The following is a 461373-nucleotide window of genomic DNA, read 5'->3' as shown; positions in this document are numbered from 1 at the left end:
CCGTCTTCTCCAAGGGTGCCGACGACGCCGCCTATTCGGGCTTCGAAGGAACCGACGACGAGGGCACGACGTTGGCGTCGTGGCTGCGCGACCGCGGCGTGACGGACGTCGACATCGTCGGGATCGCCACCGACCACTGCGTGCGGGCCACCGCGCTCGACGCGATCGAGGAGGGTTTCGGCGCCCGGGTGCTGCTGCCCTACACCGCAGGGGTGTCGGAGGCGACGATCCGCCCCGCCCTCGAGCGGATGCGCGAGGCCGGTGTCGAGCTGGTCACCGACCTTCCCGGCGTCACCGATATCACCGATCACAGGTAGCGGGGCCGCAGGCCGAAGGTGACGGTGGGGACCGATACCCTGTGCCGGTGCCGGATCTCCCCGAAGTCCCAGAATTGCTGCGAACCGCGGTGCACGCGCTGGGCGGTAAGGAGCGGCGCAACCAGCTGACGATGGCCTCGGCCGTCGCGCACAGCATCGACACCGGCGAACACCTCGCCGTGCAGGCCGGCACGGGTACCGGTAAGTCGCTGGCCTATCTCGTGCCGAGCATCCGGTACGCGGTGAAGACGGGCCGCACCGTGGTGGTCTCCACCGCGACCATCGCCTTGCAGCGGCAGCTCGTCGAACGCGACCTGCCACGACTCGCCGACGCCCTCGCCGGTTCGCTCGGCCGGCGCCCGCGTTTCGCGATCCTCAAGGGTCGCGGAAACTACCTGTGCCTGAACAAGATCCATACCGGTCTCGCCGAGGAGACGCCCGACGCCGAGTTGTTCGACGCGTTCGCCCTCTCGCGCATCGGCCGCGAGGTGCGGCGGGTGACGGAGTGGTCGTCCACCACCGAGACCGGCGACCGCGACGACCTGTCCCCCGGCGTCTCCGATCAGGCCTGGCGTCAGCTGTCCGTCACCGCGCGCGAATGCCTCGGCAAGTCGCGGTGCCCGGTGGGAGAAGACTGCTTCGCCGAGATCGCGCGCGCCGAGGCCGCGCAGGTCGACGTGGTCGTCACCAACCACGCGCTGCTCGCCATCGATGCGATCACCGGCATCTCGATCCTGCCCGAGCACGATGTCGTGGTCGTCGACGAGGCCCACGAACTCGTCGATCGGATCACGAACGTCGCCACCGCCGAGTTGTCGCCGGGCACGGTGTCGGCGGCCGCGCGGCGCTGCGTCAAGCTCGTCGAGGACGAGGAGATCGACCGGCTCGACGGTGCCGCCGAGAACTGGGAGTCGTTCCTCGAAGAACTACCGGCGGGTCGCTGGGACGAGCTGCCCGAGGGCGCCGCGGCCGCGCTGGCCTCGATCCGCGATGCCGCCTGGGCCGTGCACACGGCGATCGGACCGGCCAAGCCCGGCACCGATCCCGAGGTCGCCGCGGCCCGCAGTCAGGCGCTCGCGGAGATCGACGAGGTGCACGACTGCGCGGTCCGGGTGCTGACGACCTTCGAGCAGCGAGACCCTTCGCAGCGACCCGACGTCGTGTGGCTCGCCGCCGACGAGTTCCGCGGCAACGTGCGCCGCACCGTGCGGGTCGCGCCGCTGTCGGTCGGTGGGTTGTTGCGCAGCCGGTTGTTCGGTGAGTCCACCGTCATCCTCACCTCCGCGACCCTCACGGTCGGCGGGTCGTTCGACGGACTCGCGGTCAACTGGGGTCTGCCGCCGCAGTCGCCGGCCCGCAGCGACACCACCTCCGCCTCCGGTGCCGAACCTCCGTCCGACAAGGGCGATCTCGCGTGGAACGGGATCGACGTGGGGTCGCCCTTCGATCACGCGAAGGCGGGCATCCTCTACATCGCGAAGCATCTGACGCCACCCGGCCGCGACGGTCTGCCGCCCTCGCATCTCGACGAGATCGCCGAACTCGTCACCGCCGCCGAAGGGCGCACCCTCGGGTTGTTCTCCTCGATGCGCGCCGCGAAGGCCGCCACCGAGGCACTGCGCGAGCGTCTCGACACACCGATCCTGTGCCAGGGCGACGACGCGACCGGCGCGCTGGTCGAGAAGTTCGCAGCCGACGAGGCGACGAGCCTGTTCGGCACCCTGTCGCTGTGGCAGGGTGTCGACGTTCCGGGCCCGTCGCTGTCGCTGGTGATCATCGACCGCATTCCGTTCCCCCGACCCGACGATCCGCTGCTGGTCGCCCGGCAACGCGCCGTGGAGGCTCGCGGCGGCAACGGGTTCATGGCGGTCGCCGCCAACCACGCCGCGCTGCTGCTGGCGCAGGGTGTCGGGCGTCTGCTGCGCAGCACCGAGGATCGGGGCGTGGTGGCGGTGCTCGACTCGCGTCTGGCGACCGCGCGGTACGGCGGTTATCTGCGTGCGTCGCTGCCGCCGTTCTGGGAGACGGCCGATCCGGCGGTGGTCCGCCGGGCACTCACGCGTCTGCGCGGCTGAGCACCCGGCGGGTCCTGATCTTCTACGGGAGCGCGACCATGCCGAGTTCGGCGGGCGAGGCGAGCAGCCCGTGCCTGGGCAGCACCCGCACCGTGTAGCCGACGGCGCCGGCGAGCGGCAGCGGCACCGTCGCGGTGAACTCCTCCCCCAGGGGGTCGGTACCGATGTGCTCCATCGCCACGGTGACGGGGTCGCCGATCGTGTCGTCGGAGCCCACGCGCCCGACCACGGCCTGCACCTCGACATCCTCCGGGGTCAGGTCGCCGAGCTGGACGTGCGCGGTCAGCCCCAGCGGCAGGCCGATCTGCGGCACGTCCGGGATCGGCGTCGAATCGACCTGCGCGACACGCACTCCCGGCCACGACGCCTCGATGCGGTGCCGGTAGTCGGCCAGCGCCCGCGCGCCCGCGTAGTCGTCGGCGGTCACCTTCGCGGCCGCCGCGGCCGCGGGGATGTAGTAGTCGACGGCGTAGTCGCGCACCATGCGCGAGGCGAGCACCTTCGGGCCGAGATTCTCGAGCGTGTGGCGCACCATCTCGATCCAGCGGGCCGGCACCCCGTCGGAGTCACGGTCGTAGAAGCGCGGCAGCACCGAACGTTCGAGCAACTCGTACAACGCGGCGGCCTCGAGATCGTCGCGACGGGTGTCGTCGACACCGTCGGCGGTGGGGATGGCCCAGCCGTTCTCGCCGTCGAACATCTCGTCCCACCATCCGTCGCGGATGGACAGGTTGAGACCGCCGTTGAGAGCCGACTTCATGCCCGACGTGCCGCACGCCTCGAGCGGGCGCAGCGGGTTGTTCAGCCACACATCGCTACCCCAGTACAGATAGCGGGCCATCGACATGTCGTAGTTGGGCAGGAAGACGATGCGGTGCCGCACGTCGTACTCGTCGGCGAACCGCACGACCTGCTGGATGAGCGCCTTGCCGCCGTCGTCGGCGGGGTGGCTCTTGCCGGCGACGACGAGCTGCACGGGCCGTTCGTCGTCGAGCAGCAGCGCGCGCAGCCGTTCGGGGTCGCGCAGCATCAGGGTGAGGCGCTTGTAGGTGGGCACGCGCCGCGCGAACCCGACGGTGAGCACGTTCGGATCGAAGACCGACTCGATCCAGCCGAGTTCGGCTTCGGTGGCGCCGCGTTCGAGCCACGACTCGCGCAGCCGGCGACGCACCTCGGCGACGAGCTGCGCGCGCAACGTGTTGCGGGTCGACCACAGTTCCTTGCGGTCGATGGTCTGGAGCAGTTCCCAGCCGCGGGCCTCCTCGACCCGGTCGGGTCCGGCGAGGCGGTTGGCGAGCGCGATCCATTCGCGCGCGGCCCAGGTGGGGGCGTGGACACCGTTGGTGACCGAGCCGATGGGCACCTCGGCGGCGTCGAATCCGGGCCACAGTCCTTCGAACATGCCGCGGCTGACCTCGCCGTGCAGCTTCGACACGCCGTTGCAGCGCTGGCCGAGGCGCAGACCGAGATGGGCCATGTTGAACACGTTCGGGTTGCTCTCGCGTCCGAGCGCGAGGATGCGGTCGACGGTGAGGCCGGGCAGCAGTGCCGACTCGTTCTCGCCGTTGGTGCCCGAGAAGTAGTGGCGCACGAGATCGATCGGGAAGCGGTCGATACCCGCGGGCACGGGGGTGTGGGTGGTGAAGACCGTGCCGGCCCGCACGGCGGCGAGCGCTTCGTCGAAGTCGAGTCCGGCGCCGGTGACGAGTTCGCGGATGCGTTCGGCGCCGAGGAAACCCGCGTGTCCCTCGTTCATGTGGAAGACGTCGGGGTCGGGCAGACCGTGGATGCGCGTGTAGGCGCGCACCGCGCGGACACCGCCGACGCCGGCGAGGATCTCCTGCTTGATGCGGTGGTCCTGGTCGCCGCCGTAGAGGCGGTCGGTGACCCCGCACAGCTCCTCGTCGTTGGAGGGGATGTCGGAGTCGAGCAGCAGCAGCGGGACGCGCCCGACCTGGGCGATCCAGATCCGCGCGTCGAGTGTGCGTCCGCCCGGCACGGCGACCTGCACGAGCGCGGCGGTGCCGTCGGCCTCGGTGAGCAGTCGCAGCGGCAGGCCCTGCGGGTCGTAGGAGGGGTAGTGCTCCATCTGCCAGCCGTCGGCGCTGAGCGACTGCCGGAAGTAGCCGGACCGGTAGAGCAGGCCGACGCCGATGAGCGGCAGGCCGAGATCGGAGGCGGCCTTGAGGTGGTCGCCGGCGAGGATGCCGAGGCCGCCGGAGTAGTTCGGCAGCACCTCGGTGACACCGAACTCCATGGAGAAATAGGCGATGCCGGCGGGCAGTGTCGTGCCGCGCTCCTGCTGTTCCTGGAACCAGCGGGGGCGGGTGAGGTAGTGCTCGAGGTCGGCGGCGGCGGCGTCGAGGCGGGCGAGGAAGTCGCCGTCCTCGGCGAGCGCGTCGAGGCGGGCCGGCGGCACCTCGCCGAGCAGCCGGACGGGGTCGTTGCTGCACCGGCGCCACAGGTCCGGGTCGACCGATTCGAACAGGTCCTGGGTCTGCGGGTGCCAGGACCATCGGAGGTTGGCCGTCAGAGCTCCCAGCGCAGCCAGCCGCTCGGGAAGATGGGCTCGTACGGTGAACCGGCGCAGTGCTTTCACGGGGAGCACACTACCGACCGACCGCGCTTCGTGACGGCCGGGCGGCGGATCTCACGTGCCCGGATCCACGCCGGTCGCGGACGGGATCGCCCGGCACACGGAGAGGCCCCGCGGCGTGCACACCGCGGGGCCTTCTCTCCTGTGGCCGACCCCCCGTCGGCCGGTGGACTCAGAGTCCGCCGAGGAGCAGGTGCAGCAGGTCTCCGACGACTCCGATCAGACCGGCAACCAGACCCATGTGTTCTTCCCTTCGTCGTGCCCCCGAGGAGGCTGTTGTTGTCTTGCAGAACAAACAGTAGGGAGCGGGGTGTTGCCGTCCGGTCAATTGAAGTGAACGGTGAGTTACAGATAATTTCGGTGCTGCAGAGGGGATTCTTCGCGGGTCCCGCTGCATGCACAGCCGCGCGGCGCGACCTCCATTACGGTGGTTCGAGACACGGTCGTTGCCCCCATCGGCCCTGCTCGTCCACCCGGACCCGCACGGAACGGAGCTAGCGTGACAGGTCGGCTCGCCATCGACGACGTACAACCCTCCATCGACGGAGGGCGTTATCCGACGAAGGCGGTCGTCGGGGAGGTGGTGCCGGTCTCCGCTGTCGTGTGGCGTGAGGGCCACGACGCGATCGCCGCGACACTCGCCGTCCGAGGACCGGCCGACGATCCCGAATCCGCGGGCAGGCTGGTGCGGATCCCGATGGTCCCGGGCACCGAACCCGACACCTTCCACGCCACCTTCTCCCCCACGAGCGTCGGCGCGTGGACCTACCGGGTCGAGGCGTGGAGCGACCCGGTCGCGACCTGGCGCCACGCGGTCACCGCGAAGACCGACGCCGGGCAGGACGCCACCGAACTCGCGAACGATCTCGAGGTCGGCGCACGGATCTTCGAGAAGGCCGCGAAGGGCGCACCGCGCGGCAACCGTCCCGCTCTGCTCGCGGTCGCTGCGTCCCTGCGGTCCGACCGTCCGCTGGCCGAGCGCGTCGCTCCGGCCTTCTCCCCCGACGTCACCGAGATCCTCCGCGCCCATCCCCTCCGCGAGCTGGTCACCCGCGGAAAGGCGTTCACGGCGTTCGCCGATCGCCGCCGCGCGCTGTTCGGTTCCTGGTACGAGTTCTTCCCCCGGTCCACCGGCGGCTGGCACGAGGACGGAACCCCGCGGCACGGCACCTTCGCCACGGCCGCCGCCGATCTGCCGCGCATCGCGGCGATGGGATTCGACGTCGTCTACCTCCCCCCGATCCACCCGATCGGCAAGGTCAACCGCAAGGGACCGAACAACACCCTCGTCGCCGGCCCGGACGACGTCGGGTCGCCCTGGGCGATCGGTTCCGACGAGGGCGGTCACGACGCCATCCATCCCGAACTCGGCACCGAGCAGGACTTCCGCGATTTCGTCGCCCGAGCGAAGGAACTCGAGCTCGAGGTCGCCCTCGATCTCGCCCTGCAGTGCGCCCCCGACCACCCGTGGGCCCGGGAGCATCCGGAATGGTTCACCGTGCTGCCCGACGGCACGATCGCGTACGCGGAGAACCCGCCCAAGAAGTACCAGGACATCTATCCGATCAACTTCGACGACGACCCCGAGGGCATCTACGCCGAGGTCCTGCGCGTGGTCCGGCACTGGATCCGGTTGGGCGTCGACATCTTCCGCGTCGACAATCCGCACACCAAGCCCCCGAACTTCTGGGAGCAGCTCATCGCCGAGATCAAGCGCACCGATCCCGACGTGCTGTTCCTGTCGGAGGCCTTCACCCGGCCCGCCCGCATGTACGGGCTCGCGCGACGCGGATTCACGCAGTCCTACACGTATTTCACGTGGCGGGTCGCGAAATGGGAGCTCACCGAGTTCGGTACCGAGCTCGCCGCGAAGGCCGACGAGGCCAGGCCGAACCTGTTCGTCAACACCCCCGACATCCTGCACGAGACGCTGCAGCACGGCGGGCCCGGCATGTTCGCGCTGCGTGCGGCGCTCGCCGCCACCCTGGCTCCCTCGTGGGGCGTGTACTCGGGATACGAACTGTTCGAGCACCTCGCGGTGCGGCCGGGCAGCGAGGAGTACCTCGACTCGGAGAAGTACCAGTTGCGGCCGCGCCGATACGACGAGGCCCGCCGGCGCGGCGAGTCGCTCGAACCGTGGCTGACCACCCTCAACCGCATCCGGCGCGCGCATCCGGCCTTGCAGCAGCTGCGCAACATCACCTTCCACCACGTCGACAACGACGCGCTGATCGCCTATTCGAAGTTCGATCCGTCCACCGGAGACTGCGTGCTCACGGTGATCAACCTCAACCCCTACGGGGCCGAACAGGGCACGGTCTGGCTCGACATGCCGGCGATCGGACACGACTGGCACGACCACTTCCCCGTTTACGACGAGGTGAGTGGGGAACAGTACTCGTGGGGACAGGCCAACTACGTGCGCCTCGAGCCGTGGCGGGCGGTGGCACACATCCTGGTCCTGCCCCCGATCGGCATCCCCACCCGCACAACGCTCGCCTACAGGAGGCAGTCGTGACCGTGCCGCCCCAGACGCCGGGCGCCGATGTTCCGCGCCGGCGCCACAGCCCGCGACCGGAGGACCTCGACCTGCTCGCCGCCGGCGAGCACCACGATCCGCACGCGGTGCTCGGGGCCCATCCGCATCCGGAGGGGACGGTCATCCGGGCACTGCGCCCCGGGGCCGAGAAGGTCGCCGCCCGCATCGGGCGTCGCGACCATCCGCTCGAACCCGTGGGCGAGGACGTCTTCAGCGCCCTGATCCCGGTCTTCGATCTCGCCGACTACCGGCTCGTGGTGACCTATCCGTTCGATCACGTCGAGGTCGTCGCGGACGGCTACCGCTTCATGCCGACGCTGGGCGAACTCGACCGTCACCTGCTGAGCGAAGGCCGGCACGAACGGCTGTGGGAGGTGCTCGGCGCCCATCCGCGGACCTACGAGACCCCGGACGGCCCGGTGACGGGCACGTCCTTCGCCGTGTGGGCGCCGGGCGCACGCGGGGTCACCGTCACCGGCGACTTCGACGGCTGGGGCGGACGCACCGCCCCGATGCGGGTGCTCGGCTCGAGCGGCGTCTGGGAGGTCTTCGTTCCCGGCATCGAACCGGGCGCGCTGTACAAGTACCGGGTGCACGGCCGCGACGGATCCGTCCGCGACAAGGCCGATCCGATGGCGTTCGCCACCGAGGTGCCGCCCGCAACCGCGTCGAAGGTCACCGAGAGCCGCTACACCTGGAACGACGACGACTGGGTCGCGACCCGCGAGAAGGCGCAGCCCTGGCAGGAACCGATGGCGGTCTACGAGGTGCACCTCGGTTCGTGGCGCCCGGGCCTGAACTACGTCGAACTCGCCGATCAGCTGGCCGAGTACATCCTCGAGACCGGATTCACGCACGTCGAGCTGCTGCCGGTCGCCGAGCATCCCTTCGGCGGGTCGTGGGGCTACCAGGTCACCTCCTACTACGCCCCCACCTCCCGGTTCGGCACACCCGACGAGTTCCGCGCGTTCGTCGACCGTCTCCACGCCGCCGGGATCGGCGTGATCATGGACTGGGTGCCCGCCCACTTCCCCAAGGACGAGTGGGCGCTCGCGCGCTTCGATGGCAGCCCCCAGTACGAACATCCCGATCCGCGCCGCGGTGAACAGCTGGACTGGGGCACCTACGTCTTCGACTACGGCCGCCCCGAGGTGCGGAACTTCCTCGTCGCCAACGCCCTGTACTGGATCGAGGAGTTCCACATCGACGGTCTGCGCGTCGACGCCGTGGCCTCGATGTTGTATCTCGACTACTCGCGCCCCGAGGGCGGCTGGACGCCGAACATCTACGGCGGGCGTGAGAACCTCGAGGCCGTCGCGTTCCTGCAGGAACTCAACGCCACCGTCCACAAGCACTATCCGGGGATCGTGACGGTCGCGGAGGAATCGACCTCCTGGCCGGGCGTGACCCGCTCGACGAACGTCGGCGGGCTCGGGTTCAGCATGAAGTGGAACATGGGCTGGATGCACGACACCCTCGGCTATCTCGGCCGCGATCCCGTGCACCGCACCTATCACCACCACGAGATCACGTTCTCGCTCGTGTACGCGTGGAGCGAGAACTTCGTGCTCCCCATCAGCCACGACGAGGTCGTCCACGGCAAGGGCACGCTGTGGACGCGACTGCCGGGCGACGACGCCACACGCGCCGCCGGCCTGCGCTCGATGCTCGCCTACATGTGGGCCCATCCCGGCAAGCAGTTGCTGTTCATGGGCCAGGAGTTCGGGCAGGTCGCCGAGTGGTCCGAAGAACGCGGCCTCGACTGGTGGCAGCTCGACGAACCGCTCCACGCCGGTATCCACCGGCTGGTGTGCGATCTCAACGGCATCTACCGCTCGCACCCGGCGCTCTACACGCTCGACACCACGCCCGGCGGATACTCGTGGATCGACGCCAACGATGCGCACAACAACGTCCTGTCGTTCCTGCGCTACGGCAGCGACGGCTCGGTGGTCGCGTGCCTGCACAACTTTTCGGGCACCACCTACGCCGACTATCGTGTCGGATTGCCCGAACCGGGCACGTGGGAGGAAGTCCTCAACACGGACGCGACCGCCTACCAGGGCAACGGAGCGGGCAACTTCGGCGCCGTGGAGGCGGACGAAGATTCGTGGCACGGGCGTCCCGCCTCGGCTCGGGTGACCTTGCCTGCGCACGGCGCCATCTGGTTGTCGTTGCGGAGGTGACGCTGCCCGACGACAGGAGCACAACGACATGCGACGGACGCACCGGTTCGCGCGACTGGTGGTGCCCGCACTGACCGTCGTCCTGCTGGCGGGATGCGCCCAGCGGATCGAAGGAACGGCGGTGTCGATCTACGACAACCCCTTCACCGTGGCGGGGCTGCCCGTCACCTCCGGGGCGTCGGGTCCACGCAGCGGGGTGCCCGATGCGGACATCGAGATCGAGAACACCGACGGCGGTCCCGTCGACGTCCTGGCCGGCAACGCGATCGCCGACATCGAGGAGTATTGGCGTCAGGAGTTCGCGTCGGTCGCCCGGGGCACCTTCCGCCCGGTCGAGACGATCGTGTCGTGGGATCCGTCCGAGCGCCGGGGTCCGCGTTTCTGCGGCAAACCCACCTACGACTTCATCAACGCGGCCTACTGCAGCGGGGGTGACGAGATCGGATGGGACCGCACCTACCTCATGCCGCAGCTCATCGACAGCTTCGGGCCGATGGCCGCGGTGACGGTCCTCGCCCACGAGTACGGGCACGCCGTCCAGCACACGGCGGGGCTGGTCGCCGAGGACGATCCCGGCATCGTGTTCGAGCAGCAGGCCGACTGTTTCGCCGGTGCCTTCATGCGGCACGTCGCGGAGGGCCGCTCGACGCACTTCCAGCTCGACACCTCCGACGGGCTGAACAACGTGCTCGCGTCGATGGTGCTCTTCCGCGACGCCGATCCGAACGATCCCGACTCGATCCACGGTTCGGCCTTCGAACGCGTGACGGCCGTGCAGATCGGGTTCACCGACGGGGCCGGCTCGTGTGCGCGCATCGATTCCGCCGAGATCGAGTCGCGCCGCGCCGACCTGCCGCAGTACTACGACTCCGCCGACGACGGCGAGCTACCGGTCACCGGCGAGTCGGTCGAGGCGATCTTCGAGTCGTTCCACCAGGTCTTCGACCTCGACGCCCTGCCGCAACTCGATCTGTCGGGCGCCGACCTCGGGTGCTCGGACGCCCGGGCCACCTCACCGGTGTCGTACTGCCCCGCGACGAACACCGTGGGCGTCGACATAAAGGCACTGAGTGAGCGCGGTACGGCCGCCCCGCCGGGAAGCGGATTCGATCCCGGTGTCCGCGGCGACTACAACGCCTACGTGCTCGTCGCCTCCCGCTACGCCCTCGCGGTGCAGAAGGAAGCCGGCCAGTCGCTCACCGAGCCGCGCACGGCCCTGCGGGCGGCCTGTCTGTCCGGGGTGATCAGTGCCGCGCTGAGCCCCGACAGCACCCTCGCCTCGAACGTCGACCCGAGCCAGGTGCTCGTGTGGCTGTCCCCCGGCGACCTCGACGAAGCGGTCTCGGGTCTGCTCACCGACGGACTGGCGGCGAGCGACGTCAACGGCAACACGGTGCCGAGCGGATTCGCCCGGGTGGATGCCTTCCGCACCGGCGTCCTCGGCGGCGAGGCCGCCTGCACCGGCCGTTACCGCTGAGACGACACCGGCCGCCCACCACGAGTGGTGAGCGGCCGGGCCGACGGATGCGTAGGGATCAGTAGAGGGCCATCGCGAGCTTGCGACGCGACGACACCACGACCGGATCCGCGGCGTCGAACAGTTCGAACAGTTCGAGGAGCCGGGTGCGTGCCGCGGTGCGTTCGTCCCCGGCGCTGCGGCGCACGAACTCGATGAGACGACCGAAGGCCGCCTCCGGCTGCTGCGCGAACAGTTCGGCGTCGGCCGCCGTGAACTGGGCTTCGAGGTCGTTCGGAGCGGCATCGGCGCGCTCGATCGCATCCTCGGGGACCGTGCTCGCGCGGGCCAGGAAACGCACCTGACGCAGCGCGGCCTGCGCCTCGGTGTTGTTCGGCTCGGAGTTCAGGACGAGCTGGTAGGCCGCCTCGGCGCCCTCGAAGTCGCCGTTCTCGAGCGCCTGCTCGGCGGCCTCGAAACGCGGGTCGGCAGGCTGTTCCTCCGGTTCGGCGCCGGGAGGGCCGGACAGCTTGCCTGCGACGGCGTTCCGGATGGCGTCGAGCCACTGACGCAACGCGGGCTCGGGCTGCACGCCCTGGAAGTCGGCGAGCGGCTGGCCGGCCGCGATCGCGACGACCGTGGGCACCGACTGGACGCCGAAGGCCTGCGCGATCCGCGGGTTGGCGTCGACGTCGACCTTCGCGAGGACCCACGCGCCGTTCGCTTCGTTCGCGAGCTTCTCGAGAACGGGCGAGAGCTGCTTGCACGGCTCGCACCAGGTCGCCCACAGGTCGACGATCACGGGCACCTGCGTCGACCGCTGCAGCACCTCGGTTTCGAATGTCGCTTCGGTGACGTCCACGATCGGGGCGATGGCAGCGGGTGCGGCGCCGTCGCCCCCGGACGGAGGCGGAGGCGGCGGCGCGGAGGCCCTCTCCTTGAGCGGTGAGAGATCCACCGCGCCGGACATCGCCGCGGCGACGGCGGCAGAACGTGCTGGACGGGAACCGGGTCGAGTCACGTCCACCAGTTTGTCACGAGTGGTCCGAATCGTGCTGCGCGGACCGGGGACGCAGCCGTGAGATCAGACGGTCGCGGTGACGTCCTCGCGGGTCGCCGGAGCGGACAGCTCTCCGAGGCGACCGGTACGCACGGCCCAGCGCTCGAAGACGATCGTGCCGAACGGGGGCACGCTCGACACGAGGGCGAGGAAGGTCGTCTTGAGATCCCACTTCAGCGACCACGCCGTGAGGAGCGCGATGAGCACGAACGGGATGAAACCGGCCACGCCGTGCACCATGCCCGGGATCGCGATGGCCTCTTCGTAGCCGAGCACCCACTTGAAGAACATGGCGATCAGGAGGGCGAGCCAGGTCACCGCCTCCCAGATCGCGATCAGCCGGAATCGTTTCGCGGGCGTGGACACGTCGAGGATGTTGGTCATGCGGCCATTGTGCCGAAAGGCCTACGACAAGCCGTAGTTCAGTGAGAGACATCACGGCCCCGGCATGCTTGCGCCGGGGCCGTGATCATGCTCTCGGGAAGAGGGTCAGTTCTTGGGCACCCGCACGATGAGCGCGTCGCCCTGGCCGCCACCACCGCACAGGGCGGCAGCGCCGACGCCACCGCCGCGGCGCTTCAGCTCGAGCGCCAGGTGCAGCACGATGCGCGCACCCGACATGCCGAGCGGGTGGCCGAGCGCGATCGCACCGCCGTTGACGTTCACCTTCGCCGGATCGATGCCCAGCTCACGGGCCGAGACGATGCCGACGGCGGCGAACGCCTCGTTGATCTCGACGAGGTCGAGGTCCTTCGGGTCGACGCCCTCGCGCTCGCAGGCCTTGGCGATCGCCCGGGCCGGCTGCGACTGCAGGGTCGAGTCCGGTCCGGCGACGACGCCGTGACGGCCGATCTCGGCGATCCAGCTCAGCCCGAGCTCGGTGGCCTTGGCCTTGCTCATCACGACGACCGCGGCGGCACCGTCGGAGATCTGCGAGGCCGACCCGGCGGTGACGGTGCCGTCCTTCGAGAAGGCCGGACGCAGCGAGCCGAGCGACTCGGCGGTGGTCTCCGGGCGGATGCCCTCGTCGGCGGCGAAGACGATCGGGTCGCCCTTGCGCTGCTTGATCGACACCGGCACGACCTCGTCCTCGAACAGGCCGTCCTTCCAGGCACGGGCAGCGTTCTGGTGCGAGGCGGCGGCGAAGGCGTCCTGCTCCTCGCGGGAGACGAAGCGGTCGCCGGAGTTGGCCGACTCGGTGAGGTTGCCCATCGCCTGGTCGGTGAAGATGTCGTGCAGGCCGTCGTAGGCCATGTGGTCGCGCAGGGTCACGTCGCCGTACTTGAAGCCGGCGCGGGACTTCTCGAGCATGTGCGGGGCCTGGCTCATCGACTCCTGGCCGCCGGCGACGACGACGTCGAACTCGCCCGCGCGGATCAGCTGGTCGGCCATCGCGATCGCGTTGATGCCCGACAGACACACCTTGTTGATCGTCAGCGCCGGCACATCCATCGGGATGCCGGCGGCGACGGCCGCCTGACGGGCCGGGATCTGGCCGGCGCCGGCGGTGAGCACCTGGCCCATGATGACGTATTCGACCTGTTCAGGAGCCACGCCGGCGCGCTCGAGTGCGCCCTTGATCGCCACGCCACCGAGATCCGATCCGGAGAAATCCTTGAGCGAACCCTGCAGGCGCCCCATGGGCGTCCGGGCTCCGGCGACGATGACAGAACTGCTCACGGGACATTCCTCCGAAAGATCGGCATGTGATCGGAAAACTCCACTCGGATATTCACCTGAATCCCGATAGGAGTGCACTCAACGGTACCGCTACCGTCTAGAGCATGACCGAGACCTCTCCCACATCCACTCCGGCGGCGTCCGTTCTCGCTTCCGGACTCGTCACCGCCATCGATCACGTCGGCATCGCGGTACCCGACCTCGATGCCGCTCTCACCTGGTACGCCGAGAACCTCGGCCTCGTGTCCACCCACGAGGAAGTCAACGAGGAGCAGGGCGTGCGCGAGGCGATGCTGGCCGTTCCGGGGACCCCCGAAGGGTCCACCATGATCCAGCTGCTCGCCCCGCTGAACGAGAACTCCACGATCGCGAAGTTCATCGACCGCAACGGACCGGGCCTGCAGCAGCTCGCCTACCGCGTCTCCGACATCGACGCCGTCTCCACGGCGCTGCGCGAGCGCGGCGTCCGGTTGCTGTACGACGCTCCCCGTCGCGGTACCGCCGATTCGCGCATCAACTTCCTGCATCCGAAGGACGCGGGCGGCGTCCTCGTCGAGCTCGTCGAGCCGGCGGCACATCCCGCTCACTGACGGCCGTTCCGGTGCGCTCCCGAAGACGGATGGGGCGGGAGCGCACCCGGGTCGTACCCGCAGGGACCGGGTAGATTGTCTCCATGGTCTTCGATCGTGATCGCGCACCCAGCCACCTGCCGTTCTCCATCGTGCGGAAGGGCTTCGACCGCGACGAGGTGACCAACTACTTCGCACGGTTCGAGGCCGAGCTGCGCGTGACCGCCACCGACCGCGACGCTGCTGCCGCGCAGGCCCGCGATCTGGCCCGTCAGCTCGAGAACGCCCGCAACGAGATCGACGAACTGCGCAAGGACGTCGACCGTCTGTCGGTGCCTCCCACCACCGCCGAGGGTATGAGCGACCGCATCTCGCGGATGCTGCGTCTCGCCTCCGACGAGGCCTCCGAGCTGCGTGCCCGCGCCGAGGCCGACGCCGCCGAGATGATCTCGCTGGCGGAGCAGGAGGGCATCCGCCTCCGGGGCGATTACGAGAAGAAGCTCGCCGAACTCGAGGACACCCGCATCGCCTTCGCGGCCGAGCACGAGCGGACGATGACCGCGGCCCGCGCCGAGGCCGAGCGGATCGTGGCCGCTGCCCGCGCCGAGGCCGAGCGACTCGACGCCGAGGCAGAGGCCAAGCGCGAGCAGGTGCAGCAGGACTTCGAGATCACGATGTCCGAGCGCCGCACGAAGTTGCTCGGCGCCCTCGACGAACTCGAACGGACGAGCAAGGCCGAGGCCGAACGTCGTGTCGAGGAGGCCACGCAGGAAGCCGAACGGCGGCTCACCCGCGCTACCGAACAGTCCGAGCGGAAGGTCGCCAACGCGCGCGACCTCACGGAGGAACTCCGCGTGCTGCGGGGACGCATCCTCGGCCAGCTCGACGCCGTTCGCGAGCAGCTCGACGACGTCCCCACGCTGCTCGCGGCGATCAACCGCGAAGGCGAACTGCTCGATCGGGAGATCTCCCTCGACGAGCCCCGCACGACCGTCCTCGGCACGGCGCGCGACAAGCAAGGCAGCGACAAGCAGGGCGGCGACAAGCAGGGTTCGGACGACGAGAGCCCGGAGGAGCCGGCATCCGTCAAGGCCGACGCGAAGGCGGACAAGACCGCGCCGCTGCCGCAGACCGACAAGACCACGCCCCTGCCGCAGGCCGACCGGACGGTGCGTATCCCGAAGAGCGATGCCCCCGGCTCGGCCTCCGGCCCGAACTCGGCCGGGCAGCCGAACACCGGCGGGCAGGGATCGCAGTCCACTCCGCGTACGCCGAACGCCTCGGCACCGCATCGCTCCCCCTCCGTCGGTGCCGGTGCGCAGGGTCGCTCCCCCGCCGTGGCCAGCAAGGTCCGCAACTGACGATCGGTAGCCGTCGGCTTGACCTTCGAGTCGGTCGAAGCTTCATGATGGGCCGGTGACCGACCCGGAGATGATGTCGATCGGCGTGTTCGCCGAACTCGTCGGACTGACCGCGAGCGCATTGCGGTTCTACGACGACGCCGACCTGTTGCGCCCCGCGCACGTCGATCCCTCGACGGGATACCGGTTCTACTGCCGGTCCCAGGTCCCGCGCGCCTGCCGGCTGCGGCAGTTGCGGGAGATCGGAATGCCGCTGCCCGCCATCGGCGAGTTCTTCGCCGCCGACGCGGACGAGGCAGTGCGACTGCTCGACGACCACGTTGCGGGGATGACCTCGGAGGCCGACAGGCTCCGACGGGCCGCCGAGACCCTCGGCGCGTCCCTACGTGCCGAATCACGCCGCGTGGTCTGCACGGTGCCGGGACCCGTCCTCGCCGGGGCCGTCGATCAGGTCTCCGCCTCCACCGGTCACGACCCCGACATCCCGGTGCTGAACGGCGTGCACATGGAAACCGGATCCGGCTGCGTGAGGTTGACCGCCACCGACCGGTACCGGCTCGCCACCCGGACGCTCGTGCCCACCGATCCGATCTGCCCGTCCTGGGCCGGCACACTCGCCGGCGACGATCTGCGGGTCGCGACCTCCCGGCTCCGGTGCAGCCCGTCGGTGATCGTCGAAGCGGATGAGCGGGCGGTCACCTTCCGCACCTCCGCCGGTGACGTCCTCCACTGCCGTCTGCTTCCCGAGCCGTTCCCCGACCACCGACTCCTCCTGGACTCGCTCCCCGCGGTGACGCAGCGGGTCACCCTCGGCAAACGCCGCGTGGTGACAGTGCTCGAGCAGCGAGCACCGGAGACCGTCGGCCTACGGACCTCCCCCGACCGGCCGGTCCTGGTGTTCCCCGACGGGGACGAGGTGCCGCTCGACGGTACGGCCACCGGACCGGAGCTGACGATCTGGTTCGACCTGGTCACCGTGTATCCGGCATGGAGTCACGCGCTCGGCGACGACCTGATGCTCGACGTGCGCGGTCCCGATCTGCCGGTCACCGTCCGATCGGCCGACGACGGGGATCTCACCACGCTCGTCATGCCGCGCAGTGCCCCCTGACACAGCGCCCCCTGACACAGCGTTCTCCGATACAGCGCCCCCGCATTCGCCGAACACCTCGACAGGAGTCTCATGTCCACCTCCCCCTCGACACCCGATCCCACGATGGACGCGATCGGCGCAGCGGTCCTCCGCGGCCGCGACGGCGACACCGAGTCGGCCCGGCGTGACCTGCTGTCCCTGTGGGAGCGGATCGGTGCGGCGGGCGACGCGTTCCATCGCTGCACGCTCGCGCACTATCTCGCCGACCTGTACGACGATCCCGCCGAGTCCCTGGTCTGGGATGTCCGCGCCCTCGACGCTGCCGATGCCCTCACCGACGAGCGTGCCCGGGAACACCACGACGCCCTCCGGGTCGCGGGCTTCTATCCGAGCCTGCACCTGAACCTGGCCGACGACTTCCGACGCCTCGGATCGTTCCGAGTGGCCGCGGAACATCTCGACCGCGCGCAGGACCACCTGTCCGCGCTCCCCGACGATCCCTACGGCGACACCATCCGCACGGCCGTGCACGAGGTGCGACAGGCGATCGCCGACCGCGACACCACACCACGAGCGTCCGCACCGGGCACCGCCCGCTGAGGCGCGGAACGGACGCGCCGGTTCGACCGGCAGCGGCCGTCTATGCCCGGTTCCCGTAGGCGGCCATGAACATGTCGATCAGGCCGTCGATCGCGTGTTCGTCGACAGGCCGGGGTGTCAACAACCAGCGGTAGTAGAGGGTTCCGCACAGCACTTCCGCGGGATACTCCAGATCCGCGCCGGGGACGAGTTCACCGTTGCGCTGGGCTCGCAGGATCCGATCGTAGGTGCGCTGTTCGACCGTGGACAGGAACCGTTCGTACAACGTGGCCCGGAGTTGTGGGTCCGCTTGGGCCTCGGCGATGACGGCTCGGTAGACGGGTCCGATCGGCGGCGTGGACAGGGCGTGGCACGAGCGCACGAACTGCTCGTGCAGGTCCGATCTGATGTCCCCGTCCGTGCGGTAATCCAGATCGCTGACCCACACGAGGCCGAGCGCGTCGAGCAGGAGCGCTGCGATGGACGGCCAGCGCCGGTAGATCGTGTGCTTCCCGACTCCGGCCCGTCGTGCGACCGCTTCGATGCTCAGCCCCGCGTAACCGACCTCGGCCGCGAGTTCGAGCGCCGCGTGCAGCAGCTCTCGGGTGCGCGCAGCGCCGCGGCGCCGCGGGCCGGCGGGCGAATCGGTCATACGCGCAATTCTATCGACACGCTCCGTGCCGTTGACGGTCGCCGCAATCGGGAGCATGATTCTCGCTATCGGCACACACCGTGCCGATAGTTCGACGCAGTATCTCGGGTGCAACCGACCCTCACCGACAGAGGAGACGCCGTGAAGACCATGACCTGCCGACAGCTGGGTGGCCCCTGCGACCTGGAGTTCAGCGGAGAGACCGCCGACGAGATCATCAAGGCACAGGATCGTCATCTGCGCGATGCCGCTCGAGGTGGCGACGCGACCCATCAGCCGGCACACGAACAGATGAAAGGACGCTGGCGGCACCCGATCAAAGCGATGGGGTGGTACCGCGACGTCAAGAAGGCGTTCGCCGACCTTCCCCGAGGCGACGGCCGAACGGCGACCGAACGCTAGGACCAGCGTCGCGTGGGGCGGCGGGTCCCGCGTCCCGCCCAGCATCCGCTGTGCCAGTGCCGCCGGTCCTCCGCACCGCCGAGCGCATCGGTCGGCCAGGCGACGACATGGGGTGTTCCCGGCGCGATCTCGTGATCGCATCCCGGGCACCGGTACGGCTTGGTGGCACGCGAACCCGGCACGGTGCGCACAGTGAAGCGTTCCCATTCGGCCCCCGCGGGACCGTTCTCGGTGCGCACCGTCGCCCCGAAATAGGTCGGGGATTCGTCGGCCGCCCCGCCGCGCTTGCGACCGGTGCGGGATCTGTTGCGGCGCGGCACGATCAGAACAATCTGAACTCGGTGCTCTCGGTGCCCCGCAGCGCCTCGTAGTCGAGCACGAGGCAGCGGATGCCGCGGTCCGTGGCCAGCGTCCGTGCCTGCGGCTTGATCTGCTGAGCCGCGAACACGCCGCTGACGGGAGCGAGCAACGGATCCCGGTTGAGCAGTTCGAGATAACGGGTGAGCTGCTCCACGCCGTCGATCTCGCCGCGACGCTTCACCTCCACGGCGACGGTCGCTCCGTCGGCATCGCGGCACAACAGGTCCACAGGGCCGATCGCCGTGGGGTATTCGCGCCGGATGAGGGTGAAGCCCGTCCCGAGGGTCTCGACGTGCTCGGCGAGAAGTTCCTGCAGGTGCGCCTCGACACCGTCCTTGATCAGACCGGGGTCGACACCGAGTTCGTGGCTCGAATCGTGGTCGATCTCTTCGAGAGTGATGCGCAGCTGCTCGCCCGCCTTGTTGGTGACCACCCACAGGGCCTCGGCGTCCTCGACGGACTCCTCCTCGAGCCAGCAGGGTGGGCTCATCCAGTTCAGGGGCTTGTAGGCACGGTCGTCGGCGTGGACGCTCACCGAACCGTCGGATTTGACGAGGAGGAGACGTCGGGCCGTCGGCAGATGAGCCGTCAGGCGTCCGATGTAGTCCACACGGCAACGGGCAATCACAAGACGCACACAGCCACCCTAGAGGATCGACTCGACTAGTCTCGAACGACCATGCCCGCACGCAGTCACCGCACGGCCCCGCTCGGATCGGCGATCCTGGGAGAGCCTGCCGAACCGATCCGACGGCAACGCATCAGGATCCAGACCCTGTTGACGTTCTCGCTGATCGGTACGCATCTCGTCGGTGCCCTGATCGTGGCCGCTCTCATCAACGTCGTGATCCCGGGCCCGTCGGTACTGACCTCCGATTTCCTCATCGTGACCGCGATCCTCGCTCCGGTCTACGTGGTCTCGGCCGTCGTGGTCGGTTCGGTGCTCGGCACCCGGGCGACGCTCCGCAGGCTGCGGTGGGCGCTGGAGAACCGCCCGCCCACCCCGCAGGAACAGCGGATCGCGTTGCGGATGCCCTGGCGTACCACCCTCCAGCAGGGAGCGCTGTGGTTCATCGGGTTGATCCTGTTCACCGTCGGGTTCGGGGTCATCGACCCGCAGACGATCCCGAAGGTCGCGCTGACCATCACTCTGGCCGGCGTCACGGTATGCGGATTCGCGTACATGTTCACCGATTTCGCGCTGCGCCCCATCGCGGCGCGTGCGCTCGAGGTCGGGACGCCTCGTCGCCCGCGACTGGCCGGCACCACCGGACGGGTGATGCTCGCATGGGCCCTGGGCAGCGCCGTGCCCGTCGTCGGTCTGCTGTTCATCGCGGTGTTCAGCTTCATCCGTCCCGTCACGCCCACGCGACTGGCGATCACCATCCTCGCCATCGGCGGACTCGGTCTGCTCACCGGCTCGCTGCTGATGTTCCTCACCATCCGGTCGACGATCGCGCCGATCGAATCGGTGCGCGCCGGGATGCAACGCATCGCGTCGGGCGACTTCGACACCGCGGTCGTCGTCTACGACGGAACCGAATTGGGACAGTTGCAGACGGGATTCAACCGGATGGCCGAAGGCCTGCGCGAACGGGAGAAGCTGCGCGACGTATTCGGCCGCCATGTCGGACGGGAGGTCGCGGCCGCGGCGCTGGCCAATCCCGGTGTCCTCGGCGGTGAGGAACGGGACGTCGCAGTGTTGTTCGTCGACATCGTCGGGTCCACCGCGTTGGCCGCGAGTCGCCCGCCGACCGAGGTGGTGGCGCTGCTCAACCGTTTCTTCGCGGTCGTCGTCGAAGAGGTGCACGCGGCCGAAGGATTCGTCAACAAGTTCGAGGGCGATGCAGCGCTCGCGATCTTCGGGGCGCCGGTCGCCCTCGACAACGCCGCCGGCTCCGCGCTCGGCGCCGCGAGAAGGATGGCGCGACGCCTCGCCGACGAAGTGCCGGAGTGTCGCGCGGGTATCGGGGTCACGGCAGGTCGCGCGGTCGCCGGGAACATCGGCGCGCAGGAACGCTTCGAGTACACCGTGATCGGCGATCCGGTCAACGAAGCGGCGAGACTGTCCGATCTCGCGAAGACCGTTCCGGGTTACGTCGCGGCGTCGGCCCGCACCGTGCAGCTCGCTCCCGAGGACGAACGCGCACGGTGGGAGCTGGGTGAGGAAATCACCCTGCGCGGCCGCTCCGAGCCGACGCGCCTGGCGATTCCGCGCGCGGACTGACGGCCGGCCTCACTCCCCCGCCAGTACCGCGTCGAGGAACTTGCGAGTGCGTTCCTCACGGGGACTGGTGAAGATGCGCTCGGGCGGCCCCTCCTCCACGATGCGTCCCTGATCGAACATCAGCACTCGATCGGAGACGTCGCGGGCGAAGTGCATCTCGTGCGTCACGATGAGCATCGTGATGTCGGTCGTCTCGGCGATCGTCCGCAGCACGTCCAGCACGTCGGCGACGAGTTCGGGGTCGAGGGCCGAGGTGACCTCGTCGAGCAGCAGGATCTCCGGATCCATCGCGAGGGCACGGGCGATCGCGACCCGCTGCTGCTGACCACCCGACAGCTGCGTGGGATGGGCGGTCTCCTTGTCGGACAGACCGACCATCGCGAGCAACTCCCGCGCACGGTCGCGTGCCTCGGCCTTGCTGCGACCGAGGACGTGGACCGGAGCCTCGGTGAGGTTCTCCATCACGTTCATGTTGGGGAACAGGTTGAACTGCTGGAAGACCATCCCGATGCTGCGACGCATCGTCCTCAGGTAGCGCTCGGAGGCCGGGACGAGACGCGTCCCCTTGCGTTCGTGGCTCAGTGGTTCGCCCTTGACCCACACCACGCCGTCGTCGATCTTCTCGAGGGTCATGAGCAGGCGCAGGATGGTCGTCTTGCCCGAACCGCTCGGTCCGATCAACGTGACCCGTTCCCCCGGGGCGACGGTGAAGTCCAAGTGGTCGAGGACCACGTGATTACCGAATTGCTTGACCACGGAGTCGAAACGGATCATGGATCCGTCGGAGGTGGCGGCGGGCAGCGAGTCGCCGTCGGCACCGGCTTCCTTGTGCATCTCAATAGGCAAGGCGACGCTCCAATCGGCGGACGAGCAACGACGTCGGGTAGCTGGCGATGAGGAAGATCAGGCCGGCCAGTGTGAGCGGCTCGAGGTACTGGAAGTTGCGCGCACCGAACTGCTGGGCCGCGGTCACCATCTCCACGACGGAGATCGTGAAGAGGAACGGGGTGTCCTTGAACAGCGACACCGCGTAGTTGCCCAGCGCAGGCACGACACGGCGCACGGCCTGCGGCAGGATCACCGCACGCCACGTGCGCATGGGCGACAACGACAGGGCGCGGCACGCCTCCCATTGTCCCTTCGGCACCGCGTCGATGCCCGCCCGGTACACCTCGGCCATGTAGGTCGAGTAATGGATCCCCAGTACGGCGATGCCGATCTGCAGCGCACTGAACTGCGGGAGGAGGTAGTAGACGAAGAGCAGCTGCACCACGAGCGGGGTGAGCCGGATGAACTGGACGACGGCGGACAGCGCCGTCGCGAGCACCTTCGGCAACGAGCGACGGGCGACGGCCACGACCAGCCCGAGCACCGCAGCGACCACGAATCCGAGGACCGTGGCCAGCAGGGTGATCCGGAATCCTTCGAGCAGTACCGGAAGGGCCTCGGCCGCGCGTTCCCAACTCCAGTCGACGGTCATGAGCGTGCCCCCAACGGCTGATCGAAGACCGGGGCGAGCCCGAAGATCTCACGCAGAGTGGGACCGGTCCCGAGTCGGCTCTTCGCCCGCACCTCGAGCGCATTCATCAGCAGCGTCAGCAGATAGCCGAGCACGAAGTACAGCACCAACCCCACGCCGAACGCGAAGATGGTGTCGCCGCTTCCTCTACGGAGCTGCTCGATCTGGAACGTGAGGTCCTGCAGGAGGATATAGCTCGCCAGTGCCGTTCCCTTGAGCAACTGGATGAGCAGATTCGTCAGCGGCGGGATCATCTCGGCCCAGGCCTGCGGGAAGATCACTCGTCGCATGCGCTGCCAGTAACCGAAATTCAGCGCCGTCGCCGCCTCCAGTTGCGGCTTGGGCACCGACGCGATCGCACCGCGCACCACCTCCGCTCCGTAGGCGCCGTAGTTGAGCGACAGGGCGAGGATCCCGCACACGATCGATTCGAGCCGGAACCCGAACAACGGAAGGACATAGAAGAACCAGAACAGCTGGACGAGAAGCGAAGTGCCGCGGAAGAACTCGATGAACACCCGCGCACTGCCGCGCAGGGCGAGGTTCTTCGCGCCTGCCGCCAGTCCGAGGGCCACGGCGAGCAGGAACGCGAAGACCGCACTCCCCACGGTCAGTTCGACGGTGACGAGCAGACCGTCGAACAGTTGCGGGAAGGAGTTCCACAGCAGTTCGATCTTGGAACCGAAATCCATTACGACGCAGCCGAGATCAGGAAACGCCCTCGCAGAGCATCTCGGTCGTCAGCCCCGGATCGGGCATCTCCGCCTCCGTGAACCCGAACTCGCCGACGATCGACAGGTACTTCTGCGGGTCGGACGTGATCTTCGCGAGTTCCTCGTTGTAGGCGTCGCGCAGTTCGGTGTCCTCCTTGCGGAAGACCGTTCCGCCGGCGCCCACCTGAGGCACCCCGTCGATCTCCGCGACGAACGACTCGGTGACGTCGACGGGTGCACCCTCGTTGTTCTGTTTCATCCAGTTCAGGGAGATACCCGTCAGCGCGAAGACGTCGGCGCGTCCGTTGACGACGGCATCCATCCCGTCCTGGGGAGACGCCACCTGCATCGCGTCGATGCCGAGCGCAGAGGCGTAGTCGGCTTCGATCGCGCCGGTCATGACCGCCATCCGGACGCCGCTCTCGGCGATCGACTGCATGTCGGCGAGCTGTTCCGGATTGCCCTGCGGGACCATGAGCGCAGTGGTGTAGTTGAACTCCGGCTCGCTGAACAGTGCCTGTTCGCAACGCTGCGGCAGGATCGACATGCCGGCACTGACGACATCGAACCGTCCGGCCTGCAGGCCGGGAATGAGCGCACCGAAGTCGGTGGCCACACCTTCGACGTTGTCGATGCCGAGGTTCTTGAAGATCTCGCGGTGCAGAGCGACGGTGGCGCCGGTGAGTTCGCCGTCCTGCATGAAGCTGTAGGGCGCCTCGCCGGCGAAACCGACGGTGACGGTCCCTTCCTGCTGGAGTCGTTCGAGGGTCGAACCCTCGCTGTCGGTGTCGACGCTCGTACATCCTGTGACGGCCGCGCCGATGAGTCCCAGTCCCGCGATCACCGCCGTGAACTTGCCGGCGGTACCCGTAGTCGATCGATTCGTCATCGTCTCGCCCCTCCTCGTCGTCGACGAGAACGCCCCCGACAGGCGCTCACACGCCGAACCCACACGAACCGTGCGATCGTGCATGAGCGGACGTTACCGACATAAGTAGGCATAGCCTGGAACAGAGCGTGTTTGTTACGAGGTCGTGATCCGCTGGGCGCCGGCGATCGGAGCGGGCGTACCGTACCCGAAAAGCGTTCGGAGCGTAAGGACTTTCCCGTGAGGTGGGATCCCCCGACAGGTCCGGGGAGAACCCGGAGAACACGAAAGGGGACCCACAGTGTGGGTCCCCTTTCGGAACGGGTGTTCGGCGGTGTCCTACTCTCCCACACCCTGTCGAGTGCAGTACCATCGGCGCAGACAGGCTTAGCTTCCGGGTTCGGAATGGGACCGGGCGTTTCCCTGTCGCTATGGCCGCCGTAACTCTATGAAACTTCACGCATCGGATTCGGTTCTCCCCCAAGGGGATTCCCGATATCTGATGTGTGTGTTGTTTCAGATACCGCACAGTGGACGCGTAACATCTTCGTGGTAAGTCCTCGGCCTATTAGTACCGGTCACCTCCACCCATTGCTGGGCTTCCAGTTCCGGCCTATCAACCCGGTGGTCTGCCGGGGGCCTTACCCCCTCGAGGGGGTGAGAAACCTCATCTTGGAACAGGCTTCCCGCTTAGATGCTTTCAGCGGTTATCCCTTCCGAACGTAGCCAACCAGCCATGCCCCTGGCGGGACAACTGGCACACCAGAGGTTCGTCCGTCCCGGTCCTCTCGTACTAGGGACAGCCTTCCTCAAGTTTCTAACGCGCGCGGCGGATAGAGACCGAACTGTCTCACGACGTTCTAAACCCAGCTCGCGTGCCGCTTTAATGGGCGAACAGCCCAACCCTTGGGACCTACTCCAGCCCCAGGATGCGACGAGCCGACATCGAGGTGCCAAACCATCCCGTCGATATGGACTCTTGGGGAAGATCAGCCTGTTATCCCCGGGGTACCTTTTATCCGTTGAGCGACACCGCTTCCACATGCCGGTGCCGGATCACTAGTCCCGACTTTCGTCCCTGCTCGACCTGTCAGTCTCACAGTCAAGCTCCCTTGTGCACTTGCACTCGACACCTGATTGCCAACCAGGCTGAGGGAACCTTTGGGCGCCTCCGTTACATTTTGGGAGGCAACCGCCCCAGTTAAACTACCCACCAGGCACTGTCCCTGAACCAGATCATGGTCCGAGGTTAGAGGTCCAATACGATCAGAGTGGTATTTCAACAACGACTCCACAACCACTGGCGTGGCCGCTTCACAGTCTCCCACCTATCCTACACAAACCGAACCGAACACCAATACCAAGCTATAGTGAAGGTCCCGGGGTCTTTTCGTCCTGCCGCGCGTAACGAGCATCTTTACTCGTAATGCAATTTCGCCGAGTCTGTGGTCGAGACAGCAGAGAAGTCGTTACGCCATTCGTGCAGGTCGGAACTTACCCGACAAGGAATTTCGCTACCTTAGGATGGTTATAGTTACCACCGCCGTTTACTGGGGCTTAAATTCTCAGCTTCGCCACCGAAATGGCTAACCGGTCCTCTTAACCTTCCAGCACCGGGCAGGCGTCAGTCCGTATACATCGTCTTACGACTTCGCACGGACCTGTGTTTTTAGTAAACAGTCGCTTCTCTCTGGTCTCTGCGACCACCCCCAGCTCGGACCGCAAGGGCCGTCACCGGGCGTGGTCCCCCTTCTCCCGAAGTTACGGGGGCATTTTGCCGAGTTCCTTAACCACAGTTCTCTCGATCGCCTCGGTATTCTCTACCTGACCACCTGTGTCGGTTTGGGGTACGGGCCGTGTACCAACTCACTAGAGGCTTTTCTCGGCAGCATAGGATCACTGAATTCCCCTCAACGGGTACGCATCACCTCTCAGGCTGTATGAATGGCGGATTTGCCTACCATTCGCCCTACCGGCTTACACCAGGTATTCCATCACCTGGCCCAGCTACCTTCCTGCGTCACCCCATCGCTTGACTACTACAATCGGGGTCCCGTGCAGCCATCCCCACAGTTCCCGAAGGAACAGCGGAGACTTTTGGACGGTTAGCACAACTGATTCGCCATTGGGCGCGGATACACGGGTACGGGAATATCAACCCGTTGTCCATCGACTACGCCTGTCGGCCTCGCCTTAGGTCCCGACTCACCCTGGGCGGATTAACCTGGCCCAGGAACCCTTGGTCATCCGGCGGACGAGTTTCTCACTCGTCTTTCGCTACTCATGCCTGCATTCTCACTCGCGCAGCCTCCACACCTGGATCACTCCGGCGCTTCCACGGCTGCACGACGCTCCCCTACCCACCCACACCACTGCCGGAAAAGTCGTAACCCTTCCGGGGTGTTGTGTGAGTGCCGCGGCTTCGGCGGTGTACTTGAGCCCCGCTACATTGTCGGCGCAGAACCACTTGACCAGTGAGCTATTACGCACTCTTTCAAGGGTGGCTGCTTCTAAGCCAACCTCCTGGTTGTCTCAGCGATCCCACATCCTTTTCCACTTAGTACACGCTTAGGGGCCTTAGCCGGCGATCTGGGCTGTTTCCCTCTCGACTACGAAGCTTATCCCCCGCAGTCTCACTGCCGCGCTCTCACTCACCGGCATTCGGAGTTTGGCTGATTTCGGTAAGCTTGTGGGCCCCCTAGACCATCCAGTAGCTCTACCTCCGGTGAGAAACACGCGACGCTGCACCTAAATGCATTTCGGGGAGAACCAGCTATCACGGAGTTTGATTGGCCTTTCACCCCTACCCACAACTCATCCCCTCAGTTTTCAACCTAAGTGGGTTCGGGCCTCCACGACGTCTTACCATCGCTTCACCCTGGCCATGGGTAGATCACTCCGCTTCGGGTCTAGAACATGCCACTAGATGCGCCCTATTCGGACTCGCTTTCGCTACGACTACCCCACACGGGTTAACCTCGCGACATGCCACTAACTCGCAGGCTCATTCTTCAAAAGGCACGCCATCACCCCCAGCAGCAAGCTGCTCGAAGGCTCTGACGGATTGTAAGCGCACGGTTTCAGGTACTATTTCACTCCCCTCCCGGGGTACTTTTCACCTTTCCCTCACGGTACTAGTCCGCTATCGGTCACCAGGGAGTATTCAGGCTTATCGGGTGGTCCCGACAGATTCACACCGGATTTCACGGGCCCGGTGCTACTCGGGTACTTCTCACGAGAGCCGGCAAGTTTTCGTCTACGGGATTCTCACCCTCTACGACAGGCCGTTCCAGACCACTTCGACTAACCAACCGGTTTCTTACTCTCGCCCGTCATGACAGTGACGGGAAGAAAAGCCCCACAACCCCACGGATGCAACGCCTGCCAGCTATCACACACCCATGGTTTAGCCTCATCCGCTTTCGCTCGCCACTACTCACGGAATCACTGTTGTTTTCTCTTCCTGTGGGTACTGAGATGTTTCACTTCCCCACGTTCCCTCCACACACCCTATATATTCAGGTGCGGGTAACACGACATCACTCGTGCTGGGTTTCCCCATTCGGAAATCCTCGGATCACAGCTCGGTTGACAGCTCCCCGAGGCATATCGCAGCCTCCCACGTCCTTCATCGGCTCCTGGTGCCAAGGCATCCACCGTACGCTCATAAACACTTACAACAAAGATGCTCGCGTCCACTGTGCAGTTCTCAAACAACACACAACAACCCCTACCGCAAGAAACCCTGAGGTTCTTGTTTCGCGGATCATCGTCGCTGATCAAACACATTGCGTGTTCTCTCAGGACCCAACAGTGCACCGATATAGCTCCCCGGATTTCTTCAGGTGAAGAAACCTGTTCGAGAAGCGATTGTCAGCGTTCCACCCATGAGCAACCGTGTCCCACGATCGGGGACAATCGGTCTCTGGCCGCACACCACACCCGACAATTCGGGGTGTATGGGCAGATGCTCCTTAGAAAGGAGGTGATCCAGCCGCACCTTCCGGTACGGCTACCTTGTTACGACTTCGTCCCAATCGCCGATCCCACCTTCGACGGCTCCCTCCCACGAGGGGTTAGGCCACCGGCTTCGGGTGTTACCGACTTTCATGACGTGACGGGCGGTGTGTACAAGGCCCGGGAACGTATTCACCGCAGCGTTGCTGATCTGCGATTACTAGCGACTCCGACTTCACGGGGTCGAGTTGCAGACCCCGATCCGAACTGAGACCGGCTTTAAGGGATTCGCTCCACCTCACGGTATCGCAGCCCTCTGTACCGACCATTGTAGCATGTGTGAAGCCCTGGACATAAGGGGCATGATGACTTGACGTCGTCCCCACCTTCCTCCGAGTTGACCCCGGCAGTCTCCTGCGAGTCCCCACCATCACGTGCTGGCAACACAGGACAAGGGTTGCGCTCGTTGCGGGACTTAACCCAACATCTCACGACACGAGCTGACGACAGCCATGCACCACCTGTCTACCGGCCACAAGGGAAACCACATCTCTGCAGTCGTCCGGTACATGTCAAACCCAGGTAAGGTTCTTCGCGTTGCATCGAATTAATCCACATGCTCCGCCGCTTGTGCGGGCCCCCGTCAATTCCTTTGAGTTTTAGCCTTGCGGCCGTACTCCCCAGGCGGGGCGCTTAATGCGTTGGCTACGGCACGGATCCCGTGGAAGGAAACCCACACCTAGCGCCCACCGTTTACGGCGTGGACTACCAGGGTATCTAATCCTGTTCGCTACCCACGCTTTCGCTCCTCAGCGTCAGTTACTGCCCAGAGACCCGCCTTCGCCACCGGTGTTCCTCCTGATATCTGCGCATTTCACCGCTACACCAGGAATTCCAGTCTCCCCTGCAGTACTCGAGTCTGCCCGTATCGCCTGCAAGCCCGCAGTTGAGCTGCGGGATTTCACAGACGACGCGACAAACCGCCTACGAGCTCTTTACGCCCAGTAATTCCGGACAACGCTCGCACCCTACGTATTACCGCGGCTGCTGGCACGTAGTTGGCCGGTGCTTCTTCTGCAGGTACCGTCACTTGCGCTTCGTCCCTGCTGAAAGAGGTTTACAACCCGAAGGCCGTCATCCCTCACGCGGCGTCGCTGCATCAGGCTTGCGCCCATTGTGCAATATTCCCCACTGCTGCCTCCCGTAGGAGTCTGGGCCGTGTCTCAGTCCCAGTGTGGCCGGTCGCCCTCTCAGGCCGGCTACCCGTCGTCGCCTTGGTAGGCCATTACCCCACCAACAAGCTGATAGGCCGCGGGCTCATCCTGCACCGAAAAACTTTCCACCCCAGGACATGCATCCCGAGGTCATATCCGGTATTAGACCCAGTTTCCCAGGCTTATCCCAGAGTGCAGGGCAGATCACCCACGTGTTACTCACCCGTTCGCCACTAATCCACCCAGCAAGCTGGGCTTCATCGTTCGACTTGCATGTGTTAAGCACGCCGCCAGCGTTCGTCCTGAGCCAGGATCAAACTCTCCGTTGAAGACTCACAATCACCCCGAAGGGGTAATCAGTCAAAGACATCGAGTCAAATCACTAGCATAAAAACTCAAACTAGCTCTAACACTGGATCACCGCAGACGGAAGAATGCGATGTCCAGCAACAACCACCCACAAAAAGTGAAGTGGTCGCACCAAATATTATTTGGCACTGACATTCATCGGCACACTGTTGAGTTCTCAAAGAACACGCACACACCATCGATCCCGAACCTTCCGGTTCGTTCACTCCGGGGTGACTGTTCATCAGGAGGTCTCTTCGACCTCCGGGGCCACCGACCTTACCAGAAGAATCGGGGGCTCGTAACCAAGTTCAGGCGCCTTCGTCCAACCTCGTTGTCCCGTTCCTCTCGGCCCGGGTCGGTGTCCGTGTCGCTCTGACCTGGAATAAGTTACGCGAGGATCAACTGCCTGCCAAATCGCCTGGTCAGAGGGGGTAAGCCTCGAGGAAAGCCCAGGTGGATGTCCGTGAAAGGCGCCGACAGGACCGAAATCGCTTCCGGTGACGCCGGACACAGGCCACGATCAAGGGTTTCTCCCTAGTGCGACAGGAGCCGGCCTTCTTCGACACCCACCCGCTCGATGGTTCCGCCGAGCTCCTGGAGGATCTCGACGAACCGCGGATAACCACGATCGATGTGGTAGACGTCGTGCACTTCCGTGACCCCGTCCGCACACAGGCCGGCGAGCACCAGACCTGCGCCCGCACGGATGTCCGATGCCCACACGGGAGCACTCGACAACTGCTCCACTCCCCGCACGACCGCGTGATGACCGTCGGTGCGGGCGTCCGCTCCGAGACGCACCATCTCCTCGACGAACCGGAACCGCGCTTCGAAGACGTTCTCGGTGATCATCGACGTCCCGTCGGCGATCGCCGCGAGACCGATGGCCATGGGCTGCAGGTCGGTCGGGAATCCCGGATACGGCAGCGTCGCGAAGTTGACGGCACGGGGCCGCTCCTTCTGCACGACATGGAATCCGTCGGCCAACGGCGTGACTTCGGCGCCGGCACTTCGCAATTTGTCCAGCACCAACGCGAGGTGCTTCGGATTGACGCCACGGACGGTGAGGTCGCCCCGCGTCATCGCTGCTGCGATCCCCCATGTGGCCGCGACGATCCGGTCGCCGATGCACCGGTGTTCGGTGGGACGGAGGGACGAGACTCCCGAGACCCGCAGCGTCGTACTGCCCGCTCCGGTGATCCGCGCCCCCATGCGGACGAGCATGTTGCACAGGTCGACGATCTCGGGTTCGCGGGCCGCGTTGTCGATGGTCGTGTCCCCCTTGGCGAGGACCGCGGCCATGAGGATGTTCTCCGTCGCTCCCACCGAGGGGAACGCCAGGCGGATGGTCGCGCCGTGCAGGTCGTCCGCTTCCGCCACGACGCACCCGTGCTCGATCGACGAATGGGCGCCGAGCAGGCGCAGACCCGCCTGGTGCATGTCGAGCGGACGGGAGCCGATGGCGTCGCCGCCGGGCAGCGCCACGATCGCCTTGCGGCAGCGTGCGACCAGCGGGCCGAGTACACAGACGGACGCCCGGAACTGCCGGACGGCCGCGAAGTCGGCGCGGTACTCGGGTTCGGCAGGCGTGGTGATGCGCACGGCGTCGCCTTCGAGTACGACCTCACATCCGAGTCCGCGCAGGACATCGGCCATCAGGGGCACGTCGAGGATGTCGGGGCAGTTGGTGATCGTGGTGGTGCCCTCGGCGAGCAGCGCCGCAGCCATCAACTTGAGGACGCTGTTCTTGGCGCCCCCGACGACGACGTCGCCGGAAAGGCGGTTCCCACCTGTGACAAGAAAGCGTTCACTCACAACGACACAGCGTAACGGGCGTGTCCGTGGGGAGAGCAGAGCCGGTACCGTGACGCTCATGGCAGTCCACTTGACACGGATCTATACCCGCACCGGAGACGACGGAACGACGGGGCTCAGCGACTTCTCGCGCGTCTCGAAGAACGACCCTCGTCTGGTCGCCTACGCCGATTGCGACGAGACCAACGCGGCGATCGGTGTGGCGCTCGCACTGGGAGCGCTCCCGGAACGGCTCGTCCCGGTACTCCGGCAGATCCAGAACGATCTCTTCGATGCCGGCGCGGATCTGTCGACGCCCGTGGTCGAGAACCCGAAGTACCCGCCGCTGCGGATCACCCAGCAGTACATCGACCGGCTCGAGGGCTGGTGCGACGAGTTCAACGAGGAGCTGGAACCGCTCAACTCGTTCATTCTTCCGGGCGGCACGCCGGGGGCTGCTCTGTTGCACACCGCCAGGACGGTGGCACGACGTGCGGAAAGGTCGGCGTGGGCGGCGGTGGACGCGGCTCCGGACGACACGAACGTCCTGCCGGCGAAGTACCTGAACCGGCTCTCGGATCTGCTGTTCATCCTGTGCCGGATCGCGAACCCGGACGGCGACGTGCTGTGGAAGCCGGGAGCGGGCGCGTGAGGAAGTCCCTCTAGAGGGGGCGGCGGCGCTGCGACCGGCCGTCGGGCCTGGATTCGACCCAGGACATGAAGGCCATCAAAGCGCCGCTGTCGAGCGCGATCTCGTAGGAGTCGTCGCGGTCGATCACGTCGAGGATCACGATGTCCTCGGTCATGATGTCGAATTCACTGCCTTCCGGCTTGCGTCGCGAACGCACATCGATGCCCTGACGGGTCAGTCGTACGTCGGGTCCGGGCCGAAGGCTCGAAAGCTTGTAGAACGCGAGTGTCTCGTCGCCGTACCGAACGATTCCATGCCTCCAGCCGGAACCCTCGTTCTGAGGCATCACTCGCAGAATGGCGGCGGTACCCCCGCCGCGCAGGGTGAAGAGGCGGTACAACAAAGCCGCGACGGAGACCGCGAGCAGCACCACAAGGATATTGAGAATCAGAAATCCAGGTGACACTGCTCGTCGGCTCCGTCGCGGCTTCTCGTTGTTCGACGATCAGGCTCGTTCGACAGCCCGCAGGCGGCCGCGGGCCGCTGCGATCTCCGACTCGTCACGATCTGCATCGTTCAGAGTCGACTTGGCTGCCTCGACGTCGATGTCCTCCACGCGGTCGGCGGCTTCGGCGAGCACCGTCACCGTCGTCGCGGTCACCGAGAGGAATCCGCCATGGACGGCCATGACGATCCGCTCACCGTCCGCCGTCCTGACGGACACGACGCCACCCTCGACGAGCTGGCCGAGCACGGGCTCGTGACCGGGCATGATGCCGATCTCGCCCTCGGTGGTCTGGGCGGTGACGAGAGTCGCCGATCCGGACCACACACGCTCCTCGACGGCAACGATGTCCACGCTCATCTCAGCCACGGTGGCCTACTTTCCGGCGATCTTCTTGGCTGCAGCCTCGACGTCGTCGAGTCCACCGCAGCTGTTGAACGCCTGCTCGGGCAGGTGGTCGAACTCGCCCTTGCACACGCGGTCGAAGGCCTCGATGGTGTCGGCGAGCGGCACGACCGAACCCGGCTGACCCGTGAACTTCTCGGCGACGATGAAGTTCTGGCCGAGGAACTTCTGGAGACGACGGGCACGGGCGACCGTGACCTTGTCCTCTTCGGAGAGCTCGTCCATACCGAGGATGGCGATGATGTCCTGCAGTTCCTTGTACTTCTGCAGGATGCGCTTGACCTCGTTGGCCACCCGGAAGTGATCGGCACCGACGATGCCCGGCTCGAGGATTCGCGAGGTCGACGTCAGCGGGTCCACAGCGGGGTAGATACCCATCTGCGAGATGGGACGCGAGAGCTCGGTGGTCGCATCGAGGTGAGCGAACGTCGTGGCCGGCGCGGGGTCGGTGTAGTCGTCGGCGGGCACGTAGATCGCCTGCAGCGAGGTGATCGAACGGCCACGCGTCGAGGTGATGCGCTCCTGGAGCTCACCCATCTCGTCCGCGAGCGTGGGCTGGTAACCCACGGCCGACGGCATACGACCGAGGAGGGTCGAAACCTCCGAGCCGGCCTGCGTGAAGCGGAAGATGTTGTCGATGAACAGGAGCACGTCCTGTCCCTGGACGTCGCGGAAGTACTCCGCCATCGTCAGGGCCGACAGGGCGACGCGCATACGCGTTCCCGGCGGCTCGTCCATCTGACCGAAGACAAGGGCGGTGTCCTGGAGGACGCCCATCTCTTCCATCTCGAGGTGGAGGTCGGTGCCCTCACGGGTGCGCTCACCGACGCCGGCGAACACCGACGTACCGGAGAACTCACGCGCGATACGGGTGATCATCTCCTGGATCAGAACGGTCTTGCCGACACCGGCACCACCGAACAGACCGATCTTGCCGCCCTTCACGTACGGGGTCAGCAGGTCGATGACCTTGATGCCGGTCTCGAGGATCTCGGTCTTGCCCTCGAGCTGGTCGAAGGCCGGGGGCTTGCGGTGGATGCCCCACTGCTCGCCGTCGCGGCCGGTGCCCGGCGCGTCGAGGCAGTCGCCCAGCGCGTTGAACACGTGGCCCTTGACGACGTCGCCGACGGGAACCGAGATCGGCTTGCCGGTGTCGCTGACGGGGGCGCCACGCACCAGGCCGTCGGTGGGCTGCATCGAGATCGTGCGGACCAGGTTGTCACCCAGGTGCTGCGCGACCTCGAGGGTCAGGGTCTTCGCCACGGACGGCAGAGTGACCTCTGCGTGCAGGGCGTTGAACAGCTCGGGCACGGCGCCACGCGGGAATTCCACGTCGACGACGGCGCCGATGACGCGGACGACGCGCCCGGCAAGGGCCGACGCCGCACCGGCGTTGTTGTCGGTTACTGCTGCGGTCATTGTGGTTCAGTCACTTCCTGCACTCGAGGCGAGCGCACCGGCACCGCCGACGATCTCGCTGATTTCCTGGGTGATCTGGGCCTGGCGGGCCTGGTTCGCCTGACGGCTGAGGGTGTTCACCAGTTCCGTGGCGTTGTCCGTCGCGGCCTTCATGGCGGTACGACGGGCTGCCGACTCGGAGGCCGCCGCGTCCAGCAGCGACGCGTAGATGCGCGTGCTGATGTACTTCGGCAGGAGAGCCTCGAGCAGAACTCCGGCCTCCGGCTCGAAGTTGTACACGGCCTGCGGTCCCTCGTTGTCCGTGGCGCGGCGTCCGTCGGTGAGCATGTCCTCGCCGAGGTCGATCTCGTCCTCGGTGATGCTCACCTCGAGCGGAGCCATCCTGCGAACCTGGGGGGTCTGGGTCAGCATCGACACGAAGCGGGTGTAGACGATGTGCAGTTCGTCGACGCCCTCGATGGTGCCCTCGCCGTTCGGGGCGGGCACCTCGGTGCCCGAACCCGCCATGAACAGTTCGACCAGGTGACGGCTCGCCTTCGCGGCGTCCGTGTAACGGGGGTCCTGCGAGAAGCCCGTCCAGGCAGCGGCCACTTCACGCTCACGGAACGTGTAGTAGCCGAGGCCCTTGCCGCCCATCACGTACAGCACAGGCTCCTTGCCCTCGCTGAGGAGCAGCTGACGCAGCTCCTCGGCTTCCTTGAGGACGTTGGAGTTGTAACCGCCGGCCATACCGCGGTCGCTGGTCACGACCAGCACTGCGGCACGCTTGGGGTTCTCGCGCTCGTTGAGCAGGGGGTGATCCAACGAGGCCGACGCACTCGCCAGCTCGGAGAGCACCTTGGTGATCTCCTCGGCGTACGGCTTGGACGCTGTCACTCGGGCCTGGGCCTTCGTGATACGCGACGTCGCGATCAGTTCCTGCGCCTTGGTGATCTTCTTGGTCGAGTTGACCGACTTGATCCGCGAGCGCAGTTCGCGCAAGTTCGCCATTCGTCGATCACACTCCCTTCACTGGACGCTGGGTCATGGACTCCCCGCTCACTTGCGAACGGTGGTGCGCTTGACGGAGACCTGCTCCTGCTGGACCTCGTCGGCACCGAGGGCCTCGGCCTCTGCCTCGTTCACGACACGGCTGCCGTCGGAGGCGATGAAGCCCTCCTTGAACTTGGCGGTCGCGGCGGTGAGAGCCTCGATCGACTCGTCGGACAGGGCCTTGCCACCGGCGATCTGCTCGTAGACGCCTGCGGCGTTGCGGTGCAGATCCTCGAGGAGCTCGGTCTCGAAGCGACGCACGTCCTCGACCGGAACCGAGTCGAAGACACCTTCGCCGGCGAGGTAGATCGACACGATCTGGTCCTCGACCGCGATGGGCGCGTACTGGTCCTGCTTGAGGAGCTCGACGAGACGCTGACCGCGCTCGAGCTGAGCCTTCGAAGCGGCGTCGAGGTCGGAGGCGAAGGCGGCGAAGCCTTCGAGCTCACGGAACTGCGCGAGCTCGAGGCGCAGCGAACCGGAGACCTTCTTCATGCCCTTGGTCTGGGCGGCGCCACCGACTCGGGAAACCGAGATACCGACGTTGATGGCGGGGCGGACACCCTTGTTGAACAGGTCGGACTCGAGGAAGACCTGGCCGTCGGTGATGGAGATGACATTGGTCGGGATGTAGGCCGACACGTCGTTCGCCTTGGTCTCGATGATCGGCAGGGCCGTCAGCGAGCCGCCACCGAGCTCGTCGGAGAGCTTGGCGGAGCGCTCCAGCAGACGCGAGTGCAGGTAGAACACGTCGCCGGGGTATGCCTCGCGGCCCGGCGGACGACGCAGCAGCAGCGAGATGGCGCGGTAGGCCTCGGCCTGCTTGGTCAGGTCGTCGAACACGATGAGGACGTGCTTGCCCTGGTACATCCAGTGCTGGCCGAGGGCCGAACCGGTGTAGGGGGCGAGCCACTTGAAGCCGGCGGAGTCGGAGGCCGGAGCCGCGACGATGGTGGTGTACTCCATCGCGCCGTTCTCCTCGAGTGCCTGCTTGACACCCGCGATGGTCGAGCCCTTCTGGCCGATCGCGACGTAGATGCAGCGGACCTGCTGCTTCGGGTCGCCGGTCTCCCAGTTCGCCTTCTGGTTCAGGATCGCGTCGATGCAGACCGCGGTCTTGCCCGTCTTGCGGTCGCCGATCACGAGCTGACGCTGGCCGCGGCCGATCGGGGTCATCGCGTCGATGGCCTTGATGCCGGTCTGCAGCGGTTCCTCGACCGGCTGGCGCTCCAGCACGGTCGCGGCCTGCAGCTCGAGGGCGCGGGTCTCATCGGCTTCGATGTCGCCGAGACCGTCGATCGGCTGACCGAGCGGGTTCACGACGCGACCGAGGAAGTTGTCGCTCACCGGCACCGACAGAACGTCGCCGGTCCGCTTGACTTCCTGGCCTTCTTCGATGGTCTGGAAGTCGCCCAGGATAACGGCACCGATCTCGGTGGCCTCGAGGTTGAGGGCCACGCCGAGGACGCCACCGGGGAACTCCAGCAGCTCGTTCGCCATCGCCGACGGCAGACCGCTGATGTGCGCGATGCCGTCACTGGTGTCGACGACCACGCCGACCTCCTCGCGGGAGGCCTCCGGGGAGTAGCTCGCGGTGTAATTGTCAATCGCGCTACGGATCTCGTCGGAGGAGATCGTCAGCTCCGCCATGTTCTTCCTGCTCTCGGTATCTGGTCTTCGAAAAGATCTATGTGTGTGTTCGGTAGTGGACTACGTGAGGCTCTTGCGCACTGCAGCGAGTCGACCCGCGGCACTACCGTCGATGACCTCGTCGCCCACCCGGACGACCAATCCACTGAGAAGCTCGGGATCGACCTCGACGTGCACCGTCACAGGCTTCCCGTAGATGCGGGTCAGGGTCGCGGTGAGCCGCTCCTCCTGCTTCGCATCGAGCGGTGCCGCACTGCGGACGTGCGCGACGGCACGGTCCCGCTGGGCCGCGGCGAGCGCCGACAACTCGTCGAACGTCTCGGCCGGCGACTTGCTCAGCCGACCGACCGCGTGGACCGCCAGCGCCTCGGTGACCGCGGTCACCTTGCCGTAGAGCAGGCGCGTCAGCAGATCGCGCTTGGCCGAAGCCGGGGTGCTGCGATCCGAGAGCGTCTGCTCGAGCTCGGGGTCGCCGGCCACGATGCGACCGAGGCGGAACAGTTCGTCCTCGACGGTGTCGAGCTGGTCCTGGTCCGCTGCGGCCTTCAGCAGTGCCTCACGGCCGAGCTGGACGAGCGAGCCGGTCAGGTCGGACTGTGCCGACCAGTCCTGCCCCGCTGCGGCCTTGACGGTCGCGAGGGTCTGGGCCGAAACCTTGCCGCCGAAGACCTGCTCGGCCAGCCGCTCGCGAACGGCAGCCGGGGCCGAGGCGTCGGCCAGCGCGGTCCGGAGAGCCCGCTGGCTGTCGAGCGCCTCGACCACCGAGAAGAGTTCGGAACCGGCCTGAGCCGCAGCGGCAGTCGCGGCACCCGAGCCCAGGGCGGACTGCAACGCGGAACGCGTATGAGCGAGTGCCTCACGGCTTGCTGCGTACATGGTGCTCACTTTCCGGATGCAGAGTCAGCGCTGAGGGAGTCGAGTTCGTCGAGGAACCGATCGATCGAGCCGGCACGCTTCACGTCGTCCGCGAGCGCTTCGCCGAGGATCTTCTCGGCGAGATCCACGGAGCTGCGTCCGAGATCGCTACGCAGCTCGGCCACGATCTGCTGGCGCTGGGCCTGCAGCTGGTTGTGACCGGCGGCGACGATACGGTCGCTCTCCTCCTGGGCCTGCGCCTTCATGTCGGCGATGATCTGCTGGCCCTGTGCACGGGCCTCTTCACGGATCTGCGCCGCCTCGGTGCGGGCCTCGGCGAGCTGGCTACGGTACTGCTCGAGCGCGGCCGCAGCCTCCGCCTGAGCTTCCTCTGCCTTCTTGATGCCGCCTTCGATCAGCTCCGAACGCTCGTCGAGCACCTTCTGGAACATCGGAAGCACGAACTTCCAGAAGACGAATCCGACGAGGATCAGGGCGACCAGCGACCAGACGATGTCGTACGTCGCGGGGAGGAGAGGATTCTGGTCCTCCGCCTCTGCCGCGAGGATCAGGATGCTGTCAGCCATTGTGATCGTCGGATCAGAAGATGAAGCCGGCGACGATGCCGATCAGCGCGAGGGCCTCGGTGAATGCGATACCGAGGAACATCGTGGTGCGCAGCTGGCCGGCCATCTCGGGCTGACGAGCCATGCCCTCGATCGCCTTGCCGACGACGATGCCGATGCCGATGCCGGGGCCGATGGCGGCGAGGCCGTAGCCGATGGCGCCTGCACCCGAGATCGTGGTCTCCTGGGCGAGGACGTCTGCTGCCTGAAGCGCAACGCTCATTGGTGTTCCATTCCCTTTCTTGTGGCTCGGCCCCGGGAGTCGGCAACCGAGTCAGTCTGTGTGTAGATGTAGGTCGTGCCGTCCGTCGAGCTAGTGCTCTTCGGCGTGCAGGGCCAGATCGATGTACACCGCGGTGAGCAGCGCGAAGATGTAGGCCTGCAGGACGATCACCAGGAGCTCGAAGAAGGTGAACGCGATTCCGCCGATGAGAGAACCGATACCGAACACCTTCATGAAGCCGTCGGAATCGAAGAAGAAGAACTGGGTGGCGCTGAAGAACAGCACGAGCATGATGTGACCGGCCAGCATGTTGGCCATGAGACGAATGGTCAGCGTGAACGGCCGCAGAATGAAGGTCGAGACGAACTCGATCGGGATCACCAGGACGTGGAGAGCCGGCGGCAGGTTCGGGATGACGATGCTGCTCTTGACGTAACGGAAGAATCCGTACTTCTTGATGCCCACGTAGTTGAAGACGATGTAGGCCAGTGCCGCGAGCACGATCGGCATACCGATTCGTGCGTTGGACGAGATGTTGAGGAACGGGATGACCGAGGTCAGGTTCAGACCGACCACCAGGAAGAAGATGGTGACGATCACCGGGAGGAACCGGCGTCCCTGTTCCTTACCGAGGATGTCCTCGGCGATGTGGATCCGGACGAAGTCGAGCATGATCTCGGCGACGTTCTGCACGCCCCGCGGCACGATCTTCGGACTCCGCAGTGCGAAGAAGAAGAACAGCGCAACGATCAGGGCGACGGCGACGCGGATGAGCATCAGCCGGTCCATCTCGAAGGGGGTGCCTTCGAACAGGACTGCCGGTGGGAAAAAATCAGCTAGTGACGGCGCGTGGAATTCTCCGGCTGCCAAGGTGGTGACGCTCAGCGCTCTCTCCCGTAGTCGGCCGCAGGCATGCCGTCTGCGGTTCGATCGGACATTGACGATCCTGAAGTCGACCAGGTCGGCTCGCGTATTCGCCAGTGGTCCGAACCGAGTGAACGGTCCCGCTTCCTGCCGGTGTCGGCGACTCTCGTCGACTCGGCGGCCATTTGAACACGACCGCCTACGAAGTCACAACTGCGCACCCTCTTCAAACCCGATGCGTGCAGCGTCACTCTCGTAGAACTCACCCTATCAACTGCTCTACGACAGTGCGTAGGTGGGTTCCTACGTGGGGGTTATGGACAAGCGGCACTACTACCGATCGTCGTTGTCGGATCCGGACGACGCCTGGGGATCCACGTACAGCGCGCGCTGCGAGAGCACGCCGTAGGTCTCGGCCCCCAGAACGATGACCAGGGCGAACACGATCGTGAGGACGAGTGCGTTGCGGTTGTAGAAGTCGAGCGAGTCGAGCGAACCCATCACGACGATGGCGAGGATCAGTTTCAGCAGCCACGTGCCGAGAAGTACTGCTCCGGCGGTCATCGCCGGCAACTTCGACGTCAGGAGAACGCCGAGTGCGGTGAAGAGGATGAAACCTCCGCCGACGGCCGCTCCGATGAGCGCACCCCACAGGCCGGGCATCCCGGCGACGAGCACCGAGACCACCGACGCCACGACGGCGAGCGCGAGAAGACCGAGGGCGCCGTACCGCACGGCCGCGCGCATCGGTGCGATCGGGTCGGGCAGCGAGGGCAGACCGTGGTCGGGTTCGGGATGATCCGGGTTCGTCACGATATCCGAGCCTAACCGACCTCTCGGGAGTGCTCCGGTGGCGTCTCCCCCGACTCGTCGTGCCGCCGTAGCGACGGCACGGCGGTCACGACGAGGGCGAACACGAGACCGCCCGCGAGGATCAACACCACCGCCCGCCGATCGAGCAGCGAGGAACCGACGGCTCCGAAGGCCAGGATGCCGACCCACAGGTAGAGCAGCAGCACCACGCGACGGTGCGAGTGCCCGATCTGCAGCAGGCGGTGGTGGAGGTGCATCTTGTCGGGGCTGAACGGGCTGACGCCGGCCCGGGTGCGCCGCACGATCGCGAGGAGCAGGTCGAGGATCGGGATGAACATCACGGCACCGACCAGGATCAGCGGCGAGAGCAGACCGAGCAGGTCGCGCGAACCGTAGGCGCTGAGCGGGATGAGGCCCGAGGCGCTCGTGGAGATCGCGGCGAGCATGAGACCGATGAGCATGGACCCGGAGTCGCCCATGAAGATCCTGGCGGGCTGGAAGTTGTGCGGCAGGAAGCCGAGGCAGGCGCCGGCGAGGGCCGCGGCCATGAGGGCCGGCGGGTAGGCGGAGACGTCGCCGCCCTGATCGAGCAGCAGACCCACGGAGAACGCGCAGATCGCGAGTGCGGCGATGAGACCCAGTCCGGCCGCGAGACCGTCGAGCCCGTCGACGAAGTTCATCGCGTTGATCGTCACCGCGGCGACGGCGACGGTGATGAGACCGCCCTGGAGCTGGTCGAGTACGAGTGTCGAGGCACTGAACGGGTCGTAGATGACGATCCAGCTCACGCCCATGATCACGAGCACGCCGGCCGCGGTGACCTGGCCGACGAACTTGGTGAGTGCGTCGAGTCCCCACCGGTCGTCGACGATGCCGACGACGACGATGATCGAGGCCGCGACGAGCGCCGCCCCCATATCCGGGGTGAATTCGAAACCCCTTGTCAGAGCAGGTAATTGCTGAGCGAACACGATTCCCGCGACGAGGCCGATGTACATGCCGACCCCACCCATCCGCGGAGTCGGGGTCACGTGCACGTCGCGGTCGCGGGGCACGGCGACCGCTCCGAACTTCAGCGCGAGGATCCGCACCACACCGGTCGCGAGGAAGGTCACCACCGCGGCGGTGAGCAGGACGAGGAGAAGCTCCCGGATGGGAACGCCGGCGCCGCGCCCGGCCTGGGCGAGCAGTACGGCGGTGGTGTCGGCTGCAGTCACGTGCTCCGTTCCTCCGCCGCTACTCCCCGCCGGACCGAAGGCGCTCGGGATCGTCGCCGAGCACCTCCGCGAGTGCTTCGGCCGTCACCGCACCTTCGCGCAGGATGCGCGGGCGGTCGCCGGTGAGGTCGACGATCGTCGATGCCACCCCGTGCTCGGCGGGGCCACCGTCGAGATAGACACTCGCCGACGCTCCGAGTTGCTCACGCGCCTCGGTGACGTCGGTGGCAGGAGGCCGGCCGGAGACGTTGGCGCTGGAGACCGCGAGCGGACCGACCTCGCGCAGCAGCTCCAGGATGACGGGGTGCAGCGGCATGCGGAGCATGACAGTGCCGCGGGTGTCGCCGAGATCCCAGGCCAGCGACGGCGCCTGGTGCACCACGAGGCTGAGCCCGCCCGGCCAGAACGCGCGGATCAACTCCCGCGCCTCGGGACGCACCGAGGCGACGAGGCCGTCGATGGTCGTCCAGGAGCCGACGAGGACCGGAACCGGCATGTCGCGGCCGCGTCCCTTCGCGCGTAGCAGCGCGGTCACGGCGTCGGAGTCGAACGCATCGGCCGCGATGCCGTACACCGTGTCGGTGGGTACGACGACGAGTCGTCCGGCTTTGAGTGCGCCGCGCGCCGCGTTGAGTCCGGCGGCGCGCGAAGCTTCGTTGTTGCAGTCGTACACGGTGCTCACGCGCTCATCCTTCCACTTCGGCCGCAATCGGCACCGGACGGGTCCTGCCCGTCAGCCGTCCGCCGCAGACCGTACCGACTTCATGCGGTCGGCCTCCACCGCGGTGGGCACACGATGTGCGGTCACGAATCGGGCCTTCCCGGCGAGGTCGGGGTGCCGTACGACGTCGCCGAACACCCGACGCTGCTCGAACAGTTCGGCGACCAGCAGGCTGTGCGTGTCGTCGTGCTCGACCGCTGCCGCTCCCCCGATCCGCAGCCACCGCGCGATGTTGGAGACCATCGGCCGGATGACGGACAGTCCGTCCGCTCCCCCGAAGAGCGCCGAATGCGGATCGTGTTCGATCACCTCGGGTTCGAGGTCGGCCCCCTCCGGGATGTAGGGCGGGTTGGCGACCACCAGGTCGACACTGCCCTCGAGGTTGGTGAGCAGGGTGCGGTCGGTGACGTCGCCCTGGTACAGCCGGATCGGGGTGTCCCCCTCGTCCGCGCGGGTCTCGGCATTGCGTCGTGCCCACGCAAGGGCCTTCGCCTCGAGCTCGACGGCGTGGACCTCGGCGTCGGGACGCGCATGAGCGATCGCCAGGGCCAGCGCGCCGGATCCGGTGCACAGGTCGAGGACGACCGGGTTGCGGCTGCCGTGGCGTTCGAGGAAGGCCAGCGCCCATCCGAGCAGCAGTTCCGTCTCGGGCCGCGGGACGAACACCCCCGGCCCCACCGCGAGGTCGATCTCCCCCATCGGCGAGGTACCGATGATGTACTGCAGAGGAATCCGCTTCGCCCGCTGTTCGACCATCGACCGGTAGGCGTCGATGGTCGTCGCATCGACGAGCGGGACCAGACCGAGTCGCCCCCGCTCGATGCCGAGCAGGTGGGCTGCGAGAAGTTCGGCGTCGACCCGGGGACTCGGGACTCCTGCTTCCTCGAGGACCGATGCCGCTTCGATGATGGCCAGGCGCAGAGGTTGACGGCTCACGCCTTACAGCGTGCCACGACCTCGGACCTGCACTACGCCGAGGTAGCCCTCGCATTGCACGCAGAAGTCACGGACCGGACATCGGGGGTGTTTCCGGCAACGTGATTGACAGCACGCCGGGAGGGGCACCCGAACGAGGACCGATACCTTCCGGTCGGTTTCATCGACAGAAAGGGATTGCTTCATGAAGACGCGGACTGTGCGTGGAATCACCGTTCTTGCCGCTGCGGGCGCGACCGCCTTCGCGGCCCCTGCTCTCGCGAGTGCCGAGCCCATCGACTTCCAGCCGATCCCCATCGGATGCCCGGCGGGCATCGGCTCGGTCGACACGGAGACCGTTCTCGCCGAGGAGGACGCGGAGCCCGGCCAGATCGAGTACGAGATCGAGCAGGAGGGCAGCGGAGGAGGCCAGATCAACTGGTTGAACCTGCGGACGCTGCAGCTGGGCGGCGGTGTCCTTCCGGAAGCAATCGACGAGGACGAGCCTGCGGTCGCCCTCCAGACCGGGGACGGACTCGTCGTCAGCGCAGTCTGGGGCGCCCATCAGAACGCCGACGGTCAGGGTTGCTTCCTGCTGCCGGGCGTCGATCTCACGAACGTTCCGCCGGCACCGGCGCCCGACGACAACGGGGGCGGCGAGGCCGGTGAGGTCGACGAAGCTCCTGCCTGATCCCTGCCGACGAGCCCGGTTCGCGGTTACTCCGCCGCGAGCCGGGCTTCTCTGTCCGCAGCGCCCAGGGCGTCGAGCAGCGCGTCGAGTTCGCCGTCGAGCACCGCGTCGAGGTTGTGGGACTTGAAGCCGATGCGGTGATCGGTGATCCGGTTCTCCGGGAAGTTGTAGGTGCGGATGCGCTCCGACCGGTCGACGGTCCGGACCTGGCTGGCGCGACCCGCCGATGCCTCGGCCTCGGCCGCCTCTTCCGCCGCCGCCTGCAGGCGCGCCGCGAGGACCTGCATTGCGCGGGCCTTGTTCTGCAGCTGCGAGCGTTCGTTCTGGCAGGTCACCACGATGCCGGTGGGAAGGTGCGTGATGCGCACGGCCGAGTCGGTGGTGTTGACGCCCTGACCGCCCTTGCCGGACGACCGGTAGACGTCGATGCGCAGGTCGCCCTCGTCGATCTGCACCTGCTCGACCTCGTCGGGCTCGGGATAGACGAACACGCCGGCCGCGGAGGTGTGCACGCGTCCCTGCGACTCGGTGACGGGCACACGCTGGACACGGTGCACGCCGCCCTCGAACTTCAGACGGGACCACACGCCGTCGCGCACGTCGGTCCGCGACTTGATCGACAGCGTGACGTCCTTGTAGCCGCCGAGATCGGAGTAGGTGGCACCGAGAACCTCGACGCGCCAACCGGCACGTTCGGCGTAGCGCGTGTACATCCGGGCGAGATCACCGGCGAACAGAGCGGACTCCTCGCCACCCTCACCGGACTTGACCTCGAGGACCACGTCGTCGCTGTCGTGCGGGTCGCGGGGCGCGAGCAGGTCGGTCAGCGAACGGTCGAGCTCGGCGACCTGCGCCTCGAGGTCGTCGACCTCGGACGCGAACGACGAATCGTCGGCGGCGAGTTCGCGCGCCGCCTCGAGATCCTCGCGGGCCTGCTTCAGAGCGTTGTAGGTCGACATCACGGGGGCGAGCTCCGCGAACCGCTTGCCCACCCGACGCGCTGCCGCAGGATCGTCGTGCAGCGACGGGTCGGACAGCTGCTGCTCCAGACCCGCGTGTTCGGCCAGGATGTCGTCGATGGCCGACGGCTTGGTCTGCCCCGCCATGAGTGTGCTCCGCTCTGGTTTCGATCCTTGCAATGAAAAAGCCGACGCCCGGCCTGCACGAGGGCAGTACCGGGCGTCGGCGTGACAGCTAGCTGTCGGAAGCGGCCTTCTTCGGCGCACGCTTGCCGTAGCGAGCCTCGAAGCGCGCGACGCGTCCACCGGTGTCGAGGATCTTCTGCTTGCCGGTATAGAACGGGTGGCAGTTGGAGCAGACTTCGACGTTGATACGTCCCGACTCCTTGGTGCTGCGCGTCTCGAACGTGTTACCGCAACCGCAGACGACGGTCGTCGTCACGTAGTTGGGGTGGATTCCTGCCTTCATGGTGTCCCTTTCGTGGCCGCCGGGTCGCCTTCGCGGGTCGAAGACGTGAACCGGAGCCGGACTGAGCCTGTCGATTATGCCAAACGTAGGGCCCCGGGAAGAAATTCCCCGGGGCGCCGACGTCAGTCGTCGAGTGCCCCCGGTGCGGTCTTCGCCACATTCATGAGGAACTCGATGTTCGTCTTGGACTTCTTGAGCCGATCGATGAGCAGATCGATCGCCTGGTGCGAATCGAGGCCCGAGAGCACGCGGCGCAGCTTGTGCACCACGGCGAACTCGTCGGGGCTCATGAGCAGCTCGTCCTTGCGGGTACCGGACGGGTTGACGTCGACCGCCGGGAACACGCGTCGCTCGGCGATCTTCCGGTCGAGCTTGAGCTCGGCGTTACCCGTGCCCTTGAACTCCTCGAAGATCACGGTGTCGCCGGTGGAACCGGTCTCGACCATCGCGGTGGCGATGATCGTGAGCGATCCGCCGTTCTCGATGTTGCGGGCAGCACCGAGGAAACGCTTCGGCGGATACAGCGCGGTCGAGTCGACACCACCGGAGAGGATGCGTCCGGATGCCGGCGACGAGTTGTTGTACGCGCGGCCGAGACGGGTGATGGAGTCGAGAAGCACCACGACGTCCTGGCCCATCTCCACGAGACGCTTCGCACGCTCGATGGCGAGCTCGGCGACCGAGGTGTGATCCGACGGCGGCCGGTCGAAGGTCGAGGCGATGACCTCGCCCTTCACCGAACGCTGCATGTCGGTGACCTCTTCGGGACGCTCGTCGACGAGCACGACCATCAGGTAGCACTCGGGGTTGTTGACGGCGATCGCGTTCGCGATGTCCTGGAGGACCGTGGTCTTACCGGCCTTCGGCGGCGACACGATCAGTGCGCGCTGACCCTTACCGATCGGCATGACCAGGTCGATCACGCGCGTGGTGAGGATGTTCGGCTGGGTCTCGAGCCGCAGACGCTGGTTGGGGTACAGCGGCGTGAGCTTGTTGAACTCGGGGCGGCGCTTGGCCGAATCCACGTCGCGGCCGTTGACCGTGTCGAGGCGGACCAGCGGGTTGAACTTCTGACGCTGGTTGCTCTGCTCGCCCTCGCGGGGAACACGCACGGCGCCGGTGATGGCGTCGCCGCGACGCAGGCCGTTCTTGCGCACCATGTTCATCGAGACGTACACGTCGTTCGGGCCGGCGAGGTATCCGGACGTGCGGACGAACGCGTAGTTGTCGAGGACGTCGAGGATTCCGGCGACCGGCTGCAGGACGTCGTCCTCGCGGATCTCGGGCTCGCGCGAGTCCGAACCGCTCTCGCCGCGGTCGCGTCCACGACGACGCTCACGGAAGCGACGACCCCGGCGTCCGCGGCCGCCTTCCTCGTCGTCTCCCCCACGGTTGTCCTGGCCCTGGCGCGGACCCTGGTTACCGCCGTCGCGATCGCCACCGTCCTGGTTGCGGTCGCTCTGGTTGCGGTCGCGGCGCGAGGAGCCGTCGCCGGAGTTACGGTCCTGGCCACGCTCGCGCTGCGAGTCGCGATCCTGACCCTTGTCGCGCTGCGAGTCGCGATCCTGACCCTTGTCGCGCTGCGAGTCGCGATCCTGGCGACCGTCCTCGGACGCGTCGGTGCCCTCGGCCTGCTGGTTCTGGTCGGCGTTGTCGCCACCGCGGCGTCCGCGACGGCCACGGCCGCGACGGTTCCCGTCGGATTCGTTGTCGCCGCTGGAGGTCTGGCCGCCCTGCGGCTTCTCCTGCGAGCCCTCGTCGCCGGACTTCACGTCGGCCTTCTGCTCGGCCGGCGCGGCGTCGGCCTTCTGCTCGGGCGCGGCGGTCTCGTCGGCGGCGGCACGGCCACGGCGACCGCGGGTGCCACGCGAGGGCGCTCCCTCGGGCTTGTCGGCCGTCTCGGTCTTCGCTGCTGCTTCGGCCTTCTCGGGGGCAGCAATCTTCTCGGCTGCAGGCTGCTCGGCAGGTGCGGCGCCGCCGCCTCCCTGCTTCTCCTTGATCGCAGCGATGAGATCACCCTTGCGCATCCCGGAGGTGCCCTTGATTCCGAGCTCGGCGGCAAGAGTCCGCAACTCGGCAAGCACCATGCCCGAAAGGCCTGCTCCGCGGCGACCGCGCGTGGTCGTCCGGCTACCGGCCTCGGGAATGTCGAGAGCAGGTGTAGTGATCAGGTCCGTATCTGTCACGGAGATCCTTCCTTCCCTCGCTCGCTCATGCGCAGCAGAGGGTTCGTCCCGCAGATCAGTTCGTCCACTGAGCTGGGATTTGCCGTACGAGTTCAGGGAAAACGAACGGTCGGCACGTCCGCCACCACACCGAAATCCGGTAGGTGCGGTCTGTCCCCCTCCCGGATCCGGGAGCAGGTGAGGATCGATCCAGGCTCGGCGCCCCGATGGAGCTGGAGTGATTGCCCTGGAGAATCCGGCGACTGATACGCACGACGTGCGGACACCCCACAGAATAGCGACGATCTGTACGTAGAGCAAGAATCGCCGTGCCGGATGGGACGTGTGTGTTGCACCACCCGTCGACCCCCCCACCCGGCACCGCGTGTCGGTCTCAGTCGACCTGGACGCCCTCGGCGATCTCGAGGTCGAGCACCGTCAGTTCGTCGGCCTCGGCGGCGGCCCGCAGTTCGTCGGGCAGCGCGGAGGTCGTGAGCGCAAGGACTGTCGGCCCGGCACCCGAGACAATGGCGGGGATGCCCGCCTCGCGCAATGCGGCCACCCATTTGGTGGTGAGCGGCAGTGCGGGTGCCCGCTGGGCCTGGTGGAGCAGATCCTGCGTCGCCGGCATCAGCAGCTCGGGCCGCTCGGTGAGCGCGACGACCGCGAGAGCCGCCCGGCTGACGTTGAACGCCGCGTCCCGGTGCGGAACGAGTTCGGGCAGCAGGCCACGGGTGTGAGCCGTGGACGAACGGACCGACGGGACGAAGGCGTACGCCTTGATGTCCGGGTGCACACGCAGGTTCACCGCGCGGTAGGTCCGTTGCTCGGAGTCGACTTCGGCCTCGGTCCACGACACCACTGCCCCACCGAGGACGCTCGCGGAGGCGTTGTCGGGATGGCCCTCGAACTCGGAGGCGAGCTGCACGAGCTGCTCGTCGTCGAGGACGCGCTCGGGAGCGATCTTGCGGACGAGCCCGTTGGCCGCCGCCAGCCCTCCCACCGCCGCCGAGGCGGAGGATCCCAGGCCACGCGAGTGCGGGATGACGTTGTGGCACACGACGTCCAGTCCGTCCGCCCACACACCGGCGGCCTCGAGCCCGCGCTCGACGGCACGGACCACGAGGTGCGAGGGTCCCCACGGAACCTCCTGGGCGCCTTCCCCCTCCACCTTCACGTCGAGCCCGGAAGCCGTTGTGGTGACGGTGATCTCGTCGTACAGACCGAGGGCGAGACCCAGGCAGTCGAAGCCGGGGCCGAGATTCGCGCTCGAGGCGGGAACCCGTGCCGTCACCGAAAGCCCCACGGGCAACGTCTGCGTCATGTCCTGATTCCCAACGGAGGAAGGCGTGGCGGTCAACTCAGGCCAACTCGAGCGCGGAGGCGACCGCGACCGGGTCGACCGGGATGGGCTCGACCACAGGCACGTCGCGCAGGGCCGTATCGGGGTCCTTGAGACCGTTGCCGGTCACGGTGCACACGACCTTGAGGCCGCGCTCGAGCCAACCTTCCTTGCTCGCGGCGAGCAGACCTGCGATGGACGCGGCCGAGGCCGGCTCGACGAAGATCGACTCGGACTTCGCGAGTAGCCGGTACGCCTCGAGGATCTCCTCGTCGGTCGCCGCGCGGAACGCGCCGTTCGACTCTTCCTTGGCGGCCACCGCGCCGTTCCACGATGCGGGGGCACCGATGCGGATGGCGGTCGCAATGGTCTCGGGATCCTTCACGGGATGGCCGAGGACGAGCGGTGCCGCACCTGCCGCCTGGACGCCGAGCATGCGCGGGCGGCGCGTGCTGAGGCCGTCGGCCGCGTACTCGCTGTAGCCCTTCCAGTAGGCCGTGATGTTGCCGGCGTTGCCGACGGGCAGGATGTGCACGTCGGGAGCGTCGCCGAGCGCGTCGACGATCTCGAAGGCCGCGGTCTTCTGGCCCTCGATGCGCACCGGGTTCACCGAGTTGACCAGACCGATGGTGGAGAACTCCGCGGTGGTCTTGCGGGCGAGCTCGAGGCAGTCGTCGAAGTTGCCCTCGACCTGGACGATCTTCGCGCCGTGCATGACGGCCTGGGCGAGCTTGCCCATCGCGATCTTGCCCTGCGGCACGAGCACCGCGCAGCCGATACCGGCGCGGGCGGCGTAGGCGGCAGCCGACGCGGAGGTGTTGCCGGTGGAGGCGCACAGCACGGCCTGCTTGCCGGTTGCGAGGGCCTCGGTGACCGCCATGGTCATACCGCGGTCCTTGAAGGAGCCGGTGGGGTTGAGCCCCTCGACCTTCACGTGGACCTCGCAGCCGGTGATCTCCGACAGACGCGGAGCCGGGAGCAGCGGCGTGCCACCCTCGCGCAGCGTGACCGTCTTCCAGTCGTCACCGATCGGCAGGCGCGAACGGTACGCCTCGATCAGGCCCGGCCACGGCGTGTGCACGGGGGTGGTGTTCTTCTCGGCCGCGCTCATTCGGCGGATCCCTCCAGTCTCAGGACGCTGGTCACAGCGATCACGGATTCGAGTTTGTCGAGCGCTGCGACGGTATCCGCCAGCGCACGGTCGGTGGCCTGATGGGTGAGTACCACCAGACGGGCAGCGTCGCCGGCGCCTTCCTGGCGGACCGCTGCGATGCTCACGCCCCGCGTGGCGAACTCGGCGGCGACCGCGGAGAGCACGCCGGCGCGGTCGGCGACCTTCAGATTGACGTAGTAGCGGGTGAGGATGTCGCTCATGGGCGCGATCTCCAGCTGCGCGTACTTCGACTCACGCGGACCACGACCACCCTGCACCCGGTTGCGGGCGGCCATCACCAGGTCGCCCATCACGGCGGAGGCGGTCGGGGCGCCACCGGCACCCTGGCCGTAGAACATGAGCCGGCCCGAGGACTCCGCTTCGACGACGACGGCGTTGAACGCGCCGTTGACCGAGGCCAGCGGATGCTCGCGGGGCACGAGCGCCGGGTAGACCCGGGCGGACACGCGGTCCTTGCCGTCGGCGGACGGGACTCGCTCGCACAACGCGAGCAGCTTGATCGTGCAGTTGAGCGCGCGCGCCGAGGTGAGGTCGGCGGCGGTGATCGACGAGATGCCCTCGCGGTAGACGTCGGCTGCCGTCACGCGGGTGTGGAAAGCGATCGACGCGAGGATCGCCGCCTTCGAGGCCGCGTCGAAGCCTTCGACGTCGGCGGTGGGATCGGCCTCGGCGTATCCGAGGCGGCCGGCCTCGGCGAGCGTCTCGCCGTAGTCGGCGCCCGTCTCGTCCATGGCCGAGAGGATGTAGTTCGTGGTGCCGTTGACGATGCCGACGACCCGGTTGACCTTGTCGCCCGCGAGCGACTGGGTCAGCGGACGGATCACCGGGATCGCACCGGCCACGGACGCTTCGAAGTAGAGGTCGACGTTGCGGGCCTCGGCCACCTCGGCCAGTTCGCCGGTGTAGGCGGCGAGCAACGCCTTGTTGGCGGTGACGACGGACTTGCCGGCGTCGAGCGCCGTGCGCACGAGCTTGCGGGGCAGTTCGATGCCGCCGATGAGTTCGACGACGATGTCGACGTCGTCGCGGCGGATCAGCGCGTCGGCGTTCGTCGTGACCAGTTCCGCGGGAAGACCCCGGTCGCGGGCGGCGTCGCGCACGGCGACGCCCCTCAGCTCGAGGGGGGCACCGATGCGCGCCTCGAGATCCGCGGCGTCCTCGCGGATGATCCGCGCGACCTCGGCACCGACGGTGCCGTGCCCGAGAACCGCCACACCCACCGGACGCCGGTCCGAAGCATCGGTCGCCGTTGCACTGGTCACTCCGAAACCTCCAAGTTGAGCAGATCTTCGACGGTCTCGCGGCGCAGCAGAACGCGCGAGACACCGTCCTTGACCGCCACGACGGCGGGGCGAGGCAGCAGGTTGTACCTGCTCGACATCGAGTAGCAGTATGCACCCGTCGCCGCGACCGCCAGTAAATCACCGGCTGCGACGTCCGCGGGCATCCAGGCGTCGCGGATGACGATGTCGCCGCTCTCGCAGTGCTTGCCGACGACGCGCGAGACCACCGGCTCGGCGTCGCTCACTCGGGAGACGAGGCGCGAGTCGTACTCCGCCTGGTACAGCGAGGTGCGGATGTTGTCGCTCATGCCGCCGTCGACGCTGATGTAACGGCGGACGTGCCCGGAACCGACCTCGACGTCCTTGAGGGTTCCCACCTCGTAGAGCGTCACCGTGCCCGGCCCGGCGATGGCGCGGCCCGGTTCGACCGCGAGGGTCGGGGCCGGCAGCCCGGCGAGCGCGGACTCGGTGCGGACGATGTCGTTGAGCTTGGCTGCGAGATCGGCGACCGGTGGCGGGTCGTCGCTCGGCACGTACGAGATGCCGAGGCCACCGCCGAGATCGACGATGTTCATCTGCGAGGTCTTGTCGACACCGAACTCGGCGACGATGTCGCGCAGCAGGCCGATGACGCGGTGGGCGGCCAGTTCGAAGCCGTCGACGTCGAAGATCTGCGAGCCGATGTGGCTGTGCAGACCGACGAGGCGGAGATTGTCGGCCGCGAAGACGCGGCGCACGGCCTGCATGGCGTTGCCGCCGGCGAGCGAGAGCCCGAACTTCTGGTCCTCGTGCGCGGTGGAGATGAACTCGTGGGTGTGGGCCTCGACGCCCACGGTCACGCGGATGAGCACGTCCTGGACGACACCGGCCTCACCGGCGACCGCGTCGAGCCGGTCGATCTCGGCGAGCGAGTCGAGCACGATGTGCCCGACCCCGGCGGTCACGGCGGCCTGCAGTTCGGGGACGGACTTGTTGTTGCCGTGCATCGCGATCTTCCCGGCGGGGAAGCCGGCGTGCAGGGCCACGGCGAGCTCACCACCGGACGAGACGTCGAGCGAGAGCCCTTCCTGATGGACCCACCGCGCGATCTCGCTGCACAGGAACGCCTTCGACGCGTAGTGCACCTTCGCCGACGGACCGAAGGCCTCCGCGATCTCCCGGCAGCGGGAGCGGAAGTCGTCCTCGTCGACGACGAACAGCGGGGTGCCGTACTTCTCGGCGAGCTCGGTCACCGGGATGCCGGCGATGCGCATGACGCCGTCCTCGCCGCGCGACGCGTTGCGCGGCCACACCTGCGGGGCGAGCGCGTTGAGCGCCGCGGCGTCGGTGGGCCGTTCGGGCAGGTTCGGGGCGTGCGGGATCTGGGCGTGGCGCGGTCCCGCCGGATGCGCGTTCACATCCGCTCCGGGGCGGTGACGCCGAGCAGGCCGAGGCCGTTGGCGAGGACCTGACGTGCAGCCGCGCACAACGCGAGTCGCGCGGTGTGCAGCGGGCCGGCCTCCTCGTCGCCCTGCGGAAGGATCCGGCAGGCGTCGTAGAAGCGGTGGTAGGTGCCCGCGAGTTCCTCGAGGTACCGGGCGACGCGGTGCGGTTCGCGCAGTTCGGCCGCCTTCGCGAGCACCCGGGGGTACTCGCCGAGGGTGCGGATCAGGTCGCCCTCGCGCTCGTGGGTGAGCAGTGCGAAGTCGGCGCCCTCGGTGGTCAGGCCGAGATCGGCGGCGTTGCGCGCGATCGACGACAGCCGCGCGTGGGCGTACTGCACGTAGTAGACCGGGTTCTCGTTCGTGGTGCTCGCCCACAGTTCGAGGTCGATGTCGATGCTCTGGTCCACCGACGACCGCACGAGCGAGTAGCGCGCGGCGTCGACGCCGATCGCCTCGACGAGGTCGTCGAGGGTGATGACGGTGCCGGCCCGCTTGCTCATCTTCACGGCCTCGCCACCGCGGACGAGGTTGACCATCTGGCCGATCATCACCTCGACGGTGTCGGGGTCGTCGCCGAAGGCCGCCGCGGCGGCCTTGAGGCGCGCGATGTAGCCGTGGTGGTCGGCCCCGAGCATGTAGATGCACAGGTCGAAGCCGCGCGAGCGCTTGTCCTGGAAGTAGGCGATGTCGCCGGCGATGTAGGCGGCGTTGCCGTCGGACTTGATGACGACGCGGTCCTTGTCGTCGCCGTAGTCGGTGCTCTTGAGCCACCAGGCGCCGTCTTCGAAGTACAGATTGCCCGACGCCTTGAGGGTCTCGACGGCCTTGTCGACCGCTCCGCTCTCGAAGAGGGAGTTCTCGTGGAAGTACACGTCGAAGTCGACACCGAACTCGTGGAGGGTGCGCTTGATGTGCGCGAACATCAGGTCCACGCCGATCGAGCGGAACGTCTCGTGGCGCTCGTCGTCGGGGAGCTCGAGGGCGTCGGGGCGCTGCTCGAGCACGGAGGAGGCGATGTCGACGATGTACGCGCCGGCGTAGCCGTCCTCGGGGGCGGGCTGTCCGAGCGCGGAGGCGATGAGCGACCGGGTGAAGCGGTCGATCTGCGCGCCGTGGTCGTTGAAGTAGTACTCGCGGGTGACCTCGCCGCCCTGGGCGGTGAGGATGCGGCCGAGCGCGTCGCCGACCGCGGCCCAGCGGGTGCCACCGAGGTGGATCGGGCCCGTGGGGTTGGCCGAGACGAACTCGAGGTTGATCCTCGTGTTCGCCAGGTCGCTGCCGTTGCCGTAGGCGGCGCCCTCGGCGAGCACCTTCGCCACGATCGCTCCCTGGGCGTCGGCGGCGAGTCGGATGTTGAGGAAGCCGGGGCCCGCGACCTCGGCGGAATCGATGCCGTCGGCGGCGGTCAGGGCCTCGGCGAGCCAGGCGGCGAGTTCGCGGGGATTGACACCGACCTTCTTCGCGACCTGCATCGCGACGTTGGTCGCGTAGTCGCCGTGCTCCGGATTGCGCGGGCGCTCGACGGTGAGGGTCTCGGGAAGAACGGACGCGTCGAGACCACGGTCGGTGAGGACACCGGCGGCGGTTCCGCGGAGCAGCTGAGCAAGGTCGGAGGGAGTCACAGGTGTCCATCCTATTGGCTGGTCGATCGCGGCGCCGACGCTCCCCCTACCGGCAGCTCCGGGCACCGCGCGGGAGCACGCCCGTAGAGTTGTGGGTGTTTGTGCGCCCGATGGGCGCGCGTCCGCCTGTCCACCCGTCGAAAGAGCACACAGCGATGCCCAGCGGTTCGGTTAGTGGCGGCTCCGGTAACAAGAAGACCGGAGCCAAGTCGTCGAAGGCCATCCAGGCCGCCAAGAAGAAGAGCGGCGGCGCTCGCGGGGTCCCCGCGCAGCGTCAGATCCCGTGGTTGACGATCGGCGGCGTGGCCCTGGTCGTCGTGCTGGTCGGCGTGATCGCTGTGAGCCTGATCCCGAAGTACCAGAACCAGCAGGAGATGTCGGCGTGGACGCCGTCGGAGTCCAATCAGGACCCGTCGGACGACATCGAGGGCGTGCTGAAGATCGAGTATCCGGCCGGTGTGCACGTCGCGCCGGGCCAGCGCGTCGCCTACGACCAGTCGCCGCCCTTCGGTGGCCCCCACGACTCCGTCTGGGCGACCTGCACCGGCACGGTCTACGAGCAGCCGGTCCGGAACGAGAACATGGTGCATTCGCTCGAGCACGGCGCGGTGTGGGTGGCCTACAACCCCGATCTGCTCGACGACGCCGAGGTCGACACGCTCCGCGCGAAGGTCGACGGCCGCACCTACATGGTGATGTCACCCTATCCGGGACTCGAGGCTCCCGTCTCACTGCAGTCGTGGGGTCACCGGCTCGAGGTCGACAGCGTCGACGACGAACGCATCGACCAGTTCATCAGTGCGCTGCGTCTGAACCAGTACACCTATCCCGAGGTGGGTGCGAGCTGCTCGACGATCCCCGGCTCGTTCGATCCGGCGAACCCGCCGCCCTTCGACGCCTCCGAGCCCGGCCCCGACGCGGTGCCGATGAACGGGGAATCCATCGGCGACATGCAGCAGGCACCGGCCGGGAGCTGACGATGAGCGAAACCTCCTCGGACATCTCCACCACCGAGCGCGGTGGGCACAACCGGCTGCTGCTGGTGCTGCTCACCGTCGCCGCGGTCGCCGTCGGCTTCCTCGCGGGGTTCCTGTCCCGGATCCCCTTCGAGGACTCCGCGCAGGCGGCGCCGGAGGCCGGTTCGGTGGACGTCGGATTCGCGCAGGACATGATCGTGCACCACGACCAGGGCGTCGAGATGGCCGCCGTGGTGGTCTCCAATTCGGAGGACGATCGGATCCGCAACATCGCGTACGACATCCTCACCACCCAGCAGAACCAGATCGGTCAGATGCAGGGCTGGTTGTCGCTGTGGGGGCAGCCGGCGCTGCCGACGGGCGAGTACATGGAGTGGATGACCGAGACGGGTCACGGCCACGGCGGTCACGGCGCGACGACCGAGTCCGAGGATTCCGACGGCTCGCACCTGATGCCGGGCATGGCGACCTCCGAGGATCTCGCGAATCTCCGGGCCGCTCGCGGTCCCGAACTGGACGTGCTCTTCCTCCAGCTGATGCTGCGCCACCACGAGGGTGGTCTGCCGATGATGGAGTACGGCGAGCAGTACGCGAGCACCTCGGCGGTGCGCAATCTGGCGGGCACGATGGTCGCCACGCAGCAGGGCGAGTCGGATCTGATGAGGTCGCTGCTCGCCGAGCGCGGCGCCGAACCCCTGCCCCTCAACTGAGCCGCCGATCGGGTGAAACCGCGACTTCGGACCGAAAACCGGCTCTGACCTGGCGATGTGGAGTTGAGCGCTCGATGCGCTAGGCTAACTCCCGCACCTCCGGTCATCCGGTGGTCCGGATGCCCTCGTAGCTCAGGGGATAGAGCGCTTGCCTCCGGAGCAAGAAGTCGCAGGTTCGAATCCTGCCGAGGGCACCACGAAGGCCCCGCTTCTCACGAAGCGGGGCCTTCGGCGTTCCAGGACCAGGTTGCCGGTGCCGGTCAGTTGCCGGCGGTGAAGGGTGTGGGATCGAAGTAGTCGCGGCAGGCCGCGATCTTCCCGTCCACGATCTCGAAGACGCCCGTGACGGGCAGTTCGATCGTCCGGCCGTTCATCGTGAACACATCGGTGCGTTCGTTGAGCACGACCTTGCCGGAGACCGCCTGATGGTGGATGCGGTAGTCGATCGCCCCGAAGGACGTCACGAAGCCCGCGATGTACTCCTCGATGGCCGCGCGGCCGCGGATCGGTTCCATCGGGATGTTGTGGAAGACGGCGTCGTCGGCGAAGAAGGCCGCGAGTTCGGCAGGATCGGGATCGGCCCAGCGCCGGCAGAACTCGACGACCAGCTCCTCGGGGCTCATCGGGTCTGCACGCGCGCGAAGCGGGCGGGTTCCGTACCGGGCACGCGACGGACCCGTCCCCGCTCGATGAGCTGCCGGACGTGCGCCGATCCCTCCGCGAGCGCCATCCGCTTGCCGTGCAGGGGGGTCTCGTCCCACGGCCGGTACCAGCGCATCCGGGCGGTGGCCTCCCACAGCGTGAGCTCCTCGTCGCCGAACGCGTCGTAGAGATCGTCGAGGCGCTGGTCGTGGTGGGCGATCAGTTCGCCGACGCGGTGCGGCAGGTCGTCGATCTGCCGCCGGTGCGCGGGCAGGGCGCGTCGCACGGGCAGGTCGGCGACCGCACGCAGCGAGTCGAGGTACTCCCCCAGCGCGTCGCGTTGCGGCAGAGGGAAATCGAACTCGCCGACGTGCGGAGTCGTGGTCGCGAGGACGTGGTCGCCGCTGAACAGCACACCGTGTTCCTCGAGCAGGAAACACGCGTGGCCGGCCGTGTGACCGGGGGTCAGCACGGTGCGCAGTGACCGCCCCGTCAGCGGGATCGCCTCGTCGGCACCAAGTTTGCGGTCGGGCAGCGCGTCGGGACGGCCGACCGCCGGTACGAGGGTAGCGAGCGATTCCTCGATCGCGTCCTCGGGTGCCCCGGCGCGGCGCAGCAGATCGGCTTCCTGAGGACGGCGGTCGTCGTCGGAGAGCATGACCTCGAGGTGGGCGAAGTCGGCCTCGTTCATCGCGACCCAGCAGCCGGAGGCCTCCCGGATGCGCCCGGTGAGCCCGACGTGGTCGGGGTGGAAATGGGTGACCACCACGCCCTCGACGTCGGTGACCGACAGGCCGGCGGTGGCCAGGCCGTCCTGCAACGCTGCCCACGACCGGTCGTCGTTCCAGCCGACGTCGACGAGGACGACGCCGCGCGGGGATTCCATCACGTAGACCTGGGTGTCGCCGACGGGTAGGTCCGCCACCGGGACGGGAACGACGTGGATGCCGTCCCCGATGTCACGCGCTTCGGCCATGGTGATGCCTCTCGGTCATGGTGACTTTCTTTCGAAAGCTACAACAATGAATTCAACTATTACCCTGCGCGGGCTCGATGATCGCGACGATCGACCTGATCTCCCCCGCCGGGATGTCGAAGTGCTCCGTCACCGCGACCGACATCTCCGCGCTCGGGCCCGCCGCGATGTCCAGGACGAACCGCGCGACGACACTGTGGTGCCATTCGCGGAACTGCAGGTCGCGGACACGGCGGATGGGCCGGTATTCCGGGCCGTTCTCGAGGCGGTCGCGGATCTCGATGCCGCTGTCGCCGGTGCGCTCCCCGTTCTCGACCCGCCAGGCGTCCTCGGCGAGCCGGACGTGGGACGCGTCGTGACTGACCAGGGATCGGATGTAGGCGCGTGCCATCGCGACCCGAGGGCTGTCGGTCGGCCCGGTGGCGTGCACGGCCAGCGCGGACATCACCTCCGGCGCCCAGTCGGCGCGGCAGATCACCAGGTCGGGCAGATACGGATGCGGCCGGTTGTATTCGAGTTCGCTGCCGTCGATGCGGGCGCAGTGCAGACCCGCGGCACGCGCGACCGCGACCGGTGCCGCCGAATCCCACTCCCACTGACCGCCCGCGTGGATGTAGGCGTCGGCCTCCCCGCGCACCACCGCCATCGCCTTGGCACCGGCCGAACCCATCCGGATCAGGTCGGCACCGAGATCGCGGGCCAGATCGAACACGAAGGCAGGCGGCCTGCTCCCGCTGATGACGATGCGGGGGCGACGGCGGGCCGGCCGCGGCGCCGGAACCGGATCTGCGGTGCTGTGGACGACGCCGATCGCCGGTTGCGCGACCGCGGCGGCGGTGAGCCCTCGCCCTGCCTCCCAGAGCGCGATGTGGACCGCCCAGTCGACATGGTCGGGCATCCCGTACTCCTTCGACCCGTCGAGCGGGTCGATGATCCAGACGCGGTCGGCGCCGACCCGCGCCGGATCGTCCGCGGATTCCTCCGAGAGCACCGCGTCGCCGGGGCGCGCGGCCGCCAGCCGTTCGAGGATGTACGTGTTGGCGGCGTGATCGCCGCGCCGGCCCAGCTCGCGCCCGGTGAGGGCATCCGATTCGATGGCGCGGACCGTGAGCAACAGTTCACCTGCGCCGGAAGCCGTCTCGGCTGCGAGTCGGGCGTCGTCGCTCTCGGCCGCGGGTCGAGCGTCGTCGCCCCCGGCCGCAAGGCGGGCATCGTCGCTGTAGTCGTGCGTCATGTCCTCAACAATTCCACGACGAGGCCCGCCTGCACGGCAGGCGTGCCGTCGTGGGGGCGCACGACCAGTTGGGGATCGGACGGTGGTTCGTAGGGATCGTCGACGCCGGTGAATCCGGTGATCTCGCCGGCGCGTGCCCGCGCGTACATGCCTTTCGGATCGCGGGCCTCGCAGTCGGCGAGCGGGGTGTCGACGAAGACCTCGACGAAACGGATCCCCGCCTCCTCGTGCTGGCGGCGGATGCGGTCGCGGTCCTGTCGGTAGGGGCTGATGAGCGCACAGATCGCGACGAGTCCGGCGTCGGCCATCAGTTGTGCGACCGCGCCGACGCGGCGGACGTTCTCCGCGCGGTCCTCGGGGCCGAATCCGAGGTCGGCGTTGAGGCCGTGCCTGAGGTTGTCGCCGTCGAGGCGGTAGGCGGGAATGCCTTCGGCGAGCAGTCGTCGTTCGAGTTCGACGGCGAGCGTGGACTTGCCGGAGGCGGACAGCCCGGTGAGCCACACCGTCGCCCCGGCTCTCCCCCGTTCGGTCCGCGAGACCGCCGCCGAGTGCCAGACCACCCGGCTGTCCGCCAGCGTCGGCCCGGTGATCATCCCGGCCGCGACGGTGTTGCCGGTGCGTTCGTCGACGAGCACGAAGCTTCCGGTGGTGCGGTTGCGCCGGTAGGGGTCGAACAGCAGCGGCTGTTGCGTACGCAGTTGCACGCGGCCGATCTCGTTGAGGCCGAGCGTCGTCGCGGCCTCGTCGCGGTGCAGGCTGTTGACGTCGAGCCGGTAGTCCAGCCGCGCGACCCGCGCGGTGGTCGAGCGGGTGGTGTGCAGCAGGGCGTAGCGGGCGTCCGGGTCGAGTGCGGAGCGTTCGTCGAACCAGCACACCATGGCGTCGATCTCGTGCCCGACGAGTGGACGGTTGTTGGGGCGGCACAGCATGTCACCGCGTCCGACGTCGAGGTCGTCCTCGAGTTCGACGCACACCGCCGCACCGGCGAAGGCGTGCTCGAGTTCCGTTCCGCCCGGCCCCCACAACGTCCGTACCCGTGTTCCGAAACCGGAAGGGAGAACGACCACGTCGTCGCCGGGTGCAAATCCGCCGGCGGCGACCGTTCCGGCGTAGCCGCGGAAGTCGCGGTGCTCGCCCTCGCCCGGGCGGATGACGTACTGCACGGGCAGTCGCGCGTCGATGAGGTTGGTGTCCGACGCGATGTGGACGTGTTCGAGGTGATGCAGCAGCGAAGTCCCCTCATACCACGGCATGTTCGCGGTGCGGGAGACGACGTTGTCGCCGTGCAGCGCGGAGATGGGAACGAACGCGAGGTCGGGCATGTCGAGCTTCGCCGCGAAATTCCGGAAATCGTCGCAGATCTCGTCGAACCGGCTCTGCGACCAGTCCACCAGGTCCATCTTGTTGATACACAGCACCACGTGCCGCACCCCGAGCAGCGACGCGAGGAAGGCGTGCCGGCGGGTCTGCTCGACGATGCCGTTGCGGGCATCGACGAGGACGAGCGCCAGGTCGGCGGTGGACGCCCCGGTGACCATGTTGCGCGTGTACTGCTCGTGACCGGGAGTGTCGGCGATGACGAATGTTCTGTGCGCCGTGGCGAAATAGCGATAGGCGACGTCGATCGTGATGCCCTGTTCGCGTTCGGCGCGCAGGCCGTCGGTGAGCAGCGCGAGATCGGCGCGGTCGGCGCCGCGGTCGAGGCTCGTGCGGGTCACCGCCTCGAGTTGGTCCTCGAAGACGGCCTTCGAGTCGAACAGCAATCGGCCGATCAGCGTGGACTTGCCGTCGTCGACGCTGCCGGCGGTGGCGATGCGCAGCAGGCGGGACATCAGAAATATCCTTCCCTCTTGCGGTCTTCCATCCCGGCGTCGGAGATCCGGTCGTCCGCCCGCGTCGCGCCGCGTTCGGTGACCCGGCTGGCGGAGACCTCGGTGACCACCTCGTCCGCGATGGTGGCGGCGGATTCGACGCAGCCGGTGCACGTCGCGTCCCCGACGGTGCGGAATCGGACGAGGCTCTCGCGCGGGGTCTCCCCGGGGAGGAGGGTGAGAAAGCGGGTGTGTGCGAGCAGCATTCCGTCGCGCTCGATCACCGGGCGCCGGTGGGCGTAGTACAGGGACGGCAGGTCGACACCCTCGTCGCGGATGTACCGCCAGATGTCGAGTTCGGTCCAGTTGGACAGCGGGAAGACCCGCATGTGTTCGCCGCGGCGGTGCCGGCCGTTGTACAGCTGCCACAGTTCGGGTCGCTGCGCCTTCGGGTCCCACTGCCCGAACTCGTCGCGCAGGCTGAAGACGCGTTCCTTCGCGCGGGCCTTCTCCTCGTCGCGACGAGCACCCCCGAAGACGGCGTCGAATCCCCCTTCCTGCAATGCGCGCAGGAGGGTTCCGGTCTGCAGCCGGTTGCGGGTCGCGTGCGGTCCGTCGTCCTCGACGGCACGCCCGGCATCGATGTCGTCCTGCACCGAGGCGACGATCGACCGGAGTCCCAGGCGCTCGACGGTGCGGTCGCGGAAGTCGATCACCTCGTCGAAGTTGTGCCCGGTGTCGATGTGCAGCACGGGGAACGGCAGCGGCGCGGGCCAGAACGCCTTGGCCGCGAGGTGGAGCATGACCGCGGAGTCCTTGCCACCCGAGAACAGCAGGACGGGACGGGAGAAGGTCGCGGCGACCTCGCGGAAGATATGCACGGACTCGGCTTCGAGCGCACCGAGCAGCGAAAGTTCGTAGATCGGTGGTCGTTGCGGTGGCACCGTGGTCACTCGTGCCCCTCTCACCCGGCTCGGTACACATGTGTACCGATGCGGTCGAAGATTACTCCGTAACAGTAGAACGAGTTTCAATTCCAGGTCAACGGGTAGTCTCCGCAGCGCTCCGTCAGCGCGCCGGCCGGCGTCCGCCGAGATCCGCGGTGATCGCATCCGCGACCGCCACGAGCGCCGCACCGCACCGCTCGATCCCGGCCGCGTCCACCTCCCGCTCGAGGTGCAGCGTGAGCACGAGCGACTGGTGGCCGTCGGGATCGTAGGCCGGGGCGGCCATGAGGTTGACCGCCCGCTCTTCCCCCGCGGCGAAGGCGTCGGGCAGCAGCACGCGCTCACCGGGGCTCGCCACGAGTTCCGCCAGCATCTCCCGCATCTCGGGCGCGAGATCGTGCGAGACCACCCCGGCCATGAGCGCGTAGAGGCGGCGGCCGCCGGGCGTGAGGGACTCGGCCAGATAACCCGTCCGGCGACATTCGGTGACGATCCGCCACAGGTCGTCGCGGTCCACGGTGACCGGCAGGGTCGGCTCTCGCCGCAGCCACTGTTCGATGCGCTCGTCGGTGTCCCACAGCACGTACATCAGCCCCACCGGGGGTGCGAAGGGATAGACCTCCCCCACACGCGCCGCCGCGGCCGTGCCGTGGCCACCGACGACGTCGAGCACCGCGATCCGGTCGCCGACGACCGCCGACGCGGAGCACATCACGCCGAACTCCTCGGCGAGTGCGGCGAGATGACGGTGCGCGACCGGCCCGGACGCGAAGCCGCGCTGGGCGGCGCGTCCCGCGACGATCAGCGCCGGACCGAGCCCGTAGGTCTTGTCGACGGGGTCGCGGATCAGATAGCCGGCGTCGGCGAGGACGGTGAGGATGCCCAGACAGGTGGGCTTGCTCAGGTCGAGTTCGCGTGCCAGTTCCGACAGTCCGAACCGGACGCCGGGTCGCGCGACGAGGTGGTCGAGGACCTGCACGACGCGTTCCGTGGGTGGCGACCGGCGGGCTGCTCCCGCCCCGGCGGTGGACTCTCCGAGCGTTCCGGTCTCGCGACGAGCCATTGACCCTCCCTGGAACACGTTCTACTCTCAGCGCAACGGAAGACTACCGCAGCGGTACATATTTGGACCACAGGAGATCGCAGTGCTCACCGATCCGCTCACCGCGGCGATAGCCAAGGCCGAGAAACTCGTCGCCACCGCCCCGCACATCCGCACCGAACAGGACCTCGTCGAGGGATACGGATATCTGGCCGGTGGGATCTCGGCGTGCGTGCACGCCACCTTCGCGTACAGCCGCTCCCATCCGGTCTTCGTCACCGGCACCGGTCCCTACGCGAAGATGGGCCTCGACAATCCCGACACCCTCTACTGGGGCGCGTCGATCCGCGACGACGCCGAGTACGTCGTCACCGGGCGCCGCGGCACGACCTGCGATCTCAGCTTCCAGGTGCTGGCCGGCAACTACACCGACGCCGAGGTGCCCGGCAATGTCACGGCCTTCGACGACCGCGCGTTGGCCATCGCCGATGACGGCACCTTCGAGGTGCGGTTCGGACCCGGCCCAAGAGACCCGGAACGGAACTACTTCCCGCTCGCGCCCGGCTCGTCGCAGCTCGTGGTCCGCGAGGTCTACAGCGACTGGACGCAGCGCCGCGGCATGCTGAGCATCCACCGGCTCGACAGCCTCGGCACCCCGGCCCCCGAGCCCACCCACCAGGACGTGGTCACCCGTTACGAACGTGCCGGTCGCGCGCTGGTCTCACGGGTGAAGACCTGGCTGCAGTTCCCCGAGTGGTTCTACCTGAAGCTGCCGGTGAACACGGTGACGGAACCGCGCCGCACCCCCGGTGGTCTGGACACGCAGTACTCGTCCGTCGGGCACTACGAACTCGGGGACGACGAGGCGATGGTCCTGACCCTCCCGGCGAGCGACGCGCCCTATCTGGGCTTCCAGATCGGCAGTCTCTGGTACATCTCCCTGGACTACATCCATCACCAGACCTCCCTGAACAACAGTCAGGCGCAGGTCGATCCCGACGGAATGGTCCGGATCGTGGTCTCGGCCCGCGATCCGGGGCTGACGAACTGGGTCGAGACCCTCGGGCGCAGCCGCGGGATCCTGCAGTTCCGCTGGCAGCGCCTCGATCGCGAACTGACCGCGGCCGACGGCCCGACCGCCGAGGTGGTGCCGTTCGATCGGCTCCCCGAGGTCCTGCCCTTCCACGACTCGAATCGCATCACACCCGAGGCGTGGGCGCAGCGCATCGCGGAGCGCCAGCGGGGCGTCGCCGATCGGATGCTCGCATGAGCGCGGCAGCGGGACTGCTCCGCGACCGCGTCGTCGTGGTCTCCGGTGTCGGTCCGGGACTGGGGCGCACGCTCGCGCTGCGGTGCGCCGAACACGGCGCCGACGTGGTGCTTGCCGCCCGGACCCGGGAGCGGCTCGAGAAGGTTGCAGCGGAGGTCGAGAGCACGGGCCGCCGGGCACTGGTCGTGCCCACCGACATCACCGACGACGAGTCCGCCGCCGCACTCGTCGAGGCGGCGGTCTCGGAGTTCGGGCGTGTCGACGTGCTCGTCAACAACGCCTTCTCCGTTCCGTCGATGAAGCCGTTGTCGCGCACCGACTTCCAGCAGATTCGCGACAGCGTGGAACTCACCGTCCTCGGCGCGCTGCGGCTCACACAGTTGTTCACCCCCGCCCTCGCCGAGTCGGCCGGCGCGGTGGTCAACATCAATTCGATGGTGCTGCGTCACTCCCAGGAACGTTACGGCAGTTACAAACTCGCGAAGTCGGCGTTGCTGGCGATGTCGCAGTCCCTGGCGACCGAACTCGGACCGCAGGGAGTTCGAGTGAACTCTGTTGCACCGGGGTACATCTGGGGTCCGATTCTGCAGGGGTACTTCGAACACCAGGCGGGAAAGTACGGCACCACCGTCGAACAGATCTACGAGCACACCGCCGCCGCTTCCGATCTGAAGCGTCTCCCGACCACCGAGGAGATCGCGGATGCGGTGATCTTCCTGGCCTCGCCGATGGCGTCGGCGATCACCGGCCAGTGCCTCGACGTCAACTGCGGCGAATACCACCACTGAACGGGACAGCACATGAGCGAACGCACCACCGTCGGCACCGTCGAGGACCTGCACGCCTCCGCGACCCGTTTGACGGGCCTGACCGGTTTCGGCGACGACGACTACCGTGACGGGCTCGGGATCCTGCTCGAATCGTATGCGCGGGACGAGAAGCTCACCCCGCTCGGCAGCAAGATGTCGCGGGTCTTCCTGCGCGGCGCCCTCGTGGCGCGGTTGCTGTCGGAATCGGCCTGGGCCGCCCATCCCGAGCACGCCGACGTCCCGATCACCCGGCCGATCTTCGTCACCGGCCTGCCCCGCACCGGCACGACGGCACTGCACCGTCTGCTCGCCGCGGATCCCGCCCATCAGGGACTCGAGATGTGGCTGACCGAGATGCCGCAGCCCCGGCCGCCCCGCGAGACCTGGGCGGAGAACCCGGTCTTCGCCGGTATCGAGGCCGGGTTCGCGCAGCACCACATCGAGCATCCCGAATTCATGGGTGTGCACTACATGTCCGCCGCCGAGGTCGAGGAATGCTGGCAGCTTCTGCGCCAGTCGTTCCGCTCGATCTCCTACGAGTGCCTGGCCCACCTGCCCACCTACTCGCAGTGGCTCGCGGAGCAGGACTGGACGGCGGCCTACGCCCGGCACCGGAGGAACCTGCAGCTCATCGGGCTGCCGGACGCCGACAAGCGGTGGGTGCTCAAGAATCCCAGCCACCTGTTCGCACTGGACGAACTGCTCGCGGTGTATCCGGACGCGCTCGTCGTCGTCACCCACCGCGATCCGCGCACCGTGATCCCGTCGGTGTGCAGCCTCGCAGCGCAGGCCACGGAAGGATGGTCCGAAGCGTTCGTCGGCGAGACGATCGGGCGCAGCCAGCTCGACCTCTGGGCACGGGGTTTCGATCATTTCACCGAGGTGCGCCGCCGGCACGATCCCGCCCGTTTCGTCGACGTGGACTACCGGGATTTCGTCGCCGATCCGCTCGGCACCGTCGGCGGTCTGTACGACCGGTTCGGTCTGCCGTTCACCGCGGAAGCCGAACGCGCGATGGCCGACCTGCACGAAGAAAGCCGCAGCGGGGCAAGGAAACCCGCGCACCGGTACACACTCGAGGAGTTCGGGCTGAGTGTGGGCGAGGTCGACGAGCGTTTCCGCGACTACGCGTACCGCTGAACCCGGCACGAAAGGCACCGGAAACCGGTGTGCCCTGGCTACCTGCGCGTTCGTCCGTGGGATGATGGAGGCATGCCCGCACCACTCCCCCTCGACCCCATCGCCGAAGCCCACCGCCAGTGGACCGCCCACGGCTGGGGCGAAGTCGCCGACGGCATGGCCGCGGTCACCTCGGTGATGCGGGCGCAGCAGATCATGATGGCGCGGGTCGAGGAGGTGCTCAAGCCCTTCGGCCTGACCTTTGCCCGCTACGAACTCCTCACGCTGCTGCATTTCACCAGGTCGGGGACGTTGCCGATGGCGAAGGCCAGTGCGCGCCTGCAGGTGCACCCCACCAGCGTCACCAACGCCGTCGACCGCCTCGAGAAGGCCGGACTGGTCCGGCGTACCCCGCATCCGAGCGATCGACGGGCCACACTCATCGAACTCACCGACGAGGGACGGGCATTGGCGATCCAGGCAACCGAGAAGCTCAACACGGAGGTCTTCGCCCGGCCGGGTATCCCCGAGGAGCACATCGACACACTGCTGCGCATCATCGCGACGATGCGGCACGACGCCGGCGACTTCGACACCGGCGGTGCGCCTTCCAAGTGGTGAGGCGCAAGAGACGGCCGAGAAACGAGAAGGGCCGCCCCGTTCGGGGCGGCCCTTCGTCGTACAGATGGTGCGGATCAGGCGTGCTTGAACTCCGGCGCGCGCTTCTCGACGAAGGCCGCCATGCCTTCCTTCTGGTCGGCGGTGGCGAACGTCGAATGGAACACGCGGCGCTCGAACTTCACGCCCTCGGCCAGCGTCGTCTCGAAGGAGCGGTTGACGGCCTCCTTCGCCATGATCGCGACGGGCAGCGACATCGACGCGATGGTCGTCGCCGTCTCGAGTGCCACGTCGAACAGTTCGGCGGCAGGAACGATGCGCGAGACGAGTCCGGCGCGCTCGGCCTCCTCGGCGTCCATGTTGCGGCCGGTCAGGCACATGTCCATGGCCTTGGCCTTGCCCACGGCGCGGGTGAGGCGCTGCGATCCGCCGATGCCCGGGATGACGCCGAGCTTGATCTCGGGCTGACCGAACTTGGCGGTGTCGGACGCGATGATGAAGTCGCACAGCATCGCCAGCTCGCAGCCGCCGCCGAGCGCGTAGCCCGACACCGCGGCGACGATCGGCTTGCGGACGGACGAGAGCCGATCCCACTGCGAGAACAGGTCTTCCGCGTAGACCTCGGCGAAGGTCTTCGGAGCCATCTCCTTGATGTCGGCACCGGCGGCGAACGCCTTCTCCGAGCCGGTGAGCAGGATCGCACCGATCTCGTCGTCCGCGTCGAGTTCCTCGACGGCGGCGACGACCTCACGCATCAACTGGCTGTTGAGGGCGTTGAGCGCCTTCGGCCGGTTGAGGGTGACGATGCCGACGCGGCCCTTGCGGTCGAGCAGGATGGTCTCGAAATCGGTCACTGGCTGTCCTTCGCGGTCGAGCGGTCTCGGATGTCGGTGATGATGGCGGAGAAGTCGAGTCCTCCACCACCCTCGGTGTTGAAACGATGGTAGAGCTCGGCTGCACGCAGTCCGAGTTCGGCCTCGACACCGTTGGCCCGCACCGCGTTCGCGGCCAGTCCGAGATCCTTGTCCATGAGCGCGGCCGCGAAGCCCGGCTGGTAGTCGTTGTTCGCGGGGGTGGTCGGGACGGGGCCCGGCACCGGGCAGTTGCTCGTCAGCGCCCAGCACTGACCGGACGCGTTGGACGCGACGTCGAACAGTGCCTGGTTGTCGAGGCCCAGCTTCTCGCCGAGGACGAACGCCTCGCTGATGGCGATCATCGAGATGCCCAGGATCATGTTGTTGCAGATCTTCGCGGCCTGGCCGTTGCCCGACCCGCCGCAGTGGACGATCTTGCGTCCCATGGCCTCGAGCAGCGGCTTCGCGGTGGCGAAGTCGTCCTCGCTGCCGCCGACCATGAACGCGAGGGTGCCTGCGGCGGCACCGGCGACACCGCCGGAGACCGGGGCGTCGACGGCACGGTGACCGGCCTTCTGAGCCTTCTCCGCCGCCGCGCGGGCGTCGGCGACGTCGATCGTCGAGCTGTCGACGAACAGTGTGTTCGCCCCGGCCGCGGGCAGGATCTCGTCGTACAGGTCGAGGACGAGCTTGCCGTTGGGCAGCATGGTGATCACGACCTGGGCACCGCGCACCGCATCGATCGCGGCCTCGGCGACGGTGATGCCGTTCTTCGTGGCCTCTTCCTGCGCAGCGGGAACCGGGTCGTACCCGGTGACGGTGTACCCGGCGCGGACGAGGTTCGCGGCCATCGGCCCGCCCATGTGTCCGAGGCCGAGGAAGGCGACGGTGGGAAGTTCACTCATCGGTCGTTCTCCTTGGGAGCGGCGAGCCCGAGTTCGAGATCGCCGAGCGGCTGGAAGTAGGCGTCGACGTCGGCCTCGGTGACATCGGCGAGGGTCGCCGGCGACCACTGCGGGTTGCGGTCCTTGTCGACGACCTGTGCGCGGATGCCCTCGACGAGGTCGTGCGACTTCAGCGAGGCGGTCGAGACCCGGAACTCCTCGTTCAGCACCTCTTCGAGGCTGCCGAGCTGCCGGGCGTGACGCAGCGACCGCAGGGTCACCTTCAGTGCGACAGGCGATTTCGCGAGCACCTGGTCGGCGGTCTCGCGTGCCTCCGGAACATCGGAGGCCTGGAGGCGTTCGACGATCTCCTCGACGGTGTCGGCGGAGTACGCCGCGTCGATCCACTCGCGCTGTGCGAGCAGCGCCGATTCCGGTGCGGGCTGCGAGTATTCGGCGAGCGCGTCCTCGAGCGAGCCGGATTCGAGTGCGGCGACGAACTTGTCGAGTGACTCGGACGGCAGGTAGTGGTCGGCGAAGCCCAGAGCGATGGCGTCGCCTGCCTTCATCCGTCCGGTGGTCAGCGCGATGTGCGTGCCGATCTCGCCGGGCGTGCGCGAGAGCAGGTAGGTGCCGCCGACGTCGGGAACGAATCCGATTCCGGTCTCGGGCATCGCGATGCTCGAGCGTTCGGTGACGATCCGGACGTTGCCGTGCGCCGAGATCCCGACGCCGCCGCCCATGACGATGCCGTCCATGATCGCGATGTACGGCTTCGGGTAGCGACCGATGGCAGCGTTGAGGATGTACTCGTCGCGCCAGAAGTCCTGCGATCCCGTGCCGCCGTCCTTGGCGTCGTGGTAGATCGAGACGATGTCGCCGCCGGCGCACAGACCGCGCTCACCGGCACCGCGCACCAGCACGGCACGCACCGAATCGTCGTTCTCCCACGCGCTCAGGGCCTTCGACATCTCGAGGACCATGGCGTGGTTGAGGGCGTTGATGGCCTTGGGCCGGTTGAGCGTGATACGGCCGATGCCGTCCTTCACGTCGATGAGGATCTCGGGTTCCTGCCCGGTCATGCCGCTCCGTTCTGCGCTGCGGCCACCACGCTCCGCGCGACGACCACCCGCATGATCTCGTTGGTTCCTTCCAGGATCTGATGCACGCGCAGGTCGCGCACGATCTTCTCGATCCCGTACTCGGCAAGGTAACCGTATCCGCCGTGCAACTGCAGCGCCTCGTTCGCGACCTCGAAACCGGTGTCGGTGGCGAAGCGCTTGGCCATCGCGCACAGCTCCACGACGTCGTCGGCGCCACGGTCGAGCGCGTCGGCGGCACGCCACAGCATCGTGCGTGCGGCCTCGAGTTCGATCCGCATGTCGGCGAGGCGGAACTGCAGCGCCTGCGAGTCGAGCAGCCGCTCGCCGAAGGCCTTGCGCTCGGCGAGGTAGGCGACCGCCCGGTCGAGGGCGGTCTGGCCGCCACCCACCGAGCACGCCGCGATGTTGATGCGGCCGCCGTTGAGACCGTGCATGGCGATCCGGAAGCCGCCGCCCTCGGTGCCGAGGAGGTTCTCGGCGGGCACGCGGGCGCCGTCGAGGATGACCTGGCGGGTGGGCTGCGCGTTCCAGCCCATCTTCTTCTCGTTGGCACCGAAGGACAGCCCGGGGGTGTCCTTCGGGACGATGAACGCCGAGATACCGCGGGCGCCGGTGTCGCCGGTGCGGGCCATGACCACGTAGACGTCGGACGTGCCGGCTCCGGAGATGAACTGCTTGACCCCGGTGAGCACGTACTCGTCGCCGTCACGAACGGCCTTGGTGCTCAGGGCCGCTGCGTCGGATCCGGCGCCCGGCTCGGTGAGGCAGTAGCTCGCGAGATGCTCCATCGTGCACAGCTTCGGGATCCACTGCTTGCGCTGATCGTCGTTGCCGAACTTGTCGATCATCCACGTGACCATGTTGTGGATGGAGATGTACGCGGCGATGGACGGGCAGCCCTTCGCGAGTTCCTCGAAGATGCGGACGGAGTCGAGGCGTCGCAGCCCCGATCCGCCCACGTCCTCGCGGACGTAGATCCCGCCCATGCCCAGTTCGGCAGCCTTGCGCAGCACGTCCACGGGGAAGTGCTTGCTCTGGTCCCACTCGACCGCGTTCGGGGCCAGATATTCGGTGGCGAAGTCGCGGGCGGTGTCGCGGATCGCCCGGTCGTCGTCGGTGAGAACGAACATCGATGGACCGCCTAGTTCATCGTCGGGATGACGAAGTGGTCGGTGTCGGCCACGTGCGCACCCTCGATGTCGCCTTCCTTGACGCCGGACGGCCAGCGCTGCGTGACCGTCTTGGTCTTGGTGTAGAAGCGGAAGGCGTCGGGGCCGTGCTGGTTGAGATCGCCGAAGCCCGACGCCTTCCAGCCGCCGAAGGTGTAGTACGCGATCGGGACGGGGATCGGAACGTTGATGCCGACCATGCCGACCTCGACGCGGGCCGCAAAGTCGCGGGCGGTATCGCCGTCGCGGGTGAAGATCGCGACGCCGTTGCCGTACTCGTGCTCGGTCGGCAGGCGCAGGGCGTCCTCGTAGTCGCGCGCACGCACCACGGTGAGCACGGGGCCGAAGATCTCCTCCTTGTAGATGGACATCTCGGGGGTGACCTTGTCGAACAGGGTGGCGCCGGAGAAGAAGCCGTTCTCGTGTCCTTCGAGGACGAAGTCGCGGCCGTCGACGACCAGTTCCGCGCCTTCCTCGACGCCCTGGGCGATGTAACCGTGCACGCGATCGCGGGCGGCGGCGGTCACGAGCGGACCGAAGTCGGCCTTCTCGTCGAAGCTGGTGCCGATACGCAGTTCGGCGATGCGTTCGGCGAGCTTGGCGACGAGCCGGTCCGCGGTCTCCTCACCGACGGGGACGGCGACGGACAGCGCCATGCAGCGCTCACCGGCCGAGCCGTAGGCGGCGCCGACGAGTGCGTCCGCGACCTGGTCGAGGTCGGCGTCGGGCATGATGATCGCGTGGTTCTTCGCACCACCGAAGCACTGCGCGCGCTTGCCGTTCTTCGCGGCCGTCTCGTAGATGTACTGCGCGATGGGGGTCGAGCCGACGAAGCCGATCGCCTTGATGCGCGGGTCGTTGAGCAGGTAGTCGACGGCGCTCTTGTCGCCGTTGACGACGTTGAACACACCGGCGGGCAGACCGGCCTCGAGGAAGAGCTCGGCCAGGCGGAGCGGCACGGAGGGATCGCGCTCGGAAGGCTTGAGCACGAACGCGTTTCCGGCGGCGAGAGCCGGGCCGGCCTTCCACAGCGGGATCATGGCCGGGAAGTTGAACGGGGTGATGCCGGCGACGACGCCGAGGGGCTGACGCATCGAGTAGACGTCGATTCCGCCGCCCGCGGACTCGGTGTACTCACCCTTGAGCAGGTGCGGGGCTCCGACGGCGACCTCGATCACCTCGAGGCCACGCTGGATGTCGCCCTTCGCGTCGGGGACGGTCTTGCCGTGCTCGCTCGACAGCAGGTGGGCGAGCTCGTCCATGTTCTCCTGCACGAGGTACACGAACTTCATGAGGACGCGCACGCGCTTCTGAGGATTCCAGGACGCCCACACCTTCTGCGCCTCGGCGGCGTTGGCGATGACGGCGTCGACCTCGGAGTCGGCCGCGAGCGGCACGCGCGCCTGGACCTCTCCGGTGTTGGGGGCGAAGACGTCGGCGAAGCGGCCGGAGGTGCCGGCGACGTGCTGTCCGCCGACGAAGTGGGTCAATTCTCGAACGCTCATGTCCGATCCCGTCCTTTACTGGTGTGCGATGACGTGGGATGTACGATTTTCGGCGCGAACGGGCGAAGGCCCGAAGTCTTCGCTCATCCTATAGTTGGAAGTCCACGTATGTCTACCGTCACACCGGACCGGATCGGCCGGCACCCCTCACGAAGGGTCGATATCAGCCCTCGGCGAGCTGCTGCGCCTTCGCGTACGCCAGGTGCAGGAAGTCCGCTCCGGTCAACGCCGCGAACGACCCCGCCACCAGACGCGTGAGATTCGGAGCGTAGACACGGCCGAAGACCAGCGCCGTCACCGTCCACAGGTCGAGGCAGAAGGGGCACGCCAGCAGTTCCCCGACGGCGTGACGGACCCGCGACGACTTGCGGGGCTGCTCCATCACCTCGGCCGGACCACCGGGGCCGTCGAACTTGGTGAACGGTGCCCGGACCGGGCTGGTCACCGCCGCCTTGCTCACGATGCGGGAGATCTTGTGGCTCGCGAGCGCGGTGACGACGAGATCGCCGGCATCGGGCCTCGGCATCGGCCGCCCTCGCTTGGCCGCGACGGCGCCGAGCGTGCCGACGATGGTGGCGTACACGGACATGAGCACCGCATATCCGCCGAGGGGTCGATCCTCTCCGTTCCGATAGGTGTCGACCTCGTCCTGGACCGCATGGACCGCACGTTCTGCGTTCTCTCGCGCTGTCGACGGTGCTTCCGGTGTCCGCATGAATCCTCCACTCGTGGCATGTGCTGTCGGTGGCGCGACCGGAGCCGTCACCTTCATCGGGCGGCATACCCCGGGGGCGGACAGCACAACCACCGGCGCCCGATCGCGGTCAGCGCATGCGGCGGTAGAGATCCTCGAGATCGGTGATGCCGCGGATCACCACGGCTTCGTCGGTTCCACCGGCCCGCAACGCGCGGCGCAGCAGCATCGGGTCGAGGTCCTCGGGTGCGGGGCGGAACCGTTCCGTGGGCAGCTCGGGCAACTCGGTGTCGTCGCCGTAGAAGTCCTGCGCTGCGGCCGGGTCGTCGTCGGCGTCCGCATCGTCGACGCCGCCGATCAGCGTCGCGAGGTCCACCCCGCGCAGGGTCAGGACCGCGAGCGGCTGGTCGTCGACGTGTTCTGCAAGCAGGTAGGCGACGGCCGCGGCGTGCTTGCAGGGCCACCCGTCGTCGGGGCACGTGCAGTCGAAGTCGAGCTCGCCCGCGCGTCGCGGCAGCAGGGAGGATCCCAGCTCGTCGGGAAGGATGCCCGCGGCGAGCCGCGCCAGCATGCCCGGCGACGAGCGGACGAGCGAGACGAGTTCGCCCACCGCCTCCTCGTCGAGCGTGCGCACCCGCACCGCCGAGGTGAACGGGGTGAGCTGACTGCCCTGCACATCTCCCACCGCCACTCCGGGTTCGAGTCGCATGGAGATCACCTGCCCGGCGCGCGCGTAGGCACGGCCCCGCGTCAGTCGCCCCTTCTCGGCGACCTCCTCCATCGTCGAGATCAGTTCCTTCGACCACCAGCTGCGGCCGATCGCGCCCCGCTTGGTGCGCGCCTCGATGCCGCCGTCGATCCGGCGGGCCGTGCCGTAGCGGCGTACGTTGCCCCGTGCCATCTAGTCCCCCACCGCGTCGTCGCCGAGGGTGAGCAGGGAGTGCAGCTGGTCGGTGGACAACTCGGTGATCCAGTTCTCCCCCGCCCCGACCACGATCTCGGCCAGTTCCTGTTTGCCGGTGAGCATCTCGTCGATACGCTCCTCCACCGTCCCCACACAGACGAGCTTGCGGACCTGGACGTCGCGGCGCTGCCCGATCCGGAACGCGCGGTCGGTGGCCTGGTTCTCCACCGCCGGATTCCACCACCGGTCGAGATGCACGACGTGGTTCGCAGCGGTGAGGTTCAGTCCGGTCCCGCCCGCCTTGAGCGAGAGCACCATGATCGGAGGACCGCCCTCTCCCTGGAAGCCGTCGACCATCGCGTCGCGCCGCCCCTTGGACACTCCCCCGTGCAGGAAGGGCACCGTCGTCGCGAACCGCTCCTCGAGATAGGGGACGACGAGCTCACCGAACTCGCGGAACTGCGTGAACAGCAACACCTTCTCGCCGTCGGCCAGCACCGACTCGACGATGTCCTCGACCAGACCGAGCTTGCCCGAGCGGTGCCGTCCGCGACGCAGGACGGGCGAGCCGTCGCCCAGATAGTGCGCCGGATGATTGCACACCTGCTTGAGCCGGGTCAGCGCCGCGAGCACCGCACCCTTGCGGGCCATGCCCTCCTTGTCGCGGATCCGGCGCATCATGTCGTCCACGACGGCCCGGTACAGGGCGGCCTGCTCGGCCGTGAGGTTGGCGCGCACGGTCTGCTCGAACTTCTCGGGCAGATCGGAGATCACGTCGGGATCGGTCTTGACGCGGCGCATCACGAACGGTGCGGACAGCGCCCGCAACCGCGCCGCGGCGACGGCGTCGTGATCGCGCTCGATCGGCACCGCGAACCGGGCACGGAAGGACGCCGCGCTGCCGAGCAGGGACGGATTCGCGAAGTCCAGGATCGCGCGCAGCTCCTCGAGCCGGTTCTCCACCGGGGTGCCGGTGAGTGCGATCCGGTGCGCCGCGGGCACGGCGCGCGTGGCGCGGGACTGCGCCGTCGCGGTGTTCTTCACGTGCTGGGCCTCGTCGAGGACCACGCGTTGCCAGGTCAGCGTCGCGAGCTGCGCGACGTCGCGGGCGGCGATGGCGTAGGTCGTCACCACGAGATCATGGTCGGCGGCAGCGGCGGCGAGTGCCGGTCCGCTCAGCCGCTGGGCGCCGTGGTGGACGTGCACCCGCAGGTCGGGCACGAACCGTTCGGCCTCGCGCTGCCAGTTGCCCACCACCGACATCGGGCAGACGAGCAGTGTCGGTGCCTTCCGCAGGTTCGACTCGCGTTCGTGGGCGAGCAACGCGAGGACCTGGATGGTCTTGCCCAGGCCCATGTCGTCGGCGAGCACGGCACCGAGACCGAGCCGGCTCATGAACGCGAGCCAGTCGAGGCCGCGCTGCTGGTAGGGACGCAGTTCGGCGTTCAGTCCCGCCGGCACGGGGACCGACTCGGGGTGCGCCTGACCGTCGAGCAGCATCTCGACCCAGCCGGAAGCGGAGATCTCGGTGACCTCCGCGGGCGGAGCATCGTCGCCGGTGAACTGGGCGAACAACGACCCGAGGGTCGCATCCTCGGCGGAATGCGCCGTGACGTACCGGGCCGCGCGGGCCAGTGCCTCGGCATCGGCCCGCACCCACTTGCCGCGCAGCTTGACCAGGTCACTGTTGGCCGCGACGAGCTCTTCCATCTCCGAGGGTGTGAGCAGCATGTCGCCGACGGCGAGCTGCCATTCGTACGAGACGATCGCGCTCATCCCGACCACGCTGTCGTCGGCGCTCACAGGGGCGACGGGCGACTCGACCTGCAGACGCAGCGACGGATCGACCCGGGTCCAGGCGCGCGGCAGCAGCACCGCGATGCCCGCGGCGTCGAGCTCCCGGGCGCCGTGTTCGACGAGGTCGACGACGACCGGGGTGGGCAGCAGCAGGTCGAGACTGTCGGGATCGCGGGGCACGTCCTGCAGGCGGGGATAGGCCTGGAGTGCGATCCCGAGCTTGCGCACGCCGATCTGGAGCAGGTGCGGGTCGGTGTCCTCGACGGGCAGCGGCGTCGGGGACTGGCCCTCCGGTCGCAGGCACACCTCGAGCCGCCAGATGGAGTCGGCTCCGACCCCGTCGTCGGCATCGTCCGGCTCGACGAGGCGCAGCACGAGGTCGGGTTCGTATCCGGCGAGGCTGGCACGCCATTCCTCGAGCGCATCGGCCATGCGCTGGGTGCCGCGGGGATGGGGACTCCCCTCGGCCAGTGCGGCGACGAGCGGGTGCAGCGAGGTCGACGAGCCGTGGAGGGTGCGCACGATCGGGTCGGTCAGTTCGCGGCACAGATCGTCGAGGAGATCGACCGGTCGACCGAGCTGTCGCTGCGCCGGAGACATCGCGGCCGCCAGTTCGGCGGACCAGGCCCGCGTCTTCTCGCCACCGAGCAGACGCCACCGCGCCCACCACTGCTTCTCGACACGCACGAGCTCCGGTGCGACGCGGCCGGCCTGCGCCCACCTCTCGATGCCGCGGGCGACGTGCGCGAGATACCGCAGGTCGCCACCGACACCCCCGGGACGGCGCGGCATGTCCAGCAGGAGCTCGGCTGCATCCGACGGCGCGACCGCGACGGCGGGCAGCGTGCTCGGCTCGGTCTCCGTGGGGAGAGTGAGGGTGACGCGATGGCGGAACGGGCGGTCGATCCACCGGCGCAGCGCAGACGGCAGCGCGTCGGGATCGGGCTCTGCGGCGGGGTCCCACCACAGCATCAGGCCGGATCCCGGTGACCACAGCCCGTGCAACATGCCCACTATCGTGCCAGCCGCACCCGACCCCGATGGCAGGCTGGGTCCCATGGCACGCGCATACGGCTTCGCGGAGTACGGCGGTCCGGAGACACAGCAGCTGTTCGACACCCCCGTCCCCTCGCCCGGTCCGGGGCAGCTCCTCGTGTCGGTCCGGGCCGCGGGCGTGAATCCCGCCGACTGGAAGGTGCGGTCCGGACGGCGCACAGGCAGCGTCACGGTGCACTTCCCGGCGGTGCTCGGACGGGAGGTCGCGGGTGTGGTGGAGGCCGCCGGTCCGGACACCGGCTTCCGGCCGGGCGATGCCGTCTTCGGGGCCACCGCGGAGGGCTACGGCGGCTACGCCGAGTACACCCTCGTCGACGCGCGGGCTGCCGCGCTCGTGCCCGAGTCGGTGCCGTTCGAGGTGGCGGCAACCCTCCCGGTCGCGGCCAGAACGGCCTTCGACATCGTCGAGCACCTCGAGATCGTCGATGCGGACACCGTCCTCGTCCTGGGTGCCGGTGGGGGCGTCGGGTCGGCGGTGACGCAGCTCGCGCACAACGCCGGTGCCGCCGTGCTCGGCGTGGCGAGTGCGGGGAAACGGGATCTCGTCGAGTCGTGCGGCGGTCTGTGGATCGAGTCCGGCGACGGGTTCGACGCGCGGGTCGCGGCCACCGCGGAGCGGTGCGGGGCGGTGACCGCGGTCGTCGACCTCGTCGGCGGCGACGTACTCGAGCGGGCGGTCGCGCTGACGCGGGCGCCGGAACGGGTCGTGAGTGTCGCCGATCCGGCCCGCGCGGCGACGCTGGGCGGTTCGGGAATCACGCGGCGACGGACCCGGGAGGTGTTCGAGCGGGTCGCGGCGTTCGTCGAGCGTGGTGCCCTCACGCCGCGCATCGAGCGGACCTTCCCGCTCGCCGAGGCCGGGGCCGCGCTGGAACTCGTCGAGTCCGGGCACGCCGGCGGGAAGATCGTCGTCACCGTGCCCTGAAGATCCTGTCGGCAGGGCATGCCAGGATCGCCGCGTGCGTGGGGGGAACGCGACGTGGTGGGTGGCGGCAGTGGTGATCGCGGTGGCGGTGTCCTGGCTGTGGGACCGCACCGCGCCGGAGTCCGGGACGGTGCCGGGCAGCCCCACCCGAGCCGAGGTGCATGCCCTGCTCGAGCAGGTGACGGTGGTCGAGCAGCGCCGACGGGTGCCCGGCTATCAGCGGGGCTGCGGCCCGGGCGAGCGATGCGTGTTCGGCCCGGCCTGGTCCGACGATCACCCCGGTGCCGGTGGGCACGACGGCTGCGACACCCGCAACAACGTCCTCGCGCGCGACCTCACCTCCCCCACCTTCCGGGCCGGTAGCGACGACTGTGTCGTGACGAGTGGGGTCCTGAACGATCCGTACACCGGGGCGCGCGTGGAGTTCCGGCGTGCCGAGGCGATCGCCGTGCACATCGATCACATCTATCCGCTCGCTGCGGCCTGGGATCTCGGTGCCGCAGCATGGCCCGCCGAACGTCGACTCCGGTTCGCGAACGACATCACCTACAACCTCGTCGCTGTCGACGGGCAGGCCAACCTCGACAAGCGCGACGGCACGCCGGCCCAGTGGCTGCCACCGGCCGCCGGTTACCGCTGCTGGTTCGCCGGCCGGTACCTGACCGTCGCGGTGCGTTACGCGTTGCCGATCACGGTCGACGACCACCGCGCCCTGGTGAGCGCGGCGGAGTCGTGCCCGTGACACCGTCGCGGCGGAGCCGTGCCCGTGCCACCGCTCAGGCGGGAAGGTTGCGCGGGATCCAGTCGGGTTCGCGTTTCTCCATGAACGCCCGCATCCCTTCGCGGGGTTCGGGTGAGGTCTCGAGGGCACCGAACATCGTCTGGTAGTCGAACTGTCCGTAGCGCTCGTTGAGCATGCGCTTGACCTGGGCGCGCGCGATGGGTGCGGTGCGCAGGACCTGCCGCGCGGCCTCGAGTGCGGCCTCGCGCAGTTGCTCGTGCGGGACGACGCGGGAGATGACACCCAGACGCTGCGCCTCGTGGGCGTCGAAGACCCGCGCCGACAACAGCAGGTCGCGGGCGACGGCGAGACCGACGTGCGCGGGCAGCGCGGCGGCGAAGGTCGCGTCGGGGATGCCCCGGAGGAGTTCGGGGACACGGAAGGTCGCGCGCTCGCTGGCGACGGCGATGTCGGACATCATCGCGACCAGCAGTCCCCCCGCCTGGCAGATGCCGTTGACGGCGGAGATGACGGGGGCGCGACTGTCGCGGATGGTCAGGAACGGGACGACGTCCACTCCCGAGAGGCCCTCGGGCAGATCGTCGCCGGGTTCGGCGCGACCGCCGAGGTCACCGCCGGGCGCGAAGACGTCGTCGACACCGGTGATGACGAGGGCGGCGAGGTCGGGATCGGAATTGACCAGTCGCACCGCACGTTTGAGCCCGTAGTACATCGCCGGGGTGAACGCGTTGCGTGCTGCGGGCCGGTCGATGATGCACCAGCCGATCGCGCCTTCCCGTTCGAATCTCAGTCCACCTGCACCCAGATCGTCTCCCATGCATCGGACAGTATATCATTCTTTCCAGTGAGAACAGCATGCTCGTCCGAGAACATCGATGTTTCCGCATGCGTCGGGTCTACGGTGAGGAAATGCTCGAGCGCATCTCCAAGGACACCCGGCTGTGCATCTCGATGTCCGGCCGTCCCAGCAACATCGGCACCCGGTTCCACAACTATCTCTACGAGGAACTCGGCCTCGACTTCGTCTACAAGGCGTTCGCGCCCGCGAACATCGAGGACGCCGTGGCGGGGATACGCGGCCTGGGCATCCGCGGCGCCGGGGTGTCGATGCCGTTCAAGGAAGCCGTACTGCCCCTCGTCGACGTACTGCACGATTCGGCGCGGGCCATCGAGTCCGTGAACACGATCGTCAACGACGACGGCGTCCTGCACGCCTACAACACCGACTACCAGGCGGTGAGCGATCTGCTCGTCGAGCACGGCGTCGACTCCACCCTGCCCGTCACGGTGGTGGGCAGCGGCGGCATGGCGAAGGCAGTGACAGCGGCGCTGCGCCACAACGGATTCACCGACGGAACGATCGTCGCGCGCAACGAGGACACCGGACGGCCGCTCGCGCGCAAGTACGGCTACGAATGGCGCGCCGACACGAGCGACGTCGCGCCCGGGCTGATCGTCAACGCCACTCCGATCGGGATGACGGGCGGCGCCGAATCGGGCGACCTGCCGCTCCCCCACGACTTCGTCGCCGCAGCGTCGACCGTCTTCGACGTCGTGGCCGTCCCGCCGGACACCCCGCTCGTCCGCTTCGCCCGCGAGCACGACATCCCGGTGATCACGGGCGACGAGGTCATCGCGCTGCAGGCGGCCCTGCAGTTCGAGCTCTACACGGGGGTGACCCCGACGCGCGAGCAGGTGCGCCGCGCGTCGGAGTACTCCCGTTCCTGAACGGCAGGAACCGAGGACGACTCCGCCGTCAGACGATTCCGCCCTGCTCGAGACCGTCGAGCACCACGGTGGCGGCGTCGACCGCGACGTTCATCTCGAGGCGGGTGATGTCGTGCGTGGCGGGGTTCTGCAGACCGAAGTTGTTGACCCACGCGGCCGTTCGTGCCGACTGGAACATGAACGTGGTGGTCTCGGTGTCCCCCACCAGGTCGCCGACGAACCAGCCGGTGAAGAACGGTCCGAGGTCGACGCTGTAGACCGCCTCGAACTCCTCGGCGATCACGGGCGCAGCATCGACGAGCGCTTCACCGAAGGTGTAGAAGTCGCGGGTGTGCTCGGGCGTCGATCCGATGGTCACGAGCGCTTCCGGGAAGTCGACCACCAGGTGGGCGACGATCGCGCCGAGCAACACGCGACCGGGGCTGCGGTCGCACTGTTCGGTGAGCGCGAGCGCTTCCGCCCAGTGCGGCGCCGGCGACCCGCCGGCCACGTACTCGTGCAGATTCGCCAGGTAGAGACGCACCACTTCGACGGCGAGCGCGGACGCCCATTCCGGATCGTCATAGATCCCGGAGTCGAGGGTCGGGCCGGTGAGTTCGAGGATCTCGTCGAAGGCGAGGACGAACGTGCCGCGGTAGTCGTCGCTGCGGGTGAGGAGGTCGCGCAGCTCGGCGATCCGGGTGCGGGCGTCGTCGAAGGTGTCGATTCCCGCGGGATCGGTCAGGGCGGCGATCTCGGCCTGGGGAGCGGCGGATACGCAGTGGGACGGTGCCGTATCGGCCGGCACCGGCGCGGCCGAGACGGTCGGTGCGGCGAGCAGCGTCGCCAGGACTGCAGCACCTACCGTGAGCGTCGTACGGCCTCGGGCGAAATGTTTCATTTGCGTTAATTTACCGGGCGTTTCTCCGGGATACTCCGGGGTGTCCCATTCGCGGCCGGCTCCGGCGTGCAGTTCTCGTCGGCGATCTCGCGCATCGTCGACGAGAACTACGCATCGGTCGGCGGCTCGCCGCTCAGCTGCCCGTGGCGACCTCCCGCTTCGGGTCGGCCGACCACTGCGACCACGAACCCGGATACAGGGCGGCGTCGATGCCCGCGATCTCCAGTGCAGCGATCTCGTGTGCGGCATTGATTCCGGATCCGCAGTACACGGCGACGTCGGTGCGCTTCACGCCCAGCTTCGAGAAGCGGTATGCGATCTGATCCGCGGGCAGGAACGACCCGTCCTGACGGAGGTTCTCGGTGGTCGGCGCGCTGACCGCCCCGGGGATGTGGCCCGCCCGGCGGTCCACCGGCTCCTCGTCGCCGCGGTACCGCGCGTGGGCGCGCGCATCGAGCAGAACTCCGTGGGACGCGTAGGTCGCGGCCTCGTCGGGACCGATCGTGGGCATGTGGCCGGGGCTCAACGTCACGTTGCCGGGCTTCTTCTCGCCGCCCGGACCTGCGGCGAGAGGGTGCCCACCGGCGATCCACCCCTGCAGTCCGCCGTCGAGCAGCCGCACCTCGGAGTGACCGGCCCAGCGCAACAGCCACCACGCGCGGGCCGCGGCCAGATCGCCGCTGTCGTCGTATGCGACGACGAGAGCACCGTCGTCGATCCCCCACCGGCGTGCGATGGCCTGGAAACGGTCGATGTCGGGCAGCGGATGACGGCCGAGCTCGGGCGCGGGCGGATCGGCGAGATCCTCGTCCAGGTCGACGTAGACCGCGCCGCTGATGTGTCCTTCGAGGAATCGGTCCCGCCCGCGTCTGTCACCGAGCGCCCAGCGGACGTCGAGTATCACCGGCGACCGGCCCTGCTCGATCATCTCGGCGAGTTCGACGGTGGAGAGGAGAACGGGAGTATCGGACATGATCCGATCCTGACACGAACGGCACACGCCGTTCCGGCTTTGGGGCGACACGCCGTGCGTGCCGGGACGACCCCCGCAAGCGGACACGCCCTGTGCACGTCCGATTCGAGGGTTTTGCGTCTCGGTTCGGGATTGGCGTGGGGGTTGGTCTGATTTGACGTGCGGAGAGCACTATCGTCGAGACGTGAGCAACCGCCAACCGACGAGCCCAGCCGCCCCGCCTGAGCCGGAGCAGTTCCCGGTGTTGTGGCCCATGCAGACGCGTTGGGCCGACAACGACCATTACGGCCACGTCAACAACGTCACGTACTACTCGTACTTCGACTCGGCGGTCAACGGGTGGCTCATCTCCACCACCGGTGTCGACATCCGCGAACTCGACGCGATCGGGGTCGTGGCCGAGACCTCCTGCCGCTATCTCGCCGAATTGTCCTTCCCCGACCGCCTGCAGGTCGGACTGGCGGTCGAACGTCTGGGCACACAGTCGATCACCTATTCGCTCGCAATCTTCCGGGAGGCCGACGACACCCTGATCCCGGCGGCGACCGGCCGGTTCGTCCACGTCTACGTCGATCCGCAGACGCGCCGCCCCGTCCCGATCCCCGATCAGATCCGCAAGGCCGCCGCCCAACTGGCCACGCCGAACGCGGGCCGCTGACGCCCTACGTCGCGTCGTCTCCGCTGCGCCCGGCCGCCCGGGCCAGCAGCGGAGCCGTCCGCTGCGGGACGAGGTCCTGCATGACCAGCGACATGTCCGTGCGCTCGACGCCGCGAATCTTCAGGATCCGGCCCGCGAGCCGATAGAGGTCGTCGGCGTCACGGGCGACCACCTTCACCGACAGGTCGATCTGCCCGGTCAGCCCGTAGACCTCGGTGACCTCGGGGATCTGTGCGAGTTCGTCGACGACCTCGTCGAGACGGTGCTGATCGACCCGGGTGGCCACGTAGGCGGCGAGCGGATAACCCAGGCTGACGGGATCCACCCGCCGGTCGAACGAGGCGAGCACGCCCTCGGCCTCCCATCGGGCGAGACGCGCCTGGACGGTGTTGCGGGACAACCCGAGACGCTGCGCGAGTTCCACTCCCGTGGCCCGTGGTGTGCGCGTGAGTTCGAGCAGCAGACGCGCATCGGTGGCATCCAGACTGGTCATTCTTCGCAGTCTGCCAGCTGAACGCACCCTGAAACCGTGCTTTCTGCACGGTCGGGGGCGGATCGATTGCGCACGCGCGATTTGCCCGGATGATGTGATGTACGGCACACATCATCCGGTCGGGCCTCACGAGGGCACGCCGGATCCGCACCGACGAGGTGATCAGATGGTTGTACCGACCGCCTATCCGGTCCAGTTGATCCAGCCCGACGGGCGACGCGTCCTCGACACCGAGTACGGCCCACTCGTCGCCGACGTCGGCCCCGACGAACTGCGCGGGCTCTACCGCGACATGGTCGTCGCGCGACGCGTCGACGCGGAGGCCACGGCCCTTCAACGGCAGGGCGAGCTCGGCCTCTGGGCGCCGCTCCAGGGCCAGGAGGCCGCGCAGGTCGGCTCCGCCCGGGCACTCGCGCCCGACGACTACGTCTTCACCAGCTACCGCGAGCACGCCGTCGCATTGTGCCGCGGCGTCGACCCCGCCGACATGACCCGCCTGTGGCGTGGGTGCGGCCTGTCCGGATGGGATCCGCAGACGGTCGCCACCACCAACCCGGCGATCGTCGTCGGCGCCCAGGGCCTGCACGCCACCGGTTACGCGATGGGCGCGAAGCTCGACGGTGCCGAGATCGCCACCGTCGTGTACTTCGGCGACGGCGCCACGAGCCAGGGCGACCTCTCGGAGGCCATGGTCTTCTCCGTCAGCTGGGGTGTCGGCGTGGTGTTCATCTGCCAGAACAACCACTGGGCGATCAGCGTGCCCACCCATGTGCAGAGCCCGGTCCCTCTGGCCCGGCGCGCCGCCGGATTCGGGATGCCGGCCGTGCAGGTCGACGGCAACGACGTCCTCGCAGTCCTGGCGGTGACCCGGCGCGCCGTCCGGCATGCCCGCGAGGGTGCCGGACCGTTCTTCATCGAGGCACTCACCTACCGCATGGGCCCGCACACGACCTCCGACGACCCCACCCGCTACCGCACACCCGCCGATATCGAGGAGTGGAAGGCACGCGACCCCATCGATCGGCTGCGACGACTGCTCGAACGCGAGGGGCACGCGGACGAGGACTTCTTCGACGAGGTCCGGTCGGCCGCCGACGATGCCGCGATGCGGCTACGACGCGGCACGCTCGGGATGCCCGACCCCGAACCCGACGCCCTGTTCGACCACGTCTACGCCACCGAGCATCCGCTCGTCGAACAGGAACGTGCTGACTACGCCGAGTATCTGGCGAGTTTCGGACCCACGGAGGAGGCGCGACGATGACCACCACGACGATGACCCTCGGCGGCGCCCTCAACGCCGGACTCCGCCGTGCACTCGAACACGACCCCAAGGTCGTCATCATGGGCGAGGACGTCGGCACCCTCGGTGGTGTCTTCCGCATCACCGACACCTTGCAGAAGGATTTCGGTGAGGGTCGCGTGATCGACACTCCGCTCGCCGAATCCGGGATCGTGGGAACGGCCTTCGGGATGGCGCTGCGCGGCTATCGGCCCGTGTGCGAGATCCAGTTCGACGGTTTCGTCTATCCGGCCTTCGACCAGATCGTCTCGCAGGTCGCGAAGATCCACTACCGCACCGCCGGTGCCGTGGTGGCCCCGTTGACCGTCCGGATCCCCTACGGTGGCGGCATCGGTGCGGTCGAACACCATTCGGAATCACCGGAGGTGTACTTCACCCACACCGCGGGTCTGCGGGTCGTGAGCCCGAGCACTCCATCCGATGCGTACTGGATGATCCAGCAGGCCGTCGCGCTCGACGACCCGGTGATCTTCCTCGAGCCGAAGCACCGCTACTGGGAACGCGGTGAGGTCGACACGGACACCGCACCCGACCTCCCGCTCACGTCCGCGCGGGTCGTCCGCTCCGGTTCCGACGCGACGGTCGTGACCTTCGGTGCGCTGGTCGGCACCGCGCTGCGCGCAGCCGAGATCGCCGAGGCGGAAGGACATTCGCTCGAGGTCGTCGATCTGAGGTCGCTGTCCCCCATCGACTTCGACACGATCGAGGCGTCGGTGCGACGGACCGGCCGGCTCGTCGTCGTGCAGGAGGCGCCGGTCTTCTGCGGCATCGGCGCGGAGATCGCCGCCCGCACGACCGAGCGGTGCTTCTATCAGCTCGAGGCACCGGTCCTGCGGGTCGGCGGATTCGACATCCCCTACCCCCCGGCCAAACTCGAATCCCACCACCGCCCCGACCCGGATCGCATTCTCGACGCGGTCGACCGCGCACTCGCAGCGTGAGGCGCACCGATGACCAATCCCACACGCGCAGTACAGGAATTCCGTCTTCCCGATCTCGGTGAGGGACTCACCGAAGCGGACTGGGTGCACTGGGTCGTCGCGGTCGGCGATCGTGTCGAACTCAACCAGGTCATCGGTGAGGTCGAAACCGCCAAGGCCACGGTGGAACTGCCGTCGCCCTATGCCGGCACGGTCGAGGAACTGCTGGTCGAACCGGGGCAGACGGTGCCGGTCGGGGCACCCCTGCTGCGGATCGCCACCGAGGACGGGCCCGCCGAACCGGCCGGTGACAGCAGCGGCCCGTCCCGACCGTCGGTGCTCGTCGGCTACGGACCCGGCGACGCCCCGCAGAGCAGGCGCGCCACCCGCCGCGCCTCACCGGACGCCGGGCGGGACCGCGACACCCCACCCGCCCGACCCGACGCGAAGCCCGGCGCACGCAAACTCGCGGCCCTCCTCGAGGTCGATCTGGACACGGTGACGGGCACCGGACGCGGCGGTGTGATCACGCGCGACGACGTGCGGCGGACCGCCGGGCACGGCGAAGAACCCACCGCCGGGCACGGCGAAGAACCCACCGCCGGACGACCACACCCGCCCTCCCCTGAGCCGTCCCCCGAGCGGATCACGCGTATACCCGTCGGAGGGGTGCGCAAGCGGACCGCCGAGGCCGTCTCCCACAGCGCCTTCACCGCCCCGCACGCCAGTGTCTTCCTCACGTGCGACGCGACCGCCACCGTCGATCTGGTGTCGACCCTGCGCGCGTCGCCGGCCTTCGAGGGTGTCCGTCCGACGGCGCTGAGCATCGTCTCCCGCGCGCTGGTGCACGCGATCGCCGACGAACCGTCGCTCAACGCGCACTGGGACGACGACACGGGTGAGATCGTGCTCCACCACGACGTGCATCTCGGGATCGCCACCGCGACCTCGGACGGCCTGAAGGTTCCCGTGGTCCGGGAGGCCCAGCGCCTGTCGTTGCCGCACCTGGCCCGGTCGATCGCCGAGGTCGCCGACCGTGCGCGGACGGGCCGCTCCACGCCGTCCGAGCTGACGGGTTCGACGGTCTCGGTGACGAACGTCGGAGTGTTCGGCGTGGACGGGGGAACACCGATCCTCAATCCCGGCGAGTCGGCGATCCTCGCCGTCGGCGCGATCTCCGACCGCCCGTGGGTCGTGGACGGTGCTCTCGCGATCCGGAAGGTGGTCACGCTGTCGCTGTCGTTCGACCATCGGCTCGTCGATGGGGAGCAGGCAGGACGGGCACTCGCGACGATCGGTGCGTTCCTGGGCGATCCCGTGCCCATGCTCCTCGCCGACAAGTAGGTGAGCGCGGCCGCCCCGACGCCGACGGCGCCCACGCGGTGATCCGCGTGGGCGCCGTGACGGAGCAGCGACAGGTCCGGAAGGCCTACAGGGCCTTCAGTTCCTCGGTGACCTCCGAGACCATCTTCTTCGCGTCACCGAACAGCATCGACGTGTTGTCGGCGGTGAACAGCGGGTTGTCGATACCGGCGTAACCGGAGCTCATCGAGCGCTTGAGCACGATGACCGACTTCGACTGGTCGACGTTGAGGATCGGCATGCCGTAGATCGGGCTCGACGAGTCCAGGCGGGCAGCCGGGTTGGTGACGTCGTTCGCGCCGATGACGATGGTGACATCGGTGCGGTTGAACTCGCCGTTGATGTCGTCCATCTCCTTCATCGCGTCGTACTCGACGTCGGCCTCGGCAAGCAGGACGTTCATGTGGCCGGGCATACGACCGGCGACCGGGTGGATCGCGTACTTGACCTCGACACCGCGGTCCTCGAGCAGCGCGGCCATCTCCTTGACGGCGTGCTGCGCCTGGGCGACGGCCAGACCGTAACCGGGGACGACGATGACCTGGTTGGCGTACGCCATCTGGATGGCGGCGTCCGAGGCCGAGGTGGCCTTGACCGTGCCACCCGACGCCGACGCCACACCGCCGGCCGCCTCGCCGCCACCGAAGGCGCCGAAGACGATCGCGGGGATCGACCGGTTCATGGCCTTGGCCATGAGGTTGGTCAGGATGGTGCCCGAAGCACCGACGATCATGCCCGCGACGATCATGGCCTGGTTGTTCAGCGCAAGACCGGCGGCCGCGGCCGACAGACCCGTCAGGGCGTTGAGCAACGAGATGACGACGGGCATGTCGGCGCCACCGATCGGCAGCACGACGAACAGACCCATCAGGCCGGCGGCGACGAGCAGCGCCAGGATCCACCACGAGGCCAGCGGCTCACCGTCGGCGCTGATGCCGATGTAGACGGCGATGGCGATCGACGCGAGGACGAGCACGATGTTGGCCAGCTGGAACAGCTTCGCCGACGCGACGAGCTTCTTCTCGAGGTTCTTGTTCAGCAGTTCCTGCAGCTTCGCGAAGGCGACGAGCGAACCCCAGAACGAGATCGAGCCGATGATCGCGGCGAACAGCGAACCGACGATCATGACCACGGTCGGGTCGTCGTCCAGCGTCGTGAAGCTGATGGACTCGAGATATTCTGCCCACGCGATGAGTGCGACGGTGCCACCACCGACGCCGTTGAACAGTGCGACCAGCTGCGGCATGGCCGTCATCTTGGTCTTCAGTGCCGGCGGGACGCCGAGGATGATGCCGACGGCCAGGCCGCCGATGATCAGACCCCAGTTCTCCGTCTCACGGATGTCGATGAGCACCGCGACGACCGCGATGACCATACCGACGGCGGCGATGTAGTTGCCGCGGACTGCGGTCTTCGGGCCCGTCAGACCCGACAGACCGTAGATGAACATCGCGAACGCGATGATGTACAGGACCGAGACGAGGTAGCCCATCAGGCGTCAGCCCCCTTCTTCTGTGCAGCCGGGGAGTCCTTGCGCTGCTTGAACATCCCGAGCATGCGGTCGGTGACGACGAAGCCACCGACGACGTTCAGGGTGCCGAAGACCAGAGCGACGAACAGGATGATCTTGATGCCCCAGTGGGCATCACCGGGGAGATGACCGAGCACGACGAGAGCGCCGAGCACGACGATGCCGTGGATCGCGTTGGTGCCCGACATCAGCGGCGTGTGCAGCGTGTTCGGCACCTTGGAGATGACGGCGAAACCGACGAATCCGGCCAGGACCAGAATCGCGATGTTCGCGAGTAGTTCGTTGTACATCTAGGAGTTCTCCTTCGAACGCGTCACGCAGGCGGCTTCGAGGATCTCGTCCGAGAAGTCCGGGGCCAGGGCACCGGACTCGTCGAGCAGGAGCTCGATCAGCGCGTACACGTTCTTCGAGTAGAGCTCGGAGGCATGCTCCGGCATCGTCGCGGGCAGGTTGAGCGGCGAGCAGATGGTGACGTCGTGCTTGACGACGGTCTGCCCGGGCTCGGTGAGTTCGCAGTTGCCACCGGTCTCGCCGGCGAGGTCGACGATCACCGAACCCGGCTTCATCCCCTCGACGGCGGCGGCGGTCACCAGGCGCGGCGCCGGGCGGCCCGGCACGAGCGCGGTGGTGATGACGACGTCGAAGCCCTTGATGGCGTCTTCGAGCGCCTGCTGCTGCTGGGCCCGCTCGGCCTCGGTGAGCTCGCGTGCGTAGCCGCCCTCACCCGCGGCGTCGATGCCGAGGTCGAGCCACTGGGCACCGACCGACCGGACCTGGTCGGCGACCTCGGGACGCACGTCGTAACCGGTGGTGCGGCCACCGAGACGCTTCGCCGTGGCCAGCGCCTGCAGACCCGCGACGCCCACACCGAGCACCAGCACGGTCGCCGGCTTCACGGTGCCGGCGGCGGTGGTGAGCATCGGGAAGAAGCGGGTGGATTCGCTCGCCGCGACCAGCACGGCCTTGTATCCGGCGACGTTCGCCTGCGACGACAGGGCATCCATGACCTGCGCGCGGGAGATACGCGGAATGGCCTCGACGGCGTACGCCTCGACTCCGGCCTGCGTCAGGGCACCGATCTGGTTGTCGGCGTTGCGCGGGGCGAGGAAGCCGATCAGTCGCTGGCCGGACTTCAGGTGGGCGATCTCGGCGTCGCTCGGCGGAGCGACCTTGACGACGATGTCGGCGGACCAGGCGTCGCCGACGGTTGCGCCGGCCTCCTTGTAGGCCGCATCCGGAATGAGCGCGCCCTGGCCGGCACCGGACTCGACGACGACGTCGAGCCCCTTGCCGATCAAGGAGGGCACGATCTTCGGTACGAGCGCGACCCGCCGTTCCCCGTCGTTCGTCTCACGAACCACGCCGACGGTCGGACGGCGGTGCGCTCCGCTCCCCGTGTTCGATCCTTCGGTACTCAATTCTTGACTCCTGCGTCGATGAAAGTGCGCGTCGTGCCGCGATCGGCGGCGAAAGATGCGTTATCGAAGGCCATGTGACGGCCTGTCATGCACTGAAAGGCTTAAGCAGACCTACCGTGCCCTCCCGTGACCTCGCAACCTGGTCGGATCATCTGAATCGAGTCCGAACAGCAAGATGGCGCAAGTTTGTGAGGCAGCTCACCTCACAAATGCCATTTTCCTCCGGTGAGCAAGACCGTGTAGGACGATCGGAATCGGTCCCGGAAACGGCCCGGGGAACGGCCTCCGATGCGAAAGAAGGCGGTGTGCAAACGGATTCGTTCCGCGTGTACCGAACGACGGTGTGTACCGATTCAGAACACGTCGGAATCGATTCAGATGACCGGTCGCCGGACCCGACCTTTGCGCTCGTCCGGCAGTCGGCGTAGAGGGGCGTCCGTGACACACGAACCTCGGAAGGACCCCGCGAACGACAGCACCGAGGACCTCGGCGGCGACCCGGTCTGCTGGCTCCATCTCCTCTGCCCCGACTGCGGGGCGATGATCACGTCCGAGGAGGAGCCGTGCCCGCGATGCGGCAGGGAGCACCCGACCCCGGGTCCCTCCTGACCCGAGCACCTAACCTGGCCTCATGAACGTGCCGGAACCCGTCCTCGACCTCGCCCGCTCGGCCCGGCGCGTCGCCGTCCTCACCGGCGCCGGGATGTCCGCCGAGAGCGGTGTCCCCACCTTCCGCGACGCGCAGACCGGACTGTGGGAGAACTTCGACGCCACCGCGCTCGCCACACCGGAGGCGTGGGCGGACGATCCCGCGACGGTCTGGGCCTGGTACCAGTGGCGGGTCGCGCTCGTCCGGCGGGTGCAACCCAATGCCGGACACCGGGCCCTCGCCGACTGGGCACGGGCGGCCCACGTGCAGATCGTGACGCAGAACGTCGACGACCTCCACGAGCGGGCCGGAAGCACCGAGGTCACCCATCTGCACGGGAGTCTGTTCGCCCCGCGGTGCAGCCGGTGCAAGCGTGCCGTCGACCTCCCCGACCCGCCGGAGGATCCCGTCGCCCGTCTCGCTCCGCCGTCGTGCCCCGCATGCGGAGGCGACGGGCGGCCGGGCGTCGTGTGGTTCGGCGAGATGTTGCCGCAGGAACCGTGGGAGACCGCGACCGAATCCCTGCGCGAGGCGGATCTGCTGCTGGTCGTCGGCACCTCGGGTGTCGTCTACCCGGCGGCCGGCCTGCCGTCGCTCGCGCGCAGTCACGGCGTGCCGGTGGTGCAGATCGATCCGCGCGAGACCGATCTGAGCGATCAGGTGGACCACGCCTGGCGCACCACAGCCGCCGTGGGTCTTCCCGCCCTCGTCGACGCGCTGAGGATCGGGACCGACACACCGCGTTAAGGTGACCCGGTGAGTTCCTGTGTGTTCTGCGCCATAGCCGACGGCAGCGGTCCGGCGACACGGGTGTACGAGGACGACGAGGTCGTGGCCTTCCTCGACATCCGGCCGATCGCGCGCGGACACACCCTCGTGATCCCGCGCATGCACGCCGCACGCCTCGAGGACCTCGATCCGGCGTCGGGTGCGGCCGTCTTCCGCGCCGGACAACGGATCGCCCGGGCGATGGCCCGTTCCGAACTCGCCACCGACGGAACCAATCTCGTCCTGAACGACGGACGGGCAGCGTTCCAGACCGTCTTCCACACGCATCTGCACGTCCTTCCCCGCTGGGACGGCGATCGTGTCCGGATGGGTATCGGTCTGGTCCGCCGTCGACCCCACGACCCCGAGACCACTGCGGCACTCATCCGCGCCGGTCTCGAACGTCTCACCGCCGAGGAGCACCAGTGACATCGCAGCCCGACACCACCTCCGACACCTCCGCTGCCGAGTTCCCGATCGACACGATCCGGCCGCTGCTGCTCGAGCAGTTCGCCGTGCTCGACGACCTGCTCTCGGGACTGACCGAGGACGAGTGGACCACCGCCACCTGCCTGCCGGGATGGACCATCAAGGACATCACTGCGCATCTCATCGGCACCGAGTCGATGCTCGCGGGCATCGAGACTCCGCGCGTAGAACGCGACGTGCGCTCGTTCGACCACGTGCGCAACGACATCGCGGCCTTCAACGAGCTGTGGGTGGAGTCGCTGCGTCCCGTCCCCGGCGCGGACGTGCTCGAGCGCTACCGGGAGATCGTCGCCCTGCGCACGGAGCAACTCGGCGCGATGACCCAGGAGGACTTCGGGAAGCAGTCGAACACTCCCGTCGGGCCGGCGCCCTACGGGCGCTTCATGCGGATCCGCGTGTTCGACTGCTGGCTCCACGAACTCGACATCTGCGACGCGCTCGGCAGGACGGGCAGCGAGGGCGGCCCACGTGCCGAACTCGGATCGGCGGAGGTCTTCGGCGCGGTTCCGTTCATCGTGGGCAAGCGCGGCAAGGCCCCCGAGGGAGCACGCATCACGATCGAGCTCTCCGGTCCCCTCGCGCGCACCGTCCACGTCGAGGTGCACGGACGGGCCACCGAGGTCGCGGCCCTGTCCGAACCGGCTACGTCGACGATCGCGATGGACTCCGGATTGTTCGTCCGGCTCGCCGGTGGACGCGTGCGCGCCGAGGACCGGATCGACGAGATCTCCCTCGGCGACGACACCGAGGTCGGACGCCGCATCGTCGACAACCTCGCGTTCACGATCTGACGTCGTGCGGCTGTTCCTGTCCTCCTACCGGTTCGGCACCGACCCGGACGCCTTCGTCCGTCTGGGGGTGCCGGGCCGGATCGCGGTGATCGCGAACGCTGCCGACGCGTGGCCGGCCTCGGCCCGCGCGGCGGCGGTCACGAGCGAGATGGGCCCGCTGCGGTCGCTCGGCTTCGAGCCGGAGGAGGTGGATCTGCGCGATCACCTCGACGATCCCGACTCGCTGCGGCAGCGTCTGTCGGGCTTCACCTCCGTGTGGGTACGCGGCGGCAACACCTTCGTCCTGCGAGCGCAATTGGCGCGCAGCGGAGGCGACGCCGTGCTCACCGAGCTGGTGCACAGCAACCGCCTCGTGTACGGGGGATACAGCGCCGGGGCCTGCGTCGCGACACCGTCGCTGCGCGGCATCGAGTTCTCCGACGACCCCGACGAGGTCGCCGCGACCTGCGGTGTCCCGGTGGTGTGGGACGGACTCGGCTGGGTCGGGCACGCGATCGTGCCGCACGCCGGCGACTCGCTGCTGGGCGACGACGGGATACAGCGGACCCTGCGATATCTGCGCGAACACGGCGTCGAACACGTCGCGTTGACCGACGACGACGCGATCGTCGTCGACACTCCTCCGGGGCACGCTCCGAGTACGGTGAAATCATGACGCAGAACATCGACGGCACCGAACCCCGGATCGAGCACGACGCCGACAAGGCCCGCTTCGCGCTCTATCTCGGCGACGCCCTCGCGGCCTACGCCGACTACACGCAGCACGGCGACCTGCGGGACTTCGACCACACCGTCACCGACCCGCAGTTCCGCGGTAAGGGTCTCGCCGGGATCGTGGTGAAGCACGCCCTCGACGAGACCAAGAAGCAGGGACTGAAGATCGGTACGTCCTGCTCGTACGTCGAGAAGTTCGTCTCCGAACATCCCGAATACCGCAACTGATCCGTCACACCTGCACGTCGCGGCGGTGGAATCCGACGACCGCCGCTGCGACGAGCAGTACCGCTGCGACCGCCTGGACGATCAGCGGCATCGCCGTCACCCCCTCTGCGGGCACCAGCGGGACATGCGAGAACGGCGACAGTGCGACGAGTTCGTCGGGGAGGTCGAGCATCTCGCCGAGCCACGCGACGAACACCGTCCACACCACCAGCACCCACACCAGCCCGGTCGCGCGCGGCACGCAGCCCAGCAGCGCGAACGCCACGGCGACCACGAGGATCGCCGCCGGGACGTAGACCAGGGACGCCGCGATCATCCGCGGCACCCATCCCCAGTCGCCCACCGCGAGTGCGACCCCCAGTCCGGTCGCAGCACCGGAGACGAGCAGCGCCACGACCAGCTGGACGACGATCACGGCGAGCGCCGCGAACAGCCATGCGCTGCGCCCGGTTCCGGTGACGATCACCAGACCGGACCGTCCGCCGTCCTCCTCGCTGCGCATCCGCATCACGGCGGACACACCGAAGGCGGTGGCGCCGAGGGCGAGGAACATCAACATCATCCCGGCGAAGGAGGCGGTGAGGGCGTCGGGGTCCACGCCGACCATGTCCAGCACCTGCGGCATCTCGTCGATGAGGTCCTCGACGGAGCTCGCCAGGGCGCCCATCGCGACACCGAACAGCACCAGTCCCGTCAACCAGCCCACGAACGCTCCGCGCAGCAGGCGACGGATCAGGCCGACCGGACCGAGCAACGCGGAATCCGCTTCGGCGGGTCCGGGTTTCGGTGCCCGTAGACCGGCTCCGAGGTCGCGGCGCCGCGACAGTGCAACGGCGACGGTGAGCAGCACGACCGTCGTGGCGACGGACAACAACAGCGGCCACCACCGCTCGTCGACGTAGAGCCGGGTCTGCTGGGCCCAGGCGATCGGCGAGAGCCACGACAGCCACGACCCGGTGGCCTCGATGATGTCGCCCGCCCCGCGGACGAAGAAGGCCGCGGCGAGCACGGCGAGCGCCGTGCCCGTGGCCGAGCGGGAATGCTCGCCGAACTGGGCGGTCACCGCGGCGATCGCACCGAAGAGCACCCCGGTGACGGCGGAGGCCACACCGAAGGCGACCGAGCCGACGACATCGAGCCCGCCGGCGATGAGCGCGACGGTGATGCCGGTGCCCACGACGAGGTTCGCGACCGAGACCAGCATCAGAGCGGCCGCCGGCGGAGCGTAGGCCCCGACGGGGAGGGCCCGCAGGAGTTCGAGCCGGCCGGATTCCTCCTGCGCCCGGGTGTGCCGCACGACGAGCAGGATGCTCATGATCGCGGTGGCGACGAAGACGGTCAGGCTCAGTTCGTTCGCGGTCATCGCCCCGAGCGTGTAGTTGTCGATCCCGTAGGCCGGTCCCGTCATGAGCACGGCTGCCGGATTCTCCAGCAGGGCCGCGCGGGCCTGCCGGGAGGCCTCGTCGGGATAGACCGCGGCCAGGCTGAGGGCGGTCGACCACACCGTGAAGGCGAGCGCGAGGGTCCAGACAGTGATGCGCACGCGGTCCAACCGCAGGTAGAGCCGCAGCAGGGTGCCGAGCCCGGTGAACGGTGCCGCGGACGTCGCGGAGGTACCGCTGGGGGTCGGTACTGCTGTCGGTGTCGTCGTGGTCATCGTGAGGACACCTCCTCCACGGCACCGGCACCGTTCCCGTCACCGGTGTCGAAGGTGTCGCCGTAGTGCCGCATGAACAACTCTTCGAGCGACGGGGGCGTGATGGTGAGGTTCTCGACGCCGAGTCCGGCGAGTTCCTGCAGGACCGGGGCGAGGGCGGTGTTGTCGACGTCGAACGCGAGCCGGCCGTCGTCGGCGTAGAGGTCGTGGACCCCGGAGAGACCGGCCAGACGCTCGGCAGGGGCGCTCGTGGTGGCCCGCACGGACGAGCGCGTCAGGTGCCGCAGTTGCGCGAGGGTGCCGGTCTCGACATCGCGTCCTGCACGGATGATCGTCACCGTGTCGCAGAGCTTCTCGACCTCGGCGAGGATGTGGCTGGACAGCAGCACGGTCGCGCCGAGGTCACGGAGCCCTCGCACCTCGTCCGTGAACACCGCCTCCATGAGCGGGTCGAGACCCGAGGTGGGTTCGTCGAGCAGGTAGAGCTCGGCGTCCGATGCGAGTGCGGCGACGAGTGCGACCTTCTGCCGGTTGCCCTTCGAATAGGTGCGGGCCTTCTTCGTCGGGTCGAGTTCGAACCGCTCGAGGAGTTCGGCGCGTCGGCGCGTGCGGACCTCTCCCCCGCGGATGCGGGTGAGGACGTCGATGATCTCGCCCCCGGTGAGGGTGGGCCACAGGTTCGTGTCGCCGGGCACGTACGCGAGCCGGCGGTGGATCGCGACGGCGTCGGTCCACGGGTCGAGTCCGAGGACACGGGCGGTGCCGGAATCGGCACGCAGCATTCCGAGCAGCACCCGGATCGCCGTGGATTTGCCGGCGCCGTTCGGTCCGAGGAATCCGGCGACGGTACCGCGTTCGACGGTCATCGAGAACCCGTCGAGGGCTCTCGTGGTTCCGAATGTCTTGACGACGTCGCGGATTTCGATGATCTGGGTGTCCATCTTTCCTCCGTCAGGAGTCGGGGGGTGCCTCGCGCACTGCCAGATAGGCGTCGAGAAGGGTCGAGTCCGTCAGCAACGGCTCGGTGTAGAGCTCGAGCATCGGCAGCATGAGGCGTTCGGTGTAGGAACGCAGCCTGGCAGGAAACGTCTCGAGATCGAGGTACTCGTCGGGACCGGGAAGGTCCATGAGCACGGCGCCGACGCTGAACGAGATGAGGGCGCGTGCTCGTTCGGACGGGAACCGGCTCGGCTGCACGGTTCCGGCGGCCACCGCCTCCTCGAGATAGGCCTCGGTGTCGGCGACGAGTCGGTCGAGGAAGTCGGCGGCGGCGGCACCGCCGGCTCGGAGGGTGCGGAAGAGATATGCGACCGTGGTCGCGTAGGTCTCGATGTGTTCCATCTGATCGTGCAGAGCATCCGACCCGAGCCGGGGGTCGAGGACGGCACTCTTCGCCTGCCGGATCCCGTCGAGCACGTACCGGTCGCAGTGTTCCTTCAATCCGGCGCGGGATCCGAAATGGTGCACGATCAGCGAGGCGCTGACGCCGCACTCGGCGGCGATGGTGCGCAATGGCACGCCGACGCCGTACGCGGCGATGCACCGGATGGCAGCGTCGCGGATCCGGGCACGGGTGGTGAGGTCGTCACCGGCGGCGGTTGAACGCACGTTTCAAGCGTTGCACACGTGTTCAACCCGATCAACGCACTGTTTGTGCCATCCGAACGCGTGTCGTCGGTGCTTGTCGATGTGCCCCAGGTGCTTGCGGGTGCGCTCAGGTGAAGGCCATGACCTGGCTGCCCCAGACCCGGCGCATCTCGCCGTCCGGATCCGACTCGACTCTGTCGGTGGAGTCGATGAGCAGGGTCGAGCGTTCCTCCACCTCGTACTGCAGCCAGTGCTTCGAGCCGTCCAGTGCCGCCGGCACACCGTGGTGCGCGAACGCGAGCCAGCGCCGCTGCACACGCCCGGAGACCTCACCGGCGGCCTTGCGACCACCGAGCCAGAAGGTCGGATCCCGGCCGAGGGTGCCGAAATGACCGAAGACGTACGGCAATTCGGTTGCGTGCCCGGCACCGATCCGCGCGGCCTTGAGCATCGGGGTGGCGTGGTCGAAGCGGTACACCCAGGTCGGCGAATGCGCGCTGTGTGCTTCGGCGACCCACAGCACCGGCATGCGGAAACCGGCATCGCGCGAGAGTGCCATCGCCCCGGCGGCCTTGGGCAGGTCGGGATACGCCGCGACGATCTCGGCGAGACGCTCGGGAGGCAGATCCGTCCGGTCGTCGGCCAGCGCCGCGAACATCGCCTGCACGGCCGTGTCGTTCACGGGCATCAACGGCGACTTCATGAAGCGGAAGATCGACGGCTCGTCCTTGTTCGAGCCGATGATCAGCGGGATCCGGTGCGACAGCCCCTTCTGGAAGGCCGCGACCGGATACTTCGGCACCAGGTCGCGGTCTACGACCGGGGCCATGGCGAGCGTTCCCGGCACCTTCGTCGGGGTCTCGGCGACGAGCACTTCCGACGCCTCGACCAGCCTGTCGGTCGACATCGTGAGCAGTTCGGCGGCCCGGGACGGCGGTAGGTCGAGGATCTCGAGGAAGCGCTGCGCGACCGTCGCGGCACGTTCGCTGCCGTACACCGAGGTGGCGGGCGGCGACTGGGCGATCGCGCGATGGAAGAGACCCTCGGCCTTCGGAACCGTCATGAGCGTGGTGATCGACCCCGCACCCGACGATTCACCGAAGAGCGTCACGCAGTCCGGATCGCCACCGAAGTCGGCGATGCAGTCGCGCACCCATTCGAGGGCGGCGATCTGGTCCCGGAGACCGACATTGGATTCGAAGGTGACCTCGGATGTGGAGAACGACGACAGGTCGAGGAAACCGAGCGCGCCGAGCCGGTAGTTGATCGTGACCACCACGACATCGCCGCTCTCGCACAGGATTCGGCCGTCGTAGATCTTCTGACCGGAGTATCCGAGTATGTAGGCGCCACCGTGGATCCAGACCATGACGGGGCGGCGGCCGTCGGGCGGCGGCGCCCAGATGTTGAGCGAGAGACAGTCCTCGCTCAACGTCATCTCGGGGTCGATCCCGATCGGGCTCTGTCGACTCTGCGGAGCGATCGGCCCGAACCGCGCGCCGTCGAGGACGCCGTCCCACGGTTCCGGCGGTAATGGCGACCGGAACCGCCGAGAACCGGTCGGGGCCGCGTACGGGATGCCCTTCCAGGCGTAGACGTCGCCGTCGCGATATCCGCGGACCTCTCCGTACTTGCAGGCAACGGTGAGCGTGTCGTCCTCCACGTGACCTCCCACCCGAACCGGTACTGCCGTGCGAGCACCGATCACTTCGTTCGTCGACCTACCCATCCGATGATGGTGGATGCCGGGCGGTTCGTCAGCCGGCTGCGGAGAGAGGTTCGGGGGCCACGCAGTCGACGAGGTCGATGACGAGTGCGTCGAGCACGTCACGCAGGTCGTCGCGCGCCGAGTCGGCCAGTGCCGGGAAGACGGTTGCGAGTGCGATGGGCACGAGCGAGGCCTGTCCGAGCAGGATCCCCATGGCCGCATCGAGCTTGACGACCTCGTCGTGCAGGCGGGCGTAGGTGGTGGTGTCCACGCCGTGCGCCACGGCGATCCGGTCGGGCTCGCATGCCGCGGCGTCCGCCACCATCCGGGGCAGGTCCTCCGCGGTGATCTCGTCGGCACTCATGCTTGCAACGTCGAATTTACGCAACATCTCGCCTTCGTTCGTCCCCCAGGAGCGACGCCGGGCCGCGCGCCGCAGTCGAAACATACAGTCAGTGTGGCCCGAAAAGTACGGAATGTGTAGAAGGTCCGGAAAACTTTTTGCACTGCCGGTACCTGACAGAAGGTACATCGCCGAGAACCCGCCTTCACCCGGAATCATCACCCTGAGACCAGGACCACAACGATTGCTCCGCGAACCCTCGCGACCTGGATGAACGGGCGTATCCTCGTAAATCCGAAGTCCGTGCAGCCACCCCGACCGGGTCCGACCACGACTCCGGGCAGACCGAGGAGGTGCCGGTCGTGAGTATCGCTCGCACCGAGTTGCTCCCTCTGCCCGCGCACAGCGCCACGACGCGCGAGTTCGCGGGGGTGAGCACTCAGTCCCGTGCCCTGTCCTTCTCCGTGCGTCGTACCGTGCGGCCGTTCATCGAGGCGTGGTCGTACGCCCCGACCCTCCCCTGGCCGGCGTCGATGATCGATCACCTCGCGTTCCCGCTCGTGCCGGTGCCCGGTACGCACCGCCGGCGGGTCGATCTCCCGACGTGCCCGGCGGAACTGCTGTGGGCGCCGGGTGCCGCACCCCCGGCCCAGGGCTGTACGGACGGCACCGCCGCCCGGGCCGGTATGGACGGCACCGCCGCCCGGGGCGGCATCCGCGGTACCGCCGTCCTGTACCTGCACGGTGGCGCGTTCCTGTGCTGCGGCCTCACCACGCACCGCCATCTGGTCTCCCGCATCTCCGCCGCAACCGGCGCGCCGGTCCTGGCGGTCGGTTACCGCATGCTGCCGCGCCATCCGATCCGGCGCGCGGTCGAGGACGGACTCGACGGATTGCGTTGGCTCGTGGCACACGGCTATCCGGTCGAGCGTGTCGTGATCGCCGGGGACTCCGCGGGCGGCTTCCTCACCTTCGCCGTCGCCCACGAAGCCGTACGACTCGGCATCGGCCGCCCGGCCGGCACCGTCGCGCTGTCACCCCTGACCGATCTCGACCCGCGGGGCAAACTCGACCATCCCAACTCGCACCGGTGTGCAGTCTTCCCGCGACGCGCCGTCGCTGTGCTGTCCACCCTCGTCGAACGCGCCGAACGTCTCGGTGGCGAAGGTGCCGAACCGGTCGCCTCCCCCGTCGATCTCGATCTGTCGGAGATGCCTCCCGCACTCATCCAGACCGGATCCGAGGAGATGACCTACGTCGACGCCGAGCTGATGGCCCGGCGACTGCAACTCGCCGGGGTCTCCGCCGAACTCCAGGTGTGGGAGAGACAGGTGCACGTCTTCCAGGCCGCGGCGGGGGTCGTCCCGGAGAGCGGCCGCGCGATCGCCGAGATCGGCCGCTTCGTGCGTGAACTGCGGTGAACCTGCTCTCCCGACGTCGCCGCCCTCGACCCTGCCCCACCCAGCAGGGTCATATCGACACGCGGATCGCGTAGTCCGCCACGGCATCTACGGTGCATTCGGCCGTCCCGGCCGATACGGCGGCGATCCCCACGAACGGATCCGCCGACCGTACTGCGGGGATGCGGGCCGGCAGCGTCCGGACGAGACGGATGATGGCGTCGATCATGCGTCGATGATCGAACACCTCCGGACGGATCGACACGGTTTCGCTCGCCGGGATCGGAACACTCCGGCGGGCCGTCGGCGGTCGAGAACCGTGCGCTCCGGCGAGCCGTCGCTCGTGCGACCGAGCGGAGGAAGGCCTGTCGGTGCCGGCGACTAGTCTTTCTCTCGGCTCGACCGCACAGAGAAGGGGGTCCGATCATGGCCGACGCGCAGACCCGGTTCGACCAGGACGTCGATGCGGCCTGGCGCGAGTTCCGCACGCGCCTGGCCGACCATGTCGCGGCCATGAGCGACGGCGACGGCCTGGTCCTCGAACCCTTCACCGACGAGGCCGGCGGCCCGGCCGGGCCGTGCGTGCAGTTCTACGCATGGGGAGACCGGCTGGTCCGCTGCGAGGTCCCGTCCAACGCCCACCTCGCCCCCGACCGGCACCTCACCCCGGTCGACGAGCAGATGCTCCTCGATCTCGGGCTGCAGGCTCCCTCCCGCGGACCGGACGATCCGGAGGACGGCGGATCCCCGGCGTTCTGGATCGATCGTCCGGGCAGCTGGGCCGATCAGCTCGCCGTGATCGCCGTGCGCGCCCTGCGCTCGGTGTGGGGCGTTCCCCATCCACTCTTCCTGCGTGCCGAGACGTTCGGAACGGAGCGCTCGGTTGCCGAACTCACCTCGTTCCTCGTGCCCGAGACGCCTCAGGCCGGTCGCACGCAGACCCCGGAGATGCCGCTCGCGGTCGTCCCCACCGGCGACGACCACGTGCGCGAGCTGATCGAATCCACCCTGCACGAGCGGATCGACGATCTGCCCGCCTGGGACGAGGACGGCGATCTCGTCCTGCGGATTGCCGGGGTGCTGGTGTTCGTCGGTGTCGGCCCCGGTGGCGGCACCGTCGACCTGTTCGCGCCGATCGTCCATTCCATCACCGGACGCACGCGGGCCGCCGAGATCTGCGTCGACCTCAACCGCCGGTGGCCGCACCTGAAGTTCGTCCTGGTCGACGACCGTCTCGCGATCGTCGACCACGTTCCGGCCTCACCGTTCGCTCCGGCGCACCTGCTCGGGTCGCTCGAGACCATCACGCAGTTCCTCGACACCGTCGACGGCTCGTTCGCCACCCACATCGGTGGCTCGCTGCTGCGCGATCAGGGATTCGACGGGGCGCCGGGTGGTGCGGCCGATCCGCCCTGGGGCGACATCTCGCAGTTGCCCGACGCCGAGGACGATCTGCCGGTGGCCCTGCTCGCGGTGCGCGACTTCCATCTCGACGGCGCGACCGATGTCGCCGCGAGCACGGTCGCGGCGATCGGCGATCGCAATCCCGAGCAGTTGCGGCGGTTCCTCACCATCAGCACCGAACTGCAGGTGTGGTGGGACGGCGAGTCGCAGACCCGCGAGGCGGCGCTCAACACCGACGGCGCACGCGAGGCACGGGCGCGGGCACTCGAATGGGAGGCGACGAGCCGCTCGCTCGCGGAGGCCCTGCAGTTCCTCGAACAGGGCGAGGGCACCGACTCGGCCGGATCACGCGCGTCGAAGTCGAGCGCCGGCCGCGAGGCGGCGCCCGAGCAGCCCGCCCTGTTCGACAACCCCGACGAACCGACCCTCTTCGACGGTTTCGGCGACTACTCCTGAACCGGTCCCGACCGGGCTGCTCACGTCTGGGAGACGGCGCGACGGAGCGCGTCGACGGCGGCGTCGCCGAAGCCGACGAGCACGACGGTCTCCACGTCCGTCTGTGTCTCCCGGATCGTGGTGACGGCCTGCAGGGCGGCGTCGTCGAGCGGCCAGCCGTAGATACCTGCCGAGACGAGCGGGAACGACACCGTCCGGGCGCCGAGGTCCTGCGCGACGAGCAGACTGTTGCGGTACGCCGAACGCAGGATCCCGGATCGGTCCTCGTGCGCCGATCACACCGGGCCCACGGTATGGATCACCCACCGCGCCGGGAGGCGACCCGCAGGAGTCGCCACCGCACGGCCCGGTTCGAGCCCGTCGGGTAGCGAGGTCGCGCGGAGTTCGCGGCAGGCCGCGAGGATCTCCGGGCCGCCCGCCCGGTGGATCGCACCGTCCACTCCGCCGCCTCCGAGCAGGGAGGAGTTCGCGGCGTTGACGATCGCATCCACCGCGATGGTGGTGATGTCGCCGTGCGCGATGTCGAGAGCGGTCACCCTGTCGACCATATGTTCCGCGCGCTGCCCCCGAGTCGTTTTGCTGGCATGATTCAGGACCGTGACGTCCTCGGCGAAGCTGCGCGAACTGGCCGGAAAGCACGGCATCACCACCACCTACACGGGATGGGGGGGACTCGACCACGATGTCTCCGACGAGACATTGCGGCGCGTACTCGCCGCGCTCGACGTCCCGGCCGGGACGGACGACGAGGTCGTGGCATCGCTCGCCGACTTCGACGACCGCCCGTGGCGCTGCATGCTCCCGCCCGCGCTCGTGGTCGTCGAGGGCGACGACCGGACGTTCCCGGTGCACGTACCGCACGGCGACCCGGTGTCGGTGTGGGTCGTCGCCGAGGACGGGGCGGAGGTCGATGTCGAGCAGCTCGACGTGTGGGTGGACCCGCGTACCGTCGACGGCCGGCTCGTGGGCCGCGCGACCTTCGCCGTTCCGCGGCTGTCCCTCGGCTGGCATGTCGTGCACGCCCGCAGCAACGACATCGAGACCACCGCGGTCCTGGTCGTGACCCCGCGCCGGTTGTCGACCGCCGACCGACTGCTCGAGAAGAAGCGTTGGGGCCTTGCCGCCCAGATCTATTCGGTTCGCAGCCGCCGGTCCTGGGGCATCGGCGATTTCGCCGACCTGGCCGATCTGGCGGCGATCACAGCCGGTTACGGCGGCAACTTCGTCCTGATCAACCCCGTGCACGCGGCCGAGCCGGTGCCCCCGCACGAACCGTCGCCCTATCTGCCGTCGTCGCGGCGTTTCGTCGACCCGCTGTATCTGCGGATCGAGGACATCCCGGAGACCGCCTATCTCCCGGCGAAACACCGCAAGGAACTCGACGAGCTCGCGCAGCGCGCGGCCAAGGCGAACCGGAAGGCGCGGCGTCTCGACCGGGACGCGACTTTCCGCGCGAAACTCGACGTCCTCGAGCGCGTGTACCGGGTGCCGCTCGGCCCGGCCCGCCGCGCACGGTACGAGGCGTTCTGCGCCGAGGGCGGGCAGGCGCTCGACGACTTCGCGCTGTGGTGCGCGCTGTACGAGAAGTTCGGCGACCGCGCCGACCGGTGGGCGTCGCGCGCTCCGAGCCCCGACCACCCGAAGGTCACCCGGTTGCGCGAGCGGCTCGCCTCGCGCATCGACTTCCACCGGTGGCTGCAGTGGTTGTGCGACGAGCAGCTCGCGAACGCCCAAACCGCTTCGCTCGCAGCAGGTTCCGATATCGGTATCGTGCACGACCTCGCGGTGGGTGTCGGTCCGCACGGCGCCGACGCCTGGACGCTGGGCGACGCGCTGGCGTCGGGCGTCACAGTGGGCGCCCCCGCCGACGACTTCAACCGCAACGGCCAGAACTGGAATCAACCGCCGTGGCGACCGGATCGCCTCGCGGAGCTGGGATACATCCCCTTCCGCGATGTGGTGCGCTCGGCATTGCGGCACGCGGGTGGTGTCCGGGCCGATCACATCCTGGGACTGTTCCGCACCTGGTGGGTGCCGGAGGGAATGTCGCCGGCCGACGGCGCGTACGTCCGCAGCGACCACGAGGCACTCGTCGGCATCCTCACGCTCGAGGCGCATCGCGCCGGCGCCGTGGTCGTGGGTGAGGACCTCGGGGTCTTCGAGGAGTGGGTGCAGGAGTATCTTGCCGAGCGCGGCATCGCCGGGACGTCGATCCTGTGGTTCGAACGCGACGAGGACGCTCCGCGTGGGCCGGAGACCTACCGTTCCCTGTGCCTGACCTCGGTGACCACGCACGACCTCGCGCCCACGGCGGGATATCTGGCGGGCGACCACATCCGGCTGCGGTCGGAGCTCGGTCTGCTCGAGGGCGACCTCGACGCCGAACTCGCCGATGCGGCGGCCGAACGCGACTCGGTTCTGGCGCTCGCGGTCGAACGGGGTCTGCTCGACGAGGGCGAGACCGACGTCGATCGCCAGGTCGAGGCGCTGCACCGGCTGATCGCGGCGAGTCCGTCTGCGCTGCTCGGCGTTTCGCTGGCAGATGCGACCGGTGAGCGTCGCAGCCAGAACCAGCCGGGCACCGTCGACGAGTATCCGAACTGGCGGGTTCCGCTCGCCGATGCCCGCGGCAAGGTCGTGCTCGTCGAGGATCTCGTCGACCACGACGGATTCGCGAGACTGGCCCGTGCGGTCTCCGGAGACACCTCACCGGTGGAGTGACACCACACGAACGCTGCGACCGCCGATCCGGATGTCGGATCGGCGGCCGCGGCTCGAGTACGCGCCTCTAGGAGGTTACTTCGCGTACAGGGCGTCGATCTCGTGGGCGAAACGCTCGGTGACGACGTTGCGCTTGATCTTCAGCGTCGGTGTGAGCTCACCGGACTCCTCGGTGAGATCGCGGTCGAGGATGACGAACTTCTTGATCGCCTCGGTGTGCGAGACAAGGGTGTTGGCGTCGTCGACGATGGTCTGCACCGCGTCGCGTAGCGCGGGATCGTGGCGCAGGTCCGCGATCGTCGCGCCGGCGGGCTTTCCGTTCTCGGTCTTCCAGTTCTCGAAGACGTCCGAATCGACGGTCACCAGGGCTGTGACGAAGCTGCGTCCGTCGCCGACGACGACGGCCTGGGAGACGAGGGTGTGCGACCGCATGCGGTCCTCGATCGGCCCGGGCGAGACGTTCTTGCCGCCGGCGGTGATGATGAGGTCCTTCTTGCGCCCGGTGATGGACAGGTAGCCGTCCTCGTCGAGCGAGCCGAGGTCGCCGGTGCGGAACCAGCCGTCGTGGAAGGCTCCCTCGGTGGCCTCGTCGTTGCGCCAGTAGCCGTCGAAGACGACCATGCCGCGCAGCTCGATCTCGCCGTCGTCCGCGATGCGCGCCGAGTTCCCGCCCATGGGACGCCCGACGGTGCCGATCTTCTGCGCGCCGGGCGTGTTCACGCTGTGTGCGGCCGTGGTCTCGGTGAGGCCGTAGCCCTCGTAGATCGGTACGCCGACGCCGCGGAAGAAGTGACCGAGGCGGGGGCTCAGGGCACCGCCGCCGGAGATCGCGTACCAGCACTCGTTGCCCATGGCCTCGCGCAGCTTGGAGTAGACCAGCTTGTCGGCGAGGGCGCGCTTGGCCTTCAACGTGAAGGTGGGGCCGCCGTGGTCGAGCGATTCGCTGTAGGCGATGGCGGTGCGCTCGGCGAAATCGAAGATCGCCGCTTTGACCGGTCCGCCGGCCGCCGCCTTGCCCGCTGCCGCGTCGCGCACCTTCTCGAAGACGCGCGGCACACCGAGGATGATGTTCGGCGAGTACCGGGCAAACTGCGCGGAGACGGTCGAGAAGTCCGCCCAGTGAGCCTGCGCCGTGCCTGCTTCGAAGAGCGCGAGCGACACCGCGCGCGCCAGCACGTGCGCGAGGGGCAGGAAGGTCAGGCCGCGGTTGCCGGGCTTGGCGACGATACCGATGTCCGAGGTGAGGATGGACCGGACCTCGGCGAGGAAGTTGCGGTGGGTGAGCATGCAGCCCTTGGGTCGCCCGGTGGTTCCCGAGGTGTAGACGAGGGAAGCCAGGCCGCCGGAACGGATTCCGGCCAGACGCGTGGTGATCTCGGCGTCGTCGACCTCGGCACCATCGGCCGCAAGCGTGTTCACCGCGCCGTCCTCGATCTGCAGGATGCGACGGAGGGTGTCGGGCATGTCGACGAAGAGCTTCTCGTGCCGCGCGGTTTCGACGACAGCGAGGACGGCCCCGGAGTCCTGGAGGATCCAGCGAATCTGCTCGGTGGACGAGGAGTCGTAGATCGGTACCGACACCGCGCCGGCCGTCCAGATCGCGTAGTCGAACAGCGACCACTCGTAGCGGGTGGCCGAGAGCAGCGCGACACGATCGCCGGGCTGCACACCGTTGGCGATCAGGCCCTTTGCGACGGCCTTCACTTGGTCGGCGAACTGCTGCGCAGTGACCGCGACCCAGTCGTCACCCTGCGGCCGGGAGTACATCACGCGGTGCGGAGTCTTCTCCGCATGGGTGAACACCGTGTGGACGACCGATTCGTCGTCACCAATGGTGAACGGGGCCGGGGTCGAGTACTCACGCACTGCAATCTCCATCGTTCTGGTCGGGAGTCCGGTCGTCGGAATCGATTCCTGCGCGGAAGCGGCGCAGGAGATCCACGAAGCGTTCGAGTTCGTTCTCGTCCCAGCCCACGAGGCCGGCGCGGACGTCGTCGAGACGACGCACGACCGCACCTTCGAGAACTGTCGCTCCGTGGTCGGTGAGCCGGAGCGGATGTCCGGCACGTGCCGGACCCGTCCCCGCCTCGACCCAGCCCGCATCGACGGCGTGACGCAGTTGGCGCGACACGGTCGAGCGGTGGACACCGAAGACCTCGGATATGTCGGTGGCGCGGCAGCCCGGATTTCGGGAGATGAAGCCGAGAAGCGAATGCTGGACCAGTGAGAGTCCGCTGTCCTGCGTTCGTGCTCCGGACGTCAGGAAGCGCACGAGAAGCACGAACTCCTCGTATACGCGGGCAACGCCGTCCGCAGACGGCCGCCGGGCCTGCCGATTGTGTTGCACAGGGCAACTATAAACGCGAGTGAGGCACGGCACGAATCCGCGCGGTGTCCTGCCGATTTCCGGCCTGCCTCTCCACAGCCCGTGCGCGCACCCGGTGAACTCGTCCGCCCCGCTCGGCGTTCACCGGGCTAGCCTGTCTGTCCGTACGGCGTCAGCACTCGGGAGAAGAGGTCGGATGGGCGAACACATCGGTCGCGACCTGTTCCGTCATCTCGTCGCCGACGAAGCGGACGAGTACCTCGCGGTGATGGACTGCTTCACCGACCTCCTGCTCGCCGATCTGTCCGCCGACGATATCGCGGTCTCGTGTGCGCGGCGCGGGGTGGCGCTCGACATCACGGTCGTCGCCGCCCGGTGCCGCAGCCTGGTCCGGTGGGGCAATCTCGCACTCACCAGCGGCGGAACCGACGGTGGCGGCTCCCACCGGCGGAGCGCTCCCGAGACCGCCTCGACCGAGGTCCGTGCCCGATACCGGCCGACACCGGCCGGGCTGCGGGTGCACCGCGAGACCGGCAGGCTTCTCTCCACCTCCGACGACGTGCGCGGCGTGGCACGCGTGTCGCTCCGTTGTGTCGCGGACGGGCTCGCCCGCATCGACGAGCTGCTGGTGGACGACGGGAGGGTGCTCGACCGGGACGAGCTGGCCGCCCACGTCACCGCCCTGTTCGCGCACCACCGGTTGTTCGCCGACAGCGTCGCCGATTTCTACTCGCACCTCGCCGAGATCCTGGGTCGTCTGGAACACTTCCCCGATCGCGAACGCGCGGACGTGGTCGACGACTACGCCGAGACCAAGAACCTGCTCCTCGACTACGTCGATGTCGTCGGTTCGGACGTCGAGCGTCTCGCGCCTCTCGTCGCCGGCAGGCTCGACCGGATGGGGCCGCGTCTGGACCTCCTGCTCGCCGCGTTGCTCGAGTCCGGCCTGCCGAACACCGTCCCGGACCGGTCCCCCGGTCGCCGTCGCACCGACTGGGACGAACTGGCGCAGTGGTACGCCGAGGACGCCGGGCCGCGCCGCATGCGCGAGGCGGCGGCATCGGCGCTGAACCGGCTGCTCGTGCGTACTCGGCGGATCACGACGAGCACGCCGGGCTTCTCGCACCGTGCAGATCTCCTGCGCCTGGCCCGGTGGTTCACCGAATCGTCCGACGATCAGGCCCACCGGTTGTTCGCCGCGACCTTCGGTGCCTTCCCGAGCCGGCACCTGCTGCTCGGCCCCGACGAGACCGACCCGCGAGTGGGTGCGGGCACGTCGTGGTGGCGGGCCGATCCCGTCGTCGTGCCCGTGTCGTTGCGCGAACGCGGCGACCACACGTCCCGCGGGGCTGTCGGCCGACTCCCCGATTCGCTGCCCGGCCGGGTCCGGGCCGACGAACTCGCCCGGCGAGAGTCGCGCCGCCGCTCCGACGCCGTCGCCGAACTGGGTGCGGCGGGCGACCTGCACGGAGCGGACCTGTCGGCGGAGGCACGCGACGTTCTGCTCGACGTCCTCGCCGCTGCGCTCGCGGGTCACCGCACCACCGACGGTCCGGTGCACGTGGACGATCCCGATCTCGGGTTGTCGCTGACGGCGGAGCCGGGCGCCGACACCGTGGTCCACTCCCCCGACGGCGATCTCACCGTGCACGGTTTCCGGCTGCGCACGTCGGCCACGGCACCGCTCGATCACAGTGTGGTAGCCCCGTGAACACCTCGTACGCGCGCGCGGTGTCCGGGGACGTCTCCGGTCGGCGGGACGCCGCGCGGGCGCTGCTGCAACAGCCGATCGTCACCGCGGCGGGCGATCGGGAGACCTTCGACCTCGTTCGGCGCCATGCCCCGGCCCTGAAGTCGATGTTCGCCGACCACCTCGGATACCGGCTCGTCGTCGAACCAACCTTCGCCCGTCTGACCAAGGCACCGCTCGGGCCCACCTCACCGCACCGGGCGCTCCGGCACGCCGACGGCACCGAGTTCGGCGCGATCACCTACGCGTGTCTCGCGCTGGTGTGCGCGGCACTGCTCGAACCCGGGACCGGCGAGAGGGTGTCCGTCGACGACCTGCTCGAGCAGGTACGCGCCGATGCGCGCGAGAACGGGATCGTGTTCGGCGACCCGGTGTCCGAGGAACGGAACTTCGCTGCGGCCCTGCGCGTCCTCGAGGAATGGGGCGTGATCACCGAGTCCGGTCGCGGGGACGAAGCGAGCGGCGACGGGCCGCATCTCGACGTCCACCGCGACCTGCTCCCCCATCTGCTCGACACTCCCCTGCACGGGATGCCCGGTCCCGCAGCGGCATTCGCACGCCACGAGCACGAATCCGCCGCTCGCCGCCTGTACCGCAGACTCGTCGAGGATCCGTTCGTCGCGCGCGACGAACTGGACGACGAGTCGGCGACGATCCTCGCCCGCGACCGGCACGAGCTCGCCCGGATGCTGGAGGACGACTTCGACCTCGTGCTCGAGGTGCGTGCCGAGGGCGCGCTCGCGTACGACCCGGCCGGCGTGCTCACCGACGAGGCGTTCCCGGGGTCGGGCACCCTGAAGCACGCCTGCCTGCTGCTCCTGGCCGAACTCACCGAACGGTTCGGCGACTCGGCGCCGACCACGCTGCACGTCGACGTCCACACCCTCGACTCGGTTCTCGCCGATCTCGCCGCCGCGCGTTCCCGCACCTGGAAGAGCATCTACGTCCGCGATCTCGCACTCCTGCGCCGGGACGTCGTCGCACTGCTCGTCCGGCTCGGGCTGGCGCGCCCGCACGAAGACGAACTCGAACTGGCCGCACCCGCCGCCCGCTACCGCCCCGTCCCCGCCGAAAGCAAGTGTCGATGACCCACTCGTCCGACCCGTCCGCCCTCGACGAGAACCCTCCACCCCGTTTCCCGGATCGCTGGCGTCTCCACCGCGCCGGCATCGTGAACGTGTGGCACTACCTGGACGTCGAGTTCGTCCTGTCCGGTGGGCGGATGATCCTGCGCGGCACCAACGGATCGGGGAAGTCCCGCGCCCTCGAGATGTTGCTGCCCTTCCTGCTCGACGCCGACCGCAGGCGCATGGACGCGACGGGCGCCGCGAAGGTCGATCTGGACGAACTCATGCGCACCGGGACCTCGGACACCACCGACCGTGTCGGATATCTGTGGCTCGAACTGGCGCGTCCCAGCGAGCATCTCACCGTCGGGGCGCAGGTCCGGCACCGCGCCGACGCCCGTCGCAGCGACGTGCACTTCTTCACGACCCCCTTGCGTGTTGGCACCGAATTGCGCCTCGTCGACGACGCCCGCATCCCGCTCTCGCGGGAGCGACTCGCCGACCTCGTCGGTGCCGACAATCTCACCCGCGATCCGGAGCGGCATCGTGAAACCGTGCGGAGGCTGGTGTTCGGCCTGCACGGGGAGACGGGACGCGAACGCTACGACGGCCTGCTGCAACTGCTGCACACCCTGCGCTCACCCGATGTCGGCCACCGCATCGACGAGGGTCGCCTCCCGCAGATCCTGTCGGACGCGCTGCCACCGTTGACGGAGAACATGCTCGCCGAAGCGGGAGGCCGCCTCGACCTGCTCGGCGACACCCGCCAGGAACAGCTCCGTCTCGAATCGGCGCACGCACACGTGCTGCGATTCCACGAGGTGTACCGACAGTACGCAGCGGATCTACTGCGCGCCGACGCCGAGACCGCCCGCGACCTCGCGCAACGGGTCGTCGAGACACGACGGGCACTCACCGCCGCGGAAGCCGAGGCGGCCGACCTCGACACGCAGGCCGCCGCGGCGGACACCCGCCTGAACGAGCGCCGCGACCAGGTCGCCGAACTCGACCGCGCGATACGCGGACTCGAGACCCACGAGATGTTCCGGTCCGCGGACGATCTCGCCCAGCGCCAGCTCGCCGTCGATGCGCTCCGGCTCGCCGCCGGGCACGCGGCCGCCGCCGCCGCTCGCAGCCGCCTCCAGGAACGGCGCGACGCCGACCACGCGGCCCGCCTCCTCGACGACCTGACCTGTTCGGTCACGCATGCCGCGCGACGGCTCGTGACGGCAGGTCGCGCCCTGCTGTCGGTGGGTCTTCCGCACGACACCGTGCCGACCACGCTGCACTTCTCCGTCGACCGTCCACCCGCGGTGCTCGAACCCGTGCGCACCGGCATCGACGACACCACCGAGCAGGTGGTGCGGCCGGTCGTCGCGACGGTCTCCCTCGACGCCGGGCACGTCGACGAGGTCCGGGATGCGGTCCTGCGTGCCGCCGAGGCGACCAGTCGCCGTCGAGATCAGGCGGGCCGGAGACTGCTCGAGGCGCGTCGTCTCGACGCTGCCGCGCACGCTGTCCGGGAAGCCGAGGCGGCGGCCGACCGCGCGGCCCGCGATGCCGAGCAGCGTGCCGTCGATGCCGCCGAGACGGATGCCGGTGTCGGTGCGGCCGCTGCGGGTCTGCAGCACCGGTGGCGCGAGTGGATCACCGCCGACCGCACGACGGCTCTGCTGCCGGAACTCGAGCGGGATCGGGTCGTCCTGATGCGCGGACTGTCCACGCGACTCGACGCACTGATCGACTCCTCCCCCGCCGGCCCCACCGAGACGGACTCCGAGGACGTCGACCTCGATTCGGCACTCGCCGAGTTGGATTCTCTGCCCGCGGCTGCCGCTCGGTCCGCTCTGAGCGACCTCGCCGGCGCCCCGGCCGAACGGGAGCGTCGCGAACGCGAGGCGCGGACCGCGCGCGAGGACCTCGTCCGGGAGCAGGCGGCACTCGAAGCTGTCGGTGAGGGACCGGAACAGGCACCCTGGCACGTGCGCACCGACGGTGTCCCGCTGTGGCGGGCGGTCGAGTTCGTCGACACCCTCGGGGACGACGATCGCGCCGGAATCGAGGCGGCGTTGCTCTCCGCGGGTTTCCTCACCGCCACGGTCGACGGCGAGGGTCGCTTGCGTGCACTGGGCGGTCAGGTCCTCGTCTCGCCTCGCGGCGAACCACCGGCGCAGTCCCTGTCGACGGTCCTGCGCCCGGACCCCGAGGCCGACGTGCCGCGCCCGGCGATCGAGGCGGTCCTCAACACGATCGGATTCGAGGACGCCACCGCGGTGGCCTCGGTCTCGCGGGACGGCCGCTGGCACAACGGTGTTCTGCGCGGACGCCACACGGCCGAGACGCCGCGTTGCATCGGCAGGCCGGCCCGGGAGGCCGTGATCGCGGCCCGTCGTGTGCGTCTCGACGAGATCCGCGCCGAACTCGCCCGGATCGACCTGGCAGTGGAACAACTGCGCGTCGACTATCCGGACGCGGCGTACCGGCGGGCGGAGATCGACGCGCATCTGTCGACCGCGCCGACCTCGCACACCCTGCGCTCCGCGCTCGAACGGCGTCGGCACGCGTACGCGCATGTGCGATCCGCGGCGAACACCGCGGTGGAACTGCGCGAGCGGGCGACGACGCTGCGTGCTCGCTGGACCGCCGAGCTCGACGCACACCGCACGGCGTGTGAGCACTTCGGCGTGCCCGGCGACGTTCCGGAACTCGAGGCGTTGGTCGCCGGATGCGCGTCCGCAGAGACACTGTGCACCGAGCTGGCACGCGATCTCGGTGACGTCCTCGCTGCCCACCTCCGGTTCACGGATGCCACCGAACGGTGCGTGCAGGCCACCGCCGAGCGGATCGACTCGGAGGAGATCGCCGAGTCGTGCCGCTACGAATGGCACGCGAAGGCCGCGGTGGTCGCTGCCCAGACCGCCGCTGTCGACGTCGACGCCGCCGACCTGGCGCGGGAACTGCGCGACTCGGAAGCCGAGCGGGCACGCGCCGACGAACAGTTCCGGCGCACGGTCGCCCACCGCGACCATCTCGGCCGGGCCGTCGCCGAGGTGCTGCAGCGATGTGCTGCCGCACGCGAACGGCTCGACCGCGACCGTCGCGAACTCGCCGCGGCCGCCGAACTGCTCGCCGCGCACCTGCAGCTCCCCGAACTGCGCGCCGCGCTCGAGGAGGATCCGGGAGAGGACTCCACCGCGTCTGCCCGGACGCTTCTACCTCCGGTCCACCTCGAGGATCCGGATCACGTGCTCTCGGTCACCCGCACCCTGCTGGCCGCGTTGCCGCCGCGCACGGGAGTCGACGAGAACGCGATGCTGGTCGCGCTGCAACAGTTCGACCGCGACATCACGACCCGGTTCGACATCGAGCACACGGTGACGCACGGCGCCCATCGCGTCCGGATCGCCGGAGCGGGCGACGACGCCACGCCCGCGGGTGTCTGCGCCGCTCTGACCCGGCAGGTCGAGGACGGCCGGCGCGCACTGTCGCAACGCGAACACGATGTGTTCACGGGATTCGTGCTCGGCGGTGTGGCCGACGAACTGCGCCGCCGGATCGAGCGGGCACGACAGGTGATCGCCGCGATGAACGACAGTCTCGCCGACAGCCGCACGACGCACGGGATCGGCGTGCGGATCGAGTGGCGTCCCGGTGGCGAGGACGCCGACGCGGCGCGGTTGACGCAGCTGCTCACCGCCCCCGAACGGTCACCCGAGGATGCGTCCGACCTGGTCGGGATGCTGCGGCGCCGGGTGGAATCCGCTCACGCCGCCGATCCGTCCGCCGGCTACGCGCAGCACCTGTCGCAGGCACTGGACTACCGGCGCTGGCACGAGGTCGAGGTCACCATCCTCGGCCCCGAACCGGGCCGGGAGAGACGGATCTCCGCGCGCGCCAAGATATCCCAGGGTGAGACCCGGTTCGTGTCGTACGTGACGCTGTTCGCGGCGGCGGACGGTTATCTCTCCGGCCTCCCCGACACCGGCACCGCACTGCGGCTCGTGCTGCTCGACGACGCGTTCGCCAAGATCGACGACCCGACGATCGGTGAACTCATGGGCCTGCTCGTGCGGCAGGACATCGACTTCGTCATGACCGGGCACGCACTGTGGGGCTGTGTGCCCGAGGTGCCCGAGCTCGACGTCTACGAGGTCCGGCGACTCGCCGACGGCGCGGCCGTGACGACCCGCGTGCACTGGGACGGCCGCGTCCGGCAACTCCGCCCGCTCACCGAGCTGCAGACATGACCGAGCTGCAGACATGACAGTGGCGGGAGCGATACGTATCGCTCCCGCCACTGTCAGGCCTTCGAAACCTGCCCGGATCAGGACACGCGGCGCAGCAGCGCGGCGAGTGCCTGTCCGCCACCGATGCACATGGTGACGACGCCGAGTTCGAGATCGCGGCGGATCAGGTCCTTGGCGACGCGCAGCGTCAGGATCGCGCCGGTCGCGCCGACCGGGTGGCCCAGGGCGATCGCACCGCCGTAGGGGTTGGTCTTCTCCGGGTCGAGCTTGGCGTCGCGCGCCACCGCGAGGGCCTGCGAGGCGAAGGCCTCGTTGAGCTCGACGGTGTCGATGTCGGCCGGCGTCAGGCCGTTCTGCTCGAACAGCTTCGCCAGCGCGAGGGTCGGGGCGTAGCCCATCAGCTCGGGCTCCATCGCCGCGGTGACCACCGACTCGAGTACGACGGAGGCACCGAGGCCGCGTTCGCGGGCGACCGACTCGCGGGCCAGGACGAGCGCAGCAGCGCCGTCGTTGATGCCGGAGGCGTTACCGGCGGTGACGGTGCCGTCCTTGATGAACGCCGAACGCAGCTTGCCGAGCACCTCGAGGGTGGTGTCGGGCTTGGGGTGCTCGTCCTCGGTGACGGTGACAGGCTTGCGGCCACCGATCTCGACCGGGGTGATCTCCTCGGCGAAGGCGGCCTTCGCGGCGTCGGTGGCGGCGCGGCGCTGCGATTCGAGGGCGAACTCGTCCTGCTGCTCGCGGCTGACGCCGTACTCGCGGGCGACGTTCTCGGCCGTGACACCCATGTGCTGTCCGCTGAACGGGTCGGTGAGCATGCCGACGGTGCCGTCGACGAGTTCGCGGTTGCCGAGCTTGTAGCCGTTGCGGGCACCGAAGTCGTAGAACGGCATGCGCGACATGCTCTCGTCGCCACCTGCGACGGTGATCTCCGCGGCACCCCACCGGATCTCCTGGGCCGCGGACCACACGGCCTGCAGACCCGAGCCGCACAGGCGGTTGACGGTCAGGGCCGGGGTGGAGACGGGAAGTCCGGCGGCGAGGGTGACACGACGGGCGTTGTAGGCGTCGGCACCGACCTGACCGATGCAGCCCATGACGACCTCGTCGATGTCCTCACCTGCGACACCCGAGCGCTGCAGCGCCTCGCGTACGGCGGTGGCGCCGAGTTCGTGCGCGGGTACGTCCTTGAGTGCGCCGCCGAAGCTGCCGACGGGGGTGCGTGCGCCGTCGACGATGACGATGCGTTCCGGAGCGGTCATTTCTCGTCCAATCTGGTCGAACACCTGGGGTCCACGCGCCGGCACCGCCGAGCGCACGGATCTTCGGGAAGGCGTCCTCCCGAAGCGTCTGACTCGATGCTACGGCACCGAGTGCCGCGATCGCGATGGCCCGAACACACGTTTCAGGAACGGGAACGGAAATGCCATTCTACAATACCGACTACGCCATTTTCACTCGTCGTCGACCGTGAACGGAGGACCCTCCGCGAGACGTTCCGCAGCCGCCGGTGTGCCCAGTTCACGGCGGTGGCGAGGATGCTCCACATAGAACTCGAGGAAGCGGTACAACTGCACGGGATCGACAGCCAGATGCCGTGAGTCCACCTCGATCCGGGGCTCGGGCGGCAGGCGTTCGAAGGGGAACACCCGACTCGTGCGCCGACGCGCCCACGCCGCCGACCCGTGCCCCTCGATCCAGATCTCCGGGAACCCTCGGTCGACCGCACGGAGACCCCGCACCGAGACCCACGGCAGATAGGACTCCACGAACCAGCCACGCAGCCTGATCCCGTCCGGTCCGAGAACGAGCGAACCGGCCCGGATGCGCCCGAGTGCCACCTCCAGGAGGAAGACCAGGCACACCCCGGCGACGAGCGCCAGCAGCAGCGCCACGAGAGGTAGACCCTCGTTCCCGACCACGACCTCCACGGCGGCGCCGAGCGAGAGGAACGTCCCGCACAGCACCATCGCGAGCAGCAGACCGAAGACGGAGCGACGGCCCGCGATCTCGGTACCGCCGCGACCGGCCGTCTCGACGTACCGGACCCGCGGTGTGCGGCTCGGAAGTGACGGCGACCGCCGCCGACCCCCGGATCCGGCAGGCCACCAGAAGGTGGCGCCGAAGGCCGCAGTCAGCAGCATCAGCACCGCCAGGATCGAATAGAAGCGGTCGGCGCCCACCGAATCGGTGCCCCACGCGCCTGCTCCGCGTGCCGCGGCGAAGATCGCCACGAGCACCGCCGCGCCGGCCGCTGCGTACACGTGCAGATTGCGCGTGCCGTGCTGCCATTCGCTCGGCGGTTCGGTGTCGGACGTCGGTTCGGTGTCGGACGTCGCATCGGTGTCGGAAGTCGCAGCCTCCGTGCCGCGCCCACCCCACGGGACAACTGGTCGTCGCATCGGTCTCCCCTCCCGGCGTACCGAGGAGCCCCGACGTCCTCGACCCTGCCGGTCGGCCGGAACGCTACCTCGAGCGGCGGACCCGATGCGGACCCTTCGGGCGCGATGTCACCGACGGGCACACGAGTTGGCACCGGTCGGTGTGACAATTAACATACCCCTCGGTCATCAGAGTGTTGAACCAGGTCACGGCCGTTTCTGAAGGGACAGGACGCGCATGGGAGAGTCTCGCGAGAATTTTTCCCTACGTGTCGGTAACACCTATAGGCGTGAGCACGACACAATCTGTGACGATTCAGACGAGACCGGAGGAGTCTGCATGACTGTCCAGCTTGATTCGCCTGGCATCGCGTCCGTCGGCGAAGCTTCGTCGGCCGAGGCAGAGCTCGGGGAGCTGTTCGAGCAGATCAAGGAGCTCGACGCTCAGCTGCTCGCGGTGATCAAGCGGCGTTCGGAGCTCGTTCAGCGCGCTGGAGCATCCGCGAAGGGCACCGACGCGAGCCGCGAAGCACAGGCCGAGGAAATGGCCGTCCTGGGACGCTTCGCCGAACTCGGCACCGACGGCAGCACGCTCGCGATGACGCTGCTGCGCCTCGGCCGCACCCGCAAGGCCTGAGACCTACAACCGACGGCCCCCGCACCACACGGTGCGGGGGCCGTCGCCGTACCCGGGCCGTCCACCGATTCGCATCACCCCGGTCGCAAACGTGGCCGCCCGCTCCCAAGTCGGCATACCGTCGGGACATCCCCGAAGAACGGACAGGAGCAGCATGGATCTCGGACTCACCGCGAAGAGGGCCATCGTCACCGGCGGTAGCCGCGGCATCGGCTATGCCATCGCGCGGGCACTGGCCACCGAAGGCGCCGACGTGGTGATCGCGGCCCGTACCGCGGCCGATCTCGACATCGCAGCGAAGACCCTCTCGGAGGAGACCGGGCGACGAATCGTTCCCGTGCCCACCGACACCGGCGACCAGGCCTCGGTCGACGCGCTGGTCGCGCGGGCCGTCGCCGAACTCGGCGGGGTCGACATCCTCGTCAACTCCGCCGCCACTCCCTGGAGCGCCAACAAGCCGACGGACTTCGCCGCGACCACCGACGACGTCGTGCGCAACGAGGTCGAGATCAAGGTCCTCGGCTGCCTGCGCACCGCACGGGCCGTCGCCCCCTACCTGATCGAGCAGGGCTGGGGCCGGATCATCAACATCAGCGGTCTCGGCGCACGCAGCGCGAACTCCATCGCCCAGACGGTCCGGAACGTCAGCGTCGCCGCTGTGACGAAGAACCTCGCCGACGAACTCGGCCCGCACGGCATCAACGTCACCGTGGTGCACCCCGGCCGGACCCGCACCGAGCGGCTGGCGGCACGGCTGGCCGAGGAGTCGGCCGAGACCGGCACGCCGGTAGCCGAACTCGAACAGCAGATCGCGAAGAACTCCGTGAACCGCCTCATCGACGCGAGCGAGGTCGCCGACGTCGTCGCGTTCCTCGCGAGCCCGCGCAGCATCGGCATCACCGGCGACGCGATCGCCGTGGGCGGTGGCGTGCCCGGCGCGGTCTACTACTGAGCAAGCTCCCGAAACGCCACCCCCGAAACGATGCGGCACCGGCCGGGAAACCCCGACCGGTGCCGCATACGTCCTCCGTCAGCGCAGTATCGTCTTGATCTCCAGGAACTCCTCGAGCCCGAAGACACCGGCCTCGCGTCCGATACCCGACTGCTTGTAACCACCGAAGGGTGCGTCGGTGTTGAAGGCGCCACCGTTGATGTAGACCTGGCCGGTGCGCATACGGCGGGCCACGGCCTCCGCTCGCGCCGGATCGGCCGACCACACCCCGCCGGACAGGCCGTACTCGCTGTCGTTGGCGATGCGCACCGCGTCGTCCTCGTCCTGGTATCCGATGATCGACAGCACCGGCCCGAAGATCTCCTCGCGGGCGATCGTCATCTCCGGCGCGACGTTCGTGAACACGGTCGGGCCCACGAAGTAACCGGTGGTGAACTCGGTTTCGCGCCCGTCGAGCACCAGTTCGGCACCCTCCTCGACACCCTTGTCGATGTACGCCTTCACACGTTTCTGCTGCGTTCCGCTGACGAGCGGACCGAGCTTCGACGACGGATCGTCGGGCAGCCCGACGGTGTAGGCCCGCGCGACCTGCTCGGCGATGGCGGTGGCCTCCGCCAGACGGTCGGCGGGGACGAGCATGCGGGTCAGCGCGGTGCAGGTCTGGCCGGAGTTGAGGAAGCACTTGCCGACACCCTCGGTGACGGCGGCGGTGAGGTCGGCGTCGTCGAGGATGATGTTGGCCGACTTGCCACCGAGTTCGAGCGCGACCTTCTTCACCGTTTCCGCAGCGACGACCGAGACACGCTTGCCGGCGCGCGTCGAGCCCGTGAACGACACCATGTCGACGTCGGGGTGCGCGGCGATGGCCTCGCCGACGACCGGCCCGTAGCCGCTGACGAGGTTGAACACGCCCGGCGGCAGGCCGGCCTCGTCGACGATGTCGACGAGCGCGTAGGTCACCAGCGGGGCGACCTCGGTGGGCTTGAGCACCACGGTGCACCCGGCGGCGAGCGCGGCGAAGACCTTCAGCACCACCTGGTGCAGCGGGTAGTTCCACGGGGTGATCGCCCCGACGACCCCGATGGGTTCGCGTACGACGAGGGCGTTGCCGATCTCCTGGTCGTCGAAGTCGTACGTCCCGGCCAGCGACGCATAGCTCGCGATGTTCTTCAGCGGCATCCCGACCTGGATGGCACGTGCGAAGTGGGCGGGCATCCCCATGTCCTGCGAGACGACCCGCGTGAGCTCGTCGGCGCGCTCGTTCGCCAGCGAGGAGACCTTCTCCAGGTAGGCGGCGCGCGACGCACCACTGAGCGCGGACCAGGCCGGGAAGGCGGCCTTGGCTGCGGCGACCGCCCGATCGACATCGGAGGCGACACCCTCGGCGACCACGGCGACGACCTCTTCGGTCGTCGGGTTCACGACCTCGATGCGGCCGCTGCCGTCGGAGTCCACCCACTGTCCGTCGATGTAGATCTGCGTACGGTCGAGAATGTCGGTCATATCGCTCTCCCCTGCTCGTAGGCCGGCCTGTCGACGCCGTTGGGCGCGAGCGTAGCGAAGACCCCTCCCGCAATACAGCGTTTACTCCCGGCGGGTTGTGATGTATCCCGCCGTCATCGGAGTTAACACGTGCGCTACACTGGCGATTGCTGCTCGCGCGCTCCACCGTCGCAACGCACGGCGCATTCGGACAAAGACGTCTGCATTCACCTATATCGTCTCCGGCACACGTCTATGCACTTCAGGAGCTGCGCCTTCCCACGCGTTCCCCTTCTTCGCATCGTCACTGCCGGTCGACGCCGAATTCGATGCACCGAGGAGGACGTCCGTGACGCACGCCAGTGACACCGGCCTGTACGACAGCACGCTGGACAAGAGCAGTTGTGGTGTCGGTTTCATCACCCGCAAGGACGGCGTGCAGACCCACGACGTGCTCACCCGCGGCCACGAGGCCCTGTGCGTCGTGCCGCACCGCGGTGGCATGTCCGCCGAGGGTGTCGGCGACGGAGCCGGCATCAACGTGGACCTGTCGGTCGCCTTCTTCTCCGAGATCACCGGAAAGCCCTTGCAGGAAGGGCACTTCGGTGTCGGAAACTTCTTCCTCCCCACCGATCCCGCGGCGCATGCCGATGCCGAGGAACTCGTCTCGTCGGCACTCGCCGGAGCCGGGGTCACCGTGCTCACGGTGCGCGACGTTCCCGTCGACGACAGCGTGTTGCGTCCTGCCGCAACGAAATACCAGCTGCCGATCCGTCAGTGGATCTTCACCCGGCCCGACGCGTGCGAGACCGTCGACGAGTTCGACCGACTGCTGCACGACGTGCTCCTCGAGGTCGAGGCCCGCGCCTACACCGAGCCCGAACTGGGCGGGCTGTACCCCCTCTCGCTCAGTGCACGCACGCAGGTTCTCAAGAACCGCTTGAACTCTCACGAGGTCATCCCGTACTTCCGCGATCTCACCGATCCGCGGCACGCGGTGCACACCCTGTTCTTCCACACCCGGTTCTCGACGAACACCGATCCGCATCCGACGATGGCTCAGCCGTTCCGCCTCATGGCGCACAACGGCGAACTGAACACCGATCGCAAGAACCGGCTGTTCGAGGGCGCCCTCGCCCGCGCGATGGGCCGCGACATCATCCGCCCGCCGGGACAGTCCGACAGCTGCCGCTTCGACCAGACCCTGGCCTCGCGCATCGCCCACAACGACCTCGACCTCGTCACCGCCGTCGTGCAGATGATGCCGCCGGCCTGGGAGAACGACACCGAGCTGTCGCCGCCGGTCCGCGCGATGCTCGAGTTCTTCTCGCTGTACGAGGAGAAGAACGACGGTCCCGCCGCGCTGATCTTCGGCAACGGCACCGTCGTCGGCGCGCGCCTCGACCGCCTCGGCCTGCGCCCGCTGCGCACCGTGGAGACCGAGGAGTACCTCGCCGTCACCTCCGAGGCCGGTCAGTTCGATTTCGCGCCCGAGACCGTGCTGCGTCGCGGCCGCATCGAGGCCGGCGGCATGCTGTACTTCGATCACCGCACGCGCCGCTCCTACGGAACCGTCGAGGCACTCGAACTTCTTGCTGCCCGGCAGGATTACGCGTCGCTCGTCGACGAGGCCCGCCGCGATCTCGATGCCCTGCCCGAGGTTCCCGCCGAGAAGGCCGGTTCCCCGCTGCGCTACAACGGCGATCTCGAGCGTTACCAGCGCTACGTGTCCTACAGCATCAACCAGGAGTCCTTCCGGTTCATGCTCGACCCGATGCTCGCGTCGGGTCAGGAGCGCATCTCCGCGATGGGCTACGGCAACGCCATCAATGCGCTGTCGGATCAGGAAGGCGGTGTGGCCAAGTACTTCTCGCAGCGCTTCGCCCAGGTCACCAACCCGTCGCTGGACTCGATCCGCGAGGCGGACGGCATGACCCTGCGCGTCGCGCTCGGCGCTCGCCCCGGTAGCGGTGCTCCCGCCTCGTCCGCGACCCAGATCGTGGTGCCCACCCCGATCCTCACGCACCTCGACATGCTGCGTATCCGCGAGCAGTCCGACACCCCGGTGCGGCGTTTCGAGATGCTGTACTCCCCCGTCTTCGACGACGCCAAGGCGAACGCGGCCGCACTCGCCGCCGCGATCGACGGTACTGCCGAGGCCATTGCCGATTTCGCCCGCGAATCCGGTGGCATCGCCGTGCTCACCGACCGCCACGTCTCCACCGACCGCGCCGGACTGCCGATGGTACTCACCGTCGCCGCCGTCAACCAGCGCCTGATCGACGAGGGACTGCGTCTGCGCGTGTCCGTCATCGTCGAGTCCGGACAGCTGTTCTCGTCGCACCACATCGCTGCGACCCTCGGTTTCGGTGCCGCTGCGGTGTATCCGCTCACGGTGCAGATGCGCGCCGAGGAGAAGTTCGGCGACGACGCCGACGCGGCCTTCCTGAAGTTCCGCAAGGCCGCCGAGAAGTCGCTCATGAAGACGATGGGACGCGTCGGCCTGTGCACCGTCGAGTCGTACATCGGCGGTGAGTTCTTCGAGCCGAGCTATCTCGACACGAGCGACGAGGTGCTCGCGCGCTGGTTCCCGAACGTCAAGTCCCCGGTCGGCGGTGTCGGTTTCACCACCCTCGCGCAGGCCGTCGCCGACTGGCACCGTCGCGCCCTCACAGTCGAGACCGAGAAGGACGTCCCGCTGCTGGGTCTGTTCAAGGAGCGCGCCGAGGGCGCCGGTCACTCGTTCGGCACGACCGCCGTGCGCGGCTTCGTGGACATGACCGAGGAGCCGTTCACGCTGCCCGTCGAGAAGGAGGCCGAGCCGGATCTGACCGACGCGCTGCGTCTGCTGCCGCTGCACCGCCTCTCCGACGCGCACGGTCTCGACGACGCGTCGTACCGCTACGGCGGCTTCCGCGCCCTGACACCCGCCGAGATCGATGCCTTCGAGATCACGCCGGGTTACCGCGCGTTCGCCCGCACGATGGCCGACGAGCGCGCGCAGCGTCCCGCGGCGCTGCGCGACGTGCTCGCCCTGCCGGCCGACGTCACCTACGCCGTCACCGCCGAGGACTTCACCAAGGAGATGGGCCGCTTCGCGCGGTTCGGCAACAACTCGATGCTCGTGCGCGGGATCTCCGCGGCGCGGGTCGGCGAGAGCGAGTTCGTGCTGCGTCTGACCGGTCCGCTCGCCGACGACCACCGTCGTCCCGATGCGCTCGCGGCCTCGCTCGTCGCCCGCTTCGGGGACGCCATCGTCTCGCACCGCTGCTACGGCGACACCCTGACCGTGCACGCGATCGGTGATGCCGCGCGCTATCTCGAGCAGGTCCGTCAGGCCCCGCTGAGCGTGCGGCTCGACCGGGTGCAGCCGGCCCACGAGATCACCCCGGCGCTCGCGTCGGGTGCGATGAGCCACGGCGCGCTCAACTCCAACGCCCACGAGGCCGTCGCCCACGGCACCAACATGGTGGGCGGCATGTCGAACTGCGGTGAGGGCGGCGAGCACATCTCCCGCTACGGCACCATCCGCGGCTCGCGTATCAAGCAGTTCGCGTCCGGCCGCTTCGGTGTGTGGGCCGGTTACCTCGCCGATCCGATGCTCGAGGAGATCGAGATCAAGATCGCGCAGGGCGCCAAGCCCGGCGAGGGCGGCCAGCTTCCCGCCAAGAAGGTCACCGTGGAGATCGCCGCGGCACGTGGCGCCACGCCGGGCGTCGAGCTGGTCTCGCCGCCGCCGCACCACGACACCTACTCGATCGAGGACCTCGCCCAGCTCATCCACGACGCCAAGGCGGCGCGGGTGCGGGTGATCGTCAAGCTCGTCTCCTCGGAGGGCATCGGCACGATCGCCGTGGGTGTCGCGAAGGCGGGCGCCGACGTCATCAACGTCGCCGGCAACACCGGCGGCACGGGCGCCGCCTCGGTGACCTCGCTGAAGTACGCGGGCCGGTCCGCGGAGATCGGTGTCGCCGAGGTCCACCAGGCCCTCACGGCCAACGGTCTGCGCGACAAGGTCGTGCTGCGCTGCTCGGGTGCGCACCAGACCGCGTCGGACGTCATCGTCTCCGCGCTGCTCGGCGCCGACAGCTTCGAGTTCGGCACCACCGCGCTGATGATGCTCGGCTGCGTCATGGCGAAGAACTGCAATGTCAAGTGCCCGGCAGGTCTGACCACGAATCCCGAAGTGTTCAACGGTGATCCGCGGGCGATGGCCCAGTACCTGCTCAACGTCGCGCACGAGACCCGGGAGCTGCTCGCCCGCCTGGGTCTGCGGTCGCTGCGCGACGCGCGTGGCCGCGCCGACCTGCTGCACCTGCTCGACCACCCGTCGAGCGTGGGCCGGCTGGATCTGCGGGCGATGCTCGCGGTGCTGCCCGAGGTGCACATCGACAACCCGGTCTACATGGAGAAGGACTACTCGCTCGACGACGCGTGGGTGGCCCGGCTGCGCGAGGCCCTCGTCGATGCGAAGGAGCTCACCGTCTCGCTCGGCGACGGCGTGCAGCTGACGAACAACAACAAGAGCGTCGGCGCGCAGCTGGCGATCGACATCGAGCGCATGCTCAACCACGAGGATCTCGGCGCCCTGCCGGCCGTGCTCGACGACGAGCGTGGACGCCGCTGGTTGCGCGACGGCACCGTCACCATCACCACCTCCGGTTCGGCGGGCCTGTCCTTCGGGGCGTTCTGCAACGACGGCATGCACATCGTGCACACCGGTACCGCCAACGACGGCGTCGGCAAGGGCCAGTGCGGTGGGCAGATCGTGCTGCGCTCCCCCGGCGGCGGCAGCGACGATCGCGGTGGCAACGTGCTCATCGGCAACTTCGCACTCTTCGGTGCGACCGGCGGTCGCCTGTTCGTCGAGGGCGAGGCCGGCGACCGCTTCGCGGTGCGCAACTCCGGTGCCACCGCCGTCGTCGAGGGTGTCGGCGAGTTCGCCTGCGAGTACATGACCAACGGTGCGGTGCTCAACATCGGCGAGTTCGGCAAGGGCTTCGGCAACGGCATGTCGGGCGGGTTCGTCTACCAGTACGACCCCGAGGGCCTGCTCCCCCGCAAGGCCAGCGCCGACTCGATCGTCCTCGGGTCGATCACCGGCGACGACCCGCAGGCCGCGATCCACAACGCCGCGGTACTGCAGCTGCTGCACCTGCACGTCGAGGCGACCGGTTCGGTGAAGGCCCGCTTCCTGATCGACAACTGGCAGGTCGAGCAGCACCGCTTCGCGTACGGCATGCCGCGCGCGCTGCTGCAGTACCAGGACCTCGGCGAGATCCTCGCCGCAGCGTCGCGCAAGGACCTCGCCGCCGAGGTCGCCACCGCGCTGGTCGCGCACCAGGTGCGCAAGTTCAAGGAGAACTACCGCTCGGGTGTTCCCGTCGCCGGTGGTGTCACCCCGGACGCGACCGACACCGAGGCCATGTACGCGCTGCTCAACAACTACACGGTGCTCGCCGCCGCGCAGGAGATGGCGCTGCAGAAGGTCCCCGGCGCCACCGACGTGTCGGATCCGGCGGTGCAGAAGGCCGCACGCAATCTGCTGCTCACCGAGGACTTCTTCCTCGTCGCGAAGCTCGAGCGCTACGCCCTCGCGGCGATCGCCGACCACACCGACGAGCAGCTCGCGGCGCTGGTCGCCGACAAGCGCCTCAACGACTACAAGCAGGCCCTGGCCCTGCGCAACGTCCGCTCGGTCGATGCGCCCGGTACCTACGGCTGGATCCTCTTGCAGAGCCGCAAGAATCTCGACGCCGCAGGTCGCCTGCCCGGTTACGAGGAACTGTTCGCACGCAACGCCGTCCCGAACGTCCTCACCTCCACGATGGGAGTCTCCGCGTGACCACCACCGGCCCGTTCATTCCCCTCGACGCTCCGTTCACCGCCGATCAGCGGTCGTGGCTCTCCGGCTTCGTCGCCGGGATGCAGACCCGCCTGTTCTCCGGTGGTCCCGCCGACGATGCCGGGACCGCCGGCTCGGCACCCGCTCTGCACGTGCTCTACGGCTCGCAGACCGGCAATGCCGAAGCCGTCGCCGAGGACGCCGCGGTCGCGGCGCGTGCCCAGGGCTTCGCGCCCGTCGTGTGTGCTCTCGACGACATGGACCTCGACCGGTTCGCCGGTCTGGGTCAGGTCCTGATCGTCACGTCCACCTACGGCGAGGGCGAGATGCCCGACAACGCCGAGCTGTTCTGGGAGGCACTGTCGGCCGAGAGCGCCCCGCGTCTCGACGGCATGAACTTCGCGGTGCTCGCCCTCGGCGACACCGGTTACGACGGGTTCTGCCAGGCGGGCAAGCTCATCGACATGCGGCTCGAGCAGCTCGGTGCGCAGCGCATCGTGCCGCGGGTGGACTGCGACGTCGAGTTCGAGGAGCTCGCCGCGACGTGGATCGCGGAGACGCTGCCGCTCGTCGCGGCCGTCGAGGGCATCGTGGGCGACGGCGCTCCCGCCCCCGCGGCACCGGCGGCACCGGCCCGGGCGAAGTCGCAGTGGACCCGCAAGAATCCCTATCCGGCGGTGTTGACGTCGAACGTGTTGTTGTCCGGGGCGGACTCGGCCAAGGAGATCCGGCACTACGAGTTCGCGCTCGCCGATTCCGGTCTCGAATACGAAGCGGGCGACGCGCTGAACGTGGTGCCCGTCAACGACACCGAACTCGTGCACGCGATCCTCGGTCGGCTCGGTCTCGACGGCGCGACCGTCCCCGAGGGTCACGACGACACGCTCGAGCATCTGCTCACCTACAACTACGAGATCACCGCTCCGTCCGTCGATCTCCTCGAGGAGATCGAGAAGCACACGGGCAACGAGGAACTCACCTACGTGCTGCGGCACGGCGACAAGGCCGCACTCGACGAATGGCTGTGGGGCCGCGACATTCTCGACGTGCTCCTGCTCGATCCCGCGCCCGAGCTGTCGGCCGAGCAGTTCCTGGCGCTGCTGCGCCCGCTGCAGCACCGGGCGTACTCGATCTCGTCGAGCCCGAACGCGTGCGACGGTTCGGTGCACCTGACGGTCGCGGCGGTGCGCTACGGCACCGACGGCCGCGAGCGTCGCGGGGTGTGCTCGACCTTCCTCGCCGATCGTGTCGGTGAGAGCAGGGTCGGCATCTTCGTGTCGAAGAACAAGGCCTTCCGCGTCCCCGCCGACGACACCGCACCGATGATCATGGTCGGTCCGGGCACCGGCATCGCGCCCTTCCGCGGCTTCCTGCAGGAGCGGAAGGCGCGGGGAGCGACGGGGAAGAACTGGCTGTTCTTCGGCGATCAGAAGCGCGGCTGCGACTACATCTACGAGGACGAGCTGACCGAGTTCGCCGACTCGGGTGTGCTCACGCGCCTGGACCTGGCGTTCTCCCGCGATCAGGCCGAGAAGATCTACGTGCAGACCCGCATGAAGGAACACGGCGCGGAGCTGTTCGCGTGGCTCGAGGAGGGCGGACACTTCTACATCTGCGGCGACGCGTCGCGGATGGCGAAGGACGTCGACCGTGCACTGCACGAGATCATCGCCGAGCACGGCGGCATGAGCGACGAGCAGGCCGCCGAGTACGTCACCACCCTCAAGCGCGAGAAGCGGTACGTGCGCGACGTGTACTGAGCAGGCCGGGGTACGCATCATCACGTCGAGGCTCGCAACACCATCGGTCACCGGTGGCGTTGCGAGCCTCGAGCGCGTGTTGCGATCCTCCCCGGAGGCACCATCGGAATGCCTTAGACTGTGCTGCAGGTCACACGAGGGAGTAGCTCGATGCCCGATCGCTCCGCAGCACGCAGCCGGCAGGCACCGACCGCCGACAGTCCCGACCGGATCCGCAACGTTGCCCTGGTGGGGTGCAGCGGCTCCGGGAAAACCACCCTCACCGAATCCCTCGCCGTCGCAGCGGGCGCCGTCGGGCGCGCCGGGCGCGTGGCCGAGGGCACCACGGTGTCCGACTACGAGGAGATCGAGCAGCGCCACCGCCGGTCGGTGCAGCTGTCCGTCGTGCCCCTCGAATGGAACGACATCAAGATCAACCTGATCGACACACCGGGACATCCCGACTTCGACGCCGAGGTCCGCGCGGGTCTGCACGCTGCCGATGCGGCGATCTTCGTCGTCTCCGCCACCGATCCCATCAGCGCCGCGACCCGCGCGCTCTGGCGCGAATGCGACGACGAGGCGATCCCCCGCGCGATCGTGGTGAACAAACTCGACGTCGCCCGGCACAGCTTCGACGACATGCTCACCGACTGCCACGACGCATTCGGATTGGGACCGGACACCCTGCGGGCCATGTTCTATCCCGTCTACGACGGCGACCGCCCGATCGGGTCGATGGGTCTGCTGACGGGCCGCAGCTACGGCGAACCCGGTCCGTGCCCGGTGTCCACCGAAGCGCGCGAGAGCCTCGTGGAGGCCATCTCCGGCCAGGACGACACGCTCATGGAACGGTTCATCGCCGGCGAGCAACTCGACACGGCCTCCCTGCAGGAAGGACTCACCCGCGAGATCCTGGCGTGCACCCTGCACCCGGCCGTCCCCGCCGACGAGACAGGGATCGGCGCCGTCGAACTGCTCGAGTTGATCACCACCGGATTCCCCGCACCGACGCAGCGCGGTCGCGGGGCACCGCCGTGCGATCCGGACGGTCCGCTCGCCGCGCAGGTCGTGCGCGTGGCCGGCGACTCCTATGTCGGGCGGATCAGCCTGGTGCGCGTCTACTCCGGCACGCTGCGACCCGACACGATCGTCGCGCTGGCCGACGGCGACCGCGACAGCCGCGAACGCATTCCTGCCCTGACGAGCCCGTTCGGCAAGCAACAGCGCCCGGTCGGCGAGGCCGTGGCGGGAGACATCGCCTCCGTCGGGAAGCTCGCGACGGCACAACCCGGCGACGCCCTGTACGACCCCGACCATCCGGTCCCACTCGACCGGTGGCCCACCCCGACTCCTCTGCTCCCCGTCGCGATCGAGGCACACACCCGCACCGACGACGACAAGCTGTCCCAGGCCCTGTCGCGCCTCGCCTCCGAGGATCCCGCGCTGCGCGTCGAGCAGAATCCCGAGACCCACCAGCTCGTGCTGTGGTGCACGGGTGAGGCGCACGCCGAACTGGTCCTCGAACGATTGCGCACCCGGCACGGTGTCCAGGTCGACACGGTCGAGCATCGGGTGCCGCTGAAGGAGACCTTCGCCGGCCCCGCGAAAGGCCACGGCAGGCTCGTCAAACAATCCGGCGGGCACGGCCAGTACGCGGTCGTCGACGTCGAGGTCGAACCACTGCCGGTGGGCAGCGGGGTCGTCTTCGCCGAGAAGGTGGTGGGCGGTGCGGTTCCGCGCCAGTTCATCCCGTCCGTGGAGAAGGGCGTGTACGCGCAGGCCGAGAAGGGCGTGACGACGGGATATCCGCTCGTCGACGTGCAGGTCACCCTGGTCGACGGCAAGGCCCACTCGGTGGATTCGTCCGACGCGGCCTTCCAGGCGGCCGCCGGGCTGGCCCTGCGGGATGCGGCCGCGCACAGCACCGTTCGCGTACTCGAACCGGTCGCCGCCGTGCGGGTGATCGTGCCCGAGGAGTATCTCGGTGCGGTCCTCGGCGATCTGTCGGCCCGGCGCGGACGGGTGCTCGGCACCGAATCCCCCGAGCCCGGTGTGGCTCTGCTGCGCGCGGAGGTTCCCGAACTCGAACTCGGCCGCTATCCGGTCGAACTGCGGGCCATCACGCAGGGCACCGCCGATTTCGCCCGCCAGTATCTGCGGCACGAACCGATGCCCGAGAACCTCGCGGCCCGATACGGCGAGTCGGACTGACCACTGCACCGGACGGGCAGCGTGTCAGCATGAACGCCATGAGCGTTCTGCTGTGCTTCCACGCACACCCCGACGACGAGGTGTTCCTCACCGGTGGCGTGATGCGCCGGGCCGCCGACGCCGGGCATCGCGTCGTGCTCGTCGTCGCCACCGACGGTGCCCGCGGCGAATATCCCGATGGGCTGCTCGCGCCCGGCGAATCCCTCGCCGCCCGCCGCACGAAGGAGCTCGAGGAATCGGCCCGGGCGCTGGGTGCGACGCGAGTGGTGCCCTTCGGATACGGCGATTCGGGGATGGCCGGCACGGTCGGCAACCACGATCCGAATGCCTTCGCCAATGCCGATCCGAGCGAGGTGGGGGCCAGGCTGGCCGCCGTGATCGAGCAGGAACGCGCCGATGTCGTCACGATCTACGACGCGCACGGCGGCTACGGCCATCCCGATCACGTCCAGGTCCACCGGGCCGGTGTCCACGCCGAACGGATCACCGGACACGATGCCGTCTACGAGGCGTCGAGCAACCGGGACCACCTGATGCGGCTGCTCTCGGCGCTGCCGGACACCCCCGACGACGTGCGCCCACCGGACCTCGGGACCTTCGGCCTGCCGGAATCGGAACTGACCACCGCCGTGGACGTGTCGACGGCACTGGGCGCCAAACGCGCGGCGATAGTCGGCTACGAGTCGCAGATCGGCGACTTCGGGCCGATGCTGAACATGCCCGAGGAACACCTGCGCGCCGCCTTCGGTGTCGAATGGTTCCGGCGCCGTAGCCTTCCGCCCGGCCTGCAGGAGACCGAACTCCCGCTCTGAACTAGGCGGCGGGCACGGTCTCCTCGAGTTTGCCGGTTGCCACGTCGAAGACGAACCCGCGCAGCGAGCTGGTCTTCGTGACGAACGGGCTCGTCTCGATGCGGCGCAGCGACTGGCGCACGTCCTCGTGCGGGTCGCGGAAGGACTCCGGTGCCCAGGCCGGGCGGATACCGATCTCGTCCTGCACCGCGCGCGTGAACTCGTCGTCGGTGAAGGTCAGCATGCCGCAGTCGGTGTGGTGGACCAGCACGATCTCGGTGGTGCCGAGCAGTCGCTGACTGATGGTGAGCGAACGGATCACGTCGTCGGTCACGGCTCCGCCGGCGTTGCGGATCACGTGGGCCTGGCCCTCCTCGATGCCGAGCGCCCGGTACACGTCGAGCCGGGCGTCCATGCACGCCACGATCGCGATGTGTTTGCTGGGCGGAAGCGGCAGCGGGCCGGAGAAGCCGGCCGCGTAGGTCTCGTTGTTCTTCAGGAATTCCTCGGTGACGGTCATCCTCGTCCCCCTTCGTCGTCGGACAGGCCGCCCCGATGATGGCCCGGTTCGGCGTGCCCGTACAGGGTGGTGATCGGCGTGAGCAGAACCGTTTGCCCGTTTGACCGTTCCGGCGCTCGGGTACCGCTCCCCTGCACCCTACGAACGAAGGACGGACGTCGATGGACAACGCCCCCAAGCACGGCTCGGGCCGCCCCGAGGACAACGACGACCTCACCGGCCAGAAGATCAAGCATCTCGTCGACAAGCTCGAACAGAAGGTCGAGAAGGAACGCGAGGAGGAGGGTGCGCCCGGCAATGTCGCGGACCGGGTGAAGACGGAGAAGGTAGAACCCGACGATCAGGCCCCCGAATGAGCCGTCCTCACGCGTAGATCCGCCCGTAGAGTTCGCGGATCTCGTCGGCCGTCGGGATCCTCGGGTTGTTGTTCGGGGATCCCGACGCCAGCGCCTGCTCGGCCATGACCGGAACCCTCTCGTCCCAGGTCTGCCTGTCGATGCCGTACGACTTCGGAGTCGGCACCTCCACGTCGCGGCACAGTTCCTTCAGCGCGACGACCAGGTCGGCGGCGGCGGTCGCATCCGAGGCGTCCGCCGAAGCCGCGCCGAGGGCGCGGGCACAGTCGGCATAGCGGGACTCGGCCGCGTCCACCGAGAACTCGGTGACCGCGGGGAACAGCATCGCGTTCGACAGTCCGTGCGCGACGTGGAAGTGCGCGCCGATCGGCCGGCTCATGCCGTGCACCAACGCGACGCTGGAGTTGGAGAACGCGATCCCCGCCTGCGTGGCGGCCAGCATCATCCGCTCCCGCGCCTCGGCATCCTGCCCGTCCGCGTAGACGCGTCGCAGCACCTGTCCGATGGTGCCGATCGCGACCAGCGCGAGGCTGTCGGAGAACGGGTTCGCCTTCCTGCTGACATAGGCCTCGATGGCGTGGGTGAGTGCATCCACGCCGGTGTCCGCGGTCAGGCGCGGGGGCATCGTCAGGGTGAGCCGGTAGTCGACGATCGCGGCGACCGGCAGGAAGGCCAGACCCGGGCACAGCATCTTCTCGTCGGTCTCACTGTCGCTGATGACCGTGAACTGGGTTGCCTCCGAGCCGCTTCCCGCCGTGGTGGGCACAGCGATCACCGGTAGCGCCGGGCCGATGTTGTCGCGCGGCGCCTTGTAGTCGCGCATGTGGCCGCCCTGCCGGGCGAGCAGCCCGAGCGCCTTGGCCGTGTCCATCGGGCTTCCCCCACCGAACCCGATCACGCAGTCGGCGTCGTGCTCGGCGACCGCCGCGACACCCGCTTCGAGCGAGGCTGTGGTGGGGTCGGGCACGGTCTCGGCGAAGACCGCGGGGTGCAGTCCGGCGGCCTCGAGCTGCGCGACCATCCGGTCCACCGCACCCGTGCCGACCAGGAACTTGTCGGTCACCACCAGGGGCCGGGCGAGTCCGAGTCCGGCGACGACCTCCCCGACCTCGTCGACGGCGCCCCCGCCGACGCGCATGATGCGTGGAAGTGCGATGGAAGCCACGTGCGATCCCTCCTCGAGTATCCGGCCGACGCCTCGTGTCTACCGCATCACAGCCGCGAGCGGAGGCATCCGGCGGATCTCGGGGAGTCTCAACTCTCGACGACCCGCAGTCCCGTCTCGCGCTCGCCGGAGCCCTTCCGCGCGGTGAGCAGTCCGAGGCGCTCGAGGTCGTCCGCGCGGTAGCCCGGCCATCCGTGCAGCATGCGACGCCACCGCTCGGGCACCGCGGAGGCACCCCACCGGGCGCCGAGCAGCCCGCCCGCGATGGCCGCGACCGTGTCGGTGTCGTTGCCGGCGCGCACGGCGAGTTCGAGTGCCTCCGGCAGGTGTCCGGGGCCGTCGGTGCGGGCGTGCGTGATCGCCCACCACGCGGCCTGCAGGGCATGGACGACCCAGCCGTTGTTGTCGAACACGCGCGGACTCGGCGCGGTCTCGGCCTCGTCGAGCAGCGCCGTCCACCGCTGTGCGGCGGGCTGCGACAGGTGGGCCAGGGCGACCCGCACCCCGTCGAAGGTGCCGTGGAGGACTGCGTGACGGATCGCGAACGACCACAGCCGGCACGCTTCGGATGCCTGCTCGTCCGCGTGGGTGAGGCTGCTGATCGCATGTGCCGCGGCCAGACACCGCTCGGCGTCGTCGAGGAAGGCGAGCCCGACGGGTGCGGTGCGCATGAGCGATCCGTTGCCGCCGGTGCGCCCCGGGAGGCTGCGGGCGCGCGCCGTCATGGTGGCGGCGGTGGGGCCCGCCTCGCGCAGGACGGCACGCGTCTGGTTGCCGATGTCCTTGGGGTTCGTGGCGTACCAGCGGAGGAACTGCGCCGCGACCGCGTCGAGTCCGGCGCCCTCACCGATGTCGACGCCGGTCGCCGAGACCTCGGCGATGGCGAGGGCCATGGAGGTGTCGTCGGTCCACTCACCGGGCGCGAACGGCCCGAGACCGCCGCCGATCATGTCGATGGGCGTGGCGTCCGTCGGATAGGTGAATTCGTATCCGGCCCCGAGTGCGTCGCCTGCTGCGGTGGCGAGCAGGACTCCGGCGGCCCGGTCGTTCTGCGCTGCGGTCGTTTCCATGAACCCCTCTATTCGATCAAGTCTGCGCTAAAGTTAGCGCATCAATGATTGAATGTCCACCATGGGCACACCGACCGACTCGACCGGCAGGTCGCTCACCGACTACCCGCGCCCCTCGGTGGCCGTGGACGTCGCGGTCCTCACCGTCGACGAAGTACTGAAAGTTCTGGTCGTCGAACGTCCCGACGGCACCTTCGCCCTCCCGGGCACCTTCCTGCACCCCGGCGAGCGACTCGCCGAGGCCGCCGAACGCGCCCTGCGCGACAAGGCCGGACTCACGGGCGTGGACTTCTACCAGCTGGCCATGCTCGACGATCCCGAGCGCGACGACCGCGGGTGGGTGCTGTCGATGGCCCACGGCGCCGCGGTGCCGGTCGCCGAGATCCCCGCCGAGGCGCATCTCGTGCCGACCACCGAGACCGCCGACCTCGCCTTCGACCATGCCGAGATCGTCGACCTGGCCGTCGCCGACCTGCGACGCCGGTACTCCGCCGAGGTCGACCCCGGCAACTTCCTCGGCGAGCAGTTCACCGTGCTCGACCTGCGGCTGCTGTACGAAACCGTCTATGCCCGCAGCTATCCCAAGGACACCTTCCGCAGACACCTGCTGCACGGCCTCGAACCCACCGGCGAACTGCGCAGGGAGGGCACGGGCCGGCCCGCCGAGATCTACCGCCGGCGCAGCACTCCCCTGCCGTCGTCCACCGCCGCCTTCCTCCTGCAGTGACGCCTCAGGACGCCAGCGCGTGCGCGATCTCCGCGGCGACCGCGACGTTCCCGCGATAGACCGCGACATTCGTCTCGAGCGAGCGCCCCTCGGTGGCCCGGTGCATGTGGTCGAGCAGGAACGGGGTGATCGCCTTCCCGCGCGTCCCGGCCTCGGCGGCTGCGCGTTCGGCCTCGGCGAGCACGCGGTCGTGCAGTTCCGGATCGATCTGCGCCTCGGCCGCCACCGGATTCCCGACGAGCACCGCCGACCGCAGGCCCAGCCCGTCCCGCGCCCGCGCCACCTCCGCGGCCCGTTGCGCCGACTCCACCTCGTCGACATCGCAGCCGCTGTCGCGCACATAGAAGCCGGGAAAGCGGGTGGTCCGGTATCCGACCACGATCACCCCGAGCGTCTCGAGCCGTTCGAGCGTGGCGGGGATGTCGAGGACGGACTTGACGCCGCCGCACACCACCACGATCGGAAGTGTCGCCAGCGCAACGAGATCCGCGCTCTCGTCGAAGGTCGACGCAGCCCCCCGGTGCACGCCGCCGAGCCCGCCCGTGGCGAACACGTCGATCCCGGCACGATGCGCGAGCAGCGCCGTCGCCGACACCGTCGTCCCGCCGTGCAGCTGCTTGGCCGCTGCGACCGGCAGGTCGCGGATACCGAGCTTGACGACCGGGACGCCCTCCGCGCCGAGCATGCGGATCTGCTGTTCCGACAGACCGACCGTGGGTGTCCCGTCGACGACCCCGATGGTCGCGGGCAGCACCCCGGAATCGCGCAGACGTTGCTCGGCGTCGAGCGCGACCTCGACGTTGCGTGGCCGGGTGAGGCCGTGCGTGAAGATCGTCGATTCGAGCGCCACGACCGGCCGCCCGGCCGCGATCGCCTCGCGCACGTAGTCCGCGACGCGGATCGTTTCGCTCATACGACCGACGATAACGCGGCCTAACCGATCGAGGCGGCCGTGCGGCGCCCCATCTTCGCGAGGATCCGGGTCGTGCGGTTCGCGTCCTCGGGAGCCGGCACGGCCGGAGCGCAGACACCGTCCATGTAGAGCGCGTCGCCGAAACTGTCGGCGCCGGCCTCCATCCGGTCGAGTTCGGCGTCCGAGAAGGTTGCATCGATCCCGGCGCTGCGCGCGATGTCCCAGCGGTGCACGAGCATGTCCCAGATGTAGAACTGCTCGAAGGTCGCACCCACCGTGGTCGGTCCGAAGTATCCGTCGTAGGTCGTCGAGACGAGTGCGTCGTCGGCGAGGATCTCGGCGATTCGTGCCGTGTGCGTCCTCCACGCCTCGACAGGACGGTCGGTATCGGGCCGCTCGCCCACCTCGATGCCGCGTCCGGCGAAGAAGTCCCGCTGCGTGTCGATGATGTGGGCCAGGACGTCACGTGCCGTCCACCCCTCACACGGCGACTGCGCGTCCCAGTCGGTGTCGCGAAGCGACGAGATCACGTCGGTGAGCGGCTTGTCGGCCTCTGCGTGTCGCAGTGCTGTTGTATTCATGACTCGATACTGACGACCGGCGAGGACGAGGTATTGATGAAACCCGACGGCGGCGATCCCCTCGGCGGTCCCGATGACACCGACCGCGTCGGCGGTCCCGATGACACCGAACGCGCCCACCTGAAGGATCCGCACGACGCTTCGCACACCATCCACCGCTATCCCGCCGCGCCCGACCTCACGGATCTGATGCAGCGGTACTGGATTCCCGTCTGGTCGGTGCCGGCCGGCCGGGAGGCACCCCAGCGGGTGCTGCGCTATCCCGTCTGTCAACTGGTGGTCGCGCACGACTACGCGCGCTTCTACGGCGTCGAGCACGGACTGTCCACGGTCACCCTCACCGGCGAGGGCTGGGCGGTCGGGTCCATGCTCAGCCCGGCGGCCGGTGCCCTGATCACCGGAACCTCGCTCGCGGCGTTCACCGACCGGGCGGTCGACCTCACGGACGTCCTCGGAGATGCCGGGTCGCGTCTGATCGCGCGGGTGCGCGAGGCGATGGCGCACGACCCGGACTCTCGCGAGTCGCACCGCGCCGCGACGGAGGCGTTCGACGACGTGCTGCGCGCTTATCTGCCGATCGACGAGGAGGGGCGACTCGTCAACCGGGTGGTGGCGTTCGTCGAGGAGAACTCCGACGTCCTGCGGGTCGATCAGGTGCGGGCGGAGTTCGGTCTCGGTGAGCGCGCGCTGCAACGCCTCGTCCAGCGACGGATCGGGCTGACGCCGAAGTGGCTGATCCAGCGACGGCGACTGCAGGAGGCCGCCGGTCGCCTGCGCGAGAAGCCCGGATCGTTGTCGGAGGTCGCCGCGGTCCTCGGTTACGCCGACCAGCCGCATTTCGTCCGGGATTTCGCGAGGGTCGTGGGCATGACGCCGGGCGCGTTCGCGGCCCGTTACGGCGGGGGATGACCGCCCTCCCCGGGCGCGCCCCTCGGATTCGGGCGGATGTACCACATAGTGGAACGTCATAAACCTGCGACGCTTCGCGATCAGGTAAATGTAACGAAGCACACAGTGAAGACGACCTACCTGTCGAAGCACGAGAAAGAACGAAGGGGTTCATCGTGGGACACGACCGCCTACTTTTCATCGGACGTCCGGATGCGGACGAGGTCGCGCACTGGAGCACTCTGCGCGAACTCGCTCCTCAGCGAGGATGGAAGCCCACCCGGACATTCGAGCCCGGCGAAGTCGCCTGGGCCGTCGCCGCCGGTAGCGCCTTCGAGCAGTCCGGACCGACAGCCGAGGTGATCCATTCGCTGCAGGAAGCCCATATTCCCTGCACCAGCGCACTCGATGCGATCCGCCACGCGTACTCGGCCTCGCGCCTGTCGGTCTGACTCGCAGGCAGGTGGCCGCGCCTCAACGTCGCGGTGCGACCACCCGCTGTGCGTTCTACCTTCGGGCTAGCCGAAGGGACTGACGTCGAGCCAGGACGCCAGGAACCCGGAGTCGCCGAAGACCTCCACGTCGGCTGCGTCCACAGCGCGCCGACGATAGAGCACCAACAGCAGTTCCGTCAGCGGTCCGCGTACCGCCACGGCACTCTTCTCGTGGGCATGCCGCCACGTGAAGTCCTCGCCGGACAGGTCCACGACCCACTCCGCCGACGTGTCCGTCGCGTGGAAATGCAGCGTCCGGTCGGGTCCCTGCAACGCGCGGTGCCGTTCGACATCGAGCCGGGGCCAGGTGACCACCGCCAGGTCGAGCCATTCGTCCACGCAGTCCACCGCGAGATCGTGGGCCGGCTCGAAGTCCGCTCCCAGTGCGAGCGCAGCGTCGGCGCGATGCACCACGGTCTCGTGGGCGAAGCGTCGGGCGAAGAACTCCGGGGTCTTCTTGCCACCCGGGATCGGTGTCCACACCCGCAGGTTCGGACCGACCTCCCGCAATGCGGCCCCGAATTCGCGCGCTCCGTCCCGCAACCACGGAATCAGCTCGTCCGGATCCTCGTCGACGTAGTCCGACAACTCCCTCATCGCGCGGTCGGTGCGCGGCATCGCCCCTTCACCGCGGACCGCCTCGCTCGCCCAGCGGTGGCCGTAGCCGACGTGCCGGGCGAGCTGACCGAGGTTCCATCCCGGGCACGACGGCACCGGTGTGGTCATGTCCTGCCCGGCCAGTGAGTCCACCAGCAGTTCCGTCTGTTCGACGATCTCTCCGCAGTAACGCGCGTAGTCCAGCATGCCTGCCCTTCGTGCTCGGCTCCCGTACCCGCCCCGATTCTGCACGGTCGGCCGTAGTCTGGGCGCCATGCCGGCCGACGAGAGTGCACTCGAAGCCCTGTTCCCACCCACCGGAGTCGCCGTGCTCGCGACGATCAAGCGCGACGGACGACCCCAACTGTCGAACATCACCTACCGGTACGAACCCGCGACCCGCACGTTCTCCGTCTCCATCACCGACGATCGGGCGAAGACCCGGAACATGCGCCGCGACCCGCGTGTGAGCCTGTTCGTCGACTCCGACGACAAGTGGTCCTACGCCGTCGCGGAGGGCGAGGCCGAACTATCCCCGGTGGCGGCCGATCCCCACGACGACACCGTCGAACAGCTCGTCGAGTTGTATCGGGCGGTGCAGGGTGAGCATCCGGACTGGGACGTTTTCCAGGCCGCGATGGTCGCCGATCGCAGGTTGCTGCTGCGTGTGCGGGTCTCCCGCTTCTACGGCGCCGCGTGCTGATCCGGGCTTTGTTGTCCTCAAACGATTCTGGTGGTTTCGACGTCGCTGAGCGCGGTCGGGAACACCGAAGTTCGGGATCAGGATTGCTTGCGGAACAGAATCGCGGAAGTCGGACGGCGCGGCGTCGCCGCATCCGGACCCGGTCCCGTGCATACACCGACCCGGATCATCACTTGCGGCACGCCCTCGATGCGGGCCGTTTCCCGCAGGAACGCACGTGAGGATTCGGATTCCGTCAGGTGCGTGACGGAGCAGGTGGCCAGTCCACGGGCGGTGCACGCGAGGAGCACGGCCGATAGGGCTTCACCGCTCCGCAGCCAGTCGAGCCGCGTGTCCGTCGTGGTCGACAGGAGAAGTATCGCGGCTCGGTCCTCCGTCTCTGCCGACTCGCCGGTCGCGTTGCCGGGAGGGAACTCCCGCTCGGTCGCCACCGTGCGCCGTCCCGGTGGGAGTGCGTCCGGAGGTATTCCGTCCGGGTACATCGCATGTCCGGCCCACCAAGAAAGTTCCGTCTGATAGGCAAGGTCGGAGCGGCGTTCGCCGACGATGCGACGGGACAACTCCTCGAGTGCCGGTCGCTCGTGTTCGGCGATGGCACTCAGGCGGACACCCGCGGGTTCGACGAACATCTGCAGAGCGCTCTCGGTCCGAGCCCACTCCTGCGGAGCCCCCATCGGTAACCGCTCGGTACGTCGGCGGCCGATCGCCTCTGCCATCCGGAGGTCGGTGTCGGTCACCGCGTCAACTCGGCGGAAGCGCAGCGTCGCGAGACAACGACGATTCGTCGCGTCCGGCATCCGTTCGACCACGGTCGCCCAGTATCGGGCGATCAACGCCGTCCGGAGATGGTGCAGCACCGCTCCGCAGGACAGCAACATCTGGCGACCGGACGGATCGGTGGCCGGCAGGATGCGATCGTTGTCGCTGAACAACGTGAGTCCGTCCGCGTCCAGGATCCACCGCCACGGCTGACTGTTGTGCAACGACGGCGCGCGACCCGCGAGCGCAACTGCTGACTCGAGAGTCCGACGGTCCGGCATCGTCTCCACTGCTGCCTCCGGGTTTCGAAAGCGTCACCTTCCAGTGTCACGTACAGCCATCGGATTTCGACGAGATTCTCGCGGGACGACCGTAAGCTGAACGGGTGTACTCGTACAAGGTGATCGAGATCCGCGAGGGCATGCTCGGCGGGAAGATGTCCGGCGGCAAGCTCGAGAAGATCCTCAACGATCATGCCCGAGATGGGTGGCGCCTGAAGGCGATCACCTCCGCCGACATCAAGGGACGGATCGGTCCCGGTGGCGTCGAGGGAATGCTCGTGACGTTCGAACGCGAAGAGTAGAAGTCATGTCGCAGCGGATGCCGGTACCCACCGGTAGCGGCAGTAGCTCCTGTCGGCCGTTGCCGGCGACCTGAGCCGAAGGACGGACAGGTGTCGTCGCAGCCGGAGGTCCGCTCGGGTTCGACACTGGTACTCGCAGTGCTGGCGTCGGGCCAGTTCCTGATGACGCTCGACAGCTCGGTGATGAACGTGTCGATGGCGACCGTCGCGCAGGACGTCGGCACCACGATCACCGGCATCCAGACCGCGATCACCCTCTACACCCTGGTGATGGCATCCTTGATGATCACCGGCGGAAAGGTCGGCACGATCCTTGGTCGACGTCGTGCGTTCGGCATCGGACTGGTGATCTACGGCATCGGCTCGTTCGTCACGGGACTCGCCCCCAACCTTGCGGTCCTGCTGCTGGGATGGTCGTTGCTCGAAGGTATCGGCGCAGCCCTGATCATGCCGGCGATCGTCTCGCTCGTCGCGGCCAACTTCCCTCCCGAACGACGTGCCGCAGCGTACGGCCTGGTGGCAGCGGCCGGTGCGTCGGCCGTGGCCGTGGGGCCGTTGCTCGGCGGGGCGGTCACGACATTCGCGTCGTGGCGCTACGTCTTCTTCGGTGAGGTCGTCCTCGTGGCGCTGATCCTGCTGGTGCTGCGTCGCATCGAGGACGTTCCCCCTCACCGCGTCCACCTCGATCTCGTGGGATCTGCTCTGTCCGTCGTCGGTTTGGGATCCGTCGTCTACGGCGTCCTGCGCTCGAGCGAGTGGGGCTGGGTCCGGGCCGCGCCCGGCGGTCCCGCCGTACTCGGCCTGTCCCCGGTCATCTGGCTTCTCGTGGCGGGCTCGCTTGTGCTCTACGCATTCGTGCGGTGGCAGACCGCTCTCATGGACAAGGGACGCGATCCGCTCGTCGATCCGAGGATGTTCGCCAACCGACAACTCGTCGGCGGGCTGACGATGTTCTTCGCGCAGTTCGCGGTGCAGGCCGGAGTCTTCTTCTCCGTCCCTCTCTTCCTATCGGTCGTACTCGAACTCAGCGCGGTCGAGACCGGTGTGCGGATCCTGCCGTTGTCGATCGCGCTGGTGCTGGCCGCAACAGTGATCCCGAAAGTGCGACCCCACGCCGATCCCCGACGCGTCGTGCGCATCGGCCTGGGTTCGATGATCCTGGGAATCCTGATCCTCGTCGCCGGTATGGACCCGGGTGCCGATGCGGCCGTGGTGTCGATCCCCATGTTGTTGATGGGTCTCGGGCTGGGGGCGCTGGCTTCCCAGCTCGGCGCGGTCACGGTCTCGTCGGTACCGGATTCCGAGAGCGCCGAGGTCGGCGGTTTGCAGAACACCGCAACGAATCTCGGGGCGTCGCTGGGCACCGCGCTGATCGGATCGATCCTGATCGCCACCCTCACCACGTCGGTCGTCGCAGGAATCGAGAACAACCCCGACATCCCGTCGTCGGTTCAGCAGCAGGCGACCACCGAGCTGGCCACCGGTGTGCCGTTCCTGTCCACGACGCAGTTGCAGGCCGGGCTCGACGAGGCGGGTGTCGACCCGTCCACCGCGGAAGCACTCGTCGCGGTCAACGCCGACGCGCGACTCGAAGCGCTGCGCGCCGCGTTCGCCGTGACATTGCTCCTCGCGATCGCGGCGCTGTTCGGGACCGGACGGCTGCCGCGACGAGCGGTCGGAACACCCCCGCCCTAGAAAACTTCGGCGGTGCGCGGGTCAGGACGCGAGCAGACGGCGGAACGAGCTGCGGTGGAACACGATGGGTTCGACGTCGGCGTCGGTGAGCAGTTCGTTGATGCGAAGCACGACGATGGCGTGATCGCCCGCCGGGACCTCCTGCTCCACCGTCACGTCCATGCGCACGCTCGTGCCGGACACGAACAGGGCACCGCCCTCGCGGCTCTCGATGTCGATTCCGGCGAAGCGGTCGCCGTTCTTCGCGGCGAGCACCCGCGCGGCACCGTCGTGCTCCTCGCTGAGCACGCTGATGCCCAGGTGCGGGAGCGACGACAGTCGCGGCCACGTGGTCGAGGTGTTCTGCACGCAGAACGAGACGAGCGGCGGGTCGAGCGACACCGGAACGAAGGTGCTCGCCGCCATCCCGATCCGCTCCCCGTCCACCTCCGCGCAGATCGCGACGACGCCCGAGGGAACGTGCGCGAATGCCTGACGCAGAGACGGTCCGTCGAGAGTGGTCATGAGGCGGCCTCGTTTCGGAGTGCGGCGGACAGCACCGGCGACCAGCGTTCGGCGTAGTCCGCAATACGGGTATCAGTTGTGTAGGTCGAATCGTGAAGATACAGGCCGGGCGCCGGGCTCGTGGCGCCCAGTTCCACCAGGACGGGCTTGAGCAGCAGGTCGGGCGCGAGTGCGTGAGCGGGCCCGGCACCGAGCATGAGCGGCACGGCGACGACGTCGCGCAACCCGTCACCGGTGGCGAACTGGTCGAGGAACAACTTGAGGACGCCCGTGTAGGTGGCCTTGAAGGTGGGGCTCGCGAATACCACGAGAACGGCGGCCGCGACGGTCTCGACCGCGGCGGCGACCTTCTCGTCGCCCCAGCCGAGCAGTCCCGCTCCGAGTGTGATCACGTCCACAACGTGATCGGGCTCTCGTCCGGTGAGCGCCGTGGCGAGGCGGGGTCCGGCGTCCAGAGTGCGGGATGCGGGCTTCGGGTTGCCCGCGACGACAACGATCGTCACTGGAGTTCACCTTCCGGATCGGCCCTCCGGAGGAGAGCGAAGTACCCCGCCATCCTTCTCTCCGGTCGAGCGGACCGGAACCGTTTCGATCCGCACGAGCGGAAAGCTCGACGACCCCTCGGTAGGATCGGGTGGATGAGTGTCGCGGAGTCACAGTCAGCCCCCACCGACGGTCTCGCGGGATGGGCGCTCGACCTGATGGACCGCCTCGGCGGTGTCGGTGCCGGCATCGCGATCGCACTCGAGAACTTCTTCCCTCCGCTGCCCAGCGAGGTCATCCTGCCGCTCGCCGGGTTCGCGGCGAGCCTGGGCAGCTTCACCCTGTTCGGTGCGCTGTTCTGGACAACGCTCGGTTCGGTGGTCGGCGCTCTCGGCCTGTATTCGATCGGCCGCTGGGTGGGTGAGGACCGGATCCGCAGGGCGGTGCGGAAGTTGCCGCTCGTCGACGTCGACGACCTCGACCGTTCGACGGCGTGGTTCGAGCGGCACGGACGCAAGGCCGTCTTCTTCGGCCGGATGGTGCCGGTCTTCCGCAGCCTCATCTCCATCCCCGCGGGTGTCACGCAGATGCCGATCTGGCAGTTCCTGGCCTTCACCACCGCGGGCAGTCTGATCTGGAACTCGATCTTCGTGCTGGCCGGCTATCAACTCGGCGAGAACTGGAGCGCGGTGGAACCGTATGCCTCGGTGCTGCAGTACGTCGTGATCGCCGTCGTCGTCGCGGTAATCGCCTACGGGCTCGTCCGTCGCATCCGCTCGCGCGCGAAGAACACCGCTTCGGACAACCGCAACTGACGGTCAGCCCCACACGGTGATCGCAGTGCATGCACCCGCCACGACCAGCACCGTGACGATGTCCCCGAGCCGCAGTCGCAGCGGTGGGCGGGTCGCCGATCGAGGACCCCGCACCGACAGTGCGTCGCCGAGATCGCGGATCTGCCGCATCGACACCGACACCACCGCGCCGACGGCGTCGATCACCTCCTGCCACCATCCCGCCGGATTGCGGAAGCCGGGCCGGCCGCGCACCTTGCGGGCGGCGAACAGCACGCGCATCTCGGCACGCACGGTCGGCAGCATCCGCAACGCCAGCGCGCACACCGTCACCCATTCGTCGACGGGCAGCCGCAACAACCGCAGCGGCGCGAACAGGACCGGCAGGGCGTCGACGAGATCGGACAGCCGCGTCGTCCACCCCACCAGCGACGCGAGGACCAGCAGCCCCACGCCGAGCAGGATCGTCCGGACGTAGGCGGTGAGTCCGCCGCCGGCGGCGTTGAGCACCAGGCCGACGGCGAGGACCGCGAACACCCACCACGGAATCGTCGGGACCACCCCGCGCGGGATCCGCGCGACGAGCACGCCCGCGACCAGCACGGCGAGCAGGATTCCGAGCCCGGTCCAGCTCGGCGCGAAACTCACCGCCACCGACAGCGCCGCTGCCGACAGCACCTTCGTACCCGCCCACACCCGGTGCAGGGGTGTCTCCCGCGGTACCGGCCGCAGCAGGATGACGGGGCGGCGCTGCCGCGTACGTGTGCGACTCATGCGATCACCGCTCCCGTCTGCTCCACGATGCGTCCGTCCGCGAGCACCACGGTGCGCGAACACACCTCCTCCATGCCGTGCAGGTCGTGGGAGATGACGACGACGGTGACGTGCTCGACCGCCCGTAGATGGGCGAGGATCGACACCACTTCGCGGCGGCCCTGCAGGTCCAGCCCGGCCAGCGGTTCGTCGAGCACGAGCACCCGCGGGGTGCGGGCGAGCTGGGCGGCAATCGCGACCCGCCGCATCTCTCCCCCGCTGAGCCGATCGATCGGCCGGTCGATCAGTTCGGGACGCAGACCCACCCGGTGCAGGACGGCGGCGACGTAACCGCGGTCGGTGTGCGGAAGTCCGGCCACCTCGGAGATCTCCTGCGCGACGGTCGGTCGCTGCAACTGGAGCCGGGCCTGCTGGAAGACCATGCCCACTTCCCCGTGCAGGTCGGCGGTCGGGGTGTCGTGCAGGACGGCAGTTCCGTGCGTGGGACGCATCAGTCCGGCGACGATCCACGCGAGCGTCGACTTGCCCGAACCGTTCTCCCCCACGACGAGCACCCCTTCGCCGCGGCAGATCGTCAGCGACACCTCGCGCAGGGCGGTGTGCGCCCAGGGTGTGCCGGCCGCGTAGACGTGCGTGACGTCGCGCAGTTCGAGGACCGGTTGTGGGAAGGACGGGGCGGTCGCAGGGACCGGCGCCGGCAGTGGCGGCGCCGCAACCCCCGGGACGATCCGGCCGTCGGCGATGTGTACGACGCGGTCGGCGGCGCGGGCCTCGTCGTCGAGGTGGGTGACGAGCACGACCGCGGTGCCGTCGTGCGCGACGTCCGCGAGCAGGCGGATCAGGTCCGCGCGACTGTCCGCGTCGACCATCGCGGTGATCTCGTCGGCGATGAGCAGTGCGGGTCGCCGGGCCAGGGCGCCCGCCAGGGCCAGTCGCTGCAGTTGCCCGCCGGACAGATCCTCCGTCGCGCGATCCTCCATCCCGGCGAGGCCGACGCGGGCGAGCAGATCCTCGACGTCGACGTCGTCGATCCCCCACCGCAGGTCCTCGGCGACGGTGCGACCGAGCACCTGGCTCTCGGGGTGCTGCAGGATCATCGCGGTGCCACCGGGGCGTCCCGGTCCGACGGGTCCGGGCCGGTCGACCAGGCCGACGGTCGGCTCGAGTCCCGCGAGCAGCCGCACGAGGGTCGACTTGCCCGAGCCGTTGCCGCCGACGATCGCGACGAACTCCCCCGGTTCGATCGTGAGGTCGATGTCCGACAGGGCGTCACGGTCGGTTCCCGGGTACCGGTAGCCGACGAGGCGCAGTGCGACGGGTAGCGGTGCCGGGTCGGCCGTGGGGTCCTGTTCGGGCCAGTCGACCGACCGGGTCGCCCACGTACTGCGCAGGGCGACCACGCGGAAGATCCCGAAGCACAGCAGTGCGGTGCCCACTGTGCCGATGAGCACTGCGCCACCGATCCACACCCACCACAGCCGCACCATGATCTCGAGGGTCCGGTCCCAGGTGTCGACGAACTGCTGGCCCGCACCCGCTGCCTCGAACGCCCGGATCGTGCCGCGCATGGATGCTTCGAGGGCCTCGAGCAGCAGCACCCGGGTCCGGTCGAACAGCAACAGCAGACCACAGGCGGCGGCCGCGAGCAGCAACCCCGCCGGGACGGATCCGGCCAGCACCGCGAGCACCGCCGCGTGACCCCACCGACGGTGCGCGAACCCGACGAGGGTTCCGATACCGGACAGGACGACGACCGCGGCGACGGCGAACGGCCCACCGGCCACGAGCGCAACGACCCCGGCGGCGACCGTCGCAGCGACGATCGCGCGCAGGCGGCCGGTGGCGGCGAGGAAGGCGACGGGGAGCGCGACGAGCACCTGAGCGACTCCGACGGGTATCAGTCCCGCGACGACCGACAGCACAGCCGTCAACGTCCCGAAGACCGCCGCTGCGGCGGCCTCCGGTGGTCGTAGAGGTCCCCGTGTCCTGGTCACCGATCGCACCGGGCCCAGTCTGCCAGCCGTTAGGGCGACCGCACGTTCTCCGGTGGCGTCATCTCCACCCGCACTCCGACGAGCCGGACCTCCCGCTTGCGATCGAAGCGGTCGAGCAGTCCGACGGCCGCATCCGTGACGGTCGCGAGATCCGTGGTGGGTGACGGAAGAGCGACGCTCGAGGTGTGGGTGACGAAGGGCGCGTAGCGGATCTTCAGCGCGACCCGCACTCCCTCCCGTCCTTCACTGCGGACGTCATCGACGGCCCGCGCCGCGAGGCCGCGTACGCACCCGGCGATCACGTTCCAGTCGCCGACGTTGTGCTGGAAGGTCGTCTCCCGGCTGCGCGACCGTGCGACCCAGGGCTCCGCCGACACCTCCGTCGAGCCCGCACCGGCGCCGAGGCCGACGAGCCACGGCCCGGTCTTGGGTCCGAACCGCGCCGCCATCTCGTCGACCGGGGCACTCGCCAGCTCGCGGACGGTACGGATGCCCATGTCGTCGAGTTCTTCACCGTGCGCGAACCGATGCCCCACGACGAATCGGGTGAGCGCTCCCCCATCACCGCGAACCAGTTGTCGCGCGTCAACCGGAAGATCCCGCGGGGCTTCCCGAATCCCGTCGCGATCTTCGCGCGCAGGACGTTGTCGCCGATCCCGACGGAACAGTGCAGCCCGGTCGCATCGAGCACGGCGGCCTGCACCTCGCGCGCGAACGCCTCCGGATCGTCGGCCTGCACACCCATGAACGCCTCGTCCCAGCCGAGCACGTCGACGACCGTGCCGAAGCCGCGGAGAGTGTCCATCACGACCTGCGACACCTCGTTGTAGGTGTCGGCGTCGACGGATCGGACGTGCCCATCCCTCATAGGTTCGCGCGATCGATCCCCCCGGCCACGACGGCGCATTCGCTACGACTTCTGCTATCCGCTGCAGAAATTTCCGTAGCGGATGGCGATTCTTGTAGCGGATGGACGATCACATGATGTGGTGCCGCCCCACGGGCAGGACGAGCGGCTTGCCGGAGACCGGATCGGAGATCACGCGACTGTCCAGACCGAAGACCGCCTTCACCGTCTCACCGGTGAGCACATCCGAGGGGTCCCCCGAGGCGTAGATGCTGCCGTCGGCCATCGCGACGAGGTGGTCGGCGTACCGCGCGGCGAGGTTGAGGTCGTGCAGCACCATCACGATCGTCGTGCCGCGATCGCGGTTGAGGTCGGTGAGCAGGTCGAGGACCTCCACCTGGTGGCTCACGTCGAGGAAGGTGGTGGGTTCGTCGAGCAACAGAAGGTCGGTCTGTTGCGCCAGCACCATCGCGATCCACACGCGCTGCCGCTGACCGCCCGACAGTTCGTCCACGGAACGCTCGGCGAGTTCGGTGGTGTGGGTGGCGGCGAGTGCATCGGCCACGGCCGCGTCGTCCTCGCGGCTCCAGCGTGAGAGCACCCGTTGATGAGGATGCCGACCGCGGCCCACGAGGTCGGCGACGACGATGCCCTCGGGTGCGATCGGCGACTGCGGCAACAGACCGAGGGTGCGGGCGAGTTTCTTGGCGGGCAAGCGGTGGACGTCCTTGCCGTCGAGCAGGACGTGCCCGCCGCGCGGCGACAACAATCGCGACATCGACCGCAGCAGCGTCGATTTCCCGCACGCGTTGGCGCCGACGATGCACGTGATCCGACCAGGCGGCACCTTCAGATCGAGATTCTCGACGACGGTGCGGTTGCCGTAGCCGAGTTCGAGATTCTCGGCGATCAGGGTGTGCGTTGCGGTCACAGCGAGCCTCCCGCGCGGTTGGAGCGAATGATGAGGTAGACGAGATAGGGCGCGCCGAGCGCACCCGTCACCACCCCCACGGGGTAGCGCGTGCCGAAGGCGTACTGGCCGACGAAATCCGCGACCAGCACGAGCAGCGCCCCGACGAGTGCCGCCGGGACGAACAGCGACGTGCCCCGCCCCACGATCCGCGCGGCGATCGGGCCGGACAGGAAGGCGACGAATGCGATGGGTCCGGCCGCGGCGGTGGCGAACGCGATGAGTCCGACCGCGGAGACGATCGCGAACACGCGTGTGCGTTCGACCCGCACGCCGAGTGCCTGCGCCGCGTCGTCGCCGAGCTGGACCATCGACAGGTTGCGTGTCTGCACGAGCAGCACGGGCCCGAGCACCAGGAGGGCGACGACGACGGGCACCGTCGCACCCCACGTCGCACCGTTGAGGCTGCCGGTGAGCCAGCGCATCGTCTCCTGCAGATCCCACGTCGCCGCGGTGCTCAGGAGGTAGGAGGTGACGCTGTCGAGCATGGCGGCGATACCGATGCCGATGAGGATCAGGCGCGTGCCCGCCACCCCGCCGCGATAGGACAGTCCGTAGATCAGGAGAGCCACGGCGAGACCGGCGACGATCGCGACGACCGACACCCCGGTGCCACCGAGTCCGAGCACGATGATGGCGAAGGCCGCCGCGGCGCTCGCGCCGGAGCTGATGCCGATGATGTCGGGGCTCGCGAGCGGATTGCGCAGCATCGTCTGGAAGGTGATGCCGCCGAGGCCGAAACAGACGCCGGCCACCACCGCGAGGACCGCGCGGGGAAGCCGCAGTCGGCCGACGGTGAAGTTCGCGCCCGCCACGTCCTGTCCGAGCACGACGCGCAACACGTCCGCGGGCGGGTAGAAGGTCCGTCCGAACATCAGGCTCGCTACGAAGGCCACGACCACGAGCGACGCGAGCACGGCGATGACGACACGGCGCCGGCGTCCGCGCCGTATCCGGCTCGCGGCGAGGTCGTCGATGCCGGTGTCGGTGGTCTCGAGTGTGGCGGTCACAGTTCGCGCAGTTTCTGCCGTCGGACGATGTACACGAAGAAGGGTGCTCCGATGAGCGCGGTGATGATGCCGACGTCGATCTCGGCGGGTCGCGCCACGATGCGACCCACGACGTCGGCGGCAGTCAGCAGTCCCGCTCCCACGAGCGCGGAGAAGGGCAGCAGCCACCGGTTGTCGATGCCGATGAGCAACCTGCACAGGTGCGGCACGACGAGGCCGACGAACGCGATGGGACCGGCGATGGCGGTCGCCGCCCCGCACAGCAGCACCGCACCGAGCGACGAGATGCCGCGGGCGAGAGCGACACGCTCGCCGAGACCGGCGGCCATGTCGTCGCCGAGCGCGAGCGAGTTGAGGCTGCGTGCCGACAGCAGACAGATGGCGAAGCCGACGACGAAGAACGGCAGCGCCTGGGAGATGGCGTCGAAGTTCGCTCCACCCACGCCGCCGATCTGCCACGACCGCACGCTGCCGGCGATGTCGCCGCGCGGCAGGATCACGGCGGTGACGAACGATGCGAGCGCCGCCGAGGTGGCGGCACCGGCGAGGGCGAGTTTGAGAGGTGTCGCTCCCCCGCGCCCGAGCGACCCGATCGTGTAGACGAACACCGCAGCAGCGGCGGCACCGACGATCGCGACCCAGATCATCGAGGTCTGCGTCCACAGCCCGAACCACGCCATGCCGATCACGACGGCGAGCGAGGCGCCCATGTTGACGCCGAGAATGCCCGGGTCCGCCAAGGGATTACGGGTGACCCCCTGCATCACGGCACCGGCGAGACCGAGCGCCGCGCCGACCAGCAGCGCGAGCACCGTGCGCGGGATGCGTTTGGCGATCGCGCCCTGACCGATGTTGTCGGTGGCGCCGCCGAGGGCCGCGACGATGTCGGCCGAGTCGACGTTGCGCGAACCGATCGTGATCGATGCGATCACCAGCAGGACGAGCACACCGAGCAGAACGAGGAGCCAGACGGAATTGCCGATGGCCGAGCGCCCCTTCTCGGGGGCGCTCGGCATCGACTCGTCGTGTAGTGCGGTCACTCCGCGTTCGTCTTGGCGGCTGCGTCGGAGAGCAGCTGGACGTAGTCGGAGAGGACCCAGGAGATGGCCAGCGGCGTCGGGTTCGCTGCGGTGCCGAGCGGGCCGGAGCCGTCGAGGAAGACGATCGAGCCGTTGCGGACGGCGGGCATCTGCGACAGCAGCGGGTCGGCCTCGAGCGCGTCGACGAGTTCCTGGTCGCCGTAGGTGACGATGATCTGCACGTCGTCGAAGACGTCGACCTGCTCGGCGCTGACCTTCTTGGAGAAGGCGTCGTCGGTGGAGGCGTCCGCGACGCTCTTCGGGGTGGCCAGTCCGAGGTCCTCGAAGAAGGCGGCGCGGGTGTCGTTGGCGGTGTAGAAGCTGACCTGGCTCAGGTCGGCGGTGTCGACGTGGGTGAGGAACATCGTCGCCTTGCCCTCGAGTTCGGGGTGGGCGGCGGCCGCGTCGGAGATCTCTTGCTCGAGGCTCGCGACGAGCTCCTTGCCCTCCTCGGCCATGCCCAGGCCGGCGCTGTTGAGCTCGATCATGTCGCGCCACGAGGTGGCCCAGGGAGCCTCCGGGTAGGCGACGACGGGAGCGATCTCGCTGAGGGTCTCGTAGTCCTCCTGCGTCAGACCGGAGTAGGCGGCGAGGATGACGTCGGGGTTCGTGTCGGACACGGCCTCGAAGTCGATGCCGTCGGTCTCGTCGAACAGCACGGGGGTCTCGGCGCCGAGTTCCTCGAGACGTTCCTCGACCCACGGCAGCATGCCGTTGCCGTCGTCGTCACCGAAGTTGGCGGCTGCCATTCCCACCGGTACGACGCCGAGCGCGAGCGGCACCTCGTGGTTGGCCCAGTTGACCGTGGCGACGCGTTCGGGTTTCTCGTCGAGGGTGACGGTGCCGAGCGCGTGCTCGATGGTGATCGGGTACTCGCCCGAACCGGCGGAGCCGGAGTCGGCGGTGTCCGAGGAGTCGGAGGATCCACAGGCGGTGAGACCGAGGGCGACCGCGACGGATGCGGCGGCGATCGCCAGAAAGCGCTTCGAACGCATGGAGGCAGAACTCACTCTCGTACGGGGTGGGGGCTCGGCCCTATCTGCCGCGAGCAGTTAGGCGAGGTTTGCCTAAATCTAATGTCGAACCAGATCCGGCGCAATCGCTCGATCGGGACAGCCCCTGTAGCGATCGGGACATCACCCTGCGCGGAACATCCCGGGCGTCGTGCCGGTGACCCTGCGGAAGGCCGCACCGAACGCGCTCGCCGATCGGTACCCCACCTGTTCGGCGACGTCGTCGACGTCGGTGCCGTGACCGAGCAGCATCACCGCGCGCTGGGCACGCACCACCGCGACCCAGCGCCCGAGGCTCAGGCCGGTCTCCGACCGGAAGGTGCGGGTGATGGTGCGGGTGCTCACCCCCAGTTCGGCCGCCCAGTCCGAGAGCGTCCGCGGATCACTGGGGTCCTCGGCGATCGCTTCGACGATCGGCCGCACGACCGGCGACGAGGGCACCTGCACCATCAGTTCGTTCTCGGCCGGTGCCAGCACGTCGATCACCATGCGTTCGGTCAGCGACCGCGAGTCGTCGCCGAGGCGATCGTCCGTCAGCCGGTCGAGCAGCAGTCGCAGCAGGGATGTCATCTCCACCGCGACCGGACCGTCGGACAACGACGGCGCCGAGTCGATCCCGAAATGCGCGGTGCGGTAACAGGTTCCGGCGGGCATGACGCCCCAGTGGAGCATGCCCGCCGGAATCCACAGTCCCATGGTCGAGGTGATCGTCCATGTGCGCGAACCGATGGTCGCGGTGGACGCACCTCGGTCGTTCCACAGCAGTTCGTGCGTCGGATGCGAATGCGCCTCGAAGCGGGTGTCGCGGGAGACGAGCTCGTCCATGCCCGCGATGACGAAGGGCACGTCGATCTCGCCGGCCTCGTAGACCGGCAACGTCCTGCTCTCGACCGCCTCGACGCTCTTCACCCGACGCCCTCCTCCGCTCCGCGACGACGACAATCCTCACATGTCCCGCCGCCGCGGCTCAGGTCAGGATCTCGACGTACCCTTCCGTGCCGTGCACGCGGATGCGCTGTCCGTCGCGGATGATGCGGGTCGCGTCCTCGACACCCACGACGGCCGGCAGCCCGTACTCGCGCGCGATGACCGCGCCGTGGGTCATCACGCCGCCGACCTCCGTCACCAGCGCGCTGACGGTGACGAACGCCGGGGTCCAGCTGGGGTCGGTGAACGCGGTGACCAGGATGTCGCCGGGTTCGAGATCGGCCCGGTCCATGTCGGTGACCACGCGGGCGCGGCCCTCCACGACACCGGTGGACACCGCGATACCGGGCAGGGCACCGTCGGGCAGTCCGTCACGGCTGTACGCACCGGTGAGTGTCTCGCCTGTCGACAGCAATACCCGAGGGGGTGTGAGAGGGGCGAACGAGGCGAACTCCCGCTTCCGCTCGGCGACGAGGTCGCCGACCGGTCGTGGTGCGCGCACCACGTCCTCGAGTTCGTCGAACCCCAGGAAGAAGATGTCCTCCTTCTCGTCGATCACCCCGGCTCGGACGAGACGCTCCGCCTCACGCAGCAGCGCCTGCTTGTAGACGAAGTAGCGGCCGATCATGCCGTATTTCGGATACTCGCGATATCCCGCGAAAGCGCGGACCCGGTCGACGAGCCTCTCTATCTCCCGCGCCTTCTGCTCCCCGTCGGGCAGACCCCGGACGCGTTCGAGGAGTTCGCGCTTCTTCTCCTCCGCTTGCCGGCGGCCCTCGTCGAAACGCTGTGTCGCGGCACCGGGTTCGAAGTTGTCGAGATTGCTCACGATCATCGGCACCAGCATCGTGGGGCGCTCACCCCACCTGGGCCGGGTGATGTCGATTTCCCCGACACACCGTCTGCCGTACTTGCCGAGGAAGTCCTCGAGTGCCGCTCGTACCTGCGGTCCGCCCTCACGCGCGCCGAGTGCGTCGAGGAAGCGTGCGTCGTCGAAGCCCTCCGCGTCGACCTGGCGCAGGAACGCTACGACGTCCGGGTATGGGCGCGCGGCATCGGCGACGTCGAGCAGCGCCAACCCCATCTCCGAGGTGACGTTGTAGGGCACCGAGCGGGAGATGACGTCCGCAACGTTCTTCTCCCCCAGCCATTCCTGCCCCAGCTCGTTGAGCCGCTCGGCGGCCTGCATACCGGCGGCGAGCACCTCTCCGACCTCCTTACCGAACAACGATTCCTGCAGCTCGCGGATGTCGGCGCGGATGAAATCGAGTAGCGCCGAACCGGTTTCGTTCTCGATGAGACGCGCCGATTCGGCGATCGCGGCCTCGTTGCGCGCCACGAGTTCGGGCACGACGGCAGGGTCGATCTCGTCCGGGGCGGGTGGCAGACCGACCCGCGCGGCAGCAGGGTCGTCCGGGCGCGTCGGGACGAATCCTCGATCGAGCACGGTTCGCAGCGCGTCGCCGAAGAGCGGGTCGGAGCTGCCGATCATCCCGACGATGCCCGGTCCCTGGGTGGGTGAGGCCAGCATGGGCGTGACGTCGACGAACAGCCGCCCACCCGCGTGTCGCATGGGCGCACGGCTGGTCAACTGCCACATGGAGATTCCCAGTGGCTTCAGCGGATCGGTCATCATCTGCTGGTGACCGACGGACAGGTAGACGTGGTTGTCGTCGTCGCCGGCCTCCGGGACGGGGAACAGCGTGGTGATCGGGCGGCTCTGCACGATGTGGAAGACGCCGGCGGCCAAGCACCATTCGATGTCCTGGGGACGCCCGAAGTGTGCTTCGATGCGTCTGCCCAGCTTGACGAGTTCGACGAGGTGCGTGTCGCTCAGCACCGGTGCCTCCTGGCGCTGCGTCCGGTCCACGACCTCGCCGGCACGCACCGCGTACGCGTCGGCGTTCACCAGACCCGACACCAGGTCGTCGCCAAGCCCGGCGACCGCATCCACGCAGGACACCGTGCGATCCGAGGTGACGGGATCGGCGGTGAACAGCACACCCGATTCCTGCGGGAACACCATCCGCTGCACGACCACCGCCATGTGTACCTTCCGATGGTCGAAGCCGTTGTTCACCCGGTAGGCGACGGCACGCTCGGTGAACAGCGAGGCCCAGCATCTGCGCACGTGCCGGAGAACCTCTTCGACGCCCCGGACGTCCAGGTAGCTGTCCTGTTGCCCCGCGAACGACGCCGTCGGCAGATCCTCGGCGGTCGCGCTCGAGCGCACCGCGACGGGCACGTCCTCCCCGAGTTCGCGGACCCGCGCGGCGATCTCCTCCGCGATGTCGCCGGGGATCGTGCACTCTTCGATCTCCGTACGGATCTGCGTGCTCAGCGCTGCGATGTCGTCGGGTTCGGCCTTCGCGAGTCGCTCGAGCAGGTCGTCGACACGCGGTAGCTCGGAGAGCACCGTTCGATAGGCGTCCGTCGTCACGCAGAACCCGTCGGGCACGTCGACGTCGTCGATGCGCCACAACTCCCCCAGGCTCGCTCCCTTGCCACCCACGATCGACACCGCCGTGCGGTCGATCTCCCGAAAATTCTGTACGTAGCCCATTCCAGCTCCCCACCTGCGACTTCAATGCTGTGTGGGCGAGTATGAACCCAATTTTCGATCCTCATGAGGGCCGAGGATCCGGTATAACGTGAGAGGGGGAAGACGAATTCCGACGCTACAGCGGCGCGCCGAACTGCGAACCCAGCCGCAAGGCCTGATCCGCCACCCGTTCCGCCAGATCGACCCGCTCCTCGAGACTGCCGGTGAGCAACACCCAGGAGCGCCCCGTGGCAGTGAGCGCGTCGACGAACCACTCCGTCATCTGCGCGCGGAGGTGTTCGCCGTCCCGGATGCCGTCCTGCACGAACGGAACACCGTCATGATCGGTGAGCAGGTACAGCGCTCGCCGGTCGCGGACACCGCGCCACGCCCGCTCACTGCTGCCGAGATAGCGTCGCTCCCACACGGTCGTTGCGAACGCGTCGGTGTCGCAGACGAGCAACGGTGCACCCTCCCTCGCCGCGTACTCCTCGAGTCGCGTCTGTTCGACGGCGATTCTCTCGAAATCGTCTCCGGCCCAGATTATGTCGCTCACCTCTCCGGTGCCGAGCTTGTCGTAGGTGACCTGTCGTCCGTATTCCGGCACCCAGCCGGTTCGTTCCCACACACCACCGCGATTTCGGAATCGACGCACCAGTTCTCGGCTCACGGTGGTGGTGCCCGTGGATTCGGAGCCGAGGACGACGATGCGGGTCGTGAGGCCGGCACGGGCCGGTGCGTCGAGATCGTCCCATCGCCCGGCGAGATCATTACGGCAGGCTGTGCCGGAGGCGGGATGCGCGACACGCAGCGGGTCGACGCACACGTGCGTGGCCGAGAAGCGTCGAGCGAGCTCGTCACCGTACTTCTCGCTGGAGACCACCGCATCGACCGGAACATCGGTGACGGTGCGCACGGCTGCTTTCATACAGGCGACCTGCCCGGCCCATACGGTGTCCGATTCCAGGTCCATCGATGCGTCGCACGGAATTCCCGTCACGGTGACCGGCGTGTCGACGGCGTGTGATTCGCGCATCCACGACACGCGGTCACCCAACGGAATCGTCTCTGCTGCAGAGGACATGACGACGACGGTGACGCGTTCGGCGATTTCCGCAGCGCGCCGGACGAGGTGATGGTGACCGACGTGAGGTGGATAGAACTTCCCGATGACGAGTGCGTGCCGATACATCACTGCACCTCCACCAGTTGCCGCTCGACCGCCATGGAGCGTCGCCAGGCAACCAGGCCCCGAATGCACAGGAGCAGGAAACCTGCGTACAGCAGTGCCGTGAGCGTCAGTCCCTTGTGCAGGTAGAGCGGGATGTAGATCAGGTCGGCGGCGATCCACAGCAGCCACGACTCCCACCGTTTCTTCGCCTGCCCCCACGTCGCGAGCAACGACAGCACGGTGGTGGTCGCGTCCCAGAACGCGACGGTCGAGTTCGTCGCGACCTCCAGCAACGCCGTCAGCCCGATCACCGCAGCGACACCGACGACCGCGAGCACGCTCCACTCGGTCGTGTTCGTGCCCGTCACCGGCAGGGCATCCCCGTCTCTGCCCCGCGCCCAGTTGCTCCACCCCCACACGGCGAGCGCGATGTACACAACCTGCAGTCCGGAATCGGCGTAGAGCCCGGCGGTCGCGAAGAGCAGGATCCACACGAGGTTGTTGGCGATACCGATCGGCCAGTTGAGGATCGACTGCCGCCCCACCAGGTACACGCACCACGCGCCGCTGACGAAGCCGAACACTTCGGCCCAGGTGGTGGGCGTACCGAGTGCAGTGAACGCCGTCGAGTTCAGAAATGCGATCATCATCGCCGCCTTTCGCTTGTGGCAGCGATTAGATCATGTTTGCTCTAAATGATGCAACGGTGAAATCGACTTCGGTGTTCTCGACGGCGCTATACGACGTCGAGAACACCGAAGTTTCGGGAATCAGCGGGGGTCGGGGCCCTCCACGAGCGGCAGGGATTCGTCGGCGGTCCACGCGTTGAGCGAACCGTCGTACACCGCAACGTCCGACCGACCTGCAGCTGCGAGCGCGTGCGCGAGTCCGGAGGCCGCGATGCCGCCGCCGCAGTAGGTCACCGGCTTGACGTCCGGGTTCAGAGCGCCCGCCTTGTCGAAGATCTCGCGCAGTTCCGCCGCCGGCTTCAAGCGTCCGGTCGACGGGTCGACGAGATCACCGAAGGGGATGTTGATGCTGCCCGGGATGTGCCCGCGTCGCGGGTAGGACGGGCTCTCCCCGCGGTAGGTCGCGGGATCCAGGGCGTTGATGATCAGTGTGTTCGGGTCGTCGAGCGACGCCGCGATCTCCTCCGTCGACCGCACGAGCTCGGGCCGGTGCTGCGAAGTGAACGTCGCACCGTGCGGGACCACCTGCTCGTCCGAGACCGGATATCCGGCGGCCTTCCAGGCGGGTAGTCCGCCGTCGAGCACGGCGGCGTCGTCGAAGCCTTCGAGCCGCAGCTGCCACCACAGTCGCGCGGCCCAGATGCCGTTCTTCTGGTCGTACAGCACCACGCGGCGTCCCTCGCCGATGCCGACCGCACCGGCGGCGGTGGCGAACCGTTCCGACGACGCCGCGGTGAACGGTTGCGGTGCTTCGTGATCGGAGAAGTCCGTGAACAGGTCGGCGTAGACCGCGCCGGGAATGTGCTCTTCCAGGTAGGTCGCCAACCCGGGTTCGATGTGCACGGACCCGTCCGGCGGCGTGCTCAGGTGCACGGTGGCGTCGACGACGACGAGGTCCTCGTCCCCCAACTGCTCGTACAGCCACTCCGCGGAGACGGTGTTCGGCTTCGTGTCGCTCATCGAGGTCCTCCTCTGCTCTCGGTGTCTCCTTCCAGTAGAGCAGCCATACGACTTGGGTGGGTTCGTCCCCGCTCAGCGGGGTCGAACCCACCGAAATCGACGTCAGTTGTGTTCGGTCCGGGTCGCGGCGAGGTTCTTGCCCCGGGTCTCCGACGCGATCCACGCGGCGAGGATCGTCACACAGGCGGTACCCACGAGGATGAGGCTCAGCGGCAGACTCGATCCGTCCGACGCGACCAGCAGGCTCGCAGCGATCATCGGTGTGAAGCCCGCGCCGATCAGGCTGGCGAACTGGTAACCGAACGACACCCCGGTGTACCGCACGTCGGTGCCGAACATCTCCGACAGCATCGGTGCGAGCGGCGCGTACATCGCCGACTGCACGACCTGCCCGAACAGCAACGCGACCGTGAGCAGCGCGATCGAACCAGAGTTGATCATCATGTACAGCGGGAAGGCATACAGCACCGCGACCGCCGCCCCCGTCAGACTCACGGCGCGACGTCCTACACGGTCGGACAACGCCGAGAAGCCGGGGATCGCGACGATCGAGACGACCGACATCAGCACCAGAATCCGCATGACGGTCGACGAGCTGTATCCCACCGATGTCGTGTAGGCAATGATGTGCGACGTGATCAGCGCGGTCATCGCGAACGGGCCGATACCCACCGCACACGCGAGAACGAGCGGGCGTGGACGTCGGAGCAGTTGCAGTACCGGCGGTTTCGCCTCGGCGGCGACCTCCGCTTTCGCCGCAGCCTGCTCGAAGACCGGACTCTCGACGACGCTCATGCGCACGTAGAGGCCGATCGCCAGGAGCGCGGCGCTGGCGATGAACGGGAGTCGCCACCCCCATGACTCGAACGAGGCGTCCGGGAGCAGGGTCGCGAGCATCACGGCCGACGTCGACAGCAGGAATCCGATCGGCGAACCGAGCTGCATGAGGCCGGTCCACAGCCCGCGACGACGGTCGTCGGAGTGCTCGGCGACCATCAGTGCCGCGCCACCCCACTCGCCACCGACAGCGACGCCCTGCACGACGCGCAGCGTCACGAGCAGGACGGGCGCCAGCATGCCGATCTGGTCGTAGGTGGGCAAGATGCCGATCGCGAAACTGGCGATACCCATCATCACCATCGTGATGACGAGCATCGACTTGCGCCCGAGGCGGTCGCCGAAGTGCCCGAACACCAGGCCACCGAGTGGTCGTGCGACGTAGCCGGCGGCGAGTGTTCCGAAGGCGGCGATCGTCGAGACCGCCGAGCTCGACGACGGGAAGAACAGGTCGCCGAAGACGAGGGCGGCCATCGTGCTGTAGAGCAGGAAGTCGTAGTACTCGATGGTGGTGCCGAGCAGGCTCGAGAGGGTGACCTTCCGCAGTTGCGCGATGTCACCGGACGGCGGGCTCTGTACGTCGCGTGCTGTGTTCGTTTCCTCGGTGGGGGCCGACGCAGGCTGCTCCATTCAGCACTCCTGGGGATCGCAGGGACGGAATCGATGGGGTCACAGCGGTTGCGTGACGCCCATCACCTCGACTCTGTCGACCCGGGCGAGACGATCCAAGGACGCGCCCGCTCAATGGGACGTTCCCGGAAGGCTCAGGACCGAACGACGATTTCGGTGGATCCGGCCCCGCTGAGCGGGGTCTAACCCACCGAGATCGGGCGAGCGTTCCAGCTGTCCTCGACCACCCGCGGCTTGCAGGCCTGATAGGCGCCGGTCACCAACACGGCGACGGCGACGGTCATGAAGGCGAACGAGGCCGTCCAGCCCGAGGTGAGGTCGTGGAAGACACCGAACAGCAGCGGGCCCAGGCACGCGACGGTGTAGCCGACGCCCTGGGTGAATCCCGAGAGAGCGGCGGATCCGGCATGGCTGCGGGAGCGCAGGTTGATGAGCGTCAGGGCCATCGGGAACGTGCTCGGCCCGAGTCCGAGCAGGACGATCCACAAGATGGGCGCGCTCATCGGCGCGATCCACAGACCGGCGAACGCGATGAGGAAGCACGACGCGCACGCCACGACCACGGGGAACGGATTCTCCATCCGCGCGCACAGCGACGGAGCGCCGAACGCGGAGACCAACCCGAGCAGGGCGAACAGTCCCACCATCGCGCCTCCGAAGGCGGGACTGGCTCCGGCGTCGGCGAGGATGTCCGGGATCCACGTGAACATCGAGTAGGTGACGAGCGAGGTCATGCCGAACATGCCGGCCATCCCCCAGCCCACCGGCGACCGCCACACTCTGCCGTCAGTCTTCGGGTCGACGGGAGCCACCTCCCCGGTATCGGCATTCCGATGACGCAGCAGCACCCACACCCACGGGACGGCCGCGGCGAATCCGACGAGCGCCCACACCCCGAGCGAGACGCGCCAGCCGAAGGCGTCGGCGAGGGGAACCGCGACGAAAGCGGGCACGATGGTGCTCAGCTGCACGCCGACGATGTATACCGAGCTGACGAGTGCCAGCGTGTCGGAGAAGTAGCGCTTGACCAGAGGAGGGATGACGACGTTGCCGATGCCCATCCCACCGAGCGCGAGACCCGACAGGAGCAGCAGCGACCACGTGTCGGTCATGAGCGCGCGGGTCGCCATGCCCACGCCGGCCATGAGCATCGCGATCAGCGCGGTGCGTTCGAGTCCCCATCGTCGGCCGAGCGCCGGGGTGGCGAGTCCGAAGGCCGCGAACATCGCGGTCGGGATCATGCCGAAGACACCGACGACCGTGGACGAGAAGCCGATCTCCTCACTGATCTGCGCGGCGAGCGGGCTGAACGAGGTGACCGCAAGTCTCAGCACGAGGGCCGACATCGCGATCGCACAGAACACCAGCAGCCGGCCACGCAGAAGACTCACACCGGAAATCATAGGATGATGGGATGACTTTGGGAAAACCTGTTCAGCGGACGAACCTGATCGAGCAGGTCACCGAGCAGTTGCGCAGTGAGATCTGCAGCGGTCGCTGGAAGGTGGGCGAGAAGATCCCCACCGAACCGCAGCTGTGCGAGTTCACCGGCACCGGACGCAACACCGTCCGCGAGGCCGTGCAGGCACTCGTCCACACCGGCATGCTCGAACGCCGCCAGGGCTCGGGCACCTATGTCATCGCGACCTCCGACGTCACCGGCACCCTCGGCAAATACTTCGCCACCGCCCACGAACGCGACGTCCTCGAACTGCGGCAGGCACTCGACGTCACCGCCGCCGTCCTGGCCGCGCGACGACGCACCCCCGACGACGTGGCCCGGCTCGAGCAGTTGCTCGCCGAACGCAACCGGCTGTTCGCCGGATCCGACACCGACGCCGCGGTGGCCGCCGACGTCGCCTTGCACCGCGGCATCGTCGAGGCCAGCCACAACGCGGTGTACCTCGAGTTCTACGACTCGCTGCTCCCGTCGATCCGGCGGACCATCGACCGGCACGTCCGCGTCACCGGTCTCGGCTTCGAACCGGAACACACCGCTCTGGTCGCCGCCGTGATCGCCGGCGACGAGAACGCGACCGTGGAGGCGGCGCGGGCCCTGTTCGCGGAACTCACCGACTGAGGCCGCCGCTCATCGGACCCCGGCCGAGCGCAGGGCGTCCGCGAGGGTGTACGCCTCCGGAGAGCTCAGGAGAAGTTCGTCGAACTCGACGCCCGGGCCACCCAGCGCGACACGCAGCACCGGATGACCTCGCTTCATGGCGACCAGGCGCTTGATGCCGCGCGGGTGCCGGAAGGTGCCCACCTTCAAGAAGCCGGAGATCACCATGCCCGATCTGATGCCGAGGATCTCGGACGTCCATCCCGGAAGGACCTCCACGCCGGTGATCGCCGAGATCGGCACCTCCATCGCGGATCGGCGGACCATGAAGGCTTCCCACCGAGAGAAGGACAGGTGGAGGGTTGCGTTGTCGTATGTCGTTTCGGCCATGACGTCGGACCTTCCGTCGACGGTAAACTGACTACAGCACTGAGAACATTATCACGGTGATAACAATGATGGGTAGGTACCGATGGCGAAGACGTCCCCGATCGCGGAAGTGGTGCTGCATCCGGTTCGACTGCGGATCGTGCAGCAACTCGGAGGACGGCAGCTGACCACGAGCGAACTCCGGTCGGCACTACCCGACGTCACCCAGGCCACGCTCTACCGGCACGTCGCAGCATTGATCGACGCCGAGATCGTCACCGTCGTCGACGAACGTCGCGTGCGTGGAACCGTAGAACGCACCCTCGCGCTCGGCGACCGCATGGCACACGTCGGCCACGACGACCTCGCGGCGATGAGCGACGCCGAACTGCGCAATGCCTTCGTCACCTTCCTGGGTGCGCTCGGCGAGAGCTTCGACAAGTTCATCGGGGACGACGATCGGAGCCTGCGGGACTATCTGGGTTTCGGGACCACCCCGCTCTACGTCACGACCGACGATCTCGCGGAGATCCAGAGCAGGCTCGCCGACATCCTCGCCCCGTATCGCACGGATACCGGTGACGACCGAATGCGCATCACCCTGACGACCGCGGTGATACCGGCTCCTCCCAGCACTGCTTCCGAAGAGGGGTAGAGGCCGGCAGAGGAGTAGACCTCAGCGGAACTCGTCGACGTGCGCACCGGCCCACTGCGCGAAGATCGTCGTGGGCCGGCCGAAGTCGAACCGATGTCGGACGGTTACGCCTTCCCGTACCGTGTCTGCGGGAGGTAGACATGACAATTGCCGGTTCACTGTTCCGTCTCGCAGGTCCCTTCAACTCCATGGTCATGGCAGCCGCCGGTCTACCCGTCATCGGTAACCGGATCCGTAACTATGTCGCACCGATCACGTACACGGGTCGAAAATCCGGCAGGAAGATCACGTTGCCGATCAGTTACCGACGTTCGGGCGACTCCGTGACGATCGGCGTCGCGATGCCCGACGAGAAGTCCTGGTGGCGCAACTTTCTCGGCGCCGGTGCTCCCATGAGCATCCAACTCGACGACAAGGGACGCACCGGCCACGCCGTCGCGACACGCGACGAACGCGGTCACGTCGAGGTTGTGCTGCAACTCGATCCCGCCTGATCCGGTCACCCGAGACGAGTGGGGCACTCAGCGGCACAACGCGCCATATCATTCCGGTGAACAACGCGCGTAAGGGAATTCGGCGGCGGTAACCTGAGCGGTACACGACATCATCACGATGCCGCTGGACACCATCCGGAAAATTTCGCTGGGATCCTCTCGGAGGCCGACGTGCGTGGATTCGGTATCGATCTCGGAACAGCCAACACCGTCGTCGGAACGCCCGACGAGGGCATAGTCCTCAACGAACCGTCACTGATGATGGTTCGGACGAAGGAACCGCGCCGCGCGCTCGCGATCGGCAAGGAGGCGAGCGACCTCGTCGACCGCACACCCGGTGGGATCACCCCCGTCCACCCGATACGCGACGGGGTGATCGTCGATCTCGAAACGGCACGGACATTCGTCACGGCCGTGCTCGCCCAGCTCGCCCCACGCCGCCGCTACGGCATCCGGCCCATGGGCGTCATCGCGGCTCCCGCCGGGGCCACGCCGCTCGAGCGTCGTGCGCTGCTCGAGGTGGGGCACGAGGCCGGTCTGCGGAAGGTCGGATTGATTCCCGAGCCGGTCGCCGGTGCCATCGGGTGCGGGATCGACCCGCTCGAGCCCCGGACCCATCTCGTCGTCGACATCGGTGGCGGCACTTCGGAAGTCACCGCTCTCTGCTACGGCGGTGTCCTGTCGCACCGCAGTTGCCGCATCGCCGGGGACGACCTGACGAGCGCGATCCTCCGATACCTGCGCGCTGAACACCAGATCATCGTCGGTGAACTCACTGCCGAGCGCGCCAAGGTGGGTGCGCCCGAGACCGCCGACGAACGGTCGCTCGTGGTGGAAGGTCGCGACGCCGCGACCGGCCGCGCGCGTCTGGTGACGCTCGAGACCGAGGAGATCATGGATGCGGTTCGGCCCACCACGACGAGCATCGTGCAGACGCTGTCGAGCTGCCTGGACGACCTGCCGCCGCGTGCGATCAGCGACGTGATGGCCGAAGGCATTCTGGCGATCGGCGGAGGATCGATGCTGCGCGGTGTGCCGCAACTGCTCGAGGAGGCCTTCGGCCTGCCGGTGAAGACCGCCGAGCGTCCCCTCACCTGCGTCGCCGAAGGGGCGACCTCCTGTATCGAACACGCCGACGTGATCGCCGCCTACGCGGCCTGACCCCTCAGGGATTCGGCGTCCGGATCTGCGCGAGGTAGCGCTCGAGCAGACCCTTGACGACCGGTCCCGAGGTGGCCGATCCGAATCCGCCGCCGCGCACCAGCGCCGTCACCACGACCTCCGGCGACTCGGCGGGCACCACCGCGGAGAACCAGGCGTTGAGTCCCTTGCCCGGTGCCGACGGATCCTCTGCCGTGCCGGTCTTGGCGGCGGCCGTGACCGGCAGGCTCGCGAGCTGACCGGCGGTGCCGGCCGACGCCGATGCCCGCATGCCCGCGCGCACCGGTTCGAGCTTGTCGGCGAACGACAACGGCCGCGGTTGCTCGGTAGGAATCGGAACTGCGTCACCGGGTCCGTAGGCGGCAGCAAGCTTCGGGGTCACCATCTGCCCCGACGCGATACCCGCCGTCCACCGCGCGACCTGGATCGGCGTCGCGGTGACAGTGCCCTGCCCGATTCCCATGAGCAGGGTCGAACCCGGATACCAGGCACCTCCGATGCTCTCGACGTTGTCCGGAGTACCGAGGAAGCCCGCGGACTCGGCCGGCAGATCGATCCCCGAGGGGGCACCCGCGCCGAGCTCGGAAGCGATCTGCGCGATGCGGTAGGGACCGAGAAGGTCGGCCAGTTGGTAGAAGTAGACGTTGTCGGACCACTGGATCGCCCCGAGCAGGTTGTTCGGGCCCATCGGCTGCCAGTTGGCGAAGGTGTGACCGCCGTAGGTGTAGGCCGCACCACCCGCCAGGAAGGCATCCGGGGACAGCACGTCGAACGCGGCGTTCGTCGACGCCGTCACGATCTTGAACGTCGACCCCGGTGGCACTGCCGTCTGCACCGCATGGTTGAGCATGCGGCCCGGACCCGATGCCTCGGTCTGCGCCGCGATCGCGGCCAGGTCGGCCGGGGGTCCGTAGACGTTGTTGTCGTAGCCGGGGACGCTGGCCAGCGCCAACACCGCGCCGGTGCGGGCGTCCATCACGACCGCGGCACCGAGGTCGCCTCCGCTGGTGCGCACCGTCTGCGCGAGCGCGTCGGTCGCGGCCTGCTGCATACCGACATCGAGGTGCAACCGCAGGTCGTGGCCGCGGATCGGATCCACCCGCTCCCCCGTGCCCACCGGGCGCCCGGATGGATCGACGTACACGCATTGACGGCCGTCGACGCCGCGCAGCAACGCGTCGTACTGCCGCTCGAGCCCGGCCTTGCCGACCCGTGATCCGAGCGCGAGGGTCGGCCAGAGTTCCATGTCCTGCTCGTCCGCGATGCCGACGTACCCGAGAAGCGAGGCGAGCACCTCTCCGTGCGGGTACTGCCTGCGCCCCGTCGGGTAGACGAGCACCCAGGGCAGCTGAGCGTCCACGATCGCCCGGGCCTGGTCGGGCCCGACTCTCCCGAGCACGACCTGGATGTCCCCGCCGGTACTGCTCCGCAGTTCCTCGTCGAGCTTCTCCGGGGGCATACCGAGCAGGGCGGCGAGTTCGTAGCGCGCCGACGGGACACCCTCGGCGAACATTCGGGCAACCACCGCGACGGTGTACTCGGCGACATTGGTCGCGACGGGAACGCCGGTCCGGTCGAGGATGTGGCCGCGTTCGGCGGGCAGGCGGATGCAGCGCAGCATCTGCGTGTCGCTCGTCGCGCGGAACTCGGTGCCGTGCTCGGTCTGCATCTGCCACGCGAACACCGACATGGCGGCGAGCGAGGCCGTCAGCGTCAGCGCACCCACCGACACTCCTCGCGGCAGACGCCGCTTCTTGGGGTCGGTCACCCACAGCGGCCGGGTCACCCCGTCGCGGCGCACTGCGAGCACCAACCCGATCGAGACGAACCCGATGATCGAGGCGGTGCCCCCGTAGCTGAAGATCGGGATCGGCATGCCGGTGTGCGGTAGCAGCGACAGGCTCTGGGCCACCGACACCACGGTGTGCAGTCCGAACACACCACCGATGCCCGCTGCGACGAGTGCCGCCTCCCGGGTGCGTGCGACGCGGGCGGCGACCACGGAACGCCACACGATGATCACGACGGCCGCCACCACGGCGATGCCGGCGACCAGACCCCACCCGTACACCAGGCTCGCGAAGGCCAGGTCGTGTTCCGACTCGGGGAGATATTGCGCCCGCAGGTCGTAGTCCGGTTCGCGTCCGAGGCCCCACCACCCCGCACTGCCGATCGCGATGTCCGCCTGCCACGCCGCCCACCCCGATCCCTGCGGGTCGGCGTCGTTCGACAGGAAGACGTGGATCCGCTCGAGCTGATACGGACGCAGGAACAACACGGCCATCGGCAGCGACGCGAGCCCGAGCGCGAACAGCGGGAACAGCGACCGCAGCGGGACTCTCGCCAGGATCAGCATGAGCAGCACGGTCGCCACGAGCACGACGGCGGTCGAGAGGTCGGGCTGCAGTGCCACCAGGGCGATCGGCACCGCCGACACGATCAGGACCCCCACGAACCTGCCGAGCGTGTATCCGCCGGCCAGTATCGCGGCGGGCACCATGACCAACGCCAGCTTGGCGATCTCGGAGGGCTGCAGGGTGAACACACCCAGGTCCAGCCAGCGTTGAGCGCCCTTGGTCGCGATGCCCACCAGCGGCACCGCCGCGAGCAGGACCACCGACGCGGTGAACAGTGCCCACCCGAACCGGCTCAGAGCGGCGATCCGCATGCGCGACGTCACCCACATCGCACCGATCCCCACGGCAGCGAGCAGGGCGTGACGCACTGCGAGCGACGACATGCCCGTCGAGATCATATTGAGCATGCCGAGAGCCACCAGGGCGACGGCCGCCGTGACGAGCCAGGGATCGGACGGGTGCCTATCCGCCGTCACGAGAGCCCCCGGGCACGCAGGCGGCATTCTCGACGGGAACGTACATCGGCTCGGACGCGGCCGCTGCAGGGACGGTGGTGACCGCGGCGACGGCGAGTGCCGACCCGGGTGGCAGGTCGACGCTTCCGATGCCGTAGGCCTCCAGGCCTCCCGGTGGCACCGGCACAGTGACCTCCCCGCCCGGCAGTGTCACGCCCGTACATCGGTCGTAGACGGTCAGATTCCATGTGACCGCACCGATATTCGCCGCGGGGTCGAGCCCGACGTCGACGCGCACGGTGCACGATTCTCCCGGCTCGCACGGACCGTTCGCGAAGCTCGCGGCAACCTGCGTGATCGGTCCGGCGCTTCCGGGAAGGCCGGTGTCGACGGGACCGGGCACGCCCGCCTCCGGTGCCGCTTCGGGCACCGGTGGCGGTGGTGAGACCGGATCGATCCGGTCGTCCATCGACGAGTCCACCGGGTCGAGAAGGGTGTGCCAGCCCCGATTCAGTTCCGACCACGCCGTGGGAGCCACCCACACCAGCCCGACGAGCGCGATGATCGCGAGCAGCGCCATGACGGTCCGGCGTCGCGGCAGCCGTCGCTTCTTGCGATGCCACACCTTTCCCGCCGGCGGGCGACGGCGATTCGGGACGAAGGTCCTCTCTTCCGTCAGGCGCGGCACGTTCGTCCACTCCGCCGTACCGTCCACCGGACGAGCAGTTCCCTTCACCACCGAGACGAGCGCGGCGATCTGCGATCGTTTCCTTTCGACCTCGGTTTCGTCGAATTCGGTTGCGGCAGCATAACGAACGCGTCTCGCCAGACCGACGAGATCCGTCGACTCGGCGATCGCCGCGTCCACTCTCTCCTCGAGCGCTTCGTTGCGGCAGTTCGTCACGATTCGGCGAAGAAGATCGGCTGTCGCGTCGCGTACCTCGTCCCAGGAGCGTGCGTTCTTGACGCAGTCGATCGTGAGCTGACCACCCTCGGACACCATCACAGCGTCGCCGCGAAGGCGGATCGGATGGTGACCCCGGGTGTGCGCGAGTTCGAGTTGATCAACCGCATCGGTGACGAGCAGCGCGGCCTGCGCAGGCGTCAAAGTCGCTACGGCAAGCAGTCTTCCGAGTTCTACGCCGCCGCCCCCTGCGTCGTCGTCCGTCCGAGTGGGCGGTCCGGATCGAACCTCGACGGACTCGTAGTCTCTCGCATGGATTCCCAAGACTGCTTCGATCATCGCGCATCCCGAAAACGCCAGGCCTCCCGCAAGTGTCAGCCAGACCGGAGCGGGCGGGTGAATTGACCTTGAATTGCCTTTCCCACTTGACGACTCGTTACCGAAATCCATTGTGTGTCATTTGCGCAAGAGTTGCCTCGACTTTCGAACGAAACCTTGCGACACTCCCGCCCCGGAGACTGTTACCCCCGGGAACACCCACCGATCACTCGCCGTCCGCATACACCGTGTCGGGACGTGCCGGGAAGTGACGCCGAGCGTCGAACGGTTCGAGCCAGACCTGCACCGTGGCGAACAGTCCGCGCTGCGGGAGCCGGAAGTCACCGAGGCGGTCCTGCTGGGTCAGTGGACCTTCCGGCCCGAGATCCACTCCACCGACGACAGCGCGCTCGGTGTGCGCGGCCCACAGCTGCCGCGGGTTGGCCCGGAACCACTGCCCGTTCGGCAGGTGCCCACCGAGCCGCATCCGGCCGGCGCCGAGCACCGGTCCGGCGACGCGACCCATCGCGGCCAGCACCGCCGGGCTGTGCCAGAGGGCGTCGGGCATCAGACTGCCCGCCGCGTTCATGAGGGTGGTCGCCGGCGAGGTGGTCATCCGGAGATCCCACTCCAGTTCGCCACCGACCGTCACATGCAGGTCGGCCGGTCCGGTCCACTCGGCGCGCACGTCGGTCTGCTCGGTGCGGCTCAGCGCGCGACCGAGATAGCGCGGGCAGCTCAGCTCGGCGGGCACGTCGCTGTAGACAGTCCACGTGCCGGCCGGGTTGCGGTGCCAGACGGACGTGAAGCCGTCGCCGATGCTGTTGATCGGGAATCCGCGCAGCGCGAGATAGTGGCCGCTCGCGAACGGCGCGCCGATCACGGCGTAGCCGGCGAAACGCTCTCCGGAAACCCGGGGCAGTTCGCAGGACTGCTGGGCGGCTGCGTGCGGGGTGATGGTCATCTCGTCCTCCTCGATTGCGGGTACTTCGATCCTGTGCTCGCCGCGTCCGCACGTCATGAGGCCGCTGCCTCATCTTTCGGACCGGGCATCGTGCGAGGACACTGATTCCATGACGTCCACGGGTGACGGTCCGCGACGGGCGGAACTGGTCGCCGCGCTGTCCCTCGCCATCGATCTGGGTCTCGGTCAGCCGATGGAGCACATGCTGCGCTCGGCAGTGATCGCCACGCGCATCGCCGACCGGATGGGGCTGAGCGCCGACCAGCGGGACGTCGTCTTCTACGCCAACCTGGTGGCCTGGATCGGGTGCCACGCGGACTCCCACGAACTGGCACGGATGTTCGGCGACGACATCGCGTTCCGCGCCGACACCTACGCGGTGGACATGACGGGGCTCCCCTTCTTCCGCATGCTGATGGGCCACAGTGGGCGGGGACTGCCGTACGCGGAGCGTTTCCTCCACGCCACGACCTTCCTGTTCACGGCGCGTCGGCAGGTGTCCGAACTCATCCGGTCCCACTGCGGGTCCGCGAGTGTTCTCTCCGACCGCGTCGGGTTGGACCCTCGCGTGAGCGGCATGCTGACCTTCACCTTCGAGCGCTGGGACGGCGCGGGGCTACCCACGGGCGTTCGCGGTGACGAGATTCCCGTCGAGATGCAGATCGTGCAGCTGGCCGATGTCGCGGAGGTGTACGTGCGTCTCGGTGGGCCAGCGCAGGCGGTCACTGTCGCTCGTGCGCGAAGCGGAACCCAGTTCGGTCCTCGTGTGGTGCAGGTGTTCGTCGACGACGTCGACGCCATCACGGCGGGTGTCCTCGAACAGGACGCATGGTCGGCGGCGCTCGCCCAGGCGTCCGATCGTGACTACATCCTGAGCAGACCCGAACTGGACGAGATGCTGCGCGCGATGGCGGATTTCGTCGACCTCAAATGTCCTTACCTATTGGGGCATTCGAGACGCGTGGCGGATCTGGCGGCGGCCGCGGGCCGGCATCGCGGACTTCCGGTCGCGGAGGTCGAACTCCTCTACCGCGCGGGTCTCGTGCACGGACTGGGACGGATGGGTGTGCCCAATCAGATCTGGGAGAAGGTCGGCCCGCTCACCACCGCGGAATGGGAGCGGGTCCGCTTGTATCCGTATCTGACCGGACGGATCCTCAGCCGCGTCGGCGGGCTGGAGCCGGTCGTCGCGGTTGCTGTGACGCACCGCGAGCGACTCGACGGTTCCGGATATCCCGGCGGACTCCGGGCCGCCGATCTGGGCGTGACGGCGCGGATCCTCGCCGCCGCGGAGACCTATCAGCGGCTACGAGAGCCTCGACCGCACCGCAAGGCACTGACGGCCGAGGCCGCGGCGGCCAGGATGTGCCGCGACGCGCAGGCTGGTCGACTCGACACCGAAGCGGTCGAGGCCGTGCTGCTCGCGGTGGGGCATCCGACGAAGCGACGCGCGCCCTGGCCTGCGGGACTGACGGGTCGCGAGGTGGAGATCCTCAGACTCGTCGCTCTGGGGTATTCGAACCGGCAGATCGCCGACGAGCTGGGTATCGCGCACAAGACGACCCGTAATCACGTCGAGCACGTGTACACGAAGCTCGACGTCCACAACCGCACGCAGGCAGGGCTCGCCGCCATCGACCTCGGCCTCAGCTGATTTATGTGGATCCGGCCCCGCTTTCCGGGGTCGAGCCCACACAATCAGGGTCCGCATCAGGCGATGTGCCAGATGTATGCCGACGTACTACAGGACTGGGTACTTCCTCGCCTCCGCACGCGACGACGCGACGAGCCGGAAGATCTGGTGTTCTCGACCGTCATATACGCCGTCGAGAACACCGGATCGGAACGGCGTCCTCGTCCCCTTACCGCGGATCGTCGGAGTGGCTGACGACGTTGACGACCGTGCCGTCCGGTGCGCGCACGAAGAACCGCCGCACTCCCCACGGCTCCGTCGTCAGCGGATACACGATCTCGAACCCCCGACGCTGCGCTTCCTCGTAGGCCGCCTCCACCTCGTCGCCGACGTGGACGGAGATCGCCGAGTCCACAGGAGCACTCTCGTCACCGCTCACCAACTGGACCACAGCACGACCGTCGGGAGTGGTGAACCGCGCAACCCACCCGAGGTTCATCTCTTCGACGCTCAACCCCAGATAGTCCGCGTAAAAGCTCCGCGCCTCCCCGATGTCCGGGACGTTGATATTCGTGGTGATGCCGGTCGGACGCATGCGGTCACTCCTTCGACGATCCTCGGTGGATTCGACCCGCTCAGCGGGGTTCATTCCACACAAATCGGGTGATGGGTCATCTCGAATTGGAGTACACCACTACTCGCGCTTCGGAGTCCCGAGAATGAGTACGCAACCCGGACAGTGGCGGCTGTTGGACGAAGCCGAGGCCGCCGCACTCTCTCTGGCCGACGAATCGCACACCCCGCCCCGAGAGGGATGAACTCACCGTCGCTCTGCGAAAGTTCATCCGCACCAAGGGCGCCGACTACCTCGATGATCCGAACGTCTCGTCTGTCGGCGTCGGATACAAGCATGTGGACGGCAAACCCACCGACGAGCTCGCCGTGCAGTTCACAGTGAATGAGAAGGTATCGGACCCCGAAGCTCTCGAAGCATTGGGCACCTCCCCGCTTCCCGAGAGCATCACCGTGAACGGTGTGAAGGTCCCGACCGATGTGATCGAGCGGTCGTACGAACCCGCATTCCATCGCGCCCCGGAAGCAGCGACGCCGCCCCGGAAGACGCGACGACAACCGGATAGGACGACTCGTGCGGTCGCACCTGGGGCCGGCCGGGGACTGTGCCGTGGCGACGGTCAAGGATCGGCAGTTCGATCCGGAGATCTGCGGGCTCGGCACGAAGTCCATCGGTGGGTTCGAAATCGGACCCGACCCGAAACACCCCGCAGCCGACGGTGAGATCAGCAGCGGCGGCGACTCGGGATCGGCATGGATGTTCCGGTCCGGAACCGGCGCGGCGACCACAGTCTTTGCCGGCCTGCATTTCGCCGGGGAGGCCAACGGCAGCTCCGACGAGCACGCGCTGGCGTGCCTGCCGCAATCCGTCTTCGAGAAGCTGGGGGTGACCTTCACCCCGCCCGCGTCGGAAGAGGTGGTCGCGGCCGTCGGTTACGACCCGAACTTCCTGTCGACGCCCGTCCCGCTTCCCGAAGTGACGGCCGAGGTGAAGCCCGACCTCGCGAAGGCGAACGACGGCTCCGAGGTGCTGCAGTACACGCACTTCTCGCTGACGATGCGGAGGTCGCGCCGGTTCGCGGCCTGGGTGGCGTGGAACATCGACGGCGGATCCATGAAGAAGCTCAACCGGAAGAACATCGACTTCGTCAAGGATCCACGTCTGGCGGCGGACGCCCAGGTCGGCAACGAGCTGTACCGGGCGAACCGACTCGACCGTGGGCACCTTGCACGACGCGCCGACCTGCTGTGGGGCAGCATGAGCGAAGCGAACAAGGCGAACAGAGACTCGTTCTTCTACACCAACATCACCCCGCAGATGGACGACTTCAACCAGAGTGCCCGCGACGGCGTCTGGGGCAAGCTCGAGGACGCGGTCTTCGCAGACGTCGACGTCGACGACCTGAAGGTGTCGGCGTTCGGCGGCCCGGTGTTCGCGGACGATGACCGCGAGTTCAGGAGGGTGAAGATCCCCCGCGAGTTCTGGAAGGTGCTCGTGTTCATGGAGAACGGCGAGCTTGAGGAGCAAGGCTTCCTACTGAGACAGAACCTCGATCAGATCGAGGTGCTCGACCTCGACGAGTTCCGGCTCTTCCAGGTTCCGCTGGCCGAGATCGAACAACGCGCCCGGCTGCGGTTCCCGCAGGCGTTGCGAGATGCGGATCTGCAGGTCGCGACGGAGGCGATCACCGAACCGCTGGATTCGGTGGCAGCCATCCACTGGTGACGTCTCGTATAGGCGTGAGAACGGTTTCGTCCCTATAACTCTCGCGCGCTGAACCGAGGCTCGCCCCGCGTGTAGCGCGAGCGAACCTCGGTTCAGCGCGTCAAGTTGCGCCTGTTACAGTCTCCGCGCTGGTCTCGAGGGGCCGAGATCATGACGGAGGGGGCACGTGAAGTCTTTTCTGCTGCGCAGGGTGCTGCCGATAGTCGGCGGGATAACGGCGCTGCTGCTACTTCCTCGGGTGTCCGCGCTCCTGGGTCCCGAGATTCCATCGGTACCGACCTTGGTACCGACGACATCCGCTCCATCCACACAAACGAGCCCACGAACCCTTCCCCCGCCATTGCCGGAGGGGTTCCCCTCCATGTTGCGTCCACCGCCTCAAATGACCGCCGCGCCGGGCGGTCCGCAACCGATCAGCACCAGATACGGTCTCACATACGATATTCCGGCGGACTGGACCAACGACTACCGCTCTATCGCTGGGTGGTCGAACAAGGACGACCGGGCGAGCTTCGGGGCAATCGGGCATTTCGGCGAAGGGTACTGCTCGGAGAACGACGGCGCTCAACTGGCGATGTCGGGTGCCGCAGGTTCACGGGACCTCGATCTTCTCGCGGTCGCGTCGAAGGAGATTCGAGCTGTCGAGTGGATCTTCGGTGACGACGCGGGCACACTACCGACGGTCGAGTACGCCGAACCTGTGTGGTTCGAAGTGGCCGGCCGTCCGGCCGTCCGACTCTCCGCCCACGTCACGGACATCCCGCAGGTCAGCGAGTGTGACCCCGAAGCCGCCTTATTCGACATTGTTGCGACACCTGGATACGCCAGTGCGGAAACCATGGTGCTGATGGTCGAGATACACGAAGGCATCGACGGCGCATACGATGTCGGTGTCGCAGACGAGATCATTGGGACACTCCGGCCGACGTAAGCAACTTACCAAGGCCAGCACCACCTCGACCGACCTGCGAAATCCACGGGCGGCAACGTGCGGCCACGCACCGCGCTCGACGAGTCCAATGGGCCACCTGTTACAGTCTCCGCGCTGGTCTCGAGGGGGTCGAGATCAAGCCGAAGGGGGGCGCGTGAAGTCGTTTCTGCTGCGTAAGGTACTGCCGATAATCGGCGGGATAACAGCACTGTTGCTACTTCCTCGGGTGTCCTCGTTTCTCGGTCCCGAAGTCCCGTCCGTATCTACCTTGGTGCCGACCACGGTCGCGGCACCGAGCCCTTCTACACCGCAGACCACGCGACCTCCCCTTCCGGAGGGTTTTCCCTCCATGTTGTTTCCCCCACCGAAGATCGACGTCGAGCCAGGGCAAACGCAACCGATCGACACCAGATACGGCCTCACCTATGAGATTCCGGCGGACTGGAAGAACGACCACGGCGCTAGCTCCGGATGGTCCGGTGAGGAAGGTCATGCCGTCTACGGCAGCGTCGGTTCGTTCGGCTACGGGTCCTGTCCCGAAAAGGACGGAGGCTGGCTGGCGATGTCCGGCGTGGCGGGCTCGCGAGGTATCGACCTCGAAACCGTAGCTACCGAGAGGATCCGAGACGTCGAGTGGATCTTCGACGACAACGCCGGCACGCGGCCGACAGTCGAGTACACCGCACCCGTATGGTTCGAGATCGCTGACCGCCCCGCCATTCGAATTTCCGCCCGTATCACTGATATTCCGGAGGTCAGTGGTTGCGAACCCGACGCCGCCCGGTTCGACATCGTTGCCACCCCGGGCTATGCGACGGCGCAGACCATGGTGTTGATGGTGCAGGTCAACGAAGGCGCGTACGACGTCGATGCCGCCGACGACATCATCGCAACGCTCCGACCGTCTTGATCGACTTTTGGACTCATTGACACCGCAGCACTGTGCAGATCCCAGTCGATGGAGCTCTCGTCGAGTGCACTCGACGAGACGAACCGCGGCACCTGTTACAGTCTCCGCGCTGATCTCGAGGGGGTCGAGATCCAGTCGGGAGGGGGCACGTGAAGTCGTTTCTGTTGCGCACCGTACTGCCTATTGCAGGAGGGATGGCAGCAATCCTGCTGCTACCGCGGGTGTCCTCGATTGTCGGCCCTGACGTCCCCTCGGTTCCGACTTTGGTGCCGACTACCTCCGCGCCATCGGCACCGGTGGGTCCACGAACCTCTCCCCCGCCATTGCAGGAGGGGTTCCCCTCGATGCTGCGCCCACCGCCTCAGATGACCGCCGCTCCAGGTGCGCCGCAACCGATCAGCACGAGATACGGTCTTACATACGATATTCCGGCGGACTGGACCAACGACTACCGTTCTATCGCCGGATGGTCCAACGAGAACGACAAGGCCAGTTATGGAGCTGTCGGGTTCTTCGGTTACGGTTATTGCCCGGAGGAAGACGGGGGCTGGCTTGCGATCTCCGGCGCGGCAGGTTCGCGGGACCTGGACCTCGAATCGGTAGCGCAACAAGAGGTCCGCGCCGTCGAGTGGATTTTCGACGACAATGCCGGAACATTGCCGACGGTCGAGTACACCGGCCCCGTATGGTTCGAAGTCGCAGGGCGGCCCGCGGTCCGCGTCTCAGCCCTCGTTACCGATATCCCGCGAATCAGTTCGTGCGAACCAGGCTCGGCCCGCTTCGATGTCGTGGCGACGCCAGGTTACGCCACCGCAGAAACCATGGTGTTGATGGTCGAAGTCCACCAGGATATCGATGGCGCGTACGAGGGCGGGGTTGCAGACGACATCATTTCGACGCTTCGACCCACCAAACGAAGCGCATCAAGAAGACAGAAAGTGTCATGGGCGAAACATTCAAGGCAGCTCCCGAAGAAGTAGCCGGAGCCGCTGTGTTATTCGATGACATTGCCGACGACGCCTCGGCCTCCACCGACTACATACGTGCGGAATGCAGTGTTCAGCAAGGATTGGGCGCAGGTGTACTTGCACTATTGAGCGCCCCTCTGGCAGCGACCGCGGACTTCATGTCTTCCCGGTACGGCGGCTTGGCGGCGGTTACTCGGTCGACCGGTGTGGAGCTCAACCGAGTTGCGTGGATGTACGCAGACCAAGAGGCCCAAACATATGACGCTCTCAACGCGAACATATTGTTCGAAGAGCTGATCGACGCCCACTACGACCCGTACACCCCAGCGCCCGGCCCCGCAGCTCCGTTCCTCGACCCGGTGACTTACCGGAAGGCAGAGGAAGTAGACCTTCCGCTGTCCGAAGTAGGAGCCGAGGATATTCGGCAAGTCATCGCGGACGCAGCAGGTTGGCTCGGAGATGTAGACGACGCGATTCACGCTGCAACGGGATGGAGTCCGCTCCTGCAGTTCGTGGAGCCATTGACGGGAAACTGGAACGAACTGAAGCGTATCGGCGACGCATACCGCATCGCAGCCGAAGGTATGGAAACGTGTGGTTCCAACGTCCGTACCGGCTATGAACAACTCGATCCGCATTGGGACGGTGCGGCCGCTCAGAGCTTCACGGAGCATGCTGAACGCCAAGCAGCAGCTATGGAGTGGGAAGGCCCGGTAGGCCGAGTAGCGAAAGAGATGTGCTTCTTCACCTCCGACAAGGTCAGGCAGGCGGCGATAAGCGGGGTTCAGCGACTCGCCACGATGTTGGAGGAGGAAGTCTCACTCGAGAACACCACCCAGGCATTGAAGTTCGCCGTCAAGAAGATTCCCTGGATCGGCACGTACATCCAGGTGAACGCCATTGTCGAGATCATCAAACAAGCGGCTTCGCAGATCGATGATCTCGTCAATGGCGTGCGGGAGATAGTCGAGGCGCTCGAAGGATTCCTTGCAGCGATGGCATCTCCGTCCGGCTATCTCAACGAGAAGTTCGAAGAGAAGCTTGCACCGATAACCGACGCTTACAACGACACCAAGACCAAGGCCGAACTGGCCATGGACATCACCAGCGTGGCCGATGCAGACGATACATACAATGCCCCCAAGTCCGGCTATGTCGTCGGCGACGATCCCTGGGCGGATGCCGTATGAGAGATGTCCCCTTCCATCTGGAAGCAGCCGTCCGAAGGATCCAGGACGCCGGATACACCATCGACACCCATCGCATCCGTGCCGACCATGTGTCCAACGGTGACTGGGATACGCGGATAGACGTCGACGAAGCACTGATGAGCCGGCTCGCAGGAACCGATACCGCCTCCGACTCGCTTCGAGCCTTCGCGTCCCGCGTCGACGCAGGCACAGCCGAGTGGCACGACATCGAACGGATCCTTCGCACTCTCCCACCGGAGGTGACCGAACTGAAGACATCGAAGCACTACCGCTGGTGTTGGGATTATCAGCCATCTGCTGCAAGGCCGGTCGAGGACGAGCCAGAGCCATACAGAATTCCTTGGCAGCGATGATCGACGATCACGTGCAATCGATGTAGAAATACCCGGCGGACGCGGATTGCGAGGTGGTGCAGCTCCGCCTGATTTGTGGTTCCAGCCCCGGATCGCGGGGCTGGAACCACGCAAGTCGTCGTCGCGTCAGCATCGACGGCCAGGACATCGCGCAGCGTCAGGTGGTGACCGCGAACCCAGCGCGTAGCCGATCGAGCTGCTCCGGTGTCAGGGCCGTCGCGAATCGCTTCTTCTTGCCGCCGCTCGACGGATGGTCGAGATAGACGAACGCTCGGGGACGGCCGTCGTGAACGTGTTCGGCGTATCGGTGCTCTCCGTCGAGACCCAGGTCGAACAATTGTGAGACCTCCCGAGCCGCGTGCACACCGATGACTGCAAAGACCCGGCTTCTGACGCGGCGGACAACACCTGCGGGAGGTATTTCGTCGCACATGTGTGACGCGCCTCGGCAACACCGATCTCATTCCTGCTCTTACCCTGATTCCACCGAAAGACCGACTGCGTAGCAGCGTGTCGAACTGAAGAAAGTGCCCCCTGAACTGGGAAGATTGGAGTTCTCACACAACAAATCCACCAGTTCACGAAAGACACTTCCGGTGAAAGTGCCCCACAAGTTCATCGACGGCTCCGCGATGGTCGACGAGGACAACCTCGTCTCGTGCGCCGGCCTGGTCCCGATCATGACCTTGGCCGAACACACCCACCTGCCGGACCTGCTCTCGGAGAAGGTCTCGATCACCACCACGAAGGTCGCGTCCGGGGCGGCGAGCCCGGCACCGAAACTGCTCACCCTGATCGCCGGGATGTGCGCCGGCGCCGACAACATCGACGATATCGACCTGCTACGCTCCGGCGGCATGACACACCTCTTCGGAGGTGTCTACGCCCCCTCGACCGTGGGAACACCGCTACGCGAGTTCAGCTTCGGTCATGCCCGCCAGCTCGAATCCGTGCTCCGCGAACACCTGATCGCACTCACGGCCCGGGTCGAGATCCTGCCCGGTTTGGCCGAGCAGGCGTTCATCGACATCGACTCGCTGCTGCGCCCGGTCTACGACCGCGCCAAACAAGGCGCGAGCTACGGACACACGAAAATCGCCGGCAAACAGATCCTGCGCAAAGGCCTGTCCCCACTGGCCACCACCATCAGCACAGCCGACTCCACGCCGATCATCACCGGGATGCGACTGCGCGCTGGGAAAGCCGGCTCCGGTAACGGTGCAGGTCGGATGGTCACCCAGGCCATCGTCACCGCCCGGGCAGCGGGCGCGGCCGGTGCCATCACGGTCTGCGGTGATTCCGCCTACGGCACCCGTTCGGTCATCTCGGCGTGCCTGCGCGCGAAAGTGTGCTTCTCGCTCGTCCTGGCCAAGAACACCGCGGTCCAACGCGCGATCGACTCGATCCCCGACGACGCGTGGACCCCGGTGAGATATCCCGGTGCCGTGCGTGACCCGGACACCGGAGCGTGGATCTGAAGATGCCGAGGTCGCCGAAACCGCCTACACCGCTTTTGCTTCCACCACGACTCCGGTTACCGCCCGGTTGATCGTGCGCCGCGTCAAAGACGCCCGCTACCCCGACGCGTTGTTCCCGGTGTGGCGGCATCATCCGTTCTTCACCAACACCACTACCTCGGCCACCGACGCCGATGTCACCCATCGCCGGCACGCGATCATCGAAACCGTCTTCGCCGACCTCATCGACGGACCCCTGGCGCACATGCCGTCGGGGCGCTTCGGGGCGAACTCCGCGTGGGTGCTCTGCGCGGCGATCGCCCACAACCTGCTGCGCGCCGCTGGCCTTCTTGCAGGTGGTGGGCATGTTCGCGCCCGTGGGGCGACGCTACGGCGCAAGATCGTCGATATCCCGGCCCGATTGTGTCGACCGCAACGAAAACCGATCTTGCGGCTACCCACGCACTGGCCCTGGTCGGACGCATGGCTTCGATTGTGGACCAGTACCATCGGCCACAGCCCGCCAGCTATCGCCTGAACACCGACCGACCCGCCGAGACGGCACGACCGGAACCGCACCGTGGAAAAGCTGGGCAAACCAGCGGTCACCGCATGTCCGCAACTGCCCATACATCCACTCGCCCGGCCGGAACGGGCTTCGGCATCACGTCAGTGGATTCAGGCTAAGAATCTCGACGCAGTCATTTGCGGCAACGACGGTCGGGTGTACACGACGTAGTGGAAGGGGTCGTAGCCCAGAAGGCCCGGGATCCTGTCTCCAGGCCGCGTGCGCCCCCACAACTCTCGCGCGCTGACCCGAGGCTTGCCCCGCGTGTAGCGTGAGCAAACCCGGGTTCGGCGCGCGAGGAAGCCCATTGCACTCCCCTATCGTCCACATATCAAATTCGGGTTCGAGTTCGATCATTGCCGGTCGCTCGTCGTCCCTGTCTCCATTCGGATCCGCCCCCATACAGTGGCCAAACGCCACGATGCTGCTCGCCCATGCTTGAGCCGAGCAATAGATCGCTCTCACGTCGCAGGACATCTTCGATGAACGATTCGGATTGACAGAAGAACCGCATCGACCGAGCGCTCTCACCGCACGACCTCCGATTCAGAATTCGTAGCGCGAAAGCCTCACGGCTCGAGCGGCGGATATTGTGCCGGGATGAGCTACGCGGCACTTGATCCTCTCGACGTCGCCGGCCGCGTCGTGCAACTCCTCGAAGCCGGTCGCCGCAATTCCACGTACAAACTCGCGACCGTCATGGCGCTCGTGGATATCTGTGTCGAGAACACCGCTGCTCCCGACGGGAGTCTCACCGTTCCGATCGACGAGATCGCGCACCGGATCATCGGCTATTACTGGAATCAGGTTCGGTCGTTCCACCGCCACGGACGACTCGTTCAGGTCCGGCGCGGACGTTCGATCCCGGATCGCGTCGCAGAGGTCCGAGACATCCTGATATCCGATGGGCTTCGCACCGCGGAGGCAGCTCGGGAGTCCGCCCATCCGGTCTATCGACGACTCGTTCGCTCCGTGCGGCTGACGATCGCGCAACAACCTCTCACGCATCTTCAGACCGTCCCTCACAGCGCTGCCCGCGACGAGTTCTTGTACGACGCGGCGGGCTTTCACAAGAAGATGACCGTGAGTGACGTCGACCGGATCGCCGTCATCGTGCTGCGTCCAGGTGTGCCCGAGGGGTTGCGCCGCACATCCGTGCTGCTCAGGACCTTCGTCCGCTCCGTATGGGCGCACGATGTCATCGACCTCAACCGCGCCGAACTCGATGCCGAGGACATCGACGGTTTTCTCTTCGGCACCGACCGCACCGCGCTGCGCGCTCTCGTCGACCCGCTCCGTGACCTGCAGTCGGGTCGCTGCTTCTACTGCGACGGTCGTCTGCACTCCGAAGTCCACATCGATCACGTGGTGCCGTGGTCGATGATCCCCATCGACGGTGTTGCCAACCTGGTGGCAACCGACGCGCGATGCAACCTCGACAAGTCGGCCAGCATCCCGGTGCAGGACCATGTGACGCGAGCCCTGGAACGACAATTCTTGGCCGACGTTTCCAGCCTCACCCGGATCCCGGTTCTGCACAAGCGGACGGCGTCGGCCGCTCACGGCGTCTATGCGACCTTGCCTGCCGGCTCGTTGCTGTGGAGATCGTCCGGTACGTACCAGCCGCACTCGCCCTGAACGAGTTGCGGCAACCCTCACCGATATAGTTCTGTCTGCGGCCCGACGGACTTCCGCTGCGATGAGCAGCCACGGACATGCCCCCACCCGCACGAGTGGATTCGTGCTGCCTTGGGGACCTGACTGTGACGCTGCTTCGTACTACCGCCCGCCGGATCGTCGACCTCGATCGTCCCGAATCGCTCGCGGAGCAGTTGTTGGAACAGATGCTGTTTCGCACGGGACGACGCGCCGGAGAATCCGAGCAGAAGTCCTGGGCACGGAGCCTGCCCGTTCTCGCTCGCGACCTCGTCGACGCCGGGTTGGACGACGTCGAGATGCTGCTCGAATATCACCTTCCTCTGACGTCCCAGCGTGCCGACGTCGTCCTGGCAGGGACGCATCCGCAGACCGGTGCTGCCTCGTATGTGGTTGTCGAGTTGAAGCAGTGGTCGGCAGCGCGGCGGTACGAGGACAACCCCGAACTTGTCGAGGTAGCCGGGATGCCGGGAGGACCGAAGCTGCACCCGGCCGCGCAGGTGAAGGGGTACTGCGACTATCTCGTGGACTTCGCCCGCACGGTGTCCGATCAACCCGACGCTCTTGCCGGTATCGCCTACCTCCACAACGCCACCGATCAGAGTGCCGTCGCCGATTTGCGTTCCTATCCGATGAGCGTGACGGGGCGGATGTTCACCGCTGCCGAGCGCGGAGACATGATCGCGTTCCTTCGGAGTCGCCTCGCCCCTGCGCCCGGCTATTCCGCCGGCGACGCTCTGATGAAGTCGGCGATCGCCCCCTCCCGGCAACTCCTCGAGGTTGCCGCCGCAGAAGTACGCGACCGCCCCCAGTTCCATTTGCTCGGCAATCAGCAACTCGCCGTCGACCTCGTGCTTCACGAGGTGGAGCAGTCTCGCGCCGCCGATCGAAAGCGCGTCATCATCGTCACCGGTGGTCCCGGTAGCGGCAAGAGCGTCGTGGCGTTGTCGCTACTCGGTGAACTCGCCCGGCGCGGCCGAACCGTGCTGCATGCGACAGGGTCCCGATCGTTCACACAAACCCTGCGGAAGGTTGCGGGGCACCGTGCACCGCGCGTGCAGAAGATGTTCAAGTACTTCAACCAGTTCATGACGGCGGATCGCAACGGTCTGGACGTCCTCATCCTCGACGAGGCGCACCGCATTCGTGAGACTTCCGTCGATCGCTACACACGAGCCGAACTCCGCACAGACCGACCGCAGGTCGACGAACTCATCGCGGCCGCGCGTGTCCCTGTCTTCCTTCTCGACGAGCACCAGGTCGTACGTCCCGGGGAGATGGGGTCCTATGCCCAGATCGAACATTACGCAGCCTCGCTGGGTCTTGAGACACAGCACATCCATCTGGGAGAACAATTCCGCTGCGGAGGCAGCGAAGAGTACTTGCTGTGGGTGAAGCGGCTACTCGACCTCGAAGACGGAGGGCCGTTCGAGTGGAGAGGTGATCCCCAGTTCACCGTTCGCGTTGCCGACAGCCCCGAGGAGATGGAGCACCTGCTCTCCCAGCAGAGGGATCGCGGATATTCGGCGCGCATGACGGCGGGCTACTGCTGGCCGTGGAGCAACGCAGACAAGGACGGGAATCTGGTCCCCGACGTTCGGATCGGCAGCTGGGCACGCCCGTGGAACAGCAAGAGCGACCGCAGAATCGGTGACGCTCCCCCAGCTGCACTCTGGGCCACTGAGGACGGCGGGTTCGGGCAGGTCGGTTGCGTCTACACCGCCCAAGGTTTCGAATACGACTGGAACGGGGTCATCCTCGGACCCGATCTGGTCTGGCGTAACGGACGATTCACGACGATCCGCGAGGCGAACCGCGATCCCGATTTCAAGAACCGCACACGAATTTCCGACGTGCGCTTCGACCGGTTGGTCCGCAACGTCTACAAGGTGCTGCTCACCCGCGGAATGATCGGCACCGTCATCTACTCGACCGATGCCGAAACACGAGATGCGCTCCGTCAACTGATCTCCGACTGACACCCCACGACGACTACCGAACACCGAGCACGGCCCGACGGGCTTCCGCAGCAGGACATGCCCCCACCCGATGCGAACCTGAGAAGGCGCATGGGCAATGACCAGCTGGATCGTAAAGATCAACGAGAAGACACCACAACACTGGGATTACGCACGAGACGACGGCTTCTGGGACGTCCGTAGCCCGTCGTACTTCAGGAAGATTGTGCCTGGTGACGACATCTACTTCTGGATAACGGGCCAGGGCAACGGGTTCGTCGCGTACGCACGAGCAACTTCCGGCCTCTACGAAATCACCCCCAGCGCGCCGACCGCACATTGGAGCGACGTTCGGACCGGCGGCTACACCCACCGATTCGAGTTCGACACAATCAGTGAGGACGTGGTTTCATCTCCCACCTGGGCTCAACTACAGAAGTTGCTCGGGAGGAATCTCGCGGCGCAGGCCGGAGCCAACCAAGTGTCCGACCCGTCTGCCGAAAGTCGCTTGCGCTCTCTGTTCGGCCCGGAAGCCGATCTTGCTTTCGCCCACTTCCCCGTCGTCGATGTAGAGCTACCCAACAGCCTCCCGACGTACGTGAAGGGCGACGACGTCCGTAAGCGCGCACAACGAGCCATAGCGGTGCGATACGGCCAGCCGAAGTTCCGACGCGCGCTACTGTCCGCGTACGAACGTCGTTGTGCGGTCACGGGATGTGACGTCGAGGCGGTCCTGGAAGCAGCTCATATCGACCGCTACTTCGGAGAGCACAGCAATCATGTGACGAATGGCCTGCTTCTTCGCGCCGACCTCCACACCTTGTTCGATCTACAAATGTGGACAGTGCGCAGCGACCTCACCATCGAAGTCGCTCCTCAGCTCGCGGGCAGCGAGTACGCCGCATTGGCCGGCAAGCGGCTTCGCGTACCGAAAAGCTCCGCTTATCGCCCGGACGCTGCGGCGCTCGGCCGGCATCGAGAAGCGTGCAGCTGGATCCGATCGGCTCCATAACTCCGGGAGAAATACTCGATGACGACCGACGCAGAGATGTCGCGGCCCACGTCATCATGTAAACCTTTGCGCTGAAGCGATTTCGAAGATTCTCCTTGCACGCACGACCGAAGGAGTGCCAAGATCTCAAGATCGTCACCGATCCGCGTGGCGTCACAATTGAAGAAGGCCCGCCAGGAGCGGCAACTCCCGACGGGCCGGGTGTCCGACTAGTTAGGAGTCGAACGTGGGCCAGAATACCCTGGCTGGCGGCGTGCGTCGTGGACCGCGCCTTGCCAGTAACTTCACGATCCTCAGTAATGCCGTCATCAACGACGAGCGCCTGTCGTTCCGCGCCCGTGGCGTGCTCATCTGGTTGCTGTCGAAGCCGGACGACTGGCGCACCCGATCCGATGCGATCGCCGGCCAGTCACCGAAAGAAGGCCGAGACGCCATCCGCTCCGCGCTCCGCGAACTGGCAGAGCTCGGCTACTTGATCCGGGAAAAGATTCAAAACGAGCGCGGACAGTGGATCACTATCCAGACGATCTACGACACTCCTATTGACTTGCTGTCAAGCGGCGGTCGTTTGGCGTCGAGGCTGCAGCGTCTGGACGATGAGTGGATAGAGCTGCCGAACGAGATACCGTTTCAGGCAGCGGATGATTTCCATCTTCGTCTTGCCTTCCGCGATCCGTCGTGTCGCGTAGTTACGGGTCTGCTGGTCGTAGCGCAGCCGCACGAGCACGATGTGGTAGAGCGCTGAGTTCGCCTGCCGGTCGCCTGCGCGGTTGAGTCGGTGACGGTTGGTCTTGCCCGACGACGCCGGTATCGGACAGGCTCCGGCCAGTGCCGCGAACGCGGCTTCCGAGCGTAGCCTGTCAGGGTTGTCGCCGGCGGTGATCAGCAGCTGCGCCACGGTGTCTCGGCCGCAGCCGAAGACGCTCATCAGGTCCGGGGCATGGTCTTCGAGTAGCCGTTGCAGGTGCCCGGACAAGTCCTCGATCTGCTCGGTCAGTGCTTGCCAGCGCCGCGCCAGCAGCCGCAGGCTGTAGGCCGTGGCCTCGGCTGCGGTGACCGGCGCAGGTGTCGGTCGTGACGCCGCCAGCGCAGCGATCAACTTGGTGTTCGACAGGCCCCGGTAACGCGAACGCAGCTCCTCTGGCGCCGTGATCAGCATGCCCTTGATCTGGTTGATCGTCGCTGTCCTGGCGGTCAGTGCAGACGACCTCGAGGTGCGCAGCACCCGGAGTGACTCCACCAACCCATCGCCACCCTTGGGTGCAGCGCTGGCTCGACCCGACAGCACCGCCTCAGCGGCCGAATAGGCGTCGAAGGGATCGCTCTTGCCGCGAATCCGGCGATCGAACCGGTTGGGGCGGTTGACCTCACTGACCGTGATGGCGCTCTTTGATCCTGCTCAGACCTGCTCACCGAAAGTGCTCACCCGTGTGGCTCCGCCGATGAGGGCGGGTCTCCTTCGATGCTGGTGGTCTCTGACCACGCACCAGCACCCCGAAGGAGACCGCTTTCTCATGTTGACATGGGAGGAAGACGTGGAGATCCACGCACTGCACAAACGAGGCTGGACGATCTCGGCGATCGCCCGGCACACCGGCCGAAACCGGCGCACGATCCGCAACTATCTGAACGGCACCACCACCCCCGGCATCCGTAAACCCGCTGGTGAGGATCCGTTCGAACCGTTCGTCGACTACGTCACCGCTCGTCTGACCGAGGATCCGCATCTGTGGGCACGGACCTTGTGCGACGAACTCGAAGACCTCGGCTACACCGCCTCGTATCAGACGCTGACCCGCCAGATCCGGCAACGCAAGCTCCGGCCCGTCTGCCAAGCCTGCGCGTGCGCGACCGACCGCCCCAACGCGGTCATCGACCATCCGGCGGGGGCGGAAACCCAGTGGGACTGGGTCGAGCTGCCGAACCCACCCGCCTCGTGGGGCTGGGGCAAGACCGCATATCTGCTGGTCGGATCGCTCGCGCATTCGGGTCGGTGGCGCGGGGTGCTCGCCCCGGCCATGACCCAGCCGCATCTGATCGACGGCCTCGACCGGATCTGCCGAAAACTCGGCGGCCTGACCCACACCTGGCGATTCGATCGAATGTCGACGGTCTGTTACCCCGACAGCGGAAAAGTCACTGCCTCCTTCGCCGGGGTCGCCAAGTATTACGGCGTGTTGGTGGCGATCTGCCCACCGCGGTCCGGCAATCGCAAGGGTGTCGTCGAGAAGTCCAATCACACTGCGGCCCAGCGATGGTGGCGCACCGTGGCGGACGAGCTCACCGTCGAGCAGGCCCAGGCGAGCGTGGACAAATTCTGTAGTCGACGCGCCGATGCCCGGATGCGGGCCACCGCCGACGGCAAGGCCCCGGTGCGCACCGTCGCCGACCGGGAACCGTTGACGTCGATGCCGAGCAGTCCGTATCCGGTGGTGCTCAGCGAACCGCGCACCGTCTCGAGGCAGGCGTTGGTGGCCTACCGCGGCAACCGCTACTCGGTGCCCCCGGAACTGGCCGCAGCGCAGGTCACCGTCACCCGGCAGCTCGGCGACGAGGTGATCGACATCGTCACCGCCTCGCAGATCACCGTCGCCCGCCACCGGTTGGCGCCGGACGGGGCCGGCGCCGTGGTGCGCGATCACGGCCACGTTCACGCCCTTGAACAGGCCGCGATGGCCGGTGCCGCGGCCGGAGGCCGACCGCACCGCCGCAAAGAACGCATCCCACCCGGACCCGAGGCGCTCACTGCGGCAGCAGCATTGCGCACCAACACCACGGACCGCCACCCACCGTCGACGACACCGCGATCGACGGTGGTCGACCTGGCCGCCTACGAGCGCGCAGCCCGCGGAAGGAACACCCTCGTATGACCACCACCCCCGACACCACCGCGACCTCGGCAAGTCTTTATCAGCGTCTGCGAGGACACTTGGCGACGCTCAAGTTGCACGACGCTGCCGAAGCGCTGCCGTCGGTGCTCGACCGAGCCCAGAAGGACGGTCTGTCGATGACCGCAGCGCTCGAACAGCTGCTGTCGATCGAGGTCGACGCCACCGAAGCCCGCCGCCTCGCCGGGCGGTTGCGGTTCGCGTGCCTGCCCACCCCGGCCTGTCTCGAGGACTTCGACTTCGACGCCGCCCCCGGCCTCGATCGGGCATTGATCGCCGAGTTGGGCACCTGCCGGTTCCTCGAAACCGCGACGAACGTCCTGCTCATCGGGCCGCCGGGGGTCGGAAAGACCCACCTGTCGGTGGGCTTGGCGCGGGCGGCCGCGCATGCCGGTTATCGCACCTACTTCACCACCGCCGCCGATCTGGCCGCCCGCTGCCATCGCGCTGCGATCGAAGGCCGGTGGGCGACGACGATGCGGTTCTACGCCGGCCCGACGCTGCTGGTGATCGACGAACTCGGCTACCTACCCCTGCCCGGCGAGGCCGCCTCCGCACTGTTTCAGGTTGTCGCGCAACGCTATCTGAAGACCTCGATCATCATCACCACCAACCGGGGTGTCGGAGAGTGGGGTGAGGTCCTCGGCGATACGACCGTCGCCGCCGCGATGCTCGACCGGCTTCTGCACCGATCGGTGGTACTCAACCTCGACGGGGATTCCTACCGGCTGCGTGATCACCACGCCCGGTCGGAAAAGCTCCGTCAAGCCACCACCGGCACCCGGCAACCGCTACAGTGAACCCGCCCACGAGTGGGCACTTTCGACGAGCACGAGCGAGCACCTTCGCTGAGCCTCATCAACCGCGATGCCCGCGACCTGCATCGCACGACTGACCCCAGCCCCGTACGAGCCGGTGCACTCGATGCCTACCTTCACCAGCCCAGGCCAGGACCGCAGGAACCGCAACGCCGCCTGGTAGCCGGCCGCGGTCGCTGGGACCTGTACATCTGCCAGTCGTCGTCCGGTGGCATCGATCGCTGCGACGTGGTGGGTGTCGGCGTGGGTATCGATTCCGCCGTAGACCTCGAGGTGATCCTGATTCACCATGGGACTGCGCCCTTCCATCTTGTCGGGTGCGCAGTCCGGCCGGGCGTCAGTCAGTTCACTATCGGGGATCTCGCCAGACTCCTATCAGGACATGACGGCCCGCCGGGCTGCACTCAAACGAGTGAGCCGAGCCGGTCGACACGTCGCAGACAGGACAGCCACCAACCTGCAGTGGCGTCAGAAGAGCCGTGAGCCAGACCCGCCCACCAGACCCATCCTGCGTCCACCGAGCCGAGACCGTCACGCCCATCAAGGAGTCAGACCAACCGGTCCACGAGATCCATAGTGAAGAGCCGCGTACCGACCCGGGGCCTGAAAAGCCGACTCGCGGTCGCGCGGACATCGGCAAACCCGGCACTCTTATCAGTACTGATCCACCAAGAACAAAGACCAACCGCACGTCGCCCGCCTCGACGGCACCTCTCAGTCCGGATGTCGCCCGTCTGGCGGCGGCCTGCAGGCAGGCAGGGTTGACAGCAACGTTTGCCTATCTCAATCCGGACGCCGTATCGGCGATAGAAGCGTTGCTGGAAACACACGGCACCACGGCGTTGGTGACCACAGCCAAAGCAATACATCGTCCATTAGATCCCATGCGCTTCGCGCAGGCATGGATACCGATGTGGCAGGCACTTCCCGCGCCGCGAGTTGTCCCGGACAAATGCGACCATTGCGACGAGTACGGGTGGCTTCCGGACGACGAATTCGGGCGGGCAGTCAGATGTAGGTGTCGAGACGCCAGAGTTGCGTAGGAAGAGAACGACCACTTGCGAATTTACGTGCGCTTGCGTTCGGTCGATTTTCCGATTTCGGCCGTCCAGGCGTAACAACCCCGCCAAACTTGCCGATTATGGGTTCATTGATAGAAAGGCGCGTTAGCCTGGAACGATCACGGCATTGCCTGCGACGCTCCGTGGAGGGTTAGTACCGTGACCAATGATCCGCATAGCGCGCCCCCGGGTTGGTATCCGCGGCCCGATCGTGGAATGCAGTATTGGGACGGCCAGAAGTGGCTCAACCTGCCGGATCCCTCTCCGAAGCGCGCTTCCCGCTGGAAGAACCTTATCCGACATCCGATTGGGGTAATGCTGGCAGTCTTGGTGGTAACTGTCGTGGGTGTAGGTCTCGCTGTGAAGGCGTCGCGTGAGGCAGACAAACGCGCCGACATGGCGGCCGCGGAGCTTTCCGCATCAGAAAGTTCCGCCGCTCGCGTCGCCGCCGAAAAGGCAGATCGCGAACGTCGCGAAGACTCGGAAAGAGCGATGCGCAGATTGAGCATCACACAGGTCGAAAACAGCATCAGAGAAATGGCCACCGGCCATGCGAACTCGTCCATCATCGACGGTCCGGTGCTCTCGGTGTCGTGCTCACCGGTCGCGGGTGGATCTGTAGATGACCTCCTCGCGCAGACGACCGTCCTCGAGTGTTTCGCGGCGACCGAAGAGAATCCGGATGGTTCGAAGAGGGGCTACAAGTACCACGCAACAATGAACTGGGAAACCGAAACGTACACCTATGGCTTCGGTGCGCCTTGATCTTGTCGGAGCGGGGTTGGCTCGCCGATTTCGCACCTCCAAGATTGCCGACACGGCGTTGTACAGTCCTCCGGCAGTCCGGCGACGATTCCTTCCTGAGCCACTCCCGCCTACATTGCCTTGTACCTCGCGGATGCGGCGGTGAATGCAGCATCGGCGAGCTGGGGGCAGTGAACCCTGCGCTGCATGCACGGTCCCTTACGCATGATGTGAAGTGCAGTGGTTGCGGCAGCCCGAGTGACGATCACGTCGTCGAGGAGGCGTTCCAGGTCGTCCAGGGTGTCCGCGTGGAGGAAAAGTTGACCGGGTCCTGATTCTTGGTAACCGACCTCGGTCACTCGCACAACCGGATGACGGCGGAGGAACATGAATTCGGACGCATCCGAGGGGAACAACTCCGCTTCGTTTACCTGGATTTTTCCTCCCGGGGGCATACTGAACCGTCTCGGGTTTCTTGCCGCTCCTATATCGGTGACGGCTCCGGTTGTGGAGTCGACAGGTGAGCGTAGTACGCCGCCTCGAATTCATCCGGCGGGACGTATCCGAGACGGCTGTGCAGGCGACTGCGATTGAACCAGTCGACCCACTCCATCGTGGCGTACTCGACGTCCTCGACGGACTTGTAGGGACCCGGATGGAACGGGTTTCCCTTGGCGATCACTTCGGTCTTGAACAACCCGATCGTGCTCTCGGCCAGAGCGTTGTCGTATGCGTCTCCGACGCTGCCGATCGACGCGGCAATACCCTCCAGCACAAGGGTTTCCGCGAAAGCAATGGAAGTGTACTGACTGCCGGCATCGCTATGGTGGATCAACCCCGTGCCGACCGGGTGGCCCGTGTGGTCACGTCGCCACAGTGCCATCTTCAAGGCGGTGGTGACCATCGCGGTGTCCTTGACGGTGGCGGCATGCCAGCCGACGATCGCCCGCGAGAAGCAGTCGATCACGAACGCGACATAGACGAACCCCGCCCAGGTGCGGCAATAGGTGAAGTCGGTGACCCACTTCCGATTCGGGACCTCGGCGGTGAAATCACGATCGACCAGGTCAGGGGCGCGGCGGCTGTCCGAGCCGCCGGGCACGGTGGTGCGGTGCCGACGGCCCCGGACCGCTCCGGACAGCCCTTCGTCGCGCATCAACCGGTCGACGGTGCATGCCGCGACGTCGTGGCCGTGTCTGCGCAGGTGCACGGTCATCTTTCGGCGACCGTAGAGACCTTCGGCGGTGCCGACGGTCTCACGCAGAGCGTTCGTCAGATGTGCATCGGCGACGGTCCGGCGGGATGGAGAAGCAGTTTTCCAGTTCCGATACGTGCGTGGGGCGACCTTGACGCCACGCTCGGTGAGCACGGCGCAGATCGACTCGACCCGGTGTCCTTGTGCACGCATCTGGTCGATGAACTGGCAGATCAGCGGCGGCGAGGGTCGAGCTCCCTCGCGAAGAAAATCGAGGCCGATTTCAAGATCTCGTTGGCCTCACGGAGGTCTCGGACTTCGCGTTCGAGCTCTTTGATTCGTTGCTGTTCAGCGGTGGTCACGCCGGGTGTCTTGTCGGCATCGATCAGAGCCTGGCGGGTCCAGGTGCGCAGCGACTCGACACCGACGCCGAGCTTCGGGGCGATGGCTTTGCACGCCGCGAACGGCGAAGAATATTCGTCGAGGTGGTCGAGGACCATCTTCACCGCTCGTTCACGCTGCTCGGCGGGGTAACGCTTGGACATGATGTGCATCCTCCTCAAGAAAGGAGGCGGCATCAAACCCGAGACGGTTCATACCTCGGTCCTGATAGATCACCAATGCTTCGGTCATCGCAATCGTGAGGCAAGACAAGCGACCGAAGCTCTTACCTGGACTGGTCAGGCAACTGAGCGCCCAGCAGTGATGCTCGGTCCTGACCGGATAGGGAACACAACGGTTCAAGTAGTGTCCGATAATTCGTGTTATCTGATCGCCGTCATCTCGGTGACGAAATTGTTGGTAGTTCACGGCAGTACGGACCATACGTTCGGACGGAAAACTTCGGCGCATAGCCGTATCCGTGGTGTTGACGATATCGGGCGCGTCCAACCAGAGCCGTTGCTCCTCGGCCGAGACCAGTTCATCGAGATACTTGCTGACACCGAGCATGGTGGCCATCTCGTTGATGTTTCGGGCGAGCAGCCCGGCGGCCTGGGCGGAGTGAATCAGAGACTTCTCGTGCAACCGGAGGTGACGCTTACCGAGCAACGACCCCGTTGCCGCAGAGTCCGGGCGGATCCGAACTTGCTGAATGTCTTGATAGCGAGCCCTGTGTTGCCTTAATCGCTCGGGAAGATCGATCGATTCACCGATGTAGCACTGACCGTCGACGAACTCCAGGATGTAGTAGCCGGCGCAACCTGCGCCTGCCTCGTCGAGCTTTCGAGCCACCGTCGTCGGGTTCGGTTCCAGCGGAGCAGAGAACCCGTTCTCGGCAGACCACATCGCAATTCGATGCAACCTGGCAGCGACCACATCCGGACGCGGCGGGGGTTCGAGAGCCAGAGGGACAGCGGGAAGAACGGAGGACGGCGTCGAGGCGCCGGCCGAATGCCATTGCTTCGACGAGTCGGAAGTGGGAAGGGCACCGTTCGAAACCACCCCAACCATCACATCGCAGAGCGTGTCGAGGGTAGCAACAGCAATGGTCTCGTCAGTGCCGACGAAGCCGGTCTGTTCGACGTCCAAGCACCAGCCGTTGTCCCGGAGCCTCCACTGCATCCGCATGTCTCGGATATCCAACTCCAGGGCTTCCCCGATGCGCCACCGGAGGTTCTCATCGAGGTCCGTCGGAATCTGCGTCGACATCAGGATCGTGGCGCCGTCTCCGTACGGCTCGATAGTCATGGTGGCGTCCCATCCTGCAGTAACTGACCGTTTCAGAATGAGTTCGGCGTGGTAGATGGCGTTCCGGGACGGTTTCGGGCACCGTGTCGAGAGTGTCTGTTGATCTTGTTCCTGACGATCTGTGGGAGCGTGTGGCTCCGCTGCTTCCGCCCAGATCTGCCCGCCGGTTCCGGTTTCCGGGGCGCAAGCCGGTCGACGACCGGGTCGCCCTGGCCGGCATCATGTTCGTTCTGCGCACCAACGTGGCCTGGCGTGATGTGCCGGCAGAGACGATCGGGTGCAGCGGAGTGACCTGCTGGCGCAGGTTGCGGGAGTGGACCGAGGCCGGGGTGTGGCCGCGGCTGCACGAGATGCTGCTCGCGGAGCTGCGAGCCGCCGGGTTGCTCGAGATGGACGACGTCGCCGTCGACGGCTCGCACGTGCGGGCCCTCAAAGGGGGGATCACACGGGACCCTCACCGGTCGATCGCGGCCGCACCGGCAGCAAGCACCATGTGATCGTCGACCGGCACGGAACCCCTCTTGCGGTGTCGCTGACCGGCGGAAACCGCCACGACGTCACTCAACTGATGCCGCTCGTCGAGGCGATCCCCCGTATTCGAGGCCGGCGGGGCCCGGCCGCGGAATCGGCCCCGCCGGTTGTTCGCCGACCGAGGCTACGACTACGACAAGTACCGAAACCTGCTTCGCGAAAAGGGGATCACCCCGATGATTGCCCGCCGAGGCGCCGCGCATGGCTCCGGGCTCGGCAAGGTCCGCTGGGTCGTCGAGCGGACCTTCGCTTGGTTGCACCAGTTCAAGCGTCTGCGAACACGTTCCGAGGTACGAGCGGACTTGCATCAGGGGCTGCTCGAACTCGCGTGCAGCATCATCTGTTTGAGGCGACTGCGGAGATCATTCTGAAACCGTCAGTAAGTGCGCAGAACATCGCATTGGCCACGGACTCGAGCCTTCTGGCCAGCGCATCGAGCAGAGGGTCCTTCTCGTCTTGGAGCCCCTCATGCAAATCGACGAACTCCGCGTGAAGGTGTGGGCCGAGCTCCGGAACCAGCCAACCCGGCACATGACGAAAGAGGTGCTCGACCACGGATTCGCTGTCTTGTGCGAACACGACGTTCCCCGGAGATACCAGCCCCGTCGAATCCTCCTGTACTCGCCACATCCCGTCGTAAAGCACGGTCACAAGCGCGTCGTACACGCCATCGATTGGAGAACGCGCACGAATATCGATCGTGGTGCATCCCTTGACCGCCCGCATCCGTGCGTGAATGGGCCAACCTGCGATGAACATCGAATAGACCCTGGGCCCCGATCTCGCCGGGAAGCTCTGCTACGAGGAATCGGGGACCCTCGATGTCGTCCTGCATACCGTCACTCTTTCCGTGTCATCCGGTACGTGATCTTGCGCCATCCACACAATCTGCCGGCAAGCAGGTCTCCTGTAGACGAGCCCTTCACGCACCCGACCTGCCGGCTCCCGCCCCGTCGAGACAATCGGGGCAATTCAGCCTGCCAGGACGCGATGCTCCGCCCGTCGTGTCGGGGTTCCCGATCTGATCACAGACGCCGCGCATCACCGCTTGAAACCACGGCAGGACTGTCCCCGATCAGACCGAGCGGGATGGAGTAACGAAACTGGCCGTTCGGAAGAATAAGTTAGCTAACCAATGGTTCACGGTCCCGATTGCTCGCAAGGCTAGGACGCTGTGATCCGATGGGAGGCACCAAACAATGACCAAGGTTAGGAGAGCAGTGTGTCGGGGGACGTAGTCAACCCAGATGTCGCCACGTGGTTGGACGTCTTCCCCTGGCTCGAGTCCACGGCCGACACAACACACGGCCCCTGGTGGAACCAGCCGGCCTCGGGTCCGACCGTGTCGAAGCGGCATCGGCACCTCGAAGCCGTAGCAGAGATCGCCATGTCCCAGCTCTCACGCTGGACGATCGCCCAGCTGTTTCCTACAGCTGGAACGGGTGTGTCTTTGGAGGCTCTGGGCCTTCCGCCACGAGGGTTGAACATGTTCATCAGGCGGGGGTACCGAACGGTCGAAGACATCGCGGGCCTGTCGGTCGAAGAGATCCTCGATTGGAAGAACTTCGGCGCTGCCACAGTGTCCACTGTGCTACAAATCCTCGCAGATCAGGCCGTGGCGGACGCGGCGGCGGAGAATGACGCCGAGGATAATGTACTTCGCACAGCGCCTGCCCAAAGCGATGTTCAGGAATCCACGGAACTTATCGTCGATGCATCGATCGTCGACGATCTCCGGGTAGTAGCAGAGTGGCTGGCTCTTGTCGGCCTTCCCGACACGCCGCTGTTCACCCAAACGCTCCCGATCGGGACACCTCAGAACGTTGTACGAGCAAGAAAACGGCTGGAAGTAGTAACCAGCACGGGCGTTCTGGGCGCAGATCGGGCTCTGGACGCCGCCGGCATCCTGGATGAATCGATCCGGAAGCTCGACGATCGCGCTGTCGGGATTCTTCGCGATCGGATGTTCGCCGACTCACCACTCACTCTCGATACTATCGGGGCGACGCTGGGAGTGACGCGTGAGAGGGTTCGCCAGATCGAATCCAAGGCACGAAGTGCACTTCTTACCGAACTGAGTCACGCCGGCACGGGACCCTTGGCGTCGTTGGCCGAAGCTGCGCAGCGCACCATTCACGACGTGCTACCCCTGGCAGCGCTTCTCGAAGAGATTCCTTCGTTGAAGAACCTCGTCGATTCTGTCCAGCAACCCGCTTGGCGCGTACTCGACCGTCTCGATGATTCGTACGAGATCGAGGACGAATGGTGTGCCTCCCCCACAGTCGAGGCTGCCAGGACCGCAACCGCGACGCAGATCGAAGAGTTCGTCGACAGCTACGGAGTAGCACCGCTGGCATCGCTCGACTTCATAGACATCGAGCCAGCGGAACGCAAGCGGACGATCACTGCCGAATGGCTCGAGTACTGCGGTTACCTGATCGAGGGTGACCACTTGTTCACGCGGATACAGTCGGTACAGGACTATGCAGCTTCGATCCTCTCAGTGGTGGGCTCGCCGCTCTCCTCCGATGACATCATCGCCAGATTCACCGTGGAACGCAGTGTCCGGTCCTTGCGAAACGCATTGGCAAAGGACGATCGATTCACTCGAGTCGATCGCGACCGATGGGGACTAACCGAATGGGGTCTGGACACGTACTCCGACATTCGCTCTCTGATCAGGGAGGAACTGGCCAAGAACGGTGGACGCGTGGCGCTGGATCCGCTTATCGACAAGATCACGAGCAAGTACTCGGTCTCCCGCGGCAGTGTCGTCACGTACGCCTCTTCCGCCCCGTTCGAAACGAACGACGGGATGGTGCAGTTGGCCACAAGTCCTCGTGAAGTACGAAAAACACCGAACCAAACCCGCCGAATGTTCCGCCGCCCCGAAGGGTGGGCGGTGCGGGTAAAGGTCACCAAGGATCACCTCCGAGGAAGCGGATCGGTGGCACCCACTGCAGTCGCTGCGATCCTCGACTTGCAACCGGGACAAACCCTGCAACTCGAGTCGCCACTCGGGCAACAGATGATCGCCTGGACAGGGGTTCAGCCTAGTTTCGGCACGATCCGCCGCTTCTTGTTGGAACGTGATACCGCTGCCGGCTCCGATGTATTCCTGATCATCAACGATGACAGAACGTTCGCCGTCGAGGAAGTACGCGAACCGGTAGGCGAGCCCCTAGCGGACGCCCTCGCTCTCGTCGGCATCGAGCCGCAGTCGACTCCTTCCGACAATTACAGGAGTCTCTGCGCCGCAATCGGTCTCCCGGAGTCGTCCGGAATCGCCTCACTCATCGGCGCGTATCGCGAGCGTGGTGACACAGATATCGCCGAACTCTTGCTTGCCTCACGTGATTCGCTCGAGACCGTGGAGACCGATCTACCTGACCCCGAAGTCGAATCCACGAACGTCGACGACATTCTGGATCTGCTGTGACGGGCCGGATAACTTCTGGTCTTCGGTCGCTCGACCTCGACGACCGCTATCGCAGCGACCAGGAAGACGTCGTCGCCCGCTTCTACGTTCCGGTCTTCAGTGCGGCCACAACATACAGCCGTGCCGTTGGGTACTTCACCTCGACGAGCCTCGCTCTCTATGCACGCGGTATAGAGCGTTTCGTGGCACGCGGCGGTTCGATGCGGCTCATCGCATCGCCACATCTCGACGAAGGTGATATCGCAGATATCTCACACGGCTACTTAGTCCGAGACGTCATTACCCGCGCAACAATTCGTGAACTCGAAGGCATCGAGAATGATCGCGTTCTGGATGGGCTCGGACAGGTCGGTCGTCTGATAGCTGACGGCCATCTCGACATCAAGCTCGCATTCGTGGTCCGGGACGACAGAATCGGCATTTATCACGAGAAGATCGGTGTGTTCCGTGACGAGTACGGTGACCTCGTCGCATTCACCGGCAGCAGCAATGAGACTCTGGGCGGCCTCGTGGCGAACTTCGAGTCCATCGAGGTGTACCGTGGTTGGACCGAGAGCGACGGTGCACGTGCGCTTCGGCTCGAATCGGATTTCGAAGACCTCTGGGCAGACCGAACATCGATGCTCAGCGTCGAACCGTTTCCCGATGTTGCTCGGGAGCGTCTCATCGAAATCGGACGTGAACGTCCGAATACAACCCTCCCGGATCGGGAGCATGTCCTCGAAGAATGCCATCGAGTGGTGGACGAGCCCAAAAGACTCACTCCCCCGCCCGGGTTGATTCCGCGGGATTATCAGCGTGCCGCTGTCGAGGCATGGTTACGCAACCGGGGTCGCGGTTTCCTGGCCATGGCTACCGGTACGGGAAAGACCAAGACCGCCTTACTTGCTGCGACTGCCGTCGGGAATGTAATGCGCGACCGGGAGGAACCACTGGTCGTGTTGATCCTTGCTCCGCTGCAGCATCTCGTAGATCAGTGGGTTACCGACGTCGAGGCCTTCGGGATTACACCGATCCCTGTTTACGAATCCAGCAGCAAGTGGGTTCCTCGCGTTGAGGACCAGATCGGACAGGCCCGACTCGGACAGCGACCGGTCGTCGTGTTGATTGCGACCAATGCCTCGTTCTCCGGGCCCAAATTTCAGGAAATCCTGGGCCGGCTCACTTTGCAACTGATGGTAATTGCTGATGAAGCGCATAATCTCGGATCCACGCGCTACAACGCCGCGCTACCTGCTCATGCCACCTACCGCCTCGGACTGTCTGCGACGCCCGAGCGGTGGCATGACGAGATCGGCACGAAAGCACTGTTCGACTACTTCGGTCCAATCGTTTTCGAGCTGGGCCTCGGCGAAGCCATCAACATGGGCGCGCTCTGCCGGTACGCCTACCATCCACGCCTGGTTGAGCTCAATGACCAGGAGACCGAGTTGTACACCGAGCTGACAGCGAAGATAGCCCGGTGCATCGCTGCCGGTGACAGTCCGGACGACGCCGATCCGAACTCGCCGCTCGGATTCCTCTTGCGTGAGCGTGCAGGTGTGACTGGTCATGCGGCCGGCAAGCTCGCAGCACTGCGTGTTGACCTGGAAGCTCACCGCCACTCGTGGTTTCAGCTCATCTACTGTGCGGAGGGACGACGCCCGACACCACCAGGTGACGAAAGAGGTCCGAACCAGTTGGTGGAAGTGATGAGGATGGCGGGAAACGATCTCGGAATATCCGCGCATCAATACGTTTCACAAACCTCACGTGCCGATCGCAAGGTGCTGCTCCGTCGTTTCGGCTCCGGCGACGACCTCCAGGCACTCGTTGCGATGCGATGCCTCGACGAGGGGGTCGACATACCCGACTCTCAGGTCGGCTATCTCTTGGCCAGCAGTAGCAACCCCCGACAGTTCGTCCAGCGACGCGGACGCTTGCTTCGCCGTGCCGAAGGCAAAGACCGGGCAGAGATCTACGACTATCTCGCCGTACCTAAGGCAGGGGCGCCAATCAATTTCGAAGTCGAACGAGCGCTACTCATTCGCGAGATCGAACGCGCGAACGAGTTCGGCAAGCTCTCCGAAAACTATGGGGAAACACTCGACTCATTACGTCCACTCCGCGACCACTATCACTTGATGGACCTATAGCAGCCATGTTGGAAGGATCAACGATGACCGAAAACACGCGTACCGAGAAAGACGTGATCGGTGCGCTCTCCGACGACGAGCGGGCGCTGCTCAAGCGGGTTCTGGAGATCGAGCGTGCCAAGTTACACCTGAGCGCGTACGACGCGACCGAGGACATCCTCGCAGCAGTGAAGGGAATCATTCCGTGAAGCTTCAGTCGATCGCACTCGAAAATTTTCGCCAGTTCGCAGGACGCCAAAGCTTCAGCCTCGACTCGGACGGTACTCGTCCGGTAACGCTCATATTCGGCGCAAACGGATCCGGCAAGACCACACTCTTGAATGCGTTCACGTGGGCGCTTTATGGGGGTCTGTCCGACGACGTCGAACAGCAGGAACGCCTCGTCACCGACGCTGTATGGAGGTCGGCCTCGGTCGGAGAGTCCATCGACGTGTCGGTCGAAGTCAAGTTTTCTCATGAGGATCGGAGCTATCGGCTCCTCCGTACTGCCACGCTCCGCAAGGAATCCGACCACCAACAATCGGCGGTCCCCAGCGTGCAGCTCTGGGCGACGACACCTGATGGCGCGTCGGAGGCAATCAGTGCGCCCCAGGAGATGATCAACACGATCCTGCCACGAGGAGTCAGTCGCTTCTTCTTCTTCAACGGTGAGCGAATCGAGAACCTCGTCAAGAAGGAGGCCTACACAGAGGTTCGAAACGACATCAAGGTCCTTCTCGATCTCGAGCAGGTCGAGCGTGCCCTCGCCCACCTACCGAAGGTCGACCGTAAGCTCTCGGCAGACCTTCGCAAGTATGGCGGCGAGAGGGCAGGACGAATCCAAGAAGAGATCGACGAGCTGAACGATCGGCAGGCCGAGGTCTCGGAACGTCGGGTTCTCCTGGAACGCGAGGTCGCGTCGCTGAATGCAGAGCACGAACGTGTACTCGAGCTGCTCAGGGAGAATGCCGATGCCGCTCCAATACAGCAACGACGCGATCAGGTAGAACAAGAGCTCGCTGATGCGCGGCGCGCATACGAAGCCGCGGTGACCGACCGGGCTACCCTCATTGCAACTCGCGGGTTCCTAGCCTTCACAGATGCTCTCGCATGGGATACCAAAGCCATGGCTGAGGACTTGTATCGGCGTGGGGCACTTCCTGCACCACTCAAGCGCGAGTTCGTGGACGATCTCTTGGAAAAGAAGACCTGCATTTGCGGAGCCGAACTCACCGAAGGCTCCGACTCATGGAGACACGTCCAGGATTGGCGGCACCAGGCCGGCCTACAAGCCGTCGAGACTGCGTGGCAAAAACTATCGGGAAATATCGACGAACTGGAGGCAACCCGAGCGGCGCTGCGCAGCGACCTATCCGGCGTCGCGAAGCGTATCGGTGACGAGAACGACCGAGTTGACCGACTGATTGCCGAAAAGTCTGAACTGGACGGCAAGCTACGCGACAGTAGGCACGAGGACATCCAGAATCTTGAGAGCAAGCACCTTGAGCTGCTCGACATGATGCGCGCCAAAGAACAGCAGGTCGGATCCGCCAAGGGCGAGATCGAGCGGCTTGCGAAAGACATCGAAGCCAAGACGCGCGAGCGATCGAAGGCCGAGGTCACGGATGAACTCGCACTAAAGGCACGCACTCGACTCGACCTCGTACAGTCGGTGAAAAAGGCGCTCATCGAGATTCTTGAGATTCGCGCAGCAGATATGCGAAAGCGGCTGGATAAGGAGCTCAAAGAGGTTTTCGGCAGCATCACTCACCAGAGTCACGTACCAACCCTGACCGAGAATTTCGAGTTGACCCTGCACAAGACGGTGAACGGAGTCGAGCTTCCGGTTCCCAAATCCACCGGCGAGAACCAGATCCTTAGTCTCAGCTTTGTTGCTGCTGTCTCGAAGCTAGCTCGTGAGATCCGAACGGAGCGCCGCGCCGAGGAACAAACGAGCGTCGATGCCGGGACATACCCCATCGTCATGGACGCCGCATTCGGCTCGTTGGATGAGGACTATCAGGAAGCCGTTGCGCGCGCTCTCGCCAAGATGGCACCTCAGCTCGTCGTCCTGGTGAGCAAGAGTCAGGGTATGGGCACCGTGATCACCGAACTGATGCCATATGTCAGTAATCTCGGAGTGCTTGAGACTCACACAACGGCCGAGGGCGACGTCGCCGACGACATCGAGATCAACGGGACGTCGTACCCTTACATTCGTTCGTCCGACATCGATCGCACTGAATTGAAGGTGATCCTGTGACCGCCACTCCAGATGTTCGAGCACGCCGTCCACAGCAGCACGAACGTCTCATGCTCGAACTGCAGCAGGAAGCGAAGTTTCCGGCTTTCCGAGACATTCTGCTGTTCGCGGCTGCGGTCGGATTTACTCAGGGTCGACGGGTGCCGTTCACAGCTGTCGCCGGTGATCCGATTCGGTACGACACGCTTGTAGGACCGTCTTTTGCCGACACGCTCGTCAGCATGATTGCCGCCAACGAGGTCGGAAATGACCCCGAGATTATGGACAACTCCCGTTTGCAGGAACGAGTCACAATATTCGAAGAGTATGCAAACGGCGGACTTGAGTACATTCAAGAAATTGTCAACACAAGAAAACAACCACTCGGATTGATCGTTTTCGAGCTTGTGACGTCCGCCCTCACGAATGACAGGCCACCGACCGATATCGACGTGGAGGACCTCCTTAGCGGAGCTACGTGGTAGTCACTTCCAACTGACCACTACGAATGATCTGGGGACAGAAGTCGCCCCGCTCCGCAACGAGAGCAGCTCAATCCTGCCTGCCAGTATTCTATTCCAATAGCCCATCACTGCATGCATGCTGCGATGCTGGATGAAAATTGCTGGCGCGAACCGGGGTCAGCTAGGTCTATAATTTATCGCTCGAACACCTTGCCGAGGACGATCCCACGCGGGCGGACAGCGGAGAGGTTCTGCCAGGCTCGCTCGTCCGTATCGTTCTCAAGGCCACCCATCGACGCACACTCCGCTGGTTTATGGCGCTGGCCTCCATGCAGCCCCATTTGCAGCCGGAACAGTGAGTCGATCAGCGAATGGACGACCGTACGTCCGAATGGCAGGAGCAGCTCGCGCATCATAGGAACACGCGAGCCACTCAGCGAGGTGGGTGCGGCGGGAAGCTACTGCAGCCGCGTCGCTCGATCAATCCGCTACGTAGCGCTTGAGACTCTTATTGGACATGGATAACCCGCGTCAACTGATCTGGCAGGTCCCCGATAGTCGGTCCGGTCGGTTCTAGAGCCGATTCCTACTTGCAGTCGATCAGTCGATCTCACACGCCACCGGCTGGTGCCGGTGAGTGCATCCGGCAGCGTACTCGGCAGGAGTTCGGTACCCCAGCGCCGAATGACGGTGCCGGTGATTGTGGTCGTCCTTGAAGTCCTCGATCACCACCCGGGCCTCGAGCAGAGTGGGCCAGTAGTTTCGGTTGAGACACTCATCGCGCAACCGGTTGTTGAACGACTCGATGAACCCGTTGTTCCACGGCGTGCCCGGCGGAATGTAGGACATCCCCACCGACCCAGCACAGAAGTCCCGCAGCGCTTCCGAGATGAACTCCGGCCCATTGTCCATCCGCAGCACCAGCGGCGGCCCACCCCACATCGCGAACGCCTTCTCCAAGCCCTCAATCAACCGGTCGGCGGTGATCGAGCGGTCCACGATGTTCAACAACGACATCCGGGTATGTTCGTCGACCATCGACGCGATCTTCACCGTCTTGCCGTCGACGGTCGAGTCGAACTGGAAGTCCAATGCCCACACCACATTCGGAGCATCCGCGTCGACGATCGGAACCGAGGACAGGCCGGCACGTTTGCGGCGTGGAGCACGCCGGACCTGCAGCCCTTCTTCCTTCCACAGGCGGTGGATCTTCTTCTTGTTCACCTCGATGCCCTGGTCGTAGCGCAGCCACGCCCATGCTCGCCGGAAGCCGTGCCGCGGATGCTTGCGGGCATATCTGCGCAGCTCTGCGCGCAGATCGGCATCCGGATCGTCCGGTGTCTGCGCCAACGGCAACCGCCGGTAAACCGATCGGGAGAGCCCAACGACCTTGCACGCGAACCGCTCCGACATCTGCATAGTGCCGGTGAGCATGGTGATCGCGGCGCGTTTGGCGGTCGGGCTCAGAATTTTCCCTTGGCGATCTCCCGCAGCGCGTCCTTCTCCAACTCGGCATCGGCGAGCAACCGTTTGACCTGACTTGCACAAGTTGAGGAGGATTCCCGGGTTCTCCGAGCGTTTCCGCTGGTAGCGGGATCGCGGGTTGTCGATTTGGGGCACTAAACGGTCGGTAGGATCTGGCGGGTGGCGGCGTACATTCGCAAGGTTCGGACCGCGTCGGGGGCGACGGCGGTGCAGATCGCGGTCAAGCAGGGCGGTCGCCGGACGATCGTCGAGCATGTCGGTTCGGCCCACACCGACAGCGAGTTGGCCGCGTTGATGCAGCTCGCCCGCGGCAAGCTCCACGCCGGCCAGGAAGAACTCGACCTGGGACTGGATGTGCCCGGCAACTCCGGGAAGGGACCGTCGCTGATCACCGCGAAGCGTTCGCGCTGGCTGGTCGAGGCGGTCGAGACCGCCTGGTACCGGCTCGGGTTCGACGTCATTGACGACGAGGCTTTCTTCCAGTTGGTCCTTGCCCGGATCGTGGAGCCGACCTCGATGAGTGACACGGCCAGGGTGGTCGGCGAGATCGGCCTGACCCCGGTTCACCGCAACACCTACGCGAGTGCATTGAAACGATGTGCCACAAGTGATTACCGGGATCGGGTCGCGACGCGATGTTTCGAGCATGCCGCGGCGACCGGGGGTCTGTCCCTGGTGCTCTACGACGTGACCACCCTGTATTTCGAGGCGGAGAAAGAAGACGATCTCCGCAAGGTCGGGTACTCGAAAGAACGCCGGGTCGACCCGCAGATCGTCGTCGGCCTGCTCGTGGACCGGACCGGTTTCCCACTGGAGATCGGCTGCTTCGAAGGTAACAAGGCCGAAACCCACACAATCGTGCCCATCATCCGCCAGTTCCAGGCCCGACACGACATCGCCGGAGTCGAGATGGTCGTCGCCGCCGACGCCGGCATGCTCTCCGCCGGTAACCTCGCAGATCTCGACGGCGTCGGCCTGAAGTTCATCGTCGGGTCTCGGGTCACCAAGGCCCCGGCGGATCTGGCCAACCATTTTCATTGGAATGGAGACGTTTTCGTCGATGGGCAGATCATCGACACCGTCACGCCCCGCCACGCCCGCAGCGTAGTCAACACGGCGAAAAGACGCGCCGAACCGATCTGGGATCCGGTTCGGCATCCCACCTCGTGGCGGGCGGTCTGGCAGTACTCGAAACGCCGTGCTGTCCGCGACAACCAAACGCTCAACGCTCAGGAAGCCCGCGCACGGGCGGTCGTCGATGGTGGCAAGGCACCGAAATCGACCCGGTTCGTCAAGACCACTACCAGTGGCCGCACCGTCGATGAGGCGAGCATCGAGCGGGCCCGATCACTCATCGGCCTGAAGGGATACGTGACCAACATCCCGGTCACACTCATGGAGCCGGGCGAGGTGATCGGCAAGTACCACGACCTCTGGCATGTCGAGCAGTCGTTTCGCATGTCGAAAACCGACCTGCGGGCACGGCCGATGTTCCACCACACCCGCGACGCGATCGAAGCCCACCTCACGGTCGTCTTCACCGCACTCGCGATCGCCCGCTACCTGCAGGCCGAGACCGGGACTTCGCTTCGTTCCCTGGTCCGGACCCTGCGTCCGCTCCAGGAAATCACCATCACCATCGCCGGCTACCCCCACACCGCTACCGACCCCCTCGACCCGGACGCGGTCCGCATCCTCACCGCGCTGGGTCTACCGACTCGGTGATCGGAGCGGGGCACTAAATCTGTGCAAGTCAGGGCAGCGCGTCCTTCTCCAACTCGGCATCGGCGAGCAACCGTTTGAGCCGGCTGTTCTGCTCCCGCAGTTCCTTGAGTTCCTTCGCTGCATCGGCGTCCATGCCGGAGTACTGACGCCGCCAGTTGTACAGCGTCGCCGCCGACACCTCGAGCGCTGCGGCGATTTCTTCACCGTTCTTGCCTTCCGCGGCCAACTCGTCGGCTCGGCGCAGCTTGCGCACGATGTCCTCCGCCGAGTGACGTTTGCGTCCCGCCATGATCCCTATCGTCCCTTCTTCGCCCTCACCAGGGCAATCAGGACTCTAGAACAACCCGGACCTACTCACAGGGGACATGCCAGATCTTCTGTCCGAGCACCTGGGGAGTCAACAGCATCTTTCCGTCGCCTCGCTTCGCGCTCCGTTCCCGAGTTTCAGACGAAACCCATCAATCACCGTATACCCTGGGCAGCCGCTCGTACGTCCGCCCTACGCATCATGAAACCTTGCGTGATGTGCTGGCCGAAGAGAGTGGGTTCGGCTTAAACACTCATCTCGCGCCCCAATTTAGCTGCGGGTCTTCCACTTTTTCCAAGAAAATGATTTACGCCGGCTACCAAACTAGTTGCACACACTACATGCGTCAAACGTCTAGAGCCTGAAATCTTAGATCCAGATGCCAAATATCGGAAGGCGAGCCGTGATGGGACGAAAGTCAAGCGAGTAGACGATATCTCCCGCGAACTATCGTCAGCCTTCCAACACATCCGAGCTCATCGCGTCTTCGAGGCTTGCGGCTACATCGTTGGACAGGGTCTCCTCATTTTCCTCTTCTACCCCACCTACCGTTTCATCCTGCGCGCGAGCCTTCCAATCGCCATATTCGTCAGGACTAATTTCGAACCATACGTCGAGAGCCTTGCTCAGCGACTCGTCCACCATCTTCTGAGCCTTAGCCTTACGCTTGCTCTCCACCATAGTAGGGTCACTGTTTTTCAGGGCTTTTTCTTGTTGCCTGATCAAGAATCTGCGGTAAAAAGCCCTCGCCGAACTTAAAGTTTCTTGAAACTTATCCCTATCGTTGATCCACTCAGCAACGTGGACCCAGGCCTGCTCCGTAGAGAGTATCTCAAGCCAAAAATAGCGGAAGTACACAGCTTGTGGGGTGTCTAACGATGCAATCCCGTTCAGCGGAGAACGGACGCCGCGCTTTGCCATAACACGCCGGCGATCATGAGCCTTTCCAAACCAGGTTGGCTGCATAAAATAGGCGTTCCAGGCCTTAACTAACGACTTGGCGAATTGCGGAAGTTCATCGAGGGAACGGTTCTCAACGTGGAGCTTCCAGAGGCTCCCCAAAGTAAGCATCATGCCTAGTTGACAGGCATGAGTGTTCATCATCGCGTATATGTGATTGCTACGCGAAATAGAGTCTGGGCTGTCGGATCCGAGTAGTTCCTTAGCGCGTTGTCTCTCGAACGATTCCTGCTTGCCTTGAAGGAAATCCCAAGCCTTAACGATATCCGGCTTCGTCCTGCTCGCGCTGACACCTGGGAGCGTCGACTCTTGCTTAAAATGTTCGCTACTGTCCCGAAGCGTCCAGTACACACCGACACCCCCAAACAATGCATCCTGGGCTAGCCTCGCAAGAACGTCCCCAGGCGCCCACTGTTCCTTAATCTGTACGAGAGCGCTTGCGTGGGCTCGATAGTGGACAACGCCCGACAACAAGGTAAGAATCGACTCGCCCCACGACTGCATAAAACGAGCCGTGATTTCTTCTTTCTTCCCGACAGGAAAGTTGGTGTTGCCAATCTCACCGGGAAGGTAAGTGAAGTCACCGTCCTCAATAGCACCCGGGAATATTTTAGCTAGCTCCAATTGTCCGCGCATAAAGGCATCGCGTTCAGTCTCGCTTTCCCGACCTCCGAAAGCAAGGTTGACTTTGTCCAAGTACTTCGGAGGTCCGAATAGACACCGATCGACCGCCATTTGGAGAAGATGGATGTTTGTAAGGACGGACCATCGGGCAGATTGGGTGGTCTTAGTCTCTGGATTGTCGTACTCAACTGCATAGAGCGGGAGAAATTCATTCGAGGGACCACTCCTGAGCTCATTTAACAGACTTCGCGTAAGGACCTTTAGTAATTCTCCGTCGGAGAGCAAGATCAAACGTGACTCGCTCGGCTGCCGAGCTTCTTTGTTGACGTCAACGAACAACTTCCGGGCCACCCCGTGAGGATCCCCTTCTGGGCCGGTCTGGTCGGGAAACCAGCACACTGCCACAGGGACTTCAACACGTGACAAGTCTAGTTCGCCGTCGTTCTTCTTCTTCCATTGTTCCAATTCGCGGCGTACTGGACCTTCGTAGAAAGACTTAAACCGGTCGCCGCCGCTCTGATCCCAGGTGTTGGTTAATGTACGTTCAATAGCAAGTAGTGCCATCGCCCTGTGCTGACCGTCGATCACCACAAGTCGCGTGTAAGCATCATTCCAGTGCAATTCACCAAGCGGAATCGGATGAAGCTCCCCCTCACGTAAGGCAAGGCGCCGAACCCTCATCGCCTCACCTGCAGTCGACTGGATCCAATTCCCATTAGGGTCCGGAACATATTCTTCCGACCCAAGAGTGGGCAGTTCCGCAGGACGTTTGTTCTTGAAGGGGAGCAACACTGCAACGATGGGCGGGAAGAACGCCGGCCCGGTAGCGCGCGGTCGCAACAGGTATGGGATCAGCTTTGTCGCTACGCGATGATCATCAAGATCTCGTTGGAGGAGCTGGTTGAAGTCGAGCAGGTCTGCATCCATAACCTCACGGACCGGAGCGAGGCTCTTCGTTAGGCGCCGCTCGGGGTCTGTACTTTCCTCCCCAAGGCGAGCTTTTGTCATAATATAATCAACACGCCCAGCCGGGGTGGTGAAGCTCCCCCACGTTCCACGGACGTAGTCAAGGAAACGAGGTCCGCTCCCGGCGCCAAAGATGCTCATACTACCGCCTCCCTAATATTGGCGAATACATTTTGTGCAGGAACCATTCAGCAGAACTGGTAACTTCTCGAATGTCGGCAGGACTCAGGTCCGATTCTCTTAGCTTATCGAGCTCAAGAATCCAGACTTCTAAATCTTCCATTGCCACTTCACGTGCCGCCGCCCTGTGTCCAAACGTTCGGGCGATTTTTATTGCTCGATCCCGCTCCTCCGGCCGCTGACGAAGGTAATCGCTCACACGAGTAAAGTCCTGCTTGTGCCGAATTAGTCGCTTCTTCAGGTCATTCGATATACCGATATAAAGCGGAGTCGAAAATTCTGGTATTATGTGTTGCAATATGCTAGCGAGCAACTTCCGCTTGCTGGCCGAAGCTGCAATAGCGTACAGTGACGGTGCCACCGACGCCTCGTCGTTTGAATTCGGTGCCTCAATTTTCGCACTGCCTTTGTCTCCGAGGGAAATGCCCAACGTAGCCAGGACGTAGTCCGCCTTCAACTCGCCCACCCACCGCGTCCCATAAGATGACGCGCCTTTCAAATCAATTGGGGGCGGTTCATAGAGCAATGCATAGCGATGGAGCGTATCGAGGAAGAGTGCTGCGCTGGCATCATCGTTGGCATCCACATCGAACACGCCGACAGGTGGCTTGACGTACCACGCATACAAGCCCGGGCTGGTGGGCGCCCCATCCACCTCCAGCATGGAGATGCGGCGCAACATCATTAGACCTCCCTCTCGGCAGCCGTGCGACGAGAGTCGGCTGCGGCAAGCCGCAGGCTCTGCGCACCGGCAGACATGTCAGGGTAGCCATGCTACGGCAGAACATCTGCGAAGTGATCAAGACCCGCGCTAGACGTTACGCCCACCGCGTAAAAGAGGTTAAGTCTGAATCATCCCCCACTCGACCTTTTTTGAAGGCGATGGCCTCGAATCACACAATCTCGTTTATTCAGCTCGGCCTGCCAACCTTGGAGGGTCCCGATTCGTTCGGGATGTCTATACAGTCCTGCTTTTACTTCTGCTCGGGTGAGGCTTTGAAATAGCGGACGATGCGGATACGATTGGCCAACGAATTCTTCTTTTCGATGTAAAACAGGGGGGTTGTCTGAATTAGAATAGTCTCGCCAGTCAACGGTAAGCGCCCTCAAACCGACCGTAACCGCTCCTTCAAGAGATGGGTGGGCGTTCTTGTCGAATTCCGGGTAGGACAAGAACGAAACCCGTGGCTCGGCAACGGACAGCTTCACCATGTTTGCAAGCTCAACAGTGCCCGCAAGAACTCGCGCACAACCTTCATAGACCTGCAGGATGGGCGGCAGCTCGCTTAGTGCAGAACGATGGACATACAACGCAGACGGAGTCTGCTTGCCGACCTTGGAACTTCTTGCCGTCATGAGCACCATCATTCGGTTCCCGACCGCCGCGAGAAGTCTGTCCCCCTGATTGGTGAGATCTCTGTAGGTTCCGAAGTGAATCTTGATATCATGCTGCAGAATAGGCCCTAGCTGCGAGAATCTTGGTTTGCGCCCGAAGCGCGACATCGCGGCATACACCAGCAGTTCGGACCGACGTTGGATCCTCACCTGTTCCCAATGGGAGTCGTCCGTAACCTGGTAGATCAGATTCACTGCTCTTCCCAGTGTGCCGCTCGCATCCAAAACGCACGCTTCTGCTTCAGCGCTCAACTCGCCGCGCTTTGGCGGCCTCGCATGCGCAGTCATAAAGTCGAACAACGGGGCGAGGTTCTCGCGGTTGCGCTCGTACTCATCATGAGGATCGATGATTATGCGCGGTCGGTACTGGTAGACCCGATTCGCAAGAAAATCCTGCTGGGCGGCTTCGTCCCGAAAGACGTAGAAAACGCCTGGCGCAGCGGCAAGGGGCTTTGTCTCTAGGACCGACTCTATCCATGTCGCGAGCTCGGATTGGTCGTAGAACTTCTGGAATGTCCCCATGCGGGTAAGGATCCCGTCCCCTACGCGACGACCGACCAGCTCGCGCGCCTCCCAGGTCAAGCGAGCCGAGACCACAAGAATATTTCGTGTGAGGCCCCAAGCTGATTTCAGTACCTGGGCACGCTCGATCGGATCCTCGATCACGTTGACCACGTACCCGAGATTGACCACATTCGACGAGATCATCTCTGCGTTCGGACGGTGGGCGGGGTCCCACCCAGACACTGAAAATCCGAGTCCTTGGAGATGACGGATATCGCCGCCTCGACCGCACCCATAGTCGAACACGGTCGCCTCGCGCTCGATGATGCCATCGGCCAGGGCAAGCCCCATCGGTCGTGACAGCGCCGATCGGACCATCGCTGTCTTATGACGGGCGGTAGGTCCGATCGTTGTCATGCGCTACTCCGCGAGTGCCAGCTCCACGAGCCCTTCGATGTCGGAGGAACGTGTGTCCCCGATCAAGTATCCGATGCCTCGGTGAAGATGGAGGCGGAATTGAGTAGCAAGTGTCTCCTCATCGAGGTCCAGTCCGTCGTTGTGGCATCGGACCCTCAGAGCGGACCACAGAACATCACCGTGCGCGCCGGCAAACACTTTCCATGTCATTTCGACGTTGCTGTCGGTGACGATTCGGGCAGCCGGCGGCACGGAAGGTTCTGCCAGTGAACGACAGAGCGCCCAGCGGCACAGAACATTCCACTGGCCGATTCCCGTGCGTCGCTTCAACGTCACCAATTGATCTCGTGCCGTCTTCGAGAGACGCACATGCTCGACAGTCACTACGTTTACTCCCAGAAGTATCCGGATCGAACCGACGTGGACGCGCTGTCGTGGTCGTAATCAAGGCAGTACGACCGTCCGACGTGCTTCTTGATTCGACGGAACGCTTGCTCGTCGATCTCCGTATCGGTCGACAGCAGGACGACCTGATGGCTCGCGAAAGGAAAGTACCGCTCGATGAGGTGCTCCCGGTGCTCCCCGTCAAGCCGGCCCAAAGGCGTATCGACGACGACCGGCAGTGGCTGTCCTGATGCTCGCGCTAGGCCCCACAGAAGCGATACCGCAAGCAACTGCCGTTCGCCTGCAGATAATTGGTTCGCGGGAAGCGGCTTACCACCCGGACCGGTGAGTTCCACGGTGTACGTGTCGGGATCGATCTGGACTGCGGTCACCAGTTTGTTCTTGCGCAACAATCGATGGAGTGCCTCCAGGACGTATTCGCCGATACGCCCGAGGTAGCGCTTCTTCGCCGCGACCTGCAGCGATTCGAGAGTTGCTCGGACTTTGTCCACATGCTCGACGATCCGTGTGTCGTCCTCGAGCGCAAGGTTCGCCTGTGCGTACTTCTCCAGGATTCGTTCGTAGTCGGCGTCGACCTTCGCCCGTTCCGCCCGTCGTACTGCGAGCTCCTCGTCCAATGTCGTGACCTTGGTTTCAGCACGGACATAACGGTCCGAGGCCTCGTCGAGTGCTCGGCGCACCTCTTCGAGCGACTCGGGGTCGGGCATAGCGACGAGTACCCGGTCGATCTGATCGAGTTCTTCGCGGATACCCCGTCGACGCTCCACCAGTTCACCGATTCGACGGCGACTCGAGGGAAGCGCTGTTTCGCGCAGAACCCGGATCGAGTCCGGTCGTCCGAGACCAGTGATGTCTTCGACATCGACATTCTGGTTACGTTCTGCACGGTCTTGTTGCATGAAGGTGGCGATCGCCGTGAGCACATTGTCGCCAGCGCCGCTATTACGAAGCACAGTGAGCACTGAGTCGTCGCGCTGCGCGAGCACGTCCGCCACGGCCCGCCGATTCGACGAAGTCGACTCGTCTGCTGCACGCGACTCAACCTCGTGAAGGAGATCGGTCACCAGAAGCAGCGGCGCAGCGTCGGACGCCTCAGCACGCAAGTCGTCATCGACCTGCGTGAGCGCTGCACGGAGAGCATCAGCGGCCTTCTCCGTCTCTGCTCGCGTCTCCGCGACCTCACCGCCCCGCGACTGGTAATCCGACCTGGCTTCCGATCGCTCTTTGTCCGCGCGTTCGAGTTCGACACGCGCCCGCGCCAAGGCTTCGACAGTCCCTTCTTCGAGCTGGCGGGCTCGCGTCACGAGTTCACGCTTTGCCTCGACCTCGGACCTCAGAGACTCGGGAATCTGGTTTGTTCGGTGCCGACGACGCAACACCGACAGATCCGTCGCAAGTCTGTCGACAAGATCGAGTCCGAGCAGAGCCGAGAGCGCCGAGGCCAGCACCTCACGTGACTTCTCCAAGTCTGCGAGTGCTTCGATCTGTTCTCCATCGAAGAAGAACAGGCCGGCGATTCCGCGAGGGAGGAACGTCTCGACGTGCTCGCTCCACGTAGAGGTCAAGGCACGGTCGAGCCGACCGTCGACTTCCACATCGAGGCTCTCGCGCCCCGGGGCTTTTGCTCCACCCCATCGACGGCTGATCCGATAGACGTGTTCCTTCCCCTGTTGAAAGGCGCGGAACTCCAACTCCACTGCCGAGATCGACTTCGCAGATGCTCCGCGATGCGTCAATCCGACCAGGTAATTCTCGTATCCGCCCGCGCGACGCCCGTTCGGCTGTGCAAGCGCGCCGTACAGCGCGAGGTGAATCGCCTCCAGCACTGTGGTCTTGCCGGCACCGTTCAAGCCCCCCACGAGAACAACTGGCTTCGTCTTCGATTTCGGCGTCATAGTGATCGTGTGACGACCTGAAAACGTACCGACATTCTGAAGAACCAGTTCGTCCAGGATCATCGCTCGCCACCTGTGCGAGCAGGCTGCACATAGCCATCAGCGATGTCGAGCTCGTCAGGGCCGTCCGCGGCTCGCAACCGGTCTACGGCACTTGCTCGGTCTGTTGCGCGCTGCAATGCATCCCCTTCGTTCTCGTAGAAGCCCTTGCGGAGTGCCTTCGTCAGAGAATCGAACAGTCCTGCACGGCGTGCTTGGGAGCGATGTCGCTGCTCGACGTCGAGCAGCTCGCGGACGAGCTCGAAATGGACACGATCGTCACCTACCACTTCGCGAAGGATTTCGACCGTGTCCGGCCCGAGCGGCAGGTGCTCATCGAGGGGTCGCCCTGGATACTCCGCACCCGTGGTTTCGCGATAGATGGTGGGCAGGCTGTCTTCGAACTCGTGCTTGTCCACCACCCAGATCCGGCGGATCTCTTCCAGTTCGTCCAGGGTGATGAGTTCGAGGTCCTGTACGTAGGACGGTCCGTTCTCCCTGATCCACGTCTGGGCTTCGAGCAGCTTCCGCACCCACCGCTCACGCGACTCTTGTGTGTACGGACCGGGGATGTTGCGGCCGTTGAACAGCTGCACCGATCCGTTCATCCGTCGGAAGTCACGCAGGTGACGGTCGTCCTGGACATCGAGTTCGTCGCGCAATTCGAGGAGTGGCAACATCCACTCCTTCTCCTCGTCGTTCTGGATCATCGCCGACATCGACTTGTCCTTCTCGACGAGCGTGCAGGTCCAGCAGCCGAACCGGCTGTCACCACAGCTGGGCGTGGACGAGTCGACGACAAGAGGACACTCGCCGTCGGACGAAGCTCCCTGGTACATGGTGAGGAGCTCTTTGTTCGAGTAACCCCACGGGTTCTTGGTCTGCATCAGGAAGGTCCAGACGTCGTCGTTGGACCAATCCTCGACCGGTGAGTAGACGAGGCAATTGGGAAGAGAACCGTTCGGGCTCAGCATGTCGCGGGCGCGCTGACTTTCCAGCTCGGTCATCCGGTGGGAGCGTCCCGAGCTCTCCGCCTTTCGCGTACCGAGTACGAGGATCGCCTCCCCGTGGGACTTCACCATATTGATGATGAAGTTGTTGGAGGGCTTGATCTTCAAGCGTTCGGTGCACCACCGGAACTTCGGCCGCGGCGCGGGATAGCCACGACCGGCAAGATTCACCCAGAACGTGTCGGACACCGCCGGCGTGAGCCGATGAGGCTCGATGGGCAGTCCCTGCGCCTGCGCAGCGTCTGCCATCGTGTTCAGTGAATGAGTGACCCATGCAGCAACCACAGGGTTCTCGACAAGAGTGTCCGTGCTGATCACGTGCACAGGCTTGGTGCGCTTCGCCGGCTCCAGTTGTACAAGTGACATCCACACCAACTGCAGGACCGCGGTCGAGTCCTTACCGCCCGAATAACCGACGACCCACGGGATGGAATCCTCCAGGTAGAGCTTCTGGGTCTGCTCGACCAGAGCCTCGATGGTGCCGGACAGTCCGAGCTCATCGAATGCCGATCGTGGACGGATCGGCAGGTTGCGGGTCATCGTGAGTCACCTCGTCGAAAGTTGTTCTCGGCTTTTTGCTCGTCGTCAGGTAGCGGAAGATTCAAGCGTGTTCTCAGCAGTGCGGTAGTCAGCAGAACGTTGCCGGTACTCTTCGAGACACGTCCGCCGGACAAGGCTCGACCTTCCCAGAGCTCTGAATTCGATCGGTGCCAATCGATTTCACGCAGGGGGCGGAGTGCGCGATCCCAGGACCGTTTGTCTCGACTGCGCTCGAGGAGTGCGTTGCCCACCTTACCCAAGGCATGAAGAACGATTCCGTGGCTGTGGATGAAGTCCCGACGAATCTCTCCGGCCGTGACTTCGCGGGCACGAACCTGTGCCCATTCCGGGAACTGTTTTGCCACCACCGACCAGTAGTTCCCGACCAGCTCGGCACGCTTCTCGAGCGAGTCCTCCTCGATACCCTCCAGCAATGCGCGATTCGCGTTGTACATCGCCGATAGCGTGAACAGCTTCCGAGATCGCGCTGCCAAATTGCTCGTCTCGGTCTCAGTGAGGTCTCGATAGAAGTCCGAACTGAACACCGCCATCCGCGTGACCGCCGATAGATCGTCGCGATGGTCGTAGAGCACGCTGATGGACCGAGCCGGACGAATTGCGTACCGGTTGAGGTCGGCGAACATCTGTTGACATCGTTCCAGACCGACGTCGATAAAGAGGACGATCGAGATCGTCTCATCGCCGACATCGGGGTTCATCGTGAGCGCTTCTTCGATCGCCGCACGGCGATGCTGTCCGTCGTTGATGACGAAACGGGCGTCCATCGGTATACGGAGCGTGCCGATGCGGTCGCTCGGCCCGACGCCGTCGGTAATCGGATCGAACTCCACGTCCGCGCTCACGGATGCCGTCAGGGCCGAGAACACGTAGCTGTCCGGATTCTCGACGATGTAACGCGCCATCTCGGGTACGCGCGACCGGTTGAGGGTGCGTTGCGCACGTTGCTCGGGTAGCAGCTCCTCGTCATCGAAGGAGAACAGACGAGGGATCATGCGAAGCGGAAACATGGTCGAGTAGTACTCTCGACCAGCCTGAACCCCCCGTATCGCCGGGAACACGTACTCGAACTCTCCACGCCGTGGAGCACCACTACGTTCGTTCACCGCACACCTGTCCAATCGCCACCAGTTGTACGGAACGGTACCCGTTCTTGTACGGAAATGCACATCCGAACACACCCCCCGAGTCATCCGAACACGACGTTCCTCTACGCGTACAGTGAGGAACGATAGCTGCGCCGTCCGACACGGGAGAATCCAGACGTATGCCCAGTTCAGGACCTGTATACCTCGACTGCAACGCGACCACCCCGGTCGATCCCGCAGTACTGGACGAGGTGATCCACTTCATGCGCGATGAGTACGGTAACGCAGGCAGCCGTACCCATACGTACGGTCAGCGCGCCAAGGAGCGCGTCAATCGCGCACGGGAAGAAGTTGCCGCCGGCGCCGACGCCAAGCCGGAGGAGGTCATCTTCACCAGCGGTGCGACGGAGAGCAACAATCTCGCGATTCTCGGCCTCGAAGAACACGGTCGCAAGACCGGCAAGATGCATATCGTCACGACTGCCATCGAACACAAGGCTGTCCTCGAGCCGATCGAGCGCCTGGTACGACGCGGCTTCGAAGCCACCGTCCTGAAACCCGGACATGACGGCCGGGTCTCGGCAGATTCGATCATCGAAGCGATCCGTCCAGACACCGTCTTGGTCTCGGTAATGGCTGCGAACAACGAGACCGGCGCCGTCCAACCCGTCGACGATGTTGCTCGATCCTTGGCCGACCACGATACGTACTTCCACGTGGATGCAGCGCAAGCGTTCGGCAAGGTGGAAAACGTCGTGTCGAACAAGCGCATCGACATGATCAGTATCTCCGGCCACAAGCTGTACGCGCCCAAAGGAATCGGCGCGCTCATCGTCCGCCGTCGGGGGTACCGGCGCGTCCCGCTCACACCGCTGCTGGTCGGAGGAGGGCAGGAACGGGGACTTCGCCCCGGCACCCTTCCTGTTCCGCTCATCGCCGGACTGGGAACAGCAGTCTCGTCGGCGATGAAGGATCAAGCAGCCAGAGCGGCTCGCGTGGCCGAACTGCGGTCCGGCTTGGTCGAAGCCCTCACGCCCCTCAACGTGCGTATCAACGGATCCCTTGACAACACGCTCGCGAGCACTCTCAACTTTTCCGTGCCAGGGGTGGACGGAGAGGCAGCGATTCTCGCTTTGAAAGACGTAGTGGCAGTGTCCAATGGCTCGGCATGCACGTCGCAGAGCTACGAGCCCAGCCATGTCCTGAAAGCGATGGATCTCGACGACGACACCATCCACGGCGCTATTCGGGTCTCCTGGTCCCATCTTTCAGAGGATCCTCAGTGGGGACTTCTTGCCGAGAGACTCTCCCAGCTTGTGGTCCGCTAGTAGGACTTTGTTAGGTTGGGAAGGTGTGGTGGCAGGTCGGGCAGGTACCGATCCAATAGGCCAGTGCGCGTTGGAGTTCGCGGACGATGCCGTAGAGGGTCAGGCCTGCCCAATCGCTTTTGGGTCGGTCAGCCGCAGGGTGGTGATGAACAGGTGGGCGGCGGTGACGAGGGTGACGTGGTGGTGCCAGCCGAGCCAGGAGCGGCCCTCGAAGTGGTCGAGTCCGAGACCGGTTTTCAGTTCCCGGTAGTCGTGTTCGATGCGCCAGCGGATCTTGGCCAGGCGCACCAACTCCGACAGCGGGGTGTCCTCGGGCAGGGTGGCCAGCCAGAAGTCGGTGGGCTGCGCCGCGCCCGCCGGCCATTCGGCCAGCAGCCACGCCTGGGGCAGGGTTCCGTCCTCGTCGCGGGGAATCGTGCGGTTCGCGGGGCGCACTCCCAGCGCCACGAACCGTGAGCGCATCGCCGCGGTCGGGTTGCCCGGACCGGTCTTGGTTCCGCGGCGCCAGGTGACCTCGGTCAGCGCGCCTACTCCGGCCGCCAGAACGAGATCCCTGCAGGTCACGGCCGGTGGGTAGCGTCGGGTCGGAGGCCGCCCGCGCCCGGAGTACGCGGCGGCGGCCGGGACCGCATCGGCGGGGTGCGCGAGGGTGGCGCCCTTGACCGCCACGACATAGACCAGATCGCGGTCGGTCAGGCCGTGCCGGAAGGTCGCCGAGTCGCCGTAGCCGGCGTCGGCGACGATCACCGGCGGGATCCGGCCCCAGGAGATCAGCTCGTCGAGCATCTCGAGGGCCATCACCGCCTTGGTGCGGTGACGCTCGGCGTCGGGAATCACACTGCGCCGCCGTCGGGCAGTGATCGACGCGGCCGTCTCGGGATCGTCGGTGGCGTCGTCATCCCAGCTCTCGGGCAGGTACAGGCGCCAGTCCAGCGGCGCGGACGCGCGGTCGGTGGCGGCGTGCACGCTGACCGCGACCTGGCAGTTGCCGACCTTGCCGAGGGTGCCCGAATACTGCCGGGCCACGCACGGCGAGCCGTCCCCGTCCTTGGCGAAGCCGGTGTCGTCGATCACCCACGCGTCCGGGTCGATCAGATCGCACGCTTTGCGGGACAGTGTTTTCCGGACCGGTACCACGTCCCACGGGGAGGTGGTGACGAACTGCTGCAACCGTTGGTGATCGACCTCCAGCCGGTCGGCCATCGGCTGCATCGACTTGCGGCGACCGTCGAGCATCAACCCCCGCGCATACACCCCTGCCGTCGCCCGCTGATCCTTGCGTTTGAGCGAGGAGAACACCTCGTCGACGAACGCATCGAGGCGTTCACCGACATCGATCAGGGCTGCGACATCCACCCGGTTATCGTCCCGGACATCCCGCCGAATCTCGAGGCCCCACAACAGGAAGTGGTGAACCTAACAAAGTCCTACTAGAGGTCCGACACGAAATCGCCGACGGCCCGTGAGCTGTTTCAATACAGGTGGGGTTCACCCTCACGGGCCACCGTCTGTCAGCGATCGGCGACGCGTGTTGTGCTTCCACAGATTGCGAATCCGAAGGATCGATGCTCCGTGTCAAACAGATACGAAAATCTTGGTCCGATGCCAACCAAGGTATGTCCTGTCAGGTAGCTGCGCGGTACTCGGGAGAATCAATTTATCTGCCAACGGGGGCTTCCCGAACGCTCTATGTAGCGATTCGTCCTCTGTTAACGCGCGCTCCAGGTCATGCGCATAGGTGATGGAGAGGTCTTCGGCAACTGTGATCAACCCCGTGTCGAAAGCAACATCGTGGGTCGGGCAGGCAGCCAATCCGTTCAGATGGTCGAGTCGCTCCTTGTTCGAGCTGTCTCGCCACGGCTTGATATGACTCGCGGTGAGCATCCTCGGTCGACGTCGGCCGCCGATGACACTGCTCATTCCACAGAAAACGCAACGATTGCCATGATTGGACATCACTGCTCTCGCGAATCGGTGTTGCCCGATTCGTACCGTTGAAGTAAGTACCCGCTGCGTTACTTCGATCGGGACATCCGTGCGGTCGCGTGCCCACTTCTCGACCGCCCCTTCCAACTCGGACTCGATCTCACTCGCAACGAGTTCCTCCTGACCTGCGAGCCAGAGAGTTCCCCCGTTCTCCAGTTCGAGAAAATCCGGCAACGCGGCGCGATCGATACCCTCGGCCCGAGCTGCCCTCAGAATACGAAGATAGACATCTTGCAGGAGTGCGCTATCCGACATCATCCGGGCCGAGACTTCGAGTTCGTGGCGTCCCCCATTGCTGCGTGTTCCGTCCAGGTTCGCCATCTTCGCGAGGATGCTCGTGGGCGGCCGCTTATACAGCTTCGCGAGTTCTTGCACAGGGAACCCCGCACGATGTGCGCTTCCACTACCGAAACGGCTGTGATCGACCAGTAACGATGCGCACAAGCAAAGGACGACTTCGCTCGGCACGAAGTTCACCTGTCTCTGCCCTGGTGTTACCGGTTGTCTGGCCAGAACCGAGCGCCATTCCACGCGGAGCACTTCGTCCGACGGCTCCAGAAAGTCACTGAGGCTGTGCATGCCCCGGCGATTCACCACGCTCCATACCTCCTGATCAAGATGCAATCCGCACCCAAGTCCGCCGGACAACAACTATCAACTTCGAGCTATCTTCGGGGCAAGCGTGTAGATTAGAAGTGTTTTGGCGAAATCCTCCACTCCACAGGCTTTCTCGGCGCCATTTCCTGCACGCCTTCATCGCGATGACGCCGGAGGAGCTTGCCGGTGCTTCGAATCCCTGTCACGCACCTCGCCGCGAGCGAGATCAGAACGGTTGCAGGTCCGGAGTCTCGTGACGAATCTGCTCCAAGGCTGCCACCCACTGCGACATCGGAGGTCTCGTACCTGCCACTCCTATCGCTCGAGACCACAAACCACTCAGCATCGTGGAACCGGTATCGCGTCCCCACTCCGCTGCTCGATCCGGATCGATCTCTGCATCCAAGCTTTTCGCCACCAGCATCCGGTAGGCGAAGAGCGCGAACTTGTAGCGGTCGGAATCCATTCGCACGACGGTTGACCCATGCCACTGAGGATCTTCCCAGTTGGGACTATCGAGAGGGAGACTCCTCGTGAACGGGAGACTGCCCTGGACGCGTGACGAGTCGAAGTCGAGCACGCACAACTCCACGGGGTCGAGCGAGAACGTGAAGTTCATCCACGAGAAGTCTCCGTAGACGAGATCGTTTCTGTGCATTCCGTCGAGAAATACGGCCACCAGATAGACGAGTTCGAGGCGTTGTCGATCGTCGACCTCAAAGGGAAAAGGCACAGCACCCTGTTTGCGCGGGATCGCATGCTGCAGTTCACGCGCATGTTTCTTGGTCACCGAGCCGAACGTCATCTCGAAGTAGAACTGCCCGCCGATCCTCGGCATCGTGTAACCGATCAGTTCTCCGCCTCTCCGGACGGGGCTCTCGGGCCAGCACAGGTGGATGGGATGCCCGGAAACCGCTGCCTCTACGTCCGTTCTTCTGTGGACGAGTTCTTCGAATTCACGGGCTCCTCGGGTCAGTGGCAAATCCCAGTACTTGGCAACTTGACCGGTGTTGTCGACCAGTCCGTACACAGCGCCCTGACCGCCGGCGCCGAGCTGTTGCTCACGCGCCAGACTCGCGTCGTCCTCGTACTGAATACCACCGCGCAGAAGCAGCTTTCGCCGCCGTTCCTCAGCTCGCTGACGACGCTGACGCGCAATCTCCTTCGCAGCGGATTTCGTCAGATCGACGGGCTCCGACCGTTCCGCAGGTATCGCTTCCCAGCTGCGGGCGGGATGCTCAGGAGCCTTCGCAGGCTCCGAGCGGGGCGGTTCGAGGCTCCTGTCGGAGAAGAAGTCACTCTCCCACCAATCGTCGTACGACATCTCCGCATAGCCTGGTTCGGCGTGACTCACAGGAGCGTGGTCACGAGTCTGGAACTCCGGCGCAAGGACCATTCCCTTGTTTCGCCAACGCCTGCGCCGGCGCACCAATGTGCCTACAAGAGCCAGAAGCACAACCACGGCAGCGACGATCGCGACGACGAATACCATCTAGCGCTTACCTCTTCGGAGGAGTCACGGGCCGGAACTTGCGTTCACCGGTGCCCAGTAGTTCGGGTTTCGGTTTCGGGGCTGCGACGGTCCGGCGCGTCGTCGGCTGTACAGGAACGGTGACGCGGTCACTCAACGCCGCTTCCCACACCCTCGCAGACGGTCGTGTCCCCTCGGGACCTGCTGCCTGACGAAGAAGCTCTCGCAATCGGTGGTCCATAGCCGGCTCGACGCCATCGAACGTGACACTGTCGAGTTCTGTCGGCCGGCAGTCGATTTCCCCGCCGAGGACCCTCATCACTGCTAGTGCGAGCTTGTAGCAGTCGCGGTCGAACGTCGGCGCGGTGCGAGGTGTAGCGAAGGGATCGTCCCAGTCCGGCGTTTCGGCTTGGGGAAGAACAGGAGGTAAGCCGTCGGGTCGCATGCCATCGCAATCGATCAGCATCACACGCGGTTCCGGAGACAGCGACCAGAAGATGTTCGCGAAGGACAGGTCGCCGATGACGATCCGGTGCTCGTGCAGCACACCCACCGCCCTCGCCAGGTTGCGAAGGATCGCGATTCGCTCCTCCAGAGTGGGAAGCGTGACGCCTGCGAACAATGGACTGGACTTCTTGGCCAGCAGTACACCGAGCTCGGACAATCGCCGCTTTCCGTGCGCTTGAAAGGTGAACTCGGTCGGCACTCGAGGCATGAGAAACCCGACCACGTTCTGAGCGCCACGTACGACCGAGCTCGGCCACGCAGCCCACTCGTCGACCGGACGCCCGCCATTGGACAGCTTGCCTCGCATGCCGATCAGTGCGTCAAGCGTCGAGGCAGAGAAACCAGGACCCGACGGACTGTGGTACCTCTTGAACACCCGGGTCGGATCGTCTGCCAACTCGTAGACAGCGCCTTGACCACCGTCCCCGAGCTTCGGTCCCAGTTTCAGCGTCGCAAGGTTCGTGGCGTTCATCGCTGCGGTTCGCCGAATCGGAAGCCCACGATCGTTCGGTCGTCGTCGAACGACTTCACAGTCGCATCGAGGACCTTGAGCAGATCGGCCGGTGACGGTGCTGACGAACGCCAGAGCTGTGCCAACGCATCGGCATACTCACCGTTCGACTTGACCGGATCACCCACCCCGTCGGTAGCAAGGACGAGGGTCTCCCCCGGTCGGAAGGTTTCCACCCATACCGAAGCCATGTGGTGGCCCGGGAGCGGATTCACCGAGTTGTCGATGAGGTCACCGGGCCCGGACTGGAGAGCCGGGCATGTCAGTTCGATCCACTCGCCACGCGACAACTTGAATGCCGGCGAATCTCCGATCTGGGCGAGAACCACGGTGGTCTCCCCCACCTGGGACGGATTGTCCAGCACAATTGCTGCTGTCAGAGTTGTGGATACCTCGGCGGCATCCACTTCTGCGTCGGTCGCCACCGAACGCAGCAAAGTGGCGATGTCCCGGAGAGACACTTCGGCAGGCGTGCGCGCGGAAACGATTTCCCCGAGAAGCGTCTCGTTTTCGACGATGGTCCTCGAGGCCAAGGCCGACCCGAGATGCGACGACTTCGCATTGCCCACTCCGTCCGAGACGGCCAGCGCGAGATAGTTGGTGCCCCGCGAGAAGGCGAAATTGTCCTGGCGCACCTCTGCGAGATAGCGGTGGATATGCCCTCGGGCCGAAACTGCGCGCAAGTCACCGAGCTGGTCCTCGAGCCAGTCCATGACGGTATCCCGCACGGTTTCGAAGCTGCGCAAGGGCTGCTCGACAACCTTGCTCGGCATGGGCTTGAGTCGCGCAGGCGCTCCGAACGTGCGGTACGCGTGTTCGACAGTCGGGGTGGCCGCTTGCGGAGGAACGGCAGCATCCGGAGTTACCACGGCACGCGGCGCCTCCGCGGGATGTTCCCACTGTGGTTCGGTGGAAGCAGGCACTCCCTGTGGGTGCGCCGGCTCGGGCGGTGGCGGAGGCTGTGTCGGACGTGGAGGGTACGCGAAAGGCTCGGTACCCACAGGACGCTGCCAGTATTCGGACGCGTAAAAGTCTTCCCGGATGACGGGCTCTCCCTCTTCGAAGGACTCCGGGTTTATCAGGGCGGACTCGGGCGCATCGTTGTTGCTGTGCTCGGGGAAGTTGCTCATCGCGTTACACCGTGTCGACGTCGAGGGCAGTGAAACCGTCCACCTGAGTGGGGGTCTGCAACTGGAGTCCGCCTTCCTTGGTCATGCTGACCCCGGACTTCACGATCGACTTCGTCAATGCGGTAGCAAACTCCTGCAGCGCTACCGCCGGGGACATCGAGGTGTCCTCCTGGATGAACGCACGGAAGTTCGCGATAGCCGAAATGACGTCGCGATCGGCATCGCCGATGCCGAACGAGACGATGTTCGGACGGTACCGGAAGCTCGGCGACGTGAGCTCGTTGTACTCGACCTCCCAATCGGACGTCGGCTGTCCATCGGTAAGGAAGAACACCACCGGGCGGAACACCTTGTGCCCTTGGGACTTGAGGCGATCCAGATCGAGCTCGATCTGGGACTTCAAGCACCGCATCGCCGCCGCGAAGTTCGTTCCGCCCTTTGCCGTCAGTACCGGGAGGCCCGCGATCTGGCTCAGGTCCGACAACTCGAGAAGGACTTCCGCCTCGTTACTGAGGTTTTCTCACCGGGCTGGTGCTTGTAGGTGAAGAAGCACGAGGGCTGCAGCAGCGATCGCACCGATCCTCCACGGACATAGACTGATTCGCTGCAGCGCCTTCCACCGGGTCTTCAGCAGCGCGTTCGCGCGTTCGGCCGGAGCGCGCATCGCAGACAGCAGCGTGTTGCGGCAGCGGGTGCCGGCATCGAGACCATGGCCTTTCGTCGGGACGTGGACGCCGATCCCGGCACCGGTGTACCCCTTGTCGGCGAGGGTGGGCATCCCGCCGGCGGCAGCGTGGTAGAGGGCGCCGAGGATCCCGCCCCGACGAGCAGCGGTGAGGTCGTGCACCGAACCGGGGGCAACCTCGGACACCCAGATCGGGTAGCCGGTCGGATCGGTCAGGACCTGGACGTTGCCGCCATGGCGGCGATGTTTACCCGAGTACCACACGTCGTGCCCGGACTCGGAACGCTCCCGGCAGCGAGTCGAGGCGATGAGGGTGCCGTCGAGACAGACATGCTCCCAGCCGGACTCGATCCCACGTTCGAGCACGTCGTGCAGGTTCGGGGCGTGCGCGGCGATCACGTCGATACCTTCGTGGAGATACCGGTAGGCGGTGGCCTGCGAGATGCGGGCATCGCGCGCCAGGGTGGCGACGTCGGTGCCGTCGCGGAACCACCGCAGCACCATCAGAGCCTGGACGTAGACGGTCGCGGCCCGCTGCCACGGTCGGCGATCGGTCCTGCGGCGGTGGGCAGCGAGGATACGGGTGACGAAGGTCAGGGTGTGCTCGGGCACGTCGAGCGTGGCACGATAGGTGATCACGTGGGGTCCTGCTTCGGGAATGAATTTCTTGGTCGAAACCATTCCCTACCAGTCCGGGCCCCACGTCCTCAGCACCGCCCCGGCCCCCGACTCGACACAGCTCTCATGAGTGCTCTCCTGGTGAGAAAACCTCACTGAATCCGATGATCGCGAACTGCGTCTTGTCGGACACGACCGGGTTCATGCCGATCTCTGCATGCAACTCCGGCAACGCCTTGTTCATGGCGTCGATCGCGTCGCCCGACATGGAAGCGGACTCGTCGCACACCAGATAGAACGGAAGAATGTTCTGGCCCATTTCAGCTCTCTTCGGTCGAATCAATCGGTCGTGAAAAGGAAGACTTCGAGGCGCGCGGTTCCGCGCGGGAGGGAGCCGTCCCAGAAGTCACGGGTGGTCGTCCCATCGAACAAGGTAGGCGCCGCACAGGGCAGCTGTTCGGCAATCCGGACCGCAGATTCGAGCGCGACTCCGATATCTTTGCCACCGCCGAATATCAGAGCAAGTGCGGCTCGTTCGCCCTGCAGCGCACCGGTCACCTCGTTCAGGCGCTCACACACCAACCGCGATTCGTCCTCGGATCCCGCACCGGATCCGATCAGTGCCCCGGCGTCGTAATCGATCGTGAGGATCTCCGGATCCTGGCGCATGCCGACGATCTTCGGCAACGGTTCCTCGACGGCCGCGGGATCGGGTATCTCCGGTGCTGTGGCTGAGCCCAGCCCCACGATGAACAGGACGATCAACAGATCGGCGAAGATCCAACCGGCGAGCGCTTCCGGTCGGAGCAATCCCCGCCCGCGACGCTCAGACCGTCTCGACATGGTCGCCGCTCTGTTCGTGTCCCATGAGCTCGAGTCGACGCAGCATCATCTCGACAGCATCGCGCGCGGACGTGAGATCCGACGCCTGCGCCTGCAACGCACTTTCGTGCCGGAGGAGAGAACGATCGATCCCCTCCACGGCAGATCGGAGTTCGAACACTGCTGCCTGCAGTTCGCGGCCGGTGTCGACGCTGCGCCTGTCCATCGTGTCGACGCTGCCTGCGATGGCACTCTGCGATCTCTCCATCAGTGCGACGCCGGCAACGAGGTCGTCGATCGTCGATCTGATCGCGTCGGAAGACTGTGCGACGACACGGCCGGTCTCCGACTGCGCCTTCGTGAGCTGATCCTGAAGTTGGTCGGTGAAGTGATCGAGGGTCTTCGCCATTCGCCGTTGGCTCTCGTCGGCGGTCGTCTCCAGGACCTTCGCGGCGTACTCGACACCCTGAAGCGAGGATTGCGTGGCATCGGCAGCGGCGGTCATCGTCGCAGCTGTCGTCTCGAGCGAGGCGGACGTCGCGTTGAGGCGATCGATCCCTTCCTTCGTCGCGTCGTGAGCTTCGGAAAGCTTCTTGATCGAGCTTCGCACGATCGCTTCGATGGCGCTCGGGTCGGCCGTATGCTGACCACCGATCTCACGTTGAGCAGCACAAAGGACGCTGATACGGCGCGCTTCGAATGCGACTGCTTCCTCGTCCTCTTTCTTGTCTGCCGCACTACTGACGACCCGCTGCGCGATGACGAGAAGGACCGCCACAACGATGACGAGAATCGAGACCAGCGCGACCCACGAAAGTCGATGCCACCCTGTCAGGTAGCCATCGAAGCCCGAGATCCACAGCCCCAGGAAGGTGTCGTCGGGCCTGATGCCGTCTGCGGTCATGTTCGAGTAGGCCTGCGATGCAGCACGCAGGCTGAACCACGTCCATGCCACCGGCGCGAAGACCGCTATGGCAGCGATGGCACCGAGAAGGCTCTCCACGATTCCGAACTTCCGGACACTCGCCGTGGTGGAGGCGGGAAATGCCGCCAGCAGGTCGATGCCTACCCACTTGTCGGAGTCACCCGACTCGATGTCCTTCGCCAGCAATTCCAGGTCGTCCGCTCGAGGCTTGCAGCGCTCGTCGGCGGCGAGCTCTCGCAGACCCTTTACACAGGACTCAGACGTAGTCATTCTCTACCGGTACCGATCACTTTCCGAACTTGATGAACACCCTGCTTGCCCTGTTGATACCGCGGGCGCGGACCGGCGTTACAAAGTCATCCCGAAGGGTGGGCATTGCATCGGTAAAGGGCGATGACGATCGTCAGACGACCGGTCTCGCTTCGGGAACCTCGGCGAGCGGCCGGCCGGAGTTGTCGTCGATCCGCCACAACTGCCAACCGTCGAACGGTCCTTCGTCTCCCAGTCGAAACGTGGTAGTGACCGCACCGGCGGCTGCATCGGGATCGGCATGCACCGAGCCGAGCAAGGCTCGAACCGGAGCCGAGGTGATCTCCGTTGCTCCTGTTTCCGGATCGAAGATCGCCTTCACGCGGTGCCCGTCGCAATCGAGATGGACGCGAATTCGTCTTCCGCTGAACGCGGTCTTTCGATCCCGGAGTGCCTTGTCTCCTCGGGTTCCACCGCTCCCCTCCGGCGATTTGGCGGCAGCATCGGTCGAATTCGCGGGACGTGCGAGACCTGCGCGTGTTTCTTGATCATGGCTGGTGGCGGAGTCCCATTTCGTCCATACTCTCGTCCGCGGGCGCACCTGCGGCTCCGCCGTCGGACTCCGTCGTGCCTGCACAGGCTTGCCCGGCACCACTTCATCTCCCGCATCCTTCGATGACGTCTCCACGCGCGGGGGCAGCACCTCGGGCAGCACGGACTCCCACAAGGCTCCGATGCGCTGACTGTCCAGGTGGCGCAGTGCAGTCGCTCCCACTGCGGTCTGCAACGTCTTGATTCCCGCGTTCGCGGGCACCCGCCGTGTCAGCTCTCGAAGTGCACGGATCCACTCGAGTCGAGTGTCGGCGGGCACCGTCGACGTGCCTCCCGCTGCCACCCACAATTTTCCGACGGAGTTCCATGTCACGCCGTCCACGACCTGCATGACATCGGGACTCTCGCCCAGGACGCCGGCCAACTCGGCCTGCGTGGCAATGCCGTCGAGTTCGTCCAACGCTGCCCGCAACTGGTCGTCCGGCGCCACTGCTTCCATCGCGTCCGCCGCAGTTGCGGCCAAGAGCAAATGGACCGTGGAGAACCGGTCGTTGCTCGTCAACGAGAACCGGACCGTATCGAACCCCGCAGGATGACGATCACGAGGCGCAGTGCGACCGCTGGAGACCTTGATCCTCAGCGTGCCGAGGCCGTTCGCGGTGGCAGGCCGCAACTCCGTCCCGATCACCGCCCCACGATGCGCCCGTAGGGTCGGCAGCACCGTGCCGTGTGTCAGGTCGGCCGGAATGTCTTCGCGCAGGATCCATACGTAGTCGTCGTCGAGAACGATCTGACCGTCGAACCCCTCGAACCACTGGGCCACTACACGCTCTCCATCCGCGCCATGACGTCCGACAACAGCTGACCGGCCACCGTGTCGCCCAGATGCGCGATCGCGCTCCGCTCGATTCGGCCGACCTGGCTCGACGACAGCCCCAGCCGCGCACCGATCTCTGCTTGTCTCTTGGGTTGCTGCCCACCAAGCCCATAACGCATGACCAGCACCGATACCTGACGGGGTTCGAGTATCGACAGGCACGAAAGTACGGTGTCGAAGTCGTCGACCGAGCCCTTGACTCCCACGTTCAGCAGGATCTCGGAGATCTCCGCGTTCTCGGTACCGGCGACAACCGCTTCCTCAGGGACTTCCTCCTCGATCAGGCGCTGCGCAATCGCAGCGACCTCTTCGACCGAAGTCGAACTCTGGGCAGGTTGTTCGACCACCGGTGCACCGAACGCCGCCGGTTCGACCTTGTCGTCGCTCCGGGCAGAATTCATCCACTCTCGAAGAAGGCCGGGAGCGTCCTCCGCAGAGACCGTCACCACCTGAGAGGCGATGCCGGTGAGCTGCTCGAGGAACGTTCCGTGCGCCCCGTTCGCAGGATCCTCCGAGCTGTTCTCAGCGTACATCACCAGGAACGACGCCGGCCGCCCGTCGGACTTCGGCCTGATGATCCGACCCATCCGCTGAATCATCTGCCGCCTGCTCTTACTGCTGGCCAGGATGATTCCGACATCGGCTTCGGGGACGTCCACGCCCTCGTCCAGCACCTTCGGTGCCACCAGGGCGGTCAGCGTGCCGCTCTTGAACTCGTTCAGCAGTCGCGTTCGGTCCGATCTGCTGAGGTCGCTCGTGAAAGGTGCTGCCAGCACGCCTTCCTCCAGCAGTACCTCCGCAGCAGCTCGCGACGACTCGCGTGTCTCCGAGAACGCGAGAGCCCGACCGGTTTCTTTGAGCACCACGCCAAGGCCGCGCAGCACTTCCCGCTTACCACGACATTCCGCGAGCAAGGATCGACGTTTCGAGAACGCGTGCAGGTACTTTCGTGCCACCCATGTCGATCGATCCGCACCGTCGCCGCCACCGAGCAATTGGACGTCGCGCATGAACTCGCCGAACGGCTCGCCGGCGCATCCGAACTTCTCGATCAGATCGCCCCGGAGCTTGCGGGCCAGCTCGTCGTACTCCTGGTATTCGACAGCCTCGATCGGATCGAACGGGACCGCAACGAGCATGACGTTCACCGGGGCGAGAATGCCGTCGGTGTGCCCGCGTTCGTAACTACAACCCTCTACGACGGTCCGGAAGTACGGCAGGAGGAACCTCTCCACACCGTCATCCGACCGTTCGAAAGTGGCAGTGAGACCGATTCTTTCGGGGAATCGATCCGTCAGCAGCTTCGAGAACGTGACGGCACCGTACCGATGCACCTCATCCGCAACCAGCAGCGCGGGGCCCGACGGTTGCGGCGCGGAGGTGCTGATCGCCGAGTGCACGGTGCTGACCAGAATTCGCTTGCCTTCAAAATTGTCCGAGTGACCGCCGCCCCGCCGACCGACGGGCACATCGGGGAGCGTTCGACGGATCGCGCGATGCCATTGCTCGAGCAGTTCGATCCCGGGCACGACGACCAAGACGTCCATGCCACGAGCGACGCCGTCGGCGACTGCTGCGATTCCGAGCGTCGTTTTCCCTGTTCCGGTGACAGCCTCGACGACGGCACTACGGTCTGCCCTCGTCCAGGCATCGAAAGCTTCACGTTGCCAGGCACGTAAAGGTGGTCCGGCCAAAGTGGGTGCCGTCACCGGTCACCCCGTCCCCACACGGGTCCCGAAGCATCGTCTCGACGCACCAGTTTCCCGTCTGCTTCCAGACTAGAAATGATCTGCATGACACTTTCGTGATCGAGTCTGCTCAGCTTCTTTGCGCGCTCCACCGACAGGTCCGCGATTGCTGCAGCCGTGATGAGTATTTCCGCGACCGAATCGAGACGTGCCGGTGGCAGGTCTGCCACCGAGACAGCGCGGGGTATCGCGGCCGGCTGAGGTGTAGGAGCACTCTCGTCGCCCGCCACTGTCCGATCTGCCGGTGGCGCAAGGGCGTATACGCGCGGGCCGCGTTCCGGCATCCATACCACACGCCCCCGAGCGATCAGCTCGTCCACGACGGCTTCGATGCGGTCCCGCGGCTCGTTCAGCCGGAACTCGAGATCCGCGAGAGACACCGGTCCCGACGAGAGCTGCTCCACGATCCGCGACCCGAGACTCGGTGGGAGCGATTCGATCGCCGACGCCGGCGTGGTCTCCCAGCCGGGAACGACCGGTGTCTGCACAGGCGGTAACACCGAAGCCGGCGAGTCGGCCTGCGAACCCGCGGCGGGCGGGAGCGGCGACTCGCTGCTCTCGGTCCGCGACGCCACGTCCACGAGGTGATATTCGGTCAGTTTCCCGAACGCCGTGACCTCTTCGATTCGCCCCGCGAGAAGGAGCTGGTCCAGTCCAGCGTGAACAGTCCTCCAGTGCTGCCCTACCTGTTCGGCGATCTTTCCGACTGGCAGGGGCCCGGAAGCGAGGACCTCCACTATCGACCTCGCGAGATCTAGCGACTCGTCTGTTGTGATCGTCTGCTCCGCGGCAGGTTCGAGGACCGCAACGTCTGGAGGGCTTTCGTCCAGCGTGGGAGCCGGGGTGTCCTCTCCTTCTCCCGGAGACATATCCAGGAGGTGGTATTGCGTCAGCTTTCCGAAAACTGCGACTTCACCGACCCGACCGGCGGCAATCAGCCTGTCGAGATCGGCAAGGACCACTTTCCAGTCCTCCCCCAACCGAGCCGCGATTTTGCTGACGGGCAAGGGGCCCGAAGCCAGCGCTGACGCAATTGCGGTAGCAAGCGCGATCTGTTCCTGCGGTCCTGTCGGCGGTTCCACTTCCGGCACAACAGGAGCCGGTCCCGCGACGATCTCAGGATCGGCGTGAACGGAAGGTGCAGTCGCAGGTGGGGGCACCTCAACGTGAACCGGTTGCGGCTCCGTTGTCTTCACGACCGGTTCCGGAGGAAGGATCGGCTGATCCAGGACGTCGTCGACCGGCGAGTCGTCCTCAACGAGCTCTACCGGAGTCCAGGTCTCCTGCACAGCCGTGACGACGTCGCTCACTCCGACGACGTGCGGCCTGATACCGCGCCTGTCGAGCTCCTCCCATAGACCTGTCATCGATCCCACGGGATCGAGGTAGTACTCCGATTCGCGGATGCGCCAGAACTGCCATCCACAGCGTTGCAGCTCTCGTTCACGTTCGAGGTCGGCGCGCTGCTGTTCGGGACTCGTATGCCAATGATCGCCGTCGCACTCGACGGCGAGTTTCCCTGCTGCACCGGTGACCACGAGATCGATCCGTCGGCCGTTCGCCTCCACCTGCGGATTCACGTGGTAACCGCGAGCCACGATGTCGAGGAACACGCGCTGCTCGAAGAGGCTGTCGAACGCGTGGTGCCGATCGTCGCGCGTCACGCCCTCGGGCATCGGCTCTGCCGGCGCGGGCGACGTCGACTGCATGTAGGTGAGCAGCGAATGCCGCAGGTCGGTCGAGCGCAGCGATTCGACGGTGCGCGAATGGAACAGCCACATCTGGTCCTGCGCACGGGACGCGGCGACATTGAACCGTCGTTGGTACTCGGTCTTCGTCATCGCCATGATGTTCTGTTCCGGCGCGACGACCATCGAGAGGAAGACTACGTGCCGTTCGTCGCCCTGGAAGTCGGGCGGCGTTCCTACACGCAGTCGTCGCTCTTCCCACTGCTCGGGCGTCAAGCGGTCGAGCAGTTCGTTCGTGATGACGTCGACCTGCGCTTGCCCCTGCAGAACGACGACACCGAAGGTCTTGCCGTCGTACGCCTTGTCCGACAGACATTGTTTGATCGTGTCGGCGATGGCGCGTGCTTCGCCCCTGTTGGAGAGCGTCGCGTTCCGACCGGTGACCACGCCGCCCTCGACATAGGTGGTGCGTAGCGGCGGCAGACGGTCGGCACCGAACTGACGCACCGGCACCAACGGTGCGTCGGCGTAGAACTGTCCACTGGACCAGTTGATGATCTCCGGCATGCATCGGAAGTGCTCGCGCAGCCGGATCACACTGCCGAACCTCGAGCGGAGCAGTGAGAAGACGCTGGATCGAGGGGTAAAGCTGTCGCGCAGGTACTTCGGGATGTCGGGCAGATACGAGTCGAGCCGGGTGAAGACCCCTTCGAGCGCACCCGACGAGACATCACTGGGCGCACACTGCTTGTCGTCGCCCACCACGATCACCCGAGGAGCAAGCCACAGAAGGAACAGGCTGCTGATGTCGGCCTGGCTCGCCTCGTCGACGATGACGACGTCGAACGAATTCTGTTCGGCGGGAATGGATGCCAGTACCTGCTGTAGAGGCATGACCCATGCCGGAACCGCCTGTTGCGCCACCTGCATCGCCTCGCGCGCGCCTGCACGGAACCGTTCCGCATACTTGCCGGTTCCCTTTCCGATGCTGGCCACGTGATCGCGGTAGGTCTGCAATGCCTGGACCTGAGCAGCCGTCGTTCGCTCGAGGCACGCACTCCATGCGCGTTCCGCGGCCAACTGTGCGGTGAGCTGCGCGATGTCCTTCTCGGTGGCGTCGAGCTCGTGCTGGAGGTGCTGATCGTCGAGGGCGTGAGAGTGCTGCTGCACCCAGTCGTATGCCCGACGCCACGCCCATGCCTGCTCGATGTAGTCGAGGCGAACCGACCACTCCGCAGACGAAGGGTTTTCGGCGATGGCGTGCGCCAACGCAGGCGCCGCATCGGTCAGCCGAGTCTGCAGCGATTCGAGGTGACGTTCTTCCTGGTACTCGCGGACCGCAGCGTGCCAGGACTCGATCGCCGTATGGATCCTGCCGAACTCCGCGGATTCGATGGCCCGGACGAGCACGTGCCCTTCCGGCGGCATCCCGTGCGTCATTCCTGCCCGGACATGAGAGGCGATATCCATGAGCCAGGAGCGATTCGCCTCTGCATAGCCTGCTGCAGCAATCGCTTGCGCCGCAGTCGCGACGGACCGGGCCTGATCCAGGCTCGCAATACGCGGCGCCCCTGGACTAGCCTGCTGCAGCACACGCGCCACGTCCTTGGCTCGCGCCGCGAGACCGTCCACCAGATCGCGAGACCGGGCAGCCCTCGCTGCCGCACCGATCATCTGACTGCGAGATCCCGAGATGTCGATCTCGATGCCGAGATCCCGAAGGATGAGAGCGATGGACTGGATGGCATCGAGCGCACGAAGATGCTCGGCTACCGCACGAGCCAGTGGCGCAGTCGTGGCCTCGACTCCGTCGACGGTGGCGACCCTGCCCAGCGCCTCCACCGCAGTCTGCTCGTCGCTCCTGCGGAAACGGGCGAGTCCACTTCGCCACACCTCGCCGCCCTCGAGCGCCCTGGCGAGCGCATCGTAGGCATGCAACGCATTTCGTCCGACCACCGGACTGTCGACAACAGTAGCCGTACCGAGGAAGACGTCGGCGTTGTAGGCGACGGTGACCAGCTCGCGGATGTGCGCAGTCTTGTCCCACAGATAGTCGATCTGTCCGGACAGTACTGCGTCGGCGAGGTTCCGGAATGCAGGCTCCAGACCGTCGACATCGAGCAGCGCACGCTGCAGATGGTCGCACTGCTCACGGATCCGTTCGAGAACGTCGGGAGCAGCACCCTCCAACATCCGAAGCAGTCCCGAAGTGGGGGCGCCACCCGAAGCCGGGCTGTTGCGAACAGCTTCGCAGGCGAGTTCGAGATCGGAGAGGCTCGGCAACTCCAGGTCGGGGAAATACTGCCGTCGACGCTCGGCTCGACCTGGCCGAGACCTTTCGGACAGGGCGAGCAGCGTCTGGAACTCCTCCGGAGTGAGCGGCGGAGTATCTGTGGCGAGGGTGCCACGTAGCCAGTCGTGGTTGGCGCTCTGCGCCGTGACCTTCCGGACGATCTCGGCCGGAGTTCCCGAATAGCCGGGTGCGACATCGGCGTGGGCCAGCGTCTCGGACGCACGAGCTTGACGGATGCGTTCCGTCAGCATCGCACGGCGACTCAGTGCCGTGTCCCGTCGTTGCGCCACCTCGTCGATACACGCCGCTGTTCGGCGTGGGTCGAACTGTGCCTTGCGGGTCGCGATCTCGCTCACGCTGCGGTTCAGCTCGGCCGAACCACCGCGGCCGGCGTCCGTGACCGAAACACAAATTTCCTGCAGTTCCGATGGGAGCTTGTCGCGAAGGACCCGCAGCGCCTGAGCCTTCTCGCTGGTGACCAGGACACGCTGACCACGAGCCAACAACGCCGATACCAGGTTGGCGATCGTGTGAGTCTTCCCGGTTCCGGGCGGGCCCTCCACGACGACACCGCTGTCGCCTGCGAGCCGATCGATGATGTCGCGTTGCTCCTGATTGGCAGGAAGCGGAAACAACGGATCGTCGGCGAGTAGTGAAGACGACGTACCGGCTCTGTCGAGCCAGGCGACCCGATCGGCGGGTTCGATCGCCTCGACGAGTTGTGCCAGACCGAGAGGGACTGCCGTTGCTTCGTCGGCTGCCGCTGCCGTCATGCGGTCGTAGTACTCGATCAGTGCATAAGCACCCCGCTTGCGCAGAACCAGCGAGGGCGACGGTGTGAGCAGGCGGTCCTGCGAGGCAGCTTCGTCGGGTCGGTCGACGACCTCGACACGGGTGGCCAGGGCACGGTCGGACCAATCCTTGAGGAAGATCCGTGCGGCAGGATCCACGGGGGAACTCACTCGCGCAGCCAGCGATTCGTGCAGGCTCCGAGTACCCGACGAATCGAAGACGTCGAGCCCGGTCAACAACTGTGTGTCTTCGAGCGCAGGAACGGATTCGGGATCCAGTCGCACCAGCAGGTCGCCCGATGCCGAGTCGCGTTCCACCAGCGTCGACTGCGTGATCAGGTGCGTTCGCACCTGTTCGCCCGCTACATCTGCCGAGAGCTGGAGCAGCCCCGACGCGATCACGAGTTCCAGGGACTCCGGCTGCGCCTCGAGATCGAGCAGTGCGCGCTGGAGAAAGGCATGGAGATGCCATGCGGGTCGCCGTTCACGATCGACTTCGGCCCAGGCCCGCCACTTCGTCAGCCATGCGTCGAACTCCCTCGTGTCGGGAGCGGCGGGATCGAGCGTGGGTTCGGTGGTCGAGTCCGCGACCGACCCGCGAATCCAGGGAGTGACTGCAGCCGGTGGCCGGGGTGGGTCCTCCAAGTGCACGCGACGTGCCCGGAGCACGACATCGCCCGCGGACGCATCGGTACTGAGAGCTACATCCAGATTGCCTTCGTCGAGCGCGATCACCGCGCGGTGCTTGTCGATGATTCGAACGGGGGCGCTACGCGCCTTGACGAGCTCGGACAAGAAGGCGAGCAAACGTTGGACACGATCCTTCAGTTCAGGATCGCTCTCCCTCGAATCCACAACCACCCCACTGCGCGATGAAGTTACCCCGTACGAGAACGGAAAGAATGCCGACGAACATAGATACGGGCTACGACAACAATCGTCGATGCGCCCTTCCAGCACTTCCGCGCATGTGCCTCCCCCGATCGTTCCGACTTCATCGCCGAGTACATCTGCCTTCGGCACCGAGATTGTTACATCCCCTCAGCGGCCCCACGCACGCCGCACCCGTACCTCCGGTAACAGAAAATCGATCCGTCCGAATCGGGCCGATCGGCACTTCCGGACATTTAGTTGCACCTGCTATGTTGTCGTCCAACAGTCTGTCGGGGGCTGGAGTAGGTGGTGCGCGGCATCGTGCTGCCGTGTACTTCGCAATGCCAGAAGTTGTAGCCGCAGAGGGAGTTCAGCCACCGACGTGGATCCATAGCACTCGCACGAGAACCGAGGATCTCCTCGGTGTGGGCTCGCTCCCAGTTCGGCGACACTCCGCCGGTGATTAGTTCAACTTCCCCGTGGTCGGGCAGCATTCGCACTGCAATCCGCACCCCGGTCGAAATCACGCCTACGAAAAATTCGAAAGGATCCACATGAGCGTCTCTCTTGCCAAGGGCGGCAACGTCTCTCTGTCAAAGGCAACCGACAATCTCACGACCATCACTGTCGGTCTCGGTTGGGACGAGCGCACCACCACCGGTGCGCCCTACGACCTCGATGCGTCGGCGCTGATCACCGGCCCGAACTACAAGGTCCTTAAGTTCGTAGGTGCAGTTACTTCGTGAGAGTTACGTTGAGCTGTAACCCGGGCAGGCCGGGCGAGGCTGCATAAGGTTTGCCCACTCTCGAGTGGGGCTTGAAAGGACTGGCCACCCGACCTGTCTGGACACCTCGGACCGCTGATTGAGATCTGCGCATGATCGCTTGTTTAAGGAAATGCCGGCGGAGGCGTCCATCGGGGCCAGGCCGGAACACAAGCGAAAACGAGGAAATCCGATGACCGGTTCGCAACTGTGGGCAGGAGTCGACGTCGGCAAAGAACACCACTGGATATGCGTACTCGACACCTCCGGGACGGTGGTGCTGTCGCGGCGATGCGACAACGACGAAGCAACGATCCGTGCGGTGATCACCGAGATCGACGCACTCGCCGAGACGGTGTCGTGGACGGTGGATCTGACCACCGCCTACGTCACCTTGTTGCTGACTGTGCTGGCCGACGCCGGGAAACCGGTGCGCTACCTGTCCGGACGTTCGGTGTGGCAGGCATCGTCGGTCTACCGCGGCGGCGAAGCCAAGACCGACGCCCGCGACGCCCGGGTGATCGCCGATCAGTCCCGGATGCGGTCGGACCTGCCCGTTCTGCGTCCCGACGACGAGTTGATCCGTGAGCTGCAGATGCTCACCGGCCACCGCACCGATCTGGTCGCCGACCGTACCCGGACCATCAACCGGCTGCGTCAGCAACTCGTCGCGATCTGCCCCGGACTCGAACGCGTCGCGCAGATCTCCTCGGACCGGGGCTGGGTGGTGCTGCTGGCCCGCTACCAGCGACCGAAAGCGATCCGCCGCGTCGGGGCGGCCCGACTGGCCGCAATGCTCACCGGGGCCGGGGTGCGCCACGCCGAATCGATCGCCCGGGCCGCAGTCACCGCCGCGAAGGCGCAGACCGTGCGGTTGCCGGGGGAAGATGTCGCTGCCGAACTGGTCGCCGAATTGGCGCAGGCGGTGATCGACCTCGACACACGTATCAACGCCGTGGACGCGGAGATCGAGGCCCGATTTCGCCGTCACCCTCTGGCCGAAGTGATCCTGAGCTTGCCGGGTATGGGATTCCGGCTCGGAGCCGAATTCCTTGCCGCAGTAGGTGACCCCGCCCTGATCGGCTCGGCCGACCAACTCGCTGCCTGGACCGGGTTGGCGCCGAGACCCAAGGATTCGGGTAAACGCACCGGGCGTCTGCACACCCCTCAGCGCTACAGCAGGCGCCTGCGCCGGGTGATGTACATGTCGGCGTTGACCGCGGTCCGTTGCGATCCCCGATCCCGCGCCTACTATCAGCGCAAACGTGCCGAAGGTAAGCGACCCGTCCAGGCCACGATCTGCCTGGCTCGGCGGCGCGTGGACGTTCTCTACGCTCTGCTCCGCGACAACCGCACCTGGCAACCGACTGTGCCGGTCACCGCGGTGGCGGCTTGACAGGATCATTGAGAGTCCTTTCGGATAAGCACTTCGTCTTCTACGGCAATCTCTCGTCGCCCGACGGCCTGGTCGAGCACACCGGCGACAACCTGACCGGCGACGGAGACGGCGACGACGAGTCGATCCACGTCGACCTCGCTGCGCTTCCCCCCACGGTCACCAACATCTTCTTCGCCGTGTCGATCTACGACGCGGACGTTCGCGGCCAGTCCTTCGGACACGTACGCAACGCCTATATCCGTATCGTCGACCGCGTCACGGGCGTCGAGCTGGCCCGTTACGACCTGACCGAAGACGCGTCCACCGAGACCGCGATGATCTTCGGCGAGGTCTACCGCCACAACGCGGAGTGGAAGTTCCGCGCCGTCGGCCAGGGTTACGCGTCCGGCCTGCGCGGTATCGCTCTCGACTACGGCGTCAACGTCGCCTGATTTCTTCGCTTCCGTCTGCGGGAACGATCGGGATGCTCGAAACGAGAGCATCCCGACGTCCTCGCACCCATAGAGAAAGGCCACGTTAGTGGTTATGCGCATATTCGGCGCATCTTTCGCCGTTACTGTTGCCGCCCTGGTCGTCGCCTTCCTCTACGGCGGTCCTCAGGCCCTGCTGCTCGCCGCCATCCTCGGTGTCCTCGAGGTCTCCCTCTCCTTCGACAACGCGGTCATCAACGCGACTGTTCTGCAAAGGATGAGCGAGTTCTGGCAGAAGATCTTCCTCACGATCGGCATCCTGATCGCCGTCTTCGGCATGCGCCTCGTGTTCCCGCTCATCATCGTCTGGGCTGCGTCCGGCCTCGGACCCGTGGCGGCATTGGACCTGGCGCTCAACCCGCCGGCCGATGGTGCGGCCTACTTCCCCGACGGCAGCGCAAGCTACGAAACGCTCATCACCGACGCGCACCCGCAGATCGCCTCGTTCGGTGGCATGTTCCTGCTGATGCTCTTCCTGGGCTTCATCTTCGAGGAGAAGGAGATCACCTGGCTGTCCTGGCTCGAGCGTCCGCTGGAGCGGGTCGGCAAGCTCGACCAGCTCTCGGTGGTCGTCGCTTCCGGGCTCCTCGTCCTCACCGCGGTGTTCCTCGCTCCCGAGGGCAAGTCGTCGACGGTGATGATCGCCGGCACGCTCGGCATGATCACCTACATCCTCGTCAATGGACTCGGCGAACTCTTCAATGTCGACGAGGAGGGCGAGGAATCATCCGGTGGTCCCAGCGACCTCGCGAAGGCAACCGGTAAGGCCGGCTTCTTCCTGTTCCTCTACCTCGAGGTGCTGGATGCGTCCTTCTCCTTCGACGGTGTGATCGGCGCATTCGCTGTCACCTCCGACCCGATCATCATCGCTCTCGGCCTCGGCTTCATCGGCGCGATGTTCGTCCGCTCGATCACCGTCTACCTGGTTCGCAAGGGCACGCTCTCCGAATACGTCTTCCTCGAGCACGGGGCACACTGGGCGATCGGTGCGCTGGCGCTCATCCTGCTGTACTCGATCGGCCACCACGTCAGCGAGATCGTCACCGGCCTGACCGGCGTGTTCCTGATCCTCGCAGCTCTGATCACCAGCATCATCCGGAACAAGAACAATCCCGATGACGAGGCGACCACGGACTCGGATGACGATCCGCAGCCCGAGACGGTCACCGTCAACGCCTGATCAGTTCCACGTGTGGGCAGCCGGCATACCCGGCTGCCCACACGCATCTCTGCCGAAAGGAGCCGGCCGTAGGGCCGGACACGCCATGCCTGCACTTCCCCCCGGAGCGAACACAGTCATCCACGACGGCACCGCGACCTTGTCGGTGACCGGCGCACGTCAGGGCACAGTCGACCTGATGGCCTTCCAGCTGACAGTCGACCAGCGTGTCCGGAACGACGACGACTTCATCTTCTTCAACCAGCCCAAGTCCCCCGAAGGCGCGGTTCGGCTGATCGGCGCAGATCGAATCTCGTTGGATCTGTCGCTCATCCCATTGCACATCCACACCCTCTCCATCGCGGTCGCTCTCGACGAGAGCGTGAGCGGAAGCCTGGCAACGGTCCCCGGCCTCGGCGTCACCCTCGAACAACCGTCCGGGCTGGTCGTTCAGGCACCCGCCACCGGATTGCGTACCGAACGTGCGGCCATCCTCATGGAGGTCTATCGTCGCAACGGGACGTGGAAGGTCCGCAACGTCTCGCAGGGATGGAGCACCGGACTAACGGCGCTCGCCACGAACTACGGCGTGGACGTCAGTCAGCCGGCACCGCCGACGCCAACCCCCGCGCCTACTCCTCCCCCCGCGCCTACTCCTCGTCCCATGCCGACACCCGCCCCGACGACAGAGCGTCGCGGGGTTCCGCCGTCCCGGCCACGCGTGCAGACGCCGGCAGCACCGACGGTCACTCTGTCCAAGATCACCCTCGACAAGAACACTCCCTCGGTGAGCCTCGTGAAAGCCGGCGAGGAGCAGGGCCTCATGCGAGTGAACCTGAACTGGACCACCCGGGGCTCCGGCAAAGGGTTCCTGGGTCGCCTTACCGGTGGAAACGGCATCGACCTCGATCTCGGCTGCCTGTACGAAATGGCCGACGGGAGCAAGGGCGTCATCCAGGCGCTTGGTGGCGCGTTCGGCTCGCGATACAGCTACCCCTACATCGAACTCGACGGGGACGACCGGACGGGCACCGTGGCCGGAGGTGAGAACCTCTACATCGACCTGTCCAATCCGCGGGCTTTCAAGCGAATCCTGATCTTCGCGTACATCTACGAGGGCGTACCGAACTGGGCGGCCGCGGACGGTGTGGTCACGCTCTACCGAACCTCAGGATCCGAGATCGAGGTTCGCCTGGACTCCGGCGACAACCGTGCTCCCATGTGCGCGATTGCGTTGCTGGAGAGCAAAAACGGACAGATCGACATCAATCGCGAAGTCCGTTACATCAAGGGCGACCAGTCCCATCTCGACAAGGCGTACAAGTGGGGAATGCGCTGGACGCCGGGGAGCAAGTAATTCCACGTTCAGAGATACCCGCTTCCCCGAGCAGACGACAGCGGCATCTTGACGGTTCGATCATCGACATCTGATTGCGGGCGGATGTCATGAGCAAGAAAGACATGCGTGAAAGACATCTTCCCCAACGGGAAAGCGGCACTCGTCCTGTTCGGCATCGGGGTGGTGGTGGGGCTAGCGATTACCAAGTACTGGTTGGCAATCCTCTTGTTGCTCCTCACGCTGGCCACTCTCGCGACGCTGATCGCAATGTTCTCAGATCTGATCCCCCGAGGGTCCGATAGCCCGCAGCAGGACGACCCGTTCCGTGCGCTCTACCGGTACGTGAGGGCACGTTGGAACGAAGTTCGGCAATTACTAAGATTGTCTGCTCGGGATTCATACGCTCAGCACGGTCCTCACGTGCAGGCCGACTCGACGAGGACACATGGGGATGTCCGCTCTATCGGACTCACTGAGACTCGAGAAAGCACTGCGTCTTCCCAATCGGCTGTGACGATCGCGAACGAGACTGCCCAACCCCGTCCGGTCGCGCGCAGTAAGCCATACCAGTGGCAAACGTCAGCAGGAAGCGGGAGTCCGAGACCGGTTGCCGTAAGACGGCACAACACGTCTCGCTCGACCAGCCTTCGCGCTCTGCCTTCGAGCCCGCACGAGTGGCGTTACCAAATGATGCTCTTCCAGGCGAATCCACCACGCGTGAGTCTCGAGAAGCAGCCGCAGGGCACGGTTGATCAATGGTCGCAATCGAATAGCACGCCTCATGAGGAACCGATACACCTCCGCGCGGTCATTCCCAGACGAAAGCTACCGCCGAGTCCCGAGCAGTGGCGCCGCCGCCGAAGCTGACTCGAAGCTCTCAACACCCATACGGCGGCGGCATCCCCTACCTACCTGTACTCGCCGGGACGACCCGACAATGACTGCACGCCCCTACACGGGCGTAACCTTGCCGAAGTATTCCGAATGTCCGTCAACGCAATTCGATACGTCGTGATCGATGATGTTCGGGTACGACGTACCGAACCCCGCGTATCCCGCGGCAACGCTGCCACCCTGCGCAGCCGCGTACGCGTAACGCAAGACCTTGTCGTTCGATGAGAAGTAGTTGTGGACTTTGTTCGACACTGCGTCGTTCAGCTTCCGCCAATCGCCCTTACGCCCGATCGCCGCGCCTACGACGTGGATCATGTCGATGCGGGGGCCACCCTGTTGCGTAGAAAGCGTTTCCGCAGCTGTGATCATGACCCGAGCACCCAGGCTGTGACCGACCAAGTGGTAGCTGGGTATCTCGGTCCTTGCGAGGATGCCAGCCAACGCAACACCGGTGCGATCTGCGCGCACCCGCGCCGTGTGCCACGGATTCTTGGCCAGGTCGGCAGCCATCATCACAGGCGCGACCGGGTTGAGCCTTCCAGCAGCGGCTTTACCCGCTCTTGCTGCGACCCGCGCCGCGGCTCCCATCGCGTATCTCGCCCCAGCTCCTCGGGCTGCAGGGATTCCCAGAGCTGCCAGTTCCTTGCTACCCCAATGAAGCTTGTAGATCGGCGCGTCGGGGTAACGACGCTCCACGAATGCGATCGCAGCGCGCCAGTCCCCACTCGATTCGTTCAGGAAGCCGCGCGTGACGATGACCGGAATGCCGTCGCCCTCACGGAACTTCTCGATCTCGAACGACTTGTCTTCGTTGACGTATGCGTTGGTGACACTCGCGCCGAGCGCTCCCCCGAGAGCAGCTCCGACCGCCGCCACTACGTAGGTTCCTCCTGCGATTCCGAGACCACCGGCGGCGACCGCACCACCGCCGAGAAACGCCAGGCCCACGTTCGCTGCCACGGCTCCGCTGTAGCCCATCAAGGCGCCGATTGCTCCGCCCACAGCAGGTGCCGCTGCGATACCTCCTGGCACTGCCACGCCGGCGGCAAGTACTCCCGCAGCGGCAAGCTTGGTCGCTCTGTTCAGATTCGGCTTGTCGTACTTGAGAAGCTTCCCGTAGTCTTCCGGGCCCTCGACAGTGTCCGTAGCCCGTTCGAAACTGGGGATATCGTGCCGGTGCTCAGCGCAGTAGCGCGGAATGCGGAACGAACCCAGACCGCGGGTGGCCATGTGGACGCACTGCGGAGCGGCGCATCCCACCGTAGCCACCCCACAGGATGAGCACAGGTGGGCACGGACACCCGAACGCTTACCGTGGACCTTCCGATGTTCGGTACGCATGAAGCAGCCAGAACACCACGCTGTAGTGAAGTCATCGGTCAGATCGTCGATGAGATTCGCAATTCCTTCGGCGACCGCAACATGTTCGTCGGCCTGCTTCCGGTGGCTCTTCCGCTGATCGTCCTCGGTCGCGACCTGATACTCCGTCTCGTGTTTGACATACGCCCAGGCATTGTGGGCGAGAGCCTTGTTGGCGACCATCTGCGCGTCCCCGGATGCCAGGGGTTCAACCGTTGCGAGGTTTCCGGTCAGCCGGAGCACTCGACCACCGAGCGATCGGACCTCGCAGGTCAACGTGCCGTCCTCACCCGACGTGAAATGCACTGCGCCCAAAGTATTCTCTCCGCCCTTACTCGAACACGACGCTGGAACGATAGATCATCGAACCGACAAACCGAGCATTCGGTCTCGCCACTTCACGATTTGCCCGCCCGACAGGTCACTGCCTTCGCCAGTGGGGTACGCCGGCATACGCGGGAACAGTTCACCGAACTCGATCGTGACGGGGAAGCGAGACGGGATACTCGTAGTCACATCCGATCTGCTCGAGTGTGGGTGCTCCTGGCATGTCGCGAAACCACGCTGCACACGCATCGGCTGCCAGTTCGATGTCACGAGTGAAGACGTATCCGTCCGTGCAATCGTCGAAATGATCATCGAAGAACCAGCGGTCCAGTTCCAGCCCCTCGATGGCGTGATCGTCGAGACGAAGACGCTCGAGAACGGTTCGCGAACGCCGAACCATCAACACTCCATCGGAGAGCACATGCACTTGTGCACACACGACCCGCTCGACGTCTTCGTCCTCGAAGTCCTCGTCGTCGACGTAACTGATGTAGTCACTCGGTCCGAGATCGATGATCAGACCCACCGGCTGATCGGTGAACGAGGTAACCAACCATGCGATCATCTCTTCCCAGGTGTCGATCTCTGGGATTTCACTCTCATCGGTCAACGACGGTTCCTTCATCGATGTACGGCTACGTCGAGACCGACGACCTCGTTCGGGCAAGATTCGGTCTGCTCAAGCAGTCATCGACGGTTCCAGGACGTCCGTTACAGTCGCCCCGCTCAGCATGGAGATCGAAGGTCAGAGGATCCGAACTCGCTCACGAAACTCCGCTCTTACCCGGTCGACCTACCGTCTTTCACGCTTGGCCAGTGGGCATTGCCAACCAGTCGTGTGTCCCATGTTGACTCGCGCCCCCGAACAGCGCGAGTCCCCTGACACGTCAGTCGGGGTAGCTACCTGACTCTCCCCGAGTGGAATCCTCCGAAATTACGTGAGGGACGATTCCGGATACTGTCGCATCGTGACCGCTCCTGCCACGCCTCCCGAAACCGATGAGTCGAGTAAGAACACCCGACGCCACCTCTCCGTCTTCGGCCTCGACTTCGTCGGCCTCGTCGTCGCACTGTTCTTCTTCGCGTGGAGTCTGAGCCCCTCCCTCATTCCCCGCGAGTGGTATTTCCAGGGACTCATCAGCGGTGTGACGGGCATCGTCGGCTACGGCATCGGTGTGCTCGTCGCGTTTCCTGCGCGACGATGGATCGCTCCGCGTCTCACATGGTGGCGACGGCGCCATACGGTCCGCCGCATCGCCGAGGTGGTGGTCGCTCTCGTCGCGGTAGGAACACTTCTGGGGAGTCTGCTCGCCGCGGCGGGATGGCAGAACGAGATCCGTGCCCTCATGGGCATCGAGACCACAACGGGCTTCGCGTATCTCCGCACCGGTCTGGTGAGCGTCGCGCTCTTCGCCACCCTCCTCTACATCGCACGCGGATTGCGGTGGGTCGGACGACGCTTCGCGGAGTTCCTCGCGACTCGCCTGCGTGTTCCGGTCGCCGCGGCCGGCGTCCTCGCGCCGGTCATCCTCGTGCTTGGGGTGGTGGTGTTCGTCGACCAGGTTCTGCTCGCGAGCAGCTCTATGGCAGCACGCATCGTGTTCGCCGACGACAACAACAGCACCGACCCCGGCGTGGAGCAGCCTCAGATTCCCGAGCGGTCGGGCAGCCCGGCATCGCCGTCGTCGTGGGAGAGCCTCGGTCGTCAGGGACGCACGTTCGTCGCCGGTGGCATGGATGCCGAGCAGCTGACCGAACTGAACAGCGCTCCCGCGCTCGAACCCATACGGGTGTACGCAGGGCTCGAAGCAGATGGCACCACCGACGAACAGGTGCAATTGATCCTCGACGAACTCGACCGTACGAAGGCGTGGGAACGCGAAATCCTCGTGGTCGCCGGCACCACCGGAACCGGGTGGGTGAATCCGTTCGCCGCCGACTCGATCGAGATGATCTATAACGGCAACTCGGCGATCGCCGCGATCCAGTACTCCTTCCTGCCGAGCTGGATCTCCTTCCTCGTCGACGGCACCGCCGCCAAGGCAGCTGGCAACGCACTGATCAACGGGGTTCACGAACGCTGGTCGCAACTGCCGGAGGAGCTGCGACCGAAGCTCGTGGTCTACGGCGAGAGCCTCGGCTCGCAATCGGCCGAGGCGGCCTTCGCCGACCTCGCCGACATGCGCAGCAAGATCGACGGCGCGCTGTTCGTCGGACCTCCGAACTCGAACCAGCTGTGGCGCAGCATCGTCGACCATCGCGATTCCGGCAGCCCTGAGGTCCTGCCCGTCTACGAGGACGGTGTGGCGGTGCGGTTCGCCTCCGACCTGCAGACGCTCGAGGATCAGCAGGGACCGTGGAACGACCCCCGGGTCCTGTATCTGCAGCATGCGTCCGATCCGGTGGTGTGGTGGGGACCGGGCCTGCTGTTCGAGCGACCCGACTGGCTCGCCGAACCTCCCGGTGCAGATCGCTCACCGTCGATGCGGTGGTACCCGATCGTCACCTTCGCTCAGGTCGCGGCCGACATCATGGTCGGCACGTCGCCACCCGTCGGTCACGGGCACAACTACGAGGACCTCATCCCCTACGGCTGGGCCGCGGTGACGTCACCTGAGGGGTGGACGCTCGCCGACACGCAGCGGATCGCCGAGGCCGTCGAGCAGTTGAACACCGCAGACGAGTAGTCGAACACGGCACGCTGCCCGAGGCTCTGCTAGCTTCTCCCCTACGGCTTCGCATTCCGTCTCTTCGCCATGCCTTCCTGCGCCCTGGTACCGACGAAAGCGACCGCCGATGACCACGACCCTCGATACACAGCCCGCACCTCCTGAGCCATCCCCATCGTTCTCGGTTCGGCTGAAGGACGGGATCCTGCGATGGCTGGGCCGGTTCCATCCGGTCGGCCTGGCCGTTGCGCTGCTGTTCTACTGCTGGTCGCTGTCGCCGTCCCTGCTTCCACGCCCCTGGTACCTGCAGGGTGTCGCGACCGGCATCAGCGTCATCACGGGCTACGGCATCGGCGTGCTCGTCGCGTGGATCGTCCGCAAGTGCGGCTTCGAGACGAACTGGTCGGCGACCGTCAAGAAGGTCGGCTGGTACCTGCTCGCAGCGGTCGCCGTCGTGGTGGTGCCGACCTTCCTCGTCCTCGGTTCGTGGTGGCAGGACATCAGCCGAGAACTCGTCGGGATGGAACCCGGCAGCAGCTGGGACTATCCGGGTGTGCTGCTCGTCGCCGTGGTGGTGACGCTGCTCCTGCTCGTCATCGGCCGCGGTCTGCGGCACGTGGCGCAATGGGTCACCGGACTCGTCGTCCGCGTATTGCCGGCTCCCCTGGCGCGCATCGTGAGTGTCGTGCTGGTCGGGCTGATCGTGTTCTGGGCGGTGGAAGGTCTGCTGTCGATGGAGATCGCGCGGATCGCCAACGGATCGGCGAGGGCCGTCGACGAGGGCACCGCCGACGGGGTCGAGCAGCCACAGGCGCCGGAGCGATCCGGGTCGGACGCATCTCTCGAACCGTGGGATTCGCTGGGACGTGAAGGGCGCACGTTCGTCGCAGGCGGTCCGTCTCCGGAGGAGATCACCGCGGTGACCGGGGAACCCGCGATGATGCCGATCCGCGTCTACGCCGGTTACCGCTCCCTCGACAGTCTCGACGGCTACACGGACTACGACGAGATGGAGGTGCTCGCCTCGCATGTCGTTGCCGAACTCGACCGCACAGGCGCCTTCGAGCGCGAGTACCTCGCCGTGGCTACGACGACAGGTCGTGGCTGGGTGAACCAGGACGTCGCCGCCGCCCTGGAATACCTCTCGGACGGCAACTCGGCCATCGCAGCCATGCAGTATTCGTTTCTCGCCAGTCCCCTGGCGTTCCTCGCCGACCGGGTCTCGCCCCGCAATGCAGGTCGCGCGTTGTTCGAGGCGGTGTACGCGAGATGGAGTGTCCTCGATCCGGAAACCCGGCCGAAGCTGCTCGTCTTCGGCGAATCACTGGGCTCGTACGGAGGTCAATCGGCCTTCGCCGGCGTGCAGGACATGATCACCCGAACCGACGGCGCGCTTTGGGTGGGCACACCGAATTTCACAGAGCAGTGGCGACGTATCACCGATTCGCGCGATCCGGGAAGTCGCGAAATTCTCCCGGTCATCTACGGCGGGCAGAACGTGCGATTCGCTGCGACACCCGACGACCTCACCGAACTCGACGGCCTGCGCGACTGGGAATCTCCCCGCATCGTGTACTGGCAGCATCCCAGCGATCCGATCGTGTGGTGGTCCTCCCAACTGGTCCGGCACCGCCCGGACTGGCTGCGCGAGGAGCGCGGCGCCGACATCGACAAGGGGATGTCGTGGATTCCGTTCGTGACGTTCTGGCAGGTCACGCTTGACATGGTGTTCGCCGCCGAAGTGCCCGGTGGCCACGGCCACGCCTACACGACCGAGGCCGGGTTCTTCTGGGCGGACATTCTCGGCATCGAGGACGAGGTGCGCGTGAAGGCGGTCTTCGACGCACTGTCGTCGGATGAGTGACGAGGAGAATTCACCCTCCCGCTTAGTCCGGCGAATCGAGTTTTCTCCAGGTTTCTCGCACCACCCCGTGATACAACCTCGATATCGCTTGTGAATCGACACAGGAATGCGAACCGGAGTACGTCGATTCACGGGGATCGATAATTGAGGTTTTCTCACCAGGAGAGCACTCATGAGAGCTGTGTCGAGTCGGGGGCCGGGGCGGTGCTGAGGACGTGGGGCCCGGACTGGTAGGGAATGGTTTCGACCAAGAAATTCATTCCCGAAGCAGGACCCCACGTGATCACCTATCGTGCCACGCTCGACGTGCCCGAGCACACCCTGACCTTCGTCACCCGTATCCTCGCTGCCCACCGCCGCAGGACCGATCGCCGACCGTGGCAGCGGGCCGCGACCGTCTACGTCCAGGCTCTGATGGTGCTGCGGTGGTTCCGCGACGGCACCGACGTCGCCACCCTGGCGCGCGATGCCCGCATCTCGCAGGCCACCGCCTACCGGTATCTCCACGAAGGTATCGACGTGATCGCCGCGCACGCCCCGAACCTGCACGACGTGCTCGAACGTGGGATCGAGTCCGGCTGGGAGCATGTCTGTCTCGACGGCACCCTCATCGCCTCGACTCGCTGCCGGGAGCGTTCCGAGTCCGGGCACGACGTGTGGTACTCGGGTAAACATCGCCGCCATGGCGGCAACGTCCAGGTCCTGACCGATCCGACCGGCTACCCGATCTGGGTGTCCGAGGTTGCCCCCGGTTCGGTGCACGACCTCACCGCTGCTCGTCGGGGCGGGATCCTCGGCGCCCTCTACCACGCTGCCGCCGGCGGGATGCCCACCCTCGCCGACAAGGGGTACACCGGTGCCGGGATCGGCGTCCACGTCCCGACGAAAGGCCATGGTCTCGATGCCGGCACCCGCTGCCGCAACACGCTGCTGTCTGCGATGCGCGCTCCGGCCGAACGCGCGAACGCGCTGCTGAAGACCCGGTGGAAGGCGCTGCAGCGAATCAGTCTATGTCCGTGGAGGATCGGTGCGATCGCTGCTGCAGCCCTCGTGCTTCTTCACCTACAAGCACCAGCCCGGTGAGAAAACCTCATTCGTCGACGCGGATCTACCGCGGGAAGGTGTCGCATATGTGCACACGAGTTGTGTGGAACGGCCCGTCCGGTCAAGTGCTCGTGGGACGCAACATGGATTACCACCGCGAAACCGCCACCAATCTGTGGGCGCTCCCCCGGGGTATCACTCGCGACGACGGTGTCGGTGGACAACTCTCGTGGACGTCGAAGTACGGCAGTGTGGTCGCGGGTGCCTACGACATGATGACCGTCGACGGACTCAACGAGGCCGGCCTCGGTGGGCACATCCTGTGGCTCACCGAATCGGACTACGGCACCCACGACAAGAGCCGACCCGCGCTCAGCGTTGCGGTGTGGATGCAGTACTTCCTCGACAACTTCGCGACCGTCGCCGAGGCCGTCGACTGGATCGAGAAGACCGGCGTGCAGGTCGTTCCGCTGGGCGACCCGGCGACCGGTGAGGTACCCGCCGTGCATCTCGCACTCGACGACGCGACCGGCGACTCCGCGATCATCGAATACCTCGACGGCACACCGACGGTCTGGCACAGCCGCGACTACGCCGTCATGACGAACTCCCCCGCCTACGGCGAACAGCTGGAACTGCTGAAGAAGGTGAAGGGATTCGGCGGTGAGGCACCACTCCCCGGCACCGGTAATGCGTCCGACAGGTTCGCTCGCGCAGCGCATTACGTCGGCAGCCTTCCGGAACCGCAGAGCCAAGTGCAGGCGATCGCGGGCGTTCTCAGCGTGATCCGCAATGCCGCGCAGCCGTTCCGCGTACCCGAACCCGGAAAACCGTATGCTTCGCAGACGATCTGGCAGACGGTGGCCGACCTCGCCGAGAAGCGTTACGTGTTCGAATCGACGACGCGCCCCAACATCGTGTGGGTCGACCTGAGCGATCTCGACCTCTCGGAGGGCGTACCGGCGGGCAAGCTCGATCTCCTGGGCGACACGGCACTCGAAGGCGGCCTTGCGGGCAATGTCAGCGGCCGATTCGAGAAGTCGGATCCGCTGACGTTCATCGCCATGCCCGCATAGACCCGCACAGACCCGCAGACGAAAGATCCCCGAAGACAACGTCTTCGGGGATTCTTCGCTGCTCGCGGACTACTAACTGCTGAGGCTGCTGACGCTGCCGATGAGCTCGACGAAGGGGCCGAGCAGCTTCGCGAGCTCGATGAGGGCAAGAATGCCTTCCATGGGGGACTCCTGTCATGGGGGATTTCGACACAACGAGACTCGTTGCGCATCAATAAATATCAGGAACCCACTGACTTCGCTGAAGAAAGAGCGTGACAAGACGCACTGTAACGTCCCTGGTCGAGAAACGATGCGACCGAGTCGATTCAGTAGTCGTCCGTCCCCGCCATCGATCGCGCACCCGGATCGGCGATCCCACCGATATCCGTTGCATCCACCCGGCCCGGCGTGATTCCGCGACGCTCCAGCTCCTCCCAGAGTCTTGCCAGGGCTGCGACCGGGTCGAGGTAGTACTCCGATTCCCGGACCCGCCAGAACTTCCAGCCGCTGCGGTGCAGTTCACGCTCCCGCTCCAGATCGGCGCTCTGCCGGTCGGGGCTGGTGTGCCACTGCTCGTCGTCGCAGGCGACGGCCAGCTTGCCTGCCGCCCCGGTCACGACCAGATCGATGAAGTGTCCGTTCACCTCGACGCGCGGGTTCACGTGATAGCCGCGGGCGGCGATGTCGAGGAAGACGTCCTGCTGGAAGAGGCTGTCGAACGCCTCGTGCCGCTCGTCGCGCGTCACGCCGTCGGGCATCGGTTCGGCCGGCCGCGGGGACGTCGTCCGCATGTGGGTGAGCAGCGAGTACCGCAGGTCGGTGCGGCGCAGCGTGTCGATGGTCCTCGAATGGAACAACCACAGCTGGTCCTGGGCACGCGACGCCGCCACGTTGAACCGTCGCTGGTATTCGGTTCGCGTCAATGCCGCGATGTTCTGTTCGGGCGCGACGACCATCGACAGGAACACCACGTTCCGTTCGTCGCCCTGGAAGTCCGGGGGCGTGCCGACGCGGAGCCTGCGTTCCTCCCACTGCTCCGGGGTGAGCCGCTCGAGCAGTTCGTTCTGGATGATGTCGACCTGCAGCTGCCCCTGCAGCACCACCACACCGAAGGTCTTGCCGTCGTAGGCAGGATCCTCGACGCACTTCACGAGCGTATCGACGAGGGCATGCGCCTCGGCATAGTTCGTCAGCGTCGAGTTCTGGCCGGTGACGGCACCGTCCTCGACAAGGGTGGTGCGCAACGGCTGCAGCCGATCGGAGCCGTACTGCCGCATGGGGACCAGCGGGTCGTCCGCGTAGAACTGGTCGCTCGACCACGCGATGATCTCCGGCATCGACCGGAAGTGCTCCCGCAACCGGACGATGCTGCCGAACCTCGACCGCAGCAACGAGAACAGACTCGATCGCGGAGTGAAGCTGTCGCGCAGATAGTTCGGGATGTCGGGCAGATACGAATCGAGACGGCTGAACACCCCGTCGAGCGCACCCAGCGACACCGCGCTCGGTGCACACTGCTTGTCATCGCCGACGACGATCACGCGCGGCGCCAGCCACAGCAGGAACAGGCTGCTGATGTCGGTCTGGCTCGCTTCGTCGACGATGACGACATCGAACGAATTCTGTTCGGGCGGAATCGAAGCCAGCACCTGCTGCAGCGGCATCACCCAGGCGGGCACTGCCCCCTGTGCGACCTGCATGGCCTCGCGTGCCGCCGCCCGATAACGCTCCGCATAACGGCCGGTGCCCTTACCGATGCTCGCGATGTGATCGCGGTACGAATGGAGCGCCTGGACCTGCTCGGCCGTGGTGCGGTCGAGACATGCGCTCCACGCCTTCTCCTCGACGAGCTCGGTCGTGAGTCGCGCGATGTCCTTCTCGAGTGCGTCGAGGTCGCGTTCGAACTGCCCGTCGTCGGTGCGCTCGTGGAAGCGTCGCACCCATTCGTCCGCGCGTCGCCATGCCCACGCCTCGTCGATGTCGGCGAGGCGAACCGGCCAGGCCAGGCTCAGCGGATTCTCGGCGAGGGTCTGAGCGAGTGCGGGTGCCGCGGAGGTCAGGCGCGCGTGGAGGGAGACCAGTTCCAGCTCCTCACGCTGCTCCCCCGCCGCCCGGTCCCACGCGTCCAGGGCCGCGTTGATGGCGTCGAAGTCGGCGTCGTGGAAGGCACGGGCCAGCGCGCGTCCTTCGGGCGACGCTCCCCCGGAGATCTGGCTCCGCACGTACATGCCGATGGATTCGAGCCAGTTCTTGCTCGCTTCCGCGGTGCCCGCGGCGGCGATGGTCCGTGCCGACTCGGCGGTGGCCCGCGCCTGCTCGATGCTCGTGATCCGCGGCGCCCCCGGATGAACCTCGCGCAATGCAGTTTCGACGTCGTGCACGCGAGCCACGAGATTGTCGACGATGGCACGGTCGCGGTCGAGGAACGCGAGGGTGCCGACCGCGCGGCTGCGCGACTCGTCGAGTTCGATGTCGATACCGAGGTCGCGGAGGACCACCCGCGCGACCCGGATCGCCTCGAGCGCACGAAGGTGTTCGGCGACGATGCGCGCCGTCTGGGCGGTGGTGGCCGCGACGCCCTCGACGGTCGCGATCTCACCGAGCGCCTCGACGGCGGACTGCTCGTCGCTGCGTCGGAACCGGCTGAATCCGCTGCGCCACGTGTCGCCTGCCTCGAGCTTGCGGGCGAGCGCGTCGTACGCCTCGAAGGCCTGTCGTCCCGTGACGGAGATGTCCACGGAGCTGGCGCCGACGATCCGGTCGGCTTCCTGCGCGGCCTGCACGAGCCTGGCGAGCTCGGCGGTCTTCCCCCACAGGTGCTGGGCGCGGCCCGACAGGACGTCGTCGGCGACGCGCCGGATCCGGGCGTCGAGTCGATCCGCGTCCTCGAGGGCACCCTGCAGCTGCTCGCACAGGTCGCGGATACGGCCGAGTGCTTCGAGCGACGCACCCTCGAGGATCCGCAGCAATCCCTGCGTCTCACCGTTGGTCGTGCCGCTCGATGCCTGAGAGACGGCGGCGCACGCGTACTGCAGTTCTCTCTGGGTGGGCAGGGACAGTTCGGGGAAGCGCTGTTGGCGACGGCGCGCCCGCTCGACGCTCGACCGCTGATGCAGCGAGTGGAGGGTGACGAGTTCGTCGACCGTCAGCGGCGAGGTGTCGGTGAGCAGAGGCGCGGGCAACCACGCGTACTTGGCCTCGTTCGCGCGGACCCGCCGGACGATCGACGCGGCCGTTCCCTCGTAGCCGGCGGCGACATCGGCGTGGACCTCGGTCTCCTCTGCGCGCGCCTGCCGGATCTGTTCCATCAGCGTCGCGCGACGGTCGAGGGCGTCGTTGCGGTGCGTGGTGAGCTCGTCGATGCGTTCCTGCGCGCGCCGAACGTTGAATTGTGCCTTGCGGATGGCGATTTCGCTGACACTGCGGGTGAGTTCCACGGTGCCGCCGTGCACCGGGTCGGTGACGGCCACGCACAGTTCCTGCAGCTCGGACGGGAGCTTCTCCCGGAGCACACGCAGCGCCTGCGCCTTCTCACTGGTGACCAGCACACGCTGTCCGCGCGCGAGCAGCGCCGCGACGATGTTGGCGATGGTGTGGGTCTTGCCCGTACCCGGAGGTCCTTCCACCACGACACCGCTGTCGCCGGCGAGCCGGTCGATGATGTCGCGCTGTTCCTCGTTCGCGGGCAGCGGCAGCAACTGCTCGCCGGTGAACTCGGTCGAGGGCGTGCCGATGCGGTCGAGCCATGCGACGCGGTCGGCCGGTTCGATCGCTTCGACGAGCTGCGCCAGCCCGAGCGGCACCGGGTTGGACTCGTCGGCGGCCGCCTCGGTCATGCGGCTGTAGTACTCGATGAGTGCGTGGGCGCCGCGCTTGCGCAGCACGAGCACCGGCGACGGCGTCACGAACGCATCCGACGACGACGCTTCGTCCGCACGATCGACGACATCGACCGGAACAGTGAGAGCACGCTCGGCCCAGCTCTTCAGGAACGCGCGGGCCGCGGGGTCGAGGGGCGACGCGACCTGGGTAACGAGCGCGTCGTGCAGTTCGCGGACACTCGTCGGGTCGAAGACCTCCAGTCCGGTGAGGAGCTGGACGTCCTCGAGCGACGGCCCGGCGCTGGGACTCAACCGCACGACCAGGTCGCCGGAATCGCCCTGCCGCTCGATGAGCGCGGCTTGGGTGATCAGGTGCGTGTGGACCCGCGCGCCCGCCACACCCTCGGAGAGGTGCAGCAGACCCGACGCGACGACGAGCTCCAGCGATTCCGGCTGGTCCTCGAGGTCGAGCATCGTTCGCTGCAGGAAGGAATACAGATGGGAGGCGGCCTGCCGTTCACGGTCGACGACCGCCCACGTCCGCCAGTCCGTCAGCCAGGTGTCGAGACCGTCGATGCCGATGGCCTGGGGGTCGAGTACGGGCTCGACGGCGGAATCCGCGATGTCCCCGTGCACGTGCTTCGCGAGCTCAGCGGGCGGGCGCGGGGGCTCTTCGAGTTGAGCGCGACGCGCGCGCAGGACGATGTCGCCCGACGCGGCGTGGGCACGCAGGCCGGCCCTGATGTTTCCCTCCTCGAGGGACATCACGGCGCGGTGTTTGTCGACGACGCGGACGGGCGCACTGCGGGCCTTGACGAGCTCGGCCAGGAAGGCAAGCAGGCGCTGCACGCGATCCCTCAATTCGGGTTCGCTCTCGCCTGACTCCACTCGCACTCCACTCACCCCTGCGGACGTCCTTCCGCCCGTCGACGGATACGGGCATGTCCACCTTAGAAGTACCGATCGACATGCCCGTTTCCGGTCCCACGTGACGCTCGTGACACTTCGACGCGCCGTCGCCGCCGATGCGCTGAGCTGCATCGACGGCGACGGTGCTGTATGGAGGTGTCAGGGGATGGTGACCGTGCGCGATGTCGTCACGCCGTGATTGGTCGCGCCGAGCTCCCGTGCCGTCTGCCGCGGCGGCACCCGATCGAGCGCCCACCGCTCGACCAACAGCGTGATCTTGGTCAGCATCTCGGTGCGCAAGCGCTGGAACGAATCCTCCGGCTCGGTCCCCACCCACCCGAGGAGCACCCACCACGCCCACGCGACCGCGCCGGCGTTGGCGACGAAATCCGGGATCACCGGGATGCCGCGTCCGGTGAGCACAGCTTCGGCGTCGGGCGTCGTCGCGGAGTTCGCGGCCTCGATGACCACCCGTCCGGCGACCCGGCCGACGTTCTCCGCCGTGATGGCGTAGGAGATGGCGGCGGGGACGAAGATGTCGGCGGGAATGCCGATCACCGCGTCGCGCGGCAGTTGTTCGACATCCGACGGGACGCGGGACCGGTCGATCTCCCCGTACTCGTCGCGAAGGTCGAGCAGCGCCGGGATATCCAGTCCGTCAGCGCAATACAGAGTTCCGGCGGCATCGGCGACGGCGGTCACGCGCATGCCCGCTTCGTGCAGGTACCAGGCGGCACCGCCTCCCATCGTGCCGATTCCCTGGATCGCGACGGTGGTCTCGGCCGGCGCCCGGCGGTATGCGTTCGCGGTGGCGATGCAGGCCTGCGCGACGCCGTAACCACCGATCACGTCGCCCAGCAGGAAACCGCCGTCGACCGGCGCATTCAGGGAGGTGCGCACCCGGTCCAGGGTGATCGCCGGGTCCGCCGCACGGCTGATCGCGGCGTGGAAGGACTGATGCAATCCCAGCCGCTCGAAGACCTCGTCGAGGAGATGCTGGGGAACGCCCAGGTCCTCGGCGGTGACCCAGTGCGCGTTCAACCAGGGACGCATCGCCTGGCAGAAGCGCTGCAGCACGTCGACGGCACGGGGATCCTTCGGGTCGAAGTCGATCCCGCCCTTCGCGCCGCCCACCGGCAGGTCGAACACCGCGGTCTTCGCGGCCATGCCGCGCGCCAGGTCCTCGACCTCCGACATCGTGCACCCGGCCCGCATGCGGGTGCCGCCGGTCGCCAGATCGCCCACCAGGGTGTGGACGACGAGATAACCGTGCGCACCTGTCACCGGATCCGTCCAGGTGAGACGCATGAACGGTTCGTCCCTGCGGGTGTCCACCGCGTCGACGCGTGCTGCCATGGTGGTCATATGCGGTCCCCCGTTCGTCAGAGCCGTCGTTACGTCGATTCGGCCGGTGACGCCAGCGTGCCCGGGGGTAGCGCGGGGCGTCCAGTTACGAAACTCGAAGGTGAGAGTTCACGATTTCTACACAACGCGAGCTCACAGCGGTTGCAGGTCCGCGGACGCGCCCTACGCTGACGGCATGGAGTTGTCCCTGCGCCGGTTACGGATGCTTCGAGAACTGCATCGCCGAGGTACCGTCACGGCCGCCGCGCTCGCCCTGCACTACACCACCTCGGCGGTCTCGCAACAGCTCACCCAGCTCGAACGGGACGTCGGTGCAAAGCTTTTCGAGCGTCGGGGACGTCGGGTCCAGTTGACGGAGGCGGGCGTGCTGCTCGCCGAACATGCCGAGGAGATCCTGCAGTCGGTGGAGCGGGCGACGACCGCGCTCGAACAGTCCCGCGACGGGGTCAGCGCGCGCCTGACCGCCGGTGTGTGGGCCTCCGTGGCATCCACTCTGATCCCCAGCGCGCTGGCGTTGTTGGCTGCCGAGCACCCCGGCATCGAGGTCCGCACGAGAGAGCTTGCCCCCGAGGAGACCGCCGGCGCCGTGCGCGACGGTTCCCTGGACTTCTCGTTCGTCATCGAATATTCCGGTTACCCGATGTTGTGGGATCCGGAGCTGACCAAGGTGGTGATCGCGGTCGAGCGACTGCACGCCGCGGTGCCGCCCGGGACGGTGCCGGCGGGCACCATCGCGCTCGCCGACCTCGCCGAGCATCCGTGGGTGCTGGCGGGCCCAAAGTCGCACTTCGGGCGTGCGGTGAGCCTCGCGTGTCAGCGTGCGGGGTTCGAGCCGAGAATCAACCATGAAGTCGGTGAGCAGGCGACGGCGCTGGCGATGGTCGCCGCGGGGCTGGGCGTCACTCTCGTCTCGGATCTCGGGCTGACGTTGAGCCCGCCCGGAGTCGAGGTGGTGGCGTTGACCGAACCGCTCTTCCGCACGATCTCCATCGCCCATCGGGGGCTCGCGTCGGAACGGCCCCCGTTGCGACTCGTGATCGACGCGGTGCGCACCGCCGCAGCAGAACGGGGGCTCGCGGCGCAGTAGCCACGAGCCCCGCCCTGTCGTTCTCTACTGCGCGAGCTGCTTACGCAGCACGTACTTCAGGATTCCGCCGTGCTGGAAGTACTCGGCTTCGGCCGGGGTGTCGATGCGCACCGTCGCGTCGAACTCCGTGTCCCCCGCCTTCACGTGCACGGTCTCGGGGATCTCATCGCTGTCCGCGAGTCCGGTGATGGTGAATTCCTCCTCCCCCGTCAGGCCGAGGCTCTGCGCCGACTCGCCCTCCGGGAACTGCAGCGGCAGCACGCCCATGCCGATGAGGTTGGAGCGGTGGATGCGCTCGTACGACTGTGCGATCACTGCGCGCACGCCCAGCAGCAGCGTGCCCTTGGCGGCCCAGTCACGCGACGACCCCGAGCCGTACTCCGCGCCCGCGAGCACGACCAGCGGGGTGCGGTCCTCCGCGTACTTCTGCGCGGCGTCGTAGATGCTCATCTGTTCGTCGGTCGGCAGGTAGCGGGTGACGCCGCCTTCGACGTCCGGCACCAGCTGGTTGCGCAGCCGGATGTTGGCGAAGGTGCCGCGGATCATCACCTCATGGTTGCCACGTCGCGACCCGTAGGAGTTGAAGTCGGCCTGCTCGACGCCGTGTTCCTGCAGGTAGTGACCCGCGGGGCTGTCTCGTCGGATCGCACCGGCCGGCGAGATGTGGTCGGTGGTCACGGAGTCGCCGAGCAGCGCGAGTACCCGCGCGCCCTCGATGTCGCGCAGCGGCTCGGGTTCCGACGACATGTCCTCGAAGTAGGGAGGACGTCGCACGTAGGTCGACTCGTCCTTCCATTCGAACACCTCGCTGTCGGGCACGTCGAGGTTCCGCCACGTCTCGTCACCGGTGTAGACGTCCTGGTAACCGGTCTCGAACATCTCCGCGCGCACCGCGTCGTCGATGACCTCCTGGATCTCCTGCGTCGTGGGCCAGATGTCGCGCAGGTAGACGTCGTTACCCTCGGAGTCGGTGCCGAGCGGGTCGTCGAAGAGGTCGACGAGCATCGACCCGGCCAGCGCGTAGGCGATCACCAGCGGCGGCGACGCGAGGAAGTTCATCTTCGTCTGCGGATGGATACGTCCCTCGAAATTGCGGTTGCCGGACAGAACGGCCGAGACGTTGATGTCGTGCTCGTCGATCGCGGCCGCGATCTCGTCGGGAAGCGGACCGGAGTTGCCGATGCAGGTCGTGCAGCCGTAACCGACGAGGTTGAACCCGAGCTTGTCGAGATACGGCGTGAGGCCTGAGCGTTCGTAGTAGTCGGTGACGATCCGCGACCCCGGAGCCAGGGAGGTCTTCACCCACGGCTTGCTCCGCAGCCCCTTCTCGACAGCCTTCTTGGCGAGCAGCGCCGCACCGATCATCACCGACGGGTTCGACGTGTTCGTGCACGACGTGATCGCCGCGATCACCACGTGCCCGTTGTCGAGTTCGAACTCGTCGCCGTCCCCGACGCGCACCGGGACCTTCTTCGACGGCGGTGCCGAGGTGTCGGCTTCGTCGGGCACCGGATCGCGCGGCTCGTCGCGGGAGTCCTCGCTGCGCACCGACACCGGGTCGCTGGCGGGGAACGATTCGAGCACGCCTTCGTCGACACCCGAGTCCTGGACGCGGGAGACGACGTCGGGCACCTCCTCACCGTTGAGCAGCGAGGTCACAGCCTTCGGCGCGAGGGCGACGGGGATGCGGTCCTGCGGTCGCTTCGGGCCGGCGACGGACGGCCGGACCTTCGACAGATCCAGTTCGACGACCTCGCTGTAGTCGGGTTCGCGATCGGGGTCGTGCCACAGGCCCTGTTCCTTCGCATACGCCTCGACGAGGCGGATCTGCTGGTCGTCGCGACCGGTGAGGCGCAGGTAGTCGAGGGTGGCGTCGTCGATCGGGAAGATCGAGATCGTCGAGCCGTATTCGGGGCTCATGTTGCCGATGGTCGCGCGGTTGGCGAGCGGCACATTGGCGACGCCGGGGCCGAAGAACTCGACGAACTTGCCGACCACGCCCGTCTTGCGGAGCATCTCGGCGACGGTGAGCACGAGGTCGGTCGCCGTGGTGCCCTCCTGCAGTTCACCGGTGAGCTTGAAGCCGACGACCTGCGGGATCAGCATCGACGCCGGCTGTCCCAGCATCGCCGCCTCGGCTTCGATGCCGCCGACACCCCAGCCGACGACGCCGAGGCCGTTGATCATGGGGGTGTGCGAGTCGGTACCGACGAGCGAGTCGGGATAGGCGACGAGCCCGCCGTCTTCGTCCTCCTGCGTGAAGACGACGCGGGCCAGGTACTCGAGGTTCACCTGGTGGCAGATGCCGGTGCCGGGCGGGACCACCTTGAAGTCGTCGAAGGCACCCTGCGCCCAGCGCAGCAGCTCGTAGCGCTCGCGGTTGCGCTGGAACTCGAGGTCGGTGTTGATCCGGAAGGCGTCCTCGGTGCCGAAGACGTCGGCGATCACCGAATGGTCGATGACCAGCTCGGTGGGGATCAGGGGGTTGATGCGCTTCGGATCGCCGCCCTGCTGGGTCATGGCGTCGCGCATCGCGACGAGGTCCACGACGCACGGCACGCCGGTGAAGTCCTGCATGAGGACGCGTGCCGGGGAGAACTGGATCTCCGGGTTGTGGGTCGACTTCGGATCCCATCCCGCCACGGCCTCGATCTGCTCCCGGGTGACGAGTCGCCCGTCCTCGGTGCGCAGCAGGTTCTCCAGCAGGACCTTGAGGCTGTAGGGCAGCCGCTCCGAGCCCGGGACCTTGTCGATGCGATAGATCCGATAGTCGGTGTCGTCGACCTTCAGGGTGTCGCGTGTGCCGAAACTGTCGTCGCTCATGAACGTGCCTCCCGACTGCGATGTTTCCGGTGGTTACCCGAGTGGGTAGCCCGTTCCGTCGCGCGGCAATCACCGAGCAGGTTCAGGCGGTCGCGCGGGCGACCTCGTCGGTGATCAGAGCGATGCCGTCGGGCGGTTCCGTGACGCAGACCAGGACGGCTTGTGTGATGCCGTTGCTGAGCGCGACGAGGCGCGTGGCCTCTTTGAGTGCTTTCTCGGGTGGCATGCCCAGTTCTTCGAGGAGTCGTCGGGTTTCCTCTGCTGTGCCTTGTGTCGACTCTTCCAGGAACGCGCGGATCCAGGGGTCGCTCGCGGACTTGGCGAGATAGGCGTACCAGACGGACACGCCGAGACGTCCGGCCTCGTCCGTCGGGACTGGTTGAGCGAGAAGGGCGACGAGTGCTGCACGCGGATCGGATTCTGCTCGTTCGTAGCGTTTTTCGGCTTCGGCGACCATGTATTCGGCACCGGTGCGGATGAGGTGTTCCTTGGAATCGAAGTAGTGCTGGATCCGACCGATCGACACTCCCCCGGCGGCGGCCACCGCCTGGAAGGTCACGCCGTCGATCCCTCGCTCGTGGATGACCGCCCACAGCGCGTACACGATCTCCCGACGGCGTTGGGCATGGTCGACGACTCTCGGCATGATGACACGATACAATATGAACATATTGCAACGTCGACAATCGGGGGTCCGGATGACCCAGCACATTCGATCGAACAGATTCGTTCGACGCGCCGGCACGGCGCTGGTCGCGATATTCGCAGTCGTCGGCCTGGTCGCCGCCTACCAGTTCTTCTTCGGCGCGCCGGGCGTCGGCCACTTCCGCAGCGCCGACGGCCGCGACAGTTACGTCGCCGCCTACGAGCGAGCGATGTCCACGCTGCCGACACCTTCCGAGGTTCACGACGTCCCCACCCGGTTCGGCACGGTCCGCGTCTACGAATGGACGTCGCCTCGGACGGCCGACTCCGTGCCCGTCGTTCTCGTCCCGGGCCGCGCGTCGGGTGTGCCGATGTGGGGTGAGAACCTTCCTGGCTTCCTTCCCGAGCACCGAGTTCTCGCGTTCGATGCCCTCGGCGACGCAGGACTGTCCGTCCAGGCCGCACCGTTGACCTCTACCGACGACCAGGCGCTGTGGATCGACGACGTGCTCTCAGGGCTCGGCCTGGAGACTGCGCATGTCGTCGGACACTCCTTCGGTGGGGCAAGCGCGGCGTCCTACGCGAAGCAGTTCCCCGAGAAGGTCCGGTCGCTGACATTGCTCGAGCCGGTGTTCACCTTCGGTTATCCCCCTGCCCGAATGTTGTTCTGGGCGTCGGTGTCGACACTGCCGGGCCTTCCGACCGATTGGCGGGACACGGCACTCGCGAAGGTCGGGGGTGTCGACGACTACGACTCCGATGACGCCATGGCGACGATGATCTCGGAGGGTTCGGAGCATTTCTCCGCCGCACTACCGACCCCGTCGCCCCTGAGCGACGACGAGCTTGCGGCTTTGGTTATGCCCACCTATGTCGCTATCGCGGAGCGTGATTCACTCGCCGGAGGTGAGAAAGCAGCAGCTCGGGCACGGCAACTCGCTGATGCCGAGGTTCTGGTCTTTCCCGACACGACGCACTCGCTCCCCATGCAGGCAAAAGATCGACTGAACTCGGAACTACCCGAGTTCTGGCGCGGGGTCGAGCAGGACTGACGCGGTAGCGGAGCGCGAAATGGTCATCGGCGCGCGTTGTTGCGCGCACCGATGACCATTTCGCGCTCTCGGGTGGGGGCTTTGTGTAACGCGTGTGGCGGCAGGTGCGACACCCATACGGTCATTCCACACAGAACGGACATTGCATTGAACCTGCCCGCCGGCTCGCGGCCGCCTCATCCCCGGCCTGCCCCGAGTCGACGAGGACGGATCTCAGTGCGCAGTCCCCTGGGTGGGGAAACGCGAACTGGTGGAGGAGTCGACGACCCGCGGCCATAAGCCGCCACGCCAAACACCCTCCCACCCCGTCCGCATACGGACTGCAGCCCACATCCAGGGCGGGGTGCGCTCGACCGACAGCATTCACACAAGGATTGGATTCAATGAAGAAGTTCATCGGAACGCTCGCTGCTGCGGCAACTCTCGCTACGGGCACTGTCGTACTCACTGCACCTGCAGCTCAGGCAGCGACGATTTCCGGCAGCGCGGTCGAGTACGTGTTCTGCAGCGCTAACCAGCACAACAACGAAGTCACCTACTACGACCGATACGGCATGGTCGAGAAGATCGTCAGCTTGCCCGACTTCGACGGGAAGGTCTACTGCGGGGCGATCGAGGTCGGCATCGAGTCCGATTCGTATGTCTGGTCCTCGATTGCCAACGATCACTCGCACTACGTATACGCGGCGATCTACTCGGTGTCCTACCCGCTCTTCTCGGGAAGCACCGGCGCCCCGCCCAACCGGACTCTAATTGCGCGGGAGGAAAGTCGCGATCGCTCTGGCGGCTTCAACTACGCCATCGCATCGTAGCGAACAGACGATTCCATCGAATGCCCTCGGCTCCTTGGAGCTGAGGGCATTCGAGTATGACGATCCGCCCAGTCGCTACAACCCGACAGCGACGCCCTGAGCCGTTGTGTTAACGTCTGCCCGACAATCGATCGGGGGGTCGCATGGGCAGATGGGGTACAGTCGCGCTCGCTGCAGCGGCGGTAGCGGCGACGGCGTGCAGTCCGAGCGTCGCGGACGATACCGCAGGCGACGAGACAACGACATCGACGACCCGAACCCCGCGCATCACCGACGACTCCGGCCGACCGCCCGTCTCCTTCGACCCCTGCTACGACATCCCCGACGAGATCATGAACGCGGCGGGGTATGACGCGGCGAAGAAAGAGCTCGCGGACATGCCGATGGGGACGTACACCTTCCTCGGATGCACCTACCACGACGACAACGAAATTGCTGGCATCAGCCTTGGATACAGCCTCAACATCCTCGCCGGCAACGTGACACTCGACGAAGAACTCGAGAATAGCGCTCACATCGCCACGCCACTTTTCATCAACGGCCGGCGCACCCTTCTCGAAGTCGACCCAGGCCGGCGCAACACCTGTAAGTACGTCGTAGAAACCCGGTTCGGTCTGATCATGCTCACGCGGATCTACCACCCGGATTATCCGGGATCCGCTCCGATCGAGGAGTGGTGCACGGGCTTGGAGGAGCTCACGACGTCGATCGAGCCCTTCATCCCCACATGACCGTCATCTATCCGAAAGCCCTTCGATGAACGACTTCGCTAGGCTCGACCCACACGTCGTCGACGAGATTGTCCGCATCTGCGTGGTGATGCTTCGAGAATTCAAGGATGCCGAGGCAACAGCGGCGAAACTCCTAGATGTCCGTGGATTCGGCGATTTCGTGTCCGCCCAACAACTCGCGGCCGGTTATAGACGTAAAGCCGCCGGCAGCCCTGAATCTGCCGTCGAACGCATTCAGCAGTTCACCGACGCACTCCTGCAACTCCGCGACGCCTTCGCAACCGGCGGAGAAGCCTTCCTCGACACCGAATCCGACTGGGCCCGTCAACTCGCCATCGCCGACCCCGACAGCGGAGCGGGAAACGGTCATCAGAGCGCGCAATAACGCGCGCCTCTGACCACTTCGCGCGCTCGATCGGTTGTGTCGGCGTCCGGCCGGCATTCGATCGGGGTCGAATGGGCAAGGGGAACAACCGATGCGACTTCCATCCACTCGCCCGTTGGCTATTCGGAACGGTGCAGACAGTATCTGCGATTGCGGTCATAATCAATCCGATCCTGTGAATCAGGCCACCCTGCAGATACCTATGGGCGCGCGGAGCGGGAATGGTCATCGGAGCGCGCTACAACGCGCTCTTGTGACTAGTTCGCGCTCCGGAGTGCTGGGCCGAGCCGTTGTGTTAGCGTCTGCCGACAAATCGATCGGGGGGTCGCATGGGTAGGTGGGGAACAGTCGCGCTCGCAGCACTGGCGGTAGTGGCGACGGCGTGCAGTCCGGGTTCGACGGAGCCGGCCACGAGCGACGAGGCTTCCACGTCGGCCACCCGGACCCCGCGCATCACCGACGACTCCGGCAGACCCCCCGTCACCTTCGACCCCTGCTACGACATCCCCGACGACGTCATGCACGCGGCCGGGTACGACGCGGGGAAGAAAGAGCTCGCGGACATGCCGATGGGGACGTACACCTTTCTGGGGTGTCTTTACAAGAAGGACGACTACATCCCTGGTGTCAGGCGTGGATTCGGGCTCAACGTCCTGGCGGGGAATGTCACCCTCGAAGAGGAAGCTAAGAAGAACGGGCACATTTCCGAACCGACATCGATCAATGGCCGGGGTGCACTGCTACGAGTCGACCCGTCGGCGTCACTCGCCTGCACGTATGTCCTGGAAACAAACTTCGGAATCGTCATCTTCGACAGGCTCTACCACTCGGACTCCGTAATTCGTCCGCCCATCGAGGTGTGGTGTGACGGGTTCGAGGAACTCGTCGCGTCGATCGAACCCTTTCTCAACTGATCCACGAGGAGCGCTATGCCATCCGGTTTCACCCGACTCGAGCCGCATGTCGTGAACGAGATCCTCAGGATATGCAAGGTCATGCTTGATGAATTCGACGAGTCACAGGAGACAGCGCGTAGGCTGCTCAACGTCGAGGGCTTCGGGGACTTCGCGTCAGCGCAACAGCTCGCGGCCGGTTACAAGCGCAAAGCCTCAGGCACACCGGAATCCGCAGTCGAACGCATCGAACAGTTCACCCGGGCACTCACCCAACTCCGCGACGCCTTCGCAACCGGCGGAGAAGTATTCCTCGACACCGAATCCGATTGGGCCCGCCAACTCGCCGCCACCGACCCCGACAGCGGAGCGGGAAATGATCATCGGAGCGCGCAATAACACACACCGATGACCATTTCGCGCGTTCGAGCAGTTGCGTTGTTGTCGGCCGACAATCGATCGGGACCGAATAGGCAAGGGGAACAGCTGATTCGACTTCCATCCGCTCGCAGGTTCGTCATTCGCTACAGTTACGACAGGCGCAAATGGCAATTTCGCGAGCGGATGCAGTGAGAAGATGCCCCAGCGCCATCACCGACCCCGGCAGCGAAGCGGGAAATGGTCATCAGAGCGCGCAATAACGCGCACCGATGACCATTTCGCGCGCTCGAGCAGTTGTGTTGGCATCCGGCCGACAACCGATCGGGGTCGAACAGGCAAGGGGAACAACTGATACGACTTCCATCCGCTCGTCGGTTGGCCATTCGCTACGGTTGCGGCGCGTGCAATCGGCAAATCCGCGAGCGGATGCAGTGAGGAAGCACCCCTGCGCCGCCACCGACCCCCAACAGCGAAGCGCGAAATGGTCACCAGCGCGCGCAATAACGAGCACCGATGACCATTCCGCGCTCCTACGACTGCACAGAACCGAGCACTAGCCCTGCGGGCGGCGGTGACCCCAGTAGTGAGCGGAACCGTAGCGGGTGGGGAGCCAGTTCTCGTCGTCGATGAGAATACCGCCGACGCCGCACTCGATGCCGAAACCCGAAGGGCTGCGGACGTAGAACGAGATCATCTTGTCGTTCGTGTGCTTGCCGAGGGTGGAGAGGATCGGGATGTCGCTGTCCTCCACCTTGTCCCACTGGCGGCCCAGCAGATCGAGGTCGTCGATCTCGAACATCAGGTGCCCGATGCCCTTGTTCCGGTGCGGCGCATGGGCATACGCGAACGAATGGTGGCGCGGGTTGCAGTGCAGGAAGGTGCCCACCGAGCCCGGCATGTCGATGTGGTCGCTGAGCCGGAAACCGAGGATGTCCCGGAACAGGCGGTCGTAGACCTTCGCATCGCCGTGCAGCGCCTGGAAGGCGTGCCCGAAACCGATGTCGCTCGCGACGAAGTTCGCGCCCGTGGGCGAGACGAACTTGTCGAGGGCGTTGCGCAGACCCCAGAACAACTCGTGGTCGATGACGTCCTCGGGGTCGCGGAAGCGGACGAGATCCATGACCTGCCGCTCCTCGATCACGGAGGAGTCGACCGACTCGACGTGGTAGCCGGCGTCGACGAGGCGCTTCGACAGTTCCTCGAGAGCTTCCGGTCCGCCGACGTCCCAGCCGAGCGCGGTGACACCCGGGTCGTCGGAACGCCGCACGTCGAGGCGGTAGGCGTACTCGTCCATCCGCATCAGCATCCGGTCGTCGTCGCGGTAGGCGACCTGCAGGCCGAGGAGTTCGGAACCGAAGGAAACCCACTCGTCGAGGTCCTTCGCGCGGACGACCGCGTATCCCAGTGCCCTGACTCGAGCGTTCATCATTTCTCCTTGGTCGATGGGGTGCGCGCGGCGAGAGCCTCGGCGGTGCCGGCGGCGACGGATCGCAGATCGTCGATCCAGCGCAGCACCTGGTCACCGGACGCGGCGCGCGGAAGCCGGGACAGTCGCAGTGCGATGCGGGTGCGTCCCTCAGGGTCGGGGACGGGGACGACGACCGAGTGCAGGTCGTACGTGCCGTCGGGGTCGATGTCGGGTTCGTACAGCGACGCGGTGCCGGAGATCATCTGCTTCATCCGGCGGTCGTGCTCGGGCAGGACGTCGCATCCCGAGTAGTCGTTCATCACGGACACGCGAGCGAGCTCGGTTTCGGGCATGAGCGACATCGAGTAGCCGCGGTCACGGACCTTCTCGAGGTTCGAGACGAAAGCTGCTGTGTCGTCGTTCCTTCCGGCACGGCCGAGCCACTGCTGCACTTCGTCGTCGGAGGCCTGGCTGTGGAAGACGGTGCCGAGCGGCGGGATCAGAGGAATCCGCTGTCCGATCTCGACGGCATCGGGATCACCGGAATGGTTCTCGGTCATCACGAAGACCGCTTCGTCGCCGACGCGTGCGAGCACACCGCAGTCCGCGCCGACGCCCGCGGCGAGCGCTTCGAGTCCGCCGCGGGCCGCCTCGGCCATGCGCACGCCCCGGATGAGTTCCGGGTCGGCGGGTGCGACGGAGGTCGGCAGGGAGAACCTTCCGTATCCGCCCTGGAAGAACAGCAGCGGCAGCGTCGGGCGGGCCACGTCGAGGTCCTGCACACGGCCCATGACGATGAAGTGATCGCCACCTTCGAGTTCGTCGGCGACCTCGCAGTCGATCCAGGTGACGGCTCCGTCGAGGATGGGGGATCCCGACGGCGCCGGCGTCCACTCGACACCCGCGAACTTGTCGTCGCCGCGGGCGGCGAACCGCCCGCAGAGTTCACGCTGGTCGGCGGCGAGCACGTTGACGCAGAAGTGGCTGCTCGTGCGGAGCCGCGCGTAGGTGCGCGACTCGCGGGTGGGCAGGTACGCCACGATCGGTGGGTCCAGCGACACCGAGGTGAACGAACCGACCACCATGCCCACGGGCTGCCCGTCGGCGTCGATCGCGGTGATGACCGCGACGCCGGTCGGATAGTGCCCGAGGGTCTGGCGGAAGCGCGCGGGGTCGATCGTGCCGTGGATCTGCATGACCTCTCCCCTACGCGGTCGCCGGGTTGCGGATGAGGGTGTAGACCTCGGCGCGCAGGTCGGCGAACTCCGGCAGTGCCTTCGTCGACAGCTGGTCGCGCGGCTGCGGCAGGTCGATCGGGAGCATCGCGGTGACGCGCGCGGGACGACCGGACAGTGCGAGCACGGTGTCGGCGAGGTAGACGGCCTCGTCGATGTCGTGGGTGACCAGCATGACCGTCAGTCCGAGATGGTCGCGTACACGCAGCACGAGGTCCTCGAGGTCGGCGCGGGTCTGCGCGTCGACGGAGGCGAACGGCTCGTCCATGATGATCGCGCGCGGGTTCGACGCGAGGGCGCGGGCGATGGCGACGCGCTGCTGCATGCCGCCGGACAGCTGCCACGGGTACGCCTGGGCGACGTCGCTCAGGCCGACCTCGACGAGCGCCTGCCGTGCCTGCTTGAGGCGTTCGGCCTTCTTGACGCCGGCCGAGCGCAGCGGCAGGGCGACGTTGTCGATGACCGACAGCCACGGCATCAGCGACCGGCTGTAGTCCTGGAAGACGATCGCGAGGCCTTCCGGGGGTTCGGTGACGCGCTTGCCCTCGAAGAGGATGTCGCCTTCGCTGGGGCGGATGAGTCCGGTCAGGCACTGCAGCAGGGTGCTCTTGCCGACGCCGGACGGGCCGACGATGCACACGAATTCACCCTTGCCGACGGTGAAGTCGAGGCCTTCGAAGATCTGCGGTCCGCCGTAGCTGTGTCCGAGACCGCGTACTTCGAGCACCGTACCCGTGCGGGTCTCGGGCTTGGTCGCTTCGGTAGTGGTCATCATTTGCCTCCACGGTTGTGCGCGGTCATGCCCGCATGCCAGGCCAGCACGCGACGCTCGACGAGCGCGAAGAGCTTGTTGAGCAGGTAGCCGAGGATCCCCAGCGCGATGATGCCCGCCCACATCGAGGTGATCTTGAATCCACGTTGTGCGTCGAGGATGTAGTAGCCGATGCCGCCGGGGGTACCGACCATCTCGGCGACGACCATCGCGACGATGGAGATCGCCAGTGCGGTACGTGCACCCGCGAAGATCTGCGGCGACGCGGCCGGCAGGATCACGAAGCGGATCCGGTCCCCGAGCGTGATGCGGTAGCTGGCGGTCACCTGGTGCAGAACGGGTTCGACGGAGCGGACACCGTCGATGGTGTTGAGCAGGATCGGCCAGGTCGCGACGAGGGCGATGATGGCGATCTTCATCGAGTCACCGAGGCCGAGCAGCAGGATCATCACGGGAAGGATCGCGACGCCCGGTGTGGCCCGGAGGAATTCGACGATGGGTCGCACCGCGTTGTCGACGCGGGTCATGACGCCGAGCGCCAGTCCGAGGCCGACACCGGCGACGCAGGCGAGTGCGAAGCCGACGAACAGTCGCTGCAGACTCGGCCAGATCTCGGTGCGGATGCCCTCGAAGAACCACACGTCGGCGAACTTGTCGAGGATCTCCGACAGCGGCGGGAAGTAGGGGTCGGTGCTGGTGGCACTGAAGATTGCCCACAGTGCGATGAGCAGGACGGGGAGCCACAGCTCCCATGCGAGGCGGCGTACGACGGTCACGGCTTGTTCACCCTTTCGGACGGGTGCCACCACAGCACGCGGCTCTGCGCGAGAACGAGAAGACGGTTCAGGCAGATACCGAGTACACCGGCGGTGAACACGTAGACGAACATCCGCTGGGTGTCGTCGACGGTCAGGGCTTGGTAGAGGCGCTGGCCGATGCCGTCCGCACCACCGAGGAACTCGGCGGAGATCGTGATCAGGAGGCTGATGGTCGCGGCGATACGCAGACCCGTCATGAGGAACGGCATCGACGACGGGAGGTAGATGTCCCGGATCCGGCTCGCCGGCGACAGGCGGAACGCCCGGGCCACCTGCTTCATCTGCGACGACAACTGCTGCGCTGCGTAGGTCGACTGGACGAGGATCGGCCAGACGGCGCTGAACATCACCAGGACGACGGCCATGGTGCGGGTGCCGCCGAACAGCAGCAGCACCAGCGGCAGGATCGCGACACCGGGGATCGTGCGTCCGAAGTCGACGACGAACGAGGTGCTCTGCTCGACCTTGCGGTAGGTGCCGTTGACCAGACCGAGCGGAACACCGATCAGCACGGAGAGCCCGAAACCGATCAGGGCGGTCAGCAGGGTGTTGCCGACGGCGTCCCAGTACTGGCCGGTGACGACGAGGTCGGCGCCGGTCTCGATCAGCTGGAGTGGCGTCGGGATGCCCGAGGCCTTGCCCGGTCCGGTGACGAACACGTGCCAGGCGACGACGACGATCGCGAGGGCGACGAGCTTGCCGGCAGCGGAGGTGAGCCGCGCGGACATCGTCTTGCGCTTGCGTGCTGCGGCGCGTCCGATCGAACCGGCGGGGCGCGGTGGGGTCACCTCCCGAGCTGCCCCGGGCGCATTCGCGGTGGCGGTGGGGCTCATGTCAGCCACCCACGATCATGTCGCCGGGAGCGGGAGCGTCCGCCTCCTGGACCAGGCCGTAACGGACCATCCGGTCGAGGGTGGAGTTGATGTTGTCCTCGGTGATCGGGGTCGTCGGGAACTTCGGGTAGATGGCCTGCGACAGGATCGCGGGATCGACCTCGATGTAGGTCGCGGCGACCTCGGCGGCGAGACCGTCCTGCTCGGCGAGCATGGTGTTGGCCTCGACGACCGCGTCGCGGAACTTCTCGACGTTCTCGGCGTTCTCCGCGGCGTAGCGCGGGGTGGTCACGTAGGCGTACGAGAGGTCGCCGCCGGCGTTGACGAAGTGATCGAGGACGCGCAGATCCGGGTCGTTGAGGGTGGCGGTGCCGGAGGGCTCCGCCGTGGTGACGACGTCGACGCTGCCGGAGCGGAGTGCGGCGAGGGTGTTGGGCACCTCGACGAACTCGGTCTTCGACGAGTCACCGCCGGCGTTGTCGATGGCCTCACGCACGTCGAGCCACAGCTGGCCCTTGGTCTGCGGGATGCCGAAGGTGGCGTTCTCGAGGTCGGCGACGCTCTGGATGGGGCTGTCCGCCCGGACCCAGAAGCGGCCGCTGGTCAGACCGTCGTCCTTCGCGGGGGCTCCCACGGCTCCCGGAGCGGCCATCACGAGGTCGACGCCTTCGGTCTTGGCGATGATCGGGCTGACCATGTCCATGAGGGCGAAGTCGATCTTCCCGCCGAGCAGCTGAGGGGTGGCCTCGCCGGGCGTCGCGACGGTGACGAGCTCGACGTCGAGGCCGTGCTTGTCGAAGACTCCTTCGAGGTCGGCGGTACGCGGTCCGAGGGCGTTGAAGCTCGGGAACACGGCGACGCGCACGGTGCCGTCGCCGGCGGTGTCGGCGTCGCTGGATCCGCCGCACGCGGTCAGCGCGAGCGAGGCCAGTGCGCCGAGGGCGAGCACCTTGAGCGGGCGCGGGAACTTCGTGATGTTCATGGGGCTCCTTGGGAAGAAGTCGCTGTACAGGTGGGGAACGGCCGTCGAGGGGGCGGCACTGCTCGTCCGTTCGTCGACATCAGGCCCGGTCGGCACCGGCAGCACCGCAACGAATGCTGCTGAATCTGCCAGGGCCGGGGCGGCGGGGGAACCGAAATTCCATTGGGTGATTGCAACCACGAAATCCGGGTGGGCCGCCCCTTAACGTGGACCGCATGGCAAGCGATTCGATCGTGTCCATCACTGAGTGGAGGAACCGTTGACCGTTCTCGACGACACCCACAATGGGTCCCGCGAGGAGCGCGCCGGCCGCCAGATGACGTCGGTGGCGAAGGCGCTGCAGCTGCTCGACGCATTCCGCAAGGCTCGCGCCGACATGAGCCTGAGCGAACTCGCGCGTCGCGCCGATGTGCCGAAGTCGACGGCCTTCCGCCTGCTCGCCGAGCTCGAACAGTCCGGTTTCGTCGCCCGCAACGGTACGAAATACCGACTGGGGCTGTCCTGCTTCGAACTCGGCGCACGTTACAGCATGTGCCGTCCGAACGGTCTGCGCGACACGGCAAGTCATTTCGTCAGTCACCTCCACACGGCTACCGGTCTCACGGCTCATCTCGCTGTCCTCGACGGTCCCGAGATCCTGCATGTCGAGAAGGTCCAGGGCCCGAACAACCCTGTGGTTCTCACGATGCCGGGCCAACGTCATCCCGCATCCTGCACGGCACTCGGCAAGACGCTTCTCGCTTTCGGCAGTTCCGAGGACGTCCGTACCGCACTCGACGCCGGTCTGCCTCGTTTCACTCCACACTCGATCACCGACCCTCGTCGTTTCATGTCCGAGCTGAAACGGATCCGGGAATCGGGCGTCGCCTACAACCGTCAAGAGCTCTCGCGCGAACTCGTCTGCGTCGCTGCCCCGATCATCGTTCACGGGACGATCGAAGCGGCCGTGTCGGTGTCCGGACCGACCGCAGGCGTCCGGTGGGACCGGACCGAGATGCTCGTTCGTCGTGCGGCAGCGGATATCTCGGCTGCTCGCGGTCGGAACATGAGATCGCAGATCTGAGTGTTTCCTCGAGGCGGGGGACGGCGCGCACCGTCCCCCGCTTCGTCACATCCGGACGTTCTTCGGGGGTTCGCCGCCGAAGGTGATGGTGCCCGCGGCCTCGTAGATCGGCTCGGCGACGTTCGCGCCGTGCCCGAGGGCGATGTGCATGTCGCGCCAGAACCGCTGGATCGGGTTGTCCATCCGCATCGCGGAGCCGCCGGCATGGGAGACGAGCTTGTCCACGGCAGCACCCGCGCGTCGGGACACACGCGCCTGGTTGCGTCGCACCTCGGCCCGCAGAGCGATGTCGATCGGCTTGCCCGACTGCGCCACCTCGTACAGGCGGTCGATGTCGGCGAGGAACTGCATGCGGCTGGCCTGCAGGTCCGATGCCGCCTCCCCGAGAGCGTGCAGCTGACGCGGGTCGGTCGCAGCGGTGACGCCGCGGGCCGACACACGGGTACGGGTGTAGTTGATCCAGTGTGCGAGAGCACCTTCGGCGGCAGCAAGAGTGCCGGCGGTGATGGCCCCGCTGAACATCGCGTGGAACGGCATCCGGTAGAGCGCCACGTCGCCGCGGCCTGCCTGGCGTGCGGCTGCTCCGGAACCGAGATCCTCGGGGTCGATGAGCCGGTGGTCGGGCACGAAGGCCCCGTCGATCACGACGTCCTTACTGCCCGTGCCCTTGAGGCCGACGACGTCCCACGAGTCGTGGAGGATCGTGTAGTCCTTGCGGGGAATGATGAAGTGACGCAGACCGTCCGGACGGACATTGCCGTCGTCGTCGGTGAGCATGCCGCCGAGGACGACCCAGTCGCACAGGTCGGTGCCCGACGAGAACGGCCAGCGGCCCGAGAAGATCCAGCCACCCTCGGTGCGACGTGCCCGCCCGATCGGAGCGTACGGCGAGGCCACCCAGGTGTCGGGATCCTCGCCCCAGATCTCTTCCTGGACCTGACGCGTTCCCTGCGCCAGTTCGAAGGAGTGGACGCCCACGACCGACGAGACCCATCCGGCCGACGCGTAGCGGCTCCCCACCGCGAGTACGGCCTCGAAGAACTCGCGCGGGTGGAGTTCCGATCCGCCGAAGTCCTTGGGCTGCAAGGTGCGGACGATGCCGACCTCACGGAGGGTCTTGTGAGTGGGCTCGGTGAGGTGACCGATCTTGTCGGACTCCTCGGCCTGGGATTCGAAGAAGTCTGCGAGTTCCTCGACCCGCTGCACCAGTTCGCTCATCGTTGTCTCTCCGGTCTCAGGCGTTCGGGACGGTGTTGAGGACGAAATCGCGCACGACGCAGTTGAATTCGTCGGCGTGCTCGAGCTGCGCCCAGTGGCCGCACCGGTTGAGGAGCAGCAGACGCGAGTCGGAGATCATCGACACCAGGCGGAGGCCGGCTTCGAAGTGCACCACGCGGTCGTCGCGACCGTGGATGACCAGCGTGGGAGCCTTGATCGACGCAATCTCGTCCATCGACGCCTCACCGCGGCGGGGACGACCCAGGCCGGCAGCGAAGTTGTCGAGGTGGTCCTCGCGTGCGCGGGCGTTCTCCGAGCGCTGCAGCACCAGTTCCTCGGTCGCGAACTCCTTGTCGAAGGTCATGATGTCGACCAGCGCGCGCATCGTCTCCGGCGACGGATCGCGGTAGCCGCGGTGCAGAACCTTGAGGCCCTCCGAGGGGCCGTTGCCCGGGCTGAAGATGCGCGGGCCGGGGGCGCCGGCACCCATCGAGACGACGTGCGACACGCGATCGGGGTGGCGCGCAGCAACCTTCAGCGAGGTGGCGCCGCCCATCGAGTTGCCGACGAATGCGGCCTTCTCGATTCCGAGGGCGTCGAGCAAGTGGATCGCGGAAGTGACGTGGTCACGATCCTCGTAGGTGACGGAGTCGGACTTGCCCCAGCCCGGCATGTCGGGCGCGATGACCTGGAAGTCCTCGGCGAGCTGCGCCATGTTGGGGTTGAAGTTGCTCCAACCGGTGGCCCCCGGGCCGCTGCCGTGCAGCATCACGATCGGATGCCCCGTACCTGCCTGGTGCAGATGGATCTTTCCGTGGGGAGTGTCGATGTACCGGCTGGTTTCGGCCTCCGAGAGGTGGGCTGGCATGACTGCCCCTTTCGTCTCAGCTTGTGTGCCGCAAGAAGAGGTGCGCGGCTCTTGGTAACGAGCGTCACATCCCGATCGAAGCCCTTCCATCGGATCGTTCCGATATGCGGCACACTTCGCGAGATTGCCGGAATCCGGTCCGGCAGCACCGTTCAGGAGCTGCGCGAAGTTATTTCACGGCAGGCATCGACGACGAGGTCGCGGACCTCGTCGTATCTCTCCGGCGCGATCCTGGCGGTGGCGCCGGCGATGGCCAGCGCTGCGGGGACTCCCCCGCCCGGTGTGGAGATCGGCGCGGCGAGAGAGGTGAGCCCGTCCTCCATCTCGTCGACGGAGACGGACCACCCTCCTGCCCTGATCGTCGCGAGGTCATCGCGTGTGGGAAGAGTTCTGTTGCGATGCACCGGGAGCTGTTGGGACACCCTGCGGACCGTCGCGTCGTCGGCATAGGCGAGGAGCAACTTCCCCGCCGCCCCGTAGCCCAGGGGCAACGCCCTGCCCAGGACTGCCACCGGGCGCAGTGCGTGTGGGCCCTCCACGGCATGGACGCAGACACGCGAGTCGCCGTCGCGGACGTAGAGGTGCACGCTCTCACGGACCTGGTCGCGCAAGGTCGCCATCACGGGTGCAGCGATGTCGCGGATTCCGATGGACCTGTCGGCGAGTCTCCCCCATTCGACCAGCCGGTACCCCATCGTGTACTCGCCGTCGCCGCATCTGCGAACCAGGCCGAGACGTGCGAGTTCGACGAGGAGCCGGTGCGCCGACGACTTGGGAATGGAGATCTCCTCGGCGAGCGCCCCGAGACGCATCGGCCCGGGAGCGCGACCGAGGGTGTCGACGAGCTGCACGGCCTTGTCGAGAACGGACACCTCAGCCCACCGAACGGAGAGAAGGAGGCAGACCGTCGCTGACGGCGCGCGCCGTGTCGACCACGGCATGGACCAGCGCACCGATGTTGAACCGAGGGCGATGCACCGCGATGCACACGACCGACCGCACTTCCCGAGGCTTCGCGAACACCGGCGACGCGATCCAGTACATACCGTCGGCGCTCTGGACGACGGCTGCTCCGGTGCGCCGGATTTCGCACAGCTCCTGACGCAGACGGAAGGCGTCGTTGTGGTCGTGCTGTGTGCGGGCAGTCAGCTCCGACACCTCGTCCGGGGACATGTAGGCCATGAAGACCGATCCGGGCGCCGAGTTCACGAGGTCCAGGCGCCGAGGAAGGATCCGGCCCGTGCGAGTGGAGCTACCGGCGATGACGTCGGCCAGCACCACGCCGTCCCCGTCGCGGGAGGCCAGGGCAACGGCTTCCCGCGTGCTGGTGTGCAGGTCGACCAGGTGCGGGCGTGCGACGTCCTTGAGGGTTCGAGCGCCGGGGACACCCCAGCCGAGACGCCACAGCCGCATACCCAGGCGGTACTTGCCGCGCGCTGCGCGCTCGACGGCTCCCCACTCCACGAGGCTGGCCAGCATCCGATGGACGGTCGCCGGCGGGAGGCCGGTCGCCGCGCACAGCGACCCGATCGTCTGCTCCGGCTCGGCGTCGGTGAAGCACTCGAGGATGTCGAATGCGCGCCCCAGCACGGATCGACGGTTCTCGTCGGTGACGACAGCGGCGGAGTGGGTCATAGAAGCCTCGCAGTTCGGAACGTCGTTCTACTATTCGGAACGATGCAGACGGTAGATGCGATTGCAGTCACAATCAAACTGATCTTGTGAGACAGAGCACCGACGCCTTGTCGGCGCGGGGAGCGGGAAACGGTCATCGGAGCGCGCAACAACGCGCTCTTGTGACCACTTTGCGCGCCGGGGTGCTCGACCGATCCGTTGTGTTAGCGTCTGCCGACAAATCGATCGGGGGGTCGCATGGGTAGGTGGGGAACAGTCGCGCTCGCAGCACTCGCAGTAGCGACGACGGCGTGCAGTCCGGGTTCGGCGGAGCCGGCCACGAGCGACGAGGCTTCTCCTCCGGCCACCCGCACCCCGCGCATCATCGACGATTCCGGCAGACCACCGGTCACCTTCGACCCCTGCTACGACATCCCCGACGACGTCATGAACGCAGCCGGGTACGACGCGGGGAAGAAGGAAGTCGCGGATTACCCGATGGGTACCCACACCTTCCTCGGTTGTACATACCGAAAGGATGACCACGTCCCCGGAGTCCGGCGAGGCTATAGCCTCAGTATCTTGTCCGGGAATGTGACCCTCGACGAAGAACTCGCGAAGAACGGCTCCATAGCGACCGAAACTAGCATTAACGAACGTCGGGCACTCCTCAAGATCGACCAAGAGAACTCTGCCGCATGCAAATACGTTCTTCAGACCAACTTCGGTGTCGTCTTCTTCAACAGGCTCTACAACAAGGACCACGCAGGAGAAGTACCTCAGAGCGAGTGGTGTTCGCGCATGGAAGAACTCGTTATTTCACTCGAACCGTTCATCGGGAACAAATAGGGAATTACATGCCAGACTTCACCAGGCTTGAACCGCATGTCGTATCCGAGATCTTGAGAATTTGTGAAGTCATGTTGGTGGAGCTGGACGCGTCCAGAGCGAGGGCCGATAACCTCACAGATACGCGAGGTTTCGGTGACTTCGACTCCGCCCAACAACTCGCCGCAGGATACCGCCGTAAAGCTGCAGGCACACCCGAGTCGGCCAGAGAACGCATGCAACAGTTCATCGACGCCCTTCTGCAACTCCGCGACGCTTTCGCCGCCGGCGGAGAAGCATTCCTCGACACCGAAGCCGACTGGGCTCGACAACTCGCCACCACCGACCCTGTCAACGGAGCGGGAAACGGCCATCAGAGCGCGCAATAACGCGCACCGATGACCACTTCGCTCTCCGGAGTACTGCCATCGGTGGTTGTGTTAGCGTCTGCCGACAAATCGATCGGGGGGGTCGCATGGGTAGGTGGGGAACAGCCGCGCTCGCAGCACTGGCGGTAGTGGCGACGGCGTGCAGTCCGGGTTCGGCGGAGCCGGCCACGAGCGACGCGGCTTCCACGTCGGCCACCCGGACCCCGCGCATCACCGACGACTCCGGCAGACCCCCCGTCACCTTCGACCCCTGCTACGACATCCCCGACGACGTCATGCACGCGGCCGGGTACGACGCGGGGAAGAAGGAAGTCGCGGACATGCCGATGGGGACATACACCTACCTGGGGTGCCGATACAAAGGCACCGTCAAGATCCCGGGGGTGCTGGCTCGCTACGACCTCACCTTGTTGTCGGGAAACGTGTCTCTTGACGAGCAGCTTGCGGAGAATCCGACCGGAGCGACACCGACGACCATCAACGGTCGCCCTGCTGCGGTGAGGGTCGATCCCGATCGAAGCCTCACTTGCAGCTACCTGTTGCAGACGAGCTTCGGGGCTGTCATCTTAAACAGGCTTTACCACCCGGATTACCCCGGGGGTCCGCCGATCGAAGAGTGGTGCACCGACTTCGAGGAGTTGGTGTCTTCGATCGAGCCATACGTCACTGATTGAACTGTCGGATCGTCAGGAGACAGCATGTCGTCGCCCTTCGTACGGCTGGAACCGGCTGTGGTCGCCGAGATACTTCGAATCTGCGAGGTGATGCTCGACGAACTCCGAGAGTCCAAGACACTCGCCGACGGCCTCTACGACGCACGTGGATTCGGGGATTTCGAGTCCGCCAAACAACTTGCTGCGGGATATCGCCGCAAAGGTGCTGGAACGCCACAATCAGCGAGCGAACGCATGCAGCAGTTCATCGACGCCCTCACCCAACTCCGCGACGCCTTCGCAACCGGCGGGGAAGCCTTTCTCGACACCGAATCCGATTGGGCCCGCCAACTCGCCACCACCGACCCCGACAGCGGAGCGGGAAATGATCATCGGAGCGCGCAATAACACACACCGATGACCATTTCGCGCGTTCAAGCAGTTGCGTTGTTGTCGGCCGACAATCGATCGGGACCGAATAGGCAAGGGGAACAGCTGATTCGACTTCCATCCGCTCGCAGGTTCGTCATTCGCTACGGTTACGGCAGGTGCAGATAGCAATTTCGCGAGCGGATGCATTGAGAAGGTGCCCCAAGCACCGACACCGACCCCGACAGCGGAGCGGGAAATGGTCATCAGAACGCGCAATAACGCGCACCGATGATCATTTCGCGCTCCCCAGCGCTCAGGCGATCCCCACCCGCGCGACGAAGCAGAGATCAGTCATCGACATCCACGCCGTACCGGCGTGCGAGGGCCGCGAGGTCGTCGTCGTACCCCTGCCCCACCGCGCGCAGCCGCCACTTGCCGGCGCGGCGGTAGATCTCGGCGAGGACCATGGTGCGTTCGGTGGTGCCGGCGTCGAGCACGAACGTCGCGGCGGTGCCACTGTCGCTGTCGACGCCGACCGACACTGCGCCGAGTTCGCCGAAGGTGCGGTTGCCGTCGATGGCCGCGGCGATGGCGATGCGTTCGCATTCGGCGGGAAGCTCTGCGAGATCGACACGGATGCAGTGCTCGCTCGAACCGTCGATGGTCAGTTCGACGACGCCGTCGTCGTAGAGCGGGTTGTTGTAGAAGACGAAATCGTCGTCGGTGTCGACCTTCTCGTCGGCGCCGAGCAGGAAGGCGACGATGTCGAGATCGAATTCGTCGCCGACAGCTTCGGCCTTCCAGGCGACGTTCACGGCCCAGCGGTGACTGTCGGACGGCAGGTCGATCACTTCACCGCGGGACAGCACCGGCGCCGTGAGCCGCGACTCCGCCCGCATGTGCGGGGGCATCACTCCGTTCTCCACTGCGGCATCGACGTCGTCGGGTCGCAGGACGGGCAGCTCGCGCGCCGCGACCCGCGCCATCCGCTTGTCGGCCTCTCCTCCTTCGAGGACCAGCACGTCGGTGACGGTGGCCGTGAAGTTGAGGGCCGGACGGGCACCGAGTTGGGTGAGACGCGAGCGCATCATGACCGCCTGCAGGTGCGTACCGCCGAGCAGCAGCACCTTGCGTCCGGTCCACAGCTTGGGCTTCTGCCCGGTCAGCGCCCGGACCGGGGGCGTCACCGCGACCTGCGGTTCCGGCGGCGGAATGATGTCGACGACCGTCGCGACCTTCGGTTCACCCGGTCGTACCCGTGTCAACAGGTCCTCGAGCTGCTGCTCGCTGATCACGGGAATGCCCTCGGCCATCGCCTTGCGGACCTTGGCCGTCTGCACCGTAGGGTCGTTGCACACCACGACGCTGCTCTGCTTGCTCGCATTGTTCATCACGTCGAGTCCGGCCTCGGTCAGCCGGTTCGCGAGCGCAACATGCGGCGTGACGGTGGAACCGCTGATCACGACCTTCATGCCCTGGACGAGGCCGTCGTCGCCGAGGCGACCCGGGTTCTTCCACCGGCACGCGACCCGCGGAACGGATGCGGGATACACCGACTTGCGGCTGCGACAGTTGACGACGGGCAACGGCAACTGCAGGTTGTCGGCCATCGCGGCGCTGCGCAGGAAGATCTCCGACAGGACCCGCGCGTCGTCGTAGGCGTCGTGCTCCTGCAGCTGCTGGACCTGCCAGTGCTGCGCGAGCGTGGCAAGCCGGTAGTTGGGGACGTCGAGTTCGAGTCGGCGCGACAACGCGAGCGTGCACAGACGGTGCTCCGCCGGCAGCGACGTGCCGGCCCGACGGAACTCGGCGTCGAGGAATCCGTAGTCGAACGACGCGTTGTGGGCGACGATCGTGGCGCCGTCGAGAATCCCGGCCAGTTCACCGGCGATGTCCTCGAAGCGCGGCGACCCGGTGAGGCGCTCCCGCGTGAGGTTGTGGATGTGCACCGGTCCCGGGTCGCAGCCGGGGTCGACGAGGGTCGAGAACTCCTGCTCGACAGAGCCGTCCTCGCGCAACACAAGGGCGGCCACGCTCAGGACCCTGTGGGCGTTGGACCGCACACCCGAGGTTTCGACGTCGACCACCACCCATCGATGGTCGCGGGGCAACGTCACGGCGCCCTCCGCGGGTGCGTGCACTTCGATCACGTCATCCTCCGATCGCTTTCATCCCCCGACGAAAACCGACACGGTCGGACATTGTGGCCCTTGTTACCGACACTGTCGTCACCGCCCCGACACCGAGCCGATCCCGTAGGAGACGGTTGTCGTAGGCGTGTGCCACCATGGGCGCGATCGAAGCGAGAGGGAAGCTGTGTCGACTGCCGACCTGTACCGCCTGACGCGGCTGCGCGATCAGCACGCCGCGTGGACGCTGCTGCGCGCCGACCACGCCCCCGCAATCCTCGGGATGCTGGGACGACACTTCGATCGGGGAACCCGGCGACTTCCCGCCCCCGAACTGTTCGCCCGCCTCGACGCAGACCTGCAGGACCTCCGCGACCAGGGATTCGACCTTCCACGCACCGCCCAGGCCTACTGCGCAGATTGGGTGCGCGCCGGATTTCTGCTCCGACGTGCCGATACGGGCTCGCGCGAAGAGACGCTGGAGCCGACCGAGTCCGCATTCGTCGCACTGAATTTCGTTGCGCAACTGACGACCGACACCAGTTCGATCACGGAATCACGACTGACAACCCTGTCGAGCCAGTTGCAGGCGCTGGCTCGCGATTCGGACCCACGGAGCGAAACCCGTCTGGCAACGCTGCGGGCCGAGCGCGACGCACTCGACCGGCAGATCGCAGCGGTGGAATCCGGCGACTTCCCTGTCCTCGATGGCCCACGGGCCGCGGAACGCGTGTCGGAGATCCTCGCGCTTGCCGGCGAGATCCCCGGGGATTTCGCACGAGTACGGGCCGAACTCGAAGGGCTCAATCGCGAGTTGCGCGCTCGGATCCTCGACGACGAAGGCGACCGCGGCGACACTCTGGGCGAGGTCTTCCGAGGTGTCGACCTCATCGGCAGTTCCGATGCAGGACGCAGCTTCACCGGGTTCTACGACATGATCATCGATCCTGAACGGTCTGCACAGCTCGACGACTGGATCGAGGCGGTACTGACTCGTCCGTTCGCCCGAAGCCTGTCTCCCGAGCAACGTCATCGGTTCCGATCCTTGCTCACCGAGATGGAGGACGCAGGTGGCGAAGTGCATGCGACGATGACGTCGCTGTCACGCTCACTGCGGCATTTCGTGCAGTCCCGCCACTACGAGGAACATCGCCGATTGCAACGTCTGTTGCGCTCGGCGCAACAGCACGCTCTGCAGGTGGCACCCCACCGCAAGCCTTATGAACCGCTCGACCTCGACCTGGTGCGGATCGGCATGAGTATCGAATCGGTCGCGGCATTACAGTTGCACAATCCCGCAGACGATCTGGTGGCCGAACCGGTGGTGTCGCAGACGCCAGGTGAGGTCGACCTCGACGATCTGCGGCGGATCGTCCGCGAATCGGAAATCGACATGGACGAGCTGGTCGGTAGCATAGCGGCCACACTGCGCGTGCGCGGTAGCGCGACGATCGGCGAGGTCCTGCGCGAACATCCCGCAACCCAAGGGTTGGCAAGCGCCATCGGGCTTCTGGTTCTCGCCGTCGAGCACGGACACCGCGTGGAGGGCGATGAGGAGATTTGCTGGAGCTCCCCATCCGGCGTCGAACGGGTGGCCACGGTACGCCGGCATCTGTTCGATCCCACCGATCCTGCCTTCACCACCTTGGAACAGGACAGCCTATGACCGACACCACGACCGGGCTGTATCCCGGCGACACCGGCGAACTCGAACTCGACACCCGGCGCGCATTGGTCCAGCTCCTCAAGGGTCCGCTCATTACCGCCGGCAAGCATCCCGAGGTGTGGCGGACGGTGATCCGCGACGAGCGCGTGCTGCGTTCTCGGTTGGCCGATGTGTTTCTCGATCTCGTCGTCGACGAGGACGAACAGCTCGCATTCACCCGTCCCGCCGAAACCGGCGATCACAAGGCCCCCGCAGTGTTGCGCACCGAGCGATTGACATTCATGGACACCGTGATGCTGTTGTCGCTGCGGCAGCTGCTCCTCCGCGCACAACCCGGTGATCGGGTCATCGTCGATTTCGACGAAATGGCCGGGCAGCTCGAGATGTACCGTGCGGCCACGAGTACCGACCCGGCCGGTTTCCGGCGCAGGGTCAACGCTTCGTGGGAGAAGTTGAAGAAGTACAGCCTTCTCGCGTCGACGTCGACGGAGGGTCGGATGGAAGTCTCTCCGGTGTTGCGGCAGTTGTTCGATGCCGATCAGGTTGCTGCTGTGGAAGCGGAGTTCCGGCACATCGTCGCGGAGAGTCAGCCGTGACGGCCACCCCTCCCCACCCGTCCCAGTTCCGGCTTGCCCGCGTGCAGGTGGTGAATTGGGGAACCTTACACGGTCACCACGACATTCCGATTGCGCGCAAGGGTTTCCTGATCACCGGCGCGTCGGGGTCCGGAAAGTCCACTCTCATCGATGCGATCTCCACGGTGCTCATGCCGGGCGGCAGCGTCCGGTTCAATGCGGCCGCTCAGGAATCCGTCAGTGGATCCGGCCGCAATTTCGTGAGCTATATCCGTGGAGCGTGGCGGCGTGAGGCCGATGCCGACACCGACTCGTTGACTGCTTCCTATCTGCGCACCGGCGCCACGTGGAGCGGGGTCGCACTGACCTATGGCACAGGTGATGGTGCCGCGCCCGTGACGCTCGTCAAGCTCATGCACCTGCGGCGTGGAGCCAACGCGAACAACGATGTCTCTCACCTGCATCTGATCTTCGATTTTGATTTCGACCTGATCGATCTCGAGCCGTTCGTTGGCCGCGGTATCGACACCCGGGGCATCCGAAAGCGTTGGCCCGGGGCTACTGTCAATCCCAGTTACACGGCGTTCGCTCGCGCCTTCCGCGCGAAGCTGGGCATTTCGTCGGAGGCGGCCCAACGGTTGTTGCACCGAACACTGTCGGCCAAGAGTCTGAACAGTCTCGATCAGTTGCTGCGCGACTACATGCTCGACGAACCCGACACCTTCGCGATGGCCGATCGCGCGACGTCCCAGTTCCGCGACCTGCGCGAGGCGCACCGTGTCGTCGTCGACGCGCGTCGGCAAGTCGAGGCACTCGATCCCCTTGTCGGTCTCGCGGAGGTTCGCCGCCGAGGCCTCCAGCAACAACGCGAACTACAGGAAGAGAACGACCACCTCGACGCCGTGCATGCCCGGATGACGGTGGATCTGCTGCGAGAGAAGCTCGACGAGACCTACGCACAGATCGGACTGTTGCAGACTGCCGTCGACAAGACCTCGGTCGAAGCCGAGCGCGCGGCCGAGCGCACCCTCGATCTGCGGGTGCGGCTCGAAACCACCGACGGTGGACGGTTGTCCACTCTCAGGCTGCAACGCGACGCGGCGGAAGCCGACCTGACTCGGACCGTACAGTCACGGAGCAGGTTCGACACCGCCGTCGGATCGTGGGAAGCAGAGGCACCGACCACCGCTGAGGAGTTCGCGCATCTGCGAGCCCAGCTCGAAACGGAGTTGCGTGAGCTCGACGCGACAGTCGGTACACGCAGAAACGATGTGTACGAGGTGGTGCGAGCACTCGGCACACTGCGTTCCGAACACCGACAACTCATCGCCGACCGAGAGCTGCTCGCCCGGCGACGCTCCAATCTCGATCCCGCTCTACTGCGGATACGCGAACTGGTCTGCACCGCAGCTGGTCTCAGCGAAGACATGTTGCACTTCGCGGGCGAACTCCTCGAAGTGCGCTCCGAGCATGCCGAGTGGACCGGCCCCATCGAGCGCGTACTCGGCGGGCTTGCTCGCACGATGCTCGTACCCGACGAATATTATTCACGCGTTGCAGCAGTGGTCGACGCGCAGCATCTCGGCACCCGGTTGGTGTACCGCCGGGTGCGTACTCGTTCCGGCCGACCTGCCACCCCGGCGAGCGGTGACGAATCGCTGGTTCGAAAACTGGACGTGCGGCCGGGACCGCTCGCAGCGTGGCTGCAGCACCACCTCGCCGAGCGTTTCGACTATGCGTGCGTGGCGACCGTCGACGAGCTGAGAGGTGTGCCGCGCGGCGTGACCCGGGCCGGTCAGGTCAAGCACGGCGGCGAGCGGCACGAGAAGGACGACAGGTACCGCGTCGACGACCGCAGCCGATGGGTGCTCGGGTTCGACAACGAAACCAAGCTCTCCGATCTGCGTCGCCGCATCGGCGAGGTCGAATCCGAGATCGCCCGCCTGCAACGTCGGCAGGAGTTGCTCGAGCACGCAGAGTGCACGGTACAGCAGCGTCGACACGCGGCGGAGATCATCCTCGACACGACCTGGGCCGACATCGACGTCGAAGCGGCCGAGGCAGCGGTTGGCGCGATCGAGCATCGACTCGAGGGATGGTTGCAGGGCAATGCCGAGTACGCCTCGCTCACGCTCGATCTTGCCCGTGCGGAAACCGAGGAGAAGGAGGCCCGCGCAGCGTATACCGCAGCCGGATCCGGTCTCGAACGCCACCGTGGCGATGTGGAGCACACTCGGCAGCGGCTTGCAGAAGTGGAAGCACACGCCGATTCGGCGGTTCCCGACGGGATCGACAAGCGCATCCGCGCACGCTTCGATGCTGCCGCACGTCGACCGACGAGCGAGAACATCGACCGGTTACTGCATACCGTCGGACGAACCATCACGGACGAGCACCGTGCGGCGCTCACGAGAACCACGGACGCCGAGCGGCGCATCACCGCGATCCTCACCGCCTATCTCGCCGAATGGGAGTCACGACGCGCCGAGATGCGCTCCGACGCAGAGTACGTAGACGATGCTCTCGCGGTGCTCACTCGACTGCGCAACGACGGATTACCCGCATACGAGGACGAGTTCTTCCGGCTACTCAACGACCAATCGAGCCGCAACATCGGAGAGCTGGCCCGCGCGATCCGCAGGGCACCGGGCGAGATCCGTTCCCGTATCGAGCCGGTGAACGAATCGCTCCGGCGTTCTCCGTTCGACACCGACCGGACTCTGCGGATCGATGTGAAGGATCGGCGTTCGCCTGCCGCGGCCGATTTCCTCGCGGAACTGCAGCGCATTGTCAGCGGCTCGTTCAAGGAAGAGGACCGGGTCGCCGCCGAGCAACGGTTCGAACAGATGGAGCGGATCCTCGAACGCCTCGACTCGGGCGAACCCGCCGACCGGCGCTGGCGGCAGTTGGTACTGGACACCCGCCTGCACGTCGGCTTCATCGGAGTCGAGGTCGACGGGGAGGGCGTGGACGTCAATTTCCACGACTCCAGCTCCGGCCTGTCGGGTGGGCAGGCCCAGAAACTGGTGTTCTTCTGTCTCGCCGCCGCCCTGCGCTATCAGCTGGCGGCATCGGGGGAAGAGTTGCCGCGCTACGGCACGGTGATCCTCGACGAGGCATTCGACCGTGCAGATCCTGCGTACACGCGGCGAGCACTCGACGTGTTCACCCGATTCGGTTTCCATATGGTGCTCGCGACGCCGCTGAAGTTGCTGCAAACCCTCGACGATTACATTGATGGGGTGGCCGCGGTGAGCATCAGGGACAAGAAGTACTCGCAGCTGGCCTTGTTGCCGATCCGCAGCGCGGAGGAGCCCCGCGAGTGAGTACCGTGTGCGTGCCGCCGTCAGCCGTAAGTACCAGGGCAGAGACGGCCTACCGGAATCGTCGCAGCAAGTGGGTGGCCGATCCAATTGCAGCCGAATCCGATTCACTGTCGATTGCGTTGCACCCACCCTCGGAACGACAGGTCGCCGAAGACCCCGACGCTGTGATCGCATGGGTTCGCGTCTGGCAGACGCGGCGTGGGATCGGTCGGGTGCACTGGGAGTCGCGTCGTTGGCCCAGTTTCGGCACGCAGGATGTGCCGGTGCGGGTCGTGTTTGCAGGTCCCGGTGAGATTGCTGCCGCGGCAGGCCACACGTCCGAGTGGCACACTCTCACCGCGAGGCGGATGCAGTTGGTCGAGGCCCTGTCACCTGGCACTGCCGCGCTTCCCGGCGCGATCGCGTCGAGCCTTTCACGGTGGCTCCAGTTCGACGAAGCGGACTTCACACGACTCGTCGGCGTGGTCCGATGGCTGGCAGACCACCCGGCTTCGGGGCTGTTCATTCGGCAGCTGCCGGTACCCGGTGTCGATACCAAGTGGATTTCGCGTCATCGCGGACTGGTCGAGTTGCTTCTGGAAGGCGCCATCGGACGCCGCGACCTCGGTGTTCGTTCGGTGCCGCGGCTGTGCCACGTTGCTGTCTGCGATCGCACAGCGCTCCCCTCGATGCCGAAGCATTTCGCGGCGCCGCTGGACGAGCTCGCCGCGTTGCCGCTCCGCACTGAACGCATACTGGTTCTCGAGAACAAGGAGGGTCTCCATGCGCTGCCGCATCTGCCGGGCACCGTTGCCGTACACGGCAGCGGCTACGCAGTGCACGAACTGACCGCAATACCCTGGCTCGCCGACTCGGATGTCGTCTACTGGGGTGATCTCGACACGCACGGCTTCGCGATTCTCGACCGCTTCCGCGCGCACCTACCTGACGTGCGCAGTTTCCTCATGGATCTCCACACCCTGGAAGCCTGGACCGCTCTCGCGGTACCCGAACCGTCCCCCAGCTCGCACGTACCGGCACGACTGACGCCGTCGGAAGCCGAGGTCTTCACGCGACTACGCGAGGAAGGACTCCGCCTCGAGCAGGAGCGGATCCCGTGGCCACACGTGATGGAGGAACTTGCACGCTCTTTCGGTGGCAAGATCGGACATCGCCGAGGCTCGACCACGGTGGACCCGACCGCACTCGGAAGAGGAACCTCATGACCGAACCGGCCCCCCGCGCACCCTTCGAGACCGTGGCGCAACTGACCGTCGAGGAGAAAGCGTCGCTCATGAGCGGCCTCGACTTCTGGCACACCGAACCCGTTCCGCGCGCGGACATTCCCTCGGTCATGCTCACCGACGGTCCGCACGGCGTGCGCAAGCAGACCGCGGCGGGCGATCATCTCGGCTTGAACTCGTCCGTCCCCGCGACCTGCTTCCCGCCCGCCGTCGCGCTGGGATGTTCCTTCGATCCGGAGCTGGTCGAACGGGTCGGCGCAGCACTGGGCGCGGAGGCCACGGCGCTGCAGGTCGCCGTTCTGCTCGGGCCCGGCATCAACATCAAACGCTCGCCACTGTGCGGGCGGAACTTCGAGTATCTGTCGGAGGACCCGCTGATCTCCGGTGTCCTGGGCGCCGCGCTCGTGCGCGGCCTGCAGTCGCAGGGCGTCGGTGCGTCGCTCAAGCACTTCGCGGCGAACAATCAGGAGACCGACCGGATGCGGGTCTCCGCCGATATCGACCCGCGGCCGTTGCGGGAGATCTACCTACGCGCCTTCGAGCGGGTGGTGCGCGACGCGCAGCCGTGGACGGTGATGTGCTCGTACAACCGCATCAACGGCGTGTTCTCCTCCCGCAACCCGTGGCTGCTCATCGACGTCCTGCGCGACGAGTGGGGTTTCGAGGGGCTGGTCGTGAGCGATTGGGGTGCCGTCGACGACCGCGTGGCGTCCCTCGCCGCCGGTCTGGATCTCGAGATGCCGTCCACGGGTGGTCGTACGGATGCCGAGATCGTCGCGGCCGTCCGGGCGGGTACGGTCGACGAGTCGGTGCTCGACCAGGCGGCTTCACGAGTGATCGAACTGGTGCAGAAGGCCGTCGCCGCGGCCGATCCCGAGGCGACATTCGACGCCGATGCGCACCACGCCCTCGCCCGCGAGGTGGCCGGCCAGAGCATCGTCCTGCTCCGCAACGAGAGCGACCTGCTCCCCCTCGCCGCCGATGCGAACGTCGCGGTGATCGGCGAACTCGCCCGCACTCCGCGCTACCAGGGCGCCGGTTCGTCCCGTATCGAACCGACGCGCCTCGACAACGCGCTCGAGGAGATGCGCTTGCTGTCCGGTCGCGACGTGCCCTTCGCTGCCGGTTACACGCTCGACGGATCGGACTCGGCCGCACTCGTCGAGGAAGCAGTCGCGCTCGCCGGAAAGGCGGAGATCGCGGTCGTCTTCCTGGGTGTGCCCGCCGAACTCGAATCCGAGGGTTTCGACCGCGACGATCTCGAACTACCGCACAGCCAGATCGCGCTACTCGACGCGGTGCTGGTGGCGAATCCGAACGTCGTCGTCGTGTTGTCGAACGGTGGTGTCGTGCGGTTGAGCGGCTTCGCCCACCGTGTTCCTGCGATCGTCGAAGGGTGGTTGCTCGGGCAGGCCGGTGGCGGTGCCGTCGCCGACGTGCTCTACGGGCAGGTGAATCCGAGTGGACGACTCGCGGAGACCGTCCCGATCCGTCTCGAGGACACTCCGGCGCACACGAACTTCCCGGGCGAGCACGGCCACGTGCGGTACGGCGAAGGGTTGTTCGTCGGATACCGCTCGTACGACGCGCGACGCCTCGAGGTCTCGTTCCCGTTCGGTCACGGCCTGTCGTACACGACGTTCGAATACGCCGATGCCGCAGTGGAATCCGACGGCGATCTCACGGTGCACGTCACCGTCACCAACACCGGTGAGCGTGCGGGTGCCGAGGTCGTGCAGGTCTACGTCGGTGTGCCCGACTCCTCGGTCGCGCGGGCGCCGCGAGAGTTGAAGGGATTCACCAAGGTCCGTCTGGGACCCGGTGAATCGCAGCGGGTCGCCGTGCATGTGCGACGCGACGACCTCGCGTACTGGGACACCCGCGTCGATGCTTGGGTGGTCGAAGGCGGCACGTACAGCATCGAGATCGGCGCATCGAGCCGCGACATCCGGCAGACGCTCACCGCCGACGTGAAGGGCGACGCGGTGCGGATTCCGCTGACGATGGAATCGTCTCTCGGAGAACTGTTCCAGAACCCCGAGGCGGCCGAGATCGTCCTGCAGGCGTTCGGTTCGATGGGTGGCGACGTCGGGATCGACGAGAGCGTCCTGAAGATGGCGGCGTCGATGCCGCTCGGTCGCCTCGCCGGATTCGCTCCGGGGGTCGAGCCGGAGCAGATCCAGCAGCTTCTCGATGCGGTCAACCAGCAGGAGTGAGGGCAGGGTCGGTCACGAACCGGCGGTGAGGAGCACCTTCAATGCGCCGGTTTCGCCGGCGCGGGAGAACACGTCGTAGGCCTGTTCGAACTCGTCGAGCGCGAACCGGTGCGTGATCATCGGTGACGTGTCGAGCTGACCGCTGCTCACGAGACCGATGAGGGTGGGCGTCGAATAGGTGTCGACGAGGCCGGTGGTGATCGTCAAGTTCTTGATCCAGATGTCCTCGAGGTGCAGCGTCGCGGGCTTGCCGTGCACGCCGATGTTGGCGACGTGCCCGCACGGCCTGGCGAGCGCGACCGCCTGCTCGAACGTCTCCGGATAGCCGACGGCCTCCATCGTGACGTCGGCGCCGAGACCTCCGGTGAGATCGCGGACGACCTCCGCCACGTCGTCGCGACCGCTGTTGACCACGACGTTCGCCCCGAATGCCTTCGCCGCTTCGAGGCGGCTGTCGGCGAGGTCGACGGCGACGATGCGACTCGGACTGAACAGTCGTGCGGCGAGGATGGCGGCGAGCCCGATGGGGCCGGCTCCGATGACGACGACGACGTCCGCCGGTCGGAGACGGCCGTTGAGAACACCGACCTCGTAGGAGGTGGGCAGGATGTCGGCGAGCATGAGCATCTGTTCGTCGCTCACGCCGTCGGGGATCCGGTGGGTCGAATTGTCGGCGTACGGAACTCGGACCAGTTCGGCCTGGGTGCCGTCGATCAGGTGCCCGAGGATCCAGCCGCCGCCTCCGAGGCATTGCCCGTAGCGGCTCTCGCGGCAGAACCGGCACGTGCCGCACGCTGTGACACACGAGACGAGCACGCGGTCGCCGGGCGCGAGTGTCTGCACTCCGTCGCCCACCTCGACCACGGTTCCGACGGCCTCGTGACCGAGGATCCGTCCGTCCGTCACCTCGGGGACGTCGCCTCCGAGGATGTGCAGGTCGGTGCCGCAGATGGTGACCGCGTCGACGCGCACCACGGCATCGGTACTGTCCTTGATCGTCGCGTCGGGAACGTCCTCCCACGATCGTTTCCCCGGCCCGTGGAACACCAGTGCCTTCATGATTCGACCTCCGAACACGGATTCGGTCCCGCTCCAGGATGACACGAGGGACACTGCGATCGGAATCGTTCGGAGAGGGTGAAAAATTCACCTCTACAGCGGGAAATGTCCGAGTTCGTGACACCATCACAGAATCCCCTGTTCTTTCGGGGACCACCGATCCCGAATCCACACCGTCGCCGACCTCCACCGAGGCGGCTCAGCCCGAGTACGTGGCCGAGCTGCAATCCACCGTGGAGCAGTTGATGCGCGACAACGCCGTTCCCGGCGCGGTGGTACAGATCAGCTCCCCCGACCGCGGCGATTGGACCGGCACGTTCGGCACCTCCACCATCGACGCCGACGACCCGATCTCCGCCGACGACCATTTCCGTATCGGCAGCAACACGAAGACGATGACGGTCACCGCCGTCCTGCAGTTGGTGGAGGAAGGTCGACTGTCGCTCGACGACCCGATATCGAAGTACGTCGAGGGTGTCCCGAACGGCGACACGATCACCATTGCGCAGCTCGCCGACATGCGGAGCGGCCTGTACAGCTACAGCTTCGACCCGGAGTTCAACGCGACCCTGGACCGCGAACCCGAGAAGGCGTGGACGCCGGAGGAGTTGCTCGCGATCGCGTTCTCCCAACCCGTGAACTTCCCACCCGGAGAGCAGTTCGAATACAGCAACACCAATACGGTGCTGCTCGGACTCGTCGTCGAAGAGCTGACCGGGATGCCGATCGCGGAGGCGTTCGACGAGCACATCTTCGTCCCGCTCGGATTGGCGGACACCTCGTTCCCGGCGAACGATGATTCCTCCATTCCCGATCCGCATCCGCAGGGCTACATGTTCGGCACCAACGTCTCCACAATCGACACCTTCGCATTGCCGGAGGACGAGCAGGCGGCCGCGGTCGCAGGAACGTTGAAGCCGAACGACGTGACAGACGACAACCCGTCGTGGACGTGGACCGCGGGCGCTGCGATCTCCACCGTCGACGACATGACGACCTACGTGAAGGCGCTGGTCGGTGGCGGTCTGCTCGACGAGCAGATGCAGCAGACCCGGCTCGACAGCGTGCAGTCGGTGGGCGGTGGAACCGCCGGCTACGGCCTCGGCATGGCGCAGTTCGGTCCGTTGCTCGGACACGACGGTCAGCTTCCGGGCTTCATGACCTTCATGGGCCACGACCCGGAGACCGACCTGACGATCGTCATCGCGACGAATCTGTCGACGGTGCCGTCGGGTGAAGGTTCGGCGCTGACCCTCGTCAAGGGCATCCTGCCGATCTTCTACGGTTCCAGTTACCAGCCGCCGGGCGACCCGGCACGGGCTCCCGGAGCGGAGGAGAGCACACCCGCGCCGACACCGGGAGGCTGATCGTACCGGCCCGCCGGCAGCAGGCGCGTCGGGCTGCTCAGGAGCGCGAAACGGTCATCGGCGCGCGCTACAGCCCGCTCCGATGACCGCTTCGCGCTCTTCTCCGCTATATGGACTTCAGACCGAGCGAGTCGCGCAGGGTCGAGCCGGGATATTCGGTCCGGAACAGGCCACGACGCTGCAGTTCCGGGACGACGAGGTCGACGAAGTCGTCGAGGGAATCCGGATAGGCGGGGCACATGAGGTTGAAGCCGTCGCAGGCGCCCGCGGTGAACCATTCCTCGATGCTGTCGGCGACGGATTCGGGGGTGCCGATCATCGTCGCGTGACCACCACCGGCAGCGAGGTAGCCGAGCAGTTCGCGCAGGGTCGGGCGGCGGGTCTCGATGATGCGCTGCACCGTCGCGTAGCGCCCCTGCGGCCCGGTGAACTCCTCGATGGGTGGCAGGTCGGCGACGGGAGCGTCGAGGTCGTGGCCGGTGTAGTCCTGACCGGTGAAGACGCCGAGCTGGGTGACGGCGGCATCGACGTCGAGGAGCGCATCGAGTTCCGCCTTCTTCGCCCACGCCTCCTCCTCGGTGCGACCGACGTAGGTGACGAGTCCGGGCAGGATGGCGACCGTACCGGGATCCCTGCCGGCCGCGGCGACCCGCGCGCGCAGGTCGGTGGCGTACTCGATCGCCGCGGTCATGTCCCACGCGACGGAGTAGACGGCCTCGGCGTGGCGGGCCGCCAGGTTGCGCCCGGTCTCCGACGCCCCCGCCTGGAACAGCACGGGTCGGCCTTGCGGGCACCGCGGCACGGTCAGCGGACCGTCGACGCGGAAGTGCTTGCCCCGGTGATGGATCGGACGGATCGCGTCGGAGTCGAGGAATCTGCCACCCGTCCGGTCGACGAGAACACCGCCGTCCCACGAATCCCACAGCGCGCAGAGCACCTCGATGAATTCCTCTGCCCGCGCGTACCGTTCGGCGTGCGGTGGCAGGGAGTCGAATCCGTGGCTGCGGGCTTCCTCGTCGAACATCGAGGTGACGATGTTCGCGCCCACCCGTCCCCCGCTGATGTGGTCGAGCGAGGCGAGCATCCGCGCGGCGTGGAAGGGCGTGAAGAAACTCGCGGAGACTGTGGTGACGAGACCGATGCGCTCGGTCGCGCGCGCCATCGCCGACAGCGCGGTGAGTGGTTCGAGGAACCACGTGGTGCCTGCCGTGTACTTCGGGTTGACGCTGTGACCGTCGGCGAAGAACACCGCGTCGAGGCATCCGCGTTCGGCAGTGCGGGCGAGTTCCTCGAAATACGCGATGTCGCCGAGACGTTCGGCCGCGGAGTCGGGGTGCCGCCACGCCGACGAGTGGTGCCCGACGCCGTAGAGGAAGGCGTTGAGGTGAAGGGTGCGTGGTCCGGTCATCAGTTCATCACCAGTCCCCCGTCGACCACCAGGTTCTGTCCGGTGACGGCCCGCGACCAGTCGGAGGCGAAGAACAGCACCGCGGCCGCGAAGTCCTCGGGGGTGGTGACCTTCCGCAGCGGCGTCGACGACGCGATGAGGTCGAACACCGCTTCGGGTGTCGCCGACGACGCGTCGGTCGTGCGCAGCAGACCACCGGAGACCATGTTGACGCGGACCCCGTCGGGGCCGAGGTCGGCGGCGAAGGTGCGGGTCAGCGACAGCAACGCCGCCTTGGCGGCGGTGTAGTCGTGGTACGGGACGACGGGGTGCTGGAACAGGTTGGTGCCGATGTTGACGATGCTGCCGCCGCCGGCTTCCCGCATGCCCGGTAGCGCTGCCTGCATGACGTTGACCGCGCCACCGATCACACCGTCGAACTGGGCCCCGAACCGGTCGTACCCGATCTCGTCGGCCTTGGGCCGGGCGTCGCCGTTGAACGAGAAGTCGGGCAGGGCGTTGTTGACGACCGTGGTGACGGGTCGCCCGAAGTGCTCGCGGGCCCGCGCGAACAGCGACTCGACCTCGGCGCGGTCGGTGACATCGGCCTTCAGAGCGACGGCCCGCTCGGGTCCGATCTTGTCGGCCAGTTCGTGCGCGCTCTCGCCGCTGCGCCGGTAATCGAGAACGACGGCGGCTCCTTCGTCGGCGAACGCCTGCGCGATGCTGTGGCCGAGGCCGCGACCGGCACCGGTGACGAGGACGATCCGGTTCTGCAGTGACATCTTTCTGTGCCTTCCCTGTGTCGGGAAGGGTGCGTGAGGGCGACAGACCTCAGGCCTGTCGCCGGCTCGGCATCCCTTCGCTCGCATAATCGAGATCAGGTTCGACGGGTGTTCTCTCAGCCGTTTCCGGCACCCCGTGTCGAGTCCTGCGGACAGGCTACACGGCACCGGTTCGGTCTTCGAGAGGCGGCAGCGTCGGCGTTCACAGGATCGTCACATCGCCTACGCGAGAACTTAGCTCAGATCGACGTTAAAATGGCTGTTCCCGTCCCGACTCGTGAAAGGAGATTCCGACGCACACGCCGGCCCCACACAACGCTCCCTACGTCTCCCTTTCTCAGAAGGTCGGAGACGCTCCCCCGCTCGGCCGCGCCACGGTCCGCGGCCCCGCGAGGCACGAGGAGGTGGTGTGGTTCGAGGATCGCTACGCCATCCCGATCACCACCACCACGCCCGACGAGGCGCAGATCGAGGACGCGCTGTTCCTGCGTCGCGTGCTCGACCGGGCGCACATCGACTACCTGCTCGTGCGCGACGACAGCGACCGCCCGATCCTCGCGATCGACCGCGCCGACCGGAAGAGGCTGCGCACCGCTCTCGCCGAGGGGTGTGCCGACGAGCCGTTCTATTCGAAGGCCGTCGGTTCTAAGCGGCGTCCCGTCCCGGTCGCGGACGGTCGGCTCTCGCGCGACAGGAAGGACCGGGTGTTCCGGCTGTTCCGTCCACGGGTCGACCTGACCAGCGGGCTGCGGTACGGCGCGTCGAACGGGGTCGACATCGAACTGTGGACCTACACCGACGACGAGGTGATCATGCCTCGTCCGAACGCTCTCACCCGCACGACCGCCCTGCGCGACGAGATGCGCCGGACGACGGTCGAGCGGTACGGACAGCTGTGGCCCACGATCGAGGGCATGTTCGACCGCCATCCGGGCGACATTCCGTTCGAGATCGACCTCGTGTTCTCGTGGGTCGACGGGTCGTCGAAGTCGTTCCAGGCCAAGCGCGCGAAGCTGATGCAGAACTATGTCGTCGGCGAAGGTGACGACTCGCCGGCGCGCTACCGGCAGATCAACGAACTCAAGTACGCCCTGCGTTCGGTCCACATGTACGCGCCGTGGGTGCGGCGGATCTTCGTCGCCACCGACTCACCGCGACCGGCGTGGCTCGCCGACGATCCGCGCGTGACCTTCGTGCGGAGCGAGGAGTTCTTCTCCGATCCGTCGGCACTGCCCACCTACAACTCGATGGCGGTCGAGTCGCAGTTGCATCACATCCCGGGATTGTCCGAGCACTTCCTGTACTCGAACGACGACATGTTCTTCGGTCGCCGGGTGAGCCCGAGCCTGTTCTTCTCCGGCGGGGGCGTCGGCAAGTTCATCGAGTGCGACGTGCGGATCGGTCTCGGCCGAAACAACGCGTCGCGCAGCAGATTCGAGAACTCCGCGCGCATGAACCGTAAGCTTCTGCAGGACCGCTTCGGGGTCACCATCACTCGGCACCTCGAGCACACACCTGTCCCGTTGCGCAGGTCGATCATGGCGGAGATGGAGCGCGAGTTCGCGGACGAGTTCGCTGCGACGGCGGCGAGCCCGTTCCGGGCGGCCGACAACATCTCGGTGACGAACTCCTTCTACCACTACTACACACTGCTGACCGGCCGCGCGGTGCAGCAGACCACGGCGAAGGTGGAGTACGTCGACACCACCGTGAAGTCCGGCCTGCGACATCTGGACACGATCCTGGCGCGCCGCAATCTCGACCTGTTCTGCCTCAACGACGGCAGCGCGCCCGAGGTCGACCTGGAGCTGCGCACCGCGAAGGTCACGCAGTTCCTGGAGCGGTACTACCCGATTCCGGCGCCCTGGGAGACCGACTACCCGGGCCGACCGGACATCGGCTAGACGCGAACGGTGAGATCGGGGTTCTCGGGGATGCGGATGCCGGCTTCGGCCAGGCGCCGCGCCGCGTCCTCGGCCGTGTGGGGTTGCCCGGCGGTGGCGTAGCTTCCGCTGGGCACCACGGAGTGCACGATGGTGTCGGGATAGACGTGCACGAGGTTGAAGCCCTGCGCTCCGTCGTGTCCGCGCTGCGAGCCGACCGGGACGTTCAGGTCCTGGGTGTAGCAGGTCGACGAGGCGACCGAGACCGGGATGCCGGCGAACGTGGCCGAGGTCGAGTAGTGCAGGTGACCACCGAGGATGGCGCGCACATCGGTGCCACGCAGCACTTCGGCGAGGCCCGCTTGGTCGCGCAGTTCGACGAGGACGGCCATGTCGAACACGCTCGGGACCGGCGGATGATGCAGTGCGAGAACGGTACCGAACGGGGCGGATGCCGAGAGTTCGTCGGCCAGCCAGGCGAGCTGCTCGGCGGAAACCTCGCCGTGGTGATGGCCCGGAACCGAGGTGTCGAGCGTGATGATCCTCAGTCCGCCGACCATGTGGACTCCGTCGATGGGTGCACCCACGGGATCTTCGTCGAGGAGCTCCTCACGGAAGGTCGCGCGGTCGTCGTGATTACCCATGGCCCAGACGATGTCGGCTCCGAGCGCTGCTGCCAGCGGTTCGACGAGACCGCGGAGCTTGCGGTAGGCGTCGGGCTGGCCGCGGTCGGCGAGGTCGCCGGTGAACACCAGGGCATCGGGACGGACCTGCGACGCACGGATGTCCTCGAGAATCAGTCCGAGGCGGGTGTCGGCGTCGACGGTGCCGTAGAGGAGTTCGTCTCCACCGACGAGATGTGTATCGGTGAGATGAAGGAGGGTGTGCGAAGGTCTGGGATATTCGGCTATTCGCTCAGGGGCTGGAGAGCTGCCCATGATCTCTCACTTCCATTCGCCCGTTTCGGGGCACTCGATCGCCATCAACGGTAGCGAGTGTGTTTCTACGACTCCATGGCTTCTGGATCACATCGAGACGCCGAACCTGCGGCGAACACCTCGTTACTGCGCGGTGACCTGCGGAAACGGACAATCGAACATTTACTGGTGATCTGGGTCACAATCCAGTTCGACGGGCGCACCGGCACCCAGTGCATCCCGCAGCACGACGTCGACCTCGTCGCTCGGGTACATCGGCAGGGTGTGGTGGGTACCGGCGGTGAGAGTGACGGCTCGACAGGACGGCAGCGCCTTCCGCGCTGCGCGGGCCACCTCGTCGGGGTCGTGGACGCGCCCGAACGGAGCGAGCACCACCGTGGTGTCGACTGTGCACCGTCCCAACTCCTCGGACGACGGACGCCGGGGCACGATCGTCTTCGCGGTCGGGAAGTGTGCCGCGCCCAGCGCCATCAGGGTGACCCAGTCGGGATCGAGTTGCGCCCCTCGGGTTTCCCACTCGAGGAATGCCCGTTCGCGGGCAGCGGTGGGCCGGACGAGAACCGGAAGTGCCCGCAGGAGATAGCCGAACCGCATCCCGACAAAGCACGAGGTGGGGTCGAGCAACACGAGCCGGCCGACCCGTTCGGGAGTCCGCACGGCTGCCGCGAGCGCGATCATCGCACCGTACGAGTGACCGGCGAGTGCGCACCGCGTCGCCCCGAGAGCATCGGCGACGGAGCCGAGCCATTCGAGCAGATCGTCGACGCTGCGTACGGGATCACCACCGGCGACGCTGCGTCCGACGTCGCCGATGATGTCGACGGCCAGCACGCGGTGGGTCTCCCCCAGCGCTGCGGCGTTGGCGAACCAGGTCATCGACGTGGCGCCGGCACCCGGGAGCAGCAGGACCGGCGGTGCGTCGGGTGGCCCGTACTCGGTGACGCGGGCGGTGCCGAAGCGGGAGTCGAGATCGTGGATCACGGTGCCGCGCGGCCATTTCGCGAGGAGCGCGTCGTACGCGGCGTGGAAGGCGCGGCCCTCGTCGGATTCTGCGAACGATGTGCGTGGTGACCGGAGCATCGGAACCTCCACCGTCGAATATCTCGATGATCGAGATACTAGGTGGACGAGTAGAGTCTGTCGAGAGGCGGAGGTGACATGACGGACGACGGCAAACTCGACATGATCCACCGGTTGCGCGCGCTCACCGTGCAACTCGATCTGCTCGGCGCCGAATTCGCACAGAAACACGCGCTGCATCCCACCGATCTGCGAGCACTGATCGGACTTCTCGACCGGGAACGGGCCGGGGAGATCGCGACACCCGGCTGGCTCGCCGAGCACCTGCGGCTCAACACCGCATCGATCACCGCACTCGTCGACAGGCTCGAACGGGCCGGTCACGTGCGGCGGGATCGCGACAGCGACGACCGGCGGCGCGTCATCCTGCGCGTGACCCCGGCGGCCGAGAAACTCGGATGGGATTTCTTCGGTCCGCTCTTCGCGCGGGCATCCACTGCGCTCGAGTCCTTCTCCGAGTCGCAACTGGAGGTCGTGCGGGAGTTCCTCGGCTCCATGACTGCTGCAGTGGAGTCCGCGCGCTCCCCGGAAGACACCGAGGCCTGACACCCGCGGGAACCACGCTCCCCCAGTAGGAAGAATTTCTGTTAACTTCCTTGCCCATCCACATACTTCGGGGGGATGGGAATGCACGTACGCTCATGGGTCGCCGCGGTACTCGCGGTCGCCTTCGCTGTGGTCGGGGCAGGAACGGCAGTCGCAGAGGAGACCGCTCCTCCCCTGCCCGTCGGAAAGACGTTCCTGGACGGGTTCGCCCACGAATTCGGCGACCCGAACGGTAACGCGCTCGGCACGAACGACTGGGACTGCGTCCCGTCGCAGGAACACCCGGATCCCGTCGTGCTCGTCCACGGCACGGTGCTCAACCGGCACAACAACTGGTCGTATCTCGGGCCTCTTCTCGCGAACGAGGGCTATTGCGTCTTCGCTCTCACTTACGGCAACCATGCCGACCTCCCCTGGCCGTTGAATTCCGTCGGTGGGCTGCTGCCGATGGAGGACAGCGCACAGCAGCTCTCCGATTTCGTCGACGAGGTCCTTGTCGCGACCGGCGCGGAGAAGGTCGACCTCGTGGGTCACTCGCAGGGCACCCTGATGCCCGTCTGGTACGTGAAGTTCCTCGGCGGCAACGAGAAGGTCGACGATTACATTTCGCTCGGACCGGTCTACGAGGGCAGCCACGCCTTCCTGCTCGCGGCGTCGTTCGAACTGTTCGAGCACGTCGGTGTGCGGCAGGACGTGGAGAATCTCGCCCACTTCGTCGGATGCGGTGCGTGCCCGCAGGTCCTTGCCGGATCGGATTGGATCCACACAATCCAGGAGGCCGGCGTCTACGCCGACGAGGTGACGTACACGAACATCATGACCCGCTACGAGGAGATCGTCCTCCCGCACACCAGTGGCTACCGCGAGGCGCCCAACGCGACAAACATCGTGCTGCAGGACCACTGCGCGAACGACTTCGTCGAACATGCCGGCATCGTCAACGACCCGAACGCGGCATGGTTCGTCCTCGACGCGCTCGATCCGGGTTCGGCAGGGCCGCTGGAGTGCGTCTTCGTGCCGCCGATCCTCGGTTGGAGCCCGGATCCGACGATCGGCAATCCCACGACCGAGGACGCCGTGGTCGTGAGTCGCCCCGGCGCGTGAGTCGTCCGATCCTCATTACGTCGCGGTTCCTGTCTCACGAAATGCCGAGATCTTCTGTGACGGGTGCGGACAGGTCGCGAAGCTGACGCGCTGAACCGGGGCTCGCGCGGCGTGTTGCGGTAGCGAACCCCGGTTCGGCGCGCGAACTATATTGCGGCGCTGCTCGGTTCCTTCAGCCCGGCGATGAACGCCTGCAGCGCGAACTCCACCCGCGACTCCACGGACGGCACACCGGATCCGATCGCTTCGACGAACAACGGGAACTCGGCGAGGGCTTCGGTATCGATGCCCGGATCGCCGTCGTCTGCCGGTGGTGCGCTGTGCTGGCCCAGCACGATGGCGGCCAGTGTCTGGATCACGAGGAGCGCATCCTGCGGCGTGAATCCGGCGTCCCGCAACACCTCGAGCATCTTCTCCAGGTGCACGGCATTGCCCGAGGTGACCGCCGGACGGGACGCAAAGAACGGTACTACCCCGGGGTGCGCGAGCAAGCCGCGATGGAAGGCCCGGCCGTAGCCCTCGAGGACCCTCCGCCACGGAGCGTCGGTCTCGGCTCCGGTGAGCGCTTCGTCCATCACGTACTGGACGATGGCGTCCTCGAGTCCCTGTTTGTTCTTCACGTGGTGGTACAGCGTCATCGCTTCCACGTCCAGCTCACGTGCCAGCTTCCGCATCGACAGCGCGGCCGCACCTTCCCGGTCGACCATCTGCACCGCTGCATGGAGCACCTGCTGCCGGGTCAGTCCGGCGTGCCGACCCTGCGCGCGCGTCGATCCCATGAAAACCTCCTTGCCACTCTTACGACGTAAGACTACCATCGCCGACGTAAGTCATACACCGTAAGAGAGGAGTCCGGCATGACCGTCCGAACCGAAATTCGTACGACGAAACGCCGGCCCAACCTTGTGCAGGCCCTCACCCTCGGCGCGTGCCTGCAGATCCTCTGCATCGCACTCCCTCTGCTGGACGTGTGGATGATCGGATCGATCGAGCAGCACGTGCAGAACGCATATCCCGAATGGGGACCCGACAATGTGAACCTCGACCGGAACGCGATCGCCGGATACCTCGTGATCGTGGGCGTCCTCGGCCTGGCCGGCTGGCTCGGCGCGCTGTGGAGCGCGAAGAAGGACGTCGCGGTCCGCGCTGTGGTGACGACACTGTTCGTGATCGGAACCTGCGTGCTGCTGTTCGACGTCGGATACGCGGGCGAACACTACAACCCGATCGTCCCGCTGTGGCTGGGCATCACCCTGCTGGTGATCCCGCTGCTGCCGGGCATCACCGCTGTCATGGCCGCCTGGGTCCTGCCCCCGACCGAAAGGGCCGACCGGCATGACTGACACAACGAGGCCCGGATACACCCTTGCAGCCGTCGCGACCGTGCAGTTCATGGTGTCGCTGGATCTGTCCGTCGCGAACATCGGACTCCCCCGGATCACCGAGGGGTTGCATTTCGACCCGATGGGAGCGACGTGGGTGATCCACGCCTACGCACTGTTCTTCGGCGGTCTGCTCCTCCTCGGAGGACGCGCGGCCGATCTCTACGGGCACAAGCGGGCTCTCCTCGTAGGACTGGGCGTGTTCGGTCTCGCCTCGCTGCTCGGCGGGTTCGCTGCAGCACCCGGCCACCTCGTCGCCGCACGAGCGATGCAGGGTGTCGGGGCTGCAGCCCTCGCGCCGGCCGCGCTGGCACTGCTGTCGTCGACCTTCCCCGACGGCCGCGCCCGGGTTCGCGCCTTCGGGATATGGAGCGCCATGAATGCCGGCGGTGCCGCCTTCGGTCTCATCATCGGCGGCGTCCTCACCGAATACGCCGGATGGCGGTGGGTCATGTTCGTCAACGTGCCCATGGCCGCTGCAGCACTCGCGCTGACCCGTCTGGGTGTGGGAGTCGACGGAGTACCCGTGCGGCGCGGTCGCCCGGACGTGCTCGGAGCGATTCTCGGCACCGCCGGCACGACAGCCCTGGTGTTCGCACTCGTGCGTACCGACCGCCACGGCTGGACCTCGACGATCACGCTCGTCACCCTCGCCGCGGCCGTCGCCCTGCTGGTGGCGTTCGTCCACGTCGAGCGAACCACCCGCCGCGACCCGCTGATCCGGCTCGGCCTCTTCGCCAACCGGTCGGTGAGCGGGGCGAACGCCTTCAACCTGCTGGTGGGCGCCACCATCGGGTCGGCGTTCTATTTCGTCTCGCTGTATCTACAGCAGGTACTCGGCAACAGCCCGGCTGCCACGGGTCTGATGACCCTGCCGGTGGCCGTGGGTGTCATCGTCGGATCGGTGGTCGCCGTCAAGCTCGGCTACCGCGTGGCGGCGCGCACCCTCCTCGTCGCCGGTGGGCTTCTCAGCGCTTGCGGGTTCGCATGGTTCGGTCTGATCAGCGCCGACGGGTCGTTCGTCACCGACGTTCTGGGACCGGCCGTCGTCGTCGGCATCGGGTTCGGACTCTGCCTCGGTCCGGTGGTGTCCGTCGCGACCTCGGGGGTGGACGCACGCGAGATGGGCACGGCCTCCGGACTTCTCAATACGTCGCGGCAGATCGGTGCGTCGCTCGGACTCGCCGTTCTCGGTACCGCCGCACACCACCGGATCGGTCCACTCACGACACCCGAGAGCATGAACAGCGGCTACGCGCTCGGATTCGCGCTGGGTGCAGTGCTTCTCGTCGTCGCTGCCGCGATCGCATTCACCGTTCTCCCCCGGACCGGCGCGCCCGCCGAGACTACCGGCGACGCAGCCCCGGTCCGAGGGCCGACGAAAGCACGGACATCATGACATCCACGGAAACATCCTTCCCCGAGACGGATCCGGCGTCGCGGCGAACACTGTCGTCGCTGCTGCGGCCGTTCGTCGGCAGGTTCACTGCGAGTGTGGCCCTCCAGGCCGCGGGCGGTATCGCGGGTCTCGTTCCGCTTCTCGCCGTCGCCGAGGTCGGCCGGACGCTCCTCGCGCCGGGACCGGTCGACCAGTCCCGCGCCTGGACCGCCGTCGTCGTCGGCGCACTCGGACTCTTCGCCCGACTCGTCCTCACGTCGATCGGATCCGGCCTCGCGCACGGCCTCGACGGCTCCGTGCAGCTGGCGTTCCGCCGCGAACTCGCACGTCACCTCGGCAAGGTCCCGATCGGCTGGTTCTCCCGTCGCCGAACGGGTGAACTCGCGAAGGTCGTCGGCGACGACGTCTCCGCCGTTCACCCGTTCATCGCGCACACGCCCGGCGAGATGGTCAACGCCTTCCTCGTTCCGGCCGTGTCGGCGGTCTACCTGTTCACAGTCGACTGGCGGCTGACGCTGATCACCATGATCCCGATCGTCCTGGCCGTGTCGCTGGTTCCCCTGCTGTCCACTGCGGCCCGGCGACGGGAGCAGGAGGAGTTCGACGACGCGATGGGACGCATCGCCGATGTGGTCGTCGAATTCGTGAACGGCATCTCGGTCGTGAAGGTCTTCGGGGACACTCGCCGGTCCCGGAACAGATTCGTCACGGCAGCAGACGATTTCGTCTCGACCTTCACGCGATGGGTGCGCGGCGTCTCCGGCGTGGCAGCGGGGATGCAACTCGCCCTCTCGCCGCCGTTCGTGCTCCTGACCGTGCTGATCGGCAGTTCGATCCTGATCACGGGCGGCAGTATGCCCGCGGCGGATCTGCTGCCCTTCGTGCTCCTCGGCGTGGGGCTGACCACCCCGATCGCGGCGTTGGGCCACGGATTCGACGACATCCTGGCCGCCCGGCGCGCCGTCGAGCGGATCCGGGAGGTGCTGGACGTGCCACCGGTGCCGGAACCCGAGCGGCCGATAGCGCCGAGCGGGCACCGGATCGACCTGCACGACGTCCGCTTCGGCTATTCGGATGCGCACGAGGTCCTCCGGGGCATCGACCTGACACTCGAGTCGGGGACGGTCACCGCCCTGGTGGGTCCGTCCGGCAGTGGGAAGTCCACCCTGGCGACACTGTTGCTGCGCTTCTTCGATCCGACCCACGGCACGATCACTCTCGGTGGCGTCGACCTGCGGGAGGTCGGGAGCAGGACGCTCTACCGCACGATCGCATGTGTCTTCCAGGACGTTCGTCTGCTGCGTGCGTCGATCGCCGACAACATCGCCCTGGCCGTCCCGCACGCCGACCGCGACGCCGTGGTCCGCGCAGCCGTTGCGGCCGACATCCACGAGCGGATCGTCGAACTGCCCCACGGATACGACACGATCCTCGGAGAGGGGGTCGAACTGTCCGGCGGGGAGAGGCAACGCCTGTCGCTCGCGCGGGCACTGCTCACCGATGCACCGGTGCTGGTGCTCGACGAGGCGACGGCCTTCGCCGATCCCCGGACCGAAGGTGCGATCCACGCTGCCCTCACCCGTTTGCGCGGCAACCGGACCATCCTGACCGTCACGCACCGACCGGAGACGATCACCGGGGCGGACACGGTCGTGGTTCTCGAGGACGGAGCGATCGTCGAACAGGGTTCACCGGAGGACGTTCTCGTCCGCGAGGGCTCCCTCCAACCGTCCGCAGGTTCCGACCTGCAAGGAAGCAGAGCACGATGATCACCACACTGTTCCGCACACTCGGACGCGAACACGCCGGCCCGCTGCGCCGGACGCTGGCGCTCATGGTGGGATGCGCGATCGCCGAGGGGTTGTCGTACGCCTTCCTCGTCCCGGTGCTGCGCATCCTGTTCGGGGACGCCCCCTCGGACGTCGGACCCTGGCTGATCGGATTCGGGGCGTCGGTCGCGGTCTACGCGGTGCTGCGCTACGTCAGCGACCTGTCGGGTTTCCGCGTCGGGACCTCGCTGCTGCGCGGCGTCTATCACCGGCTGGGCGACCAGCTCGTACGATTGCCGCTCGGCTGGTATCGCGCCGACCTGGTCGGCGAACTGTCGGCGACGGCGAGTCGTGGTGTCCTGCAATCGATGAGCGTGATCGCTCACATGCTCGCGCCGTTCGTCTCGGCATGCGTGACCCCGCTGACCATCGTGGTGGTGATGACCGCCTACGACCTGCGGATGGGCCTGGCGGCCGCCGCGGCGATCCCCGTGGTGACCGCGGTGCAGATGTGGTCGGCGCGCACCACCGCGGCGACCGATATCGAACGCGCCGCACGCGATCACGAGGCCACCGCTCGCGTCGTCGAATATCTTCAGGCACAGCCTGTCCTACGCGCGGGCGGGCGAACCGTCGAACGCTTCCGGTTGCTCGACGACTCGCTCGACGGTATCCGGCGTGCTTCGCGGCGTTCGACGCTCGCAGCCGTGCCGGGCATCGTCGGCACGACGGTCACCGTGCAGGCGGCGTTCACCGCGCTGCTGGCACTGGGCACCTACCTTGTGATCGGCGGGAGCCTCGCGGTGCCGGACATGTTGGCACTCGTCGTCCTCGCAGGTCGCTGCGCCGAACCGCTGTTGTCACTGTCGGAGATCGGCGGAAAGCTGCGCGCCGCCCGCGGCGAACTGACACGACTCGACGCCTTCCTGAGCACCCCTCCCCTCCCCGAGCCGGTTCGTCCGGCGCGACCGCACGGTCACGACATCAAGTTCGACTCGGTGGCCTTCCGGCGGGACGGTCGTACGGTGATCGACGGGTTGTCGCTGGCGGTGCCGCAGGGCCGGCGGTTCGCGGTGGTCGGGCCGTCCGGCGCCGGGAAGAGCACGCTGCTGCAACTGCTCGCACGGTTCCACGACGTGGATGCGGGGTCCGTGCGGACCGGCGGGGTGGACGTGCGGGACATCGCGACCGACGTGCTGATGTCGCAGATCGCGGTGGTCTTCCAGGACGTCTACCTGTTCGATGAGACCCTCGAGGAGAACGTGCGGCTCGGACGTGCGGATGCGACCGACGACGAGGTGCGCGCCGCTGGTGCCGCCGCGGGGCTGGACGAGGTGATCGAACGCCTACCCGACGGCTGGTCGTCGCGAGTCGGTGAAGGCGGCGCGATGTTGTCCGGCGGGGAACGGCAGCGGGTGTCGATCGCGCGAGCACTGCTCAAGGACGCGCCGATCGTCCTGTTGGACGAGACGACGTCCGCCCTGGACCCGGAGAACGAGGCGGTCGTCCGCGCCGGGTTGGAGCGGCTCACGGCGGGACGGACGGTGCTGATGGTCGCGCATCGGTTGCACACCGTCCGCGACGCCGACCGGATCGTGTTCCTGGACCGAGGGCGAATCGTCGAGGAGGGAACCCACGATGAACTGGTGCGTCGCGGCGGCCGCTACGCGCAGTTCTGGGAGATGTCGATCGGGCCGGCTTCACCGATCCGCGCATCGTGAGCGGGCACGGACCGTAGGTTATCGACAGGGTGTCGTTATAATTCCTGAGGGCTCCCGGGTCCGCCACGACTTCTCAGAAAGGGTCACCGTGTACGTCATCACCAACCGCATCGACGTTCCTGCCGATACCACCGAGGCATTCGAAAAGGTCTTCGTCGAGAGCATGCGTTCGACGCTCGACGGAGTGCCGGGCCTCAACCGCACGACGTTGATGCGTCCCGCAGCCGACGGCCTGCCCTACGTGTCCACCATGGAGTTCGACTCCAAGGAAGACTTCCTCGCGTGGCTGCGTTCGGACTCGTTCAAGGCGTCGCACTCGGACGATCAGGCTCCGGGCATGCAGGCACCCTCCGCGGTCGAGCAGCACACGCTCATCGAGGACATCGTCTTCGAGAAGTAGAGAACGCGCCGAAACGGGGTTCGCCGCCGCTGTAGCACGCGCGAACCTCGGTTCGGCGCGTCAACGGCCTCCGAACAGGAGTTTGTCCCCAACCCCGCGATCGATCCACAGGTACACCGGATCGGGAGGTCGTCGCGGGTTCGGTGGGTGTCGCTCCGCGCAGGATCGTCGTCGTGACAGATCCGAACATTCTCACCAACACCTCGCTCGCCGTCGCGGGTCTCTCGGACACCGAGATCCGCACCGGCGTTCGCACCGGCTCACTCGTACGGGTCGGGCGCGGGTGCTATCTGCACCGCTGTGACGTCGACGCGATCGGACCCGTCGGCGTCCACCGTGTCCGTGCCCGGCATGTCGGAGCGACGCTCGGTCCCGACGAGGCGCTCAGCCACGTGTCGGCGGCGGCACTGCACGGCCTCGAACTGTGGGACGTACCGCTCGACCTCGTCCACATCTCCCGGCCCGCCACGCGGCGCGGTCGTGTCACCTCGCAGATCCACGTGCATCCGACCGAACTCGGCGACGACGTGGTGGTCGTCGACGGAGTAGCCGTCACGTCGATTGCCCGCACCGTCGTCGACCTCGCGCGCACGCTCCCGAAGGAGCAGGCCGTCATCGCAGGCGATTCCGCTCTTCGCCTGTACCCCGGTATGCGTGAACAGGTTTCGCGGGCGCTGGCCGATGCCCGGACCCGCCACGGCCTGGCTCGTGCCCGCACAGTGGTGCCGTTTCTGGACGGTCGCAGCGAGAGTGCGGGCGAATCGCTGTCGCGTCTACGCATTGCGGAAGCAGGACTGCCGCGACCGATCCTCCAGTACGAGATCGTGGGCGGGAACGGGCGGCGCTATCGCGTCGACTTCTTCTGGGAGAACGGCGTCGTCGGCGAGTTCGACGGGCGGATCAAGTATTCCGACCCGCGCGACGTGTTCGACGAGAAGCTCCGGCAGGACGCGATCCGCGACGCGGGCTACGAAGTGGTGCGCTGGACGTGGGCGGAATTGGAGCGGTTCGACGTCGTGACGGAGAGACTCCGGCAGGCTGCGCGTCGCGCCGCGAAGCTGACGCGGTGAACCGGGGTTCGCCCCGCGTGTTGCGGTAGCGAACCCCGGTGCGGCGCGCAAGCAATCACTGCGCCGTGCGGGGCTGAGGAAGGAACGTGCTAACGTCCCGCCGGCAGAAACGGATCGGGGGGTCACGTGCGTAGGTGGACGACAGTCGTCACGAAGTCGGTGACGGCAGTTGCAATAACAGTGATTCTTGTTGCGGGATGCAGCCATTCTCCAGGGCCGGCATCGATCGCGGCCGAAGGCGTGTTTCCCACCAACGACACACCGAAAGCGGTCGACCCGGAAGTGCATGCACAAATCACATTCGATCCATGTGCGGACATTCCGGAGGAGGCCTTCCGTGCGGAACGTGTCGACCTCTCCACCGGGCAGAAGTCCGAGCACACCTCCGGTGGTTACACGTCGATCCTGTGCACCTTCGACAGCATTCCCCCGGACAGTAACGATACGGGTTGGTTCGACCTGTACCTGCTGGCGTCGAACAGGACGCTCGACGAAGCCTACAAGCGGGACCCCGAGAACACCACCGAGACAACAGTCAGCGGTCGTCCCGCCCTCGTCAAGTTCGACCCGAACGTAACAAACAGCTGCGAGATATCGATGAGCACCCGATTCGGCCTGATCAGCATCAAGCACCACAACCTCACACGCGAGATGCAGCCGATGACGGACGACGCACGATGCAGCCGGACCAGAAGCTTCGTCGAGCGGATCGAGGATTCGGTGGACCGAGAAGTCGACGCAGGACGAATCATGATGGAGGTCGCCACGACCGTACGTACGCCTCGCGTCGTCGACGATTCGGAACGACCTGACATCACTTTCGATCCGTGCCTGGATGTTCCGATGGAGATACTTCTCGAAAGAGGTTTCGACGACCGTAGCAAGGATCTCACCGATCTTCCCTTCGGCACGTACACATTCATCAGCTGCTCATGGAAGAGCTTCGCCCAGACGACCGACCACAAGGATTCCTACGCGATCACTTTCCTCGCCGGCAATGTCTCCTACGAGGAATATCTCGAGCGCGACCGCGATATCTCCACCGAGATCACGATCAATAGCAGGAGAGCGCTCCTCCAGCATGACCGCAACGATTGCGCGATCATCCTGGACACGAAATTCGGCGTTCTCGTCAGCTCGTGGTTGCACTTCCCCTACGACAACGAACCGATTCCTTCCGAGAAACAGTGCGCTCCCCTGTTCTCCCTCGTTCAGGACATCGAAACACTCGTCGATCTCTGACGCGGTGAACCGGGGTTCGCCCCGCGTGTTGCGGTAGCGAACCCCGGTTCGGCGCGCGAGCTACACCGCGACCGGTTGCTTCGCAGGCAGGACGGCCGGCTCCGGAACGGTGACCGCGCGGACGGGGCGTCGCACCAGCGCGACCGTCACGTAGGCGACCAGCGACACCAGGAATCCGATGAAGGTGGTCCAGCCGTCGACGGACGAGGTGACCAGTGAGTTCGGGATGTACAGCAGGGTGTTGTCGACGCCGTAGATCGTCGGGGTGAGGACGAAGAAGCCGGCACGCACCGTGATGCCGGCGATCGCGGCGGCCGCCACGGCACGCCCGTCCCCACGCGACCAGAACAGCCCGAGGATGAACGGAACGACGAGCGAGGCCAGCAGAAGGTCGAAGGTGAGGGTGAGAAGGACGCCCGTCTGCGGAACGCGCAGGGCGACGAGCGCGCCGAAGGCCGCCATGGGCAGCATGAGGAGGCGCGTGGCCTTCATGACGTCCGAGGACATCGCGGCGTTCTCGCCGCCGACTCGGAAGACATTGCGCACCAGGACCGTCGCAGTGGACAGCAGCACCCCACTGATGGTGGTCAGCGACGCGGTGACCAGACCGGACAGGACCAGGATCGACAACCACTGAGGGGTGTACTGTCCGAGCAGGACGTAGAGGATCGGCGCGTCGGCAGCGCTGTCACCGACGATCGAGACCGCGGCGAGAGCGACGAAGGACAGCGGCACGCACAGCACGAGGATGCCGGTCGCCGCGGAGAAGCATGCGCGCTGCGCCGCGTGCGGCGACTTGGCGGAGAACACACGCTGCATCAGGTCGATCGCGACGAGGTTGCCGAGTCCGAGAGCAACGATCGTGGCCCAGTTGATCGCGGCGCCCTGCGCCGGGTCGGTGAGCTGCCCGAGATCGCCGATGCCGAGGCCGTCACCGTGGGTGAAGCCGGGACCGAGGGCCACCCATGCGAGGAGGGAGACGATACCGACGGCCATGATGGCGAACTGGACCATGCCGGTGTAGACGCTCGCGAACATGCCGCCGGCCATCGTGTAGGCGAGCACGAACGGGATGATCACCAGTACCGCAGCGGTGTAGTTCAGACCGAGGAAGTACTGCAGGAGGTAGGCCAGTGCGACGAGGTTGCCGGCGAGGAGGATGCCGAAGCTGCCCACGGTGAGGACGGAGCCGGTGATCTCGGTGCCGCGCCCGAAGCGCCGGGCGAAGAACTCCGGCAGGGTCACCACGCCGGTCGCCCGCAGGCGCTTCGCGAAGAAGATTCCGACGAGCAGAACACTGAGCGCGACGCCGAGGGGCATCGCCGCGCCGGCCCAGAATCCGAATCCGGCCGCGAGGTCGGCCGAACCGAGGGTCGCGTTGGAGTCGATGACCTGGGACATGAGCAGGACGGCGAGAACGGGTGCGCCCAGCGAGCGACCGGCGAGCAGGAAGTTGCCCGCCTGTCCGCGGACCTTGCGGGTGGAGTAGAAGCCGGCCCCGAGAAGTACGACGAGGCACACGGCAACACCGGTGATGATCATGGCAGCTCCGTATGGAGAAGGTCAGACGGCAGGAGCGCTGCGTTGGGCTTCGCGTCCGAGCGAATAGAGGGGGCGGGCATTGTCGGGAAGAACGATCTCGCCGGAGGCGAGCCGGTTGCGGAGATAGGTGAAGCTCTGAGCAGTCTGCGCGAACAGATGTTCGCCGGCCGTCACTCCGTCGTATCGTGGTCCGTCCGCGTCGACGAACCTCTCCAGCGGCTCGACCCGGGTGTCGTAGTCGACGTTGAAGAACAAGGGGAACGAGTAACGCTCCTGAGCAACCTTACGCACCCGATGTGACGTCGCTGTAAACACACCGTTCGTCCAGATCTCCAGCAGGTCACCGATATTCAGGACGAAAGCATCGTCGCGGTAGGGGACCTCGATCCAGTCTCCGTCGGCGTTGACCACTTCGAGCCCCGGCGCCGTGGGCAGGAGCAGCGTGAACATTTCGTAGTCGGTGTGAGCGCCGATACCGGGGCGGTCGGATGCACTGGGATCGTAGGGATAATGGATCATCCGCAACTGCGCCGGCGGTGTCGTCACATACCGATCGAACAGGTCGGACGGCTCACCGAGCGTCTCGGAGAAAGTCCTCAGAAGCACACGGCCCAGACCGAATACGGCATCGTAGTAGGCCCCCACGGGCTTCTCGAAGTCCGGCAGGTCGGGCCACTGGTTCGGTCCGAGCAGTGGATTGCCGGCCAGATAGTCCGGATCGTCGGCGGGAAGATCGATGGACAGATCGAACGCTTCCTTGTGATCGGGTGTGGCACCGGCGAACACCTCCTCACCCGGCGGCACATAGCCGCGGTGGTTCGACGAAGTGCCTATGTAGACCGACATCTTGGTTTCGTCGGGCAGTGCGAAGAAGCGTTCTGCGGCTGTCTTCAGTCCCGAGATGAGGGTGGGATCGATACCGTGCCCGACGATCTGAGCGAAACCGACCTCGCGGGCGGCACGCCCGAGTTCCTCGACGACTGCTTCCCGTCCGCTGTCGTCGGCGGAGACCAGTGCGTGTACGTCGACGACGGGGATGCTGGTGAAGGTCATGGTTCCGTCCTGAGGTTCGGGTCGAGCGGACGCCACCGCCTCGTGACGGGTGTTCCGCCGAATGTGACGTCACTTGTGTGGATTTCGTCTCCGAAAGCGGGGTCGAGGTCGTCCCCGATCCGGTACGGGAGAGTCGATGCGGTGATGTTCCATCGGCCGGCGCACACTCGGCCGACGGCGACCTCGCAGTCGAGCACTGCGCGGGCCTCGCGGAGTGTCGCCGCCCCCCTGATGCGTTCGAGCAGAGAACCGGATCCGGGGGTGCGGTCGCGGCCGCGCGCGAACGCGAAGGTCTCCCCCACCCGCACGAGTACCGCGGTCGCCCCGGTGTCGATGTCCTCGAGCAGATACTCCTCGATGTCGGACGAGACGCCGGCGGTGTGCCAGTGTTCCGTGTAGTCCTCGTACACACCGTGTTCGGCGATAGTGTCCGCGTCGAGCAGGGCCAGACTGCCGGCGTCGGGTGTCGGACCGAGCGGGTGGAACGACACGGCGCGTTCCCACTCGACGTGATCGCCGCGGTCGAGCAACCGGCCTGCGAAACCGTCCTGCGTCGCGAGTGCCACGAGATCGTCGAAGTTCATGTCGTTCGCGGTCGAGGCCGTCACCACAGGCAGTGAGGCGGGTTGTCTCAGATCGCAGTACAACTTCTCGCCCTGCACCCAGGTGACCCGGGTGGTGGTGTCGGGTTCGGTGCCCGGACGCGCCAGCAGGGTTCGCTCGAACCGGGTTCCCGCGAGCCGGATCCGTTCGGCGGTCGTCATGCGCCGGTCGCCTTCCACCGTGCCCGCTCCTGCGCGAAGGCGACGGATTGGGTCGCCTGGAACTCCGCGATCGAGGATGTGTTGTCGGCGAGGAATTTCCGGTGGTCTGCCAGCGAGAAGGTCCCGTCGGTGATCTCCACTCCCCCGCCACGACCGGCCGCGAGATCGGCGCGCAGATCGAGCAGTTCCTCGGGGTCGACGGGATACCAGGAGATCCGGTCGAAGAACCGCAGCAGCCACGGCGTTCCGTCCTCGAAGGGCCCGGCCGGCTGCGGGTGCCGGTGATTCCACACCTGGGTGGTGCGGCCGACGAACTGGTATCCGCCGGGGCCTTCCATGCCGTAGATGCACAGATACGCACCGCCGATCCCGACCGCGTTCTCGGGTGTCCACGTGCGGGCCGGGTTGTACTTGGTGGTGACCAGCCGGTGCCGCGGGTCGAGCGGTGTCGCGACCGGTGCACCGAGGTAGACGTCGCCGAGGCCGAGGACCATGTAGTCGGCGGCGAAGACGGTGTCGAAGACGTCGGCGACGGTGTCGAGGCCGTTCATGCGGCGGATGAACTCGATGTTCCACGGGCACCACGGGGCGTCGGAGCGCACGCCGTGCATGTAGCGCTGGATGGCCTCGCGGGTCGCCGGGTCGTCCCAGGAGAGCGGGAGTCGCACCTGGCGGCTGGGGACCTCGAGTTCGCTGCTGTCACCGATGGTGTCCTCGACCTCGCCGAGCAGACCGAGCAGGGTCGGCACGGACAGCACATCGGGATCGACCTTGACCTGCAGCGACCGGATGCCCGGGGTGAGTTCGAGCAGACCCGCGGGACGGTCGGCTTCGAGGCGCTGGTGCAGGGCGTGCACGCGGGCCCGCAGCGCCAGATCGAGCGTCATGTCGCCGTACTCGACGAGCACGTTGTCGTCGCCGCTGCGGCGGTAGGTGACGGCGGTGTGCCCGTCGCGGCGGGCCAGGACTCCGTCGTCGCCGTCGCCGCCGCCCGACGCGACCAGCGACAGACCGGCACGACGACCGACTCCCAGCTCGCGGCGCGACGCGCTGTGCTGCGACTTCACGGGGACGAACCTGACGGTGTTGCCGGGTGCGAGCTGACCGAGCTTCCAGCGGTCGGCGGCGACGACCGTCACCGGGCACACGAAACCGCCGAGGCTGGGACCATCGGGACCGAGCAGGATCGGGGTGTCGCCGGTGAAGTCGAGTGCCCCGACCGAGTAGGCGTTGTCGTGGATGTTCGACGGGTGCAGGCCCGCTTCGCCGCCGTCGGTGCGTGCCCATTCGGGTTTGGGGCCGATGAGCCGCACGCCGGTGCGGTCGGAGTTGAAGTGCACCTCGTAGTCGGTGGCGTAGAGGGCGTCGATGTCGGCGCGGGTGAAGAATTCCGGTGCGCCGTGCGGACCTTCGGTGACCGCGATCTCCCAGCGCGTGCTCAGAGCAGGCACGTGCTCGGACGGGACCGGCGCGCTCGTACCGGGAGCGTTCTCCCCCACGACGAGGACGTCACCCTCGCGCAGCGTCCGACCTTCGTGACCGCCGAACGTGCCGAGCGTGAACGTCGATGCACTGCCGAGGAATTCGGGGACGTCGAGACCACCGCGAACGAGGACGTAGACGCGCAGGCCCGGCCCGGAGACCGCGCCGACGTCGAGCAGGCCGCCCGCCGGGACGGTGACGGGCCGCCACTGCGGGACGACGACGCCGTCGACGCGCACGGTGACGGGCGCACCTGTCACGCACACCTCGGTCTCCTCCGTGAACCGCAGGGCGGGGCCAGCCATGGCGGTCTCGAGGCCGGCAGCGCCCTCGTCGTTGCCGAGGGCGACGTTGCCGAGACGGAACGACAGGTCGTCCATGGGACCGGAGGGCGGCACACCGATCTGCCAGTAACCGGTGCGTCCGGGATAGTCCTGGACGGTGGTGAGCATTCCGGGACGTTCGACGGTGATCTTCGTGGTCATGGCTTCCTCACTCCCCGCGGGTGACGATCATGCGGACCGGCGTGGGGTCGAAGCCGTTGCACGGGTTGTTGATCTGGGGGCAGTTGGAGACGAGCACGAGTACGTCGCGCTCGGCGCGGATCGCGAGTCGCTTGCCGGGTGCGGACAGACCGTCGACGATGCCGAGGGTGCCATCGGCCTCGACCGGCACGTTCATGAAGAAGTTGATGTTGGAGACGAGGTCGCGCTTGCCGAGTCCCCACTTGGCGCCTTCGATGAGGAAGTTCTCGACGCAGGCGTGCTGGTGCTTGGTGTGGTGGCCGTAGCGCAGGGTGTTGGACTCCTGCGAGCACGCACCGCCGACGGTGTCGTGGTTGCCCACCTCGTCGGCGACGAGCGTCATCAGCGGCTCACCGTCGGCGTCGCGCAGCACCGAACCGGTGGAGAGGAAGATGTTCTGCTGGGCGGCGACGGTGGCGGCGGCGCTGTAGCGGCGGGTGTGATCGGCGGCGTCGTAGACGAGGGTGTCGACGGCCTGGTTGCCGTGCAGGTCGACGATGGTGAGGACGTCGCCGGCGGCGACGACGGCCGACCACGGGCCGCGGAGGCCGACGATCTCGTCGAGGACGACGCGACCGGGAACGAGGGCGAGGTCTGCGGTGTCGGCGGTGATGGTCATCGGCGGATCTCCGTTTCGGACGTGGCGGCGGCCCAGGCGTCGTCGGTGTTGAGCACGGCGCGCTGGTATTCGGGGTCGGTGTTCGGCAGCGAGTTCAGTTCGCCGGGCGCCCGCCAGGCGAGGACTTCGAGGCTGCCGGTGGTGAACTCGGGGTTCGGGTCGAGCGGGTGTGCGGTGTTGGCGATCAGGGCGATGACCGGCAGGTGGATCAGCAGGTCGACGGCGGCACCGGGACCGGCGTTGCCGGTGCTGACGAGGCTGCCGTCCTCCTCGACGCGGACACCGTGGAAGAAGGACAGCGAGGGCGGCAGGTCGCGCGGCTGCAGGTCGTGCTTGGCCGCGGCGACCGTGAACAGTTCGCGGCCCGCGGGAGAGCTCGAATGGAGCGATCCCGCAACGTATTTCGCGGTGTTCCCCGCGAGGTGGGTCGTGCCGCACAGCGCGTCGTGGCGACCGGAGGTGTCGGCAACGATCGTGGCGAGGACGCGGCCCTGATCGGAGAGCAGGGGATGCCCGACACCGAGATAGGCCTGCCACGGCACCTTCACCGTGTCGGCGACGTTGAGCCGCTCGTGCGGTGCGTCGGCGCGGAACAGCAGGAGGTTGGCGCAGGCGGTGCCGTGGACGTCCCGCAGGCGCAGGCGGGTGCCGCGTGCGAGGACCTTGCTGGTGTAGCGGCCACCGGGAACGGTCTCGGCCCAGGTCATCGACGCCGCGCGACCGCTGGGCGGAGCCGGCCACGACGATGCCGGGACGATCGGCATGGCGTCGGTGACGGTTCCTGCCTGCGCTCGGGCATGGGCGCGAGCAGCGTGCGTGGTGGCGGTCGCGAGGGTCTCGGTCATGGCGCTCCGATCGGCGGTCCGGGGAAACTGTCGATCGACAGTTTTCCGATCGCGCATCTTCGGGGAATGTCCACGGCGTAACGAGTCCGTGACGTGTGTTTCGTCCGTATAACGAAAACTTCACGCATGAAGACCGTGGTGCTGCACCATCTTTCGTCGTGTCACAGTGGAGAGGTGACCCATGCAGGACCAGGACGACCCCGTCTCCACGCGCCACGACGACCCGGGCCGACCGCGCGTGCCGAGATCCTCGACGCCGCCGCGGAGCTGTTCACCACCCGCGGGTTCTCCCCCACCTCGACACGCACGATCGCCGAGGCGGTGGGGATCCGGCAGGCATCGCTGTACAACCACTTCGCGACGAAGAACGACCTCCTCGTCGCATTGCTCGAGGACACCGTCGAACCGACCCTCGACTTCGACGACAATCTCGACCCCACGCTGCCGCCCGAGGTGCGCCTGTGCGCGCTCGCCTGGTTCGACACGGCCCAGTTGTCCGCGGGCAGATGGAATCTCGGTGCGCTCTACCACCTTCCGGAGCTTCGCACCGAACCGTTCGATCGGTTCCGGGAGGAGCGCCGGCAACTGATGGAGCGCTACCGGATCCTGGCGGCGCAGATCGTCGGCGACGATGATCCCCGCACACACCTGCCGTTCCGGATCGTCGAATCGGTCATCGGCATGCGGGCCGACGACGGCGACGTCGACGCCGGGCTACCCGAAGCGCTGGCGACGGCGTCGCTGACGGTTCTCGGTGTCAGCGACGTTACGGCAGTGACGAGCGCGGCTCGGGCACTCGTGGTGGGAGTTCCCGGCGACCTGCTGGGCTCGATGACCCCGCCGTCTCGGCCACCCGCATGAAGCGCAGGGCGGGATCGTCGACCGGTTCGCGGCGCAGCCGTCTGCGGTCGAGATAGTAGTTCTGCTCCATCGACCACGGGCCGTCCTCCCCGGATGTGGGAAACACGTCGGCCGATCGCCGGAGATAGTTCGACGTGAGGTCCCAGAACGGTCCGCCGCCGACGGCCGGGTCGTCGCAGACCGGGGTGACGATGTCGTAGCCGTGGTCGTCCATGTGGTCGAGCAACCGGCACAGGTAGTGGCCGGTGAGGTCGACCTTGAGGGTCCACGAGTAGTTGGCGTAACCGAACGCGAAGACGAAGTTGGGTATGCCGGTGAGCATCGACGCCTTGTAGGTGATGCGTTCGTGCCAGTCGACCGGTTCGCCGTCGACGTCGAGTGCGACCCGTCCGAACGGCACCATCTTCAGCCCGGTCGCGGTGACGATGACGTCGGCCTCGATCTCGCGCCCCGATTCGAGGGCGATCCCCGTGGGCGTGAACCGAGCGATCCGATCGGTGACCACCGACGCCTCACCGGTGGCGATGGCGTGGAAGAGATCGCTGTCGGTCGCGACGCACAGGCGCTGATCCCACGGGTCGTAGGACGGGTTGAAGTGCACGTCGACGGGATAGTCGTCGGGCAGCACACTCGTCATCCGCAGGCGTAGGAGACGGCGGAAGAGGTTCGGCGCCCGGCGGCTCGTCCGGTACATCTCGTGCAGCAGACGGATGCTCAGGGAGCGGACGACGCGGTCGGCCGCCGCTGTCGGGAGGGCACGCCGCAGTGCGTTGGCGATCTTGTTCTCCTTCGGCCATCCCAGGACGTAGGACGGGGAGCGCTGCAGCATCGTCACGTGCTCGGCGACGCCGGCCAGCGCGGGAATGAGTGTCACCGCGGTGGCGCCGCTGCCGATGACGACGACGCGCTTGCCCGCACAGTCGAGATCCTCGGGCCAGTGCTGGGGGTGGACGATGGTGCCGCGGAAGTCGTCGCTGTCCTCGAACTCCGGGCTGTACCCCTCGTCGTAGTCGTAGTAGCCGGTCGCGGAGAAGAAGAACGAGCAGGTCACCGTGAGCGTGGTGTCGTCGCTCGTGCGCCGGAGCGTGACCGTCCACCTGCCGGTGGCGGACGAGAAGGACGCACCGACGACGCGGTGCCCGAAGTGCAGGTAGGGACGCAGTCCGTGCTCGTCCACCGTCTCGTGGAGATAGCCGAGGATCTCGCTACCTCCGGCGTACGCGTGCTTCTTCCGCCACGGCTTGAACTCGTAACCGAGGGTGTGGAGGTCGGAGTCGGAGCGCACACCGGGATATCGGAACAGGTCCCATGTGCCGCCGAGCGCGTCGCGTGCCTCGACGATCGCGAAGCTCGTCCCCGGTCTCTTCGTCTTCAGGTGGTAGGCCGTGCCGATGCCGGAGATACCGGCGCCGACGATCAGGACATCCACCTCGGCGGGCACGCCCCCGCCGGGTTCGACTGCGGTCATGTTCGCTCGACTCCGTCCTTCGGCGGGGTTCGTTCGATGCGCGGGGCTATCCCGGTCGATCACTCACGGGGGACGTCGCCCGGCGTGCGGTCGGCACCTTCGAGCACATTCACCTCGTGCTTGTCGCTACCCGGACCCACGTGCGCCTCGGCACGCATCCGCTCGACCATGTCGGGATAGTGCAGCTCGAAGGCAGGACGCTCCGAACGGATCCGCGGCAGCTCGTAGAAGTTGTGCCGCGGCGGCGGGCAGGTCGTCGCCCATTCGAGCGAGTTGCCGTAGCCCCACGGGTCGTCGACCGTGACGACCTGGCCGTAGCGGTAGCTCTTGAAGACGTTCCACAGGAACGGCAGCGTCGAGGCGCCCACGATGAACGCACCGATGGTGGAGATCGTGTTCAGGGTGGTGAACCCGTCCGAGGGCAGGTAGTCGGCGTAGCGACGCGGCATGCCCTCGTTACCGAGCCAGTGCTGCACCAGGAAGGTGGTGTGGAAGCCGATGAAGGTCAGCCAGAAGTGCCAGCGGCCGAGCTGCTCGTCGAGCATGCGTCCGGTCATCTTCGGGAACCAGAAGTAGATGCCGGCGTAGGTCGCGAACACGATGGTGCCGAAGAGCACGTAGTGGAAGTGCGCCACCACGAAGTACGAGTCGTGCAGGTGGAAGTCCAGCGGCGGGCTCGCGAGGATGACACCGGTCAGACCACCGAAGAGGAAGGTCACGATGAAGCCGACCGAGAACAGCATCGGCGATTCGAAGGTGATCTGGCCCTTCCACATCGTGCCGATCCAGTTGAAGAACTTCACACCGGTCGGGACGGCGATCAGGAAGGTCATGAACGAGAAGAACGGCAGCAGCACCGCGCCGGTGGCGTACATGTGGTGCGCCCACACGGCGATGGACAGCGCCGCGATCGCGATGGTCGCGTAGACCAGGCCGCTGTATCCGAAGATCGGCTTGCGGGAGAAGACCGGGAAGATCTCCGAGACGATGCCGAAGAACGGCAGTGCGATGATGTACACCTCGGGGTGACCGAAGAACCAGAACAAGTGTTGGTAGAGGAGCACGCCGCCGGTGGCGGGGTCGTAGATGTTGCCACCGATCACGCGGTCGACGAAAGCCCCCATGAACGCCGCGGCGAGGAGGGGGAAGACGAGGAGCACGAGGATCATCGTGATGAAGATGTTCCACGTGAAGATGGGCATGCGGAACATGGTCATCCCCGGTGCACGCATACAGACCACGGTGGTGATCATGTTGACGCCGCCGAGGATGGTGCCCAGACCCATCACCGCCAGACCCAGGAACCACAGGTTGCCGCCGATACCGGGTGAGTGGATCTCGTCGGCGAGCGGCATGTAGGACGTCCAGCCGAAGTCCGCGGCACCACCGGGAGTGATGAACCCGAATGCCACGGTGAGCGCGCCGAACAGGTACAGCCAGTAGCTGAAGGCGTTCAGGCGCGGGAAGGCGACGTCGGGAGCGCCGATCTGCAGCGGCAGGATGTAGTTCGCGAAACCGAAGACGACCGGCGTCGCGTACATCAGCAGCATGATGCCGCCGTGGTTGGTGAACAGCTGGTTGTACTGCTCGTTCGACAGGAACTGCAGGCCGGGGACCGCGAGCTCCGCGCGCATCAACAGGGCGAGCAGACCACCGAACAGGAAGAACGCGAACGATGTGAAGATGTACATCAGTCCGAGCTTCTTCGGGTCCGTCGTGGTGATCAGGTCGTGAAGGACCGCCCCCTTGGAGTGCGCTCGCGGCGGGTACGGCCGCGTGGGCTTGACGGGAGCGACAACCGCGTTCATCGGGCCTCCTCGAGCCGCCGTGCGGCGGCAACGGTGCGGCGCGGACGGGACCGGCGCGCGCGACGATCACCACCCGCGATGCTGCAGGTGCACCCAGAGTATGCGTTCCGTCACATATGCGCACCGGGTTCGCGGACCGAATTGCGACGCGACGACGGGCGAGCGGAACGTCCCGTGTACACGGAAGAGAACGTGTTCTACATTGTGACCGTCGTCACTGCAGGTCGTCGCTCCGAGCACCTGCACCACCGCGTCGAAGGGACACCATGTCGGCACCTACCACCGCGGTCATCGGCGCCGGTATCAGCGGGTTGACCGCCGGAAAGATGCTGTGCGACTACGGGGTGCCCTACACCTGCTTCGAGAGCTCCGATCGGGTGGGCGGCAACTGGGCCTTCGGCAATCCCAACGGCCACAGCAGCGCGTACCGCTCGCTGCACATCGACACGTCGAAGCATCAGCTGTCGTTCAAGGACTACCCGATGCCGGAGTCCTATCCCGACTTCCCGCATCACACGCAGATCAAGGAGTACCTCGACGGCTACACCGACGCCTTCGGACTGCGGGGCAACATCGAGTTCCGCAACGGTGTCCGCGAAGCACGACGGCGACCCGAAGGCGGGTGGGAGCTCGACCTCGAGGACGGCAGCACGCGCGCGTTCGAGTTCCTCGTCGTCGCCAACGGTCACCACTGGGATCCCCGCGTGCCGGAGTTCCCCGGGCACTTCGCCGGCGAGTCGCTGCACTCCCACCACTACATCGACCCGCGCACCCCGATGGATTTCGCGGGCAAGCGCATCCTCGTGGTGGGGCTCGGCAACAGCGCGGCCGACATCGCCGTGGAGTTGTCGTCGAAGGCGTTGCAGACCGAGGTGACGCTGTCGACGCGCTCGAGTGCGTGGATCGTCCCGAAGTACATCGCGGGCCGGCCGGCCGACAAGTTCTACCGCACCGTTCCGTACATACCGATGTCGTGGCAACGGAAGGTCGCGCAGTGGGGCCAGCCGTTGCTGTCGGGACGTCCCGAGCGGTACAGGCTGCCCACTCCGAACCACAAGTTCTTCGAGGCGCACCCCACGCAGTCGGTCGAACTGCCGCTGCGCCTCGGCTCGGGCGACATCGTCGCGAAACCCGACATCGAACGGTTCGACGACCACACGGTCCACTTCGTGGACGGAACCGCAGCGGAGTTCGACGTCGTCATCTACGCGACCGGCTACAACATCACCTTCCCGTTCTTCGATCCGGAGTTCATCAGCGCTCCCGACAACCACATCGCGCTGTACAAGCGGATCTTCGCGCCGGGTATCCCCGATCTCGCGTTCGCCGGTTTCGCCCAGGCCACGCCCACTCTGTTCCCGTTCGTCGAATGCCAGGCGCGACTGATCGCGGCCTATGCGATCGGCCGCTACGCACTTCCGCCCGAGGACGAGATGCACCGCGTCATCGTCGAGGACCAGCGCAAGTTCACCGGGCACCTGCTCGATCGTCCCCGCCACACGCAGCAGCTCGACTATTTCGCCTACGAGTTCGACATCCGGACGCGCGAGATGCCCGCCGGAATCGCCCGCGCCGGCCGGGCATCGAAGGAGGACGCCTCGTGCACCCGCGTTCATTGACCTTCCCCTCCGAGAGTGAGACGGTCCACGCCTGGCACTTCACTCCCGGCTCCGACGTTCTCGACAGCACCGACGGGGCACCGGTCGTGGTCATGGCCCATGGTCTGGGCGGGACGAAGGACTCCGGGCTCGTCCCGTTCGCCGAACGGCTCGCGGCCGCGGGCATGCACGTGCTCGCCTTCGACTACCGAGGATTCGGCGAGTCCGGAGGCTCCGACCGTCAGCGCGTCGACGTCGCGGGACAGATCGCCGACTACCGCGCAGCCGTCGCGACTGCCCGGCGACTGGACGGCGCCGATGCCCGTCGCGCTGTGCTGTGGGGCGTGTCGTTGTCGGGCGGCCACGTCCTGTCCGTCGCGGCCCAGGACCGGGACATCGCGGCCGTCGTGTCCGTGACGCCCCTCGTCGACGGACCGGCCGCGGGGGTTCTCGCCGCACGGCATCACGCGCCCTCGGCGCTGGCCCGTTCGACGGCGGCGGGGCTCCGCAGCCGGGTGGCGCGACGCTCGTCGACCACCATCCCGATCGTGGGACCACCCGGCACGGTCGCCGCCCTGTCGCTGGACGGCTACCACGAGGACTACCTCTCCCTGGCCGGCCCGACCTGGCGCAACGAGATCGACGCCGACATCGTGCTGTCGCTCGGCACCTACCGTCCCGCGCGACACGCGTCGTCCGTCGCATGTCCCGTCCTCGTGCAGATCGCGGACTTCGATCGCAGCGCTCCCCCGCACGCCGCGGCGCGTGCAGCCTTCCGCGCTCGTGCCGAGGTGCGTCACTATCCGTGCGACCACTTCGACGTGTGGCCCGGCAAGGATTGGTTCGACCCGGCCGTAGAGCATCAGATCCACTTCCTGACCCGACATCTCGCTGCGCAGTAACCCCGAGGGATCCGTCTTCGCGGATCCCTTCCCTTCGCACATCCGAGGTAGCCATGGCAGAGACCGTCCAGCAGGCACTCCGCGACCTGCTCGAGAACGACACCGCGGCCATCGTCCACGACACCGGCAGGTGGACCTGGCGCGAACACCTGCAGGAGGCATCCGCCCAGGCGGCGGCACTGCTGTCGCTGATGGACCATGACCGGCCGGTGCATGTCGGAGCACTGCTCGGCAACACCCCCGCTTTCCTCCACGCGATCGCCGGGGCCGGGCTCGCGGGGTTCCCGCTCGTCGGCATCAACAACACCCGACGTGGTGAGGGCCTGGCACGCGACATCCTGCGGGCGGACTGCCAGATCCTGCTGACCGACGCCGAGCACGCCCCACTGCTCGACGGTCTGGACCTCGGCGACGTCATCGTCTTCGACGTCGCGAGCCCGGAGTGGCGGGCGCTCGTCGACGGCGCCGGCGCGCTCGAGCCGTACCGGGAGGTCGGTCCGACCGATCCGTTCATGCTGATCTTCACCTCGGGGACGAGCGGGGATCCGAAGCCGGTGATGCTCGCCCACATGATGGTGTTGTTCTCGGGCGACACCCTCGTCCCGCGGTTCTCGATCACGAGCGACGACGTCGTCTACCTGTCGATGCCGTTGTTCCACTCCAACGCGATCCTCGCCGGGTGGTGCGTGTCGCTGTGCAGCGGCGCGGCGATGGCACCGGCGTCGTTCTCCGCCTCGCACTTCCTCGACGACGTGCGCCGCTACGGCGCGACGTACATGAACTACGTCGGCAAGCCCCTCGCGTACATCCTCGCGACCGTCGAACGACCCGACGACACCGACAACCCCCTCCGGGTGGCGTTCGGCAACGAAGCCACCGACCGCGACATCGAGGAGTTCGGCCGGCGCTTCGACTGCACTGTCTGGGACGGTTTCGGGTCGACCGAGGCCGCGGTGATCATCACCCGCGACGAAGGCACCCCACCCGGATCGATCGGTCGAGGACTGCCGGGTGTGGACGTCTACGATCCGGAGACCCTCACCCCCTGTGCCCACGCGGAGTTCGACGACAACGGCGCCCTGATCAACGCCGACAAGGCCGTCGGTCAGCTCGTGAACACGCAGGGCGCCGGATTCTTCACCGGCTACTACAACGACGAGGCCGCCACCGACGAGTGTCTGCGGGGTGGCATGTTCTGGTCGGGCGATCTCGCCTACAAGGACGCGGACGGCTGGATCTACCTCGCCGGTCGCACGGCCGACTGGATGCGCGTGGACGGCGAGAACCTCGCCGCCGCCCCCATCGAGCGCATCCTGCAACGACTTCCGCAGCTGAGTCGCGTCGCCGTCTACGGTGTGCCCGACGAACATGTGGGCGATCAGGTCATGACCGCGATCGTGCTGCGCGACGAGACGTCGCTCGTCCCCGAGGAATTCGAGAAGTTCCTCTCCGAGCAGGCCGATCTGTCCCCCAAGGCGTGGCCGAGATACGTGCGGATCGCGGCGGATCTGCCCACCACGGCCACCAACAAGATCCTCAAGCGCGCGCTCGAGAAGGAAGGACCCACGGCCGGCGACGGTGTGCTGTGGGTCCGCGATAACGAGAAGTACGTCGTGGCCTGATGCTGCGGAGCGCGAAACGGTCATCGGCGCAGGATGTTTCGCGCTCCTACGACCGCTTCGCGCTCTGCTGTCTCAGTTCGCGTCGAAGCCAGGCAGCCGCGACGGCTCCTCGACCACCGAGTACTCGCTCGCGTCGCCCTGCACGACCCTGCTGCGCGTGCCGTCGACGCCGACGGGGATGTCGCCGGCGAGGGTGATGCGGTGCAGGCGGCGGGTGTGGTCGCCGAAGTCGGCGATGCCGTAGTGCTGCGTGGCACGGTTGTCCCAGATCGCGACGTCGCCGCTTTCCCACGACCAGCGGAAGGTGTTCTCCAACTTCGTGATCCGACTCTGCAGCAGCTGGAGCAACGCGGCGGTCTCCGACGGCTTGAGACCGACGAACTCCTTCACGAAGTGACCGAGCAACAGGGTGCGCTCACCCGTCTCGGGATGGACCCGCACCACCGGGTGGATCGTCTCGTAGGTGTTGCGGCGGAACTCGTCCTGGTAGCGGCGTCGCTCCTCGGTCAGCGCCGGATCGGAGCTGCCCGCGTCGAGCTTCTCGGCGTAGTCGTAGAGGTTGGTGTGCAGGGCCCACAGGTTGTCGACGAGCGCCTTCAGTGCATCCGGCAGCTGCTCGTAGGCCGCGGTCGTGGAGGCCCACGTCGTCGCACCGCCGTACGGCGGCAGGGTCACCGCACGCAGGATCGACGCCTTCGGGATGCGGTCGACGAAGCTGACATCGGTGTGCCAGCTGTTCGCGGCACCCTCGATGGGCAACAGCCGCTTGCCCTTCGAGTGGACCGTGGGGTGCGACTGGGTCTGCGTGCCGAGCAGACCCGCGAAGGCCCACTGCTGCTCGTCGTCGAGATGATGCTGGTCGCGGAAGACGATCGCCTTGTGCACGGCGAGGGCGTACCGGATGGCCTCGACGGTCTCGGGTGCCAACGACCCGGACAACCGCACTCCGTCGATCCGCGCACCGATGTGCTCCCCCAGCTTGGTGACGACGATGCCGCCGGCGGTGTAGACGGATTCGGCGGTGGTCGTGTCGCGATCGAGTTCGGTGATGGTCATGCGATCTCCCCTTCGATGATCTGAACCGGGCATTGTTGATTGCGCCGGTTCAGTTCACCGCCATCCGTCGGCGGAGTCGACGGTTGTGGTCAGCCAGATCGAAACGAGCCGAAGCCGCTATCGGGAGTGCGTTCTCACCTGAGGATCTCGCTCCGCCAGAAGGTGTCGCCGTCGGGGACGGTCTCGTGGTCGTCGAAGAAGGTGACGAGCGCCTGTGCGGCTGCCGCGGCGTCCGGGAAGCGACGCCCCTCCATCGGTCCCCGGGTGATCTCGAGCGTCCCTGAGGCCGGATCGAGGCGCCCCTGCACGCGATACCCGCCGATGTCCGCCACTACTGCGCGCCGCTCGTCGACGACCTCGGGTTCCGCGACCGTACGTACGACCGGACGTTCGGCGCGGATCCGCGCAGCCGGTACCGGAGTCGCGTCGTGGTCGGGATCCTTGACCGCATCGAGACCGAGCAGGTCCCAATGGTCGTGCCCGTGAACGACATTGCTGCGCTGGATTGGATGACTGCCGGTCGGTGTGCGGCCGGGGCGGTCGGCGAGCCAGAGCGCGACCTCCTCCTCGATCCCCGCTTCGATGTCGTCCGCGTCCACCACGTAGAACTCCGGTACCGCGGGCGCGAGATCCACGAAGACCCAATGCGACACGCCTGCACCGTCGGCGGCGGGAACCCCGTCCCGGCGTCGCGCAAGCCACGGATCGCTCGCCGTCGAGCACACCCGCACCACACGTTCGGATCCGTCCGCGCCCTGTACGCGGACGTCGCGTTGTCCCGGGATCGGCTCGGCGCGGCCGCCGCGCGCCAGAACCTCGGCCACGAAGGCCACGACTCCCTGCCGAACGATGTCCCCCATCTCGACTCCTCTTCTCGGTGCGCACATCGAGCGGTGACTCGGGATCGACGCGCGATGTGCCCACGTCCTGCGCGGTCTCGTCGAGACCGGAGGTCTGCTGCGACCATACGTTGCTACGAGCGGAAGAAGAACCGTCTGTGACCGATCACCGGAAAGCATCACCCTTCGTGGTGAGCGCCTTGACCCGTTCGACGATGCGGTCCTGCAGCTTGGACGGGGTACGCCAGCGCATCGCGAGCTTGTCGTAGTCCATGGCGTGCTCGGCGATGATGTCCTTGAGCTGTTCGACCCCGAGGGACGACAGTCTCTCCCGGAGAGTCGCCTCCCCGCTCTCGCGGTACACCACGAACGGGTCGAAGGCCCCGGGTGCGCGCCGGCTGCGACGCGCCGAGGTTCGGGCCGCGGCGGGCCGCGCAACAGGAGTGGGAGCAGGGATCGGAGCACTCGGGTCCGCGGTGACCGAGAGCGCTCCCGCGAGTGCCTTTGCGAAGCGCGGCGTGCGTGCGGCCTCGTCTGCGATCACCTGGACGAGAGCGACGAGCGCGCCGGCCGTACCGGGGGCCGCCTCGTCGAGCCGGAGCAGTGCCGAGCTCGCCTCGCCGATACGCACCCGCAGACGCGCCTGTGCCATGTCGGTATCGGTGCCGGGATTCGTCACAGGTACACCTGCGCATTCATCATGATCGTCTCGGTGAGGATTCGCAGCGCGTCGTACTGACCGGTGTTGCCGTACTTGCGCTTGAGCGTGCCGTAGGGCACGAACTCGGCGGACGCCGCGATCTGGTTGGCCTCGGGCACCCAGGCGGGAACGACGTTCGCGATCCGCTCGTCGCGCTGGAGCTGTTCGATGATCGTGCGGTGCAGATTCGAGGCGCTGCGGTACTTCGTGATGACGAGGCCGATCTCCCGCACCGTGTGCCCGGTCCGCTTCGCGAATTGCTGGATCTTCGTCTGCAGCTGGGGAATTCCGTAGGTGGACAGGATGTCGGGAATCGTGGGGATGAGATAGCCGTCGGCGAGACGCAACCCGTTGAGGGTGAGGATCCCGAGATTCGGCGGGCAGTCGACGAGGATGTAGTCGTACCGGTCGGCGATGGGCCGGACAGCGGAGAGCAGTACCTCGACGGGACGGTGCGAACCGGGATCGGCGTACTGCTGGTGGGTGAGGCCTTCCTGGATGTCCATGAGATCCAGGGACGACGCGAGCAGGTCGAGATCGCGGACCGCACGTACGGGTGAGACGCCCTTCTGGACGGCCTTCTCGATGTCGAACGCGTCGGCGTCGGGTGTGATCGCCTTGTTGAAGAGCGTCGCGAGGGTCAGACCGAGCTCGTTCAGTTCATGCCAGCGCTCCTCCCCCACCATCATCGTGGTGAGGTTGGTCTGCGGGTCGAGATCGATCATGAGCACCCGCTGCCCGAACTCCGCCGCCATGAACTCGCCCAGCGCGGCCGTCGTCGTGGTCTTGCCGACGCCACCCTTCAGGTTGATCGTCGCGATTACCCGTGCCACCCCACACCTCTTCGGGAAAGAAATTCACTACTCGTTGTTGCGAGCAAAACTACCCGAAGGCGGACATACGGGGCAGCCGGGTGGCAGCTGCCGGATCAGCGGCCCCTCGACTCGACCGCGAGGCGGGGCATGCCGGCGAGCTCGTCGGGCGTGACGTACGAATCGGAGGTCGCGAACCCGCTCAGATACAGCGGTGGCTCGAGGTCGGCGACCGCGCGCACGATCTTCCCCTCCGAGACGAAGACGATGAGTCCTTCGGCATCGGATCCCGGCATGTTCCGCCAAGTGACCCCCGGTGTGTGCATCACGCGGTTGAGTTCGCTCATCAGCACCGGGACACGGAAGTAGTACATGCGGTCCCACGACTCGATACCCGCTGCGGCCGCGACCTCCCCGAGCGTGCGGGACTGCCCGGAGACGAGCACCGATTCGAACTCGGCCTCGAGCCTCGGGTCGTCGACGACGGACACGCTCGTCGCTCCCGAACAACCCGAGACCGCCAGCGCCGCAGCGACAGCCAGCGCAAAACCAGTACGCACGAACCGCGACGCCACCGCGCCCCCCTGTGTATCGACCCCCGATAGGACGCGAGGAAGCTACCACCGGTTCGAACAAATGCACCAGTGAAGCCGGTCACTTTTCACGAGTTCGGGGATCCGGCCCGAAGCACAGCCGAATCGATGTGACCGATGACAGTAACTCCGAGTTACTCCTTTGCGGTGAGCTCGGCGATGTCCGTCCACAGAGCACTGCGGAGCGCGACCATCGGTTCAGCCGCAGCGCCGAGCTGGTCGCCGACGAAATCGGTGTTCTCGGCAGACAACTCGCGCGCGCCCGACCTGCCGATCAGATCGTCGATCCGCTGGTCGAGGCTTGCGGTGCGCTGCGCGATGTGCGCGAGATGCAGATGGTCCTCCGCCCGCGTGAGCAGGTCGCCGATACGCGCGAGCGCGGTGACCCGCGCCAGGATCTGATCCCATACCGGTTCGAGCGCTGCCACACGGGATTCGAGACCGGACCGCGCCTCCGGTGCCGATCGGATCGCGGACTGCAGCTCGTCGAGCAGGTCGCGCAGGGCGACGGTGTCCACCGCGATCTGGGTGAGTTCCTCGGCGAGGTCGAGCTGAGCTCGTTGAACCTCGAAGTACCCCGAACGCCACGCGGCCGACGCCTCGATGCGGTCGTACAGGGAACCGGCAAGGAAGAGCAGGGTGTCGTAGCGGTCGACGAAGCCGTCGTCACCGGAGGGCACCTCGCGTCCGAGCCGCTCGGCGACGCGACGCCCCGTCTCGGCCAGCGGGGTGCGTTCGGACCAGCGACCCACGCGGTCGACGGCGACACCGAGCACCACTCCCCGGGCCTGCTCGACGGGCGTGACGGGCAGGGGTGCCGGGGTGCGTTGCAGTGCGGCGAACAGCGCCTCGCGTTGTTCGATCTCGAGATGCAGGCCGTCGCGCCGGTCGCGGCGCACGGCGCGGACGCCCTGGGCGTAGTGCAGCGGCGAGTGCACGACGGTCTGCCGCGCCGCCCGGATGCGTTTGCCGAGCTCGTTGGCCCGGTATTCGAGTGCGAGTCGCGCAGCGCCGGGGCGCAGGCCGTCGATGCGTGCGCGGAGGCGGGCGTGCTCGTCGGACAGGCGGCGCAGCTCACCGAATCCGTCGAGGGTGGGCAGCCGGCGCCCGACGCGCCGGCGGTTCGCCAGCACCGCACGTGCCGATTCGTCGAGGTAGCCGGCGGCCAGTGCGACCGCCGCGGCATCCGACAGCGGAGCGTGCCTGCCCTCGATGCTGCCGGTCTCGCACCACCGGCGGACCTGCCCGGCGATGCGTGTCCGCCGGTCCACCGACGGGATGTCCCGGCTGGGCGCGTCGTCGCGCCCCGGGAGGTGGGGTCGATCGGCTTCGGACACGGGGATCCTCCTCGCGGCTCGTCCGCAGGCATGTACTGTCCACTGTTCCAGATTCCGCGCGAGCTCGGAGAAATGCCCGGTAACGGCCCCGATCCCGGGCGCTCGAAGGTCACGATCCGACACGTCGACGGCCGCGCTCCGGTTCGGTTGAGACCTTCGCCTTTTCGCACCTCGTGACGGATGTCACAGCATTTTCGAGGCGGGCCGGAGCGATTTGTCCGATCCCGGATCATGCCCGATTCCGGGTGCGCGAAAACCGGTGCGTACCAGCAGGAACGAGGGGTCGCCCGAGGCGGGCGGCGGAGGCCCCGGAAAGTTACCGATCGGTGTTACTCCACAGTACCGGCGGCAAGCGAAACCGCAGACCCCCGTCCCGGCGCCTACCTCCGAGCGAAAGCCCCTGCGCGCGAATACCTGTGAGAGAACTCGACCGCGAGAAGACCGCCGATCGGCCCGGACGGGAGCAAAACGTGACAAACCCTCATGTTTCCTCCATGCTGTTATCCGAACGGAGCCTTCGCCCAGGGGGACGTGACCGTCGCAACCGACGGCCGTAGCTGCGGAGATCTGTTCGAAACGGTCCTTCGGACACCGCGGATGTTGCCCGGTGGATCGACGACGAACACGCATGCCCATGCCAACCACGAGGAGCCGACCGCTACATGTTCCCGCTCGCGCCGCCAACACGAGACGTGGAACGTAGGACCGGTTAGTTTGTCCTCCTCATTGGGGTGGAGCTTCGAGACGCGCGCCCGATGCGTGCACAAACCATGGAGAACGGTGGCAACGAGTATGTTCAAGCGGATCGCAGTGGTCAATCGCGGTGAGGCGGCCGTACGCCTCATCCGGGCAGTCCGGGAGCTCAACTCCGAGCACGGCTACGACATCAGGACGATCGCTCTGCACACCGACGCCGAACGACGGGCGATGTTCGTCCGTCAGGCCGACGAAGGAGTGACCCTCCGCCCGTCGACCACGGCGGCGACCCCCTACCTCGATCACGCCGAACTCGAGCGCGCTCTGCTCGAGGCGAAAGCCGACGCCGTCTGGGTCGGCTGGGGCTTCGTCGCCGAGGACCCTGCCTTCGCCGAGCTCTGCGCCCGCCTCGGCATCACCTTCATCGGCCCCTCGGCCGACGCCATGCGTCTGCTCGGCGACAAGGTCGAGGCGAAGATCCTCGCCGAGAAGGTCGGCGTTCCCGTCGCACCGTGGTCCGGGGGACCGGTCGAGTCCCGCGCCGACGCCCGCCGCCACGCGCAGGCCATCGGCTATCCGCTGATCATCAAGGCCCGCTCCGGCGGCGGCGGCCGCGGCATCCGCAAGGTCTATGCGGAGGACGAGCTCGAACTCGCCCTCGAACGCACCCAGGGTGAGGCCGAGCGTTCCTTCGGTGACCCCGTCGTGTTCATCGAGCGTCTCGTCACCGACGCGCGCCACGTCGAGGTCCAGGTCATCGCCGACAAGCACGGCAACGTGTGGGCCCCGGGGGTGCGCGACTGCTCGATCCAGCGCAAGAACCAGAAGGTCATCGAGGAGTCGGCCTCTCCCCTGCTCACCAAGGGGCAGTCGGACCACCTGCGCGCGGTCTCCGCGGATCTCGTCCGCGCGGCCGGATACGCCGGTGCCGGCACCGTCGAGTACCTCTACCAGCCCGACCTGAAGATCTTCACCTTCCTCGAGGTCAACACCCGCCTCCAGGTCGAGCACCCCATCACCGAGGCCACGACCGGCATCGACCTCGTCAAGCTGCAGATCCTCGTCGCCTCCGGCGAGAAGCTGCCCGGCGAGTGCCCCGGCGAGTTCGGGCACGCCGTCGAAGCCCGTCTGAACGCCGAGGACGCTGCCAACGGCTTCGCACCCGCTCCCGGCACCGTGCAGTTGCTCAAGTTCCCGCTCGGGTCCGGCCTGCGCGTCGATACCGGAATCGCCCAGGGCGACGTCATCCCGCCCGACTACGACTCGATGGTCGCCAAGATCATCGCGTGGGGCCGCGACCGTGACGAGGCGCTCGCCCGCCTGCGCACCGCTCTGCGCGAGACCACCGTCGTCCTCGACGGCGGCACGACGACCAAGTCGTTCCTGCTCGATCTGCTCGATCGCCCCGAGGTGATCGACGCCTCCGCCGACACCGGCTGGCTCGACCGCACCGGCGCCGGCACCGAGACCGGACCGTCCAAGGTCGCCGACGTCGCACTCATCGCGACCGCTGTCGACGTCTACGACACCGACGAGGCCCGCGAACGCGCCGCCTTCCTCGCCTCCGCCCGCGGTGGCCGCCCGCGCGCCGGCCACACCGTCGGACGCAAGGTCGAACTGAGCTACCAGGGACAGGCCTACGAACTCGTCGTCGGACAGGTCGGTCCGCACCGCTACCGGGTCGACACCGGCACCTCCGAGTTCGACGTCGACGTCGAGCGGCTCGGCGCCTACGAGTCGCGTCTGACCGTCGGCGGCCACCGCCACAACGTGGTGTCGATCGCCGGTCCCGCCCACTTCCTCGTCGAGGTAGACGGCATCAGCCACCAGATCAGCCAGGACGAGGCCGGTGTGGTGCGCACCCCTGCCCCGGCCGTGGTCGTCGCGGTTCCTGTCGCCGTGGGTGACGAGGTCGAGGCCGGTCAGACGCTCGTCGTGCTCGAGTCGATGAAGATGGAGACCGCGGTCCGCGCTCCCTTCGCCGGCAAGGTCCGCGAGATCCTCGCCGTCGTCAATGCGCAGGTCGACGCGGGCGCCCCGCTCCTGCGGGTCGACCAGATCGTCGAGGAGGTCGTCACCGAGACCGTCGAGCGTGTGGAGTTCGCCGCACCGGCACCCTCGGTCAGCGACGACGTCGCGGCCGACGCTCTCGCCCGTCTCGACTCGCTCGCCGCTCTGGTCACCGGATACGACGTGTCCGCCAAGCGCACCGCGGCCCTGCTCGCCGAATACGAGCGTCTGTCCGGCTCCGTCGACTCGTGCGCGCTCGTCCGCGCCGAGCTCGCGCTGCTGACGACCTTCGCGGACGTGTGCGAACTGTCGCGCAACCGTCCGACCGAGGAGGAGAAGAACAGCGACGACCGGGTCCATAGCCCCCGCGAGTTCTTCCACGGCTACCTGCAGTCGCTCGACGTCGAGGTCGGGGGTCTGCCCGACAGCTTCCGCGCACGTCTCGCCCGCGCCCTGCGGCACTACGACGTCCTCGAACTCGATCGCACCCCGGAGCTCGAGGAGGCCGTCTACCGGTTGTTCCTCGCGCTCGAGCGCATCGAGGCCCACGTCCCCGTGGTCACCTCGCTGCTCGACCGCTGGGTCGAGCGCGACGACACCGAGGTGGGGATCTCCCACGAGCTCAACGAGGTCCTCGACCGGCTGATCGTCGCGACCCAGGTCCGCTTCCCGGTCATCGGTGACACCGCCCGCAACCTGCGGTACCGGTACTTCGAGGAGCCGGTGATCCGCAAGGCCCGCGAGCAGGTCTACGACGGGGTCCGCGGTTCGCTCGCGTACCTCGCCGAGCATCCGCAGGCGACGGACTACGCGCAGCGCATCGATTCGCTGGTCGCCACGCCCGAGCCGCTGATCGATCTTCTCGCACAGCAGATCACGCGTCCGGAGTCCGTTCCGGGCCCGCTGCTCGAGGTCATCGTCCGACGGGCGTACAAGATCCGCACCCTCGAGGACGTGCGTTCGTCCACGGTCGGCGGGCATCAGTTCGTCACCGGCAACTTCGATCTGCGCGGCACGCGTCTGTACCTGATGTCCGCGGAGGCTCCGCAGGCGGAGTTCGCGTCGCTGCTCGACGCCGTCGAGGAGTCGGCGGCTTCGGTTCCCGACACGAAGAACCTCGTGATCGACCTGTACCTCGCGTGGGACGACGCTCCGGCCGATGCCGACGCCCAGGCCGACGCGCTGCGCGCCGAACTCGCCGCACGCCCGGTGACCGGTGCGGCCCGTCGCGTGACGGTGACGGTCTGCCACACCGACACGGCAGAAGAGCACGTGTTCACCTTCCGCCCCTACGAGACCGGGTACGCGGAAGAGGCCAACATCCGCGACATCCACCCACTCACGGGTCAGCGTCTGGATCTGTGGCGCCTGAAGAACTTCGACGGCACCCGCCTGCCCGCCAACCCGGACACCTACCTGTATCACCTGGTGTCGCAGGACAATCCGTCCGACGAGCGGTTCATCGCCCTCGCCGAGGTGCGCGACCTGACGCCGCAGCGCGACGAGTCCGGCCGCATCGTCGGACTGCCGGCCTTCGAACGTGCTCTCGCGAGCTCGCTCGACGGCATGCGCCGCGCCCAGGCCAACCGCGGAGGGCGACGTCTCGACGCGAACCGCGTGGTGCTCTACGTGTGGCCCGCCGTCGATCTCGACATGGAGGATCTGCGCCGCATCGGCCGCAACGCCGCGCCGCTGACCGTGGGCGCCGGTCTCGAGGAGATCACCGTCATCGGGTCGTGGCGTGATCGCCAGGACGAGCCGGCACGCGAGGTCGCCCTGCGCTTCTCGTACCGCTCCGGTGCGGGCGTCATCGTGCGGGTCACCGAGCCGCCGAAGGAGCCGCTGAAGCCGCTCGACGAGTACACCCAGAAGGTCCAGCGGTCCCGTGCCCGCGGCACCGTCTACCCGTACGAGCTGATCCCGCTGCTCACCGGCAGCGAGGGCACCTTCGTCGAGTACGACTTCGACGAGCAGGGCGCCCTCGTGCCCGTCGACCGCCCCTACGGCCGCAACACCGCGGGTCTGATCGTCGGTGTCGTCGACACCCCGACCCCGCGCTACCCCGAGGGCATGAAGCGCGTCGCGCTGTTCGGTGATCCCACGAAGGCGCTGGGCACCGTCGCGGAGGCCGAGTGCTCCCGCGTGGTCGCCGCGATCGACCTGGCGGAGAGCCTCGATGCCCCCGTCGAGTGGTTCGCGCTGTCATCCGGCGCGACGATCTCCATGGACTCGGGCACCGAGAACATGGACTGGGTGTCGCGCGGTCTGCGCCGCATCATCACGTTCACGCAGAACGGCGGCGAGATCAACGTCGTGGTCACCGGCATCAACGTCGGCGCGCAGCCGTACTGGAACGCCGAGGCGACGATGCTCATGCACACCAAGGGCATCCTCGTGATGACCCCGGACAGCGCGATGGTGCTCACCGGCAAGCAGTCGCTCGACTACTCGGGTGGCGTCTCCGCCGAGGACAACTTCGGCATCGGCGGCTACGACCGCGTCATGGGCCCCAACGGCCAGGCGCAGTACTGGGCTCCGAACCTCAGTGCCGCCATCGAGACGCTGTTCGCGCACTACGCCCACGCCTACGTCGCGCCGGGCGAGCGCTTCCCGCGCAAGGCCGTGTCCTCCGACCCGGTCGACCGCAACGTGTGCGTGTACCCGCACGTGCATCCGTCCAGCGACTTCACCACCGTGGGCGACATCTTCTCGTCCGAGACCAACCCGGATCGCAAGAAGCCGTTCGACATCCGCACGGTGATGCGTTCGGTGGTCGACCAGGACCACGCGGTGCTCGAACGGTGGGCCGACATGGCCGACGCCGACACCTCGGTCGTGTTCGACGCGCACCTGGGTGGAAACCCGGTGACGGTCATCGGCATCGAGTCCCGCGCGATCCCGCGCAAGGGCTGGTTCCCGGCCGACGGACCGGACCAGTGGACCTCGGGCACGCTGTTCCCGAAGTCGTCGAAGAAGACGGCGCGGGCGATCAATGCGGCGAGCGGCAACCGCCCGCTCGTGGTGCTCGCCAACCTGTCGGGCTTCGACGGCTCCCCCGAGTCGCTGCGCAACCTGCAGCTCGAGTACGGCGCCGAGATCGGCCGGGCCATCGTCAACTTCGACGGTCCGATCGTGTTCGTCGTGGTCTCCCGCTACCACGGTGGTGCCTTCGTGGTGTTCTCGGGCGCGTTGAACGAGAACATGGAAGTCCTCGCCGTGGAGGGTTCGTTCGCCTCGGTGCTCGGTGGCGCTCCGGCGGCCGCGGTGGTCTTCACCCGCGACGTCAACAAGCGCACTGCGAGCGATCCGCGGGTCGTGGAACTCGAGGCCCAGCTGCGGGCCGCGGAGGACGGCGACAAGGCGCGTCTGGGCGTCGAGCTCACCGCTCTGCGCACCGCCGTGCGGTCGGAGAAGCTCGGTGAGGTGGCGGCCGAATTCGAGGCGATCCACAACATCCAGCGCGCACAGCAGGTCGGCTCGGTCGACGCGATCGTGCCGGCGGTCGAGCTGCGGCCGCAGATCATCGCGGCCGTCGAACGCGGCATGGCACGCACGCTCGCGTAACACACGCAGGTAGAACGAGACCCCACCGGAACACTTCCGGTGGGGTCTCGTCGTCGTAGGGCCGTCGTGCCGGTCGGTCGTCCCAGTCGTCGTGGTCGTCGTCCCGGGCGTCGTGGTCGTCGTCGTGCACATCGTCGCAGCGGTCGTCCCGCTCGTCGCAGAAGTCCTCGACGTGGTCCGGCACTGTGTCGTCCCAGTCCTCGAATCACGCGTCGCACGTCGTGACATCGATGTACGGGATGTCGGTGGGCCCGTCTCCCGGCCCCGCGTCCCTGTCCGGGCCGACGTCCGCACGAATGCTTCCGTCGGGGCCGCCGGCCGTCGTCGCGACCGCTACAGCGGTCACGGCCCATGCGGTGCGGCTCATCGCCATGATCGTTCTCCTCGACTCGGTGCTCGTCCTGGTCACCGGTAACTCTGGCGCACGACGATGAGGAGCCGATGAGCCGAGGATGACGAAATCTTCATCCGAGACGCGTACGGATCCAGTCGGCCAGGATCCGGGCCACCTCGTGAGGAGCCTCCGGGACGAGGGCGTGCCCACACCCCGGCACGACGGCCGTGGAGACGAGTTCGCTCCCGAACTCGTCGACGAGCTCACCTCGGGTCTCCGCGGGCCGGAAGACGTCCTCTCCCGCCTGTACGTCGAGTAGAGGTGACGGTGCCACCGTCCACCACGATTCCTTGTCGGTCGCTGCCATCGCCGCCCGCTGCGAGACGATCGCGTCGGGCCACCACCCGTCGAGCCACACCGCAGGATCGTGTCCTTCGGCGAAGAAGACGTCGCGCAGGTGCACGAGCCGTTCGTCGTCGGGAAGCGACAGGTCGGAGCACTTGGCGACACGCTCGGTCAGCGAGGCCGGGAACCGGCGGGCGCCGGCGGCGAGCACGGCGACTCCCCGGACGAGTTCGGGCCGGTCGGCGGCGAGCACCCGGGCCACGTAGTGCCCGAATGCGTGCCCGGCCACCACAGCGGGTGCTGCGTCGAAATACTCGATGACGGCGGCGACGTCGCCCGCGAGGTCGTGCAGATCGAGGCCGGTCATGGGTCCGCGGCTGCTGCCGATACCTCGGGGTTGCGGGCGGAGGACGGTGAATCCCGCTGCCGCGAGGTCGCTCGCGATCGGATCGAATTCGTAGGAGTCGCGTCCGAGGGAGGGAAGCAGGACGACTGCCGGCCCTTCCCCGTCGACACGTACCTCGAGATGGGCCACCGGTGTTTCTACAAGACGAGTGCTGCTCACGGGGCCATCCTCTCACCGCCGCGTAGAGCTGGTCTTCGACACAATTCCCTACCTTAGTGTCGAGAATCACACCGATATGAGGTGTGGCGCGTTTTCACTCGGGGAATACACGGAGACTCACCCCGGTTGAACTCCGGCGGCACGGAGTGCGTAGCACACCGAGAAGCGCCCGACTACATTCCCCGCACGCGAGCAGTCTTCGAATACCTTCTCCTGCAACATATTCCGGATACTTCATTGGACATCCTCGCGTTCACGCCATGTGCACACAGTCGTACCTGACTTGCCGGTAGTACGTTGTGCCATTTTGGAACACTCGAATTCGTGCAGGTTGTATGTCCATGGCGGGTGCGAACATTCAGCATGTTCGTACCGCGCGGTAACCACTTTTTTCGGACGAATACTGTTGCAGTGCATATGTTCTCGACCCAATCGGACAAATCGGTGCGTTTTCGGAGTCCGAATTGTTTCTGGTGACAACATGATCGAGGTGTTGCATGATTGTCGCCGCAGGGAGTTACGAGCCGATGGCGGCTCGTTTCAGGGGACACGCGTTCGAGTCAGGGGGATTCGAAACGTGCTTCTCCACAGGGAATATCAACGCGCAGGGGGCGTTTGCGCGACGTCGGCGACCAGCCGCACCCTTCGCCCCCTCGCACAGCGAGGAGATCAGCATGACCAGCACCATCGAACCCAGCTCTCAGATCGCTGCCGGCGGAAACAAGCTCCGCGGACGCGTCGCCTTCGTCACCGGCGGCACGCGAGGCATCGGTGCGGCGATCAGCCGCAGCCTGGCGAGCCAGGGCGCCACCGTCGCCGCAGGCTACGGACGCAACACCGCCCAGGCGGATCAGTTCCTCGCAGACCTGAACGAGACCGGTCGCAAGGACGTCCGCTACTCGGTGCACCGCGGCGACGTCGCGAACGCCGACGACTGCCGACGCACCATCGACGAGGTCATCGAAACGCACGGCCGTCTCGACATCCTGATCAACAACGCCGGCATCACCATCGACCGCACGGTGCTGAAGATGCAGGACGAGGACTGGGACACCGTCATCGGCGTGAACCTCTCGGGCGCGTTCTACCTGGCACAGGCCGCACTGCGGCACATGCTCGAGCGTGGCACCGGACGCATCGTCAACGTCTCCTCCGTCATCGGCGAGACCGGCAACATCGGTCAGGCCAACTACGCGGCATCGAAGGCCGGCCTGTTCGGTCTCACCAAGACCCTCGCCAAGGAAGCGGCCTTCTACCTGGCCAAGAACGACAAGCTGGACCCGAACAGCATCGGCGTCACCGTCAACACCGTCACCCCGGGCTTCGTCGCCACCGAGATGGTCGAGGCCATCCCCGAGAAGGTTCTCGCGCGCATCACCGACACCATCCCCGTGAAGCGCCTCGCCGACCCGCAGGAGATCGCCCGGGTCGTGCATTTCCTCGCCGCAGACGCCTCCTCGTACATCACCGGTCAGGTGTGGGGCGTCAACGGCGGCCTGGACATGTGATCCGGCCTCCCCACCCACTACTTCTCATCGAACGGTCCCCTCGCACATGCAGCCATTCGAGCTCAATCGGCACGGCCGAATAGTCTTCCCCTCCAATTTCATTCCCGAACTCGACTTCTCCACGCTGAGCAGCGTCGACCACCTCGACGCCGTCATCCGCCGCGACTTCGACACCAAGGCACCCACGGTCTCGGAGATCCTCTCCCGGCACGAACTGGGCAAGTACGGTTCGAAGTTCGAGATCATGCGGGACATGGCCCTCAATGTCTTCTGGGCCGACCGTTTCACCCTCATGATGTTCGAGCGGCGCGTCACCCGCTGGGGCGACGTGCCCCGCAACCGCGACGACGTCTACATGCCCCGCCTGACTCCCTGGCCCGAGGCCGAGGAGCGGTTGGGTGCCGTCGAGCAGGCCTACCGCGGTCTCCCCCGCGCCTGGGACAGTGCCGCCGAGGACCGCATCTTCGATCGGCTCTTCGCGGTGTTCGGTTCGCGTCGCCACTTCGCCGGCGACCTACCCTCGGTCAAACCGACTGTGACGCAGTTGATCTCCGACCCTGAGAACATCACTCTGCGCGTCCGCCACTACGATCCGAACCACCCCGTCTTCGGATACGACGAGATCCTCGATTGCCACGAGGACGTCGCCGAGCTCGAGGCCCTGAGCCGCTGGTCGATGGTTTTGCACAACCAGCAGCCCTGGGAGGGAAGCGAACTCGAACTCGTCCGGGTCGCAGACCTGAAGGACGACGACTACGTCGTGGTCTCCCACCCGCGCAATCGGGAGGTCCAGCGGTTCATCAACCGGGCCATGTCGGGGAAGACCCGCAAGGCCACCTCGTACACGCGGCACGAACCGGTCGCCCCGTCTGCGCCGTACCCGGCCGTCGACGTGCGTTCGGAGTTCGCGATCGCACCGCGCATCGATGCGATCGCCGTCGCCCATGGCGACCAGGTGTGCACCAACGAGGACCTGATCCGCAACACCGCCTACAACTGGTCGCCCATGTCGGCCGACGAGATCACGGCCAAGACCGGGATCGAGCAGCGCCGGTACACCTCGGGAACCTTCGAGGACCTGGCCCTGACGGCGGCGAAGCAGGCGATCGCCCACGCCGGTGTCGGCCCGCAGGACATCGGTGCGGTCATCACCTGCACGTGCACGAGCGGCCGGCTGATCCCGTCGCTGGCCACGTGGATCTCGGGCGAACTGGGCATCGGGCAGACCCACGCCTCGTTCGACCTGATCGCGGCGTGCGCGGGAATGCCCTACGGCCTGGCCGAGGCGACCCGCATCCTGCAGCAGGTCAAGCGTCCCGTCCTCGTGGTGTGCGTCGAGAAGTTCTCGGACAAGATCGGCACCGTCCGGCCGTCCCGGATGATCTTCGGTGACGGCGCCGCGGCGATGGTGATCTCGCCGGCCGCCGAGGGCGAGGCTCCCGATCTCGAGTTCTTCAACAGCTACGCGAGCGGCCCGACGAGCGAGGTCAACTCGATCATCTGGCCGAATCCGGACTTCGACAACTTCATCACGGTCTACGGACCCGAGGTGAAGACGCTCGCCGGTCGCTACCTGACTCAGATGCTCGACGAGATCAAGGCGCTCCCGTCCCCCGACGATGCCGAACGTTCGCTGCTCGACGACATCGATCTCATCGTTCCCCACCAGGCGAACAAGACGATGGTCATCGAGCTCGCCGCGAACGCCGGACTCTCGGCCGACCGGTTGTACTTCAACATCGAGAAGGTCGGCAACACGTCGTCGGCGAGCATCCCGCTCGCGATCCACGACGCCGTCCGCGACGGGGTCATCACCGAACCGGTGCGTATCTTCGCTCCCGGCTTCGGCGCGGGTGCGGTGGCGGGTTACACCGTCATGCGGATCGACCCGAAGGTGGTCGTGCCGTTCGAAATGACCGACGCCGGCTGAGCCGGCAGGTGATCGACGCCGGCTGAGCCGGCAGGTGACACACGCCGGCTGATCCCGGCGTACGACAGGCATCCGGGCCGTCCCCCGGCAGGCCCGGAGTACATCGGCCCGTTCGCGACATCCGGTCGCGAACGGGCCGATCGTCGTCTGCGACCTGGCGACGTAACATCCGCGACATCCAGGCCGACATTTCGTTCGGATCCGGCAAATCGGATCCGGACGAAGTACAGAAAGGCCTCGCGCATGAAGTTCCGCCGCATCGTCGCTGCGACGCTGGGGTGTGTGGCTCTGACGGTCGCCGCACCCTCGACCGCCAGCGCCTTCCCTCTCGTGGACCTGCTCCCGAAGGGCATCGCCGATCTCGTTCCGAGCGGATCGTTCAATCCGTTCGCTCCGCCGCCGGCGCCTGTTCCGGCTCCCCCGGCCGCGCCTGCACCTCAGGCGGCTCCGCAGGTCGCACCGGCTCCCCCGGCTCCCCGTCCGGCTCCGTCCGCACCGAGCGGCGGGTTCAAGAACTGCACCGAGGCATGGAACGCGGGCGCTGCTCCGGTCCACCGCAACGACCCCGGATACGCTCCGCGTCTCGACCGCGACAACGACGGGATCGGTTGCGAGCGCGATCCGCGCTGATCGGTCCGTCCGATGAACGGGCGAAGGCCCTTCCATCCTCCAGGGGACGGAAGGGCCTTCGCCCGTTCGTACGTGCAGGAACCTCAGAGCCACCGCGGCGGCGTGAGTTCTCCGCCGGCGACGCCGACGGCTCCGCGACCGGCCGCCCAGCGGACGACACCGGCGAGATCGCCTCGGACGGTGTGGGTGGTCTCGGCGTCGCCGTTCACCCGGACCGCGTCGCGTCCCTCGACCTCGAGCGCGATGCCCGCACCGAGGTCCTTCTTGCGCCACATTCCGACGATGTCGTCGAGCAGCGAGTCGAGGACGACGGGCGGGAAGTCGCCGAAGCGTCCACCGTTGTCGAGATCGACGGCGTGGATCCACACTTCGCGCGTGCGCATCCAGGCGGTCTCCTCGGCCGGCACGAGCCGGCCCTGTGCGGTGCGCACCTGCGCCTGCCACGCGGTCTCCGGCAGGTGCCGCCACTTCTCGTCGAGACGGGCGACGGTGTGCGAGAACAGGTTCCGCAGAGCGGCGGGATTCAGGGTCGCGCCCTCGGCGATCTCCTGTGCCCGCTGCTCGGTGGAGGAGTACATCGGTGTCTCGACACCGGTCGCCGCCCAGTCCATGAGCCGGCACAGCGCTGCCGCGTTGTAGCCGATGTGCGCGACGAGATGCCGGCGCGTCCACCCCTCGAGCAGGGTGGGACCGTCGAGTTCGTCGTCGGTCAGCTCGGCCAGGCGCTGCGACAGGTACGCCGTGCCCCGGCGGGCGATGAGGAGTCGCTCGGACAGGTCGAGATCGTTGAATCCCACGGTCGGCTTCTCCTACTTGATGATCGTCTTGTTCCGGACGGTGCCGAGGCCCTCGATGGTGACCTCGCAGACCTCGCCGTTGCCGATGTACCGCGCGGGCTTGCGGGCGTGGCCGACACCGCCGGTGGTGCCGGTGATGATGACGTCGCCGGGCTGCAGGGTCACGATGTGCGAGATGTAGTCGACGAGCTTGGCCGGGGTGAAGACCAGGTCGTTGGTGTTCGACGACTGCATGACCTCACCCTCGAGGCGGGTCTCGATGGCGGTGCCGAGCTGGTAGTCGGTGTCGAGGAAGGGACCGAAACCGCTGGTCTTCTCGAAGGTCTTGCCCTGATCCCACTGCAGCGTGCGGTACTGGTAGTCGCGCATCGTGTAGTCGTTGATCACGGAGTAGCCGGCGATGTACTCGGCGGCGTCGGCCTCGGAGACCTGGTAGGCCTGCTTGCCGATGACCACGGCGAGCTCGGCTTCCCAGTCGAGCTGCGAACCTGCGTAGGCGGGAACGACCACGTCGTCGTAGGGGCCGGTGAGGGCTTCCTTGAACTTCGAGAACAGGGTCGGGTACTCCGGCAGGTCGCGGCCCATCTCCTTGATGTGGGTCGCGTAGTTCAGGCCGACGCACACGATCTTGCCCGGGGCGGGGACGACCGGGGCGTAGTCGGCGGAGCCGAGGTCGACGGTCTTTCCGGATGCCTGCTCGGCGACCGACTTCCAGTTCTGATCGGCGAGCAGTGCGGACAGGTCGGCGTAGCCGTCGATGACGGTGGCGCTGGAGTCGCTGTCGACGCGGACGGCGGCGGTGCCGCCGTCGAGGCGGAGGGTGGCGAGACGCATGGGGTTCAGGCTCCTTCGGAGATGATGGTGCGGTTGAAGTGCAGACGTTCGACGATCGGCGCGTCGGAGAAGGCGAAGAGATCGACACCCTTGTCGGTCTCGAGCGACCACTCGACCCAGGACGGGACGACGATCATGTCGCCCTTGGTGACGTCGTGACTCTTGTCTGCGAGATGGAAGCGGCCCTCACCGTCGAAGACCTGGAAGACCACGGATCCGACGTCGCGGCGGGCGCGGGTGTGCGCGCCGGCGCGCAGTCGGTGGAACTCGGCGCGGATCGTCGGCATGACGTCGCCGCCGGTGGTGGGGTTGGTGTAGCGGACTGCGGCGTGGCCGGGTTCCGGGGTGGCGGCGTAACCCTCGTCCTCGAGGGCGAGCTGCTCGTTCAGCGCGCGGTCGGTGTGCTCCCAGCGGTAGCACGCGATCGGCGAGCTGGTCTTGCGGTCGAGACCCACGAGCGGGCGCAGACCGGGGTGGACCCACAGTCGCTCGGACCGGGAGATGTCCGGGGTGCCCTCGTCGGTGACACCGTCGGAGCCGAACTCGAAGAACCCGGTGTCGGTGTAGTGCACGAACGGGATGTCGAGGCCGTCGATCCACGCCATCGGCCGATCGGTCTCGTTGTGGTGACCGTGGAAGTTCCAGCCCGGGGTGAGCAGGAAGTCGCCGCGGCGCATGGCAACCGGGTCTCCGTTGACCACGGTCCACACGCCCTCACCCTCGACGACGAAGCGGAAGGCGTTCTGGGAGTGCCGGTGCTCGGGAGCGGTTTCCTTCGGGCCGAGGTACTGGATCGCCGCCCACAGCGTGGGGGTGACGTACGGGACGCCACCGAGACCCGGGTTCGCGAGCGCGATGGCGCGACGCTCACCGCCGCGGCCGACCGGCACGAGATCTCCGGCGCGCTGGGCCAGCGGGTACAGCGTCGACCACTTCCAGACGAAGGGGACGGCCTTGGACGTCGGGACCATCGGCATCAGGTCGCCGATCTGGGTCCACAACGGGTTGAGGTGTTCGGTCTCGAAGTCGTCGTACAGCTTCTGGAGCTCGGGATCGACAGGCTCGGTGGCAGTCATGAAATCTCCTTGTCCGGCGTTGTCTCCAAACTAGGGGCGCCGGAACCGGGGAATCCATCTATTTCTGCACAGTGGAATTCGGGACGTCCGGACCGGCGATATCGGCGACGTCGACCTCGATGCCCCGCACCGCCGCCTGCATCTGCGCGACCAGCCTTCCGCGCAGATGCTGCCGGTAGCGGGTGACCGGCACGGCTACCGTCAGGGCACCGATCGCAGTGCCCCGGCCGTTGCGGATCGCCACCCCGATCGCCGCGACACCCTCCTCCGTCTGCTCGACGTTGACCGCGAAACCCAGCTTGCGTGCCGCCTCGAGTTCGTGCGCGAACTCCTCGAACTCCCCGATGGCCATCCGGCGGTCGGTCGCGTAGGCGGGGCTCGGCCCCTGACTGATGTGGGGCTCGTCCGCGGGTCGCAGATAGAGCTGTTCGAGCACCGCACGGGGAAGCTCGGCGAGCAGGATCCGTCCGCCCGCGGTGAGCTCGGCGGGGAGCACCTGACCTCGGCGATCGCCCACACGCAGGATCGATGCCGCCTCCGCCGTCCACAGGAAACGCGCCTGCGAGCCCACCCGGATCACGAGGTTGACGGTCTCGTCGGCGAGCGTGGCGAGAGCTTCCATGTGCGGGCGACAGAGGTCGGTGAAGTCCCGCGTCCACCCCTGACTGGCCGGGCCGACGCCGAGCGCCGGCCCCGGGTGGTACATCCGTTTCTCGTCCTGCACGGCGAAGCCGCGATAGACGAGCATCGCCAGCAGACGGTGCGCGGTGGACGGCGCCGTGCCGAGTTCCGCGGCCGCGTCCTTGAGCCGGATCGCACCCGCATCGCGGAGCAACTGCAGCAGCCGCAACGCGTTGTCGACCGACTCGAGCATGTAGGTCGGCTTGCGGATCGTGCCCATCGGCTTATTCTGCATAGCAGAACTTTATTGCATCGCCGGGCGGCGCGCGCCCACCGTTGAAGAATGCATCTGGAGAACGAGGCTTCACCGACGCGGGCCGGAGGCAACATCACACTCCCCCGTGCTCACGTCATGGCGGTGATCGTCTGCTGGCTGTTCGTCGTGTTCGACGGCTACGACCTCATCGTCTACGGCAACGTCATATCGAGCCTCCAGGGCGAGTGGGGCATCAGCGCCTCCACCGCCGGTACCCTCGGAAGCCTGGCGTTCGTGGGCATGATGATCGGCGCGGTCCTCGCCGGCCGGCTCTCCGACGCGATCGGACGCAAGAACGCCGTCATCGGCTGCGTCGTCGTCCTCTCCGTCTTCACCGCCCTGTGCGCGGTGGCACCCGGACCCGTGATCTTCGGTCTCCTGCGCCTCGTCGCCGGTATCGGACTCGGCGGACTCGTACCGACGTCGAACGCTCTTGCCGCCGAACTGGTGCCGGACAAGTGGCGCGCCGCGGTCGCGACGATGATGATGTCGGGCGTCCCGATCGGCGGCTCGATCGCCGCCCTCATCGGCATCCCGGTCATCCCCAACTGGGGCTGGCGCCCGATGTTCGCTTTCGCGCTGATCCCCCTGCTCGTCCTCGTCCCGCTGGCGATCAAGGTGCTGCCGAAGCACGCCGTCTCGAACGCCCATCCGGACAACTCCGCGGGTGGTTTCAAGGAACTGCTCGGCTCGCGTTTCCGCACCATCAGCATCATGTTCGCGGCCGTCACCGTCGTGACCCTACTCGCCTGGTACGGCCTCGGCACCTGGCTGCCCAAGCTCATGCAGGGCGAGGGCACCGATCTCGGCAACGCCCTCACGTTCTCCCTGGCCCTGAACCTCGGCGCCGTCGCCGGTTCGTTCATCACCGCCTGGGGCGGCGTCCGCTGGGGTTCGGTCCCCACCAGCATCGTCGCCGCGCTCATCGCCGGCGTCGCCCTGCTGACCCTGCTGCTCGACCCGCCGGTCGCCGCGGTCTACCTGATCTTCGTCCTCGCAGGTGTGGGCACCCACGGCACGCAGGCACTGATCATCGCCGCGGTCGCGTCCTACTATCCCGACCACCTGCGCGGTACCGCCCTCGGCTGGGCCCTCGGCGTCGGACGCATCGGTGCCGTCGCGGCCCCGCAGATCGGTGGCTGGCTGCTCGCCGCCGGCCTCGGTGCCCACTCGAACTTCGTCCTCTTCGGTGTCAGCGCCCTGATCTCGTCGCTGCTGCTGACGGTGATCTGGAAGAAGTTCCCCGCACGCCACGAATCGCTCCGCCCGGTCTCCGCTCACTGATCACACCGCGGTCGATCGCGCCGCGATCGATACGCGCTGACCGCGCCCCGTTCCCCTCTGCTTCACACGATCCGAAGGAGTGTCATGTCCGATCTGAAGGACGCTCGAGTTCTCATTGCCGGTGGCGGCATCGGCGGTGTCGCCAATGCCCTCGCTCTCGCGCAGAAGGGCGCCCAGGTCACGCTGTTCGAGCGTGCCCCCGAGTTCGGTGAGGTGGGCGCAGGACTCCAGATCGGCCCGCACGGCTCGCGCATCCTGCAGTCGCTCGGTGTCTACGACGAGGTCATCGCGAAGGGCGTGCTGCCCAAGAACCTCGTCTTCCGTGACGCCGTGACCGCGGAGATCCTCACGAAGGTCGATCTCGGACGCGACTACCAGCAGCACTACGGCGGTGTGTACTTCGTCGTGCACCGCTCGGATCTGCACTCGGTGCTCGTCGAGGCGGCCCGCAAGGCCGGAGCGGATCTGCGGACGAACTCCACGGTGACCGACGTGGTCACCGAGGGCGACACCGTGCGGGTGATCCTGGAGAACGGTGAGGAGCACGTCGGCGACGTCGCACTCGGCATGGACGGCCTGCACTCGCGCCTGCGTCCGAAGCTGTCCGACGACCAGCCCGTCGGCTCGGGTTACGTCGCCTTCCGCGGCACCTTCCCGATGAACGAGGTTCCGCTCGAGGAAGAGATCGAGGACGTCGTGGGCTACATCGGCCCGCGTTGCCACTTCATCCAGTATCCGCTGCGCCAGGGCGAGATGCTCAACCAGGTGGCGGTCTTCCAGTCCCCCGCATTCCTCCGCGGTGAGGAGAAGTGGGGCAGTCCCGAGGAACTCGCGCACGCCTACGACCACTGCCACGAGAGCGTGCAGACCGCACTGAAGTACCTGTGGACCGATCGCTGGTGGCCGATGTTCGACCGCAACCCGATCGACAACTGGGTCGACGGCCGGATGATCCTGCTCGGCGACGCCGCGCACCCGCCGCTGCAGTACCTCGCCTCCGGTGCCGTCATGGCGCTCGAGGATGCGAAGTGCTTCGCCGACTACGCTGCCGAGGACCTGCAGGGCGACAGCGCGAACTGGCCGAAGATCCTGAAGGACGTCAACGCCGAACGCGCACCGCGCTGCAACCGCATCCTCACCACCGGACGCATGTGGGGCGACCTGTGGCACCTCGACGGTGCCGGTCGCGAGGCCCGCAACGAGCTGTTCCGCACCCGCGACACCTCGAGCTACAAGTACACCGACTGGCTCTGGGGCTACAGCTCCGACCGCAACCGCTGAGAACTCACACAGCGCCACAGAGGAATTCGTCCCGTTCCGGACAATGCCGTCCCCGATCCACCGGTCGGGGACGGCATTCGCCGTATATGCGCCGTTCATCCCGCGCCGAAGGGTGCCGGAGCGAGCGTGACCAGCACATACTGAGAACATGACCGCGTCACGGCAGGCGTCGGCGCTCCGCAGCGAGGTTCGGGACATCGCACTCGGAACCGCCGATCCGGCCGAGTTCCGGCAGGCCGTCCTCGACACGATCCGGCGGCGTATCCGTTTCGACATCGGATGCATCGCCCTCGTCGATCCGGCGAGCATGTTGTTCACGGCCGTGACCATGGTCGATGCCGCTGCCCCCGCCGGACGTGCTGCGGAGACGGTGGCGCACATCGAGTACGGCACGTCGCCCTTCGCGAACACCTACCGCAGGCTCGCCCGGACGCGGACCGGTGTGCAGACGATCCGCGAGGCGATCGACGGCGACATCCGCGACTCCCTGCCCTACAGCGAGGTCCTCGAACCGCAGGGAATGGACGACGAGGTGCGCCTCGTCTTCCGGGGCCGTGACGGTCGCGTCTGGGGCGGCGGCACTCTCATGCGCGGCCCCGGCCGGCGCTTCGACGCCGACGATGTGGCAGCCCTCGCAGGATGCGTGGGCGAGATCAGCGACGGACTGCGGTTGTCGTTGCTCCGCGAATCCCCTCGACTCGCGGCGGACATCTCGTCCGGCGGTTCCGGTCCCGCGGTCGTGGTGGTGGGCGCGGACAACGAGATCGAATCGGCCACTCCCCAGGCGGTCGAGTATCTCGAGCGCCTCGGCGCCGAAGGTTCCTTCATGCTCCCCGCCGTGGTGGTCGCCGTCCGTTTCCGCTACGAGGGTTCCGCTGCGCGCGTCGTCCGTGTCCGTACGGAGGACGGTCAGTGGCTCGTCCTGCGGGCCGGGTTACTGGACGGCCGAGGAGAATCGGCCCGGATCGTCGTCGCGATCGAACCCGCACAACCCGGTCAGCTCGTGGCTCTCACCGCCGCCCTGCACGGTCTCACGGAACGGGAGACCGATGTCCTCGCCCGTGTTCTCGCGGGAGAGACACGCACCGAGATCGCCCGTGGACTGTTCATCAGTCCGTACACCGTGCAGGACCATCTGAAGAGCATCTATGCGAAGACGGGTGTGAACAGTCGCCAGGAACTCGTCGCACGATTGTTCTTCACGCACTGCCTCCCCCGGATCGGTACGGAGATCGGGCCGGATGGGTGGTTCGTCGAGAAACCGGCGCCGACGAACGACCCGGTCGGTGCACATCGGAAGAGGTGAACCGTGGCACGCATCCTGATCGTCACCCTGGAAGGCGGTGGGAACTACCCGCCCGAAGCAGCACTCGGATGCGAGTTGCACCGCCGCGGACATCACGTTCGGGTTCTCGGTCATGAATCGCAACGGAAGGTCGCGGAGGACGCCGGTCTCGTCTTCTGCGGCTACCGGCACTCGCCGACCTGGACTCCCCACGTAGAACTGAGCACCCCGAAAGTGCTGACCATGGCCTACGCCATGATGACCGACCCCGCCGTCGCGCGGGATGTGGAGGACGAGATCACCCGGGAGCCGACCGATCTGGTGATCGTCGACTGCATGCTGTTCAACGCCCAGGACGCTGCGGCGCGCACCGGGGTGCCGCACGTGGTGCTGTTCCATTCCTTCTTCGCCGCATTCGACGGCGCATTCCGGCACGGACCGTTCGGGATCGGTTCGCGACTACGCGGCCTGGGGCCGAAGCGACTGTGGGAACAGGCCGACATGCGACTCGTGTGCTCGGACCGAATGCTCGACCCGGCCGCGCGACGGCGCACGGACGGCTCGATCGTATGGACGGGTGCGATTCACGACGCGAGGGCCGCGGCGGTCGGACGAACACCGCCGTGCGTGCTGGTCAGCCTGAGCACCGCCGGTTTCCCCGGCCAGCGCCGCACCTACCAGAACATCTTCGACGCCGCGGCGGAGATGGACGCGGAGTTCGTCGTCACGACCGGGCCGGCGATCGATCCCACCGGGTTGCGTGTACCGCCCAATGCGACCGTCCATCGGTACGTCCCGCACCACGAACTGATGCCGACCTGCTCGGCGGTCGTCGGGCACGGCGGGCACGCGACGGCCTTCCGGGCTCTCGCACACGGACTTCCGATACTGATCATGCCCATGTCGGCGGTGACGGATCAGGCGATCATCGGTCGTGAGGTCGCGAAGACCGGGGCGGGCATCCGCCTGCGGAAGACCGCCTCGCCCGAGCAGATACGCGCGGCTCTCGCGAGTCTGCTGACCGACGACGGTCATCGCACGGCGGCAACACAACTCGGAGCCCGGCTCCGCACCGTCGACGGTGCATCGGCTGCCGCCGACCGGGTGCTGACGCTCGTCGACCACTGACGAACACGCGAAGGACCGGCACCTGTCCGGTAGGTGCCGGTCGATCCTCCGCATCACCCTTCGATCGCATCTCCCTCCTCCAGAAGCTGTTTCGCATGTTCGAGGTTGTTCCGCACATCGCGCGCGTACAGCTTCTCCACGACCGGCTGAGTGAACCTGCCGAAGAAGTTCCCGACGTCCTCGGTGTCCTGGTGGAAAGTGACGCGGGTTCCCGTCTCCACCGGCTCGAAGCGATAGACGGTCTCGTACCGGATCGGGCTCTTCACACTGCGGCGGTGCTGGGCTCTGCCGGGCTCGACCCGGGCCAGTTCCTCGGTGAGTTCGATCCGCCGTCCGGCAACCTTGACGGTGGCGCGCGAGACGGATCCCTCCTTGCCGCCCTCACCCGAGACCAGCTCGTAGTCCATGACGTTCGTCATGTAGACCGGAGCGTTCTCCGGGTCGGCGAAGAAGGCGAAGACCTCGTCGACGGGCTTGTCGATGACGACGGATTCCTCGGTTACGGGCATGACTTTCCTCCGTTCGGATCGGTGTCGTAGTTACTGTTACTGGTGTACTGCAACGGTTTTCATGAACAATGCGTCAGGATGCCTGACGCGGGACCATCCCTCCGAGGGCGATGTCGTATTCCTGCGCCTGCTCGTCGAATCCGACGCTGTAGACGGTGGGATACCAGGCCGAGTGCTGATAGGCGGCCGGCAACTTGATCTGTTCGCGGATCGTCGGACTGGTCAGCAACCACTCCCGCGTGATCATCGGCTCCATGAACGTGTAGTCGCCGTCCCACGATCCGTTGACGAAGGTCTCGGTGAAGTCGTAGACACCCGGGACCATTCCTTCCGTGATGTCGAGCCAGTGCACACCCATCAACGGCACCGCGAGTTGCGATGCGAGCATCCCCGGCGGGGTCACGTAGTCGCTCGGCATGTACTTCGGGTCCGGGAATCGTTCGGCGCGAGCAGCGTAATCCGGTGCGGCCGGGTCGATTGCTTCGATCGACGCCATGTCGGTCATGTAGAAGTGCATGTCGAAATGGGGCTTCCCGAACAACACGGTCGGATCGTGTCCGCGCGGATTCCAGTTCAGCATGACGTGGTCGAACACCGTGTCGGATGCCTGAAGGGGCAGGTGCAGCATGTACATCCCGTCGACATCGGGCAGTCCGTCGAGGGCCGCCGGCGAGAAGCGGATACCGACGGCGGTCGGGGCACCGTTCTCGTCGACGGTGGCATACGCACGCGCGGTTCCGTCACCGACGCTCACGGCCTGACCGAAGTGCAGGTGGGCAGGTGTGGGCACCGCCGACGCCACGCCGCCGACCGCCACGGCGACGCACGCGGCGAGGAGTACTGCGATGGAACGAGATGAACGATGTTTCTTCATGGCACTATCCGATCGACGAGGGTTCTCGGTGAACCTCTCCATTCCGTGGATCCAGTCTCGGCCGGTGTTCGTGACCTCGGCCATCCCTCACTCGGGGGATTTCGCCGAGCGATCCGACAGAAGAGCCCGTCGTCACAGCGTCGCGACATATACTCGCCGGACTGCGGACGGACGTCACGATCCGCGGAGAACAGGGAGCGGCACTTGAGTATTCGCAACCTTCGCGTCGCGGTGGTCGGTGGAGGGATCATCGGTGCCGCGACCGCCCGGCAACTCGCTCTCTCCGACGCCGACGTGACCTTGTTCGAGAAGGAGGACCGGCTCGCCGCGCATCAGACAGGGCACAACAGCGGCGTCGTCCACGCCGGCCTCTACTACACGCCCGGCAGCCTCAAGGCGCGGTTGTGCAGGCGCGGTGTGGAGTTGTTGCAGACGTTCACCACGGACAAGGGCCTGCCCTACGACGAATGCGGCAAGGTCGTCGTCGCCCTCGACGAATCGGAACTCGGCCGGCTCGACGCGATCTTCTCGCGGGCCACGGCGAACGGGGTCCCCGGCATCAGGCGCATCGGTGCCGACGAGATCACCGCGATCGAACCGCACGCCGTCGGGATCGCAGCCCTGCACTCCCCGCACACGGCGATCATCGATTTCGTCGCCGTCACCCGCGCGCTCGCGGACGACGTCGTCGCCGCGGGTGGCACGGTGCGGACCGGTACCGCCGTGACGGCGATCCGCGAGGCGGGCGAGCAGGTCGTCGTCGACATCCCGGGCGATCAGTTGGCCTTCGACCTGGTGATCACGTGCGCGGGACTGCAGTCCGACCGTCTCGCCCACACCTCGGGCGACACCCGCGACCCGCGGATCGTCCCGTTCCTCGGCGACTACCTGCTGCTCGAACCGGACGCGGCGGCGAAGGTGCGCGGGCTGATCTATCCGGTGCCCGACCCCCGCTATCCGTTCCTCGGTGTGCATCTCACCCGCCGGATCGACGGTGAGGTGATGGTGGGACCGAACGCCTTCCTCTCCCCCGGCCGCGAGGCCTATCGCGGCGGGCGCGGATCGTGGCGGGATCTGCGCGACGCCGTCGCCTGGCCCGGTTTCTGGCGGTTCGCCGCCCACAACCTGCCCGCAGCGGGCCGGGAACTGCGCACGGCGAGCAGCACTCGACGGTTCGTCGCCGATGCGGCCGCGTACATGCCCGGGCTGACCGTCGACGACGTGCGGCCGGGTCCGCGCGGCATCCGCGCCCAGGCGATGAACTCCGACGGAGGTCTCGAGGACGACTTCGTCGTCACCGGGCACGGACGGGTCGTGCACCTGCGCAACGCCCCGTCGCCCGGGGCCACCTCGTCGATGGCGATCGCGGAGTATCTCGTCGACCGCGCACTCGAACGCATCGCCTGATCGGGTCACCCGGCGGCGGACGTCACGGTTCGCGGTGACCGGTTCCGGGCATGCTGCACGGGAACCACTTCATCGTCAGGAGGTCTCCATGGCACGAATCGCACTCTTCGGAGGACACGGCAAGGTCGCGTTGCATCTCGAGCGGCTGCTGGCCGATGCCGGTCACGAGACCAGTGCGTTCATCCGCAATCCCGATCACGCCGACGATGTGCGCGCTGCCGGTGGCACGCCCGTCGTCGCCGATGTCGAGAAGATGGACATCGCCGAGATCACCGAACTGCTGCGCGGACACGACGCGGTGGTCTGGTCCGCGGGCGCGGGCGGAGGGAATCCCGAACGCACCTACGCGGTGGACCGCGACGCGGCGATCGCCTCGATGACCGCCGCGCAGGAGGCCGGGGTGCGCCGGTACGTGATGGTGTCGTACTTCGGGGCCCGCCCCGACCACGGCGTCCCCGAGGACAACAGCTTCTACGCCTATGCCGAGGCCAAGTCGGCCGCGGACGCCCATCTGCGGGGCACCGACCTCGACTGGACGATCCTCGGTCCGAGCGCACTGACCCTCGACCCGCCCACCGGCCGCATCGAGATCGAGGGGCACGGGGCGAGCGACAAGGGACAGGTCTCGCGCGCCGACGTCGCGGCCGTCGCCGCAGCGGTGCTCGAGCGGCCGGGGACGGTGGGACGCACCATCGAGTTCAACAACGGTGACGTCCCGATCGACGAGGCACTCGACGCGCTGCGGTAGTTCCCGCGCAGCAGTCCGCCCCGGTAGCAGGGGGCAACCGGGGGCGGACATACGAGCGATGTGATCGCTCAGGCCTGCGGGGCGAGTTCCTCCACGCGCAGCGGCGAGGTGTCCGCGGCCGCCGCGATGGCCTCCTCGAACTGCCGGTGGTCGACCTGCGAGCCGAGCACCAGCGCGAGTCGCGTCAGGAAGCCCTCGCGGTCGTCCTCGGCGGCCTGGTCCAGGGCGGTCGACAGGCCGAGCCAGACGTTCTCACGACGCTGGTCGTCCTCGGTGACCTGCTCGGCGGGCCGGGCCGGGAGTTCCGCGCCGGCCGGGGCGGCACCCGAGCGCAGGGACGCGGCGACACCGTCCAGGTCGGCGACCGGCACACGGCACAGCAGCAGACCGTCGGGGCGGATCACGAAGGCCTCACCGGCCGTCGCGCCGAGTGCCTCGACGAGATCGGGCGCGTCGAGGAGTGTCACACCGTCCACCTCTGCGCTGTCGACGGCGAGGGCCGCGACGCTCTCGGGTGCGAGTGCCTGCGCAAGGCCGTTCGCGGCGGCGGCGAGGGCGGCCGAGCCCGCTGCGTCGAGGCCGACCCCGAGCACGGCGAAGCCGGTGCCGCGCGCGTCGTTCAGCGACGTCTCGCGACCGGCGATGCGGATCCGGCGGTCCTCGACGGGATCGCCCGGGAGCACACCTTCGGTGCCGGGGGCGACCGACCAGGTCAGCGGCGACAGTCGGGCGTGCGTGGCGCTGGACTGACGCGGGTTGATCAGGTGCCCGAACTCGGGGCGTCCCACGGCGAGCGCGAGGATCGCGTCACGCGTGGTGCGGTAGCCGTGGCTGCCGGGGCTCATGATGAGCGTGGACTTGCCGGCGTTGGCGACGTTCTGCTCCCACGCGTTGTGGCGTTCGAACGAGTACGCCGTCAGCAGGGCGGGTTCGGCGTTGCCGTTCACGACCGCGGCGAGCTGCCACGCGAGGGTCTCGGCGTCCTCCATGCCCGAGTTGAGCCCGCGCACACCGAAGATCGGCACGAGATGGGCCGCGTCACCGGCGAAGAGGAGACGGTCGTGGGTGAACTCGTCGAGGGCGAGTGCGCGGGCGCTGTAGAAGCCCTTCCACTCGAGGGTCCACGGCAGGTCGTTCTGCAGCCAGTCGAGGTGCTTGGCGATGCGGGCGCGGATCGCCTCCTCCTGCGTCTCGATCTCGGCGTCCTCGGACGGGTCGAGCTGGTAGTCGATGCGCCAGATGTTGCCGGGCTGCTTGTGCATGATGATCGTCGAGCCGGGGTTGCTCGGCGGGTCGAACCAGACCATGCGCTCCGCGGGGAGATCGGACTCCCAGTGGATGTCGGCGATGACGTAGCGGCCCTCGTAGCTGGTGCCCTGCAGACGCAGGCCCGCGAGTTCGCGCATGCGGCTGCGGCCACCGTCGGCGGCGACGACCCAGCGTGCGCGCAGGTGCCGCTTGCCGGCGGCGGTGTCGACCTCGAGGGTGACCTCGTCCTCGCCGCGCAGGATCCCGGCGATCGGCGCCTGCCAGTGCAGGGTGACGAGGGGGTTCTGCTCGATGGTGTCGACCATGATCTGCTCGAACTCCGACTGGGAGACGTTGATCATGGGCGGGCGGACGTCGAAGTCACGCTGCGGCATCTGGAAGTGCAGGACCTGCTGGTCGCGGTAGAAGCTGCGACCGCCGACCCACGGCAGCACGATCTTCTCGAGTTCGTCGCCGAAGCCGAGGCGGGCGGCGGCCTCGAGGCTGTGGCGCGAGATGCAGATGGCACGCGAGCCGAAGGACACCTGATCGGCGGCCTCGAGGATGGTGACGGGCACACCGCGCTGGGCCAGCCCGAGGGCGACGGCCATGCCGACCGGTCCGGCACCGACCACGACGACGGGCAGCGTCTCGTCGGCGGGAGTCATCGACTCGAACTTCGAGGCGGGGTACTTGGGCGGCTGGTAGTAGGTCGACATGATCAGGCACCTTCCTCGGGAGAACGGCGGGAGTCGGTGGTGTTCGCGTGCCCGGCGGACGGCGCGCGCAGCAGCAGGATGCTCATGAGGCTGATCAGCGCGATCAGCACGAAGTAACCGGTGATGGACATCGAGGTGCCCGTCGCGGCGAACAGGGAGGTCGCCACCATCGGTGCGAGACCGCCGCCGAGGATCGCGCCGACCTGGTAGCCGAGCGACGCACCGCTGTAGCGGATCTTGGCGGGGAACAGTTCGGCGAACAGTGCCGACTGCGGACCGGCGCAGCAGCCGAGGGTGAAGCCGAGGCCGACCATCGCGAGGAGCATGACCGGCAGGAGCGCCGTGTCCATCAGGGGGAAGAACAGGGCGGCGGCGACGACCAGGCCGGCCGAGGACCGGATGTAGACGGTGCGGCGTCCGACGAGATCCGAGCGCCAGGCCGCGAAGGCCATGCCGGCCATCCAGAACGGGCACGAGGCGATGAGCAGCGCGAGCATCGTGGTCTTGCTGAACCCGAGCGTGGCCTCGCCGTACTTGAGGACGTAGACCATGTAGGCGTAGGCGATGCCGTTGGTGGCGATGAAGGTGCCACCGGCGAGCAGCACGGTCTTCCAGTGCTGGGTGAGCACCTCGAGGATCGGCAGCTTCTCCTCGGCCGCGGGGGCGTCCTTGGCGGCCTTGAACTCCTCGCTCTCCTCGAGACCCAGGCGGATCCACATGGCGACGAAGACGAGCACCGCCGAGGCGAGGAACGGGATGCGCCAGCCCCACGCGTTGAAGGTCTCCTCGCTGAGGAAGGCGGTCAGCGGCAGGTAGACGAGGTTCGCGAGCAGCACACCGGCCGGCACACCGATCTGCGGTGCCGCGCCGTAGAGGCCGCGCTTGCCGGCCGGGGCGTTCTCGGTGGCGACGAGCACCGCTCCGCCCCACTCACCGCCGACGCCGAGACCCTGGATGAATCGCAGGGCGACGAGCAGGATCGGTGCCGCGACGCCGATGGCCGCGTAGTTCGGGAGCACGCCGATCGCCACGGTCGCGAAGCCCATCAGCAGCAGCGAGACGACGAGCATGGACTTGCGGCCGATGCGGTCGCCGAAGTGGCCCATCACGACGCCGCCGATGGGGCGCGCGATGAAGCCGACGGCGAGCGTGGCGAAGGCGGCCAGAGTTCCGGCGACCTCGGACGAGCCGGGGAAGAACTGCGGGCCGAGCACGAGTGCCGCGGCGGTGCCGTAGATGAAGAAGTCGTACCACTCGATGGCGGTACCGACGAAGCTGCCGAGCGCCGCTTTGCGTGCGGCTCTTGCCGACGTCTGCGGCGTCGAGTCAAGGACTGTCATGTTCAGTGCCCTCTCCGGCGGTCGATCCGAGGCATCCGATTAACGAGCGTTCGGACGCAGTGGGACCAATCATGAGAGCGGTCACATCGTTTGCAAAGCGCACAAAGTCGGTGAATATCCTCGGAAATTCCGTGGATAGGGACGTTCGGCCACGTCAGAGTGCCTGCGAGGTCCTCGCGACGTCGACGACGAAGTCCGTGAAAGTTTGGGCAACACGGCTCGGAAGGGCGTCCTTGCGCCACGCGAGCACGACCGGCACCGGTTCCGGAGTCGGGTCGACGACGGGCAGCAGGACGAGTTTCCGGCCCTCGTAGGTGACGTCGACGGCGGGTCGCTGCACGAGCAGGGTCCACCCCAGTCCGCGCCCCACGAACGATCGTGCCGTCTCGAAGGTCTGCGTCCGGTATGCGATGGACGGGGTGAAGCCGGCCTCCGCGCACACCCGCAGGGCGTGCCCCGAACTCGGCGGGGCGTCGAGGAGCACCATGGGCTCGTCGGCGAGATCGCGCAGGCGTACCTGCGAGGCTCCGGCGAGCGGATGATCGGCCGAGACGAGCACCATCGGCTCGCGCACGTCGAGGGTGACCGTCTCGAGTCCCGGTTCGAGATCGAGATCGTAGAGGAAGGCCACGTCGAGCTCGTGCGAGTCGAGCAACATCCGCAGACGGTTCTGGGTGTCCTCGCGGAAGTCGACGTCGGCGCGCGGATGGGCGCGGGTGAACTCGGCGATGAGGGCGGGCAACAGCGTCGGCGCGAGGGAGAGATAACACCCCACCGCCACCGGACCGACGATGTCGCCCGCCTCCGACCGCGCGTCGCTCTCGAGTTCGCTCGCATGGTGCAGCAGCATCTTCGCCCGCTCGAGCACCGCGTGACCGGTCGGTGTGAGCTTGACGCCCCGCGCGCGTTGCCGGACGAGGAGCTTGACCGCGAGAGCCTTCTCCAGATCGGTGATCGCGGACGAGAGCGCCGAGTGGGACATGTGCATCGCGTCGGCGGCCGCGGTGATGGTGCCCCACTCGGCGACGGCGACGAACGCGGCGAGTTGCCTCATCGTGTACGTGGGCACCGCGTCCGTCCTGGGCATGGTCCTACCGTAGTCCCGGGTCCCGGCCGCTCTTGCGGGCGGAAGCTCACACGAACCGGAAGAGCGGCGGGATCGCGACGACCGCCAGTGCCGCCCACCCGCAGTAGACGGGCAGGTACCGCATCTGCCACCGCTCGACCGCCGCGAAACCCGAGCGGCCCCGCAGGAACGAGATGCCGAGCCACGCCGCCCACACGAGGTTCACCAGGAGGACGAGGTTCAGACCGAGGGCGGTGACCTTGTTGGCGGTGAAACCGAACTCGGCGATGCGGGTGGCCATCGCGGTGAGCATCAGCAGGTCGACGGCGAGCGCCGCGGCGATCAGCACGACCTGCAGCAGATCGAAGACGTCCGGTGCGGCGTGCGGGTCGCGGGCGGAGATCGAGTAGAGCAGGAGCCCGAGGACGAGCACGAGGATCAGGTCCATGAGGATCAGCAGGCCCCGGTCGACGTCGAGGACGCTGTGGGACGCGATCACCGCGACGAACAGCGCGACCAGCATGAGGATCGTGACGGGCGTGAACACCCGGGTGAGAACGGGTGCGATGTTCTCCACGACCTGCTGTTTCGCCTCGACGAGCCAGGCCGCGACGACGATCGCTCCGGCCGGCCCGAACGGGACGATCCACTGTTCGAAGAACGGTTCGATATCGATTCCCAGGGCGCTGAAGGCACCCGCGGTCAGCCCCATGAGCACGCCACCTCCGAGCGCGAGCAGCGCCAGGTACACGGCGCACTCCCCCGTGAAACGCACGAAGTCCATGCGACGGCGATGGGATCGCCACTGCCCCGCCACGTAGGCCGCTCCGACGACGAACCACAGGGCGACCGGGGCGTGGATCGCCGCGATGATTTCGGTGGCGCCGCCCGGCTCGAACGGGAAGGCGTTGAGCACGATCGCCGCGAGGACGAACGGAACAGCAAGGAGCGCACTGCTCTTCGCGCTCATCTCCCGCTTCCACGCGAAGTACAGTGCGAGGAAGGGCAGCACGAGCACGGCGGCGTTGCGCACCAGCGCGGTCTCCGGGAGCCATTCGAATCCGGCCCGGACGGCCAGACCGGCACCGAGCGCGCAGGCGAGGACGACCGCGAGTTCCCTACGGCGCCGAGGGGTTCCGGATTCCTCATCGCGGCCACCACCCGAGAGGACGAGCTGTTTCCACAGCCGGTCGGAGTGTTCCTGGGCGAACTCGCGGGAGATCTCGTCGAGACCGCCCATCCGGCCGACCGCGACGAGGAATGCCTCGTCGGCCGACAGTCCGACCGACACGAGATCCGAGATCTGTTCCCGCAGATGATCTTCCATCTCGTCGATGTCCGAGGACGAGATGACCCGATGGTCGGCGACGTAGCTGCGCCAGCCGGCGATCCGGTCCTCGAGAGGTGCGCCGAGTGTCATCACGACCACCCCGGCGCGACGGCGGGAGGCAACTGGGCCGACTGCCACACCTGGTGCAGCGCCTCGGCGACGACCGTCCACTGCGCCGCCCGTTCGGCGAGGACCTCGCGGCCCGCATCGGTGATGGCGTAGTGCTTGCGACGGCGGCCGTTGTCGGCGACACGCCAGGCCGCGGACACGTGCCCCGCCCGCTCGAGACGGTGCAGGAGGGGATAGAGCATCCCGTCGGTCCACTGCATCCGGCCCTGCGACAGCTCGTTGACGCGTTTGATGATCGCGTACCCGTACGACTCGCCCTCGGCGAGGATGCCGAGCACGAGCGGGGTGGCGGACGCGGCCACCAGATCCTTCTCGATGAACATGTCGTCCTCATACCTAGAAGTTCTATGGATAACGGTGACCCTAGCAGATCTAGGTATGAGGACCGAGCGCTCTCCGCGAAGCGGTGCGAAAGCGTCTACTGCCGGTCGTCGGATCCGGCGGTTGCGGAATCGGCAGATCCCGAAGCGGAAGATTCCGAAGCGTCGGAGCGACTCCACGTCTCCGTCACCCGCGCCCGCCCGCGTTCGAACACGTCGCCGAGGACTCCCCCGACCGCCTTGAGCGGGCTGCTCATCGAGTCCAGGGCCTCGGCGATCACCGGGTCCTCGTCGTCGAGCCAGCCCGCCTCGTCGGCGCGGCACGCCCACCGGAAGTCGTCGAAGTCCTGACGCAGACCCGCGAGCACCTTCGTCGTCCGTCCCGACGACAGGCGGCGGACGACCTCGATCGGGGTGCCCTCCGCGAACCGGGCGAGCGCGGCACGGGCGCGGCGCAGCAGTTCGGCGTCCTGCGTGAAGTGGTCGGCCAGGACCTGACGGGCAGAGGCCAGCGCGTCGCGCAGTTCGTCGTCGGACGTGCGCGCCAGATGCACGCGATGCCACAGGAACAGGCAGTCCTCGACGATCACGAGCAACTGCAGCGTCTCCCCCAGCGCCTCCTCCACCGCGACCTTCTGCAGCAGTTCGACGTGCTCACCCACCGCCGCGTCGAGTCCGAGATCGTCGAGCGACGACGAGACGTGCCCGCGCAGCCGCGTCACCGTCCGGGCGAGGACCTCCCCGAGGTCGGCGATCGCCTGCCAGTCCCGGTCGGGCAGACCGCCCGTGTGGTCGACGATCGATGCCGCCCTGGTCAGAGCATTGTGGGTCGCGACGATGTCGCCGGCCGGCTCTGCACCGGCCAGGTCGAGCACGCGGTCGACGGTTCCGGGCGCCGCGTCGTCGCCTTCGAGACGCACGACGGCGGCCTCCACCGACGCGACTGCTCCCCGCAACGCTTCGAGGACCGCGTCGGGGGCGGTGGGGACTGCAGCGGTGGGTTTCGACGTGTCGGCCATTCCCCAATCGTGCTACGTCGGAGGGCCGGATGCATCACGTCTTCCGGCTCAGTTCGGGACGCGCACCCAAGCCTGTTCGAGCAGAGCCACCACTTCGGTCTCCCTGCGGGCCCGGTAGGCCGACAGGATCCGGCGCGGACGCGACTCCCCGTCGAGACCGAGAGCGGACGCCAACGCCGACGCGATCCGTTCCTCGGGGACGGTCTCCGGTTCGGTGTGGCCGATGAGCGAGAGCGCCTTGCGCAGCGGTTCGGCGTTGTCGGCGACGGTGCGCAGCGGCAGGACGTCGAACCGGCCGTCGGTGCGGACCTCGAGCAGCAGCTCGTTGTCCTCCTCCACCCCGACGTCCTCGAGGAACCGGCGGATCGAGGACAGACGCGGCACCGGTCCCGTCCAGCGCAGGGTCTGGCCGCCCAGGCGGGACGGGAGCACCACGTGCCCACCCGGTGCGCACCCGGCGATCGCGGCGACGGCGGACGGAACCGTGAACTCGGCTCCCCGCAGGTGGTCGCGGGTCGCGGGGATGCGCAGACGCCAGGCCTCGCCCAGCCGGTAGAGGCGGCGCGTGCGCTCGGGCACGGAGATCGGGACGTGCGAGCGGTGACGGCGCCGGACACGGCCGTCGACGACCTCGAAATCCCCTCCGGCCGTGAACGTCCGGGCGGAATCCTCGGAGATGCCGAATCGGTCGACGAGCGCGGCGACCACCATGTCGCGATCGGCACTGCCGCCGCGGGAATCGACCAGCCGTGCGATGCGGGTGCGGATGGCGGTGACCACGTCGACGTCCCACTCGGCCAGCGCCCAACGTTCACCGTCGGACGTGAAGCGCTCGTCGTCGGCGAGTTCGGAGACGAGGGTGTGGACGTCGGCGTTGACCCCCATGCGCGCGACGAGCGTGTCGGCGGTCAGGGGGTCGCCGAGCACCTCCAGGACCTGAGCGGCGCGACCGGCGAGTCCGTCCGGCGGGGACAGCAGACGGCGTTCGAAGGTCGTCGTGCCGCAGTACCGGGTCCACGCCTCGAACTCGTCGTCGGGAAGCGACCACACGGCCTTCACCGCGGCAGGCTCGACCACACCGTTCGGCGATTCGAACTCCGAGAGCAGTCCGCGCGTCTGTTTCTCGGCGTCGGGCAGATCCGGTACTGCGATCCACCCGTCCGCGACCTCGAAACGGTCGTCGAGGCGGTGCAGCACCCGCCACAGGGGCACGTCGAAACCCGGGACGGTCCGGCCCAGCACCGGGTGGGTGCGCACCATCCGGTCGAAGGCCGCCACCGGCCGCACGTCGACGCGCAGCGCCGCGAGCAGGTCGCCGACCGCCGTGCCGAACGGGAAGGTGGACGGCGCGGCCGGGTCGTCGACGTCGTCGTGGACGCGGCGCCGCAGGGCCGTGCGTTCCGCGTCGGGCAAGCCCTTCAGGTAGTCGGTGAGTTCGGCGATCGGATCGGCCGGCGCCGCCACCGGCAGGTCGCGGGCGGTGAGTGCTCGCAGCCGGGCCGCGGCGTCCTGGATCTCCTCCGGCGCCCCGTCGTCGATCACGGCTTGCAGGAGAGGAGCATCGTCCCGGCCGCACACGCGACTCCACCGCGCCAGCGCCGCCAGGTCGTCGAGGAGCAGCGCCGCGGCAGGCACCCGCGCGGCACGCGGATCGGCTTCGAGGGTGGCCGGTTCGCGGAGCACCGTCGCGACGAGGGCGGCGCAGACGATCTCCTCCACCGCATCGCGGTCGGCGCCGCGGATCCCGAGCAGGTCGGCCGGACTGCGGCTGAACAACTCGGCGGTGGTGGGTGCGTGCGGGAGGCGCGCGACGAGGGTCGCGGCGGCCGGGCCGAGATCGAGTGCGGCCACGGGCACTTCGTCCTCACGCAGCAGACCGTCCGCGAAGCGCAGCTCCGGGTGGTCGGTGACGTAGATGTGGGCGAGTTCGGCGCACAGTTCGGGGATCTCGGTGTGCTCGCAGGTCTCGGCGGGCGACTCGTTCTCCCACCAGCGGGACGACGACACGAGTGCCCCGAGAGCGGCGGTGCGGGCCGATCCGTAGCGGTCGATCCACGGCATCAGATCCACCCAGCGACGACTGTCGAGTTCGTCCGACGACAAGGCACGAGACCACAGCGACACTGACCGTTGCTCCTCTTCCACGCCCGGCGGAGGCCGCGGGCCCCCTCTCCGGCGTCGACGCCGCGCTCGTGCAGCGCGTCCACGCGAGGCGCCCTCGACCCGGACGCCGGTTCTCACCCTACAGTCCGAACGCCCCGTTTCCCGTCAGGTGAGGGCGATGTCGGAGTCGGAGTCGTCACGCGCCTCCGGGCGCAGCCGCAGCAGGACGAGTCCCGTCACCGACGCGACGATGAGCGAGGCCACCAGCCCGTTCACGTGCAGCGCCCACACGGCGATCACCGCCCCGGCCAGTCCCCCCAGCAGAGCGATCCAGAGCAGTACTTTTCCCAGGACCGAAGCCATTTCCCCGCACCTTCCGGCAAGTCACGATCAGAACGGTGAGGATAGTGTCATCTGTCACAGTCCTCACGAAAGTCCATCGGTGTGTCGACGGATCGTGCCCGCACGGTGACCGGGGCATACTGGTGCGGTTCGAGACGGTGGGGTCGGCAGGAACACGACGGGGAGGCGGAAACTGTGGCGGGACCGACGAGTGACCGAGCACGCACGGACGTGATCCTGCGGGACGTGACGCTGCGCGACGGACTGCAGCTGACCGGCAAGCTGCTCCCCACCGAACGCAAGGTGGAGATCGTCCGGGCGCTGCTCGCGGCGGGCGTGCCCGAACTCGAGATCGGCTCCCTGGCGCGCGCCGACCTCGTGCCGCCGATGGCGAACACCCTCGACCTCGTCGCGGCGCTGACCGAGGAGGAACTCGACCGCTGCTGGATCTGGGTCGCCACCCCGCGCCACGTCGAGAAGGCGATCGCGGCCGGTGCCCGACGGTTCCAGTACTGCTTCTCGGTCTCCGACGCCCACAACCGCGCCAACATCGGCCGCGACACCGAGGACAGCATCGCCGCGATGCCGGCGGCGATCGAACGCGCCCACGCCGCCCGCGGCAGCATCCAGTTGTGCCTGGCCACCTCGTTCACGTGCCCGTTCGACGGGCCGGTCGACCCCGACCGCGTCGTGGAGATCGCGTGCGACCCGCGCACCGACGGAGCCGCCGACATCGTCGTCGCCGACACGCTGGGTCAGGCCGTGCCCGGCCAGGTGTCGTCGCTGATCGCGAGGCTGGCCGCCGAATCCCCCGACCGGCGGATCGTCTACCACGGTCACGACACGTGGGGTCTCGGTGTCGCCAACAGCCTCGCCGCGATCGACGCCGGAGCGACCGTCGTCGACGGTGCGCTCGCCGGCCTGGGCGGATGCCCGTTCGCGCCGGGCGCGAGCGGCAACACCGCGAGCGAGGACCTGCTGTTCGCGACCCGTCCGTCGTGGCTGGATCCGGAGGTCTTCGGCTCCCTGGTCCGGCTCGGTGAGGACATCGTCGCCGAACTGGACGAACCGAACCGGTCGCGTGCCCGGCAGGGCGCCCGCTCCGAGGCCGAGGCCTTCGACTGGGTGCTCCGGTGACCCGCATCCTGATCGCCCCCGACAGCTTCAAGGGCACCTACACCGCCGTCGAGGTCGCCGACGCGATCGCCTCCGGGGTGGAGAGCGCCGGGCACACCGCGATCCGGATGCCCGTCGCGGACGGCGGTGAGGGCACTCTCGACGCGCTCGCCGGGCCCCTCGGTCTCGCCCGGATCGAGGTCGAGGCCGTGAATCCGTGGCGGTCACCGTGCCGCGGGCTGCTGGGGATGTCGCCGGACGGCACGGCGGTCGTCGAACTCGCAACGGCGAGCGGCATCACCACCCCGCACGACGGTCCGCGCGACGCCGTCACCGCCGACACCTACGGCACCGGGATGGTCATGGCCGAAGCCGTCCGGCGCGGAGCACGGCACATCGTCGTCGCGGCCGGTGGATCGGCGACGACCGACGGTGGTGCGGGCGCGATCGCCGCGATCGACGAGCGGGGTGGGCTCGACAACGCCTGCGTGACCGTGCTGTCCGACGTGACGACCCGCTACACCGATGCGGCACGGATCTTCGGGCCGCAGAAGGGCGCCGACGCGGCCGCCGTCGCGCTGCTCACGCGCCGCCTCGAGGAGACCGCGCTGACGCTTCCTCGCGACCCGCGGGAGGTCGACGGCTCGGGTGCGGCCGGTGGTTTCTCCGGTGGGATGTGGTCGCGGTTCGGTGCCGAACTGCGGTCGGGAGCCGACTTCGTGCTCGACGCAGTGGGATTCGACGACGCCGTGCGCACCGCCGATCTCGTGGTGGTCGGCGAGGGACGGCTCGACGGCCAGTCGCGGGCGGGCAAGATCGTCTCGGCGATCCTCGCGCGCTGCGGCGACGTTCCGGTGGTCGCGGTGGTCGGTTCGGTCGGCGACGATCTCGGCGACTACCGCGAGCGGTTCGCCGACGTCGTCGTCGCGTCCGATGCGGAGGCGCTGACGCGCGCCGGTCGGGCACTGCGAGTCTGAGCGGCGCGCCCGATCACCGGCCGGTCACGGAGCGGTGGGAGGCGCGCTGCCGCAGGGTATCTCGGTGGGCGTCTCGGGCGTCGGCACCGGGTCGACCGGATCGGACGCGTGGGCCGGCCACGATGCCGGTCGCGCCTCGGAGCACGGGTCGGCGGCGGGTGTGCGGTCGGGCGACGGCACCGGCGACGGCGGGGGCGCCACGGCGGTCTGCAGACCGGGCGCGGAGCGTTCCGCCTGCACGCCGCTGCTCACCGCGACGGCCAGTCCCCCACCCAGCAGGGCGACGAGCGCGACGAGCGTGGCCAGCAGGACGGTGCCGCGACGGCGGTTCGTGGGCGCGGCGACGACCGTCGGGGTACGGCGGGCGGCTGCGACGAGCGCGGCACCGGTCGCGCGATGCCAGGGCACCCCGTGCGGAGTCACGAAGGGAACACCGAGGACGGTGGCAAGTTCTCGTGCCGGACGGGCGTCGCCGGGACGCAGATCGAGGAAGACCACGGCGTCGGGCGAGGTGCCGGCGCGGGCGACCGCTTCGTCCATCGCCTCGGGCAGCGACTGTGTGTAGGGACCGAACTCGTCGCCGTCGGGGCTGACCGTGGACAGCACCGTGCGCGAGGGGACGTCGACCATCGATGCCGATTCGACGCCGTAGGTGCGGGTGTGCAGGGCCAGGACCCGCAGTTCCGCGAGTTCCGGTGCGCCGGCGAGGAAGGCCAACCGCGCTTCGTCGAGCAGGACCGAGTCGACGTCGATACCGAGTACGGCTCGCACCGCCTCGGTGACCGGTTCGGCGTCCTCGTCGTTCTCGGGACCGGTCACCACCGCGGCCGCGGACAGCGTCAGTGACGCCGCGGCGGCACGTTCCGCCATGGCGGAGGCGGCAGCGGCGGCGGCCTCGGCCGGTGTGTCCCCGGGTGCGCCGAAGCCCCGCTGGGAGTCGAACGGACCGAGACTCGGAACGTCGGCATCGACGAGGACCGCGCACACTTCACCCTCGTCGACGGAGATGCCGAGCATCGGGCGCATCTGTTCGTCCCTCCACGGCTGCCAGCACGAATCACGACGGCCCGAGCGGCCGTCGCTCGGACGAGCCTAACCGACATCCGGGCCTACTCCCGGTAACAACCGACGGTGAGTCCGACGGTCGCGGCGACGTAACTGCCGAAGGTGATGTACGAGCCGTCGGCCGCGAACATCCGGACGGCGAAACCGGTATCCGGAGGCAGCACATGGCGACCGTGGAAGCCCGCCCGCGCGGCGGTGTCCTCGAAGACCCTGGCCGCACGGTCGAGTTCGTCGACCGGCACCGGCCGTCCCGACCCGTGGATCGGAAGATGCACCGTCAGACCCGAGGTGCCGTCGGGCAACGTGCATCCCGCCGTGGTGCTCGCGTACTTCGGTTCGAAGCGCAGGCCGGGGAACTCGGCGGACAGTGCGGTGAGGACGTCGCGCTGCACAGCGGTGTAGAACTCGACCGCGCCCGCGCTGGTCGTGGCGACCGGTTCGGGCATCGCGACCGGGGTCACCGTAGTGGTGCACGCGGCGAGCAGTGCTGCCGGAACGACGACGCTCGCCCCGAGCCGGGAAGTCCACGCAGAGGTCACGGCGTACTCCGTTCCGCGGTGCCCGCGACGACACCGGCAATGTGGTGGGAACTCGACGTTCCGGGGGTGAGATACGAGCTGTGGCCGGTGATGCCCGCGAGCGGGACTCCGGCGGTGGTGGTGCCGGGACCGGCGGGAAGATGCGTCAGGCCGTCGAGGAAGCTCGGGTCGCCCCCGAAGGTTCCGACGTCGGCGACGATGTCGCATTCGGCTTCGACGAGATAGGCGGAGCCGGGCGGGATCCGCAGGTCGGTCACGTCGCCGGTCCCGATCCCGGGAGCCCCGACGAACACCGCGGCGTCGACCGCACCGGTCTCCCTCAGCGCCAAACCGGAGACGACGGCCCCGTACGAATGCCCGACCGTGGTGATACGCGGGTCGTCGGGGCGCGAGGCCGCGATGCCGTCGAGGAAGTCGACCAGGCGAGGCGCGGCGATTCGGGCGGCGAGGTCGGAGACCGGACTGCGCTCGGTGAACGCGAGACCCCATCCCCAGTGGGGCGCCTGGTAATTCAGCCAGGTGACCGCCGCGACGGAGGGATCGCCGCCGGTGAGGTGGAGCCGAGCGGAGTCGCGCAGCGCCGCGACCTGCGCGTCGTAACCCTGCAGATTGCCCTGCACGGTCGAGCCGGCGCCGGGGACGAAGACGGCCAGGTGGTCGGCGGTGTCGACGTCCCCGACGGCCACCGCCGCCATCGCTTCGCGTCCGGACAGGTCGAGGGCGATCAGTTGCCGGTCGCCGTGGGCGAGGGTCGCGTCGATCGCGTCGAGGGCCTCGATCTTCCGCACTGTCTGTTCGAGCCCGGCATCGGCGTCGGTGAACAGTCCGGTGACGCCGAGAGGGTCGATCACGGTGCCACCGAGGAACATCGCGTCGAGTTCGGCCCGCAGTTGGGTCGCCACGGATTCGAGGCGGCGACGTTCGTCGTCGAGCAAGGCACGATTGGCGAGATCGCGAGCCACGGCGGGTATTCCGTCGAGGGCACCGATCCGTTGAGGATGTTCGGCGACCAGCGCGGTGCGTGCCGTGTCGTCGAGACCGTTCCACCACTGCGCGACCTGCACGGGACCGGTGGCCGGATCGGGCAGGGCCGGCAGCGTCGTCGATCCCGACCGTGGAATCGCGGTGTGGAGGCGATCCTGTTCGCCGAGAACCGTTCCCGACGGCTCGGATTCGGCACTCAGGCGAGCGGCGGCCTCGCGGTCGAGCCCATCGGCACGGACGAGCAATGATCGCAGCGACGCCGCGAGCAGTTCGTCGCCGTCGAGCGGGAAACCCCGTGCAGCGGCCCTGGCCTGCAGCTCGCCCAGTTCGGCGTGCAGTGCCCGCAGTCGCGGCACGACGAACCGCGCACACGCGAACACCTGCCGGTACGCCTCGGCCTGCGCCGCGAGATCCCGCCCGCACGAGGAGAATACGGACCTTGCTCCATCGTGGGCCGCACCGCTCCAGGCGTCGCCGAAGGATGCCGACCGCACCACGTCGCCGGCCACGGCGTCCACCGCGTCGGCGCACGCCGCGAGTTCGGTCGCCATGCGCTCGAGCGCATCCGGATCCCACCCCGCCAGATCGTCCACCCGCATACCACCACCCCCTGCCGCGGAAGCATAGGGGGCACCGACGACGACCGGCCCACGGAATGCTCCGCGGGCCGGTTGCTGTGGACAACTCCACTGCCTGTGGACAACTCGTGTCCACCTGCACTTTCTGCCTACATGTCGCTGATCGCTTCGAGCGGCGGCGTCTTCGCCGCACGCTGGCCGGGCCACAGCGCCGCGAGGACACCGATGATGCCGGACGCGACGAGCATGCCGACGACCTGCGACCACGGCACCGAGATGATGTCGAGTCCCTGATCAGCGAGGGTGCGCACGAACGCCCAGCCGAACGCGAGACCGAGCACGACACCCACGACCGCACCGAATACTGCGATGAGCAGCGACTCCAGGTAGATCGTGCGACGCACCTGGGCGCGTTGCATACCGACAGCGCGGAGCATGCCGATCTCCCGCCGCCGTTCCACCACCGACAGTGCCAGGGTGTTGACGATGCCGAGGATGGCGATGACCACGGCGAGGGCGAGCAGGCCGTAGAGGATCGCGAGGAGCATGTCGATCTGCTGCGCCTGCTGTCCCTTGAACTGCTCACGGTCGAGGACCTGCACGATCACGTAGTCCTTGACCGCCTCCTCGATCGACGCGCGCACGGTCTCCGGATCGGCACCGTCGACGGTGTTCATGAGGACGACGAGCGCCGACCGGTTGTTCGGCGGCGTGAACTGCTCGAACAGCTGCTGCGAGACGACCCACGGACCGATCAGCTGGTTGTCGGTGAAGATGCCGGCGACGGTGGTGTCGACGGTGTCGCCGTCGCGGCTGGTGAGCGGAACGGTGGAGCCCACCTCCCAGCCGCGGTCGTCCGCCGAGGTCTGCGAAACGAGGATCTCGTTCCCGGTCACCTCGAAGGCACCCGCGACCATGTCCAGGTCGAGAACGTCCTGGAGGGGTCCGCCCGCTCCGGTGCCGAACTCGAAGTCCTCGTCGATCTTGGCCTGCACGCCGTAGGCGGGCACGACCTCCTCGACGCCGTCCACCCCGCGGACCGCCTCGGCGGCGGGGGCCGGGACGCCGAACATCTGCGGCCCGGTGAGCATGAAGTCCGCTTCGACACCGTTGTCGACGAGCGCGTCGACACTGGCCTTCGCCGACGACCCGAACACACCGATGACGGAGACGAGCATCAGACCCAGGGTGAGGGCGAAGGCGGTCGCGGCGGTGCGACGTGGATTGCGGGTCGCGTTGGTGCGCGCGAGACGGCCGATCGCCCCGAAGGGCCGGGCGAAGACCGCGCCGAGCGCGTTCACGACGGGTCGGGACAACGCCGGTGCCGCGAACAGCACCGACAGGATCAGCAGGAAGGCACCGATACCGACGGTCGCGGCCGCGCCACCACCGACCTGCTGTGCGCCCACCACGACGAGCGCCGCACCGACGATCGCGCAGAGCACACCGATGATCGTGCGGATGCGCAGCGACTCGACGGTCGCCGTGGATTCCTCGCGCATCGCGGCGACGGGCGGAACGTGGGTCGCGCGCCGCGCCGGGGCGTAGGCGCTGACCATCGTCACGACCACGCCGACGAGCAGCGCGACGATCACGGTGCGCGGGGACAACTGCAGCGGCCCGGACGGCAGTCCGAGATCCGCGGCGTTCAGTGCCGCGCGCAGACCGTAGGCGAGCGCGACGCCCGCGGCGATACCGATGATGCTGCCGATCAGGCCGACGACGAAGGCCTCGAGGGTGACCGACCGGCCGACCTGCTTGCGGCTCGCGCCGATCGCGCGGAGCAGGGCGAGTTCGCGCAGTCGCTGGGCGACGATCATCGAGAAGGTGTTGTAGATGATGAACGTGCCGACGAGCAGTGCGATCGCACCGAACGCGAGCAGGAAGTAGTTGAGGAAGTTCAGGGCCTCGGCGACCTGCGACTTGGTCTCCTCGGTGACCTCGGCTCCGGTCTGCACCTTCAGATCGGGCAGCGCCGCCGCGATCTCGTCGCGCAGCTGCTCGGGCGAGAGCGAACCGTCGCCTGCGACGTCGAGGAAGCCGACGTGCCGGCCGTCGGTGAACAGCTGTGAGGCCTGTTCCTCGGTGAACAACGCACCGATGTAGCCGCCGGTGTCGGTCTCGAGTTCGTAGATGCCGCTGACGGTCACCGGCACCATGCCCTGCGAGATGGTGAGCACGGTCGTGCTGTCGCCGATCGAGAGATCACCGCGTTCGGCCGCGCTCTCGTTGAGCGCGATCTGCCCGCTCTCCGCCGGCGGTCCACCGGCCACGAAGGTCTCCGGGTCGCCGACGAGACGGTCGGGCGGGATGTAGGCGTAGCCCTCGGCGGGCGCGCCTCCGGTCTGGATCGCGGCGCCCTCGGAGTCGAGGACGATGATGCCGCCACCGATCGACGGGGACGTGCGCTCGACGCCGGGGAGGGCGGCGACCTGGTCGACGGCCTCGATCGGGACACCGCTGGTGCCGTACTGCTCGGTGCTGACGCGGACGTCGACGCCCTGGGCGACGTCGCCGAAGATGCCGTCGAAGGTGCGCTGCAGCGTGTCGGTGAAGACGAACGAACCGGTGATGAAGGCCGTGCCGAGCACCACGGAGAGCACGGTCAGGGCGAGCCGCACCTTGTGTGCGGCGAGATTGCGCAGGGCGACCCTGCGGATGGGATTCCCACTCATCGCGGTGTCTCCTATTCCGCCACGGGAGCCGCGGAGGCGGGATCGAACTGCTTCATCCGGTCGAGCACACGTTCGGCCGTCGGTTCGCGCATCTCGTCGACGATGCGTCCGTCGGCGAGGAACACCACGCGGTCGGCGTAGCCGGCGGCACGCGGGTCGTGGGTGACGATCACGACGGTCTGGTCGAACTCGTCGACGGCCGCGCGCAGGATGGACAGCACCTCACCGGACGAACGCGAGTCGAGGTTGCCGGTCGGCTCGTCGCCGAAGATGATCTCGGGCCGGCCCGCGAGGGCACGCGCGCACGCGACACGCTGCTGCTGGCCACCGGACAGTTCGCCGGGGCGGTGTCCGAGACGGTCGGTGAGACCGAGCCGGGTGACGACGGTGTCGAGCCATTCCTGATCGACCTTGCGGCCCGCGATGTCCACCGGGAGGGTGATGTTCTCGAGCGCGGTGAGGGTGGGGACGAGGTTGAACGCCTGGAAGACGAAGCCGATGCGGTCGCGCCGCAGCTGGGTCATCCCCTTGTCGGACAGGGTCGTCAGATCGGTGTCGCCGATGAAGACCGCTCCGGAGGTCGCGCTGTCGAGACCTGCGAGGCAGTGCATGAGAGTCGACTTGCCCGATCCGGAGGGACCCATGATCGCGGTGAACTCACCGGCGGCGAAATCCGCGGTCACACCGTCGAGGGCGTGTACCGCGGTTTCTCCGGTGCCGTAGATCTTCTTCAGGTCCTGGGCGCGGGCTGCTGGGGCCGAGTGCAGTGGCATGCACCCATCTTCCCGGTGCCGGGACCACTGCACCATCGGGGAGGACCCCGATCTTCGATTCGGGGATACGGGCGTATGCCGCAGGGGTGGCTCAGGCCCAGCGTGCCTGGCCTCCGTCCAGCGGGATCGTCGCGCCGGTGAGATAGCGTGCGTCGTCGCTCACAATCCACGCCACGGCGCGTCCGATGTCCTCCTCGGGGTCGCCGATGCGGCGGAGCGGGATGGATTCCACGAACTCGGCGGCCTCCTCCGGGTTCGTCTCCGTCCACCACTTCAGGCCCGGCGACAGGGCGTGCGGGGCGATGGCGTTGACACGGATGCCGTCGATCCCCCATTCCGAGGCCGCGGTGCGGGTGAGCGACCGCAGCGCCTCCTTGGTGGAGGCGTAACCGCCGTAGCCGCTCATGTCCCAGCGCACTGCCGCGGAGGTGACCATGTTGACGATCGATCCGCCGCCGCGTTCCTTCATGATCGGGTGGACGAGCTGCATGGCGTGCAGCGCCGCGAGCGGACCCGAGCGGTACGCTTTCTCCAGCACCGCCGGCTTCAGGTCGAGCAGCGGCCCGAGCGGATTGAAGCTCGCGTTGTTGACGAGGATGTCGACACCACCGAAGGCCGAGACCGTCCGGTCCACCGCGGCGGCGATCGCATCCGGATCGGCGATGTCGCACACGACCGGCTCCGCGGTGCCACCGAAGGCGCGGATCTGCTCGGCGGTGTCGACCAGCTTCGATTCGGTCCGGCCGGTGACCGCGATGGCCACTCCTTCGCGGGCCAGCGCGAACGCGACCCCCTGACCGATCCCTTGCCCCGCGCCGGTGATCAGCGCGACCCTGCCGTCGAGTTTCCCGCCTTCGAGTGTGCCCATGCGAGGAGTCGAGCAGATTCCGGGCACGTCCGGGTGTTGCGGTCCCGGTCGGCGGGACACTGCCCTAACCTGTGGCACATGCGGATAGGTGCGCACGTCCGGCAGGACGACGATCCCATCGGGCAGGGCGAGCATCTCGGTGCCGATCTGGTGCAGGTGTTCCTGTCGGACCCGCAGAAGTGGACGAAGCCCGGTGAGCATCCGCGCACCGAGGAGATCCTCGCGTCGGACGTCGACGTGGTGGTGCACTCGCCGTACGTCATCAACGTGGCGAGCCTGAACAACAGGGTGCGGATGCCGTCGCGCAAGGCCGTCGCCGACCACGCCGAGGCGGCCGCGCGGATCGGCGCGCTCGGGCTGGTGGTCCACGGCGGGCACGTCCGCGCGGGTGAGGACGTCGCCGCCGGGGTGGAGAACTGGCGCAAGCTGTTCGAACGGCAGGAGGACAAGGGCGGGTTCGGGGTGCCGATCCTCGTCGAGAACACCGCGGGCGGCGACTTCGCGATGGCCCGCTACATCGACGCGATCGGGCGTCTGTGGGACACCATCGGCGACTACGGCCCCGGATTCTGCCTCGACACCTGCCACGCCTGGGCGGCCGGGGAGGATCTCGTCGGTGTCGTCGAACGGGTGCGTGCGGTCACCGGCCGGATCGATCTGGTGCACCTGAACAATTCGCGTGACGAGTTCGATTCGGCCCGCGACCGGCACGCCAATCTCGCCGACGGGCAGATCGATCCGCAGTTGCTCGCGGAGATCGCGGTGCAGGCCGACGCACCGATCGTGCTCGAGACCCCGGCGGAGGGACTCGCCGAGGACATCGCCTTCCTGCGGGAGCACTCGACCTGACGACGCACTCCGTTCTACGTTTGCGTCGTGCGCGGACCGATGCACCGTGTCGACGGCGCGCCTCTGTCTCCGACCGAAGCGCACGCCTCCGAAGCTGCGGTCACATGCCGGGAAGCTCGCCGGTCAGATAGTGCTGCACGGTGGGGGCGACGATCCCGACGAGCTGCTCCGACGGCATCGACGCGAGCGGTTCGAGTCCGATGATGTAACGCACCAGCATGATCCCGGTCATCTGGGTGGCCACCAGCTCGGCCCGCAGTCTGCCGGTGCCGACCGGACGATCGATGCGCTCGAACAACGGCGCGAGCGCGACCTCCAGCAGGAACGAGCGGATCAGACCGCTGTCACCGCCTGCGATCTGCGCACGGAACATCGCCACGGCCGCGTCGCGGTGCGGCGAATCCCACACACCGAGAAGGGCGGTCACGAGAGCACGGCCGAGATCCTTGGGTGCGGCCGCGTAGACGGGGGCGAGGACGTCGCGCGGATCGACCGGCAGCGCGATGGACGCGGTGAACAGTTGCAGCTTGGTGCCGAAGTAATGGTGCACGAGCGCCGGGTCCACCCCGGCACGGGCTGCGACCGCACGCACCGTCGTCTTGTCGAATCCGTTGGCGGCGAACAGTTCCCGGGCGCTCGCGAGGATGTCGTCGCGCGCGCCCGAGTTCCCGGGGCGGCGGCCGGGGCGCCGCGTCCCGGCCTCGCTCGTCACGGGGTGCGACGGCGCAGTGTCGCCGCACCGAGCGTGAGGGCCGCGGCGGCGAACGCCGCGACGACGATCAGATCCCGCACCATGACGCCGGTGACCCCAGGATTCACGGTGATCTCCTGCAGCGCCTCCACCGCGTAGCTCAACGGCAGTGCGTTGCTGATCCAGCGCAGCCAGTCGGGCAGATCGTCCCGGGCGACGAGCAACCCGCACAGCAGGAACTGCGGAATGACGATCACCGGCATGAACTGCACGGCCTGGAACTCGGTGCGGGCGAAGGCGCTGCACAGCAGCCCCAGGGAGACCCCGAGGACGGCGACGAGAACCGCGACGATCAGCACCCACAGCACCGATCCGGCGCTGGTGACGTCCAACAGCCAGAAGGCCACCACGCAGGCGAGACCGGCCTGGACGGCCGCCGCGAGCGAGAAAGCGCTGCCGTAACCGGCGAGCAGGTCGAGTTTCGTCAGCGGTGTCGTGAGTAGCCGTTCGAGGGTGCCCGAACTGCGCTCGCGTTGCATCGCGATGGAGGTGACCAGGAACATCACGACGAACGGGAGGATCCCGAGCATCGTGACGGCGATCCGGTCGAACAGCGAGACTCCGCCCGGACCGGTGGGGGCGTTCTGGTACATGAAGTACAGCAGCGTCATCAGCAGGCTCGGGACGAGCACGATCATCGCGACGGTGCGATGGTCGGCCCGCAGTTGACGCAGGATGCGGGTGGTCGTGGTGGCATAGATGACAGCGCTCACGGTCGTGCTCCCGTCCGGTTCCGGATGAGTCGGAGAAAGGCGTTCTCGAGGCCCGTCTCCCCCGTCTGTTCGCGCAGTTCGACCGGGGTCAGCTGGGCCACCAGTCGGCCTTCGCGCAGGAGGACGAGCTCGTCGCAGTGGTCGGCCTCGTCCATGACGTGGCTCGACACGAGCAGGGTGGTGCCGCGGTCGGCGAGTGCACGGAAGTGCTCCCACAACTCGGCGCGCAGCAGCGGATCGAGTCCGACGGTGGGTTCGTCGAGCACGAGGAGTTCGGGATCGCCCACCAGCGCGCACGCGAGCGACACCCGTCCGAGCTGGCCGCCGGAGAGGGCCGACGTCCGGTTGTCGGCGTGGTCGGTCAGCCCGACCGCCGCGAGGGTGTCGGCGACCGCGGCGCCCTTCCGCCCGTAGAGGGAGGCGAAACAGGAGACGTTCTCGGTGACGGTCAGGTCGGGGTAGACGCTCGGCGACTGGGTGACGTACCCGATGCGGCGGCGCAGTTCGGCGCTGCCCGCGGGCAGGCCCAGCACCGTGACCGTGCCGGATTCGACGATCTGGGTGCCGACGATCGCGCGCATCAGGGTGGTCTTCCCGCAGCCCGAGGGGCCGAGCAGTCCGGTGATCGAACCGCGCGGGACGCGCACGCTCACGCCCTCGAGGGCTCGGTGGGTGCCACGCCGGACGTGCAGGTCGCGGATGTCGACGGCGTCGGAGATGTGGTCGATGTTCATGGTCCACTCAATTCATCGAGTGTTGAAATCATCCTCGGATGAATTGTGCGCCTCACGTCTCGATCCGGTCAACCCCCGCGAGCGTCGCCAGGGGTCGCCAGCAGCTCCGACGTACCATGAGCCCCATGAAGCACACGCGTCTCACACTGGCCGTCACCGCAACAGCACTGGTCCTGGCGGGATGCTCCGCCGGCGGCGACGAGCCCGCGCCCTCCCCCGCCGTCTCGGTCGACACGCCGACGTCCTCGGCTCCCGAGACCACCATCTCCGACGCGGTCCCGCGCGACGCGCGCGAGAAGGTCTCCCCGGCCGGAGAGGGCGCGAAGCTCACCGTCGTCGACATCCGTACCGGACGTCACGAGGGCTTCGATCGCGTGGTCTACGAACTCGGCGGCGAGGGCACACCGGGATGGCGGGTCGGCTATGTCGACGAGCCGCTCCAGCAGGGCAGCGGCAACGAGGTCGCCGTCGCAGGCGACGCCGTGCTGCAGGTGCTCATCGACGGTTCGGCCTATCCGTTCGACAGCGGTGTCGAGCAGTACGACGGCCCGGATCCCGTGCTCGCCGATGCCGGCGGATCCGTGGTGGAGGTCAGCGGTTCCGGGGTCTTCGAAGGTGTCACCCAGTCGTTCATCGGCCTCGCCGCCCACGGCACCCCGTTCTCGGTGTACTCGCTCAGCGGGCCGACCCGCGTGGTGATCGACGTGGCCCGGTGACCGCTGCTGCTGTCCCGACACCGGCTCGGAGGTGACGTCCGGGACCGAAACGGGCTGACCTCACGACCGGACTGCGGCACCGTGTCCGTGCTGCCACGTCCCCGCCACCCGTCCCGTCGGTGGGGACGCCTGGATACGTCGCCAGATCTCCGCCGCCGCACTCTGCACCGACACCAGCAGGCGTCTGTCGCCGATCCGGGCGGACGGCCCGAAGACCGAGAGTGCGGCCGCCTGTCCGGTGTCGATCCGGCCGATAGGCACCGCAGCGCAACCGAATCCTTTCCTGCACTGTTCCTGGTCGTAGGCCAGGCGGGTCTGCCGGACACGTTCAGCTTCGGGAGAATCGCTGCCCAGCACGGCCAGAAGCGCTCTGCCGATGGTCGACGACGAGGCCGGAAGTCGTTTGCCTGCCCACGAATTCGACACAGCCGAACCTTCGCCACCGATCGCCTCGAGATACACCGCATCGTCCCCGTCGAGGACACCCAGGTGCACGACGCACCCACTGATGCGGTGGAGCCGGTGCAGAGTGGGCAGAGCGGCTCGTCGCACCATGTTGTGCTGTGCGGCCGCGGAGCCGAGTTCGATCATCCGCAACCCCAGCTGGTAGTCCATTCCGTCCCGATGGACCCACCGCAGCTCGACGAGTTGTTCCAGTGCGCGATGGACGGAGGTGCGCGACAGTCCCGTAGCAGCCACGATCCGGGACAGAGTGAGGCGTTCCGCGTTCTCCAGCGCGGACAGGATCAACGCGGTGCGCTGGATCGTGCCCTTCGGAACAGTCTGCGGGTCGTCGATGTGCATCCGGTCTCCTGTGTCGTCCTCACGGTCTTCGTAGCACCACGGCAGAACACCGTCGGGCAAACTTCCGGACACCGGGAACAGACCTGTCGCGGAAGACCGTGGTTCCTGTGTACTCGGCCTGTGACCCACCCCGTCTGCTCGCGACCCGGACCTCTGCTGCAGGGCCGGCGCGCCCTGGTGACCGGCGGTTCCGGAGGAATCGGGGCTGCGGTGACGACGGCGTTCGCCGCACACGGTGCCGATGTACTCGTCGTCGATGTCGATACCGGCGCCGAATTCGACTTCGACAGCGCTGCAGGCGGTTCCATCCGGATCATGGAATGGGACGTCCGTTCGGCGGTGTGCGCACCCGAGATCGTCGACCACCGACCGGACGTGCTCGTCAACAACGTCGGCCACTATCTGCGGCCCCCGCATCGCTTCACCGACAACGACCCGTCGCTGTGGGACGAACTGCACGAGATCAATCTCGGCCACGTCCTGCGTCTGACGCACGCCCTTCTCCCCGGTATGGCCGAGGGTGGAGGTGGTTCGATCGTCAACCTCACCACGGTCGAGGCACACCGGGCGATTCCCGGTCACGCTGTCTACTCCGCGTACAAGGCGGCACTGAGGCAGTTCACGCGGTCGCTCGCCGCAGAGGTCGGACCGGACGGCATTCGGGTCAACGCGATCGCCCCGGACCTCATCGATTCCGTACAGGTTCCGTACGACCGACTCGTACCGGAACAGGATCGAGCGCTGTGGCCCACCTGGTCGCCTCTCGGTGGCCCCGGACGCCCCGAGGACGTCGCCGGAGTGGCCCTGTTCCTGGCGTCGGATCTGTCGCGTTTCGTCACCGGCGGCACGATCCACGTCGACGGCGGTACCCATTCGAGCGGAGGCTGGGTCCCGAGACATTCCGGTGGGTGGACCAATCGCCCCCGACATCCCTGATCTGTTCCACGACAACGAAAGATGTAACACATGAAGATCCTTCTCGTCGGTGGTACCGGCATGATCGGCACGCACGCGGCGCTGCTCCTTCGCGAACACGGTGACGACGTCACGGTCGCCGCTCGCGGAGCGTTGCCCGACGATTCTCCGGTAACCGGGTTTCCGCTCCTCGTCGGCGATTACACCGTTCCTACCTTCACCGCAGAACAACTCCGGGGTTTCGACGGTGTCGTCTTCGCTGCCGGACAGGATCCGCGGCATCGCACGGACGGGGGCGACGACGAATCGTTCTGGGAGACCACGCAGAGCATCGGTGTGCCCCGCTTCGCCGCCCTCGCCAAACAGGCCGGAGTGGGTCGTTTCGTGCAGATCGGCAGTTACTACCACCATCTGCAACCGGCCTTCGCAGACACCAACCCCTACGTGGCGGCGCGCCGGGACGCCGACGAGGGCGCACGGGCGCTGGCCGACGACTCGTTCACCGTGTGCACCCTGAACCCGCCCTCGATCATCGGGGCGGTACCGGGTGCTTCGGCCCGGCGCTACCGGCGCATGGTGTCCTGGGCGGCCGGCAAGGAACCGGCCTTCCCGGACTTCGCTCCTACGGGAGGCACCAACTACATGTCGGCGCACTCCCTCGCCCAGGCGATCCACGGCGCGCTGCATCGAGGAGAATCCGGCAAGGCCTATCTCGTCGGCGACCAGAACCTTCTGTACAAGGAGTTCTTCCAGCTCATGGTCGATGCCGCCGGCGGCGATCGCAACATCCCCGAGCGGGACGAGTCGCATCCCTTCCTGCCCGACGCTGCGATCGTGCAGGGCAGAGGCAACCGCCTGTCCTACGAGCCGGCGGCCGAAGAAGTGCAGCTCCTCGGATACGACCGCAACGATTGCACTCGGGCCGTCGAAGAGCTCGTCGAGGTCGTTCTCGCTGCCGGTCGCTGACCGATCCCGGGCAGTCGGTTCGGACGGGATCCGACCGAACCGACGCCGGGACGGGGTGGTTCAGGCGGTGGGCACCGTGACGGGACGATCGTCGATGATGTCGACGATCAGTTCCCTGCGGGCGATCCGCCAGCGACCGTCCTCACGCCGATAGGCATCCCGATAGCGGAGGGTGATCGCGCTGTCACGCATGCCGTCCCTGCTCCGGTACAGATGGTGGGCGAGGCAGTACACCCATCCGGTGGCGCTGTCACCGTCCACGTCGATCACCCGCTGATGCACGGCGTGGTGGGTGGCGTGCAGGTGCGCGGTGCCGTCGAGCACCATCGCGACGATCGCATCCCGGCCTACCGTGATCGCCGTTCCGGCACCGCGGGTCATGACGGGAGGTCGAACAGGGCAGCCAGCGCGGCCGGGTCACGGGTGTCGACCGCCACCGAGTACCGGCCGGCCGGATCCGAAAGATCGTTCATTCGATGCAGTATCCGGTCTCGGACCGTGTGGCCGGTGCCGGAGTCCACTGAATGGAACTGAATGGGATCGCCAACCGATCCTCGGCGGGATCCTCCCCGAGTTCCGATACCGGTGACCTCGCCCGTCGGCGACGGCGCCCCGCCCCTGGACATCACACCCAGGCTTGACCTCGAGCGCACTCGAGGTCCTAGCCTCGGCTGCGACCCGAGGAGGCCGACACCATGAGCATGGAAGTCACCGCGTGGAACGCGATGTACAACGCGATGCACGCCGAGAGCGACCGCAGGCCGTTCTCCCGAGCGAGCCTGCGGCGGATCGCCGAGTTCGCCCGGCCGCACCGTCGCAACATCACCTTCTATCTTGCCCTGAGCGTGACCATCGCAGCGCTCGGCGTCGCGACCCCGGTGCTCGCCGGGCGGGTGATCGACGCGATCGTCGACGGCGCCGCGGTCTCGGTCGTGGTGCTGCTCGCGGTGATCATCGCCGCGATCGCACTGGTCGAGGCCGGCCTCGGGATCGCGAACCGTTGGTTGTCGGCGAGCATCGGCGAGGATCTCATCCTCGACCTGCGCACCACGGTCTTCGACCACGTGCAGCGCATGCCGGTCGCCTTCTTCACGAGAACCCGCACGGGTGCGCTCGTCTCGCGCCTGAACAACGACGTCATCGGTGCTCAGCGCGCCTTCAGCGACACCCTGTCCGGCGTGGTGGGCAATATCGTCACCCTCGCGATCACTCTCGTGGTGATGATCGGGATCTCCTGGCAGATCACGCTTCTCGCACTTCTGCTGCTCCCGATCTTCGTGGTTCCCGCCCGGCACATGGGCGCCCGGCTCGCGCAGCTCAGCCGGGAGGCGGCCAACCACAACTCGGTGATGAACACGCAGATGACCGAACGGTTCTCGGCTCCGGGCGCCACCCTGGTCAAGCTGTTCGGCCGTCCGGCGCAGGAGTCGAGGGAGTTCGCCGTCCGGGCGAAGCGGGTCCGCGACATCGGGGTGCGCACCGCGATGTTGCAGAGCGTGTTCGTCACGGCCCTGACACTGGTGTCCGCGCTCGCGCTCGCGCTCGTCTACGGCCTCGGCGGCTTCTATGCCCTGCGCGATCAGCTCGATCCCGGTTCGGTGGTCGCGATGGCGATGCTCCTCACTCGCCTGTACTCGCCGCTGACGGCGCTGGCCAGTGCCCGCATGGACGTCATGAGTGCGATGGTGAGCTTCGAGCGGGTCTTCGAGATCCTGGATCTGAAGCCGCTGATCGAGCAGTCGCCCGACGCCCGGCCGGTGCCCGGCGGCCCGGTCGCAGTGGAACTCCGGGACGTCGCCTTCGCGTATCCGTCCGCCGACAAGGTCTCGCTCGCCTCCCTCGAGGAGGTTGCGGTGCTCGATTCGCGGGGCGGCGAAGAGGTGCTGCACGACGTGTCGTTCCGCGTGGAACCGGGCCGGATGGTCGCGCTGGTCGGATCGTCCGGTGCAGGCAAATCGACCATCGCCCAACTGATCCCGCGACTGTACGATGTCGATTCCGGTGCCGTGCTGCTCGGCGGAGCGGACGTCCGCGAACTCACCGCGGATTCGATCCGCGCGACGGTGGGGCTCGTCACCCAGGACGGTCACCTGTTCCACGACACGGTCCGCAACAACCTGCTGCTCGCCCGCCCCGAAGCAGGCGAGGACGAACTGTGGGACGCCCTGCGTCGCGCACGCCTCGAGCCCCTGATCGCGTCGTTGCCGAACGGACTCGACACGGTCGTCGGCGAACGCGGCTACCGCCTGTCGGGTGGTGAACGTCAGCGACTGACGATCGCGCGGCTGCTGCTGGCCCATCCGCGGGTGGTGATCCTGGACGAGGCCACCGCCCATCTCGATTCGACCTCGGAGGCCGCCGTGCAGGAGGCGTTGACCGAGGCACTCGAAGGTCGCACCTCGGTGGTCATCGCACACCGTCTGTCGACCATCCGCGCCGCCGACGAGATCCTGGTCGTCGAGGCCGGACGCATCGTCGAACGCGGCAACCACGACGATCTCCTGGCGGCGGGCGGCCGCTACGCGGAGCTGTACCGCACGCAGTTCGCCGATTCGGGACCGAAGGTGTCGGCGGGAGCCCCCATACTCGACGCATGAGCGCCCGAGAACACGACCTGTTGCTGAAGTTGCTCTCCAACCAGTTCGACGCCCTGCGCAACGCGCTGTCGGGCCTGACCGAGGATCAGGCCCGCAGCGCGCCGAGCGCATCGTCGATGAGCCTGGCGTCGCTGGTCAACCATCTCGTCGACGGTCTCGTCGCCACGGACGGCCGGATCCGAGGCGACAACCCTCGCGACGCCGACCCGGTCGCGGCGTGGCAGGCCGGGTGGCGGGTCGAGGAGAGCGAGACGGTCGCCGACCAGCTCGCCCGTCTCGACGCCGAGGCCGAGCGGTTCGCCGCGACGGTTCACGGCGAAGCCGATCTCGGCCGGGTCGTCGAGATCTCCCCCGGCGTCGCGCAGTGGCTCGATCAGGGCGAACCGTTCACAGTCCGGTTCCTGATCCTGCATCAGATCGAGGAGTGGGCCCGCCACGCCGGGCACGCCGACATCATCCGCGAGTCGATCGACGGAGCCACCGCCGACGTCCTGGCGCAACGGACGAGCTGACGGCCGTCAGTCGCGGTAACCGCCGCGACCACCACGGTCGTTGCGGTCGCTGCGGTGTGTGAAGTCGCCGGAGCGGCCACCACGGCTGTCGCCGTACTCGCGCTTGCCGCCGCGGTCGCGCTTGCCGTGATCGCGCCGGTCTCCCCCGCGTCGATCGTCGCCGCGACGGTCGTCGCGTCCGCGATACGAGCTCGGACGTCCGGACGGTGCGCCGGAGTCGGGCTGCAGCTGGATGAGCACACCCGAGATGCGGGTCGAGCGCAGTGCCTCGAGGGTCTGCGGCGACAGATCCTTCGGCAGCTCGACGAGGCTGTGATCGGCACGGATGCTGATGTGCCCGAAATCGCCGCGGCGCAGCCCGCCCTCGTTGGCGATGGCACCGACGATCGCACCGGGCTGCACGCGGTGACGCTTGCCCACGGCGATGCGGTAGGTGGTCATCTCCTGGCCGTCGCGACCGACCTTCGGCCCGTCGTCGAAGCGACGCGGCGGACGCTCGCGCTGTTCGCGCTCGCGGCGCTGCGGAACGAACGGCTCGGGATCGGCCTCCATGAGGAACGACTCGCCGTCGCGCGACAGCACCGCCAGCGCGGCGGCGATGTCGGCGAGGGGCACGTCGTGCTCGCGCTCGTAGTCCTCGATGAACGTGCGGAACAGCTGCAGGTGATCGGAGGCGAGCGCCTCGGTGATCGAGTCGTTGAACTTCGACACGCGCTGGGCGTTGACGTCCTCGACGGTGGGCAGCTGCATCTCGGCGAGCGGCTGGCGGGTGGCCCGCTCGATCGCCTTGAGCAGGTGGCGCTCGCGCGGAGCGACGAAGAGCAGCGCGTCGCCGGTGCGGCCGGCGCGGCCCGTGCGGCCGATGCGGTGCACGTACGACTCGGTGTCGTGCGGGATGTCGTAGTTGACGACGTGGCTGATGCGCTCGACGTCGAGACCACGCGCGGCGACGTCGGTGGCGACGAGGATGTCGAGCGTGCCGTTCTTGAGCTGGTTGATCGTGCGCTCGCGCTGGGCCTGCACGATGTCGCCGTTGATCGCGGCCGCGGAGAAACCGCGGGCCCGCAACCGCTCGGCCAGGTCTTCGGTGGCCTGCTTCGTGCGCACGAAGATGATCATGGCCTCGAAGGTCTCGACCTCGAGGACCCGGGTCAGCGCGTCGAGCTTGCGCTGATGGGAGACGAGAACCCAGCGCTGGGAGATGTTCGCCGACGTCGTCGTCTTCGACTTGACGGTGATCTCCTGCGGATCCTTCAGGTACTGCTTCGACAGCCGTCGGATCGCGCCCGGCATGGTCGCGGAGAACAGCGCGACCTGCTTGGTGTCGGGGGTGTCGGCGAGGATGCGCTCGACGTCCTCCTGGAAGCCCATGGTGAGCATCTCGTCGGCCTCGTCGAGGACGAGGAATTCGAGCTCGGAGATGTCGAGGGTGCCCTTGGCGAGGTGATCGATCACACGTCCGGGGGTACCGACGATGACCTGGGCGCCGCGGCGGAGACCGGACAGCTGTACACCGTATGCCTGGCCACCGTAGATGGGCAGGACGTTCAGGCCCGGGATATGGACGGAATACTTACCGAAAGCCTCCGCGACCTGCAGCGCGAGCTCTCGGGTGGGCGCCAGCACCAGCGCCTGGGGCCGCTTCACGGAGGTGTCGATACGCGAGAGGATCGGCACTGCGAAGGCGGCGGTCTTGCCGGTGCCGGTCTGAGCGAGACCGACGACGTCCCGTCCCTCCAGCAGCGGTGGGATGGTCGCCGCCTGGATCGGCGACGGGGACTCGTAACCCACATCCGAAAGAGCTTGCAGCACACGGGCGTCGATGTCGAGATCGGCAAACGTGAGAGCTGCGGTCTCCTGGTCGGGGGCGTCTTGAATTTCACTCATTTGACCAGCAGTTTATCGGATGAACCCACCTCTTCGCGCCCGGACCCGGCCACGACCTGGGCTCGAGCGCGCAGATAATGACACACCCCACCCCGTCTGCGACATCCGGGGCGCGTCACACTGGGCGGGTTCCGTGTCCCCGACCGAAGGATTCCACAGTGACGGCCACCCCCTCCGCGCAGGCATCCACGACGCCCCCGTCCGTCGCCGATTCCGGCATTCCGACCCACTGGTACAACATCGTCGGCGACCTCGAGGTGGCCCCGCCGCCGCACCTGCACCCCGGCACCCGCCAACCGATCACCGCCGACGATCTGGCGCCGCTGTTCGCCTCGGGACTGATCGAGCAGGAACTGTCGACCGAGACCGACATCGAGATCCCGGAGGCCGTGCGCGAGGTCTACGCCGGATACCGCACCACTCCCCTGTTCCGCGCCCGCTCGTTCGAGAAGGCACTCGGCACCCCGGCCCGCATCTACGTCAAGTACGAAGGTGTGAGCCCGGTGGGCAGCCACAAGGTGAACTCGGCGGTGGCCCAGGCGTACTACAACTCGCTCGACGGCGTCACCCGACTGACGACGGAAACCGGTGCGGGCCAGTGGGGTTCGGCCCTGTCGTTCGCGTGCGCGAAGTTCGGTATCGATCTCGAGGTGTGGCAGGTCCGCGCCTCCTACGATTCGAAGCCCTACCGCCGCTTCCTCATCGAGACCTACGGCGGCACAGTGCATCCCAGCCCGTCCGATCTGACGGAGGCCGGTCGCGCCGTCCTCGCCGAGCACCCGGACACACCCGGCTCGCTCGGCATCGCGGTCTCGGAGGCCGTGGAGGTCGCGGTGAAGGACGCCGCCGCCCGCTACACCCTCGGCAGCGTGCTCAACCACGTGGTGCTGCACCAGACCGTCATCGGACTCGAGGCCGTGGAGCAGCTGCGGGCCGCGGGTGAGGACCAGGCCGACGTGGTCTTCGGTTGCGCGGGCGGCGGTTCGAACCTCGCCGGCCTGTCGTTCCCGTTCCTGCGCGAGGTCATCCACGAGCGGGCGACCACGCGTGTCGTCGCCGTCGAGCCCGCGGCGTGCCCGTCGATCACCCGCGGTGAGTACCGCTACGACCACGGCGACATCGCGGGTCTGACGCCGCTGCTGAAGATGCACACCCTCGGCCAGGACTTCATCCCGGATCCGATCCACGCCGGCGGGCTGCGGTACCACGGCATGGCGCCGCTGCTCAGCCACACGGTCGAGCTCGGCTACGTGCAGGGACAGTCCGTGGCACAGACCGACGCCTTTTCCGCGGCGGTGCTCTTCGCCCGCAACGAGGGCATCGTGCCGGCGCCGGAGTCGTCACACGCGATCGCGGCGGCCGCGGAGTATGCGCGCGGCCTCACCGAGCCCGAGGTGATCGTGATCGGCCTGTCCGGCCACGGCCAGCTCGATCTGCCCGCCTACCACTCCTACATGTCGGGCGAGCTCGACTGAGATCCCCGTCGGTCCGTCCGGGCGGCGAATGCTCGCCCGCCCGGGCGGACCGTCCCATACTGGACGTGTGCGGTACGCCACGCGCGAGGAGGCGGGCCGGCGACTCGCCCGGTCGGCCGGGCACCTGCGTGACGCCGACCTGGTGGTTCTCGCACTTCCCCGCGGCGGCATCCCCGTCGCCCGCGAACTCGCCGCCGCCCTCGACGCCCCACTGGACGTCCTCGTCGTCCGCAAGCTGGGCGTGCCCTGGCATCCGGAACTCGCGATGGGCGCGATCGCCGAAGGCCCGGACCTCGAGTCCGGGGAGCCGACAGACGGCGTCTTCCGCGTCCTCAACGAGGACGTGATCCGGCGCGGGCGGATAGCCCCCGAATCCGTGGACAACATCGAGAGGCGCGAACTCGCCGAACTGGCCCGCCGCGCCGATGTCCTGCGCGCCGGTCGCGCCCGCATACCACTGGAGGGCCGCACGGCGGTCATCGTCGACGACGGGGTGGCCACGGGCGCGACGGCGGCGGTGGCCTGTCTCGCCGCGCGCGCATCCGGCGCCACCCGCGTGATCCTCGCGGTGCCGGTGGCCTCCCCGGAGGCGTTGCGCCGTGTGGGCCGGGCGGCCGACGAGGTGATCTGCCCGTGGACGCCGGTGGACACCGACAGCGTCGGCGCTGCGTACGCCGATTTCCATCAACTCGACGACGACGAGGCCGTCCGCCTCCTCCGCGATACCGGTACTTCGGGTACCGGAAAAGCCGACGAGACTATCCGATAGTGGTAATCCTCGTTACCGGCGGGTAGCATTGTTACGTAGATCACTGCTTATCGGACTGTAAAAAAAGGGCAAATCGGTCCGAGGGGTAATGCATTTCCCAATGACATGTGATGCAATGCACACCGACAGTATCTAACGATGGAGGGGTCACAGTGAGTGAGATTGCCGTGCCACAGTCGTTCTCGATCCCCGAGAACACGTCGATGGCCGACAGCGTCTTCCGCCACGAGAAGGAGTCGCCGGAGTTCGTGCCGTTCGAGCGGCTGGTCGACGGCAAGTGGGTTCCCGTCACCGCGCGCCAGTTCGCATCCGAGGTACGCGCCGTGGCGAAGGGCCTGATGGCGTCGGGCATCGAGCTCGGCGACCGCGTCGCGGTGCTGGCAGCGACCCGCTACGAGTGGGTGCTCCTCGACTACGCCATCTGGACCGCGGGCGGTGCCACCGTCGCGATCTACGAGACGTCGTCGGCCGACCAGGCCCAGTGGATCCTCGAGGACTCCGGGACCAAGCTGCTCATCGTCGAGAACTCCGGTCACGTCGACACCGTCCGCGAGGTCGCCGAGAACGCCCCGACCGTGCGCGAGGTCCTGCAGATCGAACCCGCGCCGGGCGGCAAGAGCGCGGTCGACGAGCTCATCGCACGCGGCACGGCGGTCACCGACGAGCAGGTCGAGGAACGGCGCAACTCGGTCACGGCCGAATCCGCGGCGACCCTCATCTACACCTCCGGCACCACGGGCCGGCCGAAGGGCGTGCAGCTCAAGCACCGTCACTTCGCCTCCGAGTCCGCCGCCTGCGGTCTCGCCCTGCCCGACTCGATGCACGAGGGTCAGCGCACCCTGCTGTTCATCCCGATGGCGCACGTCTTCGCTCGCCTGATCTCCTTCGCGGCCTTCGACAGCAAGGTCACCGTGGGCCACACCTCCGACCTGTCGACGCTGCTCGACCAGTTCGCGGTCTTCAAGCCGAACTTCATCCTGTCGGTGCCCCGCGTGTTCGAGAAGGTCTACAACTCGGCGAAGCAGAAGGCCTACGACGGCGGCAAGGGCAAGATCTTCGAGAAGGCCTCCGAGGTCGCGATCGAGTACAGCAAGGCACTCGAGAACGGCGGCCCCGGCCTCGCCCTGAAGATCCAGCACTTCGTCTTCGACAAGCTGGTCTACGGCAAGCTCAAGGCCGCGCTCGGCGGCAACGTCACCCGGGCCGTCTCGGGCGGTGCCGCACTCGGCTCACGTCTCGGCCACTTCTTCCGCGGTGTCGGCGTCACCATCTACGAGGGCTACGGCCTGACGGAGACCACCGGCGGCATCATCATGAACACCCCCGCCGCCCAGAAGATCGGCACCGTCGGCAAGCCGTTCAACGGCTGCGCCGCGAAGATCGCCGAGGACGGCGAACTGCTGCTCAAGGGCCCCCAGGTGTTCGACGGCTACTGGCAGAACGACAAGGCCACCGACGAAGCCATCCGCGACGGCTGGTTCCACACCGGCGACATCGGTGCGATCGACGAGGACGGCTTCATCTCGATCACCGGCCGCAAGAAGGAACTGATCGTCACCGCGGGCGGCAAGAACGTCGCACCGGCGGTCCTCGAGGACTCGCTGCGCGCCCACCCGCTGATCAGCCAGGTCATCGTGGTCGGCGATTCCAAGCCGTTCGTCGGCGCGCTGATCACCCTCGACCCGGAGGCACTGCCGGGCTGGCTCGAGCGCCACAACCTGCCGGCGGGCACGACGGTCGCGGAACTGATCAAGAACCCCGACCTGATCGCCGAGATCGACGAGGCCGTCGCCGAGACCAACAAGAAGGTCTCGAAGGCCGAGTCGATCCGCAAGTACCGCATCCTCGAGACCGACTTCAGCATCGAGAGCGGTGAGCTGACCCCGACGCTCAAGCTCAAGCGGAACATCATCCACGACAAGCACGGCGCCGAGATCGCAGCGATCTACAACTGACGCTCCGAACACCACCGGGCCCCTCGCAACCGCCACCGCGAGGGGCCCGGTGGTCTTCCGGGGACTGCGGTGTCAGACGGACAGGCCGCCCACGAACTCGGCGAGGTCCGAGGTCACCCTGCGATGGACGGGCTCGTGGAGCAGGTCGTGACCGGCATCGGGATAGTCGAGCAACTGCGCCCGCGGCACCGCCGCCGCCCAGGCGCGCACCGGATCGATCGGGGCGAGCCGGTCGTCGACGCCGTGGACCAGCAGGACCGGCAGGTCGCTCGCACGAAGGGCTTCGGCCGTCGCCGGCAGCGCCGCGGTGCGCGGCGTACCGCACAGGACGACACCCGCGAAACGGGTACCGCCGGAGACGCCCCTGCTCAGCGCCGTCAGGACGGTGGCCGCACCGAGCGAGTGCCCCATCGCCACCAGGGGCAGACCCGACTCGGAGGCGATCCCGGCGAGCACGCCGAAGTCCTCGGCATGGCGCCCGACATCGCCCGGTGAACCGGGTTCTCCCTCCGACAGTCCGTGTCCGGCGAGGTCGAGACCCCACAGCGCGATGCCGTGGGTCGCGAGACCGGACGCGAAACGGTGGTAGTGCCCGGTGTGCTGCCCGAAGCCGTGGGCGAACACGACACCGGCACGCGCATCGTCGACCGGCCAAGACCGCCAGTGGACCCGGCCCACCGATCCGGGGAAGAACGTCAACGGCATGGACTCATTCTCGCCGGAGGCGAGAGGTCACCAGCAGCCGCCCTCGCCGCGGTAGGTGGGCGCCTCGGTGCGTCCGTGCTCGTCGACGAGATACACCCGGTCGAACCTCTCGCACAGTTCGCCGGCCTTCGCGTGGCGGAACCACACCCGTCCGCCGATGGGGATCGACGCGGCCGCGCGACCGCGCACCGGGGTCTGCACCTCCCCCGCGCCTTCCGTCCCCAGCAGCTTCAGTCCCGCGGGGCGGACCGGACGCGGGACCCGCGAGACCCCGGGCGGGCCGGATGCGATGTAGCCGCCGCCGAACAGCGTCGTGATCGACGGGGCCGGTTTCCGCACCGCGGGCAGCGCGAAGAACATCGACGGCTTCGGCGTGAACGCGCGGTAGCCGTCGAACAGGGTGGGGACGTACAGTCCCGATCCCGCCGTGGCCTCGGTGACGACCCGGTCGGCGGTGGTCACCTCGAGCGAGCCGGTGCCGCCGCCGTTGACCAGTTCGAGTCCGCCCACGACCGCTCGGACCGCCTCGACCACGGCGCGTCGGCGCGAAGCGAGTTCTCGCGCCGACAGACCCTTGACGAGCCGGACCGGCAACGAGGAGTCGGGCAGACCCGCGATCTGGGCCTCGTAGAACATCACGCCGACGACATCGAACCCGGCGGACTCGGCGCGACGGGCCAGCTCGGCCGCGGTCTCCGGGGTGCGTATCGGCGAACGCCGCACCCCGAGGTGGACCGGGCCCACTCGCAGCGACGCATCGATGTCCAGGCAGACCCTCGGGCGGAAGTCGTTCTCCCCCACTGCCTCGCGAGCTGCCTCGTGGATGACGCGGAGATGCTCCGCCGAATCGATCATGAGCGTGATCGCCTGTGCCGCTTCGGGCGACGCCGCGAGACGCCCGAGTGCCGTCCGGTCGACCGTCGGATATCCCATCAGGATGTCGCGGGCGCCGTGCTCGACGAGCCACAGGGCCTCGCGCAGCGAATACGCCATGATGCCGCGAAAACCGCCGCGGGCGGTCAGTTCCGGGCCCAGGACCTCGGACAGGACGGCGCGGCACCGCACCGATTTGCTCGCGACCCGCACGGGCACACCGTTCGCGCGGCGGATCAGGTCGTCGGCGTTGCGCCGCAGGGTGGGCAGATCGACGGCGGCGAACGGCGGGTCGAGGTCGGCCGTCGCCGCCTGCACCCGGTCGAGGGCGTCGTCGTGAGCGGAAGCAGCACGGAGCACGGGCGATCCCTTCGGAAAAGGTCGGGTCGGGTCAGGAACGTTCTACGGCACGGGTCGCGATGATGTCGGCGACGACTCCCAGTTCGGTCGTGGCCGCGTCGCCGTCCCGATCGACGAGCCACCGGAGTACGACTCCGTCGAGCACGGACAACGACAGTCGTGCGAGCGTCTCGGTGGGCAGCGACCATTCGACACCGCACCGCTCGGCACAGGAGTCGAGGAACAACCGGGCCTGCTCGTCCATCAGGCGGTACTGCTCGATGGCGATGTCGCCGCCGGCGGGACTGCCGTCGGTGCGCTGCCGGAGCGAGTAGGCGGTGATCTCGTAGGTGAGGGTCTGCAACCCCGGCGTGGATTCGATCGCCGACCACATGGCACGAAGACCGGTGTGAAGCATCGAGCGGAGACAGTCGACGCCGCCGGCCTGCTGCGTGTCGACGGGCACGTCGAAGGCCGCATGCATGGCCCCGGCGAGTTCGCCCACGACGGCGTTCGCCATGGCGACGACGAGGGCTTCCTTGCTGTCGAAACAGTAGTGGACGACGCCCAGTGACACTCCGGCCTTCTCGGCGACGGCGCGGACCGTGACGGCCCCGACTCCCCCACCTTCCGCCAGTTCCAGTGCTGCACCCACGAGTTGGGCGCGGCGCTCATCAGCAGGCAACCGATTCGGCATGACCTGATGGTAGAGGTCGGGAAAGATTCGCGAGCAGGTGTTGACTTGGACGCTCGTCCAGGTCGAAGATGAGGCATGGCCACCTGGCGCAACTGGGCGCGTACCGAGCGCGCGACACCCCGCCGTTTCGAGACTCCCGGCAGCGTCGACGACCTCGCGCGCGTCGTCGTCCGCGCCTCCGAGCGAGGCGAACACGTCAAGGCCGTGGGCGCCGGGCACTCGTTCACCGGCGCGGCCGTCACCGACGGCACGCTGATCTCGCTCGACCGGATGTCCGGTCTCGTCGCGGTGGAACCGTCGGCCACCGGCGCGCGCGTCACCGTGCGGGCAGGGACGCGACTGCACGACCTGAGCGACCTGCTGTGGACGCAGGGCCTCGCCGTACCGAATCTCGGCGACATCGACGTCCAGTCCGTCGCCGGCGCGATCTCGACCGGCACCCACGGCACCGGTGCGACCTTCCGCGGACTGGCGGCAGCCGTGTGCGGTGCGACGATCGTGCTCGCCGACGGCCGGATCGTCGACTGCTCCCCCGAACACGAACCCGACCTGTTCGAGGGCGCGCGGCTCGGCCTCGGCGCTCTCGGCGTGCTCGCGACCGTGACGCTCGACTGCGTCCCCGCGTTCCGTCTGCGCGCGGAGGAAGCACCCTCGTCGCTCCGCACGACACTCACCGCCCTCGACGAACTGCGCAGCGGTGTCGACCATTTCGAGTTCTACTGGTTCCCGCACACCGACGGCGTGCTCGTCAAACGCAATACCCGACTCCCCGGCGAGGCACCGGTGCAGCCGGTCGGGCGGGTGCGCACCCTCCTCGACGACGAACTGCTCTCCAACGGCGCGTTCGCACTCTTCCAGCAGGTCGGGACGCGAATTCCGGCCACCATCCCGGCGCTGAACCGGGTCGCGTCACGGGCGTTGTCCCCGCGCACCTTCGTCGACCGCAGTTACCGGGTGTTTGCCTCCACCCGGCGGGTGCGGTTCCGGGAGATGGAGTACGCGCTCCCCGCCGAACATCTGCCCGAGGTCCTGCGCGAGATCGATGTGTGGCTGCAGCGCAAGGACGTTCACGTCGGTTTTCCGGTGGAGGTGCGGTTCTCGCAGGGTGACGACGTGTGGTTGTCCACGGCGCACGGCCGCGACACCGCCTATGTGGCCGTGCACCAGTACCATCGGCGCGACCACGCGGCCTACTTCGACGGTGTCGAGCCGATCCTGCGTGCGGCGCAGGGACGCCCGCACTGGGGCAAGCTCCACTCCCTCACCGCCGACGACCTGCGCGAGCTCTATCCCCGGTTCGACGACTTCCTCGCCGTGCGCGACCGCGTGGATCCGCACCGCACCTTCACGAACCCGTATCTGCGCCGCGTCCTGGGCGAGTGACGCCCGGGCAAACGCACCCGGACGGACTCAGAGGAAGGCGGCGTCCCACGAATTGCGCCGGAGCACATCCCGTTCGGCGTCGGTGAGACCGAGCTGGTCCTTCAGTCCCGCGAGGTTGTCGTCGACGTAACCGCCGAAATAGGCGGGATCGTCCGAGTGCACGCTCACCGACAGGCCCGCCTCGAGCATGCGGCGCAGCGGATGGTCGGCGAGCGTATCCACCACGCGGAGGCGGACATTCGAGAACGGGCAGACGGTGAGCGGAATACTCTCGTCGACCAGGCGCGCCACGAGCTCGGGATCCTCGAGCGAGCGGATGCCGTGGTCGATGCGCTCGGCACCGAGCAGATCGAGGGCCTGCCACACGTATTCCGGAGGTCCCTCCTCCCCCGCGTGCGCCGTGATGTGGAGGCCTTCGGCCCGTGCCCGCGCGAAGACGTCCTCGAACAGCGACGGCGGGTGGCCCACCTCCGCCGAGTCGAGGCCGAGCGCGATGATCGGCGCGCCGAGGCGCAGCAGTTCGCCGAACACCTCGTGGGCTTCGGGCACGGGACGATCACGCACGATCGACGCGATCATCGCCGCGTCGACCCCGAACTCCCGGTGTGCCCCGGCGACGGCGTCGGAGAGCCCGGCCACGACCTCGGGCAGCGGGACACCGCGTGAGGTGTGGGCCTGCGGATCGAAGAAGAACTCCGCGCGGGTGACGCCCGCCCGCGCCGCACGAGCGAAATAGGCGCGGGCGAGGTCGGCGAAGTCCTGTGCGGTGCGCAGGACCTCCATGTTCGCGTAGTACAGGTCGAGGAACGACTGCAGGTCGGTGAACCGGTAGCGGCTGCGCAGATCGTCGAGATCGCGATAGGGCAGCTCGATGCGGTTCCGCTCGGCGAGGGCGAGGATCAGTTCGGGTTCGAGCGTGCCCTCGATGTGCACGTGCAGTTCTGCGAATCCGTCGGTCACCTGATCCTCGCCATCTCTCGTTCGGTTGCCCTCGAGTGTCAGGAGCTCAGCGACCCTTCCACACAGGAGGCCGCTTCTCGGCGAAGGCGGTGGCGCCTTCACGCGCGTCCTCCGAGGTGAACACGGGCCCCATGATCTCCATCTGCTTCGCGAACGCCTCCTCGCTCGACCAGTCGGCCGAGCGGACGATGATCTCCTTGGTCGCCGCCACGGCGAGCGGTCCGTTCGCCGTGATGCGCTCGGCCAGTTCGAATGCGCCCTCGAGTGCCTCACCGGGTTCGGTGAGGCGGTTGACGAAACCGTATCCGTAGCCTTCCTCGGCGGTGAACGCGTCCCCGGTGAGGGCGAGTTCGAGGGCCTTCTGGTAGGGGATGCGCGACGGCAGGCGCAACAGGCCACCGCCACCGGCGACGAGGCCGCGCTTGACCTCCGGGATGCCGAACTTCGCGTCCTTCGCGGCGACGACGAGGTCGGTGGCCAGGACGAGTTCGGTTCCGCCGGCGAGGGCGAATCCTTCGACGGCGGAGATGAGCGGCTTGCGCGGCGGCGCCTCCGTGAAGCCGAGGCCCTTGCCGGGCACGACCACGTTCTCGCCGGCGACGAACGCCTTGAGGTCCATGCCCGCGCAGAAGTTGCCGCCGGCGCCGGTGAGCACACCGACCGACAGGGAGTCGTCGCTGTCGAGCTGGTCGACCGCCTCGGCGAGCGCGTGGCTCACGGCGGCGTTGACGGCGTTGCGCGCCTCGGGCCGGTTGATGGTGATGACGAGAACGCGATCGCGTCGTTCGAGCAGGACTACGTCGGACATGGACACACCTCTCCACTACGGAAAATGCCGGTTCACCCGGTTACAGGCTGTATACCCGACGAGAACCTGTTCCAGGGTTCACGACACCCGGACGGCGATCTGATCGACGAAGCCCTCGTCGTCGATGCGCACCTGATCGCCCGTGCGGAACCAGCCGTCGTCCGTGAACGCCTCGTCCGCGGCGCACGGATCGCGCCAGTAGCGGCGGGCCACGCTCGGTCCGCGGCAGAGCAGTTCGCCGACGCCGTGCTCGGCGTTGGGTCCGAGCAGCGCGACCTCGATCCCTCCGAACGGCACGCCGACACTGCGGGGGTGGCGGGCGCGGTGTTCCGAGGGCAGCAGGAGGCCGATGCCGCCCGTCTCGGCGACACCCCATCCCCGCACGAAGCGTGAGGCGGGGAAGGCGGCGCGGAGATGGCGCCACGGTGCGCGGATCACGCGGGACCCCGAGACCACGACGGTTCCCCCGAAGGCGAGTGTGGGCAGCAGTTGGACGCTGCATCCGACCGCCGTGGACAGCGGCGCGGTCAGCACCGTCCGTACGCCGTCGCCGACGAGATCCATGGCGTGGGCGACGGCTTCGATCGTCGACAGCACGTTGGTGTTGGTCAGTTCGACGCCGCGCAGTCCACCACCGGCGACGCGCACGTAGTAGAGCACCGCGAGTTCGTCCGGTGACGCGCCACCGTCGAGGAAGGCGACGCCGTCGGGAAGATCGGAGTCGAGGGTGAGTACCGCCCCGCTGTGGACCTCGACCTCCGCCGCCTCCTCGGGGCTGCAGCTCGGGTCGGGGAGCACCGGGACACCGCCGGCGAGGACCACGCCCAGGAAACCGATCAGCCAGCGGACGCCGTTCGGCTGGTGGATCACCACCCGGTCGGCGGGGCCGACGCCCTGATCGAGGAGGCCACCGGCGACGCGGGCGGCGGCGGCCCACAGTTCGCGGTAGGTGAGGGTGCGGCCGCATCGGTCGACCACGGCGACGCGGTTCGCGAAGCGCAGCGCACTCCGGTCGAGCAGCTCGGCGAGGCACGGCTCCAGGCAGTCGTACTGGAGGATGCCGCTGTCGCGGCGAGTGACCCGATCGTCCCGGAGCCAACGACTCCCTGCAGGAATTTCCACTACGGCCACCGACATGCCACCTCCCACCCGGCGTGCGTGCCTGCACTATATGGCGTGGATCACAGCCATGTGAGGAAACGACGGGTCACGGACACCTCGGAGGGCGCCGCGGGTGGTCGACGGATCAGCCGTCAGGCGCTCGCCGGCGCCGAACGCTCCTCGGCGGCACGCTGTTCCTTCTGGCTCGCGGGCCGGTCGAAGGCGAGCACGGCCACGAGCCCGACGAGCAGGATGCCGGCGGGTAACCACAACGATTCGGCCATCGCCGCGGCGAACGGTTCGCGCAGGGGCTCCGGCAGGACCGCGCCGGACGTCTCCATCTCCGCCACACCTCCTCCTCCCCCGCCGACACCGTTGGCACTCAACCGCGCCGCCATGATCGCGCCGAGAGCGGCACTGCCCATCACCGCGCCCACCTGACGCGTCGTGTTGTACACACCGGAACCCGCCCCGGCCCGGCTCGGTGCGAGACCGTTCGTCGCGGTGGCCGAGAGCGGCGACCAGATGCCCGCGTTCGCCACCCCGATCAGGGCGATCGGGAGCAGCAGCTGCCAGATCTCCGCGTCGGGGGTCATCACGAGGGCGAGCCAACCCAGTCCGATGGTGAGCAGCGAGAAGCCGGTGCCCGCGATCAGTCGCGGATGGACCCGGTCGACGAGCCTGCCAACGAGCGGCGCGAGCACCCCGCTGAAGACCGCCATCGGCACCATGAGCATCGCAGCACCGGTCGGGCTCAGACCGCGCACCGACTGGGCGTAGAACATGATCGGCAGCATGACGCCGGTGATGGCGAAACCCATCGTCGCGATGCCGATGTTCGCCAGCCCGAAGTTGCGGTCCCGGAACAGCGACAGCGGTACGAGCGGTTCACCGCGGTTGCGCGACTGCTGGACGACGAACACGACGAGCAGCACGATGCCCAGGCCGATCAGTGCCCACACGCGGGCGGTCCACTCGAACGAGTTGCCCTCCTGGATCCCGAACACGAGACAGAACAGGCCGGCACCGCTGAGCAGCATGCCGAGCACGTCGAAGCGGTGCGGGCTCGTGGGCAGCACGGGTACGTACCGCACGGCCAGCGCGAACCCGACCATCCCGACGGGCACGTTCACGAAGAAGATCCACTCCCAGCCCAGGCCGTCGACCAGGACACCGCCGGCCAGCGGCCCGACGAGTGTCGCGACCCCGGCCACGGCGCCCCACAGTCCCATCGCGGTTCCGCGCCGCTCACGCGGGAAGATCCGCGTCACCACGGCCATGGTCTGCGGCGACATGAGCGCCGCGCCGAACCCCTGGAAGACGCGGGCGACGATGAGCATCTCGATCGTCGACGAGAAACCGCACCACAACGACGCGATCGTGAACAGCACCAGCCCGCAGAGATAGACCCGGCGCTGACCGAAGCGGTCGCCGAGGCGGCCCGTCACGAGCAGCGGCACCGCGTAGGCGAGCAGATACGCGCTCGTGACCCACACGACAGCGGCGATGTCGGCCTCGAAGGTCCGCATGATCGCCGGGTTGGCGACGGCGACGATCGTGCTGTCCACCAGGATCATGAAGAAGCCCAGGCACAGGGCGCCCAACGCCGCCCACCGGGCACCGTCGGACATCTCCACCGCCACATCGGACCCGCGGTCGCGCGTGTCCACCTCGCTGTCGTCGCTCACCGGACCTCTCCCCTCGTCGGCGGTCTACGGTAGCGGGGTGGACCCGCACATCTCGAGCATCGCCGCCCTCGCGTGGTGTCGTGCACTGGGCCTACCCGACGGTGCCCTCGTCGAACCCGGGTGCGTGACGCGTGTCGACGACTCGTTCCGCGACGTCCGGCTGCTCGCCGTGGGGCGCACCACCGCGATCGTCGGACCCGACGCCGCGGTCTCCCGCCTCGCGGCCGAACCCGACCCGGCCGAGATCGACGCCCCGAACGCCGAGCTCGTCGTCGCAGGCCACGCGGGTCGTACGGAGATCCTCGCCCTGTGCACCGACTGGATCGACGCGACACGCGTCGAGAACCCGCTCATCTCCGACGACCCCGAGGACCTCGCCGAGCTGCTGCGGAGCTGCCCGCCCGACGACGTCACCGAGGCCGAACTGTCGCCGACGGGACCGTCGCGCGTGTTCGTGCTGCTCGACGACGATCACCGGCCCCTCGCCGGCGCGGCGTACAGCGAACTCGGGTCGTTGCTGGCCGACGTGCGGGTGCTGACGACACCGCCGGCGCGCCGGCTCGGACTCGCCTCGACCGTCGCGACGCTGGCGACCCACGACGCGCTCGACGCCGGACTCGTCCCGCTGGCCCGCATGCGCCGCGACAACCGCGGTGCCCGCACGGTCGCGGCGGTGTCGGGATACGACATCTGGGGAACCCTCGTGACTGTTCGGGTTCCACCCGAGAAGTGACAAGTGTGCGCGGAAGGATGCGTAGGTGACCGAGAACAAGTACGTCGAGCCGGGTGCGGAGTTCACCCGCGACACCAACTACATCCCCACCCGCATCACCGCGGACGGGCGCGACGGCTATCCCGTCGAGTCGGGGCGGTACCGGCTCGTCGCCGCCCGGGCGTGCCCGTGGGCCAACCGCACCCTGATCGTGCGGCGGCTGCTCGGTCTCGAGGACGCCCTGTCGCTGGGACTGTGCGGCCCGACGCACGACGAGCGCAGCTGGACGTTCGACCTCGACCCGGGCGGAGTCGACCCCGTCCTCGGCATCCCGCGACTGCAGGACGCCTACTTCGCGCGCTTCCCGGAATACGACCGCGGCATCACCGTCCCGGCCGTCGTCGACGTGCCCACCGGGCAGGTCGTGACGAACGACTACCCGCAGATCACCATCGACTTCTCCACCGAGTGGACGCAGTTCCACCGGGAGGGAGCCCCGGATCTGTACCCCGATGAGCTGCGGGACGAGATCGACGAGGTGGCCGAGCTCGTCTACCAGGACGTCAACAACGGCGTGTACCGGTGCGGTTTCGCCGGTTCGCAGGAGTCCTACGACAAGGCCTTCGACCGCCTCTTCGCCCGCCTCGACTGGCTCGAGGAACGCCTCGGGGCGCAGCGCTATCTCGTGGGCGAGACCATCACCGAGGCCGACGTGCGCCTGTTCACCACGCTCGTCCGGTTCGATCCCGTCTACCACGGGCATTTCAAGTGCAACCGGAACCGGCTGGCGGACTTCCCGGCGTTGTGGGCCTACGCGCGCGATCTGTTCCAGACACCCGGTTTCGGCGACACCATCGACTTCGTGCAGATCAAGCAGCACTACTACCTCGTGCACACCGACATCAATCCGACGGGCATCGTGCCGAAGGGACCGGACCTGTCGAACTGGCTCGATCCGCACGGCCGAGAGGCGCTCGGCGGGCGGGCGTTCGGGGACGGCACACCGCCGCCCCCGCCGCGCCCGAGCGAAGTGGTCCCCGAAGGGCACGGCGCGGTCGCCCGCTGATCCCCTGCCACCGTTCCCCTGCGGCGGTTCCTACGGCCGGCGCGGCCGGTAGGTGCCGATCGTCCAGTACACACCGTGCGGGTCGCGGCAGGTGAACCCGTGCGATCCGTAGTCCTCGTCGCGGAGTTCGACGGTCACGGTCGCGCGGACCGCCGGGTCCTCCGCCTGCGCCGAGGCGAGCACCCTCTCGTACAGGGCGTCGACGGTCGCGTCGTCGGGGAGCACGAGATAGGCGGTTCCCCTGTCGGCGTGCTGGTCGAGCGGCGACCCGCGACCGGTCGAGCCGAGCATGACCCCTCCGCCGTGCGGCCAGAGCAGGGCGGCGTGGTCGACGCGGTCCCCTTCCCCGTAGACCTCTGCTTCGGTGAACCCGAGGGTCTCCACGAGGAAGCGGATCGCGCCCCGGGCGTCGGTGTAGGCGAAGCACGGCCACACCGCGTCGACGGTGGGTGTGACGGTGGCCGACTGCTGCGTGGAATTCGTTGTGTTCGTCATGTCTCCGAGTGTCGGACCGGAACGTCCCGGTCGTCTTGGACGAATGGGAACACTTCGTCCTCGAGCCACCGCGACGGCGGGACGCCCGCCAGATCGCGCCAGTCGCGGGCGAGATGCGCCTGGTCGTAGAAGCCGCACTCGGCGGCAACGTCGGCGAGGCGGCGGCCGGGCTCGGCCCGCAGCATCCGCCGCGACCGGTCGAAGCGCGCCACCCGGGCAACATCCTTCGGGGACAGTCCGAACTCGGCGGCGCACCGGTTCGCGAGGTGCCGCCTGCTCCATCCGAGTTCGTCCGCGACCGCGCCGACCGGGCGACCCGGATCCGTCACGAGCAGGTGCCAGGCGTGGACGAGGTGCCCGTCCGGGCTTGTCGACCGTGCAGCGACCAGGCGGCGAGCGAGGATCCGGTCGAGGACGGCGAACCGCTCGTCCCAGGATCCGGCCGCGGAGATCCGGTCGAACAGCTCCCGGCCGTCGGCGCCGATGACGTCCTCGAGATCGACGGCCCACGGACCGAGTGCGGCGGCGGGCACACCCAGCAGGGCGCGGGCACCCGCGGGGGTGAGCGCGAGCTGGATCCCGTGCTGCCGTCCGTGGTGGACGATGGGCACCGGTTGCGTCGACAACCCTCCGGCGAGTGCGTCGAAACGTTCCGGGCACCGTCCGTCGCCCCGCGAGAGTTCGACGGGTTCGGAGATCGTGAGGATTACGGTGACCTCCGGAGAGGGCATACCCAGATGGGTCCCCGGCGGGAAACCGTCGAGCCGATACCCCTCGTACGACCGTACGTAGGGTGTCAGCAGGGGTGTCGGACGCCGCCTGGCGCCGTCCGACACACCGACTGCGGACCCGGTCATGGCACCAGCGTAGTGAGAGCAGTCCGGAAGACAAGAGCACCGGAGGACAGGGGCACGATGAGCAGCAAGGCAGGCGTCGCAGAGGCCTTTATCGTCAAGATGCTGGACAACGGCGCGAGACTGCAGGGCCCTGCGGTGGCCAAGTACGTCGATCTCGTGCGGCGCTCACACCCCGACGAGTCCCCGGCGCAGATCATCGAGCGGCTCGAGAAGCAGTTCCTGCTCACCGTCACCGGCAGCGGGTCCGCGGCGGGTGCGACCGCGGCCTTCCCCGGCATCGGGACACTCGCGGCCATCGGCGCGGTGGGCGCCGAGACGGCCTTCTTCTTCGAGGCGTCCGCGCTGCTCACCCTGGCCATCGCGTCGGTGCACGGGATCGAACCCCACAACCACGAGCAGCGCCGCGCGCTGGTACTCGCCGTCTCCCTCGGCGACGCCGGCCGGGAGATCGTCGCGACCGCGACCGGCGCGTCGCTGCGGAACTGGCCCAAGGCCCTGACCACCGGCGCGGGCGGCACCCAGCTGAAGACGCTGAACAATTCCCTGGTCAAGAAGTTCATCCGCCGGTACTTCGCCAAACGCAGTCCGCTGCTGATCGGCAAGCTCGTCCCCGCCGGCATCGGTGCCGCGATCGGTGGCGTCGGCAACCGCGCGCTGGGCAAGCGCACGATCCAGAACGCCCGCGACGCCTTCGGTCCGCCTCCGGCCGCGTGGCCTTCCGCCCGTCCCGTCCTCCCGGCGAGCGGAGAGGCGCCGGCGCTCGACGCCGGTGTTCCGGTCACGAAGGACTGACCGTGCCGGCCGACGGCAAGGTGTTCGTGCGGGAGTCCGGTGCGGGACCGCGCACCGTCGTCCTGCTGCACGGCTTCTCCGATCACGGCGGTACGTGGTGCAAGGTCGCGCCGGCGATCGCCGAACGGCACCGGGTGCTCACGGTCGACCTGCCCGGTTTCGGACGCAGCGCGCAGCACTGGCAGACACCCGTGCTCGACCACTACGTCGACGTCCTGGCCGACCTCGTCGACGACGTGCCCGAGCCGGTGTCGCTGGTCGGGAACTCGCTCGGTGCGGTCACCGCGCTGGTGTTCGCGTCGGTCCATCCGTCCCGGGTCGACCGCGTGGTGCTCGCCGACATGCCTGGTCTCGCCGGGATCCCCCGGTGGTGGACGCGAGGTGTGCGCATGCCGGTCGAGCTGTCGCGCCTGTTGCTGCGTCCGCTGCCCGCTCCGGTGATGCAGCAGGCCATGGGTGCCCTGTATGCGCGGGCCGCCGTGCACCGACGCGGCACCTTCGACCGGGCGGCGCGTACGGCCTTTGCGGCGAACTACGCGACCCGCGAGCAGGTCGACACGCTGCTCACGGTGGGCCGGCACGCGATCGGTGAGCTCGGCCGGCTGCCGATCCCGGAGATGGTGCACGCCCTCGACATGCCGGCACTGCTGGTGTGGGGCGCACGCGACCGGTTGACGCCCGCTCATGCGGCGCGGCGGGTGCAGGCCGGCGGCCGAAGACGGGTGGTGATCATCCCCGATGCGGGGCACTGTCCTCAGCTCGACGCGCCCCGCGAATTCCTCGACGCCGTCCTGCCCTTCCTCGACTGACCCGTAAGCTCACGGCGACCGCGGTACGAGCCGCACCCACATCTCGACGACGCGGGGGTCCGAATCCGTGACAGCACCGTCAGCGCAACCGCCGTACGGCACACCCGATCCCCGGGTGCCCTCGGGGGCACCGGGCGCGGGGATCGCCGTCCACGGCCTGAGCAGGACGTTCGGTGACCACACGGCGGTATCGAATCTGTGGTTCACGGTGCCGCCGGGCTCGATCACCGGTTTCCTCGGCCCCAACGGATCGGGCAAGACCACCACGCTCGGCATGATGCTCGGCCTCGTCCGGCCGAGCGCCGGGAACGCCTTCGTCGACGGCGTGCCGTTCACGTCCCTGCAGCAGCCCGCACAGGTCGTCGGAGCGGTGCTCGACGCGCGCAGCGCCCATCCCAAACACCGGGCGCTGACGCACCTGCAGGTCTACTGCGCCGCGATCGGCGTGCACGACGAGCGGGCGAGGCAGATGCTCGATCTCGTCGGCCTGGGGCCTGTCGCGCGGCGTCGCATCGGCGAGTTCTCCCTCGGCATGCGGCAGCGACTCGCCCTGGCGACGGCCCTGCTCGGACAGCCGCGTTATCTCGTGCTCGACGAACCGGCGAACGGGCTCGATCCCGAGGGCATGGCCTGGCTGCGCGACTTCCTCCGCGCGTTCGCCGCCAACGGCGGGACCGTGCTGATCTCGAGCCACATCCTGCGGGAGATCGAGCAGATGGCCGACCGTCTCGTGATCATCGCGAACGGGCACCTGGTCGCGGAGACCTCGATGACCGACCTGCGCGACGCCTACCGCTCGCGGGTGTTCGTCGCGGCCTCCGACCCGGCCCGCCTCGCGACCGCACTCGCCGCGGCCGGGCACACCGACGCGCAGGTGCAGCAGGACGGACGGCTCGCGGTGGTCGGCGTGACTCCCGACCGCATCGCCGAGATCGCCGCGACCGCGGAGGTGACGCTGTTCGGGACGAGTGTCGAGCACGTCGATCTCGAGCAGGTCTACCTCTCGATGACGGCCGGTCGCTACGCGGCCGCGCCGGTCGCGCAGTATCCGGGGCACGGCCCCCACCATCCGCAGGGCCCGCAGTACCCGGGTGCACAGCAGTATCCGAACGCCCAGCAGTACCCGCAGTCGCAGCAGTACCCGCAGTCGCAGTGGGGGCAGCCGAACCGACCGCCGACCGGGCAAGGAGGTCCCACCGCATGACCGCGCTTCTCACCGCCGAGTTCCGCAAGGTCCTGAGCCTGCGTTACTGGTGGATCCTCGGCATCGCACCGCTGCTGGTGGGACTGTTCTGCGGGGCACTGACGCTGCCGGTCGCGCGGCAACTCGAACTCGGCTTCGGGGACGGTTTCGCCGAGGCCGTCGCCGCCGCGGTCGGCATCTCCCTCTCGCTGTCGCTGGTGTTCCTGTTCGCCGCGATCTTCGGTGCGGTGGCGACGGGCAGCGAGTTCGCGCACCGAACGATCGTGACGACCTTCCTCACCGCGCGGGGACGCGACCGGGTCGTCGGGGTGAAGTTCGCGACCGTCGCCGTGATCGGGTTGCTGTACTGCCTCGTCACGGAAGTCGCGGCGGCCGCGACGCTCGTGTTGTTCGGTGGGGGCTTCGACGGTGCCGATCTCGGATCGGTCGTCAAGGTGATGGGGATCGGCCTGTTCTGCGCGCTGTTGTGGTCGCTGATCGGAGCGGGGCTGGGTCTGCTCACGCGGTCGACGACGGGCAGTGTGCTCGCGATCTGCGCGTGGGTGCCGTTCGGGGAGCTGATGGTCTCGGTCGTCCTGCACGGTCTCGGTCTCGGCGCCATCGCGTCGTACCTGCCGGCGCAGGTCACCTGGTACGTGCTGTTCTCGGCGGTGTCGATGCCCGAGGACGTCACGCTGGAGATGACATGGCCGGCGGCTCCGCTGCTCCTGGTCCTGTGGACCGTGGTGCTCAGCGGCCTCGGCTGGTGGCGCGCCCGCACCGCCGACGTCCTCTGACACCTCCGGCGACCTGCGTCTCCGTCGCTGGTCGAGCGGCTCCGCCCTGCCCTGTCGTTGCTCGGCGCTAATGTCGGTTCGATGGCACACGACCCGATTCCGCGCTCGCCGGGATGGATTTCCCGGCTCGTCGCCGAATGCCTGAAGCACCGCAGAACAGCCGTCGGGGCGCTGGCCGTCACCGTCGTCGCCGCCCTGATCGACATCACCTTTCCGCTGCTGACGAAAGTCGCGGTCGACAGCGCGACCGGGCAGGGCGACGTGCCCGCCGACGACCTGCGTCTGATCGGTCTGGCCGCAGCGGCGATCGCAGGCGGTGCGGTGATCCGGTTCGGCTGCCAGTACGGGCGTCGCATGCTCGCCGGACGCCTGTCGCTCGACGTCCAGCACGACCTGCGGCTGCGTCTGCTCGGCTCGCTCCAACGTCTCGACGGCCACGGCCAGGACCGCATCCGCACGGGCCAGGTGGTCTCGCGGTCCATCACCGACCTGCAACTCGTGCAGGGCCTGCTCGCGATGGTGCCGATGTCGGCGGGTGCGCTGCTGCAGTTCGTGCTCGCGCTGGTGATCATGACGACACTCTCACCGCTGCTGACGCTGGTCGCGGTGATCATCGTCCCGATCATCGCGGGCATCGTGCGGGTCGTACGCCCGAAGCTGTTCGCGGCGACCTGGTCGGCGCAGCAGCGCGCGGCCGACCTCGCCCAGCACGTCGAGGAGACCGTCACGGGCGTGCGGGTCGTGAAGGGATTCGGGCAGGAGTCGCACGCGGTCGACCAGCTCGAGGGACACGGTCGCAGGCTGTACGCCGAGCGTCTGCGCGCCGCCCGGATCAACGCGTGGTTCTCGGCGCCGATGGGTTCGATCCCGCAGTTCGGGCTCGTCGCCACCATCGCGCTCGGCGGCTGGCTCGCCCTCGAGGGCGGGATCACCGTGGGCACCTTCGTGGCGTTCACCGCCTATGTGGCGACGATGACGGCGACGACCCGCACCCTTTCGCAGGTCGTGATCATGGCGCAGCTGTCCCGCGCCGCCGTCGAGCGGGTGTACGAGGTGATCGACACCGAACCCGACGTCGCCGATCCCCCGCATCCCGTCGAGCTGCCCGACGGTTCGCTCGGGGTGCACCTGAAGGACGTGACCTTCGGCTTCGACGACGACCGGGACGTGCTGCGCGGCCTCGACCTGGAGATCGCGCCCGGCGAGACCGTCGCGATCGTCGGCCCGGCAGGTTCGGGCAAGACCGTGCTGTCGCTGCTGCTCCCCCGCTTCTACGCGCCGCACCGTGGATCGGTGTGCCTGACGGCGGACGGCCGCGACCTCGATGTCGCCACGCTCCGCGCGGACGATCTGCGCGGGGCGGTCGGCCTCGTCTTCGACGAGCCGTTCCTGTTCTCCGACACGGTCGCGTCCAACATCGCTCTCGGCCGGCCCGACGCATCGGACGACGAGATCCGCGCCGCGGCCGCGGCGGCACGTGCCGACGACTTCATCGAGGCCCTCCCCGAGGGATACGACACCGTCGTCGGCGAACGCGGCCTGACGCTGTCCGGCGGGCAGCGGCAGCGGGTCGCGCTGGCGCGGGCGCTGCTCGTCGATCCGCGGGTGCTGATCCTCGACGACGCGACCTCTGCGGTCGACGCCGAGACGGAGGCCGCGATCTACGGCGCGCTACGGGCCGGCCGGCGCCGCACGACTCTCGTGCTCGCCCATCGGCGGTCGACGCTCGCACTCGCCGACCGGGTCGCCGTGCTCGACGAGGGACGCATCGTCGACATCGGGACGGTCGAGGAACTCGACGAACGCAGTCGCGTCTTCCGGCGTCTGCTCTCGACCGACGACGAGGCCGCACCGGCACCGGAACGCCCGGTTCCGGCCGGCGCGTTGTGGCCCGAGGAACCGGACGACGACGAGCCGTCCGGGACCGTCCGGAACCCACCGGCCGTCGGTGGAGGTCGCGGCGGACCGGCGGGCGGTGGCGGCCGTGGAGGGCCGGTGTCCGGTGCGCTCGGTGCGGTCGCCCCGACCCCGGAACTGCGCGCGGCCGTCGACGCGCTTCCCCCGGCCACCGAGACCCCCGGCCGCGATCCGGCGCTGCAGTCCGAGGCTCTGCGCCTGCCCGACCCGCAGTTCCGGCTGTGGACGACCCTGCGCCCGGTGCGCGCACTGCTGGCGGTCGTCGTGCTGTGCCTGGCGGTGGAGTCGCTGACGAGCATCGCGTTCCCGTCGCTGGTGCGGTACGCCGTCGACCGCGGGGTGACGCCGGGCGATCCGTCCCGGCTGTGGCAGGCGACCGCCGCGGGTGTGGTGCTCGCGCTGCTCGGCTGGTTCGTGGTCGCGATCCTCACCGTGCTCACCGCCCGGGCGGGCGAACGGGTGCTGTTCGGGCTGCGCGTGCGCTCGTACGCGCACCTGCAACGACTCGGGCTCGACTACTACGAACGCGAGCTGTCGGGCCGGATCATGACGCGGATGACGACCGATGTGGACGCGCTGTCGCAGTTCATCCAGACCGGCCTGTCCACCGCGGTCGTGGCGGTGCTGACGCTCACCGGTATCTCGATCGCGTTGATCGCGACCGATCTGTCGCTGGCCCTGGTGGTGCTGGCGGTGCTGCCCGTGCTGGTCGGCGCGACCCTGTGGTTCCGGAAGGTCTCCGGCACAGCGTACGCGCAGTCCCGCGAACGCATCTCCCTGGTGAACGCGGATTTCCAGGAGAACGTCACGGGTCTGCGCGCCGCTCAGGCCTACCGCCGGGAGGAGACCGCCGCACGCAGGTTCGCCGAGCGCGCGGAGGCCTATCGGCGCAGTCGCCTGCGGTCGCAGCGGGCCATCTCGCTGTACTTCCCGTTCATCACCTTCCTGTCCGATCTGGCGCTCGCGGCGGTCGTCTTCGTCGGCGCCCGCGAGGTGGCGTCGGGCGCGGTCGGCCCCGGTGTGCTGATCGCGTTCGTGCTGTATCTGAACCTGTTGTTCGCACCCATCCAGCAGTTGTCGCAGGTCTTCGACGGCTACCAGCAGGCGCGGGTCGGTCTGCGCCGGATCGGCGACCTGCTGCGGACCGAGAGCTCGCTCGAGTCTGCCGAGGAGGGCACGGTCGCCATCACCGGGCACCTCCGCGGCGACGTCGATCTGCGGCAGGTGGGCTTCCGGTACAGCGAGGCCGATCGCGAGGCGCTGAGCGATGTGGACCTGTCGATCCCGGCCGGGTCGACGGTCGCCCTGGTGGGCCGCACCGGCGCCGGGAAGTCGACGGTCGTCAAACTGCTCGCCCGGTTCTACGACCCGACGTCCGGTTCGGTGCGGGTGGACGACACCGATCTGCGCCGTTACCGTCTGCGCGACTATCGGGGCCGGCTCGGTGTGGTGCCGCAGGAGGCGCACCTGTTCACGGGCACGGTGGCGACCAACATCGCCTACGGCCGGCCCGACGCGACGCGCGAGGAGATCGAATCGGCCGCGCGCGCCGTGGGGGCGCTGGACATGATCGCGGGACTCGCCGGCGGCATGAACCATCCGGTCGGTGAGCGCGGTCAGGGTCTGTCGGCGGGCCAGCGTCAGCTCATCGCGCTCGCGCGCGCCGAACTGGTGGATCCCGATCTGCTGTTGCTCGACGAGGCCACCGCGACCCTCGATCCCGCCACCGAGAAAGCGGTGCTCGAGGCGGGTGCGCGGGTGGCCCGCTCGCGCACGGCCGTGGTGGTGGCGCACCGTCTCGCGACCGCCGCGCGCGCCGATCTGGTGGTGGTCGTCGACGACGGCCGTATCGTCGAGTGCGGGCCCCACGACGAGCTCCGCCGAGCGGGAGGTCTGTACACCACTTTGTGGCAACTCGCTACCGGTGGTCTCGTTCCTGAGGAGCCCGAGGTCCTGCTCACTTCGACGACGGAAGGATCGAACATGAGATCGTCCTCACGTTTGTAACGGGGTGCGCGCTGCGCCGATGCACCTTAGAGGGAATAATCGGCTCTCGAGAACCGTCATCGATGGAGACCCCATCGCACCAGATTGTGAGGTAGCCCACCGACATGCGCGGTCAGTTCGGATCGTCACATGCCACGGGCTAGCCTCATATTCACAGGCGCTCCGATCGGGTACCGAAGAAAGAAACGAGGCGAACAACTGCCGTGAGCAGCAGCTCTACATCACAGTTCGGACAGAACCAGTGGTTGGTTGACGAGATGTACCAGCGCTTCCAGGACGACCCTTCGTCCGTGGATGCGAGTTGGCACGAATTCCTCACCGACTATTCGCCGGAAGCCGCGGTGGCCGGAGGCACCAACGGCTCCGACACCGCCACGACCGAGAAGCCCGCGCCGAGCACAGCATCTGCGCCGAGTTCCTCCGCTTCGGCCCCCACCAAGCCTGCACCGAAGGCCGAGACCGCGTCGGCCAAGCCCGCACCGCAGGCCGAGGCCGCACCGGCCGAGCCTGCGCCGAAGGCGGAGACCAAGCCTGCGGCGCAGCCGAAGGCCAAGGCCGCGCCTGCGAAGCCGGCTCCCAAGCCCGCCGCGGCCCCGTCGGGCCAGGCCACCGAGGAGAAGAAGGTTCTGCGCGGCGCCGCTGCTGCCGTTGCGAAGAACATGAACGCCTCGCTGTCGATCCCGACGGCCACCAGTGTTCGCGCGGTGCCTGCGAAGTTGATGTTCGACAACCGCATCGTCATCAACAACCACCTCGCCCGCACCCGGGGCGGCAAGGTCTCGTTCACCCACATCCTCGGTTACGCGATCGTCCAGGCGGTCAAGGCGTTCCCGAACATGAACAACCACTTCGCCGAGGTCGACGGCAAGCCGAACCTCGTCGTGCCCGCGCACACGAACCTCGGTCTCGCGATCGACCTTCCGGGCAAGAACGGTCAGCGTTCGCTGGTCGTGGCGGCCATCAAGAACTGCGAGACGATGAACTTCGCGCAGTTCTACTCGGCCTACGAGGACATCGTGCGCCGCGCCCGCGACGGCAAGCTCACCGGCGACGACTTCTCGGGTGTCACGATCTCGCTGACCAACCCGGGCGGCATCGGCACCGTGCACTCGGTTCCGCGTCTGATGCAGGGTCAGGGCGCGATCATCGGCGCCGGCGCGATGGAGTACCCGGCCGAGTTCCAGGGTGCGTCCGACGCGCGGATCGCCGAGATGGGCATCGGCAAGCTGCTGACGCTCACCTCCACCTACGACCACCGCGTGATCCAGGGCGCGGAGTCGGGTGAGTTCCTGAAGAAGATCCACGAGCTGCTCATCAGCGACGACTTCTACGACGGCATCTTCCACACCCTGCACATCCCCTACGAGCCGGTCCGCTGGCGCAAGGACGTGCCGGAAGGCCTCGTCGACAAGCACACCCGCGTGCTCGAGCTCATCGCCGCCTACCGCAGCCGCGGCCACCTCATGGCCGACACCGATCCGCTGCAGTTCGTGCGCGACAAGTTCCGGTCGCATCCCGACCTCGACGTCACGACCCACGACCTGACGCTGTGGGATCTCGATCGCGAGTTCAACGTCGGCGGCTTCCACGGCAACCAGAAGATGAAGCTGCGCGACGTGCTGTCGGTGCTGCGCGACGCGTACTGCCGCCACGTCGGTGTCGAGTACACCCACATCCTCGAGCCCGAGCAGCAGCAGTGGCTGCAGGAGCGGGTCGAGGCGCACCACGTCAAGCCGACGGTCGCCCAGCAGAAGTACATCCTGAGCCGCCTCAACGCCGCAGAGGCGTTCGAGACGTTCCTGCAGACCAAGTACGTCGGTCAGAAGCGCTTCTCGCTCGAAGGCGCCGAGTCCGTCATCCCGATGATGGACGCGATCATCGACCAGGCCGCCGAGCACACGCTCGACGAGGTCGCCATCGCGATGCCGCACCGCGGACGCCTGAACGTGCTCGCGAACATCGTCGGCAAGCCGTACTCGCAGATCTTCTCGGAGTTCGAGGGCAACCTGAACCCGGCCGCTGCGCACGGTTCCGGCGACGTGAAGTACCACCTCGGCGCCGAGGGCACCTACATCCAGATGTTCGGCGACAACGACATCAAGGTCTCGCTCACCGCGAACCCCTCGCACCTCGAGGCGGTCAACCCGGTGCTCGAGGGCCTCGTCCGCGCCAAGCAGGACATCCTCGACAAGGGTGAGGACGGCTTCACCGTCCTGCCGCTGCTGCTGCACGGCGACGCCGCGTTCGCCGGTCAGGGCGTCGTCGCGGAGACCCTGAACCTCGCGCTGCTGCGCGGCTACCGCACCGGCGGCACCGTGCACATCGTCGTCAACAACCAGGTCGGCTTCACCACCGCACCGGAGCACTCGCGTTCGTCCGAGTACTGCACCGACGTGGCGAAGATGATCGGCGCGCCGATCTTCCACGTCAACGGCGACGACCCCGAGGCCTGCGTGTGGGTCGCGAAGCTCGCCGTGGACTTCCGCGAGAAGTTCCACAAGGACGTCGTCATCGACATGATCTGCTACCGCCGCCGCGGTCACAACGAGGGCGACGACCCGTCGATGACCCAGCCGGCGATGTACGACGTGATCGACACCAAGCGCAGCGTCCGCAAGAGCTACACCGAAGCCCTGATCGGCCGCGGCGACATCTCGCTCAAGGAAGCGGAAGACGCCCTGCGCGACTACCAGGGACAGCTCGAACGGGTCTTCAACGAGGTCCGCGAACTCGAGAAGTACCCGCCGGAGCCGTCGGAGTCGGTCGAGCTCGACCAGACCCCGCCGAAGCGTCTCGACACCTCCGTCGACCGCTCGGTGCTCGAGCGGATCGGCAATGCCTTCGCCGAGGCGCCCGAGGGCTTCACCGTGCACCCGCGCGTCAAGCCGGTGCTCGAGAAGCGTCGCGAGATGTCGCGCAACGGCAAGATCGACTGGGCGTTCGCCGAGCTGCTGGCGTTCGGTTCGCTGGCCGAGCAGGGTGCCCTGGTGCGCCTGGCCGGTCAGGACTCCCGCCGCGGCACGTTCACGCAGCGCCACTCGGTCATCATCGACCGCAAGACCGGCGACGAGTACAGCCCGCTCGCCATGCTGGCCAACCAGGCCGGCAACGGCGGCCGCTTCATGGTCTACGACTCGGCGCTGACCGAGTTCGCGGGCCTGGGCTTCGAGTACGGCTACTCGGTGGGCAACCCCGACGCGCTCGTGCTGTGGGAGGCGCAGTTCGGCGACTTCGTCAACGGCGCGCAGTCGATCATCGACGAGTTCATCTCGTCCGGTGAGGCCAAGTGGGGCCAGCTCTCCGACGTCGTGCTGCTGCTGCCGCACGGCCACGAGGGCCAGGGCCCCGACCACACCTCGGGCCGTATCGAGCGCTGGCTGCAGCTGTGCGCCGAGGGCTCGATGACGGTCGCGGTTCCGTCGACCCCGGCGAGCTACTTCCACCTGCTGCGTCGCCATCACCTCGACGGCATCCGCCGCCCGCTGGTGGTGTTCACGCCGAAGTCGATGCTGCGCAACAAGGCCGCGGTCAGCAACGTCGAGGACTTCACGCAGGGCAAGTTCCGTTCGCTGCTCGAAGAGGTCCCCTACGAGGAGGGCACGGCCGACCGGTCGAAGGCCACCCGCGTGCTGCTCACCTCCGGCAAGATCTACTGGGAACTGCTGGCGAAGAAGCAGAAGGAAGGTCGTGACGACGTCGCGATCGTGCGCATCGAACAGCTGTACCCGGTGCCGCGCCGCCGCATCGCCGAGACGCTCGAGCAGTACCCGAACGCCACCGAGTTCTTCTGGGTCCAGGAGGAGCCGGCTAACCAGGGTGCCTGGCCGTTCCTCGGCCTCGCGCTGCCGGAACTGCTGCCCGAGAAGCTCAGCGGCATCAAGCGCGTGTCGCGTCGTGCGATGTCGGCACCGTCGTCCGGCTCGAGCAAGGTCCACGCTGTCGAGCAGCAGGAGATCATCGAGAAGGCCTTCGGTCGCTAGAAGCTCCGTTTCGGATCCTTCGGGTCCTTGACGGTTCTCATGTGAGCCGGGTCGGTTCGTCCCCGCGAGGGGCGATCGACCCGGCTCACGCCTTTTCCGGTGTGTTTCGGACCGGGCACGACGGGCACCCTTCGGAGGACCCCCGATCGCGTCCTGCGAGGAGCTACCGATGGCGAATCCGACCGTGGCCGACTACCTGTTGCACCGCCTGCGCGCGTGGGGGTGGACCACGTCTTCGGATATCCCGGCGACGGCATCAACGGGATCCTCGCCGCCTGGACGCGTACCGGCAACGATCCGGTCTTCGTGCAGTCCCGGCACGAGGAGATGAGCGCCTTCGAAGCCGTGGGCTATGCGAAGTTCACGGGCCGGCCCGGAGTGTGCACGGCGACCTCCGGCCCGGGCGCGATCCATCTGCTCAACGGCCTGTACGACGCGAAACTCGACCACGTTCCGGTGGTGGCGATCGTGGGCCAGACCGACCGCTCCGCGATGGGCGGGTCGTACCAGCAGGAAGTAGACCTGCACACGCTGTACAAGGATGTGGCGTCGGCGTTCGTGGAGACGGTGACGGTGCCCGAGCAGTTGCCGAACGTCCTCGACCGGGCGATGCGCACCGCCATCGCGTACCGCACGCCCACGGCCGTCATCATCCACGGCGACGTGCAGGAACTCGAGTACTCTCCGCCCGGCCACGAGTTCAAGATGGTGCCGTCGAGCGTCGGCTTCGATCGTCCCCGGATCGCACCGGACGACGACGCGATCCGGCGGGCCGCGGAGATTCTCAACGCCGGGGACAAGGTCGCGATGCTCGTCGGCAGCGGCGCCCGCGGTGCGCGGGCGCAACTCGAGCAGGTCGCGGATCTGCTCGGCGCCGGGGTGGCGAAGGCCCTGCTGGGCAAGGACGTGTTGTCGGACGAGTTGCCGTGGGTCACCGGATCGATCGGGTTGCTGGGCACGCGGCCCACCCACGAGATGATGACCGGCTGCGACACGCTGCTCATCGTCGGTTCGTCGCTCCCCTACAGCCAGTTCCTGCCCGAATACGGCCAGGCCCGCTGCGTGCAGATCGACATCGACCCGAACATGATCGGGATGCGCTATCCGAACGAGGTCAACCTCGTCGCGGATGCCGCCGCCGCGCTCGACGCGCTCGTCCCGCTGCTGCAGCGTAAGGAGGATCGGTCGTGGCGTGAGGGCATCGAGCAGAACGTGCAGCGCTGGTGGCAGACCATGGGGCAGCAGGCGGAGGTCGAGACGGAGTTCGTCAATCCGCTGCGGATGTTCGCCGAGGCCTCACCGCGACTGCCGGACGATGCGATCGTCACCGCCGACTCGGGTTCGGCCGCCAATTGGTATGCGCGCCAACTGCAGTTCCGCGGCGACATGCGCGGCTCGCTCTCGGGCACCCTCGCGACGATGGGTCCGGCGGTGCCGTACGGGATCGGCGCGAAGTTCGCGCATCCGGGTCGTCCGGTGGTCGCGTTCGCCGGCGACGGGGCGATGCAGATGAACGGCATGGCCGAGCTGATCACCATCCAGCGGTACTGGCAGCAGTGGGCGGACCCGCGGCTCGTCGTCGCGATCATCCACAACAACGATCTGAACCAGGTCACCTGGGAGATGCGTGCGATGGGCGGGGCACCGAAATTCGCGGAGTCCCAGTCGCTTCCGGACGTCGACTACGCCGCCTTCGCGCGCAGCCTCGGACTGGGCGGTGAGACCGTGAAGTCTTCCGACGAGATGGGCTCGGCCTGGGATCGCGCGCTGGCCGCGGATCGTCCGACGGTGCTGGACGTGTACACCGATCCGGACATGCCGCCGATCCCGCCGCACGCGACGTGGGAGCAGTTCACCGACGTCGCCAAGGCCGTGCTCGCCGGTGACGAGAACCGTTGGGGCTTCGTGAAACAGGGCGTCAAGACGAAGCTGCAGGAGTACCTTCCCGGAAACGATCGCTGAGATCCCCTCCGGCCGGAGCTGCGTCGCCGGCCGGAGAGTGGAGCGAATGTGCCGCCAGCGTAACGCCGGACAGCGCCGCGATGGCCAGTTCGACGAACTCGTCGCGCGTGAGTTCGGGATCGCGTAGCCATGCGACGGTCGTGTCCTCGACGAAGGCCACCCAGCCGCGCACGGCGAGCCGCACGGCCGGTGTCGGCTCGATCCCGATGGCGGGCAGGTGCGCGACGGTCCGGTCGACGAGCGCCGTGCGGGTGTCCTCGAAGGCCGCCCGCATGTCGGGGTCGCCGCTGGTCGCGCCGCGCAGGATCGAGACGTACATGTCGCGGCGCCGGGTGACGTAGTCGACGTATGCCACGAGCGTGCCGCGCAGCATCTCGATCGGTTCGAGTCCCTCGTCCGGTGCGGTGTACTCGACGAGATCCCGGCCGACGCATCGCACGAGTTCGACGTGATAGTCGTGCTTCGAGGCGAAGTAGTGGAACAGCAGCCCCTTCGAGACACCGGCCCGTTCGGCGACCTCGTCGACGGAGATCTGCTCGAGGGGCCGGTCGGCGAGCAGCTCGAGGCCCTGCTCGATCAGCTGGGCTCGGCGTTGGGCGGGACCGAGGCGGGTCCGGCGGGGTCCGGGACTGTCTTCTGCCACGTCCACCATGCAAACACCGTTATTGAATTATGGTCAACAAGTGTTGACCAGGTCACTGGAACGCTCTAGCCTCAAGTACATGAGTCTTCCGGTAACAGATACCGTCGCCGACGCGGAGATCCGTCAGGTCGACACGCTGATCATCGGCAGCGGGTTCGCCGGGCTCGGCGCGGCCATCCGACTGTCGCAGGCGGGCAAGGACTTCCTCGTGCTCGAACGCGCCTCCGAGGTGGGCGGCACCTGGCGCGACAACACCTACCCCGGTGCGGCGTGCGACGTGCCGTCGAACCTGTACTCCTACTCGTTCGCCCTCAACCCCGGCTGGACGCGCTCGTTCTCGCCGCAGCCGGAGATCCAGGAGTACATCCGCTCGGTCGCCGACCGGTACGACGTGCGGCGACGCACTGTCTTCGGGTGCGACGTGCAAACGGCCCGTTGGAACACCGCGACGCACCGCTGGGACGTGGCCACCACGCGCGGGAAGTACAGCGCCAAGGTCGTGATCTCCGCGGTCGGCGCCCTGTGCGAGCCGTCGCTGCCCGACATCGAGGGCATCTCCGGCTTCGAGGGCGAGATCTTCCACTCGGCGCGGTGGAACCACGACGCCGACCTCGCCGGCAAGCGCGTCGCGGTCATCGGCACCGGCGCCTCCGCCATCCAGATCGTGCCGGCCATCGCGGGCACCGTCGGCCGTCTCGACGTGTACCAGCGCACGGCACCGTGGATCCTCCCCCGCTTCGACCGCGAGTACACCGCACCCGAGCGGTTCGCCTTCCGCTACATCCCCGGCTTCCAGCGTCTCTCGCGCGCCCTGCAGTACACCGCCCGCGAGACGCAGGTCGTGGGTCTGGCCAAGGCCCAGGCCTTCATGAAGCCGCTCGAACTCGCCGCGCGCATCCAGGTCCGCCGGCAGATCCGCGACAAGGAACTGCGCCGGAAGGTCACGCCGAACTACGGCATCGGTTGCAAGCGCATGCTGATCTCGAACAACTACTACCCCGCGCTCGACCGGCCGAACGTCGACCTCGTCACCGACGGCATCGCCCGCGTCACCCCGCGTGGCATCGTCACGAAGGACGGCGCCGAACGCGAGGTCGACGCGATCGTCGTCGCGACCGGCTTCCACGTCACCGACTCCCCGACCTTCGCCGGCATCTTCGGCAAGGACGGCCGCTCGCTCGCCGAGGTCTTCGACGAGACCGGCATGCAAGGGTACAAGGGCAGCTCGGTCGCCGGCTTCCCGAACCTGTTCTTCCTCGTCGGACCGAACACCGGACTCGGCCACACCTCGATGGTGTACATGATCGAGTCGCAGCTCGAATACGTCGTCGACGCGATCCGCACGATCGACCGCAACCGCATCGGCACGGTCGAGGTCCGCGAGGACGTGCAGGACGAGTACAACCGCGACCTGCAGCGCGCGCTGCGATCGAGCGTGTGGAACAACGGCGGGTGCGCGAGCTGGTATCTCGACAAGCACGGCAACAACACCACGCTGTGGCCGGGATTCACCTTCGAATTCCGCCGTATCACCCGCAGATTCGACCTCGAGGCGTACCGTAGCGTCGCCGAGTCGGATCTCCCCGTCGTCACCGACCGTCCCGCGCAGGAGCGCACGTCCCGAGAGGCAGCAGTTCGATGAGTGATTTCGCAGGCCGGGTCGTCGTCGTCACGGGCGCGGGTTCCGGGATCGGACGGGCCCTCGTCCTCGCCCTCGCGGCCCACGGTGCCCGCCTGGCGATCTCGGACGTCGACACCACAGGGCTCGAGGAGACCGCGCGTCGCGCACGGGATCTCGGCGCCGAGGTGAAGGCCGATCATCTCGACGTCACCCAACGCGAGAAGGTCCTCGAGTACGCCGAGCAGGTCGCCGCCCACTTCGGCGCGGTCCACCAGGTGTACAACAACGCGGGCATCGCCTATCACGGCGACCTCGAGCGCACCGAGTTCAAGGACATCGAGCGCGTGATGGACGTCGACTTCTGGGGAGTCGTCAACGGCACCAAGGCTTTCCTGCCGTATCTCATCGCGTCGGGCGACGGCCACCTGATCAACGTCTCGAGCTTGTTCGGCCTGCTGAGCATCCCGGGCCAGGCGGCGTACAACTCGGCGAAGTTCGCCGTGCGCGGCTTCACCGAGGCGGTGCGGCAGGAGATGCTCGTCGCGCGGCATCCCGTGCAGGTCACGTGCGTGCATCCCGGTGGTATCAAGACCGCGATCGCGCGCAACGCCGCCGTCCCCGACGGCGCCGACCAGGCGACCTTCGCGGAGTTCTTCGACCGCAAGCTCGCACGCACGACCCCCGAGGACGCGGCGAAGACCATCCTCGCCGGGGTGCGGAAGAACAAGGCGCGCGTGCTCATCGGCGCCGATGCGAAGCTGCTCGACGCCTTCGTCCGCGTCGCCGGACCGGCCTATCAGCGTGTCGTCGCCACCGTGACCTCCCGGGTCGTGCCGAAGGGATAGGCTGCGGCATGCCTCCGACACCGCAGTTGTCACCGCGGGTGGCGCGTACCGCCCTGCGTCCTCTCTTCCGTGCCCTGCTGTCGCCGCGCTGGTCGTTCGCCACGCAGCGTCGGTTGCTCGATCTCGCGGCGCCGTTGCAGTTCCTCCCGAAGGACACCGTGGTGCGCCCGATCCGGCTGGCGGGACGCCCCGCCGAGCGGATCACCGTGGGCGCCACCGAGCGGACCACGGCGATCCTGTATCTGCACGGCGGCGCGTACACCGGCGGGTCGCTCGCCACGCACCGCTCGCTCGCGGCGTATCTCGCGGCCGCGTCCGGGTCGGCCGTGTACGTCCTCGACTACCGGCTCGCTCCCGAGCATCCCTATCCGGCGGCGCTGAACGACGCCGAAGCGGCCTATCTCGAACTCGTCAGCGAGCACGGCTTCGAGGTGCCGGGCACCGCGATCGCCGGCGACTCGGCCGGTGGTGGTCTCGCTGCGGCCACCACGCACCGGCTCATCGATCGCCACGGGATCACCCCGCCCGCGCTCGGTCTGCTGTCGCCGTGGACCGATCCCGGTGTCCGCGACCTGCCCGAGGTGAACGACGTCGTGATCAACACCGGCTGGCTGTACGCCTCGGCCGAGGCATATCTCGGCGGCAGCGATCCCACCGATCCCGGTTACGCGCCCATGCACGCCGATCCTGCGGGTCTGCCGCCGACGCTCATCCAGGTGGGCACCGCGGAGATGTTCTACCCGCAGGTGCGGCAGTACGCCGAGAAGCTCAGGGCGGCGGGCGTCGACGTCACCCTCGTCGAGCAACCCGAACTGTGGCACGTCGCGCCGTTGCAGGCGTCGCTCGTTCCCGAGGCCGCCGCGGCGATCTCCGATTTCGGTGTCTTCCTCCGCGACCGGATGGGCACCCGCGCCGGCTGAGTACCAGCGGGGTGCCGTTCACGCTCCGGTGTGTTCGTCGATCCACTCGCGGGCCACGGTCTCGGGATCGTCTCCCTCGTCGACCCGCGCACGCAGTTCGGTGAGATCGCTCGTGGTGAGCTCACCGGCGATGGTCCGCAGCGCGTCGAGTTGCGCCTCGTCGAGGGTGCCCTTGCGGAAGACCGGGACGACGTTCTGGGCCGGCAGGACCGGTGCGGGGGCGTCGTCGGCCTCCGGATCGTCCTGCGGGTTGCGGTCGGGGGCGTCGGGCACGGTGCTCACGGGCGAGTCCGCGTCGATCTCCGCGAGGGCGGGTGACGTCGTGGTGGTTCCGACAACCGTGTCGGCTTCCGATGCGACGGCAGCGGACTGCGCATCCTCGATCCGCCGCACCTCGCGCGGGCGGCAGTCCGCGCGTTCGAGTGCGGTGAGTCCACCGGCGGATTCGAAGTCCTCGGTCACCGCGAACGTCAGGTCGGCGCAACGGTCGGCGAGGTCGGCCACGCGGCTCACCGGCCATTGCGTGAGCCGTTCGCGGTCGGCGAGCAGCACCGTGCGGTCCTGCGCCGAGGCGTAGTCGGAGATCGTCAGTTCGTCGGGCAGCGCCCGCGCCAGCGCCTCGAAGACGTCCTCGGCGTCGGTCGCGTCGGCACCGGGGTCGTAGGACGCGAGCAGCCGTCCCGTGTAGCCGGGGATCAGCGTGAGGTCGGCGGCGTCGAGCGCTGCGGGCGGGTCGGCCACGTCGGAGCGGACCTGCACGTCGATCCCGCTGCCGCGCAGTGCTCCCGCGTACAACTGCGCGAGCAGCTCCTCGTCGGGCCGCTCCCCCGCTCCGACGATCACCGTCGTCGACGGTGCCGCCTCGTCGAGGACGGGTGACGCGCATCCCTGGAGCACGGCCACCGCCGCGCATGCGGTGAGCCCCGTCGCCGCGACCGGCCGGATCCGTCTCGCTTCGTTCGCCACGGCGGTCATTGTCGCCCACCGGTGTGCCACGGTCCGCACGTGCCCGGCCGTCCGGCCCGCCGGGACGCCGAACGCCCCGGTCCGGAACCCTTGTGCGGTTCGGATCGGGGCGTTCGGTGCGATCTCGCCGGGAGCGAATCCCTAGTCGGTGACACCCTCGGCCTTCGCCGCGGCCGCGACGGCCTCGGCGACGGCGGGCGCCACGCGCGGATCGAGCGGGCTCGGGACGATCTTGTCCACGGCCAGTTCGTCACCGACGACCGAGAGGATGGCCTCGGCGGCGGCGAGCTTCATGCCCTCGGTGATGCGGCGGGCACCTGCGTCGAGCGCGCCCTTGAACACACCGGGGAAGGCCAGCACGTTGTTGATCTGGTTCGGGAAGTCGCTGCGACCCGTCGCCACGATCGCGGCGTGCTTGTGGGCGATGTCGGGGTGGATCTCCGGATCCGGGTTCGACATCGCGAAGATGATGGAGTCGTCGGCCATCGTCGCGACGATCTCCTCGGGCACGGTGCCCGACGAGACGCCGAGGTAGACGTCGGCGCCGTCGAGCGCCTCGGCGATACCGCCCTTGCGGCCCTCGGGGTTGGTGCGGGAGGCCAGATCGGCCTTGATCTCACCGAGATCGGTGCGGTCGGCGGAGATGATGCCCTTCGAATCGAGCACCACCACGTCGCGCGCACCGGCAGCGAGCAGGATGTTCGTGCACGCCACGCCGGCAGCACCGGCGCCGGAGATCACGATGCGCAGGTCGGCGATGTCGCGGCCCTGCACCTTGAGCGCACCCTTGAGGGCGGCCAGGGCGACGATCGCGGTGCCGTGCTGGTCGTCGTGCATGACCGGGCAGTCGAGCGCCTCGATGACGCGCTTCTCGATCTCGAAGCAGCGCGGCGCCGAGATGTCCTCGAGGTTGACGGCGCCGAAGGACGGACGCAGCCGGATGAGGGTCTCGACGATCGCGTCGGGATCGGTGGTGTCGAGCACCAGCGGGATGGAATTCAGGCCCGCGAACTTCTTGAACAGCGCGGACTTGCCCTCCATCACCGGCAGCGAGGCACGTGCGCCGATGTTGCCGAGACCGAGGACCGCGGTGCCGTCGGAGACGACGACGACCAGGCGGTTGGTCCAGGTGTAACGGTCGACGAGGGTCTCGTCGGCGGCGATGGCCCGGCAGACCTGGGCGACACCGGGGGTGTACGCAATGGACAGATCGCGCTGGTTCTCGAGCGGCGCGGTCAGCTCGACCGACAGCTTGCCGTCGACGTGACTCGAGAAGATCTCCTCGTCCGTCAACTCGAGCTTCTGAGGGGTAGGTGCATCAGACACAATTGACACGATGACACTCCTGCGTGTGCCGAGTCGACCTCTGGACTCGGTTGCTGCGAAAACACCGCATTTCAATGCATTTCACACACGTGCATGCATCGAGTTGCAGTGCTTCGCCAAGGACATTGGGTTGAAGCTTCCGGGCGCGATCACGACTGCCGCTGTACAACGCTGTACGGCTTCCGGAACGTGATGGAGCCGGGGCGGGTGGCCCTGGCATCGAGCCCTGGGTGATCTAGCCCTGGGTGGGTCTGCCATCCTTCGTCCGATTCCGGGGTATTCCGGCTTTCGGATTGCCGCAAGTTTGCCACCTTCGCAGACGAACAATCAAATCGGCATCGATTGCGAAGGTCTCACGGTTTTGTCGCCTCACCTGTGAGTTTACGTGCCGTGAACACCGCGCCGCGGGCGCATCGGCATGAATTTCCGCAGTTACACGAGGGCTACCGGCGGGTAGCCGAGATGGCACTCGGGGCCGTCATCCCCACCACTGGGTGATCATCAGAATCGATGCAGTGAAGATCACCACAAGGCTCGACAGGAGTGCTGCGCCACCCGACCGCCGATCCGCGGTCACCTGGGCGATCACGGCCACCAGCGCGGCGACGAGGTGCGCGGCGACCGAGGTGGTCCCCGGACCGGGGAAACCGCGGTCGCCGGCGAGGTACTGGGCGCCGCACACCACGAGCGTCAGGACCAGCACCGCTCCGCACACCACGCCCGAGAGAGCGCGGAGGACGCGGACCGGCAGACTCGCCCGGCGCGGTGCGGATTCGTACGGATCGGCGTAGTACCCGTCGTCCGGGTAATACGGCTCGGTGTAGTACTCACTGTCGTAGTAGTTTTCGTCGTCCGGCGACCCGTACTCCTCGTCCGGATACCGCGCGCCCCGTCGCCTCATCCCTCGAGCACCTCCACGCCGGTCGCGCGGTCGAGAAGCGCCTCGTACGCCGACGGAGCAGTGGTGAAGCTGCCGAGCCTCACGGTCTTGTTGTCGCCGTGATAGTCGGACGATCCCGTGACGACCACGCCGAGCGACCGCGCGAGGTCGCGCATCGTCCGTACGTCCTGCTCGTTGTGATCGGGATGGTCGGCCTCGACACCACCGAGCCCGAGCTCGGCGAGTTCCTCGATGTGGTCGAGGGCGAGGAGCCGCCCACGCGCACGTGCCCGGGCGTGCGCGACCACCGGTACACCACCCGCGGCCGTCACCATCTTCACGGCATCGACGAGCGGGGTGTCGGCCTTCGGTACGTAGTAACGGCCGCGCGGCGACAGCAGCTCGGTGAACGCGTCGGCCACCGTGGGCACCACACCGGCGGCAACGAGCGCCCGCGCCAGATGGGGCCGACCCGCGGCGGGGCCCGCCTCGGCGAGCACCGCATCGATGTCGATCGGCAGACCGTCGTCCGTCATCCGCACACCCATCGCCCGGATCCGCGACACCCGCTCCCCGCGGAGCCGCTCGAGTTCGGCGACGAAGACCGCGTCGTGCGGATCGAACAGATAGGCCAGCAGGTGCACGGCGACCGGAGCTCCGTCCTCCCCGCGTCCCGTGCAGGACATCTCCATCCCCCGGACGAGACGCAGGCCCGCAGGCAGGGCCGCCGCGGCCTCGTCCCATCCCGCGGTCGTGTCGTGGTCGGTCAGGGCCACGACGTCGAGACCTGCCCGGGCAGCGGCACGGACCAGGTCCGCAGGAGCATCGGTGCCGTCCGACGCGGAGGAGTGGGTGTGGAGATCGATACGCACGCCACCAGTCTGTCAGGTCGGCGGGCTAGCATGACTGGAGCTGCCCCGCCCGGTCCCCCGACGGGCGACCGCCGCGTCGCGGGCCTGCGACCGGGCCGCGTCCCAGCGGCATGCCGTGAGGAAGGACAACATGCCGCACCAGCCTTCTCGTGCCGCCCGTCGCGGTCCCACTCCCCCGGTTCCCACCGTCCCTACCGAGCACGCGGTGGTCGACTGCGCGGTCTACGTCGACGGGCACCGCCTGCCCGGCCGCTACACCCACACCGAGGCAGTGGCGGAGGTACGTCGGCGCGGTACGGGATTCGTGTGGCTCGGGCTCCACCATCCCGACGAGGAGCAGATGACGAACGTCTCGCGCACCTTCGGCCTCCACGAGCTGATGGTCGAGGACGCCGTCCACGCCCACCAGCGGCCGAAGCTCGAGCGCTACGACGACGTGCTGTTCCTGGTGCTGCGCACCGTCAGCTACATCGAGCACGAGTCGGTGACGACCACCAAGGACATCGTCGAGACCGGCGAGATCATGTTGTTCACCGGCCCCGACTTCATCGTGAGCGTGCGGCACGGCGACCACTCCGAGCTGTCGCACGTGCGCAAGCGCCTCGAACTCGATCCCGATCGTCTGGCCCGCGGTCCGGCGGCCGTGCTCCACGCGATCGCCGACCACGTGGTCGACTCCTATCTCGCCGTCACCACGGCCGTGCAGCCCGACGTCGACGACATCGAAGAGCTCGTGTTCACCCCCGACACGCGGATCGCGGTCGACCAGATCTACATGCTCAAGCGCGAGATCGTGCAGTTGCGCCGTGCCGTCGTTCCGCTCGCCGAACCGCTGCAGCAACTCATCCGGGCGCCGGGCAACCCGATCCCGAAGGACGTCCGGCGGTACTTCCGCGACGTCGCCGACCATCACACGACGGTGTCCGATCGCATCGCCGCCTTCGACGAGACGCTCGGCACGCTGCTCGACGCGGCGATCGCGAAGGTCACCGTGCAGCAGAACACCGACATGCGCAAGATCTCCGCGTGGGTCGCGATCGCCGCCGTGCCGACGATGATCGCCGGGATCTACGGCATGAATTTCGATCGCATGCCCGAACTGCAGTGGGAGTACGGCTATTACGTCGTGCTCTCCGCGATCGTCGCGATCACCGTGGGACTGTTCGTCACCTTCAGGCGCAACAACTGGTTGTGACCACCGAACTCGACCGCCCCTCGACACGCGCTGCGCAGGCGGCGCGATCTCCTCGGCGCCACGTGCTCGCCGTCGCCCTCGCGCTGATCCTGCTGCAGACGATCCTCCGGACCGTGGTGGCCGCGACCGGCGAGTTCTACTGGGACGACCTGATCCTCGTCGGGCGCGCGGGGTCGTATCCACTGCTGTCCGACGTCTTCCTGCGGTACGACCACGACGGTCACCTGATGCCCGCCGCCTTCCTCGTGGCGGGGATCGCCACGGCGATCGCGCCGCTGGAATGGTGGCCGGCGGCGGCCTCGCTCGTGATCGGTCAGCTGCTCGCGTCGCTGGCGGTGTTGCGGGTGCTCTGGTTGCTGCTCGGCCCGCGACGCGCGCTGTGGGGGCCGCTGCTGTTCTATCTCCTCACACCGCTGACACTTCCGGCGTTCGCGTGGTGGGCGGCGGCGCTCAACGCGCTGCCGCTGCAGGCGGCACTGGCCTGGGTGACGGGAGATGCGCTGCAGTACAGCAGGACCGGTCGACGGCGTCATCTCGTGAGCGCCCTCGTCGTCACCGCTGTGGCGCTGGTGTTCTTCGAGAAGTCGGTCCTCGTTCCGTTCGTCGCGTTCGCGACGGTCGCGCTCGCGCACCACGTCGACGGACTCGCCCGGCCGATCCGCAGCACGTGGGCGCAGGGCCGCCCGTTGTGGCTCGGTTCGGCAGCCGTGCTGGTCGCGTGGGCGGTCGGTTACGCGACGATCGTCGAATCCCGGTTCGGGATCCCGCCGTGGTCGATGGTGGCCGGGCTGACCCATCACGGCATCTCCTACGGGCTGTTGCCGTCGCTGCTCGGTGGTCCGTGGGAGTGGGAACGGTGGAATCCGAGCCCGCCCTGGGCCGATCCCCCGCTCGTGCTCGTCGTCATCGCGTGGCTCGCCGTCGCGGGTGCGGCAGTGTGGACGGTGCGCCGGCGGCGACGGACCGGGCCGGTGTGGCTCGCAACGATCGCCTACGTACTCGCCTCCCTCACCGCGATGATCAGCACCCGCTTCGGCCCGGAGACCACTTACGAACTCGCGCGCACGCTGCGCTACTTCGCCGACTCCGCAGTGGTCGTCGCGATCGCCGCGGCGCTGATCCTGCGCGCCCCGCGACGGGGCACGACGACCCGTCCGCGTGCCGTGCGTGCGACCGCCTGGATCTGCGCGGCCGTGTTCACCGTCGGCTCGCTGTGGTCGACCGTGACGTTCGCGCGCAGCTGGTCGGACAATCCGACGGGCGACTATCTCGCGGCGGCGAAGGCAGCGCTCACGGCCCGGCCCGACCAACCCGTGCTCGATCATCCGGTGTCGGTGTGGATCCTGCTGCCCGTGACCTACCCGCACAACCTGGTGGGGTCCGTCTTCTCCGCGCTGCCCGGCAGGTCCGACATCCGCGACCACGCGACCGACCTGTGGGTCCTCGACGATCTCGGCCATCGCACCCCCGCCGACCTGCTGCCGCTGCGCTTCGTCCCGCCCGGCCCCGAACCCGACTGCGGTCATCGCGTCACCACCGGCGCCGTCACGGCCGTGCCGCTCGACTCCCCTGCGGGCGACTGGGAGTGGACCGTGCAGGTGAACTATCGGGCCTCCGCCGACGGCACGATCGACCTCGGTTTCCCCGGCCACGCATCCGTCACGGTTCCCGTCACCGAAGGACTCGGGACGGTGTACGTCCGCGTCTCCGGGGACGGCTCGGCGTTGCAGGCGCGCTCGTCCACTCCCGGCACCACCGTGTGCCTCGGTGCCGGATCGCTCGGGGTCGTCGTGCCGCAGGGATGACGACGGGTCGGGAGCGCCTCAATCGGCGTCGACGAACCGCACGTCGTGTGTGCCGGCCTCCGGCGCCGCGAAGTTCAGCAACCGCAGGCCCTCGGCTTCGAGCGCCGACCGCGCGGACACAGGGATCGTCCGCCACAGCGTCATCTCCACGGCGGCAGCCTTCCGGTCGGTCGTGACGCGGGCGCTACCGGCGACCGTGCCTCCGACGAGCAGCAGGGGCGCGATGATCCCGTTCTCCGCCATGATGCGCTTGCGGTGCTCGTCCGAGACGAACCGGGTGCGGTCGGCGTGCGAGAGGAGCACGTTGTCGAACGGCGCGAGGATCCGTACGGGTGCAGGGGTCGACGGGTCGGGTCTCGGCGCGTCGGGCAGGTCGAACAGTTCCGTTCCGCGTTCGTCCCGGAAGATCACGAGTTGCGGGCGGAGCCGGTCGACGATCTCGGCGAGCCGGGTCAGGCCGCACCAGGTCTGCACGTCCCTGACGCTCGCGGGACCGAAGGCCGCCAGGTACCGCAGGATCAGCCGATCGGGCCCGGGAGGCGCGGGCGATGGACCGACATACTCGTCGAGGTGCGCCAATCGTGGCTGTCCCGATCGTCCCCACAGTCCTCGCGGCGGCACCTGCACGAGCGGGAGCAGGCACCGCACCGCGTGTGCCAGCGCGGCCGGATCCTGCTCGGGGAACCGTTCGGCGAGCAACGGCCGCAGCTCGGCCTGACTCATCGGGGTGCCCGCCAACAGATCCCGGGCGACCGACACGAGCGCCGACCGGTCGAGACCCTCGAGGCCGAGGCGGTGGGCCTTGTTCGCGTCGACGCCCCGGTCGAGCACCGGCTGCACCCACGGTCGCAACGCGTGCGCGTCGGCGCCGGAGACCGCGAATACGGTGCCGCGCATCAACGCGATGCGGACGACCGCCCGCGACTCCAGCAGCTCCGACAATGTGTCGGGCCGGAAGTTCCGTATGCGGGTCCACAGCGCGAAATACGGGGCGAGAGGTGCCTGCGCCTGCAACCCGAGCAGGTGCTCGATCATCGACAGGGCATCCGTGCTGCTCCGCCGCAGCAGGTGCTGGCGGGCCAGCGTGGCGCGTCCGAGCGCGCGGTCGGTGAGAACCGGGACGGTCACAGACGTGCTTGCGCCCGGCGCGGGTCGCTCAGGTCGATGCCCGCTTCCTCCCATGCCTCGCGCAGCGCCTCGGTTCCCTTCAGCCGCTTCCAGGCCGCCTCGGTACCGGTGATCGGGCGGGCCTCGAAGAAGTGGACCGGGTCGGAGGGCTCGGGCAACTCCAGCGACGGCACGTCGGCCGCCTCGAGCAACACCGCGGTGAACGGGGCGCCCGGCCACAGCGACTCCCCGAGATCGAGCAGGGCGTCGTCGGTGAGAACCACGCCCTCCACGGCGGGCAGCGCCGCGAGCACCGCAAGGGTGCGGTGGACGCCGGCGGTGACGCCCTCGTTGTCGCGCAGGCTGAGGACCAGTTCGGCACGCGGCCCGCGCGTCGGGTCGGCCACCATGTCGGTCGGGTCGCCCATCGGGTGCCGGGAACACCCCAGGGTTGCGTACCGCAGGAGTTCGGAGCCGCGGAATCGGAGGACCTCGATCGGTTCGAGACCGAGGAAGGTCACCGACGCCGATTCCGGTTCCGGATCACCCGGCGCGGTCAGGTGCTCGGTGAGGTGGCTGCGGACGGTGGCGAGAACTGCGTCGGTCACCCCTGCAATGTAGCCCCCGTCCCGCACATGCGGTTCCCACCCGGACCTGTGCACCGCCCGGTACCGTCGAAGCGTGGCTCGCGACACCGGTTTTCCGGTCTCCGATGCCGGCGACGATTTCGCCCGGCAACGCCGGCGCGCCGAGTACGCCCGGCTGATCGCATGGCTGCGCCGCGAACCGGCCGACGTCAACACGGTGCTGCCCTTCGACGACGTCGTCGCGGCCCTCGGGCGTATCGGCGAGCGGCGACTCGGGTTGCAGATCATCGAGGTCGCCTCGATCGTCGGCAGCGTCGACCGCGCCGACGACTTCGACCGCCGTTTCCGCCCCACCTCGGCGCGTCTGCGTGCACGCTGGGAACGCATCGCGGCCGCGCGGCGTCGCGGCGAGGCCATACCCCCGATCTCGGTGTACCGGGTGGGGCCGATGCACTTCGTGCAGGACGGGCACCACCGCGTGTCGATCGCCTACGCGCAGGGCGACCGCACCATCGACGCCTACGTCACCGAGATCACCACGAAGGTGCCCGCGGAGGGCATCACGGCCCGCCCCGATCTCGTGCGCAAGGACCACTTCCGGATGTTCCTCGGACGCGTCCCCCTGCACGGCGCGGCACAGGACGCGATCCGCGTGTCCGACCCGTGGGGGTACGCCGAACTGGCCGAGGCCGTCGAGGCGTGGGGCTTCCGGCTCATGCAGGATCTCGGCGAGTACCTCACCCGCGAGGAGGTCGCGCGTCGCTGGTACGAGGAGGAGTTCGTTCCCGTCGTCGCGATGGCCCGGGAGGCGGGAATGCTGCGCTCACGCACCGACGCCGAGGTCTATCTGTGGATCGCGAGCGAGCGGTATCGACTCGTGCGGCGGCACGTGTGGAGCGAGGAGATCGTCGACGAGCTCCGCAGCCGCGCACCCCGCTGACGACTTCGGTGGATCCGGCCCCGCTTTCCGGGGTCGGATCCACCGAGGTTCGTATTCGTCAGAGGGTGACGTTCGCGCCGGTCTCCTGATCGAACAGCGCGATCTTCGCCGGGTCGAACCACAACTGCACGGTCCCGCCCTTGGTGGCCTGCGATTCCACCGACAACCGCGCGACCAGCGATTCGGCCGACATGTCGGCGCCGGCGTCGGCGGCGAGTTCGTCGAGGTCCTTCGAGTGCACGCCCGGACCCTCGGTCGAGAAGTACGCGAACTTGTCGGAGCCCATCGACTCGAGCACGTCGACCTCGGCGGAGAAGGTCACGCCCGCCTCCCGCTGGGCCGGGTCGAGCAGGTCGGCGTCCTCGAAGTGTTCCGGACGGATACCGACGACCACCTCGCGCGACGGATTGTTGCGGCGCACGGTCTCCCACCGCTCGTCGGGCAACCGGAACTCACCGAACGAGGTGCGGATCGAACCGTTCTCGATCTGTCCCGGAACGAAGTTCATCGACGGGGACCCGATGAAGCCGGCGACGAACAGGTTCTGCGGATGGTCGTACAGTTCCTGCGGCGCCCCGACCTGCTGCACGAGCCCGCCGCGCATCACGACGACGCGGTCGCCGAGCGTCATCGCCTCGGTCTGGTCGTGCGTGACGTATACCGTCGTGGTCCCGAGACGCTTCTGCAGTCGCGCGATCTCGGTGCGCATCTGCACGCGCAGCTTGGCGTCGAGGTTCGACAGCGGCTCGTCCATGAGGAACGCCTTGGGGCTGCGCACGATCGCCCGCCCCATGGCCACGCGCTGCCGCTGACCACCCGACAGGTTGGCGGGCTTGCGGTCGAGATGCTGTGTGAGATCGAGGATCCGGGCCGCTTCGTCGACCTTGCGGCCGATCTCGTCCTTGGGCACCTTCGCGAGGGTGAGCGGGAACGCGATGTTGTCGCGCACCGACATGTGCGGATACAGCGCGTAGGACTGGAAGACCATCGCGATGTCGCGGTCCTTCGGCGCCCGCTCGTTGACCCGCTCCCCTGCGATGCGCAGTTCGCCGTCGGAGATGTCCTCGAGACCGGCGATCATGTTGAGCGTCGTGGACTTTCCACACCCGGACGGGCCGACGAGGATGATGAACTCGCCGTCGGCGATCTCGAGATCCACGTCGCTGACGGCCTTCGCTCCGTCCGGATATTCCTTCGTCACCTTGTCGAGCACGATCTCGGCCACGGTAGTTATCCCTTCACTGCGCCGGAGGTCAGTCCGGCGACGATTCGACGTTGGAAGATCAGGACGAACACGATGATCGGGATCGTGATGACGACGGCGGCCGCCGCGATCGACCCGGTCGGTTCCTCGAACTGCGAGGCACCCGTGAAGTTCGCGATCGCGGCGGGTGCGGTGATGGACCGTTCGGTGGAGGTCAGCGAGATCGCGAACAGCAGGTCGTTCCAGCAGAAGATGAACACCAGGATCGCCGCCGTGATGATGCCGGGAGCGGCGAGCGGAGCCACGACCTTCCGGAACGCCTGCCCCGGTGTCGCGCCGTCCATCTTCGCGGCCTTCTCGAGTTCCCACGGGATCTCCTTGAAGAAGGCCGACAGGGTGTAGATCGCGAGCGGCAGCGAGAAGGTGATGTACGGCAGGATCAGCGCCGCCCACGTGTCGAACAGTCCGAGGCCGCGCATGATCTCGAACAGCGGGCTGACGAGGGAGATCTGGGGGAACATCGCGATGAGCAGCGCCACGCCTACCAGGATCTTCTTACCGGGGAAGTCGAGCCTGGCGATCGCGTAGGCCGCCATCGTCCCGAGGATCACCGCGATGACCGTGGCGATCAGGCCGATGCCGATGGAGTTGATCAGGGCGCTCGTGAACGCGTCGGTGCGGAAGATGCCGCGGTAGTTGTCGAGCGTCCACTGCTGCGGAATGAACCGGCCGTCCTGGATGGTGCCGGGCGGCTTGAACGACAGGCTCGCGATCCACAGCACCGGGACGAGTGCGTAGAGCAGGACGATCAGGTTCACCGCCGACCACGACAGGGTCCGTTTCCTGGTCTCGGCCATCATCGGCCCCCTTCGTCCGAACCGGGCGCGGATGCACCGAACAACTTGATGAACACGAACGCGATGATCGCGACGCACAGGAAGATCAGGACGCTGATCGCCGACCCGATGCCGAGGTTGAAGGCCCGGAACAGATTGTCGTAACCGAGGATCGACACCGACCCGGTGCCGTTGGCACCGCGGGTGAGGACGTAGATGTTGTCGAAGATGCGGAAGGCGTCGAGCGTGCGGAAGAGCAGGGCGACGAGGATCGCCGGTTTCATCAGCGGCACGATGATCCGCACCAAACGCGTCCACGCTCCGGCGCCGTCGACCTGTGCCGCCTTGAGCAGATCGTCGGGGACGAGCGCGAGGCCGGCGAGGAGCAGCAGCGCCATGAACGGCGTGGTCTTCCACACCTCGGCGAGCACGATGATCGCCAGGGATGGGATCTGGTCGGTGAGTGGGGCGCTGCCGTCGGGCAACAGATTCGCGAGATAACCCGTGCCCGGGGTCCACGCGTAGTACCAGCTGTAGGCGGCGGCGACGGTGACGATGCCGTACGGGATCAGCACCACCGTGCGCACGATGCCCTTGCCGACGATCGTGCGGTGCATGACGAGAGCGATCGCCAGACCGAGCACGAACTCGATCGCGACGGAGACCAGGGTGACGAGCGAGGTGACGACGAAGGCCTGCCACCAGAATCCGTCGCTGAGCACCGCGACGTAGTTCGACAGTCCGACGAAGCGGCGCTCGTCGGGGAATCGCAGATCGTAGCGCTGCAGACTGAGCCAGACGGCGTATCCCACCGGATAGGCCGTCACGGCGAGCATCACGATCGCGGCGGGCGCGACGAGCAGCAGACCGAGTCGTCGTTCGGCCTTCTTCCCCTCGGACAACGCTGCTTTCGTCTTCGTCGACGGTTCCTTCGGGGTCTCGTCGGTCGGTTTCGATTCGACGGCGGTCACGGGATCAGTCCTTCCGAATTGACCGCCTTCTGCACCTGTTCGGCGAGTTCCTCGACGGTGCGGGGCGGATCGATCTGGTCGACCGGGTTGAGGGTGGCCGTCACCAGCGTCGAAATGCTCTGGTAGGCCGGTGAAGCGGGACGCACCGCGGCGTTCTCGAGACCGGCGCGGACCTCACGCCAGGCCGGATAGGCCTCCTGGAATTCGGGGTCGTCGTACAGCGAGGCCAGCGTCGGCGGCACGCCGCCACCGATGGCGTTGTTGCGCTGGTTCTCCTCGTTGCGCAGGCACTGCATCGCCTCGAACGCGAGGTCGGGGTGGGTGCTCGTGCGGGCGACGGCGATGTTGAACCCGCCGATGGTGACCTGGGCGGGCTCGCCGGGGATCACCGAAGGGTACGGGGCGGGAAGGAAATTCTGCTCACCGTCGACGGTCAGGACCGTGTTGCCGGTGTCCTGCGAGGTGACGTTGCCGTTCTCGTCGATGAAGGGCAGGGCCGCTTCGTTCTCCAGGATGCCCGGCAGGACGAACGGCCAGTTGACCTGGAATGCCGTGCGCCCGCTCTCCATGCCGAGACGGACGGCCGCCTCGTCGGCCTGGTTCAGGGACGGATCGGCGCCGGGCGCCGTCGCGACGCGTTTCATGATGTCGAGCGCGGTCACCGCGGCGTCGTTGTCGGTGAGGGTGACGGTGACACCGTCCTCCCCCACCACCGAACCGCCGGCGCTCGAGAGCAGGGTGTTGAACCACACCATCAGCCCCTCGTACTGCCGGCCCTGCACACCGATCCACGACGGCCGGCCCTCCTCTGCGAGGCCGCTCGCGATCTCGATCATCTCGTCCCAGGTCTCCGGAGGTCGCCCGTCCGGCATGAGATCCTTTCGGTACCAGAGCAACTGGGTGTTGGTGTTGAGCGGCGCGGCGTACAGCTGGTCCTGCCAGGTCGCCGATTCGAGGGGGCCTTCGAGGGTGCCCTCGGAGACCGCGGCGGCCACGTCGTCGGGCAACGGCAGCGCCCACCCGGCCTCGGCGAACTCGGCGGTCCACACGACGTCGAGGGTCATGAGGTCGAGTCCCGGGTCGTTACCCGTCAGCCGCCGCGCCAACTGCAGTCGCTGGTCGTCGGCGTTCTTCGGAAGTGTCCTCTGCTGCACGCGATATCGGCCGCCGGCCTGCTCGGTGCACACCTCCGCGGCCTGCGCGTACTGCTCGGCACCGTCGGCGGCCGTGTAGAAGGACAGGACGACACCCTCGTCGTCGCTGCCGCACGCGGCCAGTCCCGACGCCAGGAGCACCGCGGCCGCAGAAGCTGTGAACGCCCGGCTCGTCCACCGTCTCTTGCCCGACCGTCTCATGCGCGACTCCGCTCGCATCGGGGACCTGATGATCCGACGATATCGCCCGTACCGGCCAGCCGTAGCAAAACGAGCAGGGCGTACAACCGGAGCGGAATCGGCACGACGACGAGGTCAGAAGGAGGTCCCCGAGAAGGGTGCCTGGGGCCAGGAGAACAGCAGGTCAGCGGTGTCGACGGCCTCCGGTCGGTGCACCCGGGCGCGACCCGCGTCGACCATCCGGTGCCAGCCCTGCCGGCCCAGCAGGAGCGCACCGAGGTCGGCGATGTCGATGGTCAGATCGGCCGGTCCCGCGGTGCGCGCCACGCCGTCGGCGGAGATCTCGAAGACACCGGCGTTGTCGGTCAGCAGCGGATCGGTCACCTCGACGGTCACCGAGCCGAACCCTCGGTAACTGCGCGCCGACAGCGCCCGATCGAGGTCGAGGATGCGCAACCACGTCTCGTCCGAGACCGAACGGAAGTGCACGGCACGCGCGTCGCCGAGCATGAGCGGGAGCTGATCGTCCTGCGGAAGCGCCGCGAACCGCAAGGTGTCGACCAGATCGAGGTCGAGCAGGAACCGGATCAGGCCGGCGTACGCCCCGGGCGACGGAGCGAAGAAGTCGTCGACCACGACGGTGCGGTTGCGACTGGTGAACCACCCCTGCGTGTCGATCGGGTGGTACCGGACGAAACCGTCCTCCTGCCCCGGTTCGCCGTGCACCGCCACGTACATCGGATCGGTGAGCGAGTCGGCCCGCCACCGGCGCGAGTTCCACCAGTACTCCGACCGGTCGATCATGCCGGGGCGCGGCGGCAGATGACGGGAATGTATCTGCGCCAGCACGTCCCACGCATCCGGATAGGTCAGCAGACGCACCGCTCCGGACTCGGGCACGTCGGGACGCAGCGCGGCACCACGCACGTCGACGTCGACGGACACCGAGGTCGAGGCGACGCCGTAGCCGAACCGGCCGTAGATGGTCGCTTCGGAGGCCCGCAGCGTCGCAAGGATCTCACCGCGGTCGCGCGCGTCGCTCAGCTGCCGGTGCACGAGTCCGGAGATCACGCCGCGACGCGTATGGGTGGGCAGCACACCGATGTGGGTGACCGCCGCGTGCGGTACCCGGGCACCGCCGGGCAGGGTCAGGTTTCCGCTCGTGGCATCCACGGTGCCGACGAGCATGCCGTCGAGGAAGGCGCCCCACGTGCGACCGGCCTCGAGGTAACGGCTCACCGTCCCGTCGGGAACCTCGGGCCACGAGGGCAGGCCCACCATCGCCGTGCGGAACAGCGCGGACGCCTCCCGCAGTTCGGCTTCCGACTCCAGAATTCTGATCTCCGGTTCCGTTCGCTCACCCATGGAACGACATTATCGAGCGCGAACTTGCACCGCGGGTGAACGGCCGTGACGTTCGGTACACCGGCTCCGGGCGGGTAGGTTTCCAGCGTGCGACGCGAGTGGGATCCAGCAGACACCGGGGTGCTGCAGCTGCCCTCCGGCCGACTCGTGCGGGGACGCGGGATGCGCAGACCGGTGTTCGACGAGCCGTTTCCCGACTTCGGGGTGTATCTGCTCGGCCGACCCCCGGCAGCACCGTTCGAGTGGGAGTCGCGGTGGATCCACTGGCCCGACTTCCGCACGCCGCGCGACCCGGAGGACGCTCTCGCCATCCTGTACGAGGCGTGGATCCGGGCGGGACGGCAGCGGGTGGAGGTCGCGTGCGGGCGGGGACGCGGCCGCACCGGCACCGCACTGGCGTGCCTCGCCGTCCTCGACGGGCTCTCCCCGGAGGAGGCGGTCGACTTCGTTCGGCGGCACTACCATCCGCGAGCGGTCGAGACTCCCTGGCAGCGAAAGTTCGTCGCGCACGCGAAGGCGCACTCCTGACGGCTCAGTTCTTCGTCCGGGCCAGGTCGGCCTCGGCAGCCGAGACGGCACGTTCGGCGGCGACCACCCGTTTCTTCGCCTCGGCGGCGGCGCGACGCGCGAAGGTGCGTTGCTGCTCGGCGTGTTCGAGCTTCGCCCGCAGCTCGGCGACCTCCTCCTCGTGACGGGCCAGCTCCTGCTCGGCTGCCGACGCCGCTTCGCGCGCTTCCTCGGCCGCGCTGTGCGCGGAGTCGAGAGCGGCGGCGGCCTCGTCGATCTCCGCGTCGCGCGCCGCCTGTTCCGCCTTCTCACGCTCGGTGGGTCCGCGCTCGCCTCTGCTCTTGCGCCCGGCCTTGTCCGTTGCGGTTCGGTCGTCCTCGTCCTTCTCGTCGGACCCGCCGCGGATGACGGTGAGCGGCATCGCCGACAGGTCGCCGAAGCCGTCGGACTCGACGATCGCGTCGAGCCGACCCTGCCGGACCTGCTCCCCGATGTCGGGATCCGACAGTGCGGCGTTGAGGGTGCGCCCCACCTCGCGCAGTGCGCTCTCCGAGACTGTGCGGCCGCGGTCGGCGGCGAGCCGTCCTGCGTCGCGTTCGAGTGCCGCGACCACCCGGCGTCGCTGCTCCGACAGTTTCCGCATCTCGCTGCCGGACAGTCGTCGTTGCGCGGTGCGCAGGGCGGATCCGATGTCGAGCAGCGCCGCGAGTTCGTCGGCCCGTTCGCGGGCGAGCAGGTTGACCATCCAGGCCGCGACCGTCGGTTTGCGCAGCCTGCCGATGGCCGCCGTCAGCTCGCGGTCGCCCGCTTCGCGTGCCTGCGCCGCGAATTCGGTGCGGGCCGCCACGAAGTCTCCTGGGTCGAGGCCGTAGAGGGCGTCGGCCACCGAATCGAGGTCGGGCATGGGATCGACAATAGTGGCGCGAGGCCGGTCGCGACGAGTGCCGTTCTCGGCGAACGCGCGACCGCGTGACGATCAGATGGCGAGCTTGGCGAGGATGTCGCGTGCCTTCTCGGCGGTGGGCGGCTGGCACAGCACGTCGTAGCGGCCGGCGACGAGCTGCATCGTGGACGAGAAGTCGCGCTGGCCGCGGGTCGCGGCGTACGGGATGGTCGCCGAGATGAGGCCGAAGACGATGCCGCCGACGAGGCCGACGAGCAGCGGGCCGAGGAAGTCGGTGGAGAAGATACCGAGCAGCAGACCGAAGAACACGCCGAGCCATGCACCCGAGACGATGCCGCCGCCGATCACCTTCGGCCACGTGAGCCGACCGGTGACCCGCTCGACCTGCATGAGATCGACACCGACGATGGTGACGTCCTCGACGGAGAAGTTCTGATCGGCCAGGTGGTCGACCGCCCGTTGCGCCTCGGCGTAGGTCGGGTACGAACCGACGGGCCAGCCCGTGGGAGGTGTCGGCAGACCGGGTACCTGGCGACCGGGTCCGAGGGGATTCGTCATGTCGTTTCGGCTCCTTCGCGATGCACGCCGACGGTCTCGGCGCCGGTCTCCATTCTGCCTCGACGGGGACCGGCATGCCGCGATGGTTCGCCCGATATGTTCTTTTTCCTGGTCGTTCCCGTCAGGAGGTGGGCGGCTCGAACTTCTGGGTGCGCTGCAACCCGGCGGCCCGGCCCTTCGCGGAGATCACGAGAGCCATCTTCCGGCTCGCCTCGTCGATCATCTCGTCACCGAGCATCGCGGCACCGCGGGCGCCACCCTCGGCCGAGGTGTGCCACTCGTAGGCGTCGAGGATCATCTCGGCCTTGTCGTAGTCCTCCTGCCGGGGGCTGAAGACCTCGTTGGCCGCGTCGATCTGGCTCGGGTGCAGCACCCACTTGCCGTCGAAGCCCAGGGCGGCGGTGCGCTGCGCCGACCGGCGGAAGGCGTCGACGTCGCGGATCTGGAGGTAGGGACCGTCGATGGCCTGCAGCCCGTGGGCGCGCGCGGCCATGAGGATCGTCATGAGGATGTGGTGGTAGGCGTCGCCGACGTCGTAACCCTCGGGCTGCTCGCCGACGACGAGGGTGCGCATGTTGATGCTCGCCATGAAGTCGGCGGGACCGAACACGAGCGTCTGCACGCGCGGGCTCGCCGTCGCGATCTCGTCGATGTTCGTCAGCCCGATGGCGTTCTCGATCTGCGGTTCGATGCCGATCCGTCCCACCTCGAGACCGTGGGCCTTCTCGACCTGCGTGAGGAGCAGGTCGAGTGCCTTCACGTGGCTCGCGTCGGGCACCTTCGGCAGCAGGATCGCGTCGAGGTTCGCGCCGGCGCCACCGACGACCGTCGCGACGTCGAGATAGGTCGCGTCCGTGGTCCAGTCGTTGACGCGCACGACCTTGATCTGGTCGCCCCAGCCGTCCTCGTTCAGAGCTTCGACGATGGTGTTGCGGGCCTGTTCCTTGGCCAGCGGCGACACGGCGTCCTCGAGATCGAGGAAGATCTCGTCGGCGGGAAGGCCCTTGGCCTTGTCGATCATCTTCCGGCTGCTGCCGGGAACCGCGAGTACCGACCTCCGGGGCCTGAACGAAAACGACATGACCTGACCAGACCTCCGAGTTCCGGGAACAGCGTGGGCACGCTCTAGCCTGGCAATCATGGCAGCAGTGAGCAAGGCGAATGTAGCAAAGGGGTTCGTTATGATCAACTAGTGCGAGCTTTGATTTACGCGAGAGTCTCTTCCGACCCGTCCGGTCGTGGCCGCAGCGTGGCGGATCAAATCGTGGACTGTCGCGAGATCTGTCACCGCAACGGTTGGACCATCGTCGACGAACTCCAGGACAACGACATCGGCGCATCTCGCTGGTCGAAGAAGGATCGACCCGAGTACCGCCGCCTCCATCAACTCCTCAGCGAAGCGGATGTCCTGGTCACCTGGGAAGCATCACGTGCACTTCGCGATCTCGCCGCCTACCTTGAGCTCCGAGATCTGTGCACCGAGCACGGGGTCCAATGGTGCTACTCGGGACAGGTATACGACCTCAACCGAGGCGACGATCGATTCCGAACCGGCCTCGACGCATTGCTGTCCGAGAACGAGGCAGAGAAGATGCGTGAACGTGTCCTCCGCGGACTCAGGTCCCGAGCGGCCGCCGGCGAACCACACGGGAAAGTGCCGTACGGCTACAAGGCCGCCCTCGACGACAACGGACACCGGATTCGGGTACCCCATCCCGAGGAAGCCCAAGTCATCCGTGACGCTGCGAAGATGTTGCGCGCAGGCGAGTCCCTCCGCGCGATCGTGCGGCGCCTCAACAGCGAAGGACGCATGAACCGCGGCCGCCCCTGGAGCGCGATCGAGATCCGTCGGAAACTCCTCTCCCCTACCTACGCGGGTTACCGGGTACATCACGGCACGCAGGTGTTGGCAACGTGGGAATCGATACTCTCCACCGAGGACCACCAGGCGATCACAGCGATCCTCAAAGACCCCGAGCGTCTCACTCAACGCGGTTCGGATCCGGTACACCTGCTAACAGGAATCGCGGTGTGCGGTGAGTGCGGCACCCCAGTTGTCCGACGAAAGAATGCATCGGGCACCAGCTCGTACACGTGCAGTGCCAAGTACTGCGTGACCCGCTCGAAGCCGATCGTCGACGAGGTCGTCGAAGCTGTGATTGTGGCCCGTCTGGCTCAGCCGGACGTCGCAGAGGCCTTGCGCGCCGGAGACGGCTCGCAGCGTCGCGAGGCACTGGCAGAAATTCGGGTGCTGAAAGAGCGGCTCGCTGCCTACGAGCAGAAAGCGATCGAGGGAGATCTCGAGCCTGACGAGTACACGCGCATCCGAGACGGTCTTCGCGCAAAGCTGGCCGACGCCGAAGCGCGTGCCGATAACTTCACGGGAGGCTCTCCGCTTCCCAGACAGATCGCAGGCCCAAACGCGGCCGAGCTATGGGAGTCCCTGGCCATCGATGCCAAGCGGTCGGTCATTCGCGCACTATGCCGCGTGTACATCGACAAGGCCCCGCGGAACGACACCGCGAATCCGAAGTACATCCGTATCGAGTGGAAGGCGTGACCGTGAGCCGTCGCAGGTCTCGGAAACGCGCGTACGACATCCGCATCCGGATCGTATGCACCGATAAGAGCACGCACCCTCCGCATCGAGTCGGCACGATCGAGTGGTACTCCGACGGTGCTCTTCCCGGCCGAGTGCAGGTGCGGACAAATGGAGAAAGCCGAGTGCACCGACATCAGGCCGTTGATCGAGCCGACGCCCTGAAACACGGCTTCCCCCGTACGTACACGTTCACATGTCCAGTTTGTTCGCGGAACATGACACTCCGCCGGCAACGGTGGCAACCGTGGCTGCTCGAACTTGAGTCCCTCGGCATCGCCGAGCTGGATATGTCGTGCCCCGACCGACGCGCGGTGGAAGAGGCGTAGCGCTCCACTGCTATGCTCACCGCTAGTAGCACCTTGCGGGCCGTGTACGAGCCCGAGCACAAGGAGCCGGTGAAGGTGACAGCCGTTCACGGTCGCCGAGTAGGAGCCCCTCTCCGGGGGTCTACTTGGCAACCCTGGAGGCACACCAGTGACCACGTGGACCAGCGAGCGCGCCCGCGCCGCGTCCCTTTCGCGATCTCGCAATTCTGACGATCCCGAACTACTCGAAGCGAAGCGCAACATGCGCGCGCTCAAGCTCGCCGAGCACGTCGCTCGTGTCGTCGCACAAGCACCGCCGCTCACCGCTGAGCAACGCGAACGGATCGTTGTTCTCCTCCGCGCTGGCGGCGGTATCGCATGAGCGCATACGAAAGCCGCCCCGCGGGCCACGGGGCGGCTCCCGAACTCGCTGCTTCGAGCTCGCTCACGGACTCTCACGGTACCAGCGTCAAAGCCCAACTCGCACGCCGCCGTTCGGCGATCTATCGTCTTCCGCCGCTTGAGTGTGGCTGTGTGGATCCGTGGTGGCATCGCTGCAATGAGCCCGGACCGAGTCAGCGCAGAACCGACGCTCTCACCGCGGCAGCGGCGCATCTGCTCGACTTCGGTCTGACACCGATCATGCCGATCGACGATCTTCGCGCCTTGTGGCGTCGCGGCGGCCCTGAACGCCGCCTCGCCGCCACGGTCGCCAAGCGGGTGATGCAGCAGTGATCGGACAGGACTATCCCGATGCTCCTTGGTCCGACCAGGACGGCATCCTCCCGGGCGCCAAGGACTCCCGCGACGAGTTGCTGCCACCAGAGCCGCCGCAGGGGCCGTCGACGCGACCGCACCTTCGCGAGCGTCTGCTGACACTGTCCGACCTCGCGACGATGCACGGTGTCGAGCCAGTCGTCGACGGGCTGCTCTACCGCGACACGTTGGCCCAATTGTCGGGGCCGCCCGGCTCGTACAAATCGTTCGTGACACTGGGGATCTCCTGCGCGGTCGCCTCCGGACAGAACTGGGAAGGCCACCGCGTCCCGAAGGCCGGCACGGTGGTCTACGTCGCCGCCGAGGGAGCATCGGGGCTGCTCGTGCGGATCCTGGCGTGGTGCGAGCTGACCGGCGTCGACCCGAAGGAGCTCGAGAAGCGACTGTTCGTGCTCCCGGCACCTATACAGCTAGGGAACGTCGTCGACGTTTCCGACGCCGTCGAACTGGTCTCAGAGGTCGATGCTGACCTCCTTGTACTCGATACCCGCGCCCGCTGCACCATCGGACTCGAGGAGAACTCCGCGACCGAACAGGGTCGGGCGATCAGCAACCTCGAGCGGATCCAGCAGGCCGCAGGCTGCACGGTTCTGGTGGTGCACCACTCCCCGAAGAACGGAGCCGGGGGCCGCGGCTCAAGCGCGTGGGATGGACAGGTCTGGTCGGATCTGCGCCTGACCGGGGGAGACGGGATCGTCAAGATCCACTGCGAGAAGCACAAGGACGCCCCGGACGGATGCGAACACCACTACCGCCTCGTGCCGCACACGGTGTCCGAATCACGGATGCAGGGCGCTACCGAGACTCAGCGAAAGTCCCTGGTCGTTGTCCAGCGAGACCCGCTGGACAACTCGCCCGCAGACCGACCCACCATACGCACCGTGCTGGACATTCTTCGGACGTGCGCTGGACACGAGGGACTGAGCCGCTCCGAGATCCGCGACCTCGCGATGGAGCGCGGGGTAAGCAAGTCCTCCGCGTACGAAGCCATAAACGACCTGGTCAATCGGGGTGCGCTCCGGAATACCGGCTCCGATGCCCGACCGAAGTACGTGCTCGCCCCCGCATTCATGGAAGGGAGCTGACCCCTGCTGTCCAACAGTGTCCAGCGTCCGTCCGGCTGTCGCCGAATTTGTCCGTCCAACTGTCCAACTCATAAGAGTTGGACAGGCTGGACGTTCGGGCGGTGGACGCGATGAGCCGACGTCGGGAATGCACCTGCGCCGGGACCGCGCCGGGCTGGCCTCAACACGAGTCCTACTGCGCGACTGTCTCGATCGCAGACACCGAATCCGAATGGTGGGACGACGAGAGCACCGAGGGGATGATGTGAGGGCACAGCGGACCCCGCGAAGCCGGCGACCACCGATACCGGCTGTGTTCGCCCAGATCGTCGACGGTCGCCTCACTGGGGCGGCCTGCGTCGGCCGACACGCGTTGTTCGACGCCGAACTCGACAACGTCCGAGAAACCCCCGCAGAACGCCGAGCCCGGTTTACCGCGGCCGCTGCGATCTGTCGTACCTGTCCTGTGCTCGAACCCTGCCGCGTCGTCGCCGACGAGGCAGGCCGCCAGGCCCACGGCGTGTGGGCCGCCACCGTACGCACCACGTCCCGGCCCGATGGCCGATCCCGCGAGGAGTCTTCTCATGCACGCTGACACGACAGCACAGCGTCAGCCGGTTCCGTCGATCCAACACCTCGACGACGCGCTCGTCCTGACCGGCGACGCGGTCGGCACCGTCCGGTGGGCTCTGAGCGTGGCGATCTCCGCCCGACGACGCGCCGGGCTGCCTGTCCCGCGCGAAGTCGGCCACCTCGCAGGACTGCTGTCCGGTCGCGGACAGAAGCCCACCGCGACAACAGGTTTCGGACAGACTCGAGGAGACGCCATCGGCGTCGGTGAGCTCGCCCGCCTGCTCGGGTGCAGTCACCGGCACGCGCGACGGATCGCACCGGAACTCGGGCGACTCGAAGCCGGCCGATGGGTCATCGACCGCAATATCGCTGAGCAGTACGCGAGGAGCCGCACCGCATGACTCACCCCAGCATCGACCAGGTCGCCGCCTTCCTGGCCGTCGCCACCGACGAAGAAATCCACGAGGTGCTCGAACTCGCCTGGCCCGACAAGCCCCTCACCGACACGAAGGACACCCACGCATGAGATACACCGGAAACAACGGCAACGACCGCTACAACCTCGCCGGCCGACCGCCCCTTGAGGCCCTTTCCACCGAGCTCGCCACGCTCGTCACTGAGTACGACGCCGCCCAGACGCGAGTCCGCGACGCCGAACGCGAACGCGACCGGCTCGCCCAGCCGGAACGCGACGAGGAGGCCCGCCAGACCGACGCGGCAGCCGCAGCAGCCGCAGCACGAGCCGGGAAAAAGATTCCGCCCGCTACGGCCGCCGCGAAGCTCGCCGCCGACCGCGACGAATCGGTTCGTACCGTCGACGCTCACCGCGCCGCGGTCAAAGCGATCCGTGACGACCTCGACGCCACCCGCGACGCCGCGCTGCTGTCCATCACGGGGCCTAGCGAAACGGATCGGGACCGCGTCGCCAAGACCGCCGCCGACTTCGTGGCCGTGCTCGAGCAGGCAATCGCCGACCGCGCCGTCTACGACTGGCTACGCGGCCGCACCTACGCCCCCAACGCACAGACATGGGCCGTCGACCTCGTCCCCGCCCTCACCCGCTACGCAATCCGTCGGGACAACGCGACCATCATCAACGCACGCGTCGTCGTCACGAACCTCGTCAACGCACTCATGGAGGACTGACCGATGCCGATCGATGCCCACTTCGATTACTCCAGCGGAGCACCCTGGGAAGTCAGTCGTCGCGCCCGCGAAAACCTCGTCCGGCAACGACGCGAAGCCGCACTCCAGCGGGCCGCGGAGGAAGCCGAGAAGTCGCGCCAGCAGGGCACCTGACGTGTTCTTCATGCTTGGGAGCCCTTACCCACAGCGGCTCGGGGTAGTGGGCACCGACGAGCATCCGATCACCGTCGTGGATCTTCCTCGATTGAGGCAATACCGGCTGACCTGCCGGTGCGGATGGTCCGCGACCGCGGTCACCTGGAACCACGCCCGGATGCTCACCGGCCAACACGCTCCGGACACCCCACCATCATGAGACCTGAGGGCATCAGCGCCGAGCTGGTGCCCTCAGGGGGTGGGGGAGGGCCCCTCCCACCCCCTGAACGGCCCACCTACGGCATAGGGCCCATCCCTCCCCGCCCGTCCAAACGATCGGCCCTAGGAGGCCCGTATGACACCCAAACCGCCCACTGGTACCCGCGCTGCTGGCCGTCGCCTGTGGTCGGCGGTCGTCGACGACTACGAGCTCGCCGAGCACGAGCTTCAGATCTTGCGCGAAGCGGTGCGGACGGTCGATCTGATCGATGCGCTGCACAAGGTGGCCGGCGCGGAAGGCCCACTCGCGGAGTCCTCGCAGGGGATACGGGTGCATCCGGCGCTCGTGGAGCTGAGGCAGCAGCGGATCACTCTTGCTCGGTTGCTTGCTGCCCTGAACATCCCAAGCGAGGACGTATCGGCGCGGGCTCCCCGCGGGGTGTACGACATTCGAGGTACGGGGTGAAGCGTCGTACTCGAGAGGCTGGGCCAGGGCTCCCCACAGAACTGCGAACATTCGTGCTCGACGACTGGCCTGGCCTCACCGATCACGCCCGTTTCGACGCGTGGCGCACCGCCAGATTCAACTACGCACGTCGCCATGGATGGCCTGGCGGCGCTGTGGATCTTGTGAGGGAGAATGTGCAAACCCGAATAGATTTGAAGCGCAAGCTATCACCCCAGAGTCTCTCGACCGCTCAAGGTGTCACTTGATCGGATTTCACTCCTGATGAATCAAATTCATCACCGTGAAGCGAGCTTCGCAACGCATCTTCGATCTGGGGATACATATCCGTAAACGGAATATCTGCCTCGCCCGCAGCTTCCATTATGCGTAACTCATTGAGAATCCAAGCAGCGTTAATTGGCATTATCGCGGGAAGTATGGATTTACTGAGTGTGTCGACCAAGACAGATTGGTCTACGTCGAGTGGGCTTTGAAAAATATACTGTATGCCTGTGTCGATCACCGCTCTGACTTCCGAAGTTGCCGTTGTCGACCGAAGCCGGAGTCCGAGATGATTAGCGCCCAGGTAGACAGTGGTGTCCACGTTGCTTCCCGGCCTGTCCTCCTCGGAGTCTCCCGATTCGATTCGAACCACGGAGCGCTCGAAGTAGCGAATGGCCTCGCTATAGGGATGCTTCAGGAGATCTTGCCAGGTTGAAGCCTGGAGAGGCGGATTATCGTTCGCGTTAAGTCGGTCGGATGCGCTATCAGCGGAGGACAAGAGGAGTACCCGCGCTTTCTTTCCATTCCGCATGAGGACGAGGATGGTCGTCTATCGAGCGGTGAACCGACCCGGCGGAGACGGTTGCTTGGCTACGAGGCGTAAAATTCGAGACCTCAATCGAGATCATCGCTCCAGTAGCTCGCGCATAATCCTGAAGCATGGAAATTGAAGGGTCTCCGAAAGGAGACTCCACCTCGTGAACATCTTCAAGACTCCAGTCGAGGTGATCTGCAATTTGCTGCGGAGAAATTCCGAGCTTACGCGCCCGCGACTTAAGCGCAGTAACCATCTCTACAAATTCTTCAGCAAGACGTCCAGCAAGGGCGTACTCGCCGTCTCTAGTGAGGTGGTTCGTCATCCGCCGGCACCCTTCCTGTCTCAGTTGGTCTCGTCAGTAGTTGATGTTAAGCATGATGCACAGGTTCGCTGCTCCTCGGGTAAGGTTCCCCACACAAGTGCGCGAGATGCAGCTTCTGCCATGTGTGCATCCTGAATGTCACGCCAATGCGGATCGTCGTTTGAGTCGGGTTTCTCTCCGAACTTCGCCCCAAACAAGAGATGATCGTCGAACTGCGGCTGGGTGTAGTAGATCCGAGCGTGGAGCCTGCGACCTCGTTGCCTACGGTGAGCGCGCAACTCGCCGATCGCCATCATCTTGAATCCACTCAGTGGGAACTCATACGGGGGGTACGCCGGGTCTGGTTCGATTGTCCCCGCCTTCACAGCTTTCACCAAAGTTTCGAGCCGTGCAGCGGCCCCGATGGTCGCTGTGCTTTGCCGGTACGGCTGGAACTCCGCCCAACAGTCCTTGCCGTACCTCCAGTCGCACGGCCCTGCCTGGATGCGGTCGCACCACTCGTTGCCGGTCATCAGTGCCGACCAAAACGTAATGATGCGAGCAAAATTCCCCCAAGCGAACATCTATGACCACGGTCGACGCATTATTGCACGCACCGTCAAGAGGCTGCGCTCTTGCCGTTTCATGTCCGAAGCCGTTCAGGCTGCAATTACCTCACGCCGGGAGAGAGTGGAGCGGAGGGAGGGCAGGGCGTACCCCGTAACGCACGAGGTACGGGTGCCCACTACGCCGGTCGGTCGTTCGCTCCGGTCGGTTGGTGTGCACGAGGCCACGGGGATTACTCGCAGGGCCTCCGGGACTGGGATGCTCCACGCGCTCTACAGATGCCACTCTGTTCCCGCTCGAGTCCGCCTTTACCGGGTGAGCTACGTGTGATCGAGAATTGGTGCTGTGGCCCCTCTGACGGGCGACGACACCGCGGGCTAGGCGGCTCACCCGTGAATGGCTACGGGCGCACAGCGGAAGATCCAGAGATTGGATTGCAGAGGCTCGCGGACCGCGGCGTGCAAAGCACGGACCGGTGCAGGCGACCGGCCCGGCTCAACGCACCGCGATCAGGCGTTCGTGTCCTCGCAGTAGATGTGCACGTGATAGGTGCGGTACAGGTTGGTCAGTGCGTCGATGAGCGCCGGAATGTGGGCCGGATCGATCAGCGGGAAGTCGGCACACCCGTCGGGCGTGCCGAAAGCGAGCTCGTACTCGGGACCGTCGCCGTGCTCAAGCTGGTCGAGGGTGAGGCGAAGTTTCGTGGCGACGTCTGCGGCCGCGACCGTCGTAATCTGCGTGCCGGTGTCCAGCGGAGTGTCGACGTCGACGTGCAGCTCGTTGGCCCAGATGCACACCTCGAGCTCGGGTGCGCCGTCGAGTTCCTCGAGGACGACGTGAGCGCAGCGACGGCCGTGGTGTTCGTGGTAGCCGAGTACCTCTGAGATCCGCTCGAGTGGAGTAGCTCGCAGGAACGGCACGACGGTCGCTGCACTGGCGACGTACCAACCGTGGTCGACGGCGAACTTGAGGCCGAGCATCGGCAGCCCGTAGACGAGGGCGAAACCGAGCAAGGGAACGAGTACGCATAGTGCGCGCTCTACGATGGTCTGACGGTTCATGACGGGTCCGATCCGTTGTGGCCTAGGCCCTGGAATCGGGAGGGAAGCCCGATCCGGGGCCGCTTTTATGCTGGGCCCATCAGCACCCGAGGTTAGGAAGTACCCCTTGGCAGCAGTGAGCAAGGTCTTCGTCGCGCGGCTGGCCGGACTGGTCGTTCTCGGCCCCGACGGCGAGTCCATCGGCCGCGTCCGCGATGTCGTGCTGACCATCCGGGTGGGGCGTCAGCCTCCTCGTGCGCTGGGGCTCGTCGTCGAACTGCCCACCCGCAAGCGGATCTTCGTCCCGATGCTGCGCGTGACAGCGATCGAGCCCGGCGCGGTCACCCTCGTCACCGGCAACGTGAGTCTGCGCCGGTTCACGCAACGGCCCTCGGAGGTGCTCGCCCTCGGTCAGGTCCTCGATTCGCGTGTGCGCGTCGACGACCCGGAGCTGCCGGACCTGATGGGTGTCGACGCCGTCGTGGTGGATCTGGGGCTCGAGCTCATGCGCACCCGCGACTGGGTCGTCGCCCGCGTGGCGGTGCGTCGCCATCGCGGCCGGCTCGCGCGCCGCTCCCCCATCCACATCGTGGAATGGCCGCACGTGCACGGACTCACCCAGCAGGCGCTGTCGATGCCCGGACAGGGTGTCGCGCAGTTGCTCCTGCAGTTCGAGGACATGCGCCCGCCGGACGTCGCGAACGCCCTGCGCGACCTGCCGATCAAGAGACGTACCGAGGTCGCCGCGGCGCTCGACGACGAACGCCTCGCCGACATCGTGCAGGAGTTGCCCTCCGACGATCAGACCGATCTGCTCACCCAGCTCGGTCTCGACCGGGCGGTCGCGGTGCTCGAGGCGATGGATCCCGACGACGTCGCCGACCTCCTCGGTGAGCTGCCCGCCACGGACGCCGAGTCGTTCCTGCAACGCATGGACCCCGAGGACTCCGAGCCGGTGCGCCGCCTGCTCGAGCACTCCCCCGACACCGCCGGTGGTCTGATGACCCCCGAACCGGTCGTGCTGACACCGGCGACCACGGTGGCCGAAGCGCTCGCCCGCGCCCGCAATCCGGATCTGAGTCCGGCCCTGGCGTCGATGGTCTTCGTCGTGCGGCCGCCCACCGCGACGCCCACCGGCAAGTACCTCGGCTGCGTCCATCTGCAACGATTGCTCCGGGAACCGCCTGCGAGCCTGGTGGGAGGGGTCGTCGACGACGATCTGCCGCGCCTGGCCCCCGACGACGCCCTGACCACCGTCACCCGATACTTCGCGACGTACAACCTGGTCTGCGGCCCGGTGGTGGACGACGAGGGGCACCTGCTCGGCGCGGTGAGCGTCGACGACGTGCTCGACCATCTGCTGCCGGAGGACTGGCGCGAGGAGGACATCGAGGATGAGTGACCGCAGCACGCAGGGCCGCTCGCGCCTCGAGACACCCCAGGCGTCGAGGTTCCGGTTCAACTTCGACGCCGAGGCGGTCGGCCGGGTCAGCGAGTCGATCGCCCGGTTCCTCGGAACGGGCCGCTATCTCGCCATCCAGACGATCGTCGTCATCGTGTGGATCGCCCTCAACATCACCGCGGTCGGCCTGCAGTGGGATCCCTATCCGTTCATCCTTCTCAACCTGGCGTTCTCGACGCAGGCCGCCTACGCGGCGCCGTTGATCCTGCTGGCGCAGAACCGGCAGGAGAACCGCGACCGCGTGTCGCTCGAGGAGGACCGCGCCCGCGCCGAGCAGACCAAGGCCGACACCGAGTTCCTGGCACGTGAACTCGCGGCCCTGCGACTCGCGGTGGGCGAGGTCGCGACCCGCGACTATCTGCGTCGCGAACTCGACGACCTGCGTGCACTGCTGGTCGACGACGAGAACGAGGACGACGCCGGTCCTCCGCGCAGCCGCGCGCCCCGTCGCTGAAGGAACCCACCCGCTCGTCCTGTTGTCCGGCACGCCCGGTTGCACACAACGCGACATCCTTCTGTAACCTTCGTCACAGCAGTCGGACGGACGACCGGAGGAGGGTGATCGCGTGCGGTGGAGGGTCGCGCTGGCGATGCCGGTGATCGTCGCTGCCGGACTCGCAGCGACAGCGTCGTCGGCGACAGTGGTGGCGGAGACGACGCCCACCGCCGAGCCGAGCGCCGCCCCGGCGGTGGGCGTGCTCCCCGGCGAGGTGCGCGAGGCGCAGCCACTGCGTAGCCCGAGCGACCCGCTCGCCCAGCTTCCGCCCGAGGCCCTGGCCGCGGCAGGAGGTGCGGCGGTGCTCGGGGACGGACCGCTCGCAATCCCCGAACTGGTCTTCTACGCCTATCGCGCGGCCGAGATGCAGCTGGCCATCGACTCCCCCGAGTGCGGCCTGCCGTGGAATCTGCTCGCCGCCGTCGGGCGGCTGAGCTCCGGGCACGCGGACGGGGGGCGCACCGACATCCTGGGTACGCTGACCACGCCGGTCGTCACCCCGGAGGGACTGCTCGGGCCGATGCGCCTGGCCCCCGCGGTGTGGGAGCAGTACTCCGCCGACGGCAACGCGGACGGCACCGCCGATCCGCAGAACATCTTCGACGCGACCCTGGCCGCCGGTGCCCGGATGTGCGCGGAGGGCGGAAACCTGCGCGAGCCGGACGGTGAGGCGCGGGCGGTGGCGGCGGTCGATCCGTCCCCTGACTATCTGGCGAACGTCCGGACCTGGTCGGGCGCGTATGCGAAGGCGGCCGAGGTGGCTCCCGCCGATCTCGCCCCGATCCCGGCGCGGCCGGTTCCGAACGCCGCGGATGTCGCGGCCCCCGCTCCGGCTCCGGTGGTCACCATGCCCGCCCCGGCCGCAACGCCGCCGGCCGAGCCATCGGGCGAGCAAGCGCCTGCAGAGCCCTCGCCGGAGCAGGCCGCCCCGGCTGCACCCGCGATGCCGGAGTTGCCCGAACTCCCCTGCCTGGTGCCCGCCTTCTGCGAATAACTCCCGGCACACGAGCGAGATGACGACACGCGCGACACGCGTGTCGTCATCTTTTTCTTTCACCCCACCCGACCCACGGGCCAGCACGGATGGGCCACAGCAGTGCGCATGCACCCCCGTTACATCACGTTTGAGTAACGGAAAAGCATCGAATGCTGTAGCCTCGGCCCGGCACGTAACGAAGGTGTCTCGTTCCGAGGCACCCGAGGGAGGGTTATCCATTGGGCCGCCACGCCAAACCGTCGGATTCGAAGCTTCGGCGAAATTCCGTCATCGCGATGACCGGACTCGTTCCGGTCGGACTGGTCGCCGCAGCCGCGACCACTGCGGGTGCGTCGCCGCGAGCACTGATGGGTGCAGCTCACCACGCGACCGAGCCGACGGCGTCGTCGACCGACTCGGCCGACCTCGCCGCCGCGGTTCCCGAAGCGGTCGCCGCCGTGCAGACGATCATGCTCGAGCCCGAACCGGCACCCGTGCGCACCTTCAAGGCCGCCCCCGAGCCGGAACCCGAGCCCGAGGTCCTCGAGGAGGGCCCGCTCGGCATCCCCGGGATCAACTACGCCGCCTACCGCAACGCCGAGCGCGTCCTCGCCGAGGAGAATCCCGCCTGCGGCATGCACTGGACGCTCCTCGCCGGCATCGGCCGCGTCGAGTCCGGACACGCCAACGGTGGTCGCGCCGACGACAAGGGCAACCTGCTCGAGCCCGTCATCGGCTTGCCGCTCAACGGCAGCCTGCCCGGCCAGGCCGTCATCCACGACACCGACGGCGGCGCTCTCGACGGCGACACCGTCTACGACCGCGCGGTCGGGCCGATGCAGTTCATCCCCACCACGTGGAACCAGTACGCGGGCGACGGCAACGGCGACGGGGTCTCCGATCCCCAGAACCTGTACGACTCGACGCTCACCACCGCGAAGTACCTGTGCGACGGCGGCCTCGACATGCGCAACATCGCGCACTCGACGAAGGCGATCCACCGCTACAACAACTCGATGGCCTACGTGGCGAACGTGCTCGCCTGGTCGACGGCCTACTCCACCGGCATCGACCCGAGCCCCGCGGATCTGCCCCGTATCCACTGACAGGCGAAGGCGGCCGTCGGGTCACCTCGACCGAAGGCGGTCGTCGGGTCACCTCGACCCGTATCCGGTCGCGAGCGGCCTGCCGCCTACCATGGGCGTCATGGCAGTCAGTGAGTCCGACGTCCGCAGTGCGCTCGCACGGGTCCAGGACCCGGAGATCCGCAAGCCCATCACCGATCTCGGAATGGTCAAGAGCATCGAGATCGGCGCCGACAGCAGCGTCGACGTGGCGATCTATCTGACCACCGCCGGGTGCCCCATGCGCACCGAGATCTCGGAGCGCGTCACCAAGGCCGTCGCCGACGTCGCCGGGGTGGGCGAGGTGCGGGTTGCCCTCGACGTGATGAACGACGAGCAGCGCACCGAGCTCCGCAAGTCGCTGCGCGGCGACTCCACCGAGCCCGTCATCCCGTTCGCCCAGCCCGGGTCCCTGACGCGCGTCTACGCGGTGGCCTCCGGCAAGGGCGGTGTCGGCAAGTCGTCGGTCACCGTCAACCTCGCCGCGGCCATGGCCTCGCGCGGACTGTCGGTGGGTGTCCTCGACGCCGACATCTACGGTCACTCGATCCCCCGCATGCTCGGCACGTCCGCGAAGCCCACGCAGGTCGAGCGGATGATCATGCCGCCGATCGCGCACGACGTGAAGATGATCTCCATCGCGCAGTTCACCGAGGGCAACACCCCGGTGGTGTGGCGCGGCCCGATGCTGCACCGCGCGCTGCAGCAGTTCCTCGCCGACGTCTTCTGGGGCGACCTCGACGTCCTGCTCCTCGACCTGCCGCCCGGCACGGGCGACGTCGCGATCTCCGTCGCGCAGCTGATCCCGAACGCCGAGATCCTCGTCGTGACGACGCCGCAGCAGGCCGCCGCCGAGGTCGCCGAGCGTGCCGGGTCCATCGCGCTGCAGACGCGTCAGCGCATCGCCGGCGTGGTGGAGAACATGTCGTGGCTCGAGCTGCCCGACGGCACCCGCATGGACGTCTTCGGCAGCGGTGGCGGTCAGGCCGTCGCCGAGCGGCTCACCCGCGCGGTGGGCGCGACGGTGCCGTTGCTCGGCCAGATCCCGCTCGACCCGGCCGTGCGCGAGGCCGGCGACTCCGGTACTCCGATCGTCCTCGCGGCGCCCGACTCGGCGCCCGCGGTGGCGCTCAAGGAGGTCTCCGACAAGCTCGCGGTGCGCAAGCGCGGACTGGCCGGCATGTCGCTGGGAATCGATACCACGCGTCACCTGTAAGAACCCGATACCGATCGAGCCCCCGCCGTGCTTCACGGCGGGGGCTCGATCGTAGGAAAGATGTCAGGTGGCGTCGGGATCGATCGGTGGCTTCTCGTCCGGAGCGAGCGGCTTCGACAGATTCGGCCGGGCCGCACCGTTGGTGGGCGTTCCCGGGGTCGCCGAGGACGGCTTGTCGAAGTTGCCCGTGAGGATCGAGTCGTCGCCGTCGAGCAGATGCTTCGTGATCACGGCCCGCGGTGTCATGCCGCGCAGCTGGTTCAGCTCGGACAGCGGTTGCCGCAGATCGTCGAACTCCGGCCCGAGTTCCTGCTTGAGCTGGTCGCGCGCACCCGTGGCGTAGTCGCGTACCTGACGCAGCGACTTGGCCACCCACGAGACGGCGCCGGGCAGGCGCTCCGGGCCGAGAACCACGAGGGCCGCCACGATGAGTACCAGGAACTCGCCCCAACCGATGTTGCCGAACACGCATCCAGGGTACGTGGTCGCGTCCGGATCGCATCACCTACGGGGAAGGTCACATCACGCGAGGGGAACCGTTCAGTCGGAGACGGGGGTGACCTCGACGTCGACGAGGCGGCCGTTGCGCACGAGCTGGACGGTGACCGGCTCGTCGATCTCCTGCTGCTGGACCGCCACGACGAGTTCGTCGGCGCTGGTGACCTCGCGGTCGCCGACCTTGACGATGACGTCGCCCTCGACGATGCCGGCGCGCTGGGCCGGGCTGTCCTGACGGACGTTGGCGACCTCCGCGCCGCTCGCGACGTCGTTGACGACCGAGCGCGCGTTCACGCCGATGTCCGGGTGGCGCATCTCGCCGGTGCGGATCAGCTCCTGCGCCACCTCGGTGACGTCGTCGATGGGGATCGCGAAGCCCAGACCCACCGAGCCGCCGGTCTCCGACTTGATCGCGGAGTTGATGCCGATCACGCGCCCCTCCATGTCGATGAGGGGGCCGCCGGAGTTGCCGGGATTGATCGAGGCGTCGGTCTGGACGGCGTCGATCACCGCGTCGGTGTCGGTGCCCTGTCCGCTGAGCCGCATGGGCCGGTGCAACGCACTGACGATGCCGCGGGTGACGGTCTTGCTCAGGCCGAGCGGCGAACCGACCGCGACGACGTCCTCGCCAACCTGGACGTCCTCGGAGCGGCCCAGTTCGGCGACGACCAGGTTGTCGACGTCCTCGACGGCGAGCACGGCCAGGTCGGTCTTGATGTCGCGTCCGACGATCGATGCGGGCACCTTCGTGCCGTCGTCAAAGGTGACCTGCACCTTCGCGTCGGGATTTCCGGCGGCCATCGAGATGACGTGGTTGTTGGTGACGATGTAACCGGCACCGTCGATCACCACGCCCGAGCCGGTGCCGGCGTCGCCGCCGACGGTGGTCTGGATGGAGACGACCGCGGGGAGCACGGTGTCGGCGACCCGAGCGACCGCGCCGGTCGGCAGTTCCTCGTCGGGACCGGACTGGCTCAGGGTCACGCCGCGACTGGTCAGTGAGCCGTTGTCGGCGGTCGCGAGCGCGACGACGAGTCCGCCGACCATGCCGATCACGACGGCCACTGCGGCCAGGGTCGCGAGCGCGCGCGGCTGGACGCGGCGGTCGAACAACACTTCACGCAGGGTGAGTCCGGGGGCCGGGGGAAGTTCCTTCTCCTCCGCCTGCCCGGCCAGGGGTGGACCGAGCCGCACCGCGGAGTCGGGGTCGCGCCAGGGATCGGGTTCGGTGTCGTCCTCGGCCTCGGCCGCGGGCTGCGAAGGGGGACGCTGGAGCGTCTCGTCGGCGTCGGACGGCCGTCCGTAGGCCTCGGCCAGGATCGCGTCGGTCGGAGGTGCCTGCTGGACGCGCGGGTCGACGACGCGGGGATGGGCCGAGGAGTCGAACGATCCCTCGGCGCCGGCCGGGCGCCCGAAGACACGAGCCGATGCAGGATCGACGGTGGGCCGGTAGACGGGCCGGGGTTCGAGACGGGGAGCGTCGTCGGGGCGCGCGATCGCTCCGTCGGGCAGGCCCGACGAGGCGTTGCCGGACGAGCCTCTGCCCGACGAGTCCTTACCCGACGAGGCATGGGGCAACTCGTCGTCGCGACGAGGATCGTCGCCGGCCCGTCGTTCGGTGTGCTGCGCAGATTCGGCCGTCACGCGTGCCCGTCTCCCCCGTCTAGGTCCGTCACGCAGCCCAGTATCACCGATGGCATCGGATCACCTGTTACCGCCCGTCCGGTCACCGGCGCCGGAGAATCGACCAGCGGCGCGCGGCGAAGCCTTCCTCCGCCTGCGGCTGCGGGGACGGATCGCACAGGTGTGAAGGAATGTTGCTGAGCGTCCCGAGCAGAGAACTCGGCATACGCGGTACGTGATCGGCAGCGGACCGCAGTGCGTGGCGGGCCTGCTGCTGGGCTTCGACCTCGGCGGCACACTCCGGACACATCGACAGGTGCTGGGCGGCCCGCATGTAGGCCGCCATGCGCAGTTCGCCGTCGACGAATGCGGCAACTGCCTCGCTGGCGAGATGTTCCGTGGAGCCGAACCTGCGAGGTGGTTGCACCATCGTCATCACTACCTCCCGGCGGCTACCCCGCATCGACGCGACCGTTTTCGACCTTTCCATGCTCGCGCAGGTACTCGCGGAGTGCCTGGCGGCCTCGGTGGATACGACTACGCACCGTACCGAGTTTCACCCCCAGTGTGGCACCGATCTCCTCGTAGGACAGACCTTCGATGTCACAGAGCACCACTGCGGCACGGTACTCGGGTCCGAGCGAGTCCAGAGCGGACTGCAGGTCGGCGCCGAGACGCGCGTCGTGGTAGATCTCCTCGGGGTTCGGCCCTGCGGCCGGTACACGATCGTAGTCCTCCGGGAGCGCTTCCATCCGGATGCGGTTCCGGCGGCGCACCATGTCCAGGAAGAGGTTCGTGGTGATGCGGTGCAACCAGCCCTCGAAAGTGCCGGGCTGGTAGTTCTGCAACGACCGGAAGACGCGGATGAAGGTCTCCTGCGTGAGATCCTCCGCGTCCTGGGCGTTGCCGGACAGGCGGTAGGCGAGTCGGTAGACGCGGTCGCCGTGCTCACGAACGAGTTCGTCCCACGACGGCATGGCCGCGCGGTCCCCGGTGGCGTCGAACGCCGCGGTGCCGCTCAGGTCCGCCTCGAGGGCAGCGTCGAGCGCCGAGGCGTCGTTCTCGGGAACGGTGTGGGATCGGGTCATGTGGATCGGTGGATCCTCCTCGTCGGGATCGCAAGGTGGTACGGGCTTCGGGGCCTACAACACTCGCCCTGCTGGGAATATTCCTTCACAGGAAGGTTCCCCGAGGGCGGTGCGTCCTCGAAGTCGTGAACCGGTGCGATCGTCCGGTTCGTCGAGTGTCAGTTTTCCTCGCGGCGATGTGGCCGCCGTATGAGTAACCTGAAACGTCCCTGAGAAAACCGCTCCGGGCATGTTCATCCGCCGAAATCACACAACTGACGGCACCACTCCGTGCGCGCCTGCCTGCGCGAACGAATCGCCGAGGATAGCCTCAGTGAGGTGCAGACCAACGCCGATCGCATCCTGACCCACGCGGAGAACATCGTCGTCGAGGACGACGAGCTCGCCGCGGCGCGTGACCGTGCCGAAGATCTGGGCGCCGACCCGGTGTCCCCCTCCGTCGGAGCCGCCCTCGCGATGTTCGCCCGCATGCTCGACGCGAAGACGGTAGTGGAGATCGGGACCGGTGCGGGTGTGAGCGGACTGTGGTTGCTGCACGGCCTGCGCGAGGACGGCGTGCTCACCACGATCGACAGCGAACCGGAACATCAGCGGGCCGCGAAGATCGCCTTCCGTGAAGCCGGCATCGTGGCGTCGCGCACCCGGCTCATCAACGGCCGCGCGCTGGACGTGCTGCCGCGACTCGCCGATTCCGGCTACGACATGGTCTTCGTCGACGCGACTCCCGCCGACCATCCGCACTTCGTGCGCGAAGGGGTGCGTCTGCTGCGGCCGGGTGGCGTGATCGTGCTGCACAACGCCCTGCTCGACGGTCGCGTCGCCGATCCGGCCGCCCGCGACGCGACGGTGCTCGCGGTGCGCGAGGCGACCCGCGCGGTGTCCGACGACGAACGTCTCGCTCCGGTGGTCCTCCCCCTCGGCGACGGTCTGCTCTGCGCGGTGCGCCTCAGCTGATCCGCCGTCGGGGCGGGCACGGTCTCAGATCCAGATCCCCTTGCCGATGGCGACGACACCACCGTTGCTGACCGCGAACCGCTGACGGTCGCGCTCGAGGTCCACGCCGATGATCTCGCCGTCGCCGACGACGACGTTCTTGTCGAGGATCGCCCGGCGCACCACCGCACCCTTGCCGATGCGCACCCCGGGCATGAGCACGCTGCCCTCGACGGTCGCTCCGTCGTCGACCATGACGTTCGAACTCAGCACCGAGTTCCGGACCGTGGCGGCCGACAGGATGCTGCCGGCGCCGACGATCGATTCCTGCGCGAGACCGCCCTGCACGAACTTCGCGGGCGGCAGGTTCTCGGCGGCACCGCGGATGGGCCAGCGCCGGTTGTAGAGGTTGAAGATCGGGTGGACCGACACGAGGTCCATGTGGGCGTCGTAGAAGGCGTCGAGCGTTCCGACGTCGCGCCAGTAGGCACGGTCGCGTTCGGTCGCGCCCGGGACGACGTTGTCGTTGAAGTCGTAGACGTGGGCCTCGCCCTGCTCGACGAGCGCGGGAATGATGTCGCCGCCCATGTCGTGGTCGGAGTCGGGATTCTCCGAGTCGGCCCGCAGCGCCTCGACGAGGACCTTCGTGGTGAAGACGTAGTTGCCCATGGACGCGAACGTGACGTTGGGGTCGTCGGGCGTCCCGGGTGGGTGTGCGGGCTTCTCGAGGAACTGGGTGATCCGGCCGCTCTCGTCGCTGTCGATACAGCCGAACGCGAAGGCCTCGCTGCGCGGGACGCGGATACCGGCGACGGTGACGCCGGCTCCCGACTCGATGTGCTGGCGCACCATCTGCTCGGGGTCCATCCGGTACACGTGGTCGGCGCCGAAGACCACGATGTACTCGGGATCCTCGTCGTAGACCAGGTTGAGCGACTGCAGGATCGCGTCGGCACTGCCGGTGTACCAGCGGGGGCCGAGTCGCTGCTGGGCCGGCACCGGGGTGATGTACTCACCGGTGAATCCGGACAGGCGCCAGGTCTGCGAGATGTGCCGGTCGAGAGAGTGCGACTTGTACTGCGTGAGAACGCAGATGCGCAGGTAACCGGCATTCACGAGATTGCTGAGCACGAAGTCGATGAGGCGGTACGCGCCCCCGAACGGCACTGCCGGCTTGGCTCTGTCCGCGGTCAGCGGATACAGACGTTTGCCCTCGCCGCCGGCGAGAACGATTCCAAGCACATGGGGCTGGCTCCTCACACGCTTCAACCTATCCCCCGACCCAGGCCGCCGCCAGCGAAGCGCGATCTCGACGCCGATCGGAGTGTCGGGGCCGGGTGGCCGGAACCTGCGCGGCCCGCTACTTTGAGGCGGTGAGGGTGGCAATGATGACGCGGGAATATCCGCCTGAGGTGTACGGCGGGGCCGGAGTCCACGTCACCGAACTCGTCGAACAACTGCGTCGACTGGTCGAGGTCGACGTGCACTGCACAGGTGCACCGCGCGACACCGCGTTCGTGCACTCCCCCGACCCGGCATTGCGCGATGCCAATCCCGCCCTGACGACCCTGTCCGCCGGATTGCGCATGGCGCACGCTGCCGCCGGGGTCGACGTGGTGCACTCGCACACCTGGTACACGGGGCTGGCCGGTCATCTCGCCGCCGAACTCCACGACGTCCCGCACATCCTCACCGCGCACTCCCTCGAGCCGCGGCGGCCGTGGAAGGCCGAGCAGCTCGGTGGCGGTTACCGCATCTCCTCCTGGTCCGAACGCAACGCCGTCCGGTACGCCGATGCGATCATCGCGGTCAGCGACGGGATGCGCCTCGACGTGCTCGACGCCTACCCGTTCGTCGATCCCGCTCGGGTCCACGTGGTGCGCAACGGTATCGACACCACCGTCTGGCATCCGCGCCCGGCCGAGCCGGGCCACGAGTCCGTCGTCACCCGCATCGGTCTCGATCCGGACCGCCCGATCGTCGTGTTCGTCGGCCGCATCACCCGGCAGAAGGGCGTCGGGCACCTGATCTCCGCGGCGCACCACCTCGATCCCGACATCCAGCTCGTCCTGTGTGCCGGCGCGCCCGACACCCCCGAGATCGCCGCGGAGACCGAACGCGCGGTGGCTGCCCTGCAGGATTCCCGTGACGGGGTGCACTGGGTGCGCGAGATGCTGCCCACCGAATCGGTCCGCGAACTGCTCTCGGCGGCGACGGTTTTCGTCTGCCCGTCGGTGTACGAACCGTTGGGGATCGTCAACCTCGAGGCGATGGCCTGCGAGACCGCCGTGGTGGCCTCCGACGTGGGGGGCATCCCGGAGGTCGTGGAGGACGGGACCACCGGGCGTCTGGTGCACTACGACGCGTTCGACACCGCGACCTACGAGCGTGCGCTCGCCGATGCCGTCAACGACGTCGCACGCGACCGCGACCGTGCCGCGCGGTGGGGCCGGGCCGGACGCGACCGCGCCGTCAGCGAGTTCTCGTGGGCGCAGATCGCCCGCCAGACCGTCGCCGTCTACCAGCAGGTGATCACGGCGCGGTAGGTTCGTCGGCCGTTCCGATCCGTCGCCACGTGGTGACGGTGACCGACACCGTCACGTCGAACGGGTCGGGCAGAGAGGCGAGCAACTCCGCGCGCCGGTCGGACGTCACGTGGTGGGCCGACGGCCCCATCCCCGCGACGAGACCGAGCACGTCGCGCGGGAGTGAGGCCGTGAAACGCACGTCCGTCCGTCCCGCCCGCTCGAAACGTCCCGACAGGGCGGACGAGAGCCGCTCGGTCTTCCGGTCGTCCACGCTCACCATGCCGGGCAACTCGACCAGTTCGCGCAGATGCTCCGAGGTGGGTGTCGCGACGACGAGCGTTCCGCCCGGGGCGAGCACGCGATGGCTCTCGGCGGCGTTGCGGGGCGCGAACACCGACAGCACATGAGTGAGCGACGCCGACTTCACGGGCAGTCGCTGCCACGCGTCGGCGAGGATCGCTCCGGTCCGGGGATGGCTGCGGGCGATGCGTCGCACCGCGGGCTTGGAGACGTCGAGTCCGATGCCGCGCGCTGCCGGCAGGGCGTCGAGCACGGACGCGAGGTACTGCCCCGTACCGGCCCCGACCTCGAGGATCGCAGCGTCGGCGGCTGTGTCCACCGCATGGGCGCCGGTGTCCACCGAATCGGCCGTGTCGACGCACGCGTCGGCGACCGCGCGGCGGATGGGGTCGTAGTGCCCGGCACCGAGGAAGTCGGCGCGGGCGGCGATCATGTCGGCGGTGTCGCCGGTGAACGGTGTCGAACCGCCGGCGAGCAGCGACACGTAGCCCTGGCGTGCGACGTCGAAGCTGTGCCCGCGATCGCACACCACGACGTTGTCGTCGAGGTCGAGCGCGGACTCGCAGTGAGGGCACGCGAGAAGGTCGATCACGTCGGCGAGCATCGCGCCTCCGATCGTGTTCTCAGGACGACACCGGGCCCCGCGCGCCGAGGAGCGCGGGGCCCGGAGTGCCCTGAGAGGGGCCGATCAGCTGGTGACACTCTTGAGTTCGTCGCCGAGTGCCGCAGCCTCTTCCGGCGTGAGCTCGACGACCAGACGTCCGCCGCCCTCGAGTGGAACCCTCATGACGATTCCTCGTCCCTCTTTGGTTGCTTCGAGGGGACCGTCCCCGGTCCGGGGCTTCATGGCCGCCATCCTCTGCTCCCTCCAAATCTGCACCCGACCGCCGGGCGCGTGGGTTACCGTGTGGTTGCATCGCCGGTCGCGGCGACGCGCACCTTCTCATTCTTCCCTATCCGGAATACGTGCGCGTAGCTGACTCCTGGGTAAGAGACTCCTCCGGGTTCTACGGGTCGAGTGACACCCAGCACGATTCGAGATGATCGTCGACCATCCCGGTGGCCTGCATCAGCGCATATGCAGTGGTAGGGCCCACAAACCGGAGGCCGTGACGCTTCAGCTCACGGGCCATCGCCGTGGACTCCGGCGTGACCGCCGGAATCTCCTCGACCGTTACCGAACGTCGCGCGCGTCGCGGCGGTGCGAACGACCACAGCAGCTCGTCGAGGTCGGTGGGCAGTTCGAGCACGGCCCGCGCGTTGGCGATCACCGCCTCGATCTTGCGGCGGTTGCGCACGATGCCGGGGTCGGCGAGCAACCTCTCGACGTCGGCCTCCGTGAAGCGGGCGACGGCCTCGACGTCGAAGCCGTGGAAGGCCGCGCGGAAGGCCTCCCGCTTGCGCAGGATCGTCAGCCACGACAGTCCCGACTGGAACGCCTCGAGGGAGAGCCGTTCGAACATCTCGTCGCGGCCGTGGAGCGGCCGGCCCCACTCGTAGTCGTGATAGTCGCGGTAGAGCGACGAACCGGGACCGTCGACGGCCCACGGGCACCGCACGCGGTCGTCGGTATCGGCCACGGGCCCCCGCCCGTCCGCCGTCATCGTGACTCCCCCGTCGACTCCGACGAAGCGCTCTCCGGAACGTCCTCCGCTTCGAGCTCTTCTGCCCCGACCTCCTGCCCGGCGCCGTCGACCGGTTCCCCGGCCGCGCGTGCCTCGGCGTCGGCGAGGCGGACCCGCAGATCGTCGACCTCGCGGGCGAGACGATCGAGCGCCCAGTCGACCTCGCTCATCTTGTAACCCCGCACGGTCTGCTGGAACCGCAGGTCGCGGATGTCGGTGCCGGTGACGTCGGTGGCCGGCAGCACCGTGATGGTGGTGCCCGGAGGCAGCGGCGCCAACGTCTCGCCCCGGCCGAAGACGGCGCTCGCGACGAAGAACAGCACGGCGGCGACGCCCGCCATCACGAGCACGTACAGCAGAACCGTGAGCATGCTCCGATCTTGGCACGAGCGTCCGACACCGGCCGGGACCGGTGCCGGACGATCGGCTCAGCCGGTGACCGTCACCATCGGCGGGCGATCTGTGAGATCGACGGAGGTGTCGAACGGGACGAACGCGTCGCCCTCCACCAGGAACTGGGTGAGCGGTGCCCCCGAATCGGGGATCCCGCATCGCGAGAGCATCGTGCCCACGATCTGCCGGCTCATTGCCCCGAGTTCGGACAGCGGCCGGTTGCGGTGCTTGCGGACCCCGAGGTTGACCTGCGCGATCGCGTGGAGACCGAACCGGTCGTAGGTGTCGAGCAGCAACCCGATCTCCACCCCGTAACCCGGTGCGAACGGGACGGACTCGAGCAGTTCCCGCGTCCCCGCGTACTCACCGCCGAGCGGTTGCAGCACGCAGGTCAGCTCCGGTCGCAGGGCCGCAAGCAGCGGTCGTGCGACGAGCTCGGTCACGCGGCCACCACCGTGGGCGTCCTCGCCACCACCGGTGCGCAGAGGCCGCCGGTAGTACCCCTTGACGAGGTGGACACCGTCACCGAGCAGCAGCGGCCCGAGCAGTTTCGGCACGAAGGCCGGATCGGGATCGATCAGATCGGAGTCGACGAAGGCGATGATGTCGCCGGAGGTCGCCGCGAGCGACCGCCACAGCACCTCACCCTTACCGGGGACCGGTTCGATGCCCGGTACCGCTTCCTCCCTGGACATGACGCGGGCGCCCGCCGCGCGCGCCCGGGAGGCGGTCTCGTCGGTGGAACCCGAATCGAGGACCACCAGTTCGTCCACGAGACCACCGAGCAGCGGGTGGATCGTGTCGATCACTCCCGCGACGGTCTCCTCCTCGTTGAGGGCGGGCAGCACCACGGTCACCGTGCGACCGGCCTTGGCCGCGATCAGCTCGTCGATCGCCCAGGCGGGCCGATCCCAGCTGTTGACCTCGTTCCATGTGCGTGCAGGTGCACTCATGCCAACCCCCTCACCGTGCGCGCCGGCGGACGTGTGCCCGCGATCGCCGCGACCATGTCGACCACCCGACGTGTGGCTGCCACCTCGTGTACCCGGAACATCCGTGCGCCGGCCGCTGCGGCCAAAGCTGTCGCTGCCAATGTGCCCTCCAACCGGTCGGCGAGTTCGACTCCCAGAGTCTCCCCCACGAAGTCCTTGTTGCTCAGCGCCATAAGCACAGGCCACCCGGTTTTTACAAGAACGTCCACGTGCCGCAACAGAGCGAGTCCGTGATGGGTGTTCTTTCCGAAATCGTGGGTCGGATCGATGAGGATCGAGTCGCTCGCGACGCCGGCGCGGGCGGCGGCATCCGCGGCGGTGACGACCTCCGCGACGACCTCCTCGACGACGTCGGTGTACCGCACGCGGTGCGGACGGGTGCGCGGGACGGCGCCGCCGGTGTGGGAGCAGACGATGCCGGCCCCGAGTTCGGCGGCGACCGCGACGAGCTCGGGGTCGGCACCGGCCCACGTGTCGTTGATCAGATCGGCGCCCTCGCCCACGGCGCGACGCGCGACCTCGCTGCGCCAGGTGTCGACGCTGATGAGCACATCCGGATACCGCTCGCGGATCGCGGCGACGAACGGCACGACGCGCCGGATCTCCTCGTCGCTGTCGACGACCTCACCCGGCCCGGCCTTCACCCCGCCGATGTCGACGAGGTCGGCACCCTCGGCCACCGCACGGTCGACGGCGGCGAGCGCCGCCTCGTCCTCGAAGGTCGCTCCCCGGTCGTAGAACGAGTCCGGGGTGCGGTTGACGATCGCCATGACGAGCGCTCTGTCGGTGGCGACGGGGCGCCCGCACAGGGTGGACGGTGCCGGACCGGGACGGGTCACGGGGGTCTGCTCGTCGACATCGGTCGCGGGGCCGCTCATGATCCCATCCTGACATGCTCAGCGACCGGGCAATTCTCCCCGCGCGACGCCGTCGACGAAGCCGTCGAAGATCGGACGGTAACCCTCGCTGCGACTCGCGAGGACGTACACCTCGTCCTCGCCGGTCTCGCTGTAGCCCTGCTTGCGCAGATCGACCTTCCGGCTCTTGAAGGTCGTCGTGTACTCGAGCTCGTCCACGATGCGGACGAAGAGCGGGACGGCGTAGTCCGGCAACGCGTCGTGCAGCGACTTCGCGAGTGCCGCCCCGTCGAGTTCGGCGCCTTCCTTCAGCGTGACCGCGGCCATCCCGGCGCGGCCGTCGGCCCCGTCGACCTCGACGCCGTAGACGACGGCCTCGGCGACCGTCTCGTGCGACGACACCGCGGCCTCGACCTGCGTGGTCGCGACGTTCTCCCCCTTCCACCGGAAGGTGTCGCCGAGCCGGTCGACGAAGGCGACGTGCATCCAGCCCTGGTCGCGGACGAGGTCGCCGGTGTCGAACCAGACGTCGCCGTCGGAGAACGCGTCGCGCAGCAACTTCTTCTCGGTGGCCTCGGGATCGGTGTACCCGTCGAAGGGTGCGCGCGAGGTGACCTTCGCGAGGAGCAGTCCGACCTCGCCCTTGCCGACCTTCTTCAACCGGCCGTCGTCGCCGCGACGCGCCTGCCCGGAATCGGGGTCGTACTCGACGACGGCGTAGGGCAGCGGGCAGATGCCGGCGGTGCGCTTCTGGTCGAGCGCGTTGATGAAGGCGATGTTGCATTCGCTGGCGCCGTAGAACTCCGCGACGCGGTCGATGCCGAAGCGTTCGGTGAACTCGTCCCACAGTTCGGCCCGCAGGCCGTTTCCGACGGCCAGGCGGATCCCGTGGTCGGCGTCGTCCTCCCGCGGCGGCTGGTTGAGCAGGTAGCGGCAGATCTCACCGATGTAGATGAAGGCCGTGGCGCCGTTGCGTTCCGCGTCGTCCCAGAAGTTGGACGCCGAGAACTTCCGGCCGAGCCCGAAGGTGGCCCCCGCGGCGAGCACCGAGGACAACGCGACCGTCAGAGCGTTGTTGTGATAGAGCGGCAGGCAGGAGTACAGGACGTCGGTGCGGCGCAGGCGCACACCGAGACTGCCGAGACCCGACATCGACTTGAGCCACCGGAAGTGCGTCATGCGGCTGGCCTTCGGCAGTCCTGTGGTGCCGGAGGTGAAGATGTAGTAGGCCGTCTCGGACGCCCGCAGATCCTCGGTGACGGCGGGATTCGACGCGTCGGCGTCGCGGGCGGCGGTGTCGAGTTCATCGAAGCGCAGCACGGTGCGGGCCTGCGGTTCGCCGCCGAGGGAGTCGACGGCCTCCTCGCACTCCTCCCCGATCACGAGCGCGGCGCTGTCGAGCAGCGACAGGCTGTGCTCGAGCACCTCACCGCGCTGGTTGATGTTGAGCATGCCGGCGGCCGCGCCGAGCTTGACCGCGGCCAGCGCGACCAGCAGGGTCTCGGGCCGGTTGCCCATGAGGATGCCTACGACGTCGCCCTTGCCGACACCGCGATCGGCGAGCACCGCTGCGTACCGGTTGACCTGCGCGTTGGCCTCGCCGTACCCGATGGAGGCGCCCTCGAACCGGATGAAGGGCCGCTCCGGGTGACGCTCGGCGAGCTTCTGGAAGACCGACCCGATCGTCTCGCGGGCGGTCGGCTTCCGGGTCATACCGGCTGCTCCGCGCAACACGATGGGGAGATCGGTAGCCATCCGGGGCAGTTTCGAGACGAGTCCGGGCAGGGACACGACGGGGGCATTGTCTCGATCGGATCGAGTGGTCACGACAAATTTCCTCACGGCGACGTCGGGGACGGGCGGGCTCGCTCGGGCGACACCCACGGCGTTCCCCCGAACTTACCGAAGAGTAGATAAGCGCGCGGCGAAGTGGAACACCTCAGACCGCCGCGTACGGCGCAGCGCACCGGTCGAGCGCATCGGCGAGGTCGGTGGTGACCGCGAGACCGTCGAGTGCGCGTTGCGCGACGAAACCGGTGTCGACCATCGACCCGAGCCAGCCGAGCAGGCCGTCGAAGTGCCCCGTGGGATCGAGCAGGACGACCGGCTTGTCATGCATACCGAGATACCCCGCGGTCCACGTCTCGAACAGTTCCTCGAGGGTTCCGATGCCGCCGGGCAGGGTCAGGAAGGCGTCGGCGCGGTCCTCCATGATGCGTTTGCGCTCGCGCATCGTCTCGGTGACGATCAGCTCGTCGGCGTCGACGTCCGCGACCTCGCGGTGCACGAGTGCCTTGGGAATGACCCCGATCGTGTGCGCCCCGGCCGCGCGGGCCGCGTCGGCGACCGCGCCCATCATCGACACGTTGCCGCCGCCGGAGACCAGCTGCCAGCCCCGTCGGCCGATCTCGGTGCCGACCGCGGCCGCGAGTTCGAGGAACTTCTGGTCGACAGGGCCCGACGCGCAGTACACACAGACCGACAGAGCTTCGGTCACCATCCACTCCCGTTTCCGTACAGTTCGTTCTCGTCCTCGCCGCGATGCGCCTCGAGGATGATGTCCACCGTCTCCTCGATGCTGTCGGTGACGTACAGCAGGTCCAGATCGGCGGGCGAGATCTTGCCGCCGCGGACCAGCGTCTCGCGCAGCCAGCCCACCAGACCGTTCCAGTACTCCGATCCGAACAGCACGATAGGGAACTGCGTGATCTTGCGGGTCTGCACGAGGGTCAGTGCCTCGAACAGCTCGTCGAGCGTCCCGAAACCGCCGGGCAGACACACGAACGCCTGCGAGTACTTCACGAACATCGTCTTGCGCGCGAAGAAGTACCGGAAGTTCAGTCCGAGATCGACCCACTCGTTGAGGCCCTGCTCGAAGGGCAGCTCGATCCCCAGACCGATCGACAGTCCCCCGGCCTCGCTGGCACCGCGGTTGGCCGCTTCCATTGCACCCGGGCCGCCACCGGTGACGACGGCGTATCCGGCGTGGACGAGTGCGGCGCCGAGCTCGCGGCCGATCTCGTACTCCTCGTGATCGGCCGGGGTGCGTGCCGATCCGAAGACGGTGACGGCGCGAGGCACCTCGGCGAGCGCACCGAAGCCTTCGACGAACTCGCTCTGGATCCGCAGCACACGCCACGGATCGGTGTGCACCCAATCGGACGGGCCCCGGCGATCGAGCAGCCGCTGGTCCATCGTCGTCGTCTCGCGGGCGAGAGAGCCGCGCAGCTGCACCGGGCCCTGGTGCACGACCTCGCGACGGGAGCCGCGTTCGGAGGAGGAGTTGTCGCCGGACATGGCGGCCACGTTATCGGGTGAGATAGGAGCGCAGAACGGAGGTCACCTCGGTGATCCGCCCCACTTCGACGTGCTCGTCGCGCTTGTGCGCGAGGTTCGGATCGCCCGGGCCGTAGTTGACGGCCGGAATCCCCAGCGCCGCGAACCGCGAGACGTCGGTCCAGCCGTACTTGGCCCGGAACTTCCCGCCCGCGGCCTCGACGAGCGCGGCCGCCGCCGGGTTCGACAGTCCGGGCAGCGCGCCGGGCGACATGTCGGTGAGCTCCATCGAGATCGCGAGACCGTCGAAGACCTCCCGGACGTGCGCGAGTGCGTCGTCGGGGCTGCGATCCGGGGCGAACCGGAAGTTCACGTCGAGCGCGGCCGCGTCGGGCACCACGTTCCCGGCGACACCGCCCTCGATGCGCACGGCCGACAGTCCTTCCCGGTACACACAGCCGTCGATGTCGACCGACCGTGCCTCGTAGCGGGCCAGCCGGTCCAGCACGGGAGCGAGCTTGTGGATCGCGTTGTCGCCGAGCCAGGAGCGCGCCGAGTGCGCCCGCA

Annotated in this window: 395 protein-coding genes, 1 tRNA gene, 3 rRNA genes, 11 pseudogenes and 1 riboswitch (2 of these 411 only partly in view); of the genes and pseudogenes, 176 read left to right on the top strand and 234 right to left on the bottom strand. The window is 67.1% G+C overall.

What is annotated here, in order from left to right:
- Window positions 1–317, top strand: the 3' portion of a protein-coding gene (locus LPH33_RS08780; RefSeq protein ID WP_229567840.1) for a nicotinamidase. Its footprint begins 277 nt before the window's first position; only the last 317 of its 594 coding nucleotides appear in the window; its start codon lies beyond the left edge, outside the window; it ends in the stop codon at window positions 315–317.
- A 47-nt stretch (window positions 318–364) separates the two neighbouring features.
- The gene (locus tag LPH33_RS08775) at window positions 365–2392 is read left to right on the top strand and encodes an ATP-dependent DNA helicase (RefSeq protein WP_229567839.1); all 2028 of its coding nucleotides are present in this window, start codon (window positions 365–367) and stop codon (window positions 2390–2392) included.
- A gap of 22 nt (window positions 2393–2414) precedes the next feature.
- Here the strand turns inward: LPH33_RS08775 and glgP are convergent, their stop codons facing one another.
- The gene (gene glgP, locus LPH33_RS08770) at window positions 2415–4991 is read right to left on the bottom strand and encodes an alpha-glucan family phosphorylase (RefSeq protein ID WP_229567837.1); all 2577 of its coding nucleotides are present in this window, start codon (window positions 4989–4991) and stop codon (window positions 2415–2417) included.
- 496 nt (window positions 4992–5487) lie between these two features.
- Here glgP and LPH33_RS08765 point away from each other — a divergent pair, with 496 nt between their 5' ends.
- Genes LPH33_RS08765 through LPH33_RS08755 form a run of 3 tightly spaced genes read left to right on the top strand, consistent with a single transcriptional unit; the run spans window position 5488 to window position 11190 of the window.
- On the top strand, window positions 5488–7506 hold the full coding sequence (locus LPH33_RS08765) for a maltotransferase domain-containing protein (RefSeq protein ID WP_016696452.1): 2019 nt from the start codon (window positions 5488–5490) through the stop codon (window positions 7504–7506).
- Complete coding sequence (gene glgB / locus LPH33_RS08760) at window positions 7503–9713, top strand: 1,4-alpha-glucan branching protein GlgB (protein WP_420714482.1); 2211 nt, start codon at window positions 7503–7505, stop codon at window positions 9711–9713. The genes LPH33_RS08765 and glgB overlap by 4 nt, the downstream gene beginning before the upstream one ends.
- A 28-nt stretch (window positions 9714–9741) precedes the next feature.
- A complete protein-coding gene (locus LPH33_RS08755) occupies window positions 9742–11190 on the top strand; it encodes a neutral zinc metallopeptidase (RefSeq protein WP_229567835.1) in 1449 nt (482 codons plus the stop codon).
- A gap of 58 nt (window positions 11191–11248) precedes the next feature.
- Here the strand turns inward: LPH33_RS08755 and LPH33_RS08750 are convergent, their stop codons facing one another.
- The 3 genes from LPH33_RS08750 to LPH33_RS08740 all read right to left on the bottom strand — a co-directional run bounded on the left by LPH33_RS08750 (window position 11249) and on the right by LPH33_RS08740 (window position 13909).
- The gene (locus LPH33_RS08750) at window positions 11249–12139 is read right to left on the bottom strand and encodes a tetratricopeptide repeat protein (RefSeq protein WP_160876456.1); all 891 of its coding nucleotides are present in this window, start codon (window positions 12137–12139) and stop codon (window positions 11249–11251) included.
- 114 nt (window positions 12140–12253) lie between these two features.
- Entirely contained in the window at window positions 12254–12613 is a 360-nt protein-coding gene (locus LPH33_RS08745; RefSeq protein ID WP_016696456.1) for a DUF3817 domain-containing protein, read from the bottom strand.
- A gap of 105 nt (window positions 12614–12718) precedes the next feature.
- Window positions 12719–13909: an acetyl-CoA C-acetyltransferase gene (locus tag LPH33_RS08740; RefSeq protein ID WP_088897434.1), complete on the bottom strand. Its 1191-nt coding sequence runs from the start codon at window positions 13907–13909 to the stop codon at window positions 12719–12721.
- A 104-nt stretch (window positions 13910–14013) separates the two neighbouring features.
- On the opposite strand from LPH33_RS08740, the gene mce reads away from it, so the two are divergent.
- The 4 genes from mce to LPH33_RS08720 all read left to right on the top strand — a co-directional run bounded on the left by mce (window position 14014) and on the right by LPH33_RS08720 (window position 17532).
- Window positions 14014–14499 (top strand): methylmalonyl-CoA epimerase, encoded by a 486-nt coding sequence (gene mce / locus LPH33_RS08735; protein WP_016694038.1) that lies wholly within the window; start codon window positions 14014–14016, stop codon window positions 14497–14499.
- 83 nt (window positions 14500–14582) lie between these two features.
- Entirely contained in the window at window positions 14583–15839 is a 1257-nt protein-coding gene (locus tag LPH33_RS08730) for a hypothetical protein (RefSeq protein ID WP_088897435.1), read from the top strand.
- A gap of 55 nt (window positions 15840–15894) precedes the next feature.
- The gene (locus LPH33_RS08725) at window positions 15895–16950 is read left to right on the top strand and encodes a MerR family transcriptional regulator (protein WP_229567833.1); all 1056 of its coding nucleotides are present in this window, start codon (window positions 15895–15897) and stop codon (window positions 16948–16950) included.
- Window positions 16951–17022: 72 nt separating this feature from the next.
- Window positions 17023–17532, top strand: coding sequence for a hypothetical protein (locus LPH33_RS08720; RefSeq protein ID WP_088897437.1), 510 nt, complete (start codon window positions 17023–17025; stop codon window positions 17530–17532).
- Between the two features lie 40 nt (window positions 17533–17572).
- Here the strand turns inward: LPH33_RS08720 and LPH33_RS08715 are convergent, their stop codons facing one another.
- Window positions 17573–18163: a TetR/AcrR family transcriptional regulator gene (locus LPH33_RS08715; RefSeq protein ID WP_145693058.1), complete on the bottom strand. Its 591-nt coding sequence runs from the start codon at window positions 18161–18163 to the stop codon at window positions 17573–17575.
- Between the two features lie 150 nt (window positions 18164–18313).
- Here LPH33_RS08715 and LPH33_RS08710 point away from each other — a divergent pair, with 150 nt between their 5' ends.
- Window positions 18314–18565: a hypothetical protein gene (locus LPH33_RS08710; protein ID WP_229568299.1), complete on the top strand. Its 252-nt coding sequence runs from the start codon at window positions 18314–18316 to the stop codon at window positions 18563–18565.
- On the opposite strand, the gene LPH33_RS08705 is transcribed toward LPH33_RS08710, so the two are convergent.
- Both LPH33_RS08705 and nucS read right to left on the bottom strand, forming a co-directional pair.
- Window positions 18562–18885: an ATP/GTP-binding protein gene (locus LPH33_RS08705; protein ID WP_229567832.1), complete on the bottom strand. Its 324-nt coding sequence runs from the start codon at window positions 18883–18885 to the stop codon at window positions 18562–18564. The genes LPH33_RS08710 and LPH33_RS08705 overlap by 4 nt on opposite strands.
- Before the next feature lie 2 nt (window positions 18886–18887).
- Window positions 18888–19562: an endonuclease NucS gene (gene nucS / locus LPH33_RS08700; RefSeq protein ID WP_006554723.1), complete on the bottom strand. Its 675-nt coding sequence runs from the start codon at window positions 19560–19562 to the stop codon at window positions 18888–18890.
- A 42-nt stretch (window positions 19563–19604) separates the two neighbouring features.
- Here nucS and LPH33_RS08695 point away from each other — a divergent pair, with 42 nt between their 5' ends.
- Complete coding sequence (locus LPH33_RS08695) at window positions 19605–21152, top strand: adenylate/guanylate cyclase domain-containing protein (protein WP_088897440.1); 1548 nt, start codon at window positions 19605–19607, stop codon at window positions 21150–21152.
- A gap of 9 nt (window positions 21153–21161) precedes the next feature.
- Here LPH33_RS08695 and ehuA read toward each other — a convergent pair whose 3' ends face one another.
- The 8 genes from ehuA to murA all read right to left on the bottom strand — a co-directional run bounded on the left by ehuA (window position 21162) and on the right by murA (window position 31589).
- Window positions 21162–21926 (bottom strand): ectoine/hydroxyectoine ABC transporter ATP-binding protein EhuA, encoded by a 765-nt coding sequence (gene ehuA / locus LPH33_RS08690; RefSeq protein WP_172414895.1) that lies wholly within the window; start codon window positions 21924–21926, stop codon window positions 21162–21164.
- A 61-nt stretch (window positions 21927–21987) separates the two neighbouring features.
- Window positions 21988–22632 carry an ectoine/hydroxyectoine ABC transporter permease subunit EhuD gene (gene ehuD / locus LPH33_RS08685; protein WP_039586827.1) on the bottom strand — a complete coding sequence of 215 codons (645 nt, stop codon included), beginning with the start codon at window positions 22630–22632 and terminating at the stop codon, window positions 21988–21990.
- A complete protein-coding gene (gene ehuC / locus LPH33_RS08680; RefSeq protein ID WP_039586825.1) occupies window positions 22629–23363 on the bottom strand; it encodes an ectoine/hydroxyectoine ABC transporter permease subunit EhuC in 735 nt (244 codons plus the stop codon). The genes ehuD and ehuC overlap by 4 nt, the downstream gene beginning before the upstream one ends.
- A gap of 16 nt (window positions 23364–23379) precedes the next feature.
- Window positions 23380–24273, bottom strand: a complete 894-nt coding sequence (gene ehuB, locus LPH33_RS08675) for an ectoine/hydroxyectoine ABC transporter substrate-binding protein EhuB (RefSeq protein ID WP_039586823.1) — start codon at window positions 24271–24273, stop codon at window positions 23380–23382.
- A gap of 305 nt (window positions 24274–24578) precedes the next feature.
- A 5S ribosomal RNA gene (gene rrf / locus LPH33_RS08670) occupies window positions 24579–24695 on the bottom strand.
- A gap of 105 nt (window positions 24696–24800) precedes the next feature.
- Window positions 24801–27932, bottom strand: a 23S ribosomal RNA gene (locus LPH33_RS08665).
- A 298-nt stretch (window positions 27933–28230) separates the two neighbouring features.
- Window positions 28231–29752, bottom strand: a 16S ribosomal RNA gene (locus LPH33_RS08660).
- Together the 16S, 23S and 5S rRNA genes form the textbook arrangement of a ribosomal RNA operon.
- Before the next feature lie 556 nt (window positions 29753–30308).
- Window positions 30309–31589 (bottom strand): UDP-N-acetylglucosamine 1-carboxyvinyltransferase, encoded by a 1281-nt coding sequence (gene murA, locus LPH33_RS08655; protein WP_088899309.1) that lies wholly within the window; start codon window positions 31587–31589, stop codon window positions 30309–30311.
- A gap of 58 nt (window positions 31590–31647) precedes the next feature.
- Between murA and LPH33_RS08650 the strand changes: the two genes are divergently transcribed.
- Window positions 31648–32220 (top strand): cob(I)yrinic acid a,c-diamide adenosyltransferase, encoded by a 573-nt coding sequence (locus tag LPH33_RS08650; RefSeq protein ID WP_026061187.1) that lies wholly within the window; start codon window positions 31648–31650, stop codon window positions 32218–32220.
- Between the two features lie 10 nt (window positions 32221–32230).
- Here LPH33_RS08650 and LPH33_RS08645 read toward each other — a convergent pair whose 3' ends face one another.
- The 13 genes from LPH33_RS08645 to prmC form a co-directional block, all read right to left on the bottom strand.
- Complete coding sequence (locus LPH33_RS08645) at window positions 32231–32665, bottom strand: DUF2550 domain-containing protein (protein WP_026061186.1); 435 nt, start codon at window positions 32663–32665, stop codon at window positions 32231–32233.
- Window positions 32666–32704: 39 nt separating this feature from the next.
- Window positions 32705–33073: a F0F1 ATP synthase subunit epsilon gene (locus tag LPH33_RS08640; protein WP_006552597.1), complete on the bottom strand. Its 369-nt coding sequence runs from the start codon at window positions 33071–33073 to the stop codon at window positions 32705–32707.
- A 6-nt stretch (window positions 33074–33079) separates the two neighbouring features.
- Window positions 33080–34528: a F0F1 ATP synthase subunit beta gene (gene atpD, locus LPH33_RS08635; protein WP_016692470.1), complete on the bottom strand. Its 1449-nt coding sequence runs from the start codon at window positions 34526–34528 to the stop codon at window positions 33080–33082.
- Between the two features lie 6 nt (window positions 34529–34534).
- Complete coding sequence (locus LPH33_RS08630; RefSeq protein ID WP_229567830.1) at window positions 34535–35518, bottom strand: F0F1 ATP synthase subunit gamma; 984 nt, start codon at window positions 35516–35518, stop codon at window positions 34535–34537.
- Between the two features lie 48 nt (window positions 35519–35566).
- Window positions 35567–37210 (bottom strand): F0F1 ATP synthase subunit alpha, encoded by a 1644-nt coding sequence (atpA, locus tag LPH33_RS08625; protein WP_016692469.1) that lies wholly within the window; start codon window positions 37208–37210, stop codon window positions 35567–35569.
- Window positions 37211–37270: 60 nt separating this feature from the next.
- Window positions 37271–38086 (bottom strand): F0F1 ATP synthase subunit delta, encoded by an 816-nt coding sequence (locus LPH33_RS08620; protein ID WP_088899335.1) that lies wholly within the window; start codon window positions 38084–38086, stop codon window positions 37271–37273.
- A 5-nt stretch (window positions 38087–38091) separates the two neighbouring features.
- The gene (locus LPH33_RS08615; RefSeq protein ID WP_016693805.1) at window positions 38092–38652 is read right to left on the bottom strand and encodes a F0F1 ATP synthase subunit B; all 561 of its coding nucleotides are present in this window, start codon (window positions 38650–38652) and stop codon (window positions 38092–38094) included.
- A 13-nt stretch (window positions 38653–38665) separates the two neighbouring features.
- On the bottom strand, window positions 38666–38914 hold the full coding sequence (locus LPH33_RS08610) for an ATP synthase F0 subunit C (protein WP_006552591.1): 249 nt from the start codon (window positions 38912–38914) through the stop codon (window positions 38666–38668).
- Window positions 38915–39004: 90 nt separating this feature from the next.
- Window positions 39005–39703, bottom strand: coding sequence for a F0F1 ATP synthase subunit A (gene atpB, locus LPH33_RS08605; protein ID WP_006552590.1), 699 nt, complete (start codon window positions 39701–39703; stop codon window positions 39005–39007).
- Window positions 39704–40111: 408 nt separating this feature from the next.
- Window positions 40112–40591, bottom strand: a complete 480-nt coding sequence (locus LPH33_RS08600; RefSeq protein WP_020371189.1) for a hypothetical protein — start codon at window positions 40589–40591, stop codon at window positions 40112–40114.
- Between the two features lie 11 nt (window positions 40592–40602).
- Complete coding sequence (locus LPH33_RS08595; protein ID WP_016693802.1) at window positions 40603–41808, bottom strand: MraY family glycosyltransferase; 1206 nt, start codon at window positions 41806–41808, stop codon at window positions 40603–40605.
- 19 nt (window positions 41809–41827) lie between these two features.
- A complete protein-coding gene (locus LPH33_RS08590; protein WP_016693801.1) occupies window positions 41828–42490 on the bottom strand; it encodes an L-threonylcarbamoyladenylate synthase in 663 nt (220 codons plus the stop codon).
- A gap of 51 nt (window positions 42491–42541) precedes the next feature.
- Window positions 42542–43465 carry a peptide chain release factor N(5)-glutamine methyltransferase gene (gene prmC / locus LPH33_RS08585; protein WP_016693800.1) on the bottom strand — a complete coding sequence of 308 codons (924 nt, stop codon included), beginning with the start codon at window positions 43463–43465 and terminating at the stop codon, window positions 42542–42544.
- Between the two features lie 184 nt (window positions 43466–43649).
- Here prmC and LPH33_RS08580 point away from each other — a divergent pair, with 184 nt between their 5' ends.
- Window positions 43650–44135 (top strand): hypothetical protein, encoded by a 486-nt coding sequence (locus LPH33_RS08580; RefSeq protein ID WP_229567828.1) that lies wholly within the window; start codon window positions 43650–43652, stop codon window positions 44133–44135.
- A gap of 26 nt (window positions 44136–44161) precedes the next feature.
- Here the strand turns inward: LPH33_RS08580 and prfA are convergent, their stop codons facing one another.
- From prfA to argS, 8 genes are all read right to left on the bottom strand, one after another.
- The gene (prfA, locus tag LPH33_RS08575; protein WP_016693798.1) at window positions 44162–45241 is read right to left on the bottom strand and encodes a peptide chain release factor 1; all 1080 of its coding nucleotides are present in this window, start codon (window positions 45239–45241) and stop codon (window positions 44162–44164) included.
- Between the two features lie 88 nt (window positions 45242–45329).
- Complete coding sequence (gene rpmE, locus LPH33_RS08570) at window positions 45330–45563, bottom strand: 50S ribosomal protein L31 (RefSeq protein ID WP_006552583.1); 234 nt, start codon at window positions 45561–45563, stop codon at window positions 45330–45332.
- A gap of 122 nt (window positions 45564–45685) precedes the next feature.
- The gene (rho, locus tag LPH33_RS08565) at window positions 45686–47650 is read right to left on the bottom strand and encodes a transcription termination factor Rho (RefSeq protein WP_229568298.1); all 1965 of its coding nucleotides are present in this window, start codon (window positions 47648–47650) and stop codon (window positions 45686–45688) included.
- A gap of 472 nt (window positions 47651–48122) precedes the next feature.
- Entirely contained in the window at window positions 48123–49052 is a 930-nt protein-coding gene (gene thrB, locus LPH33_RS08560; protein WP_064851647.1) for a homoserine kinase, read from the bottom strand.
- A 37-nt stretch (window positions 49053–49089) separates the two neighbouring features.
- The gene (thrC, locus tag LPH33_RS08555; RefSeq protein WP_016693795.1) at window positions 49090–50181 is read right to left on the bottom strand and encodes a threonine synthase; all 1092 of its coding nucleotides are present in this window, start codon (window positions 50179–50181) and stop codon (window positions 49090–49092) included.
- A complete protein-coding gene (locus LPH33_RS08550; RefSeq protein WP_229568297.1) occupies window positions 50178–51464 on the bottom strand; it encodes a homoserine dehydrogenase in 1287 nt (428 codons plus the stop codon). Before LPH33_RS08550 ends, thrC begins: the two co-directional genes overlap by 4 nt.
- A gap of 38 nt (window positions 51465–51502) precedes the next feature.
- The gene (lysA, locus tag LPH33_RS08545) at window positions 51503–52924 is read right to left on the bottom strand and encodes a diaminopimelate decarboxylase (RefSeq protein WP_229567826.1); all 1422 of its coding nucleotides are present in this window, start codon (window positions 52922–52924) and stop codon (window positions 51503–51505) included.
- A complete protein-coding gene (argS, locus tag LPH33_RS08540; RefSeq protein WP_229567824.1) occupies window positions 52921–54573 on the bottom strand; it encodes an arginine--tRNA ligase in 1653 nt (550 codons plus the stop codon). Before argS ends, lysA begins: the two co-directional genes overlap by 4 nt.
- Window positions 54574–54728: 155 nt before the next feature.
- Here argS and LPH33_RS08535 point away from each other — a divergent pair, with 155 nt between their 5' ends.
- The 3 genes from LPH33_RS08535 to LPH33_RS08525 all read left to right on the top strand — a co-directional run bounded on the left by LPH33_RS08535 (window position 54729) and on the right by LPH33_RS08525 (window position 56457).
- Window positions 54729–55550 carry a DUF3105 domain-containing protein gene (locus LPH33_RS08535; RefSeq protein WP_229567823.1) on the top strand — a complete coding sequence of 274 codons (822 nt, stop codon included), beginning with the start codon at window positions 54729–54731 and terminating at the stop codon, window positions 55548–55550.
- A 2-nt stretch (window positions 55551–55552) separates the two neighbouring features.
- Complete coding sequence (locus tag LPH33_RS08530) at window positions 55553–56260, top strand: DUF305 domain-containing protein (protein WP_160877196.1); 708 nt, start codon at window positions 55553–55555, stop codon at window positions 56258–56260.
- Window positions 56261–56381: 121 nt separating this feature from the next.
- Window positions 56382–56457: transfer RNA gene (locus tag LPH33_RS08525), tRNA-Arg, on the top strand.
- A 63-nt stretch (window positions 56458–56520) separates the two neighbouring features.
- Here the strand turns inward: LPH33_RS08525 and LPH33_RS08520 are convergent.
- The 6 genes from LPH33_RS08520 to LPH33_RS08495 all read right to left on the bottom strand — a co-directional run bounded on the left by LPH33_RS08520 (window position 56521) and on the right by LPH33_RS08495 (window position 62933).
- Window positions 56521–56883 carry a nuclear transport factor 2 family protein gene (locus tag LPH33_RS08520; RefSeq protein WP_229567821.1) on the bottom strand — a complete coding sequence of 121 codons (363 nt, stop codon included), beginning with the start codon at window positions 56881–56883 and terminating at the stop codon, window positions 56521–56523.
- Window positions 56880–57878: an MBL fold metallo-hydrolase gene (locus LPH33_RS08515; protein ID WP_229567819.1), complete on the bottom strand. Its 999-nt coding sequence runs from the start codon at window positions 57876–57878 to the stop codon at window positions 56880–56882. The genes LPH33_RS08520 and LPH33_RS08515 overlap by 4 nt, the downstream gene beginning before the upstream one ends.
- 52 nt (window positions 57879–57930) lie before the next feature.
- Window positions 57931–59112 carry a 3'(2'),5'-bisphosphate nucleotidase CysQ gene (locus tag LPH33_RS08510; protein WP_160877190.1) on the bottom strand — a complete coding sequence of 394 codons (1182 nt, stop codon included), beginning with the start codon at window positions 59110–59112 and terminating at the stop codon, window positions 57931–57933.
- Entirely contained in the window at window positions 59109–60944 is a 1836-nt protein-coding gene (gene cysC, locus LPH33_RS08505; protein ID WP_229567817.1) for an adenylyl-sulfate kinase, read from the bottom strand. Before cysC ends, LPH33_RS08510 begins: the two co-directional genes overlap by 4 nt.
- A complete protein-coding gene (gene cysD / locus LPH33_RS08500; protein WP_229567815.1) occupies window positions 60944–61876 on the bottom strand; it encodes a sulfate adenylyltransferase subunit CysD in 933 nt (310 codons plus the stop codon). The genes cysC and cysD overlap by 1 nt, the downstream gene beginning before the upstream one ends.
- 115 nt (window positions 61877–61991) lie before the next feature.
- Window positions 61992–62933, bottom strand: a complete 942-nt coding sequence (locus LPH33_RS08495) for an IclR family transcriptional regulator (RefSeq protein WP_088899321.1) — start codon at window positions 62931–62933, stop codon at window positions 61992–61994.
- Between the two features lie 82 nt (window positions 62934–63015).
- Between LPH33_RS08495 and LPH33_RS08490 the strand changes: the two genes are divergently transcribed.
- The 4 genes from LPH33_RS08490 to LPH33_RS08475 all read left to right on the top strand — a co-directional run bounded on the left by LPH33_RS08490 (window position 63016) and on the right by LPH33_RS08475 (window position 66731).
- A complete protein-coding gene (locus tag LPH33_RS08490; protein ID WP_229567813.1) occupies window positions 63016–64182 on the top strand; it encodes a hypothetical protein in 1167 nt (388 codons plus the stop codon).
- Window positions 64179–64970 (top strand): SDR family oxidoreductase, encoded by a 792-nt coding sequence (locus tag LPH33_RS08485; RefSeq protein WP_145691559.1) that lies wholly within the window; start codon window positions 64179–64181, stop codon window positions 64968–64970. The genes LPH33_RS08490 and LPH33_RS08485 overlap by 4 nt, the downstream gene beginning before the upstream one ends.
- A 12-nt stretch (window positions 64971–64982) precedes the next feature.
- Window positions 64983–66131: a sulfotransferase family protein gene (locus LPH33_RS08480; RefSeq protein ID WP_145691558.1), complete on the top strand. Its 1149-nt coding sequence runs from the start codon at window positions 64983–64985 to the stop codon at window positions 66129–66131.
- A 72-nt stretch (window positions 66132–66203) separates the two neighbouring features.
- Entirely contained in the window at window positions 66204–66731 is a 528-nt protein-coding gene (locus LPH33_RS08475) for a MarR family winged helix-turn-helix transcriptional regulator (protein WP_160877186.1), read from the top strand.
- 74 nt (window positions 66732–66805) lie between these two features.
- On the opposite strand, the gene LPH33_RS08470 is transcribed toward LPH33_RS08475, so the two are convergent.
- The 8 genes from LPH33_RS08470 to LPH33_RS08435 form a co-directional block, all read right to left on the bottom strand.
- The gene (locus LPH33_RS08470; RefSeq protein ID WP_006552563.1) at window positions 66806–67582 is read right to left on the bottom strand and encodes an enoyl-CoA hydratase; all 777 of its coding nucleotides are present in this window, start codon (window positions 67580–67582) and stop codon (window positions 66806–66808) included.
- Complete coding sequence (mmsB, locus tag LPH33_RS08465) at window positions 67579–68487, bottom strand: 3-hydroxyisobutyrate dehydrogenase (RefSeq protein ID WP_145691556.1); 909 nt, start codon at window positions 68485–68487, stop codon at window positions 67579–67581. The genes LPH33_RS08470 and mmsB overlap by 4 nt, the downstream gene beginning before the upstream one ends.
- Entirely contained in the window at window positions 68484–69548 is a 1065-nt protein-coding gene (locus tag LPH33_RS08460) for an enoyl-CoA hydratase/isomerase family protein (RefSeq protein WP_145691555.1), read from the bottom strand. The genes mmsB and LPH33_RS08460 overlap by 4 nt, the downstream gene beginning before the upstream one ends.
- Window positions 69545–70699 (bottom strand): isobutyryl-CoA dehydrogenase, encoded by a 1155-nt coding sequence (locus LPH33_RS08455; RefSeq protein WP_088899327.1) that lies wholly within the window; start codon window positions 70697–70699, stop codon window positions 69545–69547. The genes LPH33_RS08460 and LPH33_RS08455 overlap by 4 nt, the downstream gene beginning before the upstream one ends.
- An 11-nt stretch (window positions 70700–70710) precedes the next feature.
- Window positions 70711–72243 carry a CoA-acylating methylmalonate-semialdehyde dehydrogenase gene (locus LPH33_RS08450; protein WP_229567811.1) on the bottom strand — a complete coding sequence of 511 codons (1533 nt, stop codon included), beginning with the start codon at window positions 72241–72243 and terminating at the stop codon, window positions 70711–70713.
- A gap of 163 nt (window positions 72244–72406) precedes the next feature.
- Entirely contained in the window at window positions 72407–72958 is a 552-nt protein-coding gene (locus LPH33_RS08445; protein ID WP_145691553.1) for a DUF1360 domain-containing protein, read from the bottom strand.
- Between the two features lie 109 nt (window positions 72959–73067).
- The gene (locus LPH33_RS08440; protein WP_229567809.1) at window positions 73068–73838 is read right to left on the bottom strand and encodes an SWIM zinc finger family protein; all 771 of its coding nucleotides are present in this window, start codon (window positions 73836–73838) and stop codon (window positions 73068–73070) included.
- Complete coding sequence (locus LPH33_RS08435) at window positions 73839–76646, bottom strand: DEAD/DEAH box helicase (protein WP_202400356.1); 2808 nt, start codon at window positions 76644–76646, stop codon at window positions 73839–73841. It abuts the gene before it with no gap.
- A gap of 49 nt (window positions 76647–76695) precedes the next feature.
- Between LPH33_RS08435 and LPH33_RS08430 the strand changes: the two genes are divergently transcribed.
- Together LPH33_RS08430 and LPH33_RS08425 are read left to right on the top strand one after the other, a co-directional pair.
- Window positions 76696–77619 carry an NADP-dependent oxidoreductase gene (locus LPH33_RS08430; protein ID WP_229567808.1) on the top strand — a complete coding sequence of 308 codons (924 nt, stop codon included), beginning with the start codon at window positions 76696–76698 and terminating at the stop codon, window positions 77617–77619.
- 70 nt (window positions 77620–77689) lie between these two features.
- Complete coding sequence (locus LPH33_RS08425; RefSeq protein ID WP_160877210.1) at window positions 77690–78361, top strand: HNH endonuclease family protein; 672 nt, start codon at window positions 77690–77692, stop codon at window positions 78359–78361.
- Between the two features lie 34 nt (window positions 78362–78395).
- Here LPH33_RS08425 and LPH33_RS08420 read toward each other — a convergent pair whose 3' ends face one another.
- Complete coding sequence (locus LPH33_RS08420; RefSeq protein WP_088899332.1) at window positions 78396–79178, bottom strand: enoyl-CoA hydratase/isomerase family protein; 783 nt, start codon at window positions 79176–79178, stop codon at window positions 78396–78398.
- Between the two features lie 92 nt (window positions 79179–79270).
- On the opposite strand from LPH33_RS08420, the gene LPH33_RS08415 reads away from it, so the two are divergent.
- Window positions 79271–80089: a shikimate 5-dehydrogenase gene (locus LPH33_RS08415; RefSeq protein ID WP_229567806.1), complete on the top strand. Its 819-nt coding sequence runs from the start codon at window positions 79271–79273 to the stop codon at window positions 80087–80089.
- 28 nt (window positions 80090–80117) lie between these two features.
- On the opposite strand, the gene LPH33_RS08410 is transcribed toward LPH33_RS08415, so the two are convergent.
- Both LPH33_RS08410 and LPH33_RS08405 read right to left on the bottom strand, forming a co-directional pair.
- The gene (locus LPH33_RS08410; protein WP_160877180.1) at window positions 80118–80969 is read right to left on the bottom strand and encodes a DUF5995 family protein; all 852 of its coding nucleotides are present in this window, start codon (window positions 80967–80969) and stop codon (window positions 80118–80120) included.
- A gap of 133 nt (window positions 80970–81102) precedes the next feature.
- Window positions 81103–81942, bottom strand: a complete 840-nt coding sequence (locus LPH33_RS08405; protein WP_229567804.1) for a sulfurtransferase — start codon at window positions 81940–81942, stop codon at window positions 81103–81105.
- Between the two features lie 184 nt (window positions 81943–82126).
- Here LPH33_RS08405 and LPH33_RS08400 point away from each other — a divergent pair, with 184 nt between their 5' ends.
- Window positions 82127–82600, top strand: coding sequence for an acyl-CoA thioesterase (locus LPH33_RS08400; protein ID WP_024103679.1), 474 nt, complete (start codon window positions 82127–82129; stop codon window positions 82598–82600).
- Window positions 82601–82604: 4 nt separating this feature from the next.
- Here the strand turns inward: LPH33_RS08400 and LPH33_RS08395 are convergent, their stop codons facing one another.
- Complete coding sequence (locus tag LPH33_RS08395; RefSeq protein WP_016693767.1) at window positions 82605–83093, bottom strand: Lrp/AsnC family transcriptional regulator; 489 nt, start codon at window positions 83091–83093, stop codon at window positions 82605–82607.
- A 166-nt stretch (window positions 83094–83259) separates the two neighbouring features.
- On the opposite strand from LPH33_RS08395, the gene pdhA reads away from it, so the two are divergent.
- Genes pdhA through LPH33_RS08380 form a run of 3 tightly spaced genes read left to right on the top strand, consistent with a single transcriptional unit; the run spans window position 83260 to window position 86660 of the window.
- Window positions 83260–84357, top strand: a complete 1098-nt coding sequence (gene pdhA / locus LPH33_RS08390) for a pyruvate dehydrogenase (acetyl-transferring) E1 component subunit alpha (RefSeq protein WP_088899337.1) — start codon at window positions 83260–83262, stop codon at window positions 84355–84357.
- Complete coding sequence (locus LPH33_RS08385) at window positions 84354–85337, top strand: alpha-ketoacid dehydrogenase subunit beta (protein ID WP_016693765.1); 984 nt, start codon at window positions 84354–84356, stop codon at window positions 85335–85337. The genes pdhA and LPH33_RS08385 overlap by 4 nt, the downstream gene beginning before the upstream one ends.
- A gap of 9 nt (window positions 85338–85346) precedes the next feature.
- Window positions 85347–86660, top strand: coding sequence for a dihydrolipoamide acetyltransferase family protein (locus tag LPH33_RS08380; RefSeq protein ID WP_229567802.1), 1314 nt, complete (start codon window positions 85347–85349; stop codon window positions 86658–86660).
- An 85-nt stretch (window positions 86661–86745) separates the two neighbouring features.
- Here LPH33_RS08380 and LPH33_RS08375 read toward each other — a convergent pair whose 3' ends face one another.
- From LPH33_RS08375 to LPH33_RS08365, 3 genes are read right to left on the bottom strand one after another with little or no spacing between them, the layout of a single operon-like run.
- Entirely contained in the window at window positions 86746–88170 is a 1425-nt protein-coding gene (locus tag LPH33_RS08375) for an NAD(P)(+) transhydrogenase (Re/Si-specific) subunit beta (protein ID WP_088898712.1), read from the bottom strand.
- A complete protein-coding gene (locus tag LPH33_RS08370) occupies window positions 88170–88499 on the bottom strand; it encodes an NAD(P) transhydrogenase subunit alpha (protein ID WP_006552916.1) in 330 nt (109 codons plus the stop codon). Before LPH33_RS08370 ends, LPH33_RS08375 begins: the two co-directional genes overlap by 1 nt.
- On the bottom strand, window positions 88500–89627 hold the full coding sequence (locus LPH33_RS08365) for a Re/Si-specific NAD(P)(+) transhydrogenase subunit alpha (protein WP_006552915.1): 1128 nt from the start codon (window positions 89625–89627) through the stop codon (window positions 88500–88502). It lies immediately after the preceding gene.
- Between the two features lie 631 nt (window positions 89628–90258).
- Between LPH33_RS08365 and LPH33_RS08360 the strand changes: the two genes are divergently transcribed.
- Genes LPH33_RS08360 through LPH33_RS08340 form a run of 5 tightly spaced genes read left to right on the top strand, consistent with a single transcriptional unit; the run spans window position 90259 to window position 93266 of the window.
- Window positions 90259–91023, top strand: a complete 765-nt coding sequence (locus tag LPH33_RS08360) for an SIR2 family NAD-dependent protein deacylase (protein WP_088898713.1) — start codon at window positions 90259–90261, stop codon at window positions 91021–91023.
- A 9-nt stretch (window positions 91024–91032) separates the two neighbouring features.
- Window positions 91033–91473 (top strand): HIT family protein, encoded by a 441-nt coding sequence (locus tag LPH33_RS08355; RefSeq protein WP_088898714.1) that lies wholly within the window; start codon window positions 91033–91035, stop codon window positions 91471–91473.
- Window positions 91470–92324, top strand: a complete 855-nt coding sequence (locus LPH33_RS08350) for a maleylpyruvate isomerase family mycothiol-dependent enzyme (protein WP_088898715.1) — start codon at window positions 91470–91472, stop codon at window positions 92322–92324. The genes LPH33_RS08355 and LPH33_RS08350 overlap by 4 nt, the downstream gene beginning before the upstream one ends.
- Before the next feature lie 4 nt (window positions 92325–92328).
- Window positions 92329–92979 carry a Type 1 glutamine amidotransferase-like domain-containing protein gene (locus LPH33_RS08345; protein ID WP_088898716.1) on the top strand — a complete coding sequence of 217 codons (651 nt, stop codon included), beginning with the start codon at window positions 92329–92331 and terminating at the stop codon, window positions 92977–92979.
- Complete coding sequence (locus LPH33_RS08340) at window positions 92976–93266, top strand: GNAT family N-acetyltransferase (RefSeq protein ID WP_016693758.1); 291 nt, start codon at window positions 92976–92978, stop codon at window positions 93264–93266. The genes LPH33_RS08345 and LPH33_RS08340 overlap by 4 nt, the downstream gene beginning before the upstream one ends.
- 4 nt (window positions 93267–93270) lie before the next feature.
- Here the strand turns inward: LPH33_RS08340 and LPH33_RS08335 are convergent, their stop codons facing one another.
- The 5 genes from LPH33_RS08335 to LPH33_RS08315 all read right to left on the bottom strand — a co-directional run bounded on the left by LPH33_RS08335 (window position 93271) and on the right by LPH33_RS08315 (window position 98582).
- The gene (locus LPH33_RS08335) at window positions 93271–94923 is read right to left on the bottom strand and encodes an ABC transporter permease (RefSeq protein WP_229567800.1); all 1653 of its coding nucleotides are present in this window, start codon (window positions 94921–94923) and stop codon (window positions 93271–93273) included.
- Window positions 94920–95864, bottom strand: a complete 945-nt coding sequence (locus LPH33_RS08330; protein ID WP_160876181.1) for an ABC transporter ATP-binding protein — start codon at window positions 95862–95864, stop codon at window positions 94920–94922. Before LPH33_RS08330 ends, LPH33_RS08335 begins: the two co-directional genes overlap by 4 nt.
- Before the next feature lie 10 nt (window positions 95865–95874).
- On the bottom strand, window positions 95875–96531 hold the full coding sequence (locus LPH33_RS08325; RefSeq protein WP_088898719.1) for a TetR/AcrR family transcriptional regulator: 657 nt from the start codon (window positions 96529–96531) through the stop codon (window positions 95875–95877).
- 106 nt (window positions 96532–96637) lie between these two features.
- Window positions 96638–98173, bottom strand: coding sequence for a carboxylesterase/lipase family protein (locus tag LPH33_RS08320; protein WP_229567799.1), 1536 nt, complete (start codon window positions 98171–98173; stop codon window positions 96638–96640).
- 94 nt (window positions 98174–98267) lie between these two features.
- Entirely contained in the window at window positions 98268–98582 is a 315-nt protein-coding gene (locus LPH33_RS08315; RefSeq protein WP_016693753.1) for a hypothetical protein, read from the bottom strand.
- 341 nt (window positions 98583–98923) lie between these two features.
- On the opposite strand from LPH33_RS08315, the gene LPH33_RS08310 reads away from it, so the two are divergent.
- Window positions 98924–99982 carry an alpha/beta hydrolase gene (locus LPH33_RS08310; RefSeq protein ID WP_229567797.1) on the top strand — a complete coding sequence of 353 codons (1059 nt, stop codon included), beginning with the start codon at window positions 98924–98926 and terminating at the stop codon, window positions 99980–99982.
- A gap of 49 nt (window positions 99983–100031) precedes the next feature.
- On the opposite strand, the gene LPH33_RS08305 is transcribed toward LPH33_RS08310, so the two are convergent.
- Window positions 100032–100190, bottom strand: a complete 159-nt coding sequence (locus tag LPH33_RS08305) for a hypothetical protein (protein ID WP_229567795.1) — start codon at window positions 100188–100190, stop codon at window positions 100032–100034.
- A gap of 197 nt (window positions 100191–100387) precedes the next feature.
- On the opposite strand from LPH33_RS08305, the gene LPH33_RS08300 reads away from it, so the two are divergent.
- Window positions 100388–101821 carry a TY-Chap domain-containing protein gene (locus tag LPH33_RS08300; protein WP_016693750.1) on the top strand — a complete coding sequence of 478 codons (1434 nt, stop codon included), beginning with the start codon at window positions 100388–100390 and terminating at the stop codon, window positions 101819–101821.
- 20 nt (window positions 101822–101841) lie between these two features.
- Here LPH33_RS08300 and LPH33_RS08295 read toward each other — a convergent pair.
- Window positions 101842–102357: pseudogene (locus LPH33_RS08295) on the bottom strand (O-acetyl-ADP-ribose deacetylase).
- Window positions 102358–102418: 61 nt separating this feature from the next.
- Here LPH33_RS08295 and malQ point away from each other — a divergent pair.
- Entirely contained in the window at window positions 102419–104542 is a 2124-nt protein-coding gene (malQ, locus tag LPH33_RS08290; protein ID WP_229567793.1) for a 4-alpha-glucanotransferase, read from the top strand.
- Between the two features lie 75 nt (window positions 104543–104617).
- Here malQ and LPH33_RS08285 read toward each other — a convergent pair whose 3' ends face one another.
- Together LPH33_RS08285 and LPH33_RS08280 are read right to left on the bottom strand one after the other, a co-directional pair.
- Window positions 104618–106408, bottom strand: a complete 1791-nt coding sequence (locus LPH33_RS08285; protein WP_229567791.1) for an AMP-dependent synthetase/ligase — start codon at window positions 106406–106408, stop codon at window positions 104618–104620.
- Entirely contained in the window at window positions 106401–106889 is a 489-nt protein-coding gene (locus tag LPH33_RS08280; RefSeq protein ID WP_229567789.1) for a MarR family winged helix-turn-helix transcriptional regulator, read from the bottom strand. The genes LPH33_RS08285 and LPH33_RS08280 overlap by 8 nt, the downstream gene beginning before the upstream one ends.
- Window positions 106890–107064: 175 nt before the next feature.
- Here LPH33_RS08280 and LPH33_RS08275 point away from each other — a divergent pair, with 175 nt between their 5' ends.
- From LPH33_RS08275 to LPH33_RS08265, 3 genes are read left to right on the top strand one after another with little or no spacing between them, the layout of a single operon-like run.
- The gene (locus LPH33_RS08275; protein ID WP_229567788.1) at window positions 107065–108579 is read left to right on the top strand and encodes a DUF2397 domain-containing protein; all 1515 of its coding nucleotides are present in this window, start codon (window positions 107065–107067) and stop codon (window positions 108577–108579) included.
- Window positions 108576–109706, top strand: coding sequence for a TIGR02678 family protein (locus LPH33_RS08270; RefSeq protein ID WP_229567786.1), 1131 nt, complete (start codon window positions 108576–108578; stop codon window positions 109704–109706). Before LPH33_RS08275 ends, LPH33_RS08270 begins: the two co-directional genes overlap by 4 nt.
- The gene (locus LPH33_RS08265) at window positions 109703–113932 is read left to right on the top strand and encodes a TIGR02680 family protein (RefSeq protein ID WP_229567784.1); all 4230 of its coding nucleotides are present in this window, start codon (window positions 109703–109705) and stop codon (window positions 113930–113932) included. Before LPH33_RS08270 ends, LPH33_RS08265 begins: the two co-directional genes overlap by 4 nt.
- Window positions 113933–114009: 77 nt before the next feature.
- On the opposite strand, the gene LPH33_RS08260 is transcribed toward LPH33_RS08265, so the two are convergent.
- Together LPH33_RS08260 and LPH33_RS08255 are read right to left on the bottom strand one after the other, a co-directional pair.
- Entirely contained in the window at window positions 114010–115194 is a 1185-nt protein-coding gene (locus LPH33_RS08260; RefSeq protein WP_088898726.1) for a thiolase family protein, read from the bottom strand.
- A gap of 192 nt (window positions 115195–115386) precedes the next feature.
- Complete coding sequence (locus tag LPH33_RS08255) at window positions 115387–116334, bottom strand: hypothetical protein (RefSeq protein ID WP_229567782.1); 948 nt, start codon at window positions 116332–116334, stop codon at window positions 115387–115389.
- Between the two features lie 319 nt (window positions 116335–116653).
- On the opposite strand from LPH33_RS08255, the gene LPH33_RS08250 reads away from it, so the two are divergent.
- Entirely contained in the window at window positions 116654–116950 is a 297-nt protein-coding gene (locus LPH33_RS08250; RefSeq protein WP_085469565.1) for a chorismate mutase, read from the top strand.
- 154 nt (window positions 116951–117104) lie between these two features.
- Window positions 117105–117902: an SDR family NAD(P)-dependent oxidoreductase gene (locus LPH33_RS08245; protein ID WP_060654350.1), complete on the top strand. Its 798-nt coding sequence runs from the start codon at window positions 117105–117107 to the stop codon at window positions 117900–117902.
- A 78-nt stretch (window positions 117903–117980) separates the two neighbouring features.
- On the opposite strand, the gene LPH33_RS08240 is transcribed toward LPH33_RS08245, so the two are convergent.
- Window positions 117981–119405: an aldehyde dehydrogenase family protein gene (locus tag LPH33_RS08240; RefSeq protein ID WP_160876201.1), complete on the bottom strand. Its 1425-nt coding sequence runs from the start codon at window positions 119403–119405 to the stop codon at window positions 117981–117983.
- A 328-nt stretch (window positions 119406–119733) separates the two neighbouring features.
- On the opposite strand from LPH33_RS08240, the gene LPH33_RS08235 reads away from it, so the two are divergent.
- The 4 genes from LPH33_RS08235 (at window position 119734) to LPH33_RS08220 (ending at window position 129994) form a co-directional block, all read left to right on the top strand.
- The gene (locus tag LPH33_RS08235; protein WP_229567780.1) at window positions 119734–125229 is read left to right on the top strand and encodes a glutamate synthase-related protein; all 5496 of its coding nucleotides are present in this window, start codon (window positions 119734–119736) and stop codon (window positions 125227–125229) included.
- Complete coding sequence (locus LPH33_RS08230) at window positions 125226–126989, top strand: sulfite reductase subunit alpha (RefSeq protein WP_088898730.1); 1764 nt, start codon at window positions 125226–125228, stop codon at window positions 126987–126989. The genes LPH33_RS08235 and LPH33_RS08230 overlap by 4 nt, the downstream gene beginning before the upstream one ends.
- A gap of 150 nt (window positions 126990–127139) precedes the next feature.
- Window positions 127140–129182: an elongation factor G-like protein EF-G2 gene (locus LPH33_RS08225; RefSeq protein ID WP_229567779.1), complete on the top strand. Its 2043-nt coding sequence runs from the start codon at window positions 127140–127142 to the stop codon at window positions 129180–129182.
- A gap of 38 nt (window positions 129183–129220) precedes the next feature.
- Entirely contained in the window at window positions 129221–129994 is a 774-nt protein-coding gene (locus LPH33_RS08220; protein ID WP_229567777.1) for a PIG-L deacetylase family protein, read from the top strand.
- A gap of 1 nt (window position 129995) precedes the next feature.
- Here the strand turns inward: LPH33_RS08220 and LPH33_RS08215 are convergent, their stop codons facing one another.
- Window positions 129996–130493, bottom strand: coding sequence for a beta-class carbonic anhydrase (locus LPH33_RS08215; RefSeq protein WP_229567775.1), 498 nt, complete (start codon window positions 130491–130493; stop codon window positions 129996–129998).
- Between the two features lie 161 nt (window positions 130494–130654).
- Between LPH33_RS08215 and LPH33_RS08210 the strand changes: the two genes are divergently transcribed.
- Window positions 130655–130849 (top strand): hypothetical protein, encoded by a 195-nt coding sequence (locus tag LPH33_RS08210; RefSeq protein ID WP_060654362.1) that lies wholly within the window; start codon window positions 130655–130657, stop codon window positions 130847–130849.
- Between the two features lie 7 nt (window positions 130850–130856).
- On the opposite strand, the gene LPH33_RS08205 is transcribed toward LPH33_RS08210, so the two are convergent.
- On the bottom strand, window positions 130857–131987 hold the full coding sequence (locus tag LPH33_RS08205) for an iron-containing alcohol dehydrogenase (RefSeq protein ID WP_229568296.1): 1131 nt from the start codon (window positions 131985–131987) through the stop codon (window positions 130857–130859).
- Window positions 131988–132103: 116 nt separating this feature from the next.
- Window positions 132104–133084, bottom strand: coding sequence for an ADP-ribosylglycohydrolase family protein (locus LPH33_RS08200; RefSeq protein WP_229567774.1), 981 nt, complete (start codon window positions 133082–133084; stop codon window positions 132104–132106).
- A 61-nt stretch (window positions 133085–133145) separates the two neighbouring features.
- Between LPH33_RS08200 and LPH33_RS08195 the strand changes: the two genes are divergently transcribed.
- A complete protein-coding gene (locus LPH33_RS08195; protein WP_229567772.1) occupies window positions 133146–133811 on the top strand; it encodes an NUDIX hydrolase in 666 nt (221 codons plus the stop codon).
- A gap of 4 nt (window positions 133812–133815) precedes the next feature.
- Here the strand turns inward: LPH33_RS08195 and LPH33_RS08190 are convergent, their stop codons facing one another.
- Window positions 133816–134724 (bottom strand): pseudouridine-5'-phosphate glycosidase, encoded by a 909-nt coding sequence (locus tag LPH33_RS08190; RefSeq protein ID WP_229567770.1) that lies wholly within the window; start codon window positions 134722–134724, stop codon window positions 133816–133818.
- Between the two features lie 20 nt (window positions 134725–134744).
- Window positions 134745–135305: a maleylpyruvate isomerase family mycothiol-dependent enzyme gene (locus tag LPH33_RS08185; RefSeq protein WP_229567768.1), complete on the bottom strand. Its 561-nt coding sequence runs from the start codon at window positions 135303–135305 to the stop codon at window positions 134745–134747.
- Between the two features lie 36 nt (window positions 135306–135341).
- On the opposite strand from LPH33_RS08185, the gene LPH33_RS08180 reads away from it, so the two are divergent.
- Both LPH33_RS08180 and LPH33_RS08175 read left to right on the top strand, forming a co-directional pair.
- A complete protein-coding gene (locus tag LPH33_RS08180; protein WP_229567767.1) occupies window positions 135342–136214 on the top strand; it encodes a helix-turn-helix domain-containing protein in 873 nt (290 codons plus the stop codon).
- Window positions 136215–136369: 155 nt separating this feature from the next.
- The gene (locus tag LPH33_RS08175) at window positions 136370–136645 is read left to right on the top strand and encodes a hypothetical protein (protein ID WP_088898738.1); all 276 of its coding nucleotides are present in this window, start codon (window positions 136370–136372) and stop codon (window positions 136643–136645) included.
- Between the two features lie 66 nt (window positions 136646–136711).
- On the opposite strand, the gene LPH33_RS08170 is transcribed toward LPH33_RS08175, so the two are convergent.
- The gene (locus LPH33_RS08170; protein WP_229567765.1) at window positions 136712–137491 is read right to left on the bottom strand and encodes a maleylpyruvate isomerase family mycothiol-dependent enzyme; all 780 of its coding nucleotides are present in this window, start codon (window positions 137489–137491) and stop codon (window positions 136712–136714) included.
- A gap of 58 nt (window positions 137492–137549) precedes the next feature.
- On the opposite strand from LPH33_RS08170, the gene LPH33_RS08165 reads away from it, so the two are divergent.
- The gene (locus LPH33_RS08165) at window positions 137550–137987 is read left to right on the top strand and encodes a PPOX class F420-dependent oxidoreductase (protein ID WP_420714495.1); all 438 of its coding nucleotides are present in this window, start codon (window positions 137550–137552) and stop codon (window positions 137985–137987) included.
- A 77-nt stretch (window positions 137988–138064) separates the two neighbouring features.
- Here the strand turns inward: LPH33_RS08165 and LPH33_RS08160 are convergent, their stop codons facing one another.
- Complete coding sequence (locus tag LPH33_RS08160; protein WP_229567762.1) at window positions 138065–139027, bottom strand: Acg family FMN-binding oxidoreductase; 963 nt, start codon at window positions 139025–139027, stop codon at window positions 138065–138067.
- 104 nt (window positions 139028–139131) lie between these two features.
- Here LPH33_RS08160 and LPH33_RS08155 point away from each other — a divergent pair, with 104 nt between their 5' ends.
- Window positions 139132–139329 (top strand): DUF4177 domain-containing protein, encoded by a 198-nt coding sequence (locus tag LPH33_RS08155; protein WP_006552868.1) that lies wholly within the window; start codon window positions 139132–139134, stop codon window positions 139327–139329.
- Window positions 139330–139419: 90 nt separating this feature from the next.
- Complete coding sequence (locus LPH33_RS08150) at window positions 139420–141024, top strand: MFS transporter (RefSeq protein WP_160876225.1); 1605 nt, start codon at window positions 139420–139422, stop codon at window positions 141022–141024.
- 21 nt (window positions 141025–141045) lie between these two features.
- Here the strand turns inward: LPH33_RS08150 and LPH33_RS08145 are convergent, their stop codons facing one another.
- On the bottom strand, window positions 141046–141528 hold the full coding sequence (locus LPH33_RS08145) for a flavin reductase family protein (RefSeq protein WP_016692074.1): 483 nt from the start codon (window positions 141526–141528) through the stop codon (window positions 141046–141048).
- Window positions 141525–142031 carry an NAD(P)H-dependent oxidoreductase gene (locus LPH33_RS08140; protein ID WP_229567760.1) on the bottom strand — a complete coding sequence of 169 codons (507 nt, stop codon included), beginning with the start codon at window positions 142029–142031 and terminating at the stop codon, window positions 141525–141527. The genes LPH33_RS08145 and LPH33_RS08140 overlap by 4 nt, the downstream gene beginning before the upstream one ends.
- 135 nt (window positions 142032–142166) lie before the next feature.
- On the opposite strand from LPH33_RS08140, the gene LPH33_RS08135 reads away from it, so the two are divergent.
- Window positions 142167–142826, top strand: coding sequence for a DedA family protein (locus LPH33_RS08135; RefSeq protein ID WP_059383632.1), 660 nt, complete (start codon window positions 142167–142169; stop codon window positions 142824–142826).
- A gap of 3 nt (window positions 142827–142829) precedes the next feature.
- Here the strand turns inward: LPH33_RS08135 and LPH33_RS08130 are convergent, their stop codons facing one another.
- The 14 genes and pseudogenes from LPH33_RS08130 to LPH33_RS08065 all read right to left on the bottom strand — a co-directional run bounded on the left by LPH33_RS08130 (window position 142830) and on the right by LPH33_RS08065 (window position 159651).
- Window positions 142830–143579 (bottom strand): energy-coupling factor transporter transmembrane component T family protein, encoded by a 750-nt coding sequence (locus LPH33_RS08130; protein WP_059383631.1) that lies wholly within the window; start codon window positions 143577–143579, stop codon window positions 142830–142832.
- The gene (locus LPH33_RS08125; RefSeq protein WP_229567758.1) at window positions 143576–145573 is read right to left on the bottom strand and encodes an ABC transporter ATP-binding protein; all 1998 of its coding nucleotides are present in this window, start codon (window positions 145571–145573) and stop codon (window positions 143576–143578) included. Before LPH33_RS08125 ends, LPH33_RS08130 begins: the two co-directional genes overlap by 4 nt.
- A gap of 29 nt (window positions 145574–145602) precedes the next feature.
- Window positions 145603–146417: pseudogene (locus LPH33_RS08120) on the bottom strand (DNA polymerase IV); the annotation flags it as partial.
- A 133-nt stretch (window positions 146418–146550) separates the two neighbouring features.
- Window positions 146551–147351 (bottom strand): ABC transporter ATP-binding protein, encoded by an 801-nt coding sequence (locus LPH33_RS08115; RefSeq protein ID WP_106200240.1) that lies wholly within the window; start codon window positions 147349–147351, stop codon window positions 146551–146553.
- Window positions 147348–148400 carry a FecCD family ABC transporter permease gene (locus LPH33_RS08110; RefSeq protein WP_420714481.1) on the bottom strand — a complete coding sequence of 351 codons (1053 nt, stop codon included), beginning with the start codon at window positions 148398–148400 and terminating at the stop codon, window positions 147348–147350. The genes LPH33_RS08115 and LPH33_RS08110 overlap by 4 nt, the downstream gene beginning before the upstream one ends.
- Entirely contained in the window at window positions 148397–149416 is a 1020-nt protein-coding gene (locus LPH33_RS08105) for a FecCD family ABC transporter permease (protein ID WP_229568292.1), read from the bottom strand. The genes LPH33_RS08110 and LPH33_RS08105 overlap by 4 nt, the downstream gene beginning before the upstream one ends.
- A gap of 20 nt (window positions 149417–149436) precedes the next feature.
- Window positions 149437–150474: an iron-siderophore ABC transporter substrate-binding protein gene (locus LPH33_RS08100; protein ID WP_229567756.1), complete on the bottom strand. Its 1038-nt coding sequence runs from the start codon at window positions 150472–150474 to the stop codon at window positions 149437–149439.
- Between the two features lie 141 nt (window positions 150475–150615).
- Window positions 150616–151401 carry a helix-turn-helix domain-containing protein gene (locus LPH33_RS08095; protein WP_229567754.1) on the bottom strand — a complete coding sequence of 262 codons (786 nt, stop codon included), beginning with the start codon at window positions 151399–151401 and terminating at the stop codon, window positions 150616–150618.
- A 58-nt stretch (window positions 151402–151459) separates the two neighbouring features.
- Complete coding sequence (locus LPH33_RS08090; RefSeq protein WP_229567752.1) at window positions 151460–153982, bottom strand: phosphoenolpyruvate synthase; 2523 nt, start codon at window positions 153980–153982, stop codon at window positions 151460–151462.
- A 115-nt stretch (window positions 153983–154097) separates the two neighbouring features.
- On the bottom strand, window positions 154098–155153 hold the full coding sequence (locus LPH33_RS08085) for an AAA family ATPase (RefSeq protein ID WP_229567750.1): 1056 nt from the start codon (window positions 155151–155153) through the stop codon (window positions 154098–154100).
- Entirely contained in the window at window positions 155153–155782 is a 630-nt protein-coding gene (pnuC, locus tag LPH33_RS08080) for a nicotinamide riboside transporter PnuC (protein WP_016692110.1), read from the bottom strand. Before pnuC ends, LPH33_RS08085 begins: the two co-directional genes overlap by 1 nt.
- A gap of 120 nt (window positions 155783–155902) precedes the next feature.
- A complete protein-coding gene (locus tag LPH33_RS08075) occupies window positions 155903–156781 on the bottom strand; it encodes a sulfurtransferase (RefSeq protein ID WP_016692111.1) in 879 nt (292 codons plus the stop codon).
- A 102-nt stretch (window positions 156782–156883) separates the two neighbouring features.
- Complete coding sequence (locus LPH33_RS08070; protein ID WP_229567748.1) at window positions 156884–158248, bottom strand: MFS transporter; 1365 nt, start codon at window positions 158246–158248, stop codon at window positions 156884–156886.
- 182 nt (window positions 158249–158430) lie between these two features.
- Complete coding sequence (locus LPH33_RS08065; RefSeq protein WP_229567747.1) at window positions 158431–159651, bottom strand: MFS transporter; 1221 nt, start codon at window positions 159649–159651, stop codon at window positions 158431–158433.
- 11 nt (window positions 159652–159662) lie between these two features.
- On the opposite strand from LPH33_RS08065, the gene LPH33_RS08060 reads away from it, so the two are divergent.
- Window positions 159663–160328, top strand: a complete 666-nt coding sequence (locus LPH33_RS08060) for a FadR/GntR family transcriptional regulator (protein WP_016692114.1) — start codon at window positions 159663–159665, stop codon at window positions 160326–160328.
- A gap of 9 nt (window positions 160329–160337) precedes the next feature.
- Here LPH33_RS08060 and LPH33_RS08055 read toward each other — a convergent pair whose 3' ends face one another.
- Entirely contained in the window at window positions 160338–160697 is a 360-nt protein-coding gene (locus LPH33_RS08055) for a hypothetical protein (RefSeq protein ID WP_059383608.1), read from the bottom strand.
- A gap of 82 nt (window positions 160698–160779) precedes the next feature.
- Between LPH33_RS08055 and LPH33_RS08050 the strand changes: the two genes are divergently transcribed.
- From LPH33_RS08050 to LPH33_RS08040, 3 genes are all read left to right on the top strand, one after another.
- Window positions 160780–161331, top strand: a complete 552-nt coding sequence (locus LPH33_RS08050) for a helix-turn-helix domain-containing protein (RefSeq protein ID WP_060654406.1) — start codon at window positions 160780–160782, stop codon at window positions 161329–161331.
- 140 nt (window positions 161332–161471) lie between these two features.
- Window positions 161472–161825 carry a hypothetical protein gene (locus tag LPH33_RS08045; RefSeq protein ID WP_229567746.1) on the top strand — a complete coding sequence of 118 codons (354 nt, stop codon included), beginning with the start codon at window positions 161472–161474 and terminating at the stop codon, window positions 161823–161825.
- A gap of 171 nt (window positions 161826–161996) precedes the next feature.
- Window positions 161997–162986, top strand: a complete 990-nt coding sequence (locus LPH33_RS08040; RefSeq protein ID WP_229567745.1) for a rod shape-determining protein — start codon at window positions 161997–161999, stop codon at window positions 162984–162986.
- A 4-nt stretch (window positions 162987–162990) separates the two neighbouring features.
- Here LPH33_RS08040 and LPH33_RS08035 read toward each other — a convergent pair whose 3' ends face one another.
- The 3 genes from LPH33_RS08035 to LPH33_RS08025 all read right to left on the bottom strand — a co-directional run bounded on the left by LPH33_RS08035 (window position 162991) and on the right by LPH33_RS08025 (window position 167984).
- Window positions 162991–165819, bottom strand: a complete 2829-nt coding sequence (locus tag LPH33_RS08035; RefSeq protein ID WP_420714480.1) for an FtsW/RodA/SpoVE family cell cycle protein — start codon at window positions 165817–165819, stop codon at window positions 162991–162993.
- Window positions 165806–167152 carry a hypothetical protein gene (locus tag LPH33_RS08030; protein WP_229567743.1) on the bottom strand — a complete coding sequence of 449 codons (1347 nt, stop codon included), beginning with the start codon at window positions 167150–167152 and terminating at the stop codon, window positions 165806–165808. Before LPH33_RS08030 ends, LPH33_RS08035 begins: the two co-directional genes overlap by 14 nt.
- 94 nt (window positions 167153–167246) lie before the next feature.
- Window positions 167247–167984 (bottom strand): hypothetical protein, encoded by a 738-nt coding sequence (locus LPH33_RS08025; protein ID WP_229567742.1) that lies wholly within the window; start codon window positions 167982–167984, stop codon window positions 167247–167249.
- A gap of 109 nt (window positions 167985–168093) precedes the next feature.
- Here LPH33_RS08025 and LPH33_RS08020 point away from each other — a divergent pair, with 109 nt between their 5' ends.
- Window positions 168094–169638: an HD domain-containing phosphohydrolase gene (locus LPH33_RS08020; RefSeq protein WP_229567741.1), complete on the top strand. Its 1545-nt coding sequence runs from the start codon at window positions 168094–168096 to the stop codon at window positions 169636–169638.
- 208 nt (window positions 169639–169846) lie between these two features.
- Here the strand turns inward: LPH33_RS08020 and LPH33_RS08015 are convergent, their stop codons facing one another.
- Window positions 169847–170212, bottom strand: a complete 366-nt coding sequence (locus LPH33_RS08015; protein ID WP_120284117.1) for a VOC family protein — start codon at window positions 170210–170212, stop codon at window positions 169847–169849.
- A gap of 588 nt (window positions 170213–170800) precedes the next feature.
- Here LPH33_RS08015 and LPH33_RS08010 point away from each other — a divergent pair.
- From LPH33_RS08010 to LPH33_RS07985, 6 genes are all read left to right on the top strand, one after another.
- Window positions 170801–171916: a DNA/RNA non-specific endonuclease gene (locus tag LPH33_RS08010; RefSeq protein ID WP_229567740.1), complete on the top strand. Its 1116-nt coding sequence runs from the start codon at window positions 170801–170803 to the stop codon at window positions 171914–171916.
- A gap of 382 nt (window positions 171917–172298) precedes the next feature.
- Window positions 172299–172847 carry a hypothetical protein gene (locus LPH33_RS08005; RefSeq protein WP_157741812.1) on the top strand — a complete coding sequence of 183 codons (549 nt, stop codon included), beginning with the start codon at window positions 172299–172301 and terminating at the stop codon, window positions 172845–172847.
- Between the two features lie 349 nt (window positions 172848–173196).
- Window positions 173197–173757: a hypothetical protein gene (locus LPH33_RS08000; protein WP_229567739.1), complete on the top strand. Its 561-nt coding sequence runs from the start codon at window positions 173197–173199 to the stop codon at window positions 173755–173757.
- Between the two features lie 344 nt (window positions 173758–174101).
- Window positions 174102–174737 (top strand): hypothetical protein, encoded by a 636-nt coding sequence (locus LPH33_RS07995; protein WP_156895104.1) that lies wholly within the window; start codon window positions 174102–174104, stop codon window positions 174735–174737.
- On the top strand, window positions 174701–175915 hold the full coding sequence (locus LPH33_RS07990; protein WP_229567738.1) for a hypothetical protein: 1215 nt from the start codon (window positions 174701–174703) through the stop codon (window positions 175913–175915). Before LPH33_RS07995 ends, LPH33_RS07990 begins: the two co-directional genes overlap by 37 nt.
- Window positions 175912–176289, top strand: a complete 378-nt coding sequence (locus tag LPH33_RS07985) for a hypothetical protein (RefSeq protein ID WP_229567736.1) — start codon at window positions 175912–175914, stop codon at window positions 176287–176289. Before LPH33_RS07990 ends, LPH33_RS07985 begins: the two co-directional genes overlap by 4 nt.
- 157 nt (window positions 176290–176446) lie before the next feature.
- Here LPH33_RS07985 and LPH33_RS07980 read toward each other — a convergent pair whose 3' ends face one another.
- Window positions 176447–176653: a hypothetical protein gene (locus LPH33_RS07980; protein ID WP_160876250.1), complete on the bottom strand. Its 207-nt coding sequence runs from the start codon at window positions 176651–176653 to the stop codon at window positions 176447–176449.
- 232 nt (window positions 176654–176885) lie between these two features.
- Between LPH33_RS07980 and LPH33_RS07975 the strand changes: the two are divergent.
- Window positions 176886–178284: pseudogene (locus LPH33_RS07975) on the top strand (IS1380 family transposase).
- Window positions 178285–178860: 576 nt separating this feature from the next.
- Here LPH33_RS07975 and LPH33_RS26885 read toward each other — a convergent pair.
- Window positions 178861–179385: a hypothetical protein gene (locus tag LPH33_RS26885; protein ID WP_324256231.1), complete on the bottom strand. Its 525-nt coding sequence runs from the start codon at window positions 179383–179385 to the stop codon at window positions 178861–178863.
- A gap of 12 nt (window positions 179386–179397) precedes the next feature.
- On the opposite strand from LPH33_RS26885, the gene LPH33_RS26880 reads away from it, so the two are divergent.
- The 4 genes and pseudogenes from LPH33_RS26880 to LPH33_RS07955 form a co-directional block, all read left to right on the top strand.
- The gene (locus tag LPH33_RS26880; protein ID WP_324256230.1) at window positions 179398–179952 is read left to right on the top strand and encodes an HNH endonuclease domain-containing protein; all 555 of its coding nucleotides are present in this window, start codon (window positions 179398–179400) and stop codon (window positions 179950–179952) included.
- A 125-nt stretch (window positions 179953–180077) separates the two neighbouring features.
- Window positions 180078–181949, top strand: a complete 1872-nt coding sequence (locus LPH33_RS07965) for a DUF2075 domain-containing protein (RefSeq protein WP_229567735.1) — start codon at window positions 180078–180080, stop codon at window positions 181947–181949.
- 97 nt (window positions 181950–182046) lie between these two features.
- Window positions 182047–182940 (top strand): HNH endonuclease signature motif containing protein, encoded by an 894-nt coding sequence (locus LPH33_RS07960; protein ID WP_229567733.1) that lies wholly within the window; start codon window positions 182047–182049, stop codon window positions 182938–182940.
- Window positions 182941–183166: 226 nt separating this feature from the next.
- A pseudogene (locus LPH33_RS07955) lies at window positions 183167–183484 on the top strand (helix-turn-helix domain-containing protein); the annotation flags it as partial.
- Window positions 183485–183493: 9 nt separating this feature from the next.
- Here the strand turns inward: LPH33_RS07955 and LPH33_RS07950 are convergent.
- The gene (locus LPH33_RS07950) at window positions 183494–184165 is read right to left on the bottom strand and encodes a transposase (RefSeq protein ID WP_229565155.1); all 672 of its coding nucleotides are present in this window, start codon (window positions 184163–184165) and stop codon (window positions 183494–183496) included.
- A 289-nt stretch (window positions 184166–184454) separates the two neighbouring features.
- Here LPH33_RS07950 and LPH33_RS07945 point away from each other — a divergent pair, with 289 nt between their 5' ends.
- Complete coding sequence (locus tag LPH33_RS07945; RefSeq protein WP_068158111.1) at window positions 184455–185810, top strand: Mu transposase domain-containing protein; 1356 nt, start codon at window positions 184455–184457, stop codon at window positions 185808–185810.
- Window positions 185807–186628, top strand: a complete 822-nt coding sequence (istB, locus tag LPH33_RS07940) for an IS21-like element helper ATPase IstB (protein WP_068158116.1) — start codon at window positions 185807–185809, stop codon at window positions 186626–186628. The genes LPH33_RS07945 and istB overlap by 4 nt, the downstream gene beginning before the upstream one ends.
- Here the strand turns inward: istB and LPH33_RS07935 are convergent.
- Window positions 186620–186937 (bottom strand): IS110 family transposase, encoded by a 318-nt coding sequence (locus LPH33_RS07935; protein WP_229567732.1) that lies wholly within the window; start codon window positions 186935–186937, stop codon window positions 186620–186622. The two genes, istB and LPH33_RS07935, sit on opposite strands and share 9 nt — an antisense overlap.
- Window positions 186938–187866: 929 nt before the next feature.
- Here LPH33_RS07935 and LPH33_RS07930 point away from each other — a divergent pair.
- The gene (locus tag LPH33_RS07930; RefSeq protein WP_229567730.1) at window positions 187867–188472 is read left to right on the top strand and encodes a DUF2510 domain-containing protein; all 606 of its coding nucleotides are present in this window, start codon (window positions 187867–187869) and stop codon (window positions 188470–188472) included.
- 463 nt (window positions 188473–188935) lie between these two features.
- On the opposite strand, the gene LPH33_RS07925 is transcribed toward LPH33_RS07930, so the two are convergent.
- Together LPH33_RS07925 and LPH33_RS07920 are read right to left on the bottom strand one after the other, a co-directional pair.
- Window positions 188936–190191, bottom strand: a protein-coding gene (locus tag LPH33_RS07925) for an IS3 family transposase (protein ID WP_228287126.1) whose coding sequence is annotated in 2 segments (ribosomal slippage) — window positions 188936–189918 and window positions 189918–190191 — 1257 coding nt in all. Because the reading frame shifts where the segments join, the coding sequence is not laid out codon by codon here.
- Window positions 190160–191335 (bottom strand): hypothetical protein, encoded by a 1176-nt coding sequence (locus LPH33_RS07920; RefSeq protein WP_229567728.1) that lies wholly within the window; start codon window positions 191333–191335, stop codon window positions 190160–190162. The genes LPH33_RS07925 and LPH33_RS07920 overlap by 32 nt, the downstream gene beginning before the upstream one ends.
- Before the next feature lie 92 nt (window positions 191336–191427).
- On the opposite strand from LPH33_RS07920, the pseudogene LPH33_RS07915 reads away from it, so the two are divergent.
- A pseudogene (locus tag LPH33_RS07915) lies at window positions 191428–192237 on the top strand (IS5 family transposase).
- On the opposite strand, the gene LPH33_RS07910 reads toward LPH33_RS07915, so the two are convergent.
- The gene (locus LPH33_RS07910; protein WP_229567727.1) at window positions 192203–192625 is read right to left on the bottom strand and encodes a hypothetical protein; all 423 of its coding nucleotides are present in this window, start codon (window positions 192623–192625) and stop codon (window positions 192203–192205) included. The pseudogene LPH33_RS07915 and the gene LPH33_RS07910 sit on opposite strands and share 35 nt — an antisense overlap.
- A 463-nt stretch (window positions 192626–193088) precedes the next feature.
- Between LPH33_RS07910 and LPH33_RS07905 the strand changes: the two genes are divergently transcribed.
- From LPH33_RS07905 to LPH33_RS07885, 5 genes are read left to right on the top strand one after another with little or no spacing between them, the layout of a single operon-like run.
- A complete protein-coding gene (locus LPH33_RS07905; protein WP_229567725.1) occupies window positions 193089–195305 on the top strand; it encodes a sigma factor-like helix-turn-helix DNA-binding protein in 2217 nt (738 codons plus the stop codon).
- A complete protein-coding gene (locus LPH33_RS07900) occupies window positions 195302–197440 on the top strand; it encodes a DEAD/DEAH box helicase family protein (RefSeq protein WP_229567723.1) in 2139 nt (712 codons plus the stop codon). Before LPH33_RS07905 ends, LPH33_RS07900 begins: the two co-directional genes overlap by 4 nt.
- Before the next feature lie 23 nt (window positions 197441–197463).
- A complete protein-coding gene (locus LPH33_RS07895) occupies window positions 197464–197628 on the top strand; it encodes a hypothetical protein (protein WP_229567722.1) in 165 nt (54 codons plus the stop codon).
- Window positions 197625–199682 carry an AAA family ATPase gene (locus LPH33_RS07890; protein ID WP_229567720.1) on the top strand — a complete coding sequence of 686 codons (2058 nt, stop codon included), beginning with the start codon at window positions 197625–197627 and terminating at the stop codon, window positions 199680–199682. The genes LPH33_RS07895 and LPH33_RS07890 overlap by 4 nt, the downstream gene beginning before the upstream one ends.
- Complete coding sequence (locus tag LPH33_RS07885) at window positions 199679–200146, top strand: DNA phosphorothioation-associated protein 4 (RefSeq protein ID WP_229567718.1); 468 nt, start codon at window positions 199679–199681, stop codon at window positions 200144–200146. The genes LPH33_RS07890 and LPH33_RS07885 overlap by 4 nt, the downstream gene beginning before the upstream one ends.
- Window positions 200147–200319: 173 nt before the next feature.
- On the opposite strand, the gene LPH33_RS07880 is transcribed toward LPH33_RS07885, so the two are convergent.
- Both LPH33_RS07880 and LPH33_RS07875 read right to left on the bottom strand, forming a co-directional pair.
- Window positions 200320–200541, bottom strand: coding sequence for a hypothetical protein (locus LPH33_RS07880; RefSeq protein ID WP_229567717.1), 222 nt, complete (start codon window positions 200539–200541; stop codon window positions 200320–200322).
- A 184-nt stretch (window positions 200542–200725) separates the two neighbouring features.
- Window positions 200726–201865, bottom strand: a complete 1140-nt coding sequence (locus LPH33_RS07875; protein ID WP_420714479.1) for an IS3 family transposase — start codon at window positions 201863–201865, stop codon at window positions 200726–200728.
- Here LPH33_RS07875 and LPH33_RS07870 point away from each other — a divergent pair.
- Window positions 201770–203335, top strand: a complete 1566-nt coding sequence (locus LPH33_RS07870; protein WP_229566897.1) for an IS1634 family transposase — start codon at window positions 201770–201772, stop codon at window positions 203333–203335. The genes LPH33_RS07875 and LPH33_RS07870 overlap by 96 nt on opposite strands.
- A 34-nt stretch (window positions 203336–203369) precedes the next feature.
- On the opposite strand, the pseudogene LPH33_RS07865 reads toward LPH33_RS07870, so the two are convergent.
- The 8 genes and pseudogenes from LPH33_RS07865 to dndB form a co-directional block, all read right to left on the bottom strand.
- Window positions 203370–203624, bottom strand: a pseudogene (locus LPH33_RS07865) (transposase); the annotation flags it as partial.
- Window positions 203625–204095: 471 nt separating this feature from the next.
- Window positions 204096–206153: a DNA sulfur modification protein DndB gene (locus tag LPH33_RS07860; RefSeq protein ID WP_229567713.1), complete on the bottom strand. Its 2058-nt coding sequence runs from the start codon at window positions 206151–206153 to the stop codon at window positions 204096–204098.
- Window positions 206154–206334: 181 nt separating this feature from the next.
- Window positions 206335–207057: a hypothetical protein gene (locus LPH33_RS07855; RefSeq protein WP_229567712.1), complete on the bottom strand. Its 723-nt coding sequence runs from the start codon at window positions 207055–207057 to the stop codon at window positions 206335–206337.
- Between the two features lie 167 nt (window positions 207058–207224).
- Window positions 207225–208688: a DNA phosphorothioation-associated putative methyltransferase gene (locus tag LPH33_RS07850; protein ID WP_229567710.1), complete on the bottom strand. Its 1464-nt coding sequence runs from the start codon at window positions 208686–208688 to the stop codon at window positions 207225–207227.
- A gap of 3 nt (window positions 208689–208691) precedes the next feature.
- A complete protein-coding gene (gene dndE, locus LPH33_RS07845) occupies window positions 208692–209057 on the bottom strand; it encodes a DNA sulfur modification protein DndE (protein ID WP_267499194.1) in 366 nt (121 codons plus the stop codon).
- Between the two features lie 20 nt (window positions 209058–209077).
- On the bottom strand, window positions 209078–211051 hold the full coding sequence (dndD, locus tag LPH33_RS07840; RefSeq protein ID WP_229567709.1) for a DNA sulfur modification protein DndD: 1974 nt from the start codon (window positions 211049–211051) through the stop codon (window positions 209078–209080).
- Window positions 211048–212577 (bottom strand): DNA phosphorothioation system sulfurtransferase DndC, encoded by a 1530-nt coding sequence (dndC, locus tag LPH33_RS07835; protein WP_229567707.1) that lies wholly within the window; start codon window positions 212575–212577, stop codon window positions 211048–211050. The genes dndD and dndC overlap by 4 nt, the downstream gene beginning before the upstream one ends.
- The gene (gene dndB / locus LPH33_RS07830; protein WP_229567705.1) at window positions 212574–213701 is read right to left on the bottom strand and encodes a DNA sulfur modification protein DndB; all 1128 of its coding nucleotides are present in this window, start codon (window positions 213699–213701) and stop codon (window positions 212574–212576) included. The genes dndC and dndB overlap by 4 nt, the downstream gene beginning before the upstream one ends.
- A gap of 161 nt (window positions 213702–213862) precedes the next feature.
- Here dndB and dndA point away from each other — a divergent pair, with 161 nt between their 5' ends.
- Window positions 213863–215011, top strand: a complete 1149-nt coding sequence (gene dndA / locus LPH33_RS07825) for a cysteine desulfurase DndA (protein WP_229567704.1) — start codon at window positions 213863–213865, stop codon at window positions 215009–215011.
- 62 nt (window positions 215012–215073) lie between these two features.
- On the opposite strand, the pseudogene LPH33_RS07820 reads toward dndA, so the two are convergent.
- The 13 genes and pseudogenes from LPH33_RS07820 to LPH33_RS07760 form a co-directional block, all read right to left on the bottom strand.
- A pseudogene (locus LPH33_RS07820) lies at window positions 215074–216367 on the bottom strand (IS701 family transposase); the annotation flags it as partial.
- Window positions 216368–216586: 219 nt separating this feature from the next.
- Window positions 216587–217318, bottom strand: coding sequence for an HNH endonuclease (locus LPH33_RS07815; protein WP_229567701.1), 732 nt, complete (start codon window positions 217316–217318; stop codon window positions 216587–216589).
- 502 nt (window positions 217319–217820) lie between these two features.
- Window positions 217821–219086, bottom strand: coding sequence for a hypothetical protein (locus LPH33_RS07810; protein WP_229567699.1), 1266 nt, complete (start codon window positions 219084–219086; stop codon window positions 217821–217823).
- A gap of 7 nt (window positions 219087–219093) precedes the next feature.
- The gene (locus LPH33_RS07805; RefSeq protein WP_229567697.1) at window positions 219094–220044 is read right to left on the bottom strand and encodes a hypothetical protein; all 951 of its coding nucleotides are present in this window, start codon (window positions 220042–220044) and stop codon (window positions 219094–219096) included.
- The gene (locus LPH33_RS07800; RefSeq protein WP_229567695.1) at window positions 220041–221213 is read right to left on the bottom strand and encodes a protein phosphatase 2C domain-containing protein; all 1173 of its coding nucleotides are present in this window, start codon (window positions 221211–221213) and stop codon (window positions 220041–220043) included. Before LPH33_RS07800 ends, LPH33_RS07805 begins: the two co-directional genes overlap by 4 nt.
- Before the next feature lie 4 nt (window positions 221214–221217).
- On the bottom strand, window positions 221218–221697 hold the full coding sequence (locus tag LPH33_RS07795; protein ID WP_229567693.1) for a vWA domain-containing protein: 480 nt from the start codon (window positions 221695–221697) through the stop codon (window positions 221218–221220).
- 36 nt (window positions 221698–221733) lie between these two features.
- On the bottom strand, window positions 221734–222537 hold the full coding sequence (locus tag LPH33_RS07790) for an IS5 family transposase (RefSeq protein ID WP_229565117.1): 804 nt from the start codon (window positions 222535–222537) through the stop codon (window positions 221734–221736).
- Between the two features lie 103 nt (window positions 222538–222640).
- Window positions 222641–222835 (bottom strand): hypothetical protein, encoded by a 195-nt coding sequence (locus LPH33_RS07785; protein WP_229567692.1) that lies wholly within the window; start codon window positions 222833–222835, stop codon window positions 222641–222643.
- 20 nt (window positions 222836–222855) lie between these two features.
- Window positions 222856–223359, bottom strand: a complete 504-nt coding sequence (locus tag LPH33_RS07780) for a hypothetical protein (protein ID WP_145691613.1) — start codon at window positions 223357–223359, stop codon at window positions 222856–222858.
- On the bottom strand, window positions 223343–224533 hold the full coding sequence (locus tag LPH33_RS07775; RefSeq protein WP_229567690.1) for a hypothetical protein: 1191 nt from the start codon (window positions 224531–224533) through the stop codon (window positions 223343–223345). Before LPH33_RS07775 ends, LPH33_RS07780 begins: the two co-directional genes overlap by 17 nt.
- Window positions 224534–224666: 133 nt before the next feature.
- Window positions 224667–225887, bottom strand: a complete 1221-nt coding sequence (locus LPH33_RS07770; protein ID WP_229567688.1) for a hypothetical protein — start codon at window positions 225885–225887, stop codon at window positions 224667–224669.
- Entirely contained in the window at window positions 225887–227650 is a 1764-nt protein-coding gene (locus LPH33_RS07765) for a DEAD/DEAH box helicase family protein (protein ID WP_229567687.1), read from the bottom strand. Before LPH33_RS07765 ends, LPH33_RS07770 begins: the two co-directional genes overlap by 1 nt.
- Window positions 227647–233322 carry an AAA domain-containing protein gene (locus LPH33_RS07760; protein WP_229568287.1) on the bottom strand — a complete coding sequence of 1892 codons (5676 nt, stop codon included), beginning with the start codon at window positions 233320–233322 and terminating at the stop codon, window positions 227647–227649. The genes LPH33_RS07765 and LPH33_RS07760 overlap by 4 nt, the downstream gene beginning before the upstream one ends.
- Window positions 233323–233888: 566 nt before the next feature.
- Here LPH33_RS07760 and LPH33_RS07755 point away from each other — a divergent pair.
- From LPH33_RS07755 to LPH33_RS07730, 6 genes and pseudogenes are all read left to right on the top strand, one after another.
- Window positions 233889–234053: pseudogene (locus LPH33_RS07755) on the top strand (TerD family protein); the annotation flags it as partial.
- 238 nt (window positions 234054–234291) lie between these two features.
- The gene (locus tag LPH33_RS07750; RefSeq protein ID WP_106201818.1) at window positions 234292–235494 is read left to right on the top strand and encodes an IS110 family transposase; all 1203 of its coding nucleotides are present in this window, start codon (window positions 234292–234294) and stop codon (window positions 235492–235494) included.
- Between the two features lie 11 nt (window positions 235495–235505).
- Window positions 235506–235928: pseudogene (locus tag LPH33_RS07745) on the top strand (TerD family protein); the annotation flags it as partial.
- A gap of 88 nt (window positions 235929–236016) precedes the next feature.
- On the top strand, window positions 236017–237147 hold the full coding sequence (locus LPH33_RS07740) for a DUF475 domain-containing protein (RefSeq protein WP_229567685.1): 1131 nt from the start codon (window positions 236017–236019) through the stop codon (window positions 237145–237147).
- Window positions 237083–237700 (top strand): annotated as a pseudogene (locus LPH33_RS07735) (TerD family protein); the annotation flags it as partial. The gene LPH33_RS07740 and the pseudogene LPH33_RS07735, both read left to right, overlap by 65 nt.
- 90 nt (window positions 237701–237790) lie before the next feature.
- Window positions 237791–238483 carry a TerD family protein gene (locus LPH33_RS07730; protein ID WP_229568285.1) on the top strand — a complete coding sequence of 231 codons (693 nt, stop codon included), beginning with the start codon at window positions 237791–237793 and terminating at the stop codon, window positions 238481–238483.
- Between the two features lie 933 nt (window positions 238484–239416).
- Here the strand turns inward: LPH33_RS07730 and LPH33_RS07725 are convergent.
- Together LPH33_RS07725 and LPH33_RS07720 are read right to left on the bottom strand one after the other, a co-directional pair.
- Window positions 239417–241024 (bottom strand): zinc-finger domain-containing protein, encoded by a 1608-nt coding sequence (locus tag LPH33_RS07725; RefSeq protein ID WP_229567683.1) that lies wholly within the window; start codon window positions 241022–241024, stop codon window positions 239417–239419.
- Window positions 241025–241184: 160 nt separating this feature from the next.
- Window positions 241185–241655, bottom strand: a complete 471-nt coding sequence (locus LPH33_RS07720; RefSeq protein ID WP_160876337.1) for a hypothetical protein — start codon at window positions 241653–241655, stop codon at window positions 241185–241187.
- 358 nt (window positions 241656–242013) lie between these two features.
- Here LPH33_RS07720 and LPH33_RS07715 point away from each other — a divergent pair, with 358 nt between their 5' ends.
- The 4 genes from LPH33_RS07715 (at window position 242014) to LPH33_RS07700 (ending at window position 247698) form a co-directional block, all read left to right on the top strand.
- Complete coding sequence (locus LPH33_RS07715) at window positions 242014–243732, top strand: alpha/beta hydrolase (RefSeq protein ID WP_160876299.1); 1719 nt, start codon at window positions 242014–242016, stop codon at window positions 243730–243732.
- A 109-nt stretch (window positions 243733–243841) separates the two neighbouring features.
- Complete coding sequence (locus tag LPH33_RS07710) at window positions 243842–245578, top strand: alpha/beta hydrolase (protein ID WP_229567681.1); 1737 nt, start codon at window positions 243842–243844, stop codon at window positions 245576–245578.
- Window positions 245579–245857: 279 nt separating this feature from the next.
- Window positions 245858–246661 (top strand): IS5 family transposase, encoded by an 804-nt coding sequence (locus tag LPH33_RS07705; protein WP_229565117.1) that lies wholly within the window; start codon window positions 245858–245860, stop codon window positions 246659–246661.
- A 47-nt stretch (window positions 246662–246708) separates the two neighbouring features.
- Window positions 246709–247698 carry a linear amide C-N hydrolase gene (locus LPH33_RS07700; protein WP_229567680.1) on the top strand — a complete coding sequence of 330 codons (990 nt, stop codon included), beginning with the start codon at window positions 246709–246711 and terminating at the stop codon, window positions 247696–247698.
- Between the two features lie 308 nt (window positions 247699–248006).
- On the opposite strand, the gene LPH33_RS07695 is transcribed toward LPH33_RS07700, so the two are convergent.
- Window positions 248007–252350, bottom strand: coding sequence for an AAA domain-containing protein (locus LPH33_RS07695; RefSeq protein ID WP_229567678.1), 4344 nt, complete (start codon window positions 252348–252350; stop codon window positions 248007–248009).
- Between the two features lie 219 nt (window positions 252351–252569).
- On the bottom strand, window positions 252570–253775 hold the full coding sequence (locus LPH33_RS07690) for a glutamate dehydrogenase (protein WP_229567676.1): 1206 nt from the start codon (window positions 253773–253775) through the stop codon (window positions 252570–252572).
- A gap of 175 nt (window positions 253776–253950) precedes the next feature.
- Between LPH33_RS07690 and LPH33_RS07685 the strand changes: the two genes are divergently transcribed.
- Window positions 253951–254862, top strand: coding sequence for a LysR family transcriptional regulator (locus tag LPH33_RS07685; RefSeq protein ID WP_229567674.1), 912 nt, complete (start codon window positions 253951–253953; stop codon window positions 254860–254862).
- A 24-nt stretch (window positions 254863–254886) separates the two neighbouring features.
- Here the strand turns inward: LPH33_RS07685 and LPH33_RS07680 are convergent, their stop codons facing one another.
- Together LPH33_RS07680 and LPH33_RS07675 are read right to left on the bottom strand one after the other, a co-directional pair.
- Window positions 254887–257685 carry an aconitate hydratase gene (locus LPH33_RS07680; protein ID WP_229567672.1) on the bottom strand — a complete coding sequence of 933 codons (2799 nt, stop codon included), beginning with the start codon at window positions 257683–257685 and terminating at the stop codon, window positions 254887–254889.
- An 82-nt stretch (window positions 257686–257767) separates the two neighbouring features.
- Entirely contained in the window at window positions 257768–258331 is a 564-nt protein-coding gene (locus LPH33_RS07675; RefSeq protein WP_229567670.1) for a TetR/AcrR family transcriptional regulator, read from the bottom strand.
- Window positions 258332–258383: 52 nt separating this feature from the next.
- Here LPH33_RS07675 and LPH33_RS07670 point away from each other — a divergent pair, with 52 nt between their 5' ends.
- The 6 genes from LPH33_RS07670 (at window position 258384) to LPH33_RS07645 (ending at window position 262602) form a co-directional block, all read left to right on the top strand.
- The gene (locus LPH33_RS07670; protein WP_229567668.1) at window positions 258384–259382 is read left to right on the top strand and encodes an alpha/beta fold hydrolase; all 999 of its coding nucleotides are present in this window, start codon (window positions 258384–258386) and stop codon (window positions 259380–259382) included.
- A 383-nt stretch (window positions 259383–259765) separates the two neighbouring features.
- Window positions 259766–260194, top strand: coding sequence for a hypothetical protein (locus LPH33_RS07665; RefSeq protein ID WP_229567666.1), 429 nt, complete (start codon window positions 259766–259768; stop codon window positions 260192–260194).
- A 143-nt stretch (window positions 260195–260337) separates the two neighbouring features.
- On the top strand, window positions 260338–260925 hold the full coding sequence (locus LPH33_RS07660) for a DUF3558 domain-containing protein (protein WP_229567665.1): 588 nt from the start codon (window positions 260338–260340) through the stop codon (window positions 260923–260925).
- Window positions 260926–260950: 25 nt separating this feature from the next.
- Window positions 260951–261310 carry a hypothetical protein gene (locus tag LPH33_RS07655; RefSeq protein WP_071934629.1) on the top strand — a complete coding sequence of 120 codons (360 nt, stop codon included), beginning with the start codon at window positions 260951–260953 and terminating at the stop codon, window positions 261308–261310.
- Window positions 261311–261639: 329 nt separating this feature from the next.
- Window positions 261640–262224: a DUF3558 domain-containing protein gene (locus tag LPH33_RS07650; protein WP_229567663.1), complete on the top strand. Its 585-nt coding sequence runs from the start codon at window positions 261640–261642 to the stop codon at window positions 262222–262224.
- Window positions 262225–262305: 81 nt separating this feature from the next.
- Window positions 262306–262602 (top strand): hypothetical protein, encoded by a 297-nt coding sequence (locus tag LPH33_RS07645; protein ID WP_229567662.1) that lies wholly within the window; start codon window positions 262306–262308, stop codon window positions 262600–262602.
- Window positions 262603–263137: 535 nt separating this feature from the next.
- On the opposite strand, the gene LPH33_RS07640 is transcribed toward LPH33_RS07645, so the two are convergent.
- From LPH33_RS07640 to LPH33_RS07615, 6 genes are read right to left on the bottom strand one after another with little or no spacing between them, the layout of a single operon-like run.
- A complete protein-coding gene (locus LPH33_RS07640; RefSeq protein WP_229567660.1) occupies window positions 263138–264013 on the bottom strand; it encodes a VOC family protein in 876 nt (291 codons plus the stop codon).
- A complete protein-coding gene (locus LPH33_RS07635) occupies window positions 264010–265188 on the bottom strand; it encodes a flavin reductase (protein WP_229567658.1) in 1179 nt (392 codons plus the stop codon). The genes LPH33_RS07640 and LPH33_RS07635 overlap by 4 nt, the downstream gene beginning before the upstream one ends.
- A 10-nt stretch (window positions 265189–265198) precedes the next feature.
- A complete protein-coding gene (locus LPH33_RS07630) occupies window positions 265199–265999 on the bottom strand; it encodes an ABC transporter ATP-binding protein (RefSeq protein WP_016694258.1) in 801 nt (266 codons plus the stop codon).
- Window positions 265999–266775 carry an ABC transporter permease gene (locus LPH33_RS07625; RefSeq protein ID WP_229567656.1) on the bottom strand — a complete coding sequence of 259 codons (777 nt, stop codon included), beginning with the start codon at window positions 266773–266775 and terminating at the stop codon, window positions 265999–266001. Before LPH33_RS07625 ends, LPH33_RS07630 begins: the two co-directional genes overlap by 1 nt.
- Window positions 266772–267650, bottom strand: coding sequence for an ABC transporter permease (locus LPH33_RS07620; protein WP_229567655.1), 879 nt, complete (start codon window positions 267648–267650; stop codon window positions 266772–266774). The genes LPH33_RS07625 and LPH33_RS07620 overlap by 4 nt, the downstream gene beginning before the upstream one ends.
- 1 nt (window position 267651) lies before the next feature.
- Complete coding sequence (locus LPH33_RS07615) at window positions 267652–268632, bottom strand: ABC transporter substrate-binding protein (protein WP_071934625.1); 981 nt, start codon at window positions 268630–268632, stop codon at window positions 267652–267654.
- Window positions 268633–268891: 259 nt separating this feature from the next.
- Here LPH33_RS07615 and LPH33_RS07610 point away from each other — a divergent pair, with 259 nt between their 5' ends.
- The gene (locus LPH33_RS07610) at window positions 268892–269695 is read left to right on the top strand and encodes an IclR family transcriptional regulator (RefSeq protein ID WP_229567653.1); all 804 of its coding nucleotides are present in this window, start codon (window positions 268892–268894) and stop codon (window positions 269693–269695) included.
- A 45-nt stretch (window positions 269696–269740) separates the two neighbouring features.
- Here the strand turns inward: LPH33_RS07610 and LPH33_RS07605 are convergent, their stop codons facing one another.
- From LPH33_RS07605 to LPH33_RS07590, 4 genes are all read right to left on the bottom strand, one after another.
- Window positions 269741–270913 (bottom strand): hydroxylase, encoded by a 1173-nt coding sequence (locus tag LPH33_RS07605; RefSeq protein ID WP_229567651.1) that lies wholly within the window; start codon window positions 270911–270913, stop codon window positions 269741–269743.
- Between the two features lie 16 nt (window positions 270914–270929).
- Window positions 270930–271781 carry an alpha/beta fold hydrolase gene (locus tag LPH33_RS07600; protein ID WP_229567650.1) on the bottom strand — a complete coding sequence of 284 codons (852 nt, stop codon included), beginning with the start codon at window positions 271779–271781 and terminating at the stop codon, window positions 270930–270932.
- Between the two features lie 152 nt (window positions 271782–271933).
- The gene (locus LPH33_RS07595) at window positions 271934–272653 is read right to left on the bottom strand and encodes an IclR family transcriptional regulator (RefSeq protein ID WP_071934623.1); all 720 of its coding nucleotides are present in this window, start codon (window positions 272651–272653) and stop codon (window positions 271934–271936) included.
- 1 nt (window position 272654) lies between these two features.
- Window positions 272655–273416, bottom strand: a complete 762-nt coding sequence (locus tag LPH33_RS07590) for an IclR family transcriptional regulator (protein WP_229567648.1) — start codon at window positions 273414–273416, stop codon at window positions 272655–272657.
- Between the two features lie 237 nt (window positions 273417–273653).
- Between LPH33_RS07590 and LPH33_RS07585 the strand changes: the two genes are divergently transcribed.
- The 4 genes from LPH33_RS07585 (at window position 273654) to LPH33_RS07570 (ending at window position 275673) form a co-directional block, all read left to right on the top strand.
- Complete coding sequence (locus tag LPH33_RS07585; protein ID WP_071934621.1) at window positions 273654–274244, top strand: DUF3558 domain-containing protein; 591 nt, start codon at window positions 273654–273656, stop codon at window positions 274242–274244.
- 8 nt (window positions 274245–274252) lie between these two features.
- Window positions 274253–274612: a hypothetical protein gene (locus LPH33_RS07580; RefSeq protein WP_037215801.1), complete on the top strand. Its 360-nt coding sequence runs from the start codon at window positions 274253–274255 to the stop codon at window positions 274610–274612.
- Between the two features lie 86 nt (window positions 274613–274698).
- A complete protein-coding gene (locus tag LPH33_RS07575; protein WP_071934620.1) occupies window positions 274699–275286 on the top strand; it encodes a DUF3558 domain-containing protein in 588 nt (195 codons plus the stop codon).
- 24 nt (window positions 275287–275310) lie between these two features.
- A complete protein-coding gene (locus LPH33_RS07570) occupies window positions 275311–275673 on the top strand; it encodes a hypothetical protein (RefSeq protein WP_229567646.1) in 363 nt (120 codons plus the stop codon).
- Between the two features lie 311 nt (window positions 275674–275984).
- Here the strand turns inward: LPH33_RS07570 and LPH33_RS07565 are convergent, their stop codons facing one another.
- On the bottom strand, window positions 275985–277787 hold the full coding sequence (locus tag LPH33_RS07565; protein ID WP_229567645.1) for a TerD family protein: 1803 nt from the start codon (window positions 277785–277787) through the stop codon (window positions 275985–275987).
- Between the two features lie 166 nt (window positions 277788–277953).
- Here LPH33_RS07565 and LPH33_RS07560 point away from each other — a divergent pair, with 166 nt between their 5' ends.
- From LPH33_RS07560 to LPH33_RS07540, 5 genes are read left to right on the top strand one after another with little or no spacing between them, the layout of a single operon-like run.
- Complete coding sequence (locus LPH33_RS07560; protein ID WP_019288152.1) at window positions 277954–279432, top strand: DUF3375 domain-containing protein; 1479 nt, start codon at window positions 277954–277956, stop codon at window positions 279430–279432.
- Complete coding sequence (locus tag LPH33_RS07555) at window positions 279429–280028, top strand: DUF4194 domain-containing protein (protein ID WP_033097366.1); 600 nt, start codon at window positions 279429–279431, stop codon at window positions 280026–280028. Before LPH33_RS07560 ends, LPH33_RS07555 begins: the two co-directional genes overlap by 4 nt.
- A complete protein-coding gene (locus tag LPH33_RS07550; protein WP_229567643.1) occupies window positions 280025–283333 on the top strand; it encodes an ATP-binding protein in 3309 nt (1102 codons plus the stop codon). The genes LPH33_RS07555 and LPH33_RS07550 overlap by 4 nt, the downstream gene beginning before the upstream one ends.
- Window positions 283330–284538, top strand: coding sequence for a DUF3322 domain-containing protein (locus LPH33_RS07545; protein ID WP_229567642.1), 1209 nt, complete (start codon window positions 283330–283332; stop codon window positions 284536–284538). Before LPH33_RS07550 ends, LPH33_RS07545 begins: the two co-directional genes overlap by 4 nt.
- Window positions 284535–286772 (top strand): glycoside hydrolase family 3 C-terminal domain-containing protein, encoded by a 2238-nt coding sequence (locus LPH33_RS07540; RefSeq protein WP_160877496.1) that lies wholly within the window; start codon window positions 284535–284537, stop codon window positions 286770–286772. Before LPH33_RS07545 ends, LPH33_RS07540 begins: the two co-directional genes overlap by 4 nt.
- Before the next feature lie 12 nt (window positions 286773–286784).
- Here LPH33_RS07540 and LPH33_RS07535 read toward each other — a convergent pair whose 3' ends face one another.
- Window positions 286785–287831, bottom strand: coding sequence for a zinc-dependent alcohol dehydrogenase family protein (locus tag LPH33_RS07535; RefSeq protein WP_160877498.1), 1047 nt, complete (start codon window positions 287829–287831; stop codon window positions 286785–286787).
- Between the two features lie 212 nt (window positions 287832–288043).
- Here LPH33_RS07535 and LPH33_RS07530 point away from each other — a divergent pair, with 212 nt between their 5' ends.
- The gene (locus LPH33_RS07530; protein ID WP_229567640.1) at window positions 288044–289198 is read left to right on the top strand and encodes a serine hydrolase domain-containing protein; all 1155 of its coding nucleotides are present in this window, start codon (window positions 288044–288046) and stop codon (window positions 289196–289198) included.
- A gap of 106 nt (window positions 289199–289304) precedes the next feature.
- On the opposite strand, the gene LPH33_RS07525 is transcribed toward LPH33_RS07530, so the two are convergent.
- Window positions 289305–290606, bottom strand: a complete 1302-nt coding sequence (locus LPH33_RS07525; protein WP_160877502.1) for an LLM class flavin-dependent oxidoreductase — start codon at window positions 290604–290606, stop codon at window positions 289305–289307.
- Window positions 290606–291370, bottom strand: coding sequence for a 3-oxoacyl-ACP reductase (locus LPH33_RS07520; RefSeq protein ID WP_229567638.1), 765 nt, complete (start codon window positions 291368–291370; stop codon window positions 290606–290608). The genes LPH33_RS07525 and LPH33_RS07520 overlap by 1 nt, the downstream gene beginning before the upstream one ends.
- 55 nt (window positions 291371–291425) lie before the next feature.
- Window positions 291426–291517: riboswitch (TPP riboswitch) on the bottom strand.
- A gap of 260 nt (window positions 291518–291777) precedes the next feature.
- On the opposite strand from LPH33_RS07520, the gene LPH33_RS07515 reads away from it, so the two are divergent.
- Window positions 291778–293274, top strand: a complete 1497-nt coding sequence (locus tag LPH33_RS07515) for a stealth family protein (RefSeq protein ID WP_229567637.1) — start codon at window positions 291778–291780, stop codon at window positions 293272–293274.
- Here the strand turns inward: LPH33_RS07515 and LPH33_RS07510 are convergent.
- Both LPH33_RS07510 and LPH33_RS07505 read right to left on the bottom strand, forming a co-directional pair.
- Complete coding sequence (locus LPH33_RS07510) at window positions 293271–294191, bottom strand: phosphodiesterase (RefSeq protein ID WP_033097360.1); 921 nt, start codon at window positions 294189–294191, stop codon at window positions 293271–293273. The genes LPH33_RS07515 and LPH33_RS07510 overlap by 4 nt on opposite strands.
- Before the next feature lie 162 nt (window positions 294192–294353).
- Window positions 294354–295271, bottom strand: coding sequence for an alpha/beta fold hydrolase (locus LPH33_RS07505; RefSeq protein WP_229567635.1), 918 nt, complete (start codon window positions 295269–295271; stop codon window positions 294354–294356).
- A 78-nt stretch (window positions 295272–295349) separates the two neighbouring features.
- On the opposite strand from LPH33_RS07505, the gene LPH33_RS07500 reads away from it, so the two are divergent.
- Together LPH33_RS07500 and LPH33_RS07495 are read left to right on the top strand one after the other, a co-directional pair.
- Window positions 295350–295817, top strand: a complete 468-nt coding sequence (locus LPH33_RS07500; RefSeq protein ID WP_033097359.1) for a MarR family winged helix-turn-helix transcriptional regulator — start codon at window positions 295350–295352, stop codon at window positions 295815–295817.
- A 75-nt stretch (window positions 295818–295892) separates the two neighbouring features.
- A complete protein-coding gene (locus LPH33_RS07495; RefSeq protein ID WP_229567633.1) occupies window positions 295893–296921 on the top strand; it encodes an esterase/lipase family protein in 1029 nt (342 codons plus the stop codon).
- A gap of 146 nt (window positions 296922–297067) precedes the next feature.
- On the opposite strand, the gene LPH33_RS07490 is transcribed toward LPH33_RS07495, so the two are convergent.
- Window positions 297068–297700: a TetR/AcrR family transcriptional regulator C-terminal domain-containing protein gene (locus LPH33_RS07490; RefSeq protein ID WP_229567632.1), complete on the bottom strand. Its 633-nt coding sequence runs from the start codon at window positions 297698–297700 to the stop codon at window positions 297068–297070.
- 78 nt (window positions 297701–297778) lie between these two features.
- On the opposite strand from LPH33_RS07490, the gene LPH33_RS07485 reads away from it, so the two are divergent.
- The 7 genes from LPH33_RS07485 (at window position 297779) to LPH33_RS07455 (ending at window position 305904) form a co-directional block, all read left to right on the top strand.
- The gene (locus tag LPH33_RS07485) at window positions 297779–298264 is read left to right on the top strand and encodes a hypothetical protein (RefSeq protein ID WP_052040058.1); all 486 of its coding nucleotides are present in this window, start codon (window positions 297779–297781) and stop codon (window positions 298262–298264) included.
- On the top strand, window positions 298257–299702 hold the full coding sequence (locus LPH33_RS07480; RefSeq protein ID WP_229567631.1) for an MFS transporter: 1446 nt from the start codon (window positions 298257–298259) through the stop codon (window positions 299700–299702). Before LPH33_RS07485 ends, LPH33_RS07480 begins: the two co-directional genes overlap by 8 nt.
- Window positions 299699–301471 (top strand): ABC transporter ATP-binding protein, encoded by a 1773-nt coding sequence (locus tag LPH33_RS07475; protein WP_033097355.1) that lies wholly within the window; start codon window positions 299699–299701, stop codon window positions 301469–301471. The genes LPH33_RS07480 and LPH33_RS07475 overlap by 4 nt, the downstream gene beginning before the upstream one ends.
- Window positions 301468–303192: an ABC transporter ATP-binding protein gene (locus tag LPH33_RS07470; RefSeq protein WP_229567630.1), complete on the top strand. Its 1725-nt coding sequence runs from the start codon at window positions 301468–301470 to the stop codon at window positions 303190–303192. The genes LPH33_RS07475 and LPH33_RS07470 overlap by 4 nt, the downstream gene beginning before the upstream one ends.
- A gap of 88 nt (window positions 303193–303280) precedes the next feature.
- Entirely contained in the window at window positions 303281–303592 is a 312-nt protein-coding gene (locus tag LPH33_RS07465) for an antibiotic biosynthesis monooxygenase family protein (protein ID WP_016694228.1), read from the top strand.
- A gap of 173 nt (window positions 303593–303765) precedes the next feature.
- On the top strand, window positions 303766–304662 hold the full coding sequence (locus tag LPH33_RS07460; protein WP_160877516.1) for a hypothetical protein: 897 nt from the start codon (window positions 303766–303768) through the stop codon (window positions 304660–304662).
- 159 nt (window positions 304663–304821) lie between these two features.
- Window positions 304822–305904, top strand: coding sequence for a DUF3558 domain-containing protein (locus LPH33_RS07455; RefSeq protein WP_229567629.1), 1083 nt, complete (start codon window positions 304822–304824; stop codon window positions 305902–305904).
- A gap of 60 nt (window positions 305905–305964) precedes the next feature.
- On the opposite strand, the gene LPH33_RS07450 is transcribed toward LPH33_RS07455, so the two are convergent.
- The 6 genes from LPH33_RS07450 to LPH33_RS07425 are packed head-to-tail and all read right to left on the bottom strand — an operon-like array spanning window position 305965 to window position 312733.
- Entirely contained in the window at window positions 305965–307446 is a 1482-nt protein-coding gene (locus tag LPH33_RS07450) for a sodium:solute symporter family protein (RefSeq protein ID WP_229567628.1), read from the bottom strand.
- Between the two features lie 21 nt (window positions 307447–307467).
- Complete coding sequence (locus LPH33_RS07445; RefSeq protein ID WP_229567627.1) at window positions 307468–308499, bottom strand: isopenicillin N synthase family dioxygenase; 1032 nt, start codon at window positions 308497–308499, stop codon at window positions 307468–307470.
- A complete protein-coding gene (locus LPH33_RS07440; protein ID WP_229567626.1) occupies window positions 308496–309263 on the bottom strand; it encodes a hypothetical protein in 768 nt (255 codons plus the stop codon). Before LPH33_RS07440 ends, LPH33_RS07445 begins: the two co-directional genes overlap by 4 nt.
- A complete protein-coding gene (locus LPH33_RS07435; RefSeq protein WP_229567625.1) occupies window positions 309260–311230 on the bottom strand; it encodes a 5-oxoprolinase/urea amidolyase family protein in 1971 nt (656 codons plus the stop codon). Before LPH33_RS07435 ends, LPH33_RS07440 begins: the two co-directional genes overlap by 4 nt.
- Before the next feature lie 7 nt (window positions 311231–311237).
- Window positions 311238–311888, bottom strand: a complete 651-nt coding sequence (locus LPH33_RS07430) for an urea amidolyase associated protein UAAP2 (RefSeq protein WP_160877526.1) — start codon at window positions 311886–311888, stop codon at window positions 311238–311240.
- Window positions 311885–312733, bottom strand: coding sequence for an urea amidolyase associated protein UAAP1 (locus LPH33_RS07425; protein WP_229567624.1), 849 nt, complete (start codon window positions 312731–312733; stop codon window positions 311885–311887). Before LPH33_RS07425 ends, LPH33_RS07430 begins: the two co-directional genes overlap by 4 nt.
- Window positions 312734–312907: 174 nt before the next feature.
- Between LPH33_RS07425 and LPH33_RS07420 the strand changes: the two genes are divergently transcribed.
- On the top strand, window positions 312908–313594 hold the full coding sequence (locus LPH33_RS07420) for a TetR/AcrR family transcriptional regulator (protein ID WP_160877530.1): 687 nt from the start codon (window positions 312908–312910) through the stop codon (window positions 313592–313594).
- Here LPH33_RS07420 and LPH33_RS07415 read toward each other — a convergent pair.
- Together LPH33_RS07415 and ctaD are read right to left on the bottom strand one after the other, a co-directional pair.
- Window positions 313500–315062 (bottom strand): flavin-containing monooxygenase, encoded by a 1563-nt coding sequence (locus LPH33_RS07415; protein ID WP_229567622.1) that lies wholly within the window; start codon window positions 315060–315062, stop codon window positions 313500–313502. The two genes, LPH33_RS07420 and LPH33_RS07415, sit on opposite strands and share 95 nt — an antisense overlap.
- Window positions 315063–315121: 59 nt before the next feature.
- On the bottom strand, window positions 315122–316870 hold the full coding sequence (ctaD, locus tag LPH33_RS07410) for a cytochrome c oxidase subunit I (protein ID WP_229567620.1): 1749 nt from the start codon (window positions 316868–316870) through the stop codon (window positions 315122–315124).
- A gap of 266 nt (window positions 316871–317136) precedes the next feature.
- Here ctaD and LPH33_RS07405 point away from each other — a divergent pair, with 266 nt between their 5' ends.
- Genes LPH33_RS07405 through fadD1 form a run of 3 tightly spaced genes read left to right on the top strand, consistent with a single transcriptional unit; the run spans window position 317137 to window position 320992 of the window.
- Window positions 317137–318489, top strand: a complete 1353-nt coding sequence (locus LPH33_RS07405) for a flavin-containing monooxygenase (RefSeq protein ID WP_229567619.1) — start codon at window positions 317137–317139, stop codon at window positions 318487–318489.
- Complete coding sequence (locus LPH33_RS07400; protein WP_160874720.1) at window positions 318471–319370, top strand: alpha/beta hydrolase; 900 nt, start codon at window positions 318471–318473, stop codon at window positions 319368–319370. The genes LPH33_RS07405 and LPH33_RS07400 overlap by 19 nt, the downstream gene beginning before the upstream one ends.
- Before the next feature lie 53 nt (window positions 319371–319423).
- Window positions 319424–320992 carry a fatty-acid--CoA ligase FadD1 gene (gene fadD1, locus LPH33_RS07395; protein ID WP_229567617.1) on the top strand — a complete coding sequence of 523 codons (1569 nt, stop codon included), beginning with the start codon at window positions 319424–319426 and terminating at the stop codon, window positions 320990–320992.
- A gap of 72 nt (window positions 320993–321064) precedes the next feature.
- Here fadD1 and LPH33_RS07390 read toward each other — a convergent pair whose 3' ends face one another.
- The 6 genes from LPH33_RS07390 to LPH33_RS07365 all read right to left on the bottom strand — a co-directional run bounded on the left by LPH33_RS07390 (window position 321065) and on the right by LPH33_RS07365 (window position 326329).
- Complete coding sequence (locus LPH33_RS07390; RefSeq protein ID WP_160874724.1) at window positions 321065–322048, bottom strand: TauD/TfdA dioxygenase family protein; 984 nt, start codon at window positions 322046–322048, stop codon at window positions 321065–321067.
- 134 nt (window positions 322049–322182) lie between these two features.
- Complete coding sequence (locus tag LPH33_RS07385) at window positions 322183–322908, bottom strand: hypothetical protein (RefSeq protein ID WP_160874726.1); 726 nt, start codon at window positions 322906–322908, stop codon at window positions 322183–322185.
- A gap of 145 nt (window positions 322909–323053) precedes the next feature.
- Window positions 323054–323566 carry a hypothetical protein gene (locus LPH33_RS07380; protein ID WP_160874728.1) on the bottom strand — a complete coding sequence of 171 codons (513 nt, stop codon included), beginning with the start codon at window positions 323564–323566 and terminating at the stop codon, window positions 323054–323056.
- Complete coding sequence (locus LPH33_RS07375) at window positions 323563–324420, bottom strand: ParA family protein (protein WP_160874730.1); 858 nt, start codon at window positions 324418–324420, stop codon at window positions 323563–323565. Before LPH33_RS07375 ends, LPH33_RS07380 begins: the two co-directional genes overlap by 4 nt.
- A gap of 95 nt (window positions 324421–324515) precedes the next feature.
- Complete coding sequence (locus LPH33_RS07370; protein WP_229567615.1) at window positions 324516–324959, bottom strand: hypothetical protein; 444 nt, start codon at window positions 324957–324959, stop codon at window positions 324516–324518.
- Window positions 324960–325126: 167 nt separating this feature from the next.
- Window positions 325127–326329: a hypothetical protein gene (locus LPH33_RS07365; RefSeq protein WP_229567613.1), complete on the bottom strand. Its 1203-nt coding sequence runs from the start codon at window positions 326327–326329 to the stop codon at window positions 325127–325129.
- Between the two features lie 792 nt (window positions 326330–327121).
- On the opposite strand from LPH33_RS07365, the gene LPH33_RS07360 reads away from it, so the two are divergent.
- Window positions 327122–332599: a carboxyl transferase domain-containing protein gene (locus tag LPH33_RS07360; RefSeq protein ID WP_229568283.1), complete on the top strand. Its 5478-nt coding sequence runs from the start codon at window positions 327122–327124 to the stop codon at window positions 332597–332599.
- A gap of 205 nt (window positions 332600–332804) precedes the next feature.
- Here the strand turns inward: LPH33_RS07360 and LPH33_RS07355 are convergent, their stop codons facing one another.
- Both LPH33_RS07355 and LPH33_RS07350 read right to left on the bottom strand, forming a co-directional pair.
- Window positions 332805–332966 (bottom strand): hypothetical protein, encoded by a 162-nt coding sequence (locus tag LPH33_RS07355; protein WP_189637380.1) that lies wholly within the window; start codon window positions 332964–332966, stop codon window positions 332805–332807.
- Between the two features lie 97 nt (window positions 332967–333063).
- Complete coding sequence (locus LPH33_RS07350) at window positions 333064–333843, bottom strand: alpha/beta fold hydrolase (RefSeq protein WP_229567611.1); 780 nt, start codon at window positions 333841–333843, stop codon at window positions 333064–333066.
- A 674-nt stretch (window positions 333844–334517) separates the two neighbouring features.
- Here LPH33_RS07350 and LPH33_RS07345 point away from each other — a divergent pair.
- From LPH33_RS07345 to LPH33_RS07335, 3 genes are all read left to right on the top strand, one after another.
- A complete protein-coding gene (locus tag LPH33_RS07345; protein ID WP_106200346.1) occupies window positions 334518–335351 on the top strand; it encodes a 3-oxoacyl-ACP reductase family protein in 834 nt (277 codons plus the stop codon).
- A 46-nt stretch (window positions 335352–335397) separates the two neighbouring features.
- On the top strand, window positions 335398–337281 hold the full coding sequence (locus LPH33_RS07340; protein ID WP_059382910.1) for a ketoacyl-ACP synthase III: 1884 nt from the start codon (window positions 335398–335400) through the stop codon (window positions 337279–337281).
- A 243-nt stretch (window positions 337282–337524) separates the two neighbouring features.
- A complete protein-coding gene (locus LPH33_RS07335) occupies window positions 337525–337911 on the top strand; it encodes an excalibur calcium-binding domain-containing protein (protein ID WP_016694206.1) in 387 nt (128 codons plus the stop codon).
- An 83-nt stretch (window positions 337912–337994) separates the two neighbouring features.
- On the opposite strand, the gene LPH33_RS07330 is transcribed toward LPH33_RS07335, so the two are convergent.
- The 4 genes from LPH33_RS07330 to LPH33_RS07315 are packed head-to-tail and all read right to left on the bottom strand — an operon-like array spanning window position 337995 to window position 341534.
- Entirely contained in the window at window positions 337995–338708 is a 714-nt protein-coding gene (locus LPH33_RS07330) for a maleylpyruvate isomerase family mycothiol-dependent enzyme (protein WP_160874738.1), read from the bottom strand.
- A 12-nt stretch (window positions 338709–338720) separates the two neighbouring features.
- Window positions 338721–339542, bottom strand: a complete 822-nt coding sequence (locus LPH33_RS07325; RefSeq protein ID WP_016695623.1) for a fumarylacetoacetate hydrolase family protein — start codon at window positions 339540–339542, stop codon at window positions 338721–338723.
- Window positions 339543–339547: 5 nt separating this feature from the next.
- The gene (locus LPH33_RS07320) at window positions 339548–340618 is read right to left on the bottom strand and encodes a cupin domain-containing protein (RefSeq protein ID WP_016695624.1); all 1071 of its coding nucleotides are present in this window, start codon (window positions 340616–340618) and stop codon (window positions 339548–339550) included.
- A gap of 58 nt (window positions 340619–340676) precedes the next feature.
- Window positions 340677–341534: an IclR family transcriptional regulator gene (locus LPH33_RS07315; RefSeq protein ID WP_160874742.1), complete on the bottom strand. Its 858-nt coding sequence runs from the start codon at window positions 341532–341534 to the stop codon at window positions 340677–340679.
- Window positions 341535–341651: 117 nt separating this feature from the next.
- Here LPH33_RS07315 and LPH33_RS07310 point away from each other — a divergent pair, with 117 nt between their 5' ends.
- The 4 genes from LPH33_RS07310 (at window position 341652) to LPH33_RS07295 (ending at window position 346533) form a co-directional block, all read left to right on the top strand.
- Window positions 341652–342839 (top strand): MFS transporter, encoded by a 1188-nt coding sequence (locus LPH33_RS07310; RefSeq protein ID WP_229568281.1) that lies wholly within the window; start codon window positions 341652–341654, stop codon window positions 342837–342839.
- Between the two features lie 84 nt (window positions 342840–342923).
- Window positions 342924–344120, top strand: coding sequence for an FAD-dependent monooxygenase (locus tag LPH33_RS07305; protein ID WP_160874744.1), 1197 nt, complete (start codon window positions 342924–342926; stop codon window positions 344118–344120).
- A gap of 148 nt (window positions 344121–344268) precedes the next feature.
- Window positions 344269–345426, top strand: a complete 1158-nt coding sequence (locus tag LPH33_RS07300; RefSeq protein WP_160874746.1) for a helix-turn-helix transcriptional regulator — start codon at window positions 344269–344271, stop codon at window positions 345424–345426.
- Between the two features lie 3 nt (window positions 345427–345429).
- The gene (locus LPH33_RS07295; protein WP_160874748.1) at window positions 345430–346533 is read left to right on the top strand and encodes a glycosyltransferase; all 1104 of its coding nucleotides are present in this window, start codon (window positions 345430–345432) and stop codon (window positions 346531–346533) included.
- Between the two features lie 53 nt (window positions 346534–346586).
- Here the strand turns inward: LPH33_RS07295 and LPH33_RS07290 are convergent, their stop codons facing one another.
- Window positions 346587–347042, bottom strand: a complete 456-nt coding sequence (locus LPH33_RS07290) for an SRPBCC family protein (protein ID WP_160874750.1) — start codon at window positions 347040–347042, stop codon at window positions 346587–346589.
- Between the two features lie 73 nt (window positions 347043–347115).
- The gene (locus LPH33_RS07285; RefSeq protein WP_229567610.1) at window positions 347116–347916 is read right to left on the bottom strand and encodes a DUF5602 domain-containing protein; all 801 of its coding nucleotides are present in this window, start codon (window positions 347914–347916) and stop codon (window positions 347116–347118) included.
- A gap of 210 nt (window positions 347917–348126) precedes the next feature.
- Here LPH33_RS07285 and lhgO point away from each other — a divergent pair, with 210 nt between their 5' ends.
- Together lhgO and LPH33_RS07275 are read left to right on the top strand one after the other, a co-directional pair.
- Entirely contained in the window at window positions 348127–349323 is a 1197-nt protein-coding gene (gene lhgO, locus LPH33_RS07280) for an L-2-hydroxyglutarate oxidase (protein WP_160874951.1), read from the top strand.
- Between the two features lie 88 nt (window positions 349324–349411).
- Window positions 349412–350071, top strand: a complete 660-nt coding sequence (locus tag LPH33_RS07275) for an SDR family oxidoreductase (protein WP_085470453.1) — start codon at window positions 349412–349414, stop codon at window positions 350069–350071.
- A gap of 68 nt (window positions 350072–350139) precedes the next feature.
- Here the strand turns inward: LPH33_RS07275 and LPH33_RS07270 are convergent, their stop codons facing one another.
- The 8 genes from LPH33_RS07270 to LPH33_RS07235 form a co-directional block, all read right to left on the bottom strand.
- Window positions 350140–352038 (bottom strand): FAD-dependent monooxygenase, encoded by a 1899-nt coding sequence (locus tag LPH33_RS07270; protein WP_229567608.1) that lies wholly within the window; start codon window positions 352036–352038, stop codon window positions 350140–350142.
- Between the two features lie 2 nt (window positions 352039–352040).
- Window positions 352041–353378, bottom strand: a complete 1338-nt coding sequence (locus LPH33_RS07265; RefSeq protein WP_229567606.1) for an MFS transporter — start codon at window positions 353376–353378, stop codon at window positions 352041–352043.
- A gap of 154 nt (window positions 353379–353532) precedes the next feature.
- Complete coding sequence (locus LPH33_RS07260) at window positions 353533–354465, bottom strand: LysR family transcriptional regulator (RefSeq protein ID WP_026061793.1); 933 nt, start codon at window positions 354463–354465, stop codon at window positions 353533–353535.
- A 46-nt stretch (window positions 354466–354511) separates the two neighbouring features.
- On the bottom strand, window positions 354512–355864 hold the full coding sequence (locus LPH33_RS07255) for a permease prefix domain 1-containing protein (RefSeq protein ID WP_229567604.1): 1353 nt from the start codon (window positions 355862–355864) through the stop codon (window positions 354512–354514).
- Complete coding sequence (locus LPH33_RS07250) at window positions 355864–356226, bottom strand: PadR family transcriptional regulator (RefSeq protein WP_016691962.1); 363 nt, start codon at window positions 356224–356226, stop codon at window positions 355864–355866. Before LPH33_RS07250 ends, LPH33_RS07255 begins: the two co-directional genes overlap by 1 nt.
- A 95-nt stretch (window positions 356227–356321) precedes the next feature.
- Window positions 356322–357242, bottom strand: coding sequence for a hypothetical protein (locus tag LPH33_RS07245; protein ID WP_145692630.1), 921 nt, complete (start codon window positions 357240–357242; stop codon window positions 356322–356324).
- A 48-nt stretch (window positions 357243–357290) separates the two neighbouring features.
- The gene (locus LPH33_RS07240; RefSeq protein ID WP_160874762.1) at window positions 357291–359366 is read right to left on the bottom strand and encodes a hypothetical protein; all 2076 of its coding nucleotides are present in this window, start codon (window positions 359364–359366) and stop codon (window positions 357291–357293) included.
- A gap of 144 nt (window positions 359367–359510) precedes the next feature.
- Window positions 359511–359708 (bottom strand): hypothetical protein, encoded by a 198-nt coding sequence (locus tag LPH33_RS07235; RefSeq protein WP_059382923.1) that lies wholly within the window; start codon window positions 359706–359708, stop codon window positions 359511–359513.
- 210 nt (window positions 359709–359918) lie between these two features.
- Between LPH33_RS07235 and LPH33_RS07230 the strand changes: the two genes are divergently transcribed.
- Window positions 359919–360824: a hydroxymethylglutaryl-CoA lyase gene (locus LPH33_RS07230; RefSeq protein WP_229567602.1), complete on the top strand. Its 906-nt coding sequence runs from the start codon at window positions 359919–359921 to the stop codon at window positions 360822–360824.
- Complete coding sequence (locus tag LPH33_RS07225; RefSeq protein WP_229567600.1) at window positions 360821–361780, top strand: glycerate kinase; 960 nt, start codon at window positions 360821–360823, stop codon at window positions 361778–361780. The genes LPH33_RS07230 and LPH33_RS07225 overlap by 4 nt, the downstream gene beginning before the upstream one ends.
- Before the next feature lie 24 nt (window positions 361781–361804).
- Here the strand turns inward: LPH33_RS07225 and LPH33_RS07220 are convergent, their stop codons facing one another.
- The 6 genes from LPH33_RS07220 to LPH33_RS07195 form a co-directional block, all read right to left on the bottom strand.
- Window positions 361805–362806 (bottom strand): hypothetical protein, encoded by a 1002-nt coding sequence (locus tag LPH33_RS07220; RefSeq protein ID WP_229567598.1) that lies wholly within the window; start codon window positions 362804–362806, stop codon window positions 361805–361807.
- Between the two features lie 83 nt (window positions 362807–362889).
- A complete protein-coding gene (locus LPH33_RS07215) occupies window positions 362890–363384 on the bottom strand; it encodes an LppA family lipoprotein (RefSeq protein ID WP_229567596.1) in 495 nt (164 codons plus the stop codon).
- Complete coding sequence (locus LPH33_RS07210) at window positions 363381–364967, bottom strand: alpha/beta hydrolase (protein ID WP_229567594.1); 1587 nt, start codon at window positions 364965–364967, stop codon at window positions 363381–363383. Before LPH33_RS07210 ends, LPH33_RS07215 begins: the two co-directional genes overlap by 4 nt.
- Before the next feature lie 128 nt (window positions 364968–365095).
- Window positions 365096–367621: an ABC transporter permease gene (locus LPH33_RS07205; RefSeq protein ID WP_160874774.1), complete on the bottom strand. Its 2526-nt coding sequence runs from the start codon at window positions 367619–367621 to the stop codon at window positions 365096–365098.
- A gap of 11 nt (window positions 367622–367632) precedes the next feature.
- The gene (locus LPH33_RS07200; protein WP_026061094.1) at window positions 367633–368394 is read right to left on the bottom strand and encodes an ABC transporter ATP-binding protein; all 762 of its coding nucleotides are present in this window, start codon (window positions 368392–368394) and stop codon (window positions 367633–367635) included.
- 91 nt (window positions 368395–368485) lie between these two features.
- Window positions 368486–369262 (bottom strand): SDR family NAD(P)-dependent oxidoreductase, encoded by a 777-nt coding sequence (locus LPH33_RS07195; protein WP_229567592.1) that lies wholly within the window; start codon window positions 369260–369262, stop codon window positions 368486–368488.
- Between the two features lie 78 nt (window positions 369263–369340).
- Here LPH33_RS07195 and LPH33_RS07190 point away from each other — a divergent pair, with 78 nt between their 5' ends.
- On the top strand, window positions 369341–370111 hold the full coding sequence (locus LPH33_RS07190; protein WP_145692635.1) for a deoxyribonuclease IV: 771 nt from the start codon (window positions 369341–369343) through the stop codon (window positions 370109–370111).
- Between the two features lie 100 nt (window positions 370112–370211).
- Here the strand turns inward: LPH33_RS07190 and LPH33_RS07185 are convergent, their stop codons facing one another.
- Genes LPH33_RS07185 through LPH33_RS07175 form a run of 3 tightly spaced genes read right to left on the bottom strand, consistent with a single transcriptional unit; the run spans window position 370212 to window position 372309 of the window.
- A complete protein-coding gene (locus LPH33_RS07185; RefSeq protein ID WP_145692636.1) occupies window positions 370212–370823 on the bottom strand; it encodes a TetR family transcriptional regulator in 612 nt (203 codons plus the stop codon).
- Window positions 370820–371575 (bottom strand): ABC transporter permease, encoded by a 756-nt coding sequence (locus LPH33_RS07180; protein WP_145692637.1) that lies wholly within the window; start codon window positions 371573–371575, stop codon window positions 370820–370822. Before LPH33_RS07180 ends, LPH33_RS07185 begins: the two co-directional genes overlap by 4 nt.
- A complete protein-coding gene (locus LPH33_RS07175; protein WP_145692638.1) occupies window positions 371572–372309 on the bottom strand; it encodes an ABC transporter ATP-binding protein in 738 nt (245 codons plus the stop codon). The genes LPH33_RS07180 and LPH33_RS07175 overlap by 4 nt, the downstream gene beginning before the upstream one ends.
- 125 nt (window positions 372310–372434) lie before the next feature.
- Here LPH33_RS07175 and LPH33_RS07170 point away from each other — a divergent pair, with 125 nt between their 5' ends.
- Window positions 372435–373025, top strand: coding sequence for an AMIN-like domain-containing (lipo)protein (locus tag LPH33_RS07170; protein WP_145692639.1), 591 nt, complete (start codon window positions 372435–372437; stop codon window positions 373023–373025).
- Between the two features lie 60 nt (window positions 373026–373085).
- Here the strand turns inward: LPH33_RS07170 and LPH33_RS07165 are convergent, their stop codons facing one another.
- Window positions 373086–373829, bottom strand: a complete 744-nt coding sequence (locus LPH33_RS07165) for an IclR family transcriptional regulator (protein WP_229567590.1) — start codon at window positions 373827–373829, stop codon at window positions 373086–373088.
- A 120-nt stretch (window positions 373830–373949) separates the two neighbouring features.
- Between LPH33_RS07165 and LPH33_RS07160 the strand changes: the two genes are divergently transcribed.
- The gene (locus tag LPH33_RS07160) at window positions 373950–374765 is read left to right on the top strand and encodes an SDR family NAD(P)-dependent oxidoreductase (RefSeq protein ID WP_016933927.1); all 816 of its coding nucleotides are present in this window, start codon (window positions 373950–373952) and stop codon (window positions 374763–374765) included.
- 30 nt (window positions 374766–374795) lie between these two features.
- Window positions 374796–375710, top strand: a complete 915-nt coding sequence (locus LPH33_RS07155) for an NAD-dependent epimerase/dehydratase family protein (RefSeq protein ID WP_016933928.1) — start codon at window positions 374796–374798, stop codon at window positions 375708–375710.
- A 60-nt stretch (window positions 375711–375770) separates the two neighbouring features.
- On the opposite strand, the gene LPH33_RS07150 is transcribed toward LPH33_RS07155, so the two are convergent.
- Entirely contained in the window at window positions 375771–376091 is a 321-nt protein-coding gene (locus LPH33_RS07150; protein ID WP_324256228.1) for a nuclear transport factor 2 family protein, read from the bottom strand.
- A 314-nt stretch (window positions 376092–376405) separates the two neighbouring features.
- Here LPH33_RS07150 and LPH33_RS07145 point away from each other — a divergent pair, with 314 nt between their 5' ends.
- Together LPH33_RS07145 and LPH33_RS07140 are read left to right on the top strand one after the other, a co-directional pair.
- Window positions 376406–378307 carry an ABC transporter ATP-binding protein gene (locus LPH33_RS07145; RefSeq protein WP_160874784.1) on the top strand — a complete coding sequence of 634 codons (1902 nt, stop codon included), beginning with the start codon at window positions 376406–376408 and terminating at the stop codon, window positions 378305–378307.
- Window positions 378304–378819, top strand: coding sequence for a DUF664 domain-containing protein (locus tag LPH33_RS07140; protein WP_016691982.1), 516 nt, complete (start codon window positions 378304–378306; stop codon window positions 378817–378819). The genes LPH33_RS07145 and LPH33_RS07140 overlap by 4 nt, the downstream gene beginning before the upstream one ends.
- Window positions 378820–378825: 6 nt before the next feature.
- Here the strand turns inward: LPH33_RS07140 and LPH33_RS07135 are convergent, their stop codons facing one another.
- Window positions 378826–380706 carry a DEAD/DEAH box helicase gene (locus LPH33_RS07135; protein WP_145692643.1) on the bottom strand — a complete coding sequence of 627 codons (1881 nt, stop codon included), beginning with the start codon at window positions 380704–380706 and terminating at the stop codon, window positions 378826–378828.
- Window positions 380707–380864: 158 nt separating this feature from the next.
- Here LPH33_RS07135 and LPH33_RS07130 point away from each other — a divergent pair, with 158 nt between their 5' ends.
- From LPH33_RS07130 to LPH33_RS07120, 3 genes are all read left to right on the top strand, one after another.
- Entirely contained in the window at window positions 380865–382181 is a 1317-nt protein-coding gene (locus LPH33_RS07130) for a TrpB-like pyridoxal phosphate-dependent enzyme (protein WP_145692644.1), read from the top strand.
- Between the two features lie 67 nt (window positions 382182–382248).
- Window positions 382249–382950 (top strand): phosphoribosyltransferase, encoded by a 702-nt coding sequence (locus LPH33_RS07125; RefSeq protein ID WP_229567588.1) that lies wholly within the window; start codon window positions 382249–382251, stop codon window positions 382948–382950.
- Window positions 382951–383102: 152 nt separating this feature from the next.
- Complete coding sequence (locus LPH33_RS07120; RefSeq protein ID WP_145692645.1) at window positions 383103–384905, top strand: AMP-dependent synthetase/ligase; 1803 nt, start codon at window positions 383103–383105, stop codon at window positions 384903–384905.
- A 72-nt stretch (window positions 384906–384977) separates the two neighbouring features.
- Here LPH33_RS07120 and LPH33_RS07115 read toward each other — a convergent pair whose 3' ends face one another.
- From LPH33_RS07115 to LPH33_RS07105, 3 genes are read right to left on the bottom strand one after another with little or no spacing between them, the layout of a single operon-like run.
- Entirely contained in the window at window positions 384978–385610 is a 633-nt protein-coding gene (locus tag LPH33_RS07115) for an alpha/beta hydrolase (RefSeq protein ID WP_229567586.1), read from the bottom strand.
- A 27-nt stretch (window positions 385611–385637) separates the two neighbouring features.
- Window positions 385638–386843 (bottom strand): alanine racemase, encoded by a 1206-nt coding sequence (locus LPH33_RS07110; protein ID WP_160874790.1) that lies wholly within the window; start codon window positions 386841–386843, stop codon window positions 385638–385640.
- A gap of 31 nt (window positions 386844–386874) precedes the next feature.
- A complete protein-coding gene (locus LPH33_RS07105) occupies window positions 386875–387519 on the bottom strand; it encodes a TetR/AcrR family transcriptional regulator (protein ID WP_026061099.1) in 645 nt (214 codons plus the stop codon).
- 75 nt (window positions 387520–387594) lie between these two features.
- Here LPH33_RS07105 and LPH33_RS07100 point away from each other — a divergent pair, with 75 nt between their 5' ends.
- Window positions 387595–388902 carry a D-arabinono-1,4-lactone oxidase gene (locus tag LPH33_RS07100; protein ID WP_229567584.1) on the top strand — a complete coding sequence of 436 codons (1308 nt, stop codon included), beginning with the start codon at window positions 387595–387597 and terminating at the stop codon, window positions 388900–388902.
- Window positions 388903–388929: 27 nt separating this feature from the next.
- On the opposite strand, the gene LPH33_RS07095 is transcribed toward LPH33_RS07100, so the two are convergent.
- From LPH33_RS07095 to LPH33_RS07080, 4 genes are all read right to left on the bottom strand, one after another.
- Window positions 388930–389862, bottom strand: coding sequence for an adenosine deaminase (locus tag LPH33_RS07095; RefSeq protein WP_229567582.1), 933 nt, complete (start codon window positions 389860–389862; stop codon window positions 388930–388932).
- Between the two features lie 46 nt (window positions 389863–389908).
- A complete protein-coding gene (locus tag LPH33_RS07090) occupies window positions 389909–390670 on the bottom strand; it encodes a crotonase/enoyl-CoA hydratase family protein (protein ID WP_016691992.1) in 762 nt (253 codons plus the stop codon).
- Window positions 390671–390748: 78 nt separating this feature from the next.
- Complete coding sequence (locus LPH33_RS07085) at window positions 390749–391792, bottom strand: class I adenylate-forming enzyme family protein (RefSeq protein ID WP_229568280.1); 1044 nt, start codon at window positions 391790–391792, stop codon at window positions 390749–390751.
- 131 nt (window positions 391793–391923) lie between these two features.
- On the bottom strand, window positions 391924–393402 hold the full coding sequence (locus LPH33_RS07080; protein WP_229568278.1) for an MFS transporter: 1479 nt from the start codon (window positions 393400–393402) through the stop codon (window positions 391924–391926).
- 94 nt (window positions 393403–393496) lie between these two features.
- Here LPH33_RS07080 and LPH33_RS07075 point away from each other — a divergent pair, with 94 nt between their 5' ends.
- Window positions 393497–394192, top strand: coding sequence for a GNAT family N-acetyltransferase (locus LPH33_RS07075; RefSeq protein ID WP_088896803.1), 696 nt, complete (start codon window positions 393497–393499; stop codon window positions 394190–394192).
- Window positions 394193–394217: 25 nt separating this feature from the next.
- Entirely contained in the window at window positions 394218–395237 is a 1020-nt protein-coding gene (locus tag LPH33_RS07070; RefSeq protein ID WP_088896709.1) for a glutathione S-transferase family protein, read from the top strand.
- Between the two features lie 30 nt (window positions 395238–395267).
- Here the strand turns inward: LPH33_RS07070 and LPH33_RS07065 are convergent, their stop codons facing one another.
- Both LPH33_RS07065 and LPH33_RS07060 read right to left on the bottom strand, forming a co-directional pair.
- Window positions 395268–395732 carry a VOC family protein gene (locus LPH33_RS07065; RefSeq protein ID WP_016691997.1) on the bottom strand — a complete coding sequence of 155 codons (465 nt, stop codon included), beginning with the start codon at window positions 395730–395732 and terminating at the stop codon, window positions 395268–395270.
- Window positions 395729–396589: an AraC family transcriptional regulator gene (locus LPH33_RS07060; RefSeq protein ID WP_229567580.1), complete on the bottom strand. Its 861-nt coding sequence runs from the start codon at window positions 396587–396589 to the stop codon at window positions 395729–395731. Before LPH33_RS07060 ends, LPH33_RS07065 begins: the two co-directional genes overlap by 4 nt.
- Window positions 396590–396646: 57 nt before the next feature.
- On the opposite strand from LPH33_RS07060, the gene LPH33_RS07055 reads away from it, so the two are divergent.
- The 7 genes and pseudogenes from LPH33_RS07055 to LPH33_RS07025 all read left to right on the top strand — a co-directional run bounded on the left by LPH33_RS07055 (window position 396647) and on the right by LPH33_RS07025 (window position 410036).
- The gene (locus LPH33_RS07055) at window positions 396647–397381 is read left to right on the top strand and encodes a hypothetical protein (RefSeq protein ID WP_016691999.1); all 735 of its coding nucleotides are present in this window, start codon (window positions 396647–396649) and stop codon (window positions 397379–397381) included.
- A gap of 2 nt (window positions 397382–397383) precedes the next feature.
- Window positions 397384–398190 carry an alpha/beta fold hydrolase gene (locus LPH33_RS07050; protein ID WP_160874794.1) on the top strand — a complete coding sequence of 269 codons (807 nt, stop codon included), beginning with the start codon at window positions 397384–397386 and terminating at the stop codon, window positions 398188–398190.
- Window positions 398191–398305: 115 nt separating this feature from the next.
- Entirely contained in the window at window positions 398306–399394 is a 1089-nt protein-coding gene (locus tag LPH33_RS07045) for an ABC transporter ATP-binding protein (RefSeq protein WP_229568276.1), read from the top strand.
- Window positions 399391–400170: an ABC transporter permease gene (locus LPH33_RS07040; protein ID WP_160874798.1), complete on the top strand. Its 780-nt coding sequence runs from the start codon at window positions 399391–399393 to the stop codon at window positions 400168–400170. The genes LPH33_RS07045 and LPH33_RS07040 overlap by 4 nt, the downstream gene beginning before the upstream one ends.
- Window positions 400171–400251: 81 nt before the next feature.
- Entirely contained in the window at window positions 400252–404094 is a 3843-nt protein-coding gene (locus LPH33_RS07035) for an ABC transporter ATP-binding protein (RefSeq protein WP_229567578.1), read from the top strand.
- 203 nt (window positions 404095–404297) lie between these two features.
- Window positions 404298–408074 carry a multifunctional oxoglutarate decarboxylase/oxoglutarate dehydrogenase thiamine pyrophosphate-binding subunit/dihydrolipoyllysine-residue succinyltransferase subunit gene (locus LPH33_RS07030; protein ID WP_160874802.1) on the top strand — a complete coding sequence of 1259 codons (3777 nt, stop codon included), beginning with the start codon at window positions 404298–404300 and terminating at the stop codon, window positions 408072–408074.
- A 169-nt stretch (window positions 408075–408243) separates the two neighbouring features.
- Window positions 408244–410036, top strand: a pseudogene (locus tag LPH33_RS07025) (thiamine pyrophosphate-requiring protein).
- On the opposite strand, the gene LPH33_RS07020 reads toward LPH33_RS07025, so the two are convergent.
- The gene (locus tag LPH33_RS07020; RefSeq protein WP_229567576.1) at window positions 409993–410688 is read right to left on the bottom strand and encodes a TetR/AcrR family transcriptional regulator; all 696 of its coding nucleotides are present in this window, start codon (window positions 410686–410688) and stop codon (window positions 409993–409995) included. The pseudogene LPH33_RS07025 and the gene LPH33_RS07020 sit on opposite strands and share 44 nt — an antisense overlap.
- Window positions 410689–410758: 70 nt before the next feature.
- On the opposite strand from LPH33_RS07020, the gene LPH33_RS07015 reads away from it, so the two are divergent.
- The 3 genes from LPH33_RS07015 to LPH33_RS07005 are packed head-to-tail and all read left to right on the top strand — an operon-like array spanning window position 410759 to window position 414065.
- Window positions 410759–412321 (top strand): flavin-containing monooxygenase, encoded by a 1563-nt coding sequence (locus LPH33_RS07015; RefSeq protein WP_229567574.1) that lies wholly within the window; start codon window positions 410759–410761, stop codon window positions 412319–412321.
- Window positions 412318–413145: an SDR family NAD(P)-dependent oxidoreductase gene (locus tag LPH33_RS07010; protein WP_229567572.1), complete on the top strand. Its 828-nt coding sequence runs from the start codon at window positions 412318–412320 to the stop codon at window positions 413143–413145. Before LPH33_RS07015 ends, LPH33_RS07010 begins: the two co-directional genes overlap by 4 nt.
- Window positions 413146–413153: 8 nt before the next feature.
- Window positions 413154–414065 (top strand): alpha/beta hydrolase, encoded by a 912-nt coding sequence (locus LPH33_RS07005; RefSeq protein WP_229567570.1) that lies wholly within the window; start codon window positions 413154–413156, stop codon window positions 414063–414065.
- Window positions 414066–414083: 18 nt separating this feature from the next.
- On the opposite strand, the gene LPH33_RS07000 is transcribed toward LPH33_RS07005, so the two are convergent.
- The 4 genes from LPH33_RS07000 to LPH33_RS06985 all read right to left on the bottom strand — a co-directional run bounded on the left by LPH33_RS07000 (window position 414084) and on the right by LPH33_RS06985 (window position 418109).
- Window positions 414084–415040 (bottom strand): glycine betaine ABC transporter substrate-binding protein, encoded by a 957-nt coding sequence (locus LPH33_RS07000; protein WP_229567568.1) that lies wholly within the window; start codon window positions 415038–415040, stop codon window positions 414084–414086.
- A gap of 132 nt (window positions 415041–415172) precedes the next feature.
- Entirely contained in the window at window positions 415173–416366 is a 1194-nt protein-coding gene (locus LPH33_RS06995) for an NAD(P)-dependent malic enzyme (RefSeq protein ID WP_229567566.1), read from the bottom strand.
- A gap of 469 nt (window positions 416367–416835) precedes the next feature.
- The gene (locus tag LPH33_RS06990; RefSeq protein ID WP_016692013.1) at window positions 416836–417258 is read right to left on the bottom strand and encodes a hypothetical protein; all 423 of its coding nucleotides are present in this window, start codon (window positions 417256–417258) and stop codon (window positions 416836–416838) included.
- The gene (locus LPH33_RS06985) at window positions 417255–418109 is read right to left on the bottom strand and encodes a PHP domain-containing protein (RefSeq protein WP_229567564.1); all 855 of its coding nucleotides are present in this window, start codon (window positions 418107–418109) and stop codon (window positions 417255–417257) included. Before LPH33_RS06985 ends, LPH33_RS06990 begins: the two co-directional genes overlap by 4 nt.
- A gap of 130 nt (window positions 418110–418239) precedes the next feature.
- Here LPH33_RS06985 and LPH33_RS06980 point away from each other — a divergent pair, with 130 nt between their 5' ends.
- Both LPH33_RS06980 and LPH33_RS06975 read left to right on the top strand, forming a co-directional pair.
- Window positions 418240–419304 (top strand): magnesium and cobalt transport protein CorA, encoded by a 1065-nt coding sequence (locus LPH33_RS06980; protein WP_026061105.1) that lies wholly within the window; start codon window positions 418240–418242, stop codon window positions 419302–419304.
- Entirely contained in the window at window positions 419301–421109 is a 1809-nt protein-coding gene (locus LPH33_RS06975) for a hypothetical protein (protein ID WP_229567562.1), read from the top strand. The genes LPH33_RS06980 and LPH33_RS06975 overlap by 4 nt, the downstream gene beginning before the upstream one ends.
- Before the next feature lie 18 nt (window positions 421110–421127).
- On the opposite strand, the gene LPH33_RS06970 is transcribed toward LPH33_RS06975, so the two are convergent.
- Together LPH33_RS06970 and LPH33_RS06965 are read right to left on the bottom strand one after the other, a co-directional pair.
- Entirely contained in the window at window positions 421128–422237 is a 1110-nt protein-coding gene (locus LPH33_RS06970) for a winged helix DNA-binding domain-containing protein (RefSeq protein ID WP_160874822.1), read from the bottom strand.
- Window positions 422234–422824, bottom strand: a complete 591-nt coding sequence (locus LPH33_RS06965) for a suppressor of fused domain protein (protein ID WP_229567560.1) — start codon at window positions 422822–422824, stop codon at window positions 422234–422236. Before LPH33_RS06965 ends, LPH33_RS06970 begins: the two co-directional genes overlap by 4 nt.
- A 73-nt stretch (window positions 422825–422897) precedes the next feature.
- On the opposite strand from LPH33_RS06965, the gene LPH33_RS06960 reads away from it, so the two are divergent.
- Window positions 422898–423743: a hypothetical protein gene (locus LPH33_RS06960; protein ID WP_059382968.1), complete on the top strand. Its 846-nt coding sequence runs from the start codon at window positions 422898–422900 to the stop codon at window positions 423741–423743.
- 58 nt (window positions 423744–423801) lie between these two features.
- Here the strand turns inward: LPH33_RS06960 and LPH33_RS06955 are convergent, their stop codons facing one another.
- The 5 genes from LPH33_RS06955 to LPH33_RS06935 form a co-directional block, all read right to left on the bottom strand.
- A complete protein-coding gene (locus LPH33_RS06955; protein WP_059383057.1) occupies window positions 423802–424968 on the bottom strand; it encodes an ABC transporter ATP-binding protein in 1167 nt (388 codons plus the stop codon).
- A gap of 5 nt (window positions 424969–424973) precedes the next feature.
- Window positions 424974–425804 (bottom strand): carbohydrate ABC transporter permease, encoded by an 831-nt coding sequence (locus LPH33_RS06950; RefSeq protein WP_006554305.1) that lies wholly within the window; start codon window positions 425802–425804, stop codon window positions 424974–424976.
- Entirely contained in the window at window positions 425804–426685 is an 882-nt protein-coding gene (locus tag LPH33_RS06945) for a carbohydrate ABC transporter permease (RefSeq protein ID WP_088896802.1), read from the bottom strand. The genes LPH33_RS06950 and LPH33_RS06945 overlap by 1 nt, the downstream gene beginning before the upstream one ends.
- Before the next feature lie 65 nt (window positions 426686–426750).
- Window positions 426751–428109: an ABC transporter substrate-binding protein gene (locus LPH33_RS06940; protein WP_202399623.1), complete on the bottom strand. Its 1359-nt coding sequence runs from the start codon at window positions 428107–428109 to the stop codon at window positions 426751–426753.
- Window positions 428110–428223: 114 nt separating this feature from the next.
- Window positions 428224–429453 carry a GNAT family N-acetyltransferase gene (locus LPH33_RS06935; protein ID WP_016692023.1) on the bottom strand — a complete coding sequence of 410 codons (1230 nt, stop codon included), beginning with the start codon at window positions 429451–429453 and terminating at the stop codon, window positions 428224–428226.
- A gap of 87 nt (window positions 429454–429540) precedes the next feature.
- On the opposite strand from LPH33_RS06935, the gene LPH33_RS06930 reads away from it, so the two are divergent.
- Entirely contained in the window at window positions 429541–429981 is a 441-nt protein-coding gene (locus LPH33_RS06930) for a protein-tyrosine phosphatase family protein (RefSeq protein WP_016692024.1), read from the top strand.
- Window positions 429982–429985: 4 nt separating this feature from the next.
- Here the strand turns inward: LPH33_RS06930 and LPH33_RS06925 are convergent, their stop codons facing one another.
- From LPH33_RS06925 to LPH33_RS06915, 3 genes are all read right to left on the bottom strand, one after another.
- Window positions 429986–430864: a hypothetical protein gene (locus LPH33_RS06925; protein ID WP_229567558.1), complete on the bottom strand. Its 879-nt coding sequence runs from the start codon at window positions 430862–430864 to the stop codon at window positions 429986–429988.
- 72 nt (window positions 430865–430936) lie between these two features.
- Window positions 430937–431422, bottom strand: coding sequence for a general stress protein (locus tag LPH33_RS06920; RefSeq protein ID WP_016692026.1), 486 nt, complete (start codon window positions 431420–431422; stop codon window positions 430937–430939).
- A 121-nt stretch (window positions 431423–431543) separates the two neighbouring features.
- Window positions 431544–432503, bottom strand: coding sequence for an HpcH/HpaI aldolase/citrate lyase family protein (locus tag LPH33_RS06915; protein ID WP_229567556.1), 960 nt, complete (start codon window positions 432501–432503; stop codon window positions 431544–431546).
- A gap of 111 nt (window positions 432504–432614) precedes the next feature.
- Here LPH33_RS06915 and LPH33_RS06910 point away from each other — a divergent pair, with 111 nt between their 5' ends.
- From LPH33_RS06910 to LPH33_RS06870, 10 genes are all read left to right on the top strand, one after another.
- Window positions 432615–433982 (top strand): recombinase family protein, encoded by a 1368-nt coding sequence (locus LPH33_RS06910; protein ID WP_229567554.1) that lies wholly within the window; start codon window positions 432615–432617, stop codon window positions 433980–433982.
- Between the two features lie 516 nt (window positions 433983–434498).
- Window positions 434499–434711: a hypothetical protein gene (locus tag LPH33_RS06905; protein ID WP_229567552.1), complete on the top strand. Its 213-nt coding sequence runs from the start codon at window positions 434499–434501 to the stop codon at window positions 434709–434711.
- A 152-nt stretch (window positions 434712–434863) separates the two neighbouring features.
- On the top strand, window positions 434864–435064 hold the full coding sequence (locus tag LPH33_RS06900) for a hypothetical protein (protein ID WP_229567550.1): 201 nt from the start codon (window positions 434864–434866) through the stop codon (window positions 435062–435064).
- Complete coding sequence (locus LPH33_RS06895; RefSeq protein WP_229567548.1) at window positions 435061–436191, top strand: AAA family ATPase; 1131 nt, start codon at window positions 435061–435063, stop codon at window positions 436189–436191. Before LPH33_RS06900 ends, LPH33_RS06895 begins: the two co-directional genes overlap by 4 nt.
- Complete coding sequence (locus tag LPH33_RS26955) at window positions 436142–436765, top strand: WhiB family transcriptional regulator (RefSeq protein WP_420714478.1); 624 nt, start codon at window positions 436142–436144, stop codon at window positions 436763–436765. The genes LPH33_RS06895 and LPH33_RS26955 overlap by 50 nt, the downstream gene beginning before the upstream one ends.
- A complete protein-coding gene (locus LPH33_RS06885) occupies window positions 436755–437144 on the top strand; it encodes a hypothetical protein (protein WP_229567545.1) in 390 nt (129 codons plus the stop codon). The genes LPH33_RS26955 and LPH33_RS06885 overlap by 11 nt, the downstream gene beginning before the upstream one ends.
- Window positions 437141–437269, top strand: coding sequence for a hypothetical protein (locus tag LPH33_RS26820; RefSeq protein WP_265572587.1), 129 nt, complete (start codon window positions 437141–437143; stop codon window positions 437267–437269). The genes LPH33_RS06885 and LPH33_RS26820 overlap by 4 nt, the downstream gene beginning before the upstream one ends.
- Window positions 437266–437889 (top strand): hypothetical protein, encoded by a 624-nt coding sequence (locus LPH33_RS06880; protein ID WP_229567543.1) that lies wholly within the window; start codon window positions 437266–437268, stop codon window positions 437887–437889. Before LPH33_RS26820 ends, LPH33_RS06880 begins: the two co-directional genes overlap by 4 nt.
- Window positions 437890–437892: 3 nt before the next feature.
- Window positions 437893–438042 carry a hypothetical protein gene (locus LPH33_RS06875; protein ID WP_229567541.1) on the top strand — a complete coding sequence of 50 codons (150 nt, stop codon included), beginning with the start codon at window positions 437893–437895 and terminating at the stop codon, window positions 438040–438042.
- Between the two features lie 337 nt (window positions 438043–438379).
- On the top strand, window positions 438380–438709 hold the full coding sequence (locus tag LPH33_RS06870; protein ID WP_229567539.1) for a hypothetical protein: 330 nt from the start codon (window positions 438380–438382) through the stop codon (window positions 438707–438709).
- Window positions 438710–438941: 232 nt separating this feature from the next.
- On the opposite strand, the gene LPH33_RS06865 is transcribed toward LPH33_RS06870, so the two are convergent.
- The 3 genes from LPH33_RS06865 to LPH33_RS06855 all read right to left on the bottom strand — a co-directional run bounded on the left by LPH33_RS06865 (window position 438942) and on the right by LPH33_RS06855 (window position 441440).
- On the bottom strand, window positions 438942–439295 hold the full coding sequence (locus LPH33_RS06865; RefSeq protein WP_229567537.1) for a hypothetical protein: 354 nt from the start codon (window positions 439293–439295) through the stop codon (window positions 438942–438944).
- A 163-nt stretch (window positions 439296–439458) separates the two neighbouring features.
- Entirely contained in the window at window positions 439459–439833 is a 375-nt protein-coding gene (locus LPH33_RS06860; RefSeq protein ID WP_229567535.1) for a helix-turn-helix domain-containing protein, read from the bottom strand.
- A 1055-nt stretch (window positions 439834–440888) separates the two neighbouring features.
- Window positions 440889–441440, bottom strand: coding sequence for a hypothetical protein (locus LPH33_RS06855; RefSeq protein WP_229567533.1), 552 nt, complete (start codon window positions 441438–441440; stop codon window positions 440889–440891).
- A gap of 106 nt (window positions 441441–441546) precedes the next feature.
- Here LPH33_RS06855 and LPH33_RS06850 point away from each other — a divergent pair, with 106 nt between their 5' ends.
- From LPH33_RS06850 to LPH33_RS06830, 5 genes are all read left to right on the top strand, one after another.
- Entirely contained in the window at window positions 441547–442821 is a 1275-nt protein-coding gene (locus tag LPH33_RS06850; protein WP_006554297.1) for a magnesium transporter MgtE N-terminal domain-containing protein, read from the top strand.
- On the top strand, window positions 442814–443335 hold the full coding sequence (locus LPH33_RS06845) for a DUF1003 domain-containing protein (protein WP_088896697.1): 522 nt from the start codon (window positions 442814–442816) through the stop codon (window positions 443333–443335). The genes LPH33_RS06850 and LPH33_RS06845 overlap by 8 nt, the downstream gene beginning before the upstream one ends.
- Before the next feature lie 112 nt (window positions 443336–443447).
- On the top strand, window positions 443448–444371 hold the full coding sequence (locus LPH33_RS06840) for a hypothetical protein (protein ID WP_229567532.1): 924 nt from the start codon (window positions 443448–443450) through the stop codon (window positions 444369–444371).
- Window positions 444372–444592: 221 nt separating this feature from the next.
- Window positions 444593–445459, top strand: a complete 867-nt coding sequence (locus tag LPH33_RS06835; RefSeq protein WP_229567530.1) for a lytic transglycosylase domain-containing protein — start codon at window positions 444593–444595, stop codon at window positions 445457–445459.
- A gap of 100 nt (window positions 445460–445559) precedes the next feature.
- Window positions 445560–446693 carry an Mrp/NBP35 family ATP-binding protein gene (locus LPH33_RS06830; protein ID WP_026061108.1) on the top strand — a complete coding sequence of 378 codons (1134 nt, stop codon included), beginning with the start codon at window positions 445560–445562 and terminating at the stop codon, window positions 446691–446693.
- A gap of 63 nt (window positions 446694–446756) precedes the next feature.
- Here LPH33_RS06830 and tatB read toward each other — a convergent pair whose 3' ends face one another.
- The 4 genes from tatB to sigE all read right to left on the bottom strand — a co-directional run bounded on the left by tatB (window position 446757) and on the right by sigE (window position 449902).
- Window positions 446757–447161: a Sec-independent protein translocase protein TatB gene (gene tatB / locus LPH33_RS06825; RefSeq protein ID WP_016692032.1), complete on the bottom strand. Its 405-nt coding sequence runs from the start codon at window positions 447159–447161 to the stop codon at window positions 446757–446759.
- 72 nt (window positions 447162–447233) lie between these two features.
- On the bottom strand, window positions 447234–448703 hold the full coding sequence (locus tag LPH33_RS06820; RefSeq protein WP_051032978.1) for a S1C family serine protease: 1470 nt from the start codon (window positions 448701–448703) through the stop codon (window positions 447234–447236).
- Between the two features lie 214 nt (window positions 448704–448917).
- Window positions 448918–449250: an anti-sigma factor family protein gene (locus tag LPH33_RS06815; protein WP_016692034.1), complete on the bottom strand. Its 333-nt coding sequence runs from the start codon at window positions 449248–449250 to the stop codon at window positions 448918–448920.
- Between the two features lie 16 nt (window positions 449251–449266).
- A complete protein-coding gene (gene sigE / locus LPH33_RS06810) occupies window positions 449267–449902 on the bottom strand; it encodes an RNA polymerase sigma factor SigE (protein ID WP_016692035.1) in 636 nt (211 codons plus the stop codon).
- A 318-nt stretch (window positions 449903–450220) separates the two neighbouring features.
- Here sigE and LPH33_RS06805 point away from each other — a divergent pair, with 318 nt between their 5' ends.
- Window positions 450221–450856: an O-methyltransferase gene (locus LPH33_RS06805; RefSeq protein WP_026061109.1), complete on the top strand. Its 636-nt coding sequence runs from the start codon at window positions 450221–450223 to the stop codon at window positions 450854–450856.
- Window positions 450857–450880: 24 nt separating this feature from the next.
- Here LPH33_RS06805 and glgC read toward each other — a convergent pair whose 3' ends face one another.
- Window positions 450881–452095 carry a glucose-1-phosphate adenylyltransferase gene (glgC, locus tag LPH33_RS06800; protein WP_037190186.1) on the bottom strand — a complete coding sequence of 405 codons (1215 nt, stop codon included), beginning with the start codon at window positions 452093–452095 and terminating at the stop codon, window positions 450881–450883.
- 113 nt (window positions 452096–452208) lie between these two features.
- Between glgC and glgA the strand changes: the two genes are divergently transcribed.
- A complete protein-coding gene (gene glgA, locus LPH33_RS06795; protein WP_229567526.1) occupies window positions 452209–453381 on the top strand; it encodes a glycogen synthase in 1173 nt (390 codons plus the stop codon).
- Here the strand turns inward: glgA and LPH33_RS06790 are convergent.
- From LPH33_RS06790 to dapE, 10 genes are all read right to left on the bottom strand, one after another.
- A complete protein-coding gene (locus tag LPH33_RS06790; protein WP_229567524.1) occupies window positions 453368–454267 on the bottom strand; it encodes a putative RNA methyltransferase in 900 nt (299 codons plus the stop codon). The genes glgA and LPH33_RS06790 overlap by 14 nt on opposite strands.
- Before the next feature lie 84 nt (window positions 454268–454351).
- Complete coding sequence (locus LPH33_RS06785; protein ID WP_006554284.1) at window positions 454352–454519, bottom strand: DUF3117 domain-containing protein; 168 nt, start codon at window positions 454517–454519, stop codon at window positions 454352–454354.
- A gap of 151 nt (window positions 454520–454670) precedes the next feature.
- Window positions 454671–455267, bottom strand: coding sequence for a DNA-3-methyladenine glycosylase I (locus tag LPH33_RS06780; RefSeq protein WP_145692665.1), 597 nt, complete (start codon window positions 455265–455267; stop codon window positions 454671–454673).
- Complete coding sequence (locus LPH33_RS06775; protein WP_145692666.1) at window positions 455264–455659, bottom strand: DivIVA domain-containing protein; 396 nt, start codon at window positions 455657–455659, stop codon at window positions 455264–455266. Before LPH33_RS06775 ends, LPH33_RS06780 begins: the two co-directional genes overlap by 4 nt.
- A 57-nt stretch (window positions 455660–455716) precedes the next feature.
- A complete protein-coding gene (locus LPH33_RS06770) occupies window positions 455717–456634 on the bottom strand; it encodes a glucosyl-3-phosphoglycerate synthase (RefSeq protein ID WP_016692043.1) in 918 nt (305 codons plus the stop codon).
- Entirely contained in the window at window positions 456631–457551 is a 921-nt protein-coding gene (gene folP / locus LPH33_RS06765) for a dihydropteroate synthase (protein WP_106200389.1), read from the bottom strand. The genes LPH33_RS06770 and folP overlap by 4 nt, the downstream gene beginning before the upstream one ends.
- A gap of 18 nt (window positions 457552–457569) precedes the next feature.
- Complete coding sequence (locus tag LPH33_RS06760) at window positions 457570–459321, bottom strand: long-chain-acyl-CoA synthetase (protein ID WP_258260615.1); 1752 nt, start codon at window positions 459319–459321, stop codon at window positions 457570–457572.
- A 148-nt stretch (window positions 459322–459469) separates the two neighbouring features.
- On the bottom strand, window positions 459470–460030 hold the full coding sequence (locus LPH33_RS06755; RefSeq protein WP_120281869.1) for a TIGR00730 family Rossman fold protein: 561 nt from the start codon (window positions 460028–460030) through the stop codon (window positions 459470–459472).
- Complete coding sequence (locus LPH33_RS06750; protein WP_026061113.1) at window positions 460024–460827, bottom strand: TIGR00730 family Rossman fold protein; 804 nt, start codon at window positions 460825–460827, stop codon at window positions 460024–460026. Before LPH33_RS06750 ends, LPH33_RS06755 begins: the two co-directional genes overlap by 7 nt.
- A gap of 10 nt (window positions 460828–460837) precedes the next feature.
- Window positions 460838–461373, bottom strand: the final stretch of a protein-coding gene (gene dapE, locus LPH33_RS06745; RefSeq protein ID WP_016692048.1) for a succinyl-diaminopimelate desuccinylase. The gene runs 541 nt beyond the window's last position; only the last 536 of its 1077 coding nucleotides appear in the window; its start codon lies off the right edge, out of view — the gene reads right to left on this strand; it ends in the stop codon at window positions 460838–460840.

The sequence above is a fragment of the Rhodococcus sp. RDE2 genome (genome assembly GCF_020885655.1).
Taxonomy (GTDB): domain Bacteria; phylum Actinomycetota; class Actinomycetes; order Mycobacteriales; family Mycobacteriaceae; genus Rhodococcus; species Rhodococcus pyridinivorans.
This window is presented reverse-complemented; position numbering and strand designations above follow the sequence as displayed.

Bases quoted from the DNA above. Each gene is read 5' to 3' on its own strand.
- LPH33_RS08755 (WP_229567835.1), top strand. From the start codon at position 9,742: ATGCGACGGACGCACCGGTTCGCGCGACTGGTGGTGCCCGCACTGACC.
- LPH33_RS08750 (WP_160876456.1), bottom strand. From the start codon at position 12,139: ATGTCCGGCGCGGTGGATCTCTCACCGCTCAAGGAGAGGGCCTCCGCG.
- LPH33_RS08745 (WP_016696456.1), bottom strand. From the start codon at position 12,613: ATGACCAACATCCTCGACGTGTCCACGCCCGCGAAACGATTCCGGCTG.
- mce (WP_016694038.1), top strand. From the start codon at position 14,014: ATGACCGAGACCTCTCCCACATCCACTCCGGCGGCGTCCGTTCTCGCT.
- LPH33_RS08730 (WP_088897435.1), top strand. From the start codon at position 14,583: ATGGTCTTCGATCGTGATCGCGCACCCAGCCACCTGCCGTTCTCCATC.
- LPH33_RS08720 (WP_088897437.1), top strand. From the start codon at position 17,023: ATGTCCACCTCCCCCTCGACACCCGATCCCACGATGGACGCGATCGGC.
- LPH33_RS08715 (WP_145693058.1), bottom strand. From the start codon at position 18,163: ATGACCGATTCGCCCGCCGGCCCGCGGCGCCGCGGCGCTGCGCGCACC.
- LPH33_RS08710 (WP_229568299.1), top strand. From the start codon at position 18,314: ATGACCTGCCGACAGCTGGGTGGCCCCTGCGACCTGGAGTTCAGCGGA.
- LPH33_RS08695 (WP_088897440.1), top strand. From the start codon at position 19,605: ATGCCCGCACGCAGTCACCGCACGGCCCCGCTCGGATCGGCGATCCTG.
- ehuA (WP_172414895.1), bottom strand. From the start codon at position 21,926: ATGATCCGTTTCGACTCCGTGGTCAAGCAATTCGGTAATCACGTGGTC.
- ehuD (WP_039586827.1), bottom strand. From the start codon at position 22,632: ATGACCGTCGACTGGAGTTGGGAACGCGCGGCCGAGGCCCTTCCGGTA.
- ehuC (WP_039586825.1), bottom strand. From the start codon at position 23,363: ATGGATTTCGGTTCCAAGATCGAACTGCTGTGGAACTCCTTCCCGCAA.
- ehuB (WP_039586823.1), bottom strand. From the start codon at position 24,273: ATGACGAATCGATCGACTACGGGTACCGCCGGCAAGTTCACGGCGGTG.
- LPH33_RS08650 (WP_026061187.1), top strand. From the start codon at position 31,648: ATGGCAGTCCACTTGACACGGATCTATACCCGCACCGGAGACGACGGA.
- atpD (WP_016692470.1), bottom strand. From the start codon at position 34,528: ATGACCGCAGCAGTAACCGACAACAACGCCGGTGCGGCGTCGGCCCTT.
- LPH33_RS08630 (WP_229567830.1), bottom strand. From the start codon at position 35,518: ATGGCGAACTTGCGCGAACTGCGCTCGCGGATCAAGTCGGTCAACTCG.
- atpA (WP_016692469.1), bottom strand. From the start codon at position 37,210: ATGGCGGAGCTGACGATCTCCTCCGACGAGATCCGTAGCGCGATTGAC.
- LPH33_RS08620 (WP_088899335.1), bottom strand. From the start codon at position 38,086: ATGTACGCAGCAAGCCGTGAGGCACTCGCTCATACGCGTTCCGCGTTG.
- LPH33_RS08615 (WP_016693805.1), bottom strand. From the start codon at position 38,652: ATGGCTGACAGCATCCTGATCCTCGCGGCAGAGGCGGAGGACCAGAAT.
- LPH33_RS08610 (WP_006552591.1), bottom strand. From the start codon at position 38,914: ATGAGCGTTGCGCTTCAGGCAGCAGACGTCCTCGCCCAGGAGACCACG.
- atpB (WP_006552590.1), bottom strand. From the start codon at position 39,703: ATGGACCGGCTGATGCTCATCCGCGTCGCCGTCGCCCTGATCGTTGCG.
- LPH33_RS08580 (WP_229567828.1), top strand. From the start codon at position 43,650: ATGAAGACGCGGACTGTGCGTGGAATCACCGTTCTTGCCGCTGCGGGC.
- prfA (WP_016693798.1), bottom strand. From the start codon at position 45,241: ATGGCGGGGCAGACCAAGCCGTCGGCCATCGACGACATCCTGGCCGAA.
- rpmE (WP_006552583.1), bottom strand. From the start codon at position 45,563: ATGAAGGCAGGAATCCACCCCAACTACGTGACGACGACCGTCGTCTGC.
- rho (WP_229568298.1), bottom strand. From the start codon at position 47,650: ATGGTGCTTGCCGAGTTGCGGACTCTTGCCGCCGAGCTCGGAATCAAG.
- thrB (WP_064851647.1), bottom strand. From the start codon at position 49,052: ATGACGCAGACGTTGCCCGTGGGGCTTTCGGTGACGGCACGGGTTCCC.
- thrC (WP_016693795.1), bottom strand. From the start codon at position 50,181: ATGAGCGCGGCCGAGAAGAACACCACCCCCGTGCACACGCCGTGGCCG.
- LPH33_RS08535 (WP_229567823.1), top strand. From the start codon at position 54,729: ATGCCCAGCGGTTCGGTTAGTGGCGGCTCCGGTAACAAGAAGACCGGA.
- LPH33_RS08530 (WP_160877196.1), top strand. From the start codon at position 55,553: ATGAGCGAAACCTCCTCGGACATCTCCACCACCGAGCGCGGTGGGCAC.
- LPH33_RS08520 (WP_229567821.1), bottom strand. From the start codon at position 56,883: ATGAGCCCCGAGGAGCTGGTCGTCGAGTTCTGCCGGCGCTGGGCCGAT.
- LPH33_RS08515 (WP_229567819.1), bottom strand. From the start codon at position 57,878: ATGGCCGAAGCGCGTGACATCGGGGACGGCATCCACGTCGTTCCCGTC.
- LPH33_RS08510 (WP_160877190.1), bottom strand. From the start codon at position 59,112: ATGACGCACGACTACAGCGACGATGCCCGCCTTGCGGCCGGGGGCGAC.
- cysC (WP_229567817.1), bottom strand. From the start codon at position 60,944: ATGTCCCGCCTGCTGCGCATCGCCACCGCCGGCAGCGTCGACGACGGC.
- LPH33_RS08495 (WP_088899321.1), bottom strand. From the start codon at position 62,933: ATGGCTCGTCGCGAGACCGGAACGCTCGGAGAGTCCACCGCCGGGGCG.
- LPH33_RS08485 (WP_145691559.1), top strand. From the start codon at position 64,179: ATGAGCGCGGCAGCGGGACTGCTCCGCGACCGCGTCGTCGTGGTCTCC.
- LPH33_RS08480 (WP_145691558.1), top strand. From the start codon at position 64,983: ATGAGCGAACGCACCACCGTCGGCACCGTCGAGGACCTGCACGCCTCC.
- LPH33_RS08475 (WP_160877186.1), top strand. From the start codon at position 66,204: ATGCCCGCACCACTCCCCCTCGACCCCATCGCCGAAGCCCACCGCCAG.
- mmsB (WP_145691556.1), bottom strand. From the start codon at position 68,487: ATGAGTGAACTTCCCACCGTCGCCTTCCTCGGCCTCGGACACATGGGC.
- LPH33_RS08460 (WP_145691555.1), bottom strand. From the start codon at position 69,548: ATGACCGGGCAGGAACCCGAGATCCTCATCGACGTGAAGGACGGCATC.
- LPH33_RS08455 (WP_088899327.1), bottom strand. From the start codon at position 70,699: ATGTTCGTTCTCACCGACGACGACCGGGCGATCCGCGACACCGCCCGC.
- LPH33_RS08450 (WP_229567811.1), bottom strand. From the start codon at position 72,243: ATGAGCGTTCGAGAATTGACCCACTTCGTCGGCGGACAGCACGTCGCC.
- LPH33_RS08445 (WP_145691553.1), bottom strand. From the start codon at position 72,958: ATGCGGACACCGGAAGCACCGTCGACAGCGCGAGAGAACGCAGAACGT.
- LPH33_RS08440 (WP_229567809.1), bottom strand. From the start codon at position 73,838: ATGGCACGGGGCAACGTACGCCGCTACGGCACGGCCCGCCGGATCGAC.
- LPH33_RS08435 (WP_202400356.1), bottom strand. From the start codon at position 76,646: ATGTTGCACGGGCTGTGGTCACCGGGATCCGGCCTGATGCTGTGGTGG.
- LPH33_RS08430 (WP_229567808.1), top strand. From the start codon at position 76,696: ATGGCACGCGCATACGGCTTCGCGGAGTACGGCGGTCCGGAGACACAG.
- LPH33_RS08420 (WP_088899332.1), bottom strand. From the start codon at position 79,178: ATGGGAGACGATCTGGGTGCAGGTGGACTGAGATTCGAACGGGAAGGC.
- LPH33_RS08415 (WP_229567806.1), top strand. From the start codon at position 79,271: ATGCTCGAGCGCATCTCCAAGGACACCCGGCTGTGCATCTCGATGTCC.
- LPH33_RS08410 (WP_160877180.1), bottom strand. From the start codon at position 80,969: ATGAAACATTTCGCCCGAGGCCGTACGACGCTCACGGTAGGTGCTGCA.
- LPH33_RS08405 (WP_229567804.1), bottom strand. From the start codon at position 81,942: ATGTCCGATACTCCCGTTCTCCTCTCCACCGTCGAACTCGCCGAGATG.
- LPH33_RS08395 (WP_016693767.1), bottom strand. From the start codon at position 83,093: ATGACCAGTCTGGATGCCACCGATGCGCGTCTGCTGCTCGAACTCACG.
- pdhA (WP_088899337.1), top strand. From the start codon at position 83,260: ATGGTTGTACCGACCGCCTATCCGGTCCAGTTGATCCAGCCCGACGGG.
- LPH33_RS08385 (WP_016693765.1), top strand. From the start codon at position 84,354: ATGACCACCACGACGATGACCCTCGGCGGCGCCCTCAACGCCGGACTC.
- LPH33_RS08380 (WP_229567802.1), top strand. From the start codon at position 85,347: ATGACCAATCCCACACGCGCAGTACAGGAATTCCGTCTTCCCGATCTC.
- LPH33_RS08375 (WP_088898712.1), bottom strand. From the start codon at position 88,170: ATGGGCTACCTCGTCTCGGTCCTGTACATCATCGCGTTCGCGATGTTC.
- LPH33_RS08370 (WP_006552916.1), bottom strand. From the start codon at position 88,499: ATGTACAACGAACTACTCGCGAACATCGCGATTCTGGTCCTGGCCGGA.
- LPH33_RS08360 (WP_088898713.1), top strand. From the start codon at position 90,259: ATGAACGTGCCGGAACCCGTCCTCGACCTCGCCCGCTCGGCCCGGCGC.
- LPH33_RS08340 (WP_016693758.1), top strand. From the start codon at position 92,976: ATGACGCAGAACATCGACGGCACCGAACCCCGGATCGAGCACGACGCC.
- LPH33_RS08335 (WP_229567800.1), bottom strand. From the start codon at position 94,923: ATGACCACGACGACACCGACAGCAGTACCGACCCCCAGCGGTACCTCC.
- LPH33_RS08330 (WP_160876181.1), bottom strand. From the start codon at position 95,864: ATGGACACCCAGATCATCGAAATCCGCGACGTCGTCAAGACATTCGGA.
- LPH33_RS08315 (WP_016693753.1), bottom strand. From the start codon at position 98,582: ATGAGTGCCGACGAGATCACCGCGGAGGACCTGCCCCGGATGGTGGCG.
- LPH33_RS08305 (WP_229567795.1), bottom strand. From the start codon at position 100,190: ATGATCGACGCCATCATCCGTCTCGTCCGGACGCTGCCGGCCCGCATC.
- LPH33_RS08300 (WP_016693750.1), top strand. From the start codon at position 100,388: ATGGCCGACGCGCAGACCCGGTTCGACCAGGACGTCGATGCGGCCTGG.
- LPH33_RS08275 (WP_229567788.1), top strand. From the start codon at position 107,065: ATGGGCGAACACATCGGTCGCGACCTGTTCCGTCATCTCGTCGCCGAC.
- LPH33_RS08265 (WP_229567784.1), top strand. From the start codon at position 109,703: ATGACCCACTCGTCCGACCCGTCCGCCCTCGACGAGAACCCTCCACCC.
- LPH33_RS08260 (WP_088898726.1), bottom strand. From the start codon at position 115,194: ATGACCGCTCCGGAACGCATCGTCATCGTCGACGGCGCACGCACCCCC.
- LPH33_RS08255 (WP_229567782.1), bottom strand. From the start codon at position 116,334: ATGCGACGACCAGTTGTCCCGTGGGGTGGGCGCGGCACGGAGGCTGCG.
- LPH33_RS08250 (WP_085469565.1), top strand. From the start codon at position 116,654: ATGACTGTCCAGCTTGATTCGCCTGGCATCGCGTCCGTCGGCGAAGCT.
- LPH33_RS08245 (WP_060654350.1), top strand. From the start codon at position 117,105: ATGGATCTCGGACTCACCGCGAAGAGGGCCATCGTCACCGGCGGTAGC.
- LPH33_RS08240 (WP_160876201.1), bottom strand. From the start codon at position 119,405: ATGACCGACATTCTCGACCGTACGCAGATCTACATCGACGGACAGTGG.
- LPH33_RS08225 (WP_229567779.1), top strand. From the start codon at position 127,140: ATGCCCGATCGCTCCGCAGCACGCAGCCGGCAGGCACCGACCGCCGAC.
- LPH33_RS08220 (WP_229567777.1), top strand. From the start codon at position 129,221: ATGAGCGTTCTGCTGTGCTTCCACGCACACCCCGACGACGAGGTGTTC.
- LPH33_RS08215 (WP_229567775.1), bottom strand. From the start codon at position 130,493: ATGACCGTCACCGAGGAATTCCTGAAGAACAACGAGACCTACGCGGCC.
- LPH33_RS08210 (WP_060654362.1), top strand. From the start codon at position 130,655: ATGGACAACGCCCCCAAGCACGGCTCGGGCCGCCCCGAGGACAACGAC.
- LPH33_RS08205 (WP_229568296.1), bottom strand. From the start codon at position 131,987: ATGCGCGTCGGCGGGGGCGCCGTCGACGAGGTCGGGGAGGTCGTCGCC.
- LPH33_RS08200 (WP_229567774.1), bottom strand. From the start codon at position 133,084: ATGGAAACGACCGCAGCGCAGAACGACCGGGCCGCCGGAGTCCTGCTC.
- LPH33_RS08195 (WP_229567772.1), top strand. From the start codon at position 133,146: ATGGGCACACCGACCGACTCGACCGGCAGGTCGCTCACCGACTACCCG.
- LPH33_RS08190 (WP_229567770.1), bottom strand. From the start codon at position 134,724: ATGAGCGAAACGATCCGCGTCGCGGACTACGTGCGCGAGGCGATCGCG.
- LPH33_RS08185 (WP_229567768.1), bottom strand. From the start codon at position 135,305: ATGAATACAACAGCACTGCGACACGCAGAGGCCGACAAGCCGCTCACC.
- LPH33_RS08180 (WP_229567767.1), top strand. From the start codon at position 135,342: ATGAAACCCGACGGCGGCGATCCCCTCGGCGGTCCCGATGACACCGAC.
- LPH33_RS08170 (WP_229567765.1), bottom strand. From the start codon at position 137,491: ATGCTGGACTACGCGCGTTACTGCGGAGAGATCGTCGAACAGACGGAA.
- LPH33_RS08160 (WP_229567762.1), bottom strand. From the start codon at position 139,027: ATGCCGGACCGTCGGACTCTCGAGTCAGCAGTTGCGCTCGCGGGTCGC.
- LPH33_RS08145 (WP_016692074.1), bottom strand. From the start codon at position 141,528: ATGACCACTCTCGACGGACCGTCTCTGCGTCAGGCATTCGCGCACGTT.
- LPH33_RS08135 (WP_059383632.1), top strand. From the start codon at position 142,167: ATGAGTGTCGCGGAGTCACAGTCAGCCCCCACCGACGGTCTCGCGGGA.
- LPH33_RS08130 (WP_059383631.1), bottom strand. From the start codon at position 143,579: ATGAGTCGCACACGTACGCGGCAGCGCCGCCCCGTCATCCTGCTGCGG.
- LPH33_RS08105 (WP_229568292.1), bottom strand. From the start codon at position 149,416: ATGCCGAGCGCCCCCGAGAAGGGGCGCTCGGCCATCGGCAATTCCGTC.
- LPH33_RS08100 (WP_229567756.1), bottom strand. From the start codon at position 150,474: ATGCGTTCGAAGCGCTTTCTGGCGATCGCCGCCGCATCCGTCGCGGTC.
- LPH33_RS08090 (WP_229567752.1), bottom strand. From the start codon at position 153,982: ATGGGCTACGTACAGAATTTTCGGGAGATCGACCGCACGGCGGTGTCG.
- LPH33_RS08085 (WP_229567750.1), bottom strand. From the start codon at position 155,153: ATGTATCGGCACGCACTCGTCATCGGGAAGTTCTATCCACCTCACGTC.
- pnuC (WP_016692110.1), bottom strand. From the start codon at position 155,782: ATGATGATCGCATTTCTGAACTCGACGGCGTTCACTGCACTCGGTACG.
- LPH33_RS08075 (WP_016692111.1), bottom strand. From the start codon at position 156,781: ATGAGCGACACGAAGCCGAACACCGTCTCCGCGGAGTGGCTGTACGAG.
- LPH33_RS08070 (WP_229567748.1), bottom strand. From the start codon at position 158,248: ATGGAGCAGCCTGCGTCGGCCCCCACCGAGGAAACGAACACAGCACGC.
- LPH33_RS08065 (WP_229567747.1), bottom strand. From the start codon at position 159,651: ATGATTTCCGGTGTGAGTCTTCTGCGTGGCCGGCTGCTGGTGTTCTGT.
- LPH33_RS08060 (WP_016692114.1), top strand. From the start codon at position 159,663: ATGACTTTGGGAAAACCTGTTCAGCGGACGAACCTGATCGAGCAGGTC.
- LPH33_RS08055 (WP_059383608.1), bottom strand. From the start codon at position 160,697: ATGGCCGAAACGACATACGACAACGCAACCCTCCACCTGTCCTTCTCT.
- LPH33_RS08050 (WP_060654406.1), top strand. From the start codon at position 160,780: ATGGCGAAGACGTCCCCGATCGCGGAAGTGGTGCTGCATCCGGTTCGA.
- LPH33_RS08045 (WP_229567746.1), top strand. From the start codon at position 161,472: ATGACAATTGCCGGTTCACTGTTCCGTCTCGCAGGTCCCTTCAACTCC.
- LPH33_RS08030 (WP_229567743.1), bottom strand. From the start codon at position 167,152: ATGGATTTCGGTAACGAGTCGTCAAGTGGGAAAGGCAATTCAAGGTCA.
- LPH33_RS08025 (WP_229567742.1), bottom strand. From the start codon at position 167,984: ATGACCATCACCCCGCACGCAGCCGCCCAGCAGTCCTGCGAACTGCCC.
- LPH33_RS08020 (WP_229567741.1), top strand. From the start codon at position 168,094: ATGACGTCCACGGGTGACGGTCCGCGACGGGCGGAACTGGTCGCCGCG.
- LPH33_RS08015 (WP_120284117.1), bottom strand. From the start codon at position 170,212: ATGCGTCCGACCGGCATCACCACGAATATCAACGTCCCGGACATCGGG.
- LPH33_RS08005 (WP_157741812.1), top strand. From the start codon at position 172,299: ATGACCGCCGCGCCGGGCGGTCCGCAACCGATCAGCACCAGATACGGT.
- LPH33_RS08000 (WP_229567739.1), top strand. From the start codon at position 173,197: ATGTTGTTTCCCCCACCGAAGATCGACGTCGAGCCAGGGCAAACGCAA.
- LPH33_RS07995 (WP_156895104.1), top strand. From the start codon at position 174,102: ATGCTGCGCCCACCGCCTCAGATGACCGCCGCTCCAGGTGCGCCGCAA.
- LPH33_RS07990 (WP_229567738.1), top strand. From the start codon at position 174,701: ATGGGCGAAACATTCAAGGCAGCTCCCGAAGAAGTAGCCGGAGCCGCT.
- LPH33_RS07985 (WP_229567736.1), top strand. From the start codon at position 175,912: ATGAGAGATGTCCCCTTCCATCTGGAAGCAGCCGTCCGAAGGATCCAG.
- LPH33_RS07960 (WP_229567733.1), top strand. From the start codon at position 182,047: ATGACCAGCTGGATCGTAAAGATCAACGAGAAGACACCACAACACTGG.
- LPH33_RS07945 (WP_068158111.1), top strand. From the start codon at position 184,455: ATGTTGACATGGGAGGAAGACGTGGAGATCCACGCACTGCACAAACGA.
- istB (WP_068158116.1), top strand. From the start codon at position 185,807: ATGACCACCACCCCCGACACCACCGCGACCTCGGCAAGTCTTTATCAG.
- LPH33_RS07935 (WP_229567732.1), bottom strand. From the start codon at position 186,937: ATGGTGAATCAGGATCACCTCGAGGTCTACGGCGGAATCGATACCCAC.
- LPH33_RS07920 (WP_229567728.1), bottom strand. From the start codon at position 191,335: ATGACTATCGAGCCGTACGGAGACGGCGCCACGATCCTGATGTCGACG.
- LPH33_RS07910 (WP_229567727.1), bottom strand. From the start codon at position 192,625: ATGTTCATCGCAGGTTGGCCCATTCACGCACGGATGCGGGCGGTCAAG.
- LPH33_RS07895 (WP_229567722.1), top strand. From the start codon at position 197,464: ATGACCGAAAACACGCGTACCGAGAAAGACGTGATCGGTGCGCTCTCC.
- LPH33_RS07880 (WP_229567717.1), bottom strand. From the start codon at position 200,541: ATGATGCGCGAGCTGCTCCTGCCATTCGGACGTACGGTCGTCCATTCG.
- LPH33_RS07875 (WP_420714479.1), bottom strand. From the start codon at position 201,865: ATGCTCGACGATCGTCCGGCGACCGCCCTGCTTGACCGCGATCTGCAC.
- LPH33_RS07860 (WP_229567713.1), bottom strand. From the start codon at position 206,153: ATGGATGCAGACCTGCTCGACTTCAACCAGCTCCTCCAACGAGATCTT.
- LPH33_RS07855 (WP_229567712.1), bottom strand. From the start codon at position 207,057: ATGATGTTGCGCCGCATCTCCATGCTGGAGGTGGATGGGGCGCCCACC.
- LPH33_RS07850 (WP_229567710.1), bottom strand. From the start codon at position 208,688: ATGACAACGATCGGACCTACCGCCCGTCATAAGACAGCGATGGTCCGA.
- dndD (WP_229567709.1), bottom strand. From the start codon at position 211,051: ATGATCCTGGACGAACTGGTTCTTCAGAATGTCGGTACGTTTTCAGGT.
- dndC (WP_229567707.1), bottom strand. From the start codon at position 212,577: ATGACCCGCAACCTGCCGATCCGTCCACGATCGGCATTCGATGAGCTC.
- dndA (WP_229567704.1), top strand. From the start codon at position 213,863: ATGCCCAGTTCAGGACCTGTATACCTCGACTGCAACGCGACCACCCCG.
- LPH33_RS07815 (WP_229567701.1), bottom strand. From the start codon at position 217,318: ATGGCGAACCTGGACGGAACACGCAGCAATGGGGGACGCCACGAACTC.
- LPH33_RS07810 (WP_229567699.1), bottom strand. From the start codon at position 219,086: ATGGTATTCGTCGTCGCGATCGTCGCTGCCGTGGTTGTGCTTCTGGCT.
- LPH33_RS07805 (WP_229567697.1), bottom strand. From the start codon at position 220,044: ATGAACGCCACGAACCTTGCGACGCTGAAACTGGGACCGAAGCTCGGG.
- LPH33_RS07800 (WP_229567695.1), bottom strand. From the start codon at position 221,213: ATGAGCAACTTCCCCGAGCACAGCAACAACGATGCGCCCGAGTCCGCC.
- LPH33_RS07785 (WP_229567692.1), bottom strand. From the start codon at position 222,835: ATGGGCCAGAACATTCTTCCGTTCTATCTGGTGTGCGACGAGTCCGCT.
- LPH33_RS07780 (WP_145691613.1), bottom strand. From the start codon at position 223,359: ATGTCGAGACGGTCTGAGCGTCGCGGGCGGGGATTGCTCCGACCGGAA.
- LPH33_RS07775 (WP_229567690.1), bottom strand. From the start codon at position 224,533: ATGACTACGTCTGAGTCCTGTGTAAAGGGTCTGCGAGAGCTCGCCGCC.
- LPH33_RS07750 (WP_106201818.1), top strand. From the start codon at position 234,292: ATGACCGGTTCGCAACTGTGGGCAGGAGTCGACGTCGGCAAAGAACAC.
- LPH33_RS07730 (WP_229568285.1), top strand. From the start codon at position 237,791: ATGCCGACACCCGCCCCGACGACAGAGCGTCGCGGGGTTCCGCCGTCC.
- LPH33_RS07710 (WP_229567681.1), top strand. From the start codon at position 243,842: ATGACCACGACCCTCGATACACAGCCCGCACCTCCTGAGCCATCCCCA.
- LPH33_RS07700 (WP_229567680.1), top strand. From the start codon at position 246,709: ATGTGCACACGAGTTGTGTGGAACGGCCCGTCCGGTCAAGTGCTCGTG.
- LPH33_RS07690 (WP_229567676.1), bottom strand. From the start codon at position 253,775: ATGACCACCATGGCAGCACGCGTCGACGCGGTGGACACCCGCAGGGAC.
- LPH33_RS07685 (WP_229567674.1), top strand. From the start codon at position 253,951: ATGGAGTTGTCCCTGCGCCGGTTACGGATGCTTCGAGAACTGCATCGC.
- LPH33_RS07680 (WP_229567672.1), bottom strand. From the start codon at position 257,685: ATGAGCGACGACAGTTTCGGCACACGCGACACCCTGAAGGTCGACGAC.
- LPH33_RS07675 (WP_229567670.1), bottom strand. From the start codon at position 258,331: ATGCCGAGAGTCGTCGACCATGCCCAACGCCGTCGGGAGATCGTGTAC.
- LPH33_RS07670 (WP_229567668.1), top strand. From the start codon at position 258,384: ATGACCCAGCACATTCGATCGAACAGATTCGTTCGACGCGCCGGCACG.
- LPH33_RS07665 (WP_229567666.1), top strand. From the start codon at position 259,766: ATGAAGAAGTTCATCGGAACGCTCGCTGCTGCGGCAACTCTCGCTACG.
- LPH33_RS07660 (WP_229567665.1), top strand. From the start codon at position 260,338: ATGGGCAGATGGGGTACAGTCGCGCTCGCTGCAGCGGCGGTAGCGGCG.
- LPH33_RS07655 (WP_071934629.1), top strand. From the start codon at position 260,951: ATGAACGACTTCGCTAGGCTCGACCCACACGTCGTCGACGAGATTGTC.
- LPH33_RS07650 (WP_229567663.1), top strand. From the start codon at position 261,640: ATGGGTAGGTGGGGAACAGTCGCGCTCGCAGCACTGGCGGTAGTGGCG.
- LPH33_RS07645 (WP_229567662.1), top strand. From the start codon at position 262,306: ATGCTTGATGAATTCGACGAGTCACAGGAGACAGCGCGTAGGCTGCTC.
- LPH33_RS07640 (WP_229567660.1), bottom strand. From the start codon at position 264,013: ATGATGAACGCTCGAGTCAGGGCACTGGGATACGCGGTCGTCCGCGCG.
- LPH33_RS07635 (WP_229567658.1), bottom strand. From the start codon at position 265,188: ATGCAGATCCACGGCACGATCGACCCCGCGCGCTTCCGCCAGACCCTC.
- LPH33_RS07630 (WP_016694258.1), bottom strand. From the start codon at position 265,999: ATGACCACTACCGAAGCGACCAAGCCCGAGACCCGCACGGGTACGGTG.
- LPH33_RS07620 (WP_229567655.1), bottom strand. From the start codon at position 267,650: ATGAGCCCCACCGCCACCGCGAATGCGCCCGGGGCAGCTCGGGAGGTG.
- LPH33_RS07615 (WP_071934625.1), bottom strand. From the start codon at position 268,632: ATGAACATCACGAAGTTCCCGCGCCCGCTCAAGGTGCTCGCCCTCGGC.
- LPH33_RS07605 (WP_229567651.1), bottom strand. From the start codon at position 270,913: ATGAGCGAACTGGTGCAGCGGGTCGAGGAACTCGCAGACTTCTTCGAA.
- LPH33_RS07600 (WP_229567650.1), bottom strand. From the start codon at position 271,781: ATGCCAGCCCACCTCTCGGAGGCCGAAACCAGCCGGTACATCGACACT.
- LPH33_RS07590 (WP_229567648.1), bottom strand. From the start codon at position 273,416: ATGACCCACTCCGCCGCTGTCGTCACCGACGAGAACCGTCGATCCGTG.
- LPH33_RS07585 (WP_071934621.1), top strand. From the start codon at position 273,654: ATGGGTAGGTGGGGAACAGTCGCGCTCGCAGCACTCGCAGTAGCGACG.
- LPH33_RS07580 (WP_037215801.1), top strand. From the start codon at position 274,253: ATGCCAGACTTCACCAGGCTTGAACCGCATGTCGTATCCGAGATCTTG.
- LPH33_RS07575 (WP_071934620.1), top strand. From the start codon at position 274,699: ATGGGTAGGTGGGGAACAGCCGCGCTCGCAGCACTGGCGGTAGTGGCG.
- LPH33_RS07570 (WP_229567646.1), top strand. From the start codon at position 275,311: ATGTCGTCGCCCTTCGTACGGCTGGAACCGGCTGTGGTCGCCGAGATA.
- LPH33_RS07555 (WP_033097366.1), top strand. From the start codon at position 279,429: ATGACCGACACCACGACCGGGCTGTATCCCGGCGACACCGGCGAACTC.
- LPH33_RS07540 (WP_160877496.1), top strand. From the start codon at position 284,535: ATGACCGAACCGGCCCCCCGCGCACCCTTCGAGACCGTGGCGCAACTG.
- LPH33_RS07535 (WP_160877498.1), bottom strand. From the start codon at position 287,831: ATGAAGGCACTGGTGTTCCACGGGCCGGGGAAACGATCGTGGGAGGAC.
- LPH33_RS07525 (WP_160877502.1), bottom strand. From the start codon at position 290,606: ATGACCGGACCACGCACCCTTCACCTCAACGCCTTCCTCTACGGCGTC.
- LPH33_RS07520 (WP_229567638.1), bottom strand. From the start codon at position 291,370: ATGTCACTGCAGAACCGGATCGTCCTCGTCACCGGTGCCGGTCGCGGC.
- LPH33_RS07510 (WP_033097360.1), bottom strand. From the start codon at position 294,191: ATGGGCAGCTCTCCAGCCCCTGAGCGAATAGCCGAATATCCCAGACCT.
- LPH33_RS07505 (WP_229567635.1), bottom strand. From the start codon at position 295,271: ATGCTCCGGTCACCACGCACATCGTTCGCAGAATCCGACGAGGGCCGC.
- LPH33_RS07500 (WP_033097359.1), top strand. From the start codon at position 295,350: ATGACGGACGACGGCAAACTCGACATGATCCACCGGTTGCGCGCGCTC.
- LPH33_RS07495 (WP_229567633.1), top strand. From the start codon at position 295,893: ATGGGAATGCACGTACGCTCATGGGTCGCCGCGGTACTCGCGGTCGCC.
- LPH33_RS07490 (WP_229567632.1), bottom strand. From the start codon at position 297,700: ATGGGATCGACGCGCGCGCAGGGTCGGCACGCCGGACTGACCCGGCAG.
- LPH33_RS07485 (WP_052040058.1), top strand. From the start codon at position 297,779: ATGACCGTCCGAACCGAAATTCGTACGACGAAACGCCGGCCCAACCTT.
- LPH33_RS07480 (WP_229567631.1), top strand. From the start codon at position 298,257: ATGACTGACACAACGAGGCCCGGATACACCCTTGCAGCCGTCGCGACC.
- LPH33_RS07475 (WP_033097355.1), top strand. From the start codon at position 299,699: ATGACATCCACGGAAACATCCTTCCCCGAGACGGATCCGGCGTCGCGG.
- LPH33_RS07470 (WP_229567630.1), top strand. From the start codon at position 301,468: ATGATCACCACACTGTTCCGCACACTCGGACGCGAACACGCCGGCCCG.
- LPH33_RS07450 (WP_229567628.1), bottom strand. From the start codon at position 307,446: ATGATCATCACCGGTGTTGCCGTGTGCCTCGTCGTACTTCTCGGGGCC.
- LPH33_RS07445 (WP_229567627.1), bottom strand. From the start codon at position 308,499: ATGACCTTCACCAGCATCCCCGTCGTCGACGTACACGCACTGGTCTCC.
- LPH33_RS07440 (WP_229567626.1), bottom strand. From the start codon at position 309,263: ATGACGACCGCCGAACGGATCCGGCTCGCGGGAACCCGGTTCGAGCGA.
- LPH33_RS07435 (WP_229567625.1), bottom strand. From the start codon at position 311,230: ATGACCACGAAGATCACCGTCGAACGTCCCGGAATGCTCACCACCGTC.
- LPH33_RS07430 (WP_160877526.1), bottom strand. From the start codon at position 311,888: ATGACCATCACCGCCGACACCGCAGACCTCGCCCTCGTTCCCGGTCGC.
- LPH33_RS07425 (WP_229567624.1), bottom strand. From the start codon at position 312,733: ATGACCGAGACCCTCGCGACCGCCACCACGCACGCTGCTCGCGCCCAT.
- LPH33_RS07415 (WP_229567622.1), bottom strand. From the start codon at position 315,062: ATGACCGCAGTCGAACCCGGCGGGGGCGTGCCCGCCGAGGTGGATGTC.
- ctaD (WP_229567620.1), bottom strand. From the start codon at position 316,870: ATGAACGCGGTTGTCGCTCCCGTCAAGCCCACGCGGCCGTACCCGCCG.
- LPH33_RS07405 (WP_229567619.1), top strand. From the start codon at position 317,137: ATGTCGGCACCTACCACCGCGGTCATCGGCGCCGGTATCAGCGGGTTG.
- fadD1 (WP_229567617.1), top strand. From the start codon at position 319,424: ATGGCAGAGACCGTCCAGCAGGCACTCCGCGACCTGCTCGAGAACGAC.
- LPH33_RS07390 (WP_160874724.1), bottom strand. From the start codon at position 322,048: ATGACCATCACCGAACTCGATCGCGACACGACCACCGCCGAATCCGTC.
- LPH33_RS07385 (WP_160874726.1), bottom strand. From the start codon at position 322,908: ATGGGGGACATCGTTCGGCAGGGAGTCGTGGCCTTCGTGGCCGAGGTT.
- LPH33_RS07360 (WP_229568283.1), top strand. From the start codon at position 327,122: ATGTTCAAGCGGATCGCAGTGGTCAATCGCGGTGAGGCGGCCGTACGC.
- LPH33_RS07355 (WP_189637380.1), bottom strand. From the start codon at position 332,966: ATGAGCCGCACCGCATGGGCCGTGACCGCTGTAGCGGTCGCGACGACG.
- LPH33_RS07345 (WP_106200346.1), top strand. From the start codon at position 334,518: ATGACCAGCACCATCGAACCCAGCTCTCAGATCGCTGCCGGCGGAAAC.
- LPH33_RS07340 (WP_059382910.1), top strand. From the start codon at position 335,398: ATGCAGCCATTCGAGCTCAATCGGCACGGCCGAATAGTCTTCCCCTCC.
- LPH33_RS07335 (WP_016694206.1), top strand. From the start codon at position 337,525: ATGAAGTTCCGCCGCATCGTCGCTGCGACGCTGGGGTGTGTGGCTCTG.
- LPH33_RS07325 (WP_016695623.1), bottom strand. From the start codon at position 339,542: ATGCGTCTCGCCACCCTCCGCCTCGACGGCGGCACCGCCGCCGTCCGC.
- LPH33_RS07320 (WP_016695624.1), bottom strand. From the start codon at position 340,618: ATGACTGCCACCGAGCCTGTCGATCCCGAGCTCCAGAAGCTGTACGAC.
- LPH33_RS07315 (WP_160874742.1), bottom strand. From the start codon at position 341,534: ATGCAGAATAAGCCGATGGGCACGATCCGCAAGCCGACCTACATGCTC.
- LPH33_RS07310 (WP_229568281.1), top strand. From the start codon at position 341,652: ATGGCGGTGATCGTCTGCTGGCTGTTCGTCGTGTTCGACGGCTACGAC.
- LPH33_RS07305 (WP_160874744.1), top strand. From the start codon at position 342,924: ATGTCCGATCTGAAGGACGCTCGAGTTCTCATTGCCGGTGGCGGCATC.
- LPH33_RS07300 (WP_160874746.1), top strand. From the start codon at position 344,269: ATGACCGCGTCACGGCAGGCGTCGGCGCTCCGCAGCGAGGTTCGGGAC.
- LPH33_RS07290 (WP_160874750.1), bottom strand. From the start codon at position 347,042: ATGCCCGTAACCGAGGAATCCGTCGTCATCGACAAGCCCGTCGACGAG.
- LPH33_RS07285 (WP_229567610.1), bottom strand. From the start codon at position 347,916: ATGAAGAAACATCGTTCATCTCGTTCCATCGCAGTACTCCTCGCCGCG.
- LPH33_RS07275 (WP_085470453.1), top strand. From the start codon at position 349,412: ATGGCACGAATCGCACTCTTCGGAGGACACGGCAAGGTCGCGTTGCAT.
- LPH33_RS07270 (WP_229567608.1), bottom strand. From the start codon at position 352,038: ATGTCGACCTACTACCAGCCGCCCAAGTACCCCGCCTCGAAGTTCGAG.
- LPH33_RS07265 (WP_229567606.1), bottom strand. From the start codon at position 353,378: ATGACAGTCCTTGACTCGACGCCGCAGACGTCGGCAAGAGCCGCACGC.
- LPH33_RS07260 (WP_026061793.1), bottom strand. From the start codon at position 354,465: ATGCCCAGGACGGACGCGGTGCCCACGTACACGATGAGGCAACTCGCC.
- LPH33_RS07255 (WP_229567604.1), bottom strand. From the start codon at position 355,864: ATGACACTCGGCGCACCTCTCGAGGACCGGATCGCCGGCTGGCGCAGC.
- LPH33_RS07250 (WP_016691962.1), bottom strand. From the start codon at position 356,226: ATGTTCATCGAGAAGGATCTGGTGGCCGCGTCCGCCACCCCGCTCGTG.
- LPH33_RS07245 (WP_145692630.1), bottom strand. From the start codon at position 357,242: ATGGCCGACACGTCGAAACCCACCGCTGCAGTCCCCACCGCCCCCGAC.
- LPH33_RS07235 (WP_059382923.1), bottom strand. From the start codon at position 359,708: ATGGCTTCGGTCCTGGGAAAAGTACTGCTCTGGATCGCTCTGCTGGGG.
- LPH33_RS07220 (WP_229567598.1), bottom strand. From the start codon at position 362,806: ATGCGCCCGATGCTCGGCATCTCCGTCGACGAGGGTGAAGTGTGCGCG.
- LPH33_RS07210 (WP_229567594.1), bottom strand. From the start codon at position 364,967: ATGCGGGTGGACGATCTGGCGGGGTGGGATCCGGATGCGCTCGAGCGC.
- LPH33_RS07205 (WP_160874774.1), bottom strand. From the start codon at position 367,621: ATGAGTGGGAATCCCATCCGCAGGGTCGCCCTGCGCAATCTCGCCGCA.
- LPH33_RS07200 (WP_026061094.1), bottom strand. From the start codon at position 368,394: ATGCCACTGCACTCGGCCCCAGCAGCCCGCGCCCAGGACCTGAAGAAG.
- LPH33_RS07195 (WP_229567592.1), bottom strand. From the start codon at position 369,262: ATGGGCACACTCGAAGGCGGGAAACTCGACGGCAGGGTCGCGCTGATC.
- LPH33_RS07190 (WP_145692635.1), top strand. From the start codon at position 369,341: ATGCGGATAGGTGCGCACGTCCGGCAGGACGACGATCCCATCGGGCAG.
- LPH33_RS07175 (WP_145692638.1), bottom strand. From the start codon at position 372,309: ATGAACATCGACCACATCTCCGACGCCGTCGACATCCGCGACCTGCAC.
- LPH33_RS07170 (WP_145692639.1), top strand. From the start codon at position 372,435: ATGAAGCACACGCGTCTCACACTGGCCGTCACCGCAACAGCACTGGTC.
- LPH33_RS07165 (WP_229567590.1), bottom strand. From the start codon at position 373,829: ATGCACATCGACGACCCGCAGACTGTTCCGAAGGGCACGATCCAGCGC.
- LPH33_RS07155 (WP_016933928.1), top strand. From the start codon at position 374,796: ATGAAGATCCTTCTCGTCGGTGGTACCGGCATGATCGGCACGCACGCG.
- LPH33_RS07150 (WP_324256228.1), bottom strand. From the start codon at position 376,091: ATGACCCGCGGTGCCGGAACGGCGATCACGGTAGGCCGGGATGCGATC.
- LPH33_RS07145 (WP_160874784.1), top strand. From the start codon at position 376,406: ATGAGCATGGAAGTCACCGCGTGGAACGCGATGTACAACGCGATGCAC.
- LPH33_RS07140 (WP_016691982.1), top strand. From the start codon at position 378,304: ATGAGCGCCCGAGAACACGACCTGTTGCTGAAGTTGCTCTCCAACCAG.
- LPH33_RS07135 (WP_145692643.1), bottom strand. From the start codon at position 380,706: ATGAGTGAAATTCAAGACGCCCCCGACCAGGAGACCGCAGCTCTCACG.
- LPH33_RS07115 (WP_229567586.1), bottom strand. From the start codon at position 385,610: ATGCCGTTGACGTTCTTCCCCGGATCGGTGGGCCGGGTCCACTGGCGG.
- LPH33_RS07105 (WP_026061099.1), bottom strand. From the start codon at position 387,519: ATGCCGAATCGGTTGCCTGCTGATGAGCGCCGCGCCCAACTCGTGGGT.
- LPH33_RS07100 (WP_229567584.1), top strand. From the start codon at position 387,595: ATGGCCACCTGGCGCAACTGGGCGCGTACCGAGCGCGCGACACCCCGC.
- LPH33_RS07090 (WP_016691992.1), bottom strand. From the start codon at position 390,670: ATGTCCGACGTAGTCCTGCTCGAACGACGCGATCGCGTTCTCGTCATC.
- LPH33_RS07080 (WP_229568278.1), bottom strand. From the start codon at position 393,402: ATGTCCGACGGTGCCCGGTGGGCGGCGTTGGGCGCCCTGTGCCTGGGC.
- LPH33_RS07065 (WP_016691997.1), bottom strand. From the start codon at position 395,732: ATGACGAACACAACGAATTCCACGCAGCAGTCGGCCACCGTCACACCC.
- LPH33_RS07060 (WP_229567580.1), bottom strand. From the start codon at position 396,589: ATGACCGGGTCCGCAGTCGGTGTGTCGGACGGCGCCAGGCGGCGTCCG.
- LPH33_RS07055 (WP_016691999.1), top strand. From the start codon at position 396,647: ATGAGCAGCAAGGCAGGCGTCGCAGAGGCCTTTATCGTCAAGATGCTG.
- LPH33_RS07040 (WP_160874798.1), top strand. From the start codon at position 399,391: ATGACCGCGCTTCTCACCGCCGAGTTCCGCAAGGTCCTGAGCCTGCGT.
- LPH33_RS07035 (WP_229567578.1), top strand. From the start codon at position 400,252: ATGGCACACGACCCGATTCCGCGCTCGCCGGGATGGATTTCCCGGCTC.
- LPH33_RS07020 (WP_229567576.1), bottom strand. From the start codon at position 410,688: ATGGTGGACGTGGCAGAAGACAGTCCCGGACCCCGCCGGACCCGCCTC.
- LPH33_RS07015 (WP_229567574.1), top strand. From the start codon at position 410,759: ATGAGTCTTCCGGTAACAGATACCGTCGCCGACGCGGAGATCCGTCAG.
- LPH33_RS07010 (WP_229567572.1), top strand. From the start codon at position 412,318: ATGAGTGATTTCGCAGGCCGGGTCGTCGTCGTCACGGGCGCGGGTTCC.
- LPH33_RS07005 (WP_229567570.1), top strand. From the start codon at position 413,154: ATGCCTCCGACACCGCAGTTGTCACCGCGGGTGGCGCGTACCGCCCTG.
- LPH33_RS07000 (WP_229567568.1), bottom strand. From the start codon at position 415,040: ATGACCGCCGTGGCGAACGAAGCGAGACGGATCCGGCCGGTCGCGGCG.
- LPH33_RS06990 (WP_016692013.1), bottom strand. From the start codon at position 417,258: ATGAGGCGACGGGGCGCGCGGTATCCGGACGAGGAGTACGGGTCGCCG.
- LPH33_RS06980 (WP_026061105.1), top strand. From the start codon at position 418,240: ATGCCGCACCAGCCTTCTCGTGCCGCCCGTCGCGGTCCCACTCCCCCG.
- LPH33_RS06950 (WP_006554305.1), bottom strand. From the start codon at position 425,804: ATGGCCGAGACCAGGAAACGGACCCTGTCGTGGTCGGCGGTGAACCTG.
- LPH33_RS06940 (WP_202399623.1), bottom strand. From the start codon at position 428,109: ATGAGACGGTCGGGCAAGAGACGGTGGACGAGCCGGGCGTTCACAGCT.
- LPH33_RS06935 (WP_016692023.1), bottom strand. From the start codon at position 429,453: ATGGGTGAGCGAACGGAACCGGAGATCAGAATTCTGGAGTCGGAAGCC.
- LPH33_RS06925 (WP_229567558.1), bottom strand. From the start codon at position 430,864: ATGCCCGACCTCGATTCGGTGGCCGACGCCCTCTACGGCCTCGACCCA.
- LPH33_RS06920 (WP_016692026.1), bottom strand. From the start codon at position 431,422: ATGACGAATCCCCTCGGACCCGGTCGCCAGGTACCCGGTCTGCCGACA.
- LPH33_RS06915 (WP_229567556.1), bottom strand. From the start codon at position 432,503: ATGTCGTTTTCGTTCAGGCCCCGGAGGTCGGTACTCGCGGTTCCCGGC.
- LPH33_RS26955 (WP_420714478.1), top strand. From the start codon at position 436,142: ATGCCCGACCGAAGTACGTGCTCGCCCCCGCATTCATGGAAGGGAGCT.
- LPH33_RS06885 (WP_229567545.1), top strand. From the start codon at position 436,755: ATGCACGCTGACACGACAGCACAGCGTCAGCCGGTTCCGTCGATCCAA.
- LPH33_RS26820 (WP_265572587.1), top strand. From the start codon at position 437,141: ATGACTCACCCCAGCATCGACCAGGTCGCCGCCTTCCTGGCCGTCGCC.
- LPH33_RS06880 (WP_229567543.1), top strand. From the start codon at position 437,266: ATGAGATACACCGGAAACAACGGCAACGACCGCTACAACCTCGCCGGC.
- LPH33_RS06875 (WP_229567541.1), top strand. From the start codon at position 437,893: ATGCCGATCGATGCCCACTTCGATTACTCCAGCGGAGCACCCTGGGAA.
- LPH33_RS06870 (WP_229567539.1), top strand. From the start codon at position 438,380: ATGACACCCAAACCGCCCACTGGTACCCGCGCTGCTGGCCGTCGCCTG.
- LPH33_RS06860 (WP_229567535.1), bottom strand. From the start codon at position 439,833: ATGACGAACCACCTCACTAGAGACGGCGAGTACGCCCTTGCTGGACGT.
- LPH33_RS06855 (WP_229567533.1), bottom strand. From the start codon at position 441,440: ATGAACCGTCAGACCATCGTAGAGCGCGCACTATGCGTACTCGTTCCC.
- LPH33_RS06845 (WP_088896697.1), top strand. From the start codon at position 442,814: ATGAGTGACCGCAGCACGCAGGGCCGCTCGCGCCTCGAGACACCCCAG.
- LPH33_RS06830 (WP_026061108.1), top strand. From the start codon at position 445,560: ATGGCAGTCAGTGAGTCCGACGTCCGCAGTGCGCTCGCACGGGTCCAG.
- LPH33_RS06815 (WP_016692034.1), bottom strand. From the start codon at position 449,250: ATGACGATGGTGCAACCACCTCGCAGGTTCGGCTCCACGGAACATCTC.
- sigE (WP_016692035.1), bottom strand. From the start codon at position 449,902: ATGACCCGATCCCACACCGTTCCCGAGAACGACGCCTCGGCGCTCGAC.
- LPH33_RS06790 (WP_229567524.1), bottom strand. From the start codon at position 454,267: ATGCTCGCCGACGTGATCGACCTTCTCGCGTGCCCTCACTGCGAGTCC.
- LPH33_RS06785 (WP_006554284.1), bottom strand. From the start codon at position 454,519: ATGGCGGCCATGAAGCCCCGGACCGGGGACGGTCCCCTCGAAGCAACC.
- LPH33_RS06780 (WP_145692665.1), bottom strand. From the start codon at position 455,267: ATGACGGCGGACGGGCGGGGGCCCGTGGCCGATACCGACGACCGCGTG.
- LPH33_RS06775 (WP_145692666.1), bottom strand. From the start codon at position 455,659: ATGCTCACGGTTCTGCTGTACGTGCTCGTGATGGCGGGCGTCGCCGCC.
- LPH33_RS06770 (WP_016692043.1), bottom strand. From the start codon at position 456,634: ATGAGTGCACCTGCACGCACATGGAACGAGGTCAACAGCTGGGATCGG.
- folP (WP_106200389.1), bottom strand. From the start codon at position 457,551: ATGAGCGGCCCCGCGACCGATGTCGACGAGCAGACCCCCGTGACCCGT.
- LPH33_RS06755 (WP_120281869.1), bottom strand. From the start codon at position 460,030: ATGGTGACCGAAGCTCTGTCGGTCTGTGTGTACTGCGCGTCGGGCCCT.
- LPH33_RS06750 (WP_026061113.1), bottom strand. From the start codon at position 460,827: ATGTCCGGCGACAACTCCTCCTCCGAACGCGGCTCCCGTCGCGAGGTC.